This window comes from Chelatococcus asaccharovorans (assembly GCF_003201475.1).
GTDB classification, from domain to species: domain Bacteria; phylum Pseudomonadota; class Alphaproteobacteria; order Rhizobiales; family Beijerinckiaceae; genus Chelatococcus; species Chelatococcus asaccharovorans.
This window is the reverse complement of the sequence record NZ_QJJK01000008.1, coordinates 1-427,194: the sequence shown is the minus strand read 5'-3', so window position 1 is coordinate 427,194 and position 427,194 is coordinate 1. Positions and strand designations below refer to the sequence as shown.

The 427,194-nt window shown below is 65.0% G+C and carries 373 protein-coding genes, 2 tRNA genes, 6 pseudogenes, 1 riboswitch and 1 other annotated feature; of the genes and pseudogenes, 192 read left to right on the top strand and 189 right to left on the bottom strand.

The window, feature by feature from the left end; translation table 11 throughout:
• The coding region (locus C7450_RS35180; protein ID WP_146227229.1) for an integrase core domain-containing protein at nt 1–100 on the top strand (100 nt) is incomplete at its 5' end.
• Nucleotides 101–208: 108 nt separating this feature from the next.
• On the opposite strand, the gene C7450_RS20825 is transcribed toward C7450_RS35180, so the two are convergent.
• From C7450_RS20825 to C7450_RS20805, 5 genes are all read right to left on the bottom strand, one after another.
• Nucleotides 209–898, bottom strand: a complete 690-nt coding sequence (locus tag C7450_RS20825) for an exopolysaccharide biosynthesis protein (RefSeq protein ID WP_110376347.1) — start codon at nt 896–898, stop codon at nt 209–211.
• A 163-nt stretch (nt 899–1,061) separates the two neighbouring features.
• Nucleotides 1,062–1,778, bottom strand: coding sequence for a Bax inhibitor-1/YccA family protein (locus tag C7450_RS20820; protein WP_110376346.1), 717 nt, complete (start codon nt 1,776–1,778; stop codon nt 1,062–1,064).
• Nucleotides 1,779–1,801: 23 nt separating this feature from the next.
• On the bottom strand, nt 1,802–2,566 hold the full coding sequence (locus C7450_RS20815; protein WP_110376345.1) for an anti-sigma factor family protein: 765 nt from the start codon (nt 2,564–2,566) through the stop codon (nt 1,802–1,804).
• Nucleotides 2,550–3,140, bottom strand: coding sequence for a sigma-70 family RNA polymerase sigma factor (locus C7450_RS20810; RefSeq protein WP_110376344.1), 591 nt, complete (start codon nt 3,138–3,140; stop codon nt 2,550–2,552). The genes C7450_RS20815 and C7450_RS20810 overlap by 17 nt, the downstream gene beginning before the upstream one ends.
• A 76-nt stretch (nt 3,141–3,216) precedes the next feature.
• The gene (locus tag C7450_RS20805; RefSeq protein WP_110376343.1) at nt 3,217–4,551 is read right to left on the bottom strand and encodes an NAD(P)H-dependent oxidoreductase; all 1,335 of its coding nucleotides are present in this window, start codon (nt 4,549–4,551) and stop codon (nt 3,217–3,219) included.
• A 392-nt stretch (nt 4,552–4,943) separates the two neighbouring features.
• Here C7450_RS20805 and C7450_RS20800 point away from each other — a divergent pair, with 392 nt between their 5' ends.
• From C7450_RS20800 to C7450_RS20780, 5 genes are all read left to right on the top strand, one after another.
• Nucleotides 4,944–5,936, top strand: coding sequence for an ABC transporter substrate-binding protein (locus C7450_RS20800; RefSeq protein WP_410369420.1), 993 nt, complete (start codon nt 4,944–4,946; stop codon nt 5,934–5,936).
• A 28-nt stretch (nt 5,937–5,964) separates the two neighbouring features.
• Nucleotides 5,965–7,671 carry an ABC transporter permease gene (locus C7450_RS20795; protein ID WP_110376341.1) on the top strand — a complete coding sequence of 569 codons (1,707 nt, stop codon included), beginning with the start codon at nt 5,965–5,967 and terminating at the stop codon, nt 7,669–7,671.
• Nucleotides 7,659–8,753 (top strand): ABC transporter ATP-binding protein, encoded by a 1,095-nt coding sequence (locus tag C7450_RS20790; RefSeq protein WP_110376340.1) that lies wholly within the window; start codon nt 7,659–7,661, stop codon nt 8,751–8,753. Before C7450_RS20795 ends, C7450_RS20790 begins: the two co-directional genes overlap by 13 nt.
• The gene (locus C7450_RS20785; RefSeq protein ID WP_170147344.1) at nt 8,750–9,907 is read left to right on the top strand and encodes an MBL fold metallo-hydrolase; all 1,158 of its coding nucleotides are present in this window, start codon (nt 8,750–8,752) and stop codon (nt 9,905–9,907) included. The genes C7450_RS20790 and C7450_RS20785 overlap by 4 nt, the downstream gene beginning before the upstream one ends.
• 93 nt (nt 9,908–10,000) lie before the next feature.
• A complete protein-coding gene (locus C7450_RS20780; protein WP_110376338.1) occupies nt 10,001–10,366 on the top strand; it encodes a hypothetical protein in 366 nt (121 codons plus the stop codon).
• Between the two features lie 377 nt (nt 10,367–10,743).
• Here C7450_RS20780 and C7450_RS20775 read toward each other — a convergent pair whose 3' ends face one another.
• Nucleotides 10,744–11,889 carry an acyl-CoA dehydrogenase family protein gene (locus C7450_RS20775; RefSeq protein WP_110376337.1) on the bottom strand — a complete coding sequence of 382 codons (1,146 nt, stop codon included), beginning with the start codon at nt 11,887–11,889 and terminating at the stop codon, nt 10,744–10,746.
• Nucleotides 11,890–12,174: 285 nt separating this feature from the next.
• Here C7450_RS20775 and C7450_RS20770 point away from each other — a divergent pair, with 285 nt between their 5' ends.
• On the top strand, nt 12,175–13,287 hold the full coding sequence (locus C7450_RS20770; RefSeq protein ID WP_110376336.1) for an anhydro-N-acetylmuramic acid kinase: 1,113 nt from the start codon (nt 12,175–12,177) through the stop codon (nt 13,285–13,287).
• Nucleotides 13,288–13,584: 297 nt separating this feature from the next.
• On the opposite strand, the gene C7450_RS20765 is transcribed toward C7450_RS20770, so the two are convergent.
• The 7 genes from C7450_RS20765 to C7450_RS20735 form a co-directional block, all read right to left on the bottom strand.
• Entirely contained in the window at nt 13,585–14,667 is a 1,083-nt protein-coding gene (locus C7450_RS20765; RefSeq protein ID WP_110376335.1) for an ABC transporter ATP-binding protein, read from the bottom strand.
• Between the two features lies 1 nt (nt 14,668).
• Nucleotides 14,669–15,472 (bottom strand): ABC transporter permease, encoded by an 804-nt coding sequence (locus C7450_RS20760; protein ID WP_110376334.1) that lies wholly within the window; start codon nt 15,470–15,472, stop codon nt 14,669–14,671.
• Nucleotides 15,465–16,361, bottom strand: a complete 897-nt coding sequence (locus C7450_RS20755; RefSeq protein ID WP_245449999.1) for an ABC transporter permease — start codon at nt 16,359–16,361, stop codon at nt 15,465–15,467. Before C7450_RS20755 ends, C7450_RS20760 begins: the two co-directional genes overlap by 8 nt.
• A gap of 13 nt (nt 16,362–16,374) precedes the next feature.
• Nucleotides 16,375–17,442, bottom strand: coding sequence for an ABC transporter substrate-binding protein (locus tag C7450_RS20750; protein ID WP_110376333.1), 1,068 nt, complete (start codon nt 17,440–17,442; stop codon nt 16,375–16,377).
• A 164-nt stretch (nt 17,443–17,606) separates the two neighbouring features.
• On the bottom strand, nt 17,607–18,086 hold the full coding sequence (locus tag C7450_RS20745) for a DUF3830 family protein (RefSeq protein WP_110376332.1): 480 nt from the start codon (nt 18,084–18,086) through the stop codon (nt 17,607–17,609).
• A 143-nt stretch (nt 18,087–18,229) separates the two neighbouring features.
• A complete protein-coding gene (locus C7450_RS20740; RefSeq protein ID WP_110376331.1) occupies nt 18,230–19,144 on the bottom strand; it encodes a LysR family transcriptional regulator in 915 nt (304 codons plus the stop codon).
• Nucleotides 19,141–19,905 carry an IclR family transcriptional regulator gene (locus C7450_RS20735; protein ID WP_110376330.1) on the bottom strand — a complete coding sequence of 255 codons (765 nt, stop codon included), beginning with the start codon at nt 19,903–19,905 and terminating at the stop codon, nt 19,141–19,143. The genes C7450_RS20740 and C7450_RS20735 overlap by 4 nt, the downstream gene beginning before the upstream one ends.
• A gap of 161 nt (nt 19,906–20,066) precedes the next feature.
• Between C7450_RS20735 and C7450_RS20730 the strand changes: the two genes are divergently transcribed.
• From C7450_RS20730 to C7450_RS20710, 5 genes are all read left to right on the top strand, one after another.
• A complete protein-coding gene (locus C7450_RS20730; RefSeq protein ID WP_110376329.1) occupies nt 20,067–21,068 on the top strand; it encodes a succinylglutamate desuccinylase/aspartoacylase family protein in 1,002 nt (333 codons plus the stop codon).
• Between the two features lie 121 nt (nt 21,069–21,189).
• Complete coding sequence (locus C7450_RS20725) at nt 21,190–22,245, top strand: extracellular solute-binding protein (RefSeq protein ID WP_110376328.1); 1,056 nt, start codon at nt 21,190–21,192, stop codon at nt 22,243–22,245.
• Nucleotides 22,242–23,141 carry an ABC transporter permease gene (locus C7450_RS20720; RefSeq protein WP_110376327.1) on the top strand — a complete coding sequence of 300 codons (900 nt, stop codon included), beginning with the start codon at nt 22,242–22,244 and terminating at the stop codon, nt 23,139–23,141. The genes C7450_RS20725 and C7450_RS20720 overlap by 4 nt, the downstream gene beginning before the upstream one ends.
• The gene (locus C7450_RS20715) at nt 23,138–23,929 is read left to right on the top strand and encodes an ABC transporter permease (protein ID WP_110376326.1); all 792 of its coding nucleotides are present in this window, start codon (nt 23,138–23,140) and stop codon (nt 23,927–23,929) included. Before C7450_RS20720 ends, C7450_RS20715 begins: the two co-directional genes overlap by 4 nt.
• 3 nt (nt 23,930–23,932) lie before the next feature.
• On the top strand, nt 23,933–24,994 hold the full coding sequence (locus C7450_RS20710) for an ABC transporter ATP-binding protein (protein ID WP_110376325.1): 1,062 nt from the start codon (nt 23,933–23,935) through the stop codon (nt 24,992–24,994).
• A 56-nt stretch (nt 24,995–25,050) separates the two neighbouring features.
• Here the strand turns inward: C7450_RS20710 and C7450_RS20705 are convergent, their stop codons facing one another.
• On the bottom strand, nt 25,051–25,758 hold the full coding sequence (locus C7450_RS20705; protein WP_110376324.1) for a DUF1003 domain-containing protein: 708 nt from the start codon (nt 25,756–25,758) through the stop codon (nt 25,051–25,053).
• Between the two features lie 165 nt (nt 25,759–25,923).
• Between C7450_RS20705 and C7450_RS20700 the strand changes: the two genes are divergently transcribed.
• On the top strand, nt 25,924–26,763 hold the full coding sequence (locus C7450_RS20700) for an amino acid ABC transporter substrate-binding protein (protein ID WP_170147343.1): 840 nt from the start codon (nt 25,924–25,926) through the stop codon (nt 26,761–26,763).
• Between the two features lie 103 nt (nt 26,764–26,866).
• Here C7450_RS20700 and C7450_RS20695 read toward each other — a convergent pair whose 3' ends face one another.
• The 7 genes from C7450_RS20695 to C7450_RS20665 form a co-directional block, all read right to left on the bottom strand.
• Complete coding sequence (locus C7450_RS20695; protein WP_245449997.1) at nt 26,867–27,169, bottom strand: helix-turn-helix domain-containing protein; 303 nt, start codon at nt 27,167–27,169, stop codon at nt 26,867–26,869.
• 308 nt (nt 27,170–27,477) lie between these two features.
• On the bottom strand, nt 27,478–28,656 hold the full coding sequence (locus tag C7450_RS20690) for a mandelate racemase/muconate lactonizing enzyme family protein (protein WP_245449995.1): 1,179 nt from the start codon (nt 28,654–28,656) through the stop codon (nt 27,478–27,480).
• 5 nt (nt 28,657–28,661) lie between these two features.
• The gene (locus C7450_RS20685) at nt 28,662–30,155 is read right to left on the bottom strand and encodes a M81 family metallopeptidase (RefSeq protein ID WP_110376322.1); all 1,494 of its coding nucleotides are present in this window, start codon (nt 30,153–30,155) and stop codon (nt 28,662–28,664) included.
• 244 nt (nt 30,156–30,399) lie between these two features.
• Complete coding sequence (locus tag C7450_RS20680) at nt 30,400–31,272, bottom strand: ABC transporter permease (RefSeq protein WP_110376321.1); 873 nt, start codon at nt 31,270–31,272, stop codon at nt 30,400–30,402.
• A complete protein-coding gene (locus C7450_RS20675) occupies nt 31,269–32,216 on the bottom strand; it encodes an ABC transporter permease (RefSeq protein ID WP_110376320.1) in 948 nt (315 codons plus the stop codon). Before C7450_RS20675 ends, C7450_RS20680 begins: the two co-directional genes overlap by 4 nt.
• A gap of 393 nt (nt 32,217–32,609) precedes the next feature.
• A complete protein-coding gene (locus C7450_RS20670; RefSeq protein WP_110376319.1) occupies nt 32,610–34,148 on the bottom strand; it encodes an ABC transporter substrate-binding protein in 1,539 nt (512 codons plus the stop codon).
• 40 nt (nt 34,149–34,188) lie between these two features.
• Nucleotides 34,189–35,226: a succinylglutamate desuccinylase/aspartoacylase family protein gene (locus tag C7450_RS20665; RefSeq protein ID WP_110376318.1), complete on the bottom strand. Its 1,038-nt coding sequence runs from the start codon at nt 35,224–35,226 to the stop codon at nt 34,189–34,191.
• 127 nt (nt 35,227–35,353) lie between these two features.
• Here C7450_RS20665 and C7450_RS20660 point away from each other — a divergent pair, with 127 nt between their 5' ends.
• From C7450_RS20660 to C7450_RS20650, 3 genes are all read left to right on the top strand, one after another.
• Complete coding sequence (locus C7450_RS20660; protein WP_110376317.1) at nt 35,354–36,067, top strand: GntR family transcriptional regulator; 714 nt, start codon at nt 35,354–35,356, stop codon at nt 36,065–36,067.
• Between the two features lie 23 nt (nt 36,068–36,090).
• Nucleotides 36,091–37,278: a mandelate racemase/muconate lactonizing enzyme family protein gene (locus C7450_RS20655; protein WP_245449993.1), complete on the top strand. Its 1,188-nt coding sequence runs from the start codon at nt 36,091–36,093 to the stop codon at nt 37,276–37,278.
• A 238-nt stretch (nt 37,279–37,516) separates the two neighbouring features.
• Entirely contained in the window at nt 37,517–40,093 is a 2,577-nt protein-coding gene (locus C7450_RS20650) for a DUF4214 domain-containing protein (RefSeq protein WP_110376316.1), read from the top strand.
• Between the two features lie 231 nt (nt 40,094–40,324).
• Here C7450_RS20650 and C7450_RS20645 read toward each other — a convergent pair whose 3' ends face one another.
• Nucleotides 40,325–41,065: a GntR family transcriptional regulator gene (locus tag C7450_RS20645; protein ID WP_245449991.1), complete on the bottom strand. Its 741-nt coding sequence runs from the start codon at nt 41,063–41,065 to the stop codon at nt 40,325–40,327.
• 119 nt (nt 41,066–41,184) lie between these two features.
• Nucleotides 41,185–41,493: a hypothetical protein gene (locus C7450_RS35175; RefSeq protein WP_425351243.1), complete on the bottom strand. Its 309-nt coding sequence runs from the start codon at nt 41,491–41,493 to the stop codon at nt 41,185–41,187.
• Between the two features lie 56 nt (nt 41,494–41,549).
• On the opposite strand from C7450_RS35175, the gene C7450_RS20635 reads away from it, so the two are divergent.
• Nucleotides 41,550–42,623, top strand: a complete 1,074-nt coding sequence (locus C7450_RS20635) for a tartrate dehydrogenase (protein ID WP_110376315.1) — start codon at nt 41,550–41,552, stop codon at nt 42,621–42,623.
• Nucleotides 42,624–42,793: 170 nt separating this feature from the next.
• Here the strand turns inward: C7450_RS20635 and msrB are convergent, their stop codons facing one another.
• From msrB to C7450_RS20620, 3 genes are all read right to left on the bottom strand, one after another.
• Nucleotides 42,794–43,207 carry a peptide-methionine (R)-S-oxide reductase MsrB gene (gene msrB / locus C7450_RS20630; RefSeq protein ID WP_110376314.1) on the bottom strand — a complete coding sequence of 138 codons (414 nt, stop codon included), beginning with the start codon at nt 43,205–43,207 and terminating at the stop codon, nt 42,794–42,796.
• 408 nt (nt 43,208–43,615) lie between these two features.
• The gene (locus C7450_RS20625; protein WP_110376313.1) at nt 43,616–44,437 is read right to left on the bottom strand and encodes an IclR family transcriptional regulator; all 822 of its coding nucleotides are present in this window, start codon (nt 44,435–44,437) and stop codon (nt 43,616–43,618) included.
• A gap of 2 nt (nt 44,438–44,439) precedes the next feature.
• Nucleotides 44,440–45,285: an ABC transporter ATP-binding protein gene (locus tag C7450_RS20620; RefSeq protein WP_110376312.1), complete on the bottom strand. Its 846-nt coding sequence runs from the start codon at nt 45,283–45,285 to the stop codon at nt 44,440–44,442.
• 184 nt (nt 45,286–45,469) lie between these two features.
• Between C7450_RS20620 and C7450_RS20615 the strand changes: the two genes are divergently transcribed.
• The 4 genes from C7450_RS20615 (at nt 45,470) to C7450_RS20600 (ending at nt 48,857) form a co-directional block, all read left to right on the top strand.
• The gene (locus C7450_RS20615; protein WP_110376311.1) at nt 45,470–46,258 is read left to right on the top strand and encodes an ABC transporter permease; all 789 of its coding nucleotides are present in this window, start codon (nt 45,470–45,472) and stop codon (nt 46,256–46,258) included.
• Between the two features lie 99 nt (nt 46,259–46,357).
• On the top strand, nt 46,358–47,353 hold the full coding sequence (locus C7450_RS20610) for an ABC transporter substrate-binding protein (RefSeq protein ID WP_245449988.1): 996 nt from the start codon (nt 46,358–46,360) through the stop codon (nt 47,351–47,353).
• Nucleotides 47,354–47,422: 69 nt separating this feature from the next.
• Complete coding sequence (locus C7450_RS20605; protein WP_110376392.1) at nt 47,423–48,172, top strand: SDR family NAD(P)-dependent oxidoreductase; 750 nt, start codon at nt 47,423–47,425, stop codon at nt 48,170–48,172.
• Between the two features lie 10 nt (nt 48,173–48,182).
• Nucleotides 48,183–48,857, top strand: a complete 675-nt coding sequence (locus C7450_RS20600) for a DUF4286 family protein (protein ID WP_110376310.1) — start codon at nt 48,183–48,185, stop codon at nt 48,855–48,857.
• A 217-nt stretch (nt 48,858–49,074) separates the two neighbouring features.
• Here C7450_RS20600 and C7450_RS20595 read toward each other — a convergent pair whose 3' ends face one another.
• Both C7450_RS20595 and C7450_RS20590 read right to left on the bottom strand, forming a co-directional pair.
• Nucleotides 49,075–49,476, bottom strand: a complete 402-nt coding sequence (locus C7450_RS20595) for a nuclear transport factor 2 family protein (RefSeq protein WP_110376309.1) — start codon at nt 49,474–49,476, stop codon at nt 49,075–49,077.
• Nucleotides 49,477–49,586: 110 nt separating this feature from the next.
• Complete coding sequence (locus tag C7450_RS20590) at nt 49,587–50,852, bottom strand: Glu/Leu/Phe/Val family dehydrogenase (protein WP_110376308.1); 1,266 nt, start codon at nt 50,850–50,852, stop codon at nt 49,587–49,589.
• Nucleotides 50,853–51,151: 299 nt separating this feature from the next.
• Nucleotides 51,152–51,208, bottom strand: a sequence feature (sul1 is cis-regulatory element that is thought to sense ions involved in sulfur or methionine metabolism; They are found in Alphaproteobacteria).
• Nucleotides 51,209–51,648: 440 nt separating this feature from the next.
• Between C7450_RS20590 and C7450_RS33630 the strand changes: the two genes are divergently transcribed.
• Nucleotides 51,649–51,864, top strand: a complete 216-nt coding sequence (locus tag C7450_RS33630; protein ID WP_146227421.1) for a hypothetical protein — start codon at nt 51,649–51,651, stop codon at nt 51,862–51,864.
• Nucleotides 51,865–52,020: 156 nt separating this feature from the next.
• On the opposite strand, the gene C7450_RS20580 is transcribed toward C7450_RS33630, so the two are convergent.
• From C7450_RS20580 to C7450_RS20570, 3 genes are all read right to left on the bottom strand, one after another.
• Nucleotides 52,021–52,097, bottom strand: a tRNA-His gene (locus C7450_RS20580).
• 312 nt (nt 52,098–52,409) lie between these two features.
• Nucleotides 52,410–53,432 carry a phasin family protein gene (locus tag C7450_RS20575; protein ID WP_110376306.1) on the bottom strand — a complete coding sequence of 341 codons (1,023 nt, stop codon included), beginning with the start codon at nt 53,430–53,432 and terminating at the stop codon, nt 52,410–52,412.
• A 393-nt stretch (nt 53,433–53,825) separates the two neighbouring features.
• Nucleotides 53,826–54,245, bottom strand: coding sequence for a phasin family protein (locus tag C7450_RS20570; protein ID WP_110376305.1), 420 nt, complete (start codon nt 54,243–54,245; stop codon nt 53,826–53,828).
• A gap of 495 nt (nt 54,246–54,740) precedes the next feature.
• Here C7450_RS20570 and C7450_RS20565 point away from each other — a divergent pair, with 495 nt between their 5' ends.
• Both C7450_RS20565 and C7450_RS20560 read left to right on the top strand, forming a co-directional pair.
• Nucleotides 54,741–58,187, top strand: coding sequence for an ATP-binding protein (locus C7450_RS20565; RefSeq protein WP_170147342.1), 3,447 nt, complete (start codon nt 54,741–54,743; stop codon nt 58,185–58,187).
• Between the two features lie 422 nt (nt 58,188–58,609).
• Nucleotides 58,610–62,179 carry a YadA family autotransporter adhesin gene (locus tag C7450_RS20560; RefSeq protein WP_110376303.1) on the top strand — a complete coding sequence of 1,190 codons (3,570 nt, stop codon included), beginning with the start codon at nt 58,610–58,612 and terminating at the stop codon, nt 62,177–62,179.
• Nucleotides 62,180–62,654: 475 nt separating this feature from the next.
• Here the strand turns inward: C7450_RS20560 and C7450_RS20555 are convergent, their stop codons facing one another.
• Both C7450_RS20555 and C7450_RS20550 read right to left on the bottom strand, forming a co-directional pair.
• A complete protein-coding gene (locus tag C7450_RS20555; RefSeq protein WP_110376302.1) occupies nt 62,655–63,194 on the bottom strand; it encodes a cucumopine synthase-related protein in 540 nt (179 codons plus the stop codon).
• A gap of 6 nt (nt 63,195–63,200) precedes the next feature.
• Nucleotides 63,201–63,665 carry a hypothetical protein gene (locus tag C7450_RS20550; RefSeq protein ID WP_110376301.1) on the bottom strand — a complete coding sequence of 155 codons (465 nt, stop codon included), beginning with the start codon at nt 63,663–63,665 and terminating at the stop codon, nt 63,201–63,203.
• A 138-nt stretch (nt 63,666–63,803) separates the two neighbouring features.
• Here C7450_RS20550 and C7450_RS20545 point away from each other — a divergent pair, with 138 nt between their 5' ends.
• Nucleotides 63,804–64,469: a GntR family transcriptional regulator gene (locus C7450_RS20545; protein WP_170147341.1), complete on the top strand. Its 666-nt coding sequence runs from the start codon at nt 63,804–63,806 to the stop codon at nt 64,467–64,469.
• Between the two features lie 65 nt (nt 64,470–64,534).
• Here C7450_RS20545 and C7450_RS20540 read toward each other — a convergent pair whose 3' ends face one another.
• Together C7450_RS20540 and C7450_RS20535 are read right to left on the bottom strand one after the other, a co-directional pair.
• Complete coding sequence (locus C7450_RS20540) at nt 64,535–65,461, bottom strand: LysR family transcriptional regulator (RefSeq protein WP_110376299.1); 927 nt, start codon at nt 65,459–65,461, stop codon at nt 64,535–64,537.
• Nucleotides 65,462–65,679: 218 nt separating this feature from the next.
• Complete coding sequence (locus tag C7450_RS20535) at nt 65,680–66,585, bottom strand: LysR family transcriptional regulator (RefSeq protein WP_110376391.1); 906 nt, start codon at nt 66,583–66,585, stop codon at nt 65,680–65,682.
• Between the two features lie 158 nt (nt 66,586–66,743).
• Between C7450_RS20535 and C7450_RS20530 the strand changes: the two genes are divergently transcribed.
• From C7450_RS20530 to C7450_RS20515, 4 genes are all read left to right on the top strand, one after another.
• The gene (locus C7450_RS20530) at nt 66,744–68,231 is read left to right on the top strand and encodes an FAD-linked oxidase C-terminal domain-containing protein (protein ID WP_110376298.1); all 1,488 of its coding nucleotides are present in this window, start codon (nt 66,744–66,746) and stop codon (nt 68,229–68,231) included.
• Nucleotides 68,231–69,412 (top strand): glycolate oxidase subunit GlcE, encoded by a 1,182-nt coding sequence (gene glcE, locus C7450_RS20525; RefSeq protein ID WP_110376297.1) that lies wholly within the window; start codon nt 68,231–68,233, stop codon nt 69,410–69,412. The genes C7450_RS20530 and glcE overlap by 1 nt, the downstream gene beginning before the upstream one ends.
• A 40-nt stretch (nt 69,413–69,452) precedes the next feature.
• Nucleotides 69,453–70,787, top strand: a complete 1,335-nt coding sequence (gene glcF / locus C7450_RS20520; protein WP_110376296.1) for a glycolate oxidase subunit GlcF — start codon at nt 69,453–69,455, stop codon at nt 70,785–70,787.
• 275 nt (nt 70,788–71,062) lie between these two features.
• Nucleotides 71,063–71,407, top strand: coding sequence for a hypothetical protein (locus C7450_RS20515; RefSeq protein WP_110376295.1), 345 nt, complete (start codon nt 71,063–71,065; stop codon nt 71,405–71,407).
• Between the two features lie 489 nt (nt 71,408–71,896).
• Here the strand turns inward: C7450_RS20515 and C7450_RS20510 are convergent, their stop codons facing one another.
• Complete coding sequence (locus C7450_RS20510) at nt 71,897–73,642, bottom strand: methyl-accepting chemotaxis protein (protein ID WP_110376294.1); 1,746 nt, start codon at nt 73,640–73,642, stop codon at nt 71,897–71,899.
• Nucleotides 73,643–73,896: 254 nt separating this feature from the next.
• Between C7450_RS20510 and aceB the strand changes: the two genes are divergently transcribed.
• Nucleotides 73,897–75,495: a malate synthase A gene (gene aceB, locus C7450_RS20505; RefSeq protein WP_110376293.1), complete on the top strand. Its 1,599-nt coding sequence runs from the start codon at nt 73,897–73,899 to the stop codon at nt 75,493–75,495.
• 275 nt (nt 75,496–75,770) lie between these two features.
• Here the strand turns inward: aceB and C7450_RS20500 are convergent, their stop codons facing one another.
• Nucleotides 75,771–76,223, bottom strand: a complete 453-nt coding sequence (locus tag C7450_RS20500) for a nucleoside deaminase (RefSeq protein ID WP_110376292.1) — start codon at nt 76,221–76,223, stop codon at nt 75,771–75,773.
• Nucleotides 76,224–76,479: 256 nt separating this feature from the next.
• On the opposite strand from C7450_RS20500, the gene C7450_RS20495 reads away from it, so the two are divergent.
• Complete coding sequence (locus C7450_RS20495) at nt 76,480–78,594, top strand: pseudouridine synthase (protein WP_110376291.1); 2,115 nt, start codon at nt 76,480–76,482, stop codon at nt 78,592–78,594.
• A 117-nt stretch (nt 78,595–78,711) separates the two neighbouring features.
• On the opposite strand, the gene C7450_RS20490 is transcribed toward C7450_RS20495, so the two are convergent.
• Nucleotides 78,712–79,410, bottom strand: coding sequence for an OmpW/AlkL family protein (locus C7450_RS20490; protein WP_110376290.1), 699 nt, complete (start codon nt 79,408–79,410; stop codon nt 78,712–78,714).
• Between the two features lie 195 nt (nt 79,411–79,605).
• Here C7450_RS20490 and rsmD point away from each other — a divergent pair, with 195 nt between their 5' ends.
• Nucleotides 79,606–80,160 (top strand): 16S rRNA (guanine(966)-N(2))-methyltransferase RsmD, encoded by a 555-nt coding sequence (gene rsmD / locus C7450_RS20485; RefSeq protein WP_110376289.1) that lies wholly within the window; start codon nt 79,606–79,608, stop codon nt 80,158–80,160.
• A 35-nt stretch (nt 80,161–80,195) separates the two neighbouring features.
• Here the strand turns inward: rsmD and mutL are convergent, their stop codons facing one another.
• The 9 genes from mutL to C7450_RS20440 all read right to left on the bottom strand — a co-directional run bounded on the left by mutL (nt 80,196) and on the right by C7450_RS20440 (nt 93,824).
• The gene (gene mutL / locus C7450_RS20480) at nt 80,196–82,061 is read right to left on the bottom strand and encodes a DNA mismatch repair endonuclease MutL (protein ID WP_110376288.1); all 1,866 of its coding nucleotides are present in this window, start codon (nt 82,059–82,061) and stop codon (nt 80,196–80,198) included.
• Between the two features lie 249 nt (nt 82,062–82,310).
• The gene (locus C7450_RS20475; RefSeq protein WP_110376287.1) at nt 82,311–83,633 is read right to left on the bottom strand and encodes a glucose-6-phosphate isomerase; all 1,323 of its coding nucleotides are present in this window, start codon (nt 83,631–83,633) and stop codon (nt 82,311–82,313) included.
• A gap of 85 nt (nt 83,634–83,718) precedes the next feature.
• Nucleotides 83,719–84,990 carry a M16 family metallopeptidase gene (locus C7450_RS20470; RefSeq protein WP_245449986.1) on the bottom strand — a complete coding sequence of 424 codons (1,272 nt, stop codon included), beginning with the start codon at nt 84,988–84,990 and terminating at the stop codon, nt 83,719–83,721.
• Between the two features lie 78 nt (nt 84,991–85,068).
• Nucleotides 85,069–86,394: a M16 family metallopeptidase gene (locus C7450_RS20465; protein ID WP_110376285.1), complete on the bottom strand. Its 1,326-nt coding sequence runs from the start codon at nt 86,392–86,394 to the stop codon at nt 85,069–85,071.
• Between the two features lie 210 nt (nt 86,395–86,604).
• Nucleotides 86,605–87,291 carry a hypothetical protein gene (locus tag C7450_RS20460; protein ID WP_110376284.1) on the bottom strand — a complete coding sequence of 229 codons (687 nt, stop codon included), beginning with the start codon at nt 87,289–87,291 and terminating at the stop codon, nt 86,605–86,607.
• Between the two features lie 270 nt (nt 87,292–87,561).
• Complete coding sequence (gene lspA / locus C7450_RS20455) at nt 87,562–88,047, bottom strand: signal peptidase II (protein WP_425351250.1); 486 nt, start codon at nt 88,045–88,047, stop codon at nt 87,562–87,564.
• Nucleotides 88,048–88,049: 2 nt separating this feature from the next.
• A complete protein-coding gene (ileS, locus tag C7450_RS20450; protein ID WP_110376390.1) occupies nt 88,050–91,043 on the bottom strand; it encodes an isoleucine--tRNA ligase in 2,994 nt (997 codons plus the stop codon).
• A 301-nt stretch (nt 91,044–91,344) separates the two neighbouring features.
• Nucleotides 91,345–92,568 (bottom strand): methyl-accepting chemotaxis protein, encoded by a 1,224-nt coding sequence (locus C7450_RS20445; RefSeq protein WP_110376282.1) that lies wholly within the window; start codon nt 92,566–92,568, stop codon nt 91,345–91,347.
• Nucleotides 92,569–92,747: 179 nt separating this feature from the next.
• Nucleotides 92,748–93,824 carry a bifunctional riboflavin kinase/FAD synthetase gene (locus C7450_RS20440; protein ID WP_245449984.1) on the bottom strand — a complete coding sequence of 359 codons (1,077 nt, stop codon included), beginning with the start codon at nt 93,822–93,824 and terminating at the stop codon, nt 92,748–92,750.
• Between the two features lie 375 nt (nt 93,825–94,199).
• Here C7450_RS20440 and C7450_RS20435 point away from each other — a divergent pair, with 375 nt between their 5' ends.
• Entirely contained in the window at nt 94,200–94,586 is a 387-nt protein-coding gene (locus C7450_RS20435; RefSeq protein WP_110376388.1) for a response regulator, read from the top strand.
• Between the two features lie 358 nt (nt 94,587–94,944).
• On the opposite strand, the gene C7450_RS20430 is transcribed toward C7450_RS20435, so the two are convergent.
• Complete coding sequence (locus C7450_RS20430; RefSeq protein ID WP_110376281.1) at nt 94,945–95,823, bottom strand: TIGR01459 family HAD-type hydrolase; 879 nt, start codon at nt 95,821–95,823, stop codon at nt 94,945–94,947.
• Between the two features lie 291 nt (nt 95,824–96,114).
• Here C7450_RS20430 and aptA point away from each other — a divergent pair, with 291 nt between their 5' ends.
• Nucleotides 96,115–97,470: an omega-aminotransferase AptA gene (aptA, locus tag C7450_RS20425; protein WP_110376280.1), complete on the top strand. Its 1,356-nt coding sequence runs from the start codon at nt 96,115–96,117 to the stop codon at nt 97,468–97,470.
• Between the two features lie 162 nt (nt 97,471–97,632).
• Nucleotides 97,633–98,376 carry a DUF2076 domain-containing protein gene (locus C7450_RS20420; protein WP_110376279.1) on the top strand — a complete coding sequence of 248 codons (744 nt, stop codon included), beginning with the start codon at nt 97,633–97,635 and terminating at the stop codon, nt 98,374–98,376.
• Nucleotides 98,377–98,456: 80 nt separating this feature from the next.
• On the opposite strand, the gene C7450_RS20415 is transcribed toward C7450_RS20420, so the two are convergent.
• The 14 genes from C7450_RS20415 to C7450_RS20350 all read right to left on the bottom strand — a co-directional run bounded on the left by C7450_RS20415 (nt 98,457) and on the right by C7450_RS20350 (nt 112,992).
• On the bottom strand, nt 98,457–99,311 hold the full coding sequence (locus tag C7450_RS20415) for a L,D-transpeptidase (protein WP_110376278.1): 855 nt from the start codon (nt 99,309–99,311) through the stop codon (nt 98,457–98,459).
• 157 nt (nt 99,312–99,468) lie between these two features.
• Nucleotides 99,469–100,890 carry a lipopolysaccharide biosynthesis protein gene (locus C7450_RS20410; protein ID WP_110376277.1) on the bottom strand — a complete coding sequence of 474 codons (1,422 nt, stop codon included), beginning with the start codon at nt 100,888–100,890 and terminating at the stop codon, nt 99,469–99,471.
• A 127-nt stretch (nt 100,891–101,017) separates the two neighbouring features.
• Nucleotides 101,018–102,805, bottom strand: coding sequence for an ABC transporter ATP-binding protein/permease (locus tag C7450_RS20405; RefSeq protein WP_245449982.1), 1,788 nt, complete (start codon nt 102,803–102,805; stop codon nt 101,018–101,020).
• A gap of 418 nt (nt 102,806–103,223) precedes the next feature.
• Nucleotides 103,224–103,532, bottom strand: coding sequence for a hypothetical protein (locus C7450_RS33625; protein ID WP_146227420.1), 309 nt, complete (start codon nt 103,530–103,532; stop codon nt 103,224–103,226).
• 290 nt (nt 103,533–103,822) lie between these two features.
• The gene (gene groL, locus C7450_RS20400; protein ID WP_110376276.1) at nt 103,823–105,460 is read right to left on the bottom strand and encodes a chaperonin GroEL; all 1,638 of its coding nucleotides are present in this window, start codon (nt 105,458–105,460) and stop codon (nt 103,823–103,825) included.
• 47 nt (nt 105,461–105,507) lie between these two features.
• On the bottom strand, nt 105,508–105,795 hold the full coding sequence (gene groES, locus C7450_RS20395; protein WP_110376275.1) for a co-chaperone GroES: 288 nt from the start codon (nt 105,793–105,795) through the stop codon (nt 105,508–105,510).
• 457 nt (nt 105,796–106,252) lie between these two features.
• Nucleotides 106,253–106,720: an META domain-containing protein gene (locus tag C7450_RS20385; RefSeq protein WP_110376273.1), complete on the bottom strand. Its 468-nt coding sequence runs from the start codon at nt 106,718–106,720 to the stop codon at nt 106,253–106,255.
• Nucleotides 106,721–107,062: 342 nt separating this feature from the next.
• Complete coding sequence (hisG, locus tag C7450_RS20380) at nt 107,063–108,037, bottom strand: ATP phosphoribosyltransferase (protein ID WP_110376272.1); 975 nt, start codon at nt 108,035–108,037, stop codon at nt 107,063–107,065.
• A complete protein-coding gene (locus C7450_RS20375; protein ID WP_110376271.1) occupies nt 108,034–109,182 on the bottom strand; it encodes an ATP phosphoribosyltransferase regulatory subunit in 1,149 nt (382 codons plus the stop codon). The genes hisG and C7450_RS20375 overlap by 4 nt, the downstream gene beginning before the upstream one ends.
• 110 nt (nt 109,183–109,292) lie before the next feature.
• The gene (hisS, locus tag C7450_RS20370; protein WP_110376270.1) at nt 109,293–110,804 is read right to left on the bottom strand and encodes a histidine--tRNA ligase; all 1,512 of its coding nucleotides are present in this window, start codon (nt 110,802–110,804) and stop codon (nt 109,293–109,295) included.
• An 89-nt stretch (nt 110,805–110,893) separates the two neighbouring features.
• Complete coding sequence (locus tag C7450_RS34675; RefSeq protein ID WP_281064278.1) at nt 110,894–111,121, bottom strand: type II toxin-antitoxin system death-on-curing family toxin; 228 nt, start codon at nt 111,119–111,121, stop codon at nt 110,894–110,896.
• A gap of 140 nt (nt 111,122–111,261) precedes the next feature.
• Nucleotides 111,262–111,498 carry a hypothetical protein gene (locus tag C7450_RS20360; RefSeq protein WP_110376269.1) on the bottom strand — a complete coding sequence of 79 codons (237 nt, stop codon included), beginning with the start codon at nt 111,496–111,498 and terminating at the stop codon, nt 111,262–111,264.
• A gap of 130 nt (nt 111,499–111,628) precedes the next feature.
• Nucleotides 111,629–112,087 (bottom strand): GNAT family N-acetyltransferase, encoded by a 459-nt coding sequence (locus tag C7450_RS20355; RefSeq protein ID WP_110376268.1) that lies wholly within the window; start codon nt 112,085–112,087, stop codon nt 111,629–111,631.
• Nucleotides 112,084–112,992, bottom strand: coding sequence for an alpha/beta fold hydrolase (locus tag C7450_RS20350; protein WP_110376386.1), 909 nt, complete (start codon nt 112,990–112,992; stop codon nt 112,084–112,086). Before C7450_RS20350 ends, C7450_RS20355 begins: the two co-directional genes overlap by 4 nt.
• Before the next feature lie 482 nt (nt 112,993–113,474).
• Between C7450_RS20350 and C7450_RS20345 the strand changes: the two genes are divergently transcribed.
• Both C7450_RS20345 and C7450_RS20340 read left to right on the top strand, forming a co-directional pair.
• The gene (locus C7450_RS20345; protein WP_110376267.1) at nt 113,475–115,061 is read left to right on the top strand and encodes a peptide chain release factor 3; all 1,587 of its coding nucleotides are present in this window, start codon (nt 113,475–113,477) and stop codon (nt 115,059–115,061) included.
• A 347-nt stretch (nt 115,062–115,408) separates the two neighbouring features.
• Nucleotides 115,409–116,029 (top strand): glutathione S-transferase family protein, encoded by a 621-nt coding sequence (locus tag C7450_RS20340; protein WP_110376266.1) that lies wholly within the window; start codon nt 115,409–115,411, stop codon nt 116,027–116,029.
• Nucleotides 116,030–116,035: 6 nt separating this feature from the next.
• Here the strand turns inward: C7450_RS20340 and C7450_RS20335 are convergent, their stop codons facing one another.
• The 4 genes from C7450_RS20335 to purD form a co-directional block, all read right to left on the bottom strand.
• The gene (locus C7450_RS20335; protein ID WP_110376265.1) at nt 116,036–116,461 is read right to left on the bottom strand and encodes a DUF1284 domain-containing protein; all 426 of its coding nucleotides are present in this window, start codon (nt 116,459–116,461) and stop codon (nt 116,036–116,038) included.
• Nucleotides 116,458–117,039, bottom strand: a complete 582-nt coding sequence (locus C7450_RS20330) for a biotin transporter BioY (protein ID WP_110376385.1) — start codon at nt 117,037–117,039, stop codon at nt 116,458–116,460. The genes C7450_RS20335 and C7450_RS20330 overlap by 4 nt, the downstream gene beginning before the upstream one ends.
• A 580-nt stretch (nt 117,040–117,619) precedes the next feature.
• Complete coding sequence (locus C7450_RS20325; RefSeq protein ID WP_245449978.1) at nt 117,620–118,306, bottom strand: GntR family transcriptional regulator; 687 nt, start codon at nt 118,304–118,306, stop codon at nt 117,620–117,622.
• A 43-nt stretch (nt 118,307–118,349) separates the two neighbouring features.
• Nucleotides 118,350–119,627, bottom strand: a complete 1,278-nt coding sequence (purD, locus tag C7450_RS20320; RefSeq protein ID WP_110376263.1) for a phosphoribosylamine--glycine ligase — start codon at nt 119,625–119,627, stop codon at nt 118,350–118,352.
• Nucleotides 119,628–119,842: 215 nt separating this feature from the next.
• On the opposite strand from purD, the gene parA reads away from it, so the two are divergent.
• Complete coding sequence (parA, locus tag C7450_RS20315) at nt 119,843–120,487, top strand: ParA family partition ATPase (RefSeq protein WP_110376384.1); 645 nt, start codon at nt 119,843–119,845, stop codon at nt 120,485–120,487.
• 75 nt (nt 120,488–120,562) lie between these two features.
• On the opposite strand, the gene cls is transcribed toward parA, so the two are convergent.
• On the bottom strand, nt 120,563–122,083 hold the full coding sequence (gene cls / locus C7450_RS20310; RefSeq protein ID WP_110376262.1) for a cardiolipin synthase: 1,521 nt from the start codon (nt 122,081–122,083) through the stop codon (nt 120,563–120,565).
• Nucleotides 122,084–122,263: 180 nt separating this feature from the next.
• The gene (locus tag C7450_RS20305) at nt 122,264–122,863 is read right to left on the bottom strand and encodes a class I SAM-dependent methyltransferase (protein ID WP_110376261.1); all 600 of its coding nucleotides are present in this window, start codon (nt 122,861–122,863) and stop codon (nt 122,264–122,266) included.
• Nucleotides 122,864–123,196: 333 nt separating this feature from the next.
• Here C7450_RS20305 and C7450_RS20300 point away from each other — a divergent pair, with 333 nt between their 5' ends.
• The 3 genes from C7450_RS20300 (at nt 123,197) to C7450_RS20290 (ending at nt 126,120) form a co-directional block, all read left to right on the top strand.
• Entirely contained in the window at nt 123,197–124,096 is a 900-nt protein-coding gene (locus tag C7450_RS20300; RefSeq protein ID WP_146227419.1) for a DMT family transporter, read from the top strand.
• Nucleotides 124,097–124,230: 134 nt separating this feature from the next.
• Nucleotides 124,231–125,868 carry an exodeoxyribonuclease VII large subunit gene (gene xseA / locus C7450_RS20295; RefSeq protein ID WP_245449976.1) on the top strand — a complete coding sequence of 546 codons (1,638 nt, stop codon included), beginning with the start codon at nt 124,231–124,233 and terminating at the stop codon, nt 125,866–125,868.
• A gap of 30 nt (nt 125,869–125,898) precedes the next feature.
• Nucleotides 125,899–126,120, top strand: coding sequence for a DUF2093 domain-containing protein (locus C7450_RS20290; RefSeq protein ID WP_110376258.1), 222 nt, complete (start codon nt 125,899–125,901; stop codon nt 126,118–126,120).
• On the opposite strand, the gene lpxK is transcribed toward C7450_RS20290, so the two are convergent.
• From lpxK to C7450_RS20265, 5 genes are all read right to left on the bottom strand, one after another.
• Nucleotides 126,117–127,130 carry a tetraacyldisaccharide 4'-kinase gene (gene lpxK, locus C7450_RS20285; protein WP_110376257.1) on the bottom strand — a complete coding sequence of 338 codons (1,014 nt, stop codon included), beginning with the start codon at nt 127,128–127,130 and terminating at the stop codon, nt 126,117–126,119. The two genes, C7450_RS20290 and lpxK, sit on opposite strands and share 4 nt — an antisense overlap.
• Nucleotides 127,131–127,176: 46 nt before the next feature.
• Nucleotides 127,177–128,427 carry a 3-deoxy-D-manno-octulosonic acid transferase gene (locus tag C7450_RS20280; RefSeq protein WP_245449974.1) on the bottom strand — a complete coding sequence of 417 codons (1,251 nt, stop codon included), beginning with the start codon at nt 128,425–128,427 and terminating at the stop codon, nt 127,177–127,179.
• 564 nt (nt 128,428–128,991) lie between these two features.
• Nucleotides 128,992–129,720: a lysophospholipid acyltransferase family protein gene (locus tag C7450_RS20275; protein ID WP_245449972.1), complete on the bottom strand. Its 729-nt coding sequence runs from the start codon at nt 129,718–129,720 to the stop codon at nt 128,992–128,994.
• Between the two features lie 46 nt (nt 129,721–129,766).
• Complete coding sequence (locus tag C7450_RS20270) at nt 129,767–130,000, bottom strand: DUF4170 domain-containing protein (protein ID WP_110376254.1); 234 nt, start codon at nt 129,998–130,000, stop codon at nt 129,767–129,769.
• A 28-nt stretch (nt 130,001–130,028) separates the two neighbouring features.
• Nucleotides 130,029–130,853: a 3'(2'),5'-bisphosphate nucleotidase CysQ gene (locus tag C7450_RS20265; RefSeq protein ID WP_110376253.1), complete on the bottom strand. Its 825-nt coding sequence runs from the start codon at nt 130,851–130,853 to the stop codon at nt 130,029–130,031.
• 464 nt (nt 130,854–131,317) lie between these two features.
• Here C7450_RS20265 and C7450_RS20260 point away from each other — a divergent pair, with 464 nt between their 5' ends.
• Nucleotides 131,318–131,851: a DUF6101 family protein gene (locus C7450_RS20260; RefSeq protein ID WP_110376252.1), complete on the top strand. Its 534-nt coding sequence runs from the start codon at nt 131,318–131,320 to the stop codon at nt 131,849–131,851.
• Between the two features lie 6 nt (nt 131,852–131,857).
• On the opposite strand, the gene ubiA is transcribed toward C7450_RS20260, so the two are convergent.
• Together ubiA and C7450_RS20250 are read right to left on the bottom strand one after the other, a co-directional pair.
• Nucleotides 131,858–132,796 (bottom strand): 4-hydroxybenzoate octaprenyltransferase, encoded by a 939-nt coding sequence (gene ubiA, locus C7450_RS20255; RefSeq protein WP_110376251.1) that lies wholly within the window; start codon nt 132,794–132,796, stop codon nt 131,858–131,860.
• Between the two features lie 102 nt (nt 132,797–132,898).
• Nucleotides 132,899–133,381, bottom strand: coding sequence for a hypothetical protein (locus C7450_RS20250; RefSeq protein ID WP_146227416.1), 483 nt, complete (start codon nt 133,379–133,381; stop codon nt 132,899–132,901).
• A 423-nt stretch (nt 133,382–133,804) separates the two neighbouring features.
• Between C7450_RS20250 and C7450_RS20245 the strand changes: the two genes are divergently transcribed.
• From C7450_RS20245 to C7450_RS20230, 4 genes are all read left to right on the top strand, one after another.
• Nucleotides 133,805–134,590, top strand: coding sequence for a 16S rRNA (uracil(1498)-N(3))-methyltransferase (locus C7450_RS20245; RefSeq protein WP_110376249.1), 786 nt, complete (start codon nt 133,805–133,807; stop codon nt 134,588–134,590).
• 121 nt (nt 134,591–134,711) lie between these two features.
• Complete coding sequence (locus tag C7450_RS20240) at nt 134,712–136,082, top strand: glutamate--cysteine ligase (RefSeq protein WP_110376248.1); 1,371 nt, start codon at nt 134,712–134,714, stop codon at nt 136,080–136,082.
• A 101-nt stretch (nt 136,083–136,183) separates the two neighbouring features.
• Nucleotides 136,184–136,813, top strand: coding sequence for a LysE family translocator (locus C7450_RS20235; protein ID WP_110376247.1), 630 nt, complete (start codon nt 136,184–136,186; stop codon nt 136,811–136,813).
• A gap of 433 nt (nt 136,814–137,246) precedes the next feature.
• Entirely contained in the window at nt 137,247–137,402 is a 156-nt protein-coding gene (locus tag C7450_RS20230) for a Flp family type IVb pilin (protein ID WP_110376246.1), read from the top strand.
• 87 nt (nt 137,403–137,489) lie between these two features.
• Here C7450_RS20230 and C7450_RS20225 read toward each other — a convergent pair whose 3' ends face one another.
• On the bottom strand, nt 137,490–138,386 hold the full coding sequence (locus C7450_RS20225) for a LysR substrate-binding domain-containing protein (RefSeq protein WP_110376245.1): 897 nt from the start codon (nt 138,384–138,386) through the stop codon (nt 137,490–137,492).
• A 57-nt stretch (nt 138,387–138,443) separates the two neighbouring features.
• On the opposite strand from C7450_RS20225, the gene C7450_RS20220 reads away from it, so the two are divergent.
• Complete coding sequence (locus C7450_RS20220) at nt 138,444–138,926, top strand: DUF1127 domain-containing protein (RefSeq protein ID WP_170147339.1); 483 nt, start codon at nt 138,444–138,446, stop codon at nt 138,924–138,926.
• Nucleotides 138,927–139,084: 158 nt separating this feature from the next.
• Here the strand turns inward: C7450_RS20220 and C7450_RS20215 are convergent, their stop codons facing one another.
• Both C7450_RS20215 and C7450_RS20210 read right to left on the bottom strand, forming a co-directional pair.
• Complete coding sequence (locus C7450_RS20215) at nt 139,085–140,950, bottom strand: monovalent cation:proton antiporter-2 (CPA2) family protein (RefSeq protein ID WP_110376243.1); 1,866 nt, start codon at nt 140,948–140,950, stop codon at nt 139,085–139,087.
• A gap of 99 nt (nt 140,951–141,049) precedes the next feature.
• On the bottom strand, nt 141,050–141,718 hold the full coding sequence (locus C7450_RS20210) for an HAD family hydrolase (protein ID WP_110376242.1): 669 nt from the start codon (nt 141,716–141,718) through the stop codon (nt 141,050–141,052).
• 48 nt (nt 141,719–141,766) lie between these two features.
• Here C7450_RS20210 and ispH point away from each other — a divergent pair, with 48 nt between their 5' ends.
• The 4 genes from ispH to C7450_RS20190 all read left to right on the top strand — a co-directional run bounded on the left by ispH (nt 141,767) and on the right by C7450_RS20190 (nt 145,497).
• Complete coding sequence (gene ispH, locus C7450_RS20205) at nt 141,767–142,750, top strand: 4-hydroxy-3-methylbut-2-enyl diphosphate reductase (RefSeq protein WP_110376383.1); 984 nt, start codon at nt 141,767–141,769, stop codon at nt 142,748–142,750.
• Between the two features lie 4 nt (nt 142,751–142,754).
• A complete protein-coding gene (locus tag C7450_RS20200) occupies nt 142,755–143,720 on the top strand; it encodes a homoserine kinase (protein ID WP_110376241.1) in 966 nt (321 codons plus the stop codon).
• Complete coding sequence (rnhA, locus tag C7450_RS20195) at nt 143,717–144,166, top strand: ribonuclease HI (RefSeq protein ID WP_210206489.1); 450 nt, start codon at nt 143,717–143,719, stop codon at nt 144,164–144,166. Before C7450_RS20200 ends, rnhA begins: the two co-directional genes overlap by 4 nt.
• 140 nt (nt 144,167–144,306) lie before the next feature.
• The gene (locus tag C7450_RS20190; RefSeq protein WP_110376240.1) at nt 144,307–145,497 is read left to right on the top strand and encodes a site-specific DNA-methyltransferase; all 1,191 of its coding nucleotides are present in this window, start codon (nt 144,307–144,309) and stop codon (nt 145,495–145,497) included.
• Between the two features lie 104 nt (nt 145,498–145,601).
• Here the strand turns inward: C7450_RS20190 and C7450_RS20185 are convergent, their stop codons facing one another.
• From C7450_RS20185 to mutY, 3 genes are all read right to left on the bottom strand, one after another.
• The gene (locus C7450_RS20185) at nt 145,602–146,933 is read right to left on the bottom strand and encodes a CynX/NimT family MFS transporter (protein WP_110376239.1); all 1,332 of its coding nucleotides are present in this window, start codon (nt 146,931–146,933) and stop codon (nt 145,602–145,604) included.
• Nucleotides 146,934–146,944: 11 nt separating this feature from the next.
• Complete coding sequence (locus tag C7450_RS20180) at nt 146,945–147,661, bottom strand: FadR/GntR family transcriptional regulator (protein ID WP_110376238.1); 717 nt, start codon at nt 147,659–147,661, stop codon at nt 146,945–146,947.
• A gap of 112 nt (nt 147,662–147,773) precedes the next feature.
• Nucleotides 147,774–148,967: an A/G-specific adenine glycosylase gene (mutY, locus tag C7450_RS20175; protein WP_110376237.1), complete on the bottom strand. Its 1,194-nt coding sequence runs from the start codon at nt 148,965–148,967 to the stop codon at nt 147,774–147,776.
• A 104-nt stretch (nt 148,968–149,071) separates the two neighbouring features.
• Here mutY and C7450_RS20170 point away from each other — a divergent pair, with 104 nt between their 5' ends.
• From C7450_RS20170 to C7450_RS20130, 8 genes are all read left to right on the top strand, one after another.
• On the top strand, nt 149,072–149,626 hold the full coding sequence (locus C7450_RS20170) for a DUF721 domain-containing protein (RefSeq protein WP_110376236.1): 555 nt from the start codon (nt 149,072–149,074) through the stop codon (nt 149,624–149,626).
• 172 nt (nt 149,627–149,798) lie between these two features.
• The gene (locus C7450_RS20165) at nt 149,799–150,446 is read left to right on the top strand and encodes a DsbA family protein (RefSeq protein WP_110376235.1); all 648 of its coding nucleotides are present in this window, start codon (nt 149,799–149,801) and stop codon (nt 150,444–150,446) included.
• 192 nt (nt 150,447–150,638) lie between these two features.
• A complete protein-coding gene (gene smc, locus C7450_RS20160) occupies nt 150,639–154,100 on the top strand; it encodes a chromosome segregation protein SMC (RefSeq protein ID WP_110376234.1) in 3,462 nt (1,153 codons plus the stop codon).
• Nucleotides 154,101–154,346: 246 nt separating this feature from the next.
• A complete protein-coding gene (locus C7450_RS20150; RefSeq protein WP_110376232.1) occupies nt 154,347–154,718 on the top strand; it encodes an AtpZ/AtpI family protein in 372 nt (123 codons plus the stop codon).
• Nucleotides 154,719–154,782: 64 nt separating this feature from the next.
• Nucleotides 154,783–155,532: a F0F1 ATP synthase subunit A gene (locus C7450_RS20145; protein WP_110376231.1), complete on the top strand. Its 750-nt coding sequence runs from the start codon at nt 154,783–154,785 to the stop codon at nt 155,530–155,532.
• Nucleotides 155,533–155,575: 43 nt separating this feature from the next.
• A complete protein-coding gene (locus C7450_RS20140) occupies nt 155,576–155,803 on the top strand; it encodes a F0F1 ATP synthase subunit C (protein WP_110376230.1) in 228 nt (75 codons plus the stop codon).
• A gap of 81 nt (nt 155,804–155,884) precedes the next feature.
• On the top strand, nt 155,885–156,421 hold the full coding sequence (locus tag C7450_RS20135; protein WP_110376229.1) for a F0F1 ATP synthase subunit B family protein: 537 nt from the start codon (nt 155,885–155,887) through the stop codon (nt 156,419–156,421).
• Nucleotides 156,422–156,424: 3 nt separating this feature from the next.
• The gene (locus tag C7450_RS20130) at nt 156,425–156,904 is read left to right on the top strand and encodes a F0F1 ATP synthase subunit B family protein (protein ID WP_110376228.1); all 480 of its coding nucleotides are present in this window, start codon (nt 156,425–156,427) and stop codon (nt 156,902–156,904) included.
• A 237-nt stretch (nt 156,905–157,141) separates the two neighbouring features.
• On the opposite strand, the gene gcvH is transcribed toward C7450_RS20130, so the two are convergent.
• The 3 genes from gcvH to C7450_RS20115 form a co-directional block, all read right to left on the bottom strand.
• A complete protein-coding gene (gcvH, locus tag C7450_RS20125; protein ID WP_110376227.1) occupies nt 157,142–157,516 on the bottom strand; it encodes a glycine cleavage system protein GcvH in 375 nt (124 codons plus the stop codon).
• A 26-nt stretch (nt 157,517–157,542) separates the two neighbouring features.
• A complete protein-coding gene (gene gcvT / locus C7450_RS20120; RefSeq protein WP_110376226.1) occupies nt 157,543–158,682 on the bottom strand; it encodes a glycine cleavage system aminomethyltransferase GcvT in 1,140 nt (379 codons plus the stop codon).
• 201 nt (nt 158,683–158,883) lie between these two features.
• Nucleotides 158,884–158,979: riboswitch (glycine riboswitch) on the bottom strand.
• Nucleotides 158,980–159,134: 155 nt separating this feature from the next.
• Nucleotides 159,135–159,734, bottom strand: a complete 600-nt coding sequence (locus C7450_RS20115) for a hypothetical protein (RefSeq protein ID WP_110376225.1) — start codon at nt 159,732–159,734, stop codon at nt 159,135–159,137.
• A gap of 261 nt (nt 159,735–159,995) precedes the next feature.
• Between C7450_RS20115 and C7450_RS20110 the strand changes: the two genes are divergently transcribed.
• Nucleotides 159,996–162,017, top strand: coding sequence for a class I SAM-dependent methyltransferase (locus tag C7450_RS20110; RefSeq protein ID WP_110376224.1), 2,022 nt, complete (start codon nt 159,996–159,998; stop codon nt 162,015–162,017).
• A 2-nt stretch (nt 162,018–162,019) separates the two neighbouring features.
• Nucleotides 162,020–164,332, top strand: a complete 2,313-nt coding sequence (locus C7450_RS20105; RefSeq protein ID WP_110376223.1) for a glycosyltransferase — start codon at nt 162,020–162,022, stop codon at nt 164,330–164,332.
• A 37-nt stretch (nt 164,333–164,369) separates the two neighbouring features.
• Here C7450_RS20105 and C7450_RS20100 read toward each other — a convergent pair whose 3' ends face one another.
• Nucleotides 164,370–164,888, bottom strand: coding sequence for an invasion associated locus B family protein (locus tag C7450_RS20100; RefSeq protein ID WP_110376381.1), 519 nt, complete (start codon nt 164,886–164,888; stop codon nt 164,370–164,372).
• A gap of 419 nt (nt 164,889–165,307) precedes the next feature.
• Between C7450_RS20100 and coxB the strand changes: the two genes are divergently transcribed.
• The 12 genes from coxB (at nt 165,308) to C7450_RS20040 (ending at nt 178,615) form a co-directional block, all read left to right on the top strand.
• On the top strand, nt 165,308–166,156 hold the full coding sequence (gene coxB, locus C7450_RS20095; protein ID WP_110376222.1) for a cytochrome c oxidase subunit II: 849 nt from the start codon (nt 165,308–165,310) through the stop codon (nt 166,154–166,156).
• 56 nt (nt 166,157–166,212) lie between these two features.
• Nucleotides 166,213–167,826, top strand: coding sequence for a cytochrome c oxidase subunit I (ctaD, locus tag C7450_RS20090; RefSeq protein ID WP_110376221.1), 1,614 nt, complete (start codon nt 166,213–166,215; stop codon nt 167,824–167,826).
• Between the two features lie 137 nt (nt 167,827–167,963).
• Entirely contained in the window at nt 167,964–168,992 is a 1,029-nt protein-coding gene (locus tag C7450_RS20085; protein WP_110376380.1) for a heme o synthase, read from the top strand.
• Complete coding sequence (locus C7450_RS20080) at nt 168,989–169,288, top strand: hypothetical protein (RefSeq protein WP_110376220.1); 300 nt, start codon at nt 168,989–168,991, stop codon at nt 169,286–169,288. Before C7450_RS20085 ends, C7450_RS20080 begins: the two co-directional genes overlap by 4 nt.
• A 13-nt stretch (nt 169,289–169,301) precedes the next feature.
• On the top strand, nt 169,302–169,967 hold the full coding sequence (locus C7450_RS20075; protein WP_110376219.1) for a cytochrome c oxidase assembly protein: 666 nt from the start codon (nt 169,302–169,304) through the stop codon (nt 169,965–169,967).
• Nucleotides 169,968–170,011: 44 nt separating this feature from the next.
• A complete protein-coding gene (locus C7450_RS20070; protein WP_110376218.1) occupies nt 170,012–170,860 on the top strand; it encodes a cytochrome c oxidase subunit 3 in 849 nt (282 codons plus the stop codon).
• A 203-nt stretch (nt 170,861–171,063) separates the two neighbouring features.
• The gene (locus tag C7450_RS20065; RefSeq protein ID WP_110376217.1) at nt 171,064–171,438 is read left to right on the top strand and encodes a DUF983 domain-containing protein; all 375 of its coding nucleotides are present in this window, start codon (nt 171,064–171,066) and stop codon (nt 171,436–171,438) included.
• Nucleotides 171,438–172,193, top strand: coding sequence for an SURF1 family protein (locus C7450_RS20060; protein WP_110376216.1), 756 nt, complete (start codon nt 171,438–171,440; stop codon nt 172,191–172,193). Before C7450_RS20065 ends, C7450_RS20060 begins: the two co-directional genes overlap by 1 nt.
• Before the next feature lie 91 nt (nt 172,194–172,284).
• Entirely contained in the window at nt 172,285–173,703 is a 1,419-nt protein-coding gene (gene thrC, locus C7450_RS20055) for a threonine synthase (RefSeq protein WP_110376215.1), read from the top strand.
• A 7-nt stretch (nt 173,704–173,710) separates the two neighbouring features.
• Complete coding sequence (locus C7450_RS20050) at nt 173,711–175,036, top strand: M16 family metallopeptidase (RefSeq protein ID WP_110376214.1); 1,326 nt, start codon at nt 173,711–173,713, stop codon at nt 175,034–175,036.
• Nucleotides 175,036–175,623, top strand: a complete 588-nt coding sequence (locus C7450_RS20045; protein ID WP_110376213.1) for a GNAT family N-acetyltransferase — start codon at nt 175,036–175,038, stop codon at nt 175,621–175,623. Before C7450_RS20050 ends, C7450_RS20045 begins: the two co-directional genes overlap by 1 nt.
• Nucleotides 175,541–178,615, top strand: coding sequence for an EAL domain-containing protein (locus C7450_RS20040; protein ID WP_425351239.1), 3,075 nt, complete (start codon nt 175,541–175,543; stop codon nt 178,613–178,615). Before C7450_RS20045 ends, C7450_RS20040 begins: the two co-directional genes overlap by 83 nt.
• 82 nt (nt 178,616–178,697) lie before the next feature.
• Here C7450_RS20040 and C7450_RS20035 read toward each other — a convergent pair whose 3' ends face one another.
• Nucleotides 178,698–179,309, bottom strand: coding sequence for a YqgE/AlgH family protein (locus C7450_RS20035; protein ID WP_110376211.1), 612 nt, complete (start codon nt 179,307–179,309; stop codon nt 178,698–178,700).
• A gap of 263 nt (nt 179,310–179,572) precedes the next feature.
• On the opposite strand from C7450_RS20035, the gene C7450_RS20030 reads away from it, so the two are divergent.
• Both C7450_RS20030 and C7450_RS20025 read left to right on the top strand, forming a co-directional pair.
• Complete coding sequence (locus C7450_RS20030; RefSeq protein WP_170147338.1) at nt 179,573–180,436, top strand: protein-disulfide reductase DsbD domain-containing protein; 864 nt, start codon at nt 179,573–179,575, stop codon at nt 180,434–180,436.
• Between the two features lie 116 nt (nt 180,437–180,552).
• The gene (locus C7450_RS20025) at nt 180,553–181,038 is read left to right on the top strand and encodes a peroxiredoxin (RefSeq protein WP_110376209.1); all 486 of its coding nucleotides are present in this window, start codon (nt 180,553–180,555) and stop codon (nt 181,036–181,038) included.
• 175 nt (nt 181,039–181,213) lie between these two features.
• Here the strand turns inward: C7450_RS20025 and C7450_RS20020 are convergent, their stop codons facing one another.
• The 3 genes from C7450_RS20020 to C7450_RS20010 form a co-directional block, all read right to left on the bottom strand.
• Nucleotides 181,214–181,942, bottom strand: coding sequence for a ribonuclease HII (locus C7450_RS20020; protein ID WP_170147337.1), 729 nt, complete (start codon nt 181,940–181,942; stop codon nt 181,214–181,216).
• A 122-nt stretch (nt 181,943–182,064) separates the two neighbouring features.
• Complete coding sequence (locus tag C7450_RS20015) at nt 182,065–182,514, bottom strand: VOC family protein (protein ID WP_110376378.1); 450 nt, start codon at nt 182,512–182,514, stop codon at nt 182,065–182,067.
• 135 nt (nt 182,515–182,649) lie between these two features.
• Complete coding sequence (locus tag C7450_RS20010; RefSeq protein WP_425351249.1) at nt 182,650–183,825, bottom strand: PA0069 family radical SAM protein; 1,176 nt, start codon at nt 183,823–183,825, stop codon at nt 182,650–182,652.
• A 213-nt stretch (nt 183,826–184,038) separates the two neighbouring features.
• Between C7450_RS20010 and C7450_RS20005 the strand changes: the two genes are divergently transcribed.
• Nucleotides 184,039–184,602 carry a hypothetical protein gene (locus C7450_RS20005; RefSeq protein ID WP_110376207.1) on the top strand — a complete coding sequence of 188 codons (564 nt, stop codon included), beginning with the start codon at nt 184,039–184,041 and terminating at the stop codon, nt 184,600–184,602.
• Nucleotides 184,603–184,629: 27 nt separating this feature from the next.
• Here the strand turns inward: C7450_RS20005 and C7450_RS20000 are convergent, their stop codons facing one another.
• On the bottom strand, nt 184,630–185,517 hold the full coding sequence (locus C7450_RS20000; protein WP_110376206.1) for a uracil-DNA glycosylase: 888 nt from the start codon (nt 185,515–185,517) through the stop codon (nt 184,630–184,632).
• Between the two features lie 464 nt (nt 185,518–185,981).
• Between C7450_RS20000 and C7450_RS19995 the strand changes: the two genes are divergently transcribed.
• The 3 genes from C7450_RS19995 to C7450_RS19985 all read left to right on the top strand — a co-directional run bounded on the left by C7450_RS19995 (nt 185,982) and on the right by C7450_RS19985 (nt 190,514).
• Entirely contained in the window at nt 185,982–187,658 is a 1,677-nt protein-coding gene (locus C7450_RS19995; RefSeq protein ID WP_245449968.1) for an electron transfer flavoprotein-ubiquinone oxidoreductase, read from the top strand.
• 114 nt (nt 187,659–187,772) lie between these two features.
• Nucleotides 187,773–189,557, top strand: a complete 1,785-nt coding sequence (locus tag C7450_RS19990) for a tetratricopeptide repeat protein (RefSeq protein ID WP_245449966.1) — start codon at nt 187,773–187,775, stop codon at nt 189,555–189,557.
• A gap of 36 nt (nt 189,558–189,593) precedes the next feature.
• Nucleotides 189,594–190,514, top strand: coding sequence for a 4-(cytidine 5'-diphospho)-2-C-methyl-D-erythritol kinase (locus C7450_RS19985; protein WP_245449964.1), 921 nt, complete (start codon nt 189,594–189,596; stop codon nt 190,512–190,514).
• A gap of 191 nt (nt 190,515–190,705) precedes the next feature.
• On the opposite strand, the gene C7450_RS19980 is transcribed toward C7450_RS19985, so the two are convergent.
• On the bottom strand, nt 190,706–191,989 hold the full coding sequence (locus C7450_RS19980; protein ID WP_110376204.1) for an NAD(P)/FAD-dependent oxidoreductase: 1,284 nt from the start codon (nt 191,987–191,989) through the stop codon (nt 190,706–190,708).
• Between the two features lie 6 nt (nt 191,990–191,995).
• Entirely contained in the window at nt 191,996–193,012 is a 1,017-nt protein-coding gene (locus tag C7450_RS19975; RefSeq protein WP_110376203.1) for a polyprenyl synthetase family protein, read from the bottom strand.
• Nucleotides 193,013–193,224: 212 nt separating this feature from the next.
• On the opposite strand from C7450_RS19975, the gene C7450_RS19970 reads away from it, so the two are divergent.
• On the top strand, nt 193,225–193,449 hold the full coding sequence (locus tag C7450_RS19970; RefSeq protein ID WP_110376375.1) for a putative signal transducing protein: 225 nt from the start codon (nt 193,225–193,227) through the stop codon (nt 193,447–193,449).
• A complete protein-coding gene (locus tag C7450_RS19965) occupies nt 193,439–194,251 on the top strand; it encodes a tRNA1(Val) (adenine(37)-N6)-methyltransferase (protein WP_342588529.1) in 813 nt (270 codons plus the stop codon). Before C7450_RS19970 ends, C7450_RS19965 begins: the two co-directional genes overlap by 11 nt.
• A 15-nt stretch (nt 194,252–194,266) precedes the next feature.
• On the opposite strand, the gene C7450_RS19960 is transcribed toward C7450_RS19965, so the two are convergent.
• Together C7450_RS19960 and C7450_RS19955 are read right to left on the bottom strand one after the other, a co-directional pair.
• Nucleotides 194,267–194,638: a hypothetical protein gene (locus tag C7450_RS19960; protein WP_110376201.1), complete on the bottom strand. Its 372-nt coding sequence runs from the start codon at nt 194,636–194,638 to the stop codon at nt 194,267–194,269.
• Between the two features lie 32 nt (nt 194,639–194,670).
• On the bottom strand, nt 194,671–194,949 hold the full coding sequence (locus C7450_RS19955; RefSeq protein WP_110376200.1) for a hypothetical protein: 279 nt from the start codon (nt 194,947–194,949) through the stop codon (nt 194,671–194,673).
• A gap of 438 nt (nt 194,950–195,387) precedes the next feature.
• On the opposite strand from C7450_RS19955, the gene C7450_RS19950 reads away from it, so the two are divergent.
• From C7450_RS19950 to C7450_RS19925, 6 genes are all read left to right on the top strand, one after another.
• On the top strand, nt 195,388–196,305 hold the full coding sequence (locus C7450_RS19950; protein WP_210206493.1) for a glycine--tRNA ligase subunit alpha: 918 nt from the start codon (nt 195,388–195,390) through the stop codon (nt 196,303–196,305).
• A gap of 236 nt (nt 196,306–196,541) precedes the next feature.
• Entirely contained in the window at nt 196,542–196,925 is a 384-nt protein-coding gene (locus tag C7450_RS19945; RefSeq protein WP_110376198.1) for an endonuclease domain-containing protein, read from the top strand.
• Between the two features lie 70 nt (nt 196,926–196,995).
• Nucleotides 196,996–199,359 carry a glycine--tRNA ligase subunit beta gene (glyS, locus tag C7450_RS19940; RefSeq protein WP_110376197.1) on the top strand — a complete coding sequence of 788 codons (2,364 nt, stop codon included), beginning with the start codon at nt 196,996–196,998 and terminating at the stop codon, nt 199,357–199,359.
• Nucleotides 199,360–199,520: 161 nt separating this feature from the next.
• Nucleotides 199,521–199,682 carry a DUF3096 domain-containing protein gene (locus tag C7450_RS19935; RefSeq protein WP_110376196.1) on the top strand — a complete coding sequence of 54 codons (162 nt, stop codon included), beginning with the start codon at nt 199,521–199,523 and terminating at the stop codon, nt 199,680–199,682.
• A 117-nt stretch (nt 199,683–199,799) separates the two neighbouring features.
• A complete protein-coding gene (ppdK, locus tag C7450_RS19930; RefSeq protein ID WP_110376195.1) occupies nt 199,800–202,478 on the top strand; it encodes a pyruvate, phosphate dikinase in 2,679 nt (892 codons plus the stop codon).
• 200 nt (nt 202,479–202,678) lie between these two features.
• Nucleotides 202,679–203,938 (top strand): cell wall hydrolase, encoded by a 1,260-nt coding sequence (locus C7450_RS19925; RefSeq protein ID WP_110376194.1) that lies wholly within the window; start codon nt 202,679–202,681, stop codon nt 203,936–203,938.
• Nucleotides 203,939–204,287: 349 nt separating this feature from the next.
• Here the strand turns inward: C7450_RS19925 and nadC are convergent, their stop codons facing one another.
• The 3 genes from nadC to nadA all read right to left on the bottom strand — a co-directional run bounded on the left by nadC (nt 204,288) and on the right by nadA (nt 208,175).
• Nucleotides 204,288–205,142 carry a carboxylating nicotinate-nucleotide diphosphorylase gene (gene nadC, locus C7450_RS19920; protein ID WP_110376193.1) on the bottom strand — a complete coding sequence of 285 codons (855 nt, stop codon included), beginning with the start codon at nt 205,140–205,142 and terminating at the stop codon, nt 204,288–204,290.
• A 2-nt stretch (nt 205,143–205,144) separates the two neighbouring features.
• Nucleotides 205,145–206,722 (bottom strand): L-aspartate oxidase, encoded by a 1,578-nt coding sequence (locus tag C7450_RS19915; protein WP_110376192.1) that lies wholly within the window; start codon nt 206,720–206,722, stop codon nt 205,145–205,147.
• Nucleotides 206,723–207,026: 304 nt separating this feature from the next.
• Nucleotides 207,027–208,175 carry a quinolinate synthase NadA gene (nadA, locus tag C7450_RS19910; protein ID WP_110376191.1) on the bottom strand — a complete coding sequence of 383 codons (1,149 nt, stop codon included), beginning with the start codon at nt 208,173–208,175 and terminating at the stop codon, nt 207,027–207,029.
• Nucleotides 208,176–208,711: 536 nt separating this feature from the next.
• Between nadA and C7450_RS19905 the strand changes: the two genes are divergently transcribed.
• Complete coding sequence (locus C7450_RS19905; RefSeq protein ID WP_110376190.1) at nt 208,712–209,959, top strand: MFS transporter; 1,248 nt, start codon at nt 208,712–208,714, stop codon at nt 209,957–209,959.
• Nucleotides 209,960–210,110: 151 nt separating this feature from the next.
• Complete coding sequence (gene wrbA, locus C7450_RS19900; RefSeq protein ID WP_110376189.1) at nt 210,111–210,710, top strand: NAD(P)H:quinone oxidoreductase; 600 nt, start codon at nt 210,111–210,113, stop codon at nt 210,708–210,710.
• Nucleotides 210,711–210,810: 100 nt separating this feature from the next.
• On the opposite strand, the gene C7450_RS19895 is transcribed toward wrbA, so the two are convergent.
• Nucleotides 210,811–211,803, bottom strand: coding sequence for an L-threonylcarbamoyladenylate synthase (locus C7450_RS19895; RefSeq protein ID WP_110376188.1), 993 nt, complete (start codon nt 211,801–211,803; stop codon nt 210,811–210,813).
• 164 nt (nt 211,804–211,967) lie between these two features.
• On the opposite strand from C7450_RS19895, the gene C7450_RS19890 reads away from it, so the two are divergent.
• Both C7450_RS19890 and corA read left to right on the top strand, forming a co-directional pair.
• Nucleotides 211,968–213,746 carry an acyl-CoA dehydrogenase family protein gene (locus C7450_RS19890; protein ID WP_110376187.1) on the top strand — a complete coding sequence of 593 codons (1,779 nt, stop codon included), beginning with the start codon at nt 211,968–211,970 and terminating at the stop codon, nt 213,744–213,746.
• A gap of 356 nt (nt 213,747–214,102) precedes the next feature.
• Nucleotides 214,103–215,098 carry a magnesium/cobalt transporter CorA gene (gene corA, locus C7450_RS19885; protein ID WP_425351247.1) on the top strand — a complete coding sequence of 332 codons (996 nt, stop codon included), beginning with the start codon at nt 214,103–214,105 and terminating at the stop codon, nt 215,096–215,098.
• 290 nt (nt 215,099–215,388) lie between these two features.
• Here the strand turns inward: corA and C7450_RS19880 are convergent, their stop codons facing one another.
• From C7450_RS19880 to pdxH, 20 genes are all read right to left on the bottom strand, one after another.
• Nucleotides 215,389–215,940 (bottom strand): hypothetical protein, encoded by a 552-nt coding sequence (locus C7450_RS19880; protein WP_146227414.1) that lies wholly within the window; start codon nt 215,938–215,940, stop codon nt 215,389–215,391.
• Nucleotides 215,941–216,164: 224 nt separating this feature from the next.
• On the bottom strand, nt 216,165–217,574 hold the full coding sequence (locus C7450_RS19875) for an FAD-binding oxidoreductase (protein WP_110376185.1): 1,410 nt from the start codon (nt 217,572–217,574) through the stop codon (nt 216,165–216,167).
• 18 nt (nt 217,575–217,592) lie between these two features.
• Complete coding sequence (locus C7450_RS19870) at nt 217,593–218,816, bottom strand: class I SAM-dependent RNA methyltransferase (RefSeq protein WP_110376184.1); 1,224 nt, start codon at nt 218,814–218,816, stop codon at nt 217,593–217,595.
• Entirely contained in the window at nt 218,813–219,553 is a 741-nt protein-coding gene (locus C7450_RS19865) for a TlyA family RNA methyltransferase (RefSeq protein WP_110376183.1), read from the bottom strand. Before C7450_RS19865 ends, C7450_RS19870 begins: the two co-directional genes overlap by 4 nt.
• A gap of 37 nt (nt 219,554–219,590) precedes the next feature.
• Nucleotides 219,591–220,886: an AmpG family muropeptide MFS transporter gene (locus C7450_RS19860; RefSeq protein WP_110376182.1), complete on the bottom strand. Its 1,296-nt coding sequence runs from the start codon at nt 220,884–220,886 to the stop codon at nt 219,591–219,593.
• 88 nt (nt 220,887–220,974) lie between these two features.
• Nucleotides 220,975–221,379, bottom strand: coding sequence for a type II toxin-antitoxin system VapC family toxin (locus tag C7450_RS19855; protein ID WP_110376373.1), 405 nt, complete (start codon nt 221,377–221,379; stop codon nt 220,975–220,977).
• Nucleotides 221,360–221,641 carry a type II toxin-antitoxin system VapB family antitoxin gene (locus tag C7450_RS19850; RefSeq protein ID WP_110376181.1) on the bottom strand — a complete coding sequence of 94 codons (282 nt, stop codon included), beginning with the start codon at nt 221,639–221,641 and terminating at the stop codon, nt 221,360–221,362. The genes C7450_RS19855 and C7450_RS19850 overlap by 20 nt, the downstream gene beginning before the upstream one ends.
• Before the next feature lie 121 nt (nt 221,642–221,762).
• A complete protein-coding gene (gene dxs / locus C7450_RS19845; RefSeq protein ID WP_170147336.1) occupies nt 221,763–223,724 on the bottom strand; it encodes a 1-deoxy-D-xylulose-5-phosphate synthase in 1,962 nt (653 codons plus the stop codon).
• A 76-nt stretch (nt 223,725–223,800) separates the two neighbouring features.
• On the bottom strand, nt 223,801–224,070 hold the full coding sequence (locus C7450_RS19840; protein ID WP_245450008.1) for an exodeoxyribonuclease VII small subunit: 270 nt from the start codon (nt 224,068–224,070) through the stop codon (nt 223,801–223,803).
• Nucleotides 224,071–224,241: 171 nt separating this feature from the next.
• Nucleotides 224,242–226,998, bottom strand: a complete 2,757-nt coding sequence (locus tag C7450_RS19835; protein ID WP_110376179.1) for a DUF2339 domain-containing protein — start codon at nt 226,996–226,998, stop codon at nt 224,242–224,244.
• 52 nt (nt 226,999–227,050) lie between these two features.
• Nucleotides 227,051–228,034 (bottom strand): NUDIX hydrolase, encoded by a 984-nt coding sequence (locus C7450_RS19830; RefSeq protein WP_110376178.1) that lies wholly within the window; start codon nt 228,032–228,034, stop codon nt 227,051–227,053.
• A gap of 15 nt (nt 228,035–228,049) precedes the next feature.
• Nucleotides 228,050–228,568, bottom strand: a complete 519-nt coding sequence (locus C7450_RS19825; RefSeq protein WP_110376177.1) for a tyrosine phosphatase family protein — start codon at nt 228,566–228,568, stop codon at nt 228,050–228,052.
• A gap of 142 nt (nt 228,569–228,710) precedes the next feature.
• On the bottom strand, nt 228,711–229,325 hold the full coding sequence (locus tag C7450_RS19820) for an HD domain-containing protein (protein WP_110376176.1): 615 nt from the start codon (nt 229,323–229,325) through the stop codon (nt 228,711–228,713).
• A gap of 50 nt (nt 229,326–229,375) precedes the next feature.
• The gene (locus tag C7450_RS19815; protein ID WP_110376175.1) at nt 229,376–230,035 is read right to left on the bottom strand and encodes a DNA-3-methyladenine glycosylase I; all 660 of its coding nucleotides are present in this window, start codon (nt 230,033–230,035) and stop codon (nt 229,376–229,378) included.
• Nucleotides 230,032–230,910 carry a CAF17-like 4Fe-4S cluster assembly/insertion protein YgfZ gene (gene ygfZ, locus C7450_RS19810; RefSeq protein ID WP_110376174.1) on the bottom strand — a complete coding sequence of 293 codons (879 nt, stop codon included), beginning with the start codon at nt 230,908–230,910 and terminating at the stop codon, nt 230,032–230,034. Before ygfZ ends, C7450_RS19815 begins: the two co-directional genes overlap by 4 nt.
• 230 nt (nt 230,911–231,140) lie before the next feature.
• The gene (locus C7450_RS19805; RefSeq protein WP_110376173.1) at nt 231,141–231,395 is read right to left on the bottom strand and encodes a hypothetical protein; all 255 of its coding nucleotides are present in this window, start codon (nt 231,393–231,395) and stop codon (nt 231,141–231,143) included.
• A gap of 194 nt (nt 231,396–231,589) precedes the next feature.
• Nucleotides 231,590–232,219: a TIGR02301 family protein gene (locus C7450_RS19800; RefSeq protein ID WP_110376172.1), complete on the bottom strand. Its 630-nt coding sequence runs from the start codon at nt 232,217–232,219 to the stop codon at nt 231,590–231,592.
• 25 nt (nt 232,220–232,244) lie between these two features.
• Nucleotides 232,245–232,748 (bottom strand): NUDIX hydrolase, encoded by a 504-nt coding sequence (locus C7450_RS19795; RefSeq protein ID WP_110376171.1) that lies wholly within the window; start codon nt 232,746–232,748, stop codon nt 232,245–232,247.
• 33 nt (nt 232,749–232,781) lie between these two features.
• A complete protein-coding gene (locus C7450_RS19790) occupies nt 232,782–233,537 on the bottom strand; it encodes an SDR family NAD(P)-dependent oxidoreductase (RefSeq protein WP_110376170.1) in 756 nt (251 codons plus the stop codon).
• A gap of 155 nt (nt 233,538–233,692) precedes the next feature.
• A complete protein-coding gene (pdxH, locus tag C7450_RS19785) occupies nt 233,693–234,295 on the bottom strand; it encodes a pyridoxamine 5'-phosphate oxidase (RefSeq protein WP_110376169.1) in 603 nt (200 codons plus the stop codon).
• A gap of 205 nt (nt 234,296–234,500) precedes the next feature.
• Here pdxH and C7450_RS19780 point away from each other — a divergent pair, with 205 nt between their 5' ends.
• Nucleotides 234,501–234,848 carry an RT0821/Lpp0805 family surface protein gene (locus tag C7450_RS19780; protein WP_245449960.1) on the top strand — a complete coding sequence of 116 codons (348 nt, stop codon included), beginning with the start codon at nt 234,501–234,503 and terminating at the stop codon, nt 234,846–234,848.
• Between the two features lie 98 nt (nt 234,849–234,946).
• Nucleotides 234,947–235,888 (top strand): DnaJ C-terminal domain-containing protein, encoded by a 942-nt coding sequence (locus C7450_RS19775; RefSeq protein WP_110376167.1) that lies wholly within the window; start codon nt 234,947–234,949, stop codon nt 235,886–235,888.
• 163 nt (nt 235,889–236,051) lie between these two features.
• Here C7450_RS19775 and C7450_RS19770 read toward each other — a convergent pair whose 3' ends face one another.
• Nucleotides 236,052–237,968, bottom strand: a complete 1,917-nt coding sequence (locus C7450_RS19770; RefSeq protein WP_110376166.1) for a potassium transporter Kup — start codon at nt 237,966–237,968, stop codon at nt 236,052–236,054.
• A gap of 342 nt (nt 237,969–238,310) precedes the next feature.
• Between C7450_RS19770 and fabI the strand changes: the two genes are divergently transcribed.
• From fabI to C7450_RS19755, 3 genes are all read left to right on the top strand, one after another.
• Nucleotides 238,311–239,141, top strand: a complete 831-nt coding sequence (gene fabI / locus C7450_RS19765; RefSeq protein WP_110376371.1) for an enoyl-ACP reductase FabI — start codon at nt 238,311–238,313, stop codon at nt 239,139–239,141.
• Between the two features lie 3 nt (nt 239,142–239,144).
• Nucleotides 239,145–239,738 carry a histidine phosphatase family protein gene (locus C7450_RS19760; protein WP_110376165.1) on the top strand — a complete coding sequence of 198 codons (594 nt, stop codon included), beginning with the start codon at nt 239,145–239,147 and terminating at the stop codon, nt 239,736–239,738.
• Between the two features lie 336 nt (nt 239,739–240,074).
• Complete coding sequence (locus tag C7450_RS19755; protein WP_110376370.1) at nt 240,075–244,124, top strand: Pls/PosA family non-ribosomal peptide synthetase; 4,050 nt, start codon at nt 240,075–240,077, stop codon at nt 244,122–244,124.
• Nucleotides 244,125–244,146: 22 nt separating this feature from the next.
• Here C7450_RS19755 and C7450_RS19750 read toward each other — a convergent pair whose 3' ends face one another.
• Nucleotides 244,147–244,698 (bottom strand): BA14K family protein, encoded by a 552-nt coding sequence (locus C7450_RS19750; protein ID WP_425351237.1) that lies wholly within the window; start codon nt 244,696–244,698, stop codon nt 244,147–244,149.
• 339 nt (nt 244,699–245,037) lie between these two features.
• Here C7450_RS19750 and aroC point away from each other — a divergent pair, with 339 nt between their 5' ends.
• Both aroC and ribB read left to right on the top strand, forming a co-directional pair.
• Entirely contained in the window at nt 245,038–246,162 is a 1,125-nt protein-coding gene (gene aroC / locus C7450_RS19745) for a chorismate synthase (protein ID WP_110376368.1), read from the top strand.
• Between the two features lie 80 nt (nt 246,163–246,242).
• Complete coding sequence (gene ribB, locus C7450_RS19740) at nt 246,243–247,544, top strand: 3,4-dihydroxy-2-butanone-4-phosphate synthase (RefSeq protein WP_110376164.1); 1,302 nt, start codon at nt 246,243–246,245, stop codon at nt 247,542–247,544.
• 280 nt (nt 247,545–247,824) lie between these two features.
• Here the strand turns inward: ribB and C7450_RS19735 are convergent, their stop codons facing one another.
• Nucleotides 247,825–248,751: a histone deacetylase family protein gene (locus tag C7450_RS19735; protein WP_245449958.1), complete on the bottom strand. Its 927-nt coding sequence runs from the start codon at nt 248,749–248,751 to the stop codon at nt 247,825–247,827.
• Between the two features lie 381 nt (nt 248,752–249,132).
• On the opposite strand from C7450_RS19735, the gene C7450_RS19730 reads away from it, so the two are divergent.
• Entirely contained in the window at nt 249,133–249,723 is a 591-nt protein-coding gene (locus tag C7450_RS19730; protein ID WP_110376162.1) for a L,D-transpeptidase, read from the top strand.
• 250 nt (nt 249,724–249,973) lie between these two features.
• Here the strand turns inward: C7450_RS19730 and C7450_RS19725 are convergent, their stop codons facing one another.
• Nucleotides 249,974–250,174: a hypothetical protein gene (locus tag C7450_RS19725; protein WP_146227412.1), complete on the bottom strand. Its 201-nt coding sequence runs from the start codon at nt 250,172–250,174 to the stop codon at nt 249,974–249,976.
• 533 nt (nt 250,175–250,707) lie between these two features.
• Between C7450_RS19725 and C7450_RS19720 the strand changes: the two genes are divergently transcribed.
• Nucleotides 250,708–251,508, top strand: coding sequence for a DUF1499 domain-containing protein (locus C7450_RS19720; protein WP_110376160.1), 801 nt, complete (start codon nt 250,708–250,710; stop codon nt 251,506–251,508).
• A gap of 93 nt (nt 251,509–251,601) precedes the next feature.
• Here the strand turns inward: C7450_RS19720 and C7450_RS19715 are convergent, their stop codons facing one another.
• Complete coding sequence (locus C7450_RS19715; protein WP_110376159.1) at nt 251,602–252,096, bottom strand: HIT family protein; 495 nt, start codon at nt 252,094–252,096, stop codon at nt 251,602–251,604.
• Nucleotides 252,097–252,145: 49 nt separating this feature from the next.
• Nucleotides 252,146–253,060: an MBL fold metallo-hydrolase gene (locus tag C7450_RS19710; RefSeq protein ID WP_110376158.1), complete on the bottom strand. Its 915-nt coding sequence runs from the start codon at nt 253,058–253,060 to the stop codon at nt 252,146–252,148.
• A gap of 395 nt (nt 253,061–253,455) precedes the next feature.
• Between C7450_RS19710 and C7450_RS19705 the strand changes: the two genes are divergently transcribed.
• Both C7450_RS19705 and C7450_RS19700 read left to right on the top strand, forming a co-directional pair.
• A complete protein-coding gene (locus C7450_RS19705; protein WP_110376157.1) occupies nt 253,456–254,187 on the top strand; it encodes a hypothetical protein in 732 nt (243 codons plus the stop codon).
• Between the two features lie 733 nt (nt 254,188–254,920).
• Nucleotides 254,921–255,859 (top strand): helix-turn-helix transcriptional regulator, encoded by a 939-nt coding sequence (locus C7450_RS19700; RefSeq protein WP_110376156.1) that lies wholly within the window; start codon nt 254,921–254,923, stop codon nt 255,857–255,859.
• 96 nt (nt 255,860–255,955) lie between these two features.
• On the opposite strand, the gene dmeF is transcribed toward C7450_RS19700, so the two are convergent.
• On the bottom strand, nt 255,956–256,951 hold the full coding sequence (gene dmeF, locus C7450_RS19695) for a CDF family Co(II)/Ni(II) efflux transporter DmeF (protein ID WP_110376155.1): 996 nt from the start codon (nt 256,949–256,951) through the stop codon (nt 255,956–255,958).
• A gap of 538 nt (nt 256,952–257,489) precedes the next feature.
• On the opposite strand from dmeF, the gene C7450_RS19690 reads away from it, so the two are divergent.
• The 6 genes from C7450_RS19690 (at nt 257,490) to cydX (ending at nt 264,533) form a co-directional block, all read left to right on the top strand.
• Nucleotides 257,490–258,068 (top strand): GbsR/MarR family transcriptional regulator, encoded by a 579-nt coding sequence (locus C7450_RS19690; RefSeq protein WP_110376154.1) that lies wholly within the window; start codon nt 257,490–257,492, stop codon nt 258,066–258,068.
• Nucleotides 258,065–259,897, top strand: a complete 1,833-nt coding sequence (gene cydD, locus C7450_RS19685; RefSeq protein ID WP_245449956.1) for a thiol reductant ABC exporter subunit CydD — start codon at nt 258,065–258,067, stop codon at nt 259,895–259,897. The genes C7450_RS19690 and cydD overlap by 4 nt, the downstream gene beginning before the upstream one ends.
• Nucleotides 259,888–261,579, top strand: coding sequence for an amino acid ABC transporter ATP-binding/permease protein (locus tag C7450_RS19680; RefSeq protein WP_110376153.1), 1,692 nt, complete (start codon nt 259,888–259,890; stop codon nt 261,577–261,579). Before cydD ends, C7450_RS19680 begins: the two co-directional genes overlap by 10 nt.
• Nucleotides 261,580–261,659: 80 nt before the next feature.
• Nucleotides 261,660–263,237 (top strand): cytochrome ubiquinol oxidase subunit I, encoded by a 1,578-nt coding sequence (locus C7450_RS19675; RefSeq protein ID WP_110376152.1) that lies wholly within the window; start codon nt 261,660–261,662, stop codon nt 263,235–263,237.
• Between the two features lie 5 nt (nt 263,238–263,242).
• On the top strand, nt 263,243–264,394 hold the full coding sequence (gene cydB / locus C7450_RS19670; protein WP_110376151.1) for a cytochrome d ubiquinol oxidase subunit II: 1,152 nt from the start codon (nt 263,243–263,245) through the stop codon (nt 264,392–264,394).
• Nucleotides 264,395–264,416: 22 nt separating this feature from the next.
• Nucleotides 264,417–264,533, top strand: coding sequence for a cytochrome bd-I oxidase subunit CydX (gene cydX, locus C7450_RS19665; RefSeq protein WP_110376150.1), 117 nt, complete (start codon nt 264,417–264,419; stop codon nt 264,531–264,533).
• A gap of 152 nt (nt 264,534–264,685) precedes the next feature.
• Here the strand turns inward: cydX and C7450_RS19660 are convergent, their stop codons facing one another.
• A complete protein-coding gene (locus C7450_RS19660; protein WP_110376149.1) occupies nt 264,686–265,999 on the bottom strand; it encodes an MFS transporter in 1,314 nt (437 codons plus the stop codon).
• A gap of 316 nt (nt 266,000–266,315) precedes the next feature.
• On the opposite strand from C7450_RS19660, the gene C7450_RS19655 reads away from it, so the two are divergent.
• The 4 genes from C7450_RS19655 (at nt 266,316) to C7450_RS19645 (ending at nt 268,698) form a co-directional block, all read left to right on the top strand.
• Nucleotides 266,316–266,627 carry a hypothetical protein gene (locus tag C7450_RS19655; protein ID WP_110376148.1) on the top strand — a complete coding sequence of 104 codons (312 nt, stop codon included), beginning with the start codon at nt 266,316–266,318 and terminating at the stop codon, nt 266,625–266,627.
• Between the two features lie 62 nt (nt 266,628–266,689).
• Complete coding sequence (locus tag C7450_RS34670; protein WP_213284557.1) at nt 266,690–267,115, top strand: protein tyrosine phosphatase family protein; 426 nt, start codon at nt 266,690–266,692, stop codon at nt 267,113–267,115.
• A gap of 105 nt (nt 267,116–267,220) precedes the next feature.
• The gene (locus C7450_RS34665) at nt 267,221–268,099 is read left to right on the top strand and encodes an MBL fold metallo-hydrolase (RefSeq protein WP_213284558.1); all 879 of its coding nucleotides are present in this window, start codon (nt 267,221–267,223) and stop codon (nt 268,097–268,099) included.
• A 389-nt stretch (nt 268,100–268,488) separates the two neighbouring features.
• On the top strand, nt 268,489–268,698 hold the full coding sequence (locus tag C7450_RS19645) for a cold-shock protein (RefSeq protein WP_110376366.1): 210 nt from the start codon (nt 268,489–268,491) through the stop codon (nt 268,696–268,698).
• Nucleotides 268,699–268,765: 67 nt separating this feature from the next.
• On the opposite strand, the gene C7450_RS19640 is transcribed toward C7450_RS19645, so the two are convergent.
• From C7450_RS19640 to C7450_RS19630, 3 genes are all read right to left on the bottom strand, one after another.
• Nucleotides 268,766–269,113, bottom strand: a complete 348-nt coding sequence (locus tag C7450_RS19640) for a hypothetical protein (RefSeq protein ID WP_110376147.1) — start codon at nt 269,111–269,113, stop codon at nt 268,766–268,768.
• Nucleotides 269,114–269,347: 234 nt separating this feature from the next.
• Entirely contained in the window at nt 269,348–270,019 is a 672-nt protein-coding gene (locus C7450_RS19635; RefSeq protein WP_110376146.1) for a GntR family transcriptional regulator, read from the bottom strand.
• A 12-nt stretch (nt 270,020–270,031) separates the two neighbouring features.
• A complete protein-coding gene (locus tag C7450_RS19630; protein WP_110376145.1) occupies nt 270,032–270,916 on the bottom strand; it encodes a dihydrodipicolinate synthase family protein in 885 nt (294 codons plus the stop codon).
• A 527-nt stretch (nt 270,917–271,443) separates the two neighbouring features.
• Here C7450_RS19630 and C7450_RS19625 point away from each other — a divergent pair.
• The 9 genes from C7450_RS19625 to C7450_RS19585 all read left to right on the top strand — a co-directional run bounded on the left by C7450_RS19625 (nt 271,444) and on the right by C7450_RS19585 (nt 280,194).
• Nucleotides 271,444–272,769, top strand: coding sequence for an ABC transporter substrate-binding protein (locus C7450_RS19625; RefSeq protein WP_110376365.1), 1,326 nt, complete (start codon nt 271,444–271,446; stop codon nt 272,767–272,769).
• Nucleotides 272,770–273,025: 256 nt separating this feature from the next.
• A complete protein-coding gene (locus tag C7450_RS19620; protein ID WP_410369490.1) occupies nt 273,026–273,952 on the top strand; it encodes a carbohydrate ABC transporter permease in 927 nt (308 codons plus the stop codon).
• Complete coding sequence (locus C7450_RS19615) at nt 273,949–274,773, top strand: carbohydrate ABC transporter permease (RefSeq protein WP_170147334.1); 825 nt, start codon at nt 273,949–273,951, stop codon at nt 274,771–274,773. The genes C7450_RS19620 and C7450_RS19615 overlap by 4 nt, the downstream gene beginning before the upstream one ends.
• A 105-nt stretch (nt 274,774–274,878) precedes the next feature.
• The gene (locus tag C7450_RS19610; RefSeq protein ID WP_146227410.1) at nt 274,879–275,940 is read left to right on the top strand and encodes an AraC family transcriptional regulator; all 1,062 of its coding nucleotides are present in this window, start codon (nt 274,879–274,881) and stop codon (nt 275,938–275,940) included.
• 441 nt (nt 275,941–276,381) lie between these two features.
• Nucleotides 276,382–277,164 (top strand): ABC transporter permease, encoded by a 783-nt coding sequence (locus tag C7450_RS19605; RefSeq protein WP_110376141.1) that lies wholly within the window; start codon nt 276,382–276,384, stop codon nt 277,162–277,164.
• Entirely contained in the window at nt 277,157–277,942 is a 786-nt protein-coding gene (locus tag C7450_RS19600) for an ABC transporter ATP-binding protein (protein WP_110376140.1), read from the top strand. Before C7450_RS19605 ends, C7450_RS19600 begins: the two co-directional genes overlap by 8 nt.
• Entirely contained in the window at nt 277,939–278,925 is a 987-nt protein-coding gene (locus tag C7450_RS19595) for an ABC transporter substrate-binding protein (RefSeq protein ID WP_110376139.1), read from the top strand. Before C7450_RS19600 ends, C7450_RS19595 begins: the two co-directional genes overlap by 4 nt.
• Before the next feature lie 7 nt (nt 278,926–278,932).
• Nucleotides 278,933–279,565, top strand: coding sequence for a hypothetical protein (locus C7450_RS19590; protein ID WP_110376138.1), 633 nt, complete (start codon nt 278,933–278,935; stop codon nt 279,563–279,565).
• Complete coding sequence (locus C7450_RS19585) at nt 279,562–280,194, top strand: hypothetical protein (protein WP_110376137.1); 633 nt, start codon at nt 279,562–279,564, stop codon at nt 280,192–280,194. The genes C7450_RS19590 and C7450_RS19585 overlap by 4 nt, the downstream gene beginning before the upstream one ends.
• Nucleotides 280,195–280,234: 40 nt before the next feature.
• On the opposite strand, the gene C7450_RS19580 is transcribed toward C7450_RS19585, so the two are convergent.
• Complete coding sequence (locus C7450_RS19580; protein ID WP_110376136.1) at nt 280,235–280,645, bottom strand: hypothetical protein; 411 nt, start codon at nt 280,643–280,645, stop codon at nt 280,235–280,237.
• A 294-nt stretch (nt 280,646–280,939) separates the two neighbouring features.
• Between C7450_RS19580 and C7450_RS19575 the strand changes: the two genes are divergently transcribed.
• Nucleotides 280,940–281,872, top strand: coding sequence for a GGDEF domain-containing protein (locus C7450_RS19575; RefSeq protein WP_110376135.1), 933 nt, complete (start codon nt 280,940–280,942; stop codon nt 281,870–281,872).
• 562 nt (nt 281,873–282,434) lie between these two features.
• On the opposite strand, the gene C7450_RS19570 is transcribed toward C7450_RS19575, so the two are convergent.
• Complete coding sequence (locus C7450_RS19570; RefSeq protein ID WP_245449954.1) at nt 282,435–283,484, bottom strand: AI-2E family transporter; 1,050 nt, start codon at nt 283,482–283,484, stop codon at nt 282,435–282,437.
• A gap of 2,050 nt (nt 283,485–285,534) precedes the next feature.
• Here C7450_RS19570 and C7450_RS19560 point away from each other — a divergent pair.
• The 6 genes from C7450_RS19560 (at nt 285,535) to C7450_RS19525 (ending at nt 294,732) form a co-directional block, all read left to right on the top strand.
• Nucleotides 285,535–286,470 (top strand): formylglycine-generating enzyme family protein, encoded by a 936-nt coding sequence (locus tag C7450_RS19560; RefSeq protein ID WP_110376132.1) that lies wholly within the window; start codon nt 285,535–285,537, stop codon nt 286,468–286,470.
• A gap of 43 nt (nt 286,471–286,513) precedes the next feature.
• Nucleotides 286,514–287,554: an HAD family hydrolase gene (locus C7450_RS19555; protein ID WP_425351236.1), complete on the top strand. Its 1,041-nt coding sequence runs from the start codon at nt 286,514–286,516 to the stop codon at nt 287,552–287,554.
• Between the two features lie 895 nt (nt 287,555–288,449).
• Nucleotides 288,450–289,025, top strand: coding sequence for an HdeD family acid-resistance protein (locus C7450_RS19545; protein ID WP_110376129.1), 576 nt, complete (start codon nt 288,450–288,452; stop codon nt 289,023–289,025).
• Between the two features lie 701 nt (nt 289,026–289,726).
• Nucleotides 289,727–292,477, top strand: coding sequence for a cation-transporting P-type ATPase (locus C7450_RS19540; RefSeq protein WP_110376128.1), 2,751 nt, complete (start codon nt 289,727–289,729; stop codon nt 292,475–292,477).
• Between the two features lie 250 nt (nt 292,478–292,727).
• A complete protein-coding gene (locus tag C7450_RS19535; RefSeq protein ID WP_110376364.1) occupies nt 292,728–292,937 on the top strand; it encodes a cold-shock protein in 210 nt (69 codons plus the stop codon).
• Between the two features lie 850 nt (nt 292,938–293,787).
• Nucleotides 293,788–294,732, top strand: coding sequence for an IS481 family transposase (locus tag C7450_RS19525; protein WP_110376126.1), 945 nt, complete (start codon nt 293,788–293,790; stop codon nt 294,730–294,732).
• 150 nt (nt 294,733–294,882) lie between these two features.
• Here C7450_RS19525 and C7450_RS19520 read toward each other — a convergent pair whose 3' ends face one another.
• Nucleotides 294,883–295,422, bottom strand: a complete 540-nt coding sequence (locus C7450_RS19520) for an NUDIX hydrolase (RefSeq protein WP_210206487.1) — start codon at nt 295,420–295,422, stop codon at nt 294,883–294,885.
• 478 nt (nt 295,423–295,900) lie between these two features.
• Between C7450_RS19520 and C7450_RS19515 the strand changes: the two genes are divergently transcribed.
• Nucleotides 295,901–296,392 carry a YciE/YciF ferroxidase family protein gene (locus tag C7450_RS19515; protein ID WP_110376125.1) on the top strand — a complete coding sequence of 164 codons (492 nt, stop codon included), beginning with the start codon at nt 295,901–295,903 and terminating at the stop codon, nt 296,390–296,392.
• Between the two features lie 1,234 nt (nt 296,393–297,626).
• On the opposite strand, the gene C7450_RS19505 is transcribed toward C7450_RS19515, so the two are convergent.
• Complete coding sequence (locus C7450_RS19505; protein ID WP_110376123.1) at nt 297,627–299,096, bottom strand: arylsulfatase B; 1,470 nt, start codon at nt 299,094–299,096, stop codon at nt 297,627–297,629.
• Nucleotides 299,097–299,152: 56 nt separating this feature from the next.
• Entirely contained in the window at nt 299,153–300,175 is a 1,023-nt protein-coding gene (locus C7450_RS19500; RefSeq protein ID WP_110376122.1) for an AraC family transcriptional regulator, read from the bottom strand.
• Nucleotides 300,176–300,553: 378 nt separating this feature from the next.
• Between C7450_RS19500 and C7450_RS19495 the strand changes: the two genes are divergently transcribed.
• Nucleotides 300,554–301,471 (top strand): alpha/beta fold hydrolase, encoded by a 918-nt coding sequence (locus C7450_RS19495; protein WP_110376121.1) that lies wholly within the window; start codon nt 300,554–300,556, stop codon nt 301,469–301,471.
• A gap of 113 nt (nt 301,472–301,584) precedes the next feature.
• Here C7450_RS19495 and C7450_RS19490 read toward each other — a convergent pair whose 3' ends face one another.
• From C7450_RS19490 to C7450_RS19480, 3 genes are read right to left on the bottom strand one after another with little or no spacing between them, the layout of a single operon-like run.
• Nucleotides 301,585–302,343, bottom strand: a complete 759-nt coding sequence (locus tag C7450_RS19490) for an ABC transporter ATP-binding protein (protein ID WP_110376120.1) — start codon at nt 302,341–302,343, stop codon at nt 301,585–301,587.
• On the bottom strand, nt 302,337–303,416 hold the full coding sequence (locus C7450_RS19485) for a FecCD family ABC transporter permease (protein ID WP_110376119.1): 1,080 nt from the start codon (nt 303,414–303,416) through the stop codon (nt 302,337–302,339). The genes C7450_RS19490 and C7450_RS19485 overlap by 7 nt, the downstream gene beginning before the upstream one ends.
• Nucleotides 303,416–304,552, bottom strand: coding sequence for an ABC transporter substrate-binding protein (locus tag C7450_RS19480; RefSeq protein WP_245449952.1), 1,137 nt, complete (start codon nt 304,550–304,552; stop codon nt 303,416–303,418). The genes C7450_RS19485 and C7450_RS19480 overlap by 1 nt, the downstream gene beginning before the upstream one ends.
• A gap of 101 nt (nt 304,553–304,653) precedes the next feature.
• Here C7450_RS19480 and C7450_RS19475 point away from each other — a divergent pair, with 101 nt between their 5' ends.
• Nucleotides 304,654–305,445 carry a class I SAM-dependent methyltransferase gene (locus C7450_RS19475; protein WP_110376118.1) on the top strand — a complete coding sequence of 264 codons (792 nt, stop codon included), beginning with the start codon at nt 304,654–304,656 and terminating at the stop codon, nt 305,443–305,445.
• 117 nt (nt 305,446–305,562) lie between these two features.
• On the opposite strand, the gene C7450_RS19470 is transcribed toward C7450_RS19475, so the two are convergent.
• The 3 genes and pseudogenes from C7450_RS19470 to C7450_RS34660 all read right to left on the bottom strand — a co-directional run.
• The gene (locus C7450_RS19470; protein WP_110376117.1) at nt 305,563–307,176 is read right to left on the bottom strand and encodes a family 16 glycosylhydrolase; all 1,614 of its coding nucleotides are present in this window, start codon (nt 307,174–307,176) and stop codon (nt 305,563–305,565) included.
• 402 nt (nt 307,177–307,578) lie between these two features.
• Nucleotides 307,579–308,313 (bottom strand): phosphotransferase, encoded by a 735-nt coding sequence (locus C7450_RS19465; protein ID WP_110376116.1) that lies wholly within the window; start codon nt 308,311–308,313, stop codon nt 307,579–307,581.
• 46 nt (nt 308,314–308,359) lie between these two features.
• A pseudogene (locus C7450_RS34660) lies at nt 308,360–308,472 on the bottom strand (IS3 family transposase); the annotation flags it as partial.
• A 441-nt stretch (nt 308,473–308,913) separates the two neighbouring features.
• On the opposite strand from C7450_RS34660, the gene C7450_RS19455 reads away from it, so the two are divergent.
• Nucleotides 308,914–310,866, top strand: coding sequence for a PhoX family protein (locus C7450_RS19455; RefSeq protein ID WP_110376115.1), 1,953 nt, complete (start codon nt 308,914–308,916; stop codon nt 310,864–310,866).
• Between the two features lie 172 nt (nt 310,867–311,038).
• On the opposite strand, the gene C7450_RS19450 is transcribed toward C7450_RS19455, so the two are convergent.
• The 5 genes and pseudogenes from C7450_RS19450 to C7450_RS35170 all read right to left on the bottom strand — a co-directional run.
• Complete coding sequence (locus tag C7450_RS19450; protein ID WP_110376114.1) at nt 311,039–311,767, bottom strand: SOS response-associated peptidase; 729 nt, start codon at nt 311,765–311,767, stop codon at nt 311,039–311,041.
• A gap of 391 nt (nt 311,768–312,158) precedes the next feature.
• Nucleotides 312,159–312,329 (bottom strand): hypothetical protein, encoded by a 171-nt coding sequence (locus tag C7450_RS34055; protein WP_170147333.1) that lies wholly within the window; start codon nt 312,327–312,329, stop codon nt 312,159–312,161.
• Nucleotides 312,329–312,478 carry a hypothetical protein gene (locus C7450_RS34050; RefSeq protein WP_170147332.1) on the bottom strand — a complete coding sequence of 50 codons (150 nt, stop codon included), beginning with the start codon at nt 312,476–312,478 and terminating at the stop codon, nt 312,329–312,331. The genes C7450_RS34055 and C7450_RS34050 overlap by 1 nt, the downstream gene beginning before the upstream one ends.
• A 24-nt stretch (nt 312,479–312,502) precedes the next feature.
• Nucleotides 312,503–312,778, bottom strand: coding sequence for an Imm27 family immunity protein (locus C7450_RS19445; protein ID WP_110376113.1), 276 nt, complete (start codon nt 312,776–312,778; stop codon nt 312,503–312,505).
• A pseudogene (locus C7450_RS35170) lies at nt 312,775–313,191 on the bottom strand (polymorphic toxin type 10 domain-containing protein); the annotation flags it as partial. The gene C7450_RS19445 and the pseudogene C7450_RS35170, both read right to left, overlap by 4 nt.
• Before the next feature lie 66 nt (nt 313,192–313,257).
• On the opposite strand from C7450_RS35170, the gene C7450_RS34655 reads away from it, so the two are divergent.
• The gene (locus tag C7450_RS34655; protein ID WP_245449950.1) at nt 313,258–313,395 is read left to right on the top strand and encodes a hypothetical protein; all 138 of its coding nucleotides are present in this window, start codon (nt 313,258–313,260) and stop codon (nt 313,393–313,395) included.
• Nucleotides 313,396–313,434: 39 nt separating this feature from the next.
• Here C7450_RS34655 and C7450_RS35165 read toward each other — a convergent pair.
• The 4 genes and pseudogenes from C7450_RS35165 to C7450_RS19420 all read right to left on the bottom strand — a co-directional run.
• Nucleotides 313,435–313,602, bottom strand: a pseudogene (locus C7450_RS35165) (RHS repeat-associated core domain-containing protein); the annotation flags it as partial.
• Nucleotides 313,603–313,829: 227 nt separating this feature from the next.
• On the bottom strand, nt 313,830–314,732 hold the full coding sequence (locus tag C7450_RS19430; RefSeq protein ID WP_110376111.1) for an alpha/beta hydrolase: 903 nt from the start codon (nt 314,730–314,732) through the stop codon (nt 313,830–313,832).
• A 350-nt stretch (nt 314,733–315,082) separates the two neighbouring features.
• Nucleotides 315,083–315,421, bottom strand: coding sequence for a cupin domain-containing protein (locus C7450_RS19425; protein ID WP_281064280.1), 339 nt, complete (start codon nt 315,419–315,421; stop codon nt 315,083–315,085).
• A gap of 173 nt (nt 315,422–315,594) precedes the next feature.
• On the bottom strand, nt 315,595–316,221 hold the full coding sequence (locus tag C7450_RS19420; protein ID WP_146227408.1) for a SpvB/TcaC N-terminal domain-containing protein: 627 nt from the start codon (nt 316,219–316,221) through the stop codon (nt 315,595–315,597).
• A gap of 239 nt (nt 316,222–316,460) precedes the next feature.
• On the opposite strand from C7450_RS19420, the gene C7450_RS19415 reads away from it, so the two are divergent.
• The 5 genes and pseudogenes from C7450_RS19415 to C7450_RS19395 all read left to right on the top strand — a co-directional run bounded on the left by C7450_RS19415 (nt 316,461) and on the right by C7450_RS19395 (nt 320,616).
• Nucleotides 316,461–318,077 carry an arylsulfatase gene (locus tag C7450_RS19415; protein WP_170147331.1) on the top strand — a complete coding sequence of 539 codons (1,617 nt, stop codon included), beginning with the start codon at nt 316,461–316,463 and terminating at the stop codon, nt 318,075–318,077.
• Nucleotides 318,058–318,315, top strand: coding sequence for a hypothetical protein (locus C7450_RS19410; protein ID WP_146227406.1), 258 nt, complete (start codon nt 318,058–318,060; stop codon nt 318,313–318,315). Before C7450_RS19415 ends, C7450_RS19410 begins: the two co-directional genes overlap by 20 nt.
• Nucleotides 318,316–318,454: 139 nt before the next feature.
• A pseudogene (locus tag C7450_RS19405) lies at nt 318,455–319,619 on the top strand (IS3 family transposase).
• A gap of 91 nt (nt 319,620–319,710) precedes the next feature.
• The gene (locus C7450_RS19400; protein WP_110376107.1) at nt 319,711–320,013 is read left to right on the top strand and encodes an antibiotic biosynthesis monooxygenase family protein; all 303 of its coding nucleotides are present in this window, start codon (nt 319,711–319,713) and stop codon (nt 320,011–320,013) included.
• A 357-nt stretch (nt 320,014–320,370) separates the two neighbouring features.
• Nucleotides 320,371–320,616, top strand: a complete 246-nt coding sequence (locus C7450_RS19395) for a hypothetical protein (protein ID WP_110376106.1) — start codon at nt 320,371–320,373, stop codon at nt 320,614–320,616.
• Between the two features lie 261 nt (nt 320,617–320,877).
• On the opposite strand, the gene C7450_RS19390 is transcribed toward C7450_RS19395, so the two are convergent.
• The 6 genes from C7450_RS19390 to C7450_RS19370 form a co-directional block, all read right to left on the bottom strand.
• Nucleotides 320,878–320,954: transfer RNA gene (locus C7450_RS19390), tRNA-Pro, on the bottom strand.
• A gap of 217 nt (nt 320,955–321,171) precedes the next feature.
• Nucleotides 321,172–321,336 (bottom strand): hypothetical protein, encoded by a 165-nt coding sequence (locus C7450_RS34045; protein WP_170147330.1) that lies wholly within the window; start codon nt 321,334–321,336, stop codon nt 321,172–321,174.
• Between the two features lie 199 nt (nt 321,337–321,535).
• Entirely contained in the window at nt 321,536–322,177 is a 642-nt protein-coding gene (locus C7450_RS19385; protein WP_110376105.1) for an ABC transporter ATP-binding protein, read from the bottom strand.
• 13 nt (nt 322,178–322,190) lie between these two features.
• On the bottom strand, nt 322,191–323,366 hold the full coding sequence (locus tag C7450_RS19380; RefSeq protein WP_110376104.1) for a hypothetical protein: 1,176 nt from the start codon (nt 323,364–323,366) through the stop codon (nt 322,191–322,193).
• A gap of 408 nt (nt 323,367–323,774) precedes the next feature.
• Complete coding sequence (locus C7450_RS19375) at nt 323,775–324,215, bottom strand: hypothetical protein (protein ID WP_110376103.1); 441 nt, start codon at nt 324,213–324,215, stop codon at nt 323,775–323,777.
• Between the two features lie 111 nt (nt 324,216–324,326).
• Complete coding sequence (locus tag C7450_RS19370) at nt 324,327–325,331, bottom strand: AraC family transcriptional regulator (protein WP_110376102.1); 1,005 nt, start codon at nt 325,329–325,331, stop codon at nt 324,327–324,329.
• Nucleotides 325,332–325,627: 296 nt separating this feature from the next.
• Here C7450_RS19370 and C7450_RS19365 point away from each other — a divergent pair, with 296 nt between their 5' ends.
• The gene (locus C7450_RS19365; RefSeq protein ID WP_425351245.1) at nt 325,628–327,184 is read left to right on the top strand and encodes a DUF1254 domain-containing protein; all 1,557 of its coding nucleotides are present in this window, start codon (nt 325,628–325,630) and stop codon (nt 327,182–327,184) included.
• A 458-nt stretch (nt 327,185–327,642) separates the two neighbouring features.
• On the opposite strand, the gene C7450_RS19360 is transcribed toward C7450_RS19365, so the two are convergent.
• Nucleotides 327,643–327,954 carry a CsbD family protein gene (locus C7450_RS19360; RefSeq protein WP_170147329.1) on the bottom strand — a complete coding sequence of 104 codons (312 nt, stop codon included), beginning with the start codon at nt 327,952–327,954 and terminating at the stop codon, nt 327,643–327,645.
• Between C7450_RS19360 and C7450_RS35160 the strand changes: the two genes are divergently transcribed.
• Together C7450_RS35160 and C7450_RS19350 are read left to right on the top strand one after the other, a co-directional pair.
• Nucleotides 327,851–328,648: a DUF982 domain-containing protein gene (locus tag C7450_RS35160; protein WP_110376360.1), complete on the top strand. Its 798-nt coding sequence runs from the start codon at nt 327,851–327,853 to the stop codon at nt 328,646–328,648. The genes C7450_RS19360 and C7450_RS35160 overlap by 104 nt on opposite strands.
• Nucleotides 328,649–329,409: 761 nt before the next feature.
• Nucleotides 329,410–329,751 (top strand): DMT family transporter, encoded by a 342-nt coding sequence (locus C7450_RS19350; RefSeq protein ID WP_245449948.1) that lies wholly within the window; start codon nt 329,410–329,412, stop codon nt 329,749–329,751.
• A gap of 27 nt (nt 329,752–329,778) precedes the next feature.
• On the opposite strand, the pseudogene C7450_RS19345 reads toward C7450_RS19350, so the two are convergent.
• Nucleotides 329,779–330,570 (bottom strand): annotated as a pseudogene (locus tag C7450_RS19345) (prephenate dehydrogenase/arogenate dehydrogenase family protein); the annotation flags it as partial.
• Nucleotides 330,571–330,707: 137 nt separating this feature from the next.
• On the bottom strand, nt 330,708–331,931 hold the full coding sequence (locus tag C7450_RS19340; protein ID WP_110376100.1) for a GGDEF domain-containing protein: 1,224 nt from the start codon (nt 331,929–331,931) through the stop codon (nt 330,708–330,710).
• Between the two features lie 288 nt (nt 331,932–332,219).
• Here C7450_RS19340 and uxuA point away from each other — a divergent pair, with 288 nt between their 5' ends.
• Entirely contained in the window at nt 332,220–333,398 is a 1,179-nt protein-coding gene (gene uxuA, locus C7450_RS19335; RefSeq protein ID WP_110376358.1) for a mannonate dehydratase, read from the top strand.
• Nucleotides 333,399–333,663: 265 nt separating this feature from the next.
• On the opposite strand, the gene C7450_RS19330 is transcribed toward uxuA, so the two are convergent.
• Together C7450_RS19330 and C7450_RS19325 are read right to left on the bottom strand one after the other, a co-directional pair.
• Nucleotides 333,664–335,118, bottom strand: a complete 1,455-nt coding sequence (locus tag C7450_RS19330; RefSeq protein WP_110376357.1) for a mannose-1-phosphate guanylyltransferase/mannose-6-phosphate isomerase — start codon at nt 335,116–335,118, stop codon at nt 333,664–333,666.
• Between the two features lie 31 nt (nt 335,119–335,149).
• Nucleotides 335,150–335,944 (bottom strand): hypothetical protein, encoded by a 795-nt coding sequence (locus C7450_RS19325; protein ID WP_146227402.1) that lies wholly within the window; start codon nt 335,942–335,944, stop codon nt 335,150–335,152.
• A 735-nt stretch (nt 335,945–336,679) separates the two neighbouring features.
• On the opposite strand from C7450_RS19325, the gene C7450_RS19320 reads away from it, so the two are divergent.
• The 3 genes from C7450_RS19320 (at nt 336,680) to pbpC (ending at nt 345,718) form a co-directional block, all read left to right on the top strand.
• Nucleotides 336,680–337,828, top strand: coding sequence for an alpha-D-ribose 1-methylphosphonate 5-triphosphate diphosphatase (locus C7450_RS19320; RefSeq protein WP_110376098.1), 1,149 nt, complete (start codon nt 336,680–336,682; stop codon nt 337,826–337,828).
• Nucleotides 337,829–338,005: 177 nt separating this feature from the next.
• Nucleotides 338,006–343,399, top strand: a complete 5,394-nt coding sequence (locus C7450_RS19315; RefSeq protein ID WP_110376097.1) for an alpha-2-macroglobulin family protein — start codon at nt 338,006–338,008, stop codon at nt 343,397–343,399.
• A 303-nt stretch (nt 343,400–343,702) separates the two neighbouring features.
• Nucleotides 343,703–345,718, top strand: a complete 2,016-nt coding sequence (pbpC, locus tag C7450_RS19310; RefSeq protein ID WP_110376356.1) for a penicillin-binding protein 1C — start codon at nt 343,703–343,705, stop codon at nt 345,716–345,718.
• A gap of 20 nt (nt 345,719–345,738) precedes the next feature.
• Here pbpC and C7450_RS19305 read toward each other — a convergent pair whose 3' ends face one another.
• Both C7450_RS19305 and C7450_RS19300 read right to left on the bottom strand, forming a co-directional pair.
• A complete protein-coding gene (locus tag C7450_RS19305; RefSeq protein ID WP_110376096.1) occupies nt 345,739–346,368 on the bottom strand; it encodes an FMN-binding negative transcriptional regulator in 630 nt (209 codons plus the stop codon).
• Nucleotides 346,343–347,269, bottom strand: coding sequence for a DMT family transporter (locus C7450_RS19300; RefSeq protein ID WP_110376095.1), 927 nt, complete (start codon nt 347,267–347,269; stop codon nt 346,343–346,345). Before C7450_RS19300 ends, C7450_RS19305 begins: the two co-directional genes overlap by 26 nt.
• Before the next feature lie 107 nt (nt 347,270–347,376).
• Here C7450_RS19300 and C7450_RS19295 point away from each other — a divergent pair, with 107 nt between their 5' ends.
• Entirely contained in the window at nt 347,377–348,786 is a 1,410-nt protein-coding gene (locus C7450_RS19295; protein WP_425351235.1) for an aminotransferase-like domain-containing protein, read from the top strand.
• Between the two features lie 63 nt (nt 348,787–348,849).
• Here the strand turns inward: C7450_RS19295 and C7450_RS19290 are convergent, their stop codons facing one another.
• Nucleotides 348,850–350,376 (bottom strand): DEAD/DEAH box helicase, encoded by a 1,527-nt coding sequence (locus tag C7450_RS19290; protein WP_110376093.1) that lies wholly within the window; start codon nt 350,374–350,376, stop codon nt 348,850–348,852.
• 565 nt (nt 350,377–350,941) lie between these two features.
• Here C7450_RS19290 and C7450_RS19285 point away from each other — a divergent pair.
• On the top strand, nt 350,942–351,523 hold the full coding sequence (locus C7450_RS19285) for a PRC-barrel domain-containing protein (protein WP_170147327.1): 582 nt from the start codon (nt 350,942–350,944) through the stop codon (nt 351,521–351,523).
• Between the two features lie 101 nt (nt 351,524–351,624).
• Here C7450_RS19285 and C7450_RS19280 read toward each other — a convergent pair whose 3' ends face one another.
• From C7450_RS19280 to C7450_RS19245, 8 genes are all read right to left on the bottom strand, one after another.
• Nucleotides 351,625–352,794, bottom strand: coding sequence for an ABC transporter permease (locus tag C7450_RS19280; RefSeq protein ID WP_110376355.1), 1,170 nt, complete (start codon nt 352,792–352,794; stop codon nt 351,625–351,627).
• A gap of 62 nt (nt 352,795–352,856) precedes the next feature.
• Complete coding sequence (locus C7450_RS19275) at nt 352,857–353,873, bottom strand: ABC transporter permease (protein WP_110376091.1); 1,017 nt, start codon at nt 353,871–353,873, stop codon at nt 352,857–352,859.
• Entirely contained in the window at nt 353,870–355,873 is a 2,004-nt protein-coding gene (locus C7450_RS19270) for an ABC transporter substrate-binding protein (protein WP_342588528.1), read from the bottom strand. The genes C7450_RS19275 and C7450_RS19270 overlap by 4 nt, the downstream gene beginning before the upstream one ends.
• The gene (locus C7450_RS19265; RefSeq protein ID WP_110376090.1) at nt 355,870–357,771 is read right to left on the bottom strand and encodes an ABC transporter ATP-binding protein; all 1,902 of its coding nucleotides are present in this window, start codon (nt 357,769–357,771) and stop codon (nt 355,870–355,872) included. Before C7450_RS19265 ends, C7450_RS19270 begins: the two co-directional genes overlap by 4 nt.
• Before the next feature lie 235 nt (nt 357,772–358,006).
• Entirely contained in the window at nt 358,007–359,971 is a 1,965-nt protein-coding gene (locus C7450_RS19260) for a glycosyltransferase (protein ID WP_110376089.1), read from the bottom strand.
• The gene (locus C7450_RS19255; RefSeq protein WP_110376088.1) at nt 359,968–361,107 is read right to left on the bottom strand and encodes a glycosyltransferase family 4 protein; all 1,140 of its coding nucleotides are present in this window, start codon (nt 361,105–361,107) and stop codon (nt 359,968–359,970) included. Before C7450_RS19255 ends, C7450_RS19260 begins: the two co-directional genes overlap by 4 nt.
• A complete protein-coding gene (locus C7450_RS19250; protein ID WP_425351244.1) occupies nt 361,104–362,444 on the bottom strand; it encodes a glycosyltransferase family 4 protein in 1,341 nt (446 codons plus the stop codon). The genes C7450_RS19255 and C7450_RS19250 overlap by 4 nt, the downstream gene beginning before the upstream one ends.
• A complete protein-coding gene (locus C7450_RS19245) occupies nt 362,445–363,722 on the bottom strand; it encodes a glycosyltransferase family protein (RefSeq protein WP_110376087.1) in 1,278 nt (425 codons plus the stop codon).
• Nucleotides 363,723–363,894: 172 nt separating this feature from the next.
• Here C7450_RS19245 and C7450_RS19240 point away from each other — a divergent pair, with 172 nt between their 5' ends.
• Nucleotides 363,895–366,678, top strand: coding sequence for an ABC transporter ATP-binding protein/permease (locus C7450_RS19240; protein WP_110376086.1), 2,784 nt, complete (start codon nt 363,895–363,897; stop codon nt 366,676–366,678).
• Nucleotides 366,675–367,118 (top strand): Crp/Fnr family transcriptional regulator, encoded by a 444-nt coding sequence (locus C7450_RS19235; RefSeq protein WP_110376085.1) that lies wholly within the window; start codon nt 366,675–366,677, stop codon nt 367,116–367,118. Before C7450_RS19240 ends, C7450_RS19235 begins: the two co-directional genes overlap by 4 nt.
• A gap of 163 nt (nt 367,119–367,281) precedes the next feature.
• Here C7450_RS19235 and C7450_RS19230 read toward each other — a convergent pair whose 3' ends face one another.
• Both C7450_RS19230 and C7450_RS19225 read right to left on the bottom strand, forming a co-directional pair.
• On the bottom strand, nt 367,282–368,076 hold the full coding sequence (locus C7450_RS19230) for an FkbM family methyltransferase (RefSeq protein WP_170147326.1): 795 nt from the start codon (nt 368,074–368,076) through the stop codon (nt 367,282–367,284).
• A 45-nt stretch (nt 368,077–368,121) separates the two neighbouring features.
• Entirely contained in the window at nt 368,122–369,426 is a 1,305-nt protein-coding gene (locus C7450_RS19225; protein ID WP_110376083.1) for a UDP-glucose dehydrogenase family protein, read from the bottom strand.
• A gap of 171 nt (nt 369,427–369,597) precedes the next feature.
• Between C7450_RS19225 and C7450_RS19220 the strand changes: the two genes are divergently transcribed.
• Nucleotides 369,598–370,605: an asparaginase gene (locus tag C7450_RS19220; RefSeq protein ID WP_110376082.1), complete on the top strand. Its 1,008-nt coding sequence runs from the start codon at nt 369,598–369,600 to the stop codon at nt 370,603–370,605.
• Here the strand turns inward: C7450_RS19220 and C7450_RS19215 are convergent.
• Entirely contained in the window at nt 370,600–372,000 is a 1,401-nt protein-coding gene (locus C7450_RS19215; protein WP_170147325.1) for a TIGR03808 family TAT-translocated repetitive protein, read from the bottom strand. The two genes, C7450_RS19220 and C7450_RS19215, sit on opposite strands and share 6 nt — an antisense overlap.
• A gap of 202 nt (nt 372,001–372,202) precedes the next feature.
• On the opposite strand from C7450_RS19215, the gene C7450_RS19210 reads away from it, so the two are divergent.
• Nucleotides 372,203–373,258: an alpha/beta hydrolase gene (locus C7450_RS19210; RefSeq protein WP_245449944.1), complete on the top strand. Its 1,056-nt coding sequence runs from the start codon at nt 372,203–372,205 to the stop codon at nt 373,256–373,258.
• Between the two features lie 18 nt (nt 373,259–373,276).
• Here C7450_RS19210 and C7450_RS19205 read toward each other — a convergent pair whose 3' ends face one another.
• On the bottom strand, nt 373,277–373,687 hold the full coding sequence (locus C7450_RS19205) for a DUF4332 domain-containing protein (RefSeq protein WP_110376079.1): 411 nt from the start codon (nt 373,685–373,687) through the stop codon (nt 373,277–373,279).
• Nucleotides 373,688–373,843: 156 nt separating this feature from the next.
• Nucleotides 373,844–374,236, bottom strand: a complete 393-nt coding sequence (locus C7450_RS19200; RefSeq protein ID WP_110376078.1) for a DUF2267 domain-containing protein — start codon at nt 374,234–374,236, stop codon at nt 373,844–373,846.
• A gap of 225 nt (nt 374,237–374,461) precedes the next feature.
• Here C7450_RS19200 and C7450_RS19195 point away from each other — a divergent pair, with 225 nt between their 5' ends.
• Nucleotides 374,462–376,009 (top strand): helicase HerA-like domain-containing protein, encoded by a 1,548-nt coding sequence (locus C7450_RS19195; RefSeq protein ID WP_110376077.1) that lies wholly within the window; start codon nt 374,462–374,464, stop codon nt 376,007–376,009.
• A gap of 142 nt (nt 376,010–376,151) precedes the next feature.
• A complete protein-coding gene (locus C7450_RS19190) occupies nt 376,152–376,916 on the top strand; it encodes a DUF1194 domain-containing protein (protein ID WP_245449942.1) in 765 nt (254 codons plus the stop codon).
• On the opposite strand, the gene murJ is transcribed toward C7450_RS19190, so the two are convergent.
• Nucleotides 376,896–378,422, bottom strand: coding sequence for a murein biosynthesis integral membrane protein MurJ (gene murJ / locus C7450_RS19185; RefSeq protein WP_110376076.1), 1,527 nt, complete (start codon nt 378,420–378,422; stop codon nt 376,896–376,898). The genes C7450_RS19190 and murJ overlap by 21 nt on opposite strands.
• Nucleotides 378,422–379,450, bottom strand: a complete 1,029-nt coding sequence (locus C7450_RS19180; protein WP_110376075.1) for a glycosyltransferase family 2 protein — start codon at nt 379,448–379,450, stop codon at nt 378,422–378,424. Before C7450_RS19180 ends, murJ begins: the two co-directional genes overlap by 1 nt.
• 180 nt (nt 379,451–379,630) lie before the next feature.
• On the opposite strand from C7450_RS19180, the gene C7450_RS19175 reads away from it, so the two are divergent.
• Complete coding sequence (locus C7450_RS19175; RefSeq protein WP_245449940.1) at nt 379,631–380,569, top strand: ChbG/HpnK family deacetylase; 939 nt, start codon at nt 379,631–379,633, stop codon at nt 380,567–380,569.
• A 129-nt stretch (nt 380,570–380,698) separates the two neighbouring features.
• Here the strand turns inward: C7450_RS19175 and C7450_RS19170 are convergent, their stop codons facing one another.
• Nucleotides 380,699–381,295, bottom strand: a complete 597-nt coding sequence (locus C7450_RS19170; protein WP_110376350.1) for a superoxide dismutase — start codon at nt 381,293–381,295, stop codon at nt 380,699–380,701.
• A 340-nt stretch (nt 381,296–381,635) separates the two neighbouring features.
• Here C7450_RS19170 and C7450_RS19165 point away from each other — a divergent pair, with 340 nt between their 5' ends.
• On the top strand, nt 381,636–383,735 hold the full coding sequence (locus C7450_RS19165) for a hypothetical protein (RefSeq protein WP_110376074.1): 2,100 nt from the start codon (nt 381,636–381,638) through the stop codon (nt 383,733–383,735).
• Here C7450_RS19165 and C7450_RS19160 read toward each other — a convergent pair.
• Nucleotides 383,681–385,825: a S9 family peptidase gene (locus tag C7450_RS19160; RefSeq protein ID WP_110376073.1), complete on the bottom strand. Its 2,145-nt coding sequence runs from the start codon at nt 385,823–385,825 to the stop codon at nt 383,681–383,683. The two genes, C7450_RS19165 and C7450_RS19160, sit on opposite strands and share 55 nt — an antisense overlap.
• A 595-nt stretch (nt 385,826–386,420) precedes the next feature.
• Between C7450_RS19160 and C7450_RS19155 the strand changes: the two genes are divergently transcribed.
• Complete coding sequence (locus C7450_RS19155; protein ID WP_110376072.1) at nt 386,421–386,849, top strand: Ros/MucR family transcriptional regulator; 429 nt, start codon at nt 386,421–386,423, stop codon at nt 386,847–386,849.
• 324 nt (nt 386,850–387,173) lie between these two features.
• On the top strand, nt 387,174–388,025 hold the full coding sequence (locus C7450_RS19150) for a DUF6456 domain-containing protein (protein WP_110376071.1): 852 nt from the start codon (nt 387,174–387,176) through the stop codon (nt 388,023–388,025).
• A 157-nt stretch (nt 388,026–388,182) separates the two neighbouring features.
• Here the strand turns inward: C7450_RS19150 and C7450_RS19145 are convergent, their stop codons facing one another.
• Complete coding sequence (locus C7450_RS19145) at nt 388,183–388,620, bottom strand: SufE family protein (RefSeq protein ID WP_110376070.1); 438 nt, start codon at nt 388,618–388,620, stop codon at nt 388,183–388,185.
• Nucleotides 388,621–388,808: 188 nt separating this feature from the next.
• Nucleotides 388,809–389,135 (bottom strand): hypothetical protein, encoded by a 327-nt coding sequence (locus tag C7450_RS19140; protein WP_110376069.1) that lies wholly within the window; start codon nt 389,133–389,135, stop codon nt 388,809–388,811.
• Nucleotides 389,136–389,404: 269 nt separating this feature from the next.
• On the opposite strand from C7450_RS19140, the gene C7450_RS19135 reads away from it, so the two are divergent.
• From C7450_RS19135 to C7450_RS33620, 4 genes are all read left to right on the top strand, one after another.
• Nucleotides 389,405–391,228: a PAS domain-containing sensor histidine kinase gene (locus C7450_RS19135; protein WP_170147324.1), complete on the top strand. Its 1,824-nt coding sequence runs from the start codon at nt 389,405–389,407 to the stop codon at nt 391,226–391,228.
• Between the two features lie 160 nt (nt 391,229–391,388).
• Nucleotides 391,389–392,000: a peptidoglycan-binding domain-containing protein gene (locus C7450_RS19130; RefSeq protein WP_170147323.1), complete on the top strand. Its 612-nt coding sequence runs from the start codon at nt 391,389–391,391 to the stop codon at nt 391,998–392,000.
• A gap of 20 nt (nt 392,001–392,020) precedes the next feature.
• On the top strand, nt 392,021–392,362 hold the full coding sequence (locus C7450_RS19125) for a DUF1491 family protein (RefSeq protein WP_110376066.1): 342 nt from the start codon (nt 392,021–392,023) through the stop codon (nt 392,360–392,362).
• A gap of 342 nt (nt 392,363–392,704) precedes the next feature.
• The gene (locus C7450_RS33620) at nt 392,705–392,923 is read left to right on the top strand and encodes a hypothetical protein (RefSeq protein WP_146227400.1); all 219 of its coding nucleotides are present in this window, start codon (nt 392,705–392,707) and stop codon (nt 392,921–392,923) included.
• Nucleotides 392,924–392,995: 72 nt separating this feature from the next.
• Here C7450_RS33620 and C7450_RS19115 read toward each other — a convergent pair whose 3' ends face one another.
• The 3 genes from C7450_RS19115 to C7450_RS19105 form a co-directional block, all read right to left on the bottom strand.
• Entirely contained in the window at nt 392,996–393,562 is a 567-nt protein-coding gene (locus tag C7450_RS19115; RefSeq protein ID WP_110376064.1) for a DUF1254 domain-containing protein, read from the bottom strand.
• Nucleotides 393,562–394,137 (bottom strand): DUF1214 domain-containing protein, encoded by a 576-nt coding sequence (locus C7450_RS19110; protein ID WP_170147322.1) that lies wholly within the window; start codon nt 394,135–394,137, stop codon nt 393,562–393,564. The genes C7450_RS19115 and C7450_RS19110 overlap by 1 nt, the downstream gene beginning before the upstream one ends.
• A 210-nt stretch (nt 394,138–394,347) precedes the next feature.
• Nucleotides 394,348–396,498 carry a transglycosylase domain-containing protein gene (locus C7450_RS19105; RefSeq protein ID WP_342588527.1) on the bottom strand — a complete coding sequence of 717 codons (2,151 nt, stop codon included), beginning with the start codon at nt 396,496–396,498 and terminating at the stop codon, nt 394,348–394,350.
• A 306-nt stretch (nt 396,499–396,804) separates the two neighbouring features.
• On the opposite strand from C7450_RS19105, the gene C7450_RS19100 reads away from it, so the two are divergent.
• Nucleotides 396,805–397,305 (top strand): YcgN family cysteine cluster protein, encoded by a 501-nt coding sequence (locus C7450_RS19100; protein WP_210206486.1) that lies wholly within the window; start codon nt 396,805–396,807, stop codon nt 397,303–397,305.
• Between the two features lie 154 nt (nt 397,306–397,459).
• Here the strand turns inward: C7450_RS19100 and C7450_RS19095 are convergent, their stop codons facing one another.
• Together C7450_RS19095 and C7450_RS19090 are read right to left on the bottom strand one after the other, a co-directional pair.
• Nucleotides 397,460–398,134 (bottom strand): L,D-transpeptidase, encoded by a 675-nt coding sequence (locus tag C7450_RS19095; RefSeq protein WP_110376060.1) that lies wholly within the window; start codon nt 398,132–398,134, stop codon nt 397,460–397,462.
• 459 nt (nt 398,135–398,593) lie between these two features.
• Nucleotides 398,594–399,388, bottom strand: a complete 795-nt coding sequence (locus C7450_RS19090; RefSeq protein WP_170147321.1) for a DUF3800 domain-containing protein — start codon at nt 399,386–399,388, stop codon at nt 398,594–398,596.
• A 287-nt stretch (nt 399,389–399,675) separates the two neighbouring features.
• Between C7450_RS19090 and C7450_RS19085 the strand changes: the two genes are divergently transcribed.
• The 7 genes from C7450_RS19085 to C7450_RS19060 are packed head-to-tail and all read left to right on the top strand — an operon-like array spanning nt 399,676 to nt 405,132.
• Nucleotides 399,676–400,377, top strand: coding sequence for a hypothetical protein (locus C7450_RS19085; protein ID WP_110376058.1), 702 nt, complete (start codon nt 399,676–399,678; stop codon nt 400,375–400,377).
• Nucleotides 400,349–401,635, top strand: a complete 1,287-nt coding sequence (locus C7450_RS19080; protein WP_110376057.1) for a DNA-packaging protein — start codon at nt 400,349–400,351, stop codon at nt 401,633–401,635. The genes C7450_RS19085 and C7450_RS19080 overlap by 29 nt, the downstream gene beginning before the upstream one ends.
• A 48-nt stretch (nt 401,636–401,683) precedes the next feature.
• Complete coding sequence (locus C7450_RS19075) at nt 401,684–402,880, top strand: phage portal protein (protein ID WP_110376056.1); 1,197 nt, start codon at nt 401,684–401,686, stop codon at nt 402,878–402,880.
• A 17-nt stretch (nt 402,881–402,897) separates the two neighbouring features.
• The gene (locus C7450_RS19070) at nt 402,898–403,149 is read left to right on the top strand and encodes a hypothetical protein (protein ID WP_170147318.1); all 252 of its coding nucleotides are present in this window, start codon (nt 402,898–402,900) and stop codon (nt 403,147–403,149) included.
• Nucleotides 403,149–403,298, top strand: coding sequence for a hypothetical protein (locus C7450_RS34650; RefSeq protein ID WP_245449938.1), 150 nt, complete (start codon nt 403,149–403,151; stop codon nt 403,296–403,298). Before C7450_RS19070 ends, C7450_RS34650 begins: the two co-directional genes overlap by 1 nt.
• Before the next feature lie 8 nt (nt 403,299–403,306).
• Entirely contained in the window at nt 403,307–403,888 is a 582-nt protein-coding gene (locus tag C7450_RS19065; RefSeq protein WP_245449936.1) for an HK97 family phage prohead protease, read from the top strand.
• Nucleotides 403,873–405,132: a phage major capsid protein gene (locus C7450_RS19060; RefSeq protein WP_110376054.1), complete on the top strand. Its 1,260-nt coding sequence runs from the start codon at nt 403,873–403,875 to the stop codon at nt 405,130–405,132. Before C7450_RS19065 ends, C7450_RS19060 begins: the two co-directional genes overlap by 16 nt.
• 6 nt (nt 405,133–405,138) lie before the next feature.
• On the opposite strand, the gene C7450_RS19055 is transcribed toward C7450_RS19060, so the two are convergent.
• Entirely contained in the window at nt 405,139–406,089 is a 951-nt protein-coding gene (locus C7450_RS19055) for a S1 family peptidase (protein ID WP_110376053.1), read from the bottom strand.
• Between the two features lie 104 nt (nt 406,090–406,193).
• Here C7450_RS19055 and C7450_RS19050 point away from each other — a divergent pair, with 104 nt between their 5' ends.
• From C7450_RS19050 to C7450_RS18985, 14 genes are all read left to right on the top strand, one after another.
• The gene (locus C7450_RS19050; RefSeq protein WP_110376052.1) at nt 406,194–406,757 is read left to right on the top strand and encodes a head-tail connector protein; all 564 of its coding nucleotides are present in this window, start codon (nt 406,194–406,196) and stop codon (nt 406,755–406,757) included.
• Between the two features lie 19 nt (nt 406,758–406,776).
• Complete coding sequence (locus C7450_RS19045; protein WP_170147319.1) at nt 406,777–407,088, top strand: head-tail adaptor protein; 312 nt, start codon at nt 406,777–406,779, stop codon at nt 407,086–407,088.
• The gene (locus tag C7450_RS19040; protein ID WP_110376050.1) at nt 407,085–407,537 is read left to right on the top strand and encodes a DUF3168 domain-containing protein; all 453 of its coding nucleotides are present in this window, start codon (nt 407,085–407,087) and stop codon (nt 407,535–407,537) included. Before C7450_RS19045 ends, C7450_RS19040 begins: the two co-directional genes overlap by 4 nt.
• A 67-nt stretch (nt 407,538–407,604) precedes the next feature.
• Nucleotides 407,605–408,015, top strand: a complete 411-nt coding sequence (locus C7450_RS19035; protein ID WP_110376049.1) for a phage major tail protein, TP901-1 family — start codon at nt 407,605–407,607, stop codon at nt 408,013–408,015.
• An 8-nt stretch (nt 408,016–408,023) separates the two neighbouring features.
• Nucleotides 408,024–408,380, top strand: a complete 357-nt coding sequence (locus C7450_RS19030) for a gene transfer agent family protein (protein WP_245449934.1) — start codon at nt 408,024–408,026, stop codon at nt 408,378–408,380.
• Entirely contained in the window at nt 408,377–408,640 is a 264-nt protein-coding gene (locus C7450_RS19025; protein WP_110376047.1) for a rcc01693 family protein, read from the top strand. Before C7450_RS19030 ends, C7450_RS19025 begins: the two co-directional genes overlap by 4 nt.
• Before the next feature lie 2 nt (nt 408,641–408,642).
• Complete coding sequence (locus tag C7450_RS19020; RefSeq protein ID WP_110376349.1) at nt 408,643–409,242, top strand: phage tail tape measure protein; 600 nt, start codon at nt 408,643–408,645, stop codon at nt 409,240–409,242.
• Nucleotides 409,243–409,251: 9 nt separating this feature from the next.
• Entirely contained in the window at nt 409,252–409,887 is a 636-nt protein-coding gene (locus C7450_RS19015) for a DUF2460 domain-containing protein (RefSeq protein WP_110376046.1), read from the top strand.
• Between the two features lie 17 nt (nt 409,888–409,904).
• Nucleotides 409,905–410,798, top strand: coding sequence for a DUF2163 domain-containing protein (locus tag C7450_RS19010; RefSeq protein ID WP_110376045.1), 894 nt, complete (start codon nt 409,905–409,907; stop codon nt 410,796–410,798).
• Nucleotides 410,795–411,238: an NlpC/P60 family protein gene (locus tag C7450_RS19005; protein ID WP_110376044.1), complete on the top strand. Its 444-nt coding sequence runs from the start codon at nt 410,795–410,797 to the stop codon at nt 411,236–411,238. Before C7450_RS19010 ends, C7450_RS19005 begins: the two co-directional genes overlap by 4 nt.
• Nucleotides 411,238–415,140, top strand: coding sequence for a baseplate multidomain protein megatron (locus C7450_RS19000; protein WP_110376043.1), 3,903 nt, complete (start codon nt 411,238–411,240; stop codon nt 415,138–415,140). The genes C7450_RS19005 and C7450_RS19000 overlap by 1 nt, the downstream gene beginning before the upstream one ends.
• Before the next feature lie 15 nt (nt 415,141–415,155).
• Entirely contained in the window at nt 415,156–415,872 is a 717-nt protein-coding gene (locus tag C7450_RS18995; RefSeq protein WP_110376042.1) for a DUF2793 domain-containing protein, read from the top strand.
• A 22-nt stretch (nt 415,873–415,894) separates the two neighbouring features.
• Nucleotides 415,895–416,251, top strand: coding sequence for a hypothetical protein (locus C7450_RS18990; RefSeq protein ID WP_110376041.1), 357 nt, complete (start codon nt 415,895–415,897; stop codon nt 416,249–416,251).
• Between the two features lie 11 nt (nt 416,252–416,262).
• On the top strand, nt 416,263–417,810 hold the full coding sequence (locus C7450_RS18985; protein WP_146227398.1) for a phage head spike fiber domain-containing protein: 1,548 nt from the start codon (nt 416,263–416,265) through the stop codon (nt 417,808–417,810).
• A gap of 47 nt (nt 417,811–417,857) precedes the next feature.
• Here the strand turns inward: C7450_RS18985 and C7450_RS18980 are convergent, their stop codons facing one another.
• Nucleotides 417,858–418,037, bottom strand: a complete 180-nt coding sequence (locus C7450_RS18980) for a hypothetical protein (RefSeq protein ID WP_110376039.1) — start codon at nt 418,035–418,037, stop codon at nt 417,858–417,860.
• 100 nt (nt 418,038–418,137) lie between these two features.
• On the opposite strand from C7450_RS18980, the gene C7450_RS18975 reads away from it, so the two are divergent.
• The 9 genes and pseudogenes from C7450_RS18975 to C7450_RS18930 form a co-directional block, all read left to right on the top strand.
• The gene (locus tag C7450_RS18975) at nt 418,138–418,914 is read left to right on the top strand and encodes a glycoside hydrolase family 108 protein (protein ID WP_110376348.1); all 777 of its coding nucleotides are present in this window, start codon (nt 418,138–418,140) and stop codon (nt 418,912–418,914) included.
• A gap of 443 nt (nt 418,915–419,357) precedes the next feature.
• Nucleotides 419,358–419,654 carry a PepSY domain-containing protein gene (locus C7450_RS33615; RefSeq protein WP_146227396.1) on the top strand — a complete coding sequence of 99 codons (297 nt, stop codon included), beginning with the start codon at nt 419,358–419,360 and terminating at the stop codon, nt 419,652–419,654.
• 57 nt (nt 419,655–419,711) lie between these two features.
• Complete coding sequence (locus C7450_RS18965; protein ID WP_110376037.1) at nt 419,712–420,380, top strand: response regulator transcription factor; 669 nt, start codon at nt 419,712–419,714, stop codon at nt 420,378–420,380.
• A gap of 115 nt (nt 420,381–420,495) precedes the next feature.
• Nucleotides 420,496–421,878 (top strand): ATP-binding protein, encoded by a 1,383-nt coding sequence (locus tag C7450_RS18960; protein WP_110376036.1) that lies wholly within the window; start codon nt 420,496–420,498, stop codon nt 421,876–421,878.
• 476 nt (nt 421,879–422,354) lie between these two features.
• On the top strand, nt 422,355–423,461 hold the full coding sequence (gene ccmI, locus C7450_RS18950; RefSeq protein ID WP_110376034.1) for a c-type cytochrome biogenesis protein CcmI: 1,107 nt from the start codon (nt 422,355–422,357) through the stop codon (nt 423,459–423,461).
• A 93-nt stretch (nt 423,462–423,554) separates the two neighbouring features.
• Nucleotides 423,555–424,019, top strand: coding sequence for a cytochrome c maturation protein CcmE (ccmE, locus tag C7450_RS18945; protein ID WP_110376033.1), 465 nt, complete (start codon nt 423,555–423,557; stop codon nt 424,017–424,019).
• Nucleotides 424,016–425,992, top strand: coding sequence for a heme lyase CcmF/NrfE family subunit (locus tag C7450_RS18940; protein ID WP_110376032.1), 1,977 nt, complete (start codon nt 424,016–424,018; stop codon nt 425,990–425,992). The genes ccmE and C7450_RS18940 overlap by 4 nt, the downstream gene beginning before the upstream one ends.
• A 3-nt stretch (nt 425,993–425,995) precedes the next feature.
• The gene (locus tag C7450_RS18935) at nt 425,996–426,529 is read left to right on the top strand and encodes a cytochrome c-type biogenesis protein (RefSeq protein WP_110376031.1); all 534 of its coding nucleotides are present in this window, start codon (nt 425,996–425,998) and stop codon (nt 426,527–426,529) included.
• A 201-nt stretch (nt 426,530–426,730) separates the two neighbouring features.
• Nucleotides 426,731–427,194: pseudogene (locus tag C7450_RS18930) on the top strand (hypothetical protein); the annotation flags it as partial.

The following is a 427,194-nucleotide window of genomic DNA, read 5'->3' as shown; positions in this document are numbered from 1 at the left end:
CTCCTGGATCGACGCCTACAACACCCGACGACCCCACTCGGCCCTCAACGGCATCCCGCCATTCCAGAGGCTGAACAACCTTCTTGGAAACGACATCTAGCCGGCTTTCCCATCGGCATCCCCGGCCCTTGGCGGCCGGGGATCTCTCCCCGATCGCAGTCCGGGGGCGGGCCGCCAGGTCCGACCCCGGAATAACCGCCAGCTCGTCTCAGAAGGCGTTGTGCAGAATGAACAGGGCGCTCTTGACGATGGCGTAGATCACGCCGGACACGATGACGGCCGAGAGGATCGTCGTTGCGTAGCCGAAGAGGACGGCGACGCCGTCCCGTTCCAGGATACCGAGGGCAAGGAAACAGATCGCCAGTGCCGGCAGCATGTTGCCGAGCGGAATGGGCAGGAACAGGATGAGCGCGAGGCAGAGCGCGATGAAGCCGATCAGCCGTTCGGGCATCGCCAGAATACTCCAGCGCGGCTTCAAGAGGCGCTCGGAATAGGCGATCCAGGGGGTCAGCTTGTTGATGAGCGCCGCGAAGTCCTGCCGCCGCATGGATCGGTCCGCGATGATCTTCGGCAGCCACGGGTGGGGATAGCCCACCATGAGCTGCGCGGCGAGGAAGAGCAGCGGGATGCCCAGGATCGCGGAGGTGCCGGGCGGGGTCGGTATGGCGTTCGGGACGGCGAAGATGAAGAGCAGCGCGCCGAAGGCCCGGTCGCGCCCGATGGTCAGGAGGTCACGCAGGGAGATGCGGTCGCGCGACTGATCCTGTGCGATTTCCTGGAGAATGGCCGATAGGCGAAGGGGTTCCGCCTCTGCGGAAGCCGCCGTGTCGATGATGACGGGAACGAGCCGGTTCGGGCCGTGGGGCTCATCTCTGGTTGCCTGGCGTAGGTCGTGCATCAAAAAGGGTGCTCCGGCGCGGCTGGCGGGGCGCGCCCATAAAAAAGGCACCGAACCTGCGGTGCCTCCCGTTGCAGTCCCGAAGGACATTATTAGGATAGCGAAGGCCGACGATAGCCCGGGATCATGACGATCCCGAGGCATCGCGCGGCAGCCAGATGCCTTATTCTTCCCGCTGGCCGGTGAACTGCAGCAGAAGCTGGAACAGGTTCACGAAATTCAAGTAGAGTGAGAAGGCACCGAAGACAGCCATCTTCTGCTGGGACTCGGCGCTGAAATGTTCAGCGTAGCGCTCCTTGATCGACTGGGTGTCCCAGGCGGTGAGGCCGACGAAGACGATCACGCCGATCACCGAGATGGCGAACTGCAGTGCGCTCGAGGCCAGGAACAGGTTGACGAGGCTCGCGATGATCACGCCGATCAGGCCCATGATCATGAACGAACCGAACTGCGAGAGGTCACGCTTCGTCGTATAGCCGTAGAGGCTCGTCGCGCCGAACATGGCGGCGGTGATGAAGAAGGTGCGGGCGATGCTCGTGCCCGTGAACACCAGGAACACCGAGGCGAGCGACAGGCCCATCACGGCGCAGAAGGCCCAGAAGGCCATTTGCGCCGAGGCGGCGGACATCTTCTCGATCCGGAAGGAGAAAAAGAAGACGAAGGCGAGCGGCGCCAGCATCACGACCCACTTCAGCGGGCTCTGGAAGATCGGCACGTAGAGCGCGGGCGTCGTTCCAACGACATAGGCGACGATGCCCGTCAGCACGAGCCCGATGCACATGTAGTTGTAGACCCGCAGCATATGCTGCCGCAGCCCCTCGTCGAAAATCGCACCACCGGCGCGGGCTGCGCCGGTCTGCCATGCGGGATTGGGGTTCATTCCGGTTGTCTCCTGGTCACCGATCAATACAGGGCGCTGGCCAGCGTTCGCGCCGCCGCGACAAGTGCGCGGTCGGCCCGGCCGGTCAGCGCATAGGCCATGTCGCCCATCTGCCAATAGGCGACCGTTTCGCTATTGCGCCGTTCGGCTGCCGGCGCGACGACGGCGAAGCTGTCGGCCCGCGCCGCGAACAGCGAGACGCGCCCGAGATCGTCGGCGTCGAAGACGATCTCGACGCTGGACCCGGCCGCGGCAGGAAGGATCTGGATATCGAGCACGCGCCAGCCGGCCGGCAGGCTCGGCATGGCGAGGGCCGTCGAGGCGCGAATGGCAGCGGGATCATAGGTCGCGGAGGGGGGCGCGACCGCCCCCGCGGCCATCCGCGCCGCCTCGATCCGATGCGCCTTGACGGCGTCGTCCACGAAGGCGGCCGGTATGGGAGCGGCCGTGCTCGCGGAGCCCGTGAATTCGGCATGGGCGATCCAGCCGGCGGTGGCGATCACGGCGGCTGTCGCGAAGCGACGCAGGCGGCTCAGCGCCCGGCTCCGCGCAAGGCCGCGCTCCAGCCGCCTTGCAGTCTCCGTCGTCTGTGGCCGCGCAAGGGAGGAATGCTCCGCGAAGGCGAGGCGCAGTTCGTCGCGCGTTCGCATGTCGGCCATCACCCGGGCGGCCGCCTCCGGATGCCGTGCCAGGTGGTCCTCCACCTCGATACGGCGCGGCATATCGAGCTGACCATCCACATAGGCGTTGAGGTCGTAGGTCGTGACCGGGTCAAGGGGTCGTATCATCGCTACCTCCCACCACGCGCAAATGGTCAGAGCGTCCTGGCGCCGTCGGCGCTATGCGGCCTGAAGGGCCTGTCTTGTCGGTCGCCTGCTCGCCCTCCTCGAAGCCGCGCAGGGTCGCTCGCGCCCGGCCGAGGCGCGACATCAGCGTGCCCACGGGTATGCCGAGCGTCATGGCCGCTTCGTGGTAGCTCATGCCTTCGATCGCCACGAGATGCAGCGCCATGCGCTGCTCGTCAGGCAAGGCCATGAAGGCCTGGCGCACCTGGGCAAGGCGCACGGAATGCTCCTGGCCCGGAAGAATGACGGTCGCGGTTGTCTCGGCGGCGCTGGCGATGCGTAACGTGTCGGCACGAGTCCTGCGTTGCCCGTCGATAAAATGGTTATGAAGGATCGAAAACAGCCACGCGCGCAGGTTGCGGCCGGGGCGGAACGCACCCTTCTTTTCATAGGCCTTGACCAGCGTGTCGTGCACGAGGTCTTCGGCGCTCACCGCGTCGCGCGTGAGCGCGCGGGCGTAGCGCCGCAGCGCCGGCAACTGGCCGAGGACATTCAAGCGGTTGGTATCGCGCGTCATGCTTCATATACGAAGCATGCCTGCCCCTTAATCCCGGGCCGGCGGATTTTTTTTGAGCGAGGATGGGAGACGGGCCTCAGCCCGAGCCGATCATCGCATCCTGACGGCGGCGGAGCTTGACGATCTCCATCGTCTCGTCGGGCCGGCAGTTGTCATAAGTCAGATATTCACCCGCCTTGATCGCCCGTGTCACGACCGCGCGTTCGGCGAGCCCGACGGGGAGCAGGCGGCCTTCGCGGGCGGCGCCGACCGTGGTGATCCAGCCGCGATAGTGATCCTCGCCGATCTTGCCGAGGGTCACGCCCGGGGCGAGGTCTTCCTTGGCGAGCGCCCCGACGTCCGCGACCGGCCGCTCCAGCGGCACCATGTGCGGCTGATGGTGCAGCACCAGCGAGGCGGCTGTCAGCGGCACTTCGAGGCTCGTGAGATGGTAGGGCCTCATGAAGGTGAAATACGGCCCGTCTCCCATCTTCAAGTCGCGCATCCGTTCGTGGATGCGCGGGTGTGGGGCCTTGACCACGACGAAGACGCCGGGCGCCACGCCCTTCCCGACGGAATAGTCGACGACGCCCGTGCGCGCGAGGAGGCCGCCGTCCGCGGCGGGAATGAGTGTTTTCGCGAGCTCCGGCACGGTCGCTGCCGGGCCGTGCATGCCGGGCTTGTCGGGCAGGAGGCCGGTGGCGTTGGCGATGGCGGCCATCTCGATCATCGTCTTGGAGCCGTCCACGAACTCCACCAGCATGCGCGGGTTCATGTTGCGGCGCTTGGCCTCGTCGGCATACTCGTCGGGCCTGGCATCGAACTTGAGCGGGTTGTTCTTGCCCTTGCCGGCGGCGATGATGGGGTAGCCCAGACTTTGTGCGAAGCGGATGAGCTCCATGGCGGCCGATGGCTCATCGCCGGCGCCGAGCGAATAGAGCACGCCGGCCTCTTCGGCCGCGCGGCGGAGCGACGCGCCGACGGTGACGTCGGCCTCCACATTCATCATCACCACATGCTTGCCGTGGCGCATGGCGGTCATCGCGAGGTCCGCACCGACCCCGGGATTGCCGGTTGCGTCGATGATCACGTCGACCTGGTCGGCGGTGCAGGCGAGCGTCCCGTCTCCGGTGATGGCCATTTGGCCGGCGCGGATAGCATCCTCCACCGCAGCCCGGCTGTCCGCGGCCTGGGCCGTTTCCCGCGGCAGGCCGGCAATGGCGAGCGCTGTCCACGCATGGTCGGTCCGTGTCTCGGCGAGAACCGCGATCTCGATGCCGGGCATCAATGAGATCTGGGTCACGATGTCGGTGCCCATTTCGCCGGCGCCGATGAGGCCGACGCGTACCGGCCGCCCCTCGGCCTGGCGCCGTGCCAGGTCGGTCGTGAGGTCGGCATTGCCACCCGGTTTACCCGCTCCGCCCGTGGTCATGACACTCCCCTTAGCACTTCTCTTGGCACTTCCCTTGGCACTTCTCTTGGAACTTCCCTTGGCGCTTCCCATGCGTCGACACCTTGTCCCTACGTGCCGTGATCTGCATCCGCGGACCGGCGAGCCTTCGTGCCCGCGTGCTTAGCACAGCCATGGCACGGTGGGCAGGGCAACGCAAAGGCGTGGCCGTAGCCGCAGTTTCCGCCTGTACAAATGATGGTTCGGCCCCAAATGGGCTGGAGACGGCCGCATAAACCCGCTAGTGCTTATCGAGTTGGGCTGTTTCAGGGGCACATCCTTTGCTGCCCGGCCCGTGTGACAGGGCAATGACTGTCGCCAAGATGTAATGCGAAGCGCCGTATAAGGCGTCGTAACTTTGATGGGAGATGTCTATGTCGCTGAGATTTCCGGCTCTATTCGTAGCCGTCGCCGCCTGCGCCCTGGCGTTGGGCGCTGGGAGCGCATCGGCCCAATCGGGCAAGATCACGCTCTATACGTCGCAGCCGGATGCCGACGCGGCCAAGACGGTTGAAGCCTTCAAGAAAGCCTACCCGAATGTCCAGGTCGATATCTTCCGCTCGGGCACGGTCGAGGTCATGTCGAAGCTCGCGGCCGAATTCGCCGGTGGTCAGCCAGGCGCCGACGTCTTGCTGATCGCCGATGCCGTCTCGATGGAGGCGCTGAAGCGTGACGATCGGCTCTTGAAATACGACGCAGCCAAGCTCGACGGCATGCGTGCGGGCTCCTTCGACAAGGACAAGACCTATTTTGGGTCGAAGCTCATCACGACCGGCATCGCCTACAACACCGCCGCGGCCAAGAAGCCGACCTCCTGGGCCGATCTCGCCGACCCGTCGTTGAAGGGCCAGATCGTCGCGCCGAGCCCGCTCTATTCGGGCGCCGCCGCCATCATGCTGTCGGCTTTCGCGGCGCGCCCCGATCTCGGCTGGAAGTTCTTCGACGCGCTCAAGGCCAATGACGCCGTCACGGTGCGCGGCAATGGCGCGGTGCTGAAGTCGGTCGCTGGTGGCGAGAAGACCTATGGCGTGCTCGTCGATTTCATGGCCCTCAACGCCAAGGCCAAGGGCTCGCCGGTCGAATTCGTCTTCCCGAAGGAAGGGGCGCCGGCGGTCACGGAGCCGGTGGCCATCCTCAAGACCACCAAGAATCCCGAGGCGGCCAAAGCCTTCATCGATTTCATTCTGTCGGACGATGGCCAGAAGCTCGCCGTGTCGCAGGGCTACATTCCGGCCAAGGAAGGTATCCCTAATCCGTCCTGGCTGCCGGCGGGCACCGAGATCAAGCTGATGCCGGTCGACACCCAGGCCGTGCTCTCCACGACGGACGCCGATAAGAAGCGCTTTGCCGACATGTTCGGCGGCTGATCAGCAGCAGTAGAGGCGCTTTGGTTTCATGAACCTGGTTGCGAACACGTCTGGACGTCGCCAGGATCGCGCTTTGTTTGCCGCGCTCTGCGTCGTCGTCGCGCTGTTGTCGCTGATGCCGCTGGCGCGGCTTCTGCTGGAAGCCTTCGCGCCGGGTGGCGTGCCGTCCCTCAAGGCATTCTTCGCCACCCTCGGCAGCGCCAACACATGGACTGCAACCCGCAACAGCCTTGAAACCGCCATCGGCGGCACGGCGATCGCGGTGATCCTCGGCAGCGTCGTGGCCCTGGTTGTCGCGCTCACGGACATGCGCGGCCGCAACGCTTTCGTCTTGTGTTTCGTCCTGCCGCTGATGATCGCGCCGCAGGTCACGGCGCTTGCCTGGCTGCAGGTCGTCGGGCCGGCGAGCCCCCTGCTCAAGCTTCTTGGCCTTGCCCCGCCGATCGGCACGCGCAATCCGCTTTACTCGCGCGAGGGCATCATTCTGCTCCTCGGCATCCAATATGCGCCGCTCGTCTTTCTGACGCTGCGCGCGGGGTTGCGCAGCCTGCCGCGTGAATTGATCGAGGCGGCGCGGGCGGCGGGCGCCAGCCGCGCCTTTATCCTGCGCACCGTCATCCTGCCGCTGATGACGCCGGGCCTCGTTGCCGGCACCGCACTCGCCTTCGTCTCGTCGATCGGCAATTTCGGCATCCCGGCCTTTCTGGGCATTCCCGGCCGCTATGTCGTGCTGCCGACCTTGATATACCAGCGCCTCTCCGGGCTCGGACCGTCCGTCCTGTCCGAGGTCGCGGTCCTGTCCATGCTCATCGGCGTCATCGCCATGGCCGGCATCATCCTGCAGGATGTGATGGTGCGCCGTCGTGATTTCCGCATCACCACCACCTCCATCGCTGCAAGGCCGTTCACGCTCGGGCGGTGGCGGCTGCCCGTTGAGGCCGGGTTGTGGGCTGTGGCGCTCATCGTGCTCGTCCTGCCGATGGCCGGCCTGTTCCTGACCTCGCTGGTGCCGGCCTACGGTGTGCCGCTCAATGCGACCACCGCCACGCTCAACAATTACACCTTCGTGCTGCTTGAGCATGCGGCCGCCAAGCGTGCCTTCGCCAACAGCTTCTCGCTGTCGGCCAGTGCGGCGGTCGTGATCATGCTCGTGTCGGTGCCGCTCGGCTATTTCCTCGTCTGGCGCCGCTCGCCCCTCCTGCGGGCGTTGAACGTCCTCGTGGAACTGCCCTATGCGCTGCCGGGCGTCGTGCTCGCCATCGCGGCCATCCTCATCTTTCTCAAGCCCCTGCCGATCCTTGGCGTGAGCCTCTACGGCACGGTCTGGATCATTCTCTTCGCCTATCTCGCGCGGTTCCTCGTGCTCGGCCTCAGGCCGGCCATCAGTGGTTACCATCAGGTCGATCGTGCCTTGGAGGAGGCAGCGCAGGTGGCCGGAGCCGGCCTCGTCTATCGGCTCAGGACGGTGATCTTTCCCCTCGTGGCGCCGGCCGCGACGGCAGGGGCCCTGCTGGTCTTCCTCACGGCGTTCAACGAACTCACCGTCTCGGCCCTGCTCTGGTCGTCCGGTTCCGAGACCTTGGGCGTCATCGTCTTTTCCTTCGAGCAGGGCGGCGATTCGAATTATGCAGCGGCGGTGGCGGTGCTCACCGTGCTGGTCACCCTGGCGCTGATGCTGACGACCCTCGCCCTTTCCAAGCGTATCCCCCCTGGAGTCCTGCCGTGGCGCGACTGACCATAGAGACCGTCACGAAGGACTTCGGGTCGTTCAAGGCCCTTGACCGTGTCAGCCTCGACGCGGCGGATGGTGAGTTCATCGCCGTCCTCGGGCCATCAGGCTGCGGCAAGACCACGTTGCTGCGGCTGATCGCGGGCTTCGACGAGGTCGCAAGTGGTACGATCCGGATCGGTGAGACGGTAGTCTCATCGCCAGCCGGCCATGTCGCGACCGAATTGCGTCGGGTCGGCATCGTCTTTCAGAACTATGCGCTGTGGCCGCATATGACGGTGGCCGAGAATGTGGGCTACAGTCTGCGTGTCGCCGGGGTCGCCACGGCGGAACGAAACCGGCGTGTCGAGGAGGCGTTGATGCTCGTCGATCTCGGGGGCTTTGGCGACCGACGCCCCGCAAACCTCTCCGGCGGCCAGCGCCAGCGCGTGGCGCTCGCCCGCTGCCTCGTGGCTGCGCCTTCGCTTGTGCTGCTCGACGAGCCGCTCGCCAATCTCGATGTCCATCTGCGGGCGGCGATGGAGGACGAATTCGCGGCTTTTCACCGCCGCACCGGCAACACGATGATCTACATCACCCACGACCAGGCCGAGGCCATGGCGCTCGCCGACCGCATTGCGGTCATGGATCATGGGCGCCTGTTGCAACTCGCGACACCGAGCGAACTCTTCCGCGAGCCGGCCAATGCCATGGTGGCGTCCTTCATCGGCCATGGCATGGTTCTGCCGCTCACCGACATTCTCCCCGAGGGCGATGGCCGGGCACGCGCGCGGCTCTTCGGCCGCGAGTTGACGCTCCGCTGCGCCAGGGACCAGCGTGCGGCCCGCCAAGGCGATCTGTGCGTGCGGGCGGGCGATCTCACCCTGGCCGGAGCCGACGGCGATGGGCTGGCCTGCCGCGTCACCCGCGTTGTCTATCGCGGCGGCCTGTTCCGCCTCGAGGCGGTCGTGGAGGCCGAGGGCGGTCCGACCCTGTCGCTCGACGTGCCGGAGCCGACGTCGGTCGCGGTCGGCGATGCCGTGACCATCGCCGTCAAGCCGGGACGGGGCTGGGCCATACCGACAGCGGGAGGGAGGGACGCGTCGTGAAGCTCAGGCTCTATGGCGGCTTCGGCGAGAAGGGCCGCACCAGCCTCGGCATCGAGAGCGCCTCGACGCGCCTGATCATTGACGCTGGCATCAACACCAATGCCCCCCGGGATGCGGAGTGGGAGCGCGCCTACTATCCCGCCATCAGCCCGGCAGACCTCGCGACGGCCGATGCGCTCATCATCACCCACGCCCACGAGGACCATCTCGGCGGCCTCGGCTGGTGCCTGCGCCATGGCTTTCGCGGGCGTCTCCTGATGACGGCGGAAACCCGGGCCGACATGCCCGGCTGCCTCCGGGACTATGCCGAGCCGGGCGATGTCGCCAGGGCCCTTGCCGCGCCGATCTCCCTCATCACGCCGGGCGAAGCCTTCGCGGTCGGCGATCTCACGATCAGCACCGGGCGCAACGGCCATGTCGTTGGCGGCCTCTGGTGCCTCGTCGAAGGGGAGGGGCAACGTGCGCTCTATTGCGGCGACGTCGTGCCGAAGAGCAGCGTCTTCGCCTATGACGTGCCGCCGCCTGCCGACGTCGTGCTGCTCGATGCGTCCTATGGCGACGATGACGTGCCATCGGCTGCGCGGGCCGCGGCTGTCGTCGATTGGGTGGCCGCGCATCCGCGCTGCCTCCTGCCCGTACCGCTCGCCGGCCGCTCCCTGGAAATGCTCGCGCTGCTCGAGCAGCCGCTCGCGCTGGCAACTGGTCTCCGCGACTCGCTCGAGGCGCAGATCGCCGACCCGCGTTGGCTCTGGCCCGGCCTCCAGGCGGGGCTCGTTGCCAGGCTGGAACAGGCGATCGACTGGACCGATGGCGAGGACTGGCCGGATCGGCCGCTGATGACCCACGACGCCATGGGCATGGGCGGCCCGGCCGCGGAGCAACTGCCGCGCGCCGTGCGCGACGGCCTGCCGATCCTGCTCACCGGGCATGTGCCGACGGCGAGCCCCGCCTATGCGCTCCGCGAAGCCGGCGTGGCGGATTGGCTGCGCCTGCCGACGCATCCGACCGTGTCGGAGAACGCAGGCATCGCCGCGGTGAGCGGCGCGCGTCGCACCTTCGGACATTCCTGTGATCGCGCCGGGCTGGCGGCGATGGCAGGTCGGTTGCCGACGCTCGACGTGCATGCGCGAACGGGCGACGTCATTATCTTGTGATTTCAGGGGCGCGCGGGTGTAATCTGACACATGCGCGGGTGGCCGGCTCAGACCGGTGACACGCCATGCGACCTGACGTGGGAGGATTTGACGATGTCCAGCAGTTTTCCGCCCGATCTCGGCCGGATCGTTGACCGCGCCTTCCGCTTCCAGCCGCGCGACATCCGCCATGTGCTCGATCGCATTCATGCCCATGCGCTCGAACCGCGCATGGAGCCGGCCGAGCTCGAGGCGGCGGCGCTCGCCCTCGGCTATGCGTCGGTCCATGCCTTTGGCCATGCCGTCGGCCTGCCGATCCGCACCGTCGATGCCTGGATGCGGCTCGGCGTGCCGCAGGAATCGGCCCAGCTCGTGCGGGCGCTGCTGGCAATGCAGGATCGCTTCACCCAGGCGGCCGAGGAACTCGACCAGTTCACGCATGTCGGGCTGGTCGACTATCTCAAGGACAAAGGCGTCTAGAGCATTTTCGAGCGAAGTGGACACCGGTTCGCGTGAAGAAAATGCGCTAAAACAAAGACATGGAGCATTTTCGCGATTCGGAGAATCGCGAAAATGCTCTAGGACAGATCGCCGACGAGGCCGGAAGAAGGTCCGCGTCCTGCCCCGGCGGAGCATCACTGTCGGCCGCGTGACCCCACCCGACCTCGCTGGCGCGAGGCCACCCTCCCCTGAGGGGAGGGATCGGCGCCGGTCTTTCTGCCGGTGTCATCCCCGGCGTCGCGAAGCGACGGGAAGGGGATCCATGAACACGGAGATGTCGTATAAGTAATTGTCTTAGCTCATGGATTCAGGTTTCACTGCTACGCGGCGTCCCAGCATGACCCAGCCGCGCATACCTACCGCCATAGGGCTGCGCCGGGCGTATCCTTGGCCACAACATGCGCGCCCGCCCGCGTCAGTGCGCCGTCGGGATCGGGCTGGCGGAGGTAGGTTTCGAGATCGCGCGTCAGCCGTTCGACAGCATGGGGGCGCATGAAGCCGGGAAGGCCGATGGCGTGATGCGCCCGCGCGATGACGTCCGCGCCGGCCCGCTCCACCGCAAGGCGTGCGAGCTGGACATAGGCGACCTTTGCCTCCGCCTCGCCTTCCGGATTTTCTGCCATCAATGCCGCGCGCTGCACCCATAGCCGCGCCGTCTCGGCGGCGATGGCCGCTTCGCCGGCGCGCGCCAGTTGGAGCGGGTTGTCGCGCGATCCCGATTGCCTGATGTCGAGACGCAGCGCATCGAACAACGCCTCGATGCCGCCGAGCTGGACCGCGGCAACGCGCCAGGCTGAAGCCGAGAACAGGGGTTCACGGCCAAAGGCCCCGGGCTCGCCGATGAGCGCTGCGCGGTCGACCTCGAAACCCGTGAAATCGACCGTTCCGCTGGCCGAGGCCCGCATGCCGTGGGCGCGCCAGCTGGCAAGGCTGGCGCGGGCGCCGAGCGGCAGCTTCGCCAGAACGAGCTGCGTCCTGCCATCGCTGCGCTGGGCGGTGATGAGCGGCCGCGTGACATAGCCAGCACCTGCCGCCTGGATCTTGGCCCCGACGAGCTTGCCGCCGGTGGTCGGGTTGCCGAGGCGCAGGGGCTCCCGGCCATCGACCGTCCACAGGCCGAACAGATGGCCCGCATGGGCATCCGCCGCGGCCGATTCGCGCTGCACCTTCGTCCCGTAGGCGAGGACGAGCTTCAGCGCGCGGACATGTCCCTCATAGAGCTGGCCGACCGAGAGGTTGCCGCGGCCGAGCAGGCTGAGCACCGTCGCGAGTTGCTGGACGCCCACGCGTCCGATGCCGAGGTCGCGCCCGCCCAGCGCCTCCGGTAGAGGCGCTGCCATCATGCCGCTGGCAACGAGGCCTGCGATATCCTCGGCCGGAAAAGTCTCGTCGTCATCGAGGTCTTCAGCACGGCGCGCTGCCTGCATCGACAGCCTCTGCGCGATGGCCTCGATGGACGGCGGGGGCGAGGCCGGCTGGCGCTTCTGCAAAACTGCGGTCATCGCTATGTCCTACTCAACAGACTTTGCCTGGGTCCCTGGATTGTGCCTGGGTGATGGCGCCAGGCCCGGTTGGCGGTGGCGCGCGCTGGATAGTCTTGCGGAGTATGCCCAGATTCGCGGCCTTAACGCACGCGGGTCCGATACCGGATCGGGGGATTGCCGTTGGCCGGCTGCATGGCTTGCGCTACCCATGGGGTGGAATGCGACGGCGCGCAGGCTATTCGATTCGCTCTTTTCGGTGAACGACGACGCGCCCGAACGCGAGGCATCGGCTGGAGCGCGGAAATGGGCGAGAGGCGGTTGGATGATGCGGACGTGGTGATGGCGATCGGCGTCATCAGCGGCACTTCTATGGATGGCATCGACGTCGCCGTCGTGCGCACCGACGGGGATCTTGTGGTCGAGCCGGGCGCCGGACTGACCCTCCCCTATCCGGATGACGTGCGCGCCGCGCTCGTCGGTCTCGTGGCGGAGGCCGAGCGGGCCTTGACCGAGCCATTGGCCGATCTCGAACAGGCCGTGACGGATGCGCATATCGCCGCCATCGAGACCTTCATGGCCCATGCCGGCATCGATCGTCGTGCGGTGTCGTTGATCGGCCTCCACGGCCAGACCGTCTATCACCGTCCGGACCTGAGATTCACGCGTCAACTCGGTTTCGGCGCTGAAGTGGCGCGCCGGCTTGGCATCGACACCGTCAATCGCTTTCGCCACGCCGATGTCGAGGCGGGCGGCGAGGGCGCGCCCTTTGCGCCGCTCTACCATCGTGCCCTGGCGTCAGGCCTGGCGCAGCCGCTGATGGTGCTCAACCTCGGCGGCGTGGCCAATGTCACCTATCTCGACGGCGACACGGCGATCGCTTTCGACTCAGGTCCGGCGAGCGCGCTCCTTGATGATTTCGTCATGCGCCGGCGCGGCGTAGCCTATGACCGGGATGGCGCGCTCGCCGCGTCCGGCCGGGTCGACGAGGGGCTCGTCGCCGCCTTCATGGAGAACCCCTTCTTCGCCCGGACGCCGCCGAAGTCGCTCGACCGCAACGACTTCCACCGCCGCGCCGCCGGCGTCGAAGCGCTGTCGGATGCGGATGGTGCGGCGACGCTCGCCGCCTTCACCGTGGAATCCGTCGCCGCCAGCCTCCGCCATGTGCCGGCACCGCCGGCGCGGTGGCTCGTGACCGGCGGCGGTCGCCATAACGCTCATCTCATGGGGCGTTTGCGGGCGCGCCTCGGCGTCGCCGTCGAGCCGGTGGAGGCTGTCGGCTGGCACGGCGACTTTCTGGAGGCAGAGGCTTTCGCCTATCTCGCGGTCAGGGCGCGCCGCGGCCTGCCGCTCAGCCTGCCGACAACGACCGGCGTGCCGCATCCGATGCCTGGTGGCGAGTTGCACCGCGCCGGGTGAGGTGCTTTGAGCATCGCGCCGTGAATGTATAAGCTTATCAATATATTAGAGATGACGCAGGCTTATGGATCCCCTTCCCGTCGCTCCGCGACGCCGGGGATGACACCCTTGATAGCAACCTGCACTCCGGTGTCATCCCCGGCGGGCTGCTTAGCAGCCCGGGAAGGGGATCCATCCTCAGTGCAAGGAGAACCTCAACCACTGTAACCCATCGCGTTAATGAATCCCGACAACCGCTTTGCGGCTTCCGGGATGACGGCCGAGGCTCTGTTCCTCAACCGTTTGAGGCGTCTTGCCTCACGCCACCAGGCGCGCCTTGCCGGGCGGGATAGTGACGATGACGCGGTCGCCAGCCTGATAGAGGCGGCCCGGCTCCGCCAGCGCCTTCAGGCTGAGGTCGCCGACCTTCAACACGTAGCGCACCCGCGCGCCGAGGAAGACGCGGGTCTCCACAACGGCCGCGAAAGAACGTGCCTCGGATCGCGCCGTATCGTCGGGGCCGAGCATCAGGTCCTCCTGGCGCAAGGCGAGATGGTTGGCGCCTTGGGCGACGGGGGCTTCCACGGCAAGCCGGCTGCCGTCGGGGAGCTGCGCCATCGTGGCGCCGCCAACGGTTTCGACCGCGACCGGAATGACATTGGCGGAGCCGATGAAGCTCGCGGCGAAGCGGGATCCGGCGGCCTCGTAGATCGCGAGCGGCGGTCCCTGCTCCTCGATGCGGCCCGCGTTCATCAGGACGACATGGTCGGAGAGGCTGAGCGCCTCCTCCTGGTCGTGGGTGACGAAGATCGTGGTGAGTCCAAGCCGCCGGTGCAGCTCGATGAGTTCGACCTGCATGTCCTCGCGCAGGCGGGCGTCGAGGTTGGACAGAGGCTCGTCGAGCAGCAGCACGGCGGGGTCGGAGACGATGGCGCGGGCCAGCGCCACGCGCTGCTGCTGGCCGCCCGACAACTGGCGCGGCATGCGCTCGGCGAGATGGCCGAGCTGCACGGTCTCAAGCGCCGCGGCGACGCGTGCCTCCTGCGCGTCGCGTGAGCCGCGACGGCGCATCCGGAGCGGGAAGCGCACGTTCTCGCGGACGTTCATATGCGGCATCAGCGCATAGGACTGGAACATCATGGCGATGTCCCGGTCTTCCGGCGGCAGCTGCGTCACGTCGCGCCCGGCGATGGTGACCTGGCCGACGGTCGCGCTTTCAAGGCCGGCGACGATGCGCAACAGCGTGGTCTTGCCGCAGCCGGACGGCCCGAGCAGGCTCAAGAACGTGCCCTTGGGGATATCGAGCGAGATCCCGTGCAGGACCTTGGTGCGGCCGAAGGTCTTCTCGATGCCGGCGAGGCTGACCGCGGGGGAGGCATCAGGGGAGGCTGTCGAAGTCATCTCAGGCGCCAGTGAAACGTTGGATGCCGAGCAAGCGATCGATCACCAGGATCAGCAGGATGGTCACGCCGATCATGAGCGTCGATACGGCCGCGACCGAGGGATCGGGACTGAACTCGAGCTGGTTGTAGATCTGGATGGGAAGGGTCACGAGGTCCGGCGTGCGCAGGAAGAGCGCCACCACCGCCTCGTCGAAGGAGATGTTGAAGGCGAAGAAGGCGCCGGCGGCGAGCCCCGGCAGGCACTGGGGCAGCACCACATAGAGAAGCCGCTGCCAGCGACGCGCGCCCATGGTGGCGGCCGCCTCCTCGAGAAAGGGATCGGATTCGGCGAGCACGGCGAGCGTCGTCCGCACCACATAGGGCAGGGCGACGACGGTGTGGCCGATCCACAGCGCGGTGAAGGACACCGGGCCGAAGGTCGCGCTCCACAGCATGAGGAGGCCGATGGCGAAGATGATGGTCGGCAGAATGAGCGGTGACAGGAACAAGCCGGCGAGCAATACCGTGCCGGGCAGGCGCCGGCGATGCAGCGTGATGGCCGCCCCCGCCCCGATGACGGTGGCGCAGAGCGTCACCAGCACCGCGAGTTTAAGGCTTGTCCAGGCCGCGCCGAGATAGGCGCCGGATGTCAGGATGGCGCTGTACCAGCGCAGGCTGAAGCCGTTGGGGGGAAAGGCGATGAATTGGCTTTCCGACACCGACACGCCCGCGACGACGACGAGCGGCGCCAGAACGAAGACGAGTGTCAGCACAACGAACAGGAAGGTGGCGATGCGCACGCTCGTCGGGACGGCTTTAACCATGCCGGCGCCCCGTCAGTTTGAGATAGGGCAGGAGAACGAGGAATACGCCGACGAGCAGGATGACCGATTGCGCTGCCGCGAAGTTCCATTCCAGCGTCTTGGTCGCGGCCTCGTAGATTGAGCCGGCGACAACCGGCAGGCGCACCCCGCCCAACAGCGAGGGCGTGATGAAGGAGCTGACCGACAGGGTGAAGACGAGGAGGGACCCGGCAACGATGCCCGGCATCGCGAGCGGCAGGACCACGGTGCGCAGCGTCGCGGTGAAACTCGCGCCCATGGTGCGCGCGGCCTCTTCCAGCCGCCGGTCGATCTTCATGACCACGCCGAGCACGGACAGCGTCATGAAGGGCAGCAGCACCTGCACCATGCCGATGACGATGGCGCTCTCGGTCTGCATCAGCGTGAAATTGCGATTGACGAGGCCGAGCTTCCAGAGCGTGAAGGGGATGAGGCCGCCGCGCCCAAGCAGCACCATCCAGCCGAAGGTGCGCACCACGACGCTCGTCATGAGCGGCAGGATGACGAGGATGATGAGCCAGAGCCTGAGGCGGGGGCCGACATGCGCCATCACATAGGCGAGGGGAAAGCCGATGACCGCCGCGATGACCGTGATGAGGAGCGACAGGCGCAACGTCCGCCAGACGATACCGAGATAATAGCTGTCGCCGAGGAAGCGGGTAAAATGCTCCGTCGTCAGCCCGCCGCTTGCGCCCTCGATACTGAGCAGCAGCATCTGCCCGATCGGCAGGATGAAGGCCAGGATGATGAGGAATACACCCGGAGCCGAAAGAGTGGCGTCCTCGGCGATACCGCCGAGGACGCGCGCTGACACGCCTTTAGGGGGGAGGAGGGGCGTGCCAACGCTTCCCGTGTTTGTGGACAGGCTCACGCGACGGTCCACATCACTTTGCGATCAACTTCTTCCAGCGCTCGACCAAGGCGGCGCGATTGGCATCGACGGCGACCGGATCGAATCGAATGAGACCGGCGACCGCGTCGGGCCCATAGATCACTTCTTTAGCGACTGTTTCGTCGAGCTTCGTGGCTTTATTGGTCGGTGAGTAGCGCAATTCCTGCGCCCAGCCGGCCTGGACTTCCGGGGACAGCGAAAAGTCGATGAATTTCTTCGCAAGGTCCTGGTTCGGCCGGTTGGCCACGAGGTTCGCCGTGAGATAGACGGCGGGCGTACCCTCCGCACCCTGCACGAATTCGATCGGCAGGCCGGCCTTGCGCAGTGTATAGGCATAGTCCTGCGCGTAAGGCGCGATCCATGCATCATTCTGTGCGAAGTTCTGCTGCATTTCCGGCGAGGTCGCGACGACGACCGCACTGTCCAGCAATGTCTTGACGGCATTGAAGCCCGGGTCGGCATTGGTGATATCGCCGCCCTTGACCTTGTTCATCATCAGGAAGCCCAAGAGCCCGTAGCTGTTCGACAGGTCGGTCAGGACGACGTGGTCCTTGTACTGCGCGTTCCAGAGGTCCGCCCATTTCTCCGGCTTCTTGGCCTTCTCCTTGTTGTAGAGGAGGCCGATGGCCGCGACCGCATGGACAGGGCCCTCGCCACGGGACAGGCCCTCGACGGCGAAGGGATAGAGGTCCTTGCCGTTGCTGAGCTCGTTGAGCTTGATGGGGGCGATCAGGCCCTCGCGGGCGGCCACGACTTCCTGGCCGCCGGAGAAGTGGATGACGTCGAACTGCGGCGCGGCCTTCTGCGCGCGCAACTGCGCGAGCGCGTCGGCCGAATAGGCGGTGATCACCTGAACGTCGACATCATATTTCTTGGAGAACGGCTCGATGACGAGCTTGCGATGGATCTGCTCGTAGGCGCCGCCGTAGGAGTTGATGACGAGCTTTTCGCGCGCCGCGGCCGGGGAGGTCGCGCCGCTGGCGGTGAGCGCGGCCAGCGCCACGGTGAGGCCGAAGCCTGCACTCAGGACAACGCGTCTTGTCGCTATGATGGTGGACATCGATACAAATCCCCTCTCGTTTGTCGTTCAGGCGAAATGTGCAAACAGCCTAGGCGTTTTCCCGGGGAAGAGCACATCGCATCTTCGCCGCGCAGCAAGCTGTAGAACGCGTGGGGAGCGATAGCCTGCCGCTCCCGTCTCATTGCAAGGGCACCTCCGGCCTATCAGCCCTCGATGCGGCCGATCTCGACGGTCTTGATCCCCTCGACGCGGATCGAGCGGCAGGCCTCGGCAACCGCCTCCAGACCTTCCGTCATCCGGCCGAAGATGTTGCAGGGGGTCCAGCCGAGCGGTCCGAAGATGCGGCCGCCGTTGTCGTAGAACATGCCGATTTCCCAGAACTCGTCGGTGAGCCCCTTCATCAGGTTCGGCGCCTGATAGAACCACAGGCACTCGCCAGCGATGGGGAAACAGGTCTGGTTCTCCGCGGGGACGCCGCGCGGATCAAAGGTCTGCGCTTCCTTCGGCAGGCCGGTCATGATCTCCGGGCCGGCGAACATGGCATGGGAAGCCGGCACGCGGATAGGCTTGGCGAGCGCATTCCAGATCGTTTCGCAGGTCACCGGCGCATTGTCCCAATAGGGCTCGATGATGCCGCGGACGTTCTTTTCAACAAAGGTGAGGTAGAAACGCTTAGATGCCATGAAGCGGGCTCCCAGTATCACGGCCGCGCCATGCGCACGGTCGCAAACGTTAACTGGGTGCTAAGCCTGCTCCGCGCCACCGCCCCTGTCCAATCGTCGTTCTCTATTCATGCGATAAAAGATATCTATCAGAAATGCCGCGATTAAACCCAGGCTTTGGCCGGATCGATCGCCGCGCAGAAGTCGGAAGCGCTTTCTTTCGCAAGGGATACAACGCGTTCCATCAAGACACCGCCGGGTGCGGGGTGATAGTTGGCGATAAACTGCATCGGGGGAAGAGGCTTCGCGACCTTCATATCGACGAGCAGTCCGGTTTCGATGTCCCTGGCGACGCATAAGGTGGGAACCGCCGCGAGGCCGAAGCCATCGATCGTCAGGCGGATCATGGCTGGCAGCGAATTCGAGAAGGAGAGCTGCGAGGCAAGAACGCTCTCGTCCTGGAAATAGGGTGCGATGGTGCGATAGGGCGGCGTGTGCCGCTGGAAGGTGATGAGCGGCATGGCGCCGAGCTCGGCCACCGAATAGACGCGGCCCGCTTCGACAAGCCGCGGGCTCGCGACCCAGGACATGGCATAGGTGCAGACGACGAAGCTGCGGTAGCCCTCCTCCAGCACCGGATCGAGGCAGAAATTCAGGTCGATCTCGCCGTCGCGCATGCCGGAGAGCAGGTTGGTCGTGGTATCGACGATGATGTCGATCTGCGCGCGGGGGAAGACATCGCGCAATTTTTGATAGAAGCTCGGCAGCCAGGTTTGCACGATCGCGTCGATCGCGCCGATGCGCAGCGTCATTGGAAGCTGGTCGGGATCGGTAAAACCGACCTTGAGGCGCTCGTAGTCGATGAGCAGTTTCTCGATCACCGTCAAGGCCGCATGACCGGCGGACGTGAGGTGGAATTTGCGTCCCTCGCGCTCGATGAGGCGGACGCCAAGATCTTGCTCAAGGGCCGCGATGCGCGCGGAAATGGCGGGCTGGGTGGTGTGGAGCTGATCGGCGGTGCGCCCGAAATGGCGCAACCGCGACAACAGCACGAAGGTCTCGAAATACGCGAGCTTCATGGCGGTGGATCGCTCGTCCAATGGGGATCGCGCAGTTTCGCGCCAATGGCGCTCGCATGCTTGAAGACAGCCTCCGCCATGCGCTTGCGCAGGGCCTCGTCCGTTGCGGCCGATGGATAGGACAGGCAGAAGCCCATCGTTTCTCCGCGGCCGGGATCGGCAACCGCCGCGCCGACCGAGCCGATGCCGGGGGTCATGAGGCTCAGCGAATGGGATATGCGCGTGCGGCGGATTTCCGCAATCTCGGCGAGGATATCGCGCCCGCTGAACTTGTGGCGGACCTCGTCCAGCGACCCATACCCAAGCTGTGAAAGGACATCGTTATCGGCTGACCGCGCCAGAATCGCCCGCCCGATGATCGATTCGAAGGCCGGCCGCCGCTGTGAGACAGCCGCGATATGTTGGAGCGGAAAGGACCCTTGTCGCGCAATCAGGAGGACCCGCTCGTCGCCCACGACGATGCCGGCATGCCCTGTGAAGCCGAATTCGTCGACCAGGGCGACCACGGCCTCCTCGATCAGATCGAGCAGCCCATGCCGTGCCAGATAGGCGCGCGCCAGATCGAGCGCCCGTCCGCCCGCGACATAGCTGCTGTCGCGGTCATCGCGCTCCAAAAGGTGAAAATCCGCGAGCGTGCGCAACAACCGCGATACCGATGCCTTGGGAATGTCGAGATCGCGGCAGACCTCGCTCACGCGCAGGACCGTGCGGTCTTCAGTGATCAAGGTCAGTATTTTCAGACCGTTCTCGAGCGAGCTCATGACTATCGTTCCACGCCAACGAACGACGTTGACACATGTGATACATCGGGTTTTGATAGGTCGTCAATCGAGGGGCGTCTTAAGCCTTCTGCGCCGACGTCGTCGCAAGACCTTTGCGACCGTTCGGGCATTCTCGCGTGAAGCAGCGGCATGATCAGGTGATGTCCCTATTTCCAGGTGAGCAGGTCAGCATGAGCACGGTGGTCGGTACAGCAATTGGCGAGCGTGGCAAGATCACGCGTGGGCATCTCGACCTTGGCGAGTATCCCGATGGCGCGATCCGCTCTCCGGTCGTTATCGCAACAGGCGCCGAACCTGGGCCCGTCCTCTGGCTGCAGGCCTGCATCCACGGCCCGGAGGTCGTCGGTCCGCTCGCTATCCAGCGCTTCCTGAAGACGGTCGATCTCGGCCAGCTCAAGGGCACGGTGGCGTGCCTCATGCTCGCCAATCCGCTTGGCTTCCGCGGCTACAATCGCCTGACACCCCAGGATGGCTATAATCTCAACCGCGTATTCCCCGGCGACGCGGAAGGACATTACAGCTACCAGCTCGCACACAGGCTGCTCGAGGTTTCGCTCGCCACGGGCGATGCGATGCTTGATCTGCATTCCGGCGGCGATCTCACCATCACCTGCCATTACACCTTGTTCCACAACGATGGCTCGCCGCAAGGCGCCGTGTCCGAGCGCTTGGCTTATGCATCCGGCGCGCCGAACATCTGGAATTCGCTGGAGCCCTCACTCGCGGGGGCGCATTTCGCGGCCTATACCAAGCGAGGCAAGCCCGCTCTCATTGTCGAGAGCGGCGGCGGCGCCCGCGTGACGGAAGAGGACATCGCCCGCCTGACCCAGGCCGTCTTCGGCGTGGCCCAGGCGCTGGACATGCTGCCGGGCGAGCCGCCGAAGCGCGATCGCTATCGGCTCGGAGCCGATGCCATCCACATGAAGGCGACGCGCGGTGGTCTGTTCCTGCCGTTCGTGGCGCCCGGCGATGATGTGGTGCGTGGTCAGCATATCGCCGATATCGTGGACCTCTATGGCGACGTGGTTCAGGCGGTCCACTGCCCGGTCGAGCGCGCCTGGGTCGGCTCCATCCGCCGTCCGCATATGCCGATCTATAACGGTGACCAGGTCTTCGAACTCGTCGGGACGCGGGAGGCCTAGGTCGTCGACCGTTAGGCGGACGGCCGGTTGCGCAGGCCTTGTGGGAAGGGACTGCGCGAAGGCCCCCTGTGAACGGCCGGAGCGAAGTGACAGAAGTCCATAAAACAAAGAGGGTTATATCATGAGTTCTCCGTGGAATATCGATCAGCTCGATCGCCGCGCCTTCATGGCGGCATTGGCAGCCGTCGGCGCAGGTTCGCTCCTGCCCGCATCGGCCGAGGCGCAGGGCGCGGATTTCAAGGGCCGCCAGCTCCTGTCGTCCGGGTTCGGTGGCTCGACGATGGACATCATCCAGAAGGCAGCCTTCGATCCCTTCGATGCGGCGACAGGTGCCAAGAGCACCCAGGTGCCAATGCAGTCCGCCGCGGCGCTGGCGCGGATGAAGGCGGAAGCCGGCAATCCGCAGATCGACATGTACCAGTTCTCGGGTGGGCAGGAGGCCCAGGCCAAGAGCGAGGGGCTGACCGAGCCGATGAAGTCGGTCCCCAACCTGGCCAATGTGCCGGGTGGCCTCAAGGATCCCGACGGCCATTGGGTGACCTGGGCCGTCATCGCCGAGGGCATCGTCTACAATAAGGACAAGATCCCGACGCCGCCGACCAGCTACAAGGACTTCTTCAAACCGGAATACAAGGGGCATATCGCCTTCCCCGCCATCACAAACGGTTTCGGCATGGACTTCCTGGTCATGCTCGCGCGGACCTTCGGCGGCGGCGAGGACAATATCGAGCCGGGCTTTGCGGCGTTGGCGAAGCTGAAGAATGAGACGATCTTCAAGGCCGCGTCCGATCTCCCGGGCCTGTTCGGCCAGGGCGATATCTGGATCATACCCTATGATACCGGCAACGCCTTCAAGACCGCGCAGAGCGGCCTGCCGGTTGCCTTCGCGACGCCACAGGAGGGCAGCCCCGCCGTACCGATCACCTCCTGCATCGCCAAGGGCGCCAAGAATGCCGACGTCGCCAATGGTGCGATCAATTACCTCCTGAAGCCGGAGGCGCAGATCGCCATCGCGCAGGGCATGCGCTGGTCGGCCTCCAACGTCAACACCAAGCTGCCGGCGGAACTCGCCAGCGAGATCCCGGCCGTCAGCCAGCTCGCGCAGCTCGATCGTGCGAAGATCAACGCCAATCGCGCCGCCTGGACGGAGCGTTGGAACCGCGAGATCGCCCGGTGACTGCGGCCCGCCCGGTCCTCGACGCACCGGGCACGGATGGCGCGGCGGCCTCTTCGCCGCGCCTCATCCCCTACGTGCCCGTTCTCCTGTTCGCGCCCTGCTTCATCATCTATGCCGTTCTCTTCATCTGGCCGCAGCTGTCGCTGCTGGCCACGAGCTTCGTTGATGGCAATCAATGGTCGGTCGCGCATTATCAACGTTTCCTCGGTGACGGCTACTACTGGGAATTACTGGGGCGCACCCTGTTTCTCGGCGTGATAACGACTGTCATCACGCTGGTTCTCGGCCTGCCGGTCGCCTATCTCCTGGCGCGGATGCAATCCCGCTGGGCGGGCTTTCTCCTCGTCATCACGACCTTCCCGCTGCTCGTCAGCGCGGTCGTGCGCTCCTTCGGCTGGATGGTCCTGTTCTTCCGCGACGGGCTCGTCAGCAAACTGGTCGTGGCGCTCGGGCTCGCCTCACCGCCGTTCCAGCTCATGTACACCATGAGCGGCGTCGTCATCGCCCTGGCGCAGGTTCTCCTGCCCCTGATGGTGCTGACGCTCTACGGCGTGTTCCGCTCCATCGACCGGGACCTCGAACTCGCGGCCATGAGCCTCGGCGCGCGGCCGTCACTGGCGCTCTGGCTGGTGACCTTGCGCCTGGCGCGGGGCGGTATCCTCGCTGGATCGCTCCTTGTCTTCTCACTCGCCATCAGCACCTTCGCCACGCCGAGCCTTGTCGGTGGCGCCCGCGCGCATGTGATGTCGACGGCGATCTACGAGCAGACCATCGAACTTCTGAACTGGCCCTTCGCCGCCGCCCTGTCGTCAATCCTGCTCGTCTTCGTGCTGGTGCTGGCGCTCGTCTATGGCCGGGTTCTGGAAGGGCGTGGACAGACGGAGGCGCGGCCATGACCATCGATCTGAAATCGCCCTTCGGGGCGCTTCTCCTGGCGCTGACCATCATCGCCTTCTGCTATCTGCTCTTGCCGATCCTCGTCATCGTCGTCGCGCCGCTCGGCAGTACGGGCTATCTGTCCTTCCCGCCGCAGAGCCTCACGTTGAAATGGTATCAGGCGGCGCTCAACGACACGCGCTATGTCGGCAGCTTCCTCACCAGCCTGAAAGTCGCGACGATCACCGCCATCGTCTCGACGGTCATCGGCATCCTCGCGGCGCATGGCCTCACGCGCTATGAGTTTCGCGGGCGCAAATTCATCGAGGCGCTGTTCCTGTCGCCGCTCATCCTGCCGACGCTGGTCCTGGCTGTCGGCCTGTCGATCTTCTTCTCCCGCACGGGGCTGTTGACCGGCACGGCGCGGCTTGCCGCCTCGCATGTCATCGTCTGCACGCCCTATGTCATCCGCGTCAGCCTGCCGGTCTTCCAGCGGTTCGACCGCACCTTGGAGGAGGCGGCGCAGAACCTGGGCGCGACGCCGCTGCAGAGCTTCCTGATGGTGCTCCTGCCCGTCGTGCGGCCGGCGATCATCGCCGGCGCGGTGATGGCCTTCATCACGTCTTTCGATGAGGTCGTGCTGGCGCTGTTCCTGGCCGAGCCCTCCGCACCGACATTGCCCGTCACGATCTATTCGGCCGTGCAGCTTGGCTTCGACCCATCGGTCGCGGCGGTGTCGGGGCTGCTTGTCCTTTTGACCATGGCGCTGATGGTCATCTATCACATCTTTGGCGCCGTCCGGGATTAACCCATGGAAATCGTTATCGAGAACCTCGCCAAGGTCTATGGCAACGCCCACGCGGTGCGCGACTTCAGCGTCACCATCGCAAAAGGCGAGATGGTCGCGCTTCTCGGGCCGTCCGGCTGCGGCAAGACGACGACGCTGCGGATGGTGGCGGGCTTCATCAAGCCGTCGGCCGGGCGCATCGTCGTGCGCGGGCGCGACCTCACCGGCCTGCCGCCGCACAAGCGCGACACCGGTCTCGTCTTCCAGAACTACGCGCTGTTTCCGCATCTGACCGTCGCCGAGAACATCGCTTTCGGCCTGCGCCGCCGTGGCGTGCCGGCGGCCGAGCGCGACACGCGCGTGGCCAACATGATCGCCACCATGCAACTGACCGGTCTCGCCGACCGCCTGCCGCGCCAGCTCTCCGGCGGCCAGCAGCAGCGCGTGGCGGTGGCGCGGGCGCTTGTCATCAATCCGTCGATCCTCCTGCTCGACGAGCCCTTCTCCAACCTCGACGCCAAGCTGCGCGAGTCGACGGGCCTGGAACTGCGCCGCATCCAGCGCGAGCTCGGTCTGACCTCGATCTTCGTGACCCACGACCAGAACGAGGCGATGGCCATCGCCGATCGCATCGCGGTGATGAACGGCGGCGCCGTGGAACAGATCGGTTCGGCGGTCGACATCTACGAGCGACCGCGGACGCGTTTCGTGGCCGACTTCATCGGCAGTGCGAATTTCCTGTCCGCGACGGTCGAGGCCCGGGACGGCAATGTCGTCACGCTCCGCCATGGCCTGGGCGTCTCGGTCTTGCCGGTGGAAGGGCAAGCCTTTGACAAGGGCAGGTCCGTCACGCTGATGGTTCGCCCCGAATGTGTCGCCATCCATCCCGCAGCTGCGGAAGCGGGGCTCGGCACGATCGAGACGATCTCCTACCAGGGCTCGTCCGCACATATCTTCGTCAAGCTGCGCGACGGTGATCGCACCATGCTCGTCGAGCGCCATGGCCGCGAGCTGGCGGGGCTGGAGGTCGGCAAGACCGTCGATCTCAACGTCAAGGCGCAGGACCTGACGCTGTTTGCGGCGTGAGTGACGGCCATCCCGGGCAGCGATGCGCGCGTCCCCCGGCGAGCGGGGAGCAGCCATCAGCGGCGGTCCTGATCCTGCAGGATCTCCAGCTGCAATTCCTGGATCTCGGCCAGGCGTTGCCATTGCTTCGAGATGAGGTGATCCAGCTTTTCATGCAGGTGCCGGATCTCGAGTTCCGCCTTGAGATTGACCTGGTAGTCATTGAGGGAGCGCAGGCGGTCCTTGGCCTCCTGGCGCTTCTGGCTCATCATGATCACCGGCGCCTGGATTGCTGCGATACAGGACAGGATCAGGTTGAGGAGAATGAAGGGGTACGGGTCGAAGAGCGATCCTCTCCCCATCACGTTGATCGTGATCCAGGCGGCAAGCAGGCACGCAAAGCAGATCAGGAAAGACCAGCTCCCGCCGAATTTCGCCAGCGCGTCCGACAGCCGTTCGCCGAGACTGCGCCGCTCGTCGAAATCCTGCTCCACATTGGCTGAGATGACAGCACCCTCGGCGAGGCTGCGCGCGACCTGCTCATCGAGCGCGGTGAGTTCCCCCCGCTCCTGTCGCAGAAGATCCTGCACGTAGAGCGATCGATAGCGGGCCAGTTCGCGCCGAGAAATTCGACTGTCCGGCGTCATACCGGGAAAATCCGTTCGAATACGCTCCTGGATTTCCGGCCGCAACTGGTCGACCATGTACAGATCGTGGGCCGGAAATGCTTCGCCGGATATGGCGCATCGTTGCGCGATGGCCTCGTCGCCAGAAGGTTTCATCATGTGCAGATCTACTCGATCGTTATACAGAGGCGGCAGTACCTGTCAGCATAGCGCTGCCTGATGGGGCGCGTAAGTCGGCCCCAGGAACAGCGCGATTGCGATCATTTCCCTTGGGGATAAACTCGCCTATGGTCATCACCTATGACGAAAGAAAGGGGGGTGACCATGCGAGCCTTTTTGATCGCCGTATTGTCGATGGCGATACCCACCGCGGCATGGGCGGCCGATACGCTGGAGCGGGTAAGCGAGACGGGTTTGCTGCGGCTGGGCTTTCGCGCCGACGCACCGCCTTACTCCTACCAGGCCGCCAACGGCGATCCTTCCGGCTACATTGTCGATCTCTGCCGTGAAGTCGCCGCCGGCGTGAAGAAGGCGCAGAATATCCCGTCGCTCAAGATCGAATATATAGAGGTGTCCTCCAAGACGCGCTTCGAGGCTCTGCGTGACGGCAAGATCGATATCCTCTGCGATCCGACATCCATGACGATGTCGCGACGCGCGATCGTCGATTTTTCGCTGCCGACCTTCATCGATGGTGCCGGCGTCCTCTATCGCGTCGATAATGTTCAGAAGCTCGAGGATCTGCGCGGCAAGAAGATCGGCGTGCTGCAGGACACGACGACTGAGGAAACCTTGCGCACGACCCTGGCACAATTGGGTATCGATGCTGAGATCATCCCGATGTCGGACCATCCCGCGGGTGTCCGCCAGTTGTCCGAAGGCAAGCTCGACGCCTATTTCGCGGATCGTGGCATCCTCAATTATCATTTGCTCAACAGCAGAAACCCGGCGGGGCTGAAGCTGTCCGATCAATATTTTACGTTCGAGACCTATGCGCTCGCCCTCCCGCGCGGCGATGACAAGCTGCGTCTCCTCGCCGATGCGACGCTGGCTGAGCTTTACCGGACTGATCGCATCAAGAAGATCTATGCGCGCAGCTTCGGAAGCTTCCCGCCCGACCAGTTCATCAAGGCCTTGTTTGTCATCAACGGTGTGCCGAAGTAATGGCGGGCCTCATGGCACCAGCACGTCAGTAAGATTGCTCAGTGGCAGTGTTCGGGGATCCCCTTCCCGGCGCTTCGTGCCGTCCTGAGACATGCGGTTGGGATCAGCCGTCATTCTCGGCTGACAGCTCTTCCGGCCTTAGCCAGCCCGCGGGCTGGGCCTTGAACCGCACCCCCGGCCCACCACTCGGGCTGGACGCATTCTCCTCCATGAACACGACACCTGCCTGTTCAAGCGGCCGGACAAGGGCGGCCAGCGTCGACGCGTTGGGAAAGGTCTTCTCGCTTTCGAAGGCGGAGATCGTGTTGCGATGGACACGCGAGCGTTCGGCGAGATCACGCACTGTCCAGTTGAGCAGCGCGCGCGCGGCTCGCAGCTGCGCGCCCGTCAGAAACGATGAAGGCAAAATATGCTCCTGTCACTGAATGGTGACAGTTGCATATTATGCGGACAAAAGCAAGGTTGGCTCGTTATGCTCGCCTTCGCTGTCGCGCCGATCCCTCCCCTACAGGGGGGGGTGGCGCCGCAGGCGCCGGGTGGGGGGCGACTTGCTATACTCCCGCCGAACGATGGCGAGAGCTGCATGGCCAACGGCGCATAGCCACGGCCCCCACCCGACCTCGCTGGCGCGAGGCCACCCTTCCCTACAGGGGAGGGATAGGCAGCGGCGGTTCCCATGGTCATTCCCGACGGCACGCCCGATGTGCTCTATCCTCACAAGGCCGGCGTCGTATAGAGCACCTGGCCGTTCACCTTGATCTCGACATCCTGGAGATAGGGGCGCGCGCCGTCCGCGGAGACCTCGATGCCAAGGCCGGGCGCATCCGGCGCATGGATTTCGCCATCGGCGTCGCGTTCGATGTGGTTGGCGGTGAAGGCGAGGGCGAGAGGCTTCGGCATGGCGGGATATTCCGCGATCACGTGGTCCTTCAGGCCCGCATAGGCCTGGATCGAGGCGGACAGGGCGAGATGGGACGTGAAGGTGTGGTTGACGAAGGTCACCCCCTTGGCGACCGCGTGATCGGCCACCTCCTTCGACGGGCCGATGCCGCCGATACGCCCGCAATCGATCTGCACGAAGCCGACCCCGCCGTGGTCGATCAGCTGCTTGGCCATATGCACGTTATGGGCGCCTTCGCCGCCAGCAAGGCGAACCTTGGAGCCCTTTCGTGCCAGGGCGGCATAGGCGTCGATCGCGCTGGCCTGGAAGGGCTCCTCGAACCAGAGAACGCCGGCCTTCTCCATGGCCGGCAGGCGGGCGGCGGCGCGCTCGACGTCTTCCAGGAAGATCTGGCCCGTGTCCACAAGAAGGAGGCCATCCAGGCCGAGGCCCTCGCGCGCCGCGGCGAAATGCTCCGCATCCGCCTCGGCGCTGCCACGGCCGATCGGCCCCCAGCCGAATTTGGCGGCGCGGAAATTCGCCGCGCGTGCGGCGCGCGCCCGCTCCAGCGTCTCCTGCGCGGTATCGCCGAACAGCACGGACGCGTAAGGCGTCTTGGCAAAGCTCCTGTCATAGCCGAGCATCCGCCAGACCGGCTCGCCGCGCATCTTGCCCAGGGCATCCCAGAGCGCCATCTCGACGCCGGACAGCGTGTGGGGTGCCTGCAGCAGGTCCATCGAATTATAGGCAACATCGACGGAGATGCGGGCGATATCGGCCGGGCTCTCCAGCCTCTTGCCGAGGACCGAATAGGCAACCGGCCGGCACACCCCATGCGACATCGGACAGATGAAGGCGGCGATCGAGGGCAGGGGCGCGGCCTCGCACTCGCCCCAGCCGACGTGCCCGCCGGCCACGACACGGACGAGCAGCGCATCCTGGCTTCCGTCGGCCTCGTCAGTGACCTCAGGCATGGAGAGATAGAAAAAGTCGACGGCGTCGATCGTCGGCACGTGGCTTATCCTTTGAGATTATAAATGACGGGCTGCGGCGAGAAGGTAACGTCGGGCTCCATCGGGTACATGGGTCTTGCGCAGATCGTATGGCCCAGGCTTTTGAGATTGGCTGAGGTTGATCCGGGCGCGTCGATATTGAAGTTGTGCTCGCACCACTCTTCGAACATGTGATATTCGGTGTGCGGTGATTTCACGACAATCAGGTCGAAATCGAGCGGATCGAGCCCGTTGGCATAGTACATCGCCCGGTCGAACAGGCTGACCGAGCGGCTCATCACCACCACAGTGAAGCTGCCGAAGGTCAGAACGGCGGTCGGGCCGGCCGACAGCGGCGCCTTCATGGTCTCGAGAACGGCCTCGCCATCCGACAGCAGTTTCACCTTCGCTGTCACCTTCATCGGCGTGAAGCGTGCGGGGTCCACCGTGCCACCGAGCGTGACCTCGATGGTCGCGCCGACGCCGGCGGCGTGCGCGGCGGCAGCGGCCTTCGCGTCGACGATCGGCGCCAGAACCTTCTTGTCGTAGCCGGCGCTGCTCAACGCCGCGATGATCGCATTGCTGTCGCCCGACGCGCCCGACGAGGTCGCGTCAGCGGCGTCGGTGAAGATCAGCGGGCCGGGCATCGTCCTCGCCTGGGCGATCGCCCGGTCCAGGCTGATGAGCTTGCCCTGCATGCGGAAGCGCTGCGGCCAGAATTCTTCCGCGAGGCGCACCGCCTCCCGCTCGGCCGTCTCGCGATCACCATCGGTGATGACGAGGACCTGCGAGCACAGTTCCGGCACATCGGTGAAGGGATTGCCGATCATGATGCCGGCGGCGAGCGCCTTGCCCTCTTCCTCCAGCCTCCGGCAGTCGCGCAGGAGGTCGCCATAGCAGCCCGACTTGGTGATGAGCTCGTCGCCCCGCACCAGCGCAGGCATGACAACGCGCGCCGCGACAGGGCGCAGGTTGTTGTCCATGATGTTGAGGAGCAGCTCCGCCGCGCGACGGCCTGTATCGGCAAAGTCGACATGCGGATAGGTCCAGTAGATCGTGAAGCCGTTGACCTGCCGCAGCATCCGATCTGTCAGGATGCCATGCAGGTCGAGCGAAATGACGATCGGCATGTCGGGCCCGACCCGCTCGCGCAGCTTCATCAGGAGGTAGCCTTCGGGGTCGAGCTCGCCCTCGGCGGCCATCGCGCCGTGCATGGAGAAATAGATGCCGTCGACGCCGTCGAGCTTGGCGAAGATCGTCGCGAGGATCTCATCCGACAGCCGTTTCCAGCCTTCGGCGGAGAGAATGCCGGCGCTGCCGGACCGCGCGCCGATGGCCGGGACGATCTCGATATCCGGCCTCGCCTCGAAGACCGCGAAGGCGCCGCCGAGTTCCTGGTTGGTGCCGCGCTGCTCGTAGAGTTCCGCGCCGCGTCGGATATGAAAGTTCTCATAGCCGGAGGGCAGGGGATTGAACGACGAGATTTCCTGTTTGCAGTCAGCCACAAGGATGCGTTTCATGACCGGTCTCCGGAATAGCGAGCTGGCAGGGGATTGAATTGCAAGGGGGGCATGCGAAGGCCATGGGTCCCCATGGATTTCACGCCCCTGAAACCAGCCGTGTCATCCCCGGCGGCCGGTGAAGCCGGCCGGGAAGGGGATCCATGAACCATGACGAATGATCTGGATCCCCTTCCCGTCGCTGCGCGACGCCGGGGATGAGGCAGGATGGGAGAGGATGCGTCTCCTTGCATGTCGATTGTTCCTAGAGTTTCGAACGCGGATCGAAGGCATCGCGCAGGCCATCCCCCAGAAGATTGAGGCCGAGCACGCATATGACGATGGCGAGCCCCGGAAAGATGGTGATCCAGGGTGCCTCGCGCATGAAGTCGCGTCCCTGCGCGATGATGGCACCGAAGGAAGGGGTCGGTGGTGGCGGGCCCGCGCCGACAAAGGACAGGGCGGCTTCCGCCAGGATGGCGATGGCAAAGACATAGGTCAGCCGCACGATCAGCGGTCCGGTGGCGTTGATCAGCACATGCCGGAACAGGATCGTCATCTCGGTGACGCCGACCGAGCGCGCCGCATCGACGTAGTCAAGCTCACGTCCGACCAGGACGGACGCCCGGACGATGCGCGCCGTATGGGGCATGGTGGCGATCGACAGGGCGATGACCACATTGGTGAGCGAGGCACCGAGAACGGCGCTGACCACCATCGCCAGGACGATCGACGGAAAGGCCATCAGCGCGTCCATGAGGCGCATGATGGGATTGTCGAGGCGCGGAAAGAAGCCGGCGACCGCCCCGACGATCGTGCCGGTGATGCCGGTGAGCACCACCGTCATGGCGCCGATGGCGAGCGAAATGCGCGCGCCCACCATGACCCGCGAGAGGATATCGCGGCCGAAGTGATCGGTGCCGAACCAATAGGTCTCGTTGGGAGCGGTCAGCCGCATGCGTGCATTGCTGCGCAGCGGATCGAAGGGGGCGAGTGCATCGGCGAAAAGCGCGACAAGGGCCATCAGGATGACCAGGGCAGCGCCGATCATGAAGGAGCGGCTGCGAAAAAGCCGCTTGAGGCTCGCCTGGGTCGGGCTGACGCTGGGCCGTTCGAAGGAAAGAGCCGCGTCGGTCATTGCGACAGCCTCACGCGTGGGTCGACCACCGCATAAAGAATATCGACGATAAGATTGATGGTGAGATAGACCACGGCAAGAAAAAGAAGGCCACCTTGCAGAACGGGGAAGTCACGGGATCCGATGGCGCCGACGATCAGGCGGCCGATACCGGGGATGGAAAAGACCTGTTCGATGATGACTGTGCCTCCAAGCAATGCGCCGGCAACGATACCGATCACCGTCAGGATCGGGATCATGGCATTGGGTAGCCCATGGCGCAGCACGATGGTGAGCCGCGACAGGCCCTTGGCGTCGGCGGTGCGGATGAAGTCCTGGTTCAGGGTCTCCAGCATGGAGGCGCGCGCCATCCGCGCGATGAACCCGACCTGGACGAGACCAAGCGTGAGCGCCGGCAGGATCACCGTCCGCAGCCACCCCACGGGATCGCTGGTGAAGGGCGTGAAGCCGCCGCTGGGCAGCCAGCCCAAGGACACGGCGAAGACGAGGACCATGACAAGGCCGAGCCAGAAATCCGGAACGGACAAGCCGAGCAGCGCCGTCGCCATCAGGGCCTGGTCCGGCCAACGATTGTGATAGACGGCCGAGACGATCCCTGCCGCAACGCCTGCAATCACGGCGAAGACCAGCGCCAGACTGGCGAGTGCGAGCGTGACGGGAAGGCGCTCCAGCAGCGCGTCGGCGACCGAGCGGTTGAGCAGAATGGACTGTCCGAGATCGCCGCTGAGCACGCGGCCGTACCATTCGATCATCTGCAGCGGGAGCGGCTTGTCGAGGCCCAGCGCGCTGCGCAGCTTGGCGATCTGTTCCGGCGTCGCGGATGCATCCAGGAAGGCGGCCGCCGTATCGCCGGGCACGAGCCAGATCAAGGCAAAGGACATCAGCGAGACGAGGACGAGGACGACAAACGCCCCCGCCAGTCGCCGAATGAGAAAAGCTGTCATGACATGCTCATGGTCGGCGCGGCATCGCTTCGCGATGCTCCGGGTCCGTCGTCCTGCGACGAACCCGGGATGACCGGTAAGTGCTGTATCTGAAGGCCGCCTGGGCGGTGTGGACGGTTGCTGCGGGAAGCCATCGGAACCTCGTTGGTCACTCCTCCGTCGTCATTCCGGGGCAGGCCGCAGGCCTGAGCCGGGAACACATGAACACGACGCTGATCGATGGCGTGTCGGCCCGACGTGCCTTCTTGCCCACGCGCCTTCTTGCCCACGTGCCTTCTTGCCCACGTGCCTTCTTGCCCCTTGTTCATGGATCCCGGGCTCATCGCTACGCGATGCCCCGGGATGACCGGTGCGGGGTCTGCCTGCATGCCGCCTTATCTTGCGGCTCGTGTCTTACGGCTCGAGCCACACGCCCCACATGCGCGGGATGCGGTAGGGCTTGAAGTTCTTGAGCTTCGAGGTCGAGACCTGGAACATGCCGTAGTTGCCCGCTTTCATGGCAACGGCGTTGTCATACATATGCGCCTGGAACTTGTCGAAGAGCGCCTTGCGCTTGCCCTCGTCCATCTCGGCGTTGAAGGCGGCTGCGAGCTCATCGATAACCGGATCCTTCGCCTGCTGCGAGAGGCCGTTCACCCAGGGCGCCATGACGGAACCCGGCCCTTCATAAGGCTCGATACCGAAGCCGTGCGTCCAGAAGGTCCATCCCTGCGGCGTAAAGCCGATCTTGGAGACCGTCGGCCAGTCGGCGATCGAGATATCGACATTGACGCCGATTTCCTTGAGGCGCTCCTGGAGAACGGTGGCCGTGTCGATGTTCGGGCGCAGGTTGTCGACGATGAAGGTGAGCTTCTCGCCCTTGTAGGACGACTTCGCGAGAAGCTCTTTTGCCAGCTTCAGATCGCCCTTGTTATACTTGTCGCTTCCGGCCGTCGTGTAGAAGGCCGCGCCCGGATAGAGCCAGCTCGGATCCATCTGGTAGATATCGGAGTAGGCGATACTCATGATATCTTCCATGTTGAGCGCGGCCTGCACGGCCAGGCGGAAGTTCTTGTCGTTGCCGGGCGCCGCCCCCTGGTTGAATTTGATGACCTGGAGCGCGAAAGGCAGCACCTTCTCGACGGTGAAGCGCTTGTCGCCGGCGAGGCGCTTGGCGGTCGATCCGTCCACGGTCTCGTTGAACTGGATCTCGCCCGATTCGAGGGCGGCCGTCCGCGCGCCGGCCTCCGGCATGAAGCGGAAGGTCACAGTATCGAGGTAGGCTTCCTTCTTGCCGGCGAAGCCATCACGGCCCTTGCCGTTGGGATTCGGGCTGTAGCCATCGTAACGCGCCAGCTTCACATGGCTGTCGGGCTTGTATTCGACGAATTTATACGGGCCCGTGCCGATGATCTCGATCTTTCCGGCCTCCTTCGCCGCCTCGCTGGCGGGATAGATAGCGATCGGCGCGCGCGGCGACGACAGGTTGTCGAGGAAGGTGGCCTGGACGTTCTTCAGCGTGATCGTGACCTCGTGCGGACCGGTCGCCTTGACGGTTTCGATCGCCGAGACGAGCGCCGGCGAGGCACCGACCTTGCGATAACGCTCGATCGAGGCGGCCACGTCGTTGGCGTCAAGCTCCTTGCCGTTGTGGAACTTCACGCCCTTGCGGATCGGGAAGACATAGGTCTTGCCGTCGGGCGAGACGGTGACGCCTTCGGCGAGTTCGGGGACCGGCTTGGCGTTCTCGTCACGCGCATACAACGTCTCGAAGATATGCAGATTGATATTGCGTGACGCTTGGGCCGACGTGATCTGCGCATCGAGAGACGGTGGCGCCTGGGTGATGCCGATGACGATGTCGCCGCCCTTCGTCTGGGCGATGGCCGTCGTGTGGAAGGATATGAGCATCGCCGCGACGGCGGCTGCTCCAAGAAAGCTACGTTTGCGCATGGTTGTGTTCCCCTCCGGAAGTATTATTCAGTTCGTGATGTCAGGCCGCTGCGCGCGCCTCATCATAGTCTTCCATCAACACGGCAACCGCATCGCCGCGCTGCACGCGGCCCGGCCCCGCCGACATCCACAGCACGCCGTCGCATTGGTAGCGAACCTCGATCGGCGCCCTGTCGACATCCTCGACGAAATGCAGAAGTCCTGCGAGATCGCCGGCCTTGCAGACGTCGCCAACCACATTGCGCGGCTCGAAGAGCCCGCCAGCGGGAGCGAAGCTGTAGCCAGCGGCGTCGCGGACCATCATGTGCCGGGTCCGGGGCGAGCCGTCACGCTGGCGCGTCTCCGGCTGCCCGTCCATCATCTCGAAATGCTTGAGAATGTTGGTCAGCGCCCGATCGGCGATGCGGACCCCCTCCACGTTCACGCGGCCCCAGCCGCCGAGTTCCGTGCCGAGCGAAAGGATCCCGCGCCGTTCCACGGACGAGGTGAGGGTGGCGCCTTCGTCGACGCCCCAGAACACCACATTGTACGGGGCGCCGAACGCCGAGGCGGCTGCCATGGTGCGGTCGCGGAGCGCGCCGTCCGCCACATAATGCATATTGGTGGAGAGCGCGGAATCGAAGGAATGACCGGCCGTGTGAAGATCAACGGAAATATCGACATGCGGAAGAATGATCGCATCCACGAAATGCGCCAGCATTTCAGAGAATGTTCCCCGCGCATTTCCGGGAAAACACCGGTTCATGTCGCGGTTATCGATCGGTGAAAGGCGGGTGTCATTCATCACAGCGGGGATATTGAGCGCTGGAACCATAATCACCCGGCCCTGGATACGCGCCGGATCCAAGGTACGCGCCAGGCGCGATACGGCGATCTGCCCTTCGTATTCGTCGCCATGGACCCCGCCCGTGAACAGCACGGTCGGCCCGGATCCGTTCTTGACGGAGACGATCGGGATCTCGACTGTTCCCCAACCCGATGTGTTCCTGGAGAGCGGTGCCCTCAGATAACCTGCTTGTCGGCCTGCTGCGTCGAGATCGATATCACATCGAATTCGGCTTTCAGTGGAAGTCCCCACATCGCCCTCCTTGCTCTTGTGATCGTATCATCGTATACGATTCTACGATAAGTCAAGTGAGCTCATCGAACACAGTGATCGCCAGGATACGATGCAACATACCAGGACGAGCGCGGGAACAGAGCCGATGCGGCCGGCCGACGCGGCCAATGCGGAGTGGCAGCGGCTGCAGCCGCAAACCCTTGTGGATCTGGCCATTGAGGCGATCATCGCGGGTGCGGCGGCGGGCCGCATCCTGCCCGGCGATCGCATCGTCGAGGCCGAACTCGCGCGCAAGCTCGGCGTCAGCCGGGTGCCGGTGCGCGAAGCCCTGCGGCTTCTTGAGAGCCAGGGCGTGGTCGTCAACGAGCCCTACAAGGGCATTCGTCTGCGGCCGGTGACCAACGAGCGCGTGTCGGACCTCATCGAGGCGCGCATCGCGCTCGAGGCCAGCGCGACCGCCCGCGCGGTGGCGGCCGGGCGCAATCGCGGTGGGCATCTCGATCTGCTGCGCAACGCCGTCGACGAGATGGAACTGATGGCGGCACGCAAGGATGCCTATGGCGTCGCAGTTGCAGACACCAAGTTCCACCGGGCGCTGTGTCTCTTGGGCGGCAACAGCGTGACGCTTGACCTGTGGGAAACGCTGGCGCGCCAGTTCACCATCATCTTCGGCCTTGCGACCTTCGGCAAGCCGATGCTCGGCGTGGTGGAGGAGCACCAGGAACTCCTCGCGATCTTTGAAGCCGGCAACATCGCGGCGATCGGCGCGACGCTGGATGACCATATCACGGTCATGAACCACGCCATGGATTATGAGGCGATCATCGCCCGGCGGCGTGCGGAGAGGGAAAAGCAGTGACCAACAGGGAGATGTCTCGTTCCATGCCCTCGCCTTCCATGCCTTATGCACGTCCGGCAGCCTTGCCGCCTTTTCGGATCACCCGCATCGAAGCCGCCCCGCTGTTCGGTGAGAGCCCCAAGGGTGGCTGGTCGGCGGAGATCCGGCCGGAGGATTCGATCCATGCGATCATCGCCGTCCACACCGACCAGGGCGTGACGGGATACGGCAGCTCGTTCACGGACGGCCGTCTCGTGCAGGCCGGCCTCAAGGTGCTGGAGCCCCTTTTTCTGGGCGAGGATGCGCTCTCCCCCGAATTCCTCAGCGAGAAGCTGCATCAGAACACCTTCTGGATGGGGCGCGGTGGCACGCTGACCCACACCATCAGCGGCATCGACATCGCGCTGTGGGATATCCTCGGCCAGGCCACAGGTCTCAGCGTGGGCCGGCTGCTCGGCGGCAGCTACCGGCGGCGGGTGCAGCCCTATTGCTCGCTTCTGATGGAAGAACCCGCGGTGATGCGCGACGTCATCGCGAGCTACCGCGAGAAGGGCTTCACGGCCTTCAAGATCGGCTGGGGCCCGTTTGGCCGGGCGCTCGATACGCGCCTCGACGAGGCCATCGTGCGGGCGGCGCGCGAGGCGGCCGGCGACGCGGCCAAGCTCCTGGTCGATGCCGGCGCCAGCGATGCGCAGTGGCCGCACGGCTTCAAATGGGCGAAACGCACGGCGGAGATGCTGGCGCAGTTCGATGTGGGCTGGTTCGAAGAGCCGGTGCGGCCCGATGCCATCGACGACTATTGGGAACTGCGCCGGTGCTCGCCCGTGCCGATCGCCGGATGTGAAGTCATCACGCGGCGCCAGGCCTTCATTCCCTGGCTTTCGCGCGGTGCGGTCGATATCGTCCAGCCCGATGTGACGAAGGTCGGCGGCATCTCCGAGCAACGCCGCATTGCCTGGATGGCGGATGACTTCGGTGTGAAATACATCGGCCATGGCTGGAACACCGCGCTCGGGCTCGCCGCCGATCTGCAGATGGCAGCGGCCTTTCCCAGTGCCGATCTGGTCGAGTTCATCGGCGGCAGCCCCTATGTCGACGGCATCCTCGCGGAACCTTTCGCGCTCGACGCGGAGGGCTGGCTGACCATCCCCGATCTGCCGGGTCTTGGTGTCACCATCGATCGCGAGAAGCTCGCGCGCTACACGCCGGATGTCGCGCCGCTGTTTGCCTGAGCAAGCCCTGACGAGGGCGATGCCTTTCTCTCGACTTCGCGGCAGGCCCGCACATGGCTTCGTCTGTGATGCCAGTCGGGATGAAGCGCCATAAGGGTTAACGCGCGTTAACCTTTATGGCGTGACGCTTATATGTTCAAAAACAGTAGTATCGCGCTACGTTTTCATGCTGCACAACTTGTCACGTTCTGGCATTACTATGCTGCCACGAAGATCGTGACGGTTAGGGGCGGGGCACATGGCAAGCGTGAATGACGGTACCATCGATCTGACGACACCGGCTGGCGTGCTGGCGGTGGAGCAGGTGGCGCGGCTTTACAACGTGTATGTCGGGCGAGATCCCGATGCGGCTGGTCTCTCTTTCTGGATGAATTTGTATAATGACGGCGTTTCGATCGCCGATATTTCCAATGAGTTTTACCAGAGCGCTGAGTTTCAGCAGCAAAACCCTGGAGTGGACACAGACAACACGGAATTCCTGACGGCAATTTACCAGAATACATTTGGTCGTGCGCCCGATCAGGCCGGCCTGGACTTCTGGCTCAATGCGATGCAGTCAGGCATGTCGGCGGCGCAGGTGGGGGTTGCCTTCGCCTCGTCGGCGGAGGCAACGAGCGTCTCGGCCGCCCTTGGCACGATGACGCTGAGCGACATCAATGCCGATCGCATCCCTGAACTCATCGTCGGTTCGGCGGCCGGGCCTCTCTCTTATGTGACGGTTTTCGACGGCAACAATGGCGCGGTGCTCCAGACATGGCTGCCCTTCGGCGCCGATAATGTCGGCGGCGTGGAGGTCGCCAGCGGCGATGTCGATGGCGATGGCTTCGACGATATCATCGCCGTCTCCCCCGACGCGAACGGCGGCGGGCAGGTGCAGGTACTGTTCGGCGGTGCAGACTATACCTATACGGGGTCGACCTATAGCGCGCCTAATCTGACCTTCACGTCCTTCGCCGCCTTTTCCGGCACCTATGGCGGCGGGATGTCGGTCGCCGTGCGCGATCTCAACGCGGATGGCCGCGCCGAGATTCTTCTCACGCAGACCGAGCCGGTCTCAGGCGAAACGTCGCCGGTCCAGCTCCTGCAGCTCAATGCCGGCCGCACCGGCGCCCCGACCGACGTGACACCGACAGGCCTTCTCGGCGACTGGTACGTGGCCGGCCATGGGCTTGCGGCGGCCATGGGCGACACCGACGGTAACGGCTATGGCGAGATCATTCTCGGCGATCTCTCGGGCGCCAATCTCGCGGTCGTCACGATCAACCCGGAGGATGGGTCGATCGTCGGGACGCCGCGTGTCCTTCAGCCCTATGGCGCAGACTTCACGGGCGGCGTGGTCCCCACCGCGATCAGCGCGCAGCAGACGATCATCCAGTTTCCCAACGGGCTGACGTCCGCGAGCCTGGACCAATGGGCTCTGCCCATCGTCGGCCCGACGGATGCCTTGCTGCGCGGCGCCGGCGTTCCCGGTGCGCTGATCGTCCACGCCAACGAACTGAACGCCAATCCGGTGCAGATCCTCGCGGACGGCAGCACGCAGTCCATTCCGTGGGATGGGACGACCCTCCCCGTTTTTGCCGGCGGCGGTTTCATGTTCCCGCAACCACCCGCCGATGCCGGCGCCAACCCCGTCCTTCCCGGCGGCTCGGCATCCCCCATCCTCGTCACGGGGGGCTTTGGCGGAACGGACGTCCAGCTTCTGAGCTACGACAGCACGAGCGGCGCCTGGGTTGCCGTCGACAATTCCAGCAACACGGTCGACGGCGTGACGCCCTGGAGCAATCCCTGGGGGCCGGGCGCCATCGAGCAGAATTCGGCAACCCGGAGCAAATACGGCTTGGTGCAGGTCGCGCAGGTCTCCTACGAGTCGCCTTATGTTGTCAGTTTCGGATCGGTCTCGGCCGATGAACTCGCCTCGCTGACGTCCGATTTCCAGTCCCATTACCAGGGGGCCCTCACGGCGACCGAGGCGTGGAACGCGCAATACATCACCGATGCCACGTCCAACGTCAGCTCGTGGGGACCGGGCACTCCCGGTGCGGCGAATTCCGACGCCATGCCGGCGGACCTGTTCAAGCCGGACTTCAGCCTGCCCGAGGGGGCGACGGAATCGCTGCAGGAGCTGTTCCAGGCGCGTGTGATGGCCTCGATCTTCACAAATTACGGCATCGCCTATGAGCATCACCACGCACCGACGTGGTACGCCTATGAGCCGGGTTCCGACGCCGCGATGCTGCCGCAGGTGGCCTGGGGCGCAAGTGTATCGGGCTTCCACACCCAGGGTATGGACTGCACCGACTTCACGAGCTGGTATTACAACTTCGCCTTTGGCTTCTGGATCAACTCGGACACCCAGATCCAGGCCAATCAGCTCACGGTCGACGTGGCCTGGCTCGGCAAGACCCTGACAGCCGAGCGGGTCGCTTTGTCCACGGATATCTATGGCGCAGACGGGCAGGCCACCGACGCCGAGATCCAAGCCTACCTTGAGGCCAATCTCCAGCCCGGCGATATCCTTTATATTTCGCCCACGCCGGTGAACACGGATCCCAGCAATGCAACGCCGGGCCAGGCAAGCCATGCGATCACCTGGACGGGAGACTACGCGCAGCTTGCGGGCGGTGGCGGCGATTTCGTGATCGATTCGACCGGCAGTGAATCCTACGACGAGCTTGGTCGCTACTATCCAAACGGTGTGGAGATTCGGCAGTTCGATTCGGACACCTGGTATTTCCATAACATCGTCGGCATCACGCGCTGGTTGACACCCGACAACGTCAACACGCTGGCCGACGGGCTCGGCTTCTCGATCTGACGCCGCGATCGCCGTCACAAAAACGCCCGGTGGACAATGTCCGCCGGGCGTTTTTGTAAATTGAAATATTTGATAGCGCCTCGGGTTCCGGGCTCCTCGGGTTCGGGGCTCCTCGCTGACGCGAGGCCCCGGAATGACGGCGGGATTGCGCAGGCGCCAAAATCCTGGACCAGCGGGACCGTAAATACCTGAATCTCAGCGGGTCATTCATCCCCGACAAGAAACGAGATTTCAAAGTTGGTGGACGTTGATCCGCTTCAGGATCGGGACGAGCTGCCCGCGTGCATGACGGCGGTGTGCGCGGGCGGCGTTCCCCGCAGCGGCCGCATCGCCGGACTGGATGGCGTCGATGATCGCCTGATGCTCGGCCGTCGAGGCCGTCGGCAGCGGACGGAGGTGGAGCGTCAGGCGCCGGGCCCGGTGGGACTGCCCGGACACCGTCGCGGCCATGCGCTTGATGCGGCCGTTGCCGCAACCTTCCACGAGGGCGTCGTGGAACCGTTCGTCGGCAATGCGCCATGTCTCGAGATCGCTCGCTCGCAACGCAGAAGCCATCGCATCCGTACTGGCCTGCAATACGTCCAGGGTCGACGACCGGGCTTCATCGCTTCCCTCGGCGAGCCGTTCAGCCGCGGCTCCCTCGATAGCGATCAGAACATCGTAGATCTCGAGGAGATCGGCCGGGGACAGGGCCCGCACGAGGATGCCCTTGCGCGGGAGGATCTGCACGAACCCCTCATCCTGCAACCGGGCCATGGCCTCATGCACGGGCGTGCGGCTCATTCCGAGCTGAGCCGCGATCTCGTTCTCTGCAGCCTGGAAGCCGGCGGGCAGTTCGTTCGCGAAGATGGCGTTGCGCAGGTAGCGGTAGGCGACCTCTGCGCGTGCCTCCTGGGGTGCGTCTGCTTCCTGGGGTGCGTCTGCTCCGGCGTCCTCGGACTGCATCTCGGCCTTGGCCTTGGAGGTTGCCACGCCTTCCGGCCTCGATAACCCATGCCGTTTCAGTGGCGACCTCCCGCGTTTCGCTCATTTCGTCGTCCTTCGAACAAAAGAAGCATTGACAAAAATTTCGGTCCACGTCCACTTGCATTTCAGCTTGCATGCCAGCTGAAATGCAAAGGCGTGATGATAAGGCCGGGGTAACGGGCTGCAGAAATGACCAGGCGAAGGTGGGAGACATGAAGCGATTCGTCGGCCGCAAGGATCTGGCTGCCAATGACGTGACAGTCCTGTTCACCTGGCTGAGAGGCGCGGGCAAAGGCGCGACTTTCGGCACGGCTGGTGTCGGCGCGGCTTCGGATCTCAGCGGTCGTCTGCTGCGTGATGCCGCCGGCGTCGAACTGACGGTGCTGCCTTACAAGAGAACCGGACCGGCCATGCACGACCTTGTCGGCGGCCAATGGCGGACCAGCCTCGTCCCGCGCTCCTTGTTCCCCGAACAGATGGAAATGCCCCCATGCGTGAATACAAGATTGCCGCCATTCCGGCTGACGGGATCGGCCCCGAAGTCATCGCCGCCGGGCTCCAGGCGCTGGAGTCGCTCCAGCAGCGCAGCGGCGACTTCAAGCTCAACGTGAAGCACTTCGACTGGGGCTCGGACTACTACAAGAAGACCGGCCGCATGATGCCCGAGGATGGCCTGGAGCAGCTCAAACCCTTCGACGCCATCTTCTTCGGCGCCGTCGGTGCGCCCGATATTCCTGACCACATCACGCTGTGGGGGCTGCGCCTGCCGATCTGCCAGGGCTTCGACCAATACGCGAACGTGCGCCCGACCCGGATTCTACCGGGCATTTCCTCGCCCCTTGCAGGCGTCGGCCCGGGTGACCTTGACTGGGTGATCGTGCGCGAGAACTCCGAGGGGGAGTACGCGGGACAGGGCGGACGCACGCACCGCGGCCTGCCGGAGGAGGTGGCGACCGAGGTCTCGATCTTCACACGGGTGGGTGTCACCCGGATCATGCGCTTCGCGTTCAAGTTGGCGCAGTCCCGCCCGCGCAAGTTTCTGACCGTTGTCACCAAGTCGAACGCCCAGCGCTACGGCATGGTGATGTGGGACGAGATCGCGGCCGAGGTGGCACAGGAATTTCCGGATGTCACCTGGGACAGGATGCTGGTCGACGCCATGACGGTGCGTATGACACTGAACCCCCAGAGCCTCGACACCATCGTGGCCACCAACCTGCACGCCGACATCCTGTCCGATCTCGCCGGTGCGCTCGCCGGGAGCCTCGGCGTCGCGCCGACTGCCAACATCGATCCCGAGCGACGTTTTCCCTCGATGTTCGAGCCGATCCACGGCTCGGCCTTCGACATCACCGGCAAGGGCATTGCCAACCCGGTCGCCACCTTTTGGACCGCAGCCCAGATGCTCGACCATCTCGGCGAAGGCGCCGCCGCCACGCGACTGATGCGGGCCGTCGAAACGGTTTCGGCAGAGGGCATCATGACACCAGACGTCGGAGGGAAAGCCACGACGCAAGAGGTCACGGACGCTGTTTGCGAGGCCATCCGCATCTCGAACATCTGAAGGGCGATCGAACGTCCGCGCTGCTGCTTGCCGTTCTCAACCTGCCGCTGAGCGGGCGGTGGGGCGCCGCCCCCATCCAAGCGCCTGAACGCCGGCCGGTCTCGATGGATCGTTCTGGATCGGGCCAATTCCGGACCCGGCGGATCGAGGATCCGCCGGGGTCTTCTCGATCACGCGCTGGCGTGTTCGGGGACGAATTTCAGCGCGACGCCGTTGATGCAATAGCGCAGGTAGGTGGGGGGCGGGCCGTCTTCGAACACATGGCCGAGGTGGCTGCCGCAGCGCGCGCAATGCACCTCCGTCCGTGTCATGCCGTGGCTGTGGTCGACGGAAACCTCGACACTGCCGGGCACGGGATCGTTGAAGCTCGGCCAGCCTGTGCCGCTCTCGAATTTGAGGGTCGATGCGAACAGCGGCTGGTCGCAGCCGACGCAGGAGAACGTGCCGGCCCGCTTTTCATGAAGAAGCGCGCAACTGCCGGGTCGTTCGGTCCCGTGGTCGCGCATGATGTAATACTGCTCGGGTGTGAGCAGCGCCCGCCATTCCGCCTCCGTCCGCGTTACAGGGAAGTGGGTGCTCGCCATGAAAGACCTCCTGGATCACGCATCAGACGCCGTCCCCGGAAACGGAAGGCTTCCGGTACGGCGACGGGTTGCCCTCAATCTGGGATGTCGCGGACGAATTCGCAATGTGTGCTCACCCGCCTCGCGCGGCGGGCACGGGTGTCCGCGTGCCCTGAGGTGGGCGATCAGGGACAGGCGCAGCGTCCGAGGGCTGCGACGCATGGCGCCAATGTCAAACGATCCCGACAGGCGTATGAACGGGCCGCTTCGCTCGACATGCCAACCACAAGCGTTCGAGCGTGTGTGCTCTGGGATGCTTACGCTATGAAGTGGGAACTCTTTTTCGGCCTTCCCCTGGTCGTCGCCGCCTTTGTCATGGTCTTCCGGTTTCTGTTCCACATGGAATGACGGGTTGTGGGGCTGGCCGGATCATGGCCAGGCCAGCGCCATGTCGGCGGCCGCTTTGCGCAGGAGCCCCACGAGCGAGGTGATGCGTTCGGGCGGGAGCCGCGATATCGGCGCTGCCACGCTCATCGAGCCCACAAAGACACCCTCGCGGACGATCGGAACGGCGACAGCGCCCACGCCAACTTCCGCCTCCTCACGGGCCAGGCCGTAGCCGCGCTGTCGCGTCTCGTCGAGTTCGCTCATGAGATCGGCCAGGTTGCGGATGGTATTGGGCGGCGCGTCCGCCCATTTGCCGAGGCCGGAAGCGATGGCGATCCGCGCGGCGTCCTCGGCGGAGAGCGTCGCGAGCCACACCTTTCCGTTCGCCGTCGCGAAGGGAACGATGCGCTCACCCATGTCGGGCTCGTAGACGAGACCGGCCCGGCGCCCCCGCGCGGAGGCCGTCCACACGAGCGTTTCGTTCTGCACGGTGGTCAGACGCACCAATTCCTTGGTGCGTTGCGCCACATCGTCGAGAATGGGCTGGCGCAGGTTCGCCGGATCGAGATGGGCCAGCAGACGCTGGCCGATGAGGGCCATGTGCAGGGTCAGAGCATAGCACTCGCTTTCCTGGCTCTGGTCGGCCCAGCCATTGTCCACGAGGCTCGTCAGAATCCGATGTGCGGCACTCTTCGGGATATTCAATCGATGGGCGATATCCGATAGCCGGATGGGCTCCTCCGCCAGCGCCAGAAGCTCCAGCGTCGCCAGCACGCGGTCGACCGGTCCGCTTGGGGGATCGCGGCCGATGTCCTGGATGGAGCTGGATTTCCAGAGGGCCGCTTTTCCTGATAGCGCCGTCATCGCTAGTGCGCCTCGCCGTGCAACACGCCGCGCGACAGGAAGATTTCCGTGATCTCTTCGGTTTTCTCGAGGAATTCGGGATCACGGCGTGCGGCGAGGCCACGCGGACGCGCCATGTTGATCTCCATGATGCGTTCGATGCGGCCGGGGCGCGGCGACATCACGATCACCCGGTCGGCCAGCAGGACGGCCTCGTCGATGGAATGGGTGATGAACAGGATCGTCATCCGGTGCTTCAGCCAGAGGGCTTCCAGATCGACGCGCATCTGCTCGCGCGTGAGCGCATCGAGCGCGCCGAAAGGCTCATCCATCAGGAGGAGACGTGGTTGCAGAAGCAGCGCGCGTGCAATCGACGCGCGCTGCTTCATACCGCCGGACAGCTCGTGGGGGTAGCGTCCGGCAAAATCGGCGAGACCAACGCTCGTCAGGAGGTCCATGGCCTTGGCACGCAACGGCGCCTTGCTCTCCCCCACCATGTCGGCCGGAAACAGCACGTTCTCCAGGATCGTGCGCCAGGCAAGCAGCACGTGGTTCTGGAACACGATGCTCATGCCGATCGGCGGCTTGGTCGAGGTGTCGTCAAACACCGTGATCTTGCCTGTGGTCGGGAGAGACAGGCGGGAAATCAGCCGCAGCATGGTCGATTTTCCGCAGCCGGAAGGTCCGACCACGGCCACGAACTCTCCATCGCCGATCGTCAGATCGACGCGTTCAAGCGCAACGACGGGGGCGCCTGCCGTGCCGAAGGTTTTCGTAACCCCCTCGAGCGTGACGCCGGGGCGGTAGGTCCTGCCCGAAGCGGCCGAACCCGCGCTCGTCGCGCCATCACGCGTGCTGGCATCGCTCATCCACTGTCCTCCCTAGGTCGCGACCTTGCGGCGCGAAAAATAACTTGACGGAACGTTGTTCCAAACAGAACTATGTTCCAGCAATAGGTCAAGCCCTTCGATCACGAAACGGCGCGCTTGGAGGGAAAAACTTTGGGAGGAAAAACTTGAGAGAAAAAAATTTGGGAGGAAAAACTTGAAAACGATGGGTGGTTGGATGCGCCAGGCGCAGACGGCGGCAAGCCTCATTGGCGCCATCCTGGCGTGGGAACTGGCGGTTCGCATCTTCAAGACGCCGGAATACATCCTGCCGGCGCCGAGCAAGGTGCTGTACGACCTGTTCCGGAACTATGCGGCGGTCCTGCCGGCCTCCTACTACACCATGCAGCCGATGGTGCTCGGCTTTCTCGTCGCAGTCGTGATGGGCGTGCTGCTCGCGCTGCTTGTCGTCTATTCGCCCCTCTTCGAGCGCATCTTCTATCCCCTGCTTGTCGTGCTGCAGATCATTCCGAAGATCGCGGTGGCGCCGCTGTTCATCATCTGGGTCGGCTTCGGGCTTCCCTCGAAGGTCTTGCTTGTCTTCCTGCTGTCGTTCTTTCCGATCGTCGTGAATTCGATCGTCGCCTTCAAATCCATCGAGAGCGATGTCTATGACCTCGCGAAGTCCTACCGGGCGAGCCGGCTCAAGATCTTCTGGCGCGTCGAGTTGCCAAGCGCGCTGCCCTCGCTGTTCGCGGGCTTCAAGGTGGCCGCGGCGCTGTCGGCGACAGCGGCGGTCGTCGCCGAATTCGTGGCGTCGGACAACGGCCTCGGTTATCTGCTGCTCAACTACAACGGCAATCTCAACACGAGCATGACCTTTGCCGTCATCCTCGTGCTCAGCCTGCTCGGGCTCATTCTCTATGGCGTCGTCGAGCTCGTCGAGCGGTGGGCGATCCCATGGCACGTCTCGCAGCGGCGCGACGATTTCACCGTCGGCAAGAGCGGGGTCTGAGTGTCAAGCGTGACGCGACTTCGCTCCGCGTGGGCTTCAGACCGGCCGGGCGGTTCTCGTTCAAAGTCAACAGTGCAAAAAGTTCAGGGAGATAACGTTATGGGGATGATAAAGCACACACGGCGCGGGATCATCGCGCTGGCCATGGGGTTGAGCATGGGCGCGGTCGCGGCCTCGCCCGCCTCCGCCCAGGATGCGGTGAGCCTGCGTCTGAACTGGCTCTTGAGCGGCGTTCATTCAATCTTCTACTACGGTGTCGACAAGGGTTTTTATAAGGACGAGAAGATCGACCTCACCATCGGTGAGGGGCAAGGCTCGGCGCGCGCGGTGCAGGTCACGGCGACGGGCGGCGATACCTTTGGCGTGGCTGACGGCGGCAGCGTGATCGCCGCCGCGACGCGCGGCGCGCCCGTCAAGTCGGTCCTCGGCATCATGAACACCTCGCCTTACGGCATGTCGTTCCGGACGGATTCCGGCGTCAAGACCATCAAGGACGTGGAAGGCAAGACCATCGGCGCCACGGCCGGCGAGGCCTCCATGGCGCTTCTGCCGGCCATCTGGAAGAACAACGGCATCAATCCGAGCAAGGTGCGCATCCTCAATGTGGATGGTCCGGGCAAGCTCGTCGCCATCCTGGAGAAGCGCGCCGACGGCATCCTGGCCGGCCTCGAGGGCCAGGTCATCATCCTCGAGCAGCGCGGCCTCGACCAGAAGGTGTTCTCCTTCGCCGAACTCGGCGTGAACACGCAGGGGCTGACGATCGTCGCCAGCAACAACACCATCGAGACCAAGAAGGACCTCGTGCAGCGCTTTGTCCGCGCGACGGTGAAGGCCATGGAAGCTGCCAAGGCCGATCCGGACGCCGCGGTCGCGGCTGCCATGAAGGCACGGCCCGAGGCCGACAAGGGACTCCTGAAGGCCCAGCTCCTCGCATCGATCAAGCTGATTCCGTCGCCGGAATCCCCCAACCTGCCGATCGGCGAGATGGCACCGGCAGACTGGGCACGCACGCTCGACCTCATGAAGTCCTATCAGGACGTGTCGACGGCCATGACGCCCGAGAGCTTCTACACGAATGCCTTCGTCAAGAAGTAGCAACCGACATCCGCCGCGTCACCGGCGCGGCGGATGACCTTTTCTAGCGGAAGGATGGCGGTCGGCGAGATGGTCGCACAGTATGATCTGACGGGGCGCGTCGCCATCGTCACCGGCGGCACGGGCGGTTTCGGCAAGGCCATCGCCGCGCGGCTCGCCGGATGCGGTGCCGTGCCTGTCCTATGGGACCTGCCGTCATCCCTCGCCCGGGCCGGTGAGACCGGCCTCGCGTCCCAGGCGGTTGACGTCACGGACGCGTCGAGCGTGGATGCCGCCGCCGCGGAACTTTTCGCGCGGTTCGGTGCCCCCGACATCCTCGTCAATAACGCCGGCATCGTCGGCGACGTCCGGCGAACCTGGGAAATTCCGGTCGATGAGTTCCGGCGGATCGTCGACGTCAATCTCATGGGCGCCTTCCACGTCTGTCGCGCGGTCGTGCCGCTGATGCTGGCGAAGGATAAGGCGGAGCGGCGGGGGCGTATCGTCAATGTCGCCTCCATCCAGGCGAAGGAGGGCATGCACAACGCCGCCGCCTATAGCGCCGCCAAGGCCGGGCTCGTCGCCTTGACCAAGAGCCTCGGCAAGGAGCTCGCGGAGGAGGGCATCCTCGTCAATGCCATCACGCCGGCGGCCTCGCTCACCGCGATGAGCATCGACGCGCCGCCGGAGCGGCTGGCGGATATCCTGTCGCGCATTCCGATGCGTCGTTTTCTCCAACCGGACGAGGTGGCGGCGATGATCGCCTGGCTCGCCTCCGATGAATGCAGTTTCAGCACTGGCGCCGTCTTCGATCTGTCGGGCGGCCGGGCGACTTACTGAGGTACATGTCATGGCATTGCTGGGGCGCGCGGTTGTCGCGATTTGGAACGATATCCTGCCGGAGGGGAAGGCCAACTTCATCGAGTGGCACAACCGCGAGCATATCCCCGAGCGGGTCGGGATCCCCGGCTTCCTGCGCGGCCGGCGCTATGAGGCCTATTACGGCGAGCCCGCCTATTACACGCTGTATGAGGCTGAGGACGCGGGCGTCTTGGTCGGCAAGGATTATCTCGACCGTCTGAACAGCCCGACGCGCTGGACGAAGGAGGCGACATCCGCCTTCCGCAACACGACGCGAGGCGTCTGCGAGACCGTCTTTTCAGCAGGCCTCGGCGACGGCGGTGTCATGATGACCCTGCGCTTCGATGCGGAGGCGGACAAGCGGCAGGCACTGTCGGGCTATCTGCAGGCGCGCCTTGCCGAGGTCGCAGGGCATTATGCGATCTCCGGCGTGCATCTGTGCATCGCCGATGCCGCTGCGAGCGGGATAGAGACGGCCGAGAAGCAGGGCCGCGAGGTCGGCGTACCGAACTGGATCATCATGATCGAAGGGTCCGAGACCGCCGCTGTCGATTCCGCCACGGATCATCTCCTGCACGGGGGGCTCGTCGCCCATGGCGCGATCGAGGAGCCGGTGCGCGGCCTTTACCGCCTCGAATACTGCCTGACAGACTCCTCCCGCTGAGGGAGAGGGTGAGCCGGGTTCGCGCCCGCGTCGGTCATCCCGGGACGAGCGCAAGCTCGGGCCCGGGATCCAGAACCGATACGGTTTGGATCCCGCACAGCCGCGCACAGGTCGGATCTCGCTGAACTCGGCAGCACCCGAGTTCAGCGCGGCTTCCGAGATGACACCGAGGTTCCTGAGCCTCGATCTCGCCGCGCGCACTGAATGGCGCTTGGTCCTAGACCAGTGCGTTCGTTCCGCTCATGTAGATGCCGGCAAAGGCTATTCTGCCGTCCTTGAGATGATAGAATGATGCGTTGTGCTTGCGGTGCTCGCGGCCGTCAGGCTCGGTGTTGATGACATCGAGCTGGCAGGCGATGCGCTGGGTCTCCGCGTCGAACACCCACGAGAAGTTGCCGTGCCAGATCTTCGCATAGCGGTTGAAGAGGCGCTCGAACATGCCACGCACGCCGGTGTCCCGGCCGATATGGTCAAGCTCATCCGTCTCGATGCGAAACCGGCAGTCCTCCGTGAGAAGCGCCAACAACCCATCCATGTCCTTCCCGTCGACGCAGCGGAAATAACGCTCCAGCAGCGCAACGGCAGCGTCGCGATCGAGAGGGGTTTGAAATATCGTCACGCGGGTAAGTCCGGTTTCGCGGGAAGCTCAACGAGGTTTCGTCGTATCATAAGCCGATCACCGGCGCCCACGAGGGGGCCGGTGATGCGTTGTCGCACAGTCCGTTGGCGTCAGCTCACGAAGAAGTTCTGCGTGCCATGCGCCTCGATCGCTTCGGCGAGGCGGTTGAGCGCGTGGACATAGGCGGCGGTCCGCACCGAGACGCCCTTCTCGCGGGCCGTAGTCCAGATCGCCCGGCCTTCGCGTTCCATGATCACGCGCAGACGCTCGTGGATTTCCTCGAGCGTCCAGTAATAGCCCTGGCGGTTCTGCACCCACTCGAAATAGGAGACGGTGACGCCGCCGGCATTGGCGAGGATGTCCGGCAGGACGATGACGCTGTTGCGCGCCAGGATGGCGTCGGCTTCCGCGGTCACGGGCCCGTTGGCGAGCTCGAGAATGAGCTTCGCCCTGACGGTGCCGGCATTGCCCTCATGGATCATGTTCTCAAGGGCAGACGGCACCAGCACGTCACAGTCAACGCCGACGAGTTTCTCGGCGGCAAGCCGCTCGTGTCCATGCGACCCGGCGGTCGAGGCGACCGAGCGTCCTTGTGCCTTCGCGGTCATGAGGGCATGGACATCGAGGCCGGCCGGCGCATGGACCGCGCCCTCGGAATCCGACACCGCCACGATTGTGTGGCCGTCGGCGGCAAGAAGCCGGGCGATGTGCTGGCCGGCGTTGCCGAAGCCCTGGACGGCGACCTTCAAAGGCTGACCAAGGCCGAGATCCGTGGCGAGATGGCGCACCAGATAATAGCCGCCGCGGGCGGTCGCGTCGCCGCGTCCGAGCGAACCACCGAGGGCGAGCGGCTTGCCGGTGATGACCGCGGGCGCCGCCTCGCCGACGATCTGCGCATATTCATCGGCCATCCAGCCCATGATCATGGAATTGGTGTAGACGTCCGGCGCGGGAATGTCGCGGTCCGGGCCGATGATGCGCGAGAAGGCCTGGATATAGGCGCGTGACAGACGCTCGAGCTCCGCCTTCGAGAGCTTGCGCGGATCGACCTGGACGGCACCCTTGCCGCCGCCATAGGGCAGGTTCATGACCGCGCATTTGAAGGTCATCCAGAAGGCGAGCGTCTCCACCTCGTCAGCCGTTGCATCCGGATGGAAACGGATGCCCCCCTTCGTCGGGCCGCGCGTATCGTCATAGCGGCAGCGCCAGGCCAGGAACGATTTTCGCGAGCCGTCGTCCATGCGGATCATCAGGCGGACTTTTGTCGTTTCGCGCGCATATTTGAGCTTCTCGATCACGTCCGCATCGATGGCGAGATGGACGGCGGCTTCGTCCAGACGGACGAGGGCGTGATCGAGAAGGCTGCCTTCGGACATAATGGCTCCTGCTGTATGAGGGGAGGGCATGCGCCTGCATAATCAGACAGCAGTAGCAGCACAAGCATTGCGCAGATCGGCATCACAAAAAGCCGCAATTTTATGCAATGATTACCCAATAGACGACATGTGATTATCTATTAGGCAATTAAACAGCTTGAGGCGGAGCGGATATTGGATAAGTCCTTTGCGGCGATGCGACCGGATGAATGGATGGGAGACAAGCCCGCAAAGGAGGTGCACAATGACGTGTGGACATTGACATGGTTAGCATGCCAGCGCAGTCCGATTGTCATTTGCGTGATCCGGCGGATTAGCGGCCGGAAGAGCCACCCGGATTTTTCACCGGTCCCGTCGAATACGCCTGCGCAGCAACAGATGCTGTGCCTTTGCTATTGCAGGGACGCGCCAATTCTGCGGAACCGTCCGATTGTATCGGGCGTTCTATCGAGACGGTGGATCTCAACCCGGCTGGTCGGGCTGTGAAATCAATGTGAAATCAACATGAATGCCTATGGGAGGGTTTGCTATGCGGTCTCCATCGATGCGCACTCCATTGATGATTGGAGCTCTTCTTGCCCTTACAGCGTGGCCGGCTTTGGCCCAGGATATGTCCTATGATGGCGACGGTCGCGGCTGGCGGGACGACTATCGGTCTCACGGCCGAGAGTGGCGCCAGAATCGTGGCGACATGGGCGACCGTGCAATGGGCGACCGCGCAGACCGCGGTGACCGCGACTCCCGGGGCGATCGTCCCAGTTCGATGCATGCCATGCGAGGCGGCATGGGAAATGACATGGGTGGCATGCGGAACGGCATGGGTGGCATGCGCAATCGCGGCGGCAGCGCCTTCGTGATCCGCAGCGGGGACACGCGCCTCGCCGTGCGCTGCGACGCGCAGGAGACGATGCGCGCTTGCGTCGATGCCGCGCTCACGCTGTTCGATCGGGTGCAGGCGCGCGCCACCGCAGCAAAGCCGGATGCGAGCGCGCCTCCAGCTGCCAATCAGTAATGATGCAGGTGGCGTAGGCGCGATCCGTCCCTCGACGGCGCGCGCGGCATGAGTCTGAGGGGCGGCTGTCACGAACGGCGCATTCAAAAGCGGCGCCTGCAGTTGCCGACCGCCGATTATAGATGCGTGGGGCTGAGGGATGCCCCCCTTGGCGGATGGTACAGCTGCCCCGGCTTGAACGGGGGACCTCCTGATCCACAATCAGGCGCTCTAACCAACTGAGCTACAGCTGCGCAGATCCATGATATGCACCGGATACCGGCGCGCATGTCCATCAGCGAGCGGGAAACTATGCGCAACCACGCGCGAATGCAAGATCCACGTGAGATGGAATTCGACGGTCGCGGGCCGACCGTCGCACATGAATCCCGATATGGGAAAAAGTAAATGCTTTTCCGTATGTTAAAGCGCATCGTGACGCAGCTTCGGGCACGCATCCTGTGCAAATGCGGTCCCGTCGCGCCGGCCATGGGTCACTCTGTCCGGCAAGGCGGCGTTGATAATCCACAGGTCCTGTGCATGGGGAAGCCCCATGCCGGGCCGGGTTACGGATGCCTGCTGTCGCCCTTGGCGGTTGTCACCACGTCATGCGCGTAGCGCGTTGCTGTCTCGGCGATGTCCCGGACCCGGGCCGTCGCATCCTCGTACTGCCGCCGCAATTCGCGGGTCTGCAATTCGACCGCTTCCGCGACGGAGGTGACCCCGATCAGCGAGCGCCATAAGCCCAAGGTCGCATCCGTCTGGCTGCGCACCAGGTCAAGGATCTTGCCGTTGATCTCGTTGGCCGCCTTGCTCGCCACATTGGCGTTGGCCATTATGTTGCGGTTCCAGCTGTCCCTTTGCTCCTGCGCCGTCACGTAAACCTGGCGGGCCTGCTCCAGGCCGCTCGAGGCAATCGTGGCAAAAGGGGATGCCTCTTCGTGGCCGGGGCCGTTTTTCGAGGCCGGCTTCTGGCGTGCGGCAGCGGCTTGTGCGGTCTTGAGGGTTGCTGCGACGGCCTCCTCCGCAAGCTTCGAGAGTGCCTCGGTCTGGCGAAGGGTCGCTTCTGCCTGGGCTGCGATCGCGGCATGCGTCGTGTGCGGAGTTTCGGCCGGCGCTGCCGGCTTCGGCGTAGCCGGCTTTGGCGCGGTCAGTTCCGGCGTGGCGGGTTTGGCGGCGGCATCTGGCCCCTTTTCGGCGAGAGCCTTCGGCGGGGCAGCCGTCGCCTTGGATGACTTCGGCGCCTCGGGAGCCTTTGCTGCAGCGGGCGCCGGCTGTGCCACGTCCGGTGCGGAAACCTTGGCCTCGGTTTTCGCATCGGTCGGCGTTTTGGCCGTCGGCGACACGGGCGATTGCGCGGGGAGGCCCTGCACGGAAGCCGTGGTTTCAGCCTTGGCCGCGATCGCCGGGGCTGGCTCTGTCTTATGCGATTGGGCTTTCGACCCGACAGCCTGGGGCTGAGGCGGCTTGGAACTCACAGGCGTCGCATCGGCATTCGCGGCCTTGCCCGGGAGCGTTTTGCCGGGGGCCGTTTTGCCAGGGGTCGTCTTGCCTGTGGTCGTCTTGCCAGGGGTCTTGCGCTTATCCATAGGTGCAACTCCTCATGGCGAGTGGATCATGGTGCCACGACACCGGGGCTGTCGTTCCCGCGTCCTCGCCGTCCGCCGTACCGATAAGTGAATAAAGCCAACTCTGGTTTCCGACTTGCTGTCGCCAGAGTTGGCAGCCTGAATCTGAGCCGGGCATGCGGCGCCGGGCTATGCGCATAGGCCGGCCTTCCAGGGGGGAGGAAGCAGACCAAGGAAAGGGCAGGCCATGCGGCTATGCGCTCGAATCCTCGGACCGGAAACCTCACCCCGCGGGCTTGCTCCGGGAAGGGGCCGTAGCGCTCGTTTCGCGAACCTTCGGGTCGAGCAGACCCGATGCTCGAACACGACGTCGAATTCGCGCGCTGATCCTGTCGGAGCGCCCGGCGCGCAGAATCAACCGGCCTTGGACGTTCCGCCCTTGGGGGTTGCTGCCTTGGTCGCCGTCGTTGCCACGTCCTCACCAGCCTTCTGGACCGCAGCCGTAAAATCCTTGAGCTGGTTCTGCAGAGATGCGGCCTGCGACTGCAGATAATCGGCCTGATGCTTCATGGCCTCGCTGACATCCTTGGATTTCACAAGCTTCTGCGCGAGGTCCAGGGCCGCCGTCACATTATGCTCGGCATAGGCCAACGTGCGGCGCGTGACGTCGCCGGCGCCGCCGTTGAACGTATTCGGTGCCGCGAATGTATCGACCGCCTTGTTGGCCGCATCGAGGAAGCCGGTAAAAGCCTTGCGTGCCTGCTCCACACCCTGTTCGGCGAATTGGCGAAACTCCGCAGGGATCTCGAAATGGGGGAAATTCGGTTGGCTCATGATACGCTCCTTGGAATTTGCATGAGATTGTGCGGCGCAATATACATGTTGCAGTGCACAAGCGCAAGGTGCGGGACGGCATCGGGAAGGCGTTTCTTCTGTGCTGATCAGCCTTCTTAAGGAAACCGTCTTCCATACTATGCCATCTTGCCAGCCGCCGCATTAACACTAACATCAGGTTAGTGCGGATAGGTCGGCTGGGCGTCGTGACGGCTTGGGGCAGCGCCTGTTATTAAGGCTTCGTTAGCTATCGAGCGTATGGCGCGATCGGTATCAGGACGGAACAAGGCTGAGTTGAGGGAGTTCAGCGCGGTGATAGCCGATCTACGGCGAGACACATCGCTGGCGCCGTTCCTGAAGTCCAGGACGGCTGTAATCGTATGGTCGATGGCGAAGTCCCGTGTTGTATGGGCCTCCGCCGAGGCCAGGCCGCTTGTTGCCGCTCTCACCGAGGATCATACGCAGGCACCAACACCCGAAACGCATAATCGGCTGATGCGCCTCGCCACCGCTCTGCCGGCGCATGGGGTGCGCCTCGAGCGCTGGCGCGTCAACAGCCGCCGGCAGAGCGACATCGTGACGCTGGCTTGTCGCCCCGTTGCGACGGCCGATGGCCAGGAGCTGCTCGTCACGGTCGTTGTTGGCGCCCTGCCAAGGGCCATGGCTGGCAGTTCCTCCCGGCTGGAGCCCGAGCCTGAGGGCGCGTCGGTCGCGATGGCGGAGACCAAACCGGCGGCGGTCGTGTCCCCGCAGCCCCCCGACCTGTTGACCCAGATCCGCACATTGGCCAGCACGCGCCGCAGCCTGCGCTTCGTCTGGGCCTCCGATACGACGGGCCGCCTCCTGCGGGTCTCGCCGGAACTCGCGACAGTGGTCGGTGGGCATGCGGCCGATATCGTTGGCCGGCGTTGGGATGAACTGATCGGCGGCGTCGTTCGCGACCCGCAGGGATGCGTTGCCGCGGCCCTGGCGCGCCGTCAGACCTGGCCCCGCTGCGCCGTGTTGTGGCAGGTCGGGGAGGGCGAGGCGCTTCTTCCCGTGGAACTCGGCGCTTTGCTTGTGACCGCTGACGGCGAGGCGACCTTCCAGGGCTACGGCCTCTGCCGCCTCGGCGACGTGCAAGACCAGACGTTTCAAGACGCGAAGCTTCAAGACGCGAGGACGGAGGACACGGAGGTTCAGGACGCCCGCCCGCCGGGTGCCTTGCGCGCTGCCGTGCCGGCAGGCGTTGGGAAAGCTGGCGCTGGCGCAGCGGCGGCCACGTCGCGGATGCCGGATGCGGAGGCTGTGGAGCCGCCCGTCGCAGGGCGTGAGAATCGGGCGGCCGATACCACCTCGGTGCCGCCGAAGGCTTTCGCCCCCGACGGCCCGCCTCGCGAGACCGTTGCACGCGAGACCGTTGCAATCGTCGCGCCGGATGTGTCAGCCGCTCAGGCGGTCCGTGACACGATGGGGATGAATCAGCCGGAGGTCGTTCCTGTCGAGACGGTGGCCGCGGAAACCGAGGCGACCGAATCGGCCCTTCAGAATGAGGGACCGAATCAGGCGCCGCTGGATCACGCGCCGGAGCACGAAGAACCGCTCGATGAAGCGGTGCGGGACGAAATCCCCTCGAGCGAAAATCCTTCGACCGAACCCCCCTCGGCCGAGACTCCCTCGACCGAGGAACCGGTGGGCGGGGCGGCGCTACCGACCGCGCCGCATCTGGCTCCCGCCGCACCGCCGAACCCCGGCAGCGAGATCGCGCCTGACGACGGGATCGCCCAGTCGGGTCCCGTTGTCGAGGCCTCCGCTGACGAAACGTCGGCCGTGGAGGCGGTCGTCGCCGAGGACGGCGTATCGCGCGAAGAGCGATTTGAGGTATCCGATGGCGAGGCCGGAGGATCAGCCTCCCATGGCGACGCTGCTCCGGCCCTGGATGCAGGCGGCGAGGGCGAGCAGGTCGGCGAGGCCCGTGTCGCGCCGGTGCGGCCGACGGAGCCTCCCGCCAATGATCAAGGCGCGACCGACAGCGCCCCTCAAGCCCCCGCAGAGGGCGTGGGTGAGGCCGCGGGCAGTTTCGCGCCGGTGCGTGGGCAGGTGCGTGCCACGCTCGGGACGCCGAAGGTTGTGCCGCTGCGCGTGGTGGAGACCGTTAGGGATCCGGCAGATGAGGCGGACGGACGTCCGCCGCAGCGCCCGACCCTCTCGACCAATGAGCGTAACGCCTTCCGCGAGATCGCACGGGCGCTCGGCGCCCGCTACCTTGGCGAGGAGGATCCCGGCGGCCAGACCGCGCAAGGCGGCCCGCAGCCAGCCGGGCCACCGCCTCAGTCTCCGGCGAGAGAGGTGCCGCAGACTGAGGAACAGCGAGCGTCGGAACACGGGGCTCCGGAAGCGACAGCCGACGGCAAGCCGGAGCGGCCCGTCACCGATACGGTTGCAGTCCGTGCGCAGGACCGCAAAGGCGCGCGCGCGATCAATTATGTCGGCGAGCGGCCGTCCTTCGCCCCGCTGACGGACAAGCTGCCGATCGGCATCCTTGTCAGCCGAGGCGACGACATCCTTTATGCCAACCGCACGCTGCTCGACTTCCTCGGCTATGCCGACATCACCGGCCTTGCGGCGGTTGGCCTGTGGGATCTCTTCACCAGCCGCGCGCAGGTCGGCGACGGCGCCGCACCCATCGCGCTGAAGGCGGCCAATGGGGATGACCTTGCTGTCGATGCCAGGCTGACCACGCTGGAATGGAACGGTGCGCCGGCCACGCTTCTGTCGTTTCGCAGGTCGCTGGAACCCGAGATCGCGGAGCGAATCCACGCGCTCGAGGGCGAGCTCGTGTTGCACGAGGGGCAGGCGCGCGAGCTCAGCCAGATCCTCGATACCGCGACCGACGGCGTGATCATCCTGGACGATGCCGGCCGCATTCTCTCCCTCAACCGCTCGGCAGAGGCCTTGTTCGGTTATGACGAAGGCGATGTCGTCGGCGAGTTCTTTACCCTGCTGCTTGCGCCGGAAAGCCACGTCGTGGCCGTCGACTATCTTGAAGGGCTGAAGGCGGGCGGCGTTGCCAGCGTTATGAACGATGGGCGCGAGGTCGTCGGCCGGGTGCGCCAGGGGGGCTTGAGCCCGCTCACCATCACCATGGGCCGGGTGAGTGAACCGCCGAATCGCAAGTTCTGCGTCGTCGCCCGTGACATGACGGCCTTCAAGAAGGCCGAAGCCGACCTGATGAAGGCGAAGAAGGCGGCGGAGGAGGCGAGCGCCCAGAAGTCCGACTTCCTGGCCAAGATCAGCCATGAGATCCGCACGCCGCTGAATGCCATCATCGGTTTCGCCGAGGTGATGCAGGAGGAGCGCTTCGGCCCCATCGGCAACGAGCGCTACAAGGAATATCTCAACGACATCCACGTCTCCGGCGGGCATGTCATCAGCCTCGTCAACGATCTTCTGGATCTCGCCAAGATCGAGGCCGGACGGCTCGACCTGAACTTCGCGAGTGTCAACCTCAACGAGGTGGTGGCAGGCTGCGTCGCCCTCATGCAGCCGCAGGTCGGTCGCTCACGCATCGTGCTGCGCACGTCGTTGGCGCCGAAGCTGCCGCCGGTGGTGGCGGACGAGCGGGCGATGCGCCAGGTCGTGCTCAATATCCTCTCGAACGCGGTGAAATTCACCGATGCTGGCGGCCAGGTCATCGTCTCCACCGCGCTGACGGACCGGGGCGAGATCGCGCTGCGGGTGCGCGACACGGGCATCGGCATGTCGGTCGCCGAGATCGAGCAGGCTCTTGAGCCCTTCCGCCAGCTCGCCACCGCCCGCCGCCACGGCGGCACGGGGCTAGGCCTGCCGCTGACCAAGGCCCTCGTCGAGGCCAACCGCGGCGCGCTGTCGATCACCAGCGCCAAGCGCGAAGGCACGCTGGTGGAGATCGTGCTGCCACGCACCCGCGTCCTCGCCGAATAGGCAAAGCCTGCCTCCCGGGATTTGCAGGCAGTGGGTTAAGTGTCCGCACTGCCGGATAGATTTTTCGTGTGGCAAGTTTGCATCGAGTCTCTGCCGGCTGGGGGCACGGCACCGGATGCGCCGCCTGGGGCGCAAAACACCACGCTGATCTACAGATCATAGATCAATGTCGCATCATTCCAGTATGCGTTTGTTGATTCCAACCCCCGCCCCGGGAGGGTTCGGGCGTGCGCGGCCGGTCGGTGGCGCTCTCTCCATGCGTTGCGCGTGATGTGTGATGGCGGTGATGCAGCCAGTAATTCGTAAGTTTTTTCTTGCGCGAATTTTAGAAGAACAGGAGATTTTCAGTGGCAGCCATTTCAGAGGCCTATTTGGCGCGGCGCGGCATAATTAAGCCCGCAAAAGCCGAAATTGATGGAAATATGAGACGTCCCGTTTTCTTGCGCTGTGCTGCAGTTGTGCTTGGCGGTGTCAGTGCCGTCACGCTCGCCTGTGCCCTGACGGCTACGGAAGCGCGGGCGCAAAGCCCGCTCGTGGACGTCACAGGTAAGGACAAGAACGGCGATAACGTCTTGCTCACCGTGACCGATAAGACGAACGGATCGAAGCTCGACAACGCCAATATCAAGGGTGATGGAGCTGCGGTCAGCTACACGGGCGCGCTGACCCTTACCAACACCGGCAGTGCCAATCTGACCCTCGATGGCACATCGACCCTTAAGACCTCGACGATCGAAACCTCAAAGATAAAAGATGCCGAGATCACCGGAAGCAACAGCGGCAAGTTGAACCTCGACGGTGAATCATCGCTCACGAAGGCAACGGTCAAGAATTCGACGGTTCAGGATGCATCGATCATCGGAACGAGCGGCTCGACGCTCAATCTCAATGGGACGTCCTCGCTGAAGACGGCGATCGTCGACAACGCGACCGTGAAGGATACGACGATCACGGGCCAGGCGGGCTCCACCCTTACCCTGGATGGTCCATCGAGCCTGAAGACCGCGACGGTCGAGACGTCCAGCATCACGAATTCGACGGTGTCCGGCTCGAAGGTGACAAATGTCGAGGTGACCGACGGCACGGTGTCGCAATCGACCGGACTGAAGCTGGTCGGCAAATCGAATGTCCTGGACAATTCCAATATCAAGGACGCGACCGTCACCGACCTGAAGGCCACCAGCGCCGAAATCAATAATTCGACGGTCAACTCCGTCCAGGTTCTTGGTTCGAGCGCGACGGCCAAGATCAACGTGACGGGGGAGAACTTCCTCACGACCTCTATTCTCAACAATGTGAAGGTGCAGACGACGAGCGGCAACGGCCTTGTGGTCTCGCCGAATACGGGCTCGACCAAGGCCGGTACCGGCGCGGTTGCGGTCGGCGTCGATACCGACGCCAACGGTTCGGCGAGCGTGGCGATCGGTCAGTCGGCCCAAGCCTTGGGGGAGAACGCCGTCGCCGTAGGCCACAATGCCAAGGCTCCATTGGACGGGGCGGTGGCTGTCGGCAACGCGTCGGCGTCGCAGCTCAATTCGAGCGCCCTCGGCAATCTGGCGGCTGCGGCGGGTCAAAGCGCCGTTGCTTTGGGCTATAATGCCAATGCTTCGTCGCAGGACTCGGTCGCGGCAGGCTCGGGCGCACAGGCAACGGGCGCGAATGCCGCCGCCGTCGGCGGAAAGGCGACGGCCTCGGGCGCTGGCGCGGCTGCCTTCGGTGCGAGTGCAAAGGCGTCCGGCCAATCTTCGCTGGCGCTTGGCCAGAATGCGGATGCCGGCGCGACAGGCAGCGCGGCGATTGGTTTCGGTGCGAAGGCGACAATCGACGGCGGTATCGCTCTCGGCCAGAATGCCTCGTCGACGGCGAAGGATGCGGTCGCCATCGGCACGTCGGCTTCGGCTTCCGTAGCCGACGGTGTAGCCATCGGCCGTCAGAGCACATCCTCAGGCAAGGGGGCCATCGCTCTCGGCGCCGGCGTGAAGGCAGCGGCGGACGGTGCCATCGGCATCGGCCAGAATGCCGGCGGATCGAACGGCGGCGGTGCAAACAGCGTCGTCATCGGCGCCGATGCCGGCGGCACCTCGGCCGAGGCCGAAGCGGTGATCATCGGCAGCAAAACCTCGGGCAAGGCCAATGCGGTCGCGATCGGTCGCGCGGCGACCGTCAACGGGACGTCCGGCGTCGGTATCGGTGATGGTGCAAACGTCGAAGGTGCGGCCACCAAGGGCGTGGCGATCGGCGCGGGAGCGAGCGTGTCCGGTACCAATGCGGTGGCCATCGGCTCCGGGTCTGTCGCGGGTGACAACAACACGGTGTCAGTGGGCAGCGCGGCCCAGCAACGCAAGATCGTCAATGTGGCCGAAGGCACTGCCGATTACGATGCGGTCAACTTCAAGCAGTTGAAGGTCGAACAGACCCGCATTGATACGCTGAAGACCGATCTGGGCTCCTTGACGACCAATTTCAACACGCTCGATGGCAACGCCCTGAAATATGTCGGAGGATCCTACTCCGCGTTGCGCTCAGGCGTTCGTACACGCATCTCCGGTGTGGCGGATCCGACGGACGATTACGATGCATCGAACAAGAAATATGTCGATACCACCGTCGGCGCGGTCAATACGGATGTGCAAAGCAAACTCGACGGGGCACTGCTCTATGGCCTGAACAAGGACGCGAAGGGCAATAGCGTTATGTCCTTCAATGCCGCCCGGGCACCGAGCGGATCTGGCAATCCTGTCCCGGTAAAGATCATCGGTGTCGCCGAGGGTGATGTGTCCGCGACGAGCAACGAAGTCGTGGTCGGCAGCCAGTTGTACGCGGTGAAGGAGCAGATCACGACAACGAATGCCGAGCTGTCGAACACGATCCGCTTCGATACCAATGCCAAGGGTGGTCAAGCCTACTCGGCCTATCGCACCGGCTCGATCGCGACACGGATCACCGGCGTGGCCGATGGTACGGAAGACTCCGATGCGGTCAACTTCCGGCAGTATACGGTGTTGAACAACACCATCGCGGCCCTGTCGACGGGGCAGTCCGTCGCCGGCACGGTCAAAGGCACGGATGCCTGGGCGAACGGCATCAACACCAAGGCGGTCGGCGACTACACCACCGCTCTTGGCCACGGCGCGGAGGCGACCGCCGAAAAGGCAACCGCCGTCGGCTCCCATGCCAAGGCGACCGCGAAGAACAGCGTAGCCCTCGGCGCCAATTCGGTGGCGAACGAGGCGAATACGGTCTCGGTGGGTTCGGCAGATAACCTGCGCCGCATCACCAATGTGGCGGAAGGTATCGGCGATACCGACGCCGCGACGGTCGGCCAGGTGCGCAGCCTGATCGGCGGCGGCGACGGCACGGGGAGTGCCACGGGCATACAGGCAACAGCGTTGGGTGCAAAATCGGTGGCCAGCGGCAATTACTCGGTTGCCGTCGGCTATAACGCGCAGGCGCGGGGTGAGGGCGGCACGGCCGTTGGCCACAGTGCCTATGCGGCTGGTCCGAACGACTCGGCCTTCGGCCGCAATGCCCGCGTCGAGGCTGACGGTTCGCTGGCTCTCGGTGCCAATTCCCTGGTGAAGGCGACTGCGCCGAACTCGGTTGCCCTTGGCGCCGGCTCGGTGGCGGATGCCCCGAATACGGTCTCCGTCGGTGCACCGGGTGCGGAGCGTCGCGTCACCAATGTCGCCGCGGGCGTTCTGGCCACGGATGCGGTCAATGTCAGCCAGTTGTATAGCGAGACCAGGACGATCCAGAAGGAAGCCCGGCGCGGCATCGCGGCCACGGCCGCACTGGCACCGGCGCTTACCCCATCGGCCCCCGGCAAGACGACGATCTCGGCGTCCACGGGCTTCTACCGGAGCGAGTTCGGCTTCGGCGTCAGCGTCGCCCATCGCCTCGACACGGCGATGCCTGTCATGATCCATGCCGGCTATGCGAATGGCGGCGGCAAGGAGCATGTGGGACGTGTCGGCGTTGCCATGGAGTTCTAAACCTGGATGACCGGCATGGCCGTCAGAGCGGCCATGCCTCCGGGCTTTCGTTATTCTGGCGCTACCGAAAACAACTTGAGCCGCGGCCGCGAGGCCCGGCTCTTTTTGCAATTGGGGGCATGCGACATGGAATCATGCGACATGAAATGATGAGGGCGACCATCCCGGTCAGATGGTCGCCCTCTTTGTCTGAAGCGTTGGCCGCTTCCCCTCAGATTTCACCTGTAGCGAAAGCAACCAGCGTGCCAGTTTGGAAAGCTGGATGATTCAGACAGCCTTCAGGCCTGTGTCCAGGGGGGCGATGTCGACCATGCTGGTTCAATGGGCAAGTGGTGCCTTTTTTCGTGCCTTTTCCGCGCGTCGATCGAAGGGGTGCAGCCCCCGCCTCCCTGAGGGCGCAGTTCCATCCCGGATCCCGGCGAGACCTTGGTGTCTTTCGGGCGCGAACGGCTGATTTTCGACCTGTCCTAAACGGCTATCGGTAGTCGGACTGGCGCGGTGTCTTGGGCCCTTTGACGGGGAACTGGTCACCGAGATGCCACGGGAAGATGAGGAAGAACCACTTGTTGAGGCGGTTCACGTAGTTGCACCAGCTCCAGACGAGGTCAGCCAGCTCTTCCTTGGTTTCGATGCTCTCAAACGCCTCGACCATGTCGTTGCAATAGGCAACGAGCTTCGGCATGTTGAGCCATGGTTCCGGGCAGGTCGGCGGGTCGATGTCGCCCATGAGCTTGGCCATGTGCACATTCATGTATGTCCACATGCGCTTGCACTGCTCGACGTCAAAGGTAGGGTCGGCGAGGGCTGCTTTCATCGCAGGCTCAGCCGTCCACCAGCCGAGCGCCTGCGTGTCGCAGACCAGGAAGAACAGATTGCCGAGGGCTTGACCCGCAGTGCCCGCGCCGCTGGGAAAGTCGAGATTGCGCGCCATGCGCACTTCCTCCGGTTCATCCCACCAGATGCGGTCGATTTCCACTTCGAGCGCGTCCTTAACTTCGGTCCAGTGCTTTCCCATTTGCTTTCAGGCTCCCTTGCGGACGACGGTGATGATCGAGAGCTCATGCTTGCGGTATGACGCTTCCCAGACATCGCGCCCGAAAGTCCAAAACGCATCCAGTTGCTCTACGGGCACGCGCGCGAGGACGGGCCCGCGGGCAACCAGCGGTTCGGTAATGTGCGGGCCATAGGCAAAGGACATGTCGTTGCCGCCGGAATAGAGCACATCGCCGGCCTTCAGCCGGCTCAGAAGCACCGGTACGCCGCCGAAGGGCGTTGCCTGGGAGCCGGCTTGCACCGGGTGGCGCGGTGGCCGGCCGCGTGACAGAAAATAGTCGCCGGTGGACATGGTGTGATCGACAGCCATGCGCAGCGGCTGTTCCGTCGCAGCCAGGAACGTATCGATCACGTCCTGCGGCAGGTCGAGGCGCAGGGCCGCAGTGACGCTGTGCCGGGATTGGTTCGTCGATATTTCGATCAAGTGGGTCATGAGATCGCTCGCATCCGAAACGCTCTTTGGAGCTTCGCACTCTATATTGCATGAAAAATTGCATGCAATATTGAGCCTTACATGTCTTGCGATTGTGCGCAAGGCTGTTATCTCCTGGCTGACAGACAGGAGAGAGCGATGGTCACCCAGGCGCCGCGGCGTGCGAAAAAGTCATCGGCCCAGCATGAAAAGGTCTATGAGGTCCTGCGGTCGGACATTCTCGAGGGACGTTTTGTAGGCGGGGAGAAACTGGTCGAGCTGGATCTGGCTGCGCGCTTCAAAGTCAGCCGGACGCCGATCCGGGAAGCGTTCTACAAGCTTGAACGCGACGGGCTGGTGAAGCGTACGGTGAATGTCGGCGTCATCGTCGCAAAGGCCAGTCCACAATCGATCGGCAATCATCTCGAGATGTTGACGCTGCTCGAAACCTTTGCCGTCGCGAGATGGGCTGAGAGCGAGCATCTCCTGGAAGATCTCGACGATCTCACTGTCCTCCAGGACGGCATGAAGCAGGCGCTTCAAGACAAGGATGTCGAGACGTTCGAGACGCTGAACCGCCAGTTTCACGCCCGGTTTCTCGAGCGCAATGCCAATGATTACCTGCGCACTCTCGTGGACATGACGCGGGAGAGGCTGTTCAACCTGTCCCTGGAAAGTTTTCCCTCAGCCCTTCACATCGAGCAATATTTGATCGACCACGACCAGATATTGCAAAGCGCAAGGACGGGGACGCCGCAGGACGTGGCGGACGCGATGAGGCGCCATCTCGGCCATGTCGGTGTCAATATCGCGCGTGCGCGCTAAAACAATTCCGGGACAAGTGTATAGCGGTGCACCGTCTCGACACGCTTTGGGCGGCAGCCCTCTGATCAGGAAAAACTCCACTTGGGAGACCGGCTGCGCACGAGGCCGAGAAACGCATCCAATGCGCGCGACAGCTTGGCGTTTCTGGCGAGCGCCAGGCCAAAATCGATCTGTGGAAGCTGCTCAGTCAGCCGCAGAAATTTTATGCGCCCGGTCGCGTCGTAGGTGTTCGGCTGCGGACGGAATCCCAGCATCGCATATCCCTGGCCCGACGCGACGAGCCGTTCGACGACGGTCGTGGATGCGGTCTGGAAGTGGATCTTCGGCTTGAGATTCAGAGTGCGATAAGCGTCCAGAATCCGTTCCCTGCATACCGGCAGGTCGAGCAGGATCATTGGCTTTTGTGCGAGGTCGCGCAGACTAACGACATCCCTCTGCGCGAGATCGTCGTGATCCGACAGCGCGACATGCTGATACACGGAGAAAAGCCGCTCGAAGGTAACGCTATCATCGAGAGATAAGTTGTAGGTCAGCGCCACGTCGATGGTGCCGCGCTTCAGCAATTCGACAAGTTCGGCGATCGTAGCCTCATGAAGCTCTAGCGAGATCGCCGGATACTTGTTCTTCATGCCTTCCATGATCGACGGCACGATATGGGGCACGGCGGTGGGGAAGCAGCCCAGCCGGATCGTGCCGGATAGCCGGGTCGACAGCAGTGCCGCCGACTCCTCAAGTCGCTTGGCTTGCTGGAGAAGCGTTTCCACCTGAACGAGAAAGGTCGTGCCGGCGAGCGTGAGGCTGAGGCCCCTGCCAGGCTGTCGGTGGAAAATGCGGACCCCGAACATCTCCTCGATGTTGTTGATCGCACCACTTACGGCAGCCTGCGACACCTGCAGCCTTTCGGCCGCCGCGGCAATGCTCCCCACCTTTCCCGCCTCAGCCACATAGGCCAGGTGGCGGAGATTCCAACGCAGATGTTGGGCTTCAGGCAAGTTGATGTCCTAACTCCGACGAGGGGCAGGCTTCACGGCGCTGATGTGTCATTGGCAACTGGCACCGCACGAGCCTGCCTTTGTAACGGGGGCGTCCTTGTCGTTAGCACCCGCGGTTCACAGGCGGCAAGTGAAGTGCACGCCTTGCTGTTCTCCGGCAAAATTGGCGCGTCCTCGCAAACCGCGGCATCCTCGCCGACCATGGCGGCCTTGGGCGATCAGCGGGCAAGCCCCTGGTCCCAATAAGGGGTCGGGGCGTAGAGTTCGCCGAGGTAATCGATGAACGCGCGCACCTTCTGCTCGAGATGCCTGCGGCTGGGATAGACGGCATAGACGGCGACGCGATGCGACCCGCCGTAGTCGGGCAGCACGGTCTGGAGCTGGCCGGCCTGCAGTTCCGGCCCGATATCCCAGGTGGAGCGCAGCGCGATGCCGATCCCGGCGAGCACGGCCTCCCGCACCACCTCGCTCGAATTGGTGCGCAAGGGCGCTGAAATCGGGACGGTCACGGGGCCATCAGGGCCGGACAGCCGCCAATGGTCGGCGTTGTGAACAAGGAGCGTGTGCCGGGCGAGATCGGCGAGGCTCTGCGGCTCGCCGTGGCGGGCAAGATAGGCCGGCGTGGCGCAGAGCACGCGGTTGTTGGGCGCAAGGCGCTTCGCGACAAGGCTTGAATCGGCGAGATCGGCAATGCGGATGGCCACGTCGAAGCCCTCGCCCACGACATCGACGAAACTGTCCGAAAGGTCGAGATCGACCGTCACGGCGGTGTAGCGGTCGAGAAAGGCCTTCAGATGCGGCGCGATATGCAGCCGGCCGAAGGAGGTCGGCGCCGAGACGCGCAGCACGCCGCGGGCGACGCTGCTGCCGCGCGCCACCCAGGCCTCGGCTTCCTCGATGCTGGCGAGAATGGATACGACCCGCTCGTAGAAGCCCTGGCCAGCCTCGGTCAGGCTGATCTGCCGCGTCGTGCGTTGCAGCAGCCGGACACCAAGCCGCTCTTCGAGCCTGCGGATGCGCTTCGATACGACGGCAGCGGAGAAACCGAGCTCGCGTCCGGCCGACGACATACCCTTCGTGGCAACGACGCGGGCGAAGATATCGAGGTCTCCCAACTGATCCATGGCCTGCGACATTATTTCCAAAAGAGAAATAATGTCGTCTTGATTATGCGCCCTGTCAAAGGCTTTCGAATAGGCTAGAGTTGTTCAATAGTCGGGGGATTGAGATCTCTCGCAAGGGTTTGAGATCACGTGCAAGATTCGGGTCGGGGGAGGGTTCCATGACGTCAATCGCATTTCCCGTGCCGGATTCCGCCATTCTGGCGCGTCGCGATGCCATCATTCAAGGGCTCGCCGCTCTGGTGCCCGCGCAGTGCCTGATCACCAGCGAGGATGAGCGGCGCGCTTTCGAGACGGACGCGCTCACGGCCTATCGCCGCATGCCGCTGGCGGTTGTGTTGCCGACGTCGACGGCAGAGGTCGCGGCGGTGCTGGCGTTCTGCAAGCGTGAAGGCGTGAAGGTGGTTCCGCGTGGCGCCGGTACCTCGCTGGCGGGCGGCGCCATTCCCCAGGAGGATGCCATCGTGCTCGGCACCTCCAAGCTCAATCAAGTCCTCGCGATCAATTATGCGGATCGCACGGCGCGTGTGCAGGCGGGAATCACCAATCTTGCCATCAGCCAGGCGGTGTCGCCGGAGGGCTTCTTCTACGCGCCGGATCCCTCGAGCCAGCTCGCCTGCACGATTGCCGGCAATATCGCCATGAATTCGGGCGGCGCCCATTGCCTGAAGTACGGTGTCACCACCAATAATCTCATCGGCGTCACCATGGTCCTCCTGGATGGAACCGTGGTTGAGATCGGTGGCGACGCGCTCGACAGCGCGGGCTATGACCTGCTTGGCCTCATCACCGGGTCGGAGGGGCAGCTCGGCGTGTTCACGGAAGCGACCGTGCGCATTCTCCGTCAGGCGGAGGGCGCCCGGCCCGTGCTGTTCGGCTTTGCGTCGAACGAGCTGGCTGGCGAATGCGTCAAGGCATTGATCGGCGCCGGCATCATTCCCGTGGCGCTGGAATTCATGGACAAGCCCGCGATCACCATCTGCGAGGCCTTCGCCCATGCCGGCTATCCGCTCGATGTCGAGGCGATGCTGATCGTCGAGGTGGAAGGTTCGGACGAGGAGATCGACGAGGCCCTGGCGCGTATCTGCGCAATTGCCGACCGCTTTTCGCCGATGACCGTCAAGGTCTCGCAATCCGAGGCCGAAAGCGCGGCGATCTGGAAGGGGCGCAAGTCCGCCTTTGGCGCCATGGGGCGCATCGCCGATTATCTCTGTATGGATGGCACGATCCCCACGGGGCAACTGCCCCTCGTGTTGCGCCGCATCACCGAAATCTGCGACAGCCACGGCCTCAAGGTCGCCAATATCTTCCACGCGGGCGACGGCAACCTGCATCCCCTTGTCCTCTACGACATCAACAAGCCGGGCGAACTGGAGAAGGCCGAGCAGGCCGGTGCCGAAATTCTCAAGCTGTGTGTCGAGGTGGGGGGATGCCTCACCGGCGAGCATGGCGTGGGTATCGAGAAGCGTGACCTGATGACCGAACAATACAATCCCGTCGATCTCGCCCAGCAGATGCGCGTGCGCGCGGTGTTCGACCCGGCCTGGCTCTTGAACCCGGCCAAGGTCTTCCCCCTGGATGATCGCAAGCCGGCCGCGGGCTGGCCGGAGACGGGCGCGCAATCGACCCGCAAGACGGTTGCCGCGTGATGGTGACCCATCGTCCCGCCAACGAGCAGGAGGCGGCGGCCGTTATCGCCGCGGCGTCAGGTCAACGCACGCCTCTCGGCGTGACCGGCGGCGGCACGAAGGCCGCTGCCGGCCGCCCTGTGACCCACGCGGCCACCCTGTCGTCGAAGGGCCTCACGGGCATTACGCTTTACGAGCCGGCCGAACTGGTGATCGCGGCACGCGCCGGTACGTCCCTCGCCGAAGTCGAGCGGACGCTTGCCGCCAATGGCCAGGAACTTTCCTTCGAACCGCCGGATCTCCGGCCGCTGCTCGGCACCGAGGGAGAGCCGACCGTCGGCGGGCTGTCTGCCGCCAATCTGTCCGGTCCCCGGCGCATCATGGCGGGCGCCTGCCGCGACAGCCTGATCGGGGTGCGCGCCATCAATGGGCGCGGCGAGATTGTGAAATCCGGCGGCCGCGTCATGAAGAACGTCACCGGCCTTGATCTCGTCAAGCTGCTCGCCGGCAGCTGGGGGACGCTGGCCTTCCTGACCGAGGTCACCTTCAAGGTGTTGCCGCAGCCAGAGCGCCGCGCGACGCTGGTGCTGCATGGTCTGGACGACGAACGCGCCATTGCCGCCCTGTCGGCTGCGCTCGGCTCGCCCTTCGAGGTCAGCGGCGCGGCGCATCTGCCCGCCGTCGATGGCCGGAACGCGCGCACCCTCTTGCGCACCGAGGGCTTCGCCTTCTCGGTCGACTATCGCTTGAAGTCACTGCAGGCGCTGCTCAAACCCTTCGGGGGCGGGGAGGTCCTGGACGATGTCGCCGGCGCGGCGCTCTGGCGGGATGTGCGCGACGTCGCCCCCTTCATGCGCAGCGGGGATGCCGTCTGGCGCATCTCGACGGCGCCGTCCCGTGGGGCTGGCATCGCGGCTGCCCTGTCCCGCTCTCTGGATTGCCGGTTGATCTACGATTGGGGGGGCGGGCTCATCTGGGTCAGCGTGCCGGCCGAGGGTGACGCCGGCGCAGCCGCCATCCGCGCGGTGGTCACCACGCCCGGCGACCATGCGACCTTGCTTCGCGCGCCAGCCGCGATCCGCGCCACTGTCGTGGTCTTCCACCCCATCGCCGCGCCGTTGATGCGCCTGAGCCAGGACATCAAGCAGGCCTTCGATCCCGAGGGGATCTTCGAACCCGGTCGCATGTACGACGGCGTGTGACAGATCTTTCAGTCTATATTCAGCCATAACAGAGACTGCGATGCAGACGAATTTCAGGCCCGAGCAGTTGATCGATCCGCAGATGCGGGAGTCGGAATCGATTTTGCGGACCTGTGTGCATTGCGGTTTCTGCACGGCAACCTGCCCCACCTATCTTCTTCTGGGTGATGAACTCGACAGTCCGCGCGGGCGCATCTATCTCGTCAAGGATATGCTTGAATCGGGCAAGCCGGCGACGCCGGAAGTGGTCACCCACATCGACCGTTGCCTGTCCTGCCTCTCCTGCATGACGACCTGCCCCTCGGGCGTGAACTACATGCATCTCGTCGACCATGCCCGCGCGCATATCGAGGAGACCTACCAGCGTCCGTGGCACGACCGGCTGCTCCGCAGCGTGCTCGCGCAGGTTCTGCCTTATCCCGGCCGTTTCCGGCTGGCCTTGGCGGCGGCGCGCCTGGGCAAGCCCTTCGCCGGCATTCTGGGCAGGCTGCCGCAGGTCGGAACGCGCCTCGCGGCGATGCTCGCGCTCGCCCCCAGCCAACTGCCGCCGCGTCCGGCGGATACCGGAGCGCGCACCATACCGGCCGTCGGGCCGCGCCGCGGGCGGGTCGCCCTGCTGACGGGCTGCGCCCAGCCGGTGCTCAACCCGGATATCAACGCGGCAACGATCCGCTTGCTGACGCGTAACGGTATCGAGGTGGTCCTCGCAGCCGGCGAGGGCTGTTGCGGGGCGCTTGTGCATCACATGGGGCGCGATGAAGCGAGCCATGCCTTCGCCAAGCGCAACATCGACGCCTGGACCCGCGAGATCGACGGGCAGGGGCTCGATGCCATCGTCATCACGGCCTCCGGCTGTGGCACGACGATCAAGGACTACGGCTTCATGTTTCGCGAGGATGCGGCCTACAAGGACAAGGCAGCGCGCGTTGCAGGCCTCGCGAAGGACATCACCGAATATCTCTCGACCCTCGGTCTCGGTCGGGCCAGTGCAGGTGAAGGCTATGTCGTGGCCTATCACTCGGCCTGCTCGATGCAACACGGCCAGCAGATCAAAGACGCGCCCAAGACCTTGCTGAAGCGGGCCGGGTTTACGGTCAAGGACGTGCCGGAAGGGCACATCTGCTGTGGGTCGGCGGGAACCTACAATCTTCTGCAGCCCGAACTCTCAGGGCAGCTGCGCAGCCGCAAGACGGCCAATATCGCCCGCACAGGAGCGACCATCGTCGCGACGGGCAACATCGGCTGCCTCGAGCAGCTTCGTAAGGGTTTCGCGGAACGCAACTCTGATATGATTTTACTGCATACCGTCGAGCTTCTTGATTGGGCCGATGGTGGCCCGATACCTGCTGCGCTCGCGCACCGCGCCGTCGCCTGATCGCGTCCTCCCCAGCGAAAAAAACGTCGGAATCATACGGAATTACCCTGTCGAGCTGATCGACGGGTGATGCATCACGTCGCGTCGAATCGCGCCACAATTTTGCAAGCTTGGCAGTAATCACGATTACGTGATTGGCTGTTTTTTTGCGTTTGCGAAGGCCATTTTCCACCTTGCCAAAGCCGGTCGTTCAGAAAACCTTTTCAGAAGGCCTTGTCATTTCGACAAAAATAGAGCGTTAATTATTTATTAACCATATTCTCAAGAGGCGGGCTATGACCACCACCAACACCCTGAAAGAATTTGTCGCTGCCAATGCTGGGCAGCTCGCGAATGTCGACTACGCCAAGATGCGCGGTGTCGCGAAGGCGGTTTACGATGATCCGTCTCTGCTCGACGCCTTCGCGCGGGATCCCGAAGCAACGGCGCGCGCCATCAATGGTTTTGAAGTGCCGGAAGGCTTCCACCTCCACATCGCTGACGCGCAGAACAACTTCATCCCGCCGGAAGAAGACGGAATCTTCGGCGCTGAAGGCATCGACACGTGGGGTCGTATCGAGACGCGCGCTGGCTACAAGACGGTCAGCCTGGTCATGTGCGCGGCTCCGGCTGAGCACTGATCGCAGTTTGCCGCGCGCCATCGACCGGGGGGTATGAGAGGCGCCTGCGCAGAACTGATTTGAGTGAAGTGCCTGCGTGCGGGCGCAAATAAATGACTATGTTGACTGTTGTGACGCGGACGGAGCAACCTCGTGTTCTTCCGTTCGCGTCATTTTTTTATCGACGCCGCCCCGAGCAGAGCTGGCCCGCACGGGCGGAATTCGTGAGCTGTGTGATGGCGGGCGCGTCTGGGACTGGCTGCCCTGAAGAGGGCGGGCTTGAGGTCCCTCGCCGCGAGGGTCGTTCCTGACTGAGCCGCGGGCCTATTCAGAGGGCTGTCGATCGCCATGCGGCCGCAATGGGTCGCCACAGTTTAACCAGCGGATTGACACTCTGTCGCGCTTCGGTGCTCGTGCATTGACCGAAGCGGCCACCGGGTCGCGTGATGACGAAGCGTGAAAACAAAGGTTTAGAGCGCTCCCCGTGCGCCCGGGGCCACCGGCAAAGCTTTAGAGTTCTTTAGCCAAGTACACGTTGCCCCAAAGCTGCCCGCGCACGAAAATCGGCGCGGCCATCAGTATGGTTGGCACGATCCGCCCATCGCTCATGTGTCGTTGGAACAGTGTTGCTGCATAGGGATTGCGGTTGCGCACGGCCACCAGCATCTTCGACCGTTCCATGATGCGCTTGTTGCGCGAATTAAGGTCATTCCACTGATGTTGCCCTGGCCGCTGGGGCAGCGAATACTGCGGATGGTGGACCGGGATGTATGAATTGCGGTCGCAGGCCAGCATGAAGAGGCTGGATGGGCATTTGTCCTTCCAGCGGTCGTAGATGGGCGGCAGGACTTCTTCGTAGAACGGGGTCGCCTTGGTCTCGTACTGGATGGGATCGGTGCCCGGAATACGCTGATAATCGAAGGTGATCAGATCGGTGAGCCCGATTTCTCCAGAATTGACGCCGTCCTCGAAGGCGTCGCTGATCTCCTTCGCGACGCCCTGGATGATCTTGATAATGGGCTGGTTGACGTGGTGAACCTCCGCGATGGCCGCCTCGATCCGCTTTGAGGTCTCGGGGCGAAGGTTCTCGAAGCGCACATGCACGCCGTCGTCGCTCAGCGCGACGATGGTGACATTGACCGTGCCGATCTTCTCGGCCTCGAGCCGCCCGGTCATGCCGACCGCGAATAACGTGACGTCCGCCGCCAAGAGGCAGCCGCCTTTCGACAGGTCGATGATCTGCAGCGGGACCGAGATCTCATCGAGGGAGAGGACAGCCTCCAGGAGAATGGGGACACGCTCGTAGCGGCGGCGGTTGCCGACGACGGTATCGCGCAAGGCGGCCATGGAGCGCTGGGTGAGCCAGTGCAGCGAGCGCTCCATATTGCCGGTGGCGCTGCCGGCGCTGCGGCTGGCGGCGCGTGCCGCCTCGGTCATTTCCTGCATGGCCTTGGCGCTGCCGGATACCGACCCCACGAAGGACAGGCTTTGGGTGGCCCGGTCGGCGACATCCCGGGTGCCGGCAATCTGCGCCGAGACGGCGTCGCGTACCGAGCCGAGCACCGGGTCGATACGCCGAATGAGTGTCGCGATGCGATCGACGGCTTCGTGGCTTTCGCTCGCAAAGGTCTGCAACATCTCGATTTGCGCGGAGATGTCACCGGTTGCGTCCTGGACCTCATTGGCGAGCAGCTTCACCTCGGTGGCGACGACGGCAAATCCACGGCCGGCAGGGCCCGCGCGCGCCGCTTCGATGCTCGCATTGAGGGCGAGCAGGTTTGTCTGGCGCGCCACTGTGCCGATGACCGCGACGACACTGGCGATACGCTCCACGGCCGAGCCCAGCCGCTCCATCCGGCTGGTCACATCGCTCGCCAGGGCATGGGCTTCCCGGATGAAGTCGTCTGTACCGGCGATATCGCGCTCGATGGACTGGCTGGCCTGGTCAAGCTTTTCAGTCGTGCGCACCAGGCCCGTTGTCAGGTCATGGGCGGTCGCAGACAGCGATGACAGCGCAGAGCTCGCATCGCGGATCTGGTCGACCAGGGTTACACTTTCATCGACCTTGGATTGCACCTGCTCGGCCGAATAGCCGATGATGCGCATCGTAAGCAGCGTGTCGTCTTCGAGCTGACGCAGCATCGCGTCGATGCCGGCCGACGGCGCGGGCGCTTGCGCCGCCTCCTGCGCGGCGGGCACAGGAACGTTTATATCCGCATCCTGGCGGCGAGGTCGAAACAGGCTGACGATCGACACGCATCCCCACCAAAAACAGCATTCCTTCAAACGAAGGCCCGCTTGCACACTTTTACTTATGCATACCTAGTAAACGGTTAAAGGGGGCCGAGCCAAGGTGTTTATCTTAACACGCGCCATCGCCTTGGGCAGGCCTCCCAGGCGGAGGCATTGCGTCGGATTTTTTCCATATTTGCATAAATGATGGTTCGTTCCGTATCTTTTTTTCATAAGCGGATTGGCCGACACTCCCCGGCAGTCAAGGGAGAATGCGCATGTCCAATCATGAAGCGCCTGCCGGTGTCGTCGTTACCGGTGCTGCGGTCACAGGCCGCGATGAGATACTCACTCCAGCCGCCTTGGGTTTCCTGGCCGATCTGCATCGCCGCTTTGATGCAACGCGTCGCCGCCTCCTCGCGCTGCGCGCGGAACGGCAGAAGTCCTTTGATGCCGGGCAGACGCCCGACTTCCTGCCCGAGACCAGGCACATCCGCGAGGGTGACTGGAAGGTCGCGCCCATCCCGCGCGACCTCCTCGATCGCCGGGTCGAGATCACCGGTCCTGTCGATCGCAAGATGATCATCAACGCGCTCAACTGCGGGGCGAAGATGTTCATGGCGGATTTCGAGGATGCATCCTCGCCGACCTGGGCCAATATGGTCGAGGGCCAGGTCAATCTGCGGGACCGCTGGCAGGGCCGCATCGATTTCACCGATTCGACCTCCGGCAAGGCGTACAAGCTCACGGACAAGCCGGCGACGCTGATCGTCCGTCCGCGCGGCTGGCATCTCCTGGAGGAGCATGTGACGGTCGACGGCGCGCCGATATCCGGCTCGCTGTTCGATTTCGGCCTCTATGTCTTCCACAATGCCAAAGACATCATTGCGCAGGGCGCGACACCGGCTTTCTATCTCCCGAAGATGGAGAGCCATATGGAGGCGCGGCTATGGAACGATGTCTTCACCCATGCGGAAGAGGTGCTGGGCGTCACCAAGGGCACGTTCAAGGCGACGGTGCTGATCGAGACGCTGCCGGCGGCCTTCGAGATGGACGAGATCATCTACGAGCTGCGCGACCATATGGCCGGCCTCAACTGCGGCCGCTGGGACTACATCTTTTCCTTCATCAAGCGTCTGGGCAAGAACCCCCACTTCCTCACGCCGGATCGCAGCGCGATGGTGATGGGCAAGGCCTTCCTGAGCGCCTATTCGCTGCTCCTGATCAAGACCTGCCACCGCCGCGGCGCCTTCGCCATGGGCGGCATGGCGGCGCAGATCCCGGTGAAGAACAATCCGGCCGCCAACGAGGCCGCCTTCGCCAAGGTGCGCGCCGACAAGGAGCGCGAGGCCGGCAACGGTCACGACGGCACATGGGTGGCGCATCCGGACCTCGTGCCGGTGGCGATGGAGGTGTTCGATCGCCTGATGCCCGGGCCGAACCAGCTCGACAAGCTGCGTGAGGACGTCACCATCACGCGTGATAACATGCTCGAGGTGCACGAAGGCGTGCGCACCGAGGCGGGCCTGCGCGAGAACATCCGTGTCGGCGTGCAGTACATCGAGGCGTGGTTGCGCGGCCGTGGCGCGGTGCCGCTCTACAACCTCATGGAAGACGCGGCGACCGCCGAGATCAGCCGCGCGCAGATCTGGCAGTGGCTCTTCCACGGCGCCAAGCTCGACGACGGGCGCGCGGTGACGCCGGAACTGTTCAAGGCCGCCCTCGACGACGAAATGGCGGCCTTGCGCAAGACCCTTGGTCCCGACGTCTATGACAAGGGGCGGTTCCCGGAGGCCATCAAGCTGTTCGCCGACATGTCGCTCGCCAAGGACTTCGAGGAGTTCCTGACGCTGCCGGCCTATAAGCTGATTGCTTGAGATCGGCCAGGCGGGATTGCCTGTCCTGGTGTCATCGGGGGCCGCGCGCGGCGTGGCGCCCGGGAGCCGTGAACACGGCCGATGCCAAAAATCCGCGTCGTGTTCATGGATCCCCTTCCCGGACTGCTACGCAGTCCGCCGGGGATGACAATGAGTCTCCGGCACCGATGCAGTGTGTCATCCCTGGCGTCGCGTAGCGACGGGAAGGGGATCCAGAGCCGCCCACGAACGCGCCTGTCCGATCGGTTGATCTCACCCTCGCCCGCCCTTCGCCCCTACCGCTTCTGTTTGAAGAAGCCCGTCAGCATCTCTCCCGCCTCGCTGGCCCGCAAGCCACCATACACTTCGGGGGCGTGATGGCAGGTGGGCTGGTGATAAAGCCGCGGCCCGCTCTCCACACCGCCGCCCTTGGGGTCGCTGGCGGCGAAATAGAGCCGGCGTATCCGCGCGAAGGAAATCGCCGCCGCGCACATGGGGCAGGGCTCCAGCGTCACATAGAGATCACAGCCGGTGAGGCGCTCGTCGTCCAGCGCCGTGCAAGCGGCGCGGATGGCGAGGATCTCGGCATGGGCTGTCGGGTCTTTCAGCTCCCGCGTGCGATTGCCGGCGACCGCGAGCACCTCATCGCCGCGCATCACCACGGCGCCGATCGGCACCTCGCCCCGCTCTCCGGCGGCGCGCGCCGCGTCGAAGGCGAGGGAGAGGGGATCAGGCTTCGATGGGGGCATCTCGTCATCCAAAAGGCAGTCGTTGCAAATGTTGTCGTCGTCCGAGCTTCGCGGCCGCCCGGGCTTTGCGGTCAACCAGGCTTGGCGATCATCACAGCCGCGGTCATCGCGGTTCTGTCATCGAAGCGTCAGGCCGTCTCGCCATTGCGGTGCCTATACAGGGATCGATGAAGGTGTCGAAATATTTATGCGAGACACCACTGCACCGCAGCATGGGACTCTCGCTTCCCGGGGGACACTCTGCTATCACCGCGCCATGAACGACAAGCCGGAAGACGAACGCCCGAAGGGGCGTGGCCGCCGGGACGCGCCGCGCGGCGCCGGTCCCCGCGATAACAGCAATTTCAAGCGGCCTCAGCGCGCTTCGTCCTCCCGGGACGATCGCGAAGGGCAGGCGCGTGGCGAGCGGCCGCGTACGGGCCGCTTCAAGGACAAGGATGCAGGCAAGGGGCGCGGGGAAGGCCGCTCCTTCGGGGCGAAACCCGGCTTTGGTGACAAGCCCCGTTTCGGGAACAAGCCGCGTTCTGGCGACAAGCCCGGCGGGGACAGGCCCTTCGCGGGTCGCTCGGCGCCGCGTGACGCATTCTCCGGCGAAGCGCGCCGTGAGCGTCCTGCCGGTGACGATCGCCGTCCGGCGCGTGGTCCGCGCAGCGCGGGTGACGCACGCTTCGGCGACAAGCCCCGCTTCGGCGATAAGCCCCGCTTTGGCGATAAGCCCCGCTTTGGCGAGAAGCCCCGCTTCGGTGACAAGCCGCGTTTCGGCGAGCGGCCCCGTGGTGGGGCCAACCGGCCAGATTTCAAGACGCGCAAGCCCGCACCGGGCCCGGCGGTAGCAAACGCGATTGACGAGGCCCAGGCCGACGGGCGCGAGCGCATTGCCAAGGTCATGGCCCGCGCGGGCGTCGCCTCGCGACGCGACGCGGAGGTGATGATCGAGGAGGGCCGCGTCGCTGTTAACGGCGAAGTGCTGACCACGCCGGCAACGCTGGTCGGGCCGGAGGACGTCATTCTCGTCGACGGCGTGCCGATGCCGTCGCGGGATCGCACGCGCCTGTGGTTCTTCCACAAGCCGCGGGGGCTCGTCACCACGGCCAAGGACCCGGAGGGCCGCCCGACGGTGTTCGAGGCCCTGCCGCCGGACATGCCGCGTGTGGTGACCGTGGGGCGCCTCGACATCAACACCGAAGGCCTTCTGCTCCTCACCAATGATGGCGGTCTCGCCAAGGTTCTGGCCCATCCGACCACCGGCTGGCTCAGGCGCTACCGCGTGCGCGCCTATGGCGAGATCGACCAGGCCAAGCTCGATACGCTGGCCGAGGGCGTGACCGTCGACGGCATGCATTACGGGCCGATCGAGGCAAAGCTCGAGCGTGCCCAGGGTGACAATGTCTGGCTGATGCTCGGCTTGCGCGAGGGCAAGAACCGCGAGGTCAAGCGCGTGCTGGAGCATCTCGGGCTGCGCGTGAACCGCCTCATCCGCGTGTCCTTCGGCCCGTTCCAGCTCGGCGATCTCGGCGAGGGGGCGGTCGAGGAACTCCGCACCGCGGTGCTGCGCGACCAGTTGGGGCCGACGCTCGCCGCCGAGGCGGGCGTCGACTTTCAAGGGGTGGTCGTGTCCGCGGCCGCCCGCGGCCGGGCCACAGGCGCTGAACGCGAGGATCATGCCGAGAAGCGTCCCGAGCGTGGCGGTGACGCCTTCGAGGAACGGGTCGGCGGCAAGGGGCGCGGCCGCGACGATGTTGGCCGGCCCTCGCGCAGCATCTGGCGCGACGAGGAGACTGAAGCTGCGCGCCCGCAGGGCAAGCGCCTGCCGCGGCGTGGCGCCGATCCGCAAGCGGCTCGCCAGGAAAGCGCGGCCAGGGAGCATCGCCGGGCGAGCCCGGTGAGTGATCCGAAGGGGCGGCGCGTGCTCGTGGAGCGGATCGTCTCGGAGCCTGCGGAGGCAAAGCCTGCAAGGCGCGGCCCCAGGCCGTTCCGCCGGGATGACGCCGAGGCAAGATCCTTCGCGGACAAGACCAGATCCTTCGGGGACAAACCCGCCGGGGGCAAGCGCTTCGGCGATAAGCCCGCAGGCGGCAGATCGTTCGGAGACAGGCCTTTCGGAGCAAAGTCCTTCGGCGACAGGGCCCGCGACGGCGACGGCGGCAAGTCTCCCGGGGTAAAGTCTCCCGGGGCAAAGTCTCTCGGGGTAAAGTCTCCCGGGGCAAAGTCTTTTGGAGGCAAGCCGGCTGGCAAATCCTTCGGGGGCAAATCCTTCGGAAGCAAGTCCTTTGGCGGCAAACCTTCTGGCGGCAAACCTTCCGGCGGCAAGCCCTCCGGCGGTGGAAAGTTCGGCGGCCGGCCGGGCGGTGGCAAGCCCCGCCGCCCCTGAACGCCGGACGCGGCTTAGGACGCTGCTTAGGAGGCGGCGGCTTGGGAGGCGGAAGAGCCGGCCTGCCGGCATTGATCGGCCGGCAGGATCGTGCCCGCTGTCGCGGGCGTCGGCTGCTCAGAAGCGGTAGGTCACGCCGGTGCCGATCAGCCACGGATCGAGCTTGACCTTGCCGGTGACCACGCCGGTGCCGGGAATATTGGCCTTCACCTTCGGCTCGAGGAACAGCTTCTTGACGTCGAAGTTGATACCCCAGTGCTGGTCGATCATGATGTCGACGCCGGCCTGCAGCGCGAGGCCGAACTGGTTCTCGATGTCGAAGCCGCTGAACACTCCGCGCGACTTCTGGCCGTAGAAGATCGTGTAGTTGATGCCGGCACCGACATACGGCTTGATCGTTTCAGTCAGGTCGAAATGGTACTGCGCCGTCAGAGTCGGCGGCAGCAGCCAGGCTTTGCCGATGGTGCCGAGGCTCGCGATGGAACCGGCCGCCTTGACGGTGTGCGGCGTCGTTCCGAGGATGAGTTCGACAGCGAAGTTCTTGGTGAAGAAGTAGGTGATGTCCAGCTCGGGCACGACGGAGTTGGAGACATCGACCTTCTCACCGGACAGAGGCGCGCCGTTCAGCTTGAGCGAGGCATTGCCCTGCGGTATCACAGCCAGTCCGCGCAAGCGTATCATCCACGGGCTCGGTTCCGCAACGAAGGCAGGCGTAGCCGGCGCTGTCCTCGCCGATGGCAGGTCTGCGGCATGCGCTGTGGTTGCGGTGGCGAGAAGGCCCAATGCGATGGCGGCGGTGATAGAGCAGCGTAACATAATACCCTCGTTCGATTTCGGCACGTCATGCCCATCGGGACCAGCCCTTGGAGACGCGCAGTCGACTGTCGCAGCCGTGGTCGTGTGGACATTTGACAGGGATCAAGCGCGCGCGACGGCGATCGCGACGGCGAGGCGATGTCGCTTTCGGGCCACAGGTGGAACTGCCGCCGGCGCGGCCGGGGGAGGCGCGTGATGCGGATCGTGGGCGGTCAGTACAAGGGACGCAGCCTGGCTGCCCCGAAATCGCATGCCATCCGCCCGACTTCGGACCGGTTGCGCGAATCGATCTTCAACGTCCTTGCCCACGCCTATGATGACGCCGTTGCTGGCGCGCGCGTGCTGGATCTCTTCGCCGGCACCGGCGCGATGGGGCTGGAGGCGCTGTCACGCGGCGCGAGCCTCGCCATCCTGGTCGACGACGGCACCGAGGCGCGCGGCCTGATGCGCGCCAATGTCGAATCGCTCGGCGTCGCCGGTACCACCAAGATCCTGCGCCGCGATGCGACCCGGCTCGGCGCCGTCAAGCCGCTCGAACCTTCGACGCTCGTCTTCTGCGATCCTCCCTACGGCAAGGGACTGGCCGAACGCGCGTTGACCTCGGCCGCCGCGGGGGGCTGGATCGCGCCGGAAGCGCTGGTCGTCGTGGAGGAGGCGGCTGGCGCAGGTTTCGCCCTGCCGGACGGCTTCGAGCTGCTCGATCGGCGGGACTATGGCGAATCGCAGGTGATGTTCGCGCGCTTCGCCTGAGGCCGATCCGTCTGTAGCGGCTCGGCTCAGCACAGTCAGCGCCGGCCGAACAGGCGCTCGATATCGGTGAGCTTGAGCGCGACATAGGTCGGCCGGCCGTGGTTGCACTGGCCGGACAACGGCGTCACCTCCATCTCGCGCAGCAGCGCATTCATCTCCTCGGGCTTCAGGCGTCGGCCGGAGCGCACGGAGCCATGGCAGGCCATCGTGGCCAGCACGTGGTCCAGCCGTTCCTCCAGGGCGCGCGCGTCGCCCCATTCGGTGAGGGCATCGGCGACATCCATCACGAGGCGGCGGATGTCGCCACCGGCGAGCGCCGCCGGCACCTCGCGCACGGCCACCGCATCCGGCCCGAAGCCCTCCAGGACGAGGCCGAGCGAAGCCAGCGTCTCGGCCTGCGCATCAAGCCGCTCGACCGCGCCTGAATCGAGCTCGACAACCTCCGGGATCAGCAGAAGCTGGCGCGCAATGCCGCTGGCGGCCCGTTCGTGTTTCATCCGCTCATAGACAAGGCGCTCGTGGGCGGCATGCTGGTCGACGATCACGAGGCCCTCGCGCGTTTGCGCGATGATGTAGTTCTCGTGGATCTGGGCGCGTGCGGCGCCGAGCGGCTGGTCGAGATCCGCCTCGAGGGGAGGCGCAGCATCGGCGCTGGCGTCCGCCGACAAGGGTGGCGGCGCCAGATTCGTCGGCTCGCCGAAGCCTGTGAGCGGCGCCTGCCATCCCGTCAAGCTCGGGCGCGGGGTGAAATCACGTGAGAACGTGGCGCGTTGCGGCACCTGCGCAAGCTGTCGTGCAGCGGCACCCGGCGGCAGGGCGGCGGGGCGCAAGGCCGCGAGCGTCCGGTCTCCGCCGGTCGAGGTTGCGCGATGACCGGCCCTTGCGAGCGCTTCGCGCAGGGCGCCGACGATCAGCCCGCGCACGAGGCCGGGGTCGCGGAAGCGCACCTCCGTCTTGGCGGGGTGCACGTTCACGTCCACCAGCCGGGGATCGCAGGTGACGACGAGGCCAATGGCGGGATGCCTGTCGGCGGGCAGCACATCCCTGTAGCCGGCCCGCACCGCGCCGAAAATCAGCTTGTCCCGCACCGGCCGGCCGTTGACGATGGCGTGGATGTGGGCGGCGGTGCCGCGGTGGAAGGTCGGCAGGACGGCGTAACCGCCGAGCGTCACGCCCTCGCGGGTTGCATCGATCGGGATGGCGTTAGCGTGGAACTCCGGCCCGAGCAGCCGGCTGAGACGCCGCAGCAGCGCCTCGTCATCCTCGCCTTCCGCCGGCAGATCGACCGTGGTGAGATGCTCGCCCGCCACCGTGAAGCGCACGTGGGGATGCGCCATGGCGAGCCGCTTGACGGCCTCGACCACGGCTTGCGCCTCGGCGCGGTCGGTCTTGAGGAACTTGAGCCGGGCGGGGGTGGCGGAAAAAAGGTCGGTGACCTCGATCCGCGTGCCGGGATTGGCGGCCGTCGGCCGGACCTCGCCTTTCTGTCCGCCGTCGACGACGATCTGCCAGCCGTTCGCCGCATCGCGTCGGCGTGTGGTGATCGTGAGGCGCGCGATGGCCCCGATCGACGGCAGGGCCTCGCCGCGGAAGCCGAGCGAATGGATGGAGAACAGGTCGGAGGTCGGCAATTTGGAGGTGGCGTGCCGCTCGACGGCGAGCGCCAGATCCTCCGCTGACATGCCCATGCCATTGTCCGTGACGCGGATGAGGCGGCGACCGCCCCCCTCGATGACGACCTCGATCGCGGTCGCGCCGGCATCGAGGGCATTCTCCACGAGCTCCTTGACGGCCGAGGCCGGCCGCTCGACCACTTCGCCCGCGGCGATCTGGTCGATGAGCACGGGTTCCAGGCGCCGGACAAGCCCGGCCGGCTGTTCGTCAAGGGGAAGCGGACGCATCACCAACGCAGTTTAGACGATTCGCTCTGCAGCTTCCGTGTCATTCCCGGCGGCGCGTAGCGCCGGGAAGGGAATCCACAACCTGTCGCGCTGAACTTCTGGATTCCCTTACCGTCCGGCTTCGCCGGCCATAGCGCAAGGGCCGATCGCTGGCATTCCCACTCCACCCAACACGGCCGTTGCCGTGTTGGGCTCTTTACGAATGCGAAGTTGGCCACAGCCAACCTGGCCGGGGAGAGGTGGGAGGCCTCAGCCCTTGCCTTCGGTCAGGTATTTTTTCGCCAGGATCTTGGCTTCCTCGACCGCCGGCTGGTCGAACGGATCGAGGCCGAGCGCATAGCCGGTGAGGATCGTCTCCAGCATGAAATGCATCAGAAGCTGACCCATCGCCGTTTCGTCGAGCTTCGGCACATGGATGCGCCGCACCGGGCAGCCGTTCTTGGCGAAGGTGTCGATCATGGCGAGGCCCTGGGCGGCCACGAAATCGCCGATGTGCTTGTGCGCAAAGCCCGGCTCGCCCGCGCGCTTCGACAGGGCCTCGTCCATCACCGAGCCCTTGCCGGCGACGTCCGTGGTGATCACCGTGAACAGCTTGTCCTTCGGGCCGGCGAGATAGAGCTGCTGCTGGCTGTGCTGATCCACCGGGCCGAGCGCGCCCACGGGCTGGGTGCCCTTGCCGTCCTTGCCGAGGCTCTCGGCCCAGAGCTGCACCCACCATTTCATGAAGCGCTCAAGCCTATCGGCATAGGCCATGACGACGGCGATACCCTTGCCCTCGAGGGTCGCCGCCACATTGAGCGCGGCGCCTACGGCAGCGGGGTTGTCCTTGAGTTCGGTGTCGTCGCCGAAGGGCGCCAGCGCCTTGGCCGCACCGGCACGGATTGCGGCCACATCGATGTCGAGCGCCGCGGCCGGCACCAGGCCGACATTGCTGAGGACGGAATAGCGCCCGCCGACATTCGGATCATGCGCGAGGAAGCTGACGCCTTCCGGGGCGAGCAGATCGCGCAGGGCGTTGCGCTTGCCATCCTTCTGCGGCTCGGACAGGCCGAAGATGATGTCCTTGGCGCGGTCCCTGAGGCCGGCCCGGTCGAGCGCGGTGAGGACGGCGATCACCTGCATCAGCGTCTCGCCGGTGCCGCCGGATTTCGACACCGCGAAGAAACGGGTGGTGCCGAGCGGCAGGCGTTCGAGCACGGCCGCATAGGTCAGCGGGTCGAGATTGTCGAAGAAATGGATGCGCGGTCCGTCGCCGAGGCGGCCGAGGCCGGGCACCAGATAGTCTGCGAGCTGCGCCAGCGCCTGCGCGCCGAGGCTCGATCCGCCGACGCCGAGAATGACGATATCGGTAGCGCCGTCCCGCAGCCTGCGGCCCGTGGCGCGGATGCTCTCGAGATCATCGGTGGTGGCCGGCAGGCGCAGCAAGGGGAGGGTGCCCTTGTCTTGATCCTCGCGCAGGCGCTCGACCGCCGTGCCGACCGCCGACAGGGCGGCCTCGATGGCTGTTGCCGGCAGACCGTGTCCGCCGACCTGTGAGGCCAGGGCAAGATCGATGGACTGGGTGAAACTCATGCGTCACTCCTGTCGGCCAATGAGGCTATGGATGGGAACGGCCCCAGGGAAGGGGATGTTCCACCTGTCTGATAACGACGGCTTGTTACAATCCGATGGGACGGCCTGCGACCACGACCAGTGGATCGCCGCCGCCGAACAGACGCTGCGCGGCGCGGCGGAGATCCTCCATCGAGACCGCTCCCACCAGCGCGTTGCGGCGGTCGATATAATCGATGCCGAGGCCGTCGATCGCGATATGCACGAGCTGGCGGGCGATCTTGGTGGACGTGTCGAAATGCAGGGCATAGGAGCCGATGAGGAACTGTTTCGCCTTGGCGAATTCCTCCTCGCTCGCGCCGTCCTTCACGAGACGCGCGATCTCACCCTTGATGACATCGAGCGCTTCGCCCGCGCGTTCGTTCTTGGTGGCCGTGCCGCCCATGAAGAGGGGGCACTGGCGCAGCGGGTGGAGCGAGGTCCAGACGCTATAGGCCAGGCCGCGCTTCTCGCGCACCTCCTGGAACAGGCGCGAGGTGAAGGTGCCGCCGCCGAGAATGTGGTTGGCGATGTAACCGGCCATGTAGTCCGGATCCTGCCGCGCCAGTCCGGGCAGGCCGAAACGCACCACCGATTGCGGCACATCGAGATCGACGATGGCGTGTTTGCCGAGATTGCCGAGGGTGAGCGGGCTGACCGGCGCGAGCCCGGCCTCTGCCGGCAGGTCGCTGAAGAGCTGGTCGAGGCGCTTGCCGAGCGTAGCGGCATCGATTGCGCCGACCACGGCGACATAGAGATTGCCGCGCGAAAAGCCGCGCCGGTGCAGCGCCGTGACATCGTCACGGCTGACGGCCCCAAGGCTCTCGATCGTCCCGCGCACCGGATGGGCATAGGGGTGCCCGGCGCAAGCCTCGGTGAAGAAGGCGCGGTTCGCGAGGCTGTCAGGATCCTTGGCTTCGTGGCGCAGGCCCGCCAGGATCTGCTCGCGCACCCGCTCCACCGCATCCGGGTCGAAACGCGGCCGGGTGAGGGCGAGCCGGAACAGGTCGAAGGCTTCGTCGGCGTGGCGCGTCAGGGTCTTCAGTGCGCCATGCCAACTGTCGCGATCGGCGTTGAAATGGAGTTCGATGGCGCGGTCGGCGAGCCTTTCCTGGAACTGGTCGCCGGTCAAGTCGCCGGCGCCCTCGTCGAGCAGGCCGGCCATCAGGGCGGCGGTACCGGCCTTGCCGTCCGCATCCTGCGCCGCGCCCCCGAGAAAGGCGACCTCCATGGCGATGAGCGGAATGGCATGTTCCTCGACGAGCCATGCCTCGATGCCGCCCGGTGAGACGACCCGTTGCACGGCGCGCGAGGCGGCGGAGGATTCACGAACGGTCATCATGCATCTCGATTCTGGCAAACATCTTGGTTCTGGCACGCATCTTGATTCTGGCATGCATCTCGATTGTGGATGGTGTCAGGCGCTGCGTGGCTCAAGATAGCCGGTGACGGCATGTCCCTTACGGACAAAGCGCTCGCCGACCTCGCGAATTTCGTCGGCGGTCACCGCCTCGATGCGCTGCGTCCATAGCTTCACGTCCTCGACACTCTCGCCGATGGCGAGCGACGAGCCGTAAAGCCGTGCCAAATGCGCCTGGCTGTCCTGGGCATAGACCATTTCGGCAACGAAGCGGGTCTTGGCCCGCTCCAGTTCCTCGTTCGATACGCCGCGTTCGAGGAAGGCCGCCACGGCCGCATTGATCGCGGCCTCCAGCGCTTCCAGCGTCACGCCGGGGCGTGGCGCAGCGTGGATGATGAACTGGCCGGCATCGAGCAGCGAGCCGTAATAATAGCCACCGGCCGAGACGGCGATTTCCTGCTCGAGCACCAGGCTGCGATAGAGCACGGAAGTCTGGCCGCCGCCGAGAATTTCCGCCAGAAGCTCGAGCGCGTAGCTTTCGTGCCCTGCCTGCGTGCGCGACGAGGGCACGAGAAAGCTCTGCTGCAGATAGGGCTGCTCGACCTTCTCGTCGGTCACGGTGACACGCCGCGAGGCATTGAGAACGGGCTCGCGCGGGCGGCGCCGTTCGGGAGGCGCGCCACGGGCCGGCACCCGGCCGTAGGTCTCCTCGGCCAGTGCGCGCACTTCATCGGCCTCGACATCGCCGGCCACCACGAGGATGGCATTCTCAGGCGTGTAGAAGCGCTTGTAATAGGCGAGCGCGTCATCGCGCGTGAGCCCTTCGATCTCGTGCATCCAGCCGATGATCGGCGTGCCGTAGGGATGGTGCACGAACAGCGAGGCCGACAGCGCCTCGGCGAGCTGGGCGCCGGGATCGGTCTCGACGCGCATGCGCCGTTCCTCCAGCACCACGTCGCGCTCCGGGCCGACGACATCCTCGTCGAAGGCGAGGCCGTTCATGCGGTCAGCCTCGAAGCGCATCATCGTGCCGAGATGCTCCTTCGCCACACGCTGAAAATAGGCGGTGTAATCGTAGGACGTGAAGGCATTCTCCTGCCCGCCGAGGCTCGCCACCACCTGCGAGAACTCGCCGGCGGGATGGGTCGCCGTGCCTTTGAACATCAGATGCTCAAGAAAATGGGCGATCCCGGATTTCAGCGGCGGATCATCGGCAGAACCGTTGCGATACCAGACCATGTGGGTCGCCACCGGCACGCGCCGGTCGGGAATGACAACGATTTGAAGCCCATTGGGAAGGGTGAAGGACGACACCTGCGGACCGCCACCCGTAGCCGAAGGCGAATGAGCGGGATTAAGGCCGGCGAGCGGTGTGGAGGGCATCAGCAGCTCTTCAGGATCGGGGCGTGAACCGCGCTACCGTAGCGCGACCGCGAATGAGGATACAACACAGGATCGTGCGGTCGCCCGGTAGCCACGATCCTACGCGAAACAACGCTCCCCCTGGAGGAAGGAGCGTTGTCGAAAGCTAAGCTTCGCTCACGGCAATTTCAATCAAGCGCGGGTGCGACCCGCGACTTTCAACCCGCACGGTTAGCGGCTGCCCGCCTGCTGGCGAATGAACTCACGCTCGATATCGCCCGGTGATTCGCGCTGGATCGGAGTGCCTTTGCCATCGCCAAGCGGCGCATTCGGCGAAGGCATGCGGTAGCCCTTCGGGGGCTCGGAGAGCGAGCCGCGGCCCGGCTCCTTGCCATAGGCGAGGTTGGATTTCTGCTCCATCGGGTGCCCGTTGTTACGGAGCACGTCGGGATTGACCAGGAGCTCTTCGCGACAGTTGTCGCCCATGCAGCTTCTGGCGCGCTCGCCCTGGGCGTAGCCGCTCGAACCGGCGCGGCGCCCAGCCCGGATCTGGTCCACGCCAAGGGCGCGACCGTCATAGCTGTCATTGCGGACGGGTACCGGCTGGCGGGCCTCGCGCTGGGCGGCGCGCTCCCGCGCAGCATCGGGATCATTCGGCCAGTTGCCGTCCCGCGACTTGGCGGCAGCGGCTGAACGCGGTGGCGGCAGGTTGCCGGCGCCCGGCGGGATCACCAGCGGCGCGCGTTCGCGATATTCGATCGGGGGGGTGTCGTCATCGATGATGCCGAGCTTGCCCAGCATGTCCTTCATAAAGACGCCCGATGTGTCCTGTGCCGCAGCAGGCGCCGTGCCGGCCACGAGACCGAGCATCAGGGTGGCGACTGGCAGTCCCCAGGTCCTTACGTCGAGACGCTTCATGATGTCAGTCCTACTCTCATGTCGGCAGCGCTTGATCAGTGTTGTTGACATGATGCGGCAAGAGTGAGGCGCCGCCTCGTCAAATCGCAACAAACACCGTGATCGGGCCACATCTCCCTGGAAAAAGCCCGTCGGGACGGCGACAGGCAGCTCGCTGCCCCCTTCATATCAGCGGAACTCCTGATCGAGAAGCCCGCATGAGGATGCGGCCATCAACAGCCGGTGTCCAGCCCGAAGTCCGGTTCCGGCGCTAAGGCCGCTGCCGGCAAATCACGAGCTCTTCGCGCGCCGGTGTTCGAGGAACAGTGCATCATAAAGGATGCCGATGACGCCGGCGACGATGGCCGCATCGGCGATGTTGAACACATACCAGCTGTATCCGAAGGCATGGAGATGCGCGAAATCGAGCACCGCCCCATAGGCCGCGCGGTCGACCGCGTTGCCAAGCGCCCCGCCGATGATGAGGCCGATGGCCACCGCCATCAGCCGGGAGTTCACGCGCGACAGCCAGATGCCGAGGCCGACGGCCGCCGCCAGTGACAGGATCACGAGCACCCACGGGCCGACCGGACCCTCCTGCTGGAACAGGCCGTAGGAGACGCCCCTGTTCCACACCAGCATCAGGTCGAAGAAGGGCGTCACCGCGATCGGCGGGCGGGCACCGATATCGACCACGTAATAAAGCCAGAGCTTCGTCGCCTGATCGACGACGAAGGTCAGGATGGAAAGGACTGCGCCCAGGCGGGCCGGCGACAGGCTCATGCGTGCTTGTGGGCTGCGTCCCACACACGCAGAGCCTCGGCGTCGCGGGGTGTCACGTCCGGATAGTCCGGATCGCTGCCGACCCCCGGCGAGATCTTCCATGAGCGGGCGCATTTGCGGCCCGCCGCAAGCCCCGGAACGACGACGACGCTCGCGACGTCATCAAGGCGGAAGCCGTCCGCCGGACCGACGCCGGCAATCACCTGGATCGCCGAGGTGATCGCGATTTCGGCAAGATCGATGCCCTTGAGAGCCGCCATCAGCTCTGCATCCTCGATGAAGACGATGGGAGCGGCATCGAGGCTCGAACCGATACGCTTCTGCGCGCGCTCGACTTCGAGTGCCCCGGTGATCACGCGGCGGACGCGGCGGATCTTGTCCCACTTGGCCTTCAGGCCGTTGTCGCGCCAATCCGGCGGGATCTGCGGGAAGAGTTCGAGGTGAACCGAGCCCTCGTCCGACGGGAACCGCGCCAGCCATGCCTCTTCGGTCGTGAAAACCAGGATCGGCGCGAGCCAGGTGGTGACGCAGCGGAAGACCTGGTCGATCACCGTGAGCGCGCTGCGCCGGGTCAGGCTATGGGCCGGATCGCAGTACAGCGCGTCCTTGCGAACATCGAAATAGAACGCGGACAGGTCGGACGTCATGAAGACCGACAGGGCCGCGACCACGCGCTTGTAGTCGAAGGCGGCGTAAGCCTTGCGCACTTCTTCGTCGAGTTCCGTGAGCCGGTGCAGGATGAACTGCTCCAGTTCCGGCATCTCGCTCGCCTGGACGATGTCATGACCCCTGAAGTGGTGCAGCGTGCCGAGCATCCAGCGGATGGTATTGCGCAGCTTGCGGTAGTGGTCGACGACGCTTTTGATGATCTCGGGGCCGATGCGCTGATCGTCGGAATAGTCCACCGAGGCCGTCCACAGGCGCAGGATATCGGCGCCGGCCGTGCGGATGACATCCTGCGGCGCGACCGTGTTGCCGAGCGACTTCGACATCTTGCGGCCATGCTCGTCGAGCGTGAAGCCGTGGGTCAGCACGATGTCAAACGGGGCGCGGCCGCGCGTGCCGCAACTCTCCAGCAGCGAGGAGTGGAACCAGCCGCGATGCTGGTCGGAGCCTTCGAGATACATGACCGTGTCATGCCCGCCGTCCACGGCGCGGCGCGCCTTCAGCTCAGGCCGCACCTCCAGCGTGAAGGCATGGGTCGAGCCCGATTCGAACCACACGTCGAGGATGTCGTTGACCGGCGTCCAGTCCGCGGGGTTGTCGACGAGACCGTCGAGGAACCGGCGCGGATCGGCGGCGAACCAGGCGTCGGCGCCTTCGGCCACGAAGGCCGCTCCGACGCGGTCCGCCAGCTCCTTGTTGGCCTTGAAGCCAGGGCCCGGCGCAAGGTCGATGACATTGCCGGCCGCGTCTTCGCGCATGAAGATGGCGATCGGCACGCCCCAGGCGCGCTGACGGGAAATCACCCAGTCCGGCCTGTTCTGGATCATGCCGGTGATGCGGTTCTCGCCCGTCTCGGGCACCCATTCGGTCGCCGCGATCGCCGTCAGCGCCCGGTGCCGCAAGGTATCACCCGGACCGGCGATGTCCTTGTCCATCGCGATGAACCATTGCGGCGTATTGCGGAAGATGAGCGGCGCCTTGGATCGCCAGGAATGCGGATACTGATGCTTCAGGCGCCCCCGCGCGATCAGGGCGTTGGCCGCGGCGAGCGCGTCGATCACGCGCTTGTTGGCATCGCCCTCCTTGCCCTTGTCGTCGAGCACGCGGGCGCCGGCAAACAGCGGCACATGGTCGTAATAGGCGCCGTCCGGCCCCACCGTATGCGGGACGATCGGCGTGCCGGCGCGCTCGAAGATCGCCCGGTTGTTGATGAAGGTGATGTAGTCGTCGGCGCCATGCCCGGGCGCGGTATGCACGAAGCCCGTGCCGGCGTCGTCCGTGACATAGTCGGCGGCAACGACCGGCACGTCGAAATCATAGCCCTGGCCGCGCAGCGGATGGGCTGCGTGCATGCCGGCAAGCACCGCGGCGGGGATTTCGCGCCGGCGCTCGTAAGCCTCGACCTTCGCGGCCCGGAAGATCTCCGCGGCCAGCTTGTCGGCGAGGATATAGCGGTCGCCGGCCTTGGCCCAGTTGCCGTCGGGCGCTGCTGTGACCTCGTAGAGCCCATAGGTGATGCTCTTCGAGAAGGCGATGGCGCGGTTGGCGGGGATGGTCCAGGGGGTCGTCGTCCAGATGACCACCGCGGCGCCGACAAGCGCGGCGTCGGTGCTGGTGATCACGGGGAATTTCACAAAGATCGTCTGGGACGTGTGTTCCTGGTACTCGACTTCCGCCTCGGCAAGGGCGGTGCGCTCGACGATCGACCACATCACAGGCTTGGATCCGCGGTAGAGCTGGCCGCTCTCCGCGAATTTCATGACCTCGCGGGCAATTTGCGCCTCGGCGTCGAAGGTCATGGTGGCATAGGGATGGCCCCAGTCGCCCTCCACGCCGAGCCGCTTGAACTCCTCGCGCTGGACATCGAGCCAATGCTGGGCAAAGGCCCGGCATTCGCGGCGGAATTCGATGATCGGCACGTCATCCTTGTCACGCCCCTTGGCGCGGTACTGCTCCTCGACCTTCCACTCGATCGGCAGGCCGTGGCAGTCCCAGCCCGGGACGTAGTTGGCGTCATGGTCCAGCATCTGCTGGGAGCGCGTGACGAGATCCTTCAGGATCTTGTTCAGCGCATGGCCGATGTGGATGTTGCCGTTCGCGTAAGGCGGGCCGTCGTGCAGAACGAAGCGTTTGCGGTCTCGTCCGACCGCCCGCAGCTTCTTGTAGAGGCCAATGCGATTCCAGCGTTCAAGCAGATCGGGCTCGCGCTGCGGCAGTCCCGCGCGCATCGGAAAATCCGTCTGGGGCAGGAAAAGTGTCTCGGAATAGTCCCGCTGTGCGGAAGAGGAGGCGGTGTCAGCGGGGGAAACGGGAGAATCGGTCATGAGCCTGGCCGGTTGAGGAAGCGCCATGGGCGCCGAGCATGGAAGTGGCGAATGGGCTTTTTCAGCCCACGATAACCCGGACCTTCGCGAGGCGCGGCCCGGGAGATGGATGCTCCAGAAGCCGTGCGCTCAGGCGAAAGCCGGGCTGTTAATTCGCCTCGTGTCTACAAACCTGTCCATGCAAGGTCTTCTAGCAGTAGCCTTCGCTGGAATAAAGACCGGATGGATAGCCAATCCAACGGCTGCGCTTTGGTCATTGGTCCATTGCGCGAGGCGGGCGGGAGGGGAGGGATCCCCCGCCTCAAGCGCTCTGCGAGGGGGCCAGAAGCCGCTCGCAATGCGCCCGGAAGCTCTCGAGGTCCGCGTGAAGCTTGGCGACGCCGCGGGCGAGGTCATCGCGGGTGCGCGAGGTGTCCTCCGCTGTCCGCTCGACCAGGGCGAGGGTGTCGCTGCGTTCGCCGGCTCCGGCCGCAGCCGTCTCGATGGAACGGGCGATTTCCTGGGTTGCCGCGCTCTGCTGGCCGACCGCGTCGGCGATGATCATGGTCATCCGGTCGATCGACGCGATGGTGCCTGTGATCGATCCGATGGCGGCGACAGCCTGGGCTGTGGCTGATTGCATCGAATTGATCTGGCCGCGGATATCCTCGGTCGCGCGTGCCGTCTGGCTCGCAAGCGCCTTCACCTCCTGCGCGACGATCGCAAAGCCGCGCCCCGCCTCACCGGCGCGTGCGGCCTCGATCGTCGCATTAAGCGCCAACAGATTGGTCTGCTCGGCGATGGCCGTGATGAGCGTCACCACCTCGCCGATCTTGGCGCTGGACCGGTCGAGCGCACCGACGAGCGCGCTCGTGCCTTCGGCCTCGCGCACGGCGCGGGCGGCGATATCGGACCCCTGCGAGAGCTGGCGGCCGATCTCGTTGATGGAACTCGTGAGCTCCACGGCAGCGGCGGCAGCCGTCTGGACGCCATGGGTGGACAGATGGGCGAAGCGGACGCTTTCGCGAATGCGTGCGATGGTCGTTTCGCAGATATTGCTCGTTTCTTTCGAGGACATGTCGATGGAGCGAGCCGTCTCGGCGACAGAACTGGCCAAGCGCGTCAGGCGCTCCACGCCCCGTGGATCAAGGCTGATGCGGTTCTCGCGAACCGCTGCGGTCTGCGCCTCCGTGAACTTCGCGACGGCGGCCTTCGCGGAGAGCAAGTCCTGACGCACGCGCTCCAGCGCCTGCGCGAGCCGTATCGCTTCACCGTCGCGCGTGGCCTCCGGGACCGGGCTCGTCAGGTCGCCGTCACCGAGCGCGATGAGGCGGTCATCAAGTGCACTGCGGGAAGGCCCGGGCATGAGGAGCGGAATGAGCGCGAGCACGGCCGCCACCGGGAGTATAGCAACCAGGGATTCAACGGACATCTCGCCTTGGAGCCGCCGGGCGACGGCCATCACAGCCGCGAAAGCGACAAAGAAGATGCCAAAACGGACAATGAGCTCGCCGGGCGTGGCCTTCACAATTTTGGTCAGGGGCATTGGCAAAGCGACCGTCCGTTACAAGGATGGTCCATATTACCGAACATGATTAAAAAAATATGGAGAATACCACCTGAAATTGCAGCAAGCCTTATGGGCTGGCCGCTTCTTTGTCTCGCCGTCCCCGGCTCTCGCGGTCCTGGTCTCGCCGCGGCGAACCCTGAGCTTTCCAATAGCTGTCAGGCGGAATAGGGCGACGGAACGGCCAGACGTTCGGTTGGATCAGGAGCGGCCAGCGAAGCGATCAGAGACATGATCGATCCGTCCCTTTGGGCACCGTCCGCCTCAACGATCCGGAGACGGGCCGCCTCGGCATCGCGGTGCATCTGGGCGACGAGCGCATCCACATCGTCGAAGCGTTCCTCGCTGCGCAGCCACGCCACGAATTCGACATCGATCACCGCATCATAAAGATTGCCGGTGAAGGAGAACAGATGAACCTCGAGCAGGGGAGGGCCGTTGTCAAAGGTCGGCCGACGGCCGAAACTGGCGACGCCATCGAATACTGTGTCGTCGTGGCGCACACGCACGGCATAGATGCCGTAGCGGAGGCCGAAGTCTTTCCACAAATGGACATTTGCGGTGGGGAAGCCCAGAAGCCGGCCGCGCTTGTCGCCGTGGATCACCGTGCCGCTGACCAGCCAGCGGTAGCCGAGCATCTTGTTGGCCGAACCGACGTCGCCGCGTGCCAGAGCCTCACGGATGGCGGTGGAGGACACCCGCATGTTGTTTTCCTCGCCGTCACCGACCGCCGAGACCATGATAACCGGGATGCCGTGGTGGGCCGCGCGCTTGCTCAGATAGTCCGGGGACCCCTCCCGGCCTTTGCCGAAATGGAAATCACCACCGATGACGATGCCGGCCGCACCGATCTCGCTGATCAGGAGCCTGTCGACGAAATCCTCCGCGGTGGTCGCCGCGAGCTTGTGGTCGAAAGGAAGGACGATCGCGCCGGACAGGCCGAAATAGGCCAAGAGCCTCTTCTTGAGCGGCAGGGGCGTCAGCGCGAACATCGGGCGTTGCGGCGCGAAGAACAGACTGGGATGCGGGTCGAAGGTCAATGCGCTGGCCGGGCGGCCGCGATCCTTCGCCAGTTCGACGGCCGTGCGGATGACCGCCTGGTGGCCGCGGTGGATCCCGTCGAAATTGCCGATGGCCAGTATCGGGCTGGCGAGGCCTGCCGGCAGCGTGCTCGATCGCGTCATCAGGAAGGGGGTATCGTGTGTCATGGTGTGGTTGCGGTCAATTATGGACATGGAAAGCCTGCCAGCCGCGGAACCCTGCCCCTATGCCCATGCCGCGGTCAAGCGGCAGGTCGCCGCAAGAGATTTGGCGTCAGGACGACATTTGGCGTTGGGAAGACATTTGGTTGCGCGAAGGAGCCTGGCTTCGGGCTCTTGTGGATGCGCTCACGGTCTGGGCGCGGCAAGGGCCTCGGACGCGAGGCGTTCGCGGTGTGTGGGTACGGTAAAGATTTGGTTGCGTCTCACGGCCATTTCTCTATTAACCCCGACGGGGGCTGTGATCTGATCAATGCGCTGGCGCGGGCAAGAAGAATTGCATTTCTTGCTCGGTCCCCGGTTCGGTTTGAACCGATCCATACCGCATGACGAATTCATTTGGAGTTGGCCGTGATGCTTGATTTTGCAATGCCGATTCTCATCGTCGATGATTTCCAGACGATGGTCCGCATTGTCCGGAATCTCCTTGAGCAGATTGGCTTTCACGATATTGATGAAGCGCCAGACGGCGAGAGCGCCCTCGCCAAGCTCAAGCTGAAGCAGTACGGGCTGGTGATCTCCGACTGGAACATGGAACCGATGAGTGGCTTCGAGCTGGTCCAGCTCGTGCGCGCCAATCCGGCATTCAACACCATGCGCTTCATCATGGTCACGGCCGAATCCAAGACGGAAAGCGTTATCGCGGCGAAGCGCGCCGGGGTCGACAACTATATCGTCAAACCTTTTAACGCGCAGATTTTGAAGGCCAAGATCGAAGCAACTTGCGGTAATGGCTGAGTAGCTGGGTTTGGGAAGCAGTTCCGCCTGTCATCGACGTCCGCCGTAGAATTTCGCTTTTTCTACCTGTAGATGACTTGAGGCCATGTTGGGGCCGGAGAGCCCGCGTCAGTCATGACGACCGCCGGCCCCGGAGCTTACATGGCTTGTGATGGCTCGGCTGGAACAGCCGGCGTCGCATAGGCGCTCCACCGGTCGGCCGTCCCTTGCGATGGCGGGGCTGGCGATGGCGGGGCTGGCCGGTGACGACGTCGGCCGCTGCAAGGCACCGGATCCGATGCAGTTGTCCCGGCACAATTCGCGGGCCGGCGAGGCCTTGTGACCGTGAGGCTTTGAGACCTTCGGCCCGCGTCGCGACCTACCAGCGTAGCATGTCGATCATCATCGCCGGATGGTGGCTTTGATCCAGGATCCAGCGGCCGAGCGCGGTGGTGTCGAGCGCCCCGGCCGCGTCGGCGAACTCGCGCGCATGGATGCCGCGGCTGACGAACAGCGCGTCGATATCCATTGTGGCAGCACCTGCGACGTCCGTGCGGATCGCATCGCCGACGGCGAGGACGCGATTGGCCGCCACCGGGGCCTCGCGGACTGTGGAGGCGAGCGCGAAGGCGGCCTCGTAGATCGGGCGATGGGGCTTGCCCGCATAGGTGACGGAGCCGCCAAGCGCTTCATAGAGCGCGGCCAGCGCACCGGCGCAGTAGATGAGGTGATGGCCACGCTCGACCACAAGGTCCGGATTGGCGCAGATCATCGCCAGGCCACGGGCCTGCATGGCCTCGAGCCGGTCGCGGTAATCCTCGGGCGTCTCGTGGTTGTCGTCGAACAGGCCGGTGCACACGGCATACTCCGCCTCTTCGATCGCGACGAGGCGCGCGTCGAGGTTCTCGAACAGCGGCAGGTCTCTCTCCGGCCCGAGATGAAACAGAGGCGCATTGCCGTGCTTGGCGATCTTGCGTCGCGCGACGTCACCCGAGGTGATGATGTCGTCATAGGCATCCCGGCGGACGCCGAGTGTGTCCAGGAGCGGCAGCACATCCTGCCCCGGGCGCGGCGCGTTGGAGATGAGGACGACCGTGCCACCCTTGGCCCGAAAACGGTTCAGGGCGTCGCCCGTTGCGGCGAAAGCGCGCACGCCATCATGCAGGACCCCCCAGATATCACACAGGATAACGTCGTAGCGATCCGCGACCGACGACAAGCCCTCGATCACAGGAATGGGCCCCACCGCGTCTGACATAATCTCTCCTTACGCACCGGCACTTCGGTATAAAATTTCATGACAAAGCGACTGGAGGCCGGTGTGGCTTTCGTCGCATCAGCATACTGTCGGAATTTGTCACGCCTAATACATCTCGACCGCCTGTGCCAGCGGCAAGGGCGACGCGGCCATCGGCAAAATCGCGTTTGAAGTTCCCGGGTGCCGGTGTCATGAAGGGGTTCCAGCCCGCCGCTCCCAGTCTGCCAAGCGGACTGCGCGAGCGAAGATGGCGGTATTTTGTGGTGGTTAGGTCACCCACGGAGCCTTTTCATGTCCTCTGCCTACGATCACGCCGGTCGATCGGCGCCTTCCACTCCGAACGATCTTGAGGCCTTCTGGATGCCCTTCACGGCCAACCGGTCGTTCAAGGCCAAGCCGCGCCTGGTCGTGACATCGAAGGATATCCACTACATCGCCAATGACGGCAGCAAGATCATCGACGGATCCTCGGGCCTGTGGTGCTGCAATGCCGGCCACAATCGCGATGCGATCGTCGACGCCATCCAGAAGCAGGCGGCCGAACTCGATTACGCGCCGAGCTTCCAGTTCGGCCACCCCAAGGCCTTCACCCTGGCTGCCCGTCTCGCGGCGCTCGCTCCTGGCGATCTCGACCATGTGTTCTTCGCCAATTCCGGCTCCGAGGCGGTCGATACGGCTCTGAAGATCGCGCTTGCTTATTGGAACGTGCAGGGCAAAGGGTCGAAGTCGCGCCTCATCGGCCGCGAGCGCGGCTACCACGGCGTCGGCTTCGGTGGTACCGCGGTCGGCGGCATGGTCGCCAACCGTAAGCTCTACGGCAATTTGCTCGCGGGCGTTGATCACCTCCGTCACACCTACAACCGCGACGAGCAGGCCTTCTCCCGTGGCGAGCCGGAATGGGGCGCTGATCTCGCCGATGATCTGGAGCGCCTGGTCGGGCTTCACGACGCCTCGACGATCGCCGCCGTCATCGTGGAGCCTATGGCCGGATCGACCGGGGCGCTGCCACCGCCGAAGGGCTACCTCAAGCGCCTGCGTGAGATCTGCGACAAGCACGGCATCCTCCTGATCTTCGACGAGGTCATCACCGGCTTTGGCCGCCTGGGTGCGAGCTTCGCGGCCGAGCGTTTCGGGGTCGTCCCGGACATCATGACCTTCGCGAAGGGCGTGACCTCCGGCACGGTGCCGATGGGTGGCTGCTTTGTGCGCAGGGGCATCTACGAGGCCTTCATGCAGGGCGGTCCCGCGCATGCCGTGGAGCTGACGCATGGCTATACCTACTCTGCCCATCCGCTGGCCTGTGCGGCGGCCCTCGCCACGCTCGATATCTATCGCGACGAAGGCCTGTTCGAGCGGGCCCGGGCGCTCGAGCCCGTTTGGGCCGATGCCATCCACGCGCTGAAGGGCGAGCCCAATGTCGAGGATATTCGCTCGATCGGCCTCGTCGGCGCCATTGATCTCAAGCCGCGCGACGGCGCGCCGGGAACGCGTGGCTACGAGGCGCTCGATCGTGCTTTCCACGAGCATGGCCTGATGTTCCGCACGGCGGGCGATACCATTGCCCTGTCGCCGCCGCTGATCATCAGCGAAAGCCAGATCGGCGAAATCGCCGACAAGCTCAAGGCGGTCATCCGCGCCGTCGCGTGAGTGTGAACGGGGCGTCCCTGCGCAGGGACGCCTCGCGTCTTGCCCCCTGTCTTGCCCCCTGCGCGGCGCCCTTGTTCGGTCCGAATTTCGTCACGTCTTTCCGGTATTAAAACCCGCGATTCGGCGGGGTTTACCCGCGCGTGAGACAAGGGAACAAGCGCGATGAACGAGCAGGAGAAGGAAGTTATCGGCGGCATCTTCGATCGCCTCCGTCAGGCCGACAACCAGCCGCGCGATCCCGAGGCGGAAGCCTTCATTCGCGAACGTGTCGCCGCGCAGCCTGCCGCCCCCTATATCCTGGCCCAGGTCGTGCACGTGCAGGAACAGGCGCTGGCCAATCTCAACCAGCGTGTCGCCGCGCTCGAGGCTGAGCTCGCGGAAGCGCGCAATGCACCTCAAGCCCAGCAAGCGGGCGGCTTTCTCTCCGGATTGTTCGGCGGCGGCGCCTCCAGCGCTCCGACACATCCAAGCGCTCCGCCTGCGGCGCCGGAACCCGCGGCCGGATCTCGTCCCACGGGGGTGGATGCCCAGGGCGCGCAGCCGGCGTCAGGCCCATGGGGCGGCGCGAATGCACCGGGCTTCGGCGCTGGCGGCAATGGGCCGTGGGGGCAACGTGGCGGCGGCGGCTTCCTGTCCTCAGCCTTGACAACCGCGGCTGGTGTCGCCGGTGGCCTCGTTGCCGGCAATCTGCTCGCCAGTGCCTTCGGTTTGGGATCCCATGGCCAGGCGCAGGCGCAGACCCCGAGCCAGCCGGCGGCCGACACCGCTTCGGCCACGCCAGCCAACGACACCGCCGACGATCGGGACCAGGCGGACGATCCGCGCATCGATGAAGCGAACTACGACGATTCCGATGACGACGACGGCGGCTACGATACCGGCAGCGATACGTCGGATTGGCTGTAGCCCAACCCCCAGCCCTCTCCCGCCGGGGGAGGGCGACAATCTGGGCCTCGGTTGGCGTGAAGCAAGCCCAATGACGTGGTCTAACTCACGACCACGCGCGTGCCGATCCCGACCCGGTTGTAGAGATCGATGACGTCATTGTTCATCATGCGGATGCAGCCGGACGAGACGGCCTGGCCGATCGTGTGCGGCTCGTTGGTGCCGTGGATCCGGAACAGCGTGTTGCCGAGATAGAGCGCCCGGGCGCCGAGCGGATTGTTGGGACCGCCTTCCATGTACTGCGGCAGGTCGGGGCGGCGCTTGCGCATCTCCGCCGGCGGACGCCACGACGGCCATTCGCGCTTCATGCTGACAGTTTCGCGGCCTTTCCAGGTAAATCCCTGGCGGCCAACGCCGATGCCGTAACGGATGGCCCGGCCGCCGGGCTGCACGAGGTAAAGATACCGGGCGCGGGTATCGACGATGACGGTGCCTGCCGCTTCTTGGCCGTCATAGTCGACCTCCTGACGCTGGAGGCGGCCTGCGATCTCGGCCTGCGGCGCGTAGCTGCGGCGCGCGTTGACGTTATCAGGCGGCACATTCGCAGTGCGCATGCGCCGACCATAGCCGCCGCCTGTTTGCGGGTTATTGTAATAATCCCGTGGGGGCCGCCTATCCAGGGCTTCCGCCAGCGGGTCGCGCTGGACGGGCAGGCTCTCCTCGCCATAGGCTGCACGGCGCGCTCGCGATCGCGGGCCAACGGGCGGCGCAGGCTGATAATAGTACTCCGGTGCCTGGGTTACGCTCTGTCGCCCGCCTGTCGCCAGGAACTCCAGGAAGCCGCCGCCGAGATTGCCGCGGGACGCGGGATAGCCCGCCTGCTGGGCGAAGGCGAGCGATGGCGCAATGAGGCCTAACGTCAGCGCGACGGCTGATAGAGATAGGGAATGGCGCATCGGCTGCCCTCGTTACAAATATCCGCACGGGCGAGGATAGGGCGCTGGGTGGTGAATCCAGACTTACCGAAATACCGGCCCTTGCGCTGTCACGGCGGTGAAAATGCGGACAAGGTTAGGATAGTCTTGCGCAACCGCCCGCGTGCGGCAGGGACCATCAGGATCGCTGTCCCTTGAGCCGTTGCAGGACAGCGCCGCGGAGGCCCGCCACGTCGAGCCCGAGGACAAGGGCAGCGTAGATCGCGCCGCCGAGGACGGGGCCGAGGATCAGGGCGAGAAGCGCGCTGTCGAAGGCGCGCAGCAGCCAGACGGCCGCAGCCATGAGTGCGGTCGCGCCGAGGATCACCAGAAGATCCTTCAGCGGCGGCCGTCCTGCCATCAGCGGCAACGCGAGCATGAAGGTCAGGGCGAGCGCGGCCAGCATGCCGCCCATCTGCGCCAGGGCGAAGCCGACCGGGCCGAATGTGGCCGGCAGGATGGTCATCAACCCGAGATTGACGGCGAGGCCGAAGGCCGCCGCGACGATGACCGGGGTGGTGCGCTTCCGGATCTGGAAGACCGGGTTCAGCGCGAACTGCAGCAGCGAGAAGGAGAGGAGCGCGGGGATGAGCACGAACGAATAGGTGGCGAAGGGTCCGCGGAAGTCGGACGGCACGAATACCGCCTGAAAAGGCGGCAACAGCACGAAATAGCCGGCGGCAAGCGGTGCGAGAAAGGCGAGGATGACAACGAGATTGCGTGACACCTGCTGGCTCGCGGCCTCCCGGCCATGGGTCTCGTCCGTGCGGACGGCGAGCTGAAACAACAGGATGTCGACCGCCGAGCCGGCGACCGCGAAGATGCGGATGCCGAGGTCGGCTGCTAGCGAGAAATAGCCGGCTTCCGCGAAACCGTAGTGTGAGGCGACCGCGCCGCGATTGAGGATGGTCATGAGTTGGAAGATGGCATTGGCGCCGACGAGCGGCAGGCCGTACGCGAGGAATGTGCGCGCCAGCGCGGGCCGGGCCGCCCCTAGGGTGAGCCCGGGATCCGCGAGAGCGATGCGGCCGACGACGATGGCGATCAGCGACCCGGCGGCAAAGCCGAAGGCAACGACTGCGGCGTTCTCGAACAGCATGGCGCTGCCGACCATGAGGATGAACAGCGCGACGTTCTTGACGATGACGAGATGCGCATAGCCGCGTTCCAGAAACCGGGCGCGGGCAAGCGCCGTATGGAAATCGAAGATGCCGATGGCGATGCACATCGCCGCCGTGGCGGCAATCAGGCCCGGGCTGAAACCGGTGTCCACGCCGGAGAGGATGACAAGGCCCGCGCCGAGGCAGACGGCCAGCGCCATGATGCCGAAGGTCGCTTCCAGGGTCGCGCGAACCGCCGGTTCCTCCCGCCGCGTTCGCTCGGAGTAGAAGCGCGTGGCGGAAAGGCGCAGCCAGTCCAGACAGACCGTGTTGACGACGGTCGCGATCGCCGCGGCAATGGCATAGCGCCCGAACTCGGCCGGGCCGAGGAATTTGGCGACGAGGAGCCCCAGAAGAAAATTGAGGATGGAATTGACGGCGAAGGTCAGGATGATCGTCATGCCGTCTTGTCTCGAACCTCAACCGGGGCGCCCGTCTGAAGGGCGCTGGACCGCGCCTCGTGAATGGCGGAAGAGGGCGCGTATGTGATGAATGCCATCCAAACGCGCGCCGTTTCCTCCTGGTTGGTCAGGCTGGCGTCGCGCTCACCGGCCGTCCCGTCGGCACCGGGCTGAAAAGTCCGTCCTCCTGACGTTCCATGAGGATCCTCCGGTCATGCAGGGCGTTCAATGTGGAGCGGTGGCCTATCGACACCACGGTCGTATTCGGCAGTTTGTCGGCGATGACCTTGTAGACTGTTTGCTCCAGCTTTTCGTCGAGCGCTGCGGTGGCCTCGTCCAAGAGCAGCCAGTCAGGCCGGGCAAGAAGCGCACGGGCTATGGCGATGCGCTGCTGCTCGCCGCCTGACAACCGCTGCTGCCAGGGATGCGCCTCGTCGAGACGCGGAATGAGATGCGACAGCTCAACCGCAGTGAGCGCATCGCGGATGGCCGCGTCATCATAAGCTCCTTCCTGCGCGGGGTAGGTGACGGCCTCGCGCAGGGTGCCGAGCGGAATATAGGGCTGCTGCGGCAGGAGCATGAGGCTTTTGCCGGCCGGTACCGTCAGCGTGCCTTCCGCATAGGGCCAGATGCCGGCGATCGCCCGGAAGAGCGTGGATTTGCCCGAGCCCGACGGGCCGGCGATCAGCGTATCGTGTCCAGCCTCAAGCGCCAGATGCGGCACGGTGAGGATGGTCTCGCCGGTGGGCGTCGCAAGGGTCGCGTCATCGACATTGATCTCGCCGGTCGCGGCTTCATGGCGGTTGAGCATATGGGTGTCGGCGCCAACGGCCGCGGCCCGCTGCATCGTCTCGTCGAAGCCGGTGAGACGATCGACGATCGCCTTGTAGGTGGCCACCGTGGAATAGGCATCGACGAAGAAGGAGAGGGCGTCCTGCACCTGGCCGAATGCCTGGTTGGTCTGCATGAGATCGCCGAAGGTCACGCGGCCGGAGAAGTAATTATGGGCAGTCAGGAGGAAGGGGAAGACCACGGCGGCCTGCCCATAGCCCGATGTGAAGGCGGTGAGGATCTTCTGTACCCCCACGAGCTTCAGGAAGTTCTGGACCACGAAGCTGAACATCCGGCCGAGCCGGCTGCGCTCGGCCTGGTCGCCCTCCATCAGGGCGATCTGCTCGCCGTATTCGCGCACGCGCGCCATGCCGAAGCGGAAGTCGGCCTCGTAACGCTGCTGCATGAAGTTGAGATGGATCAGTTTCCGGCCGAAATAATGCGCGCCGATCGTGCCGGCCACCGAATAGATCAACGCCACCCAGAACAGGAAGCCGGGGATCGTGATGTCCGTGAAGGGCAAGGTCATCTTGGAGGAGAGATTCCACAGGATGAAGGCGAAGGAAAACAGGCTGACGACCGACGTCAGGAGCCCGAGGAACAGCGTCAGCGTCGTGGTGACGAACTGGTCGATGTCCTCCTGAATGCGCTGGTCCGGGTTGTCCGCCTTCTGCCCCAGGAACCGCATGCGGTAATGCGCGTGATGGCTCATCCAGCGATCGAGATAGATGTCGGTCATCACGCGCCGCCAGCGGATGACGAGATAGGAGCGCACGACATAGGCGATGACGGCCCGCGTGATCCAGACCGTCGCAAGGATGCAGAACAGCCCCAGCAGGCTCCAGAACGTTCCCTCGTCCTTGGCTTGCAGGGCGTTGTAGAAATTATTGTTCCAATAGGACAAGACGACGTTCAGCGCGACGCCGCCTAAGGCCAGCACGACGACGGTCGTGAGCATGAACAGGCCGATCCAGCGCTCCTGCGCGCGGAAGGTGCCGAAGGGCCAGACCCTGATCTCGCCGATATTGCGGGAGTTGAAATAGGGCTTCGTCAGGTGCCAGATGGCGATAAGGAAGTTTTTCAATCCGTCGATCATGCCTGTGCCGGCCATGCATCAGAACGCATGGCCGATATCCCCGTGTTTGGCGCGGCTGCGCGATGCCGAACTTAGAACTGCCCAAATCGCGCCAACGGTCATGCCTGTTGCCATGCCGGTGTCGCAACCCGACCCACGCCATAGCTAGCGCGAAGATCGGGAAGCGACAATGTGCGACGGCGCTGTTCTCGCTCTGGTTACGGGCGCTTTACGGATTTTTCATGCAAAGGGCCGGCCAAGGGGCCGTCTGTGAGGGGGCGGGCGCCAGGACGCGCTGATCGAGGCGGTCGGTGATGGCCCGCTCGCATGGCCGCCTGGCTGCATCAAGAGGGCCAGGCTGGCACTGCGCTGTCTTCTGTGCGTCGGGCTGTCGATCGTCCGGGCGCCCGATATGTCACTTCGTGAATCAGAAGCCGATTGCCTGATGGTCCGGTTCGGCAATGTGGCCGATGAGTATGCTCTGGCCGCCGAATATGCTCGGGCTGTCGAATATGTGCTGGCCGAAGTGGCTTTCCCTCATAGGAGTTGGGGCGCTGGGCGTGGGCGGCGTCCCGACCTCTTCGGAGTCCACGCTGCGTTTCGAGACGCTATGCGCCGGCTCGGAGCCATGGTGCGCGTGGCTCTCGATGAATTTATCGACATTCTTGTGAATCTTCGTGTCAATCTTCGTGGCGAAATTGTCAATTTTTCTGCCGAGTTTTTCAAATAAACGCAATGACTATCTCCTTCTTCAGTAAGGTGGAGATAGTATCATCTAGGAATGAACGCATCGCGGCTTCCGCACGGAAAGTGTCACTATTTGTATATTGGAATTATTTCCGGTTCATTGTGTGCATACGGATGCCTTGTACGATGGTTGTAGCGGTTTGGGGAGTTGGTCGCGATGGTCATGCCCGCAGGTGCGACCATAAAAAAAGCGCGGCCGGAGCCGCGCTTTCTGAATGTTTCTCGTCCGGATCGGACAGGTTTCCCTGTCCGGCCACCGGATGATGAGAGGTGCAGGACTTAGAAGTCCATGCCGCCCATGCCGCCGCCGCCCATCGGAGGCATCGGGGCCTCCTTCTTCGGCAGCTCGGCGACCATTGCCTCGGTGGTGATCAGCAGGCCGGCGACCGAAGCCGCGTCCTGGATCGCCGTGCGCACGACCTTGGTCGGGTCGATGATGCCGGCCTTGACCAGATCGCCGTACTCGCCGGTCTGGGCGTTGTAGCCGTAGGCGTAGTCCTTCGCTTCCAGAAGCTTGCCGATCACGACCGCGCCGTCATCGCCGGCGTTGTCGACGATCTGCTTGGCCGGGGCGGCGATCGCCTTGCGGACGATCTCGACACCGGTCTTCTGGTCGTCGTTCTGGGTCTTGATCGCCTTGACCGAGGAGAGCGCGCGCAGCAGCGCGACGCCACCGCCGGGGAGAATGCCTTCTTCCACCGCAGCGCGGGTGGCGTTCAGGGCATCGTCAACGCGATCCTTCTTCTCCTTGACCTCGACCTCGGTCGCGCCGCCGACGCGGATGACCGCGACGCCGCCGCCGAGCTTGGCCAGACGCTCCTGGAGCTTCTCACGGTCATAGTCGGACGTCGTCTCGGCGATCTGCGCCTTGATCTGGCCGATGCGGGCCTCGATGTCCTTCTTCTTGCCGGTCCCGTCGATGATCGTGGTGTTTTCCTTCTCGATGCGGATGCGCTTGGCGCGGCCGAGCATCTGAAGGGTCACGTTCTCGAGCTTGATGCCGAGGTCTTCGGAGATGACCTGGCCGGCGGTGAGGACGGCGATGTCCTCGAGCATGGCCTTGCGGCGGTCGCCGAAGCCCGGAGCCTTGACGGCCGCGACCTTCAGGCCGCCACGCAGCTTGTTGACGACGAGCGTGGCAAGGGCCTCGCCCTCGACGTCCTCGGCGATGATGACGAGCGGCTTGCCGGACTGCACGACGGCTTCGAGAACCGGCAGCATGGCCTGCAGCGACGAGAGCTTCTTCTCATGGATGAGGATATAGGGGTCCTCGAGCTCGGCGATCATCTTTTCCGCATTGGTGATGAAATACGGAGAGAGATAGCCGCGGTCGAACTGCATGCCCTCGACGACGTCGAGTTCGGTCTCAGCCGTCTTGGCTTCCTCGACGGTGATGACACCCTCATTGCCGACCTTCTGCATCGCGGTCGAGATCATCTTGCCGACCGACGCGTCGCCGTTGGCCGAGATCGTGCCGACCTGGGCGATCTCGTCGTTGGACGTGACCTTCTTGGAGTTCTTCTTGAGGTCGGTGACGATCGCCTCGACGGCGAGGTCGATACCGCGCTTCAGATCCATCGGGTTCATGCCCGCGGCGACGGCCTTGGCGCCCTCGCGGACGATGGCAGCGGCGAGCACGGTCGCGGTGGTGGTGCCGTCACCGGCGGCGTCGTTCTGCTTCGAGGCCACTTCGCGCACCATCTGGGCGCCCATGTTCTCAAACTTGTCGGCGAGCTCGATTTCCTTGGCGACGGTCACGCCGTCCTTGGTGATGCGGGGGGCACCGAACGACTTCTCGATCACGACATTGCGGCCCTTGGGGCCGAGCGTGACCTTGACGGCGTTGGAGAGCACTTCGACGCCGCGCAGCATCCTGTCGCGTGCATCGGTACCGAATTTGACGTCCTTGGCAGCCATGAGACTACTCCTGATTGAATTTTATGAAAGGGTGATCGTCCGGCTGCTCAGCCGACAACGCCCATGATGTCGGATTCCTTCATGATCAGGAGATCCTGGCCATCGATCTTGACTTCGGTGCCGCTCCACTTGCCGAAGAGGACGCGATCGCCCTTCTTGACATCAAGCGCAACCAGCTTGCCGGCTTCGTCGCGGGCGCCCGGGCCGACGGCGACGATTTCGCCTTCTTGCGGCTTTTCCTTCGCGGTGTCCGGAATGATGATGCCGCCCTTGGTCTTCTCCTCACCATCGAGACGGCGAACGACCACGCGGTCGTGCAGGGGACGGAAAGCCATGAATCTATTCCTCTCGGCAGACCCACTACTGATGCGGGCTGAGATTGTTGAGTTTGTTAGCACTCATGGGAGGCGAGTGCCAACGCGCTACCGACATAAGCACGCCCCTCGCGGGTGTCAAGAAGCACGAACACCGTCAGATGCGCGAAAATCGAGGGGAACGCAGGGGAGGTGACGACAAGGTTTTGCGAACGCGGGATAATCGACCAGCTCTGCTGGGCGAGCGCGTTCCGGCGCAATCGCCGCGGCCCGTCGCGCACGCATAAGATCAACCCAGGTTACTGAATTTTCTCATCAATTTTTTAAGTGGGGCAAATCCGCCAAAGACAAGCTTGCTCTGTCCCGTCACGCGTCACCCGGACACTGTTCCATGCCATCCGATCGAAGGCACAAGGAGGCGGGCGGGAATGGCTGGACGCCCACTATTCAGAGACGTGACCGGCGGAAGGGCAAGGCCTCAGAGCGACCGATCGGCCTTCACCACGCCTGCCTGCCCCTGCAGCACGAGCTGCCCGCCGACGATGTCCCAGCGCTGGGCGGTCCGCAAGGCGATGAAGAACGCCCGTTCAGTCGCCTCGATGTCCTTGCCGCACGAACGCTTCGTGAGGGCGAAGGGCCCAACGGCGAAGGTCTGGCCGCGCAGGGGATAGGCGGTGGCCGAGAATGTGTTGCAACCACCGAAACCGCGCATGCGCAGGGTCTGGTCGACCGTGAAGGAAGGACGCTGGGCACCGCGCGGCAGGGGCTTGTCGTTCAGGCTGACGGCCACCCAGGATGCACCAAGGGGAAATTGCTTCTCGCGTCGGGGCTGCTGCTTCTGCTGCGCCTCCTGGGGGGGCGTTCCACCGCGGGAGCTACCCTGTTGGGCATGGGCCGGCACAACGGAGACAAGGCAGAGGGCTAGCAAGGCGTAACGAAATTTCATGGGTTCTTCCAACCGATCTCTGCGGACCTTAGAGCATGATACCGCGAAGGGAAAGGCGGTTTCCGGAGGCCTGAAACCCTATCCCATTGGAAATGATCACTTTCGTAGTTTCGGCATGGCATGGGGCACCGTCCGCCGGCCGCACGCCACTGGTGAAACTCCTGGTTGTCACGCCTCACCTTCCCTCTTGCCTTGTTAACCCTATCCAGCACCCTTCGCCAGAGGGAAATCACCCGCGTCGCAATGCCAAAGGGCGCAGGTCGCGATCAATGCAACGCCTCCGTGGCGAAGGCATGGCATGCGTCGGCGATGCGCGGAAACAAGTCCGTGAGCGCGGTATCCTCAGCCGATGCGCGCGAACAGGCGGTCGGACAGGGCGTTGGCGGCCCGGAAAACCGCGTCCACGCGCTGCACGGTGACGGGATCAGCGCCATTGGCGGACAGGAGATCGACGACGGCGAAGACATTCTTGGCCGGCGCATGGATCGTCAGGAGCCCCCGCTCGTCCGGTCCGCCGAAGGGCAGGCGGCAGCCGAGGCGCCCCTCGATCTCGACCCGCAGCGCCTCGTCGAAGTCCGGCAGCAACGCCCGCAGTTGTCGCGACGTCCGGGCCTCTTCCTCGGCGGCAATGCGCGACAGAATGGTCCGCGCAGCAGCTTGCGCCTCCGGGCCCCATTCGGCCGTCACCGAAGCGACCAGGTTCGCCTCCGACCGCAGGATGACGCCATCGTCCACGATCTTCAGCGCATTGGCGGCCAGCGTCGTCCCCGTCGTGGTGATATCGACGATGAGTTCGGCCGTGCCCGACGCCGGCGCGCCCTCGGTGGCGCCGAAGCTCTCCACGATGCGGTAGTCGGCGATGCCATGCGCGGCGAAGAAGCGCCGGGTCAGGTTGATGTATTTGGTGGCGACCCTGAGGCGCCGGCCGTGGCGGTGGCGCAGGTCTGCCGCCACGTCGTCAAGGTCGGCCATGCTGCGCACGTCGATCCAGGCCTGCGGCACGGCGACGACCACATTGGCCTGGCCGAAGCCGAGCGGGGTGAGCAGTTCCACCACGGAATCGGCGTCCGCGATTTCCTCGCGGATGAGATCCTCGCCCGTGACGCCGAGATGGGCCGTGCCGGCCGCGAGCTGCGTCACGATCTCGGCCGCCGACAGGAAGACCACCTCCGCGTTCGGCACACCGGAAATCAAGGCGCGGTAGTTGCGCGCCCCGCGCGGCTGCACGAAGTCGAGGCCCGCCTGGGCGAAGAACCGCGCGGTATTCTCCTGCAGCCGGCCCTTGGAGGGTACGGCCAGAACGAGCGGCGCCGTCATGGCCGGTCTCCCGCGCTGGTGGATCGAGATGCATCGCCGTTGAGGCGATCGAGCCAGATGGCGAAGCCGACGGCAGGGATCGGCGCGCGGGCTCCGAGATGGCTGAGCAAGCCGTCATAACGACCGCCGCCGACGATGGGCTTCGTCTCCGGTCGGCTCGGGTCATGTGCCTCGAAGATGAGGCCGGTGTAGTAATCCAGGTTCCGGGCGAAGTCGGCGGCGAAGACGAAGCTGCCGACATCGAGGCCGCGCGCCGCCATGAAGCCGGTACGCGCCTCGCACTGGTCGAGCGTGGCATCGAGATTAAGGCCGGCATCACGGGTGAGGGAGCGGATCTCGCCGATCGCCGTGTCGGGATCGCCGGAAATGGCGAGGTAGCGCGTCAGGATGTCACGGATCCCATCGTCGATGCGGGCGTGGCGGCTCGAGGCGCGCGCCAGGAAGCGCTCGGCGATCTCGCCTGCAGAACGCCCGCCGACGCTGGTCACGCCGGCGATCGCCATCACGTCCTCGACGAAGGCGCGGGCGGCCTGCGGGTCCTGTCCCTCGATGGCCGCGAGGAGGCCCGCATGGTCCTGGCCGTTGCGGCCGTTGATGTCGCCGCCGTCGAGCACGCCGTCGAGCCGGCCCTGGACGACGGCGCGCAGCACGCGTCGGCGCACCGGCGGTGCGAGATCGAGCTTGTCGAGGAGCGCCGTCAAAAGTCCGACGTCACCCATGCGGATGACAGGTTGGGTGATGCCGAGAGAAGCCAGCGCCTCAAGGGCGAGCGCCACGATTTCCGCATCGGCGGCTTCCTGATCGCCACGGCCGAAGGATTCGACGCCGGCCTGCGGGAACTCGCCCGAGGTGCCCGCGCGCAGCCGGAAGACAGGGCCGAGATAGCTGAAGGCAGCCTGCTGCCCCGCCTCAGCCGAGGCGAGATAATCCCGGCTGACGGGGATCGTGTAGTCCGGGCGCAGGCAGAGCTCGCGACCCGTGGCATCCTGGGTGACGAACATATGCCGGCGGATATCTTCGCCCGAGAGATCGAGGAAGACATCGACCGGCTGCAACACAGCCGGCTCGACCCGGCTGTAGCCGGCCCGTGCGAACAGCGCACCAAGCGCATTCGCCTGATCGAGTTCAAGCATGACGAAACCCATTCACCTTACATTGCAGGCGTCTTTAGCAAGCGCGCCTGTCATGCGCGACCCAATTCTGCCGGAAGGGTGAATGGCGACTGGCGCGCGACGCGAAAAGGCTCATCCACACGTCAGCCGTGGCGGGCGAGCACCTTCGTCACGGCTGCCACGACTTCGCCCTCCGGCACGGCGAACTGCGCCTCGGCCTGGCGGGCGAGGTAGTCCTCGCGGTCCTTGCCGGCGCCGTCCTTTCCGAGACCTGCCAGCTCGGCGCCGAGCACGAGATCCTTGATCGTCACCTCGCCCTTGGCGCGTTCATCCGAACCCTGGATGACCACGCACTGGCTGCCGCGCCGATCGGCATATTTCATCTGCGCCTTCATGCCCGACGAGCCGAGATAGAGCTCGGCGCGGATGCCGGCCTGGCGCAGGGTCGCCACCAGCGTCTGATAGTGGCCGATCTCGGAACGGTCCATCACCAGGACGACCACGGGGCCGCGGCTCGTCGCCGCCGATACCAGCGGGCTGCCCACGGCCTTGAGCGCGGCGAGAAGCCGCGACACGCCGATGGCGATGCCGGTCGCGGGCACGGGCTCGCCGCGGAAGCGTGAGACGAGGCCGTCATAGCGCCCACCGCCAGCCACCGAGCCGAAGCGCACCGTCTGGCCCTCGTCGTTCTGGACGGTGAAGGTCAGATCCGCCTCATAGACGGGACCGGTGTAGTATTCGAGACCGCGTACGACGGAGGGATCGATGACGATCCGCCCGTCGTCATAGCCGGCGGCGGTGATCAGGCTGGCAATCTCGCGCAATTCGGCGACGCCCTCGGCGCCACGGTCGCTGCCGGCCACGACGGCATCGAGATTGGCTGTGGTGGCAAGGGCGTTGTCGCCGCCCGCCGCCGTGAAGGCGAGGACGCGCTCGATCGCGTCCGGAGCAAGGCCTGCCCCTTTGGTGAAATCGCCGGAGGGATCCATGCGGCCTTTGCCGAGGAGATCACGCACACCGTCCGGTCCGACCTTGTCGAGCTTGTCGATGGCGCGCAGCACGATCAGGCGGCGGCTGGCGTTGTCGTCGCCGCCGAGGCCGATGGCTTCCAGCACCCCGTCGAGCACCTTGCGGTTGTTGACCTTGATGACATAGTCGCCGCGGCTGATGCCGACGCGCTCCAGTGTATCGGCCGCCATCATGCAGATCTCGGCATCGGCCGCGACCGAGGCCGCGCCGACGGTGTCGGCATCGAACTGCATGAACTGGCGGAAGCGGCCGGGGCCGGGCTTCTCGTTGCGGAACACCCAGCCGCCGCGATAGCTGCGGTAGGGCTTCGGCAGGGCGTCGAAATTCTCCGCGACATAGCGGGCGAGCGGCGCTGTCAGGTCATAGCGCAGCGAGAGCCACTGCTCGTCATCGTCCTGGAAGGAGAACACGCCTTCATTCGGGCGGTCCTGGTCGGGCAGGAACTTGCCGAGCGCATCCGTGAATTCGATGAAGGGCGTTTCCACCGCCTCGAAGCCGTAGAGCTCATAGGTCTCGCGGATTTTGGCGAGCATATGCTCGGTCGCCGCCACATCGGCAGGGCCGCGGTCACTGAGGCCGCGCGGCAGGCGTGCGAGGAGCTTCTGAGCTTTGGCTTGGTCTGACATGGAATGGCGCCGTCATAAAATCGGATACGCGATTGGCCGCGTTGCCCAGCGTCCTAGCGCAGGCAGGCCCCGCTGTCATCCCCGCAGCGTCAGGATGAGGTGTTGGCTTTCAGCCACGCGAGGAGGGCGTCATACCTGAAAGCCTTGGCCTCATAGAGGCCGATGATGAAGGCGTAGGTGTCGTCAGAGCTTGCGGTGAGCTTGAGGCCGTTGAGCAGAAGGAAGACGTGCATGACTGCGAAAGCAGCTCGCTTGTTCCCATCGATGAAGGGATGGTTCTGCGCCATGCTTTCCCAAAGAGCCGCCGCTTCCTCCACAAGATCGGATTAATAGCCGTGCAACGGTCGCGCCAACGCCGCTTCGAGCACTCCCTTGTCGCGAATTCCCGGTGCACCCCCAAACTGTTCCAATTGCCGGTCGTGTAGATCGATCGCAAGCTCCAGCGATATGTAGCGTGTCATTTCGCGAGGCGTTCGTAGAGCGTGCCATACTGCTTCACACTCTGTTCATAGGCCTCAACCACGCTTTCACGCGAGGCCATCTTTGGTGAGCGCGCGAATGATGATGCCAACTCTTCGACGGCTTTCTCCAGGAGATCCCCGACTTGGCGGTCGTCGCCGACTGATGCACGCAGCTCATCGAGCAGGTCGGCATCGACCTCGATCGTGATGGTCGCGCGGCGGGTGATACTCATGATCTTCTCCTGTCAGGAGCCATCATAGCACAACGCGTTGCATCCCAATAAGTGGCCGTGGCCGTTCATGGATTCCCGCCTCGATCCCGCGCGCCTGACCCGTGATGACACCGGGAGGCCAGTCCAGAGATCAACCCAGATCAAGCTTCATGCCGACATGGCTCGCGACGAAGCCGAGGCACTCATAGAACCGGCGGGCGTCGGTGCGCACAGCGTTGCTGGTGAGTTGCACGAAGCGGCAGCCCTTGGCGCGGCAGGCGTTGATCGCATAGGCGATGAGTTCGCAGCCCAACCCCTTGTTGCGGTGGCTCTCGGCAATGCGCACGCCCTCGATCTGGCCCCGCGTCGATCCGCGATAACTCAGCCCGGGAATGAAGGTGAGCTGGCAGCAGCCGACCACGCGGCCTTCGTCCTCCATGACGATCAGGCGGTTGTTGGGATCACGCGTGATGGCCTCGAAGGCGGCGAGATAGCCGGCGGGAACGGCGTCGTCCGGCAGGATCTCGCGGGCCTTGCCGAGCTGGTCGTCCGCCAGCAGTTGAATGATCGTCCGGAGATCGTCGGTTGTCGCGTCACGAATGGATGTCATCGGGCACCCGAGAGGAACGGAATGACGGCGTCGAGCACGGCCTCGGGCGCTTCTTCCGCGACGAAATGGCCCGCCTCCACGGCCGTCCCCGTCATATCGGGCGCAAATGTCCTGTGCCATGCGGTCAGCGCCGGCCCCGCCCCGCCGGAGAGATAGCTTTCGCCGCAGACGAGAAAACTCGGGCAGGCGATCGTCTTTCCGGCGTCAAGATCCGCCTCGTCCTGTTCGCGGTCGGCGCCCGCGCCGGCGCGATAGTCCTCGCAGAAGGCATGGATGCGGTTCGGCTCGTTGCTGGCGGCGCGATAATGGGCCAGTGCACGCGGATCGAAGGCGGAGAGGTCGCCGCTGCCCGACCAGGCCGCAAGCAGGCCATCGAAATAGCGCTGCGGGTTTTTCAGGATCTCGGTCTCCGGGCGAGGCGCGGGCTCTGCCAGAAAGCGCCAGTGCGGCGCGACGCTCGCGTCCCTGGCGATGCGCTGCCATTGCACCATGGTCGGGACGATATCGAGAAGGGCGAGCGCAGTCAGGCGCCCGGGATCATCGAGCGCCAGCCGATAGCCCACCCTCGCCCCGCGATCATGGCCCATCAGCGCGAACCGCGCATGGCCCAGCGCGCTCATCACGGCAACGACATCCTCCCCCATGGCGCGTTTGGAATAAGCCGCGTGGGCCGGGTCGCTGTCAGGCGCCGTCGACCAGCCGTAGCCGCGCAGATCCATGGCGACGACGGTGAAATGTTCGGCGAGCCGTGGCGCCACGCGATGCCAGCAGACATGGGTCTGCGGGAAGCCATGCAGCAGCATGAGCGGCGGGCCGGAGCCACCGCTCCGGGCGAAGATGCGGCCCATCTCCACGTCGATCCAGTGGGATTGGAAGCCGGGAAAGAGATCAGCGAGATCGGCCATGGGGGGGTCCTTGAAATGCCTCACGTCGAAATTCATGCAACTCCGTCCCGGTTCCCGCAAGGTCGGATCGACTTTGACAGATAACGCGCGGTCATCCCGGGCCCTCGCTTACGCTCATCCCGGGATGAGCGTAAGCGAGGGCCCGGGATCCATAACCGCTACTGTCCATGAAATGGCCGTCAGCCTCTATGCAAGGCGTCTTTTCCTTGGAGCGGCGGTGTTCATGGATCCCGGACAACGGCTTCGCCGTTTCCGGGATGACACGGAGGTTCCCAAGCTATGATTCCATGAGAAGCGCCGGACGTCGCTTCAGCCTGCGGACCGAACCCGGCGCGGTTTCGGCGTGGCGGCGATTGGAAGCGCCTGATGTCTTCGCCTGATGTCTTGGCTCGATCTCTTGACTTGATCTCTGGGCCCCGAGGCCCTACGCCTCTCGACAATGCCGCGCGGCGGCTCTCTTTGCCAAGATCATAGATAAAGTCATGACTGAGACGTCCCCGGTGGCGCGCCGGCGCACCTTTGCCATCATCTCGCATCCGGACGCGGGCAAGACGACGCTCACGGAAAAGCTCTTGATGTTCGGCGGCGCCATCCAGATGGCGGGCGAGGTGCGCGCCAAGCGCAGCGGCACCCAGACGCGCTCGGACTGGATGGCCATCGAGCGCCAGCGCGGCATCTCGGTCGTCACCTCGGTGATGACCTTCGAATATGCCGACCGGGTCTTCAACCTGCTCGACACGCCCGGCCACGAGGACTTCTCGGAAGACACCTACCGCACGCTGAGCGCCGTCGATTCCGCGATCATGGTGATCGACGCGGCCAAGGGCATCGAGGCGCGCACCAAGAAGCTGTTTGAGGTCTGCCGCCTGCGCGACATCCCGATCATCACCTTCATCAACAAGATGGACCGTGAGACGCGCGACCCCTTCGAGCTTCTCGACGAGATCGAGCAGACGCTGGCCCTCGACACCGCACCCGTCACCTGGCCCGTCGGCTCCGGCCGCAGCTTCGCCGGCACCATCGACCTGCGTCACAAGCTGTTGCGGCGCATCGATGTCGAGGAAGAGCCGACGCCGGTCTCCGGCCCCGACGATCCGCTGATCGACACGCTGCTCCCCGCCCATGAGATCGACGCATGGCGCGAGGAGGCGGGGCTCGCGCTGGAGGCCTGCAAGCCGTTCGACCTCGACGCCTTCCGGGAAGGGCATCTCACGCCGGTGTTCTTCGGCAGCGCGCTCCGCAACTTCGGTGTGCGCGACCTGATCGACGCCATCGCCGAGATGGCGCCGGCCCCGCGCGACCAGGAGGCGGACCAGCGGACGGTCGCGGCGAGCGAGCCGCGCATGACGGGATTCGTCTTCAAGATCCAGGCGAATATGGACCCGAACCACCGCGATCGCATCGCCTTCATCCGCGTGTGCTCGGGCAAGCTGGCGCGCGGCATGAAGGCGAAGCTCGTCCGCACGGGCAAGCCGATCACCGTCTCCGCACCGCAGTTCTTCTTCGCCCGTGAACGCGGCATCGTCGACGAAGCCTTCGCCGGCGACGTGGTCGGGCTGCCGAACCACGGCACGCTCAGGATCGGCGATACGCTGACCGAGGGCGAGGACATCGTCTTCCGCGGCGTGCCGAGCTTCGCGCCGGAAATCCTGCGCCGTATCAAGCTCAACGATGCGATGAAGGCCAAGAAGCTGCGCGAGGCCCTGCAGCAGATGGCGGAGGAGGGGGTCGTGCAGCTCTTCCTGCCGCATGACGGCTCCGGCGCCATCGTCGGCGTGGTCGGTGCGCTCCAGCTCGACGTGCTGAAGGACCGGCTCCAGGCCGAATATGGTCTGCCGATCGACTATGAGCAGACGCGCTTCTCCATCTGCCGCTGGATCGAGGCGAAGGACAAGGTGGAGCATGAGCGTTTCCTCAACGCCCATGGCTCCTCGATTGCCAATGATCTCGACGGCGATCCGGTCTTCCTCGCCGCCAACGCCTTCTCGCTGAAATACGAGCAGGACCGCTGGAAGGACATCACCTTCACCGACGTGAAGGATTACCAGAAGAGCGCCAAGGCGGCGTGAGGCGACCGGGCCGGGCTATGCGCTCCTTCGGGTCTAGCGAGCAATTCCGCGTGTCATGCCCTCGGCGCGCAGAGCGAGGAGCGGTGGTGTCATTCCCGGCGCGGGCGTAAGCCCGCGGGAAGGGAATCCAAGAACACCGGCGGACATTGCGAAGAGCGACAGCGTTCATGGATCCTCTTCCCGGCGCTTCGCGCCGCCGAGGATGACACGGTGGTTCTCGCGCTCCGCGCGGGGAAATGACAACTCCGGTTTTCGCTCCGCGTCGTCCATGTCATCCAGACGGCAGCCTTGACCTTCCGGCGCCGGCACTCTTCACTGCCGCGCCAGGCATGAAGGAGTCGCGGACAATGCTGACGATCTGGGGACGGGCCAATTCCACCAATGTCAAGAAGGCCCTGTGGTGCGCGCGGGAGCTCGACCTCGCCTTCGAGCGCATCGATGCGGGCGGTGCCTTTGGCGTCGTCGATGATCCAGACTATCGCGCGATGAACCCGAACGGCCTCGTCCCGACCTTGAAGGACGGGGACCTCATCCTGTGGGAATCGCACACGATCGTGCGCTATCTCGCGGCGCGCTACGGCGACGGCACGCTTTATCCGGCCGATCCGGCCGGGCGCGCGTCCATGGAAAAATGGATGGACTGGACGCTGGGCGGACTGATCGAGCCGTTCCGTTGCGTCCTCTGGAATCTCGTGCGGCGCTCCCCTGCGGAGCGGGACAACGCGGAGCTTGAGCGCGGGCTCGCCGGCTGTGCCAAGCTGTTCACGATCCTCGACGCGGCTCTGGCCAAACAGCCCTATCTCTCGGGAGCGACCTTCGGTGTTGCCGATATCGCCCTTGGGCCGCATGCCTATGGCTGGCTTGGCGTGCCGATCGAGCGCCCGGAGCTGCCGCATCTCGCGGCCTGGTTCACGCGGCTGAACGAGCGGCCGGCCTTCCGCGAGATCGTGGCAATCCCCCTGACCTGACGCCCCTCACAGCAACCGGGTGCCGGCGAAATCGGCACCGGCGATTGCGCCACAGAGGTTCGCCCAACTGCAGCCCGCACAGGCGGCGCGCGATGTTCCGGCCTTGAAGGCTGCCCTCAGGCGGTCCCGTTCACTCCGGCTGATCGTCAGACGCGCGCCCGTGCAGACCGGGCGTTGCAGCACGGATGCGACGGCGCGCGCCGCCGCACTGTCGCGGGCCTCGATATGCGGGGCCCGGCAATGCGCATCGCCGGCCTCCGGGCCGCCCATGAGCGGCGCGCAGATGTCGTCGGGACCGGCGACAATGAGGATGTCTTCCGATCCGAGCCGCGCGATGAGCGCGTCGAAATGGGCGGTGAAGGCCGCGGAATAACCGCGGCCGGCATAGGTCAGCATGCACAGGAGATGGTGCGGGCGCAGCCGGACAGTCACCCCCGACGGGCCCTGACGAAATGGCCCCCGGCCGTGACGAGCGCCGCCGCCAGCGCCGATTTCAGCACCGCGCCGATGAGAAAGGGTGTCGCGCCGACGGCGATCGCCTTTTTGAGGCCCAGTATCCCCGCGAGCCATGCGGTGCCCAGCACCAGAGCGAAGAGATTGGCGGCGAGCATCGCCGCGAATGCCAACACCCAGTGGCGCGCCAGCCATCCGCGCTCGGCACAGACGCCAACGCCCGCGGCCATCAAGGGGAAGGCCAGGAGATAGCCGGCCGTCGGCCCCACGAACGGTGCGATGCCGCTTGCGCCGCCCGCCAGGACCGGCAGGCCGATCATGGCTTCCGCGAGCCAGGCGAGCACGGTGAGGGCGCCCATGCGCCAGCCGAAGATGGCGCCGACAAGGGTGACCGCAAATGTCTGCATGGTGACGGGTACGGGAACCATCGGCACCGCGATCTGCGATGAGATGGCGAGAAAAAGGGTGCCCAGCGCGACGGCCGCGAGCTGAACGGGACGCGAACGGCCTTGCAGCAACAGCGGCGACGGCGAGCCGGAAGCGGTCAAATCTGTCATGCGATCCTCCAGATTATAGATAAAATGATGATTCGATCTATGAATAAGTCCACAAAAGGTCGCCCCGCGCAAGCAGGTCGCGGCACTATGCGCGAGAAGGCGCTGCCTGACGCCGCGGCTGTAAAAATTATAGATAATTTGAATGGGCGGCATTCTCCTGACCGGGCGCACCGAAGAAGCCTAGGACCAATCGACATTCAGCGCTTTCAGCTGTCATGGCCGGGCTTGTCCCGGCCATCCCGATGTATCGAGGCGCCATTCCTGTCGGGATCACCGGGACAAGCCCGGTGATGACAATGTAACTCTTGCGGCAATTCTCGAATGTCGATTGAGCCTAGTGCCTGTGGGCAGGTGTCGGGGTGAAGCGACCGGGACCTCCGTCGTCATTCCGGGGCGGGCCGAAAGGCCCGAGCCCGGAATCCATGAACACCACCGCAGACTGATAGCGTACCGGTCCGACGCGTCTTTTTTGTCCGACGCCGTGTTCATGGATTCCGGGTTCTTCGCTGACACGAAGCCCCGGAATGACCGCGACCTTCGGCAAGGCCGGCGCGAATTTCGGATCCGGGATTCCGGCGTGTCAGCCGACCACGAAGGCCTTGCGCTTCTGGCCAGCCGGGCCGTCGATGGGGCGCTGGCCGATCCACCGCACGTGGCGCGCCAGCAATGCGCAGGCGGTATCGACATCGCCCTGGCGGAGGGCCGCGAGGATGGCCCGGTGGTCGTGGTCCGTGCGGGTTTCCCACTGCGTCTGCCAGCTTGCGAAAAGGAAGCGGGCGCTGGCCGCATGCAGGTCGTCGATCGCCGCCAGCAGGCGGGGCATGCCGCAGGGGGTCAGGATCAGCCGGTGGAAGCGCCGGTTGGCCTCTTCCCAGGAGCGGACGTCGCGGGAGAGATCCCCGGCCTTTGTCGCAGCCTCGGCCGCCTCGAGAATGGCCGCCGTCAGATGCGGCGCGGCATGGCGCAGGGCGAGGCCCTCCAGCGCGGCGCGCATCTCCGCGACCTCCTTGACCTCCTCCAGCGTGAAGGAGGCGACACGGACGCCGCGGCGTGGCTCGCTGATGGCAAGCCCCTGGGCTTCGAGCCGCCGGAAGGCCTCACGCACGGGCACATGGCTGGTGCCGAATTCCGCGGCGATGTGATCTTGCCGCAGACGTGCGCCAGGCTCGATGGTGCCGGAGACGATCCGGTCCGCGAGGATCCGGCTGATCCGCGTGGCGATGGTGTCGTCCGGTGCCTCAGACTTGGTTGCCACACTGCGCGCCACGGTCTTTTCCCCGCAAGGACGATGCGTCAGAAAACCGATGTCCTCATTTCTTCTCCAGCCCCACCGCGCGCCAGCCGATGTCGCCGCGGCAGAAGCCTTCCGGCCAGTCGATCGCAGCCACGGCCTCATAGGCCCGGCGCCGGGCGTCGGCGATCGACGGGCCAAGGCCCGTGACGTTCAGAACGCGACCGCCATTCGCCAGATAGCGCGGCCCGTCCTGCCGGGTGCCGGCGTGGAAGACGATGACGTTCTCGATGGCGTCGGCCGCTTCGATGCCGCCGATCTCGCTGCCGCGCGCGTAGGCGCCGGGATAGCCCTTCGTCGCCATCACCACGGTGAGCGCGGCATCGTCCCACCAGCGCACGTCGAAGCTGCCGAGTTCCTCGTCCACCGTGGCAAGGAGCGCGGCCACGAGGTCGGTCTTCATGCGCGGCATCAGCACCTGGCATTCCGGGTCGCCGAAGCGGGCGTTGTATTCGATCAGCTTGGGGCCATCCGCGGTCAGCATCAGTCCGGCATAGAGCACGCCCTTGTAAGGCGTCCCGCGTGCCTTCATCGCAGCGACGGTCGGGCGGATGATACGCTCCATCACCGCGGCTTCCAGCGCCGGCGTGAGGACCGGGGCCGGGGAATAGGCGCCCATGCCGCCCGTGTTGGGGCCCTCGTCGCCGTCGAAGGCGCGCTTGTGGTCCTGGGCCGAGGCCAGCGCCACCACATGGGTGCCGTCGGAGAGCGCGAAGAAGCTCGCCTCCTCGCCGACGAGGCATTCCTCGATGACGACTTCGGCGCCGGCCTCGCCGAGCCCGCCGGCGAACATCATGGCGAGCGCCTCGTTGGCCTCGGCCAGGCTCATGGCCACGACGACGCCCTTGCCGGCGGCGAGGCCGTCGGCCTTGATGACGATAGGCGCGCCGCGCACGGCGACATAGGCGCGGGCTGCGGCCTCGTCCGTGAACCGCGCGAAGGCGGCGGTCGGAATGCCGGCCTCGACGCAGAGCTCCTTGGTGAAGGCCTTGGACCCCTCGAGCTGGGCAGCGGCTTTGGTCGGCCCGAACGCCTTGATGCCGGCGGCGGTCAGATCATCGACCAGCCCGGCGACGAGCGGCGCCTCGGGCCCCACGACGACGAGGTCGATGGCATGGTCGCGGCAGAAGGCGATGACCGCCGCGTGATCCGTCGTATCGAGAGCGACATTCTCGCCGCATTGGGCCGTGCCGGGATTGCCGGGCGCGGTGAACAGCGTATCGCACAGGGGGCTCGCCGAGATCTTCCATGCGAGGGCGTGCTCGCGCCCGCCGGAGCCGATGAGGAGTATGTTCATCCCAAGGATCTCTTCGATGATCGTGTGCCAGAGCCGGTGCGATGGCGGGCCGGTCTTCGCCGTGCCGCATGCCGATCCTCGCGGTCTAACCCGTCAGGGCGGCAGCGACAAGGCTGAGACCGCCGTCATCAGGCCGATACGGCCTCAGGTTCACATTTCCGTTGCGGGACTGGCAAGGGCGATGCAACCCTTGCAACCCGAAAGGGTGAATGGCGATGGATGGCCGAATCATTACGCTGGCCCAGCAGAAGGGCGGTTCCGGCAAAACGACGCTGGCGGCCCATCTGGCCGTCGCCTTTGCCCGGCTTGGTCATGGCGTCGCCATCCTCGATGTCGACCCGCAGGGCAGCCTCGGCCAGTGGTTCGAGCGCCGCGAGGCACATTTCGGGCCCGAAACCATCGACATCAGCTTCGGGACCGCCAGTGGCTGGGGCGCCAGGCGCGAGGCCCACGGTCTCGCCCGCAACCATGACATCGTCATCGTCGATACGCCGCCGAAGTCCGACACCGAGTCACGCTCGGCGATCGAGGCGGCGAACCTGGTGGTCGTGCCCGTGCAGCCCACCCAGATCGATCTCTGGGCGACCGATCCTACCTTGCAGAACATCGCCCGCGAGGGCACGCCCTCGCTCATCGTCCTCAACCGGGTCGTGCAGCGCGCCGGCCTCACGGGTGAGATGATCGAGGCGATCCAGGCGCTCGGCAGGGATACGGCGGCGACCAGCCTCGGCAACCGGGTGGCCTTTGCCGCGAGTATTGGCCGCGGTCTCAGCGTGCAGGAGACCGAACCCTCCGGCAAAGGGGCGCAGGAAATCACCGCGTTGACTGATGAAATCCAGCGGAGGCTGAACGCTGGCTGATCAGGCGGGCGCGCGTGGGATGAGGATGAGCAGCGTGGTGCGCCTGATCATGACGCGTGCCGCTGTGACCGAGAGTTACAGGAGGGGACCGGACAGGCGCAGCACATTCTCGATGAAACGCTCCAGGAAAGGCCGCGCGGACCAGCTGCCCCGGGCGAGCAGCACGGAATCCGAAATGTAGGTTTCCTGCAGACGGCGCAATGTCCTCGCGAAATCTTGATCATAGACGAACAGCGCGACTTCATAGTTGAGCCACAGGCTGCGCATGTCGAGATTGACCGTGCCGAACATGGCGAGCGCGCCGTCTGCGGTAATCGACTTGGTGTGCAGCAGTCCGCCTCTGTAAAGATAGACATTCACGCCCATCTCGAGGAGTTCGTCGTAGTAGGATCGGCTGGCGTATCGGCTCAGCAGAGAGTCGACCTTCTCGGGCAGGATGAGCGAAACCTTGACGCCGCGGCCGGAGGCTGCGCGCAGGGCGCGTAGCAGCGACTCGTCGGGCACGAAATAAGGCGTGGTCAGGACGAGTTCGGAGGTGGCGGCGCTCACAAGCGCGATCAGCATCAACAGGAGCCCGTCGCCCGTTTCGCCGGGGCCGGAGGCAACGACCTGCATCGCGGCCCCGGGCCCTTGGCTCTCCGGCGTCGGCGCGTCATCGCCGGCGGTGCCGGCCAGCGCATCGGCCGTTGTCGCCGGGGTGAGGACCATCTGCGGCCGCGGTGTGAGAATAAGAGGTTTCTCGCCGGTCTCGAGGGACCAGTCACCGATCATCACCGCGGCGAGCGAGGTGACGACGCCACCCTCGAGGCGGACCATGGCATCGACCCATTCGCCGACGCCCGCGTCCTGTTTGAAGAAGGCGGGATCGACCAGATTCATGCTGCCTGTCCAGGCAATAGCCTGGTCGACAACGACGACCTTGCGGTGAAGCCTGAGATCCGTGCGGCCGACGGCGCTGCGCAGGAGGCCGACGGGCAGTGCCTCGCGCAGTTCGACGCCGGCGTCCCGCAGCCGCTTGGGCTGGTCAGTCTTCCACCAGGGCCGCGCACCCAGCGCATCGATGAGGACGCGGCAGCTCACGCCCCGTTCTGCCGCGCGAATGAGCGCTGCCAGCACCTCGTCCGCCTTCCCGCCGGCGTTCCAGATGTAGAACTCCATCAGGATGCTGGTTTTCGCGCCGTCGATATCCCGGGCGATCCTGTGGAGGATCTCATCGGTGCCGGAGAGGAGTTCGAAGGCATTGTCCCGCGTGAGGCTGCTGCCGGCGGTGACGAGGCCGAGATGGTGGATGCCGTTGGCGCTCGGCGAGAGGTCCGACCAGTCGATCTCCGGCGCGATTTCGCCGTCGGTCTGGTCCGCGTCGCTCTCATAGACCTGGCGCAGGTGCTGGAAACCGCGTGAACGGCGGCCGCTGATGCGGCGATTGCCGATGAGGAAATAAAGAAGAGGGCCAACGAAGGGCAGGAGCGCGATCAGGATCAGCCAGGCAAGCGCCACGCCCGTGGCCGGCCGCTTCATGATCACGTGGATGGAAATCCCGGCGATGACCGCGCCGTGCGTCAGCCAAATGAGATTGGCAGGATCAAGGAAGGTCAAATCGCGGACGTCCTATCTCAGCACCTCTTCGTGCAGCGAATTTGACATGTGAGGCCCGCCTGACAGGAGGCTCCGGAATGTCGGGGTCGCACCACGAGGAGATCGTTCTTCAGCTTATCCATACGTGAAGATCGCGGGCAGGGCAGTCGCAAAATGGGGCTTCTCCCACAAGCGTGGGGATCAACGGGGCTTGACCGCCGTCACATGCAGCCAATCCGTCGGCTTCATGTCGTAACCGCCGCCCTTTTCGGCGTCGATATCCACGCTTATCCAGGGGAGGGGCGCGAACAGATCCCGCAACCAGTCTTCTGAGGGGTAATTGTAGTATCTGTCGAATTGATCGCGGCCGTCAGCCGTTCCGGCCTTGAAACTGGCGTAGAGCACGCCGCCTTTGTTCAAGGCCGCATGTATTTTTGCGAGAATGGGCGGCAGGTCCGCTCTCGGGACATGCAGCAGGCAGGCATTCGCCCAGATCCCGTCACAGGTGCCTTCCTCGTCCAGATCGCCGAACAACAAGGTGGCGACCGGAATGCCGAGGCGCCGCTCCGCCGCCCGGGCGATCTCCGGGGTGCCATCGGTGGGGCGCACATTGAATCCCTTTGCGATCATGAATTCGCTGTCCTGGCCAGCACCACATCCCAGTTCGAGGATCGTCGCGCCGGCCGGCAGCAGCGACAGGAACGCGTCGAGGCGTCGGCGGTTCGCTTCCGCGCCCCGCGAAGTATAGGCAGCCGCCTCGTTCGCGTAGAAACTCAGCGTCGTCTTGTCTTGTGCCATGATCGCTGTCCGCTTTCCTTTCGCAGGTGCGTATCGCTGTCCCGTCTAGGGGGCGCTCCGGCAAAGAGTGCCATGCCCCGCGCTTGCCGAACAAGCCATCCGCAGCGGTGGCGCCTGTCGGAGGCTGTTCGTCGCATCGCTTGCGGGCATTACCGCCTTGTGCGGGCCGGCCCGTTCCATGCGGTGAAAAATCTTGATGAACAGATCGTTAAAGCGATCCCCTGGCGCTGGGCTGCCATGCCGAATTGTAATAACCCAAAAGCCGCGGAGCATGCATGATAGGGCGTCCAGGAAACGTCCAGAGGTGAGCGGCGCAAGCCGTCTCCAGCGATTGCCGTGATACTGTCAACGCATGCGCGCGGAATGCTCTATGCCGTGCTCGCCAATCTCGTGTTCGCCGGCTGCGACACGGTCGTAAAGCTTCTATCGACGCGGCATCCGGTCTTTCAGATCATCACGATGCAGGCCTGCGTGGCATCCGTCGTCGTGCTTCTGATCTTCATGCGCGGCGGCTATATCGCCAAGCGGAGCGGGCTTGTTCATGATCGGCATGTCCGTAATCCAAAGCTTCTGGCCTTGCGTGGACTTCTCGCCGGGATCGGATCGACAGCAGGCCTCTATGCCTTTTCCCTGCTCCCACTTGCCGATGTCTATGCGATCACTTTCGCCTCGCCCCTTTTGGTGACGATGGCATCTGTGATCATCTTGCGGGAGGAAGTGGGTATCCGGCGCTGGGCGGCTGTCATCGCGGGCCTCGTCGGCATCCTCATCATGGTCCGGCCAGGCTATGCGGTTGTCTCGATGGGGCATATTGCAGCCTTCGTCAGCATCTTCGTGTCGACGGCGGTCGTGCTGATCATGCGCTCGATCGGCGCCACCGAAAGCCGCAACATGATGGTGGGGGCCGTGCTGGCCGGTCAGCTCATGGCTGGCATCCCCGGCACCTTCCTGTGGTTCTCGCCGCCGTCGGCCTTCGACGTGGGGCTCGTGATCCTCGGCGGGCTCCTCAATGTGTCGGCGCAGTTCCTTTTCCTCGAATCGCTGCGGCTGGCGCCGGCCTCCAGCGTCGCACCGATGCAATACACCAAGCTGGTCTGGGCCTTGATCGTCGGCGCGCTGCTGTTCGGGGATCTGCCGACGGTCCACATGCTGCTCGGTGCCGCGATCGTCATCGGCTCCGTGCTCTACATGTTCCATCGTGAGCGCAAGCGTGGGGTTGCGCCAAGCGTCGCTTAAGCACCAAGCGTCGCCTAAGCGCCAAGTGTCGCTTAACTGCCAAGTGTTGCCTGAGTCGGATCGCGCCGCCTGAAGCGGGCCTTTCCGCTTGATCGCCTCTCGGCAGGCAGTATCGTGCCGCCATGAGCGATGGCGTGACGGGTCAGAATTTCGCGGGCGAAGGTTTTGTGACGAACCTCCAGGAATGGACGGTGTCGGGCCTGTCCGGCGCCCTGAAGCGGACGCTGGAGGATGCCTTCGGCCATGTCCGGCTCAAGGGCGAGGTCTCCGGCTATCGCGGTCCGCATTCCTCCGGCCATTGTTATTTCGCCTTGAAGGACGAGAGCGCCAAGCTCGAGGCCGTCATCTGGAAGGGCGTCTTCAGCCGGCTCAAGATCAAGCCGCAGGAAGGCCTCGAAGTGGTCGTCACCGGCCGCATCACGACCTTCCCCGGTTCCTCGAAATACCAGATCATCATCGAGACCATCGAGCCGGCCGGCGTCGGCGCGTTGATGGCGATTCTCGAGGAACGGCGCCGCAAGCTTGCCGCCGAGGGCCTGTTCGACGAAGCGCGCAAGCAGCTCCTGCCCTTCCTGCCGACCGTCATCGGCGTCGTCACCTCGCCGACAGGCGCCGTCATCCGCGACATCCTCCACCGGCTGGAGGATCGTTTCCCGAGCCATGTGCTCGTCTGGCCGGTCCGCGTGCAGGGCGAAACGAGCGCGGCGGAGGTGACGGCCGCCATTCGCGGCTTCAACGCGCTTCCCGGCGCCGGCGCCATCCCGCGGCCCGACGTCATCATCGTCGCGCGGGGCGGCGGCTCGCTGGAGGACCTGTGGTCGTTCAACGACGAGGCGGTCGTGCGTGCCGCCGCCGACAGCGACATTCCACTCGTCTCGGCGGTGGGCCATGAGACCGACTGGACGCTGATCGACTACGCGGCCGACCTGCGCTGCCCCACGCCGACCGGGGCGGCCGAGAAGGTGGTGCCCGTGCGGCGGGACCTCGCCTTGCGGCTCGCCGATCTCGGCCGCCGGCACGGGGAGGCGATGGCGCGGCTGGGGGAGCGCCGGCGGACCGGTCTGCGCAGCCTGGTGCGGGCTTTGCGGCGGCCGGAGGATCTCGTCGCCGCGCCGCGTCAGCGGCTCGATCTCGTCGCCGGCAAGCTCGCCCATGGCCTCGCCATCAACGCCCGCCGCCATGAAATCGCGCTCAGTGCGCTTTCCCGGCGCCTCGCGCGGCTGTCGCCCCACCTCCAGCTCGAGCAGTCGCGGGCGCGGCTGGCGCGGGCGGGGCAGCAGCTCGACCGCTGCTTCGCGGCCAACAGCCACCGCTATGCGCGGGACTTCATGCGCGTGGCCGGTCGGCTTTCGCCCCACAGCTTGCGGCTCAGGGTGGCTCGCGGCCGCGAACGGCTGGTTCTTGCGGGCGACCGTCTTGGCCACATGGCCCCCGAGATCGTTGCGCGACGCGGCAGCGCGCTCGAGCGCGTCTGGAAGCTGATCGAAAGTCTCGGCCATAAGGGTGTGCTGGCCCGAGGCTACGCGCTGGTGCTGGATGAGGGGCGTCAGCCTATCCGCAGCGCGGGCGCGGTATCGGTGGGGATGCCGCTGACAATCATGCTGTCGGATGGCGATGTCGACGCCGTTGCCGTCGGCGGCGCTGGAGGCGGCAAGGTGTCAGGCGAAAAGGCGGCTGGTGGACAAGGGTCTGGCGGCAGGGGCGTGTCGCGCAAGGCGGGTGAGGCGGTCAAGACCGCGCCGAGTAACCAGAGCAGTCTGTTCGACATCTGAGCACGCGACAGAGACAGCAAGGGTGTAACCATGAACCGGCATGACTATCGCGCTGACCGCAACGGCGAGGCGAGCCTGCAATATCTCGATGCCGATTTTCGCGTGCTCAAGCCCGGCAGCTATGTCGTGTGCGCCGTCACGGGCCAGCGCATCCCGCTCGACAAGCTCCGCTACTGGAGCGTTGACCGGCAGGAAGCCTATGCCTCGCCCGAAGCCGTGCTCGAGCGCTACAAGACTCTGCCGCGGGTTTAGGCGGGATCCTTCGAACCGTTCTTTGTCTTGCGCAGCGAGCCCATGAGAAAGGCAGCAAGGCCTGTCGCGTCGTCGGGCCGGAAGCGCACCGGCAGAATGAGGAGACCGGGCAAACGATGGATATCGTCGCCCAGGCGTGCGGCGTCCTTTTCCGTGGTGACGAGCTGGGCATCGAGCGCCGCGGCGCGCGCCGCCAGCGCTTGCAGATCCGCGGGCCGGTAGGGGCGGTGATCGCCGAACGGCGCTTCGCCCACCACCTCGGCGCCGATGTGCCGCAGCGTCGCGAAGAATTTCTCGGGACGTCCGATGCCGGCGAAGGCCAGGACCCGCGTGCCACGCAAACCGGCAGCGATCTCGGTGTCCGGTATGAGGTCGCCGGTAAAGATTGGGCGATGCCCGGCAATGTTAGGGATGGCCGCATGGGCTGGGCCCTGGCCCACGGCGATGAACGCGTCGATATGGGGCAACTGGGCGGTCAGCGGGGCCCGCAGCGGCCCAGCCGGCACGCAGAGCCCGTTGCCGAAGCCCGCCGCGCCATCGACAACGGCGAAGGTGACGGACTTGGCGAGCGACGGGTTCTGCAGCCCGTCATCCATCACGATGACCGAAGCGCCTTCGGCCTTGGCGAGGCGGGCGCCCGCCGGCCGGTCACGGGACACGACCACGGGCACGTGGCGGGCGATGATCAGCGGCTCGTCGCCGACGTCAGCGGCCTCATGCGCATCGGGCACAACGACGACCGGCCCGGCGAGATGGCCGCCATAGCCGCGGCTCAGCACATGCGGCGTTTCCTGATGGGCGCGCAGCAGATCCGCGACGGCGATGGCGACAGGGGTCTTGCCCGCGCCGCCCGCCGTCAGGTTGCCGATGCAGACCACGGGGCACGGGGGGTGCGCACCCGGACGCCCCATGCGATGCGCCGTGATCGCACCATAAATGAAGCCGATCGGCTGCAGCAGGCGGGCAAGGAGCGAGGGACGCGGGCGCCACCAGAAGGCCGGCGTACGCATCAGGCGGCTGCCACCCTGCGGGAGCGGGACGGTGCAACCGCGGCCGTCATACCCGCGCTTCCAGGTGCATCTGCAGGATATAGGGCTCGATCGCGTCCATCGTTCGCTCGACGGCGCCGCCGAGTTCCTCGACCGTAGCGGCCGCCGCCCGCGCCATCGAGCGTGTGCGCGCCGCGTCCGAGAACAGCAAGGCCAAAGCCCGCGCCAGGCTTTCTTCGTCCGAGATCGGCATGGCGCCATCGCGACGGTCGATCGCCGCATAGACATCAGCGAAATTGTGGACATAGGGGCCGTGCAGGATCGCCGTGCCGAGCTTGGCGGGCTCGATGGGGTTCTGCCCGCCGAGCGGCACCAGCGAGCGGCCGATGAAGGCGACGGTCGCCAGGCGATAGAAAAGGCCGAGCTCGCCCACCGTATCGGCGACATAGATGTCCGTATGCCGGTCGGGCAGGAGGCCGTGCGAGCGCTGGGCAACTGTCAGCCCGGCGCGCCGGACGATCTCCGCGACGGCGTCGCCCCGTTCGGGATGGCGCGGCGCGATCACGGTCAGGAGGTCGGGCTTGTAGGCCAGCAGCATGCGATGCGCCGCGGCGACCATCTCCTCCTCGCCGCTGTGGGTGCTGGCAGCGACCCAGACGGGCCGGTCGCCGATCAGACCTGTCAGGGTTGCGAGCGAAGACGCGTCCGCCGGCGGCGCCGGCACGTCGAATTTGAGATTGCCGGCGATGTTGACGCGCGGCGCGCCCAGCGTCGCCAGACGTTCGGCGTCGGCCTTCGACTGCGCCAGGCACAGGTCGAAACTCTGCAGGAGATGGCGGGCGCTCCTGGGAAAGCGCCGCCAGCGGCGCAGCGCACGCTCCGACAGCCGGGCATTGACGAGAATAAGCGGGATGCCGCGATCATGGATCTCGCTGATCATGTTCGGCCACAGTTCCGATTCCGCGACAAGGACGAGATCCGGTTCCCAGTGGTTGAGGAAACGCCTGATATACCGCGGCACGTCGAGCGGCATGAACTGATGCAACGCGCGCGGTGGCAAGCGCCGGGTGATCATCTTGGCCGAGGTGACCGTCCCGGAGGTGACCAGCACGGTAAAGCCGCGGCGGGTGAGCCGTTCCATGACCGGCAGGAGCGAGACGATCTCGCCGATGCTGGCGCCATGGACCCAGGCGATGCGCCCTTCAGGCCGTGGCCGCCCGGGAAAGCCACGTCGTTCGGCGAGGCGTGTCGGATCTTCCTTGCCACGCCGTTGGCGCAGCCGCAGGACGAGCGCTGCCACCGGTTCGAGAGTGGCCATGATTGTCCCGTAAAGCCGAAGCAAAAAGCTGTCGTGCTTGCTCATGCCAGGCGGCTCCAGGGACGTGCTATCCGGTCTCTCACGTGATCTTCATCCACGATACAATTGTCAAAATATGGCCAAAAGAAATGGGCGAAGCGCTTCAAAAATCGAGCGGCGGTGCCTTTGCCAGAATGCCGACAGGGCGGGGGCAGGCAGTGGCCAACAGGAAGCCTCTCCATGCAGTTCAAGTGTTCCTCATCCGAAATACGTTCGCACCCTCGATCCATTCTGTGACGAATTTCAAATCCACCACACCCCTCACGCTGACCGTTCAACGGTCTCGCCGTGCGGTGGACCTCAATTTCCTATCATTGTTCCGGCACTGACGCTTGGAAACTTCAGATCAGCGAACGATCCTTGAAACCATCACGTGTGGCTGCGGTCCGGCTGCCACAATCCGTTCGACGTCTGGTTCGGGGATCACGCGAATTCCGGATTGAGCGCACCAATTTCGTTTTGCAAGCCCAGAAATGCGCCAATCGACAACACGTGAACACGCCGCACTCAATAGCGACGAAAGCATCAGGCGGCATGGCTTTTGGCGTCAGACGCCATGGAAGGAGCGCCGGGGTCCGCTGCGCCGATGCGGCCATAGGCGCGCGCATGCACCGCGTTCAGCTCCTGTTCGATCCTGAGCCGGCAAGCTTCCAGCGTCTCGGGATCGGCATCGCGCGGGACCGCGATCGGCTGCCCCACGACGATCGCGCCACGTCCGAACGGCAGCCCGATCGACGCCCGGTCCCAGCTGTGAAAATCGAGGCGCCGGCTGGTGACCACGGCCACAGGCACGACAGGCCGTCCGGACAGGCGGCTGAGCATCACGATCCCTTCGCCGCAGACCCGCGAGACCTTCGGGATGTCGGCCGTCAGCACGACCATCTCGCCGCCCGCCAAAGTCTTGATGAGGCCGCGCATGGCCGCGGCGCCACCCTTCTCGCGGACTTTCGTGCCGCGCGCGCCGGAGCCGCGGATGGCGCGAATGCCGAGGCGGGCCAGCGCGATGGCATTGAACTCGCCGTCGCCATGCCGCGAAACGAGAGCGGCGGCCGGATCCTGCGGCCGTTTGGCAAAGGGGATCATGAAATGCTGCCCATGCCACATGGCGACGATCACCGGGAGCGGCCCGATGCGGGCATAGGCGGCGTCGGCGCTGCCGTCGCCGTCCCAGACGAATGTGTTGGTGCGCTGGACAAGCCGAAGATAGCCCGCAAGCAGGCGCCCGAGCAGGGACTGCACCGGGCGTGATCGCATCAGTCGCTTGAGGGGCTTGGCCATTGCTTGCGCCGAATTCCTGCGATCAGACCGCGTCCGGCGTCAGGAGCCGATGCAGGTGGACGATGAAATAGCGCATATGGGCATTGTCGACCGTCGATTGCGCCTTGGCCTTCCAGGCGGCGTGAGCGCTCTTGTAGTTCGGATAGATGCCGACGATGTCGAGTTTCGACAGATCACGAAAGTCGTATCCGTCCAGATGCTCCAGTTCGCCGCCGAAGACGAGGTGGAGAAGTTGCTTGCTCGTGTTTTCGCTCATCGTCTCGCTCCACGTGAGGTGCTCGGGCTCAGGCTTTGTGCCCCGGCCGACGGGGTGCTGCAATGGCCGCCAAAGCTTGCGCGTGCAGCTCAGGTGCTGCTGCAACGAGTATGCCATGAGTTGGCCGGGGTTTGTTGTAGACGGGATGGCTGCCATCCGCTTCGGTCAATATGGCACCGGCTTCGGACAGAACAATGTCGGACGCGGCGATGTCCCAATCGTGGGCGTGGGCCGAGGCGATACCGAGATCAAGGCTGCCGTCGGCAACAAAGGTGAGGCGAAGCGCGAGCGAAGGCACCTTGGGCTGCGGCTGCGTGCCGGGGACATGCCTGGCGATGATGTCCAGCTCCGGTTTCGGGCCAGCGATGCGACGGCCTTCGCGCGCGCTCCGCTGCGCCGCATGCATGGGCCGGCCGTTGTGAAGGGCGCCGTGGCCACGGACCGCGTCATAGCTCGCACCCATGGCTGGCGCATGGACGATGCCGGCGATAGGCCGGGCATCCACCATCAAGGCGATGGCCACGGCCCAGCGCGGGTCGCCCGCCGCAAAGGCCCGCGTCCCATCGATGGGGTCGACCACCCACATGATCCGCTGGCCAAGCCGGACGGGGTCGTCGGTCGTTTCTTCGGAGAGCCAGCCGGCCTCCGGCAGGGCCGCCGACAGGCGTTGCCGCAGCAGGCTGTCGACGGCGATGTCGGCCTCCGTGACCGGCGAGCCGCCCGACTTCGCCCAGGTGCGCGCCGTCGTCACCAGGCCCTCGCGGAAATGCGCCAGCGCTATCAGGCCGGCCTCCTCGGCGGTCTCACGCAGGAAGGCTCGCAATGGGATGGGCTTGTCCAGGGAAAGCGGCATTGGTCCCGAGGGTTGGATGAGAAATCCAAGTGCATGCGCCTTCTACGCCCGCGCCCGCGCCTGGGCAACAGTTCCGGGTGCAACGGTACAAAACAGCGCGCGGCCCCCGCTGCCGTCAATGCCGCGACATCGGGCGCGCCGACGATCACCACCCCTGTCAGCACGATACGAGCGCATTTTCGAGCGAAGTGGACACCGGTTCGCGTGAAGACAATGCGTAGAAACAAGGACCTGGAGCATATCCGGTGAACCGGAGTTCACCGGATATGCTCCAGTATGTATTGCCGAACTATGAAGCAGCCCCCGGCAAGCTTTCGTTGAGCATCATGGGACGTTTTGCGGAGATACGCTATCTTAACCCAACACTTTAACCCGATCCGCCTCTTTTGCCGGCATGCTGACCTCGTCGATGCGAGAGCTTCGTTCAAGAAAGCCAGAGCTCGTCAAGCAGAAGGTGTCAGATCATGCCAGGCGTCCCACCCCATCGGGAAGGCCGATCCGGCGACAAGGGCTCAATTGAGCCTGGAGCCGGCAAGGTCACGTTCCCGAAGTCGAAGCCCGCGAAGTCCAAGCCCGCGAAGTTGAAGCCCGCGGCGACATCATGGCGGCGCGGGGCCTCAGGCAAGGCGCGCGGCGCACGTCCGGATGCGCCGTGGCCCTACGGCCTCGTCTTCCAGCCGCTCGCCGATGATGCGGAAGACCGTTTCGCTCTCATCGTCGTCGATGGCAGCCGGCAGGACATCGTCGGCCTCTATGACGCGGCCGATATCGTGGCCCAATGGCAGGCGCAGGCCAAGGCGACGGGACTGCCCCTCCTTCTGCCCTGCGGCGGTGCCCGGGGCGACGGTTATGAGCGGCTTTATGAGAATGTCGGCGCGGTCCGCCTCGGGGCCATCATCGCCAGCCGTCACCAGGCGGTGCTCGCCCGGCGGCGGCCCCGGTTTCTCGTGCGCCGCAAGACGACGCGCATGCCGGAGCGCCCGATCGTCTGGCGCTGACCCCCGTCAGAGATGGCGCAGGATGGCGTCGAGGGTCAGGCCTGCGAACAAGAGAAGACCCGCGTCGCGGTTCGATTGGAAGAGCATGAGTGCGCCCGCCTCGTCGCCGCGGCGGATCCGCCAGATCTGCCAGCCGAGATGTGCCGTGAAAGCCGCGAGCCCGACATAGGCGAGGGCGCCTGCATGCGCCAGGACGATCGCCGCAAGCGCGAGCAGGACAGCGAGCGCAAAGCAGAGGCCGATACCGAGCCGGGCATGCGCGCCGAACAGCCGCGCGGAGGATTTGATGCCGGCGATCGGGTCATCCTCGATATCCTGAAGCGCATAGATGGTGTCGTATCCCACCGTCCAGGCGATGGCGGCGCCGTAGATGAAGAAGGCCGGCGGATCGAGCCGTCCGGCAAGCGCCGCCCAGCCCATCAGGCCGCCCCATGCGAAGGCGAGGCCGAGCACGAGCTGCGGCATCGATGTCACCCGCTTCATGAACGGATAGATCGCAACGATGACGAGCGATGCGACCCCGACCATGATGGCGAAGCCGTTGAACTGCAGGAGAACGGCAAGCCCGACCAGGCATAAGGCGATGAGAAGCACCAGCGCCTGCCGTGGCGTGACCTGCCCCGACGGGAGCGGGCGGTGGCGCGTGCGGGCCACCTTCGCATCGAGATCCCGGTCGACGATGTCGTTATAGGTGCTCCCGGCGCCGCGCATGGCGATTGCACCGATCATGAACAGCGCAAGTTGCCACAGATCCGGCCCCGCGCGACCAAGGGCGCCGGCGGCCAGCGCCGCGGACCACCAGCAGGGCAGGAGAAGCAGCCACCAGCCGATGGGCCGGTCCATGCGCGCCAGACGCAGATAGGGTCGCCAGGCCTGCGGGGCGTATCGATCGACCCAATTGCCGCGGGGAGCATCAGGCAGGGGGCGGTCGATACTGTCGATCATGGGGCGATCATGTCTCGGCGGGCGCTTTCGGAGAGGCGCCAGATGGAAAGCGCAGCAGGACCGAGTGGGCCGGTCCTGCTGTCCCGACGCTCTGAAGGCGTTTTAAAGCGCGCCCTGCGGGATCTTCATGGGACCGCTCAGGACGTCACCGCCGGGTGCGACGTTGAAGGGCGAGTTCGACTGCTGCTGCTGCTGGGCGCGCTTCTGCATGGTCGCCTGCTGGGCTGCCGCATTGCAGGCCTGACCACGGAATTTCGTGACCCGCGAGTTGTCGGCCTTGAAGCCGTCCACGAAAGCGTCCGGGATCTGGCACCAGTCCTTGTTGGTGTCGACCCATTTCAGCGTGCTCGAACCGTTGCTGGCGAGATTCGTCAACAGCGAGCAGGCCGATTTGGCATCCGGCTTCTTGCCAAGCTTGTTCAGCCGCTCGACGAGCGCCTTGCGCTGATCAAGAAAGGTCTTGATCTGCTCACAGCCCGACGCCTGCGCTGCAGCGGGAGAAACCGCAGGGCCCGTGAACGGCGCAAGCGCCAGCCCGGCGAAAAGAGCCAGGCGACAGACCTGCAGACCATCCAACCGTTTCATCAACTAACCCTCGTTTGCCGCAATTAACGATAAGTTTAATTCGCATTGGCGGATATTGCCACCCCGCAGGTCCATCTCTGCGGGGGAGATTGACCCTCGGGACCCGTGCGCCCGCTGCGATACCGCATCGCAACATCTGTCGCGGGCGCGAACAGGTCCGCCTCTATCCGTCTATGGACAAAGCAGCCGGCAAAGGCAAATCGCTGATACGCCTTTATCTGTTCTTTTGTCGCGGCACCACAGGTGCTGCACGATTGTGGCCGTTTTCGTGCGGAACCGGGATGGCGGCGCGCCGATCAAAAAAACGCGGCTGGCGGCTTTACGCCCCTTACAATGTGGTGATGACTGCCCCAAGAGGGCGATCTCGAACCCCATTCCAGCCGAATCACTTGTTCCAGACGCTCCACCAGCATGACGAAAGACATGAACAGCACTGCCCCCGCAACCTCACACCGCTCGTCCCGAGCGCCGCGCCTCTTCCTCGACGCGGAGCTCGCAGCGGGCGCGGTGGTGGAACTCGACAAGGCGCAGGCGAACTATCTCGGCAATGTGCTGCGCTTGAAGGCCGGGCAACCCGTCCTCGTCTTCAACGGCCGCGACGGAGAATGGCGCGCGGATGTCGAGGCGTCCGGACGCAAGGCGCTGGCCCTTGCCATCCGTGATCAGACCCGGGTGCAGACCGAACTCGGGCGGATCCACTATCTCTTCGCACCGCTCAAACAGGCGCGGCTCGACTATGTCGTGCAGAAGGCCGTGGAGATGGGCGCCGCGAGCCTGACGCCGGTCATCACGCAGCATACCCAGGTCACGCGGCTCAACCAGGATCGCCTCGTCGCCAATGTGATCGAGGCGGCCGAGCAATGCGGCATCCTATCCGTGCCAGCGGTGAGGCGTGAGGCCCGCCTTGCGGAAGCGGTGGCGGGGCTGCCCCCGGCTTGCCGGCTCATCTTTTGCGACGAGGAAGCGCCAGAGCCTAATCCCATCGCGGCACTCGCCGGACTTGACGCGGCGTGCGAGGTGGCGGTTCTGATCGGGCCGGAAGGTGGGTTCGACGAGGCCGAGCGACGTTTCCTCACGGCCTATCCGGGCGTGCTGAGGTTGGCACTCGGGCCGCGCATCCTGCGTGCCGATACGGCAGCCGTCGCGGCGCTGGCGCTTGTCCAGAGCGTTATCGGCGATTGGCGGGAGCGGGCGCCGCGCGCCGGATAGGACGGCCTGGCGCTGTGCATGATCAACCTCTATGCGGAGCCATTGCCGAGCCGCGTCCCGCACTCTATCTACTCCTGCAATTGTCATCACGCCCGATGCCGGGCCGCAGGGAAGTCTTTGTATGGCCCGGGATTCCTCGAACGCGTCGCCGATTGCTTCTCGCGACGAGCTGATTGCCTATATCGCCGAGGGCGCAAAGCCCGCCGAGCAATGGCGTATCGGTACGGAGCACGAGAAAATCCCGTTCTATGTCAAGGACAACCGGCCCGTGCCTTATGACGGCCCGCGCGGTATCCGGGCGTTGCTCGACGGCATGCAGGGCCTGCTCGGCTGGCGGCCGATCATGGAAGGCGACCATCCCATCGGTCTCGAAGACGTGACGGGCGGGGGGGCGATCTCGCTCGAACCCGGCGGCCAGTTCGAGCTGTCGGGCGCGCCGCTCGCGACGCTGCATCAGATGTGCTGCGAGACCCACGCGCATCTCGCCCAGGTGCGCGAGGTGGCCGAGCCGCTGGGTATCGGCTTCCTGACGCTGGGCATGAGCCCGTTATGGAGCCTGGACGAGACGCCCGTGATGCCCAAGGGGCGCTATGCGATCATGCGCCGCTATATGCCGAAGGTCGGACGGCACGGCCTCGACATGATGTTTCGGACGGCGACCGTGCAGGTGAACCTCGATTTCGCCTCAGAAGCCGACATGGTCCAGAAGCTGCGCATCGGCCTTGCCTTGCAGCCGCTCGCAACGGCGCTTTTCGCCAATTCGCCCTTTACCGAAGGACGCCCCACCGGCTTCCAGTCCATGCGCTCGCGCATCTGGCTCGACACCGATGCCGATCGCACGGGCATGCTGCCCTTCGCGTTCGAGGACGGCATGGGCTACGAGCGCTATGTGGACTGGGCGCTCGACGTTCCGATGTATTTCGTGAAGCGTGGCGACACCTACCACGATGTCACCGGCGCTTCGTTCAAGGATCTCATGGCCGGCCGCCTCGCGGCCTTGCCCGGCGAGCGTGCGACACTCGCCGACTGGGCCAATCATCTCTCCACATTGTTCCCCGAAGTGCGCCTGAAGCGCTATCTGGAGATGCGGGGGGCCGATACCGGCGCGACGCCTTTCCTCTGTGCGCTGCCGGCCTTTTGGGTCGGCCTGCTCTATGACGACGTTGCCCGTGACGGCGCGTGGCAGCTCGTCAAGAACTGGAGCAACGAGGATCGCGAGGCATTGCGTCGCGATGTGCCCGCGCAGGGCCTGGCCGCGATGGTCGCGGGGCGCCCGTTGCGGGAGGTGGCGCGTGAGGTGCTCGCGCTGTCGCGTGCCGGCCTTGCCCGGCGGGACCACCGCGACGCCCAGGGCCGGAATGAGGCTCATTTCCTCGATAGAGTGGACGAGGTCGTCGCCAGCGGTGAGAACGCCGCCCAGCGCATGCTCGCCCGTTACTCCGCCGATTGGCGCGAGAACGTCGAGCCCGTATTCAAGACATTCGTGTACTGATGCGGCGGTGTCCGCCCTTGCCTTTCAAGTTGCCCCGATCGCATTGCAATTGGCGTTCTTGAGCGCGGGCTGTTGGGCTTCAGGGGAGATGGAGTGAACCCATGCACCTCGATCAGCTCAACGATCTCATGCTCGTCTACGTTGCGTATTTCGTCGCCGTCGCCAGCCCGGGCCCCAGCAACATGGCCATCCTGGGGGTCGCTCTCGGCCACGGGCGGCGCTCCGCGGTGGCCCTGGCGCTTGGCATCATGACGGGCAGCCTGTTTTGGGCTTGTCTTGCTGCGGCCGGCATTTCCACGATCCTGGCCCGCTATTCCGGGGCGCTCTTCCTGATCAAGATGGCCGGCGGCTTCTACCTGCTTTATCTCGCTTGCAAGTCCGCCCGCTCGGCGGTGGCGACACAGGCGCGGCAGGCGGGAACCGAGCCCAGAATGAAGGGAACGCTGCTCTATCGCAGGGGCGTTCTGCTGCATGTGAGCAATCCCAAGTCCATTCTCGGATGGATCGCCATCATGTCGCTGGGGCTGCGCCCTGATGCCCCGCCATACACCTTCCAGGCGATCCTCGCGGGCTGCACACTGATTGGACTGTCCGTCTTCATCGGCTACGCGCTGGCTTTTTCCACCGCGCTGATGGGCCGAATCTACGCGAGGTCGCGGCGCTGGATTGAAGGCACACTTGCCATGGTCTTCGGCTATGCGGGTATCCGTCTGCTGCTGTCGAAGACCTAGGGCATGCTGCATTTGGATGGACTCCCACGGTCATCCCGGGGCGTTGCGCAGCAACGAGCCCGGGATCCATGAACACGCGGCCCTCTAGGGCCAAGTCCGTCTTTTGCGGACTTGCTCCACTCAAAAAATGACGAGCAAATTCATCGGCTTAGATGGCATCAAACGATTCCATCTAAGCCGGATTTGCTCTAGGGCCAAGTCCGTCTTTTGCCGACTTCCTCCGCTTGAGGGTAGACGCGTAAATTCAAAGGCTTGGATGGTATCAGATGATTCCACTCAAGTCGGATCTGCGCGAGGCGGCGCGGCCTGCGCGTCGCTCTTTACGGTCTTTACCGCTCATACACCCTGAGGCGCGATAAGCTTCGCCGCTGCGCGCGCCTTAACGTCTTCGACAGGCCTTCCGCCGATCCTTGCGGCACGACGGGAGACAGGCATGTTCAAGGCGTATCTGCGTAACGAGAAGGCCGCGACGACGATCGAATACGGCGTCATTGCCGCATTTGTCGTGATCGGCATCATCGCCAATCTCTCGATCATCGGCCCGGGCATTGTGCGGCTGATCGAGACGGCGACCCGCCCGCTGCGCTGAACGCATAGGCCCCTCATTCCGAACGACGGGTTGACGTTCGGAGCCGATTTCGGGTTGAGGCAGGGCTGAGCCGACGGGCCCTCCCGGCTATTCCGCCGCCATCTCGATGAACTGCCGGTCGCGGCGCAGGTTATCCAGGCTTTGGATGATATGCTCCGCAAGCGCCGCGCTGAGCGCCGACGACGCGCGATTGTTGCGCACCAGGCCGATCTTGCAGGAGGGGAGCGCCGGGAAGCCGTCCGACGGCCCGAGCACGCGCATGCCTGGCCGAACGGCGCTTTCCGGCAGCACGGCCACCGCGAGCCCGGCCAATACGGCCGCGCCGACGGCCGTCGAGTTCCAGCTCGAATAGAGGACACGGTAACTCTTGTTGGCGCTGTCCAATGCCTCTGTCGCGCTTTGGCGCCAGTTGCAGGTCGCCCGTCCCAAGGCAAGCGGGATCGGCGTATCCTCATGGGTGCAATGCCGCGTCGACGTCACCCAGAGCAGTTGTTCCACGCGAACCACTTCGGCCGGATAGGGGCGGGTTTCGCAATGCGTGATGATCGCGAGATCGAGATCGCTGGCCTGAATGCGTTCGAGCAGGATCGGTGTCGGTTCGCAGACGACGGTGACCTCGACCTTCGGGTTCGACCGGGAAAAGCGCGCCAGGATCTCCGGCAGGTAGCGATCGGCATAGTCGTCCGGCAGGCCAAGCCGCATGCGGCCGGCGAGGTCTGCCTCGCCGAAGCTCGCCAGGCATTCGCGGTTGAGCTGGATGATGCGGCGCGCGTAGTCGAGCAACCGCTCGCCGTCCTCGGTCAGCCGTGAATGGCGGCCGTCGCGCTCGAAGACGGCGAGGCCAAGCCGTTCCTCAAGCCGTTTCATCTGCATCGACACGGCTGACTGCGTCTTGTGAACGAGCTCAGCGGCGCGCGTAAACGAGCCCGTATCGGCAATCGCAACGAAGGTCTTGAGCTGGTCCGAGTCAAGAAGGTGGGACATGGCATCCCCGCGCAATTTCAATGAGACCATATTCAATCATATTTCGTGATGAATTCAATGAAAAACATTCTCTGTAGTGATTCGTCCGTTTCGGCTATATTGCGCTTGCATCCAGAAAGAGGGACCGAACGGCTGCGGCCATGCCTGCGCTTCGCTTGGGAGCGCGATGGCGCGCGGCTGTCCGCTCTCGACCATCGCAATGGAAGGATTGGATCGATGGGAGACGTTTTGTTGAGTGAAAGCAGTAGTTTAAGTCATGGCCGGAGCAGGGACCACATCGGTTCTGCATCGGCCTGGACGGCGCGCTTCCAGAGATGGGGGTGGGGCGTCGCGTACCAGATCGCACGGATGGCGCGGGCGTTGCGTCATCGGCGCGAAGTGTGGCAGTTGACCGAATTCGACGAGCGTGCCCTGCACGATATCGGTTTGACGCGGAGCGATGTGGTCGGTGCGCTCGCGGAGCCGCTTAAGAGCGATCCGTCCGTCATTCTGGCCGAGCGCGCGGAAAAGCGCATGCGCAAACCCCTGCGCCGCCCATGAAAATATCGCGACACCGTAAGGGGCGACATAGTCCCATCACAGCTCGCGACCACGAGGGCCATTGATATCCAGTCAGTGGCCCTTTTCTTTTGGGCCCCGGCCCGCGGCTCCGGCCGGCTTGTTGCAGGCTCCATTGGACAGGTGTGTCCGTTCCGCCATCACCGCGCGGTGTCTTCTCCGGCGAGAATGTCCCGCGTTTCGGCGCTGAGACCCTGCGGGGACGTCGGCGGTTCGGTCAGGGGTTCGGGTGTGACGACCGCCGCCAGGCCGTGGTGGAGCAGATCGGCCCCTCCAAGAAATCCCTCGCTCTTCTGCAGCATGAGACGGGCAACGTCACGCCGGCGCACATCATCCTGCACGGCGATCGCGTCCTCGCGGCGGTAACCGAGTTCCTCCAGCGCGGCGCGCCCAAGGGTCAGCGCGGATTCGAACGTTTCGCGCAGCTGATAATCCACATCCTGCTGCATCAGGGCGATGGCATGCGCACGATCGATCGCCCGGGCATAGATGGCGGCACCGGGAAACTCGGCGCTCAGGATCTCGACGATGGTCAGCGATGTTTCGGGCCTGTCCACGCACACACAGATGACGGTCGCTTCAGACGCCCCCGAAGCACGCAGCACATCGAGCCGCGTTCCGTCGCCGTAATAGACTTTGAAGCCGAAGCGCGACGCCTCGCGAATGCGGTCGACATCACGGTCGATCACGGTCACGTCGATCCGCTGTGCGAGCAGGATTTGGTTCACGACCTGCCCGAACCGTCCGAAGCCGATGACGATGACCTTGCCGGTCGCGTCGGCGAACGCCTCGAGATCCGCGTGTCCGGTGTCCTCCACGGGACGGGCGCGTTCCAGCACCCTGTCCACGATCTTGGCGAAGATCGGACCGATCAGCATGGTCAATGCGGCCAGGGCTGTGACGATCTGGACCTGGTCCGCGTCGAGCAGACCCCGCGAGCCTGCAAGGGGAAAGATGACGAATGAGAATTCGCCCGCCGGCCCGAGCAGAGCGCCCATCTTCAGGTTGTCACGCCATTTGCCGCCGAAGATGCGGCCGGCGGCGGCCCCGATCACGGCCTTGGCGATGACCAGTCCGGGGACCGCAAGGGCCAGCAAGCCGATATGGGCGAAAACCACGTCGAGATCGATCGACATGCCGACGCTCATGAAGAACAGTCCGAGCAGCACGCCGCGGAAAGGTTCTATGTCAGCCTCAAGCTGATGGCGGAAATTCGATTCCGCGAGGAGCACGCCGGCGAGAAAGGCGCCCATGGCCATCGACAGGCCGACGCTTTCCATCACGAAGGCAGCGCCGAGCACGACGAGCAGCGCGGCCGCCGTCATGACTTCCCGGGCGCCGCTCGATGCGAGCAGCCGGAAAAAGGGGTTGAGCAGATAGCGCCCGATGAGCACGACAGCCGCGACGGCGATCAAAGCCCGGGCCACCTCGAAAAGCGTCGCGACGACGCTGCCGTTGTCGGTGCTCAGCGCCGTCGTCGTGCCGAGAAGGGAAACCAGCGCGAGGATCGGGACGATCGACAGATCCTGAAACAGGAGGATCGCGAAGCTGCGCTCGCCGTAGGCTGTGTGGAGATCGCCGCGTTCCTCCAGCGTTTGCAGGGCGATGGCGGTGGCCGACAGGGCCAGCGCGAGACCGGTGACCACGCTGCCGCGGATCGGAACGCCGGAGGCTGTGAGGGCCAGGACCGCCACGCCGGCGGTCATGAGGAGCTGTGTCAGCCCGAGGCCGAAGATGTCGCGGCGCATCGCAAAGAGCCGCGACAGGTTCAGTTCGAGCCCCACGATGAAGAGAAGGAGCACGACGCCGATTTCGGCAATGCCGGCCACCGTGTCGGGCTCGCCGATCAGCGCCAGCCCGTCCGGGCCGATGATAACGCCCGCGCAGAGGTAGCCCAGGACGGCGCCGAGGCCGATGCGTCGGAAAATGGGTACCGCCACCACGGCCGCACCGCAGAAGACCAGGACCGGCAGCAGGTAGCTGGCGTGGGAGGCGCTATCGTCCATGAAATGCTCTGCGAACTCGAACTTGAGGAAGGCGATACCTGGGGGCGGATGCGTATGGCGCCAGCATCAATGCGTCATGCGCTATTCTGTCGTCATGAACTAAGGCGGGGGGAGGGCGCTGTCGAGCAAACCGTAGCGTGCGAGCGCGGTGGCAAGTCCCTGCGGCGATGCAAACACGTGTCCGGTCAGTCCGGCCTTCTCCGCCCCGGCGACATTGCGCGGCTTGTCGTCGGTGAAGAACGCCTCGTGGGGGGCAACCCCGACACGGGTTGCGACCGCGCGGTAGATCTCGGGGTCTGGCTTCTTCCGTCCGAACATGGCGGAGACGAACAGCCGCTCGCCGAAGAGCGCGGGGAGGGCGGGGAACAGAGTGGCGATTTCCTCGGCGACCAGGAAGCCGTTGTTGGTGAGGAGCGCGACAGGCATGCGCGCTTTCACCGCCGCGACCAGAGCCAGCACCGCGGGGCAGGGGCGCATGGCGAGCCGCCGGGCTTCGACCCATTCCGCGCGTGTCAGGGGGTAGCCGAGGCGCTCGCCGAAGCCGGCGAGATAGCGGGCCGAATCGAGGTCTCCGGCATCCGACCGCGCCTCGAAGCCTGATTCCCAGATCGCGGACAGGATATAGCTTGCAGTGCGGCCGCTGAGGGCGGCGAGTGCGTCGATGCGCGCTGCGCGATCGTAGACGCACAGGACGTCGTCCATATCGAAGATCGCGAGCTTCAATTGACACATGATATTCGACCCGTTGACCCCAGCCTGGCTTGACATGCCATGCCTGCTACCGCCACATCCAGCTATATCCAGCCGGAACCGATGATGACTGCCCTCGTTGATGCCCCTGTTGCAAAGCCGCCGCTGTCGGTGCTGATCTGCGCGCCGCGTGGCTTCTGCGCGGGGGTCGTCCGCGCCATCGATGCGGTCGAAAAGGCCCTCGCGCTCTATGGTCCGCCAGTCTACGTGCGCCACGAGATCGTCCACAACAAATATGTCGTGGAAAGCCTGAAGCGGAAAGGCGCCATCTTCGTCGACGAACTGGACGAAGTGCCGGACACGGACGCGCCCGTGATCTTCTCCGCCCATGGCGTGCCGAAGTCTGTGCCCGAGGAGGCGGCGCAGCGCCGTCTGTTCGGCATCGATGCCACCTGTCCGCTCGTCACGAAGGTGCATCGCGAGGCGGAGGTGCACCACAAGAAGGGCCGGCACGTGCTCTTGATCGGCCATGCGGGCCATCCCGAAGTGGTCGGTACCATGGGGCAATTGCCGCAAGGCGCCATATCCCTGATCGAGACGATCGAAGATGCGGGGACCATCGCCGTCGCAGATCCCGACAAGCTCGCCTATGTCACCCAGACGACCCTGTCGGTCGATGACACCCAGGCGATCGTCGATGCGCTCAAGGCGCGCTTCCCCTCCATCGCCGCGCCCCACAAGGAGGACATCTGTTACGCCACGACCAATCGCCAGGAGGCGGTCAAGCGTGTGGCGCCGCAGGTGGATGCGATGATTGTGGTGGGATCGCCGAATTCGTCGAACTCCCAGCGCCTGCGCGAGGTCGCCGAGCGCGCCGGCTGTCCTGTCGCGCGGCTTGTGCTGCGGACCGACGAGATCGACTGGAGCATGTTCTCGGATATCCGCAGCCTCGGGGTGACAGCGGGCGCCTCGGCTCCCGAGATCCTCGTGGAAGAAATCATCGACGCCTTCGCGGAACGCTTCGAAGTGACGGTGGAAACGGTCTCGATGGCGGACGAAAGCGTCTTCTTCCCGCTGCCGCGGGCCTTGCGGGACGAGGCGGCGGAGTAGGGCGATGGCGGTTTATACGGACGTGAGCGACGAGGAACTCGCAGCCTTCGTCGCGGGCTACGACATCGGCCAGGTGCTTTCGGTGAAGGGGATCGCCGAGGGCGTCGAGAACTCCAATTTCCTGCTTCATACCGAGCGCGGTTTCTACATCCTGACGCTCTACGAGAAGCGGGTCAGGCAGGACGACCTGCCCTTCTTCATCGGTCTGATGGACCATCTCGCGCGGCGCGGCATCATCTGCCCCGAGCCCGTGCGCATGACCTCCGGCGAGACGCTGGGACGCCTCGCCGGCCGGCCGGCGGCCATCGTCACCTTCCTCGACGGCATCTGGGTCAAGCGGCCGACGGCAACCCATTGCCGCGGCGTGGGCAGTGCGCTCGCGGCTTTTCACAAGGCCGGTGCCGATTTTCCGATCCAGCGGCCGAATAATCTGTCCCTGTCCGGCTGGCGTCCGCTGTTCGAGCAGGCCGGCGACGCTGCCGATCGCGTCGCTGCCGGGCTGACCGATCGCACCGCCACAGCCCTTGCGGAGCTGGAGCGCGACTGGCCGACGGGCTTGCCGCAAGGGGTCATCCATGCGGATCTCTTCCCCGACAATGTCTTCTTCATCGGCACCAAGCTGTCCGGGCTCATCGACTTCTATTTCGCCTGCAACGATGCGCTCGCCTATGACCTCGCCATCTGCCTCAACGCCTGGTGTTTCGAGGCGGATGGCGCGTTCAACCTCACCAAAGGGCAGGCGCTCATCGACGGTTACGAGGCGCAGCGCACCCTGACGCCGGCGGAAGTGGCGGCCCTGCCTATCCTGTGCCGTGGCTCGGCCCTGCGCTTCATGCTGACCCGGCTCGTCGACTGGCTGAACGTGCCGCCGGGAGCGCTCGTGAAGCCAAAGGACCCGCTCGAATACGACCGCAAGCTGGCGTTCCACCGCCGTGTCAGCGATGCCCGCGACTATGGGCTGCGCCGGTGACGGTCGATCGTGTCGAGATCCATACCGACGGTGCCTGTTCGGGCAATCCTGGCCCGGGCGGCTGGGGGGCGGTGCTGGCTTACAAGGGCCATGAAAAGGAGCTGTCCGGCGGCGAGGCGATGACGACCAACAACCGCATGGAGTTGATGGCGGCGATCGCGGCCCTGGAATCGTTGAAACGCGGCTGTGCCGTCGACCTCTATACGGATTCCCAGTATCTGCGCTCCGGCGTCACCCAGTGGCTCGCCAACTGGAAGGCACGCGGCTGGCGCACGGCTGACAAGAAGCCGGTGAAGAACGAGGACCTGTGGCGGCGGCTCGACGAGGCCAGGGCCCGGCACGAGGTCTCCTGGCATTGGGTGAAAGGCCACGCGGGCCACGCCGGGAACGAGCGCGTCGATGCGCTGGCCCGCGCCGGCATGGCGCCGTTCAAGGCAGGGCGCTGAGCGCTCTGCAAAATTAGCTCACCACCCTGCAAAATTTGCAGCCCCAAAACGGCACATGCCGAATTACTTCGGCTCAACCTGATTTTTACCTAAACCGCGCATGATCCGAAATGTCAGTTGCGTAACCGGATTATCGCGTCATGGGCATTGCTTTCAACCATGTCGCTGGAGCCTCGCCCCGGAGTAAGGTCTCGCGTACCGGGGCGAGGGTACCAGTGCAACAAGCGGAATTTCAGCCGCTTCCCGTCGATGAGGTGCTGGTTGGTGATTGCGTCGCCTCCCTGAATTCCCTCCCGGCCCATAGCGTCGATCTCATCTTTGCCGATCCCCCCTACAATCTTCAGCTTGAGGGTACGCTGACGCGGCCGGACAATAGTCTTGTCGATGCCGTCGATGATGCCTGGGACAAGTTCAATAGTTTTGCCGAATATGACGCCTTCACGCGTGCCTGGCTCACCGCATGCCGCCGTGTTCTCAAGAAGAACGGCACGTTGTTCGTCATCGGCTCCTATCACAATATTTTCCGGGTCGGTTCTTCGCTGCAGGATCTCGGCTACTGGATCCTCAATGATATCGTCTGGCGCAAGGCCAACCCGATGCCGAATTTCCGCGGGCGGCGCTTCACGAATGCCCATGAGACGCTCATCTGGGCGGCGCACAGCGCGGATACCAAGAACTACACATTCCACTACGAGATGCTGAAGGCCGGCAATGACGACGTGCAGATGCGCTCGGACTGGCATTTCCCGCTATGCACCGGGGACGAGCGCCTGAAGGACGCCAACGGTCAGAAGCTGCACGCCACGCAGAAGCCGGAAGCCCTGCTCGCACGCGTTCTCCTCGCCGCAAGCAATCCCGGCGACGTCGTGCTCGATCCCTTTTTCGGCACGGGCACGACCGGCGCCGTCGCCAAGCGTCTCGGCCGCCATTTCATCGGGCTCGAACGCGACCCCGTCTATGCGGCGGCCGCCCGCGAACGTATCGCCGGCATCGAGCGCCTGTCGGGTCCGGCCGTGTCGGCTGCACCGGCGAAACGCACCGAGCCACGGGTGCCCTTCCTGGCGCTTGTCGAGGCGGGCCTCGTCACGCCCGGCGAGATCGTGACGGATCATTCCGGCCGCCACCGCGCCGTGGTGCGGGCGGACGGCACGCTCTGCGCCGGCCCGGCGGTGGGGTCGATCCATAAGATCGGGGCGCTCGTCCAGGGCTTTCCGTCGTGCAACGGCTGGACCTTCTGGCATCTCGAGCGCAACGGCGCTCTTGCGCCGCTTGACGATCTCCGCACCACGATCCGGGCGGAAATCGCCAGAGAGATCGCCAGGGCAGCCTGATCGGCCACGCTATCGCGTTTAAAAAAAGCCGGCCCCTGAAGGCCGGCTTTTTTGCGAATTGCGGACAACCATCCCGTGGTCGGCGCGCCGACGGCTCCGGCACCTCAGGCGCCGGAAACGGTCGTCCTTTGCGGCAGCGGCGTCACCGTGACATTCACATGCCGCGCGCGCCCTGCGCCCAGTCCGCAGGCCATGCCCGCGATCGTCACGCCCAAGTAGAGCAGGGCGACGCTGTCCCAGGATCCCGTCCAGCTATGCAGGAGCCCCGTCGCGAAGGGCCCCGTCGCGGCCAGCGTGTAGCCGACGCTCTGCGCCATGCTCGACAGGCGCGCGGCGACATGGGAATCAGGCGATCGCAGGACGATGGTGAGCAGCGCGAGCGCAAAATTTCCACCCTGGCCGATGCCGAGAAGCAGGGCCCAGAAGGCAACGGTGGAGAGGGGCGCGAACAGGCAGCCGAGCATGCCCATGAGCCCGATGGTCATGATGAGGATGATCATGCCGCGCTGGTCGCGCCGTCGCGCGGCGAGGATCGGCACGATCAGCGCCGCCGGCACCTGGGCGAGCACTGATCCGGACACGGTGAGCCCGGCCGTCATGGCGTCGAGGCCGCGGTCACGCAGGATCTGGATAAGCCAGCCGAAGACGATATAGGCGAGCAGGGACTGCAGGCCGGTGAAGAGCGTGACCTGCCAGGCCAGGCGGTCCCGCCACAGGCCGGTGACCGCATATTGGACCGGTTTGGGCTGATCGGCACGTCGCTTGGGGATCGATGGCCACCACAGGATGGCGGCGAGGACCGCCGGTGCGGCCCAGAAGGCGAGCGCGGCTGGCCAGCTGTCGAAAGCCTTGGCGAGCGGGACGGTTGCGCCGGCGCCAAGCGCGCCGCCCGCGCAGAGCGCCATGGTGTACACACCGGTCATCAGGCTGGCGTGCTTGGGAAAATCCCGCTTCACGAGCCCGGGCATCAGCACACCGATGATGCCGATTGCCGCGCCGGCGACAACCGTGCTGCCGATGAGCGGGAGAAATGACGGGAAAAGGCGGAGCGCAAGGCCGGCGGCCATGGCGAGCAGGGTGACCAACACCACCCTCTCTGTGCCGAAGCGGCGCGCCAGCGGCGGAGCGGCAAGGCCGAACGCGCCGAGGCACAGCACCGGCAGGGTCGTGAGAACGCTGACGAAAGCGGCGGACGCGCCGGTGTCGCGCATCAGTTCCTCGAGTACGGAACCGACGCTGGAGAGCGCAGGTCTCAGGTTGATCGAGACGAGGACAAGCACGACGGCAAGCCACCATCGCGGCACCCCCGCGGGGGCTGCGGGACCTTGAGGTGGCTCGACCAGTTCGGCTTCGGGGAGAAGTTCGTCCGCGAGAGTGGGCGCGGTCTGTCCTTGGGGTAAACCGGGCGCGGTTGATCCCGCCACCTCTGTCGTCATTGCACCAGCTTTCAGGAAGGCGGAGAAGGGTCTTCCGCCTGAGGCCCGGCCACGGCCGTGACAAAACGGTCGACGAGATGTCGCGCGGCCCGCGCGGCATCTTGCGGAGACTGGCCGATGATGGCGTCGAGCAGTGCTTGATATTCATCCTGCGTCGAGACGACCGCACCAGCGTCACTTTCCGCTTCTAGCAGATTTTGTCCGGACGGCGAAAGTGTACTGATGGATGAGAGAATGATCCGGTAGAGCGCGGAGAAGGCCTTATTGTGGGCCGCATCGGCCACCGAACTGTGAAAGCGGCGCAAGTCGCGCCCGGCAGTACTGCCGATTTTCATCGACTCGAACATCTCATCGATGGCGGTGGCGATACGGGCGATATCCTCGAAATCGCGGCGCTCGGCCGCCAGCCGCGCCAGGGTCTCATCGAGCGCGCGCCATAGGTCGAGCCGTTCGTCGGGGCTCGCTTCGCTGAGAACCCGCGGCAGGGCGGTGGCGTCGGTCTGGCTGCGCACGTAGGTGCCGTCGCCTTGGCGAACCTCGAGGAGGCCACTGTGGGCAAGCGCGCTCACCGCCTCCCGGACCGTGTTGCGGCTGACCGCCAGGAGGCTTGCGAGCTCGGTTTCCGTCGGCACGCGCGCGCCTATCGGCCATGTGCCGGCCAGGATCGCGGCGCGGATGCTGTCGATGGTATTGTCGACGAGGGAGCGGCGGTTCGCGGCGGTCAGCATCGATCTCGGTCCATCCGGCCCCGCGCAAGCGGGTGCCCAGGTTCTCCATGATCGACACGAGGTCTTACCGACGCGATAAGGCAATCGTCGCTAAAATGCGGCAAAGTCTGTTTTATACCGGACGGATCTCGATACGCGCCTTCACCAGCACTTTCCGCATCAGGCTGGGCAGGGCCTCGGTGTCGAGCTCGGCGGCGGCGACCCAGCGCATCCCCGTAGGAGCCGGCGTCTTCCGGGGAACGTCGGCACGCAGCACCGTCAATTCCAGCGGAAAATGTGTGAAGACATGGCGGACCGTGCCGTTCAACGTGGCCCAGCGCGCCTGGAGCGGGGCATGCGCAAGGATGTCGCCGTTCGGGCCGTCCGGTGTCCAGGGGCTGCCGGGCAGTTCGGCCATGCCGCCGAGCAGGCCCTCCGGCGGGCGGGTGCGCAACAGCACGGCGCCATCAGCGCGCACCGCCACGAAGCTCGCGCCAAGGCGGAGCGTGCCTTCCTTCTTGGCGGCCTTGCGGGGAAAGGTCTCGGCTGTGCCGGCCGCACGCGCCATGCAGGGAGCGGACCACGGGCACAGCACGCAGGCCGGCCGCTTTGGCGTGCAGATCGTCGCGCCAAGATCCATGAAGGCCTGGGCGAAATCCCCGGCGCGCGCAGAGGGGACGAGCGCCTGGGCGAGCGCGTGGAACAGCGGCTTGGCCTTCGGCAAGGGCTCTTCGACCGCATAGAGCCGCGCCAGCACCCGCTCGACATTGCCGTCGACTGCGGCGGCGGGGATGCCGAAAGCGATCGCTCCCACCGCCGCCGCGGTATAGGCGCCGATGCCGGGGAGGGCGCGCAATTGGTCGATATCGGCGGGGAAATGCCCCCCGTGGCGTGCCACGACCATCTGGGCGCAGGCATGCAGGTTGCGGGCGCGGGAATAGTAGCCGAGCCCGGCCCAGGCCTGCATCACCGCCTCCTGTGGCGCGCGCGCGAGGTCGCCGACCGTCGGGAAGCGCTGCAGGAAGCGGTCGAAATAGGGCTTCACCGCCGTCACGGTGGTCTGCTGCAGCATGATCTCGGACAGCCAAACGCGGTAGGGATCGGCCGTCTCGCCGGGCTTCGCCCGCCAGGGCAGGTCGCGCCGATGGCGATCATACCAGGCAAGGAGACCGGCGGCCTCCGCAAGGCCCGTGCCGACGGCCGGCGCGAGGAGATCGGCCTGAACGGCAGCCGGCTGTGAGGGGCGCCCCCGTCGCGCGGTCGTGCCGGCGGTTGTGCCAGCTGTCTTGCGAGCGGACTTCACGGGAGCGGCTTCGGTGTCTACCATGCTGTGATCTGTAACGACGCGTTCGCGGTCCGGCTAGGGGTCTGTCGTCCCTGTCGTGCTGACGCGCTGATGGGGGGCATTCGGTTGAGCCCTTGGGGCGAGCTATGACGCGGTCTGTCCCGCCTGGCCAGCGATTCGTGCCGAACCGTGGCGCAACGGGCGCCTTCGGGCGGCCGCATGCACGGTATATCGCCAAGCCGCTGGCCGATCTTGTGGATGGCTGTATCGCGCCGGTGCTTGCCAAGCAGGGCTTTGCGGCGGCCGATATCATCATGGCATGGCCGGACATCGTCGGGGAGCGGTTGGCGCGCCATGCCGAGCCGGTCAGGCTCGATTGGCCCGGCGGATCGAGGCGGCGCTACGCCGAGGAGGCCGAACCCGCGACGCTTGTCGTGCGCGTCACGGGGGCTTTCGCGCTGGAGTTGCAGCATATGGCGCCCGTGGTCATCGAGCGGGTCAACAGCCATTTCGGCTGGCGCTGCGTCGCGCGCCTCGCCCTGCGCCAGGGGCCGCTGCAGCGCAGGCCCATTGTCGCCGATCCGCCCCGGCACCTCTCGCCGGCGGATGCGCGCGCCGTCGAGGACCATGTCGCCGACGTGGGCGACGAAAAACTTCAGGCGGCATTGCGGCGGCTGGGCCAAGCGGTTTTGTCCCGCTGATTCGCGCGCCGTCGTCCTTCCGCCCGGATTGCACGCAACCGTGACTGAACGGCCGCTTGCCAGATCCGTTGCCCTATCTATGGTGTGCGCCGTGAGAGTTGCCTTTTGGTGCAGACACTCTAGATCCGACTTGCCGCCGCGGGGCGGCGCCCTATCCAAGGAGACTATCGCGATGACGCTCAGCCGTCGCACTTTCGCCGCTTGCCTCGTCGGTGCTCTTGCCGCAGGCGTCATAGGTCTCCCGGGGCTTTCCCTGCAGTCGGCCATGGCGCAATCCCCGACGGACCTCAATGCCCAGGGGCCGCTCGGCGATGTCGTGCTTGGCTCGCCCGATGCCAAGGTCACGATCATTGAATATGCGTCGCTGACATGCTCGCATTGCGCGAATTTTCACGAGGCGACCTTCCCGACGCTGAAGTCGAAATATATCGACACCGGCAAGGTGCGCTTCATCCTGCGCGAGTTTCCCCTCGATCCGCTGGCGACCGCCGGCTTCATGCTGGCCCGTTGCGCCGGCAACGACAAATACTACGCCGTGACGGATCTGCTTTTCGACCAGCAGCGCAACTGGGCCTTCACCGACAAGCCGCTCGACGCCTTGCTGCAACTGGCCAAGCAGGCCGGTTTCACACAGGAAAGTTTCGAAGCCTGCTTGAAGGATCAGAAAACCTATGATGCGGTGAACTGGGTGAGGGATAACGGCGCCAACAAGCTTGGCGTCAATGCCACGCCGACCTTCTTCATCAATGGGAAGGTTGAGAACGGAGCGATTTCGGTTGACCGTCTGGAGCAGATTCTTAACCCCCTGGTCGGCGGGTAAGGATCACGCGGCGTGCGTGGCGGCGCGGGCTCCGACGTGGTTGGAGCCTCGCGCCGATTATCTCGCGGGACAGGATGACGTATCTGAGGCAGCACGGCCTGTTGCGGCCTCTCGACGCATCCTGAAGGCCTGGGGACTGTCGCCGCGCTTCGGGGCTGTTCGCTCCCGTCCGCTGTACGGTCAGGGCCTGGCATGAAGCTCACCCGTCTCAAGATCGCGGGCTTCAAGTCCTTCGTGGAGCCATCCGAGTTCCTGATCGAGCCTGGCCTCACGGGGGTCGTCGGGCCGAACGGCTGCGGCAAGTCGAATCTCGTCGAGGCGCTGCGCTGGGTGATGGGCGAAAGCTCGTACAAGTCCCTGCGCGCGTCAGGCATGGACGACGTCATCTTCGCGGGCACCAACGGCCGGCCGGCGCGCAACAGCGCCGAGGTGATGGTCGTCGTCGACAACAGCGCGCGCACGGCGCCCGCGGCCTTCAATGATTCCGATTCCCTGGAGATCATGCGGCGGATCGAGCGCGAGTCGGGCTCCTCCTACCGCATCAACGGCCGCGAGGTGCGGGCCCGGGACGTGCAGCTCCTGTTTGCCGACGCGGCGACCGGTGCGCGCTCCCACGCCATGGTGCGCCAGGGGCAGATCGGCGAGATCATCGCGGCCAAGCCCCAGGCCCGCCGCCGGATCCTGGAGGATGCGGCTGGCGTCGCCGGCCTGCACACGCGCCGACACGAGGCCGAACTGCGTCTGAAGGCGGCGGAGGACAATCTGCTGCGCCTCGATGATGTCATGGGCGAGATCGAGGCGCAGGTCGATGCGCTGCGGCGGCAGGGGCGGCAGGCCCAGCGCTACCGCCTGCTTTCGGCCGATATCCGCAAGCTTGAGGCGCTGCTGCTGCTGATCGCCTTCACCGAGGCCCGCGCCGCGGTGATGCAATCCGAGCAGGCGCTGGCCGCCGAGGTGCGGCTGGTGGCGGAGCGCACACAGGCGCAGGCGGAGGCCGCCAAGGCCCAGGCCATCGCGGCCCATGCGTTGCCCGGCCTGCGGCAGGCGGAGGTCGAGGCGGCCGCCGCCTTGCAGCGGCTCACGCTCGCCCGCAACGATCTCGACGGCGAGGAGCGCCGATCCCGCGAGCGCCAGACCGAGTTGGAGCGGCGGCTGGTGGAAATCGACCGCGATCTGGCGCGCGAGCAGGCCTCCGGTCACGACGCGGCGACGACGCTTCTGAAGTTGCGCGGCGAACAGGACGAACTCAGCGCTGTCGCCGGCGACACGGGCGAGACGGACAGGGCGCTCAAGGCGGAATTGGTGGCAGCGGAGGCGCGTTTGGCCGGCGCCGAGCGCGAATTGGCCGTCTTGCAGGCGGAACTGGCGGAGACCGGCGCGACGCGTGCATCCCTCGAGCGATCCTTGCGGGACGAACAGACCCGTGTCGAGCGCGCCGTGCATGACCGTGAGGTGATCGAGGGACAACTCGCCGAACTCGACGACAGCCTGGGTGGAGCGGACGCTCTTGAGCCGCTGCGCGAGGCACTCGCCTTTGCGGAAGAGCGGTTTGCCATCGCTGAGGATATGGGGGCCGAGGCCCGGCTGGCCGTTGAGGCGGCGCGTGAGCGTGAGGCCAGCGCCGCGGGCCCCGCGGCCGAGCTGGAACGTCGCGCCCAGCGCCTGGACACGGAGGCGCGGACACTCGCCAAGCTGGTCGCGGCCCCGGCGGATGGCCCCTGGCAGGGTGTCATCGACGCGGTGACGGTGAGGAAGGGCTACGAGACCGCCCTCGCGGCCGCCCTCGGGGAGGACCTCGATGCCCCCGTCGATCCCGCCGCACCGTCGCACTGGGCTGACGTCTCGGCCATGGCCGGGGAGGACCCGGCGCTTCCGGACGGCGTGGCGCCGCTGACGGAGATGGTCGAAGGACCGTCCGCGCTGGCCCGCCGGCTCCGCCAGATCGGGGTGGTGTCGCGGAGTGACGGAGAGCGGCTGCGGCAGGCGCTGAAGCCGGGGCAGCGGCTCGTGTCACCGGACGGGGACCTTTGGCGCTGGGATGGCCTTACGGTTGCTGCCGAGGCGCCGTCCCCCGCCGCGCGGCGGCTCGCCGAACGCAATCGTCTGGCCGAGCTCGAGGTCGATGCGGCAGAGGCGCGCTTGGCCGCGGAAGAAGCGGCGGAGCATGTGCGCGAGGCCCGTGAGGCTGTGGCCGAGGCGAGCCGGCGAGAGGCCGCGGCCATCGAAGCGGAACGCACCGCCCGCCGCGAGGTGGACCGGGCACGCGAGGCCTTCAACACGGCCGAGCGCAATGCGGCGGCGGCGGCGGCACGCCGTCTCGGACTGGTTGAGGCCCATAGCCGGCTGCGGATAGCGGAGGAAGAAGGGCGGGCGCGAATCGCCGAGATCGATGCGGGGCTCGACGAACTCGACACCCTGCCGGAGATCCAGGGACGGCTTGATAGCGCCACGGCGATCGTCGCCGCCCAGCGCAGCGCGACGGCCGACATACGCGCCAAGGTGCAGAGCCAGCAGCGTGAGGCGGAATTACGCCGTCAGCGCCATGCGGCCATCGCGGCCGAGATCGATGCCTGGACGGCGCGCGCGACACGCGCGGCGGAAGCGGCTGAGGAGCTTGCCGAGCGTCGCGCGGCGACCGAGACCGAGCTCGACCAGCTCGCCGACATGCCCGACACCTTCCTGTTGCGCCGGCGTGCGCTCCTGTCCGAGATCGCCGCGGCGGAAGAGCGCCGCCAGGCGGCCGCCGATCGCCTCGCCGAGGCCGAACAGGCGCTCGTGGCGGCCGACCGGCTTGCCAAGGTCGCGCTCGATGAGCTGGGGACAACCCGCGAGGCGCGCGCGGCAACGGAAGCACGCCTGGAGGCCGCGCGCACCAGGCTCGCGGAGGTGACGCACAGTGTCGCCGACACGCTGGAGACGTCACCGGCCACCTTGCATGAGCAGGCCGGGGTGGCTGTCGACGCGGAGCTGCCGCCCGCCCAGACCGTGGAGACGCGGCTTGGCGATCTCAAGGCCGATCGCGAGCGGCTCGGCGCGGTCAATCTGCGCGCTGAAATGGAGCTGGCGGAGGCTGAAGAGAAGCGCGACGGCCTCAACGACGAGCGCAGTGATCTGACGGAAGCGATTCGCCGCCTGCGTCAGGCGATCGGCAACCTCAATCGCGAGGGCCGCGAGCGCCTGCTGGCCGCGTTTGACATCGTCAACGGCCATTTCCAGCGCTTGTTCACGAGTCTCTTCGGTGGCGGCACCGCCGAGCTGACGCTGATTGATTCGGATGATCCGCTCGAGGCCGGCCTCGAGATTCTCGTGCGCCCGCCCGGCAAGAAGCCGCAGGTGATGACGCTCCTGTCCGGCGGTGAACAGGCCCTGACGGCGACTGCGCTCATCTTCGCCGTGTTCCTCACGAATCCGTCGCCCGTCTGTGTTCTGGACGAAGTGGACGCCCCCCTCGATGATGCCAATGTCGAGCGTTATTGCCAGCTTCTGCGCGACATGGCGCGGCAGACGGAGACGCGGTTCATCGTCATCACCCACAATCCCATCACCATGGCGCAGATGGACCGGTTGTTCGGGGTGACGATGGCCGAGCGCGGCGTCTCGCAGCTCGTGTCGGTCGATCTGGAAGTGGCCGAACGCATCCTTGAAGCGAGCTAATGTTGGATGGGGTGGGGACGTATTTCACCCAGGTGCGGCGGATCTTGAAATTTCCCATTGTATATCAACGTCTTATTGTTTTTCGCCGCATTCTTGACACTCTCCCGGTCGCTCACTATTGTGCGCCGCGTTCATGGAGCCTTGAACTTCGCGCCGACACCCTCAAAAAGAGTGCCGGCTTGACGTTTGTGTACATGGACGTCATCTGTCTGCGCCGTCGCGCGCCGTCATTTCTAAGGATCTGTCATGGCTGGTGATACGCCGCCATCCGGGACGAATGGCCCGGCAGGATCCAGGGACAAGGAGCTTGCCAAGCGGCTCCATGATCTCGGTGACAGGCTCGCTGTGGCGGAGAAGGCGAGCCGGTCCTCTTCGGAGGAGGGCGGTGCCGGTGGCAAGGCCGATGCCTCGTCACTTGCAAGCGCCATGCGGCTTGCCGGGGAGTTCGTATCCGGCGTCGTCGTCGGGGCGGGCCTTGGATGGGGAGTGGACCAGTTCTTCGGCACCAGGCCGTGGGGACTGATGGTCCTGCTCTTGCTCGGTTTCGTTGCGGGCGTGTTGAACGTCATGCGGGCAGCCGGGTTCGTGAGATCGGAATCGAAGAACAAGCGATCCTGATCTTGGGTTAGGCGGAGTGCGTCGGTCAGCCGGCGCAGACATGGAAGCGGGAGCCGAGCGGCCAATGGCCAGTCCCACCGAACAGTTCCAGATTAAGCCCCTTTCGGGTCCGCTTTTCCACGTCAGCGAGTCGCCGATTCACTTCACCAATTCCGCTGCCTTCATGGTTGCGGCGGTGGGAATCGTGATGGTCTTTCTTCTGCTGACCTCGAGCCAGCGCTCCATGGTGCCCGGGCGGCTGCAAAGCCTCGGCGAGATGCTCTACGAATTCGTCGCCAATACGGTGCGGCAATCCGCGGGCAAGGACGGCATGGTCTTCCTGCCGTTCGTCTTTTCGCTGTTCAGCTTCATTCTCATGGCGAACGTGCTCGGGCTCCTGCCCTACGCCTTCACCGTGACGAGCCAGATCGTCGTCACGGGGGCGCTCTCCCTCCTCGTCATCGGCGTCGTGATCGTCTATGGCTTCGCCAAGCACGGCGTCGGTTTCCTGAAGCTGTTTGTGCCGTCGGGCGTTCCGGGCTGGCTTTTGCCGCTTCTCGTCGCCGTCGAGGTCGTGTCGTTCCTCTCACGCCCGATCAGCCTCGCCGTTCGTCTTTTCGCCAACATGCTGGCGGGCCACATCGCCCTGAAGATCTTCGCGGGCTTCGTCACGATCCTGCTCGCCCAGGGCTTCCTCGCCATCCTGTCGCCTCTACCGCTCATCTTCACCGTTGCGTTGACTGCGCTTGAGGTGCTCGTTGCGGTTCTGCAGGCCTATGTCTTCGCCGTGCTGACCAGCATTTATCTGCACGACGCCCTGCATCCCGGCCACTGATACGCCGGCCGGTTTTTCCGCCATCTCCCAAGGAGCACTACAGATGGATCCTGTTGCAGCAAAGTACATCGGCGCGGGTCTCGCGTGCCTCGGTATGGCCGGCGCCGCCATCGGCCTCGGCAACCTCTTCGGCCAGTTCTTCGCCGGCGCCCTGCGCAACCCCTCTGCCGCCGACGGCCAGCGCCCGACCCTGCTTCTCGGCTTCGCGCTGACGGAAGCGCTCGGCATCTTCTCGCTGCTCGTCGCACTGCTTCTGCTCTTCGCCGTCTGAGGCGAAACGAGATTGACGTGATGGCGATCCGACCTTCGGAACATGGGTTCCGGAGGTCATCGCGCGATGCGGAGTTGACGAATGGCCGAACCGGTCACGACTGGGGCCGAAGCAGCCCATGGTGGCGGCGCATTCCCGCCGTTTCAAAGCGAGACGTTTGCGTCGCAGCTGTTTTGGTTGGCGGTGACATTCGCTCTGCTTTACTGGTTCCTCGCGAAGGTGGCGCTGCCGCGTATCGGTGGAATCATTGCGCTGCGGCACGACAAGATTCAGGGCGACCTGCGTGAGGCGATCGCCGCCAAGAAGGAGGCGGAGGCCGCCGGCCTTGCCTATGAGGCGGCGCTGTCGGACGCAAAGTCCCGTTCGCAGGCGATCGCGGCGGAAACGCACCAGCGTTTGAAGGCTGAAACCGACGCCAAGCGTCGCGAACTCGATGCCGCGCTGGCCGAAAAGCTTGCGGCGGCCGAGAAGGTCATCTCCGAGACGAAGTCAGCCGCGCTGACGCATGTCGAGGGCATCGCGACCGATACCGCGGATGCCATTCTTCAACGTGTTCTCGGGAACAAGCCGCCTCAGGAGCAGGTCTCCGCGGCTGTCAAGACAGCCTTGAAGGGGTAGGTTATGGACGCTACTTTCTGGGCTGCCGTCGCATTCGTCCTCTTCCTCGTTCTGGCGCTCTATCTTGGCGGCGGCCGGGCCGCTGTTGCCGGGCTCGACGCCCGCAGCAAGCGCATCTCCGACGAGCTTGAAGAGGCCAAGCGCTTTCGTGCCGAGGCCGAAGCGCTTCTGAAGGAATATCAGGCCAAGCGCGCTGCGGCGGAGAAGGAAGCCGCCGATATCGTCGCCTCCGCCAAGGAAGAGGCGGAACGCGTTGCCGCCGAGGCCCATCAGCGGATGAGCGAATTCGTTGCGCGTCGTACGGCTTCCGCCGAGGCGAAGATCGCCCAGGCCGAGGCTCAGGCCACGGCGGAAGTGCGGGCTGCCGCCATCGATGCCGCCTTGAAGGCCTCCGAGACGGTCCTGAAGGACGCGGTCAAGGGGGAGACCGGTGGGGCCATTTTCGCATCGAGCCTTGCAGATCTCCGGTCCAAGCTGAACTGATCGCGCCTGCGCGCATCGCTCCGGTTGAAATAAGAAGCCCGGCTCTGGTCCCCAGCGCCGGGCTTTTTGCGTGAGTGCCGGCTTCTCCTGCGCGCCGCCAAGGAACGCCTGGGAAGGAACGCCTGGGAAGGAATGCCTGGGAAGGAACGCCTGGGAAGGCACGACTGGCCGTCGAATGAAAAACCCCGGCTTGCGCCGAGGGGGCTGGCTGTAGGCGGGCGGAAAATCGCGCGGCGATCAGCCGATCGATTTCAGGAAGTCCTGATAGTCACTCTCGCTCATCAGGCTTTCGAACTCTGCCGGATCGGCGAGTTTCATCTTGAAGAACCAGCCCTTGCCGGTGGGATCCTCGTTGATGGTTCCCGGCGCGGCCTCGAGCTCGGGATTGATCGCCACGACCTCGCCCGCGAGCGGTGCATAGACCTCGCTTGCCGCCTTCACGCTCTCCACGACAGCGGCGTCATCGCCCTTGGCGAAGGTCTTGCCGATCTCGGGGAGTTCCACGAAGACGACGTCGCCAAGCTGCTCCTGGGCATAGTCGGTGATGCCGACCGTTGCTGTTTCACCGTCGAGGCGGACGTATTCATGGTCCTTTGAATAACGCGTCGTCATGTCTGTCTCCGGAAAGCTGTTGTAGATCAGCGCTTGTAGCGGTGGGCGACGAAAGGAAGGGGGACGAGGCTCGCGGGCAGCAGCTTGCCGCGGACCGAGAGCTGAACGTCCGTGCCGACGCCGGCGAAATCACGGGCGACATAGCCCATTGCGATCGGGCCCTCGGCGGTCGGGCCGAAACCGCCCGAGGTGACCTCGCCGATCAGTTCGCCGTTCATGTCCATGATCTCAGTCCCTTCGCGCGCAGGCGCGCGGCCCTGGGGCTGAATGCCGACACGCTGGCGCAGGGTGCCTTCGGCCAGCTCGCGCATGATGCGGCGATAGCCGGGGAAACCGCCGTCCGTGCGCCGCCGCTTCTGGATGGACCAGGTGAGACCGGCCTCGACCGGGGATGTCTCCTGGTTGATGTCATGCCCGTACAGGCAGAGGCCCGCCTCAAGCCTGAGCGAATCACGCGCGCCGAGGCCGACCGGCTCGACCTCCGGATTGCTCAGGAGAAGGTCCCAGAGCGCCACGGCATCGCTATTGGCGACAGAGATCTCGAAGCCGTCCTCGCCAGTGTAGCCGGAGCGGGAGACGAAGACCGGGATGCCCCCGATCGTGAGCGAGGCGACCGTCATGAAGCCCATCGCCGTGGCTGCCTCGTCATAGCGGGCGAGAACGGCAACCGCCTGCGGCCCCTGGAGCGCGAGAAGCGCCTTGTCGTCGCGGCGCTCGAGCTTCACGCCGTCCGGCAGGTTCAGGTCGAGGTGGACGTAGTCGGCCTCCTTGCAACCCGCGTTGACGACAAGCACGAGCTTGCCGTCGTCGGCCGGGTCCGGCCCGCGCGAGACCATGAGGTCGTCGAGGATGCCGCCCTGCTCGTTGAGGAACTGGGTATAGCGCTGGCGACCGAGCCCGAGCCCTGCAATGTCCGCGGGAACAAGGGTCTCCAGCGCGGCCGCGGTCGTTCGATGGTCGGGACCGACGAGGAGGGCCTGGCCCATATGCGAGACATCGAACAGGCCGGCGGATGCCCGAGTATGAAGATGTTCGTGCAGAATGCCCTTGCCGTACTGGATCGGCATATCGTAGCCGGCGAAGGGCGCCATCCGGGCACCGAGAGCAACATGCCGCTCATAGAGCGGGGTACGCAAAGGGAGGTCGTCGTTCGACTGGCCCGCCATTCCAGATCCTTCCACAAAAAAGGGACGCTCATGGCTATAATTGCCCAAAAGGGCATCCGGTCCCAATGGAAACCGGATCCATGCGCACCCCCTCTGTCTGTGGACCTGAGAGATTTCCCGCTGGGGCGGCTGCGATACACCCCCCAGCGATTACCCCCGTCGGTGGAGCGGCCGGTGAGGCCACCCGCTTTCCAGAGTGTCAAATCCCGTGCGGTCCCTTGTGCCTGAGCGTTTCCGGGGTGGTTGCGCCTTCGGCGCCGGACCGTGGCGCGGTCCGGACTCTTCCGCTGGAATGAACGACAGTCATCGTCATAAGGCCTCAGCCTGATCTGTCAATCGTCTATTGGCCTTAGAGCAAATCCGGCTTGGATCGAATCAGCCGATGCTATCCAAGCCGGCGAATTTGCTCGTTTATTTTGGAGTGGAGCAAGTCCGCAAAAGACGGACTTGCTCTAGCGGCGGCGACGCGTCGCGGCTTGGGCGGGGGCATTGCCAAGGCCGACCGCAATGGTGACTTCGCCTTCGCCGGCGGGAACGTTGATGCCGTCCTCGACAACCGTGAAGGCGGCCTGGGTTTCACCCGCGGCGAAGGAAACCGCGGTCGTGCGCGTGCGATTGGCGACGATCGTATCGCCGCGTTTCACGGTGAAATGCACAGGAACCGTGATGCGGCCGACATTGCCAGCGGAGCCGAGCAGCGCGAGCGCCTCAACCCCGACCTTCAGGTTGTATCCACCACCCCCGGTCATGGTGCATTCGCGGGCAAGATCGGTAATCGAAACCTGATAGCGCGGGTTGTCGCCGCCCGCCCGGATAGCCGAGCCGCCCTCCGTGACGTCGACCTTGGGGCAGACGACCTCATATTCCGGCACAGCCGACTCGGGCGGGACGGTGGCACCGCCATAGAGGAGGAAATTGCCGACCGAAGAGCCGCTGCTCGATGTTCCCGAGGAGGATGAGCAGCCCGCCAACGCCAGGCCGGCTGCCAAAGCGATTGCACCGCCCCGAAGGGCCGGCCTGACATGATGCCGGTCTCGAGCCATCACAACCATTCACGATCTCCCTGCCAGTTCATCAGCGCTTCTGCATAGGTTGGATCGGAACAAAGAGCCATAGGGGAGCGCCGTGGTCAAACCGGCGGCGCGCCCACGGGCAGACGACATGCGTGCGGCGGCAAGCAGCGTGTGAATATAGAAAAAGTCTTGATGCGCTGAGAGGAATGTAGTTCATTGTATTGAGGCATTTAAATATATCGAGAGTATAAATTGTTATCATATTTTGAGCTATCATAAGAAATATTTTTGGTGGATGCTATGAATATCGCCAATAGGCAGTATTGGAAGCAGAAATCCGGCCGCGATTATCAGCGGCAGCAGGCCTACAGGATAGAGTCCGGCAACAGCGCTTATAGGCTGCAGGAAGAATGGCTGCTTCGGTTTCTCATGCGGGAGGGGCGTCGCCGTCGCCTCGACAGGGCTTTGCGCGTGCTAGACTTCGGTTGCGGCTTCGGACGGCTGGCGGCGCCGATCAGTGCGCTCCAAGGCGTTGCGTATTACGGCTACGACTTTTCGCAGGCCATGGCCGCGGACCTTCTTGGTCATCCCCCGACGGCGCTCGCGCCGATGATTCGCGAGCGCGTGCGCGTCGCCGATACGGTCGAGGCGGCGTTTCCCGGCGAGCACTTCGATATCATCTTCACGATCTCGGTCCTCATCCACAACGATGAAGACCAGGCGCGCAATCTGCTCGAGCAGCTGACGCAGAAACTCGCGGCCGAGGAGGGGCGGCTCGTTCTCATCGAGAACCGCGCGGTGGCCACCACGCTCTTCCAGAACAACTGGCACGCGGGCTGCTGGGCCCATGCCTTCGCGGACTATGCGGCGGGGAGGTGGGATATTGAGATCTTTGATGGTCTCGGCGGCCAACATGGGATCTATGTCCTATCAGCCCCTGCGGTATCCGGACGGAGCCGCTTTACCTATCACGAGGCGCCGGGGGGGCGTGGCAAGGTCCTGAGCCTCGAGGGGCTTCAGATCGCAGCGCTCCCCTATGCGCTGGAGCTTCTGAGGTCGCGGGCGCGTCATGCGCCAGAACCGGCGCCGGCTGACGATCTGATCGCGGCGCGTCTGCATGATCTCCTTGAGCGGAATGGCCATCTCGAGCGCCGGAACGCGGAGATGATGGAGGCGCGCCTCGCCCGGCTTCGGCTGGATGATGCGCTTGGGCCGCTCGTCCGCTCGGGCCGTTCGTCCGGAGGCGGCGAAACGGCTCTGCAAGCGCCATTGGTGGAGGCAGGCGAGCCGACGGTTGAGGCGAAGCGAGAGCCTCCCGCGGTGTGGGATGCGGACCGCGATATCCGCTATGCGCATGCGAATGCCGATTTCGCGGGCTGCCTGCATGTTTTCCATCAGGAATGGTTCGGCATCCGCGCCGCCGCCGGATCGCTGCCGGGGCGCAAGCTGGCCATCACTGCGGAGCGTCCCTTGGGCGGCCGCGTGCTGAGCGCCATAGCCCGCGACATTCTCGATTCTGCGCCCGAGCGCATCGTCTTTCATGGGCTCTCGGACAACATGCTGGCGATCACGGAAACCTTGGCGCGTCGCGGCTGCGCCGAGCGCATGTTCATGGTGCATCACGGCGCCCCGCCGCAGTGGCTGCATGAGCCGGAGCGTGGCTATCTGTTCGCCTCCCTGCGGTTGGCGCAGAGCGGCGCGATCAGGCGTCTGAACGTGATGAGGGCCGGCTTCGATGTGCCGGTGAAGCGGCTCTTCCGTCCGGTTCTTTTCAACCTCTCGCCGCGGCTGCCGTCGGTGGGGATCGAGGCTTTGCCGGAGCGCGCGGTACCGGGGGTCGCGTTCATTCCCGGCTGGGGACATTGGCGCAAGAACATCATCGCCAATGCGATGGGAGCGGCCCTCAGCCCGGGTATCACCGAGATCTGGGCCTATGCGCGTGATCTGACCCTGCCCGAGGCGCTGAAAAAGCCCATTCGGTTCAAGCGCTACCAAGGGCGCGAGAGCGGCATGCGAACGGCTGTTGCCGCCGAACTCTGCCTGAACGTCTCGCTGGTCGACTGCCATCCCATGGTCAATCTGGAAGCACAGGCGCTTGGCCGTCCGTGCTTGCGCGGTCCCCTTTGTCTCGATGCGCTTGAGGACCACCCCTATGTGCGGCTGACAGAAGTCCGCGACGTGTCCTCGATCGCCGAGATCCGCGACCGCATTGACGCGGTACTCGCGGTGCCCGTAGCCGAGCGGCGCGAATTGATCAGCGACTATCAGTGCGCGAGCGATGCTGTGGCATTCCAGCGCTACCGTGAATTCCTGGAGCTCTGACCATGGGTGTGCTCGCCTTCATCACGACGGAACTCAGCCCCTTCTCCCCAGGCGGTATCGGCCGGGTTATCCACAATATGCTCGTCAGCATGAGCGCTCAGGATCGCAACCGTTCGCTTGTCTTCCTCGTCGACTGTGCCGCGCCGACAGACGGCTTTGCGGAACTCTTTCCCGACGTCGGCCTCATTCGGGTGGACACGGCCGCTCACGATCCCTATCGGCAGGCCCGTTTTGTCGGCGCCCATGTCGCGCCCCCGCATGCCTATACGCATTCAAAGCAACATTGGCGCTCGGTCGCCATCCAGCAGGCTTTGGCCGAGGCTGCCACACGCCACGCGTTCGACTATGTCGAATTTCCCGACTGGGGCGGGCTCGGCTTCGCGACCATCCAGGAGCAGCGGCTGCGGCGCTTCCTCGGCGACGCGGTCATTGCGGTCCGCTTGCATATGGCTCACGCGGTTCTCGCCCAGGCGGAGGCGCGGGCGGTTTCGCGCAGCGACCTCAATCTCGTCGATCTCGAGCGCAAATGTCTGCGCGATTGCGACGTCGTCGTCGGTCAGCTGCGGCCCTTTGCGGATCTGACGCGCGAGGTCTTCGGGCTCGATCCGAAGGCGTGGGAGCGGCGTCTCGTCATTCACGCACCGCCGGTGCTGCTCGATGGGCGCGATCCGGCCAAAGACACCATCGTCCCCGCTTCCGACCAGCCCATACGCTTCGTTTCGAAGGTGCAAGGCTTCAAGCGCCCGGACCTCTTCCTGCGTGGCGTTTCCGGCTTTCTACGCCGTCATCCTGAAGTGACCGGACCGGTCGGCGTGAACGCGCATGGGTTTGATGACGCCTATAGACAATCGATCGCCCGGCTCGTGCCCGCTGACCTCGCGCCACGTTTCCGGTGGAATGAGGTCTCCACTGCGACGGGGGTGAGGCAGGCGATGATCGCCGCGAGCACCGTCGTCGTGCCGAGCGATGTCGAGGCCTTCTGCCTCGCAGCCTACGAGGCTTCGCTCCTCGGCGCGCGTGTCGTGCTCAACGGCAGGAACCCTGCCTTTGGTCCGGATACGCCGTGGATCGACGGCGAGACCTGCGTGAAATTCGACGGCACGGCCCTTGGCCTCACCGACGCGCTGGAGCGGGTCTTTTCGCCCTCGCTCCATCTGCGGCCGGTCGAGCCGCCCGTGGCAGCCTGGCCGTGGGAGACGCCGCTCGCGGCGCCGGGGGTGAACGGGACGGAACCCGGCGAGCCGCTGGTGTCGGTGGTCGTTCCCCATTTCAATCTCGGTTCCTATCTGCCGGAGACGCTCGGCAGCATCCTCGCGCTGACCTATGACAATATCGAGATCGTCGTGGTGGATGACGCCTCGACCGACGAGGCCAGCCGCAGCGTAATTGACCAGTTGCAGCGCAAGGAAGATCCGCGCCTCAAGGTGATCGTGCTGGAGTGCAACCGTGGCCTCGCCAATGCCCGCAACGTCGGCATTGCCCAGGCGGCGGGAGACTACATCCTCACGCTTGATGCCGATGATCTCCTGCATCCCGGCTTCCTGTCCCTCGCGGTCAGTGCCCTGGAGCGGAATCCCGACCATGATGTGGTGGTGACCCAGGCCGGCTATTTTACAGGAGCCGATGAGATTCCTCTGCCGGGTGAACGGGCCGATTTCATCGACTACGCGATCTTCACAGGCGAGGCGGTCGTCGCGGGCCTGACCGAAAACAGGTTCTCGACCGCGACGGCCGTTTTCAGGAAGACGCTGTTGCAGCGCTTCCCCTACCGGGAGGAACTCAGTGCCTACGAGGACTGGGATCTCTATCTCAGGCTCTCTCAGGCAGAGGTGCGCTGTCTCGTGACCACCGGCGTCTATTTTTTCTACAGGCGCCGGGCAGGATCCATGATTGCCACAAGCGAGGCGGCGGCGGATGCACGTGCGCTGCTGATCCATGACATGCTGCGCGGGTTGCCGTCGCCCGGACCGCGTGATCGCGCGCATTATCTCGCGCTCGCGGCCACGGTGGATGCGGACGCCCGGGCAAGGCGCGCGTTCGAGTGTGAACTGGCCGTGTCGCGATCGGGCCTTTTCATGCGCGCTGCCATCAAGGCCCATGGCTATTGGGCGCGTTTACCGCGGGAGGTGCGGATCGTGGCGCGCACCGGCCTGTTGCTGGCGTGGCGCCTGGCCCGCGGCGCCGTACGCGGATGGTATGCGTGGCGCGCCCGCCGCGTGGTGGGTTCCTGGCTCGACGACGCGGTCGCTTTCATGGCCGGCCGGCCGTCGCGCGTCAGCACCGGCCAGCGGCCGCGACGCTTTTCACGGCTCTGAAGAGGACCCTCGGTCGAGGCCAGATGGCCTGTCCGCGTCAGGGCAGGCTTTCCAGGCCCTTGTCGAAGCCTGTCAGGGAGACCGGAATGCCGATGCCTTCCTCGGGGGTCTGGAAGACGATGAAGGTCGCAGCCTTGCCCGTACGAAGCTGATTGGTGAGATTGTCGTCCATGACCACCTCCGCCACGCAGCCCGTCGTCAGGCAGCGGACGAAGCCGGCGCGGCCGACGTCCGTCTGGTCGATCTTCAGCCCGAGCCCGGCCGGCAGCAGCACCCCGAGCGGGGCAACGACCCGCAACAGGCGGCTTTTGTTATCGGCCGTCTTCAGGATGATGACCAGCAGGGTGACATTGGGCCGGTCCTCCGCCGCCACGCTCTGGACGAGCGCGCATTGCTCGTTCTTGGCGCCGGGCGGCACTTCGCAGCGCATCTGCCATTCGCCGTAGCTGCCGCGAACCGCGCCCTGTGCCATCGCGGTGTTCATCGTGCCGGCGACGGCGAGGGAAGAGATGAACGCGAGACAGGCCAGAATGAGGCGGGTTTTCCAGCGATGCATGGTGGACTGGTCCCCCTGGAGTGCGCGATGGCTGACCAAACGCGACCACCGGAGCGAATCGCCTGCATCTCCGGAGCCGCAATCGTGAACTGTGTTCCGACCACGCCGCCGGCGCGGTGTCAAGAAACACAACCACTGTGGGAATGTGACGCGAGCATGGCGGCGCGGCTTGCAAAGCTTTGAAGAGTTCTACATTAAGGCTCGCAAGCATTGTCGATGTTCGCGCTTTTATGCCGCATGAATGGCTGCGCCGAACGACGTTGCACGGAAGGCCCTCTTGTGATTTCTGAGTTGGGTCAAGTAGGTAGGTGGCGTAGAGGCGTAGCGCCTGCTCGTGGGGATGAGAGCCTTGAGGGGCTTTTCCCGTGAGGGGCGTGCGGCGCTTCGCTAGCCATGGGAGCTTCGGACGACCGATGGGAATGGACAGTCTTCGTTTGCGGTTCCTGGCCGCACTTGCCGTTGCAGCTGCGCTCGTCGTGCAGTCGGGAGCGGCCTTTGCAGGTGTGGGCCAGCCATCCCCATGGCAGGTGGGGCTGCAGGTTCCCGTCACGGAAGTCGCCGAATTCATGCACTGGTTCCACGATGGATTGCTGTGGATCATCAGCATCATCGTCCTCTTCGTGCTCGCGCTCATCATCTACGTCGTCGTGCGCTTCAGCGAGAAGCGGAACCCGGTCCCGTCGAAGACGACGCACAATGCGTTGCTCGAGGTGGCCTGGACGATCGTCCCGGTTCTGATTCTCGTGATCATCGCCGTGCCGTCGTTCCGCCTGCTGCGCCTGCAGCTCGTGACGCCGCCGGCTGACATCACCATCAAGGCGACGGGTCACCAGTGGTACTGGTCCTATGAATATCCAGAGGACCAGAACGGTGGCTTCGCCTTCGATTCGAACATGGATGCGAACGGCCAGCCACGTCTGCTCGCGGTGGACAACGAGGTGGTTCTGCCCGTCGGCAAGACCATTCGCGTGCAGGTGACCGCCGCCGACGTGATCCATGCGTTTGCGATGCCGTCATTCGGTCTGAAGATCGATGCCATCCCCGGGCGCCTGAACGAGACATGGTTCAAGGCTGAAAAGGAGGGCGTGTTCTACGGCCAGTGCTCGCTGATCTGCGGCCAGAACCACGCCTTCATGCCCATCGCCATTCGCATCGTCAGCGAGCAGCAGTATGCTGCCTGGTTGACGGAGGCGAAGCAGAAATTCGCTTCCACCGGCAAGGCCCCCATGGCGGTGGCTTCGCGGGCGGACGCGGTGAGCGCGGAATAAGAGGACCGGGCGCCCCACGGGAGGCGCCACCAAGGATGATGGACGGAGTAAGCTCAATGGCTTCGACGGCGGCGCAAGCGCACGACGGTCACGCCTACCCCACGGGATGGCGGCGGTGGGTCTTGTCCACCAACCACAAGGACATCGGCACGCTCTATCTGCTCTTCGCGCTGGGCGGGGGGATTATCGGCGGCTTCCTGTCCATTCTCATGCGTATCGAGCTGCAGGAACCCGGGCTTCAGATCTTTGCCAACGGGCAGGCGTATAACGTGGTCGTCACCGGCCATGGCCTGGTCATGGTGTTCTTCGTGGTCATGCCGGCGCTGATCGGTGGCTTCGGCAACTGGTTCGTGCCGATCATGATCGGCGCGCCGGACATGGCCTTCCCGCGCATGAACAATATTTCCTTCTGGCTGACCGTTTCCGGCTTCTGCCTGTTGCTGGTCTCGCTGTTCGTGGAAGGTGCGCCCGGCACGCCGGGGTTCGGTGGTGGCTGGACGGTCTATCCGCCGCTGTCGGTCACCGGCCATCCCGGGCCTGCGCTCGATTTCGGCATTCTGGCCCTCCATCTGGCCGGCGCTTCGTCGATCCTGGGCGCCATCAATTTCATCACCACCATCCTCAACATGCGCGCGCCCGGCATGACGCTGCACAAGATGCCGCTGTTCGCCTGGGGTGTGCTGGTGACGGCTTTCCTGCTGCTGCTGTCGCTGCCGGTGCTTGCCGGTGCCATCACCATGCTGCTGACGGACCGCAACTTCGGCACGACCTTCTTCGATCCGTCGGGCGGCGGTGACCCGGTGCTTTACCAGCATCTGTTCTGGTTCTTCGGCCACCCCGAAGTGTACATCATGATCCTGCCGGCCTTCGGCGCGATCAGTCACATCATCTCCACCTTCTCGCGCAAGCCCATCTTCGGCTATCTCGGCATGGCCTATGCCATGGTGGCGATCGGCGTCGTCGGCTTCATCGTGTGGGCTCACCACATGTATACGGTGGGCCTGTCGCTCGACACGCAGCGCTACTTCGTGTTCGCGACGATGGTGATCGCGGTGCCGACCGGCATCAAGATCTTCTCGTGGATCGCCACGATGTGGGGCGGTTCGATCCGCTTCACGGCCCCGATGGTCTGGGCGATCGGCTTCGTGTTCCTGTTCACGGTCGGCGGCGTCACCGGCGTCGTGCTGGCCAATGCCGGCATCGACCGCGAATTGCACAACACCTACTACGTGGTCGCCCACTTCCACTACGTGCTGTCGCTCGGCGCCGTGTTCGGCATCTTCGCGAGCTGGTACTACTGGTTCCCCAAGATGACGGGCTATGTCTGCCCGGACTGGATTGGCAAGCTCCACTTCTGGCTGGCCTTCATCGGCGCGAACATCCTGTTCTTCCCGATGCACTTCCTTGGGCTCGCCGGCATGCCACGTCACTATGTGGACTACCCGAACGCCTTTGCGGGCTGGCAGTATGTGGCGTCGATCGGCTCCTATATCTTCGCCTTCAGCCTGGTCGTGTTCTTCTACGGCGTCTTCGTCGCCTTCGCCCGCAAGGAGCGTGCGGCCGACAATCCGTGGGGCGAGGGTGCGACCACGCTGGAATGGACGCTGTCTTCGCCGCCTCCGTTCCACCAGTTCGAAACCCTGCCGCGCATCACGGGTTCGAGCCACTGAGCGAAGCGGGGTGCGACGGCATGCTTCGCCGCCGCGCGCCCCGGCTTATGGTAACGTTCTGCGGGTGGGGCGCCCGTGACCGTTGAAACGCAATGAGGTCTCCGGGCCGGCGCGAGCCGGCCCTCAGGTTTGGCATGATGGCAGTTGTGAGGGATGAATTCGTGAAGGCCGGTGGCGCTGCAGTCTCAGGCGAAACGCACGGCGCGGCGCTCGCGACGATGTCGACGGGCGAGATCGGCGATTTCGTCAGTCTGCTCAAGCCGCGGGTCATGTCCCTCGTCGTTTTCACGGCTCTCGTCGGCCTTTTGGTCACGCCCGGCTACGTCAATCCTGTCCTCGGCTTCGTCTCGATCCTCGCCATCGCCATCGGCGCGGGGGCGTCGGGCTGCCTCAACATGTGGTGGGATGCGGATATCGACGCGGTGATGTCGCGCACCCGCAACAGGCCTATCCCGGCTGGCCGTATCATGCCGAGCGAGGCCCTGTCCTTCGGCATGATGCTGGCGGGCGGTTCGGTCGTCGTGCTCGGCCTCGCCTCGAACTGGTTCGCGGCAGCCTTCCTCGCCTTCACCATCTTCTTCTATGCCGTCGTCTACTCGATGTGGCTGAAGCGCTCGACGCCGCAGAACATCGTCATCGGCGGCGCCGCGGGGGCCTTCCCGCCGATGATCGGCGAAGCGGTTGTCACCGGACATGTCAGCCTCGACGGCTTCGCGCTGTTCCTCATCATCTTTCTCTGGACGCCCCCGCATTTCTGGGCGCTCGCCCTGGTGAAATCCGAGGACTACGCGCGCGCCGGCATCCCGATGCTGCCGAATGTGGCCGGCCCGGATGCGACGCGTTTCCAGATCCTTCTCTACACGCTCATTCTCGCGCCCTGCGGGATGCTTCCCTTCCTGCTCGGTTTCGGCGGCGCAGCTTATGCCGGTGCCGCAGTCATCGGTGGCGCGGCGATGCTTGTCCTGGCGTGGCGCGTCTACCGGCATCGCACCGGGCCGATCGCGACGCGGGCCGCCTATCAGCTGTTTGCTTTCTCGATCGTCTATCTCTTTGGCCTGTTCGCGACGCTTCTGGTCGAGCATCTCTTCGGTCTTGGCGGGCACATTGCCGTAGACCTCCCGCGTATCGTCGCGCTGTGGCAGTGGGCGGCGGGGAGCCTGTCATGAGTGCCGGCGCCAAGCGAGCCAATGCCAAGAGAGCCAATGCCAAGCGATCCGATACGAATCGCGGCGATCCGCAGCATGGCGGGAAGTCGCCCGCCCCGCAGAAGCAGCCGCTTCCCGGGCGGCCGGCGGGCGGAACGAACGGCGTAGAAGACGGGGTCGTGTTGAGCCCGGCGGAGCTCCGCCGCCGGCGGACCCGCAATATTGCCATTGCGGTGACGCTCGGCGCGCTCGTCATTCTGTTCTATGTGATGACGCTGGCGCGCCTCGGCTCCAATGTCATGAACCGGCCGTTGTGAGTGGGGGGATGCGATGACGACGCCCGCCCATCCCGCTTCTGGACTTCAGCCGCTGGCTTATACGCCGGAGGAGAAGCAGGCCCGCCGCGACGCGGCGCAGCGCGCCGTGCGGCGCACTGTGGTGATCTGCTGCAGTGTCGTTGCCGTAATGGTCGGCTTGTCCTTTGCAGCGGTACCGCTCTACGATCTCTTCTGCCGTACGACCGGCTTCGGCGGCACCCCGCGGGTTGGCACCGGGCCGTCCGATGCGGTGGGGGAGCGCGCGGTGGCGGTGCGCTTCGATGCCAACACCTCGCAAGGGGTCTCGTGGCAGTTCAAGCCGGAAACACGCAGCGTCGACGTGAAACTGGGCGAGACGAAGACGGTCTTCTACAAGATCGTCAATACGTCGAGCCGGCCGACCACGGGCATTGCGAGCTTCAATGTCCAGCCGGACCTGGCGGGCGCCTATTTCGTGAAGATTCAATGCTTCTGCTTCACGGAACAGACCCTGCAGCCTGGCGAGGTGATGGAGGCTCCGGTCGTGTTCTATGTCGATCCGGCCCTCGCCAAGGACCGCAATTTGCGTGATCTTTCCACGATCACGCTGTCCTATACCATGTTCCCTTCCAAGGATGGCGCCCCGGTGGTTAAAGCCGATGGCGACAGCGGCAAGGGCACTGACAAGTCACAATTGTGAGGGCGCCGGCCCCACGCTCTAACGAGGCACCGGAGATCTAGGTCATGGCTGAGGCGCACGCCAAGCATCACGATTACCACTTGGTCAACCCGAGCCCATGGCCTTTCATCGGGTCCTTCAGCGCATTCATCATGGCTGTCGGTGCCGTGATGTGGATGAAGAACCTGGCGGTGGGCGGCCTGCATGCGGGACCGTTCGTCTTCGGCGCGGGCCTGATTGGCGTGCTCTACACCATGCTGGCCTGGTGGACGGATGTGATCCACGAGGCCAACACCGGCGACCACACCCGGGTGGTGCAACTCCATCACCGCTACGGGATGATGATGTTCATCGCCTCCGAGGTGATGTTCTTCGTCGCCTGGTTCTGGGCCTATTTCGACGCAAGCCTGTTCCCGCACGAGGCGATCCAATATGCCCGGGCGCAGTTCACCGGCGGCGTCTGGCCGCCCAAGGGCATCGAGACCTTCGATCCCTGGCACCTTCCCCTGTTCAACACGTTGATCCTGCTCACCTCCGGCACGACCGTGACCTGGGCGCACCACGCCATGATTCATGGCGACCGCTCCGGCGTGAAGCAGGCGCTGTGGTTGACGGTCGCGCTTGGCCTGCTCTTCAGCGTCGTCCAGGCGATCGAGTATAGCCACGCCCATTTCGGCTTCTCCGGGAACATCTACGGCGCCACCTTCTTCATGGCGACGGGCTTCCACGGCTTCCACGTCATCATCGGCACCATCTTCCTGGCGGTCTGCCTCTACCGGATGTACATCGGCCATTTCACGCCGACCCAGCATCTCGGCTTCGAGTTCGCCGCCTGGTACTGGCATTTCGTCGACGTGGTGTGGCTGTTCCTCTTTGCCGCCATCTATGTCTGGGGCGCCGGACCGAGCCATTGACGCACGGGCGGGGGCGGTCCGTGAGCCGGGTTCCTCCCCTCCGTACGTAACAAGCCAACGAAAGGCGCGGCCCTCTCGCGGTCCGCGCCTTTGTCGCATTCGGGCGGCAGGTGGTCAGCCTGGCGCGAAACGGTCAGGCACCATGCGGGCAGGCAGAATGTGGGCGGCTCTCGGCCGGCTATCATCATGAAGGGACGCACGCCATGAGCGATCAGGACTATCCTCCGCAGCCGCCGATTGCCACAGGCTTGGCCGGGCGCTGCCCGCGCTGCGGCCAGGGGAAGATCTTCGACGGCTTCATCGCGCTGAAGCCACGGTGCCAGTCCTGCGGGCTCGATTTCAGCTTTGCCGATTCTGCGGACGGCCCGGCCGTCTTCATCATGCTGATCGGGGGGTTCATCGTCTGCGGCCTGGCGCTCTGGCTCGAGGTGTCCTTCGAGCCGCCGTGGTGGGTGCATCTCTTCACCACCTTTCCCGTCGCACTCATCGTCTGCCTCGGCATGCTGCGTCCGCTCAAGGGCGTGATGGTGGCGCTGCAATACCACCATAAAGCCGAGGAAGGCCGGTTGGAGCGCTGATGAGCCGTTTCCGGCAATTCGTTGTTCCCGCCCTGTGCACGCTGGTGGCCCTCGCCATCCTGCTCGGGCTCGGCTTCTGGCAGATCGAGCGCCTGCAATGGAAGGAGGGGCTCATCGCGCGGATCGGGACGCGGATCCACGATGTCCCCGTGGCCGTGCCGCCGGAGGCGGAATGGGGGGCCTGGTCGGCCGCCGAGGATGAGTACAGGCCGGTCAGGGCCGAGGGTCGGTTCCTCAACGACAAAACGGTCTATGTGACGGCCAATGCCGAGCTTCGCCCCAAGGCCGGCGCCACCCTCGGCTATATGGTGCTGACGCCGCTCGCACTCGCCGATGGTGGCATCGTGATCGTCAATCGCGGCTTCGTGCCCCGGGAGTTGCGCGACAGTTTGCGTCTCGATGCTGCCGCGAACAACGACCGCGCGACGGTCACCGGTCTCATGCGGGCGCCGCAGGAGCAGGGCTGGTTCGTCCCCGACGATCAGCCCTCGCGGGACGCGCCCGGGCGGGGAGACTGGTATACGCGTGATCCCGTCCGCATCGGAGCGTCGCTCGGCCTCGATCGTGTTGCGCCATTCCTGATCGACGAGGAGCTGGTGGAAGGTGGGCCGCCCTGGCCGCGCGGGGGACTGACGGTGATCAGCTTCCCCAACAAACATCTCGAATATGCCCTGACATGGTTCGGCCTCGCGGCGACGCTGGTCGCGGTATTTCTGATCTGGGCCTTGCGGCAAAGGCGCCCGCAATCGCCGTGAAGGACCGGGCCGAGACCGCTGAAACGTAAGACTTTGTTGTCTCCCGGGTGACACGGGCGTAGTGTCCGCCGAGTGTTCGAGGAGACAGATTTTGCTGCATGTGTCGACCCGGGGCGAAGCACCCGTCATCGGTTTCACGGAAGCCTTGCTTGCCGGCCTCGCGCGTGATGGGGGCCTTTACGTGCCTGAGGTCTGGCCGGTTGTGTCCGGGCAGGAGATTGCGGGCTTTGCCGGTCGTTCCTACGAAGATGTGGCGGCGACGGTCGTTGGCCAGCTGACGGGCGGGGCGTTCCCGGAGGCTGTCCTCGCGGGCATGATCCGTGACGCTTATGCGACATTCCGGCACCCGGCTGTCTGCCCGCTCGTGCAGCTTGATGACAATCTCTTCGTGCTGGAGCTGTTCCACGGGCCGACACTCGCCTTCAAGGACGTCGCCATGCAGCTCCTCGGCCGCATGATGGACCACGTCCTGAAGGCGCGCGGCGAGCGTGCCACCATCGTGGGGGCGACCTCCGGCGATACCGGCTCGGCCGCGATCGAGGCGTTCCGCGGGCTCGACCAGGTCGACGTGTTTATTCTGTACCCGCACGGGCGTGTGTCGGAGGTCCAGCGGCGCCAGATGACCACGGTCGATGCGCCGAATGTCCACGCCATCGCGGTCGAAGGCACCTTCGACGATTGCCAGGCGATCCTGAAGGCGCTCTTCAACAACCATTCCTTCCGCGACCAGCTGAAACTGTCCGGCGTCAATTCCATCAACTGGGCACGCATCGTCGCCCAGACCGTCTATTATTTCACCGCCGGTGTGAGCCTCGGGGCGCCACACCGTCCGGTCTCGTTCACCGTGCCGACGGGCAATTTCGGCGATGTGTTCGCCGGCTACGCCGCCAAGCGCATGGGTCTGCCGGTCGCCGGTTTCACCATCGCCACCAACGCCAATGATATTCTCGCCCGGACGCTCGCCTCCGGCAGCTACACGGTGACAGGGGTGGAGCCGACCTCGTCGCCGTCCATGGATATCCAGGTGTCATCCAATTTCGAGCGCCTCCTGTTCGATGCCTATGGCCGCGACGCGGGCGAGGTGCGCCGCTTGATGGCCCGTCTCGGCCAGGCGGGATCCTTCACCATCGGCGACGATCCGCTTGCGGCGATCCGCGGAGAATTCGGTGCGGAGGCCGTATCGGAAGCGGAAACCGGCGCCGAGATCGCGCAGACATGGAGGACGGCCGGCTATCTCACCGATCCCCATACGGCGGTCGCGCTCGCCGCCGCGCGGCGCGTTCAGCCCGCGGATCCGTCGGTGCCGATGGTGGTGCTGTCGACCGCCCACCCGGCCAAGTTCCCCGATGCCGTGGAGCGGGCTTCAGGCATCCGGCCGCCACTGCCCGCGCATCTCGCGGATCTCCTCGGCCGACGGGAACATTTCACCGTCGTGGCGAATGATATGTCGGCAATCGAGGCCTTCATCCGCGATCGCGCGCGGGCCTTGCCGCGGGCCGCCTTGCAATGAGTGACGCATGAACCTGCGGTCCCCGTCGCAGAGCGATACCGACGTCCGTGTGACGACGCTTGCGAGTGGCCTCAGGGTCGCGACCGAGCGCTTCCCGCATGTGGCCACCGCGGCGGTCGGCGTCTGGGTCGGCACCGGCTCGCGCCATGAAGGGGCGAGCGAGCACGGCCTGTCGCATCTTCTCGAGCATATGGCCTTCAAGGGCACACGCCGCCGCTCCGCGCGCGCCATCGCGGAGGCCATCGAGGCAGTCGGCGGGGATCTCAACGCCGAGACCGGGATCGAACATACCGCCTATACCGCGCGCGTGATGGCGGCGGACGTCGACCTGGCGCTCGATATCCTGGCCGACATCATCATCGATTCCGTGATCGATGCGGCCGAGCTCGAGCGGGAGAAGGCGGTCATCCTCCAGGAGATCGGGGCGGTCGAGGATACGCCCGACGACCTGATCAACGACCTCTTCCTCGAAGGCGCCTTCACGGGCCAGCCGCTCGGCCGGCCGATCCTCGGCACGCCGGCGACGGTGGCTGGGTTCGACCCCGATGCGGTCAAGCGCTTCCTGTCACGGGAATATCGCGCGGGCCGCATGGTTGTCGCGGCGGCGGGGGCCGTCGACCACGAGGCCATCGTTGCCACTGTGGAGAAGCTCTTCGCCGGCCTGTCGCCGGGCCGGGCCGCGGTGCCCGCGCCGGCCGAGTACCGGGGCGGTACCGAAGTCAGGCTCGACCGTGACCTGGAGCAGGTGCATGTGCTCGTCGGCTTCGCCGGCGCGTCCTTTCTCGACGACGCATTCTATCCCCTGCAGGTTTTCGCCAATCTCCTCGGCGGGGGCATGTCCTCGCGCCTGTTCCAGGAGGTGCGCGAGGCCCGGGGCCTGGCCTATGCGGTGGAGGCCTTCCATTGGTCCTTCGCGGATGCGGGCGTGTTCGGCTTGTCCGCCGCCACCGCGCCGGAGGATTTGGCCGAACTGATGCCCGTTGCGCTGGACTGCCTCCGCGATGCCGCCGTCAACGTCACCGATGCGGAGATCGCGCGGGCCAAGGCACAGCTTCGGGTTGCCCATTTCACGGCGCTCGAGTCGCCGGCGAGCCGCGTCGAGCAGATCGCGCGCCAGCTCATCGCGCTCGACCGCGTCCTCCCGAGCGCCGAGGTCGTCTCGCGGCTTGAGGCCGTCACGGCAAAGGACGTACGCGCGGCCGCCGCGGCGCTCACCGCCTCGCCGCCGATCCTGGCCGCCATCGGGGCACTTGAGGGCCTGCCGCCGCTCGGACGCATAACAGAGCAGCTGTTTCCCCCACGCGTTGCGTCCGGCCCGGTTGGAGAAGGGTGATGGTTATCTTCCGCTTTGCACCGATCCACGAACCACCCCCGGCGGTCAGAGGGGAGGGGGTTTACCTCCGGGTTCCCCAGATGGCGGACCACGCGGCCTGGGCGGCGTTGCGTGAGGAGAGCCGGGCTTTCCTCGAGCCATGGGAGCCGATCTGGCCGGCTGACGATCTGACGAAGGCCGCCTTCCGCAGGCGCGTGCGGCGCTACCAGGACGACCTGCGCCGGGATGTGGCCTATCCTTTCCTGTTGTTTCGCGAAGGCGACAACGCGCTGCTCGGCGGCCTGACGCTCGGCCTTGTGCGTCGCGGCGTCGCGCAAGCTTGCACGCTCGGCTATTGGGTCGGTATGCGCCACGCCCGGAAAGGCTATATGCTGCGGGGGGTTAGGGCCGCGTTGCGCTTTGCGTTCATCGATCTTGGCCTGCAGCGTGTCGAGGCTGCATGCTTGCCGAACAACATGGCTTCGATCGGGCTTCTTGAAAAAGCCGGTTTTCAACGTGAGGGCTATGCCCGGCGATATCTCTGCATCGCCGGCGTGTGGCAAGATCATCTTCTCTTTGCCTGTCTCAAAGATGACCTCGTCCTCTAAGCTTGGCCGCAGCTCCAGATGGGGATGGCGCGTCGGTTCGCCTTGCGTAGGCTTGGCTGCACGAGTACGACTGAAGAATGAGCCGGGCGCCTATCCGCATGAGAGTTCTGCGTTGCGTGTGATCCGCGTTCTAACCCTCATTCTCGGCAGCCTATGGCTTGCTCTGGCGGCATCGCCGGCAGGCGCCGTCGAGGCTGTGAGGGTGACGCTTGATGAGGCGGCCGTCGATCTGACCCCGGTTGTCGAGCACTACAAATCCGAGAGCGATCTCATCCAGATTTCGACGGCGCCGGGCCCCGACGGCATCGTGCGCCGCATCGCCGTGAAGGCCCGCGAAGGGGGGACGCGGCCGGACTGGATCGTCTTCGCGCTCACCAACGATACCGACGAGCAGATCGACAGGCTCCTCGTTGCGCCGCATTACCGCCTGGTCGGCTCGGGGGTCATCTGGCCGGATCTCGGTTCCTCGCGCATCGCGGCCATCACGGCGAGCCAGGGCATCCGGCCGGAGCGGGAAGACAGCCCGGACGCTGACATCTTCACCGTCACGCTCGATCCCGGCACCACTGTCACCTTCGTTGCCGAACTCAATACATCCAATCTGCCGCAGCTCTATCTCTGGGAGCCGGAGGCCTACAAGCACAAGGTCAACGGGCTCACCCTCTACAAGGGCATCATCATCGGCATTGCCGGCCTGCTCGCCCTGTTCCTCACCGTCGTCTTCGTTGTCAAAGGCGCGGTGATCTTTCCGGCGGCCGCGGCGCTCGCCTGGGCGGTCCTGGCCTATGCCTGCATCGATTTCGGCTTCTTCCAGCAGATCTTTCCGATCGCGGCCGCGACGGAGCGAATCTATCGCGCCGCGGCGGAGGCGGTGCTCGCCGCAACGCTTCTCGTCTTCCTGTTCGCCTATCTCAATCTCAGCCGTTGGCACGTCCGCTATAGCCATGTAACCCTTTTCTGGCTGTTCTTCCTCGGGGCCCTCGTCGGCCTCGCCGTCTTCGACGCACCGATTGCCGCGGGTGTCGCCCGCATATCGATCGCGGCGATCGCCGCCGTCGGCTTCGCGCTTGTGGTCCATCTCGCCAGCCACGGCTACGACCGCGCGGTCATGCTCATTCCCGCGTGGCTCCTGCTGCTCGTCTGGGTCGCTGCGACGAGTTTCACGGTCCTTGGCGAACTGTCACGGGACCTCGTGCCGCCCGCCCTCATCGGCGGGCTGGTGCTGATCGTGCTGCTCATCGGCTTCACGGTGATGCAGCATGCCTTCGCCGGTGGTGCGCTGGCGCAGGGCCTCGTCAGTGACAGCGAGCGCAAGGCGCTGGCGATCGCCGGATCCGGCGACATCGTCTTCGATTGGGATGTCTCGGCCGACCGCATCTACGTGAGCAACGAAGTCGAGCAACTGCTGTCGCTGCGCCGCGGAAGTTTGGAGGGCCCGGCTTCGGCCTGGCTCGATATCATCCATCCCTTCGACGCGGACCGCTACCGCGCGACGCTCGATGCGGTGCTGGAGCAAAGGCGCGGACGCATCGCGCTCGATTTTCGGCTGCGTGCGGCGAATGGCCAGTATTTCTGGTTCAACCTGAAGGCCCGTCCGGTGGTCGGCAGCGACAACGAGGTGATCCGTGTCGTCGGCACGCTGAGCGACGTCACCGAGCATCGCAATGCCGAGGAACGGCTTCTGCACGATGCCGTGCATGACAACCTCACAGGCCTGCCCAACCGCGAGTTGTTCCATGACCGGCTCAACGGGGCGCTTGTGCTGAGCCGCCGGGGCGGCGCGATCCGTCCGACGGTCATCGTCGTCGACATCGACCGCTTCAAGGCCGTGAACGATTCGGTCGGCCTCTCGGCTGGAGATGCCATCCTGCTCACGCTGTCGCGCCGGCTCGGACGCCTGTTGCGGCCCCAGGACAGCCTGGCGCGTATCACCGGCGACGAGCTTGCCTTGATCCTCATCTCCGAGCGCGAGCCGGACCGCATCATCGCCTTCGCCGACATGATCCGGCGCGCGGTGACGACACCTGTCACCTTCGCCGAGCGCGAGATTTTCCTCACCGCGTCCATCGGTATCGCGCTGCACGACTCGCAGGATGACGTGAAGGGCGAGGAGATGCTGCGTAATGCCGAGATCGCGATGATCCACGCCAAGCGGCAGGGCGGCGATCGCATCGAGGTGTTCCGCCCCGGCATGCGCGGCCAGGGGACGGACAAGCTGGCCATCGAGAGCGATCTGCGACGGGCGCTCGAGCGTGGCGAGATGAAGGTCTATTTCCAGCCGATCGTGCGGCTCGGGGATCGCACGATCGCCGGATTCGAGACGCTCCTGCGCTGGGATCACCCGCGCCAGGGGCGGCTGATGCCCCATGACTTCATCCCGATTGCCGAGGAAAGCGGGCTGATCGCCGAACTCGGGGCTTTCGCGCTGGAGCGCACGGCGCGTGAACTCTCGGTCTGGCAAAGGGCCTTGGAGGTGCATCCGCCGATATTCGCCAGCGTCAATATCTCGAGCCGCCAGTTGCTGCGTCACGACCTGTTGCATGACGTGAAGACCGTGCTGGCCCGCACGCCTGTTGAACCCGGTTCGCTCAAGCTCGAGCTCACCGAAAGCCTCGTCATGGAGAATCCCGAATATGCCGCGCAGATGATGTCGCGCATCCGCGATCTCGGCGCGGGATTGTCTCTTGACGATTTCGGAACGGGCTATTCCGCGCTGTCCTATCTGCAGCGCTTTCCCTTCGATACCATCAAGATCGACCAGTCCTTCGTTCGCCAGCTCGGCAATGGCTCGCGTCCCGTCATTCTGCGGGCGATCATCTCGCTCGCCCATGACCTCGGCATGGAAGTGGTGGCGGAAGGGGCGGAAAACGAATCCGATGCGGTCGAACTCGCCCAGCTTGGTTGCGAATACGCGCAGGGCTTCGCGTTTGGCGAGCCGATGACCGCCCATGACGCGCGGCGTCTGGTGGGGGCCGCGCCTGAGGCGGCCTGAGCAGCAGGCGGCAGCGGATCGGGTTCGCCGCGATCAGCCCCCGCTTCCTGGTTGCGGGTTGATTCGCGGAGAATGGCTCAAATCAGGCGTGTCCGGCCTGACCCGAGAGCATGCCGGGCTCGATCCCCAGGTTGCGGAGCGCGAGCTCATAACGGCTCTCGATGGAGGCCGCGAACAGGAGATTGAGGTCGGCCGGACCGTTCAGCCAGCCGTTGGCTTGGATCTCGCTTTCGAGCTGCCCGGGCGACCAGCCGGAATAGCCAAGCGCCAGCATGGCGCTGGACGGTCCCTCGTCGCGCGCGATGGCCTTGAGAATGTCGACGGTCGCTGTGAGACAGACGCCATCGTCGATCGACAGGGTCGAATTGTCGATGAAGAAGTCGTCGGAATGCAGGACGAAGCCGCGCCCGGTTTCTACAGGACCGCCGCGCAGGACCTGGATATGCTCGGCGCGGGTCGGCAGCCGGATGACATCCTCAGGGGGGATGATGTCGAGCTGCACCAGGACATCGGGGAAGCTGAGGTCGGGCGCCGGGCGATTGACAATGATGCCCATGGCGCCCTCTTCGGAATGCGCACAGACATAGATGACGCTCCGCGCGAAACGCTCGTCGCTCATTCCTGGCATGGCGATGAGCAACTGCCCGTCGAGATAGCCGCTCATGTCGTCGTTCGTTGGCTGCACAGATCGCATCAAGGGCCCCTTTTCGCCTATGCTACGACCATAGGTACGCTTTTCAACGCTTTTTGCACCGAACGAGTTGCAGGCCTTCACGCAGAAGTGGCTCGTATGTTGAGAATCCTGGCTATACAGAATTCTGGCGAAATCGCGTTTTCCCATGATCGCTTAGGCGCGGTTGGGAGCATGACGTCGGTCATGCGGGTCCAGGGAGAAGCCTTGGCCAGGATGGCCGGCGAGATGCAAAAGGCGAGATGCAAAAGGATTGTGAGCGACACATGAGCAGGTTGGCCCCCCTGGCGTCTGCCTCTATCGTCTGGGTCAGCCTTCTGGCGAGTGCGATGGCTGAGGACGCGGCGCGGCAGCCGGTTGCCAAGGCCCCGATTCATTCCACGGTTCGGCTGGATCCAGTGAGTATATCGCCGGACAGCCCCAATCGCGAGGTCATCGTCGAAATCACCCTGCAGCCCGGCTACAAGACCTACTGGCGTACGCCGGGTGATTCGGGTGTGCCGCCGACCTTCGACTGGTCGAAATCCGACAATCTCGGCTCAGTCACTGTCAAATGGCCGGCGCCGAAATGGTTCTTCGACGGTAGCGGCTATGCGATCGGCTATGGTGGCCGAACGCGCTTCCCGGTGTCGGTGGTCGCGCAGGACAAGGACAAGCCGCTCCTCCTGAAGCTCAATCTCGACTATGCGGTCTGCAAGGAGATCTGCATTCCGGCCAAGGCCGAGGCCAGCCTGCGCCTGCCGGCGGCCACCGAGGCCGTGTCACTGCCACTGGTGGAGCCTTTCAAGGGCAACATTCCGCGGCGGGTTGGATTGGGCGAGGCGGTCGATGGCATCGCCATCGCCGCCGTCGAAGGCCCCGTCGACGCCCTCGTCGTCAGGGTGCGCGTTCCACAGGAGGCAGCAGAGGCGACGGACAGCAGGCTTTTCGTGGAGGGACCCGAGGGTTGGCTCTTCGGCAAGCCGGAGCGCGAGGTGCTGGAGGGCGGCGAACTGCGCTTCAATGTGCCATTGAGCGACAAGCCAAAGCATATCTCGGCCACCAAGATCCCGCTTCTCATGACCTTCGCCGCGGCTGGCCGGTCGATCGAGGTCGTCTCCGATCTCGACGTCGGCGCCATTGCGCGGTAACTGATGAAGCCGCGCGGTGCTCGCGTCCAAGATATTCGCGCGCCGGCTTCCGGGCTCTTCGCGCGGGGCCGCATTTTTATGGCCTTCCGGCCGTCCATCCTCAGGAGTTCCATCGCATGGCCATCAAAGTCGGTGATCCGCTACCCCAGGTGACCTTCCGCATCCCCACGCCGGATGGGCCGGCGGCCAAGTCCACGGATGAACTTTTCAAGGGACGCCGGGTCGTGCTGTTCGCCGTGCCGGGCGCCTTCACGCCAACCTGCAATAACAATCACCTGCCCGGCTTTCTGGCCAAGGCGTCCGAGATCAAAGCCAAGGGTATCGACGCCATTCTCGTGACCGCCGTGAACGACGTCTTCGTGATGAACGCCTGGGCGAAGGCAACCGGCGCCGAGGGCACCATCGAGTTCCTGTCGGATGGCAGCGCCGAATTCGCGACAGCCATCGGGCTTGCCTTCGACGGCAAGGGCTTCGGCCTGGGTACCCGCTCGCAGCGCTACTCCATGGTCGTCAACGATGGCGTCGTCGAACAGCTCAATGTCGAGGAAGCTGCCGGCAAGGCCGAGATCTCAGGCGCCGAGGCGCTGCTCGCCAAGCTCTGACGCGCCGCCGGCTTACCGGTGAGTTTGCTCGTCAATTTTCGCCTGGAGCAAGTCCGCAACAGACGGGCTTGCTCCAAAGCATAATCCGACCTGAGTGAACCGAGGGTCGATAAGATTATGCTTGAAATAAAAGAAGTTAGAGCGCCGATCCGATGCAATCAGATCGAAACGCGCTCTAAACGGCGAGCGCAGCCATCTCTGCCGCAACGACGACCTCTGCGTCCGATGAGGCCTTAAGCGGCGCAAAGCTCATGCGATGGAAGGGGCAGGGGCCGTGGGCCGCGATAGCGGCCCGGTGCTCGACGGTCCCATAACCCTTGTGGCGCGAGAAGCCGTAGGCAGGGTAGCGGCGGCATAGCCGCTGCATCATGCGATCACGCGTGACCTTGGCGACGATCGCCGCGGCGGCGATCGAAACGACATTGGCATCACCCTTGACGACGGCCTCCACCGCGCAAGACGCGGGCGGGCGATCGATGCCATCCACGAGCGCCACCATTGGCGCGACGGGCAATGCGGCCAGCGCGCGCGTCATCGCGCTGAGCGTCGCCTGACGAATGTTCATCGCATCGATGCCGCTTGCGGAGACGCTGGCGATCCCGACATGGCTCGTCGTGACGATGATGTCGTGCAGGCGCTCGCGCTCGGCGGCATCCAGGATCTTCGAATCGGCCAGGCCGTCGGGAATGCGCTCGGGATCAAGGATGACGGCGGCGACCACCACAGGCCCCGCGAGCGGGCCCCGTCCAACCTCGTCGACCCCGGCGACCGGCCACAGGCCTCGCGCCTTGAGCCGCAATTCGCGATCGTAGGTCGGCCCATCCGGCATAATGAGCGGCAGCACGATGCTGTCGGACGAGGCGGAGGGGCCAACGGGCGAATCAGAGCGGCGCGGACGTTTCATGCCGCCATGGTGCGCGCCACGCCGCAAGTCTCAAGCTTAAAATCCGCAACCATTCGCCCGATCCCGGTCAAAACTGCAATCGAGGACGGTGCGAGCCGGATTGCCAGGGCGGCATGCGGTTCTCAGGCGGGCAAGGCAACAAGCCCCTGCTCATCGAGCGGGAAATAAGGATTGTAGGCGATCTCCCAGGGGTGTCCATCGGGATCGGCGAAATAGCCGGAATAGCCGCCCCAGAACGTCTGCGCCGGCGCCTTCAGGAGGCGCGCACCCGCCGCGACCGCGTTGTCGATGGCCAAATCGACGTCCTTCTCGCTGGCGAGATTCTGGGCGAGCGCGAAGCCGCCGAAACCGGGCGGCGTGGGTGCCAGGCCTGCGTCCTCGGCCAGCCGGTCGCGCGACCAGACAGCCAGCACCAGATTGTCGAGCGCGAAGAAGCTCACATCCTGCGTGCTCGCCTCTTCCGAGCGACGCCAGCCCAGCCGCTGGTAGAAGGCGGTGCTGCGCGCGATGTCGCTGACCCCGAGCGTGATCAGGTTCACCTTCGGTGCGAGCGCGGACGATGATGGTGGCATGACTGTCTCCCGGGGTATCATGGCGACAGATGAGCCGCCTGTGTGGACAAGGATGGCGTGCAGCAGGACACCGGTTGCGACACGAAACAGATCGAGCGCTTCGCCCATGGCGAGGCATGGGACACGGCGCGCCCGTCAGAACAGGCTCAGTTGCTCCGTTGCGGGCTTCGGCGGCGTGAACAGATCCGTCCGCAGCTTCCGGCGCTGCTTGTTGAAGCCGATCTTGGCGGCGGCCATCTCGAAGCGCCGGCCGATCATCCAGGCATAGGGGCCGCTGCCGACCATGCGGTCTCCCCAGCGCGCATCATAGTCCTTGCCGTTGCGCGTGGACCGGATGAGCGACAGCACGTGGCGCGCCTTGCCGGGATGGTTGGTGATGAGCCAATCGCTGACGATATCCTTGATTTCGAGGGGCAGGCGCAAGAGCACATAGCCCGCCTCGCGGGCGCCCGCCGCATGGGTGCGCTCCAGGATCGTCTCGATTTCCGCCTCGTTGATGGCGGGGATGATGGGCGCGACCAGAACGGTGACCGGGATGCCCGCCGCCGTCAGGCGCTCGATCGTCTCCAGGCGCTTCGACGGCGTGGCGGCGCGCGGCTCCATGCTGCGGGCGAGCTTCGGGTCGAGCGTCGTGACTGAGATCGCGACCTTCGCCAGCCCCTTGGCCGCCATCGGCGCCAGGATATCGATGTCGCGGGTGACGAGCGCCGATTTCGTGACGATGCCGACCGGATGGTTCGTCTCGGCCAGCACCTCCAGGATGTTGCGCATGATGCCGTACTGCCGCTCGATCGGCTGGTAGGGATCCGTGTTCGTCCCGATCGCCAGCGTCTGCGGCTGATAGCCGGCTGCCGCGAGCTCGCGCTTCAGGAGCGCCGCCGCCTCGGGCTTGGCGAAGAGCTTCGATTCGAAATCGAGACCGGGTGACAGGCCCATATAGGCATGGGTCGGGCGCGCGAAGCAGTAGACGCAGCCGTGTTCGCAGCCGCGATAGGGATTGACGGAACGGTCGAAGGAGATGTCGGGCGAATTGTTGCGCGTGATGATGCGCCGCGCCTTCTCGATGCTGACCTCGGTCTTGAAGGGCGGAAGTTCATCGATCGTGCCCCAGCCGTCATCGACATCCTCGCGCTGAATAGGTTCGTAGCGTGCAGCGGGATTGGTGACCGCGCCGCGCCCGCGTCGACGTTCGCCGCCGATGGCCTGATCATGCTGGCCCGGCAGGGCGCTGAAGGCCGGATCGCGGCGCTCGATCTCCTCCGGTGAAGGCTCGCGCGGCACCACGCGCGGCTTGCGGGTGGCGCGTTTGATTCGCGCTGTAGGCTCCTCCGGCAGAGGAGACTGGACGCGCGCGCCGGCTGTCGATGAAAGGCCCTTGATCAAGGCTCGCTGAGCCATGATGATCCCTCGGTGGCTTCAATCCATGGCCTTGATTATGAGAACAAATGTGGAACATTGCAAGCGCGGCCGTGTGCGTTATGAGACATCGCGGGCAATGACCTTCCACATCGAGCCGCGGCTGAGATGATCTCTGCGGTGATTCGGGCAGGCGGGAACCTGGAGGCGCTCGCCGTGACGCTGGCTGGTCTCGTGCCAGCCGTCGCCGAGGGAATTCTCCGCGACGCGGTCATTGTCGATGATGGAACGGTACCGGGCGTGCAGGACCTCGCCGAGGCGGCGGGCGCCGCCTATGTGGCCGTGAACGGCGACGATACCTTGGGTGAAGATGCCATGGTTGACGATGCTTTGGGCGGCGGACCCTGGCGGGCCGGCGCGGGCGTCGTCAAAGGTCCATGGTTTCTGCTGCTTGCGGCGGGGGACCTGCCGGGCCCGAACTGGATTCCCGCGTTGGAGCGCTTCATTCGCCGTGCACGCGGCGGCGGGGCCGCGCCGGATATCGCGCTGTTCCCCGGTGCGGACGCCGGCGGGCTGCGAGGGCTGGCCGGTGCCCTGGCGACCCGCGTCACGCGGCGGCAAGCGCTCGTCGCCGGCATGATCGTCCCACGCAGCGTCATCCAGAAGGGCGACGCGGGCGGCGCCCGATTGCAGCGGCTCTCGGTGAAGCTGGAGCGGCACGCCGACCGGTAATGGCGGCCTGTTGGTCCGGTTGGCTGATCAGCTCGGCGATTTGTCCCGGGGAGCAAGCGAATCGAGCGTCTTGCGCAGGGCGCGCAGATCCCGCCAGGCGAGCTTCTTCTGCAGGGGCTGGCGCAGCAGATAAGCGGGGTGCAGGGTCGCCAGCGCGCGGATCGTGCGGGTGCCCGTGTGGTATTCGACCCACTTCCCGCGGCTGCGGAGGATGCCCTCCTTGATGTCGAGCAGCGCCTGGGCCGAGGGGCCACCGAGGCAGACCAGGATGTCGGGGTCGCAGAGTTCGATCTGCCGCTCGATGAACGGCCGGCAGATCGCGGCTTCCTGCGGCGTGGGCGTGCGGTTGCCGGGCGGCCGCCAGGGTACGATATTGGCGATATAGACGCTCGTCCGGTCGAGCCCGATGGCCGCGAGCATGCGGTCCAGAAGCTGACCGGAGCGCCCGACGAAGGGCAGCCCCTGGATGTCCTCATCCCGGCCGGGCGCTTCGCCCACCAGCATGACGCGCGCGGCCGGGTTGCCGTCCGCGAAGACGAGGGATTTCGCCGTGCGCCTGAGGGCACAGGCCTCGAAGGCCGCGAGGCGCTCGCGCAGCTCCTCCATCGTGCGCGCGGCGCGCGCCTCGCCGCGCGCCGAGAGCGCCGCCTCATCGGCCGTTTCCGCGCCCTGCGGGAAAGCCGCTATGGCCGCGCCGCGCGGCGGCTCGGCTCTGCTTTGCGGTGTCCTCTCGGGCGCGGTCGTCCGATCGTCGTCGGCCATGCGGGCGCGTTGCTCCGCCCGCGCCGCCATCTCGGCGGCCGTGTCCGCGAACCGGTCGTGCGGCTCCTCATCCAGCGCGAAATCGATGCCGGCCTCGACATAGAAATCGAGCAGCGCCTCGAGCGCGCGGGCATCGTGGGTGTCGAAGGTCATGGCTGATGATACGTCGGCACCGGCGAATGGCCAAGAAGCCCTCCCGGCAAAAGACCATCCACCCACAAGGCCTCCTCTGGCGAGGGCGGGGTGCCAAGCCGGTTCCGATATCCACATGTGATGCGCGCCTGCGCGGCGCCCCTTGTCTGAGGCATTCAGTCGCAGTTCGTGCAGAGGTGATGCTGGCGGGCGCGGCGTTGCGTGACCACGCCTTTGAAAGGTTCAAAACTCTGCGAGCTCCCGCAAGGGTTTGCCTTGCGGCGGTGATGGCGATGCAGATCCGGGCCAAAATGCGCTGAGCGTATTTGTTTTGCTCATGAGGTCATGCTTCAAGTGGTTGAAGTTATTTGTTGTTCGGCCGAATACCGCCCGCTAGAGAGGGCGATGCAGGATCGTGCTTAAATGGGATCAGGGCAGAACGTGGCCAGGAGCCGCTTCTGCGACGAAGAGCGAGGAACGGACGCATGGAGCTGCCCGAGCGCGAGGGAATGGACTACGACGTCGTCATCGTCGGCGCCGGCCCGGCTGGGCTGGCGGCAGCCATCCGGCTGAAGCAGCTCGCCGCTGAGAAAGGTCATGAGGTCTCCGTCGTCGTCGTGGAAAAGGGCTCCGAAGTCGGCGCTCACATCCTCTCCGGCGCAGTGATCGATCCCATCGGCCTCGACAGGCTCTTGCCTGAATGGCGGGAGGATCCGGAGCGGCCGCTGACCACCGCGGTGACGGCTGACAAGTTCTACTTTCTCGGCCCGGCCGGCGGCGTGCGCCTGCCGAATTTCGCCATGCCGCGGCTGATGGACAACCACGGCAATTTCGTCGGATCGCTGGGCAATGTCGCGCGCTATCTCGCGGCAAAGGCGGAAGGGCTTGGGGTCGAAATCTACCCGGGTTTCGCGGCGACCGAGATCCTGTTCGGCGAAAACGGCGAGGTCACGGGTATTGCAACGGGCGACATGGGCGTCGGCCGGGATGGCGAACCCAAGGCAGATTACACCCGCGGCATGGAGCTCAGGGGCCGCTACACCCTGTTCGCCGAAGGCGCGCGCGGCAGCCTCACCAAACAGCTCATGAAGCGCTTCGGCCTCGACGAGGGGCGCGATCCGCAGAAGTTCGGTATCGGCCTGAAGGAATTGTGGCAGGTGAAGCCGGAGCGCTTCCAGCCCGGGCTCGTTCAGCATTCCTTCGGCTGGCCGCTCGACAACAGCACCGGTGGCGGTTCGTTCCTCTATCATTTCGACGATCATTTCGTGAGCGTCGGTTTCGTGGTGCATCTCAACTACCAGAACCCGACGCTGTCGCCTTTCGACGAGTTCCAGCGTTTCAAGACGCATCCCTTCATTCGCGATGTCTTCGAGGGCGGCAAGCGTATCGCCTATGGCTCGCGCGCTATCACCGAGGGCGGCTGGCAATCGGTGCCGAAGCTCACCTTCAAGGGCGGCGCGCTCATCGGCTGTGCCGCTGGCTTCGTCAACGTGCCGCGCATCAAGGGCAGCCACAATGCGGTGCTCTCAGGCATCCAGGCCGCCGAAGCGGCTTTTGCCGCGCTGGCGGAGGGCCGCTCCGGCGATGAGCTCGCCGGCTACGAGAGCGGCTGGCGCGCGTCGGAGATCGGGCGTGATCTCAAGCGCGTGCGCAACGTCAAGCCGCTGTGGTCGCGTTTCGGCACCATGGTGGGCGTCGGGCTCGGCGGCATCGACATGTGGACGAACGAACTCTTCGGCCTGTCGATCTTTGGCACGCTGAAGCACGGCAAGCCGGACTATGCCTCGCTGAAGCCGATCGACCAGGTCAAGCCCATCACTTATCCGAAGCCGGACGGGGTGGTGTCCTTCGACAAGCTGTCGTCGGTGTTCGTGTCGAACACCAACCATGTTGAAGACCAGCCCGTTCATCTCAGGCTCGCTGACCCGAATATCCCGGTGAACGTCAACCTGCCGCTTTATGGCGAGCCGGCACGGCTCTACTGCCCGGCGGGCGTCTATGAGGTGGTCTATGACGACGCGGCGAACCGCAAGGACCCCAGGTTCGTGATCAACGCGCAGAACTGCGTGCATTGCAAGACCTGCGACATCAAGGACCCCGCGCAGAATATCACCTGGGTGCCGCCGGAAGGCGGTGGTGGCCCCAATTACCCCAATATGTGATGACAAAAGGGAGGGAGCGACAGCACGGCGCCTTGCTCCCTCCCGGCAAAATCGTCATGCTGGTCGTGTCATAGAGTCCCGAGCCCAATGGGCGTGCGATTTCGGAAAAGTCACGTGATCAGATCGTCGGCGCGTCGGCGCCTTGCTGCCATTGCTTCCCTTCTCGTCGCATGCGCGGTGGCTGTTCCACTGCCGGTGGCGGCCGCGCGATCAGCCGAGAAACCGACCGTGGCGGTCGAGTTTCCCGAGGCGGACAGCCTCGAAGGCAATTATCTCGCCGCGATTGTCGCGGGTTCGGCCCGCGACACGGGCGCGGCGGCTGTCTATTTCCGCGAGGCGCTGCGCGACGATCCACGCAATCCCGAGCTCGTCGAGCGGGCCTTCGTCGCCTTCCTGGCCGACGGCGACATGCGGGAGGCCTTCCGCGCGGCCCAGCAGATCATCAAGCGTGAGCCCAACAACGGCCTGGCCCGTCTGGCGCTCGGCGTGAAGGCGCTTGAAGCCAAGCAATATGCGACCGCGCGGCGCGAACTCGTGCGTGGCGGGCGTGGCTATGCCAATGACATTACGGCGACGCTGTTGACGGCATGGGCCTGGGCGGGATCGGGCAATCTGAAGCGCGCGCTCGAGACCGTTGATCGCCTCAAGGGCGAGAGCTCCTATAACGTTTTCCGCGACTACCATGCCGGGCTCATCGCCGCCATGCGCGGCAACCCGAAGGAAGCCGAGCGGCGGCTTGGCGCCTCCTATAATGCTGAACGCACCACGCTGCGGGTCGTCGACGCCTATGGGCGGCTGGAAGCCGCGCAGGGCCGCAAAGACAATGCCATAGCCGCCTATGAGGCCTTCGAGAAGCTGATGCCGCGCCATCCTGTGGTGCGCGCCGCTCTCAAGGACTTAAAAGCTGGCAAGGATATGAAGCCGCTGGTGGTGACGCCGCAGCAAGGCGCCGCCGAGGTGCTCTACGGGTTGGGCGCGGCCGGCAACAGCCAGGGCGATGAAGTCGCCGCGATGATCTATTTGCGGTTGGCGCTGTTTCTCAATCCCGACCATGACCTCGCCAAGATCACGCTGGGCGACATTCTGGAGCGATTGAAGCAGTACGAGCAGGCCATCGAGGTCTACAAATCCCTGCCGTCTGATTCGCCTCTCAAAGCTCATGGCGAGGTGCAGATTGCGCTGTCGCTGGATGCGCTCGACAAGACCGACGAGGCGATCGCCTATCTGCAGGCCGATGTGGCGCGCAATCCGGGCGACATCGAAGGGCTCACGGCGCTCGGCAGCATCTTGCAGAAGCGCAAGCGCTTCGCCGAATCGGCGGAGGTCTATTCCAAGGCCATCGCGCAGATCGGCACGCCCGAACTCGCCAATTGGCCGCTCTTCTATTCCCGCGGCATCGGCTACGAGCGCTCCAAGCAGTGGCCGAAGGCGGAAGCCGATTTCAAGAAGGCCCTGGAACTCGCGCCTGAATCGATCGGCCGGGATCGCGCGCTGATCTTGAACTATCTCGCCTATTCCTGGGTCGATCAGGGCCTCAACATCGACGAAGCCTTCCAGATGCTGCGCCGCGCCGTGGAACTGCGTCCCCGGGACGGCTATATCGTCGACAGCCTGGGCTGGGCCTATTACCGCCTCGGGCGTTACGACGATGCGGTCCGCGAGCTTGAGAAGGCTGTCGATCTGAGGCCGGCCGATCCCACCATCAACGATCATCTCGGCGATGCCTACTGGAAGGTCGGCCGGAAGCTTGAGGCGAAATTCCAGTGGAATCATGCCCGGGACCTTGATCCCGAGCCCGAGGATCTTGTGAAGATCAAGAAGAAGATCGAACAAGGCCTCCCGGATAATGACAAGCCGGCAGCGGCCGAGGTGCCGAAGACGGAGAAGAACGGCGGCTGATATGGGCCGTCGTACCGTCCCGGCCCGGCGACCGACATGATGACATCGCGTGGTGAGATCAGCCGTGGGGGCGACTGGCTGGCGATGCGTGCGCCGGCCAAGGTCAATCTGACATTGCATGTCCTTGGCCGCCGTGACGACGGCTATCACGCCTTGGAGAGCCTCGTCGTCTTTGCCGGTACGGGGGATGACCTCACGTTCTCGCCGGGAGATCGCCTCGATCTCGCTGTGAGCGGGCCGCGTGCGGGCGGGATCGGTCATGGTGCCGACAACCTGGTTCTGAAGGCTGCAGAAGCGCTCGCCGCGCTTGTACCGGGCCTCGCGCTCGGCCGTTTCCACCTCATCAAGCGATTGCCGGTCGCCTCAGGCATTGGGGGAGGCTCCGCTGATGCCGCGGCGGCGCTGCGGCTTCTCGCCGCGCATAACGGGATCGCCCGCGACGATGCGCGGCTTGTGGCGGCAGCGCGGGCCACGGGCGCCGATGTGCCGGTGTGTCTCGCCAGCAAGGCGCGGATGATGCGTGGGGCGGGAGAGGATCTCGGGCCGGTCCTGGCGTTGCCGCCGCTGTTCGCCGTGCTGGTCAATCCGGGTGTGGCGGTTGAGACGGCGACGGTGTTTCGCGGCCTGGGGCTGAAGCCCGGTGATGGATGGGGTGGTGAGCCGCATCCCGATCTCGCTGCCGCAGCGTGCGGCGTCGCACAGGCGCGTGCATCTCTGCAGGCCGCGCTTGCCGGTGGGCGTAACGATCTCGAACGGCCGGCGCAAGCTATCGCACCGGTGATCGATGAGGCGTTGGCCCTCCTCCGCGGTGCGGAGAGTTGCTGGCTTGCCCGTATGTCAGGCTCGGGAGCCACCGTTTTCGGTCTGTTCGACGATGGCCGGGGCGCAGCCGCGGCGCGCCAGACCATTGCTGCGCGCTGTCCCGATTGGTGGGTGAAAGCGACAGTGCTGCGGTAGAGCTGTAACCCCACCCCTTACCCCTCCCCGCAAGGGGGAGGGGCGCGTTTGGTGTCGCGCCTCAAATTTCCATGGATGCAGCGGTGCGCTCGTCAAGAATGCTCGACGTTGCCGTCTCCCCTCCCCCTTGCGGGGAGGGGTAAGGGGTGGGGGAGAGCCTCACCCGGAGAGAACCATCCCCGCCGTGAACGCTAGAAATACCCATCCACGAGATGGGCGGCCTGCGCACCCACCTCGTAGAACAGTTCCCGGGCCTGACGGAGCGGCTGGGCGGCCGGTTCGGTGACCGGCAGGGGCAGGTCGGCCTCGGCGATGCCGCCGGCGATATGCTCAGCGAGCACGTAACCGAAGACCGTCCCGGGGGCGATGCCGCGGCCGTTGTAGCCGCTGAAGCTGATGACATTCTCGGCGAGTTTGTGGAAACGGGGCAGGTTGTCGACGGTCATGCCGATCTGCCCGTACCACAGGGTCTCAAAGCCGACGCCCTTGAGCTGTGGAAACAGCTTGCCGAGGGCGCGGCGCGCCCAGGCCTGGTGCACGGCACGGCCGGTGCCGCGCAAGGCGCCGACGCTGCCGAACACGAGCCTCCCGGCGCGATCGAAGCGGAACGAACTGAGGATCGGCCGCGTATCCCAAACGCCCTGGCGCTCGGGGAGAATCGTGCGTTGCAGCTCTTCGCTGAGCGGCTCTGTCGCCATGTTGAAATAGGGCAGGTGGACAAGCTCGTGGCGGATCGCCGGCCACGGGCCATGGGTATAGGCATTGGTGGCGACCACGATCCAGTCGGCGCGGATCGATGATTGGGGTGTCCGAATCGTCCAGCGCGGGCCTGCGCGCTCGGCGCTCGTCACGGGACTTGCCGTGTAGATCTCAGCCCCGGCCTTGATCGCGGCTTCGGCGAGGCCACGGACATAGGCGAGCGGCTGGATCGTTCCGGCCCGGCGGTCGAGCAGGGCGCCGGCATAGGCCGTCGATCCGACCAGGCGTGCGGTTTCCTCCGCGCCGATGAGCGAGACCGGCGCGCCGCGCGCCTGCCATTGTTCTGCGCGCTGCTGGATCTCCGCGAGGCCCTGTTTGCCAACCGCGCAATGGAGCGTGCCGGTTTTCGCCAACTCGCAATCGATGCCGTTGTTCTCGACCATCGCATAGACGAGCCGGGGCGCATCGCCCAGGAGGGTGAGCAAGCGCTCGCCGTAGTCTGCGCCCAGGGCCGCCGGAAGCGCCGATGGCATCACCCATAGGCCGGCATTGACGAGCCCGACATTGCGGCCCGACCCGCCGAAGCCGATCTCCTTGTCCTCCAGAACCACGACCTTGGCGCCGCCGCGCGCGAGGCGGAAGGCGCAGGAGAGGCCCGTAAATCCCGCCCCGATGACGACGACATTGGCCTCGAAGGCCCCTGTTGCCACCGACGTGACGGGAGCCGGCGGTGCCGTGATCTCCCACAGGCCGTGGGATTGGGGGTTATTCAACATAGGGCGTCAGTGGGCACGCGCGATGCAGAAATCGACGGTATCGAGCAGCGCCTGGCGCATGGGGCTGTCCTGGAAAAGCTCGAGCGCGTCGCGTGCCATCGCGCCGTAGTGGCGGGCACGTTCGATGGTATCTTCCAGCGCCCGGTGCCGGCGCATGATGGCGATCGCCGTATCGAGATCGCCCTCCCTGACCTCGCCCTGTTCGAGCGTGCGGCGCCAGAAGTCGCGCTCCTCGTTGCTGCCGCGCCGGAAGGAGAGGACGACCGGCAGCGTGATCTTGCCCTCGCGGAAATCGTCGCCGACGTTTTTGCCGAGCGCGTCCGAGGTCCCGCCGTAGTCGAGCGCGTCATCGACGAGCTGGAAGGCGATGCCGAGGTTGGTGCCATAGCTGCGGCAGGCGGCGCGCTCGGCTTTCGGGCGATCGGCGATGATCGGGCCGACTTCCGCGGCGGCTGCGAAGAGCGCGGCCGTCTTGGCACGCACGACGGCGAGATAATCGTCCTCGGGGGTGGCGGTGTTCTTGGCCGCAGCGAGCTGCCAGACTTCGCCCTCCGCGATGACGGCCGCGGCATTCGCGAGGACGCCGAGCGCCTCCAGCGAGCCGACCTCGACCATCATCTTGAAGGCCTGGCCGAGGAGGAAATCCCCGACGAGCACGCTCGCCTCGTTGCCCCACAGCATGCGGGCCGCGAGTTTGCCACGGCGCATGTCGCTCTCGTCGACCACGTCGTCGTGCAGGAGCGTGGCCGTATGCATGAACTCGACGCTGGCCGCGAGCTTGATGTCGCCGTCGCCTTCGTAGCCCGTGAGCACGGCGGTCGCGAGGGTGAGCATCGGCCTGAGGCGCTTGCCCCCGGATGAGATGAGGTGGTTGGCGACCTCCGGGATCATCGTGACGTCCGATCCCGTGCGTGACAGGATCAGGCTGTTCACGCGTTCCATGCGGCCAGCAAGAAGATGGATAAGCCCATCGATGCTGCCACGTTCACCCGACTTTTCCTCGAAGGGGACGACGACGCCCACGATTCGACCCTCCACGCGATACGCTTGAGTGCCGGACGTCAAACGCAACCGGCGCCGCCGACCATGCACGCCGTTGGCGCTCGCCGCAACCGTGCGCTTTGCCACAATCTGCGAAGATCCCGGCAGAAACGTACATTTCCTGAGGATTGTTGGACCGCTTCGCGCAGGAATTGGACGACGACAGGAGCGCCCGGACATGCCACAAAGATGTGATGATCGAACTCATCCGCACCAACGACATCGTGCTCCTGGGCGCCGTCGAGGCCTTTCTGCGTGGGGCGGGAATCCATGTCTTCGTGGCCGACGGCTATATGAGTGCCCTCGAGGGCTCGGTCGGGGCGCTGCAGCGCCGCCTGCTGGTTGCCGCCGACGCGGCTGAGGAAGCACGAAACCTCTTGCGAGAGGCGGGTTTCGGCGGAGAGCTGCGTGTCGACTGAGGAGGTGACGGGGAAAGCCGTGGGGGCTGCGGCCATGGACAGGGGCGAGGGCGCATCTTGCAGCGTCGATGCACTGTTCGGCGGACGCCTGACCGTGACGCAGCCGCGCAAGGGCCATCGCGCCGGGACAGATGCGGTGCTGCTGGCCGCGGCATCCGGCGATCCCGGGGATGGCACCGTCGTCGATCTCGGCGCAGGCGTCGGCACGGTGGGCCTTGCCATCGCCGCGCGCTGCCCGCGGGTCCGCGCCGTCCTTGTCGAGCGCGAGCCCGCGCTTGCGTCCCTCGCCCGGCACAATTGCGTCGTGAACCGGTTCGATGACAGGGTCCGTGTGATCGCGGCGGACGTGCTCGCGCCGGCCAGAGCCCGTCATGCCGCCGGGCTCGCCCCGGCAATGGCGGATCTGGTGGTGACCAATCCGCCTTTCTACGCGCCCGGCCGTTTCCGCACCTCGCCCGATGCAAGCCGCAGCCGCGCCCATGCGATGGACGACGGTCTTCTCGATCAGTGGATGCGGACCGCCGCCGACCTGCTGAAGCCGCGCGGACGGCTCGTGATGATCCATCGCCCGGATGCCCTGGCGCTTATTCTCGCGGTCCTGGCGGGACGCTTCGGCGGCATCACCCTCATGCCCGTGCATCCCCGCGCAGGGCAAGCGGCCGTGCGGCTGCTCGTCGCGGCAGTGAAAGGCAGCCGATCACCCCTCAGCATGCTGCCGGGCATCGCACTCCATGACGAAGCGGGCCGGTTCACCGCTGAAGCGGAAGCGGTGCACCGCGGCGATGCCGGGCTGGCTCTGTGATGTCTTGCGCTGTGATCAGCGCTGCCCCGGGTCGCGATCGCGTTGGAACGGCGAAAAGCCCTGTGGCGATATGATGATGGCCGGGCGCTTTCGCTCTTGCCGCTCTTGCCGGTCCATCCGCTCCTGCCGGTCGAGCCGGTCGCCCCGACGGGGCTCTTCATAGCGGGTGGGGCGTTCGCGCATCTCGCGGCGGTCGTTGCGTTCGCGGTTGTCGTCACGATGATCGAAGGCGCGCGGCGCGCGATCGTTGATGCCGCGCCCCTCGAACTGCGCAAGCGTTGGCCCGGGGACTGCGGCCACGACCTGCGCGAGGGGAAGGGCAAGGCTGATCATGGCCGCCGCGCAGCAGAGCCGCGCCGTGACCGAGGTGAGCAAAAAAGCTTTCATCGCAATATCCTTTCAGGGCAATCGATGCGTATTCACCGGCAGCGGCATATCGGCGTGGCGCGTCTCACCACGACCGCATCGCGCGGCTGGGCCGTCCGATGGATCACCCGCGGGCGGGGAGGTGGCAGGGGATGGAAACGCGGCGCCATCGGCCTTCGGGTATCTCCGCGGGCGCGAAACTGGATGGACACGATCTCCGGGCGGCCCGACAGAGCGCTCCCCGGCATGAGCGGCGCGGCAACCGCCGTAAAGCCCGCCGTCCCGATCATGCTGGCGCCCATGGCCAAGGCGCAGACCATCGTCTTCGTCATTGCGATATCCCCAGGCATACGAGCGCCGGTGCGGTATGGCGATGGCTGCTGGCCCGCCGCTACGCAATCAGCGCGTGTGCCGTGAATGGGTATAGTCCTGCGGTTGTTCCCTGCCGCCGCAGCAATTGCGTCCATCGCCAGCAAACAGGCGGCGGGCGGCAGAGTTTGCGATGGGATAGGCCCTTGCCGCCCTCCGCGTGGGGGAGGGGAAAGGGGTGGGGCCCGCCGCAACGCCACGACGTGGACCTGACCCTCCAGGGAGTTGACTTGACCCTTGGGGAGTTGACTTGGTCCTTAAGGAGTTGAGTTGGTCTTTGAGGAGTTGACTTGACCTTTGAGGAGTTGACTTGGCCGGGCCCCCGGCTAGGGTGCGCCGGCTTCTCCGAAGCGTTCCTTTCTCAAAGCGTGCAAGGCCCGGCGATGAACGCGCCCGACTTCATGAACCCGACGCGCTCCTTCCAGGGGCTTATCCTGACGCTGCAGCAGTTCTGGGCTGGCCAGGGCTGTGCTATCCTGCAGCCCTATGACATGGAAGTCGGCGCTGGCACCTTCCACCCGGCGACGACGCTGCGTGCGCTCGGGCCGAAGCCCTGGAAGGCCGCCTATGTGCAGCCCTCACGCCGCCCGAAGGATGGCCGCTACGGCGAAAATCCCAACCGCCTGCAGCACTACTACCAGTTCCAGGTCATCCTGAAGCCGAACCCGCCGAACCTGCAGGAGCTTTATCTGGCTTCGCTGGAGGCAATCGGCGTCGACCAGGCGCTCCACGACATCCGTTTCGTCGAGGACGACTGGGAGAGCCCGACGCTCGGCGCCTGGGGATTGGGCTGGGAATGCTGGTGCGACGGCATGGAAGTGTCGCAATTCACCTATTTCCAGCAGGTCGCGGGCTTCGAATGCGCGCCGGTTGCCGGTGAACTGACCTACGGGCTCGAGCGCCTCGCCATGTATGTGCAGGGCGTCGAGAACGTCTACGACCTCAATTTCAACGGTCGCACCGGCGCCGAGAAGGTCACCTATGGCGACGTCTTCCTGCAGGCCGAGCAGGAATATTCCCGGCATAATTTCGAATATGCCGATACGGACCTTCTCTTCCGGCATTTCCGGGATGCCGAGGCCGAATGCAAGCGGCTGCTCGATTTCGGCGAGCCACAGGCGGGCGCCAATGATCAGCGCCATAAGCTCGCCCTGCCGGCCTACGACCAGTGCATCAAGGCGAGCCACGTCTTCAATCTGCTCGACGCGCGCGGCGTGATCTCCGTCACCGAGCGGCAGAGCTATATCCTGCGCGTGCGCGAGCTGGCGAAAGCCTGCGGCGCGGCCTGGCTCAAGACGGAAGGCGGCGGGGCGGCCTGAGGCCGGGTGCCCCCACCCCTTACCCCTCCCCGCAAGGGGGAGGGGCGACGGCAACGTCGAGCATTCTAACGAGCCGGCCGTTGCATGGGTGGATATTTGAGGCGGGACGTCAAAAGCGCCCCTCCCCAACGCAAGTCGAGCCTGCGCGACTTGCGCAGATGCCTGCGGATCTTGAGCAAGCCCAAGATCCGTGGGGGAGGGGTAAGGGGTGGGGGAAGCCCATTGGGGGATGGGTGATGGAGAAGTCCAGGGGAAAACCAATCCGCACGCGGGCGCGCGCATTGCGGCACAACCAGACCGAGGCGGAAAAGGAATTGTGGCGGCATCTGCGCCGCAAACTGCCGCTCATCGGTACGCATTTCCGCAGGCAGGTCGGCATCGGGCCTTATATCGCGGATTTTGCCTCGCACGGCTTGAAACTCGTGATCGAACTCGACGGCAGCCAGCACGGCGAGGACAATCACCGCTTGCGGGACGAGGCCCGCAGCCGCTGTCTTGAGGCGCGCGGTTATCGCGTCCTGCGTTTCTGGAACGCCGAGGTGTTCTGCGATATCGCGGGCGTTGTCGATACCATCCATGCCGCCGCCGAGACGAAAACCTCCGCCCAACCGCCCGCGTGAGTTGCCAAAGGGATCAAGCGTGGTAAACGCTGAGCGCGAACAGAGCGCAGGTTCCGAGCCTCAGGTCCCCATGCCCGATTTTCTCCTTGAACTCCTTTCCGAAGAAATCCCCGCGCGCATGCAGCGCAAGGCGGCGGAGGATCTCAAGAAGCGCGTCACCGACGCGCTGGTCGAGCGGGGCCTCGTCTATGAGGGCGCGCAGGGGTTCGCCACCCCGCGGCGGCTCGCGCTCAGCATCATCGGCCTGCCGCCCCGCCAGCCGGACCTGCGCGAGGAGAAGAAGGGCCCGCGCGTCGGCGCGCCGGACCAGGCCATCCAGGGCTTCCTGAAAAGCGCGGGCCTTGCCTCGATCGACGAGGCCCATATCGTCAGCGACGGCAAGAAGGGCGAATTCTACGTCGCCATCACCGAGCGGCCGGGCAAGGAAACCCCCGCGGTGCTGGCCGAGATCCTGCCGGGCATCATCCGCGGTTTCCCCTGGCCGAAATCCATGCGCTGGGGCGCGGCCTCCGCCGAGGCCGGCTCGCTGCGCTGGGTGCGCCCGCTGCAATCCATCCTCGCCACCTTCGGCCCGGAAACGGAGACGCCGGATGTGGTGCGCTTCGAGGTCGACGGCATCGTCTCGTCCGACGTGACGCGCGGACACCGCTTCCTGGCCGGGCCTGAGCCCATTCTGGTGCGCCGCTTCGAGGACTATGTGGCGGCGCTGGAGCGCGCCAAGGTCGTGCTCGACACTGACGAGCGCAAGCGCCGCATCCTCAATGACGCCAAGACCATGGCCTTCGCGCTGGGGCTCGAGGTGGTCGAGGACGAAGGGCTGCTGGAGGAAGTGGCCGGTCTCGTCGAATGGCCGGTCGTCCTGGTCGGCACCTTCGAGGAGGCCTTCCTCGACATTCCGCCGGAGGTGATCCGCGCGACCATTCGCGCCAACCAGAAGTGCTTCGTGCTGCGCGACGCCAAGACCGGCAAGCTCGCCAACCGGTTCATCATCACGGCCAATATCGAGGCGAGGGATGGCGGCGCGGCGATCGCCGCCGGCAATGGCCGCGTCGTGCGCGCCCGCCTGTCGGATGCCAAGTTCTTCTGGGAGACCGACAAGAGGGCGCTGCCGGGCTATGCGGCCTCGCGCCTCAAACCCCTCGACCAGCGGCTGAAGAAGCTCGAAGACCTCGGCATCATCTTCCACGAGAAGCTCGGCACGCAGGGTGAGCGCATCGCGCGCATCGCGGCGCTCGCCCGCGAACTCGCGCCGGTTGTCGGCGCCGATCCGGACCAGGCGGAACGCGCCGCGCGGCTTGCCAAGGCCGATCTCGTCACCGAGATGGTCGGCGAATTCCCCGAATTGCAGGGCCTGATGGGCCGCTACTATGCGCAGGCGCAGGGCGAGGATGCCTCGGTCGCCGCCGCCGTCGAGGACCACTACAAGCCGCAGGGCCCGTCCGACCGCGTGCCCACCGATCCGGTCAGCGTGGCCGTGGCGCTCGCCGACAAGCTCGATACGCTCGTCGGCTTCTGGGCCATCGACGAGAAGCCGACCGGCTCCAAGGACCCCTATGCGCTCCGCCGTGCGGCGCTCGGCGTGATCCGGCTGGTGCTGGAGAATGGGGTGCGGGTGCACCTCGTCAGCATCGCGCGCCAGCGCCTGCGGGCCATCCCTGACAGAGAGGCGTCCCCATCCGATCGGGATCACCGGGACAAGCCCGGTGATGACGTCGCGACGGTTGCTGCCGACCTCCTTTCCTTCTTCCACGATCGCCTGAAGGTCTATCTGCGCGATCAGGGCGCGCGGCATGATCTCATCGACGCCGTGCTGGCACTGGGAACGCCGCGCTCGTCCTCCCCCCTTGCGGGGGAGGTGGTCGCGCAGCGGCCGGAGGGGGGTGACAAGGGCGCTGGCGTCGCAACCCCACCCCTTACCCCTCCCCGCAAGGGGGAGGGGCGCGGCGACGGCGAGCCCGGCAAGGGCAGCGTTGACCAGACGGGCGCGGGCGGAATTGTCCAGGACGATCTCCTCATGATCGTCCGCCGCGTCGAGGCACTCGGCCGTTTCCTCGACACGGAGGACGGCAAGAACCTTCTCGCCGCCACCAAGCGCGCCGCCAATATCCTGCGCATCGAGGAGAAGAAGGACGGTCGTGCCTATGACGAGGCGCCGGACGCCACCCTCATCCTCGACGCCGGCGCGGAGGAGGAACGCGTGCTGATCGAGGCGCTGCGCGTGGCCGAGATGGAGGCCAAGGCCGCCGTCGCGCGCGAGGACTTCGAGGGCGCCATGAAGGCGCTGAGCCTGCTCCGCGGGCCGGTCGACGCCTTCTTCGACAAGGTTACGGTCAATGTCGACGATCCCGCCCTGCGCGCCAATCGCCTGAGGCTCCTCAACGCCATCCGCGCAGCGACGCGCACGGTGGCGGATTTCTCGCAGATCGCGGGATAAGGGAGGCGGGGAGCGCCGATCGCGTCGCCGCGCGACGATCGCTCCCTTTTACAGCGAAACTTAAACCTCCCCGGTTACGTTACGCTCCAGGTCGCCGGAGCTGGCTTGATCTGCGGCATCATCGCGATGCCGTGGCCGGCTCCGGGGGCGAGGAGAAACCCATGAGCGTCAACCTCATCGTCATCCAGCCGCTGGTCGCGCTGATCGCCGGCATCCTCATTCTGATCATGCCGCGGCTGCTGAATATCATCGTCGCGCTGTACCTGATTTTCATCGGCGTGGTCGGCCTGTTCGGCGACAGGATCGCCCCGTATCTGCATTGAGGGGTTCGGTAGCCCAGCATTTTGTGCAGTGCGTCGCATTGCCTTTTGGCGTGAGATGCGCCAAGCCTCAACTGCCGTTAGGTGATTGAAGTAACGGGTGTGGAAGGCAGGCTAGCAATGGCAAAATGGGTCTACACTTTCGGCGACGGTCGCGCCGAGGGCGAGGCGGGCATGAAGAACTTGCTCGGCGGCAAGGGTGCCAACCTCGCGGAAATGTCCAATCTCGGACTTCCTGTGCCTCCGGGGTTTACGATCACCACGGAGGTCTGCACCTATTTCTACGAGAACGGCCAGAGCTACCCGCCGGACCTGGCAGCCGCCGTCGATGCCGCGCTCGCCCATGTCGGCGGGCTGACGGCCAAGACCTTCGGCGACGAAGCCAATCCGCTGCTCGTCTCGGTGCGCTCCGGCGCGCGCGCCTCGATGCCGGGCATGATGGACACGGTCCTCAATCTCGGCCTCAATGACGTGACCGTCGAGGCTGTGGCGAGGGCCGCCGGCGACGAGCGGTTCGCCTGGGACTCATACCGGCGCTTCATCACCATGTATTCCGATGTCGTGCTCGGCGTCGGCCATCACCATTTCGAGGAGGCGCTGGAGCTCTACAAGGAGCGCAAGGGCCTCGACCTCGACACCGATCTCACCGCCGACGACTGGAAGGTCCTCGTCAAGACCTACAAGGAGATCGTGCAGAAGGAGCTCGGCAAGCCCTTCCCGCAGGATCCCTCCGAGCAGCTGTGGGGCGCGATCGGCGCCGTCTTCGGCTCCTGGATGAACGCCCGCGCGAATAAGTACCGCGAGCTGCACGGCATCCCGTCGAGCTGGGGCACGGCCGTCAACGTGCAGTCCATGGTCTTCGGGAACATGGGCGATACGTCCGCGACAGGCGTGGCCTTCACCCGCAACCCCTCGACCGGCGAGCGCGCCCTCTACGGCGAATTCCTCATCAACGCTCAGGGCGAGGACGTCGTTGCCGGCATCCGCACGCCGCAGGACATCACCGAGGCGGCGCGCATCGCCTCCGGCTCCACCAAGCCCTCGCTTGAAAAGGTGATGCCGGAGGCCTACGCGGAACTCGTGCGCATCTACGGGCTGCTCGAGAAGCACTACCGCGACATGCAGGATCTCGAGTTCACCATCGAGAACGGCAAATTGTGGATGCTGCAGACCCGCAACGGCAAGCGCACCGCCAAGGCGGCGCTGCGCATCGCCGTCGAGCTCGCGGCCGAAGGGCTGATCAGCGAGGAAGAGGCGGTGACGCGCGTCGAGCCGGCTGCGCTCGACCAGCTCCTGCATCCGACCATCGATCCGAAGGCCGAGCGCAAGGTGCTGGCCACCGGCCTGCCGGCCTCGCCGGGTGCCGCGTCGGGCGAGATCGTCTTCACCTCCGAGGAGGCCGAGGAGGCCAGGAAGGCCGGCCGCAAGGTCATCCTCGTGCGCGTCGAGACGAGCCCGGAAGACATCCATGGCATGCACGCGGCCGAGGGCATCCTCACCACCCGCGGCGGCATGACCTCCCACGCCGCCGTCGTGGCGCGCGGCATGGGCAAGCCCTGCGTGTCCGGCGCGGGCAGCCTGCGCGTCGATGCGGCGGGCGGTAGCCTGACGGCGGCCGGCGTCACGCTGAAGCGCGGCGAGATCATCACCGTCGATGGCGGCACCGGCCAGGTGCTCATCGGCAAGGTCAAGATGCTCGAGCCGGAACTCTCGGGCGAATTCGGCACGCTGATGGGCTGGGCCGACAAGGTGCGCCGCATGAAGGTGCGCGCCAATGCCGAGACGCCGCTCGATGCCAAGACGGCGCGGACCTTCGGCGCCGAGGGCATCGGCCTCTGCCGCACCGAGCACATGTTCTTCAACGGCGAGCGCATTCTCGCCGTCCGCGAGATGATCCTCGCCGACGACGAGGCCGGCCGCCGCGCCGCCCTCGCCAAGCTCCTGCCGATGCAGCGCGCCGATTTCGTCGAGCTGTTCACCATCATGCAGGGCCTGCCGCTGACGATCCGCCTGCTCGATCCGCCGCTGCACGAGTTCCTGCCGCGCACGGACGAGGAAGTGGCCGAGGTCGCGGCCTCCACGGGCACGAGCGTCGCCAAATTGAACGCGCGCGCCCATGAGCTGCATGAGTTCAACCCGATGCTCGGCTTCCGCGGCGTGCGCCTCGCGGTCGCCTTCCCCGAGATCGCCGAGATGCAGGCGAGAGCCATCTTCGAGGCGGCCGTCGAGGCGGGCAAGGCGACCGGCCAGCCGGTGACGCCGGAAATCATGGTGCCGCTCGTCATGACCAAGGCCGAGCTCGACCTGACCAAGGAGCGCATCGACGCCATGGCCAAGGCGGTCGCGGGCGAAACGGGCGTCACCATCGCCTATCAGGTCGGCACCATGATCGAGCTGCCGCGCGCCGCCATCAAGGCGGGCGAGATCGCCGGTACGGCGGAGTTCTTCTCCTTCGGCACCAATGATCTCACGCAGACGACGCTCGGCATCTCGCGCGACGATGCCGGCTCGTTCCTCGGCTCCTATACGGCCAAGGGCATTCTGCCGGCCGACCCCTTCGTCACCATCGATGTCGAGGGTGTCGGTGAACTGGTGAAGCTCGCGGCGGAACGTGGCCGCGCCGAGCGGCCCGGCATCAAGCTTGGCATCTGCGGCGAGCATGGCGGCGATCCCGCCTCCATCGCCTTCTGCGAGACGGTCGGGCTCGATTATGTATCGTGCTCGCCCTACCGCGTGCCGATCGCACGGCTCGCCGCCGCGCAGGCGGCGCTGGCCGCCCGCAAGGCGAAGGGCGCCTAACGACGGCGCCATTGCGCCGAATTGGATGAGCCGGGTGCCATCCAGGGCACCCGGCCTTAACGCCCTTTTTACGTTACCGGGCGATTATTTTTTCCGTGATGGCGCGGCCACCGATTTCCGCTTGGCGGGATGGGTAACAGGCTGCCGCGCCGGGTAAAGCCGGGCCTTCGGGCCTGCTGTAGCGCGGAAATTGTGCCGGTATGCGTTTGCGTCGTCGATCCAGCCTGAGCATAGGAGCGGCCTGGGCCCTGGGCACCGTTGCCCCCTGGGCGCTCGCCTGCGGCGTGCTGGTATCCTTCACCGCCAGTGCCGGCCAGAATCTCACCGCCGAAGTCGCTTTCTCCCCCGTGCGCTCGGCGATCATCAATGACGGCGCCATCCTCATCCAGGCCGTGCAGTCGCGGCAGGTCGCGCCGATGCTCGCCTTGCCCGGCTTGGGAGCGGAGGGCCTGCAGACGGCGAGCCTGTCTTTTGAGATGCCGCTCGATATCCGCCCCGTGCGGCCGGAGATGCCACCCAAGGACGAACTGAAGGCGGCGCATGAGGGCTATCCGCAGCTTGACCGCAGCACCAAGGGTGACCCTCTCGTGCGCCTGCGTCCGGGGTTGAGCCGCACCCAGCCCGTCCTGCCGGCGTCCCCGCACGCGCCTTTCGACGTCGTCTTCTCCCAGAACGAGCGGGTGCTGCCGCAGACGGTCTTCATGCCGGGCTCCACCGAGATCCCCGCCCATGAGGACATGCTGGCCTTCGAGCCGTTGACGCCGGAAGACCTGACCTTGACCGAACAGGCGACCGCCCCGCGATCCCCGACGGTGACGGGGGCCGGTGGCACGCGCACGGTCGTCGGTGAGAACGGCGCCACGCCGGCCGCGCCGCGCGCCGCGGTGCTCGCCTCGACGACGCCGGCGCCGGCTGATGCGACGCCGCTGGAGATCGCGGCGGCGCCGGTGTCCCTGCCGCCGCTCGGCGCCGATGGCGGCCAGAACATGAGCACCATCGCCAAATCCGACGGCGCCCGGCCAAACTATGCGAGCCTCGTCGACAGTGCCCACGGCGCCGCCGAGGAACAGTGTCTCGCGGAAGCCGTCTATTTCGAGGCGCGCGGGGAAACGCCGCAGGGGCAGGCGGCTGTCGCGCAGGTGGTGCTCAACCGTGCCAAGAGCGGCCTATATCCTTCGACGATCTGCGGCGTGGTCTACCAGAACCGCCATCGCTACAAGGCCTGCCAGTTCTCCTTCGCCTGCGAGGGACGCTCGCTGCGCATCACCGAGCAGGGCCCCTGGCAGCGCGCCCAGCGCGTCGCCAGCGAGGTGCTGCGCGGCAAGGTCTATCTCTCGGAGGTCGGCGGCTCGACCCATTACCACGCCGACTATGTGCGGCCCTATTGGGCGAAGCGCCTGAAGAAGATGGACGTCATCGGCCGCCACATCTTCTACAAGCTGCGGCCTGGGCAGACTTAAAAGATGGCGCGGCAGCTCCGTGCCATTGCGACAATCAGGACGGGAGTTGTCATTCCCGGCGATCGGCGAAGCCGGTCGGGAAGGGAATCCATGAGCATGGCGTGTCATGATGGATGACCGACAGTGTTCATGGATTCCGGGCTCAAGCCTGCGACTTGCCCCGGAATGACAACGGAAATCAGCGTAGTTCCTTTTATCCGAGAGGCCGTAGCCCCTCACCCGGACGCTGCGCGTCCGACCTCTCCCCGAGGGGGAGAGGTAACGCGCTCATGTCCGCCGCGTGGTGAATCGTTAGCGTCCCCTCTCCCGTCCGGGAGAGGGACAGGGTGAGGGTTGTACCGAACCCGCCTTAGCCCACCGTCACATCGAGGCCGAGGTCCATCACCGGTGCGGAATGGGTCAGCGCGCCGACGGAGATCATGTCGACGCCCGTCTCCGCGACGGCGGCGACCGTGTCGAGATTGATTCCGCCCGAGGCCTCCGTCAGCATGCGGCCGCCCACCATCTCCACGGCCTGGCGCAGCAGGGTAGGCGACATGTTGTCGAGCAGGACCACGTCGGCGCCCTCGTCGAGCACTTCGACGAGCTGGGCGAGCGTGTCCACCTCGATCTCGATCTTCACCATATGGCCGGCATGCGCCTTGGCGGCGCGCAGCGCCGCGGCGATCGAGCCGGCGACCGCGATGTGGTTGTCCTTGATCAGCACCGCGTCATCGAGGCCGAAGCGGTGGTTCATGCCGCCGCCTGAGCGCACGGCGTGTTTCTCGAAGGCGCGCAACAGCGGCGTCGTCTTGCGCGTGTCGACGATGCGCGCCCGGGTATGGGCGACTCGCTCGACATAGCGTGCCGTGAGCGAGGCGATGCCGGACATCCGCCCCATGAAATTGAGCGCGACGCGCTCCGCCGACAGGATGGAGCGGGCGGGACCCGACACGCGCGCGACGACGGTGCCGGGCTCGACGCTGCCGCCGTCGCGCACATCAGCCGCGAACGTGACGCCAGGATCGATCTGGCGAAAGGCTTCCTGCGCGAGATCGACGCCGGAAATGACGCCTTTGGCGCGCGACGCGATGACGAGCGCCGCCGGCGTTCCCGCCGGAATGCAGGCATTGGTGGTGATGTCACCGGCCCTGCCGAGATCCTCGGCCAGCGCCGCTGCGACGGCATCGCGCACGGTCAGCGGATTGAGCACAAGATCCTGCATGGTCATTCTCCGGCGTCGCGTTTGCGGATGAGGCCGAGCTCGGTCGCCGTCACCGTCTCGAGGGCTGCGAGCGTCGTCATGGTGCGGCGCGCCCAGGCATCGTCGCTCTGCGGAAAGTCGGCACGGAAGTGCCCCCCGCGGCTTTCCTGCCGGATGAGCGCCGGCGCGGCGATCAGAAAGGCGGCGGTCGCCATATGCGCGAGCATGATGCTCTCGGCGCCGGCATCGATATCCATGATCGTGGCGATGGCGCGCTTCAGCCCGGCGTCATCGCGGATTACGCCGACATCGGCCTGCATCGCCGCACGCAGGCGGACGATCGCCTCCTTGTCGCGCGCGGTCGGCAGGCTGGCGCGCGGCTGCCGAAGCGGCACGACGTTCACGGCCCCGGACGTATCGAGCCCCTTCAGATCGGTCGCGACGCGCGCCCCGAAGACGACGGCTTCGAGGAGCGAGTTGGAGGCGAGGCGATTCGCGCCATGGACGCCTGTCGAGGCGACTTCGCCCGCCGCCCAGAGGCCCGGCAGGGAGGTGCGTCCCTGCGCGTCGGTGACGACGCCGCCCATGTGATAATGCGCTGCAGGTGCGATCGGGATGGGCTCGACGGCGGGGTCGATGCCGACACTGGCGCAGGCCGCATAAGCGGTCGGGAAATGCTCGGCGAAACGGCGGCCGAGCGCCTCGCGCGCATCGATGAAGGCGCCGCGACCGGCGGCGATCTCGGCGAAAACGCCGCGCGCGACGACATCGCGCGGCGCCAGCTCCGCGTCCGGATGCAGGCGCAGCATGAAGCGTTCGCCGGCCTTGTTGATCAGCACCGCCCCGTCGCCGCGGATCGCTTCGCTGGCGAGCGGCGCCGGATCCCGGCCGATATCGATGCCGGTCGGGTGGAACTGCACGAATTCGGTATCGGCGATGACGGCCCCGGCGCGCGCCGCCATGGCGAGGCCGACGCCGTTCGATTCAGGCGGGTTAGTGGTGACACGGAAGAGATGGCCGGCGCCGCCCGTCGCCAGGACGGCAGCGCGGGACGGAAAATAGGTCGCCGTATCGGCGTGGCCGCTGTCACCGCGCGCGAAGACACCCGTGACGCGTCCGTCGGTTAGCGCGAGCTCCTCGGCGATGAACCCCTCCCGCACCGTGATGGAGGCGGTCTTTCGGACGGCCGCGATCAAGGCCTGCATCACGGCATGGCCGGCCGTGTCGCCGCCCACGCGCACGATGCGGCGGAACGAATGCGCAGCCTCGCGGGATTGCAGGAGCCGGCCCTCGAGGTCACGATCGAACGGCACGCCAAAGTCGAGCAGCTCGAAAATGCGCTCGGGAGCCTCCTGCGCCAGCGAGAGCGCGGCCGCTTCGTCGACGAGGCCGGCGCCGGCGATCATCGTGTCGGCCGCGTGGCTCTCCGGGCTGTCGCCCTCCGCGATGGCAGCGGCGATCCCCCCTTGCGCCCAGGCCGACGCCGCCCCTTCCCCGAGCGGGCGCGGCGACAGGACGAGACAGGGCAGGGGGCTGAGCTTGAGTGCCGTGAAGAGGCCGGCGAGCCCGCCACCGATGATGACGATATCGGGCTGGGACATGGTTTGCCTTTCGATCGCGGGTCACCCCGCTTGTCCTCCCTGCCTTAAGGGAGAGGTCGGCCAATCGCCGCCTTGACGGCTGCGTCAGTGCCGACGGGGAAGAGCATCGGCGTGATCCTCCCCCTGAAGGGGGAGGTGGCGCAGCAAAGCTGCGACGGAGGGGGAGCACGACGCCGGCTGTGCCCCACCCGGCTCCGAGCTTCGCCCGGATCCACCCTCCCCCAGGGGGGAGGGATCAGGGCCCGCGCGTTACGTGCAAACCAATCGGGTGGTTACCGTTCACCCGAAAGGACGTCTCGCGCCATCAGCTCTTGAGGTTGACCATGCGCTCGACCGAGCGGCGCGCCCGCGCAGCAAGCTCGGGCTCGATCACCACTTCCTCGCGCATGTGGATCAGGCTGTCGAGGATCTTCGGCAGGGTGATCCGTTTCATATGCGGGCAGAGATTGCACGGCCGGACGAATTCGACACCGGGCGTCTCGGTCGCGACATTGTCGGCCATGGAGCATTCCGTGACCATGACGACGCGGCGCGGCCGATGGGTCTTCACCCAGTCGATCATATGGGCGGTCGAGCCGGCGAAATCCGCCTCGGCGATCACGTCCGGCGGGCATTCCGGATGCGCGATGATGCTGACGGACGGGTCCGCATCACGGTAGGCACGCAGTTCCGCGCCAGTAAAGCGCTCATGCACCTCGCAGGCCCCCTTCCAGGCGATGATCTCGACCTTGGTCTGGGAGGCGACATATTTCGCGAGATACTGATCCGGCACGAAGAGCACGCGGTCGACGCCGAGGCTCTCGACGACCTGGACGGCGTTGGAGGAGGTGCAGCAGATGTCCACCTCCGCCTTCACCTCGGCCGAGGTATTGACATAGGCGACCACCGGCACGCCGGGATAGCGCTCTCTGAGGAGACGGACATCGGCGCCGGTGATGGATTCGGCCAGCGAGCAGCCCGCGGCGGCATCCGGGATCAGGACCGTCTTCTCGGGGCTGAGAAGCTTGGACGTCTCGGCCATGAAATGCACGCCGCCCTGGACGATCACATCCGCCTCGGCCTTGGCGGCGAGGCGCGCCAGCTGCAGCGAGTCGCCGACCACATCGGCCACGCAGTTGTAGATCTCGGGCGTCTGGTAGTTATGCGCCAGGATGACCGCGTTGCGCTCCTTCTTGAGCTCGTTGATCGCCTTCACATAAGGCGCAAAGAAGGGCCATTCGACCGGCGGGATCACCGTCTTGACGCGCTCGTAGAGATGAGCGGTCGCTGCCTCCACCGCGGGCGTATACGTCAGGTCGGGTACCGCAACGGGCGGAAAGCGACGGGACCCGCGCTTGGCTTCGGAAGCCGCCTTGGTCTCGGCTATGGCTTTGGGGTCGGACGTGACCTTGGCGTCGGACGTGACCTTGGGCCCCGCGGAGACATTGATCCGAGTTGCAACATGGCCGGTCATTGGCGTTTCCTTTTGCTCATTTCGAGCATATCTATCGACTAGAAACAAGCGGCGACCATCGCCGTTACCCATTATGCTCATTTCGAGCATAAGGATTGTAGCACTCACCCCCGATATTTTCCAGAGGCAAACAAGTCATTCTTATGCGATAGGTGCTCGGGTGCCATGTCGGCTGCGCAGGCTGCGAAGCCATGACGGATTTATCCACGCGGCAACCGGGCCCTCTTGCGGAGGGGCGGACGTCTTGTTGAAAAGCAAGGCTTTTAGGCCAGTTTTCGATCCAATAAAACGCAGGTTCCGCGCCACGCCGGCACCGGTGCCCGGGCCGTGGGGCGATCGTCCGTGCAGGCCTCATATCGCTATTGATGATGCCTCACGCAATAAATATTCATTGTCGTGATGCAAGCGGCGGCGGTAGATTTTGTCCGCGCTGGGGCTGACTGCGCCGGTCACTGAGCCTTTTCGGGCCCCGGCGTCGGTCGACTCGTCGTTCAAACCGGTTCTAGCCAGCCCTGTCGGGTTTCGGGAAACGTTCCATGGCCACCTCACCATCGACTGCCGGGACCGCCGCGGCCAAACGGCCGATTGCGCCTGAGATCATCATCCTTGCGGGATGTCTGATCGCGCTCATCTCCTTCGGTCCCAGGGCCGCGAGCGGTTTGTTCCTCCTGCCGATGAGTACGGATTATGGCTGGAGCCGCGAGGTGTTCAGCCTCGCGCTGGCCATCCAGAACCTGCTCTGGGGGATCGGCTCGCCTTTCGCCGGCGCGATTGCCGACCGTTTCGGCATCGTGCGCGTCTTCTTCGCCGGCACCATCCTCTATGTGCTCGGCCTCGTGCTGATGACCCAGGCCTCGACGCCCGGCATGCTCAATCTGTCGGCCGGCGTCATGATCGGCTTTGCCCTGTCCGGATGTTCCTTCAACCTGGTGCTGGGGGCCTTCGGCAAGCTGTTGCCCGATCGGTGGAAGCCGATGGCCTTCGGCGCCGGCACGGCAGCCGGGTCCTTCGGCCAGTTCCTGTTTCCGCCGCTGGGACATCTTTTCATCGAGAGCTTCGGCTGGCAGACCGCTCTCCTCATCTTCGCCGGGAGCCTCCTGCCGATCCTGCCGCTCTCCATGGCGCTGGCGACCCGCGGGCAAGGGGCGTCGGCTGGCGGTACTGCATCCGTGCCTGGACAATCGGTGCGGCAAGCCCTGATGGAGGCCTTCCGCCATCCGAGCTATGTCCTCCTCGTGGTCGGCTTTTTCACCTGTGGGTTTCAGCTCGCCTTCGTCACGGTTCACCTGCCCGCCTATCTCGCGGACCTCGGGCTTGCGGCCTGGGTCGGCGGTTGGACGCTCGCCGCCATCGGCCTCGCCAATGTGGTCGGGTCGCTGACGTCGGGCTACCTGTCGACCCGCATGCCGAAGCGCTGGCTCCTGTCGCTCATCTATCTCGCGCGCTCCGTGGTGACGGTCGCCTTCATCATGCTGCCCGCGTCGCCCGCATCCGCCATCACCTTCGGCGTGCTGACAGGCTTGCTTTGGCTGTCGACCGTGCCGCCGACCTCGGCGCTCGTCCTGTTGATGTTCGGTTCGCGCTACATGGCCATGCTCTATGGTTTCGCCTTCTTCTCCCATCAGGTCGGCGGCTTCCTCGGCGTCTGGCTGGGCGGCGTGCTTTATGAGAGCTACGGGTCCTACACCATCGTCTGGTGGCTGTCGGTGGCGCTGGGCGTGGCCTCCGCCGTGATCAATCTCCCTATCAAGGAGCGCGCAGTGGCCCGGGCCCAGCCAGCGTGATGCCCGGGTCGAGATTGCACTGATGCAATATCGGTCTTGCAGTCTTTGCTCTTCGCCTTGCATCGGTGGGGCGTATATCTTCGCCCCAGAGGTCGCCGATGCCAGCCTGCAGCGGTAGACCATGGTGATTGACGATCATGGAGATCGACTGATGGCGAAGGTTCTTGTCCTGTATTACTCCTCCTACGGCCATATCGAGACCATGGCCTATGCGGTGGCTGAAGGCGCGCGCGAGGCGGGTGCCGAGGTCGTCGTGAAGCGCGTTCCGGAAACGGCCCCGGAAGAGGTCGCCAAGGGTGCGGGGTTCAAGCTCGACCAGGAGGCGCCGATCGCCACCGTTGCCGAACTCACGGACTATGATGCCATCATCTTCGGTGCGCCGACGCGCTATGGCAGCTTCGCCTCGCAGATGCGCGCCTTCATCGACCAGACCGGCGGGCTGTGGGCCAAGGGTGCCCTGGTCGGCAAGGTCGGTTCGGCCTTCACGTCCTCCGCCACCCAGCACGGCGGCCAGGAATCGACCATCCTGACGTTCCTGCCGACGCTTCTCCACCACGGCTTCGTCGTCGTCGGCCTGCCTTATGCCTTCGCCGGCCAGATGGGCTTGGAGGAAATCAAGGGCGGATCGCCGTACGGCGCCTCGACGATCGCCGGCGCCGACGGCAGCCGCCAGCCTTCGGCCGTCGAGCTCGAGGGCGCGCGCTTCCAGGGCAAGCACGTCGCGACCATCGCCGGCAAGTTGGCCGGCTGATCGCCAACTGAGCTGCAATCGACCGATGGCCGGGCTTGTCCCGGCCATTTGTCGTTTTGGCGTTAGAGCAAGTCCGTCTGTTGCGGATTTGCTCTGGCGGTCAGCGCGGAGCGGCCGCCCGCCGTAGCCGGTCGTTGATGGCCTCGCCCAGATCGTGGTCGGGAATCGGCGCGACCGCGATCGCGGCCGGCCGCACCCGATCGAGCCGGCGCAGGTAGGAAAAGAGGTTGGCGGCGGCCTCGATCAGGTCGCCGCTTTCACTGAGGTTGAGGACGACCAGCGCGTGCTCCAGCCCGGCAGGCCTCTCTTTGCCGAAGAGAAGCACGGCCTCGTCTTGAGCCACGGTGGTCGCGTCCATGCGCAGGGGGGCATGGGGCGCATAATGTGATGCGAGCTGGCCGGGGGAATGCGGGCCTGTCGCGTCGGCCTCGTCGCGATCGGCAAGCGCCGTACCCAACACAGCCTCGATAGCACGGCGGCTGGTGCCGCCCGGCCGGAGAAGGCGGGGCTTGTCCTCAAGGCACGAGACGACGGTCGATTCCACGCCGACCACCGTCGCGCCGCCATCGATGACGGCGGCAATGACGCCGTCGAGATCGCTCAGGACATGGGCCGCCGTGGTGGGGCTGACGCCGCCCGAGGGGTTGGCCGATGGCGCTGCCAGGGGACGCCCGGTGGCGCGCAGGAGATCGAGCGCGACGGGATGGGCGGGAATCCGGATGGCGATGCTGTCGAGGCCGGCGCTCGCCAGCGAGGACACCGGACAGTCCGGCGTCCGCGGCACGACGAGGGTCAGCGGCCCCGGCCAGAAAGCATCCGCGAGCTTGCAGGCCTGCGCGTTGAATTCGCCCAGCTTGCGGGCGGTCGCGAAGTCGGCGACATGCGCGATGAGCGGGTTGAACCGGGGGCGGCCCTTGGCCGCATAGATCGCAGCGACAGCCGCGCCCTGCGTCGCATCGCCGCCGAGGCCATAGACGGTTTCCGTCGGGAACGCGACGAGGCGTCCGGCCTTGAGGAGGCTCGCTGCGCGCGCGATGCCCGGCGCGTCGGCGTCAAGGCATTCCGTCGCGTCGGGGGGGACGCTTGTCGCCATGGGCCACTTCTCACTTCTGCAACTGCTGTCATGCTATGACGTGGGGGCTTACGCGGCGTCCTTGGCCTCCGTCAAGCCATGGCGCATTGTCGCGCGGATTGGACAGCGGTTGGCGCGAAGGACATGTGATCAACCAGGGACCTAAGCCAGAGGGAGAAGCCTCCATGACCTATCGCGCGCCGCTGCCAGATATCATGGCTGTCCTGCGCCACGCCGCCGGATGCGACGCCGCTATCCGCGAAGGGCTCTACGGCGACCTGGCGATGGACGACATCGCCGCGATCCTCGGTGAAGCCGGAACCTTTGCCGCGGAGGTGATCGCGCCGCTCAACCGGCTGGGCGATACCGACGGAGCGCGCCTGGTGGACCGTCAGGTCGTGACGACGCCGGGCTGGCGCGACGCCTATAGGGCCTGGGCGGCTGGCGGCTGGAACGGGCTCGTCGCGCCGGGCGAATGGGGCGGGCAGGGTCTCCCCATGCTCGTTCAGGTCGCCTGCCTCGAGCTCTGGAATTCCGGCTCCATGGCCTTCGCCATCGGGCCGACGCTCACCGCCGCGGGCATCGAGGCCCTCGATATCCACGGCACGCCGGACCTGCGCCGCCTCTATCTGCCCAAACTCGTGTCGGGCGCGTGGATGGGCACGATGAATCTCACCGAGCCGCAGGCGGGCACGGATCTCAGCGCCCTGAAGACGCGGGCGGAGCGGGCTGGCGACGGCACCTATCGCGTGACGGGAACCAAGATCTTCATCACCTATGGCGATCACGATCTCACCGACAACATCGTGCATATGGTGCTGGCCAGGCTTCCCGATGCCCCGCCCGGCAACCGCGGCATTTCGCTCTTCCTGGTGCCGAAGTTCATCGTGAACCCGGACGGGAGCCTGGGCGACCGCAATGATGTCGTCTGCCAATCCCTCGAGCACAAGCTCGGCATCCACGGCTCCCCCACCTGCGTGATGACCTTCGGCGACAAGGGTGGCGCCACGGCTTATCTGGTCGGCGAGGAAAACCGCGGTCTCGCCTGCATGTTCACGATGATGAACAACGCGCGCCTGGCGGTCGGCGTCCAGGGCGTCGGTGTGGCCGAACGGGCTTTCCAGCAGGCGCTGGGCTATGCCCGGGAACGCCGGCAGGGACGGCGTCCCGATACGCCGGCGGGCCAGTCCGCAGCCATCATCGCCTTTCCCGACGTCCGGCGCATGCTGATGACGATGAAGGCCTTGACCCAGGCCGCAAGGGCGATCTGCTATCTCACCGCGAGCGCGCTCGATCGCGCGAGGCTGGCGCCCGATGCCGACGCGCGCCGGCGCGCGCACGAGACGGCTTCACTCCTCACGCCGATCGCCAAGGCCTTCTCGACCGATATCGGTTTCGAGGTCGCTTCGCTCGGCGTCCAGGTGCATGGCGGCATGGGCTATATCGAGGAGACGGGCGCGGCGCAGCATCTGCGCGATGCCCGTATCGCCATGATCTACGAGGGCACGAACGGCATCCAGGCGATCGACCTCGTCACCCGCAAGATCGGCCAGTCCGAGGGGGCGGCCGTTCATGCGCAGATTGCCGCGATCCGGCGCACCGCGACCCGCCTTCTTGCCGCGAACCGGCCGGGGCTTGGCCTGACGGCGGCGCGTCTGCGCGGCGCGGCCGAGAGCCTCGATCGCGCCACGAGCTACCTCCTCGCCGCGCTGCAGGCGGGGCGAACGGACGATGCCCTCGCCGGCGCGACGTCCTATCTCCGCCTGTTCGCCCTCGTGCAGGGATTGGCATCCCTGGCCGATATCGCGCTCGCCGATGGCGACGATGCGCCGGAGCGGGCCTCCCATGAGGCCCTCGCGCGCTTTTTCGCGGAGCATATGACGATCGGTGCGGACGGCCTTGCAGCCGATGTGATGGGCGGCGCCGGCGTGCTTGGGGAAAGCGCGGCGGTTCTGTTCGCTTGAGGCGCCGGCTACCCCACCCCTTACCCTCCCACACGGATCTTGGGCTTGTCCAAGATCCGCAGGCGTCTGCGCAAGTCGCGCAAGCCCGACTTGCGTTGGGGAGGGGCGCGGCAATGTTCGAAACTTAAAGCTCAAGCGTTGCGTAGCAAGGATGCAAATTGCCGAGGCGCGCGGTCAACCGATGCCCCTCCCCCTTGCGGGGAGGGGTAAGGGGTGGGGGGAGAGCCGGGCGCAACTCGACTTGTCACATATCGAACGTATAGAGATGTGATAGACGATCGGATGAGACCGGGCTTGTGCTGAAACCGCAGGCGCCGGGGGTCGTTCACGTCGTCGTGCCAAGCCAGGGAGCGACCATGCTCATAGCCTACAGAGCGCCGCAGGATTTCACCCGTGATGCCGAGATGCGGCTGGAACGCAGCGTCGTTCCGGTCGACGGTATCGTTCCGGAAGGCACGCTCTGGCTTGATCTGGTCGTTCCGACCCCGGGCGAGGACAAGCTCGTCGAGAAGCATCTCGGCATCCAGATACCGACCCGCGAGGACATGGAGGACATCGAGCCTTCGGAGCTGCTTTATCTCGAGCATGGCGCCCGCTACATGACGGCGCGCCTGTTGTTCAATGTGGCGAACGAGCCGGAGATGGCCGGCGTCACCTTCATCGTCAAGGACAACGCGCTGGTGACGGTGCGTTACGACGAGCCCAAGGCCTTCGCGATGTTCGCCAATCGGGCTTCACGGCCGGGTGGCTGCGGCCCGACCGCCGATGCCATTGTCGTCGGCTTGCTGGAAACGGTCATCGATCGGGCCGCCGAGGTCCTTCAGGCGACGGCCGACCGCATCGACCGCGTCTCGCAGGACATTTTCGAGAATGCGCCGGGGACGGTGCGCAAGCGTGGCGATTATTACGATACTCTGCAGGCGCTTGGCCGGTATGGCACGCTGATCTCGATGAGCCGGGAGAGCCTCGTGTCGATCGAGCGCGTGCTCCTCTTCCTGTCAGCGAGCTATCGCACGGCCAAGGTCCCGAAGGAACTCAGGGAGCAGGTGCGCACGACACTCCGCGATCTCCAGTCCCTGGAGGAACACGCCACCTTCCAGTCCAACAAGATCCAGTTCCTGCTCGATGCCTCGCTCGGCCTTGTCAATCTCGAGCAGAACAACATCATCAAGCTCTTCTCGGTGGTGGCCGTCATCTTCATGCCGCCCACGCTCGTCGCGTCGATCTATGGCATGAACTTTCAGATCATGCCGGAGCTGCATTGGGAATACGGCTATCCCCTGGCCGTCGGTCTCATGATCGCCGCGGCCGTGGCGCCCTATCTCTTTTTTCGCTGGAAACGCTGGTTGTAGCGGACAGCGACAAGAGCAAGCCCGCCTTGAATCATTTTGCGCGGATATCGGTCCAAACCGTTGATTTTTATGGTTAACGGAGAGTGAATTACGCGCTTGCGCGAGATCGGCCAGAGCAAGTCCGTCTGTTGCAGACCTGCGCCAGAAGGCCGCGGCGATCACCCCAGCGTCAATCTCCGTCGCGGATTTCGCAGAAAAAACAGGGGGTTGGGCGGGGCGCTTGACAAAAGGCCCCGGGTCTGTGCGCGCGGCTCGCGCAGGGGTTGTCCTTCAGAGCCTGACTCACTTTTTCAACGGGATGCGTTAACGTCCTGGCGAACTTTGCAGATCTTTGCCGAACGACACAGCTGCGGACCCGCGCGCTCGCCGCTTGCGACCTTCTCCGTGCAGAGCCGGCGGGGCGGCGAATCGGACGACGGCTTGACCATGGCGCAGGCCGTGACGACTTCACGCACCGGACGCTTGATATCCTGACAGATTCTCTCGACCTGACAGGTGATTTTCCCGGGCGGCGGATTGGGACTGCTCTTTGAGGTGCCCTTGGAGGTGCCTTTGGAGGTGCTCTTAAAGGTGCTCTTGGAAGCGCCATTCGGCGTGCCATCGGGCCCAGCCTGTCCCTTGGCGCCCTGCGGGGAGGCGGGGGCGGGTGGCATGCCGGCCTTGCCGACCTTGCCGCGCTTTGGCGCGCCGGTCCGTGGGGCCATCTCGGTGATGAAGGACGTCCACGATACCGCCGACACCTTACGCCTGCCGTCAGGCGCCGACAACGCGGGAGAAACAGTAGCCGCGACAAAGGCGGCAGCCAGAATGGAGCGTAAGAAACGCATGGCACGCAACACCACGAGGCCAGGGCATCCTCGCTTTTCTCCGCACGGCGAAGTTGCCCGATCTCATTGTTTTTACAATGTTTCTGGCGGAAACGCGGTACGCGCTTGTCCCGAAACCGCTCAACGTGGCCTTGAGGCAAGCCACGCTATGGAGAGCGTCCATCCTACCAATTGAGACGATGGCGTCGCGGAAGCGGCTGCGCAACGTCACGCAGCCAGCGCCGTTAACGCTCTCAGATTTAAACGATAACGCCCGGATTGAGGATGCCGGACGGGTCGAGCGCCGCCTTCAATGTGCGCATCAGCTCCATGGCGACCGGGTCCTTCACCGCAGGCAGCGCCGCGCGCTTCAGACGGCCGATGCCATGCTCCGCCGAGATCGATCCGCCGTGCCGGATGACGATGGCGTGGACCACCTCGTTGAGATCATGCCAGCGGTCAAGGAAGGCCTGCTTGTCCCAATCGACGGGCTGGCTGAAATTGAAATGGATATTGCCATCGCCGATATGGCCGAAGGGCACGGGGCGGATGCCCGGGATCAGCTTTGCGGCAGCGGCGCTCGCCTCCTCGATCAGCGCGGGGATCTCTGCGATCGGCACGGAGACGTCGTGCTTGATCGATCCGCCCTCGCGTCCCTGCATCTCGGACAGAGATTCGCGCAGTGCCCAGAAGGCGAGGCGCTGATCCAGCGAGGTCGCAAGGACCGCGTCAAGGACGAGGCCGTCCTCGATCGCGCCGCCCAGCGAATGCTCGAGCTTGGCATCGAGATCGCCCTCGATCTGCGACGACAATTCGATCAGCACATACCAGGGATGCGGCTCGGCGAAGGGGTCACGCGCGCCCGGCGCATGGCGGACGACGATCTCGATACAGATGCGCGACATGAGTTCGAAGGTGGTGAGGCTGAAGCCGATCTCGGATTTGACCCGCGCGAGAAGCTGCACGGCGGCTGCGGGCGAGGGGATGGCGCAGAACACGGTGATGCGCTGGCGTGGCCGCGGGAAAAGCTTGAGCACCGCCCCGGTGACGATGCCGAGGCTGCCTTCCGAACCGATGAAGAGGTTCTTCAGGTCGTAGCCCGTATTGTCCTTGCGCAGCTTGCCGAGCGTATTGAGAATGCGCCCGTCGGCGAGGACCACTTCGAGCCCCAGCACGAGATCGCGCGTATTGCCATAGGCAAGCACCGCCGTGCCGCCGGCATTGGTGGCGATGTTGCCGCCGATGGTGCAGGACCCCTCGGAGGCGAGTGACAGCGGAAACAGCCGGTCGGCCGCCTCTGCCGCTTCCTGCACCTTGAGGAGGGTGACGCCACCATCCACCGTGATGGTATCGGTCAGGGCATCCACTTCGCGGATCCGATCAAGGCGCTGCAGCGACAGCACGATCGCGGCGCGCTGGGCATCCGGCGTCTGGCCGCCGACGAGCCCGGTATTGCCCCCCTGCGGAATGACGGCGAGGTTGAGATCGTTCGCGAGCTGCATGATGGCGGCGACTTCCGTCGTCGAGGCCGGTTTGACGATGGCGCGCGCCGTGCCGTGGAACAGGCCGCGGGGTTCGTGAAGAAACGGGGCCATGTCCTCGGGGGCGGTCAGCACATAAGGGGCGCCGACGATTGCCGTGAGGGCCTCGATCACAGTCGCATTGTCCATCCGCCTTAGCCCTTTTCCTTAGCGTCCCAGAATTCCGACGATTTCCATATGCGAAGAATAGCGGAACTGGTCCAGCGGTATCACACGCGTGAGCGAGAAACCTGCGGCGATCAGAACAGACATGTCCCGTGCGAAGGTCTGGGCATCGCAGGAGACGGCGATGACATGCTTCAGCTTGCTGGCGGCGATTTCCCGCACCTGCGCTTCGGCGCCGGCGCGCGGCGGGTCGAAGACCACCGCGTCGAAGCGGTTGAGCTCGAGCGGCAGCAGCGGCCGGCGGAACAGGTCCCGCGTCTCGGTGGTGACCGGGCGCAGCCCCTGTGTGCTACGGACGGCCCTATCCAGGGCCTGAAGCGCGGGGGCGAAGGATTCGACCGCGTGGACGGTGCTGCGCTCGGCTAACCGCAGCGCGAAGGGGCCGCATCCCGCAAAGAGGTCGGCGATGCGCTTGCGGCCCTGGCAGGCCTCGCTGACGATGCGCCCAAGCCTATCCTCGCCCACCGCTGTCGCCTGCAGGAAGCCGCCGGGCGGCGGCACAATGAGTGCCCGCCCCATCGTGATGGCTGGCGGCCGACGTTCGACGATGAGCTCACCATGCAGCGACAGGCGGGCGAGATCGAGATGGCCCGCGAGGGCGGTCAGCGCCAGGCGTTCCTTGTCGCGCGGCGCGCCGAGGCCGCGCAGGTCGACGTCGAGCCCGCCGCTCGTCGCCGTGAGCTGGATGTCGAGGGGCTTGCGAACGCCGACGGCCTCGGCCAGCGCCGTGGCCACGGCCGGCGCCCGCGCGAGGCCGGGCGCGAGCACGGGGCAATGGTCGATCGCCACGAGCGTATGGCTGCGGGCGGCCATGAAGCCGACCTTTGCCTTGCCGTCCACAAGCCGGCCGTGGACGGTGACGCGCCGCCGGCCCTCGCCATGGGCGTCGATGAGATCCTCGACCTCAGTCTCTATGCCGGCCCAGGCCAGCGCCGAGACCACAAGCTCCCGCTTCCAGTGACGGTAGAGCGCCGCATCCATGTGCTGGGTCGCGCAGCCGCCGCAATGGGTGAAATAGGAGCATTCCGGCGCCCGCCGCGCCGGCGATGCCTTGTCGACCGTGAGCAGTTCGGCGCGGTCGCCATCAAGCGCCACGGACACGGTTTCGCCCGGCAGCGTAAAGGGCACATGCACCGGCGTTTCGCCGAACAGCGCGACGCCGTCGCCGCGCCGCCCGAGGCGGTCGATGGTGAGGCTGGTCGTCATGGCTGTCTCCGGCGCGCGCCGATAAGGAATTCCCGATTGCCGTCGCCGCCGGCGATCGGCGAGGGGATCAACCCCAATACATCGAAGCCGAGCCCGGTGACAAAATCTGTCATGTCGTCGCAGACGCGCGCATGGACGGCGGCATCGCGCACCACGCCTTTGGCAACATGGGCGCGGCCCGCCTCGAACTGTGGTTTCACCAGGGCGACCAGCGCCGCATCGTCGGCGAGCAGGGGCATGACCGGCGGCAGAACCAGCCGGAGCGAGATGAAGCTGACATCGGCGACGAGGAGGCCGACGGGCTCGGGAATCACGTCGCGCGTGAGCTTGCGCGCGTCGGTCCCCTCCAGCGAGACGACGCGGGGGTCGCCTCTGACGCTTGGATGGAGCTGCCCGTGGCCCACGTCGACCGCATAGACCCTCAGGGCGCCGCGATTGAGCAGGACCTCCGTGAAGCCCCCGGTCGAGGCGCCGATGTCGAGGCAGATCCGTCCGGCCGGCGAGGGCCCGAAGGCGTCCAGCCCCGCTTCGAGCTTCACGCCGCCCCGTGACACATAGGGATGTGGGGCGCTCGCGGTGATGACGGCATCCGGTGCCACACTGTCGGAGGCTTTACGCACGGTCACGCCATCGGCGGTGACAAGACCCGCGGCGATGGCGGCCTGCGCCCTGGCGCGCGTCTCGAAGAAGCCCCGTTCCACCAAGAGCTTGTCGGCTCTTGTCTTTTCACCGGCCATGATCGCTGTCTACCATGCTCATCGCCTATGGCGCTCTTCACGCGCGCCCGGGCGCCATCCCGGCTGTCTCGTTGGTCGGGAACGCTCGCATCATCCAGATGAGCAGGGCAAGGCCGGGCAGGGCGGCGGCCGTCGAGATGAGAAAATAGGTCGTCCAGTCCACCTGGTCGGCGAGCCAGCCGCCGCCCGAGGCGAAGATGGTGCGCGTGAAGGCCATGAAGGAACTGACGAGCGCGTATTGCGTCGCCGTATAGGCGACGTTGCAGAGGGAGGAGAGATAGGCGACGAAGGCTGCCGTCCCCATGCCGCCGGCCAGGTTCTCGACACTCATCGTCACGATGAACACCGAGAGATTGGCGCCGACCATGGCCTGAGCGACGAAGACGAGATTGCTCGCCGCCTGCAGGACGCCGCAGATGAGGAGCGCGCGCATGATGCCGAGCCGCGCCACGATGACGCCGCCGATGAGCCCGCCGGAGATCGTCATGATGACGCCGTAGGACTTCGAGACGAGCCCGATCTCCGCCTTCGTGAAACCGATCGCGAGATAGAAGGGGTTTGCCATCACGCCGATCAGCGCATCGCCGTATTTGTAAAGCGCGATGAAGAGGAGGATGGCGACCCAATGCGGTCTTTGCGCGAAATCGGCGAGGGGCGCGACGACCGCGCTCCGGATCCAGCCGAACGGATCGGCGGCGATCGAGGTTTCCGCGACATCCGGGCGCGCCGGCTCCCGGCTCAAGAGGACGGTGATCACGCCGATGCCCATCATCGCCGCCATCGCCGCATAGGCGGTGAACCAGCCGAAGAGCTCCGCCAGCACCAGCGCGCCGCCGCCGGAGACGATCATGCCGAGGCGATAGCCGAGCACGATATTGCCCGCGCCGGCGCCAAGTTCCTTTTCTTCAAGGCTTTCGACCCGGTAGGCGTCGATGACGATGTCCTGGGTGGCGGAGGCGAAGGCGAGCGCGACGGCCCAGCCGGCGGTCGCCAGCAGGTTATGGGCAGGATCGCTCGAACCGAGCCCGATCATGCAGAGCGCTGTGAGTACCTGCGCCAGGATCATCCAGCCGCGCCGCTGACCGAGAAGGCGCGTCAGGACGGGGATGGGCAGGCGGTCCACCAGCGGCGACCACAGCCATTTGAAGCCATAGGCCGTCGAGGCCCAGGAGAACAGGCCGATCATGGTCATCGACACGCCCGCCTCGGCGAGCCACGCCGACAGCGTGCCGTAGACGAGCGAGAGCGGCAGGCCCGAGGAGAAGCCCAGGAACAGGATCGCGATGATGCGCGGGTCCGTATAGACCGCGAGGGAGCGGAGCCACGCGCTCATGGTGTCTCGTTCATGATGGGCCGTCCGGCCGTTGCGATGCGGTTCAGAACCGTGCGTTCGATCCGGCCACTATCCGCGAATATGCTTATCAGTCCGTAAGCGCGGAGCGCACGTCGGTCTGAGCGAAATCATTGCCCTTATAGAGCAGGGGGGCATCGAGGGATATGGCGAGGGCGTAGGACGCGCAGTCTGCCAGATTGAGCTTGGCGGGACTGCCGGAGCCACGGCCGAAACGCGCGTAAGCCTGACTGGCTATGTCGGCCTGGCGTTCGTCGAATGCATGCTGCTTCAGGTCCGCGACGGAGAGCAAGCTCTCAAAGGGATCGAGGTATCGACGGTCAGCACGACGCAAAAGCACTGTCCTTGTCTCATAGATCGTGACCGCGGACGAAATCCTTTGCGATGCGCTCTGAAGCGACGACGCGATCTGTCCAGCATCGGGCTCGCCAAGCAATATCGAGAGGAAGGCCGAACTATCGACGACGATCAGCATCGTCGTCTTCGTCGACTTCGCCCCAAAGTTCGTCGAAATCGCGCTTGGTGATCTTCGGAATGGGGCCGAGCTTCCGCACGCGCTCCTGAATCTCCCGGATCGCCTGCATCTTGCGTTCGATCTCGGCCTCGCGTGCGGCTCGCGCTTCCTCCTGCAACAGAAGAAGGCCCTTGCGCACGGCTTCCGTAATCGTGTCGCCGGTCAGGGCCGCAACCTCGCGGGCGAGCCGCTCGGTCTCGGCGGATTTGATGTTGAGGGCCATGGCTTTCTTCCTCGTGCCGGAGAGGAAGAATGGGGTACGCGGCAAGACATTGCAAGTCGGCCGAGTGGTCACGATCCCGGGCCAGGAACCCGGGCGAGGCCGCGCCGTCATCACCGGGCCTTCAGGCGCTGCGCGCCACCTCGGCCTGCCCGAGTGTCGCGAAGACCTGCGCGACGATGCCTGCCGCATCGAGGCCGGCAGCCGCATACATCGCTTCCGGTTTGCCGTGGTCGATATAGGCGTCGGGGAGCGTCAGCGTCCGCACCTTCAGGCCACGGTCGAGCGCGCCCTCGGCCGCGAGGCTCTGCAGGACGAAGGCGCCGAAGCCGCCCACCGCGCCCTCCTCGACGGTGATGAGGCATTCATGCGCGCGGGCGAGCCGGCGGATCAGGTCGAGATCGAGCGGCTTGGCGAAACGGGCGTCGGCGACGGTCGTGGAGATCCCGCGCGCCTCGAGAATCTCAGCCGCTTTCAGCGAATCCGCCAGCCGCGTGCCGAGTGACAGCAGGGCGACGCGCGTGCCCTCGCGCAGGATGCGTCCCTTGCCGATCGCAAGCGGGATACCCTTCTCCGGCATGTCGACGCCCACCCCGTCGCCACGCGGGTAGCGGAAGGCGATCGGCCCCGCGTCATAGGCGGCGGCGGTCGCGACCATATGGACGAGCTCCGCCTCGTCGGCGGCCGCCATCACGACCATATCCGGCAGCGCGCCGAGGAAGCCGATGTCGAAGGAGCCGGCATGGGTCGCGCCGTCCGCCCCGACGAGCCCGGCCCGGTCGATGGCGAAACGCACCGGCAGCTTCTGGATGGCGACGTCGTGGACCACCTGGTCATAGGCGCGCTGCAGGAAGGTGGAATAGATGGCGCAGAAGGGCTTGTAGCCCTCCGTCGCGAGGCCGGCCGCGAAGGTCACCGCATGCTGCTCGGCGATGCCGACGTCGAAGGTTCGCGTCGGGAAGGCCTGGCCGAACAGGTCGAGCCCCGTGCCGGAGGGCATCGCGGCGGTGACGGCGACGATCTTCTCATCCGCGCGCGCCGCCGTGATCAGGCTTTCGGCAAAGACCTTGGTATAGGCGGGCGCATTGCTCTTGGGCTTGGCCTGGACCCCGGTGATGACATCGAAGGTGCCAACCCCGTGGTATTTGTCGGCCGAGGCCTCGGCGGGCGCATAGCCCTTGCCCTTCTGGGTGACCACATGGACGAGGATCGGTCCGGAGGTCGCATCCCGGGCGTTGCGCAGCACCGGCAGCAGGTGGTCGAGGTTGTGGCCGTCGATCGGGCCGACATAGTAGAAGCCGAGTTCCTCGAACAGCGTGCCGCCCGTCCAGAAGCCGCGGGCATATTCCTCGGCGCGTTGCGCCTTCTCATAGAGGAACTTCGGCAGGTGGCGGGCGAGCTGCTTGCCGACCTCGCGGATCGAGCGGTAGGTGCCGCCGGAGACGAGACGCGCGAGATAGGCCGACATGGCGCCCGCCGGCGGCGCGATCGACATGTCGTTGTCGTTGAGGATGACGATGAGCCGCGCGTTCATCGCGCCGGCATTGTTCATCGCCTCATAGGCCATGCCGGCCGACATGGCGCCGTCGCCGATGACCGCGACGACGTTGCGCGGCTTCTTGGCCGAAGCCTTCTCGCCCGGATCCTTGCCGCCCGGGTCTCTGCCGCTCGCCTCGTCCAGCGTCTGGGCGACGGCCATGCCGAGCCCGGCCGAGATGGAGGTCGAGGAATGCGCGGCGCCGAACGGGTCGTATTCGCTCTCGGAGCGGCGGGTGAAGCCGGACAGGCCACCCGGCTTGCGCAGGGTGCGGATGCGGTCGCGCCGTCCGGTGAGAATCTTGTGCGGGTAGGCCTGATGGCCGACGTCCCAGATGATGCGGTCATACGGTGTGTCGAAGACGTGATGGAGCGCAACGGTCAGTTCGACGACGCCAAGTCCCGCACCGAGATGGCCCCCTGTGATCGAGACCGCGCTGATCGTCTCCTGCCGCAACTCGTCCGCGACCTGCCGCAGCGCTGCGTCGGGCAGGCGCCTCAGATCCTCGGGCAGGGCGATCGTGTCCAGAAGGGGGGTCAATGCCGGCACGGCAGGGGTCCTCACGCATAGGGATGACCGACCCGCTCGACACAGGCGGACTGGTCGATCCGGTCGGACGGGTCGATCAGGTCTCCACGTCGAGCGGCTCTGTCCCCGTCGCGCGTCCGTCTGACGACAGGGTGATCTTCTCGATGCGCTGCTCTGCACGCTTCAGCAGCGCCTCGCAATGCGCCTTCAAAGCCTCGCCACGCTCATAGATGGCAAGTGATTCCTCAAGCGCCACGTCGCCGCGTTCCAGCCGCGCGACGATCTGCTCCAACTCCGCCAGCGCTCGCTCGAAAGGCAGGGCGGCGATGTCGGCCTGATCGGTGGCGCCGGAGGAACCCTTGGTCAAAGAGGAACCTTTGGTCAAAGAGGCATCCTTGGTCGAAACATCCTGGCTCATGATGCGCGTTATCACCCGTTTGCCCCCCAAGTTGCAAGCCTGGAACCTGCAAGCTTCGAGCTTGCAAGCGTCAAGCCTCAAAGCCCGGGGCCATCCACCTTGTCCCCGTCCCCCGCGGCTTTATTGCGGCGGCGCGGCGATCGGCGTGCGAGGAGGCGGCGGACCTGGTCGCGTCCTCAGGAGAAGCTTCTGATAGGCGAGGCCGATGCCGACCAGGACGAGGCCGAGGCCGATGAAGGAGAGCGCCCTGAGCGCGCCTTCCAGATTAGCCAGATCCACCAGAAAGACCTTGAGCACGGCGGCGAGGATATAGGCGCCGGAGAGAAGCCTGGCGAGGCGAAGATTCCACAACAGCCCGATGGCGAGCAGCAGTACGCCCATGGCGATCAGGGCCAGCGAATAAACCCAGAGTTCGGTCTCGCCGGTCATCCGCCAGAGGCTGACCACCGGCCCCTGGAACAGCCTGCGGATCTCCAGGAGCATATAGAGGAGATGCAGGAACAGGCCGAGGCCGGCCGCGGTGTAGACATACCATGCCGGCCGGTTTGGCCGCGCATACCACGCCACCGCAAAGGCGGCGAGCGCCGGAATGAGATAGCCGAGAAGAAGTCCGTTGAAGATCGCACCGCCGGGAATGGCATCGCCCGAGAAGGCGGGGTTGTCGACGACCGCCAGCAGGCCGAAGGACACCGCCAGCGAGAAGGCGCCGAACAGAAGCGACGCGACACGATAGACGGGATCGCGGCGGCGGGCGTCGAAGCGCACCATGACCAGAGAGAACAGAAGGCTCGATGTCACCATCAGCCCGGCTTCGACCAGGCTCGAAGCCTCCTTGAGAACGTCACCGCCGTTGAGCGCATGGCGGATCTGGAAGAAGACGAGCAGCGCCGCGAAGACGATCGACAGGCTCTCGCAGAGCTGCGTGATGGCGTCACGGCCATGCCGGGCCAGGATGACCGCGGCAAGGCCGAAGCTGACCGCCGGCACGCCGTAGCCCCAGAGCAGCCAGTTCAGGATCGGGGTCGTGCCGAGATCGCCGCCCGTGAGGGTCGGATCCCAGATGACGCGGCCGAGGACGAGGATGCCGATCGCCCCGACCACATAGCGCAGCGCCGGAATGCGGCAGAGCCAGCCGACCCACGCCGTCCCGAGTGCGGCCAGCGCGAAGGCCACCGTCAGCATGCCCTTGTCGAGCGCGAAGGTGAGGCCGAGTGCCAGCGCCGCGACCGCAGCCGCGGCAAAGGCGCCGGTGCCGAGTGCCAGCACGGGCGCTTCCGCTTCCCGCGTCCGCATCAGCCGCGCGGCGTAGGTGGCGGCAAGGCCGAGGCCGGCCGCGACCAAAGCGAAGGGAATGCTCTTGTCGAAGCCGGCGACACGCCAATAGGCGATGACGAGGAGTGCGAGCGGCCCGACGGTGGCCGCACCCGCATAGGAGGCGATGGTGACGAAGGGCAGGCGCGCGCCGCGGAGAAGACGCCAGAGGCTCCCCAGCGCCACGGCCGCGCCGCTGCCGATGGCGAAGGTGAGATAGAGGCTGAGCGTCTCGGGCATCGGGATGCTGCCCGCGCCGCCGGGCAGCACGTTCTGCGGTTCGGCGCGCGCTTCCCTGGCAACCGGCCACAGGAAAAGCGTGGCGCCGGCGATGGCGGCGGCCAGCGCCGCGCCAGCGGCGGCCGGTGCGATCCGGACCGCGGTGGCGACATAGACGCCGACCATGATCCCGCCAAAGAGCGCGCGGGTGCCGCCGTCGAGCGATACCGTCATGGCGAGCCCGCCGAGCCCGGCGAAAAGGGCCAGCACGCCGAGGCCGAGCGGATCGGGATTGGCGCGCTCCTCCTCCACGCCCCGGTTCGGATCGACGACGAGAAGCGCGATCGCCAGCAAGGCCTGGAGGACGATATGGCTCAGGAGCGGGGGTGCATGACCGGCACTGAAGGCCAGGATGAGGAAGCCGCCCCAGAGGGCGGCGCCGAGCGCAGCCGAGACCGCGAGCCATTTCCACAGCCGGAATCGGGCAAGCGCGTAGGAGGCCGCCACGGGAAACAGGAGATAGATCACCAGCGCCCAGGGCTCGGGTTCGTCCGTGGAGACGAGCAGCGGCGAGACGAGGGCCGCGAGAAGCCCCAGCGCTGCCAGCGCCGGCCCGTGCAGGACCGAGGCCGTCAGCGTCGCCAGCGAGACGAGGCCAAGCAGCACGAAGGCGGTGGCGGGGCTGATGAAGTCGTAGAGTGCGTAAGATGCATAGACCGTCGCGAAGGCGGTCGCCGTCCCGGCGGCCGTCAGCACGCTCGGCACATGCGCGGAGGGGATCCCGGCAAAGGCGGCGCCGCGTTCACGCCGGCGGAACCATTCGCCCGCCGCGACCAGAACAAGCGCGAGAAGCGCCGCGCCCATGACGCGCATGCCGGGACCGAAATAGCCCTGTTCGACGGAAAAGCGCACGAGCAGGAAGCCGCCGAGCGCCAAGGCCACGCCGCCGACCCACACCGCCCAGCGCGAACCGAGCCTTTCCTCCAGGCCAGGGCGGGGTGCCGCGGGCACCGCTTCGGCCGCGTCCGGTGTGTCTTCGCGGGCCGCCTGCGCCCATTCGGGAATGTCGGGCTCCGGCGTCGGTTCGGGCGTAACGGCGTCCGCTGGCTCCTCCGTCGGACTCCCCAGCGTTTCGGCCTCGTCCTCTGAAGGTGGCTCCAGCTGTTCAGGCGGAGGCGCCGCCGCTGTGTGGGATTGCGGCAGGCCGGATATCAAAGCCCGCTCCAGTCCCTCCACCTTTGCCTCAAGCACGCGGGTGCGTTGCCTGAGACCCAAGGCCATGACAAAGCTGGCGATCGTCATGATCGGCAGGGCGAGTATCAGCAGCCCGAGCAGTACCCATTCCATGGCGTCGCCTTACCTCAAAAGAACGATATGCGTTGTGGCGCCAGCGACGGTGTCAGCCCCGCCCGCCCAAGCGCAGGCCAAGCGTCGGCCTCTCCTGCAAGACCTCGCGGCGAAAGCGAAACACGGCGGCGGGGCGCCCGGCGGTCGGTGCCATGTCGCCGGTCGGCTCGACGAGCGCCGTGCCTTCCACGAACCGCCGGAAGTTCTGCTTGTGCAGGTGGCGGCCGGCGATCGCTTCGACGGTACGCTGTAATGCGGTCAAGGTGAAGGTGGGCGGCATGAGCTCGAAGATGAGCGGCCGGTATTTCAGCTTGGCGCGGAGGCGGCTGATGGCGGTCGCGAGAATCCGGCGGTGGTCGAAGCGCATCATCTCGCCGGCCGGCGGCAAGCTTTCGCGAGCCTCTGCGCTTGGCCGTCCGTCACGCAAGGCCTCGCCGACGAGACCGGCTTCATAGAGCAGTTCGTAGCGGTCGAGTGCCTTTTCCTCATCCCAAGGGATGCTCGCCGAGCCAAAGCTGAGCCGGAGCCGCTCGCGGCGTGACAACCCGCGCCGCTCGATGTCCTCCCTGTCGGCGACGACATCGCCGGCCCAGTCCTCAAGCGCCGGCATGAGCGCGGCAAGGCATTCGGGCTTGCCTTGGCGCCAGTCCTCCCAGGGGAAGAAATGATACCAGGGCAGGAGCCGCGCGGTGGTCGGCACCTCGCTCGCCTCGCCGCCGAGCCGGGTCAAGGCGAGATAGCCGACCGACACCTCATGCGGTTCGCCGTCGCCGCGCCGGGCATGCCGGCCGCGATCGCCGAAGGTGTAGAGCTGCTCGACATAGCCGAGGCTGAAGCCGGTCTGTTCCTTCACCCAGGCCCTGAGCCCGATCTCGAAGGTGCGATGGGCTTGCGGGTCGAAGATACCGAATGGCAGGCCCGGCGTCGCGTCGCCCCCGCGTGCCACGAGGATCTGCGGCACATCGCCCTTGACCACGACGATCGCGGCGGCAAGGCCGATCTCGATCGCGGTCGTCGGCGGGGTGGGCGGCTTCATGCCTGGGGTCCGCGCTCAGGCGTCATGGAGGGGAAGCACGAAGGGCTCACCCTCGAAGGCATCACAGCCGCGGCCGATGGCATGGGTGGCTGCGACGAGCCGCCCTTCATAGCCGAGGCGCGCGTCGGCGACCTCGATGAAGCGGATGTTCGGCGTTGCCGAAGGCGAGGCGAGGCGCAGGGCTTTGGCCGCCTCCACCGCATCCTGGTTCCGGTTCAAGGCGCAGACGGCGACCAGTGCCGCCGCCGTGGAACGGCTGATGCCGGCATAGCAGTGAATGACCAGAGGGTGCTCACGCGGCCAGTCGCGGACGAAGCCGAGGAGCGCATCCACATGTTCCACATCCGGCAGGACATGACCCTCGAGCGGCGCGACGATGTCGCTCATGCAGATGCTGAGGTGGTGGTCAGCGGCGATCGCATCCGGCGTTGCCATGGTGGCGCTACCGCTCGTCAGGGAGATGAGATGGCTGGCCGAGGAGGCTTCCATGGTCTCCGAGAGCCGGGACAGGGGGCAGACATGGATGGCGGGCATGGGGTCGATCCAAACGAGTCATCGTCACGACGGTCAAGGATGCAACCATAAGGCGATTCGTGTTTACGGTCAGATCGCTAGAACGGATTGATTCAGCGCTAACCGCAAAGAGGCTGTCCGCGCCCCTATGCTGTTGCCTCGTTCAATCGGACGTCGCGACCGTGCCGTCATCGCGCGAGGGACCAGGCGCTGCACTCACGCGCTGAAAGCGCGCGAGGAAGCGGGCTTTGGCCTGATCGGCGCTCCAGGGTTCGAGATAGGACAAGACGGACTGTGGCAAGGCCACCGGCCGGCCGAAGAATTTCAGGGCCTCCGTCCGGTCGAAGCCGGCAAGCCGCGTCGCTTCCAGGAAAGCCGCCTGCCGGTCTGCCCGCTTGGCGAGGTCGCGCACATCCGCCCGCAGGGTCGCCGGCAGCCCGAAGCGGAGATGAATGGCCGCCATGAGCCGTGCCTCGACCTCGCGGTAGGTGCCGCCCATCACCGTCTTGAAGGGCGAGATCATGTCCCCGATGACATATTCGGCGGCGTCGTGCAGCAGCACGCCGAGCTGCCACTGCGCCACCGCGGCCGTCTTCGCCGTCACGATATGCGCGGCGATGGCCTCGACCAGGAGCGAATGCTGGGCCACGGAATAGATATGCGGACCGCGCGTCTGGCCGTTCCAGCGGGCGACGCGCGCCAGCCCATGGGCGATGTCCTCGATCTCGATGTCGAGCGGCGAGGGGTCGAGCAGATCAAGCCGCCGGCCGGACAGCATGCGCTGCCAGGCCCGTGCCGCCCTGGCTCCCCCTTTGCCTGCTGCAGCCACTAGCGGAACCCGTCCGGCATCTGGTCGGCGAGCGCCGCGCATTCGGCATGGCGATAGCAGCCCACCAGGTGATCGTTGACCATCCCGACAGCCTGCATGAAGGCATAGGTGATCGTCGGGCCGCAGAAGGTGAAGCCCTCCGCTTTCAACGCCTTGGACATCCGGCGCGATGTCTCGGTCTCGGCCTTGGCCTCGCCGCGCGTGCGCAGGTTGCTCTGCTGCGGGCGCCCGCCGGCGATATCCCAGAGCAGGCGCGAGAACCCGCCCCGCTCCATGATGTCGAGCCAGGCGCGCGCGCTCTTCACCGTGCCCTCGATCTTGGCCCGGTTGCGGATGATGCGGGTGTCCTGCATCAGTTCGGCGCGCTTGGCCTCGTCGAAGCGCACGATCGCCTCCGGGTCGAAACCAGCGAAAGCCTCGCGAAAACCATCGCGCCGCTTCAGGATGGTGATCCAGGAGAGACCGGCTTGGAAGCCGTCGAGGATGAGCTTCTCGAACAGGGCGCGATCGTCGAACTCGGGCACCCCCCATTCGGTATCGTGGTAGGTGACGTAAAGCGGATCGAACCCCGGCCACCAGCAGCGCCGCTTGCCGTCGGGATGATCGATGAGGCCATCGGCGCCAGCGGAACTCGGGGCGTCGTTCACTGCGTCAGTCATGGTGTCGGGCTTTCGGTCGCGACAGTCGCGGGAAAGGAGAAGCTGGCATAGCCGGGCAGGGCAGCCGTCAACGGCCGGCCGTCGGCAAGCAGCGGCAGGCCCGCGGCCTGCGCGTCGACGACCCGGTCGAGCCGCAGCATCGCGAGGGCGGTGGGGCCGGCGTGGGATCCGAGCTGGCCGACGAGCTTGCCGCCCGCCTCCACCGCCGTGCCCGCGGCCGGCGCTTCGCCATCCGCAAAGGACGCCACGACGATGCGCGTCCGCGCCGTGCCGCGATGATGCATGCGCGAGACGACCTCCTGGCCGATGTAGCAGCCCTTGTCGAAGACCACGCCACCCATCTGGTCCATCATCGTCTCGTGGGGGAAGGCGTCGCCATAGCTGAAGTCTTTCCCGCCTTCCGGCACGCCGAGCGCGATGCGATGGGCGTGATAGGCGGCGGCATCCAGAAGGCCGGCCGTCGCGAAGGCGGCCCGCTCGCCGATGAAGCGACGGCCGAGACCGGGAGCGCGGGTGTCGTCATAGGCGAGCAATGTGCCTTTCGGCTCCTGCGCATCATCCCATCCCGCCGCGACCGCAAGCGTCGCCGACAGGTCCTCCAGGGTGACCTTGCTGCGCAGCTTGTAGAACGTAAGCCGCTTGAGAAAATCGGGAAGGAAGGCCTGTGCCGTATCGACCAGGAAGCCACCCTCGGGCGCAGGCACAAACAGGCCGTCGAACAGGATCTTGCCCTGCGGCGAAAGCAGCGCGCCGAGACGGCCCGCGCCGGGTTGCAGATCGTCCAGGCGGCACGTGAGGATGTTCTGCAGAAAATCAAGGACATCAGTGCCGGAGATGCGGATGACACCGCGATCCGCCAGAAATGCTGACGGCATGATGACTTTCCTCCGCGACTGCGATTGACCGACAAACCTCCATGCGGCGCATACGGCATGGTCGCTCACACATAGGTCGAGCGATCGGCAACCTCAAGCTTTACGCAGAGGGTTCGGTGTGAAGATCCCAGAGCAAACCCGTCTTTTGCGGACTTGCTCCGCTCCAGAATAAACAAGAAAATTCATCGGCTTGGAAGGGATCAGCCGATTCTCTTCAAGCCGGATTTGCTCTAGTGGCGCAGGCCGCTCGTGAAACCGCCGCCACGGATCCGTGTGGGCAGATTTTCCGCGAAACGGGCGACCGCTTCCTCGCCATAGGTCATGACGAGCTCGTGGAAGGCGGTGAAGAGGGCCGCGTGAGCCACGCAGTCGCCATCCAGACCGTCAAGCTGCGCTTCCGCGAAGGCCTCGCTGAGATAAGCCAAGGCAGCCCGCTTTTCCTCGCTCGTGTCGGTGATATCGAGATCGGGCTGAGAATCGTTCATGCGTAAAACCAGCGGTCCTCAAGAGGGAAAAGGCGCAACGATTCGAGATTACGCAGGAAGCACGGCCGGCGCCAGCCAGTTGTTGCAGGGCGGTTAACGACACACAGGAAATCGGCCTGCAGGCCTCAAACACATTTACCCTGATGCAGAAAAACGACAGCCGGGGCCGTTTCTGAGCCGGAAAATAGCCTGATTCAGCCCCCAAAGCGCGACGTAATCGTCGTCGCGAGCCGTGCGCCCTCGTCGAGGAAGCGCGCGATCGCGGCCTCTGCCGAGGCGTTGCAGTGCCGGTAGGTGAGGGCATAACCGTTGAAGCCGCGATTATACGATCCCGCCAGCCGCTCGCGTTCAGCTGGGGTGCTCGCCTCGGCGTCGATCAATGCGCGCATCTTATCGTACCATTGGGGGGCGTCGCTGGCGCCGCAGAGACTGCGCAGAAAGGAGAGGGCGCCGAGCACCTCCGCCAGCCGCAGCATCTGGGCCTCATAGAGAGGGCGCTCCTCCGGCGCCGACGAGGGTGCCGTGGCTTGTGGCGAAACCGCGCCGGTGGTGTCCTGGTTCTGCTCCTGGGCGCCTTTATCCCGTGTCAGCACATAATGCAGCGGCAGGGCGGGGCGGTCCGGAGAACCATTGGCGGCCGCTGTGGGGCCGAGCCCTGCCGAGATTGCCCAGGGTCCGCCGTCCTGGCTCCGTGCGGTGGCAGCCGGCGCCGGCAGCGCCATCGCCAGCACGAGAGCGACCGCAGCGGCAAGGCGATAGCCCTCCGCTTCACGACGGTACCGGTGATGAAGCTGCCTGGAGGGCGGCGCGTGACCTTCGTGCACTCGATCTTGCCTCAAACCTGGCTAGTCAGGTGGAACCATGGTTGGGCACCGTGATCGGTGCACGACCCTCAACAATTGCGGCGGCACGGGCGACGATGTCACGCAGCCCCGGGGTGACGGGCCACTGTCCGAGATCGCGCGGATCAACCCAGGCCACCCCAGCGACTTCGGCAATCGCGGCCGCTTCGCCGCTTCGCCAGATTGCCGCAAAGGCAGCCACGACGAAATGGCGTTTTACGCGCGTACCGTCGCGCTCAATGATCTCCGCGTGGCCGGCAAAGCCGTGGATGGTGGCCCGGACGCCCACTTCTTCCGCGAGTTCCCGAAGCGCTGCGGCTTCGAGGGTTTCGCCGAGCTCCACATGGCCCCCGGGAAGGCTCCAGACCTGGGCCATGGGCGGATGCTGCCGCGCAGCGAGCAGCACCTTGCCGTCGCGGAAGACGGCGACGCTCGCCGCGAGCCGGGGCGCGGCCGGAAAAAGCCGGTCATCCGTCCGGCTGGCAGGGGTATCGCCGAGGGATGCGGTCATGGCGCCATCCCTTCCATCATGGCCTCGCGCCTCTCAGACGTGTTGGCCGCCGTTGATGTGCAACTCCGCGCCGGCCACATAGGACGATGCCTCCGTGCACAGGAAATAGATGGCTTTTGCGACCTCGTCCGGTGTGCCGAGCCGGCGCATGGGGATCTGGTCGATGAGTTTCTCGGTGCCCGGTGACAGGATCGACGTGTCGATCTCACCCGGCGAGATCGCGTTGACACGGATGCCAAGGGGGCCGAAGTCCGCCGCCATCTCGCGTGTCAGGGAGGCCAGCGCCGCCTTGGATGTGGCATAGGCCGAGCCGGCGAAGGGGTGAACGCGGCTGCCGGCGATGGAGGTGACGTTGACGACCGATCCGCGGGCGCGCGCCAGTTCCTCGGCAAGCCCGCGCGCCAGCATGATCGGCGCGAAGAAATTCACCCGGAAGACGCGTTGCCAGTCCTCGATCGATGTCTCCAGCGCGCTGAGCCGGCTGCCACCCTCGCCCTTGGGCGAGATGGCGGCATTGTTGACGAGCGCATGCAGGACGCCGCCCTCGGTCTCCAGCCGATGCCGGATCTCGGCGATCGCGGCCGCCGTGTTGTCAGTGTCCGCGAGATCGACCTGGATGTGATCCTCTGGGCCCATCTCCCAGGGGCACTGCTCGGGAAATCCGTGGCGCGAGCAGGTGATGACGCGCCAGCCCGCCGCGGAAAAGCGTTTGACGGTGGCGTGGCCGATGCCGCGGCTGGCGCCGGTCAGCAGCATGATGCGCCGTGTTTGGTTGGACATCTGGGACATCGCTCTTTGCTCGCCTGCCGGCCATGCCGGCCGCTGCTATTCTGCTCACGTGTAGAATGCGCGATATCGGCCACGGAGGCCACCGTCAGGCCATGAGGCCTTCCGTCTCAGGACGAGATCGCCCGCCACCGCATGGCCCGTTCTCCCCGCGACAATCAGGGGTAGAGCCGGTCCTTGCTCCACGGAGCATCCTTCGTGCCGCGGGAAAAGCGGATGCGATCGTGCAGCCGGAACGGCCGATCATGCCAGAATTCGATGGCGAGCGGCACGATACGGAAGCCGTGCCAGTGGGGCGGCCGCGGAATGGCGCCGAGGCCGAATTTCGCCGTGTAGCGCGCGACGGCCTTCTCCAGCGCGAAGCGGCTCTCAAGAGCCGCGGACTGGCGCGAGGCCCAGGCGCCGATCTGGCTGCCCCGGGGCCGCGATGCGAAATAGTCATCCGATTCGGCATCGGAGACCGCCACCACCGGACCGCGCACGCGCACCTGGCGGCGCAGGCTCTTCCAATGGAAAAGGAGGGCGGCTTGCGGATTGGCCGTGAGTTCACGCCCCTTGGCGCTTTCCGCATTGGTGTAGAACACGAAGCCCTGTTGGTCGTGGCCCTTCAACAGCACCATGCGCAGATCGGGCAGGCCGTCGCTGTCGACGGTCGCCAGCGCCATCGCATTCGGATCGTTCGGCTCGCCCGCTTCCGCGTCCCTCAGCCAGGTCGAAAAGAGCTGGAAGGGGTCGTTATCGTCCGAAAAGTCACGGCTCATTAACGGTTCCAAAGCCTAAATTCCTTTGGATGTGGAGTTCGCGGAAGGGCGCTTAATGCGCGGTCTGTCAGTGCTGGATTATAGGGGAAATAGCAAGCATGGCGAGGCAGCGCAGACGATAAGACGTGCTGTTCTTTCTCTCGGAGTTGTCGCGCTTGCCCTTATCGCTGGCGGGTGCAGCATATCCTTTCCCGTTGCTGGCCTGATGGAAGACGATGTAACGGCCTCAGTGCCTGTTGTCGCCCAACAGGCCTCACCCTTGTCGCCGGAACTGACGGCGGAGGATTGGCGCCGCGCCAAGAGCGCCATGAGTGTCGCGCTCGACCCGATCGGCAATGGCGCGAGCGCTCCCTGGAGCAATCCGGAGACGGCGCTCTCGGGCAGCTTCGCACCCGCGGGCCAGCCCTATGTGAAGGGCGATGACGTGTGCCGCGATTTTTTTGCGGATCTCGTCTTGCAGACCGGCACGCGAAAGCTGCAAGGTAAGGCGTGCCGCCCATCGGGAGGGGAATGGTCGGTTGTTGAGGCCGGGCCCGCAGAAAAGCGGACATAAACGCCATTCGGGCGCGCGAGACGCGTTGCATTTGTGCAACATTCGCCCCATATGGGGAGCCGGTGCCAGCCGACAAGGTTGCACGGCAGTGAGGACCCATGCGCGACCCTTATGATATTCTCGGGCTAAGCAAGTCGGCGAGCGAGGCCGACATCAAGAAGGCGTTTCGGCGCCTGGCCAAGACCTATCATCCCGATCGTAACAAGAGCGACCCCAAAGCGCAGGAAAAGTTCGCCGAGCTGACGACGGCCTATGATCTCTTGAGCGATAGCGAGAAGCGTGCGCAATTCGACCGCGGCGAGATCGACGCCGAAGGCAAGCCGCGGTTCCAGGGGTTTGAGGGGTTCGGCGCCGGCCCGCATGACGGCGGCTTCGAGAACTTCAATTTCTCGACGGGCGGCGGCCACGGGTTCAGGCGGTCGACGGCTGGTTTCGACCCCCAGGACATTTTCGCGGATCTGTTCGGCGAAGGCGCACGCACCGGTGCGGCTGGCGGCCAGCAGCGTGCCCGCCGGCAGCCGCCGCGCGGCCAGGATGTCGCCGCGAGCCTCACGGTGTCGCTGGAAGACGCCGTGTCCGGCGCCAAGCGTCGCATCCTCCTGCCGCCGAGCCGTGAGATCGAGGTCACCATCCCGAAGGGCATCACGGATGGAAAGGTCATTCGCCTGAAAGGGCTTGGCGAGCAGAGCCCGTTCGGCGGCGAGCCGGGCGATGCGTTGCTGACGGTGCATATCGCGCCGCATGAGCGTTTCAAGGTGGATGGCACGACGCTGCGCACGCGGCTGCCGGTGAAGCTGGAAGATGCGGTGCTCGGCGCGACGGTGCGGGTACCCACGTTGCAGGGTGCGGTCGACATGACCATTCCGCCGCGGTCGAGCGGCGGTCGCAATTTCCGCTTGCGCGGGAAGGGGCTGCCGACGAAGGACGGGGCTGGCGATCTGATCGTCACCATCGATATCGAGTTGCCGAAGGAACCGGATCCCGAGCTCGAGAGCCTGATGCGCAAGCGCCGTTCCGAGGCCGAGCAGGCGGCCGATTGAGCCGGGGCGCCCTGCGTCCTATCGCATGTGAGAAGGCGGCTGTTTCTCCCTCTCCCGAGCCAAGTTGGCTGTTGCCAAATTGGCATTCTCAAAGGGCCCAACACGGCAACAGCCGTGTTGGGCGGGGAGAGGGCTGGGGTGAGGGGCCCTGCACGCCTTGCCCCTACAGCGGCACCTGAACGCCGACCTCCAGGGTTCGCCCCGTCGGAATCTGGAAGAAGTCCGTCGCGTCGGCCGCGTTGCGCGCCAGACGGATGAACAGGGCGGCCTGCCAGCGGGGGAGTTTCGATTGCGGTCCCCGCCGCAGCGAGCGCCGCGACAGGAAGAACGACGTCGCCATGATGTCCCAGCGCCAGCCGCATGTGCGGGCGATGGCGAGGCCCTGCGGCACGTTCGGCGTCTCCGCATAGCCGAAGGTCATGGTGACCTGGGTGAAGTCATCGTTCACCGGCCGGATGGCGACCCGCTCCGCATCCGGCACATGCGGCCTGTCGGCGGTCGTGACGGTGAGGATGACGTTCTTCTCATGCAGAACCTTGTTGTGCTTGAGGTTGTGCAGCAAGGCACGCGGAGCCGTATCCGGCTCGCCGGTGAGAAAGACGGCGGTACCCTTGACGCGATGCGGATGGCTCAGCGCCAGGAGCTTGGCGAGCTCATCCATCGAGACATCCGCATGACGCGTTTTCTCGGACACGACGCGGACGCCTCGCCGCCATGTGAGCATGATCGTGATCAGGCCGGCGCTGACGACGAGCGGGAAGAGGCCGCCCTGGCCCATCTTGCTCAGATTGGCGGAGATGAACGTCGCGTCGAGGAAAAGCAGGGGGGCGAACAGGGCTCCTGCGGCCAGGAAGCTCCAGCCCCAGACCCGCCAGACCACGAGGAAGGCGAGCAGGGTCGTGACGACCATGGTGCCGGTGACGGCGATGCCGTAGGCGGATGCGAGCCCGGCCGAGGACCGGAACGCGAAGACGGCGCAGAGCACGCCGGCGAGCAGCAGCATGTTGATGCGCGGCATGTAGATCTGGCCGGCGTGGCTGTCCGACGTGTGGCTGATCGTCAGGCGTGGCAGAAGGCCGAGCTGGATGGCCTGCCGGCTGAGGGAGAACGCGCCGGTGATCACCGCCTGGGAGGCGATGACGGTCGCCGCCGTTGCCAGCACGACGACAGGGATGAGCGCCCAGCCGGGAAAGAGAAGGAAGAACGGTTCAGAGGCAGCGCCGGGATCGTCCAGAACCACGGCCGCCTGCCCGCAATAGTTGAGGGCGAGCGCCGGAAAGACAAGCCCGAGCCAGGTCAGGCGGATGGGCGCCCGGCCGAAATGCCCGAGATCGGCATAGAGCGCTTCGGCGCCCGTGACCGCGAGGAAGACCGCGCCGAGGGTGACGAAGCCGACGGATCCATGGTCTGCGAGGAAGGCGATGCCGAAGCGCGGATCGAGCGCAATGAGCACCCCCGGGTTAGAGACGAGCCCGCCGAGGCCGCCCAGCGCCAGAACGAGGAACCAGATCACCATGATCGGCCCGAACAGGGCGGCAACGCGGGCCGTCCCCCGGTATTGAATGGCAAAAAGCACGACCAGAAGCGCGACGGCCAGCGGCAGGATATAGGGTTCGAACACCGGCGTGATCAGTTTCAGGCCTTCGACGGCCGACAGGACAGAGATCGCTGGCGTGATCACCGCATCGCCGTAGAACAGGGCCGCGCCGATGATGCCGAGCAGGATCACGAAGCCGCTGCGGCTCCCCCTGGCGTGCTGCAGCAGGGCGACGAGCGACAGCGTGCCGCCTTCTCCGTTGTTGTCCGCGCGCAGCAGGACGATGACATATTTCACCGTAACGATCAGCGCGAGCGTCCACAGGATCAGCGACAGCACGCCCAGAACCGCATCGCGCCCCCCACCGGGCCCGGCATGGGCCAGCGCCTCGCGGAACGCATAGAGCGGGCTCGTGCCGATATCGCCATAGACGACCCCTGCGGTTCCGAGGGCGAGCGCGAGGAGAGACTGGGGCGAAGCGGCGACGCGGTGCGCCGGAGCGGTGCCGGCGTTCGTAAGCTGACCGGCGACGGCATGAGACATGTTCAAGGGATGCGATGCTGCGTTGCACAATGACGACGGCGGGGCTTATAGCACCCCCGCGACACAGGTCCTCTGCAATGGACGCATGTCAGCTCCGTGGTCAGCCCCCTTGATCATTAACAAATCCTTTCGCCGATGCGATGACGGAAACTTAAGCTGAGACAGGGAAAAAACCCCAGTCATCGGCATTTTCGTGATCGACTGTTGCAGATGCAGGCACGCTGTGAACGGCGGAGCTGCCGGTGAGGCTTCCGTCGTCGGCAACCCTCAGCTAATGATGCCTTGCGTTTCTGTTGACGATCGATGATTCCTCGCCCTTCGTATCCACAACGTTTCATGGCCATGGCTGATAACACCCAAAGCACTTCGTCCATCCTGTCCGGCAAACGCGGATTGATCATGGGGGTTGCCAACAACCGCTCGATTGCCTGGGGAATTGCCAAGGCCGCCCGTGCCCATGGTGCGGAGCTTGCCCTGACCTACCAGGGTGACGCGCTGAAGAAGCGGGTCGAGCCGCTTGCCGCTGAACTCGGAGCTTTCATCGCCGGCCATTGCGATGTGACGGACGGCGCGACGATCGATGCGGTCTTCGCGGCGATCGAGAAGGAGTGGGGCAAGCTCGATTTCATCGTGCATGCCATCGCCTTCTCCGACAAGGATGAGCTCACCGGGCGCTATCTCGACACGAGCGAGGACAACTTCACCAAGTCGCTGCTGATCTCCTGCTATTCGCTGACGGCGGTCGCCCAGCGCGCGGAGAAGCTGATGACCGATGGCGGCTCCATCCTGACATTGACCTATTATGGCGCCGAGAAATGGATGCCCCATTATAATGTGATGGGTGTCGCCAAGGCGGCGCTCGAGGCAAGCGTGCGCTATCTCGCGGCCGACCTTGGTCCGCAGAACATCCGCGTCAACGCCATTTCTGCGGGGCCGATCAAGACCCTTGCCGCTTCGGGCATCGGCGATTTCCGCTATATCCTGAAGTGGAACGAATACAACTCGCCGCTCAGGCGCACGGTCACCATCGAGGAGGTCGGCGAAAGCGCCGCTTTCCTCCTGTCCGACATGGGGCGCGGCATCACCGGCGAGGTGACCCATGTCGATGCCGGCTATCATGTCGTCGGCATGAAGAACCCGGAAGCGCCCGATATCGTCCTTGGCAGGGACTGAGGCGTGGCCCCGACGATCTATTTCGTCCGCCATGGCGAGACGGCCTGGAATGCGGAAGGGCGCCTCCAGGGGCAGCGCGATACGCAACTGAACGATCGCGGACGCCGGCAGGCTGACGAAGTCGGCGGTTTTCTGCCGCGCCTGGTGCCGGACTTCGCTGCACTCGACTATGTCGCAAGCCCCCTCCAGCGGACGCGCGAAACCATGGAGCGGCTGCGGGTGGCGGCAGGGCTTCCTGCCGAGGGCTTCCGCCGGGACGACCGGCTGCGCGAGATCTCATTCGGCATCTGGGAAGGCATGACGTGGAAGGAGATCCGCTCCCGCGACAACGCCAATGCCGCCATCCGTGACAAGGATCGCTTTGGCTATGCGCCGCGCAATGGCGAGAGCTACGCCATGGTGGTCGAACGACTGAGGCCGTTCATCGCCGATATCGCGCGGGACACGCTCGTCGTCTCGCACGGCGGCGTTGCGCGCGCCCTCCTGACCATGCTGACCGATCTGTCGACCTCCGAAGCGCCTTCGGTGCCGATCTGGCAGGGGCGCATGCTGGTCTTCAGCGACGGCGCCGTCCGCTGGACCCCGGCGCCCGAATAGCCTCGGCACATCTGATCGTATTTCATGACAAGGGGCTGCGCGATTGATGCGCGGCCCTTTTTGCATACGCCAAGATGAACGGTCGGGATCGGCCCCGTTCATGCAGCGTTCAGCCGGCCGAGCTCAAGAATGATGCACGAGCTGGTTGTATCGATCAGTCCGTATGGGTGCCCGTCACGATCCTTGATGGGCCGACTGATATGAGGTGATGGCGCCGCCGACGCGAAGTTATCGGCAATCCCGACATCGTTGAAATCCTTATTCGCGCTCGCTTTCGGCGGTCGGGGCAGCCTCTTACGCGCCACGTCTCTAACAAGGTCAAGTCTAATGAACAAAATGTCACCCAACCATGCGCCGGGAATAGAAGATGAAGTCATCGATCTCCCTGGTTCGTGTCTTTTTGGGGACGAGCGGCCGGATTTTTTGCGTGACGAGACGCTGAGCGATATTTTCACCAGTACCGTTCGTCTGCGTGGCTATCGCATCGCCCTCGTCGACGGCGCCGAGGTCTGGAGCTACAACCGCGTGGATGCGGCCGCCAATGCCATCGCCGGCGGCTTGATGGCGCGCGGCTGCGGTCCGGGTGACGTCGTCGGCCTGTGGATGCCGCGGGGCGCAGCGCTGCTCGTCGCGCAGATTGCCATCACGAAGACCGGGGCTGCCTGGCTGCCTTTCGACGCTGACGCGCCCGTCGAGCGCATCGCAGCATGCCTCGCCGACGCAAAGGCCATGGGCATCCTGACCGCGCCGGAGTGGACGGCGCGCCTTAATGAGATTGCTTGCGCGGTTTGGGACGCGGCCGCGATTGCCGATGCCGGCTCGGCCCTGCCGCCGGAACCGCGCCGCCGTGGCCTGACGCCGGATCACCCTGCCTATCTGATCTATACATCGGGTTCGACGGGGACGCCGAAGGGCATCGTCATCACCCATCGCAACATCTGCCATTTCCTGCGGGCGGCCAATGAGGTCTACGCCATCGGCGCAGACGACGTGATCTTCCAGGGCGCGTCGGTCGCTTTCGACCTGAGCATGGAGGAAATCTGGATCCCCTATCTCGTCGGCGCGACCCTCTTCGTCGCGACCCGCGCGATCATGGACGATCCCGAGCGGCTCCCCGACGTGATGGCGGAGAACGGCATCACCGTGCTCGATACGGTGCCGACGCTCATGTCGATGCTGGCCCGCGACATTCCGAGCCTCAGGCTGATCATTCTCGGTGGCGAGGCCTGCCCGCCTTCGGTGGCGACCCGCTGGTCGACGCCCGGCCGGCGCATCGTCAACAGCTACGGGCCGACGGAAGCGACGGTCGTGGCGACGCTGACCGATGTGCGTCCGGGCGAGATTGTCACCATCGGCCGGCCCTTGCCGAACTACAGCTGCTACATCGTCGACGAGGCACTCAATCTCCTGCCGGTCGGCCTGCCGGGCGAGCTCCTGATCGGCGGACCCGGCGTGGCGCAGGGGTATCTCGCGCGTCCGGAACTGACCGCCGAGAAGTTCATCGCCAATCCTTTCGCAGGCAGGGCTCCTGTCCTCTACCGGTCCGGCGATGCCGCGAGTCTCGACGAGACCGGGCGCATCCATTTCCACGGCCGCATCGACGATCAGGTGAAGATCCGCGGCTTCCGCGTGGAACTGGGGGAGATCGAGGCGCGTCTCGTTGCCGAGCCGGGCGTGGCGCGTGCCGCCGTCGTCCTGCGGACCGACAATGACATCGAGCGCCTGATCGGCTTCGTCGTGCAGCAGCCTGACGCGGTCATGACGGGCGCCGCCCTGCGTCGCGCGCTTGGCGCGGTCCTGCCCGCCTATATGGTGCCCTCGCATATCGAGATGGTCGGCGAGCTGCCGACCATGGCGTCTGGCAAGATCGATCGCAAGGTGCTGCGGGTGATGCCGCTGGCGGTGACCGCCGTGGAGGCCGAGGATGAGCCCCGGAGCGAGACCGAGGCGGTCCTCATGGCCGCGGCGAAGCGCGTCTTCCCCAATACCGCGATCCCGCTCGAGGCCGATTTCTTCATGGAACTCGGCGGCCATTCGCTGATTGCCGCCCGCTTCGTGTCCGCCGTGCGCGAGACACCCGCGCTGGCAGGGCTCACGCTCAATGATGTCTATGGACAGCGCACGCTGCGTGCCATGGCGGCGGGCCTCGATGCGCGCCGCCCCGCCGGACCGGCGGCTGCGCCGCAGGATCTCAGTTTCACGCCGCCGCCGCTGTTGCGGCGCTTCCTCTGCGGCCTCGCCCAGGCGGTGGCTCTTCCCTTCATCATTGCGCTGATGACGGCGCAGTGGCTCGGCGTCTTCGTCAGCTACATGCTCATCACGGCGGCGGACGCGCCCTTCCTGGTCGATGCGTCGACCTTTCTTGGCGTCTATGTCGCGATCAACATCGCCACGGTGGCGATCGTCATCGCCGGCAAGTGGCTGGTGATGGGCCGGACCAAGCCCGGGCGCTACCCGCTCTGGGGCACGTATTATTTCCGCTGGTGGCTGACCCAGCGTCTTCTCAGCCTCGTTCACATGAAGTGGTTCCAGGCCTCGCCGATCATGCGGGTCTACCTCCGGGCGCTGGGCGCCAAAGTCGGGGATGACGCGCTGATCAGCGAGTTCGAGGCCGGCGCGGTCGATCTCCTGACATTCGGTGCGGGCGCGTCCACGGGCGGCAAGGTCAAATTCGCCAATGCCGAGGTTGTCGGCAACGAATTGATCATCGGCGAAATCACCATCGGCGAGCGCGCCTATATCGGCACCTCCTGCGTGATCAGCCGCGACGTCGATGTGGGCGCGGGCGTGGAACTCGCGGATCTCTCGGCCGTCGGCGAGGACACGGTTATTCCCCCCTATGAGAGCTGGGATGGCTCGCCGGCGACCCCTACAGGCAAGGTTGATCCGGCCGCATTGCGCGTGCCGCCCGCGGCGAGCCGCCCGCGCCGCTATGCCAATGCCGCCGCCTATATTCTGGCGCTGCTCGTGCTCCCGCCGATCAGTCTCCTGCCGATCTTCCCGGCCTTCTACCTGTTTGACCGTCTCGACGAGATCCTCGGCGCGGCCGTGCACGTGAACTATCTCTACTACGTGCCGTTCCTCGCCTGGCCGACGGCCATGGCGCTGATCGGCGTGACGGTGATGCTGATCGTCGCACTGCGCTGGACCCTGCTGCCACGCGTCACCCCCGGGTCTTATTCGGTCCATAGCGGCTTCTACCTGCGCAAATGGACCGTCGCGCTGGCCGCCGAGGTGACGCTGGAGACGCTCTCCTCGCTCTACGCCACCGTCTATATGCGCGGCTGGTACCGCCTCATGGGCGCCAAGATCGGCAAGGACGCGGAGATCTCGACCAATCTCGCCGGCCGCTATGACCTGACCGAGATTGGCGAGAAGTGCTTCATCGCCGACGAGGTTGTGCTGGGCGACGAGGATATCCGGGATGGATGGATGACATTGCGCCCCATCAAGACCGGTCCGCGCGTCTTCGTGGGCAACGATGCCGTGGTGCCGCCCGGAGCCGTCATTCCGGAAGGCGCGCTGATCGGCATCAAGTCGAAGCCCCCGGCGAACGAGGCCATGACGGCGGGCGATACGTGGTTCGGTAGCCCGCCGATCCGCCTGCCCGTGCGCCAGACCTTCGGCGATGTCGGCGCGACCTGGACCTATGAGCCTTCACGCTGGCGCCGCCTCGGCCGTGGCCTGTTCGAGGCTTTCCACCTGTCCTTGCCGATGGCCTTGTTCATCACCTTCGGTACCTATGCGGTCGAGGTGCTGGGCCCGGCGGCGCTCGATGGCCGCTATGGCACCGCCGCGGCACTCTTCGTGGCGGCGAGCGTGGTGATCTCCTGCGCGATGATGCTCGTCGTCGCCGGCATCAAATGGGTGCTGATGGGTGCCTATCGACCGGTCGTGAAGCCGATGTGGTCGTGGTGGGCGATGCGCACCGAGGCGGTCGCCGTCATGTATTGGGGGCTCGCCGGCAAGGTTTTGCTCGACCATCTGCGCGGCACGCCGTTCCTGCCATGGGCGCTGCGGATCTTCGGCTGCAAGATCGGCAAGGGCGTGTTCCTCGATACGACGGATGTGACCGAGTTCGATTGCGTCCATGTCGGTGATTTCACCGTCATCAACGGCCTGTCCGCCCTCCAGACCCATCTCTACGAAGACCGCGTGATGAAGGTGGGCTGCGTTCGCATCGGAAAGGGCGTCAGCATCGGCGCGGGTTCGACCGTTCTCTATGCCACGACGGTCGGCGACTTCGCCCGCCTCGGCCCGCTGACCCTGGTGATGAAAGGCGAGTCGATTCCTGCGCACAGCGCCTGGTGCGGCGCGCCGGCCGAGCCCCAGGCGCAGACGGTGCCAGCCGAGGCGAAGGTCCATCAGGCCGCTCTCGCGGCCTGATCCCGCCTATCGTCTGGCAGGCTTACTGGCAAATGTGGCGCCTGCCGTCATAGCCCAGATAGGTGCCGCTCGCCGGATCGAAGGACCGGTATTTGGACGAGCAATAGGCGATCCAGTCCGGATCGCCGCGGACGACCGGAGCGGCCTGCTGCGATGCGATCGCTCCGCCGATGAGCGCGCCCGCCGCAAGCCCTGCGGCACCGGCGGCCGCCGCGGCGCCCGCATTGTAGCCGGGGCCATAGTAATAGCCGGGTGGGGGATAAGGACGGCCGTAGTAGCGGGGCGGGGGGCCATAGCGTCGCCCGTAGTAGCGTCCCGGCGGCGGCGGACGGTAACGCACCCCTGGCGCCGCGTAACGGGGCCCACCAGGCCGCGGCGCGACATGGGGACCCCGTGGCCCTCTCGGCCCACCGCGCCACTGGATCTCTGTCGGTGATAGATCCGCCGGCGCCTGCACCGGCTTGACGAACTGCGCTTGTGCGGACGACGCGGTCGCCACGGTCATCCCCATGGCGACACCAGCGCCAAGAAGAGCGCCGACGCCGATGGCCGCGATGCTCCTCGTTAATGCCATGCGCATTCTGATCTCCTCTGACTGCGCCAAGGTCTTGATCGCATCATGAGCAATGCATCGCACACGATCGTCCTTGGCCGCTATGGGACTTATCGCGCGGCCTGGGCCAATTGTTCCGACTGGGGCAAATCCGACTTGGATTGAATCAGCTAATTCAATCCAAGTCATTGAATTTGCCGTCTAGTTTTAAGCGGAGCCAACTCGCAACAGGCGGATTGGCTCCAGGCGGTAGGAGCGGTGACGGCAACAATTTGTCCTTGCCATGAAATAAACGGGCGCGACGTCCATTTGACCCCTGAGGCCATGCTTCGCTATGAAGCGCTGGATCGAGAGGGCTCCATGTCTCACAATAGTTTCGGCCATCTGTTTCGCGTCACCACATTTGGCGAGAGCCATGGACCGGCTATCGGCTGCGTGGTGGACGGTTGCCCGCCGCGGATTCCGCTGAGCGAGGCGGACATCCAGGCCGAGCTCGATCGCCGCCGCCCGGGCCAGTCCCGGTTTACGACCCAGCGGCGCGAGCCGGATGCGGTCAAGATCCTCTCCGGCGTCTTCGCGGACCCTGTCACGGGCGAGCAGGTCACGACCGGCACCTCGATCGGCCTTCTCATCGAGAATGTCGATCAGCGTTCCAAGGATTACGGGGAGATCAAGGATCGCTATCGGCCGGGCCATGCCGATTTCACCTATGATATCAAGTACGGTATCCGGGATTACCGCGGTGGTGGGCGCTCGTCGGCGCGCGAGACCGCGATGCGGGTCGCTGCCGGAGCGATCGCCCGCCGGGTCGTCCCCGGGCTTGCCGTGCGCGGTGCTCTCGTGCAGGTCGGCCCGCACAAGATCGATCGCAGCCGCTGGGACTGGGACGAGGTCGGTCGCAACCCCTTCTTCTGCCCGGATGCGCAAGCGGCTGCCCGGTTCGCCGATTTTCTCGACGAGGTGCGCAAGCGCGGGTCGTCCGTCGGGGCTGTCATCGAGATCGTGGCAGAGGGCGTGCCGGCGGGGCTTGGCGCGCCGATCTATGGGAAGCTGGACAGCGATCTGGCGGCTGCGCTGATGAGCATCAATGCCGTCAAAGGCGTCGAGATCGGTGAGGGTTTCGCCGCCGCGGCGCTCTCCGGCGAAGAGAACGCCGACGAAATGCGGCCGGGTAACGACGGCCCGCTGTTCCTCTCGAACCACGCCGGAGGCATTCTCGGCGGCATTTCCACCGGCCAGCCGGTGGTCGCACGCTTTGCGGTCAAGCCGACGTCCTCGATCCTCAGCGAGCGCCAGTCGGTCGACCGTTTCGGGCACGAGGTTGATGTGATGACCAAGGGGCGGCATGATCCCTGTGTCGGCATCCGTGCCGTGCCTGTTGGTGAAGCGATGGTCGCCTGCGTGCTGGCCGACCACTTCCTGCGCCATCGCGGGCAGGTCGGGTCATCGCCGGCATGGCCGCAAACGCCGCCCGGTGGCATTTAGTTGCACTTAATGCCGGGTTGCGCGCGTCCGCGCGTGATTTTATTTGCATTAAATGCCCCTCGGCATTAGCGTCCCTGCCGATGAAATTGATCGATTGGCTCACACTGCATGGCGTCAGCCGGGCGGAGTTTGCGCGCCGCATTGGTGTTACCCCCGCTGCGGTTACCCAGCTCTGCAACAATGAAGCGGCCTGGCTCAGCCGGGAAACCGCGCGTTTGATCATCCGCGAGACGCGCGGAGCTGTGACACCCAACGATTTTCTGGCCGATGCTCGAGAGAGCGAGGAGGCGCGCTTGCGTAACAGCGTTTTGGAAGCCATCGAGGCATTTGCTCGGGGTGCGATGGTTGTCGTGACGGACGATGATGATCGCGAGAATGAAGGCGATCTGTTCGTCGCGGCGAGTTTGTGCACCCCGGAACAGATGGCATTCATCGTCCGGCATACCTCAGGTATTGTCTGTGCACCTCTCGCGCAGGCCGAGGCGCGGCGACTGCGGCTCGATCCGATGGTGACCTTCAACGATGCGCCGCTCGGCACCGCCTTTACGGTCTCTGTCGACGTTCGCGACGGCCTGACGACGGGCATATCGGCTGAGGAGCGCACCAATACGGTGCGGGCGCTCGCCAATCACAACAAGGCCCCCGACGATTTCGTGCGGCCGGGCCATGTCTTTCCGCTTATCGCCCGTGAAGGCGGCGTACTCATGCGCTCGGGCCACACGGAAGCCTGTGTCGACATGTGCAAGCTTGCCGGCCTCCCGGCTGTCGGCGTGCTCGCGGAACTGGTCAATGACGACGGCACCGTCATGCGCGGCCCGCAGGTCACCGCCTTCGCCGAGAAGCACAACCTCCTGCGGATCTCCGTGGCCGACCTCATCGCCTATCGCCGCATGCGCGAGAAGCTCGTCGATCGGGTCACGACATTTCCCGTTCAAACGGATATCGGCGAGCTCACGGGCTATGCCTATATGACGTCGATGGATCCGGTGCAGCACTACGCCTTCGTCTATGGCGACATCAGCGACGGCCGTGAAATCCCGACGCGCTTGCACCGCTGCGACATTCTGGCCGATGTTCTCGGTGGAGCGAAGGTCATCCATGCGGCGTTACAGCGTTTCAAATCGGCCGGGCGCGGTGTCCTCGTTTACCTGCGCGACGGCACGGCCGGCGTGCCGACCAGCCTTGCCGGGGAGGCGGCGGGCCGGGTGAGCTCGGAGGAACAGCGGCTGCAGCAATGGCGCGAGATCGGGCTCGGCGCGCAGATCCTGAAGGATCTCGGCGTGTCCTCGATCCGTAATCTCGCATCGGGACCGCGCACCTATATCGGCATTTCCGGCTTCGGGATCGAGATCGTCTCGACGGAGCCCGTCGACATAGGCTGAACGCCCAGGTTGGGGGACCGCGGGACAGGCGGTTCCCCTGCGGAGCAAGTCCGTCTTTTGCGGGCTTGCTTTAGCAGGCTGTTGAAAAACTCAGCCTTTGCCTGAGCGATGTCATTTGGCGACGGTGTCATTCCCGGCCGAGGGTCGCAAGGCCCGAGGGGAAGGGAATCCAGGACAATGACGCCCTTGATGATTTTGGATCCCCTTCCCGCTATTGGCTTCGCCAATCGCGCCGGGGATGACACGTGAGCGGTTCGAGAAACAGTTTTTCAACAGCCTGTTAAGCCTCCATGAGGGCCGCGACATGGGTCGCGGCCGAGCAGGCAAGCCCTTCCAGATCATAGCCGCCTTCGAGGACGGACACGATTCGGCCTTCGCACAGGCGCGCGGCGATCGCCATGATCTCGCGCGTTGCCCATGCGAAATCGTCCTCGGTGAAATTGAGGCTCGCCAAGGGATCGCGCCAGTGAGCGTCGAAACCGGCGGACAGGATGATCAGGTCCGGCCTGAAGGCCGCTATCCGCGGAAAGATCACGACGTCGCAGGCTTCGCGCAATGCCGCTCCGTCATCGCCGGCCGCAAGCGGCACATTGACGATCGTGTCGTGTTCGCCCCGCTCCGCGCGGCTCCCGGTGCCGGGATAGAGCGGCATTTCATGGGTTGAGCAATAGAGCACGCTCGCGTCGTTCCAGAAGATATCCTGGGTGCCGTTGCCGTGATGCACGTCCCAATCGAAGATGCAGACGCGGTCAAGCCCATGGACCTCGCGGGCGTGGCGAGCCGCGATCGCCGCATTGTTGAACAGACAAAAGCCCATCGCCTTCTCGCGCTCGGCATGATGCCCGGGCGGGCGTACGCCGCAGAAGGCGTTACGCGCGCGTCCCTGAAGGACTTCGTCCACCGCCTGCACGGCGCCTCCCGCGGCGCGGAGAGCGGCCTCATAGCTCCCGGGTGAGAGTGTCGTATCGACGTCGATCTGAACGAGGCCTGCGTCGGGGGTCTGCCCCGCGATATCAGCGACATAGGCGGCCGTGTGTGCGCGTGCGACGGCTTCTTCGCTTGCGCGTGGCGCCGTCATCCGTTGCAAGCCCGCGAAGGGCGGCGTCGCGAGCGCGGCGTCCACGGCCCGCAGGCGGTCCGGACGCTCGGGATGTCCTGCCGGGACCCGATGCTCAAGACATGCTGGATGGGTGATGTAAAGCGTCACGCCTTCGCCTCCTGCAACCGGTGCCGCACGACCCGGCCCCGATCGCTCCCCAAGCTGAGCAGAAAATGCACGCGGGCGACAGCAGAACTTGGGCGGTTGACGGGCGCCGTCCATCGGCCCGGTGTAGAGAAGGCTCTCCGCGACCGGGCGACCGGATCGTCCTGTCACGTCCGGAGATCGGTGCGGATGGCCCGAGATAGGGCCTGAGAGAGGATCGCCGCCCCCGCACGGCTCTGCGGCGGCGTTGATATTCGTGGCACGCAGGCCACCCGCGTGCCGACGGTAATTGTTTCATTAACCATAACGGTAATAGAACCATAATAAACATGGTTGACGATTCCCGAATCGCGCCAGCCTTCCCCTGATGGAGCCGCCCCAGACATGCGCCTCAAGACGTTTTTTGCTGTTCTCCTGTCTGCGTCTGTCCTCGCCGGCTGTAATTTCAAGACGGTGCCGGATCCGGCGGTGTCGAGCCGCGATACGGAATGGATGGCGCAGATGCCCCAGGCGTCGGTCGATCCGCTGTTCGCGCGCTATGAGATCGATGATCCCACGGGTGAGCCGCCCGGCACCATCGTTGTCAAGCAGAAGCAGCGTCAACTCTACTACGTGCTGCCGAACAAGCGTGCCATGCGCTACGGCGTGGCGGTCGGCGACGAGGCCTATGGCTGGACCGGCAATGCGACCGTGCAGCGCAAGGCGGAATGGCCGAACTGGAATCCGCCGGCTGAGATGAAGGAACGCTGGCCGCATGTCCGCGCCACCGCGGGCGGCCCGAACAATCCCCTCGGCGCGCGCGCGCTCTATCTCTACGACGAAAAGGGCCGTGATACGCTCTACCGGATCCACGGCACGAACGAACCCGAGAAGATCGGCCAGGCCGTTTCTTCGGGCTGCATCCGTATGCGCAATCTGGACGTCATCGACCTCTACAATCGCGTCCAGCCGGGAACCCGCGTCGTGGTGCTGTAAGCCATTGTAGCTCGCCAATTCCAGAAAAGGGCTGGAGGGTCCTCCGTCCTCCGCCCGGAATGGCGCAACGCAGTCGCGCACCGTCAGACGGGTCGCACGCCTCCGGGGCTCGGAGACGGCAGACATGCGCCACGCGCGCCCGGGAGAAGCGACCCGTGAAGCCGTGTGAGCGCGCCTGGTCGATAGGCCTGCGCCGCCATCCCGGCTCGACCGCCGGGCGCACCGGCGCCTGTTTCGGACGACGCGCGGTTCAGTTGGCGAAGCGCGAGGCGGTCCGTCCGTTCGAGCGGTTGCGCTGCGCGTCGACCTCGCGCGGGGGAGCTCCCTTCGCGATGGCCGCGGCCGCGGCGACCGCCGGAATACCGATGGAGCCGAAGGTCGGAACGCGCTCGGCGCGAGAGGCCTTATGGCTGCGCGACGCGGCTTGGTTCTTTTCAGCCTGGGTATTCATGATCCTGGTCTTTCGTTCCATAAAGACGCTGATGACGGCTCGTCCGCCAGTCACGTCGCAACAGTGATCGCTGATGATGCCGACCAGGACTTGGCAGAGTTTGGGCAATCCGGAGGCGGAAACGTCCAGCCGCGGATTTTTCTCATCCTATCGATAACGAATGGTTCACGGAGCGGTTGGCGATGCGCTTGACCGGGCCCGGTTTCGGTGTTGGAGAGCAAATCCGACTGTCGCGGACGTTCTCTGCTGGATAAAGGGTTGGGTACCTTCACCGCCTTGGAAGGTTTCGGCCGGTTCCATTCAAGCCGCATTGGCTCCGCCGCTTGCGGCCGTCGCCTTTACATGAAGGCCGTGTCCGTTGCTCTCGGCTGGCGTCCGGGCCGAGCCGCGTTTCGACCATCGCGTTCACCCGCCGTCCACGACTATTTGGTACAACGACTTGAGTGGAAAGCGGTGCCGTGCATCGGGACGGGCGCGGCGCCTTATGGCCCTCTCGCACGACCCGAGGTCGGCGACGGGCGTGGAGTAGACGAATGCGACGCGTAACGTTGCACGAGCCGGTCACGTGGATGGCGCCGGCCAGTCGCTGGATCGGCCTCTTTGCGGTCGTTGTGATGCTCTTCGGATTGGGGCTCCTGCGCTTCGGGCATGTGGACCTTCCGGATGCTCTGGCCGTATTGACGGTCGCACCGGCGATCGCCCTGCTCGCCGTCCTGCTGGCCCTGCTGGCCTTTGTCGTGATCTGGCGGGACGGTGCGCGCGGCCTGGGCGCGGCTCTTGCCGGCATCGTGCTCGCCCTCGTCGTGCTGGCCGGGCCAGCCTATGTCCTCGTCGAGGGGCTGCGCGCGCACAGGCCGCAGGATGTCGCGACAGATGTCGCTCGGCCACCGGCCTTTTCCCTCTCGCGCGCCGCGCTGGCTGCGCGCCATGGCGTGACCCCCTCCCTTGCGCCTGGCGTGGTGCGACAGGCATCGATCCCCGGAAGGGGCGTCGTCGAGCCGCTCGATCTCGACGTACCGATGGCGCCGGCATTCAACGCGGCCCTGAAGGTGGCCCGCGACCTGGGGTGGGATGTTGTCGAAGCCATCCCCGGCAAGGGCCGCGTTGGAATCGGTCGCATAGACGCCGTCGACCATACCCCCATTCTGCGGCTGCCCGTCGACATAACAATCCGCTTCACGCCCCGCGCGCAGGGCGTGCGCGTCGATGTCCGCACCGTCGTGCGCCACGGCATCGCGGATTTTGCGCTGGCGGTTGGTGCCGAACGCATCGAACAGTTTCTGGATGCGCTGTCGGATGCCACGGACGAAAGCGCCGAAGGCAGTGCGAGCTGACCTCCCGAAGTCTTTCGCGAGTCCGGCTTGGCAATAGCGGCTTTTGGCGCATCCCTGCCAAAACCCTGGTCGGCCTGACGCGAAATCCCGGTCTCACGAACATTGGATGAGCTGACGTAGGAGTGCGATGGTTTCCGACACCGATGGCCCCTTAATTGGCGGCGGATCAGTTCGTTCGCAGAATTCTCGCCAGACGAACAATGTTAGCTCCGCGCCGTCAGTGGGTGTCTCTCCCGGCCCGTCTGCGAACTGCTCGAGCATCCGATAGCGATCATCCTTCCAGAAAAGGTCTTCAACCCACTCATAGATAGGGATCGCGTGAAAATGGATCGGGTAGCCTGGGGAGTGCCCATAGCGGGCGATGTAGACCCGACGGGCACCGAGCGCATTCAGCGCGCGCTGGACCTTTGCGAACACCGTCCCCATCACGCCTAATGCTTCGGCAGGCAGATCGCTCAGATCAGTCGTGGCTTGTGTCGAAGCAATCATCAGGTAGCCAGGGAGCGCTGAATTGATGCGATGGTTCACTGACCAGCCGGACGTTTCGGCAATATGATATTGTGGAAGAATGCCATCGTCTTTGCGCATAACTTCACCTTGTCAGGGTACCAGGCAATTCCACTGACGTCGGATTGCTTTAGGACCCGCCAGGCCGGTAGCGGGCCGTGAGCGTCGCGGGGCCATCGGTCACGACGAGCCGCCGCGCCACGAGATCCTCGAGATGGGCGAAGACGGAGAGGGCAGCCGCCGGCAGCAGCGCCGCATTGAGCCCTTCATAGAGCCGCGGAACGATATCGGCGATGGTGCGGTCACCGCTCCTGATGCGCCCCAGGATCGCCGCCTCGCGCTGCAGGCGATGGTGGAGGAGCGCGCGCAGAAATCGCGCCGGCTCCCGCACCGGACCGCCATGCCCCGGCCAGTAGATGCCCTCGGAGCGCTCCTGAAGGCGGATGAGGGACGCCTTGTAATCGGTCATTGAGCCATCCGGCGGTGCGACGATCGTCGTCGACCAGGCCATGACATGATCGCCGGAGAAGAGCGCATTGGCCTCGGTGAAGGCGAAGGCGAGATGATTGGCCGTGTGTCCGGGGGTCGCGACCGCCGTGAGAGTCCAGCCAGGGCCAGACACCGTATCACCGTCCAGCATCTCGCTATCGGGCCGGTAGTCACGGTCGGCGCCTGATTCGCCCCGCGGCTCTTCACCTTCCGCCCAAGGCCGGGATGGCCGATGCGGCCCGCAGCCGACGATCACCGCGCCGGTCGCGGCGCGGATCGCCGCGGCGGCGGGTGAATGGTCGCGATGGGTATGCGTGACCACCACGTGGCTGACCGTCTCATTGCGGACCGCCTCGAGGAGGGCGTTGATATGCCGGGCGTCGTCCGGGCCGGGGTCGATCACGGCGACCTTGCCGCGTCCGACGATGTAGCTGCAGGTCCCCTTGCCGGTGAAGGGGCTCGCGTTTCGCGCCAGAACACGCCGGATGCCGGGCGCAACCGCGACAGCGATGCCGGGCTCGGCCTCGAAGTTCAGGTCAAACGGAATATCGCTCATGCTTCTACGTCCTGCTTCCACGTCCTGCTTCGATATGCTGCTTCGATGTCCCGGGCTGCGAGGCGACGGGTTCTCTCCGCCGGCCCGGGGGACGGCCACCGGCCCATACGTCTTCCCGCCCCTATATCCAAGCGCTCATGGATCTGCGAGCCCGTGTATCCGCTCATGCGGGGGCCCGGGCCTGTAATCACGTGCCCGATCCCCTCGACCCGCCTGTTGTCGGCTGGGGCGTTCGAGCCCGGCGGCGCGGCTTGCAATGTCGGTTGCGGACGATGCCGCGCAATCTGCGTGGATGTGCGGTCATGGTTAATCAACTCTAAGTTGCATGCACGCCGCTTGAATGGCTTGTCGCTTACGCCTCCAAGCGGATGTGCTGATGGCGCAGGGATTGCACAATGCTCAAGATCATCAAGTACACGGCCTATATCGCCCTCATCCTATGCACCATAGGTGCCGTCATCATGGCACAGGATGCAACGGCCATCGACGCGGCACCGCAGCAAGTGGCCCAGGCCCAGCCCGCAGCAAAACGGCCGGCCGCCAAGCCAAGACCCGCTGCGGCGCCCAAGGCGCAGCCCGCGCCGGCAGAACCCGCCGAGGCTGTGAAGGCCGAGGCTCCGCAACCCGCCGAAGGGGCGGGAGGGGCGACGGAGGAAGCGGCGGCCCCGCAGGCGCAAGTGCCCCTTTACACGCAGCATGCCCTGCAGGCCGGACTGCAGAATTGCACGCCCATCGTCAATCATCTTGGCAATATGGCTGCGGATACGGACTACGCCGTGCAATCCGTCTGGAATCGCGATCAACCAAACGCGCATATGTTCTGGCAGCTCATGGGACTGAGCTACAGCGGCCGGCCTGGGCTCAACAAGGCCAGCAGCATCCTGGTCGCCGCGCCGATGAGCGAGAACCAATGCGAAGGGGTGTTGGTGCAGGTTATTCCGAGCCCCCGAAGCTGCGAGGCCATCGGGGCCAGCCTTGGCAAGGAGGGCGGCCGGGCTCTTGAGGGGCTTGTCGGCGTGCGCAACATCATGACAGTGCGCGGCGAGCGCGTGATGCTGCTGCCCTCGGCGAAGAGCTGCGTCATCGTCAGCGTCATGGGCGCGCAATCGCAGCCGCGATCGCAGTGACGCCTCGGGTGGCCCCTATGACGGCCGAAGGCCGCCTGGCAAGCGGGTCGCACGAGACAGGATGAAAACCGCCGCGGATGCCGCCATGGGGCTCCGCCGATACCACGAGATCCCTGGGCGACATCGGTCGGTGGGCGAGGGCATCCAGCACGCTCTCGGCCGAAGAGCGGAATAGTGCGCAGGTTGTGTCAACAGAAATATATATATCAAAACGTGCAAAAACCTGTTCACCTCCAGCTTGAGCTGTGCAAACTTCATCTCCCCGGCAGGCGTATCCGAGGTGCCGGGAGCCGATGGCGGCGATGTCGTGATCAATGCGGAGCGTGGTTCGGCCATCGCGCGAAGACGGGAGCCGCCCATTTAGGCCTCCGTGACGCGCGTTGCCTTCCATGATTATGACGACAGGCCGCAGCCCCTGGGACAGCGCGATGTGTGAAATAGGGATTGCGATCTCCGCTTTATGCTGGATAGGTTCTGATAACGTATTGATGCGTATATGAATAATATTTGAATGATATACGCAAAAATGTATTGTAATTTTATTCCATTTTGCGATGTTAATTGCAGTATAAAATTAATCAATTGATAATTTTGTGTCGAAAATAGCGATATTGGGGGCCAAATTGCGATGTCTGCAACTCTATGTGCGGCAATTGCATTGCTGTGAGTGCCGTCCGTGTTCAGATTTTCTGCTGTCTCTCGCAATCAGCGAAGTGGCGTAGCAGGGCATGTCATGAAAAATCAGGAAATAACCAGCGAAGTGGGAAAAGTACTGGAAAGAGGCTACTCTGAGTACGATAGACCATTTCGTGAGGAATTCTGCGGCGATTTGCTGAGATCAGCCTTTGATATATATCAGGGTGGTGAATTCTCAGCGCAGGCGCAAGTTGCATTGTTTGATGACGCGCGTGTGATCAGCGCGACGCTGACACCCGGAACACTGACACGCAATGCCAAGCTTGTTTCAGCAGAGACCACGAGCCTCGTTGCCATCAACGTGCTTCGTGGTCAGGCCAGGTTGACCTGCGATGGTCGCAGCATGACGGTCGATCCGCTCGGGGTTGCCATCGTTCATGCAGATGCACCGTTTCAGCTCGACATTCTCCCGGGTGAGGAAGCGGCGCAGTTTTCGTGGATCGAGCTATCCAGCGTTTCCGATCTTCGTTCGCTCATCCGTAACAAATCAGTTATGGTTAGCTCGAATGCGTTGAGTGATTACATATCGTTCTTTGTCGATTTTTTCATAAGATATGCGAACGACGATATCTCGCGTTACCTCGATCTCTCCATTCGCCAGAGTATCGTGGAAATGCTCCGGGCGTTCCTCCGCGACCAGGTGGCTCGCGAAGACGGTAGCAACAAGGCGCGACTTGCTAATGAGATCATCGATTATATCAAGAACAATCTTGAACTCCACGATCTCGGAGCGGCAAAGATATCGCGAAATTTTAATGTATCGCAACGCAAGCTCTATAAGATATTTGAGGACTCGGGATTGTCCTTGAGGGATACAATTCTCCACTATAGGCTTGAGGCTGCGCGGAAAGAGCTTGCCTCAACAGTCGAGAAAAAGATTATCAATATCGCCTTTGACAGCGGCTTTAATGATGTCTCGACATTCTATCGCAACTTCAAGCGCAAATACGGCTACTCACCGCGACATACGCCGTGAGCACCATCTTCGACATCCCCGTCGCGTTGACAGGGATGTCGATCGCGTCGCTATCCTGAATTGGCGCGACGTTCCGGTCCGTGCGGCTCGGGTGGATCAAAGCGGCGCATGGTCCGGGCAGGTCTGCACCTCAATCGTGACATGGGACAGGCCGGGAATGTGGCGCAACCGTTCCTTGTAAGCCGCTGGATCCTGGGGCGCGTCGGATATGATTGTCGCAATCACGCCGGTGTGGCCAGGGCCGAGCCGCCACAGATGGAGATCGGCGACCCGGTCGCCGCTCACCTCGAGGCGCTCGCGTACGCGCCCGTCAAGCGCCGTGTTGGGTATGGTATCGAGCAGCACGGCGCCCGCTGAGCGGATGAGGCTCACGGACCACAAGAGAATGACGGCGGTGCCGACGAGGCCCATCGCCGGGTCCAGCCAGGTCAGGCCATAAAGGCTGCCGCCGATCAGCGCGACAATGGCGAGGACCGACGTCAACGCATCCGCCATCACATGAATATAGGCCGCGCGCATGTTGCTGTCGTGGCCATGATGGCCGTGATCGTGACCATCATCGTGACCATGACCGTGGCCGTGAGCGCCGTGGCTGTGATCATGGCCGTGGTGATGGCCGCTCTCGCCCCCGTGGTCGTGGTCATGCAGCAGCCACGCGCTCCCCAGATTGACGAGGAGGCCGACGGCGGCGATGGGCAGCGCCTGCGCGAAATCGATCGCAACCGGCGACACGAGCCTGAGCACGCTCTCGTAGCCGATCATCAGGGCAACGGACAGGAGGATCATCGCACTGGCAAAGGCCGCGAGTTCCCCGACCTTGCCCGTACCGAAGGAGAAGCGCGGATCATGGGCGTGGGTCCGTGCGAAACGGTAGGCGAGGGCCGCGATGCCGAGCGCTGCCGCATGCGTCGACATGTGCCAGCCGTCAGCGACCAGCGCCATCGAGCCGTAGATCGCGCCGCCGACGATTTCGACGACCATCATGGCGGCTGTCAGACCGACGACGAGCCATGTCCGCCGCTCGTTCCTCTGGTGCCGTTCACCGAGAAACACATGCTCGTGTTGCCATTTGTCGAGCGCGTGGCTGTGCATCGGGAAACTCCTTCCATCGCTGCGCGGCGCCCCGGCGGGGCAAGGCAGTGCCAAGCTGATATCCGCCAAAGCAATAGCCTGTCCATGACGAAAGCAATCATTGAATTTGATGAGAATCAATCCAAACTGTATCGATCTTCGGTAGTATCCGCCTGCCTGCAAAAGGGAGGTTCCGTTGGTTGCTGCTGCCCGTACGCCTTCGCTGATGGACCGGCGGCGGTTGCGTGAATGAGCAGGGTCGAGCAGGCTCGATCCCAGAGCAGGTCCGTCTCTTGCGGATTGGCTCTGCTCGAAAGTCGTCGATCAAATTCACCGGCTTGAATGGTACCGGACCAGTCCACTCAAGTCGGATGTGCGCGAGCGGGCCGGGAATGCCCGTCTGGTTTATGCGAGATGGACATGCGCTCGTGTCGGGTGACGGCATGAGGTTCGTGTGGATGGTGGGCCTCCCGGTGAAGAGGGGGCTTGCCGGCTGGTCAATTGGCGAATATGTAAATTTCAGAAATTTCTGAAATAACTGTCCATACGGAAATTTGTGATGAACCTGCCCCCTCTCGTGCAAGCCTTTGTCCTCCATTTCGGCGAGATGGGTTCGCGTTGGGGCATCAACCGCACTGTGGGTCAGGTCTACGCGCTTCTCTATGTCTCGCCGCAGCCGCTCTGCGCCGATGAGATCGTGGAGGCACTTGGCATATCGCGCTCCAACGTCTCGATGAGCCTGAGGGAATTGCAAGCCTGGAAGCTGGTTCTGCTCAAACATGTCCCGAACGACCGGCGTGACTTCTTCACGACACCGGACGATGTCTGGCAGATCTTGCGCACCCTGGCGGAAGAACGGAAGAAGCGTGAGGTGGATCCCACCTTGTCGGTGCTGCGCGAGATTCTGATGCAGCAGCCGGCCAGCGAGGCCGAGCGTCACGCGCAGGCCCGCATGGCGGAGATGCACGGGCTCATCGAGCAACTCACCAACTGGTATGACGATGTGAAGCAGCTTGAGACGGCGCGGCTCGCCACATTGCTGGCCCTCGGCGCGAAGGTCACGAAGCTCCTCGAGACAAAGGACAAGATCGTCTCCCTCGGGCGCTCGAAGCGTTCTCGGCAGGGGGCTGAGCCATGACGGACATGGCCTATTCTCGCGGCAGGCTGGGCGGTATGGGAGCCCTGCCGGCTGAGCGCCCGGCAGGCCTTGCGGGAGAGCCGCCGCAGGCGCAGGCCGAGGCGCATCCACGTGCGCAGGCTTCCGCCCATGCCTCCGCCCATGTCTCTGCCCAGGCCTCCGCCCATGCCTCCGCTCATGTCTCGGCGCGTGCCGCGGGCTATGTCCAGACCCTGTCCTCCCTGCTCTGGCTGCCCCAGGCCGGGCTCATCGCGTGGAGTGTCGGCGGGATGGCCCGGGGGGCGGGCCTTGCCGATGCGGTCGCGCCCGCGGCGCTGGTCTTCGGCATCGGCGCCCTGCGGGCCGCCCTCGACGGCTGGGCCGGGCGACTGGCGTTCCGCGCGGCACGCGGAAAGCTTAGCCAGTTGCGGCATGACGCGGCAGCGGCGCTGGCGGGGCGCTCGCCGCTCGATCAGGCGCGGCCCGCGTCGGGTCTCGCCGCCAGTGTGCTGGCCGAGCAGGCCGAGGCGGTCGTGCCGCTGCTGGCGCGCTTCCAGCCCGTGCGCATCCGGGTGACCATCGTTCCGCTCGCCATTCTCTTGACGGTCCTCGCCTTCTCCTGGGTTGCCGCCCTGACGCTCTTGATCGCCGGGCCGATCATTCCGGTCTTCATGGCGCTGATCGGCTGGCGCGCCAAAGCGGCGAGCGAGGAGCAAATGGTCGAGATCGGCGGCATGAACGCCTTCCTGCTCGACCGGTTGCGCGGCCTTGCCACCATTCGCGCGCTTGGCGCTGTCGACATGACCGCTGCCCGGCTGCGCGCCCATGCGGAGGGCCTGCGCAAGCGCACCATGGCCGTCCTGCGCATCGCCTTCCTGTCGTCCGCGGTGCTCGAGCTCTTCGCGGCGCTCGGGGTTGCCATGGTCGCGGTCTATGTGGGCTTCCACCTCCTCGGGCAACTCAATTTCGGTGCCTGGAGCGGCCGGCTCACCCTGGCTGAAGGCCTGTTTGTCCTCCTCATCGCGCCCGCCTTCTTCGAGCCGCTGCGCGAGCTGTCGTCCGTCTGGCACGACAGGGCATCGGGAGAAGCGGCGCTCAATGCGCTCGACGGGCTCAGGACGACCGGCGTAGGCCTTCCCGGCGCGGATGCGAAGGCTTCCCGCGTTCCGGCTGCCGCCCGCGGCGGGCCATCAGTGGTTGTCGAGAACCTCGCCTTTGCCCATGCGGGCGCCGGGCGGCAGGTGATCACCGATGCCGCTTTGGCGATTGCGCCGGGTGAGAAGGTTGCGCTGACGGGCCGCAGCGGCGCCGGCAAGTCGACCCTGCTTGCGCTGATCGCCGGGCTCGTCGCGCCGGAGTCCGGCCAGATTCTCATCGATGGTCGCGCGCTGACCGGGGCGTCCGCCGCAGAGCTCCGGACGCGCATGGCCTGGATTGGCCAGCGGCCGCATATTTTTGCCGGCAGCCTCATGAGCAACATCACCCTGGGGCGCGACGGCCTGACCGCGACCGACCTTGACAAGGCGCTCGCCGTGGCGGCGCTGCGGGATGTGGCCGCCGCCCATGGCGCCGCCCCGCTCGGCGAGGGAGGCATCGGGCTCTCCGGCGGCGAGGCGCTGCGGCTCGCCCTCGCACGCGCCGCGGCGGATCCGAGGATCGATCTCATTCTCGTGGACGAGCCGACCGCCCATCTCGACGCGGCCACCGCGGCCATGGTCACGGAAGGGCTGATCGCCCTGTCGCGCGGGCGCACGCTCGTCGTCGCCACCCACGATCCCCGCCTGATGGCGCAGATGGATCGCACGATCGATGTGGAGGCCCAGGTTTTGGAGGCGCTGGCATGCGTGTGATCCTCAGCGATCTCCGGCCGGTCCTTGCCCTCTTTCTCGCGGAGCGTCGCCGCATGCTGTTCGTCGGCGCCGGCTTGGCCGCCTTGACGGTGCTGGCCGGCGTCGCCCTGCTCGGGCTGTCGGGATGGTTCATCACGGCGACCGCGCTCGCGGGTTTGACGGCGGCGACAGCCATGGCTTTCGACGTCTTCGCGCCGGCGGCGGGCATCCGCTTTCTCGCCCTGGTGCGGACCGGCGCGCGCTATGGCGAGCGTCTCACCACCCATGACGCGACGCTGTCCGTTCTGGCCGCCCTGCGCGAGCGGCTGTTCCGCGGATGGGCCGGCCCACGCGCCGCGCGGGCGCTGGCGCTCCGTCCGGCCAAGCTTCTCTTCCGGCTGACGGCCGACATCGATGCGCTCGACGGGCTCTATCTGCGCATCCTCGTGCCCGTCGGGGCCATGGTTGCATCTGCCCTCGGCACGGCGGTGGTTGTCGGCTTCATCGCGCCCTGGCTCGGCCTGGCCATCGGGGCTTGGCTCGTCGCGGTCGGGCTGGGCATTCCGCTGGTGGCGGCGCGCATGGCCTATCGCCCGGCCCGTCGCCGCGCCCAGGCGATCGAGATGCTGCGCTCCGGCGTCATCGATCTCGTCGCCGGCCAGACCGAGCTCGTAATGGCGGGCCGCCTCGAGGCCCAGCGCGATCACCTCGCGGCGATCGACCGTCGCCTGACGGCGGCTGACGACGGGCTGAACCGTATCGAGACAGGGGTGACCATCGGTTTCGGGCTCACGTCAGCACTCGCGCTCGCGGGCATGCTGCTTGCCGTCGCGGCGCTGGTGGAGGCCGAGGCCATCGGAGCGCCGGTCGCAGCGCTCGGCATCCTTGTCGTGCTGGCCGCCGTCGAGCCCTTCGGCGCGCTGCGGCGCGGGGCGCTTGAATTCGGGCGCACGCTGCTGGCCGCACGTCGGCTGGGGCCGCGCCTTCTGCGGGAGGACGTGCCCGTTGCGCCAAAAGACCTGCCGCGGGGTATGGCGGTGGAACTGGTCGGGGTTGACGTTCGCCATGACGGCGCCGCACGGGTCACGTTGCGGGGGATCGATCTCGTCGTCGATCGTGGTGAGCGCATCGCCATCGTCGGCGCGAGCGGTGCCGGCAAGTCGACGTTGCTGGATCTCATTGCGGGTGAACGCGTGCCGGAGCGGGGGGAGGCGGCAGCTCTGCCGGCGACCCTGATGACGCAGCGCACCGAATTGTTTCAGGACTCACTGCGCGACAATCTGCGTCTGGCCGCGCCCGCCGCCGGGGACAGGGAACTCATGCGCGTTCTCGATGCGGCGGGGCTCGGGCCGGACGTCGCTGCCCTTCCTCGGGGGCTCGACACGGCCCTGGGGGAGGGGGGCATTGGCCTGTCCGGCGGTCAGTCGCGCCGGCTGGCGCTGGCGCGTCTCTTCCTGCGCGATACGCCGCTCTGGCTGCTCGATGAACCGACGGAAGGGCTCGATGGCAGAACCGCGCGCGACGTGCTGGCCCGGCTTGGCCGCGAGGCGCAGCGGCGTGCGCTCATCATCGCAACGCATATCAGACGCGAAGCGGCGTTCGCCGCCCGCGTGGTTGTCATGGAACACGGGCAGATTGCTGCCGTGCTGCATCGGGGCGAGCCCGGCTTTGACGCCGTGCTCGACGCCTTGCGGCCCGACTGAGGTCTGCCCTCAACGGAACGGTCTCCGGTGCCTCCCGCACCGGCGAATGAGAGAGGCCGCCGGGGGCCGGCGGAATTGAGATGGAACTCGACATCGTCTCGCTGTCACGGCTGCAATTTGCCCTGACCGCGCTCTATCACTTCCTGTTTGTGCCGCTGACCCTGGGCCTCTCAGTCCTGCTTGCCATCATGGAGACGGTCTATGTCATGACCGGCCGCCTGATATGGCGGCAGATGACGAAGTTCTGGGGCACGCTGTTCGGCATCAACTTTGTGCTGGGCGTCGCCACCGGCATCGTCATGGAATTCCAGTTCGGCATGAACTGGAGCTATTACAGCCATTATGTCGGCGACATCTTCGGCGCCCCGCTCGCGATCGAGGGCCTGATGGCCTTCTTCCTCGAGGCGACTTTCGTCGGTCTGTTCTTCTTCGGCTGGGACCGCCTGTCCAAGGTCGGGCATCTCATCGCCACCTATGCGGTTGCGGCAGGCTCCAACTTTTCCGCCCTGTGGATCCTCATCGCCAACGGCTGGATGCAGAACCCCGTCGGTTCGCAGTTCAATCCGCAGACGATGCGCATGGAGGTGGCAGACTTCTACGAGGTGCTGTTCAACAGCGTCGCCCAGGCGAAGTTCGTGCACACCGTCTCCGCCGGCTATGTCGCGGCCTCCTTCTTCGTGCTCGGTGTCTCGGCCTGGTACATGCTCAAGGGCCGGCATATCGAACTCGCCAAGCGTTCGATGACGGTGGCGGCTTCCTTCGGCCTCGCTGCCTCGCTCTCGGTCGTCGTGCTGGGTGACGAAAGCGGCTATCTCTCCTCCGAACATCAGAAGATGAAGCTCGCCGCCATCGAGGCGATGTGGGAGACGGAGCCGGCTCCGGCCGCTTTCACCCTGTTCGGCATTCCCGATCAGGCGGCGCGCGAGACCCGCTACGCCATCCGTATCCCGTGGGTGATGGGGCTCATCGGCACGCGGACGCTGACCGAGGAGATCCCCGGCATCAAGGAACAGGTGGATCTGGCGAAGCTCCGCATCGAGCAAGGCATCCAGGCTTTTGATGCACTGCAGAAGATCCGTGCGGCCGGTTCGACCACGGCCATTCCGGAAGACGTGCGCAACGCCTTCGAGGAGAACGGCACGCGGCTCGGCTATGCCCTCCTCTTGAAGCGCTATGTCGATGATCCGCGCACCGCGACGCCGGAGCAGATCGAGAAGGCCGCCTGGGATACGGTGCCGATGGTGGCGCCGCTGTTCTGGACCTTCCGGATCATGGTTGGCCTCGGCATGCTCTTCATCCTTTTGAGCGCCACATTCTTCGCGCTGTCGTCGCTGCGCAAGCTTGACCGGTACCCCTGGCTCCTGAAGGTCGCGGTCGCCTTCATCATCCTGCCGTGGATTGCCATCGAATGCGGCTGGTTCGTCGCGGAATACGGCCGGCAGCCCTGGATCATCGAAGGGGTTCTGCCGACGGCCGCCGCCGTCTCCGATCTCGGCGTCACCACGGTTCTTCTCACGATCATAGGCTTCGTGGCGATCTACACCACCCTGTTGATCATCGAGTTGAAGCTGATGCTGCGCGCCATTCGCAAGGGCCCGGAGCCGGATGACGAGCCCGAAGCCCAACTTGCGCCCGCCCAACTGGTCGCCGCGGAGTAACACCCATGATCCTGCACGAACTCATTAGCTACGACATCCTCCGCGTGATCTGGTGGGTGCTGCTCGGCGTCATTCTCATCGGCTTCGCCGTCACGGACGGATTTGATCTCGGAGTGGGGGCGCTGCTCCCCTTCGTCGCCCGCAACGACATCGAGCGACGCGTGGTCATCAACACGGTCGGTCCCGTCTGGGAGGGCAACCAGGTGTGGCTGATCCTCGGCGGCGGCGCCATCTTCGCCGCCTGGCCCCAGCTCTACGCGGTCTCCTTCTCGGGCTTCTATCTCGCGATGTTCGCGATCCTGTTCGCGCTGATCCTGCGCCCGGTCGGGTTCAAGTATCGCTCCAAGATCGAGGATCCGACCTGGCGCTCCTCTTGGGACTGGGCGCTCTTCATCGGCGGTTTCGTGCCGGCGCTCATCCTCGGCGTGGCCGTTGGCAACGTGCTGCAGGGCGTGCCCTTCCGCCTGGACGAGGATCTCAGGATTTTCTATGACGGAACGTTCTTCGGCCTGCTCAACCCCTTTGCGCTGTTGTGCGGCCTGCTTTCCGTCGCCATGCTGGTGATGCACGGCGCGGCCTGGATCGTCCTGAAGACGGAGGGTGTGGTGGCCCAGCGCGCACGTCGGGTCGGCGAGGTCGCCTCGCTCCTGACCATCCTGCTCTTCGCGCTCGGCGGCGTGGCGCTCTGGCTGTTCGTCGGCGGCTACCGCATCACCAGCCCCATCGACATGGTCGGTCCGTCGAATCCGCTGCTCAAGACGGTGGCAACGGGCGGCGGATGGTTCGCGAACTACGCGGCCCACCCCTGGATGCTCATTGCCCCGGCGCTTGGCTTCGTCGGTGCCGTCGCCTGCTACGTCAATGCCAAGGCAGGCCGCGAGATCGGCACCCTCCTGTGGAGCAAGCTGTCGATCTTCGGCATCATCTCCACGGTGGGCGTCTCGATGTTCCCCTTCATTCTGCCGTCCTCGGCAGATCCGCGCGCGGGCCTCGCGGTCTGGGATGCTTCATCAAGCCATCTGACGCTGTTCATCATGCTTGTCGTAACGGTCATCTTCCTGCCGATCGTGCTGGCCTACACCGCCTGGGTCTATCGGGTGCTGTGGGGCAAGGTCGACGAGCAGGCGATCCGCGACGACAGCGGCCACGCTTATTGATCTCGGGGAGAGGATAGTCGCGATGTGGTATTTTTCCTGGCTTCTCGGACTTCCCCTGGCCGCCGCCTTCGCGGTGCTCAACGCCATGTGGTACGAGCTCACCGAAGACGATGCCAAGCGCAAGCAGGGCAAGAGTTAGCGCAAGCAGGGCAAGAGTTAGCGCAAGCAGGGCAAGACTTAGCGCAAGCAGACCAAGCGATAGTCGGTCCGACGGTCTCTTCCGTCGGTACCTCAATAAGGAAAGCCCCGCGTGCGCTGCACGGGGGCTTTCTCCTTATCCGCAGCCTGGATCTATCGGACCGGCGATTGCGCCACTTTGCCTGCCAGGCCGAGGGAAGGACGGAGGCTGTAGACGACGATTGCCCCGATCCCGATCACGGTCGCACCGGCGACGTAATGTACCGGCCCGAGCCCGTCGGCGACGAGGAGCAGTTGCACGGCGATCGGCGTCAAGCCGCCGAAGATCGCATAGGCGACGTTGTAGGAGAAGGACACGCCCGTGAAGCGGACATAGTCCGGGAACGCCTTCACCATCGTATAGGGAACAACGTTGATGAGGCCGGCGCCGATGCCCGCCAGGGCCGAGAGCGGGATGAGATAGGCCGTATCGGCGGCCGTGCCGATGAACAGGGCATAGGCCGTCACCACGAAGAACGGGCCGCCGGCGAGGGTGACCCTGAGCAGGCCGAAGCGATCGATGAGCGCGCCGATGGTGAAGGCGGACAGCGTGATGCCGAGCGTCGCGGCGATGCTGGCGTAGAGCGTGATGAGGGGGGCAAGCCCGTGCAGGCGTTGCATGAGCGTCGGCGTCATCAGGATGATGACCACCACGATGGCCGTCAGCATCCAGGTCACCAGCATCGAGACGACGACGGCTGGGCGGTAGCCGCTGAGCACCTGCTTCAGCGGCATGTCCGCAACCAGGGTCTTCCTGGCACGCATGGCCTCGAACACCGGTGTCTCGTGCAGCCAGCGCCTGAGATACATGGCGACAAGACCGAAGACGCCGCCGACGATGAAGGGGATGCGCCAGGCGAAGTCGTGGATCTCAGTCGGCGAATAGACGTAGTTGATGAGCGTGGCCATCAGGGAGCCGAGCAGGATTCCCCCTGTGAGGCCGCCGGTCAGCAGGCCGCAGGCGAGGCCGATGCGGTTCTGCGGCACGTGCTCCGAGACGAAAACCCAGGCGCCCGGCGCCTCGCCGCCTATCGCCGCGCCCTGGAACACACGCATGACGAGGAGCAGCAAAGGCGCGAGATAGCCGATGGATTCATAGGTGGGCAGGATGCCGATGATCAGGGTGGGCAGCGCCATCATGAAGATCGACAAGGTGAACATGCGCTTGCGGCCGGTCTTGTCGCCGAAATGCGCCAGGATGACGCCCCCGAGAGGGCGCGCCAGGTAGCCCGCCGCGAAAATGCCGAAAGTCTGCAGCTGCTCGAGCCACTCGGGCATGTCCGGGGGAAAGAACAGCCGTCCGATCACCACCGCGAAGAAGACGTAGATGATGAAATCGTAGAATTCGAGGGCGCCCCCGAGCGAGGCCAGGGCGAGCGTCTTGGCATCCCCTCTGGTCAAAGGTCGCGAGGAAACGGCGTCGGCCATCACAATATGTCCTATCGCGCTATGTGATTGAAACGTCGTTTCGCTACAGCACCTGATGGCGCAACGCCATGCCTGAACGGGATAGCTCCCATCGGAATGCCGCATGAACCCCGTCTCTGGCAGGTTGCCTGAGCCCTATCTGCCCATCGGGAACGCAGATATGCGGGGACCTGCGCCACCACCGAGCAGCCTGACGCGAAGGCTTGCGGCGCGTGACTGCGTCACCTATGCCTCATGTCAAGACGCTCGGAAGGCTCTATCGTCTGGGCGCCGGCCACCGGTCCGGAGAGGGGCCGTCGCAACCAGGGAAGCTTTGATGATCATCGCGGTGGGGCACGACGATCGGCCCGAATTGGAGGACGCCATGGATTTCGGCACCTTCAAGGTGTCCGTGCCGTGGGTGGTTCGCGATGCCGGGCGGCTGGCCCGCGCCTTCACCGGCATTGGCGAGGTCGACGGCACCGATTATGTCTGGATCGACAAGGACGCGCTCGACGCGCTCGGCCCTCCGAACGATCCGCTGTGGCGCGAAGGGCTTTCGCGCATGCTTCACGTCGCCGAGACGCATGGCTGGGTCGAGCCAGCCAGCGGCGCCGTCAGGGCGCATGTCGAATGGACGGCCGCCTGACGGCGGGAGCGGCATCCGCCCGCTCGAATGTATTTCGGTTAATGCCTTGGGAGAGGTTCACGATGAGACTGGTCCAGATCAACGACACCCTGTGGGTCGCTCCGCAAATCGATCCGGAAGATTTCGCGGCATTAAAGGAGCAGGGCTTCACGGCCATCATCAATAACCGTCCCGATGGTGAGGAGCCTGGCCAGCCGACGGCGGCGGAAGCGGCGAAAGCTGCCGCAGCCCTGAGGCTCGCCTACACGCATCTGCCGTTCTCCGGTTACGGCTTCGACGAAGCGCTCGTGCGCGCCCAGCAGGCGGCCCTTGCGGCGCAGCCCGGGCCTGTCGTTGCCCACTGCCGTTCGGGTACGCGCTCGCTGACGATCTGGGCGGTTGGCGAAGTGCTCGATGGACGCATGGCGATCGAGGATGTGGATGCCTTCGGGCGTAGCCACGGCTTCGATCTATCGGGTGTGCAGCGCTGGTTCGCGGGCCGCGGCTGAAGCTGCCAGGGCCAGTCGACACAATGCAGGTTCCTGCGAAAGCGCCTGCCGGCGGTGCATGTCCTGTCACAAGGGCCGGCTTTGCCAGAATACGAGGTAGCAACCATGCGTAAGCCGGATGTGCAGGGCTTCTACGACCCGCGGACGGGGTCGATCCAGTATGTGGTGAGTGATCCCGGCACCGGGGCCTGCGCCATCATCGATCCCGTGCTCGACTTCGACGAGAAGTCGGGTGCGACCGCCACCCACAATGCAGACAGGCTACTTGCTTTCGTGGCGGAGCGCGGGCTCAACGTCGTCTGGATCCTCGATACGCATCCTCACGCGGATCATTTCTCGGCCGCGAGTTACCTGAAAGAGAAAACCGGGGCAGCGACGGCCATTGGCGAGCACGTCAAGGACGTGCAAGCCTTATGGAAGGACATCTACAATTGGCCGGAGCTGCGCACGGATGGGTCTCAGTGGGACCGGCTCTTCGTTGACGGAGACCGCTTCACCATAGGCGGGCTCGAGGGAAGGGTGATGTTCTCACCCGGCCATACGCTCGCGTCGATCACCTATGTGATCGGGGACGCCGCTTTCATTCACGACACGCTCTTCATGCCGGACAGTGGCACGGCGCGGGCCGATTTTCCCGGCGGGAGCGCGGCGGCCCTGTGGCGCTCCATCCAGGCGATCCTGGCACTGCCGGACGAGACCCGCCTGTTCACCGGACACGACTATCAGCCCGGCGGCCGCGAGGCGCTCTGGGAGGCGACAGTCGCGGAGCAGCGGTCCAGCAACAGCCATATGGTGAGGAGCAAGACCGAACAAGACTTCGTGGCGCTGCGCGAGGCGCGCGATCGTACCCTGCCGATGCCGAAGCTCATTCTCCATGCGCTGCAGGTCAACACGAATGGTGGGCGCCTGCCGGAGCCGGAGAGCAACGGACGGCGCTATCTCAAATTTCCGTTGAATGCCCTGCCGGGCGCAGCGTGGACCTGAGCCGGCCCTATCCACACCGCGGCGGCCGACAGGATCGTGAAATGTCGACGCGCGTCGCGTGGCAAGAGGCGAATCGCAGCGGGTGCCTCGTAATTTGTATGATCGCGAAGGATTGTCCAGGTCGCGGCAAGGGGTTGGCTGTCGCCTGCCCACCTCTCCCGCGGAGCTTCCCTCGTATGCGGGTAAACGATTGATATTATATTACAAATTTTCCCCGTGAAGGGAGCGCGGCGGGCGCAGTGCGTCGCCGGGGAGCGCAGCTTTCTGATGGCTGAGGCGATCCCGACATGCGCGTTGCCATAATTGATGATTTGGCATTATCGCCCGCTCGGGCTATCTGTCGCGTTGAGGCAGGCGCAACTCGGCGCCGGCTGCAGAAGGACGACAAGATGGCTACCGGAACAGTTAAGTGGTTCAACGACCAAAAAGGCTATGGCTTCATTCAGCCGGACAATGGCGGCAAGGACGTGTTCGTCCATGTCAGCGCCGTGGAGCGCTCGGGCCTGAGAGGCCTTACCGAGGGTCAAAAGATTGCCTATGAGGTTGAAGCTGACCGCCGGACCGGCAAGGATGCGGCTGTCAACCTCCAGCAGGTTTAAGCTAAACGCGACGGGGCCGAGCTAAGCATCGGCCCCGACCGTAACCTGAAACTTCAGGTGCGCAGGATCAGCGCTTACTCTTTTTAGGCTTGCGTTGGGTGTTCATGGGCGCCGGCGTGTCGCAACCGACGCAGATTCCGCTTGTCGAATCCCGCGCCTTGCGATCCCAGTCGGCATAGCGTGCCGCAATATCCTTCTCGGAGCGTGCAGGCTTCGTCCAGTTCTCGGTTGGCGTTTGCTGTCGGGTGGATGCGATCCTGTCCGACGAACGGGATTGGGCAAAGGCCGGGGTCGCCAACAGCGCCACAAGCACGGCCGATGTAACTGCAAAAACGCGCGCAGGCATCACGATGCTCTCATCACATGATGGGCCCATGCCGCGCTCCGGTGCGCGACCGCCCTCGACGAATTCCATCTCAGGTCAGCACATTGGACGGCCCCGCCTCCTCCGCGCATCGCGAACACATGGGAGGCGTTGATGTTCCTGTCAATGGCCGATCGTAGCGGGCCGACCGTGATTCGGTGTAACGCGCCGCCCGATGCCGGGCAATCCCCGCGCGGTCAGCCGTCGGAGGTGCCAGGCTGCAGCCTCTCCGGGGCTCTGCACCAGGTCCGCCAAAGACGGATTTGCTCCGCTCATGGATAGACTTTAGCGCAATCCCAAGGCACGACGGCGGGCGCTGTCGATATGTCGGGCGAGCGCATCGGCCGCCAAGGCTGGATCGCGCGTTTCCATGGCCGCGATCACGGCAAGATGTTCGTTCATGACGGGCACGACGAGGCCGTCGATCCGTGTCAGTTCCTGACGGATCAGGCGGATCTTGATGGAATTGACCCGGTAGGCCTTGGCGATGATCTCGTTGCCGAGCGCATCGATGATCGTGTCGTGGAAGCCCCAGTCCACGGCCTGCGCCTCCGCGGCGAGATCGAGGCTCGCCCCGTCCTGTTCGGCGCGCCGCAGGATGTCTTCGTGCTGGGCGCGGATCGCGGCGATCGTCGCGTCCGAGGCGGTCTCGACGAACAAGGCCATCGCCTCCTTCTCCAGAAAGAGGCGGAACTGATAGGCGTCACGGATGAGCCCGAGATCGATATGGGCGACCTGCATGCCGCGCTGCGGCACGGTCTTCACCAGGCCTTCGGCCTCGAGCCGCGGCACGAGCTCGCGGATGGCGCCGAGGGTCAGGCCGGTCAGTTCGACCAGTTCCCGTTGGGAGACGAACTGGCCCGGCCGGACAGCATTGGCCAGCAGATGCCGGGTGAAGCTGTCGTATGCGATCTCGCGCAATTTGGGAGGGTCGCGCTCTTCGCCCGTCCTCTCCATCCGAAACTCCTCTCAAGCGGCCGTTGCAGAAAAGATTCGATCGCAGCGTTCCCCGAGCTGGGCCATCTCGGCGCGCGACAAGGCGGTCAACGGCGGCCGCATGGTCAGCCATCCGGTGTCGCCGCTGCGATGGGCGACGAGCGCCTTGACCGCTGCCATGACCGGATAGCCAAGGACTGTCTCGACCAGTTGGTCGATTCGCTGGTCGGGTCGCCCCTCCATCACTAGGGGCAATAGCGCATCTGGGCATATGTTTGCCAGCCCCGATATGGCCCCTTGGCCGCCGTTTCGCACGGCGCGTGCGAGACTGCGCTCATCGCCGACCAAAATGACACGGTCCCGATGTGCCTCAAGCAGTTGTTCCGTATAGGGCCAGTCGCCGGCTGAATCCTTGACGCCGATGAACACCTCCGGGAAAGCACGGATGAGCCGCGTGATGAGCGACAGCGGCATGGCGACCGCCGTCATCTGCGGAATATTGTAGAGGAGAATATGGCGCGCCCGGTGTCCCAGCCGCTCGACGAGAGCGGCGTACCAGCCGAAGACCCCGTCCTCAGCAACGCCCTTGAAGAAATAGGGCGGTGGAACAAGGAGGGCGCGACAGCCATGGTCGAGCGCAAGCGTCGCCTGTGCCGCCGCGTCGCTCACCGCGGTCGCAGCCACGCCGCCCACGATACGCTCACCCGTGATGCCGTCCCTAGCCAGCGCGCTGAAGATCGCCTCCCGTTCGGTCAGGCCGATCGAGGCGCCTTCGCCGGTCGTACCGAACAGGGTGATGCTGCTGCAGCCCATGGCAAGGCACCATCCGGCCTGCTCCTTGAGGCGGTCGTTATCGACCGCTCCAGACAACTGGAAAGGGGTGGCCAGCGCCACGGAGAGACCGAACCGACCAGGCATGATGAAAGCGTCCCATTTTGAATTGACTGCACAGTAACATGTTAGTCGGATGAAAATGTGCTTGCAAGGGTCGTCCCGGCTGATCAACAATAGATCGCATCGGTTGGAGCGCCGTTGGAGGAGCGCCGTTGGAGGAGCATGGCAGGGAATCGGATGAATGGAGGGCATTCGGGCCGCCGAACCGCGCCGTATCGGGTCTCGCGTTGCGGGATACCCCTCCGGGGTGGATCTCCAGGAATGGCGGCGGGCTCCGCACCCCACGCGCCCCGCAAGAAGCAAGACCGGCCGGTGCGGACTTGCTTTGGGCGATAATAGAAAAGCAAATTCAAATACTTGAGTGGTCTCGGAGGATTCCGTTCCGGTCGGATTTGCTATAGGCCTAAAGAATGGGATGACCAATCCATTGCCGGGTTGCAGATTGGTCCAAAATGGCGGTTTGCCCTTGGCCTGACCGCTTTGGGATGATGAATGACGGTGCTGCCCTAAAATGCGCCGCGTCAGGGATGGACATGAAGGGGAGGAATGTGATGTTCGACAACGGCATCTCGCGCCGTACGGTGCTGAAGGGAAGTCTGGCCGCTGGTGCTCTCGGCCTGGCGGGAACGCCGGCCTTCGCTGATCCGCAATGGAAGAAATTCGCCGGCACGAAGCTTGAGGTCAATCTCATCAAGAGCCCGCGCGGCGACGTCCTCGAGAAATATGCCAAGGAATTCACGGATCTCACGGGTATCGAGGTGGCCTCGGAGCAGATCCCGGAGCAGCAGCAGCGCCAGAAGGCCGTGATTGAGCTGACGTCGGGCAAACCGAGCTTCGACGTGGTGCATCTGAGCTACCACGTGCAGAAACGACAGTTCGAAAAGGCCGGTTGGCTTGCCGATCTCACGCCCTTCATGAAGAACCCGGATTTGACAGCCCCGGATCTGACAGAGGCTGACTTTTCCTCGGCAGGCCTGCTCTATGCCAAGGACCAGAAGGGCGCGATGCGCTCTCTGCCCTTCTCGGTGGACTACTGGATCGTCTACTGGAACAAGGATCTCTTTGAAAAGAAGGGCCTGTCCTATCCCACCAATTTCGAGGAGATGGTCAAGGCCGCCGAGGCGCTGACCAATCCTTCCGACGGCACCTATGGCTTCGTCGCCCGCGGGTTGCGCAACGCCAATGTCCCGGTCTGGGCGAGCTTCCTGCTCGGGTATGGCGGTGACTTCCTCGATGCCAATGGCAATCTCCTCACCGACAAGCCCGAGGCGATCGAGGGGGCCAAGCTTTACCAGCGCCTGCTGACCAAGGCGGCACCGCCCGGCGTTGCCGGCTTCAACTGGTCGGAATGCCAGTCGGCCTTCCTGCAGGGCAAGGTCGGTATGTGGCTCGACGGTGTCGGCTTCGCGCCGCCGCTCGAGGACCCGACCCGGTCGCGGATCGTCGGCAAGGTCGGTTATGGCGTGATGCCCACCGGCCCGAAGGCGCAGGCATCGGCCACCTTCGGCGACGGTATCGGTGTCGCCGCCGCTTCGACGAAGAAGGAGGCTGCTTATCTCTACTGCCAATGGGCGGTCTCAAAGCTGATGGGTGCGCGCCTGCTGCAGGCGGGCGGTGGTGTGCCGTTCCGTAACTCGATCCTCAACGACAAGGAGGTTCGCGCCGGCGTGAAAATGCCCGCGGCCTGGGTGGAGGCCGTGGCCGGCTCCGCAAAGGTGAGCCGGCTCGGCTTGCCGGTGGTGATCCCGGTGACCGAATTCCGCGACATTATCGGAACGGCGCTGACGAGCACTTTGTCGGGCGGGGATCCGGCGACCGAACTCAAGAAGGCGACCGAGCAGTTCAAGCCGGTGCTCGAGCGCAGCGAGCGCAGTTGAGATCATAGGCTGCCCGGCATGCGTGCGCGCCGGATCTCGGCGATCATCGGTGCGCAGCCGGGCAAGCCTGCCGAGCATGCCCCGGGGGGCGGCGGGCCTTCGGGCCCCTAGCCGGGGCATGCTCGCCTCAATTCGCGCGGCCGTTTCGTGATCGCGCAAAGACCGTGTACCGCAGGCGAGACGACCTCGGGCGGGGCGAGGGCGGTCGCCATCCATTTGATGCCACAAGCAAAAGTGCAGCATGAGTGAGCTTGTCATGAGGGAGGCCGCGGCTTCCAACGCGCATCCATCCGCCCGGAGCCCTTGGCGGCCACCCTCCTATTGGCCGTTCGTTCTGCCCGCGGTGGTCACCGTCAGCGCGGTTATCGTTTTTCCCTGGGTTTTCACCCTGTGGATGAGCCTGCACGAATGGACCGTGGGCGGCTCGTCGAGCTTCGTGGGATTGGCGAATTACCTGCGACTGCCGGGTGATCCGCGCTTTGCCGATGCGGTCGTCCATACCCTCTACTACACCGTCCTCGCCGTGCTGCTGCCGCTTGTACTGGGCACCGTATCGGCGGTGATCTTCCACGCGCGGTTCCCGCTCCGTGGCTTCTTGCGCGGCATCTTCGTCATGCCGATGATGGCGACGCCGGTTGCCATCGCCCTGGTGTGGACGATGATGTTCCACCCGCAGCTCGGGGTGCTGAACTATCTTCTGTCCCTCGTCGGCATTCCGCCGCAGCTCTGGGTTTTCGAGCCGGCCACCGTCATTCCCTCGCTGGTGCTGGTGGAGACCTGGCAATGGACCCCGCTCGTCATGCTCATCCTGCTCGGCGGCCTCGCGGCGATCCCGGCGGAGCCTTATGAGAGCGCCCTGATCGACGGTGCCAACCGCTGGCAGATGTTCCGTCACATCACGCTGCCGATGCTCGCGCCCTTCCTGATGGTCGCGGCCATCATTCGCACCATCGACGCGCTGAAGAGCTTCGATATCATCTATGCGATCACGCAAGGCGGGCCGGGCACCGCATCCGAGACCATCAATCTGTATCTCTACAGCGTCGCCTTCGCCTACTACGACATCGGCTATGGCTCGGCGATCGCTGTCGTCTTCTTCGCGCTGGTCATCGGGCTGTCGGTGCTGCTGCTCGCGCTCAGGCAGCGGACGAAATGGACCGAGATGGGAGGAGCCGCCCTATGACGCTGCGCGCCATTCTCGACCGCCTGCTCCTGATGGTTGCCGTGATCATCATCGTCTCGCCGGCTCTGCTGTTCTTCATCTGGATGCTGTCCCTCTCGCTGAAATACGAGGTCGACAACGCGGCCTATCCGCCGATCCTCATTCCGGAGAATTTTGCCTGGCAGAACTATGTCTCGGTTCTCGAATCCAATCGCTTTCCGCTGTTCTTCGGTAACAGCCTCATCGTCACCGGCACGGCGACCTTGCTCGGCCTGATCGTCGGCGTGCCGGCGGGCTATGGCATCGCGCGCATGAAAGCGACACGGTCGGCCATCGTCATTCTCATCGCGCGCATGACGCCAGGCCTGTCCTATCTCATCCCCTTGTTCCTCCTGTTCCAGTGGCTCGGTCTCATGGGGACGCTCTGGCCGCAGATCATCATCCATCTGGTCATCACCGTGCCGATCATCATCTGGATCATGATCGGCTATTTCGAGACGACGCCGATGGAACTGGAAGAGGCGGCGACGATCGATGGCGCCAATCGCTGGCAGGTGTTTCGTCACGTCGCGCTGCCCATCGCCAAGCCCGGCGTGACGGTTGCCTTCATCCTCGCGGTGATCTTTTCCTGGAACAACTTCGTTTTCGGCATCGTTCTGGCCGGCCGCGAGACCCGGACGCTGCCGGTCGCGGTCTACAACATGATCTCGTTCGAGCAGCTGAGCTGGGGGCCCCTGGCGGCCGCGGCCTTGATCGTGACCCTGCCGGTCCTCTTGCTGACGATCATCGCCCAGCGCCAGATCATTGCCGGATTGACTGCGGGGGCGGTGAAGGGCGGGTGAGCGTCCGGTTCGCGTCCTGTTGGCGCTCGGCTGCCTTCGCCGGTGGCGCGAGCCCAGGTGAAGGCTCGGACATGATGGGTGGAATGGCTGTGAGGGGCGTGCAAAGTGGCAGCCTTGCCGCTATGCTTCCGCTGGCTCGCCGTCCTTGCAAGGGCCATTTCCGTGCCGCAGCCAACTGATCCCGATCTCTACAGGTTCGATCGTCTCTCGACGGACGACTTCGACCCTGCGACGCTTTATGAAGCCTGGCGCGCGGCCGCTTATCATTCTGTCGATCTTTTGCCGCCGGACGAGGAACTCAGGGGCACCGTCAAATTCGTCCGTGGCAAGTCCGCCATGTTCGGCAGTCACCAGGGATCAGGCTACCAAACGGTGTTTTCGCGCGAAGCGCGCAGCGCCGGGCTCGGCGAATGTATGGTCATCGCCTTGCTGGCAGAGCGTCGTGTCGCGCTGGAGGGGCCCGATGACGCGCGGATGATCGCCGAGAGCGGCTCGATGGCGCTTTATGATGTGGCCCGGCCGATGCGTTACCACTGGAGCAAGGGCAAGGATCTCTACCTGCTCTTGCCACGACAGGCGGCAATGGCGGCCATTGGCGGTGCGCTCGACGGCCTCTCCCTTCCGCTGGAGCAGCAGCGGCTCGCGCCATTTCTGCGCCGGCAGATGCTGGACCTTGAAGCGCACGGCCATTGCCTGGCGCGTAATGAGCTGGCCGCCATGCTCGACGCAACCGTCGAGACGGCGTTGCTGTTGCTGCGTGGGATTGCCCCGCGCGGGCCCGGCGGCACGGAGCTGTTCACGAAAGGCCTCTATGCCAGCGCCGTCCAATTCATGGCGGCGCGCTATCCCGACCGCGACCTCGATCCGGCCATGATCGCCCATGCGCTGGGATGCTCGCGCGCCACCCTGTATCGCGCCTTTGCTGACCACGACACGACTGTGATGGACGCCCTGCGTGAGTTGCGGATGCAGAACGCGCGCAGAAGGCTTGAATCGTCGGCTAGCCAGAACATCGGCACGGTGGCCATGGCTTGCGGCTTTCCCGATCTGTCCGCCTTCGGCAAGCTGTTCAAGGCGCGCTTTGGCGCCTCGCCTCGCGACTGGCGGACGGAGCACGAACGACCTCACCAACCCGCGCGTCATCATGGAAGTTTGAATAACGAATAGCTCCGGAATGACAGTCTATCGGTCGATGCTCCAGGCCTTTGTTTTTACACATTTTCTTCACGCGAACCGGTGTCTACTTCGCTCGAAAACGCTCTGCGAGAGGACCGGTCCGGCCGTGAATTCTTGATCAGCGAATTCCTGGCCGACCGCCTGTCGGGGGGGATCCGGGTTCCTTGCTGATCGAGGCCCGGGAATGGCGGCGGGCTTCCGAGAAAAATGCGCAGCGATGCCAATCCGCCGGTTTTTTGCGAGGGGTCGACCACGCGGCCCGAGGCGGGCGGCGATCCCTCGCAGAGGGTCTAGCTGAGGCTAAAGTTATAATAATTCCAATGTGTTGGTTTTTGTTGCCTGGGCGAACAGGGACCACTATGACAGCGCCTACATCACCTCTGTGATGGGCGAAGGATGTCGCTTCGCCTCGCTGCTGCTTCGTACACAACAATGGCCATTTCCCGGTTCTCCAAGCGTTTCGGCGCCACCTGCGTTATCGCTGCGTTTGCGGTTGCCTGGTGGCAGGCTTCCGCCCGAGGGCTTGTCTCGGGCTTTCTCCTGCCGACGCCGCAGACCGTTCTCCTCACGGGTTGGGAGCTTGTGGGTGACGGGACGCTCGCCGCGCATGTCGCGGTCAGCATCGTGCGCATCGTTGCGGGATATCTGATAGCGACGGCGCTGGCCTTGCCGCTTGCCTTCCTTTTTGGTATTTCGCCCGCCGCGCAACGGGCGTTCGAGCCGGTTCTCGAGTTTCTCCGCCAGATCCCGCCGCTCGCCATGATGCCGCTGCTCATTCTGTGGCTCGGTATCGGCGAGACGCAGAAGATCGGCATCATCGTGCTCGCCTGCTTCTTCCCGATCTTCCTTGGCGCGCTCGGCGGTATCGCCCAATGCGACCCGAAACTGGTCGAGGTGGGACGCGCCTGCGCCTTGTCGCGCGGGTCGATCCTGCGCCGCATCGTGCTGCCGGCAGCCTTGCCCGCGATCGTCATCGGCTTGCGCATAGCTCTCGGGCAGGGGTGGCGCGCGCTCGTCGGCGCCGAACTCGTCGCGTCAGCGGCCGGCCTCGGCTACATGATCGTCGATGCCGAGCAACTGGCACGCACGGACATCATTATCGTCGGCATTTTTGTCATCGGCGGGCTTGGGCTCCTCGCCGATTTCGGCATGCGGCGGCTGATCGCGCGCACGGCGCCCTGGCTCCGCGAGCGCACCGAGATCACCCATGCTTGAGGTGCGCGGGCTCAGCAAGCACTACAAGGTCAGTGACCGCGACGTGGTGGCATTGGCCGATGTCGATCTCATGTTGGCGCCGGGTAGCTTTACGGTTGTCGTCGGGCGCTCGGGTTGTGGCAAATCGACTTTGTTGCGCCTGCTGGCCGGCCTTGTGGCGCCGACGACGGGCGACATCCGCCATGCCGACGGGCATCGCCCCACAATCGGCTGCGTGTTCCAGGAACCGCGGCTCATGCCGTGGCTCAGCGTGGCGGGCAATGCCGGCTTCGGTCTCGTCGGCAAGGTCGCCAAGGCCGAGATAGCGTCCCGTGTCGCGGCGGCCCTTGCGCTGGTCGGCCTCACCGACTTCCGCGATGCCTATCCCGACCAGTTGTCCGGCGGCATGGCGAGCCGCGTCGGGCTTGCCCGCGCGCTCGTGCTCGAACCGGACCTCCTGCTCCTCGACGAGCCCTTCGCTGCGCTCGATGCGTTCACGCGGCGGGGGCTGCAGGCCGAACTCACCGATATCTGGCTGGCACGCCGGCCAACGGTCGTCTTCGTCACCCATGACGTCGAAGAGGCCGTCCTTCTCGCCGATCAGGTTGTCCATATGGATGGGGGCCGCATCATCGGACGCCGGCCGGTGCCGCTCGCCCGACCGCGCGATGCCACCGATCAGGCGCTCGTAACGCTGCGCCGCGCCATCCTCGATGACCTCGCCGGCGATCCCAGCCAGGCTGCCACCAGACATCCCTCGTCAGACCAACGCGTATTCCAACAGGAGACCGTCCCGTGATCCATCATACCCGCCGTCGCCTCGTCACCACCGCGCTGGCGTTCGTCGGCGCCCTTTCGCTGACCGCCGGCAGCATCACCGGTGTACTTGCTGCCGAGAAGCCGAAGACCGTCCGCATCACCTATGTCGCGTCGCCGTTCAACGTGCCGTCCATCGTCATGCGGGCGAAGGGCTATCTGGACGAGGCCTTCGCGCCTTACGGCATCAAGGTGGAGTCGCCGGAGATCACCTCCGGTGCCCAGCAGGTGCAGGCCATCGCCGCGGGCGAGATCGACATCGCCAGCGTGCTCGGTGGCTCCTCGGCCATCCTGGGCAAGACCAACGGGGCCGATGTCCAGGTGATCGCCGCCTATAGCCGCAACCCGGAGGCCTATGCCATCCTTGCGACGAAGGGCGGGCCTCAGAAGGTCACGGACCTCAAGGGCAAGACCGTGGCAGGCCCGAAGGGCACGGCGCTCCACCAGCTTCTGGCCGCGGCGCTCATCAAGAACGGCATGACGCTCGCCGACATCAACTACATCAACATGGATCTCGGCGCGGCCCGCGCGGCGCTGCTCGCAGGCAAGGTCGATGCGGCGACCCTGGCCGGGAACAATGCGCTCGCCGTCGAGCAGGCCGGCGGCCATGTGATCGCGAACGGCAAGGGCCTGTTCGATCCGACGACCGTCATCGGCGTGAACGGCGCCTTCCTGAAGAACCATCCCGATCTCGTGGAGGCCTATCTCGCCGCCCACCGCAAGGCCCTTGCCTTCATGGCCGAGGAGCCCGAGGAGGCGCTGAAGCTCGCCGCCGCCGAACAGAAGATCTCGCTGGAAGACGCCCGCCGGATGAATGCCTGGTACGATTTCACGCTCAAGATGAGTGACGCGGACGTGGCCAATCTCGCGGCAGACCAGGACTTCATGGTGGAAGCCGGCATGATGAAGAAGAAGATCGACATCAAGGCCGACCTCGTCGCACCGATCGCCTTCACCCAGAAGTGAGGCAACGATGATCGACGCCTTGCTGCTGGATTGTGAACAGACCGAGGGTGGCGTCAACCTCCTCATGAAGAGCGTCGATCTCGGCTCCCGGCTCGACGTCGTCCCGCTTTACGAACTGGGTGACGTCGACCTCGGGGCCTATCGCGGCCTGCTGATCGGTCTTCACGCCGACCAGCGCTATCTCCTGGCGCGCAAATCCCAGCTGGAGACTTTCCTGCAAGGCGGGGGCACGATCGTTTTCTGCGGCCATGTCGCCTATCCCTTCCTGGATGAACTCGCGCCCTACCAGGCCATCCCGGGCTACACGGTGGATGATCTTGAGGTCGCGCGCGCTTCAGACCATCCGGTCTGGGCCGGCGTGGACCCGCGCCATCTGACCTGGCGGCGCGGTGTCGCGGGCTTCTATGGCCGGGGCGCCAATCCGCCACCGGCTGGGGCTCGCGTCATCAACACGCTCGGACGGGGGCGCTACCCCGTGGATTTCGAGGTCGCCCCCGGCGTTGGCGGGCGCCTTCTGGTGCATGCCGGCGCCGACCTCTGGAGTTATACAGACGCCGGCAACAGCGCGGAGCGCATGGTGCCTCAGTTGTTCGACTGGATCGCCAAGGGGGAGTTCGCCAAGGGGGAGATCGGGCGATGAGCCTCGCGGTTGTCGAAGGCGGCTGCTACTACCACCACGAAACCATTCACGCGGAGCGGTTTCGCGGACGTTTCGACCGGGCTTTCTATGCGCCGGACCTGGCCGAGGGGGACCTCGACGATTTCACGGCCGTCATGGTTGCTGACCGGATCAGCCCCACCGTCCTGCGCGCCAAGAGACGGCTGTTCCTGCATTATCTCAACCAGGGCGGCACGCTGATTGTTCTGGGGGAAAACCAGGCGCATACGTGGCTGCCTGGTGTCGAATGGACGTTCAAACCCACCAATTTCTGGTGGTGGCTCGACAAGGGAACGGACCCCGGCCATCGCATCCCGAACCCCGATCACGATGTTTTCCGCTACCTGCCGCAGCGCGCGGTCGTCTGGCATTTCCACGGCTTGCTTCACCCGCCGGCCGGCGCCGTGCCGCTCGTCACGATCGCGCCGGAGATGGGTGGAGGCCCGGACGGTACGCTGCTCTACGACCATCCGGGTGTGGGCGGTGGCAAGGGACGGCTCATCGTGACGACCTTGGATCCGTTCTATCACAACGGCAGCCACTTCATGCCAATGGCCACCGCCTTTCTGGCCGGCCTCCTGGACTGGACCGACGCCACATTCCGGCGCTGATGGCAGGGTGGGCTGGTAAGCCCGCCCGTGCCCCGTATGCCTAAGCCGGATGCCAGTCTATCGCTGGCATCGGCTCGGGCAATCCGACGAGAAGAACAGCGTCGTCATTCACCCGGTCATGGGAGCCGGGTTGTGCTTCGTTGACGACGGTTACGGGCCCGGACGTTGCCGGTGCGTCGAGCCCTGCGGCAGGTGCCGCGTTTCCGGCGGTCTCATCGCTCTCCAGAAAACGCAAGACCAAGCCCCCGGTCGCCAGGTCCCAGACGGTCGAAGCAGACCAGATGATTCCGTCCGCAGCTTTTTGCAAAAGCCAACCATCGAATTCCAGGAACTTCGCCATGCCGGAGCCCCAAAGGCTCATGCCGGCCTTTAATCCATCGCCTATTCCATCGTAAGCCGATTGTGCGAAGCCGCCCAGGCTATCGCCGAGATTTTCGAGGAATTTTGCCATCAAATGATCTCCTTTGGAATCAATTCTTATAATTGAGAAATTTCAGACATTATTTCTTGGTAATTTGCGCAATATTGTTGATATTTATTTATATATCAGCGGCGATGCGTTTTATTGCGAGCGGCCCTGATATTTGGTAACTTAATAACGTAGCGGGCGTAGTTGCGCTCTTGTTTCGAGTCGAGGCACGGTGTTGCGAGCAACGGGATCCATCACGCGAGGCGGACAAGACCTGGAAACGGGGTGGGGCGACATCCGGCAAGCTATCGTCCGGCTGGACTGTAACGTGGCGCTATGACCGATACGGCAGCCAAGCTGTTTCAACTCTATGAAAATGCGCCGGTTCTCATCGCGCTCTATGACGCGTTTGACCGTCTGCGTTATGCAAACCGGTCGTTTCGCGCTGCCTTTTTTCTCGATCCGGACGAGGCCCCCCTGTGGTCGCAGCTCATGCGCCGGAATTTCCATGCGCAGCGCGGTACCGTGATTCGCCAGGATGACTTCGAGGCCTGGCTCATTTCGACACAATCGCGCCGTGGCAAGACAGGTTTTCGCGCGTTCGAGACGGACCTGTGGGACGGGCGATGGCTCTGGATGACCGAGACCGTGCAGGGCGATGGGTGGATGCTCTGTATTGCCAGCGATATCACGGACCTGCGCGCCGGCGAGCGTCTCCTGCGCCAGGATCGGGATTTCGCCATCAAGGCCGCCTATACCGATGAACTGACAGGCATCGCCAACCGCCGGTTCGCCACGGCGCGTATCGAGGATATGTTGCGCCGGCCTGATCCCGACACCGGACTTTACGGCTGCGTGGCTGTGCTTGACCTCGACAATTTTAAGTATATCAACGACCGATACGGTCACCAGGCGGGTGATATCATCCTGCGGGATCTGGCCGCGCGGATCATCGGACGCGTGCGGCGCTCCGATTGTTTCGGCCGTTTCGGCGGTGAAGAATTTGTTCTCGTCATGCCCGCCACCTCGGTGGAGGAAGCCGCGCTGATCGTCGAGCGCATGCTGGCTATCGTGCGCCTCTCACGGCCCCTTCCGGCCTGGAGCGACTTCAGCTACAGCTTCTCGGCCGGTGTCGCGGCAGGGCGCGCGGGTGACACGCCGACCGACCTGTTCGGTCGCGCCGACAAGGCGCTTTACGCGGCAAAAATGGCCGGCCGCAATCGCATCCACGTCGACATCGACTTGTCCGATCACGCGGCGGCAAGCTAGGGTCAGGACCCATTAATATGATGGAAATGGCGCCTGAAACGGCAAAGAGATGCCAGGAGAGACGCGAAGGTCGATGGGGTTCCATCGGCCGAGTGGCTCGACGCCGCAGGTCGCAGCCGTTTCGGCGTCCTTCGGATGTGGTCCATTTGGCCGGCAACTGCGTCGCGCAGCGCTCGAAAGCCGAAAGGCTTCCTTCACCTCCGCTTCTTGTATCCGGCCAAATGGCCTCACACCATTTCAACCAGATTAATGGGTCCTGACCCTAGAGCAAGTCTGTCTGCAGCGGATTGGCTCCGCTCATAAATGGACGAGCAAATTCACGCACTTGGATTGAAGAAGCGAATTCAATCCAAGTCGGATTTGCCCTGGGAGCTATCGATAGTCAGTCGTCGCAGGTGTCGCCGACAGGCATAGTCCGGCCAACCCGACGGATCGCCCCCGGGGATGGCCACGGCCTGTTCGAATTCCGCTTGTCACCAGCCTGCTGGAGGCTGTTCGATTACGCTGCGTTCCGACAGGGCCTCCGAACCGGAGCCAGACGGCGTCATCGGTCCTGTCCGGGTCACTCGTCCCCGGTCAGAAAATGGCCGATGGCGGCGAGGGGCTGCACGCCATCGCAGATGATCTTGAAGATTGCCAGCATAGGCACTGCCAGAATGGCTCCCGGTACCCCCCACATCCAGAACCAGAAGATCAGCGAGATGATCACCAGGACGGGATTGAGGGTAAAGCGCTTGGCGAGCAGCATCGGAGTGACGAGTTCCCCCTCGATCACATGGATCACGAGATAAAGCGCAGCCGGAAGCAGCGCGGCCCAGATCGGGTCCAGCGTCAGCAGGCCGGCCAGCAGAAAGAGGCCGACGCCGAAAAAGGGTCCGATGATGGGAACGTAGTTGAGAAGGAAGGCGACGACGCCCCACAGCAAGGGGTCGCCCAGGCCGCAGGCCCACATCGCGGCTCCGGTCGCCAAGCCGACGGCGGCATTCATGATGGTGATGGTCAGGAGATAGGCGGAGATATTCTCCTCGACCCGCTGCGACAGTTCGACAGCCTGGCGCTTGTCCCTGAACGTCGGAAGGATCTCCACGGTGCGCTTCAGGAAGGTGTTGCCCGACACGAGCAGGAAAAACAGGATCAGGATCGTCTCGAAGAAGCTCCCGGCAAAATGCGTGGTGCTGCTGAACAGAACGGCGGCGATCGCGGTGCCGGCGGCGCCGCCGCCACCGCTGCCGCCGCCACCGCCGCCCTGAACGATGCCATCCGCATGGTGAAGGAATGTCCGCAGGGTGGTGATCGGCTCATCGAGGAAGCGCAGACGCTCCTGCAGGCGCGCGATCCCCTCCGGCAGCTTGCCGGCCCAGGTCGTGGCGGGGCCGGAGGCAGCGGCGCCGACCCCGACGATTGCGCCGAAGACGGCCAGGATCAGAAGCAGCGCCGCGATGCTGCGTGGCACGCCGAGCTTCTCGAGAAGCCGCATGACCGGTTGAAACAGAAGCTTCAGAACAAAGGCGAGCACAATCGGCAGGATGATGTCCGCCGCGACATAGGCGACGGTCAGGAGGGCGAGTGTGATCAGGATGACGAGGCATACGACGACCGGATCCGTCGGCAATCCGGGCGGCTCTGCCAGCGGAAGTTTCGGCGGGGCCGTAGCGACGCCATCCCGCTGTCCATTCCTATTGTCCAGGACATCCATCCAAGCAAGCCCATGCCGTTGACCGTGCGTTGACATAAGTCTCCGGCGGGAAAGGCGGTTCCGCTGACGTTTGGAAATCCCCCTTGCCGGCCTCGGATGGTGAGCGACGGCGAAGCCGCGGCGGGCGGGCCGTGACGCGCTGCGATTGCGCCGCCGCCGCACGTCGCGAGCAAGTCCGTCTTGTGCGGACTTGCTCCACTTCGGTACGAACGAGCCCATTCACCGGCTTGGATCGTACCGGCTGCTTCAATCCAAGTTGATACAATCCAAGGCGGATTTGCTCCAGCCACGCCGCGCTGTGGCCCCGGTCGCATGCATGACCAATCTTGGGGGGAAAGGTCAAAACGACCGGGGCCTGCCCTCGGGGGGGGAGGGCGACTAAGAACTTAGGTGGCGATTGTTAAGCGAAAGTTGCAAAGTGGAAATATCAGCGCGAACAAATGTCCAAAAACTGCGCCGTGGCATCGTGTTACCATCGGACCGAGAGCCCAGGCTCCGCTGTCGCTATGCGGCAATATTTCCGGCGCTGTTTTCCCGGGGGGGTATGACGATGATCACGCGTGTGACGGCCGCCGGGATGGCGACCTATACTGGTGGATTGTAGAGTTGATGCTGTACGGTCCCATTTAGGAACAACACTGTCCTATCTGGCCCTGTCCCCGGCCCAGCTGGAGGACTGGGCCGGGGATCGGTGCCAAAATGAAGCAGAGGCGGCCACTTCAGACTGGCCCATACGATGGTTGGCAAAAGTCGCGCCACGCTTCGGCGGCGTAGTGTTAGTGCTATATGATCGCGGCCGTCAATGGCTATATCGGGCGAATTCGGCTTGCAGTTTGGCCACTTGATATCCGCCCTTGAATGGGCTTTCCGGGAACGGCGGAGGGGGCGCGACCAATGAAAAGCGCTGGCAAAAGGCGCGTGGCGCGGCCATCCGTCGGAAGCGCCGAAACTTGCGCGACGACGCGGCCGAAATCGGATAGGGCACCAGAGCCGCCGGCGACGCCGTCTCGCCGTTCGGAGATGATGCGGTATGTGCCGTCTGCGGCATAGGCATGCCTCTTTACTTCAAACATCAACCGGAAGCGCGTGGGTCAGGTTGCATCGATCGCGCCATGGCACACCGGCCGGTCGATTCACCGCTCCCGTACGCGTGCAAGACGGGATCAAAGGCAAGACGGGATCAAAGGCAAGGCTGGATCTGGCGAGTTTAGATTTGACAAGTCTGGATTTGACAAGGCTGATCAAGGTAAGACGAGCCGAGCGCAAATCTGGACCAGCACCCTGCGGTTGACTGCGGAACCTCCAAAAGATGAATGCCATTTTGTGGCGATCAATCAGCTCATATTCGAGTTTAGACTCTCGATCTGGCGAATTGAGCCAGCTGTTTCAATTTGTAGTCTTGAACTCGACCGTCGTCAATAAAATATAGCTGCGTGAATTATAGTAATATATATTCTTAATCGAAATAAAAATGATCGAATATATGGCGGAAATTGCGAATAAGCAGAGCGGCATGGCGGACCTGTGCCGTGTCAGGCGCCGGACCATACGGATTGCTCCGCGGATCCCGCCTCTCGACAGGAGGGTGGCCTGCGTGGCGTCATCCGTTCGAGCGCTGACGGGAGATCGAGGACGGCACCCTCATCGTCTATACGACCGATGTCAGCGTTCCGGCGGCATTTTCATCGCGCAGGTCATGGAAAGACTGTAGAAGCGACTTGACAACGCGAGGCTCAACTGTCGCAACTGGCGGGCGGAAGGCGCGGCTCCGCCGGCCAATCGCCAAGGATCGAATCCATTCGACGCGGGCGCCAAAGAATTGCCGGCACGGAACGGTCGGACCTTTTGGTCGCCCTGCCATTCGGTGTAGGGAACTGACGATGCCAGCGATGTCGCTGCCATTCCAGGGAGTGAGGCTGTGAGCAAGCGATCCCCCGCGTCCCGACGGTCCACGGGAAAGCCTGAGATGCGCGACGCCCCGATGATCTGGATCGAGGGAGGGACGTTCCGCATGGGGTCCGATCATCACTACGCGGAAGAGAAGCCTCAACACACCGTCACGGTCGACGGCTTCTTCATGGATGAGACGCCGGTCACCAATGCGCAGTTTCGGGCCTTCGTCGAGGCCACGGGCTATGTGACCTTTGCTGAGATCCGCCCCGATCCGAAAGATTATCCCGGCGCGCTGCCCGCCATGCTGAAGGCCGGCTCGCTCGTCTTCACCCCCCCGGACCATCCCGTCGATCTCGAGGACTGGAGCCAGTGGTGGAGCTTCCGCTTCAGGGCCAATTGGCGCAAGCCCTACGGTCCGGGCAGTTCCATTGCGGGCCTGGATGATCATCCTGTCGTCCATGTTGCCTATCGGGATGCGGAAGCCTACGCGAAATGGGTCGGCAAGGAACTTCCCACCGAGGCCGAATGGGAGTTTGCGGCGCGCGGCGGCCTCGATGGGGCAGAGTTTGCCTGGGGCGACGACCTCTATCCCGATGAACGCCAGATGGCCAATACCTGGCAAGGCCGCTTCCCTTTCGAGAATCTGGCCACCGACGGCTATGAACGCACCTCGCCGGTCCGGAGCTTTCCACCGAACGGCTACGGGCTCTACGACATGATCGGCAATGTCTGGGAATGGACCGCCGACTGGTGGTCGAGCCGCCACCCCGACGATGCGCCGAAGGCCTGCTGCGTGCCCGTCAATCCACGCGGCGGAACGCAGGACGCGAGCTATGATCCGCGGCAACCAGAAATTGTAATTCCCCGCAAGGTGCTGAAGGGGGGCTCGCATCTCTGCGCCCCGAACTACTGCCGACGCTATCGGCCCGCGGCGCGCCATGCCGAGCCGGTCGACACATCGACCAGCCATGTCGGCTTTCGCTGTCTGCGGCGGGTTCCGCGGACATGAGCAGAGGTGGGGTCGAGATCCATTGAGAGGGGAGGGCGAAACCGTGAGCACGACAGCCCGGAGCTGGAGCAGGCGCAGCCTCGCGGCGCTCGGCCTTGGTCTTCTGCTGGCGCTCACCCCGGCGCTTGGCCCATTCGACGCATCGGTGGCCTTGGCCCAGACCGATCCTCTGCCCTCATGGAATGACGGCAAGGCGAAGACCGCGATCCTCGATTTCGTGCGCCGCGTGACGACCCAAGGGGGCGCTGACTACGTGCCTGTCGAGGAGCGTGTCGCGACCTTCGACAATGACGGCACCTTGTGGTCCGAGCAACCCATGTATGTCCAGGTCGTCTTCGCCGTGGATCGCCTGAAGGAAATGGCGACGGCGAATCCGGCATTGCGCGATAGCCAGCCGTTCAAGGCTGTGGTTGAAGGCGACCGGGCCGCTCTCGCCGCCCTGGGCGAAAAGGGGCTCCTCGCGATCATAGCGCAGACCCATTCGGGAATGACGGTGACGGAATTCGAGGCGATCGTCCGGACATGGCTGGCCACGGCCCGCCATCCCCGGTTCAACCAGCCCTATACCGCGCTCGTGTACCAGCCCATGCTGGAACTGCTTGATTTCCTCAAGGCCAATGACTTCAAGACATTCATCGTCTCGGGAGGGGGGATCGAGTTCATGCGTCCGTGGGTGCCCGCGGCCTACGGCATTCCGCCGGAGCGGATCGTCGGGTCGAGCGGCAAGACCCTCTTCAAGCTGGGGGCCGACAAGCCGGTCATCGAAAAGCTCGCGGCGGTCGAGTTCGTCGACGATGGACCGGGCAAGCCGATCGGCATCAACCGCTTCATCGGACGCCGGCCTCTTTTTGCCGCCGGAAATTCCGATGGCGATCTTGAAATGCTGCAGTGGACCACGCTCGATTCGGGGCCGCGCTTCGGGCTGATCGTGCATCATACGGATGCCGCGCGAGAATGGGCCTATGACCGGGCGTCGCCGGTCGGCCGCCTCGACAAGGCGCTCGACGAAGCGCCCCGGCGCGGCTGGACCGTGGTCGATATGAAGAGCGACTGGAAGGTCGTCTTTCCTTTCGACAAGAAGTAGAAACCGTGGAAATGTCGTCCGGTGATCGGCGCTCTCCAGTCGTCCCGCCGCGCGACTGAGAGGTCCCGGGCGAGCTCAGGAGGCCTTCCGCAAGATGGGCCGTGCCAGAGCTTCGCGCATGCGGGCGAGGCAATCCTCCATGCTCGCCAAGATGGTCTCGGCCGTGTTTGTCGGCTGGCCGGTGGCCTGCAGGTCCCTGATAAACGCCCGTTGTCGGGCGCAGCGCGCCTCAGCTTCAGCGATATGCTGCGAAGACACCGCGATCGGAACGACCTTCGGCGTATACATTGTCTAACTCCGTCATCAAAACTGAGAAACCGCACGGGCCGATCCAGTTTTCGACGCCCGGGATTATGCTCTTATCCACCGGGCGCGCCTGTGTTCCGCCGCACAGGTCGAAATCGCGCCGTCTCGGGATCGCGTAACTGGAGCTATCGCAGCGTAATAAGACGCACTGAAGTAACTTTAAACGACGCGCCGCATCCGGTAGCCGGCGCATTGTCTTCGAATACAAAGGCTGTTGCAGCCATCTGGTTGATACACGCCGATCGGGACGCCGCGGGCCGTCGCGCGCCTCGATCGCGAAGACGGGCGCCAGGAGACGGGCGCCAGGAGACGGGCGCCAGGAGATGGGCGCCAGGAGATGGGAGGCATGAGCATGCGTTCTTTCCAGGGAACCTGGACATGTCTGAACGTTCAACCGCGAGGGAATCGGATGATGACGCCAGGCAGATACATGGCGAGGCGGCAGTTGTCACGCGTCATTACGCGCCAAACGACTTGGAGTGGCGCAATCTGCGACCGGTGACTATTTCGCCCGGCTGTGGTATCGTTGGTTCAACCGAAAGGTTATAGTGCAGCAATATGATGGTGATTTCCGCATCAGGGGCGATCTATGACACATGCCGGACAAACAGGAACGTCCTCCTCGCTTGGTACAGCCGTAGAGGAAGTGCGTGGTAAATGGGGCTGGTTTGTCGCGCTTGGTGTGGGGCTCATCCTCCTCGGCGTCGTCGCGCTTGCCAATCTCCTGCTCGCGACGGTTGCGACGATCTTCTATATCGGCGCGATGATGCTGATCGGGGGTATCGTTGAGATCGTCCATGCGTTCCAGGTCAAGACCTGGGGGCGCTTCTTCTATTGGCTTCTCAGCGGCATCTTCTACGCCTTCGCGGGCGTCATTGCCTTCTATAATCCGCTCTTGGCGTCCGCGGCGCTGACATTGCTGCTTGCCGTCCTGCTGGTGGTGGCTGGCATCTTCCGGATCTGGATCGGTTTCGCCGCGCGTCCGGAGAGCGGCTGGGGCTGGATCGTCGCGACGGGTGTCATCACGCTCCTCGTCGGTGTCCTGGTCTATTCGGCCTGGCCCGGCAACAGCCTCGTCCTGCTCGGCGCGATCCTCGCTTTTGATCTGCTGTTCCAGGGCATAGGCTTCATCAGCTTCGGTTGGATGCTGCGGTCACGGCGCTGAACAGGCCAGCCGAATCGTCGCGGCATCGGCCTCGGCGAACGGGCCCATAAGCCGGTCCCGACCTGGATGGTTTCGCGGCGCGCCCGTTTGACGGGAAGAGTGCCGCGGCGCGCTTGCGCGCGAGATGCCTTGTGAAGCGCGGCCTATGGCCAGGTTCTGCTGGTCAGGCTTCTGTCGCTCGCCTTTTGTTCGTGGCGCCCTCATCACTCTTGGCTGATCGAATCTGTCGCGTGTCGCATCGCCGCCGCGCGTGGGCTTCGACGTGCGCTCCGCCTGCCGTGACGCTGGCCGAGACCGCCGCTTCGCGCCGCGGTGGGGCATCAGGCTCGCTGTGGGGTCAATGTCGACGCAACCGGCTTGATCTCAGTCAACGCTTGTTGATGATTGTTGCAGCTATAGATAGCTTAATTGGGTCGTCGACCCGATTGCCTTTAGATGAGTTGCAGACTTGCGCCAGCCTCGCTGTCCGCATGGGCCGCATATTCATTGGAAGGCGGAGACCGCCTCTTCTCCCGTCGCGTGGGGAAGGCGAGGGCGCGCTTCGCAGGTGTAGGTGGTCGTGGCCGCGGCAATCCGGTGGTGCTGTCCCGCGCTGCGAGGGGGGCCCGCCGCCACCGACTCGCTCATGCGCCGAAAGGACCGGGCAACGGACAGAGAGGTGGGCAACGGACAGAGAGGTGAGCAACGGACAGAGAGGTGTCATGGCGGCGAAAACGGTGAATGTAACACGCGCCCATGACACGAGGCCCAACAACACACGATCTGGCGCCTGGCACGCAAGAACGGCTGCAGAGACCTGCATTGCATTTGAGACCGGCACCGACGGCCTCGATCATCAGGAAGCTGGGCGCCGCTTGGGAATCTACGGACCGAATCAGCTACCAGCAGCAGCACGGACCCGGCCGTTTCTTCGTTTCCTCGCGCAGTTCAACAATGCCCTGATCTATGTCCTGCTCTGCGCAGCGACGGCCGCCATCGTTCTGGGGCATCTTGTCGACGGTGCGGTGATCGTGATCGTCGTGCTGGTCAATGCGGTGGTCGGATTCGTCCAGGAAGGCCGTGCCGAACAGGCGCTGGATGCGATCCGCGACATGATCGCGCCTCATGCGACCGTCCTGCGCGAGGGCGAACGGCACACGATCGACGCAAGGAATATCGTCCCGGGAGACATCGTCGTCCTCGAAGCCGGCGACAAGGTGCCAGCCGATATCAAGCTGTTGCGCGCCCGTGGGCTGACTGTGGATGAGGCCATCCTGACCGGCGAATCCGTTCCGGCCGAGAAGAGCGAAGGCGTCGCTGCGGAGAACGCGCCGCTCGGTGATCGGTTCTCGATGCTCTATTCGGGTACGCTGGTCGCGACCGGCCAGGGATACGGCGTTGCCACGGCGACGGGTGCAAGCACGGAAATCGGCCGGATCTCTGATCTGATCGGCAAGGTTGAGATGCTGACGACGCCCCTCCTGCGGCAGATCAACGAATTCAGCCGGCAGTTCACGTGGTTTGCCGTCGCGACTGCGGCTGCGTTGTTCGTCTTTGCCGTCCTTGCCAGGAGTTATGATTGGGTCGACGCATTGATGGTGGTCGTCGCGCTGGCCGTCGGCGTGGTGCCCGAGGGACTGCCAGCTGTGATCACCATAACGCTGGCGATCGGCGTCCGCAGGATGGCGGCGCGCCGCGCCGTGGTCCGCCGTCTACCGGCCGTTGAGACGCTGGGCGCGACCTCCGTGATCTGTTCCGACAAGACCGGCACGCTGACCAAGAACCAGATGACGGCCCGCCGCGTGGCGACGGCGCAAGGGGTGACGGGACTGTCGGGGGCCGGTTATGCGCCGGAGGGCAAGCTTGTGGCCGAGGATGGCGGGGCGGCTGAGCCTGACGGTGCCCGTGACCGGCTGATCCAGGCAGCGTTGCTCTGCAACGACGCCCGCCTCGTTGATGAGGACGGCCAATGGTCGGTCCTCGGCGATCCGATGGAGGGCGCCCTCGTGACGCTCGCCGCCAAGGCCGGGCTTCATCCCGAGACCGAGCGTGAGGCGTGGGCGAGGCTGGACGAGATCCCCTTCGATGCGCAGCACCGTTTCATGGCGACCCTCCACGAGGGACCGGGCAGCGAACGCCGTGTGTTCGTCAAGGGTGCACCCGAGCGCGTGCTGGCAATGTGCATCGACCAGGCAGGCCCGGGCGCGACGCGTCCGATCGACCACGCCTACTGGCAGCAGCGGATTGATGCCGCCGCGGCTGGCGGCGAGCGCGTTCTCGGCTTCGCGACGATGGTCCCGGATGCGGGGGTCGACCGAATGGCCTTCGCAACCGTCACATCCGGGCTGACCTTCCTTGGCGTGGTCGGCTTCATCGATCCACCGCGCGAGGAGGCCATAGCCGCCGTGGCGGAATGCCGGGCGGCCGGCATCGGCGTCAAGATGATCACCGGTGATCACAATGGCACCGCGAGGGCCATCGCCCGCCAGCTCGCCATTGCCAACGACCCCAAGGCTATCGAGGGGGCGGCGCTCGACAGGCTCACAGATGCGGAACTGCGTGCTGTCGTGGATGAGGTCAGCGTGTTCGCCCGGACGACCCCGGAGCACAAGCTCCGGATCGTGCGCGCGCTCCAGGCGAATGGGCATATCGTCGCGATGACGGGCGACGGCGTCAACGACGCCCCGGCGCTGAAGCAGTCGGATGTCGGCGTCGCCATGGGCCGCAAGGGCACGGAGGCCGCCAAGGAGGCGGCGCAGATGGTGCTTCTCGACGACAATTTTGCCTCGATCGTCGCGGCCGTTCATGAAGGCCGCACCGTCTACGACAATATCCGCAAGGTCATCGGTTGGACGCTTCCCACCAACGGCGGCGAGACGCTCAGTGTCGTGCTCGCGATCGTCTTCGGCTTGACCTTGCCGATGACGCCTGTGCAGATTCTCTGGATCAACTTGATTACGACCGTGACGCTCGGACTGGCGCTTGCGTTCGAGCCTTCCGAGCCGAACGTGATGCGGCGTCCGCCGCGCAGGCGCGGTGCCCCGCTCCTGTCGCGCTTCCTCGTCTGGCGGATTGTCTTCGTCTCCTTCCTCTTCATGCTGGGTGTGTTCGGCGCGTTTTATCTCGCCCTCTGGCGCGGATACACGCAGGGTGAGGCCCGCACCGCGGTTGTCAACGCGGTTGTCGTGATGGAAATTTTCTATCTCTTCAATGTTCGCTACCTGCACATGACGTCTTTCAGCCTGATCGGCGCGGTGGGAACACCTGCCGTACTCGGCGCGATCGGCGTCGCAGTCGTGGCGCAGATCGCATTCACCTATGCGCCCTTCATGAACGATCTGTTCGGTAGCGCGCCCATCTCCCTCGTCGACGGTCTGTTGATCGTCGCTCTCGGTGTACTCACGATGATCGTGCTGGAGATCGAGAAGGCGGTCATGCGCAAGGTCTGGCCAACCGCGGCCTATATGGCTTAGCCACAGCGGGCCGGACCATCTGCGCGCAGGCCAGGAGGGGCACCGACCGGGGAAACCGGCTTGCGCGGCATGGCGCAGCTTTCGCTGGTGTTATGATCTTTTCGGTGTTAAACTGAATTATCGATCTTGCTGCCGAACTTTGTTTTTTGCGCCAACGGCGCTTCCGGCGATCTTCTCAACAAAATCGATGCAACTAGCGCGCAGACAGACGGTCTGCGCGTACCTTTATGCATGCGACAAGGAGCTCGCCATGACTGTTGGTACCGTAAAATTCTTCAACGTCGATAAAGGTTTCGGTTTTATCCAGCCCGATAACGGCGGACCGGACGTATTCGTGCATATTACAGCGCTTGAGCGCGCTGGAATGCGCACGCTTGCGGAAGGGCAGAAGATCAGCTTCGACGCCGTCAAGGACGATCGCAGGGGCAAGGTGGCGGCCGAGAATCTTCAGGCCGTCTAAGGCCCGATCCGCCCGCTACGCTGCTGTGGTTGCTTTTGGAGGTCGGGCAAGCCCGACCTCCTTCCTCTGGAAGGAAGAACTCTGATGCGCTCGACGCCTGAGCTTCGCAGCTCCAAATTGGCACTGTCTCGTACTGAAGCACGGCATGAAACAACCTCAAAGGCAGCGCGGGATATCCTTGGACAGGAAGAGGCGTCGCGCGATGCCAAGACCGCCCGGCTGAGGGCTGCCAGGTTGGAGCAGGAAGCGCGCGAGCCGACGGTTGCGCCCCCCGTGAAAGCCCGCAGGAAGCCCAAGGCTGTCGCTGCGGCTCGCTGACGGTCTACGGCCGGAACCGCGATATTCCCCGATACGCCGGCACAGCAAGATCCGAAGGCCAGGCGAGCCTTGTCACCCGAGCGCGCCATCTCCCGTCATCGCCGGTGAACAAAGCCCTATTCGCGGCAAGAGTGCCCTACACACCGCCGCCATGACGCCACGTTGAGAACAGACAAGACCGCGCCTGCTGACGAGCCGCGCGAGAGTCCGCTCCACCCGCAAGATCATGCACGGCACCGCCAGAGCATGCTGTATTTGGATGGAATCCCACGGTCATCCCGGGGCGTTGCGCAGCAATGAGCCCGGGATCCATGAACACGCGGCCCGAGAAAAGACGCATCGGACTGTGCCTCTCTGGTAGACCATGGTGTTCATGGGTTCCGGGCTCGGGCCTTTCGGCCCGCCCCGGAATGACACCACGGTTCCGTATAAAGTCAGCATGCTCTAGATGTCGAAGCTATGAAGGTTGTTCATCCGGGGCCGGGATGTGAGGCTGGGGTTGCGAAGCACCAACCCTAACCGGAGCACCCGGATGAACGTTCATAAGAATGCGCGCCTGACGATGCATGGTCGAGTCCTTCTCGTGCGGCGTGTCGTGGAAGAAGATTGGACAGTGGTAGCCGCGTCTGAGGCAGCGGGCGTCTCCGTGCGAACAGGGTTCAAGTGGCTTGCGCGGTTCCGGGCGGGCGGCGAGCGGATGCTGCACGACAGGAGCTCGGCGCCCGCGCGGCGGCCCAGCAGCACTCCCATCGGAACGGTGGCCACCATCGAGGAACTGCGTCGTCAGCGCCTCACCGGGCCGGCCATTGCGCGGCGTCTGGGCATGCCGCGCGCGACCGTGGGCCTCATCCTGCGCCGGATTGGCCTCGGGCGTTTGACAGCATTGGAGTCCAAGCTCCCAGCCAACCGCTACGAACGCGAACGGCCGGGCGATCTGATCCATGTCGACACGAAGAAGCTGGGCCGCATCGATGGGATCGGCCATCGGATGACCGGTGACAGGAGGGGCCAGAGCAGCAAGCGAGGCACCGGATGGGAAGTTCTCCACGTCGCAATCGATGATGCCTCACGATTGGCCTACACGGAAATCCTGGCCGATGAGAAAACAGACGCTGTCTGCGCTTTCACTGACCGGGCTCTGTCCTGGTTCGCGCGCCACGGCGTCACTGTGGCGAGGCTCATGAGCGACAACGGCAGCGCCTATAAGAGCCATGTTTTCCGACGGTTCCTCGCCAACCGAGGCGTCCGCCACATCCGAACGAGACCCTACACGCCTCGCACAAATGGAAAGGCCGAACGCTTTATCCAAACGACCTTGCGGGAATGGGCTTACGCCGCACCTTACGCCTCGTCGCGCGAGAGAACCGAAGCCATGCCGACCTGGCTCGACGACTACAACCTCGTCAGGCCCCACTCAGCCCACAACGGCCTTGCGCCATGGACAAGGCTGAACAACCTTCTTGGAAACGACATCTAGAGCATAATCCGACCGGAGTGAAACGAGGATCGATAAGATTATGCTTGAAATAAAAGAGGGTAGAGCGCCGATCTGATGCAATCAGATCGAAACGCGCTCTAGCAGGAACGGCATTGCGACCATTCCGCCAGGCGATGTGCGATCACCCTTTCAACTCTGGGGCTCTGCGTCTTCAGTCTCAAATGACCTGTCGACCGCATTGGGTAGCCGAGGACGTTGCACTCCACCCGCGATGAGCGCATTTGCGGTACCCTTGCCAAATGCTTCGACAAGGTGATGCAACTGCGGTTCATCAATAAGAAGGGCGGCATCCCTGGCCGGTAGCCATCTGCGAAATCGTTCGCGCCTCTCCGGCCAACGCTTGAGGAATTTTTCGACCTTCAGCGGATAGACATCGACCTCGACGAGCGCGAAGTGATCCGCCAACCGCTTCCAGTAGGTGTAGGTTCCAATTGGCTTGTGCTTCACCCTGCCAGCGACGCCGGCCTCCTCCTGGGCCTCCTGCGCGGCCGATTTCCAGGCTTTCCGACGGCGATCGATCCAGCCTTTGGGCACAGTGAAACGCCGCGTTTCGCGCGTGGTGAGCACAAGCACCTCGACCGCACCGGTCTCGGTCACACGAAACGGTAAGGCCGCCACCTGACGCAGTGGAGCTCCATTACGGGCGGCCTTGCGACGCGTTGATTTCATCTTCGAGACTGGCATCCTAGCGAATTGAGTCGAACACAAATCTTCCCAGAACCAAGCGATTGGTACAAGGGAAACGACCCGCACTTCGGAAGGCGCGGGCCGACATAACGATCGCAGCTCATGCAGGTCATGGCGGGTTCGGCGTGCATATCACGTTATCGTCCATGCCGCGCGGCGAGACACCAAACAGTCTCTGTGTTGTATCCGAGGACATGACGCCTTTATGGAAACCGCCCGGTCCCCCGGATCCTGAAGCGTTAGCTTGAGTATGGTGGATGACATCCGGAGCGCTGTGGACATGAAGATAGTCCGTTCTTGCGAATGCAAGAGCAAGGACGCCGTTTATCGGTGTGGATCAGCTTCTCTAATCTCGCCGCATCCGCCGCTGCGGCATGCATCGGGGAGAGCGCGCAGTTTGGAGGGAACCGCTGGCTGTCGCTTTCGTTAATCAGCCGTCCCCACATTCACGGAGATGGCTATGGCCAAGGAACAGAATCTTGAGACGCTCTTCCACGAGACGCTGAAGGATATCCTATACGCCGAAAAGCAGATCCTGAGAGCCCTCCCCAAAATGGCGCGCGGGGCAGGATCCGAGGAATTGAAGCAGGCCTTTCTGGCCCACCGCGACGAAACCGAGACGCATGTCGATCGCTTGCAGCAAGTTTTCGAGATGATGGACAAGCCAGCGCGCGGCAAGACATGCGACGCTATCCTTGGCCTCGTCGAGGAGGGCAAGGAAGTAATGGAGGATTTCGCCGGGACGTCAGCGCTCGACGCCGGGCTCACGGCCTCTGCTCAAGCGGTGGAGCATTACGAGATCGCGCGTTATGGCACCCTCAAGACCTGGGCAACCCAGCTCGGCATGAAGGACGCCGCAAGGCTCCTCGACCAGACCCTCCAGGAGGAGATCAAAACGGACAAGCTGCTCACGAGGCTCGCCGAAAAGTCTCTCAACGCCAAGGCGGCCTAGAGCAAGTCCGTCTGTTGCGGACTTGCTCAGCTTCATAACGGACAGGCAAGTCCGTCTGTTGCGGACTTGCTCAGCTTCATAACCGACAGGCAAGTCCGTCTGTTATAGACTTGCTGCGCGCAGGAATAGCGATCCAAGTCAATGGCTTGGATGGCGTCAAACGATTCCATCCAAGTCGGATTTGTTCTGGGCTCGGCACCGGAGGTGCGGGCGCAGTGCAGGGTCTGCCCGGCGACGGGCGCATGCGTCCGTGCATTGCTCTGCAAAGACTGTCCGGCCCTGGGTCCTTGTTCGGCCCCGGGATCGGCATCGCCGCTCTGATGGCTTTAATCCATAGCTTTGACGATGATCATAGCGATCATGATGGCCAATGTTGCACTGGAGAAAAATAAAATGAAACTGATTTCAGAATTCAGTTGGTCAAGGCGGCTTTCGATTTGAAGCATTTGCTTCACGATATGATCGTCTGAATCTGATTTCAGTGAGTCAAATCTCGAGTGTCGGACGTAACGTTCGATTTGCTGCATCGATACGGATGGATCGATGTACTCCGGGCAGATCGATGTAGCCTCATCTTTTCTCATATAAGTTCGAACGCTCACAGTGTTCAGCAAGAGCGACCAATATTATGGCGCAGCAAATATTGATCAATGGCCAATTCGTTTCGCCGTGTTTCAATTTGTAACAATCCGACTTTTTCGTTCGGGATCAGGCGGTCACGCGTGAGCCTCGCGCCCCCGACCACCCACAGGAGTAACCGAGGTGATCGGGGGCTCCGCCAAGCCCCCGGCAAGGCGGATTCATGATCTTGGCTTCGCGGGGACCCCACCGTGGACGTCTCGGGGGGAGTGATACGCCACGGTGGGGTTGCTAGCTTGGCAAGCGAGCACAGGCATTTCCGCTGGAAATTGCGGCCAGAAAGTGCCCATCTCGTTACAGACAAGTTTCAGCTTGTGAAGTTTTGTATCGACCGCCTTCACGTAAAAAAAGGCCTGCAGTCGCGTCGGCGCGAATCTGCGCAAATGGAGCATTTTCGAGCGAAGTGGACACCGGTTCGCGTGAAGACAATGCGTAGAAACAAAGACCCGGAGGCTATCCGGTGAACCGGAGTTCAACGGATAGACTCCAGCGCGCCGCGGAAGCTGAAATCAGCCCGTTGAAGGGCCGCAGAGCCGAAATCGCGCAGGGGCGGATCCTTCCCACCATCTCCGCGCGCGACCAAAGCAGTTCCGCGTCAGTCGTCCTCCAGCCCCATTTCGTAGAGGGCAGCACCAGGGGTGGACAGCGGGGCGGACAGCGTCGATTTCAGAGCAGCAGCGTAGAAGAGCGGCGGCGCCATGGTGCGAGCGAGCTCGACCACTTTGCCCTGCAGCTCAGAGACCTTCTCCGGATGCCGCGCCGAGAGATCGGTGGTCTCTGATGGGTCCGCCGCGAGATCGAACAACTCAATTTTAGGCGGCAACACGACCTGCCAGACCAGTTTCCATTGGCCGTCGCGAATGGCGCCCTGCGTGGGTTCGACATTATAGACCATCTCGTCCCGTCCGGCCTTTCCGAGAGCGAGCGCCGGCCATGCATCGCGGCCGTCCAACGGCTTTGAACGATCGAGCCGCGCGCCAGTCAGCTTTGCCAGCGTCGGCAGCATGTCGACTACATGCATGACACCCTCCGCCGTGCCGGGCTTGATATGGCCCGGCCAGTTGGCGAGCGCGACGACGCGCGTGCCGCCTTCATAGAGCGTGCCCTTGCCATCGCGATAGGGCGTGTTGTTGGGTGGCAACTCGCCTGTAACGGCGCCCTCGCCGGCGAACATCTTGTTGCGCGTGCCGCCGTTGTCGGAATGGAAGATGATCAGCGTGTTGTCACGCAGGCCGCGCGCGTCGAGCACGGCAAGCACCTTGCCGATCTCGTCATCCATGGCCGTGATCATGGCCGCATAGGCCCGGCGTGCCGGGTCCTGGATATGCGCATAGAGGTCGAGGTAGGGCTGCGGCGCCTGATAGGGCGTATGCGGCGCTGTGAAGGCGAGATAGAGGAACAACGGTGTGGCCGGATCATGGTTCTCCAAGAGACGCGCGGCCTCGGTGCCGAGAAGCGTGGTGTCGTAGCCCTCTTCCTTCACCAGTTCGTTGTCGCGATACCAATCCGTGACGCCATGCGCCTCGTGCTTGAAGTGGTCGATCTCGCCGACGAGCGGACCGTAGAACGAGTCGAAGCCACGCTGGCGCGGCCAGTATTTCGTGTCGGCGTGGCCAAGGTGCCATTTGCCCACCAGGGCGGTGCGATAACCTGCCTCCTTCAGCGCTTGCGGCAGAAGGTATTCGTCGGTCGCGAGGCCGTAGCTCGCGCCAGACGGAATCACGCCGGTCTGCAATCCGTAGCGCAGCGGATACCGGCCTGTCAGCAGGGCCGCCCGGGTCGGCGTGCACATCGGCTGGGTATAGAATTGGCCGAGCTTCGCGCCCTGTGCGGCGAGCCTGTCGAGATTGGGCGTTTTGATGTCGGAGCCATGGAAGCCGACATCCGCGAAACCCAGGTCGTCGGCGACGATATAGAGGATGTGCGGCCGGGGCGCCTCGGCGGCTCTGGCGCCGGAGGCCAGCGTGGACAGGCCGGCGATGGCCGCAAGGAAACCCGCACCGCCGGTCAGCACGTCGCGCCGGTGCGGCGCTGGGGAGGTATTATTCTTGGGGGCGTCGTTCATGAGGGTACTCACAGGATCGCGGCACGTTGAGCCTTAACCAAACGGGGGGCCGTCACTCAATTGCCATTTCGCGCCATCACCGCTCGGCGCCAGGCTAGCGGGGCGCGTCCCTCCCAGCGGCGGAAGGCGCGGATGAAATGTGCGGGGTCGCGATAGCCGAGCAGACGCGCTATGGTGCCGACGGCGAGTTCGGAACCCTCGAGATGCTGGCGCGCATGGTCGCGTCTCCAGGCGTCGACCTGCGTCTCGAACGATGTGCCAAGCGCCGCGAGGCGCCGCTGCAGGCTGCGTGGCGAAAGGCCGAGGCTGTGGGCGGCATTCAAGAGCGACAGCGTTCCCGCGAGCGCGGCCGCGGAAATGATGCGCTCCAGCGCCGCCATCAGCGCCCCGTCGTCACGCCATTGCCAGTAGCCCGCCACGGACGGCGCCTCGCCGATCGGCGCTTTTACGCCGCCGAATACCAGATTGGGGCGGTCCGGCCAGGCGGCGTCGAAGTCGACGACGACACCGGCGCCGGTGCCGAAAGAGACAGCCACGCCGAGCTTGTCCTCATAGGCGCGAACCGGCGCGCGTGCGCGATGCGGCAGGCTGATATGAAAATTCCCGCCCTCAGCACCCGAGATGGCCCGCAGCGTCGCGACCACGAAGGCGGCCACGCCCTCGTTGAGGACGCCGGCGTGAGTGGCATCGCTATCCTGCAGGGTGTGACGCCAGTAGGCCCGGCCGTCCCACTCCTCCAGGGCGATCTGGACGCCGCCCTGGAGCGTTGGAATGTGACGCTGGTGAGCGCTCAGGCATTCGCGCAATGTCCGGCCAGCGAAGAACGCCTGTCCGGCAAGCCCGAGACGATTGGGATCGGCCGATGCGGCCAAGTCCAGCCCGATCGTCGGCGCGCCCGCCCGCCTGGAGAGCTCCTGCAGCAAGGTCGAAATCTGCGCGCGCGCAACGATACGGTTCGCGTCGAGGTCCTGGCCGATACCGGCCCGGTTCAGGAGCGGTGCCAGCGCGACGCCTTGGAGCTCGGCCACATCCGGCAGCATATGCATCAACGACAAACTGACCGGATGGCGGTCCCACATGTGCAGCACTCCAAGGGTGCGGAGGCACGATAAGGAAATTGCTAACGCTATCCCCTTCGAGAAGCCAAACACTTTATGTCGACATGTCTGCCTCCGGCGCCTCCCATCATTGGGGTCCCGGCCGATCCGCGCCGGTGGCCGGGTGAATGAATTCGGTTTCAGGCTGAACGCCAATGTCGCCGATGGCGAGACCGCCGCTCTGGATCTCGGTATTGGCGATGAACAGCGTCGCGCCTCAGCATCGTTCGGACCGTCCGGACATTAATTTCGCTGATGCGTGACTCATCCGAACGCCCGAGGAATGCTACCTTCGCCATTGCCAACGGGGCTGACAGCGACGGTCGCACCGACCGCCATCCCGACAGGTGGAGATCCGCGATGTTGAAATTCGCTTTGGCGCTCGGCGCGCTAGCCCTCACCACCCCGGCGCTCGCTCAGGTGCCCGACTTCCCGTCGTCCTTCAAGACGCAGGAGATCGCGACCAATGGCGCGAATATTCACGTTCGCACCGGTGGACAGGGACCGGCGGTCGTCCTCCTGCACGGCTATGGCGAGACCGGCGACATGTGGGCGCCGATGGCCGCTGATCTGGCGCGGGACCATACGGTGGTGGTGCCTGATCTGCGTGGGCTCGGCCTGTCGTCCAAGCCAGCCTCCGGCTTCGACAAGAAGACCCAGGCCGGGGACGTCGCCGGCGTGCTCGATGCCCTCAAGATCGAGCGCGTCGATCTGGTCACCCATGACATCGGCAACATGGTCGGCTTCGCTTTCGCGGCGCAGCATCCGCAGCGTGTCCTGAGCTTCATTCTCATCGATGCCCCGGTGCCCGGCGTTGGGCCATGGGAGGAGATCCTCAAGAACCCCTTGCTCTGGCATTTCCGTTTCGGCGGGCCCGACATGGAGCGGCTTGTGGCCGGCCGCGAGCGCATCTATCTCGATCGCTTCTGGAACGAGTTCTCGGCGACTCCGAGCCGCTTTACGGAAGCGTCGCGAGAACACTACGCCAAGCTCTACGCCTTGCCAGGCGCAATGCATTCAGGCTTCGCCCAATTCGCCGCCTTCGACCAGGACGCCATCGACAACCGCGCCTATCTGGCGGCCGGCGGCAAACTCACCATGCCGGTGCTGGCGGTCGGCGGCGCGACGTCATTCGGCGCGGCGATGGCCGCCACAATGCACGACGCGGCAACCGACGTGACCGTGGGTGTCATTCCAGACTCCGGCCATTGGATCATGGAAGAGAACCCAACCGCGACCGTGGCCCTGGTGCGTGCCTTCCTCGACAAAGCGCGCTGACCGCACCGGTCATGACAAGCTTGGCCGAGACATCGAACAGGGGCTCGGGCCGAGTTCGCGCGAAGATGCTTCGCGATTATGTCCCGATGAACCGTCCAGCGGTCATACGCGCGTCAGACGGCTAAATTGCCGTCGACGATGACGTGGCTGAGATCGCGGGAACAGCGCTCGATCCTGGCTTCAACGCGATAGACATCCCGCAACATATCGGCCGTGATGATGTCGCCGGAGAGGCCACAGGCGACCATCCGGCCCTTGGCGATGATCAGCGTCTTGTCTGCGAAGCGAAGGGCCTGATTGAGGTCATGGATCGCGATCATGACGATCATGCCGCGCTGCTTCGCCTGCTTGCGCATGAAGGCGAGCACTTCCATCTGCCTGTGGAGATCGAGCGCGCTGGTCGGTTCGTCCATGATGATGACGTCGGGCTCGCGCGCCAATGTCTGGGCGATGGACACGAGCTGGCGCTGCCCCCCGCTCAGCGCGCCGAGATCGCGGAAGCTCAGATCCCGGATGTCGAGCGCTTCCATGATGTGATCGATCAGGCGGAGGTCGTCATCACGGACGCTCCACGACTGGCCCTGCTTCCGTGCCAGCAGGATCGATTCATAGACCGTCAACACCGCATTCGCCGAACTGTCCTGCGGCATGTAGCTGATGGCCCGCTTGCCTTTGGCGCTGCCCTCCAGGCGAATATGTCCCGGCCCCTTCAGGAGGCCGGCGACCCGCTTGAATAATGTCGACTTGCCCGCGGCATTCGGGCCGATGACGGCGACGATCTCGCCCCCTTTCAGCACCGGCGTGCTGATCTCCGAGACCGTCAACGTCTTGCCGTAATAGGCCCCGACCTGATCGAGCTGGAGCGTCACCATGAGCGCCTCACATCGGTCAGGATCAGCGAGAAGAAGAACGGCACGCCAACCAGCGCCGTGATGATGCCGATCGGGAAGACCACCCCGGGGATGATCGACTTGCTGACGATCGACGTGACCGACAGCAGGAGCGCGCCGGAGACGACCGAGCCGGGCAGAAAGAAGCGCTGATCTTCCCCGAAAATCATGCGGGCCATATGCGGGCCGACCAGCCCGACGAAGCCGATCGTCCCCACGAAGCTGACGGGGATGGCCGCGAGGAACGAGATGATCAGCATGGTCTCGAGACGTATGGACCGCACATTCACGCCGAAACTCGCGGCCTTGTCTTCACCCAGGCGAATGGCCGTCAAGGCCCAGGCATTACGCGCGAACAGCGGCAGTGCAATCACCAGGACGGCGAGCGTGATCCAGATCTTCGGCCATGTCGCCTTGGTCAGGCTGCCCATGGTCCAGAACACGACGGTCGCAAGCGCCTGCTCGGACGCGAGATATTGCAGGAAGGCCAGTGCCGCATTGAACGTGAAGACGAGCGCGATGCCGAGAAGCACCACGGTCTGGACGGACACGCCGCGCATCTGGGAAATGAAATGGATGAACAGCGTGGCGACCAGCGCCATGAGAAAGGCGTTCAGCGGCACGATGAGGCCCGAGGCCACCACGGGCAGGAAGGGCACGCCGACGACGATGGCGAAGGCTGCGCCGAAACTCGCCGCGGCCGAGATACCCAGGGTGAACGGGCTCGCAAGCGGATTTGCGAGGATGGTCTGCATCTGCGCCCCGGCGACGGAGAGGGAAGCGCCCACCACGATCGCCATGACGGCGACCGGCATCCGGATGTCCCACACGACCGTGCGGACGGAATCCGAGACGGCGTCCGGGTTGAAAACCGCCAGGATGACGTCGGCGAGACTGTAGCGGGCCGGGCCCCAGGCCAGATCAATGGCGAAGGAAACGCCAAGTGCCAGCACCATGGCCGTCAAAATGGCGAGCTTCCTGCGAACAAGCGCGCGGTATTGACCGCGCCCCTCGCGGACACCGACCACAGGTTCTGCCACGGGCAGCGTCGACATTATTTCTCGCCGCGGTCCAGGGAGACCCAATAGCCCGGCTGATAGGCGATCGGCAGGAACTTGGCGTGGAAATCCTTGAACGTGGCATCCGGATCAAGATCCGCGAAAAGCTCGGGATGGAACCACTTGGCCATCCTCTGGATCGCCACGAACTGGTAGGGGCTCGTATAGAACTGGTGCCAGATCGCGTGAACGTCGTTGTTCTTCACGGCTTTGGATCCGCTGAAGGCAGGCTCCTTCATCAGCGCCGCAAGCGCTTCCCGGCTTGCCCGCGCCGACGCATCCGCCCCCGGTCCGACATTGACGAAGTTCTTGGCGTTGGGGGTCTGGCTCCAATTCGCGCCGGTCACCACGATGACATCGGGATTGGTGGCGACCACCTGCTCGGCATTGATGGAGCCGGTATAGCCGGGCAGGAAATCCGAACCGATATTATGCCCACCCGCCAGATCCGTCATGAGGCCGAAGTTGTCGGGCCCGAAGGTCCCGCAGCATTCGACAAGACCGGCTGCGCGATACATGAAGACGTTCGGGCGCTTGGGATTGGCAGCCTTCAATGTATCCGTGACGCGCGCAAGCTCCTTGCGCCAATAGGCGGCAACCTCTTCCGCACGCTCGCTCTTGCCGAAGAGCTGCCCGAGGACCTTGAGGCTTGGCTCCGTATTCTTCAGGATATGCTCGCGGAAATCGACATAGACGACCTTCACGCCGATCTTGCCCAGCATCTCCTCGAGCTTGACCTCGTCGGCCGCCTTTTTGTCGCCGATGGTCAGGATCATGGCGTCGGGCTTCAGGTTGACCACCGTCTCGGTCTGCAGCGTCCCGTCGGTCAGATTGCCGAGAAACGGCACATCCTTGGCCTTGGGAAACTTCGCCACATAGGCATTGTAGCTGTCGGCGTCGTTGCGCATGAGGTCGTTGCGCCATCCCACCACCTTCGAGAAGGGATCGGGTTCGATGGCCGCGACGGAATAGAGAAGGCGGCCCTCACCGAGGATGACGCGATCAACCGGCTTGTCGAATTGGACCTCACGTCCCGCGACGTCCTTCACGGTGAAGGCTTGAGCCATGACGGCGGCTGGTGTCAGCGCTGCCAGCGCGACAACGGCGACCACGGTACGATGAAGAAATCCCATTTCGACCGCCTCATTAATTTGCTATGAGGTCCGCCGATAGGAAATAGACGAGAGCTCGTCAATTGCTATCTTTTGTAACAATTCCAAAGAGTTTGCTTCCCATGACGGACGTGCATAGCTCAAATTACTCGCTGCGCGACGAAATTCGCGAGTATTGGTCGATCCGTTCCGAAACCTTTGACTTGAGCGTCGGCCATGAGATTTTCTCCGAGGCGGAAAGGCGCGGCTGGCATCGGCTGATCCTGCGGCACCTCGGGCGCGGGGAGGGGCGTGCCGCGCTGGACCTGGCCTGTGGCACGGCCGTCATCTCGCATCTCATGTATGATCTGGGCTTTGCCGTTACGGGCGCCGACTGGTCGGAAGCCATGCTGTCCCGGGCGCGCGCCAAGGCGGCGAAGCGCGGCAGCGATATCCGCTTCATCATGTGTGACGCCGAGAACACCATGGAAGCCCGCGGCAGCTATGATGTCATCATCACGCGCCACCTCGTCTGGACGCTGGTCGACCCCAGGGCGGCCTTCGCCGAGTGGTATGCGCTGTTGAAGCCCGGCGGGAAGCTGCTGGTCGTCGATCTGAACCAGGACAAGAAGACATGGGTCAGCCTTCTCCGCACATCGCTGGCCAAAATCACCGGCAAGCCGACGACGGGAATGGACGATCCAGACCTTGTGAGCCGTGATCGGCGCATCCGGTCGCAGCTTTTCTTTTCCAAGGGCATGACCGCGGAAGCGGTGGTGCCGCTCCTTGAGGAGGCCGGCTTCACCGCGCCCATCGTGGACCGAAAGATGCACGATATTCATTGGGCGCAGGCACGCCGGATGACGGTGTTGCGTGGGCTCGACCGGCTTCTGCAAGACCGTTACGCCATCTGCGTCACAAAGCCAGCGGCTTGATGCCAACGCGCGCCGCGCGGGGTGTTGCCCGCCGGGTGGCGAGCAGCACGCAATCGTCCCGCGCCTGCCGTGATGTCTCAGGCAGCCCGGTGTTGTCTCAGGCAGCCCGGTGTTGTCTCAGGCAGCCAAGGTGTAGTCGGCAGCATCGATACCGAGGATGCTCGCCACGACTTGCCCATTCTCTCCTGCGGCGTCGGCCGCGTAGAGATCGGTCAGCGCCTTGGCCGCGGCGAAGTCGGTCGCATCGAGCACGGCCTTCGCCCCTTCGGCGTTGCTGAGCCCCTTCTCCAGGGCGAAATAGGCGGCAATTTCGGCTTTCTCGATGAGTTCCGCGCCGTCTGCGCCCGCTGTGCCCGAACGTGCGGACAGGATGAAGGCGAGCGGGATATCCTCGATATTCAGCCGGCCGCTATCGACTGCATCGACCCAATAGGCGAAACCATCGGCGTCAGGCGCCCGGCCGAGGATCTCGCGATAGGCGGTGTCCACGATCTCGGCCGTCGACTTGCCGGCGAAGCGGCCAGGCTCGGCAGCTGTGAAGAACTGCTCGGCGATATCGTCGATCGCCACGCCGTCGCTCAGGAGGCTGGTCCAGAAATAGAGCCCCATGGCATCCGGCGCACGATCGAGATACGAGGTGTAGAGATCGATGATCATGCCGATGTCGGCGGCGTCCGCGTTGGCTGCCTTGATCATCGGGACGAGATCGATGGTCTGGTCGGCAAAGCGCAGTTCCTGCATATTGACGACGACATCAGTGCCCTCGGCATCGCTGCGGTCCTCGACGATGACGGCGCGCTGCGCCGCGTCCATGCTGAGGGCGAAATTCTCCGCGCGTCCCATATAGGTCGCGACGTTGTAGCCCGCGTCGCCGTCGAGGACGTCATCACCGCCGCCGCCATGCAGGCTATCGTGCCCGGCACCGGCAAAGAGGTGTTCGCCGGCGGAGGTGCCGACGAGGTTTTCGCTATCGACCGAGCCGGCTGATTGAGCGAGCCGCTCCACCTGGACGCTGTCGACGCTCGCGTAGAAGACGCGATTCTGGCTGGGGTCGCGCGTGGCCGTCAGCGACGGATCGCCGACGCCGACCCAGTTGCTCGGAGCACCCCAGATGTTGAAGTGCAGGTTCATCGGCTTTTCCGGAACGATCGAGGTTTCTGTTCGCACAATCGTGCCATCGATCTTCCAGATCACGACACCTTTGTACCATTCGATCCGGTAGTCGTGATAAATGCCCTGTCCGCCCGGAAGGTCGTGGTCCTTCGGGTGGCCTTCCGACAGGTCTTCGTTATGGTAGGGATTGGTCTGCGCCACGTTGTAGCGCTTCGACATCAGCTCCCAATCGATCTCGTCATGCGAGGCGCGCGGGCCGGCGAAGGTGAAGAACCCGATGACAACGCCCGGCTGCGTCTGGTCGGACTTCATCCGCGCCTCGAAGGCCAAAGGTCCGTTATCGAGGCTGAACGTCTGGAGTGAGATGGCTTCGTTGCCCAGGAACGAAGGCGCATACTGGGGATAGTCCCGGTTGCCGTCGTGGTAGGTGTCGAGACGAAGACGCATCACCCCATCGCTCACGACGGGCAAGGACTGGCGGACGTTCGTGCCGTTATAGAACGCGGGATTGTCGTCTGCCCGCCAGTGATTGTAGTCCCACTTGCTTGAGCTGACGGGACCGCTCCCGTTGAAATCATCACTGAAAATGATCTCGGATTCTGTACGCTGCGTTGTCATCTGGAAGCCCCACGCCTTGCAAAACCGCGTCCACGAAAACGGTTACTGATTGTTTCACAGGATATGTCAGCTGCGGGGCGTCGGCGACAATAGGTGTGGCGTCTCAATAGTGGTCTTTGCATCTCAAGCGCGAAATCTGCCGAGACGAATCCATAACTATTTGAATAATAGTGAGTTTTTGATATCGATTGCCGCCGATCGTGCCTGGCCGGCGCATCAACTCTTCGTCAGAGGGGACCGCATGGTGATTGGCTGGCCCGTGCCGCCGATGCCGTGATCTGCGAGGAAATGTCTCTTGCTGAGGCTGGTTGCGCCTTCGGGAGCCACGCCAGCGCCAAGACGAGGGCGGCCATCGCTGGAAGCATTTTACGTGGTGCATTGACAACACTGGCGCAGCACTGCTCAGTTCGCTCGAACTTCGGCCAACCGCCTGATTGCGTACTCATCCTGCCAGCAGACAGCGGCCTCCCATGCGGCTGAAGCTTGCGCGGCAATTTCAAGCGCGCCGTCTTCGAGATCTGCAGCGTTGTCGGGCAACACAAGATCAAGGTCGGGCACGTCGACGTGTGATTCATCCCAGTCGATCAATGCGACCCTGTCTGCGGTCATCCGGACGTTGCTAGGGTTGTTGGGGTTGCCGTGGACAACGCATGTTTGACGCCCGACTAACCGCGCCCACGCGGCCCGACATCGAATAACGCCGTCAGGCGGCATCGCAGTAAGGTTGACCCTCGTTCCGGTTTCAGCATGCAGGAGGTCGGTCGACGATCGCCATCCCGGACGCTGCGGCCAGCCTTGTGTCAACCGATGCAGCTCGCGGAGCGTATCGGCCACGCGACGCCAGTCGGAATTAGTCTCGGGCGGTCCACCCTCCATGTATTTCATCACGACCAGACCGTCCGCGAACAGCCGGCCGCCAGTCGTCAGGATCGGGACTGGAACGGTCATACCTTCACGGTCGAGGTGTTGGAGTAGCGCGGTTTCCCAGGCGAGATCGGTGTCGGTCCTGGAGCCGAGACGACCGACCGCAATCTGCCCGTATACGCGAACGCGCCACACGTCATTCGCTAATCCACCAGTGAGTGGCTCGATGCGAACTGCGTCTTCACCCCATTGTCCGAGCGCTTCCCATCCCATTGGCGATATCCTTGGCGAGCATGACGTTGCCCCCTATTTGCCTCATTCATAACTGGACTCTGTTCTGGCTGTGGTCCGTTCTGGACCGGGTTGCAACTCGTTCGGGGTAAGGCCGCCAAGGCTCGTATGAGGCCGGTGGGCGTCGTAGTCCATTCTCCATTCACCTCCGTCGCCGAAACCCTCATCACAATCGCCGCTTCTGCCACCCTGCTGCGCCGATGGCAGTGAACCAAGCCCCTTCTCAAACACCCTCTTACACTTTCGACTTCATCCGCAACGGATGCGCTGAATCGGTGCCGACGCGCTTCCTCTTCACCTTCGAAGAGATTGATGGCCGCTGGCTGATCACCGGGCACCACTCATCGCGGCTGTCAGAAGCGCTTTGATTCGAACTTGGTAGACACGCTGAATTCCTTGATTCGCGACGATCTCAAGCAGCTCGACCGCACCGTCTGACGAGATTGGAGCGTCAGGGTTCATCAAAGCTTCTTATAGCCGTTCTAATCGGATCAGGTCGCTGACGCGATGCGCTCGTCCATTGCTGACGACGAACCCTGTGGCCCCTAGGGCCTTGCCCTCCGAAGGAATCCGAGGTCAGACATGCTCGATTCGACCAACGCTTCGCGCCGCCAGGCACTGAAATTTCTCGCCAGCGTACCGATGCTGCCGCTCGGCACGTCGGCAGCTACCTCGCTGCTGGCGCTCGGCACGGCGCCCGCCGCCGCTGCGCCGGCGGGATTCGTCTCGGCGACGTTCAGTTCGATGGCCGCACCCTCGCTCGCCGATCCGGCCGCCATGGCGACCACGACGGTTGGTTCGGAGCTGACGGTCACGCTCGCCGACGGCGGCACACAGTCGTTCAAGCTGGCCTACGAGCCGTTCTTCATCACCGGCGACATGGTGCCGAACGGCAAGGGCGGGCAGATCCTGGCGGGCGGCTATTACGACATCCACAACGAGCCGATCATCGACACCTCGGTGCCGGGCAAGGAGCGCCAGTTCTTCTCGGATTCTCCGGACGGCACCTCGCTGCTGGCACCGATCGCCGGTGCAAAGGTCGACGGCGTGAAGGGCGAGACCGTATTCGCCGTCGTCCAGTTCGAATATATGTCGCGTGACCAGAAGGGCGACGACACCTATGGCCGCATGCCCTCGCCGATCGCCGTCCTGACGCTCGATCAGGATCCAGGCACCGGCAAGCTCAGCCTCGTGAAGTATCACAATGTCGACACCGCTCAGGCGCACGGCCTGTGGATCACCTGCGGCGCCAGCCTTTCCCCGTGGAACACTCACCTCTCGAGCGAGGAATACGAGCCGGACGCGTTCTCGGCCTCCTCTAACAAGCAGTTCCTGGCCTACAGCAAGAACCTGTTCGGCGACGAGAAGGCGGCCAACCCCTATCACTACGGCCACCTTCCGGAAGTGAAGGTCAGCGCTGACGGTACCGGCACGCTGACCAAGCACTACTGCATCGGCCGGATCTCGCATGAGCTGGTGCAGGTGATGCCGGACCAGCGCACGCTGCTGATGGGTGACGACGCGACCAATGGCGGCCTGTTCATGTTCGTCGCCGACAAGGAAGCGGACCTCTCGGCCGGAACGCTCTATGTCGCGAAGCTCGGCGGCAAGCTCTCGACCGACGCCGCGGCGCCGGCCGACACGATCACCTGGGTGAAGCTCGGCCACGCCACCAGCGCCGAGATCGAGAAACTCGCCGACACGCTGAAGCCGACGGATATCATGGAGATCGCCAAGGAGGACCCCAAGGATCCGAGCTATACCCGGATCGCGATGGGTGGCTCATTCCACTGGGTGAAGCTGAAGCCGGGCATGGAGAAGGCCGCGGCCTTCCTGGAAACGCACCGCTACGCCGCGCTGATGGGCGGCAGCATGGTCTTCACCAAGATGGAAGGCACCACCGTCAACACCAAGGAAAAGGTGGCCTATTCGGCGATCTCCTCCATCAGGGACTCGATGGTGAAGGGCGGCAAGGGCTGGTACGAGACCTCGGGCGTGGCGCTGAACAAGCCGCTTGAGGCGGGCGGCATTCTGGCCCACACCGTGAGTGGCGGCCAGAAGGACAGCGGCGGCGAGGCGATCGCCAGCGAGTGGGTGCCGTTCGAAACCCGCTTCGTGTTGACGGGCGAGGACATCACCCCTGACGCGCTCGGCAACACCGCCAACCCGGACAAGATCGGCAATCCGGACAATATCAAGTTCTCCGAGCGCCTGCGCACGCTGTTCATCGGCGAGGACAGCGGCATGCACGTCAACAACTTCCTGTGGGCTTACAACGTCGATACCAAGCAGCTGTCGCGCATCATGTCGGTACCGGCCGGCGCAGAATCGACCGGGCTCCATGCTGTCGATGAGCTCAACGGCTGGACCTATGTGATGAGCAACTTCCAGCACCCGGGTGACTGGGAGAAGATCCACGCCAAGGTGAAGGATACGCTCGATCCGTTGGTTCGCGCGAACTACAAGGACCGCTTCGGCGCGGCCGTCGGCTATCTGACGGCCGATGCGACCAGCATCAAGCTCGACAAGGCCTGATCCGGCGGATCGTCGCGAAAGGAAGGAATGGTGGAGCGGGCCATTGCCCGCCCGCCAGCGGCTCAGGTGGGCGGCCGGCGTTCAGACGTGTCAAGTGTAATGTCCGTTTTTGAAGCGCCAATGCGGCTTCGACGACTGACATCGGGGCGCAAAATGGCCGACGGCCGGTCCGTCAAAGAGATGGAAGAGCGTCGTCGTTCTTGACGCCCCGCGCCACGATCATGAGCGCACCGTCCGGCAGCGGGCGCTGTAGGGCCTTGGCCTCGCTCCAGGGCGCCCGCATCCAGATATCCCGCTCGTCCTCGGTGGTGAGAATGACGGGCATAGCCTTCGGATGGATCGCGCCCACCTCGGCATTCGGGTCCGTGGTCAGGAAGGCGTAGAGGTCGGCGACCTCCATCCCGGTCTTGACCTTGCGCACGCTCGGCCAGCGCTCTGTCCAGATGCCGGCGAAGAAGGCGAGCGGCCTCTCCTCATCGAAGGCGAACCAGATATCGCCGCCGGCCGCCTTGTTGAACTCGCTGAATGAGGTGAAGGGCACCAGGCATCGGTTGTCCGGCCCGAGCCAGCGCTGCCAGTGCTTGCTGTCGGTGTTGCGGACGTTGGTGGTGCCGCTGTCCAGCTCCATCTTCAGCAATTCCTTGAAGTCGACGGCCTGGCCCTTGGCCTCGAGCTTCTCGGCGCGCCGCTTGGCGGCCTGCATCAGGGCGAACTGCGAGGACGGCATCCCCCATCGCGCCATGGCCAGTGCCCGTCCGTTCGCTCCATGGCGGACGATCGGCGCGGAATAGTCGGGAAAGATGCCCGGCATGCGCTGGAGGTTGCCCGTGTAATCCTCAAAGGCCTTGGCCAGCTCGCGGATAGCTTGCTGGCCCTTGGTCATGGAATAGAGATTGCACATGGCCTTCTCCCTCGGATAGGCCAGCTTCGCACGGTCCTTTTTCCACAGGCAAGCGGCTGGGAGCGCGACGCGGCGTGTCGAACGGCACGGAATGAGCGTCTTTTTGTTCTTTTTTTGTTCTCATTTTTCCCGGCCAGGGTACAATGGCCGGCCATGAGCCATCTGGACACTGACAAGGCCGTGGAAGCGATCGCGGCGGCTTATTTGGAAGAGGAGCGCGATGCCCAGGCGGCGTTGGAGGCTGGTCGCCTTGTCTCTCGCGGCTAGGTCCGCAGCCGGGAGATGCTCGGTGTAGAGACGACTCGATTGCGTTACCTGCCCCGAGTTGTGATCGCTGCGACCTGCCTCGTTTCACATATGACGCGCCGAGGCCCATCAGCACGCCGCGACCTTAAGCCAGCACGAAATCCGTGAAGGTGGCGGCGCCGAGGCCGGTGAGGACGAAATCGGTGGTGACGGAGAAGGTCAAGTCGCCGTTGACGCTGATGCAGATGACCGGCTGTCCGTCGAGGGTGACGCGGGCGATGGGGCCGTCGGCGAAGACGCTGGCGACCGCCTTCATCAACGCCTCGCCGTGGCCGCCCAGGCATTGATGAAGGCGGTCTCGGTCATGCCGGGATAGAGCGAGACCCACCAGGCATAGCCATTGGGCTCCGGCGCCCGCCCGAGGAAGGCATTGTACATCTGCGCTGTGAATTGTTGGGCGGGCATGGCTTTACCAATCCATAGTGGAGTTCAGATGTTGTATTTCTTTGCTGCCGCTTGAGTAGAAATGTATTCAAGGCGCGGCGGTCCGCCGCCGTTTCTATCACCATCTGGATTCGTCCACTCCCAAAATCTTCCGTCTTCCGGATCCTGCAGAAGAACGGCCCAGTCCTGTTCGAAAACCGATATTCTTTTCAGATAATGATAACCTAAGTAATTTATTCTTTTGTTGATTTCTCGCGCTTCGGGTGTGTCGTCCCATGTGGCTTCGATGACAGTCTCATTTGGAGATATTACGTGTGTCATCTTACTGTCCTTCGGGTGGTGTCTTCGGGGAATGGGCCGTTAGGTATCACAAACTCGGGCAGCCCAGCCTTGGTTCTCCCGCCGTTAACAAAATTAGCATCTGGCCGATTATAGGGAGAGGCGATATCAAGTCCGCGAGATGAAAACTCGAAAACATTGAAAGCCTCGGCCTCAGGAATTGCCAGCGCCTCTGAGATTTGCTTTGCGTTTAGACCTCTTAGGGCTTCGGCATCTGTTACAAAAACGTCGCCCCGTGATAGTGGCCCCAGTGCTGGTGGGTTGGGACCGTATATCTCTGGCACCGCTCGCGCTAGCGTTTCGGGCACCGGATTCGCTAGCCCATCGAGCGTCGTAGTTTTTCCAAGAACTTGCGCAGCAGCCTTCTCCGCCCGGACCGCGGCGCCTGCAGCGCGTAGGGCTGCTACCCCCGTTTTGACACCTGCCCCTGTTGTCGCGACCGCCTTGGCGGGAGCTGCAGCTTGCCCCGCCCCCTGAAGGCCTTCACCGACAAACTCCAGGAACCCACCTATCGCCTCCAAGGCATTCAAGGTGAAATCGCCGATAGGGTCGCGATTCGTTGCCTGATCACGCGCCTGCTGCTCTTCATCAGGCTCTGATCCGTCTCGATCCCCCATCGCCGTCGTATGCCCATTCGGAACTGACTTATTGATGGGATCATTGAAGGCATAGGCGTAGCGGTTGGTGCCGACGCCGGGATCGGTGGGGAGATACCAATCCGGCGAGATAAACCGCCCGAGGGCGGGATCGTAGAAGCGGGCGTTGAGATAAAGGAGCCCGGTCTCGCTGTCCCGGCGCTCGCCGATGAAAGCCTTGGCTTACCTGAAGGTCGAGGTGGTGATCGGGATCTGGCCGTAGGGCCGGTAATAGCGGTGGAGGACCTCGGCGCCGGAGGCGTCGTCGCCTGCGGGGTATAGGCGAGCAGGGTCTTGGTCTTGACGCGCTTCAGGCCGTCATAGGTGTAGGTGGTATGCTGGCGGCGACGCTCGTAAGGCCGAAACAATCTGCCTGATCAACGCAGTTCCGGCGCAACTCATCGCATCACGGAATTGATGAAAGCGGCGGCGCTCACGAGCGCTTTGCGACCGTCTTCCAATCCGGCATTCCAGACTGGCCAGGCATGGATCATGTGCGGCCAGACTTCGAGCCTCACGTCGACATCTGCCATGCCCACAGCTTCAGCAAGACGCGTCGCATCCGACAAAAGTGCCTCTGCGGATCCAACCTGGATCAGAATTGGTGGAAAGCCATTGAAGTTGAGGAACAGTGGCGAGATCAGAGGATCGCTTCGATCCATCGCCGCTGGAACATAGGCGCTTGCAAGTTCTTCAAGGTATGCCGCATGGATAATGGGGTCGATGGCCTCCTTGACCGCCAATGACGATCCTGACATCGTCAAGTCGGTCCAGGGCGATACCAGCCAGGCGCATGCGGGAAGCGGTTTTCCTGCCTCTTGCAAACGGTTGACAAGAGACAGGGCGAGATTTCCGCCCGCGCTATCGCCTCCCAAGGCGATATGCTTGGGCTCGATCCCTTGGCGGATTAGAAATGACCAGGCACTGAGCGCATCCTCGTGTTGCGCAGGAAACGGGTGTTCCGGAGCCCTGCGATAGTCGATCGCCAGAGTTCGCATACCGGCATTCCGACCCGCTTCAGTGACGAGGCGGCGATGACTTTTGATCGAACCCGAACAATAGCCCCCTCCGTGGAAGTACAACAGCACTTTGGCCGGATCGCTGCCGGGTGCGATAGACCATTCCCCGCTGACAGCACCGCATTCGACAGACTCATACGCGATGTCGTCAGCGACGGGCCAAAAAGTCCCTACCTCGTCGAGGCGCGCGCGTCTATTGTCCCAGCCAACAGGCCGCGGAGCAGACGCCAACATCTCGCGCAGCGAAGCGATTTCTTTGAGTGCCTGCTCATCAGCGGTCATCGCCTGGGCCCTTAATGTGAGAGATCAGCCTTATATGCATAGCGGAATGGTGGGTGCGCAATCCCACCAGTCTAAGCCCCCCTTCGAGCAGATGCACCGGCTTCAAGCTCCCATAAACGAGTGTGGATCCTAGGGAGATTGCCGGACGCCCTCCAGGCTAGGCATGGTTGCGGACATTGGCTCGCCGAAGATTGGCGATTGCGGGCTAGCGCGCCGTCAGCCGAGCGAACGGCCCTCAGATGATCATCCGTGAGAAGCAATCGCGTGGCCGTGCGTCGGTTCCCGTCCCATTTCTCGGATCGGCGCTTAACCGTCTCTGATTGTCTCGGGCTAACGCCAAGTCCTTGCTGCTATCGTGGCAGCGAGCCGAGAATGGCGATGTTGTGCCGTTCGGCGGCCGCCATCAGGAGCGTCATGTCGGGAGCAGCCGGGGGCGCGTTGCTCGGAACGCTCGTCTCGGCGATGAAATCGGTAAAATCGCTTCCGGTCGTCATCAAAAGGATCCGTGCCGACTGGTCGCCTTCGATGCGAAATCCGTGCGGAACGTTGCGCGGACCGAAGGCGAAGTCGCCCGCCTGAAGCAGCCTGCGTCCGTCTTCAAAGATCACCGACATCTGGCCTTCGAGGACGTAGAACGACTCGTCCTCGGAACGATGCATATGCCAGGGCGACTCGAAACCAGCAGGTATGACCTGCTCGATCAGGCTGAAGTGCCCCCGGTCAATTCGCGGTCCGCCTTGATCCAGGTCGGAAGGCCGAGAAACCGGATTTCGCGGGCGCGGGAGGGCGCGCTCGTATCAGCGGCAGCAATGATGTTCATCGCAGGTCCCTCTCTGGACACTTGGTTGTGTCAACAGGCATATTAGCGACCTTCGTTGAAGAGAATATGCTTGTAGCTCTCGACCCGCGTCGTAAAGTTGCCGCCATAGCTGCAACTCGGGCTGGACGGGGCTTGGGCGCAGGGCACCAGCTCGGCGCCATCGAGCAGCCAGGTGTCGTCGGTGTTGAAACGCGGTGCGCCATTGACGCGCGACACCCGCACAATGTCGGAGAGGCCGCCAAGGTCCCAGCCAACCCCGAGGAGGCCTGCGGTCATGCCGCCGGCGCGCAGGCCCTGGCTCGAATCATAGACGAGGCTGAGCTTCGGCTCGAGCCCCCGGAACCCCGGCACCTCCAGCGGAATGCGCTGGGTGAAGCTGCCGTTGAAGGGCGCTTCGGGCTCGGTCGGTGCTTGCTTGTCGAAGTCGCCGATCGTGATGGCCGAGGGTGTCTGCTCAGCCAGGACCGTCGGGCCGCCTGCTTTCTCGGTCTCGGCCTTCTCCGCGTCCTTCTTGTCCGTATCAGCCTTGTCGGTGTTCGCCTTGTCCGTCTCGGCCTTGGCCGCATCCGGTTTGGCCTCGGATTTGGCCTCCGACTTGGGGCCCGACTTGGCCTCCGCCTTGGGCGTCGCCATGGCGGGCGGCTCGCTCTTCACCGGATCGGGGGTCACCCCACCGGCCCCAAGGGGCGCGGCGGCCGGATCTGCGGGGGCGGAAAGGCCTTCCTCGGGAAATAGAAGGCCGACGCTTAGGTAACCTCGTAGCGATAGAGGCTGCCAACCGCCCCACCGGTAAGCGCGCGAACTCCAGAATGCTTACGCTTCTGCTTGCCACATCCTCTTTCTGACACCCTAATGGGATGTCCCACTGAAGCGGTCATTTCGCGCGGTGAGTAATAACGGAGGACGCTGTGAGAGTAAGACATCTTCTCGCATCAGTTGTTTTTGCCGGTGTCACTGTCGGAGCTCTGACTTCACCGTCATTGGCGCAACAACGGACCAGCCCGCCAGCACAACCGCAATCCCAGCCCGCCACCCCGTCTCGTCCCAACATCCTCGTTATTTTCGGCGACGACATCGGCCAGACCAATTTGTCGACCTACAGTTTCGGCCTCATGGGCTATCGCACCCCGAATATTGATAGAATCGCCAATGAAGGTCTGAAGTTTACCGACTATTACGCCGAGCAAAGCTGCACGGCTGGCCGTTCGACATTTCTCACCGGGCAGTCGACGCTGAGAACCGGTCTTTCCAAAGTCGGTCTTCCAGGCGCAGATGTGGGTCTTCAGGCGACGGACGCGACAGTGGCCTCCGCCCTCAAGAGCCTTGGCTATGCGACTGGGCAATTCGGCAAGAACCATCTCGGCGACCGCGATGAGTTTCTGCCAACCGCGCACGGCTTCGATGAGTTCTTCGGCAATCTCTATCACCTGAATGCCGAGGAAGAGCCGGAGAACTTCAACTACCCCCAGGATCCCGCTTTTCGCCAAAAATTCGGGCCGCGCGGTGTTATACGATCTTCCGCGGACGGCAGGGTTGAGGACACTGGGCCGCTCACGCGAAAGCGGATGGAAACCGTTGATGACGAAACCTCGGCGGCGGCCATCGACTTCATCGACCGGCAAGTGAAGGCCGATAAGCCATTTTTCGTCTGGATGAACACCACCCGGATGCATTTCCGCACCCATGTCAGGCCAGAGAACCGGAGCAAACCCGGATTGACGGCACTCACGGAATATGCTGACGGAATGGTCGAAACCGACAAAGTCATCGGTACCATCCTCAGTAAACTCGACCAGCTTAAGATTGCCGAGAATACGATTGTCATCTACACGACCGACAACGGACCCCACCAGAATTCATGGCCCGACGCCGGTACCACGCCGTTCCGAAGCGAAAAGAACACGAACTGGGAGGGTGCCTTTCGTGTCCCGGCAATGATACGCTGGCCCGGTCATATCCAGCCTGCATCCGTCGCCAACGGCATTTTCTCAGGGCTCGATTGGTTCCCAACACTACTCGCGGCCGCGGGCGATACCGATATCAAGGAGCGGCTGCTGAAGGGGATCGATCTCAACGGCAAGCAGTATAAGAACCACCTCGATGGCTACAACCAGCTTGACTATCTGACGGGCAAGACGGCCCAGAGCGCGCGCAAGGAGTTCTTTTACTTCAATGATGACGGCCAGTTGGTCGCTTTGCGCTACGAGAACTGGAAGGTCGTCTTCTCCGAACAGCGCGCGACCGGCACTTTGCGCATCTGGGCTGAGCCCTTCACGCCGCTGCGTGTGCCGAAGCTCTTCGACTTGCGCTCTGATCCCTACGAGCGAGCGGATCTCACGTCGAACAGCTACTACGATTGGCTCATAGATCGGGTCTATCTGCTGACGCCGGCCCAGGCCTACGTTGCGCAGTTCCTGGGAACGTTCAAAGAGTTCCCACCCGCCCAACGTCCAGCGAGTTTCTCGATCGATCAGATTCAGGAGCGGCTCGAGGAGCAGTTTAAGAATGCGGGTAGCGGTCAATAACCCATCGTTCACGCAAAATCTGAATACCTTACCCAGCACTCGAAAGTTGCCGGGTAAGGCCACATTCGATACACGGAGCGGAGCGCACCACCTCGGGCACGCCATCGACTGCTGCGTGACCATCCTCGATGCGATGGAGACGGGAAACCTTGTGGATGTCAGGCCGGTGAGGGGCAAGGCCTCGGCGATCCCGAAGCGCCTGGAAGCGGTGATCCGCTTGACAAAGAACGACAAGTAATCGAACCTCAAGCCTCGCTTTGTCAGATGGGCGATAGCAACTGACCAGGTGACTGATCGTCGACGACACCAGACGATTTGGCCTGCTGCCGGTTTCGTGGACACCGAGATTGGGTGTTTCATGAAACCGGAGGTGGCGTATGAGGCGACGACAGTTTGGGCGTGAGTTCAAGATCGAGGCGGTTCGCCTGATCAAGGATCGCGGAGTGAGTGTGGCGCAGGCGTCTCGGGATTTGGATGTCCATGAGAACCAGCTGCGCAAATGGGTTAAGCTCTTCTCTGCCGATCCGGCGCAGGCTTTTCCCGGCCACGGCCAGATGAAGCCGGAGCAGCTTGAGATCGAGAAGCTGCGGCGCGAGGTGGCCAAGCTCAAGGCGGAGCGCGACATCCTAAAAAAGGCCGCAGCCTACTTCGCGAAGGACGTGACATGAGGTTCACGTTCATTGCGAAGCACCGGGGGATCTGGCAAGTTCTTGTCGGAAGAATTGGGCATGGCTTTGCGAAGCGCTGGATGTGTCGCGCTCGGGCTTCCATGCCTGGCTCAACCGGTTGCCGAGCCGGCGTTCACGCGACGACGAGGAGATCGGCAACAGGGTCCGGGCAAGCTTCCTTGGTTCGGATCGGACCTATGGTGCCAGGCGTGTCTGGCGGGACGTGCTGGCGGAGGGCATCGATTGCGGCCTGCATCGCGTCGAGAGGCTGATGCGTGCCCAGGCTTTGCGTGCCAGGCCGCGTCGGCGCAGCCTGCCCAAGGACGGTGGCCAGCGATCGGCCATCGCGCCGAATACGCTCGGCCGGGAGTTCCATGCCGAGCGTCCGAACCAGCGCTGGATCGCCGACTTCACCTATATCTGGACCGCAGAAGGTTGGCTGTACGTTGCCGCCGTCATCGACCTCTTCTCCCGCCGTGTGGTGGGCTGGTCGATGAAGCCCGAAATGACCGCCGGGCTCGTGACCGATGCGCTGATGATGGCGATCTGGCGCAGAGGAAAGCCGGATGCCCTGCTGCACCCTTCGGACCAGGGCAGCCAATATGCCAGCGAGCAGTTCCAGAAGCTCATGGCCGACAACGGCGTCACCTGCTCGATGAGCCGCTCTGGCAATGTCTGGGACAACGCCGCGATGGAGAGCTTCTTCTCCTCGCTGAAGACCGAGCGGATCAGAGGCAGGGTGTACCGGACACGTGACGATGCTCGTGCCGACGTGTTTGATTACATCGAGCGCTTCTACAATGCCGTTCGCCGGCACTCGACCATCGGCTACATCAGCCCGGTCGAGTTCGAAAAGAAGGTCAGGTTAGCTTAACTGGCCGTCCACGAAAACGGCAGCAGGCCAATTGGAACTCCCCCTTCGTGATAGGCAAGGCATCAGGCAACAAAAGAGAGGACCGAACCGTATGATCAGCCTAATAAATGTCTTCACGGTAGATCCCGCCAACCAGGACCGGCTCCTCGATTTGCTTGCGCGCGCGACCGATGAATTCGTCAGCCGGGCACCTGGCTTTGTTTCCTCGACCCTTCATCGGAGCCTCGACGGCACGAAAGTGACCATGTATGCGCAGTGGCGCAGCGTGGAAGACTATGAGTCCATGCGCCAGGATCCTGGACCGCTACCCTTTCTCGAAGAGGCGCTCACGATCGCGAAATTTGAGCCGGGCATGTATGAGGTCGTGTGCACATTCTCGCCTATTGATAGTTAGGCCTCGCCCCCGCGCGCGAATCCGGACTTCCGCTGTTGGCCCATCGCGACATATTGCGCTGCCGCACGAACTCGGCCGCTATAGGGGTAAAGCGGACATTGCGTTCGTCGCATCACGTCGCTGGGTTTATGGGTACACGGCCTTGGCCATCACGCAATTCACTTCGCATCGCCGCCCCATCTTCGGGACGGGGCGGCTTTTGTCGTTCAAGGTTCCGACGAATCTCGTCGCCACCTCCGACGAAATTCGTCGGATGTCATCGTACGAAGTTCGTTCGATGTGATGGTGGGCCTCGGTTGAGCGTACCATCGTGGGCGAAGTGGTCCGCAACGCCATCGCCAAGACGGGAGGCGCTGCATGACGGGGCTCCCCCTGAGCGAGACGACACCGGACGCGACGATCCTGGACGTGGATCTGTCCGGCGTGGAAATGACCCGGCTGTCCGCCCTCTATCTCGCCATCAACACCGCCAAGGACGTGCTCGCGGTTCACTGCGCCACGTCGAGCGGCGCAGTGGAAGATCTTCTCGGGGTTCGAGGTCGAACGGCTCAGCTTCATGCTGGCGGCGGTGCAGGAGGAGGCAACACACCGCCTGCCGAATGACCTGACCGAGCGGCGGGCTCGGGCCGGCATCATCGCACGATGGGGCCTTGAGTGTGGTCAATGGCGGTGGGTGGCTGATGGGGTGAAGGCAGCGAACGCCGCCTGATTCGGCCAAGCCCTTGAATAGAGAAGGCGCCCTCGCGGCGCCTTTTCCCATCCCAGGTATCTGTCCCAGGGCCTCAATCTGTCCCCATAACTGTCCCCGCCCTAGAATTTAAGGGAACAGATATAGAAAAAAGTGAGGAAACTCAGTGGCTTTGATGGTCGGAGTGAGAGGATTCGAACCTCCGACCCCCTCGTCCCGAACGAGGTGCGCTACCAGACTGCGCTACACTCCGACATCGCTTGCCGCGAGGCCGGTCTTATAGCTCTGCCATCGGCGGTCTGCAACCCATCTCGATCAAACAAATGCATCTTATCCCAAATTCCCGCCTTCTGACCCGAGGTTCGGCCGGCCTGCTATCCGCTTCCAGGTTATGATTGACGACCGATCGCTGCATGTCGGTTGCCGATTGGCGAGCGATATCATCGGCTTATTTCTATCCCGTCGAGATCTCAGCGCGTTGCGGTCGCCTGGCGCAGCCCTGCCTTCTTCAGCAAGACGGGCAGGTCGATGAGCGAGTGCATATTGAGCACTGTGACGTGCAAGATCAGGTATCTCTGCACCCTCAGGATCTTGTTGACGTGCTGCCGGCGGTGACCATGGCCGGCGGCCGACATTGAGGCCAGCTTGCTCGGCCCTCTGAGTGAACGCACACCAATCAACGTCGAGGGCGCGGCGCGATCACGCGCACCCCGCCCAAGTTGCGAAAGGCATCAGGACCTGACCTGCGCCGAGCTTGCGGCCTTTGGCCGCCGGAATGGAAGGCGGCGGCCCGGTTCGGCAGGATTGCGATACCTGTGCGAATTCGGTGGTGGGTCATTTTGGATGTCTGTTTATGACCCTGAGCGATAAATCCTTCATCGTCAGGACATTCGCTTCGGTAGCGGCGACAAAGTCTCTGTCGTGTGAAACATAGAATATCGTCGTCTCGCGGGAGCGTTGACGAATAAGCTCTGCAAGAAGGTCACGCGACGCGAGATCTAATCCGTTGCTTGGCTCGTCAAGAAAAATGACGTCTGGTTCTCCAATCCAAGCCGCGCACAGAAGCAGCTTTTTTTGCGATCCAAGGGACAGGTTGGAAAAGCGGACGCCCATGAAGGGCGGCAGCCCGAACCCATCGATCAGTCCGACGACATATGTGTCGAGCGGGCGCTTTTTCGCCATGCAAACGAAATCGAGCAGATCTGAGCCTGTCAGGAATGGATAGATTGGGCTCTCGTCTGGCGCGTAGGAAAGGTGCTGGCGCGCCCGCAGCGGCGCTTCGCGCATACCGACGCCGGCTATGCAGATATCGCCGGCGTCCGGCTCCTCCGCGCCGGCGAGCAGTCGCAACAATGTAGACTTTCCGCAGCCGTTCGGACCTTGCAGCGCCCAGGCTCCAGCCGGGAGTTCAAAGCCGATTTCTTGCAGGACGGGCCGCCCGCTGTACGATTTGCGCAACCCTTCGCATTTCAGCATCGAAGCGCTTCCTTCAATGGGCGACGGCCGCGATTGCCGCACCCGACCAAGCGGTCGTCAAAAACACCAAATAGAGAACGGCTCGCCGCCCGCCAAAAACAACGGGAAGCCGGATCGCTGCGAGCAACGCCAGAAAAGCCGCCGAAAGAGCGGTGAGGACGGGCACGGCGGCGACTTTGTGGATGATTGCGGGCAGCAGCAGAATGGCCAGCGGCGGCAGTCCAAGCAAACACACCAGCAAAGTGTCGCAAATCGCCCAGAACCTGGCCCGAAGGGGCAGTGTCGCAGAATAGAGCGCCATTGTCATGTGAGCCATGCGCAGCGCGCGGTAGAATCCGCTGAGGAAGATAGCGACAAACGCCATGGCGACCACGACCGTCGTCGCGGAGCGGGAATCGTAGTCGAAGGCCTGGAGCAGAAAATCGGCAAAGGCGGCCATGCCCAGCGCCGCGCAAATACGCAGGACCGAGCCGATAGGCGTCTCGACCAACGCCTTGAGTTGAATCCGCAAAGCAATGGGTGTTTTTAGCGCCAGGCTGTTTGACCGTAATTTTCGCGGCGCTTTGATTGATTTTATTGAGGCGGTCAACCGCGACTCGGTAAAGCCCGCCACCGCCAGCGCCGGAGCGGCGAAGAGAAGCACCCACTGAAGCGGCCAGCCGTTGACTGTCAGAGACAGAGCCAGGGGAATATTCGCCGCGAGAGCTGCCATCATCGCCGCGGTGTTTCGTTCGAGCAGCGCCAGTTGCGCCGACAAGAACAGCACGAGGAGCGCCAAAAGAGCCGCAATTCTAAACGCGCCGGGATACGGGTCGCCGGCTGGCGGGAACGCCGCCGCCAGCACGAAAAGAATCAGCCAGAGGTTGTCGGCAGCCGCCAGAATAAGAAGATTGACGGCGCGCCGCGCGCCGGCCGAAAGCGGCATTGTGCTTGCATAGGACGTAAATTCCCCGCCGCCAATCGCGTTTCGCTGCGCGCCGGTCCATGCTAGTCCCGCCGCTTGCAACAGTAGCGGAAACACGATGCGCCACCCGAACCCTTGATCACGAGCGAGGAGGTCATTCAACAGCGCCGAAAGTCCAAGCAGAAACGTCATGTCCCAGGGGATCACTGCGCCGGCGACAAAACACCATAGCCAATTCCGCAACAGGACGTCGCCGGTCGCCTTCGCGTACCAGCGCAATCGCATGTGCACGAACCTAGGGATTGGGGACCGCATGCCCACTCCAGCTTGTGACAATCCTGCGCCGATTCGCCGGGAGCTGCGTCAGATCATAGGCAAATTTTACAGCAAAATTATGGATGAACGCAAAAAGCCGAGGCTCGACGAGCTTGACTCATCGAGCCTCGGTCAAGCCCGCGCGGCGCTTGAGCGGAGCCGACGTGCAGATGCGTCAGCATCTCTGCATGTCGGTGTAACGCGTTCCTACCGCTTGGACTGCGCCGGCATGACGGACTGCTTTTATGGTTCGCTTGAACTTTGCACAGACCCATTTTGGGCCTGAAGCCGCAAATTCAAATCGCCCCGTTACCGGGATTTCGGTGGGTTTGACATAGACAGGTCTGATGACGATCAAAGGGGGGCGGATGCCGTCTGTCACCGCTCGCGGACGAGAAGCCCGCAAGCGACCGCCCTGTCGGTCGGCGTGACGTGGGTATAGCAATAGTCCAATGTGTTGGAATCCACGACGGTGCCGGTGAAAGTGCCATCTTGATCGGCCATCACGAAGCGTTTCCCATCCACGGACAGGGCACCGATCAGCCTCTCCGAGACCTTGTCCGAGGAGAGCGACCCCCAGAAGGTCCTGCCTTCCTGTCCTTCAAAACGGAAGACGAATTTCGAGTTGTGCCTTTTCAGCGTGTCCTGGCCCGGGACGGCCGTGGTTCCGCTCTCGTGGTGGCGGCTCTGCCCGTCCACGATGTGAGCGCCCTGGGAGGGGGTCCATGTCCCCTTGATGGCGAGCATATCCTGCGCAAGGGCACCTTCGCCGGCAGCCAACAAGCCTATAACCCCACCAACGATACGCAGATGTTTCATGACCAGCCCTCCCATCTTGGCCAACTGTAGCGTGGATGCGAGAGGACTGTACAGGGATACCCCGGCCGACTACCGCCCATTTCCCGGCCCGTGCGGCGGGGGAAATCGGCCCTATATCCCCGCGCGAAACTCCCGCGGTCCGCGGCCGGTCGCCCTTCGGAAGGCCCGGGCGAAATTGGCGGGAGAGGAATATCCCATCTCCGCCGAAACACGGGTGACCGATCCACGCGTGTGCCGGAGCAACTCGATGGCGCGCTGAAGCCTCGCCGCGTTCGCCAAGCTGCGGAAATCGGTCCCGGCACGGTTCAACGCGCGTTGCAGCGTTCGGATGCTGATGTCCATCGATTGCGCAGCACTGTCGATGGTCACGCTGCCGGTGAGGACCTGGGCGCGGATCTGCTCGACGACCACATCGAGGACATCACGGGGAGCGCCGCCTTGCCTGTCCCGCGCCACATCCTCGATGGTGATCGTCGACCATGACGCGCGCCGTTGCGCCGTAGACAGCTGATGCCGTTCCATGACGATGGTCACGGCGGGTGCGTTGAAAATGACGGGACACTGAAAGACGTCTTCGAACGGCCCTGTCTGGCGCGGCTTGTCAATATCAAGCTCAATGCGTTGCGGCCGCCAGTCGATCGGCAAATAGGCCCTGAGCACGCTCATGAGGACCCCCGCCGCGGCGCAGGCGACAATGTCGTAGCCGGCGCGGCCGGCCAGGGCAAAGACGTAGCTGAAGCGCGCCTCGTCGCCGACGATCGCGACCGACATCCGGTCATCCGTGCTATGATAACAGAGAGCCGCAGTGGCGCGCGCGATGGAGTTCCCGAGGGTATCGGCCCCAAGCACGTAGTGCCCGAAGCTGCCATAGTTGGCGGCGTCCATCACCGGAGCCAACAGGAGGCCCAGATAAGGCTCCCCCGCCGCCCGTGCTGCGCCGTTCAGGAAACCGATCACCGCCGCGTGCGGAATGAAGCAGTTCCGTCCCTCGGTCAGCTCGAGATCGAAGCCGACGGCGCGGTTGGCCTGCCGAAGCGCCCTGTCGCCGATGACCTGGCGCAGGAAAGCCGGCATGCCGTGCAAGATGTGGTTGGAGATGACCGGGATCTCTGCCATGCGCGCGACGCTCCGAGGATACCGCCATGGTGGCGCAAAATGAGTGGTCTTGAAATCCGATTGTTGCTTTGTGGCGCAACAGAGGTGTCCCGGGCAAACTGGAGGCCTGGCCGCTGCCGGCGCTCAATATTGGCGCAGTCGTTATTGCGACCAAAAGACGCGTGGTGTCGGGTGAGACATTGCGCAGTCCGGACCGCGACAAAGGGATGAAACAGATCATGAGACGCTACCTGAAATTGGCCGGTGCCACTCTCGTCGCTGCCCTCACGCTGCCCTCCGGCGCTGCGATGGCGCAGATGTCGCAGCAGGTGTCGCACGAGACCGTTCGGTCTCTTGGCGCGCCCGACACGGCTGAGACGCGCATCGGCACGCTGCAGTTCAAAGACGGCGCGCCGACCGCCGAAACCGCCAGAAAAGTGTACGACACGCTCGATTTCACCCAGGCACTCAACGTCTACAATAACAGCTTCCGCGGCGCCTCGGCCCTGGCGATCGTCAAAGGCTTCGAAAGCATCGGCGTCAAGCCCGGCGACGTCGCCATCTTTTCCGAGCTCATGGATTCGAACTCGCTGTTCCTGACGGCGAACGCCGACACGGTCTACTACCTCACGGCGCTCGACCTGAGCAAAGGCCCGGTGGTGGTCGAGCAGCCGTCGGACGCCGTCGGCACGATCAACGACATGTGGTTCTCGTGGATCATCGATATCGGCGGCCCCGGCCCCGACCGTGGGCTCGGCGGCAAATATCTGATCGTCGGGCCCGACTATAACGGCCCGTTGCCTGAGGGCGGCTACTTCATCGCGCATTCAAAGACGAACCTCGCTCTTTACGCCGCGCGGGCCTATCTCGTCGACAACGACCCCAAGCCGGCCGTCGAGAACGTCAAGAAGAACCTGAAGATCTATCCCCACCAGCCTGGCTCTTTCGGAACGAGCCTTGCGCAAGCCCTCGAAGGCACGGTGCGTATCGCGGGAGAGCCGAAGGTTCCCGAGACGAAATTCATCGAGGCAAGCGGGTTGTCGTTCAATACGATTCCGCCAAGCGACTACGGCTTCTTCGAACTCATCAATCAAAACGTCCAGAACGAGCCCGCTACCAGCTACGACGTCGAGCTCGCCGGGCAGCTTGCGGCGATCGGCATCGTGCATGGCAAGGCGTTCAAGCCCGACGAGCGGATGAAGAGAATCCTGTCGGACGCAGCCCTGGTCGGCCAGGCAAGCGGCCGGGCGCTCAACTGGCGCTATGCCATGCAGCACCCAGACTGGGCCTACTACAAGGATTCGCAGTGGGGCAGCATGCTGTGGGACGGCGGCGCGTTTTTCGAGACCCCGCCGCCCATCTTCAAGGATGGAATGTTCGAGCCGCTGGCACCGACCGGCGCGCGCGCGCTCGATTCCCGCACAGCTTTCTATTACGGCTACACACTCGATTCGCCGGGCATGATCATGCGCATCCCGGGTGTGGGCTCGCAGTACCTCATGAGTTTCCTCGCTCCTGACGGAACCCCGTTCGATGGCGCCAAAACCTACAAGGTGACACTGCCCAAGGACATTCCCGCCAAGGCGTTCTGGTCCTTCACACTCTACGACAACCAGACGCGCTCCATGCTGCAGACGCCGCAGAAATATCCGCGCGCCGGCAGCCAGAGCTATCCCTCTCCGGCCGCGGAGGTCGCCGCCGACGGGACGACCACGGTCTATTTCGGCCCCGCCCAGCCGGAGGGCGTGGCGCGCGGCAACTGGATCCAGACCGACCCCGGGAAGGGCTGGTTCACAATCCTGCGCCTCTACAGCCCGTTGCCGTCGTTCTTCGACAAGAGCTGGCGTCCAAGCGAAATCGTTCTGGCGAAGTAACCGGACACCTGCCTTCGTCAGCGGATGCCATAGTCGTTTTCGGCCGGAATGATCTCAAGGCGCTCATTCTGGCCGAGAGCAGATACAGTCTGCCATGTCTCACTGCCATGTCGCGCCGCCATGTCTCGGCCGCAGCAAACCGGTCTCCTCTTCGAAGATCGCGGTGACTGAGCGTGGTCCTTGGCGTCGGAAGCCTGCCTTCCTGTCAGAAGCCTGGCCTCCTGTCGGATGTGGTGATCGAGCATCGTCGCGACCTTTTGCTGTCCATCCACCCGGGCGCCGGCATCGACCCCAGCAGCCAAGCCAGGAATTCCCAAGCATGAATACCCCCGAGCAGGAATTCCCCGAGTATCAAACGGGACAAGTCCGCTCGTCGCGGACTTGCTCCCGTTCAACATAAACGAGATAATTCAAGATCTTGTCGGCAACTGACGAGTCAACTTTAGGTCGGATTTGCGCTACTGCTGGCGCCCGCGGCACAGCCAGCCAACCGCAAATCCGATGACGCCTGCAAAGAGGAGACTGCCCACGGGCTGTTCTTCGACGCGGCGGCCGATCGCATGCACACCCTCGTCATAATAGGCGCGCCCAGCGTCGGCGACATCAGCAACGCGTTCTTTCGCGACACCATAGGCATGCTGTGTCGCGCCGGCGACCTGATCGACCATGCCTTCCGTTTGGACGCGGCGGTTGCCGATCGCATCCCCCACAGCCTCCTTGGCCCGGCCCGCAACTTCCGTGAAAGTACCCTTGACTTCGTCTTTATTCATACTCGCCTCCATGCTGAGCGCTGATGACTCAACGCTGGAGGTGGCGGTTTGTTCACCGGAGCCTGCGTCGTTCGACGCCAAACATCATCCGGCCCGATCTCTTCGCCAGACCCGATCTCTTCGCCAGACCTCAGTTCCTTCGCCCGGCAGAAGCGCGAGAGGAGGCGTGCGCCCAGAACGCCATTGCAACGGTGCGCACGGATATGTCATCCAGTACGGGGGTATGAGGAGGGAGCGTAAGGGTCATTTGACGCTGGAAGAACAACGCCGATATCGTTTGGCTAAGCGCAGAATTCGAGAGTTCGAGCCCGTTCTGGTTGCCATGCCCCATAAGGGGGCCGTGGAAATATGTCGGCTCGACGATGCGGTGATATTGCTTGTGGGGCACTGGCCATCTGCCTTTGCGTCAACTGCCAAGAGGTTGGCAGCTGTATCACTCTGCCGTGAGGCCCTTGAAGGCAAGGTTTGGTCCGACCAGGCGCGTGTGGCTTTCGTCTCGGCTGCCGAGGAGGCGGGGCTCCTGATTTCGCCCCAAGAGCCGAAGACTTGCCAAGAGCCGAAGACTTGCCAAGAGCCCAAGATTTGCCAAGAGCCCAAGATTTGCCAAGAACCGAAGGCTTGCCAAGAACCGAAGGCTTGCCAAGAACCGAAGGCTAGCCAAGAACCGAAGGCTAGCCAAGAACCGAAGACTTGAGCGATCGCTCCTGCGGACGGACGGACGGCCGGCGTCGGCATGGCAGCGCCGGCCGTTTTTGCATCGGCACCGGCTATTGGCGGGCTTCGAGGGCTGAGCAATGGCGCGCAGTGCCGGTTCAGAATATGCCGCTGCGGGGCAAAAAATAGCGCCGCGACAGGACGGTCCTGTCACCGGGAGGAAGAGCGCCAAGTCATCAGGAAGAGCGCCAAGTCATTTCGACGGCCGAGTGATATCCTTTAACGTCCCGTCAGAGGCCAAAGGCTGCGCGAAAGCTGCTTTTCATGCTCCGCGTCAATCAACGCGCGAAGGAGTCTTCGTTTGTCCTCATCAGGCTCTGACGCAAGCATTCGATGGAATTTTTCAATATTTTGGTCGCGAATGAAGCGGGCCCTGTCTCTCACAGCGCCGGTTCGTGGACTTTCCATTGATCCACTCCAAAATTTATTGTACAGTAAAGTGTATTCGGCTCCCAGGCGAGAGCCATCATAAGTATTCGCCGCGCAATGTGGCGTTTTCTGGGTGATCGTATCGATCTTGTGGCGGCGATCAGGGCGGCGGCTTCATCTGCGTCGGGTCTTTCAGCCAATTCGATGATAGGACGCGCGATCAGGCCGTGATCCTGCTCAGGGGCACGTGGTTTCCGGTGATTGCTTGCGATTCCGCGCTGGATTGACGACTGTTGGTCTCTCATGTGATTGGACATCGGCATCATGTCGTCGATAGGAGGGGGGTCTGTTCCCTCCGGTTGTGGAGCCAAAGTGTCCAGCGCATCGAGCTACCTTTATCTCCTGATCGCCATTGTCGCCGAGGTGGTGGCCACCACGGCGCTCAAGGCATCCGACAGCTTCACCCGTCTCGGCCCGACGCTGTTGACGGCCGTGGGATACGGGCTGGCGTTCTATTGCCTGTCGCTGACCTTGCGCACGATACCGACGGGGATTGCCTATGCCATCTGGTCCGGTGTCGGCATTGTGCTCATTTCAGCCGTGAGCTGGGTCTGGTTCAAGCAGAGCCTCGATGCGCCGGCCTTTCTCGGGCTTGGCCTGATCATCGCCGGTGTCATCATCGTCAATGTGTTTTCGGGATCGGTCGGGCATTGACGGTTGTGCGCCGTTCGCCGGGGACCCTGCCACCAGTGGGGCCGACGCCTCGCCGGCGGCGTGGTCCTCGAGGTCCAGCTTGAGGGCGGCAGCGAGCCTGAAGAAGCGGTCGCGGACCGCGGCGGAATAGGGATTGGAGCGCTCGATCGCCTGGAACACGGCCGGCGAGTCGTGGCGCACCATGCCGACGGCCTGCATGATGAGATCGAAGCTGCGGGTCGTCATGCGCGTCGGCAGGGGTTCCATCCGCACAAGCACCTTGGCGATGAGATGGGTCAAGCCCTGGACGACCGCCGCGTCCTCGTCATGCGCTTCCGGTGTCGTGATGATGACATCAAGGCCGAGCGCGCGGCGCAGGAAGGCTGCCACCCGGAGGCCGCGGCGGCCGCGAATGGGGCAGACGGCGATCTTGAGGCCGGCGATACCGTCGCGCGCGCTCTGCGGGCCGAAGAGCGGATGCGTCGCAACGATATCGACGTCGGCGGGCAGCCCGCGCTTCATGATCGCCGCCGGGATGACTTTCACCGACCCGACATCGAGCACCAGCGTCCCGGCTGAGAGATGCGGCGCGAGTGCGGCCACGACCTCCTCCAGTCCGTCAATGGGCGTCGCAAGAACCACGATCGGGCATCGCGCCACGGATGCCAATTCGGCGGCCTTGACCGCCGGATGCCCCTCAACCGGCCCGGGGGGGAGGGCGGGGTCGTGGACCAGGATGCGGAAATGCGCGTTGAGGTGCTGGGCCATCAGCCGGCCAAAGGCGCCGAAGCCGACGAGGCCGAGAAGGGGCTGGGGTGTATGACTGGGTTGTATAGACATGGTCTGACCTCGGCGAGTGACGCGCCAGGGAGGTCTTTCGCAACAACCGCTGGCGACGCAGCGGTTGAAAGATGACAAAGCACCCCGCCGCTAAGGAAGCGGCGCGTAGTAGAGTCCGGAGAGGGCGAAGCGCTTGTTCATGCGCCACTCCCTAGAACAGGGGCGCCGGTGGTGTCAATTGCCGCCGGTATGGCCATCGTCACCGTATTGCGACCGGCGGTCTTGCTGGCATAGAGCGCGGCATCGGCCTCCGCCAGGATATCCGCGTGGTGCTCGTGGTCCCGCGGGCGCCAGGCGGCGATGCCGATGCTCGCGGAGATCGGATGGGTCGTGCCCGCGAAGCGGAGAGGGGTGGTGGCCAACCGTTCGAGCAGGGCGTCGGCCATCTGCGCAGGGCGCGACAAGGAAGCCGCGTCCGCGCCAGGCGCGGACGCGTGCGGTTTCGCTATGATCACACAGAATTCGTCGCCGCCGAGCCTCGCCGCGTAATCTTGCTGGCTCATGACGGCCCGGATCAGCTCCGCGGTGTGGATGATCGCGGCGTCGCCCGCCGAATGGCCGAGGCTGTCGTTGATCTGCTTGAGATTATCGAGATCGACGAGCATCACGGCGAAAGTCTGACCCGACCGGCGCGCCCGACGCATCGCCAGCGACAGCCGCTCATTGAGGCCGCGGCGGTTGGCGAGGCTCGTGAGATCGTCCGACGCGGCAAGGATGGCAACCTCCTCGCGCAGCCTGTCGATGGCCATGGTGGCGAGCCCGAAGTTCCAGACGATTCCGCTGCAGATCACCAGCAGCAGAGTCACGGGCGCGATACTGAAGAACCCGCCGGCCGTGAACGCCTGGGCCAGGACGGCGATATTGCTGCCGATGACGATAAGGCGGCTGAGCGCGCCGATGCCCATCGCCGCCATGGTGATGATGCCTCCGACCCCGAGCGATTTTTGGCCGGCAAGGAGCAGGATACTGAGCACCATCGGCACGAGCTGGCCGCCTGAATAAACCATGTTGCGCGCGCGTGGCGCGTCTATCAGCAGCACCATCAGCGCCGCACAGACCGTAGTGACGGCCACGGCGATGCCGATTCCGGATGAAAGCCCGAAGAAAATGCGGAGGCCCATCCAGATATTGAGAAATCCGAATATGATGAGCGCATTTCCAGCGATCGCAGCCAGAATGGCATAATCACCGGATGTATGCAGAAGAACAGAGCCGCCGACCGTATTGATCAGACTGCTCGCGAGCCAATACCTGGCCGGGAGAAAGTTCCTGTATGTTCCAGCGATGCTGCCCCAGATGATCGAAAGCATCAATGAATTCAGAAGGACGACAACGTAGAGCGTCGTGAAGTCGAGCTTCATTGATCCCCCAATCTGCGTTTGGGACAGCACGTCCCCCCGATTGCACTCCCCGACAGGGCGACATGGTCCACTATACGCTGATTGCCGCAACGGTGAGGGAATAACAACACGCGACTAACCCAACGGGCATGCACTGCAGCGGAGACCGGCATATGTCACCCGCGCCTTGCCGACTTCCGCAGGGCTCCGGGCTGGTCTATGACTGCGCGATCGGGATGCGTCGCCGCGGCCGGCAAGAGGGCCTTGCTGCGCCCCGCGCGCCCCTGGCCTATCGAGGAGAGGTTCAAGGTGGAACAGACATGGCGGTGGTTCGGGCCTCAGGACCCGGTGGAATTGTCCCATGCGCGGCAGGCCGGCGCGACCGGTATCGTCTCGGCGCTCCACCACATTCCAGCCGACCAGCCGTGGACGGATGAGGAGGTTGCCAAGCGCAAGGCGATCATCGCCGAGGCCGGGCTGACATGGTCGGTCGTCGAGAGCATTCCCGTCCACGATGCCATCAAGACCAACGGCCCGGACCGGAGGCGTTATGTCGATGCGTGGATCGCCTCGCTACGCGCCGTCGCGCGGGCCGGCGTCAAGACCATCTGCTACAATTTCATGCCGGTGGTGGACTGGACGCGCACGGATCTCATGTATCCCGTGCCGGCGGGCGGCTATGCGCTGAGGTTCGACATCATCGATTTCGCGGCCTATGACGTGTTCATTCTGGAGCGTCCGAACGCGGAAGGCTCTTATGATGCGGACGTTCTGGCGGCGGCCCGGCAGCGCTTCGAGGCGCTCCTGCCGAGCGCGCGCGACGCCCTCGAAGGCAATGTGATTGCCGGCTTGCCAGGGGCGGATTTCCATCACGACCGGGTCGGCATGCGCCGTCTGCTCGCCGCCTATGACGGTATCACGCCCGAGGATCTCAGGGCCCATCTCGTCAGCTTCCTGGCGGATGTCGTTCCTGTTGCCGAGGAGGAGGGCGCAAGGCTCTGCATCCATCCCGACGATCCGCCGTTTTCGCTGTTCGGTCTGCCGCGCGTCGTCTCCACCGCCGACGATGCCCGGGCGATCCTCGCGGGGGTCGATTCCAACGCCAACGGCTTGACCTTCTGCGTCGGTTCCTACGGTGCGCGGGAGGACAACGACCTCGTCGCGATGGTCGATGAATTCGCACCGCGGATCCATTTCGCCCATCTGCGCAACGTCAGGCGCGAGGCGCCGAAAACCTTCCATGAGGCCGAGCATCTCGACGGCTCGTCCGACATGGTCGGCGTGGTCGCGGGCCTGATGAAGGAAGAACGGCGTCGGCGCGCAGAGGGCCGCGCCGACGCGAATATCCCGATGCGCCCCGACCATGGCCACCTGCTGATCGACGATGTCGGCAAGCGCACCAATCCCGGCTATTCCTGCATCGGACGGCTCAAGGGTCTCGCCGAACTGCGCGGCGTCATGGCCGCTATCGATGCGGGGCACGCCTGATCGGGGCGGGTGCCGTCACCAGGCGTGGACCGGCGTTGGGGGCCTGGCGAGGTGCTTTATGGTTTCCCTTCCCGGCCGGTTTCACCGGCCGCCGGGAATGACACCCAACCCTTGCCTGAAGCCAACCCTTGCCTGAAGCCAACATTTGCCTGACGCATAGCCGGTCGATCGGATTACGCCAGGCTGCAGTTCCTTCAGTGTCATCCCCGGCGGCCGGCGCCAGCCGGCCGGGAAGGGGATCCAACGGCGTTGCGGTCAGCGATTGTCACCCCGCCTCGTTCGCCTTGTCGATGCGCGCATAGACATCCTCGATGCGCACGATGTCGTCCTCGCCGAGATAGGGGCCTGACTGCACCTCGATGAGATTCAGCGGAACCTTGCCCGGATTCTCAAGCCGGTGCACGCAGCCGAGCGGCAGGAAGATCGACTCGTTCTCCCGGAGCAGCAGTTCCTCGGCGTCGCGGGTGACGAGTGCCGTGCCATTGACCACGACCCAGTGCTCGGCACGGTGGAAATGCTTCTGCAGGGACAGCTTGGCACCAGGCTTGACCGTGATGCGCTTGACCTGGAAGCGCTCGCCCATGTGCAGCGACTGGTAATAGCCCCAGGGGCGGTGCACGCGCGGCGTCTGCGTCGCGGCCTCGTGGCCGTCCTTTTTCAGGCGCTCGACGAGACGTTTCACGTCCTGGTCGCGATCGCGCCGGGTCACGAGCACCACGTCGGGTGTCGCCACGACGACGAGATCCTCGACACCGAGCGCCGCCACGAGCTGGCCCTCGCCGCGCAGGTAGGAGCCCTTGACGTCCTCGGCGACCACGTCGCCCGCGATGACGTTGCCGGCTTGATCCCGCGCGCCGATCTCCCAGAGCGCGGACCAGCTGCCGACGTCCGCCCAGCCGCAATCGGCCGGCACGACCACCGCCTTGTCGGTCTTTTCCATCACGGCATAGTCGATGGAGATCGAGGGCGAGGCGCGGAAGGCCTCATCGTCGAGGCGCAGGAAGTCCATGTCGCTCTTGGCCTTCTCGAGCGCCTCGCGGCTCGCGGCGAGAATATCCGGCGCGAGCACGGCGAGATCGTCGAGGAAGGCTTGTGCGGGCAACAGGAAGATGCCGCTGTTCCAGAGATAGGTGCCGTCGGCGAGATAGGCTGTCGCCGTTGGCGTATCCGGCTTCTCGCGGAAGGCCGCGACCGTATGTGCGCCTGGCGCCTCGGGCAAGGCCGCGCCGATATGGATATAGCCGTAGCCCGTGGCCGGCGCGGTGGGCTTGATGCCGAACAGCACGAGCTTGCCGGCATCCGCGGCGGCGACGCCGGCTTCCACCGCCTTCAGAAAGGCTTTGGGATCGCCGACCACGTGGTCGGCGGGCATCAGGAGGATGATGGCGTCGGGATCTTCATTCACCGCGATCAGGGCGGCTGTGGCGGCGGCCGGCGCCGTGTTGCGTCCGACGGGCTCCAGCACGATGGTGGCATCCTCGATGCCGAGGCCACGCAATTGCTCGGCAATGACGAACCGATGTTCGGCATTGGCGATGACGACGGGTGCCATGAAGGTGGAGCGATCCTCCACGCGGCGCGCGGTCTCCTGCAGCATGGTCTTGTCGCTGGCCAGCGGCAGGAGCTGCTTGGGGTATGCCTCGCGGGACAGGGGCCAGAGCCGGGTGCCCGTGCCGCCGGACAAGAGGACCGGCATGATGCGAGGTTTCGGTGAAGGCATGAAAGGAAGCGCTCCCATTGCTGTCGTCATGTCAGAAGCGGTACCATAAACCACTGACGAGTCCACGTTCGAGCGGCGCGTTCTTGCCTTGAAGGGTGGCGACACCCGCGACCTGAAGCGACCAATTGTCGGCGAAATCCCACACGGCGCCAACCTGCACCTTATGATAACGCGTGCCGCTCAATAGCCCCAGCAGGCCGCCGCCGGCAAGCCCGTTCGTCGCGAGCACGTTGAATGACTGCGCCAGGAAGAGCCATTGCGGCAGGGGACGGATGCCGAACGTCAGGTCGAGGCGAACCTCGTCGCTGGCCGCCCCGGCGCGCAGGCGGTAGGCGGCCTGGGCGTCGACGAAGGAGGGCCACCGTCCAAGCATGAACGATTTGCCGATGAGGAGGCGGGCATCGGCATATTTGTCCGTGCAGCAGACCTCCGCCGGGTTGAGCGGATTGGTCGGCCCGGGAAAGGCGGCGATGGCCTGGGCCGAGACGATCCAGCCGTCGCGGTCGACGATGCGATAACGCGCGCCGATCTCGGTATAGCCGAGGCCGGTATAGTCCGCCGGTGCAGGCCCGGCCACCCGGGTTGAGAGAAGCGACGGCGAGAGGATCGCCGTCAGGGTGTCGGTCAGGCCGTATTCGATGAAGGCAGTGGCCTCGAACTTGCGATAGTCGGGGCCCCGAATGGTCCGGCCTTGCGCGTCGAAATAGCGGTCTGCCTTCTGGAAGGTGCCGGTGACGATCGCCTGCCCCCTGCCGGCGGGGAGAGTCCAGGCGCCCGCATGGGCGCCGCGGTTGGCGAGCAGCACGCTCGCCACGAGCGTGGCCACCGCGAGAAGCCCGAGGAGGCGCAACAGCTGAGGCCAGCCGCACCGGCAGCGAGAGGCACCTCCCCGGAAAAAGGCCTGGGCTCGTGCCTCCGCCAAGGCGCCGCGACCCTGGCTAAGGCGCGTCGAGCGCGCGGCTGCAGTTCGGCCGTGCAGCCGCGCCCGTTGAGTCCTGCCCATGGTCGTTGGGCCGCTCAGAGCGCATCAAGCAGACGAAAGCGTGAAGCAAGCGACAGCGTCGCGGCCAGTGAAATATCTGGCATCGAGCAATATCCCCATGAAATAATTAAGAAATTTCCGAAGACTGAGCCGGTGGATGCGGAAAAAGGCGGGCTGAAAGGATGTAACGCGACGGATCTGAAGAACAAATTGGATAGGACGACCGCAGCTGCGAAACGACAACGCAATAACCGAAGCTGCGGCTTGGGCCGCATATGAAAAATCAACACACCTGCCAGAACCTTCTGATCATCAATGTCATCGAAGTTTCACGGCAAAACGAATAGGTGAAGCTTAACGCAACAACGGGCGCTGTCCAGTCCCTCCTGTCGTTCAGGTCTCGTCGACAGGGGTGGCGCCGGAGAACTGCCACAGTTTCATGCGGATTACCGGGATGCCCGTTACGCCGGCAGATGCATCGCCCGTCCTGGTGTCGAGCGCGGGACGCGGATTGGCCAAGGTCTTACGCGAAAGTCGTGGCTTTACACGGACGGCAGGACTGCGCATGAGAAAGAGACCATGAAAAAGACTGTCCACCTCATCGAGAACGCTCAGCTTGTCCTGCCAGACCAGATCCTCGCACCCGGATGGCTTGCGATCGCCGACGGCGTGATCGTTGACTTGGGCGAGGGACAGGCGCCGGAGCGTGGCACCGATCTGGGGGGCGACTACCTGCTGCCCGGCTTCACCGAGCTGCATACGGACCATCTGGAGAGCCATTTCCAGCCACGTCCCCGGGTCCGCTGGCATCCGCTGAGCGCCGTGATGGCCTATGACGCGCAGATTGTCGCGGCCGGCGTGACGACCGTCTTCGATTCGCTCAGGGCCGGCTCCGATGCGGACGGCGGCGTGCCGAGCGAGGATTTGTGGACGCTGGCCGGCGCGCTGGACGAAGCGCGGGCCGGGGACTATCTGCGGGCCGACCATCGCACCCATCTGCGGTGCGAAATCGCCACGAACGATGTCATCGAGCAGGTCCAGCGTTTTTCCGGCCGCCATCAGGTGGATATGATTTCGCTGATGGACCATACCCCCGGCCAGCGCCAGTTCCGCGACATCGCGCTGTGGAAGGTCTATTTCACCGGCAGGACGGCGCGCACCGAGGCGGAGGCCAATGCCGTCGTCGAGCGGCGCCTCGCGCTGCATGCCGCGAATGCCCGGCGTCATCGCCGCGAACTCGTCGCCTTTGCGCACAGTCACGGCGTCGTGTTGGCGAGCCATGATGATGCAATGCCCGAGCATGTCGCGGAATCGATCGCCGACGGGGTCGCCGTGGCGGAGTTTCCGACCACCCACGAGGCGGCGGGCCAGTCGCATGAAGCGGGGATACGGGTCATGATGGGCGGGCCCAATGTGGTGCGCGGGGGCTCCCATTCCGGGAATATCGCTGCCGAGGATCTGGCGCGCGAGGGCTTGCTCGACATCATCTCCTCGGACTATGTGCCCGCGAGTCTCGTCATGGCCGCATTCATGCTGGCGGAGCGCGTCGCCGACATCGACCTCCCCGAAGCCGTCCGCATGATCACGCTCAATCCTGCCCGCGCGGCGCATCTCTACGACCGCGGCGCGATCGCCATCGGCCAACGGGCCGATTGCGTGCAGGTGCATCTCGCCGACACGGTCCCTATCATACGCCGGGTCTGGCGGCAGGGACGACAGGTCGTCTAGGCAACAACTCGTTGGGGGCGTCCAGTCGTCGACGCCGCCGACCAGGCTTTGTTTCGGACACGTGTCACACGCAAGTCGGAGAGCGTGAGCCGCGTTGCAGATTGCAGCGCGAGTGATAGTTTCTCCCGCAGATACAAGAGCAACTGATCGTCGGCCTTCGACACAAGGGAGTTTCGCATGACGACATCGTTCCAGAACAGGCCTGTGAAGACCGGGCTGGCTGGTCTGGTCGTTGCCCTCGGATTGGCGTGCGCTCCCGCTCTTGTAGTCGCTCCTGCAGGCGAGGCCTTCGCGCAGGCCAGCCCGCCGGCGCGGCCGGCGAACCCACCCGCAACGGCGCCGACAGTACCGCAGACCGCCCCGGCGCCTGCCCGGAAGACCTATAGTCGTGACGATCTGGCGAGCGTGGCCGTCCGGCTTGAGGCTGACATCAAGCGGGAGGTGGCCCCGCCCCCGAGCGCGCCGGCGGGGCAGCCTGGTCAGGCGGGCCAAGTTGGCCAAGCGCCGCGTCCTGCGCCCCAGCCGGACCGCATGCGCCAGGAGGCCCAGGCCGCGCTTGGCCGGGGCGATACGCTGCGGGCGCTCGCGCTCTATGGCAATCTCATCGCCCAACAGCCCAATAATGTGACGGCATGGCTCGGCTATTCGGCGGCCGCCGCGCAATCGAAGGGCGCGAACTACTCCGAAAACCAGGATTTTCGGCGGCGCGCCCTGGGCGCGGCCTATGCCGGCTACCAGAAGGCGACCACGGCGGCCCAGGAGGCCACGGCGCTTGCCGATCTCGGCGCCCTCTTCGCGCAGTACAGCCAATGGCGCTCGGCGATCGATACCTACCGGGCGAGCCTTGCCTCGGCGGATATCCCCGCGCGGCGCGGCATCTACGACAATCTCGTCGCGAGCCACGGCTTCCGCCTGATCGGCAACTCGACGGATTCGGATTCGGCAACGCCGCGCGCCTGCTTCCAGTTTTCGGAGCCGCTGCAGCAGGGCAAGGTCGATTTCACGCCCTTTGTCGCGATCACCGGTGCGAGCAATGCTGCCGTCACGGGTGAGGGCAGCCAGATCTGCGTGGACGGCCTGAAGCACGGCGAGCGCTATGCCATCGTGATCCGCCGCGGCCTGCCGTCGGCGATCGAAGGCGAAGCGCTGCAGAAGAACGCGGACTACGAGATTTATGTGAAGGACCGCGGCCCCCAGGTGCGCTTCACCGGCCGCAACTACGTGCTGCCGCGCACCGGCCAGCAGGGCATTCCCATCGTTTCGGTGAATACCCCGAAGATTGATGTCGAAGTCCTGCGTGTCGGTGACCGCTCCCTGCTGCCGACCGTGCGCTCCGACGATTTCCTCAGCCAGATCAGCCGCTACACCGCCGACAGCTATGCGGACGACAAGGGCCAGCGCGTCTGGCGCGGCACGCTCGATGTCGCCAATGTGCTGAACAAGGATGTCATCACGGCCTTTCCCGTCATGGAGGCGGTCGGCGGCAAGCTCGAGCCCGGCGTCTATCTCATGACGGCTGCGGCGTCCGGCGGGCCGAAGGGCGACGGTGACTATGAGCTCAGGGCGACCCAGTGGTTCGTGGTATCGGATCTCGGCCTGACGTCGATCTCCGGCAGCGGTGGCGTTGAAGTGATGCTGCGTTCGCTGGGCAACGCCGCGCCGCTCGACGGCGTCGAGGTCCGGTTGCTTGCGCGCAACAACGATGTGCTGGGCGTCGAAAAGAGCGATGCCCAGGGACGCGTACGCTTTTCCGCCGGGCTCGCACGCGGCACCGGCGGCCAGGCGCCCGGCCTCGTCGTCGCGTCGACCGCGGCGGGGGATTACAATTTCCTCGACCTCGGCCAGAGCGCGTTCGATCTCAGCGACCGTGGCGTGAAGGGACGGCGCGCAGCCGGCGCCCTCGACGCGATGGTGTTCACCGAGCGCGGCGTCTATCGCACCGGCGAGACGGTGTATGTCACGGCGCTCCTGCGCGACGGCAAGGGTGTCGCCGCGCCGAACCTGCCGGTGACGCTGGTGGCGCGGCGCCCGGATGGGGTCGAATATCGCCGTTCGCTGGTTGCCGATCAGGGCGAGGGCGGGCGCGCATGGTCGTTGCCGATCCTCGGCGGCGCGATGCGCGGCACCTGGCGCCTCCAGGCCTATGCCGATCCTAAGGGGCAGGCGATCGGCGAGACCAGCTTCCTCGTCGAGGACTATGTGCCCGAGCGTATCGACGTGACGCTCACCCCCACCCAGAAGGCGCTGCAGGCGGGCGAACCTGCAACGATTGCCGTTGACGCGCGCTATCTCTATGGCGCGCCGGGTGCCGACCTCGATGTGAGCGGCGAAGTGTCGGTTACAGCGAGCGCGACGCCGACGATTCCGGGGCTTGATGGCTTCGAGATCGGCCTCGCCGATGAAGAATTCTCCGCCGTGACAACGGAGATCGAGCAGCATTTCACAACGGACGCGCAGGGGCATGTCGTCGTCGAGGTGCCGATCGGCGAAATCAGCGCGCCACGCCCGGTCGAGGCGAAGATCACCTTGCGCGTGGGCGAGACGGGCGGACGCGCGGTGGAGCGGAGCGTGACACTGCCGATCTTGCCCGAAGGCAATGTCATCGGCGCGCGCAAGCTGTTCACGGAACTCGCCGAGGGCGGCACCGCATCCTTCGATGTCGTCATGGCGACGCCCACCGGCGAACGCCTGTCCGGCGGCGTGCAGTGGAATCTCTATCGCCTGGACCGCGACTACCAGTGGTATAACAACGACGGACGCTGGTCCTATGAGACGGTGACGCGCACGCGCCGCATCGCCGACGGGCGTGTGAATGTCACGGCCGGTTCGGCTGGCCGGATCGCGGCAACGGTCGGCTGGGGCCGCTATCGCCTGGAGCTCGCTTCCGTGCAACCGGACGTGCAGCCGACCAGCATCAGCTTCGGCGTGGGCTGGGGCGGCGAGCAGACGGCGGATTCGCCCGACCGGCTGGACGTGACGCTGGACAAGGCTGCCTTCGCCAGCGGCGAGGAGATGACGGTGACCGTGCGCCCCCGTTTCGCCGGCACGGCGACGGTGGCGGTTGTGACCGACCATGTGCTGGAGGAGCGGCTGGTCGATGTGACGCCGGACGGCACCTCGGTCAAGCTGCCGGTCAGCGCGGATTGGGGGGCGGGCGCCTATCTCGTCGCCTTTGCCCATCGGCCGCTCGATGAGGCGGCCAAGCGCATGCCCGGCCGCGCGCTTGGGCTTGCCTGGTTCTCCGTGGATGCCGCGGCGCGCGATCTGAACGTCGGTCTCGGCGCACCGCCCGCCATGCGCCCGCGTGAGACATTGCGCCTGCCCATCAAGGTGGCGGGTGCCTTGCCGGGTGAGAAAGCCTATGTGACGGTGGCGGCCGTCGATGTCGGCATTCTCAACCTCACACGCTATGAGGCCCCGCGTCCGGGCGACTATTTCTTCGGCCAGCGCCAGCTCGGCGCGGAGATCCGCGACCTCTACGGCTTCCTGATCGACGGCATGCAGGGCACGCGCGGCGCCATCCGCTCGGGCGGTGACGGCGGCGCCCAGGTCTCCGGTTCACCGCCGGCGCAGGAGCCGGTCTCCCTCTATTCCGGCGTCGTCGAGGTCGGGGCCGATGGCACCGCCGAGGTTGCCTTCGATATCCCCGATTTCAACGGCACGCTGCGCGTCATGGCCACCGCCTGGACCAAGAGCCGCGTCGGGCAGGCCAGCGCCGACGTCATCGTTCGCGATCCCGTCGTCATGGTGGGGACACTGCCACGCTTCCTCAACATCGGCGATAACTCGCGCTTTGCCATCGACATCAACAATGTCGAGGGCGAGGCCGGCACCTACAAGCTCAGCCTCAGCAGCACCGGCCCGGTGGCGATCCCCGCCAACCAGCGCGAGCGCAGTCTGCAGCTCGCGAAGGGCGCCAGGCAGTCCCTGTCGGTCCCTATTTCCGGCGCGAGCGTCGGCATAGCCACCATCGAGGCGCGCCTGACGGGCCCTGGCTTCGACGGGCCGCAGACCTTCCGGATCGGCGTGCAGCCGGGACGGCCGCCGCTCATCAACCGGACGGTGCGGCCGCTGGCCGCGCAGGCCTCCGTGCGCCTGACGCCGGATCTGTTTGCGGACTTGCTTCCGGGCACGGGGCTGGCCTCGATCAGCGTGTCGCCGATGACGGCGCTCGACGTGCCGGCGCTGCTGGCCTCGCTCGACCGCTTTCCCTATGGCTGCACGGAGCAGACCGTGAGCCGCGCCTTGCCGCTGCTCTATGTCAATGCGCTGTCGGCCGTGAACGCGCTGCCGACCGATACGAATCTGGATGAACGCATTCGCACGTCGATCGAGCGCGTGCTCGCGCGCCAGGATTCGAACGGCTCCTTCGGCCTGTGGTCGGTTGGCGGCGACGACATCTGGCTCGATGCCTATGTCACCGACTTCCTGACGCGGGCGCGCGAGGGGGGCTTCGTCGTGCCGCAGATCGGCTTTGATCTCGCGCTCGACCGCCTGCGCAACTTCGTCGCCAATCAGGATTTCACGAAGGGCTCGGGCGAAGATCTCGCCTATGCGGTCTATGTGCTGGCGCGCAACGGCCGCCCGGTGATGGGTGACCTGCGCTATCTCGCCGACGTCCGCATCAAGGACTTCGGCTCGCCGCTCGCGCAGAGCCAGATCGCGGCGGCGCTCGCGCTCCTCGGCGATCGTGGTCGGGCGCAGGCGGCCTTTACGACGGCTGTGTCCGCGCTCGGCGCCGCGGTCGACAAGCCCGTCTCCCGTCCGGACTACGGCTCGCGGCTTCGCGACGGCGCGGCGGTCCTGACATTGGCGGCGGAAGCCGGCGCGCAGGCCGCGGACATCACGGCGGTCGGTCGCGTCGTCGAGGATGCGCGCGCCAGGCGCAGCTACACCTCGACCCAGGAAGAGGCGTGGATGGTGCTGGCCGCCGAGGCGATGACGAAACGCGCCGAAGGCATCCGCGTGACGGTCAATGGCACGCCGCATGCTGGCGCGCTGTATCGCAACCTGCGCGCGGATGCGCTCGGCGGGGCGGGTTTCACGGTGGCCAATGCCGGGTCCACGCCCCTGCAGATGGTGGTCAGCGTGGCGGGCAATCCCTTGACGCCGGAGCCGGCCGCCTCGCGCGGATACAGCATCGCGCGCAACTACTACAAGCTCGATGGCACCCAGGTGGACCCCGCCCATGTCAACCAGAACGATCGCCTCGTGGTGACGCTCAAGGTGACGGAGACGGAAGCCGCCTTCGCCCGTCTCCTCCTTGTCGACTACCTGCCGGCGGGATTCGAGATCGATAATCCCAATCTTGTCGATTCCGGCTCGGTGGCCGGCCTCGACTGGCTGAAGCGCGACGTCGAGCCGAGCCATACCGAATATCGCGATGACCGTTTCGTCGCGGCTTTCGACCGGGATGGCGGTAAAGCGGCGTTCTTCACAGTGGCCTATATGGTGCGTGCGGTTTCGCCGGGCACCTTTGTCCATCCGCCGGCCGTCGTCGAAGACATGTACCGGCCGGAGCGCTTCGGCCGTGGCGACTTCGGCAAGGTCGAGGTGACTGCGGTGCGGTGATCCTCATGCGCCACCGGCCCGTGATTGGGGACGTCCACCCCCCTCTCCATCTCTCCCCCTCAAGGGGGGAGAGGGAGCGCCGTTGCGATGGCTCGCGTGTTTCAGGATCGACGCGTTCCGTTCTCCCTCCCCCCGTTCTCCCTCCCCCCGTTCTCCCTCCCCCCAGGAGGGGGAGGGTAAGGGAGGGGGCCTGGTTCGCCGAGGAGTGGGGTGCATGAGGGGGCGGACGTGAGGCCCGGCATTCGCCGGTTGGTCGCCGGTCTTGTCGGCACGGCGGCCGTTGGCCTCGTCGCGGGCGCGGCCATGCTCTGGCACTATGTGGTGGCGCTCGGGCCGCTCGATCTGTCGGTGGCCGATATCCGGTCGACCGAAGTGCGCGACCGCGACGGCCGGCTTCTGCGTGCCTTCACGACCAAGGCGGGGCGCTGGCGTCTTCCTGTGAAGACCGAAGATGTCGACCCGCGTTTCCTGGCGCTGCTGACGCTCTACGAGGACAAGCGTTTCGCGAGCCATCCCGGCATCGACGGTCTCGCGCTGGCGCGCGCCGTTGGTCAGTTCGCCATGAACGGCCGGGTCGTGTCCGGCGCCTCGACACTCACGATGCAGGTCGCCCGGCTCCTTGAGCCGCGGGCGGAGCGCACGCTTGACGCCAAGTTGCGCCAAGCCGTACGCGCCATCGAATTGGAGCATCGTTTCGCCAAGACCGAGATCCTCGCGCTTTATCTCAGCCTCGCGCCCTATGGCGGCAATCTGGAGGGGCTGAGGGCGGCGAGCTTCGCCTATTTTGCCAAGGAGCCGAAGCGCTTGTCCCTGGCCGAGCAGGCGCTGCTGGTGGCCTTGCCGCAGTCGCCGGAGACGCGCCGGCCGGATCGCTTCCCCGAAGCGGCGCGCGCGGCGCGCTCCCGGGTGCTGGCGCGGGCGCTGGAGGCGGGGTTCATTTCCGAGGCCGAAGTCGAGGCGGCCGAGCGGGCGCCGATCCCCGAGGCACGCCAGCCGCTGCCGATGATTGCAGCCCATGCCGCCGAACAGGCCGTCCGTGATGATCCGGACGCCGCGATCATCCGCCTCGCCATCGATGGCCGCCTGCAGCGGAGCTTTGAGGCGCTGGCGCGCGAAAGCGCCGAGCGCGTCGGACCCGGGCTCTCCGCGGCGATCGTGGCCATCGACAATGCGACGGGCGAGATCCGCGCGCAGGTCGGCGCGCCCGATTATTTCGCGCGCGACCGCGCCGGCGCAGTTGATGCGACGCTCGCCGTGCGCTCGCCGGGCTCGGCGCTGAAGCCGTTCATCTATGCCTTCGCCTTCGACAATGGCATCGCCCATCCGGAGACGGTGCTGGACGATCGCCGCGTCCGCTTCGGCACCTATGCGCCCGAGAATTTCGATCTCGCCTTCCAGGGCACGGTGACGGCGCGCCGCGCGCTCCAGCAGTCCCTCAACATGCCGGCGGTCGAGCTGCTCGATGCGCTGGGCTCGGTCAAGTTCCTGGCGCGCCTGCGCAGCGCCGGCGCCGATATCGTGCTGCCCAAGGACGAGGTCGGGCCGCCCGGCCTCGCGGTTGCGCTCGGTGGCCTCGGCATCCGCCTGACCGACATGGCGCGTCTCTATGCCGGGCTGGCGCGGGGCGGCGACATGCCGACCCTTGTGCGTCGCCTGGATCAGCCACCCGGCGCGCATCGTGACCAGCCGCTGACGACGCCGGTCGCCGCCTGGTATGTCGCCGATATCCTGCGCGGCGCGCCGCCGCCGGATAACGCGGTGCCGGGCCGCATCGCCTTCAAGACGGGCACGTCCTACGGCTATCGTGACGCCTGGGCGATCGGCTTCGACCGCCTGACGACCATCGCCGTCTGGCTCGGGCGGCCGGACGGTGCCTCCGTGCCGGGGCTCGTCGCGCGCATGACGGCGGCGCCTGTCCTGTTCGATGCTTTCGCGCGGCTTGATCGCACGCCGGAGCCTATCCCCGCGCCGCCCAACGTCCTGTTTGCCTCGACGGCGACGCTGCCGCCGCCGCTGCGCCATCTGCGCCAGGACCAGCCGAAGACCATCGCCGCGACCGCCACCGCGCCGCTGCGCATCGCCTACCCGCCGAATGGCGCGCGCGTCGACCTCGGCCTTGGCGCCGGCAGGATGTCCGCGCTCTCGCTGAAGGCAAGTGGCGGCGTCCTGCCGCTGACATGGCTGGTCAACGGCGCGCCGGTCTCCGAGGCGAGCCTCAGGCGCCAGGCGAGCTGGCAACCGGATGGGCAGGGCTTCGCCCGGGTCTCGGTCATCGATGCCAAGGGCGCGAGCGACAGTGTGACGGTGCGGCTGGAGTAACGCCGCGCGGGACAAGCGCGTTACCTGTGACGCGGGATGAGCCTTGAAACGGCGTGGTCGCTCGCCGCATCGCTGGCGAGGAGGCCTTCCGCCACGCCGTCACGGTCGTCGGCGTTTCGATTCTGGCTCATCTTGCGCTTGCCGTCGATGCGGGTGATCGGCAGCCGGAGCCCGACGATCCCCTTGAGTTGCGCCTTGATGAAGGCCTCCGGTGCGTCGGTCACGCTCCAGGGCTCGGCACGGGGCTGTTCGTGGAGATTGGTCAGGCGCGTGACCACCTCGAGCAGCCGGGTCGCGTCGTCGAAGAACTCGGGCCGTCCATAGGCATGCACCGCCACATAGTTCCATGTGGGCACGACTTTGCCGTGCTCCCGTTTGGCGGGGTACCAGGAGGGCGTCACATAGGCGTCCGGTCCGGAGAAAACGACGAGCGCCTCCCCGTGGACCGGCAATGCCCATTGAGGATTGGCCCTGGCGAGATGGCCGTGGAGCACGCCGTGCTCACCCTCGCTCTCATCGAGAAAGAGGGGCAGCGGGGTCGCCATCAGGCCGTCGGCCGTGGCGGTCACGAGGGTCGAAAGACGAGCCGCCCTCATGATATGCCGAAGTTCCACCGGGTCATCTTCACGGAATGCGGGTGGTACATACATCGGCATGCCCTTTTTCGTCTCGGCCGGGCGAACTCGACGATTTCGCGAACTTGCGCGCGCCGGCTACGCACAAGATCACCGCGATCGTCACCACCAGCATCGTCGTCGTCACCGGTTCGTGCAAGAGCGTGGCGGCGAGCGCCAGACCGAAGAACGGCTGCAGGAGCTGCAACTGGCTCACTGCGGCTATCCCGCCTAGCGCCAGACCTCGATACCAGAAGAAGAAGCCGATCAACATGCTGAACAGCGAAACATAGGCCAGGCCGATCCAGGCGGGCGCTTCGATGCCGGAGAATGTCGGCGGCATGGAGACGATCGCCAGCGCGATCATCACCGGCAGCGACAGGACAAGAGCCCAGGAGATCACCTGCCAGCCACCAAGCCTGCGGGACAACTGCGCGCCTTCCGCGTAGCCGAGCCCGCAGACGATGATCGCGGCCAGCATCAGACCATCGCCGACGGGTGAAGCGGCAAGCCCCTGGAACGCGGCAAAGCCCGCGACAACAGCGCTGCCCAGGGCCGAGAACAGCCAGAACAGGGGCTTGGGCCGCTCGCCCCCGCGGATGACCCCGAACATGGCGGTCGCGAGCGGCAGCAGACCGATGAAGACAATCGAATGCGCCGATGTCACGTGCTGCAACGCCAAGGCGGTCAGCAGCGGGAAACCGACGACGACGCCCATGCTGACAATGACCAGGGAGATGAAATCGTCCCGTGTCGGGCGCTTCTCCTTGAAGGCGAAGAGCAGGCCGAGCGCCAGAAGGCCGGCGATGGCCGCGCGGGCTACTGTCAGGAACACGGGATCGAACTGCATCACGGCCACGCGGGTGGCGGGCAGCGACCCGCTGAAGATCGCCACGCCGGCGAGACCGCTGATCCACCCACGCGCTGACTGGTCCATGCCGCATTCTCTCGCTTGTCGCGCTTTTGTCCCTCGCCACCGCTGGCGTGGCCAGCGACAATCCAGTACGGTTTCATCGAACTGTTATGCTAAAGGGCTCGGTACAGATGGATGAACCGGCGGTCGGGCGCACGCGGGTGGCGATGGTGATGGCGACGATCCGGCAGCGCATCGCCGGTCGCAGTCTGACCGCGGGCGCCAAGTTGCCTTCGATCCGCGGGCTGGCAGGCACATTGAAGGTCTCGGCCTCCACGGTCGTCGAGGCCTATGAGCGCCTGGTCGCCGAGGGCGCGATCCACTCCCGGCCCGGCTCAGGCTTCTTTGTCGCCAGCCAGACGGCTCCGTTGTCGCTTTCGGAGATTGGTCCTAGGCTCGACCGTGCTATCGACCCCTTCTGGATTTCGCGGCAATCATTGGAAGCGGGCCCTGGCGACCTCAAGCCGGGCTGCGGATGGCTTCCCCCCGCATGGCTTCCGGAGGACAGCCTCAGGCGCGCGCTTCGATCCGTCTCCCGTGCCGATCCCGCGGTCTTGTCCGAGTACAGCTCTCCGCTTGGCCTGCCACCCCTGCGCCAGCTCATCGCCCGGCGCATGGCCGAGCGCGGGATGGAGGCCTCCCCGGATCAGATCGTGCTGGCCGATTCCGGGACCCAGGCCATTGATATCCTGTGCCGCTTCCTGATCGAGCCTGGCGACACCGTGCTGGTCGACGATCCCTGCTATTTCAACTTCCATGCCCTGCTGAGGGCGCATCGCGCGCGGATCGTCGGCGTGCCTTATACGCCTACGGGACCGGATGTTGCGCTCTTCGCGCAAGCGCTCGCGGAACACCGGCCCCGGCTCTACATCACCAACTCAGGGATCCATAACCCGACCGGCGCCACGCTCTCACCCGTCGTCGCCCACAAGCTGTTGAAGCTCGCCCATCAATGCGCGCTCACCATCATCGAGGACGACATATTTGCCGATTTCGAGCCCCTACCGGGGGCTCGCCTCGCGGCCTATGACGGGCTCGACCGCGTCATCCATATCGGCAGCTTTTCCAAGACGCTGTCCGCGTCGGCCCGCTGCGGCTTCATCGCCGCCCGGCGCGACTGGATCGAGGGTCTGACCGATCTCAAGATCGCGACCTCATTCGGCGGTGGTCGGCTCAACGCGGAACTTGTCCTGCGTGTCCTGAGCGACGGCGGCTACAGGAAGCATGTGGAGACGCTGCGCAGCCGCCTCGCCAAGGCGAGGTTCGAGGTTGCGGCAAAGTTGAAGGCGATGGGCATCATGCCCTGGATCGAGCCGCAGGCCGGCATGTTTCTGTGGGCGCGCCTGCCGGATGGACTGGACGCCGCCGATATTGCACGCGCAGCGCTCGCGCGGAATGTCGTGCTGGCGCCGGGAAACGCGTTCAGCCTGTCGCAAACCGCGACGAACTTCCTGCGGTTCAATGTCTCGCAAACATCCGACGAGCGCATTTTCGATGTATTGCGTGCTGTTCTCGCCCAGGCCCGGGATGGGGGCGCTTAGTCCAAAGCGCGTTGATCCCTCCCCTCAGGGGAGGGATCGGCGCGGTTCGATCGGATCGTGCGTCTACGACTGCGCGCTGCGCGAGGCAGGGCCCTTGTAGCGGGGACGACGCGGCCGGCCGGCAGGAGCTCCCGCCGGCGCCCCGTCGCGGCCGCCGGGGCGACCGCCGAAACCGCTTGCATGGCCTGATCCGCGGCCCGCGTTGCCGCCATGACCCTGGCCGCGACCCTGGCTCGATGCATGCTGCTGCGATGCGCCGGCGGCGGCAGGGCTGCGACCATCGCCTTGACCGTCGCGGCTGTGGCCATAGTCGCCTCCCCGTGACGGATGGGAGCCGTGGCTGCCGCGGCCAGCCCCGCCGAAGCCGCCTTGCGGCCGCGCCCGACCGCCGGCGTTGCCGCCATTGCCGCCCTGGCGCTTGGTCTGCGGCTTTGCGGAGAAAAGTTCCAGCGGTGTGGACTGGTCGGCCCGACCGTCGGTTGCCGGAATTTTCTGACGCGTCAGCTTCTCGATGTCGCGCAGATAGGCGCGTTCATCGGCATCGCAGAAGGAGATCGCGGACCCTTCGGCGCCCGCGCGGGCCGTGCGGCCGATGCGGTGCACATAGGATTCCGGCACATTCGGCAAGTCGAAGTTGATCACGTGCGTGACGCCATCCACATCGATGCCGCGCGCCGCGATGTCGGTCGCCACGAGAATCGGCGTGCGGCCGGACCGGAACTCGGCCAGCGCCTTCTCGCGCTGCCCCTGGCTCTTGTTGCCATGGATGGCCGCAGAGCGGACGCCGTCCTGTTCCAGATGCCGCACGATGCGGTCGGCACCGTGCTTGGTGCGGGCGAAGACGAGCGTGCGACCCTTGACCACCTCACGCAGGGTCCTGGCGAGAAGGTTCCGCTTGTGCGCGGCTTCGACGAAGATCACCTGCTGCTCGACGCGTTCCGCCGTGGTGGCGACCGGCGTCACCGAAACCTTGACGGGATCCTTCAGGAATTCCGCCGCCAGAGCACCGATCTCCTTCGGCATCGTCGCCGAGAAGAACAGGTTTTGCCTGGACTTGGGCAGGCCCGGAAGGATACGCCGGATGGCATGGATAAAGCCCATGTCGAGCATCTGATCGGCCTCGTCGAGGACGAAGACTTCGACGCTGCCGAGATTCACCGCGCGGCCATCGAGATGGTCGATCAGCCGGCCGGGAGTCGCAACGAGAACGTCGACGCCCTGGGCAAGCTGCATGGCCTGGGGGCGCACGCCGACGCCGCCGAAGCAGACGGCAATCGTCAGGCCGAGATGCCGGCCGTAGGTGCGGAAGCTGTCGGCGATCTGGCTCGCCAGTTCGCGCGTCGGGCTCAGCACGAGCGCCCGGCAGGCATGGCGCCGGCGCGGCTCCTTGTTCGCGGCGAGCTTGTGCAGGATCGGAAGGGCAAAGGCCGCCGTTTTACCGGTGCCCGTCTGGGCTATTCCGAGGAGGTCATGGCCTTTGAGAAGATGGGGAATACTCTGAGCCTGAATGGGTGTCGGCGTGTGATAGCCTTCACCTTCGAGGGCCTTGAGCAGAAGCGGGTTAAGGCCCAGATCCGTAAATTGAGTCAATCTGAAATTCTTTCCAAAACAACACACCGACTCTGCAAGCCGACGGCGTTGCAGGTCGCGAGCGCGGGGAGATGAACGCCCCGCGTGATTGGGCTGTTCGGTGAGGTGCGGGCTGTCGGCGGGCGACGATTTTCATCATCGCTCACGCTGCCGATGGCATAGTGCCCACACCGGTATCCTTGAACTGGTCCCAACCGCTCCAAAAGTCAAGCGGAATGCCTGCCGTCTTTGGTCGCATGCCGGCTTAAGCCTGCGGCGTTCGGAGGTAAACCCGCGTCATTCCGGGCTCGCATCAGCGGCGAGCCCGGAATTCATGGCGACGCGGTCAGGTCGTCGCGCCAAAGAATTTCGCCGCCAGCAACGCTTTAGATGGTCGTTGGAAACTGAAGCGTCGCGTTTGGTATTATACCCTCTCGAGCCGTATTTTTCTCCGACTGATGAGGCAACGCCCACGTATAGATTGAGGGGAATGCTGTTCAAGTATCTGGCTATATCAGGGAACCATCGGCTGCTCACGTCGTTCAATCTCCAGAGCGACCATTTCGTAACAAGGAGAGGCATAACGATGATCAAGCATCTGACAATTGCGACAGCATTGATGACCGCGCTGGCTGCCGGTCCGGTTCTTGCGCAGAATGCGACGAGTCCGTCCCCCGCCGCCCCTTCGGGCAGTAAACCGCCGGCGATGGCTCCGGCTGCGCCTGGTGCTGCACCCGGAGCGGCGACCAATGCGACGCGTGCGCCCTCGGGGGCGGTCACCTATATCGGTCAGCAGACCAGTAACCAGTTGCTCGGCTCCAAGCTCATCGGCGCGTCCGTCGTCGGCAGCGAGGATGCCTCCATCGGTGAGATCAACGATCTGTTGATCGCCCAGAATGGTACCGTGGAGGGCGTCGTCGTTGGTGTCGGCGGGTTCCTGGGGCTGGGCCAGAAGAACGTGGCCATGCCGATGCAGGCCCTCCAGATCACCCCGGACGGCAACGCGGCCAATACGCCGAAGATCATGGTGCAGGCGAGCAAGGCCGAGCTGCAGAATGCGCCTGAGTTCAAGCGCGCAGACGATACCGATTCCATGACGACCGGGTCGACGAGCCGGGCGAACCCGCCTGCCGCGGCGCCAGGAGCGCCTGCCGCGCCCGCCCGTTAAGGCAATAGAACGACCTCCGGTTCCGAAACGACCTCCGGTTCCCACTTGCAGCCCGCCTTAGGCGGGCTGTTCTTTTGTGCCGCAACGCTTTCCGGGGCGGTTCAGTGATAGGGATCGGCCGCGTCGCGCAGTCCATCGCCCATGAAGTTGAAGGCGAGCACGACGAGCACCACCGGCGCGATCGGCCACAGCAGCCAGGGTTGCAGGTTGACGGCCGCGAGGTTCTGCGCCTCGTTGAGGAGCACGCCCCAGCTGGTGATCGGTGGCCGCAGCCCAAGACCGAGGAAGGACAGCGCCGTCTCGCCCAGGATCATCGAGGGGATCGACAGCGTCGCCGATGCGATCAGATGGCTCATGAAGTTGGGGATCAGATGACGCGCGATGATGCGGCGCCGCGAGGCCCCCATCAGCACGGCTGCCCGCACATATTCTTCCTCGCGCAGCGCCAGCAGCTTGGAGCGCACCGCCCGCGCCAGCCCGGGCCAGTCGAGCAGTCCCAGGATGATGGTGATGCCGAAAAAGACGAGCAGCGGGCTCCAGTTGGCGGGCAGGGCGGCCGAGAGGGCGAGCCACAGCGGCAGTTCCGGCAGTGAGCGGAGAATCTCGATCATCCGCTGCACGACATTGTCGACCCAGCCGCCGAGATAACCGGCGATGCCGCCAAAGAACAGACCGAGCGCGAAGGACACGGCGATTCCGACGATGCCGACCGTCAGCGAAATACGCCCGCCATAGATGATGCGCGAGAAGACGTCGCGGCCGAGCCTGTCGGTGCCGAGGAGGAAGAAGGTGCCGCCCTCAGGCGGACAGACGAGATGCGCACGCGCGTCCAGGAGGCCCCAGAAGCTGTAGCGCTCGCCCTCGCAGAAGAAGCGCAGCGGCTGCGGCTTCGTGCGGTCGACGACATAGTCGCGGGTGAAGGTGTCGAGGTTGAAGGTGAAGGAATAGGGATAGACGAAGGGGCCGACGAACCGGCCCTCGTGGAAGAGATGGACTCCCTGCGGCGGCGCGTAGAGAAAATTGCCGTTGCGCTGGTTCTGCCCGTAGGGCGCGATCAGCTCGACGAAGGGGATGCTGAGGTAGAAAAACAGGAGGATGATCGCCGAAACGACCGCAAGCCGATGGCGCTTGAACTTCCACCAGATCAGCTTCAGCGAGGATGCCTGGTAGAAGCGTTCATCCTCACCCGTGCCAGGATCGGCAAGGCCGGGGTCAAAAGGCGCCTTGTCAACGAAATGTGCCGTTGCGCTTGTCCCTGCATCACGAGTCATCGTCATGGTTCACCTCGCGATGCGTCAATCATGGTTCCCCGCAAATCAGTGTCGCTTGCATGTCAACGTTGCCCGAGCCGGATACGCGGATCGAGCCATGCGAGCAACAGATCCGAGATGAGCATGCCGACGACGGTCAGCACGGCGACGAACATGAGAATGAAGCCGGCAAGAAACTGATCCTGGGATTTGAGCGCGGCGAGCAGGATGGGGCCGACGGTCGGCAGGCTCATGACAAGGGACACGAGCACCGATCCCGAGACGAGATGCGGCAGAAGGTTGCCGATATCGGACACGAAGGGGTTGAGCGCCATGCGGAAGGGATATTTCAGCAAGGCCTTTGTCGGCGGCAGCCCCTTGGCCTTGGCGGTGACGTAATACTGCTTGCTGAGCTCGTCGAGCAGGTTGGCGCGCATGCGCCGGATCATCGCCGCCGTGCCCGCCAGCCCGATGACCAGGGTCGGCACGATGAGATGCTGGAGGAGCGACTTGATCTTGTCCGCCGTCCACGGCTGGTTCGCATAGCGCGAATCGTAGAGCCCGCCGATGGATATCCCGAACCAGCGGTTCATATAATAGAGGAGTATGAGAGCCAGCAGGAAGCTCGGCACAGCGAGGCCGATATAGCCGATGAGTGTGAAAGCATAGTCGCCGAACGAATACTGTCGTCGCGCCGAATAGATGGCGATCGGAATGGCGACGATATGAACGAAGGCGACTGTTGCCAGGTTGAGCAGCAAGGTCAGCCAGAGCGCATCGCCGACCACCTCGTTGACCGGTTTGTCATATTCGAATGACCAGCCCCAGTCGCCCTGCAGCAACCCGGAGTAGCCGTTGCTGCCCGGCATCACGCCGATCCAGACGAGATACTGCTCCCAGATTGGCCGATCGAGACCATATTGCTTGATCAGGAAGTCGGCACGTGCCGCCGCCCCCGCATCGCCCTGCGAACGCAGCTCCGCGATCTGGTTCGACAGAAAATCCCCAGGGGGAAGCTTGATGATGAAGAAGGTCAACGCGCTGATGAGCAGGAGCGTCCCCACCATCGTGGCGAAGCGCTTGACGAGAAAGCTGATCATAATGCCTGCGCCACCCGACGTTCCGGCTTGTCCCAATAGATTTCGTCAACCCGATAGATCCCGACAAGCGACGTGGGATCCCAGCTATACAGCGCCTTCTTCGGGAAGTTGGCGAGGCCGTCACGCAGGACGATCGGCTGCAGCGCATCGGCCACCGTGCCGATCGACCATTGCTGATCCGCATGATTTGACAACATTTCCTTCCAGATGCCGGCCTGCTCGACCTCATTGGCGGTGCTGAGCCAATCTTCGTACAGCGTCAGCAGACGTTTGGCCTCCTTGACGTCACAAGCTTCGCCGTTCTTGCCCTTGGTCTCGATATACTGGCCCCATTTCGGCCAGGCGAAATTGTCCTGGAAGATCGGCGCGAGTTCCGACGGCAACATTTCCGGGGTCGGAATGGCATTGTCCAAGCCGAAGCCCGCCACCATCACCGGCAACCCGGCATAGGCGCGATTGCGCAGCACATTGATGTCCTGCGGCTTGATGAAGAGGCCGACGCCGATCTCCCGCCAGAATTCGACGATGAGTTGCAGCGTGTCGACCGTCATGCCGCCTTCACCGTCGACTTCCACGACGATCTCGAGCGGCCGTCCGTCGGATAGAAGGCGCGTGCCGTCACCGCGACGTTTTGTAAGGCCGATCTCGTCCAGGAGGGCGTTGGCGGCTTCGGGATCATAGATGCCGTAGCGCGTCCGGAACGCCGGCTCGAACAGCGCCGAACCCTCACGGACCGTGTTGTTGCCCTCCTGTCCCAACCCGAAGAAAATCGCGTTGTTGATGGTGTGGCGATCGATGCCGAGCGACAGGGCCCGGCGGAAGCGGACGTCGCGGTTGAGCTGGCGCCAGACCGGATCGACAACGGTGAGATTGGGAAAAAGCGCGACCTGCGACCCGCGGGCGATCGGCCAGAGAAGTGTGCGATAGCCGTGGGCCTTCTCGCCTTCCTTCAGAACGGGAATGTCCGGCATGGAGAGGCCGCGCGCCAGGAAATCCACCTCACCGGCGTTGGCCTTGGCCGGGAACAGTCCGCTCGAGGCGATATCGACGATGATCTTGTCGACATAGGGAAGCTGCTGCCCGGCTTCGTCGACCCGATGGTAGTAGGGGTTGCGTTCGAACACGAAGCGCGTCGCGGGGCTGGCGTTCATGATCTTCCAGGGCCCGAGCGTCGGAATCTCCGTGTTCGAGTTCTCGAACATGTCATCCATGCGGTTGTGCAGGGCCGCCCAGGATTTGAGCTTGGCCCGCGCAGCCGCCTGGGCGAGACCCTCCGCATCGGAATACTTGCTGTGAAACGTCTTCATGTAATGCGCAGGCCGATAGATCATCGGGTCGCGCGGCAGTGCCAGGGTCGGCAGGAAGCGCGGATTGGGCCTCTGCCATTCGTAACGCACCGTCACCTCATCGATGACCGAAAAGGTCGGCAACTGGCCGTCGATCATCATGAAGATCGGCGGGCCGGCCGGGGACAGCGCCTTGTTGAGCGCCACATCCTCCCACCAGTAGCGGAAGTCCTCGGCGGTGAAGGGATGTCCGTCCGACCACCGGTGGCCGCGGCGCAGATTGAGGGTGATGACGCGATCATCCTCGTTGGTGACGGATTCGAGGACGTCCGGACGCAGAACGAGGGTCTCGTCGTAGCCGACGAGGCGGTTGTAGGCGATCGCCGAGAGATAGCGCAGGTCGCGCGATTTCGCTGCGATCGTGATGATTTCGCCGCCCTGCTTGCCGATTTCGCGGCCGCGGGCCTTGAGGTCGGCCACCAGCGGCTGCTTGGGCAGGCGTTCGGCGATGGGCGGCAGCTTGCCGTCGTCCACCATTGTCTGGAAGAACGGGGTCTCCACCCAGCGGCTGGGCAGCGGCATGGTGGAAGGGCCGAGCGCAGACTGCGCCCATGCGCCGCGGGAGAGTGCCGCGAGACCGGCGGCGGCGAGGCCAGCCCTCGCGAATGCGCGGCGGGTTATGGGACGATGGAGGTAGGGAGGTAGGCGTGTCATGCAGCCCTCCTTTCGCCGGTCAGGTTCATGCGCACGCGATGGCCAGGCTCGATCTCGTGCATCGTGCTCGCGATGCCCGGCGCGAGCCGGAAGGGGTCCGGCCATTTGCCCGGGTCGGAGAAGCGGTCGGAACGCAGCGCGTTGAAATCGAGCGGATGGTCAAGGTCGGGGCTCGGCACCGCGGCAAGAAGCGCACGCGTATAGGGATGGGCAGGGTTGCGGAACAACGACGCCTTCGGCGCCTCCTCGACGATATGGCCGCGGCACATCACGGCGATGGTGTCGGCGAGATAGTCGACCACGGCCAGATTGTGCGACACGAACAGATAGGAGAGGCCGAGCGCACCCTGCAGGTCCTTCAAGAGGTTGAGGATCTGCGCCTGCACCGACACGTCGAGCGCCGACACCGGCTCGTCGAGCACGAGCACCTGCGGCGAAAGGGCCAAGGCGCGCGCAATGCCGATGCGCTGGCGCTGGCCGCCGGAGAAGGAATGCGGGTAACGCCTGAGATAGCGCTTGTCGAGACCGACGAGCTCCATCAGCATCTTGGCCTTGGCGAAACGCTCTTCACTCGTGCCGATGCGGTGGATGACGAGCGGCTCGATCAGCGCTTCATAGACGGTCATGCGCGGGTTGAGCGACGAGAACGGGTCCTGAAAGACGATCTGGACGGCGCGGCGATAGGCGAAGAGATCGTTGCCTTCCAGCTTGCCGATATCACGGGGGCCATTGCCGTCGTCGAAGAGGACGCGGCCGCCGTCCGGGTCGATCGACCGCATGATGATCTTGGACACCGTCGTCTTGCCGCAGCCGGACTCGCCGACGAGACCGAGTGTTGTCCCGGACGGCAGGGCGAGGCTCACCTCGTCGATGGCACGCAGGGTCTTGGTGCGGCCGGAGAACCAGCCGCTGCGCAGGGTATAGGTCTTGCCGATGCCCTCGACCGCCAGCACGGGCCCTTTCGGCTGTTTGCGCGCGATCTTCGGCGCGGCTTCGATGATGCCGGTCGACGCCACCTCGCGGATGGGCGTCAGCCGCTCGCCGGGGGGCATGTCGAACCGCGGCACGGCGCGTAACAGCGCCTTCAGATAAGGGTGCTGCGGATCCCGGAACAACGCATCGCGCGTGCCGGATTCCACGATGCGGCCCCGATACATGACGGCGACGTCGTCGGCCATATTGGCGACGATGCCGAGATCGTGGGTGATCAGGAGGATCGCCATGCCCGTCTCGGCCTGCAGCTCGCGCATCAGGTCAAGGATCTGGGCCTGCGTCGTCACGTCGAGGGCCGTCGTCGGTTCGTCGGCGATGAGGAGGGCCGGGCGGCAGATCAGGGCCATGGCGATCATGGCGCGCTGGCGCATGCCGCCGGACAATTCGAAGGGATAGGTGTCGAAGGTGCGCTCGGGATTGGGAAATCCGACGCGTTCGAACACGGCGATGGAGAGTGTCTTGGCTTCCGCGGCGGAGACCTTCTGGTGAAGCATGACCGCTTCGCTGACCTGGTCGCCGACCGTATGGACCGGTGACAGCGAGGTCATAGGCTCCTGGAAGATCATGGCGATCCGCCCGCCGCGCAGCCCCCGCATCGTCTCCGATTCCGGGTCGAGCCGCGCGATGTCAAGCGGCTGGCCGGCATCCCGTGGCCTGGCGGGATCGCGGAACAGGATCTCGCCGCCCGTCACGTGGCCCGTCTTCGGGAGGATGCCGAGAATGGCTTGCGACGTCACGGACTTGCCTGAGCCGGATTCGCCGACCAGGGCTACCGTGCGCCCGGCCTCGATCGTCAGCGACACGCCGTCGAGCGCGCGAAAGGAAGCCTGGTCACCTGTGAAAGTGACTTCAAGACCGCGTACAGCGAGCAAGGGCCCGTTCTGCGGCTTGCCGGCCGTTTCCATCACACTCAATGCATTCCCCTCCGACGTCCTCGCCGATATTATCAACATTAATCTATTACAGGAGTCTGTCACTTTATCGAGACAGACTTTCCATGTGTTTTGCGCAAGAGTGCGCAAGAGATGGTCTTCGAGATGGTCTTCGAGATCACCCTCGAGACGGCCCTCGCGCGCGCGCCGGATTATTGCCTAATAGCCGCCTCAAGGGATTGACCTGTCGCAATTTGCGGCAGGGCGGTCATCCCTGTGCTTCAGCCGGACCGGTGCCGGCGAAAATGGCGCGCGCGGCTATCGGCCTGACGATGGCCGAAGCCATGAGATGTGCAATCAGATCCTCGCAGAAGTGCCAGATTGCCGCGTCATGGGCGAGATGATGGGTCAACAGGCCAATCGGCTCGTCATCAGGCGCCGCGACGATATCGCGCGCGAGCTGGTTGAGGATGGCGTCCGGATTGGCGAGGCTGCGGCTTCCGCGCCAGTCGATCGGGTCGCAGTGCGTGTTGGCGACGGTAAGGCCCGGCACAAGCTTGCGCCGCTTGAAGGTCGACAGACCGGTGTAGCCTGGTTGCGCGAGCGTCGCGGCCAGCGCGGGCGCGATCCGGTTCCATGGCGGCACGAAGGCCGGGACGAGCCTGTCCGCCATCAGGGCGTGCAGCCCGATGAGCCCGGCGCGCGCTTCATCAAGCATGGCGCCCTGGGGCCGATGGTCGCCGAATTCCGCCTTCTTCTCGCCGGGGGGTGCGTGGTTGTGGTGGCGGAAGCCGTGCACCAGAACGTCGACGCCTGTCTCGATGGCAAGGCGCGCGGCGAGATCCGGTCCGGCTCCGCCGGGAATGACGGCCAGCGCAAGGGGCATCCGATGTGCAGCGGCCATGGCCAGAATCCGGTCGAGCGCCGGTGTCGGCGCAACGGCATCGTCGTCGCGCCACCAGATGTCCAAGGGTGCGCCGCGATCGGCACGTCGCTTGAGCGCATCGTCCAGAGCCGCCCAGCGGAGGGGGCCTGCCGCCTTGAGGGGCGTTGCCCCGCGCGAAGCCGATGACGGGATGGCCGCCACATGGCGCGTGGCGGCCAGATCCTCGATGATCGCCACGCTGCGGTCGAGGCCGCTGCGGTCTATTGTCGCGGCGCGCGGCTCCGGACCGGCCATCGCGACGCGCACGGCTTCGGCAAGGCGGTCCGCCGAAAGCTCGCCCTGGGGCAATACTGTCACCAGCCCTTCGCCTGCGAAACGCTCGGCGCGCAGGCGTTGCTCCGTCTCGCCGCCCTCCTCGAAGGGCACGACGACCGCGCGGGTTCCGGCGCGCAGCAGATCGACTGCGGTATTGTAGCCGAACTGGCTGACGGCTACGGCGGCGCGGGCCAGCAGGGCCGGAAAGTCGCGTCGGGCGCGTTCGACGACGGCATGCGCCGGCGCCGCCTCGCCGAGCGCCCGGAAGTCCTCCTCACTGACACCTGCGCCGACCAGCAAACGCCAGGCGTGGTCCGTCAGCATCCGCGCCGCCCCGACCGCCGCCCGGTAGAGCGGCAGCGATGCGGCGCTGCCACCGCCGGATACGAGGATCTCGCCTCCGGGGATCTCTGTCCCATCGGACCGGGCGGCGGACGCGGCACCATCATCGATATAGCCGGTATAGTGGAGGAGTGGCGCGACGCCGGCATCGACCGGCCAACTTGCCTCCAGCGGCAGCACGGCCGGGTCCCCGTGGACCAGCATCGCATCATAGAAGGCGCGGAGGTGGTCGTGGGTCAAGGCGATGCGCTCCGGCCGGCGTGACGCGGCCAGCACGTCACGCGCCGACGACAGGATCAGCGGGCGTGGCATCATGGCGTGCGACGCTTTTAGCAGCGCCAGATGCTCGGCGGCGAGCGCCCTGCGGCCGAACGGAAACAGCTCCGTGATCACCACATCAGGGCGGACCGCGTGAAGCGTTGTCACCAACTGCGCGGCGCGCGCCGCGAGATGCGCAGGGAGGGCGGTCTCGCCCGTTTCGTCCAGGAGATGCGAGAAGGCCGCGCCCTTGACCCGTAAGGGCGGCAACTGGACCACCGTGACGCCTGTGCTGTCGAGAAGCGGCGAGGGCATGCCGCCCGAGGCGAGGGTGACGTCATGGCCTGCCGCCGCGAGGGCACGGGCGATGGCGGCCGCGCGATTGAGATGGCCGACGCCGAGGAGATGAGTGACCGTGACGAGGATCTTCATGGCGTACCCGTTCCGGCGGGTGGCGCGGCGATCAAAGCCGAGAGCGACTGCCGCAGGAGGGCGGCGGCGCCGGCAAGGCTGCGCTCCCGGCGTACGAAATCCCTGGCGGCGGCGCCCATGGCGGCGCGTCGTGCGGAATCTTCGAGGAGCGCTGACAGGGCCGTGGCGAAGGCTCCAGCATCACCGGCGGGTACCAGAAGGCCGGTCTCTCCAGCGCGGATCACACCGGGCACGCCGCCATAGGCGCCGGCGATGGCGGGGCAACCCTGCATCGCGGCTTCAAGGAAGATCATGCCGTAGGCCTCGTTGACGGCGGGCCAGAGCAGGAGATCCGCATCGGCATAGAACGCTGCGAGGCGGCTTTCGTCGTCGATCAGCCCGTGGAAGGTGACGCGGGTGCCGAAGGGGGCGAACAGCGCCTCGACCTCGGCACGGGCGGGGCCGTCGCCGACAATATCCAGGTGCCATGGCCCATGACTGGACAACTGCTGGAGCGCCTCGGCCAGCAGGCGGTAGCTCGCGAGCTTGTCGCCGGGACGCATCATCGCCACGGTCAGGAGGCGCGCGGGCCCCTCGGGGTGCGGCGGCCGCGCATCCGTGACAGGCGTCGCGTCAATAAAGGGCGGCAAGGACAAGAGCTGCTGGCCGGCAGGGCGCGCCGCCGCAAGGGCAGGGCGATCGGCCTCATTCATCACGAAGACGATGGCGGCGGCATCGAGCGCGGCCTCCGCGCCCGCATGGCCGAGGCGCCACGGGCCATCGGCCCGTCTGCGCGCGCGCGAGCCCTCCGCGACGACATAGGGAATGCCGAGCGCCGCCGCGACCCGCGGGCCGATCCAGTCCGGTGCCTTGTAATAGACGTGATAGGTGAACCAGAGGGCAGGCCGTGCGGCTGCAGGCATAGCCCGGTAGACGGCGATGAGGCGATCGGCCTCCGCGAGGCTCGCCGCCTGCAGGGTGCTTTGCCGGGATGGCTCGCCGGCGCCCTCGAAGCTGCGCAGGGTGCTCGCAAGCTGCGGCACGAAGCCCGCCTCCCCGAGCGCATCCCGCAAGAGCCGCGCCATCCGCCGGTCGCCGGAGGCCACGGGATGGTCTGGCGGCTTGAGCGGCGCATAGAACGCGACCGTGGCTGTCATTCAGCGCGAACCGCGGCAAGGGCGCGTTCGGCTTCAAGCTTTGCCGCAGCGCCTGACCCGGGAACGGCGTCGCCATCGCCGCCGAGCTGGGCCTGGAACAGCGTTGCCAGATGATCGATCCCGGCCTCCATGGAAAAATCCCGGGCGAGCCGGGCCGCCGCCGCCTTCCCGAGATAGGTGCGGCGCGCGGGATCGCGTGCCAGCATGTTCACGGCATTGGCGAGGAGATCCCAGCGGCCGGGCGGCACCAGCACGCCCTCGCGCCCGTCGCGCAGGAATTCGGGAATGCCGGCAAAGTCGCTCGCGACGATGGCGAGTTCCTGGCTGGCGGCTTCCATCAGAACATTGGGCAGGCCGTCGCGATCGCCGGACTTGGCCTGCTTGGCCGGCAACACGAACAGGTCCGCCTCGCGCATCATGGCGATGACGTCGGGCTGCGCCTTCGCGCCCAGGAAAACGACGCGCCCCCCTATGCCCTCGCGCGCCGCCTGCTGCTTGAGCTCCGCCAGCAGTTCCCCCCCGCCGATATGCACGAGCTGCCAGTGCAGGCCTTCGGGCAAAGCCGCCAGCGCCGTGAGCAGATCATCGAAGCCCTTTTTGGCAACGGCGCGCCCCACGGTGACGATGCGGATGGGATCCGCAGGATCCGAACCATCTCTTGCTGGCCGCTGTGGCGGTGCCGGAAATCGGCTGAGGTCGAGGCCATGATAGACGAGATCGACGCGCCCGACCCCCGATGGGCTGGGCGGCGCAAGCGCTGTGAGCCGTGCGTGGCCGTCCCGCGTGCAGGTCACGCCCCAGGCGCTGTCGGCGATCTTTTCCCGGATCTCCCAGTCAGGCGTCGTCCAGATGTCCTTCGCGTGGGCGGAAAAGCTGAAGGTCAGGCCGCGCAGCATGGCCGCGTAGCGCACAACCGAGGCGGGCGTGTGCAGATAGTGCACGTGGAGATGGCGGATTTCGGCGGGGAGTTCGCGGGCAAGCACGAAGGCCTGGCCCAGGCGGCGGCCACGGTTTGGCGTCATGTCGCGCTTGAGATCCCGCCAGAAGGTGGCGAGCATGCGCCGCACGCCCGGTTGGCGCAGGCCCCAGGCAAGGCCGGCGGCGACGCGCAGGGGCTCCTGGTAGAGATATTCGGGCAGGTAGCTGGCGCGCGCCTTGATCCGCTTGTGCATGGGATGCACCGCCTTTTCCGTCGGATGCCGGAGCGACCAGATGGAGAGCGGCAGGCCGCGCCCCTCCAGCGCCAGGATTTCCTGCGCGATAAAGGTCTCCGACAGGCGCGGATAGCCTTTGACGACGATGGCGATGGTCGGACGCTGCTGCGACGGCACGGGCAGTTACTCGGCCGCCTGATGGGTGACGGCCGGTTCCGGCCGCTCGGCGAGCCACGCGTTGAACCGGCGCCCGATGACGTCGAGCCCGTCGAGGAGGCCGGGCACCACAACCTCCGAAGGGCGCTTCTGCTGCATCAGGTCGCGGATCGCATGGGCCATGGTTTCCGCGCTGCCCGAGCCCTGCACCAGCATGCGGATGAGGCCGAGCCGCTCCGCCTCGGCGGCACGGATATACTGTTCAAGGCGCGGGGTGGTGCGCGGCACGATCAATGTCGGTTTGTCGAGGGACAGCACCTCGCAGAAGGTGTTGTAGCCTCCCATGGCCACCACGGCCGAAGCGCGGTTCATCAGGAGCTCGAGCTTCGAATCGAAGGAGATGGCTGCAAGCTTCGGATGTTTGGCGATGCGCGTCATGAAGCCGCGCCGCTGGTCCCGGTTGATGAACGGGCCGAAGACGATGAGCGCGGGGATGTCCGGACAGGCTGGCGATTCGTAGGCGGAGATCGTCCAGTCGATCAGGTCCTCGCCGTCGCCGCCGCCTCCCGTTGTCACGAGCACGAAGGGGCCGCGGGTGATCCGGGGATAGCTCGTGATGCTCGCCTCGCGGGGCAGGCCGCGACGGAGATAGCCCGTGTAGAGGATGCGCTGCTTCACCTCGTCGGACAAGGGAAGGCAGGAAAGCGGCTCGTAGACCTGCTCGAGGCCATAGACCCAGATCTCGTCGTAGAAGGTCGACAGCGCCTCGAGCCCGCCCTTGCGCTCCCATTCGGGCTTCAGGGCAGCCGGTTCGTCCATCACGTCGCGAATACCCAATACGAGGCGGGCGCCGTTGCGCTTCAGGATGTTCAGGGCGGGCAGGATCTCGCCCCGGAAACCGGTGGGTTCCTTGTCGATGATGACGAGGTCCGGCCGGAAGCTCTGTGCCGTCTGCGCGATGATGGCGGCGCGCAGATGCGTCGTTTCCTCGATGCCGATGTTCAGGTTCAGGCTTCGGTAGTCACCATTGCGCAATTTCACGACGCCGGGCACGCGCACGTGATCCACGCCGGATCCGAACTCGAAATTGCCGATGACCGGAGAGCCCGAAATGATGACCACGGATACACCGGTGCTGCCAGCCGCCAGCGCGTTGGCGATGGCACGCGAACGCCGGAGGTGCCCGAGCCCGAAGGTGTCGTGGCTGTAGATGAGCACACGCGCCCGCTCGCCAACCGGTTGCGGCGGGAGGGGATGTTCGACGAGGCCGCCGATATGCTCGTTGTCGAATACTGCCGCCGGCATGGCAGCCCCCCGGCCGGTTAATCCCGCAATCCCTGTGTTATGGATTGCTTCGGAGCTTTCGTCCATGGTGGAGGAGCTCATATAGTCCTATTATTAACGAGGACGCATCAGGTACGGCTCGCATTGAGATGCCCTATTTGTTGCTTTTGCGTGTCAATGCGGAATCAACTGCGTGGATAAAAGCCTCTTCCGCTATATCTGGAGATACTCCAGCCGCGAGCAGCTTGTCATTTTCGCGGTCATCCTCGCATCGCTCCCCTTCTACTTCTGGTCGCTCGACCTGCCGAAGAGCATCGTCAACGATGTGATTCAGGCCGGCGCGTTCAAGAATGGCAAGACCGACGCCATTTTTCTGGAGATCGCCTTCACGCCGCCGGCCTTTCTGGGCAATTGGGGGCGCATCGTCGTCTTTCCTGGCATCACGGTGGACCAGCTCGGGCTGCTGCTCGGCCTGTCGCTCATGTTCCTCGTGCTCGTGCTGATCAACGGCGCCTTCAAATACTGGATCAATGTGGCCAAGGGGGCGCTCGGCGAGCGGATGCTGCGCCGCCTGCGCTTCGATCTGTTCGCCGTTACGCTGCGCTTCACGCCCAACACGCTGCGCACGGTCAAGGCATCCGAGACCGCGACGATCATCAAGGATGAGGTGGAGCCGATCGGCGGCTTCATCGGCGATGCTTTCGTCCAGCCCCTGCTTCTCGGCACCCAGGCCCTGACCGCCATGGTCTTCATCCTGATGCAGAACGTGTGGCTCGGGCTTTTGGCCGGCGCCGTGGTCGGGGTGCAATTCACGGTGATCCCGCGCATGCGGCGGATCCAGCTGCGTCTCGGCAAGAAGCGCCAGATCGCCTCGCGCCGGCTGGCCGGCCGCATCGGCGAGATCGTCGACGGCATGGAAGCGGTCCATGTGCACAATGCCACGCGCTGGGAGCGCGCTGAGATAGGCGAGCGCCTCTACTACCTCTTCGACCTGCGTTTCCGGATCTACAAATGGAAATTCATGGTCAAGTTCCTCAACAACCTCCTGGCCCAGATCACCCCCTTCTTTTTCTACGTCGTGGGCGGTTATCTCGCCCTCAAGGGGCATCTCGATATCGGCCAGCTCGTTGCTGTCATCGGTGCCTATCGGGATCTCCCGCCGCCGCTCAAGGAACTGATCGACTGGGATCAGCAGCGGCTCGACGTGCAGATCAAATACGACCAGATCATCCAGCAGTTCCTGCCCGACAGGCTTCTGCCGCCCGAGTCCATGGATGAGCCCGGCGAAATCCCTTCACTGGACGGGCCCGTGGCCTTCAAGAACCTGCACGTGCTGGACGCCCATGGCGGGACCCTGTTGGAGGGGGTGACGCTCGCCTGGCCCTATCCGGCGCGCGTCGCCCTCGTCGGCGATACGGGCCCCGGTCCCGGCGTGATGGCGCGCGTGCTTGGCCGGCGCATCGTTGACTATGGCGGATCGGCGACGATCGCCGGCAACGAACTGTCGCAGATGCCGGATTCGATCGCCGGCCGCCGCGTCGCCTATGTGGGCAGCGAGCCCATTCTTTTCCCGGGCACCTTGCGCGACAACCTCGTTTACGGTCTGCGCTATGCCCCGCGTCACCAGGGTGAGGACGGTGACGACGGGGAGATGCAGCGCATTCTCGAGGCCAAACGCACGGGCAATCCGAGCGACAGGCTCAATGACGACTGGATCGATTACCAGGCGGCCGGGGTGGATGGGGACGAGGAGCTCGACGTTCAGCTCATCGAGATCCTGACGGAGCTCGAGCTTGCCGATGACGTCTATCGTTTCGGGCTGTCGGGGCTTGTCGACCTCGACCGTCAGCCGGAGCTCGAGGAGCAGGTCGTCGAGGCGCGGCATCTCTTGCGTGCCAAGCTCGCGGAAGCGGGGCTGGAGCGCCTCGTCGAGCCATTCGACATTGACCGTTACAACCGGCAGGCCTCGATCGGCGAGAATCTTCTGTTCGGTGCATCGACCGCGCCAAGCTTCTCCGGCCGGGGGCTGGTATCCAACCCGCTTCTGCGCGCGGTGCTCGACAGTGAGGAACTGACGGACGAGTTGGTTGAGCTCGGGGCGCGAATCGCCGAAACGATGACGGAGATCTTCCGGGACTTGCCCCCGGGGCATCCGCTCTTCGATCAGTTCTCCTTCATTGCGGCCGATGACCTCCAGGACTACGAGGACATCATGCGTCGCCGCTCCATGCGCGGGACGGGTGCCTTGTCGCGTGAGGATCGGACGCGCCTGCTTGCCCTCCCGTTTGACTATATCGAGCCGCGCCATCGTCTCGGCTTCCTCAACGACAAGCTGCGCGATCGCATCGTGGCGGCGCGGAGGGCGCTGCGGGATCGTCTCAAGGGCAGCCTTTTCGAGAATGACCTCGTGCTTTATGATCCCGACGAGCTGTGCAGCGCTGCCCCGCTGCGGGACAATCTGTTGTTCGGCCGGGTCGCCCACGACATCGCCGATGCCCCGAGCCGGATCACCACCCTCATCTCCGAGGTCGTCGATGAACTCGGCCTCAGGCAGAGCGTCGAGGTGGTGGGGCTTGGCTACCAGGTCGGTCCGGCGGGGCGCCTGCTCACGCCGCAGCAGCGGGCAGGCGTGGCGCTGGGGCGTTGCATCGTCAAGCGGCCCGATCATTTTATCCTGAACAATGCGATGACTGCTTATGGCGACGCACAGGCCCGTCGTCTTTTGGCACGTTTACTCGACACTCACCGCGAGCGGTGTATCGTCGCTGTCATGCGGCAGCTTCACAGTCCTGAGGATTTCGACGTCGTCGTCGAGTTTGACGGGGCCGGGGCACGGATCGTGCATGGCACCGATCTCTCCGCGGTGGAGAACGGGACGCATGACGGGGAGGCCGCGACTGACGAGGCCGAGGCTGTTGGCAGAGAACGCGGAAGCCGTGACAAGGTCGAGGCGATATTGGCGAAAGGCAGATCATGACGTTGGAATCCGAAGTTCAATCCCTTCGTCAGGTTCCGATGTTCCGGGAGATTGACCCGGCACGGCTCAAGTTGCTCGCCTTTACCAGCGAACGCGTCGGCTTTGCGCCAGGGCAGCTGTTTTTCAGGCAGGGTGACGCCTCGGACGCGGCCTATGTCATCCTGGCGGGGCGGGCCCAGGTTGTCCTCGACCTTCCGGCCGGCGCGTTCAAGATCGCTGAACTCGGCACCAACGACATCGTCGGCGAGATGGGCATCCTGTCGGATACACCGCGTTCGGCAAGCGTGATCGCTGAGGGTGAGGTAACGGCGCTGCGCATCGACAAACGGGTCTTCCTCGAGCTTCTCGGCCAGTTCCCGCAGATGTCCATCGCCGTCATGCGCGAACTCGCCAAGCGCCTGGAGCGCACCAACGCGCGGCTTGCGGAAAGCTCAAGCTGAGGTGTTGCTGCGCAATGACCCCTGATTGGTGGTCGGCTATCCGTTGACACCAGACGATCGCCACGGCGCGACCTCTCCCCGGCGGGGAGAGGGAGAAGCGGGGCGGCCTTCTCCCGTCAGGGGACGAAACAGGGCACTTATGCCTGCGGCTCGAGAGCCTTCTTCAGCGTGAAGGGCTGCCGCGCGACAGCAGCCACTGGTCCTGTTGTCCCCATTCGGGATCTGCCGTGAGGTCATCGACCGCGATCGCCTGACCGAGCCCGTGGTTGCCTACCGATCGGGCAAGCCAGCCCGAAAAGGGCTCCAGTGCCGCCCGTTCCAGCGAAAGCCTGTCCGCGCCGAGACGCGCCTCGGCCAGAATCCCCGGGTGGAAGGACACGAGCACCGCCGTCTGCGGATGCGCGACCAGCGGCCCGAGTGCGGGCAGGACGCCATATTCCGCGCCTTCGAGATCGATCTTGATGACAGGCCGCTCGCCGGGAGCGATGAGGCCCGCCAGCTCGGCCGGCGTGACGGCCTGACTGGTCCAGGTGACGGCCGCCGTGTCGGCGAGCAGCATGCTCGCCATCGAGTCGCCGGGCTTTCTGCGGGCGCCGAACGTCACCGGTGCGGAGGTCGCGGCCACGGCCCGTTCGATGACGCTGATCCGTGGCGCCAGCCGCGGATTGGCGGCGATATTGTTTCGCAGGACGGCGGCCGCAGCGGGATCAGCCTCGACGGCGATGACGCGCGCGCCGCAGGCGGCCGCATGCAGGCTCGTCGGCCCGATCCAGGCGCCGAGGTCGATGAAGAGCGTCTCCGCGGTGATGAGCCCGGCCTGCGTCTGCAACGTGCCTGGCTCCCAGCTGCCCGCATCCACGCGTGCCCAGAAGGTCGGATAGTCATCGGCAATGGTCACCGGATGGCCACCGAGAGAGACGGTTCGCGCCGCCACGGGCGGGGTGGTCGCTTGCGTCATGGCTGATCGCCCGTCATGTCCGACCGCCGTCATGTCCGACCGCCATCACGGCCGGCCGACGCTGACATAGGTGAAACCCCGCTGGCGCATCTCCTGCGGCCGGTAGATGTTGCGCAGATCGACCACCACGGGACGGGCGAGAGCCGTCTTGATGCGGTCGAGATCGAGCGCCCGGAAGGCATCCCACTCCGTCAGGATCACGAGCGTATCGGCGCCGCTCATGCAGTCGTAGGGATCGTCGCTGAGCTTCACGCCCGGCAGCAGTCGCAAGATGTCCGGGGACTGCGTGGGATCGAAGGCCCTGACCGTGGCGCCCGCCTCCTGGAGAGCCGGCACGATGGTGAGGGAGGGCGCGTCGCGCATGTCGTCCGTGTTCGGCTTGAAGGTGAGACCGAGCAGGGCGATCGTCTTGCCCGCGACAGTGCCGCCGCAGGCGGTGATGACCTTGTCGGCCATCGCCCGCTTGCGCCGTTCGTTGGCCTCCACGACGGCTGATATGATCGACAGGGAGATGTCGCTCTCCTCGGCGGTGCGCAGGAGCGCCAGCGTATCCTTGGGGAAGCACGAGCCGCCATAGCCTGGGCCGGCATGCAGGAACTTGCCGCCGATCCGGTTATCGAGGCCGATGCCACGGGCCACCTCCTGGACATTGGCGCCGACGCTTTCGCAGAGATCGGCGATCTCGTTGATGAAGGTGATCTTGGTGGCGAGGAAGGCGTTGGCGGCGTATTTGATGAGCTCGGCGGTCCGGCGGCCGGTGAAGACGATCGGCGCCTGGTTGAGATAGAGCGGCCGGTAGATCTCCGCCATCACCGCCTGCGCACGCGGTTCGTCGGTGCCGATGACGATCCGGTCGGGCCGCTTGAAATCGGTGATCGCCGCCCCCTCGCGCAGGAATTCCGGGTTGGAGACAACGGAAATAGCGGCGTCGGGCCTGATCTCGCGCATGATGCGCTCGACCTCATCACCGGTGCCGACCGGCACCGTCGATTTGGTCACGACGACCGTATAGCCATCGATCGCCGCCGCGATCTCGCGTGCGGCCTGGTGCACGAAGGTCAGGTCGGCGTGGCCGTCGCCGCGGCGCGACGGGGTGCCGACGGCGATGAAGACCGCGTCGGCCTCGCGCACTGCGTCCGTGAGATCGGTGGTGAAGGACAAGCGTCCCGCTCTGCGGTTGTTGTCCACCAGTTCGCCGAGGCCCGGCTCGAAGATCGGGATGTCGCCGTGCTGCAGCTTGGCAATCTTGGCGGGATCGTTGTCGACGCAGGTGACCGCATGGCCGAAATCGGCAAAGCACGTCCCGGATACGAGGCCGACATAGCCCGTCCCGATCATCGCAATACGCATCAGTCGTCTTCCTCGCGAGCCTCGCAGGGGATTTAACGCTCGCGGGGCCGTGCCGCAAGGACGGCGCGCGGGATGCGCCTGCGCCCTGTCGCCGCCATTGCTGCAAAGCCGGCACGGAACGCTTTGACAAGGCTTGTGTTACGCTGCACGAAGCCGCCAGGAGGTTGCCGGATGGACAATCCTGTTCTCGTTGACGTGTTGCGGGGTGCGGTGGTGGAATCACGCCATCGCGGGGCCGTTGTGGTCGCGGACGCGGGCGCTGCGCTCGTTTTCGCCCTCGGTGATGTGGAACGGCCGGTGTTTCCCCGCTCTGCCGTGAAGGCTTTGCAGGCGCTGCCCTTGCTGGAGAGCGGCGCGGCCGATCGTTTCGGCTTGTCCGAGGCGGAACTCGCGCTGGCCTGCTCGTCCCATTCCGGTGAGGACCTGCACGCCGCGACAGCCGCGGCCATGCTGGCGAAAGCCGGCCGCGAGCCGGTCTGCCTCGAATGCGGCATCCAGCATCCGATGGGCGCGGCGGCTGCGCGCGCGCTCGCCTGGCACCACCAGACGCCGTCCGCCCTCCACAACAACTGCTCGGGCAAACATGCGGGTTTCATCTGCGCGGCGACCGCGATGGACGTCGACGTTGCAGGCTACGTAACCGTGGACCATCCCGTGCAGCGCGAGGTGCGGGCCGCGCTGGAGGCGATGACGGGCGCACCGCATGGCGATGCGTTGCGCGGGACGGATGGCTGCTCGATCCCGACCTATGCTGTGCCGCTGAAGTCGCTCGCGCTCGCCTTTGCCCGTCTCGGCACAGGCGTCGGTCTGCCGCCGCTGCGCGCTGCGGCCTTGGCCAGGCTGCGCAAGGCCGTCGCCGGACATCCCTTCATGCTGGCGGGGACCGGACGGTTCGATACGCGCATCACCGAGATTTTTCGCGAGCGGGTCTTCCTGAAGACCGGCGCTGAAGGGGTCTACTGCGGCAGCCTGCCCGAGCTGGGCCTCGGCTTCGCGGTCAAATGCGATGACGGCGCCACCCGTGCCGCGGAGGTGGTGTCGGCCGCCCTGATCGCGCGTTTTCTGCCCCTCACCGAACCTGACACGGCGGCCCTCAAGCCCTTCGTCACCCCGCTGCTGACCAACTGGAACGGCATCGCCGTCGGTGCGCTCGCGCCTGCGGCCGCCCTTGCCTCATGAGGTGACGGCGTTCCCCTCGATGCGGATACCCTTCGCGCGCTCGTCCGGCCCGCGGGTGAGGTCGCCCGTCACCGCGTCCGCATAGCGGTAGCCGACAATGGCGCCCTTCGCGGCACCGGCAATCACATTGTTGGCGATGACGGCGTTGCGCACGTCCGGGACGAGGCTCACGCCGATGCCGACCGGCGCGCCGCGCACCATGTTGCCGGTGACGACCAGGTTGCGCATGGCATAGGACCAGCCGGCGCTGATTCCGACGAAATCGGCGCCGTCGATGGCATTGCCGATGACGGTGGTCTCTGCCTCGGCGTGGATCCCGTAGCCGCCGACGATATCCGCGGCGTAAGGGGATTTTCGCCGCGTGACATTGCGGATGAGGTTGCCGGAACAGACCGCGAGGCGCCCGCCCTGGTCGAGATTGGTGATGGAGATGCCGGTTGCCGCATCGTCGACGATGTTGTTGGCGATGACCGCCCCCTGAAAGGCGAATTCCGAAAAGATCGCCGTCTCGCCGAAATGCGCGCAGGTGTTGCCCAGGATCTGGCAGTTCGCGCCCGAATTGTTGCGGATAGCGGTAAGCGCACAGTCGCGGACGACATTATTCGCCACCATGACGCCGCCGGCGCGGAATAGGCTGATACCGTTGCCGTTCTCGCCGGTTCCGCCCGCGTCGAAATGAATGTCGGAGATGCGGTTGCCGCGCACCACGGTGCCATCCTCGCCCGCTTGCGAGCGCCAGATCTGAAGGCCGTTGTTGCTGCAGGTGCGGACCGTGTTGTCGATGACCGCAAGGCCGGTCGCATCGAGACTGAAGAGGGCGGATGAGCCCATGCCGGTGAAGCGTGTGGCCGTGACCCGCCCGCCCGTGCCGCGCAGGACGAGGCCGATCCGGCTTGAGTTGGCGAAGCTGCAGGCCTCGATGGTGACCTGCTGCGTACCGCCGATCTCGACGAGGCCACGGCTTTGGGGCAGGGGCTGGGCCATGCCGTCGAACGTGAGATTGATGAGGCCGACCCGCCGGATGCCGTCGGCAAGAAAGATCGGGCTATCAGCCGCCTGCACGAGGCGCGCCTGGTCGCTCACGCCGATGATGATACTGCCCTCCACGAGCGGCACGGCGGAAACGCGATAGCGGCCGGGTTGTAGAACCAGGGGCACCTGGCGCTGCGCCGCTTCCCGGATGGCGCTGGTCAGCGCCTTGCTCTGATCGTCCGGGCTGTTGGCGTTGAGGCCGAGGTTTGCTGCATCGAGGCCGAGATCGCCCGCCGGGACCGGCGGGCGGCCCCTGTCCCGGGTCTGGGCCAAGCTGTGGGAAGGCGACAGAATGGCGGTTCCGGTCGCCGTCAGGCCGAACGCAGCGGCGCCGGCCAGGAGAGTGCGTCGGCTGGTCACCATGTCCGAATGTCCTTTCACGTGCATGGACGGGGTGGCCGAAAATGATCGGGCTTCGGTCATGCTCCCGGTTAAGATTGCAGCCTATCGCACGAGACTGCCATTCGACTTGTAAAGGACAAACAAAAGTCTCCGCATGATGCCTATTGACGGCTGCACCGTCGCCGCGCGATTGCCGCAATCGCCGCGCTCTATGGCGCCCCGAATGAACAGCCCTCCGCTCACCATGCCGCTTCGTCCCGTGATTTCCCGTCGTTTGTTGCTGCGCCTCGCCGCCGTGCAGGGCGCGACCTCAGCTCTCGCCGCCTGTGGTGGGGCGACCGCCGATTTGGCCGTGGGTGCCAGCGCTGCCGGTGGCGGCAGTGCCGCGCGTTTCGAGGTCGATGCGATCACCAACCGCAAGCCCGTGGACGGGGCGAGTGCCGCGCCCTGGTTCGGCAGCGACCGGAGCGGCGCCGTGCGCGCCGTTGAAGTCAAGTTCGCGCCGCCGCCGTCAGGGCTGTTCGGACGCGCGTCGGCTTCCATCACCGGGCGCTGGCAGATTACCAGCGTGGAGCCCAATGGTTCCTCCGATCCGATCGCCGGTGTGGCGCAACGGGCGGTTGGCCGCGAGGTTCTCCTCTACATCCACGGCTACAACGAATCATTCGAATCGGCTGTCATCAGCGCCGCCGAGCTCTCCACCGGCATCCGCTTCAAGGGCATGACGGCCGCGTTCTGCTGGCCCTCGAAGAGCGGGCTGCTCGACTATGTCTACGACCGTGAGAGCGCCTTGTGGTCGCGCGATGCCCTGCAGGACCTCCTGGAAGCGCTGGTGCGCAACGGCGCCGTCGGACGCGTGCATATCGTGGCGCACAGCATGGGCTCACTGCTGCTGCTGGAGACCTTGCGCCAGCTCTGGGCGTCAAGCGCGAGCGCTGACATTCCATCCCGCTTCGGCGCGATCGTCCTTGCGGCCCCGGATGTGGACATCGACCAGTTCGCCGCGACCCTGAAACGCATCGGGCCGCTGGCACAGCACATCACGGTTATCACCTCGTCCAGCGACCGCGCGCTCGGTGTGTCCCGACGCATCGCCGGCGGTGTCGCCCGTGTCGGTGGCGCCGACCGATCGGTCCTGGAACCGCTCGGCGTCAAGGTGGTCGACGCATCGGACTACGGCTGGGGCGTCATCGGCCACGACGTCTTCCTGACCAATACCGACGTGCGCCAGGTCATCACCCGTGCGATCGAGCGGCAAGGCGCGGTCGCATCGCGCTGACGATGGCCGGCTTGCGGCTCAGTAGGTCATCACCGGCGGCAGGCTCTTGGCCTGCTCGATCCAGCCGGCGACGACGCTCTCCGGCGGGAGGGCACGCACCAGTTTGCGCTTTTCATTGGCGTCGGCGAGGGCCTTCGTCAGATGGGCCGCGTTGCGATGCCGGAGTTCCTTGACCGTATCGACGCCGGCGGCTTCGAGCAGTTCGGAATATTCCTCGGCGACGCCTTTGATCCGCATCAGATCAGCCATATTGGTCCATTTGAGGATACGGCTCTCGTCGATCCCGGTTGCCGAGGCGAGCTCCTTGCGACCCTTCGGATCCTTGCCACGCTCGAGAAGCTTCTCGGTGGTCGTCACGCCGGCTGCCTTGAGCTTCTCGGCGAGGACCGTGCCGACACCTTCAATCGCCAAAATGGAATAAGACGCCATCGTCAATCTCCCTTGTTCGGCGCCGGCGGGATGCCAGCGGATACCGAATTGCCCAATCCTCCCAAAACGCTGACTTGATGTTCCAGGTGGGAACCCGGAACAGGTTACCGAGACTGCGCGGCCGGTGCGTGGCCCGGCCGGCCGGTGATGTGGCGATTACACGAACTGTGACAGCCCGGGGATCTCGCCGATGATGGCGCCCATCACGTCCTCTCCGGCCTTTTCCCGCCCATAAGCGAAAAGTTCCTGACCGAGCGTCTGCATCTGGCCCATCGACAATCCGGCCGCGGTCAATTCGCTCCCGAGCGCCATGATGCCGCCGGAGCCACCCATCAGGCTTCCCAGCGCACCCATGAGGCCGCCGCCCTGTGATGGGGTACCGGCCTCGGCAATGGCCTGATCCGCGCCGGGCAGCGCCGCGACGAGGGCGTTTACCTCAGTCTCCGGTCCCTCGCGCTGGAGAAAGGCCAGGACGATCCCGACGGCACGACGTGCCAGGGCCGTGTCGATGCCGACCTTTTCGCCGATGAGGGTGACGAGTTCATCCATGCTTGTTCTCCATGCGCGGCCATTGTCTCACGCCTATGTTTAAGATCAATGATTCGCATGGCGCGGATTCGCATGGCGCGAGCGGGGCAGGGCGCTTCGTCGCATCGTCCGAACGCCCGGGGCGAGCCTTCGGCGCGCAAGCTCCCGCACGCTGCGCTATGGAAAGGGAACGGCCGATCACTTATAGATTCGAATGCAGATTTTGGCCTTCCCCGGATCAAGCGCATGACCGATAGCGGCACCATCTTCATCGGAAAGAGCTCGAAGCCGGAGGAGCTTCTGCTGCGTCTGGCAAACCGCCACGGGCTGGTGACGGGCGCCACCGGCACCGGCAAGACGGTGACGCTGCAGGTGCTGGCGGAGGGCTTTTCGAATGCCGGCGTGCCGGTCTTCGCGGCTGATGTGAAGGGCGACCTCTCCGGCATCTCGCAGCCCGGCGACGGCAAGCCTCCCTTCGTGAAGCGCGCAGCGGACATCGGTGTCGAATACGTGCCGGACCGCTTCCCGGTGACGTTCTGGGACGTGTTCGGCGATGAGGGACATCCGATTCGGGCAACGATCTCGGAGATGGGCCCGCTGCTGCTCTCGCGCCTTCTCGATCTCAACGACACCCAGGAGGGCGTCCTCAACATCGCCTTCCGCGTCGCCGACGAGCAGGGCCTCCTGTTGCTCGACCTGAAAGACCTGCGTGCGCTGCTGACTTTCGTCTCGGAACAGGCGAAGGACCTGACCGCGACCTACGGCAACGTGTCCCTCCAGTCGGTCGGCGCCATCCAGCGGCAGCTTCTGGTTCTGGAGAACCAGAAGGGCGAGAAGTTCTTCGGCGAGCCGACGCTCGATATCAACGACCTCTTGAAGACCGACCGTGATGGCCGTGGCATGGTCAATATCCTCGCGGCGGATAAGCTGATGGCCAATCCGCGGGTCTATGCGACCTTCCTGCTCTGGCTCCTGTCCGAGCTGTTCGAGCAGTTGCCCGAGGTCGGCGACCTCGACAAGCCCAAGCTCGTCTTCTTTTTCGACGAGGCGCATCTCCTGTTCGACAACGCGCCCAAGGCGCTGGTCGACGCGGTCGAGCGCGTCGTCAGGCTCATCCGCTCGAAGGGGGTCGGCGTCTATTTCGTGACGCAGAATCCGCTCGACGTACCGGATGCGGTGCTGGCCCAGCTCTCGAACCGCGTCCAGCATGCGCTGCGGGCCTTCACGCCGCGGGACCAGAAGGCCGTCAAGGCGGCCGCCGATACCTTCCGGCAGAACCCGAAGTTCGATACGGCCAAAGCCATCCTCGAACTCTCGGTCGGAGAGGCGCTCGTTTCGACGCTGGATGCCAAGGGCGCCCCCTCCGTGGTTGAACGGACCCTTATCGCGCCGCCGTCGGGGCGGGTCGGGCCGTGCACGCCGGAAGAGCGGCGGGCGATCATCGCGGCCAGTCCCATGCGCGGCAAATACGACGAGGAGATCGACCGCGAGTCGGCCTATGAGGTCCTGACGAAGCGGACCGCCGCGTCCGCCGCGCCTGGCGGAGGGGAGGCCGAGGGGGGCGTGCTCGGCACGATCTCCGGCGTGCTGGGGTCGCTGTTCGGCACCAATGTGAAGCGCGGAACCCGTCTGACGACCACGCAGACGGTGGCGCGCAGCGTCACCCGGACGGTCATCAACAATGTCGCGGGCAACGTCGCGGCGCAGATCGGCAAATCCGTCGGCGGCTCGACCGGTAGTTCCGTTGGCCGCGCCATCGTGCGCGGGATGCTCGGTGGCATCCTGAGGCGGTAGGCGGCAGGCGCCAGGCGGCTTGGAGGGTTGGGCGCACCGGCTGCGGCCGCCCGCCGCTCCTTCGTCATAACGCGGACGTGAGGCGACCGCGCCAACAGGCTGACTTAACCTCCTTTGCATTGCAGCGATCCGGGGTGAAGTCATGTCGAGAGCCACTGCCGTTCTTGCCGGTGTCTCCGTAGCCGCATCCGTTGCCCTGTCCCTGGGCGCCCTGCCCATGCGTGCACTGGCGGCCGAGGAGGTCGATCTCGAGCTGGTGCTGGCGGCGGATGGTTCCGGATCGATCGACAATGACGAGTTGCGTCTGCAGCGGGAGGGTTGGGCGTCCGCCTTGACCAGCGCCGAGGTGCTCAACGGTATCCGCGACGGCCTCACCGGCCGGATCGTCGTCGCCTATGTCGAATGGGGCGGTCCGGACTCGCAGGTGACCGTCGTGGACTGGCAGGTCATCAAGGATGCGATCAGCGCCGCGGATTTCGCCGAGAAGCTCAGGACCCGCCCGCGCGGCGCCTATGGCTACAACTCCATCTCGAATGCGATCGACTATGCGGTGAACAGGGTCGAGACCAATGCCTATCAAGGCATCCGCAAGATCATCGATGTGTCGGGCGACGGCCCTAATATCGGCGGCCGGCCGCTGGCAGCGGCCCGTGGCGATGCGCTGGCCAAAGGCTTCACCATCAACGCGCTGGCGATCCGCCGCCCGGGCGGGCGTCCCGGAGGACCCGGCGGCATGGCGCTGGAGACCTATTATGCAGAGGCCCTGATCGGCGGGCCGGGCGCCTTCGTCGAGATCGCCGACAGCCAGAGCCCCTTTGCACTGGCGGCCAAGCGCAAGCTCGTGCAGGAAATCGCCGGACGCCCACGCGAGACACGTCACGCGCAATCAGATGCGGCGCAACGATAGCCGGAGGCCCTTGAAGGCCAGGAAAATCGCCGCCGCATAGACGATACCGCCGATCACCGCATCGATGGCAAGCAGTACCTCGTCGTTGAAGCGCGGCAGTCCCGCGCTCCAGGGGCTCGCCACGTGATGGGTGGCGAGCGTCGCTGCCGCCAGCGCGAAACAGGCGAGCGCGGTCGCGATGACGGCGCGAATCAGCTCCTTGTTCGGCGCGGTCCAGCCGCGCCGGAGCGCGATGCCGTAGAGGATGAGCACATTCGCCCAGGCCGCGATGGCTGTCGCCAGCGCCAGACCCGCCGCGCCGAGGCGCTGCGCGAAGATGATCTTGAGCGTGACATTGACCGCGATGACGGAGAGCGAGACGATCGCCGGCGTCGCGGTGTCGAGCCGCGAGCGGAAGCTCGCCACCACGCTCGAGATCAGCACGATGGCCGGCAGGCCGATGGCATAGGCCGACAAGACGGCGCCGGCCGCCTGCGCATCGGCCGCCGTGAAGGCGCCACGCCCGAACACCGCCGACATGATCGTGGTCGGCAGGAGGAAGAAGGCGACGAGACACGGCGCCGACAGGGCGAGCGAGAAAATGAAGGCGCGATTCTGCGCGCGATGGGCGCTCTCGCTGTCGTTCACCGACAGCCGCCGGCTCATTTCCGGCAGGAGTACCGTGCCGGCGGCGATGGCGATGACGCCGACAGGCAGCTGGTAGAGCCGGTCGGCATAATAGATGGAGGCAACCGCGCCCGTCGGCAGCTGAGAGGCAATGATGGTGTCGGCGAAAACGGCGATCTGGATGCCGGCCGAGCCGATCACGGCCGGCAGGAGCGCCTTCAGGAAGACCTTCATGTCCTCGTCAAGCCGCGGCCGCACCAGCCTCGGCACGACGCCGGCGATGCGGGCATCGCCCAGGACCATGAGGAGCTGCAGCAGCCCCGCGACGGAGACCCCCCAGGCCGCGGCATGGCCGGCTGTCGGGAAGAACGCGGCGAAGGCCAGCGCCACCACCATGGCAACATTGAGCAGAATGGGGGAGGCGGCGGCGGCGGCGAAGCGGTCGACGGAATTGAGGATGCCGCTGACCAGCGTCACCAGCGTGATGAAGAAGAGATAGGGGAAGGTGATGCGCGTCAGCGTGATGGCGAGCGCATATTTCTCCGGCTCGTCCGCAAAGCCCGGCGCGAGCAGCGAGACCAGCCAGGGCATGCCGACGAGGGCGATGATCATGAGCGGCAGCTGGACGAGGATCATCAGGGTCCAGACGCTGCTTGCGAAATGCTGGGCGGCCTCGGCGCCGCTGGCCTCGCGCAGGCGCGAGATCGACGGGATGAAGGCCTGGTTGAAGGCGCCCTCGCCGAAAATGGCGCGGAAATGGTTGGGCAGGCGGAGCGCGACGAAGAAGGCATCGGCCAGCATGCCGGCGCCCATGATGGCGGCCGCCATGAGATCACGGATCAGCCCGGTGATACGCGAAAGGAGCGTGAAGCCGCTGACGGACAGGAGTTTCTTGAGCATCAGCGTGTCGCGGGCGCGCCGGCCGAGGCGGTCGACGAGCCTGCCGATGGGGCGGCTTCAGCCCCTTCCGTCCCTCCTGCGGGGACGAGGCTTTCAGCGACGATATAGAGGGGACGGCGTTTCACCTCCGCGAAGATGCGCCCGACATATTCCCCGATCATGCCGAGCGACATGAGCTGGATGCCGGAGAAGAACATCACCGACACGATCAGCGAGGGATAACCGGGCAGGTCGGAGCCGAGCAGCATGGTGCGGATGAGGAAGTAGAGGGCCGTCGCGATCGAGGCGAGCGAAATGGCAAGCCCCGCATAGGTCCAGATCTTCAGCGGGATCGTCGAGAAGGAGGTGATGCCGTCGAAGGCGAACCGGAAGAGTTTGCGGAAACTCCATTTCGTGACGCCATGGGCGCGATCCGCAACCACAAAGGGCACGCCGACCGAGGAAAAGCCGACCCAGGCATAGAGCCCCTTGGAGAAGCGCGCCCGCTCGCCCATCGCCCGCAGGGCATCCACCCCACGGCGATCGATGAGGCGGAAGTCGCCGGCACCCTCCGGCAGCGGCATCTCGCCGAAGGCGCGGAACAGGCGGTAGAACAGCCGCGCAAAGCCGCGCTTGATCGCCGTTTCATTCACGCGGTCCGTCCGCTGGGCATAGACCATGACGAAGCCCTCGCGCCATTTGGCGACGAATTCGGCAATCGTTTCAGGCGGATGCTGGAGATCGGCGTCCATGATGACGACGCCGCGGCCCCGCGCGTAGTCGAGGCCGGCGGCGATGGCGACCTCCTTGCCGAAATTGCGGCTGAAGGCGATGACGCCGACGCGTGGCTCTTTTTGGTGAGCCTCCTGGATGCGGGCGAGGGTCGCGTCGCGACTGCCGTCATTGACGAAGATGATTTCCCAACTGGCGTGGCCTGAGGTGCGCGACGCCGGCAGTCCGAGACCTTCGAGCACGGGGATGAGGCGGCCGAGAAGAGGTGCGATGTTGTCGGCCTCATTGTAGACTGGCACGATGACCGATAGTTCCATGCAATCTGCCTATCCCTTGACCGCCTATCCATGACCCGAGCTGCATGAGGCAAGCGCTGAATTGGGCCGCCATCAAGACAACCTTTGCATCGGGACTTCAAGTGAGATCGCGATAAGCGGGGTACGCTGCGCGGCGATGGCACATGCGGTCCGAACCAGGGCCCAACGGGAGAACGACGCGTGCGCGTAGACGCCTTTGGTGAGAGATGGCCACCACCGCGCGCCGATGCGCGCCAGGCTTTTGCCCTGTGCGCCGACGATTTTGCGATGACCAAGGGGGTGAGCCGGGCCATCCTGAGCCTCGCCGGCCAGGGGCGCTTGTCGGCGACCAGCGTCATGACGACGATGCCGCACTGGCGCGAGCTCGCGCCCGCCTTGCGTGAGCATGAGGCCGAGCTCGCCATCGGCCTGCATCTCAACCTCACCCTCGGGCGGCCGGCGACGGCCATGCCGCGGTTGGCGGCTGACGGCCGGCTGCCCAAATTCGGCCGTCTGGCCCTCGCGAGCCTGAGCGGGCGCCTGGGCGAGGCAGTCCTCGGGCACGAGATCGCGGCGGAGATCACGGCGCAGCTTGACCTGTTCGCGCAGGTCTTCGGGCGCGAACCGGACTATGTCGACGGCCATCAGCATGTGCACGTGCTGCCCGGCGTGCGCGGACCCTTGCTCGCCTGCCTCGGCAGCCGGGGACTGGCCGGTCGCCTGTGGCTGCGTGACCCCGCCGATCACATGGCGGCGATTCTCGCGCGTCGTGGGCCGATCGTGAAGGCGCTCGTCATCGCCATGCTGGCACGGGGCTGGCGCGAAGCCGCGACGGCCGGGGGATTCGCGACCAATCAGGGCTTTGCCGGCGTCAGCGCCTTTCGATCCACAGGAGATTTCGGCACTGAATTTGCCGCCTTCCTCGTCGCGCCCGGGCCGCGCCATCTCGTGATGTGCCATCCCGGCGAGATCGATGCGGAATTAGCCGCCCTCGACCCCGTGGTCGACAGCAGGCCGCTGGAACTCGCCTTCCTGCAATCTGCACGATTCGCCGAGATTTGCCGATCGGCCGGGCTCGTCTTGATGCCCGGGGCCACGCTCAAGCGGCAAGGCGTGCTTGCGGGCGCGTGGCAGGTCTGAAGGCCCGCAAGTCTGACAGCCCCCCGCTGACGACGGAGCCTGCCTCCCGCGCGTTGGAACGGCGACCGCGGAGGCTCTGCAAACGAAAATGGGGCCGCGAGGGCCCCACTCTTCGATATGCCACGCGGATCAGCGGGCGGCGGCGTAAAGCTCGGCCACATATTCCCAATTGACCAGGTTTTCGACGAAAGCCTTGAGGTAATCGGGGCGGCGGTTGCGGTAGTCGATGTAGTAGGAGTGTTCCCATACATCCACGCCGAGGATCGGGGTGGCGCCGTGAACGAGCGGGCTCTCGCCGTTCGGCGTCTTCATGACGACGATCTTGCCGTCTTTCACGGCAAGCCACGACCAGCCGGAACCGAACTGGGTGACGCCGCCCTGGATGAAATCGTCCTTCGCCTTCTCGACGGAGCCCAAGTCTTCCACAAGCTTCTTTTCAAGCTCGCCGGGAAGCTTGCCGCCGCCATTCGGCTTCATCCACTTCCAGAAATGCAAGTGGTTGTAGTGCTGGCCGGCGTTGTTGAAGAGGCCGGCATTCTTGCCGTACGAGCCTTTGACGATCTCTTCGAGGGATTTTCCCTCGAATTCGCTGCCCTTCAGGAGGTTGTTGCCGTTATCGACATAGGCCTTGTGGTGCTTGTCGTGGTGATACTCAAGGGTTTCCTTCGACATGTAAGGCTGGAGCGCATCATAAGCGTAAGGCAGGTCTGGAAGGGAAAAAGACATCGTGGGCTCCTTGGCATCCCCTGGCTGGATGCTCGACTTGAGTTCCTGTGTCCACCGGGACTGCATATTCCACATAAACGAATGGACATGCGCCAAATGTTCCGCAGATGATCAGCAAAACCATCAGGCTTCGTTCACCGCGTCGGATTTTGGCATGTCCCAGCTTGTTCGGTGCAATCATCCACAGATTCTTTGAGGATGACCCGACCATTTCTTAATTATGATCCCAGGCGCCCGGCGGCAAGCGCTGCCTGATTGAATGGCAGGAGTTGGCAGCGCGGGCTGAAAACTCTAATCTAACCGGCACTTGTGTGTGTCAGATAAGGGAAGTCGTCAGCCGATGGTCGTGATTTGCTTGCTGGTGGGCTGCTTAATGGTGGCCGGCGGCGTCACCGCGGTGACGACCGGGATGGGATTTATCGTCCTCGAGCGCGGCTGGTCGATGGTTATCGCCGGCAGCGTCGTGGCGACCGGCGGTGCGCTGCTCATAGGGATCGCGCTTCTTATCCGCGAGATCCGCAGACTTCCCATGCAACTCGCGACCTATGACCAGCCGGAGGAGTGGGAGGAGGCGGATCGGCATGCCCACCGCGCCGATGGCGCTTCCCATGAAGAACACGCGGCCGGTTACGAAAGTGTTAACGCGCTGCGTAGAGAGGCCGCGCATGACGCGTTGCCGCGCGTCTCGGCCGCAGATGCGCGCGAGGGTGGCGGGGAGCATGCACAGCCACCCGTCCGGCCGGCTCTGGAGCCTGCACCATTGGCGCCGGTCGCGGATGTGGTGCCGGCGGCCGTCCGTGGCTCGATTGCCGGTGCAGCTGCCACGGCGGCGCTCGCCACGGCGGCGCCCGTCGTCGTCGCGGCGGCAACGCGCAGGGCCGATGCCGTCAGTGGCGAGGCACCCGCGGCGCCAGAAATGCCCGCTCCTATGGCCGATGCCGGTCCGGATCGCACCGGGCTGGATCGGGCGCTCGCTTCGGTCGAGGAAGCCTTCGCCGCAAGCTTTGAATTTGCTCCGGCCAAAGCCGGAAAGTCCGCCCCTGCCGAAGAGCCTGCCGAAGACATCGCGCAGGAGGATGTATCCAGCCTCCCGGCGGATGAGAAGACCGAGGAGCCTGCCGCGGCGGCGCGAGTCGGTGCCGGCGGCCGTGAGCCGGCCGTCGATCGGGATGCCTTCTTCCGCGATCTCACAGCCCAGCGGACTCCGGCGGTCGAACCCGCGCCGGCTGTCAGTGCGCCGGAGGCCGCGCGTCCATCGATGCCATCCTGGTTCTCGCCGTCGCGCTTCTCTCGTACGACGCCGCCAGCGGCGCCAGAATCCCTACCCGAGGCGGCTGCACCTGACGAGCCGCCGCGTGAGACTGTGGCCAGTGGAGAGCGGGACGCCGTCGGTTTCGAAGACAGCGCAGCCGAAGTCGCCAGCGCCGGGCCATCTGGCGTCACCGAGCCAGAGCCGGAGCGCCCCGCCTTCCCCGACCTCGCCGTCTCGCGGGATGTTCCGCCGGCGGGCGACAGCGCCGCTGCGGCGGCGCCCGACATGGCGTTGTCTGGCGCTGCGGCCCCCGACAAGACCCCGGAGCAGACCCCGGAGCAGGCCGCGGCCGAACGCAAAGCCCGCTGGTCCCTGTTCCGCAGGCGCAGCGAGCCGCCGGCAACCGCCGAGACGGACGCGGAGCGTGCTGCCCGGATAGCCGCGGCCGCGCTGGCGGTGACGCCCAATCGGTCCTTCGCCGGCGAAGAGCTGCATCGCGACACGCCGGTGACGACCGAAGATGACGCCCTGTCAGCAGGGGGTGAGCCTCGCGGGGACGACGCCGTCACGCGCGAGGCGCCCTGGCGGGGCATGACGCCGGTCAATGAGGAGCGCGCCTATCTTCCGGAGGAACGGTCTTCGGCCCCCGATGATGACAGGCTCCCCGTGGATACCACTGCGCCGCTCGCCGATGAGGATCGCGAGCCGGTTCGCCCTGCCATCGCGGGGACCGATGATGATGATTTCTTCAGCGGTGGACGGCGCGGGGGCGAGGAGGCCTTGCCCGAGCGCGACGCTTCGCTCGGACAGGAAACGCCATCGCTGCAGCCTGCCGAGACCGAGGCCTTGGAATACGCAACCTTGGAGAGCACAACCGAGGTTGTCGAGGAACTGACGGTCGAGGACGAGCCCGCGTCCTCCGATTTCGTGCCCGATCCTGTGCCGACCGTGGTCGGAACCTATAGTGCGGGCGGCAATCTCTACGTCATGTTCTCCGATGGCTCCATCGAGGCGGAGACGAGCCGCGGCACCTATCGCTTCGGCTCGCTTGACGAACTCAAGGCCTATGTCGCGGCGAGCGAAGAGGGCGGCGAAAGCGGCGAGCCCGGCGATGTATCCTCCGGGGACGACCGTCAGGAGACGGAAGAGGGCAACGTCCCCTGGACGACGCCCAAGGCGAACGCGTAGACGAGCGCCACCTCGTCGAGGCGATCGAAGCGGCCGGCCGCGCCACCGTGGCCGGCGTCCATGTTGGTGCGCAGCAGGAACGGTCCGCCGCCCGTGGCCGTCGCGCGGATGCGGGCGATCCATTTCGCCGGCTCCCAATAGGTCACCCGCGGATCCGACAGTCCACCGAGCGCGAGGATGGCCGGATAGCGTTGCGCCTTGACCTGATCATAGGGCGAATAGGCGTGGATGCGCGCGAAGGCGGCCTCGTCCGTGATGGGGTTGCCCCATTCCGGCCATTCCGGCGGCGTGAGCGGCAGGTCGCCGTCGAGCATGGTGTTCAGCACGTCGACGAAGGGCACCTCCGCCAGGATCGCGGCGAAGAGCTCCGGCGCGTCGTTGGCAACAGCACCCATCAGCATCCCGCCGGCGCTGCCGCCATGGGCAGCGATTCGTCCGGCCGCGGTATAGCCGGTCCCGACGAGATGGCGGGCCACCGCGATGAAATCCGAGAAGGTGTTCGGCTTCTTGTCGCGCTTGCCATCGAGATACCAATGCCACCCTTTTTCGCTGCCGCCGCGCACATGGGCGATGGCATAGACGAAGCCGCGATCGACCAGGGAGAGGGTGTTGGCGCTGAAGCCGGCGGATAGCGCATGGCCATAGGCGCCGTAGCCATAGAGCAGGCAGGGCGCGCTTCCGTCGAGCGCGAGCCCCCGGCGATGGAGGATGGACACCGGTATGAGTTCACCATCCGGCGCAGGCGCCAACAGGCGGCGCGTGACATAGGCGGCCGGATCATGGCCCGACGGGATGATCTGGCGCTTGCGCAGCACGCGCTCCTGGCTCGCCATGTCATAGTCATAGGTCTCGTTGGGGGTCGTCATGGAGGAATAGACGAAGCGCAACTGGTCGGTATCGAATTCCAAAACTTCGCCGAGCGACAGCCTATAGGCCTCTTCCGGAATGCTGATGGCGTGCTCCTCGCCGGTAGCCAGCGTGCGGATGACGATGCGCGGCAGGGCATTCTCGCGTTCCAGCCGAACGAGGTGACGGCGAAGGACGAGCTGGGCGAGGATGAAGATGCCCGGGCGGTGGGGCACCGCGTCGCTCCAATTGGCGCGTGCGGGGGCTGCGACCGGTGCCGTGACGATCTTGAAATCCTCGGCGCCGTCGGCATTCGTCAGGATGTACAGGCCGTCGCCGTGGTGCTCGACGTCGTAGCGGAGGCCTTCCTCGCGGGCTGCAACGAGGCATGGCCGGGGCGCCTCCTCGTGGAGGTCGAGGAGATGGGCTTCCGACGTCTCGTGGTCGCTGACGGAGATGACGGCGAAGCGCTGCGACTGGGTTTGCGAGAGATTGACGAACCAGGCGGGATCATCGCTGCGGAAGATCAGCGCGTCATCGGCTGCCGGCATGCCCAGGCGATGCAGCCGCACCTCGCAGGGGCGATGGTTCTCATCCAGTCGCACATAGTAGAACGCCGTTCCATCCGCGGCCCAGACGATATCGTCGGAGGCCTGCTCGATGCGGTCGTCGAGGTCGCGGCCGGAGGCGATATCCCTCACGCGGATGACGTTGAATTCGGCGCCGGTGTCGTCGGCGCACCAGGCCAGACGGCTATGGTCCGGGGATTGGACGGTCTCGGCCAGGTCGAAGAAGGCCTTGCCCGCAGCCAGGGCGTCGCCGTCGAGAATGATGTCTGTGTCGTCGTCGCGGCCGCCGGGAGCAGGGGCCGGCGCGCCGACCGGCGCCGGAGCGCGGCAGATGAGCGGATGCTGCCCGCCCTCGCGGTAGCGGGTGTAGTAATAGAAGGGGCCATCACGCGCGGGCACGCTGGAATCGTCCTCGCGGATGCGCCCGCGCATCTCGGCGACGAGTGTCTTGCGCAGTGCGGCGGTCGTGGCCAGCATGCTGTCGGCATAGGCGTTTTCCGCGTCCAGATGGGCGCGGATGTGGCTCGGCAGGGTCGATGGATCGGCCAGGACCTCCCGCCAGTTGTCGGCCTTCAGCCAGGCGTAGTCGTCGCGGATCGTCACGCCATGGACCACAACCTCATGCGGGGCTGTGGGCGTCGCAGGCGGCTCGGCGAGGGGCGGGGTGCGTTTCATGAAAGCCTCCTGGTTGCTCGGCGAGCGGGCTTTTCCGGCCCATCCACGCACTGGCGATGCCGCTTTACTAGAGCATGGGATTACGGCGTGTGAAGCCGTCATTCACGGCGCGGCGCTGCTCGGTTCACAGCAATCAGGGACGGAGATCGCCAGGCGTTCCGAGCGTACCCTGTTCCGCCGGAGTTTGGCAGGCTGGAGCGCTTCGGGGCACGCCATACCAATGTATTGCGGCAAGGATGGCTGCGGATGCCATGCCGCCCGCCGGCGCGAATAGGGCAATGAAGGCGGGACGCACGCGAGCAATACGCTCTGCCTGGGGCGGAGAGATATATCGCGTCCGAGCTTTTCCAATTTATTGTTTAGTTTAAAGCGGCTTATCGCCGAAAACTACGAATTCATATATAGATAATCTGATCGATAATATATGTATGAAATGTTTTATTGCATTGATTTTGCAAGTATTATCCAATAATTACTTGGCGTACCGTGACGTGCTTGGATGCGCCGCCGCTGCGGTGATTTTCAAGTCGCTTATCGCGTGGGGCCGCCACAAATCGCTGGCAGGGACTGGGGTGGAAAGGGGAAACAACCTGTGATGAACGATGCCGGTACCAATCCCAACTATGTCGAACTCACGGCTGACATCGTGTCGGCCTATGTAAGCAACAACACTATTTCGCCCAGTGAACTGGCTGTGATCATCGGCGATGTGCATGCCGCTTTGGCACGCGTTATCGACGCTCCGTCGGAAGATCCGATTGAAGCGCCGAAACCGGCCGTCGCCATCAAGAAATCGATAACGCCGGATTTTATCATTTGTCTTGAGGATGGAAAGAAGTTCAAGTCGCTCAAGCGCCATCTTCGCACGCAGTATGATATCACGCCGGAGCAATACCGCGAAAAATGGGGGCTGCCCGCCGACTATCCGATGGTTGCACCCAATTATGCCAAGGCACGTTCGCAACTTGCCAAGGATATGGGGCTCGGCCAGCAGCGGCGGAAACGGCGCGGCGGGCGCGGATAGCCGTCATCGCCAATCCCAGGATGCGCCTGATGAAGGACGGCGACGACAATCCCGTTCCCATGGTTCTTCCTGCGGTTTGTCCCGTGCCCCTGTCTGAGGGAAGATGGTAGGTGGCGGGTTTGCCACCCTCCGACGTCTTCTCTCGGGCGAAGGTAAAGTCTGCCTCTCGGCGTCGGCCTCTCGGTCGGCGCCTTTTTTGTTGCAATTTTTAAAATAGGAATATATTCATAATATCTCACGATTGGTTGCCCGTAAGCGGTTGGCCGTACCGCCGCCGGGGAGATTATCCGATAGAACATATCATGAACATTGTTGGGATGCACGATGCGAATTGATGATCGAGCGAACGGAACGGGGCAACTCACCGGGGCGGCGATGCGCCTGCTCACCCATCTCGCGACGAAAGGCGCCGGCGCCCGTCAGCTCGCGGAGATGCCGGATGACATCACCCTCTTCATGGACCGCAAAGGCGTGACACTCGGCGCCGGCCGCCTCCCTCTTGCTGCGGCCGGCATGCTTGTCGCGCATGATCTCGCGCGCTGGGAGGGGGCAGGGCCCCGGCGTGCGCTCGGCATCACGCCGGCTGGCGTGGCGCATCTCCGCAGGCGGGCCGCAGAGCCGGAGGCCCGTTTCATCAGCCAGCACCTCGATACCGCCGAAAGGACACTGGAGGTCGAAGGCGCCCGCCAGACGGTGCGTGTCGACGAGGGGGAAAGTCCGCTCGCCTGGCTCCGGGCGCGTCGCGACCGCAACGGGCAGCCTTTTGTCGATGCGGTTTGTTTCGAGGCCGGCGAGCGGCTGCGCGCGGATCTGACGATCGCCCAGCTCGTGCCCAAGGTCACCATGCATTGGACGGCCGGGCCCGCTGGGCAGGGCGGGCATGGCCCGGCCGCTGCCACCGATACGATGATCGCCGCGCGGCAGCGCGCCCGACGCGCCCTTCAGGCCGTCGGTTCGGATTTTGCCGGCCTTCTCATGGATGTCTGCGGCTTTCTGAAGGGCCTGGAGACCATTGAGCGCGAGCGCGGCTGGCCTCCGCGCTCCGGCAAGGTCATCCTGAAACTGGCCCTGAGGCGGCTGGCCGAGGTCTATGGTCTCTCGGCCGAGGCGCGGGGAAAGGCGGCGTCCGGCGCCATACGCCGCTGGCATGCGCCCATCGATCGCATGGAGGCTTGATACCGGCGTGCGATGAGCGCGACTCATGGCACGCTGGTCAAGCCCGCGCGGCGTCTGAGCGTCGCCAAAGCGCGGATGCGTCAGCATCTTCGCGCTTTGATATGAGGGCTTCTCGAGGGCTGGCGGCCTCGGGCGGGGGGCTGTTCGGGGGCTCTTCTCAGCCTGTCGCTTCGGCCAGGGCGGCGCGCGCGTCGGCCTTGATTCGGTCGACCATGGAGCGCAGGCCGTTGGAGCGCTGCGGCGTCAGATGATCACCGAGCCCGAGCGTCTTGAACAGTCCGAGCGCATCGGTTTCGATGATGCTGCTTGCCGTGCGGCCGGAAAAGATCGCAAAGGCGAGCGCGACAAGGCCACGGACGATGTGGGCGTCGCTGTCGCCGCGGAAATTCACCACTGTCTCGCCGTCGGCGTTGCGCGCTATGGTCGTCTCCAGCCAGACCTGGCTCGCGCAGCCGCGCACCTTGTTGGCATCGGTGCGCGCTGCGTCCGGCAACGGCTCGAGCATGCGTCCGAGCTCGATGAGGTAGCGGTAACGATCATCCCAATCGTCGAGGAACTCGAAATTGTCGAGTATCTCGTCGAGCGGCGGCTGCATGCAACTATCCTTGGTTCAGGTTTCCGATTGAGACCCTTGGCGGACGGCACCGGCTACAAGGCGCGATCCGTCGCAGGGATCAGAGCTGATATGGGCTCATTCTGCAAAAAGGGCCAGAGCGCTCTCGCCTGTCCCTGTGCAAGCGATGGCCTTTTTTCCGATGCGCGCGGGTCTGAACGGAAAGCCGTTCATTTCGGCGGTGTCTTGGTCTCGCCGCTGGTCTGCGTGGAAATCAGCGCATCGATCAGGCGGCGACGGGTCGCCGCGTCCAGTGAATTCAGGAGGCGTGCGGCCTGTTCGGCAGTGGTTGCGAGTGGGAGGCGGTCATCCGCGCGCGTGGGGCGGGGCTGCAGGATGCCCGCCAGGCCGGCCTTCCCGACGCTGCCGGTTATCGCGGCATCGGACACGGCGGCGGCTGCGGCACCGGAGTGCCGTGCATCGTGGTCCTGCTCGTGGACAGGCGAGAACCAGTAGATCGCCGCGATGCAGAGCGCGCAGCGCCAAAAGAAGCTCATGAGAAATCGCTCACGTCATGTCTCCAGGCGGGCGGGAATGCCGGTCTCTTCAGGGCCCGATTGCTATGCCTCAAGCCGGGCGCGCGGTCGCAGGTCTCGATCCGCGCGTCCTGAGCAGGGGTTAACGCGTCGACGCGTTTATCCCGGAAGCATGCAAAGCGTTTCTTAGCGTTCGTTTAAGCCGCACCTGCGATTGTGGGGACTCAATGGACAGGGGCACGCCTATCGCGCGTGTAACGACCGTGACCGCCTTGATGTCAGCATTGTCGATGCGTCAACGTTTGGCCAGCCTCATTCATCCCTCCGTCGGGGAGGATGAGGACGAGCGCGCGCGTCACGAGCATTTTATCGTCACGCGCCTCATCGTCGCCTTCGTCGCCCTGGCCGCGCTGCCGCTTTACCTCGCGGTCTTCGGGGTGCCGTCGCTGGCCCAGCTCCTCGTGTTGATTTTCCTCGCGGCGCCGATCGGTGCCGTTGTGCTTTTGTCGCAGACCGGTCGGCTCGACGTGGCCTATGGCCTGTCGTCGGCGTCCTTTGCATTGCTTGTTCTGGTGCTGGCCACCGCTTCCGGCGGCACCACCTCGCCGGCGCTGATCTGCCTCGTGGCCCTGCCGGTGGAAGCGCTGCTCTCCGGCTCGACACGGCTCGTGCTCGCCTCGAGCTTCATGGGCGTTGTCGCGGCCTTCAGCGTGGCGCTCCTGCAGGCGCTCGGTCTCATCCAGGCCGGTGGCGTGCAGCCGGGCCTGATGATGCCGCTCTGCGCCTCGGCGGCGATCGGCTATGTGGCGACCCAGGCGCTCGCGGTTTGCCGGCGGGAGGCCAAGGACCGCGCGGTCATCGCCCAGCATGATGCGCGGGACCAGGTGGTTCTGGAGACCATCGGCGATCTCGTGACCTGGCACGATCGCAGCGGCTCGGTCGTCTTCGTGAGTTCGGCCGCCGAGGCCTTGACCGGCCTCAGCGCGCGGCGGCTCTATGGGCGCGGCCTGTTCGATCTCGTGCATATTGCCGACCGTCCGGCTTTCATCAAGACGCTCACGGATGCCGTGTTCTGTCCGGGGCCGCTCAATGTGCAGTTCCGGCTCAACGTGACCTCGCGGCACGGCGAGGCCGGGGCGGGATCGGCAGGGTTCATCTGGGTGGAGATGAACGTCAAGCGCGCCGAGGATTCCGTCGGTGACCTCCTGGACGACACCTACGCAGTGGTCGCGGTGACGCGCGACATCACGCGGCTTAAGCAGCATGAGGCGGAGCTCGACGAAGCCCTCGCCCAGGCCGAGAGCGCCAACGAAGCCAAGAGCCGCTTCCTGGCAACGGTCAGTCACGAGCTGCGCACGCCGCTCAACGCGATCATCGGCTTCTCGGAGATTCTCGCCAGCCCCGCGCTGTCGCCGCATGATCAGGCGCGACAGCGCGAATATGCGATGATCGTGCAGAATTCCGGCCGCCATCTCCTGGAGATGGTGAATATGCTGCTCGATATGTCACGGATCGAGGCCGGCAATTTCGAGATCGAGCTGGAGCCCTTCGATGCGAGCGCTCTTCTCGACGATTGCTGCGATCTCATGCAATTGAAGGCAAAGGACGCCCAGATCACCCTCAAGCGGCAATTCGAGCGCAACGATCATGTCCTCGTGGCTGACCAGCGCGCCTGCCGGCAGGTCGTTCTCAATCTCATCGCCAATGCGGTCAAATTCACCCCGCCCGGCGGCGAAGTCTGCGTGAGCGCGAAGGTTGAGGGCGAGCGCTTCGTGCTGACCGTCGCGGATACCGGCATCGGCATTGCGGAAGAGGATATTCCGCGGCTCGGCGCGCCGTTCTTCCAGGCACGCTCCTCCTACGACCGGCCCTACGAAGGCACGGGGCTTGGATTGTCCGTGGTCAACGGGCTCGTATCGCTGCACCATGGGACGATCAAAATCGCGAGCGTGGCCGGTGAAGGCACGACTGTCACAGTGTCTTTGCCGCAAGACTGTCGTGCTGTGCCAGAGATCACGCCCTCGCGCCAACGACTTGATATCGGGCTGACCATGCCCTGGACCAACCGTCCCAAGGACGACCGTGAAAAAGAGGCTGTGAGGCGTCGTGCGTGAAGTTCTAGCTCGTTCTGATCACGATTTCAGGGTCTACGACAGCCCCCCGGCAAAATCGCGGGGCCAATCTGGCGGCCAGACGCGCCGCGGGCGCGGGAAGGCGGCGAAAACGACTCAGCCGCGATCGATCCTCGCGGTGGCCGCCGGCGCGATGCGTCCCGTGGCCATCTTCAAGGTCGTGGCGATGCCGCTTGTCCGGCGGCCTGCAACGGCGCTGACCGCCTTGTTGATGACAAGTTGCGCGGCCTTCATCATCGTCAACGCGCTGGCCCTGCAGCCCGGGCAGCATCCGGCCCCTCTATTCGGTTCCGATCGGGGGCGCGCCGCGTCGCATACCGCCCCGCAGCCTGTGCATGCGGAGACGCCCGTCGCGCCTTCGCCACCGCCCCAGCAGGTCGCGGCACCCGCTCCGCCGGCTGTCGTCCTGCCTCCGAGCCGGCCCGAGCGCGCCGCCCCCGCGTCGCGTGAGGTGGCGGCAGTACAGCCGCCCGCGCGTCCCGATCTCATCGGCGAGCTCATTCGCGGCGGGCCGGCCTCGACAGGCTCAACGAACCCGGCGCCAGCAGCGCCCCAGGCATCGCTTGTGCTGCTCAACGCCCAGAAAGCCCTGCTCAAGATTGGCTATGTCATCAAACCCGATGGATTGATGGGGCCGGCCACGCAGAAGGCGATCGAGGTCTTCGAGAAGGACCATGGCCTGCCGCCGACCGGCGAGCTCGGTCCGCGTACGCTTCAGGCGCTTGCCGCCGCGAGCGGCATGCCGGTCGAGTAGCGCAGGTCGGGAGCACGGCCATGCGGCTGCGATCTGACTTCTGGGTTTCCGCCTATATCAGGCGCTGTTCCGTCGAGGGCGCCTACGCCGTGCTGCGCCGTCGCGGAGCGGCCGAGGCCGGTGCCGTCTTCGTCAAGGTCGACGCCCTCGATGGCACCTGCGCGCTTTATGGACCGGCCCCGCAGAGCCTGACGGGTGACCAGCCCGAGGAGCGCTTCTTTCTCCAGGTTCCGTTGGATGACGCAAGCCCGCTCGCCGCGGAAGAGAAGCTGCGCCGAGAGATCGCTTTCGATTCCGATCTGTGGATCGTCGAGGTTGAAGACCGGCAGGCCCGCCACTTCCTGACGCTGGCCAGGGAGTAGCCAACGCGCCTGAGGTCGCTAGTACGCCTGGCGCGAAAGTCCGGATGAAAGATGTTCAACAGCGCTCATTCTCGATCGACGCGCGTTTCGGGGAAGCTGATCAACACATCATCCCCGTCTCCGCGCAGATGTTCCCGCAGGCGGATGGTTTAAGTCTGTTGATTCGCAACGACTATTCTAGGGCAGGGGCCCGTGGGTCGGCAGTTGCAGAGCGTGGGTGCAATTTCTGATTGTATTTTTGCAGGCTGTGTCACCTGCATTTAAGGAACATTTAACCATGCCGTACGATTCCTAAAGAGGATCGGACGCAACCCGTTTCCGGGTCGCTGTACGGAGGCCGCGATGGATGAAATTGCCGGTACTCGGTTGGGGCAAGTTGTTCAGTTGAGAGAACAGGCCGCATTCAAGCTTCGGATGCGTCGCCCGGCAGTGAAGCCCGACAAACCCGCTCAGCTCTTGCTGTTCATGGGCGTCCACTATGAGCGGCATGAGAACAGCAGCCAGAAGCTGCAGCCGCGCGACAAGAAGACCGCACCCCATCGCAATACAAATGCGCGCTGATCGCTGGACCCGTCGCTGCGGCGCGTCTCCTCGGTTCTGTCCCGGAGCAAATCCGTACGAGACGGACTTGGCCTAAAGCTGCGCTTCGGACGGCTGCGGTGTACAGGCGAGGCTCGTCGCGGCCTTTCTGGCATCTGCCATTTCGGTGGGAAATGCTGCGAGCACGCGAATGACGACGAGACCTCGGGTTTCCGCCGTGACAAGCCGCAAGACGTTGGTTGTCGCGTCCTCGCTATCCGCGACGAATTCGTCGAAATAAGCCTGCGACATCAGCGTGAGCTTGACCTGGCCGCGGGTTGCAGCCTGATCGGTGACGGCATAGAGCACCTCCCCGCCGCGGGCATGAACGGACAACGACGCGAAACTCGCATCGAGCTTGGCCGAGGCGATCATGGGGCCCTTGCTGAGATCGAATGAGCATGCGGCGACCGCAACGGCTGGATCGGGCTGTGGCAATGGTGGGCGGCCCTCCGTGCCGGGGAAGAGCAGGTCGCTCGCGCCGCTCGCCGTTCCGAAGCGGGCGTAGGCATTCCGCTCCGCCAGATGGGGAATGGCAAAGATCGTCAGAATATGCACCGCGGCGCCGAGAAGAAGTCCCGCAATCAAAGTGAGCATGAACGAGCTGAGAATGCGGCCCATCAGCAAGCCGTCCGTTTCAAGGTGGGAAGACTGATAGTGCTGATGGAGCCGGCCGTAGGAGAGAGGGCGGTGTCGTAGAGCCGCAGGACCACAGTGAAGGCCCGGGTGGGGGGCAGGGGAAGCCAGTCCCCGGCGGTTGCCTCACGCGCGAGATTGATGCTGATGCTGCCGTCCGCCGAATGTGTCAGCTCGCGCGACGTAAATCCGTTGCGCTGTAACGGGTTGTCAGCCAATTCGCCATGGGCGTCATAGACCGTCAGCGTCCAGGCGCGCGCACGCGGCGGATGGCCCGACAAGGAATAGCGACAGGTGCTGTCGAGCGGCCGGCCGGCTTCGTCCGTGCGGGCGGTGAACGCAAAGCCCTCTCCGGATGCCAACGGGATGCGGGCCGAGCGTGCGAGAGTGGCAAGCGCGTAAGGGTCGATCTTGATCGAACCGAGATCCGGCCACGTGACCCATTGGTCGGCCTGGACGGCTCCGAAGGCCGGGTCCCCCCTCACGACGAAATAGGCCGAACCGAGCCCGGTGGCGGCGCCTATGGCGAAGATCAGGGGCAGGGCAAGAAATGAGCGCACGGGTATGGACGTGTCAGCGGCAAGCGAATCGGGAACGGGATGGAGCGAACCAGCCCCCGTCATCAAGATGGGAGGGCGCCGCGAGCGTCAACCCCGGCCGCACCGGCACGATGGCGTAATCCCTGCACGCTGATGGGCTCGTGGAGTTGGCTTGACCGCACGTGATCGTGCGGTTCGGCTGCGACCGAAGGAAAACCACCAAAAGCGAGATCAGGGCATCGCGACAGGGGTGGCGGCGGCACCGAAATCGCCCGCCCCTTTGGACATGCGCGCTCCGGCGGCCCTTTGCCTCGGCCCGGCCGCCTTGATGAGATCGGTCACGTCGTTCAGCGCCTCGTAGGACCGGCGCGAAAGCGTCATGGGGCCGCCGCGCCCGCTCTCGGCGGCAGGCGGCGTATTGGCGGCAACGGGCTTCTCGGCGGCGCCGGGTTTCACGTCGATCCCGAGAAGCGGCTTCTGCTCGGTGCCGACAAGGATGGGCGCCATCGCATCGTGCCAGATCTGCGCCGGAAGAACGCCGCCGGTCAGATTGCGCGTTGACGTATAGTCGTCATTGCCGAGCCACACGCTTGCGACCAGATTGCCGGTAAAGCCGACGAACCAGGCGTCACGATAAGCATTGGTCGTGCCGGTCTTGCCGGCGACGACGAGGCCGGGCAGGCGGGCCCGGCCGCCCGTGCCGCCTTCCACCACCCGATGCAGCATGAAATTCATGTCCGCGATCACCGATGGCGCGATGATCTGCTGGGGCGGGGCCTCGCTGTCGTGCCGCCAGATCACCTCGCCGCGCCCGTTGCGCACTTCGATGGCGCTGTAGGGCTTGGCGCGTTTGCCGCCATTGGCGAACACGGCATAGCCCGACGCCATGTCGAGAACGGTGACCACACCGGCGCCGATCGGCAGGGAGGGCGTGTCCTCGAGATTGGTGGTGAGCCCCATGCGGTGGCTCATCTCGATGATCTTGGCGCGGCCGATCTTGGCATTGCCCTTGCCGAGCGCGAGCGACATCCGGACCGGGATCGTGTTGATGGATTTGGCGAGCGCGGTCACCAGCGGCATCGAGCCGCTATACGAGCGGCCGTAATTGTTCGGGCACCAGTTGCCGATACACACGGGCGCGTCGGTGACGATCGTATTGGGCTTGTACAGCCCGGCTTCGAGTGCCGTGGTATAGACGAACGGCTTGTAGGACGAGCCGGGCTGGCGGAGCGCATTGGTGGCGCGATTGAACTGGCTCGCGCCGTAGTCGCGCCCGCCGACCATGGCGCGTACGTTGCCATCAGGCTCGAGCACGGCCATCGCCCCCTGGCTGGCGTTGAAGCGCTTGCCGTCCCGGCGCAGGTTTTCCTCCATTGCGCTCTCAGCGCTGTGCTGGACGAAGATGTCGAGGCCCGTCTTGACCGTGAGAACACGCTCCTGGCCGAACGCGCCTTCGTCCGCCAGCCGTTTCACCTCTTCGAAAGCCCAGTCGAGATAGTAATCGGGGCTGACCTCCCGGCGCCGGTCGATCGGCGTTGCCGGGTTGCGCCGGGCCATCTCGGCCTGGCCCTCGCTCAGCACATTCGCGGCCACCATGTTGCTCAGCACGTCCGAGGCGCGGGCGCGCGCCGCCGGCAGATTGACGTGGGGGGCGAATTTCGAGGGCGCCTTGAACAGCCCCGCCAGCATGGCAGCCTCGGGCAGCGTCAGATCCTTGACCGACTTGCCGAAATAGAACTCGGTCGCGGCAACGATGCCGAAGGTGCTGCCGCCCATATAGGCACGATCGAGATAGAGCTTGAGGATCTCGTTCTTGGTCAGCCGCGATTCCAGCCAGAGCGCGAGGAACGCCTCCTTGACCTTGCGTTCCAGCGAGCGCTCGTTGTTCAGGAAGAGATTCTTGGCCAATTGCTGGGTAATCGAGGAGCCGCCCTGCACAACCCCCTCGGCGCGCGCATTGGCGGAGGCGGCGCGGAACGTGCCGATGACATCGATGCCGAAATGGTCATAGAAGCGCCTGTCCTCGGTCGCGAGCACGGCCTTGATGAAGACGTCCGGTATATCCTGGATCGCCAGCGTGTCGTCATGGAGGATGCCGCGCTTGCCGATCTCGTTGCCGTAGCGGTCGAGGAAGGTGACGGCGAGCTCGGGGCGCTTCAGCCAGTCCTCGCTTGTTTCCCGGAAGGCGGGAATGGCGAGGGCCACCAGCACGACACCACCGGCGAGCCCAAGCGTCAGGCCTTCACAGGCCAATTCATTGGCGATGCGGGCGATGCCGCGGACGCGGAGCCGGTCGGAATAGGCGCAGATGCGCAGCCAAACCTCGTTGAAATCGCGGCTGGCATCGTAGAGGCTCGAATCCACCTTCGAGTCGAAAGCCAAAGCTCGACGTCTCAGGCGCTTCCAGAACGAGGCTCCACGGAACGATAGCACGCCAACCGCCCTAATGTTTGCTATTACCGATACATAAGATGGTCACGATAGCGCTTATCAACATCATGCACGACGCAAAAGACGGCCATATTAATGCGATAAGCGCTCCTTCGTCTGGATGCGCTTTGCCGGACCAGCGTGATCCGTTATGCGACGGATATCTTTCGCATCCCTTGCATCATTTGTGTGTCTCACAAGGTATTATGGTAAATGGCGCCGCCTGAACGCAAAGACAAACTCTGCGGTAAAGAGTCGATGAAATCGGAGCACGAAGGGGCGGCCGAATTGCCGTTCTGGAAAACCAAAACGCTCGCGGAGATGAACGGGTCTGAGTGGGAGTCGTTATGCGACGGCTGCGGGCGCTGCTGCCTGGTCAAGCTTGAGGATGAGGACACCGGTGCGATCCATTTCACCGATATTGCCTGCCGGCTTCTCGATACCGAGAGTTGCCGCTGCCGCGACTATCCCAACCGCCAGGCCTTCGTCCATGACTGCATCCGCCTGACGGTCGAGGAGGTCGAGCGGCTCTCCTGGCTGCCGCCCACCTGTGCCTACCGTCTCGTACGCGAGGGCGCGGATCTCTATTGGTGGCATCCGCTGGTTTCAGGAGATCCCGACACGGTTCATATGGCGGGTGTTTCGCTGCGAGGGCGGTCTGTGACGAGCGAGGAGGACCTCCCGGAGGAGGATTTCCCGGACAGGATCGTCAGCTGGCCGAACAGGGTGCCGAAGGGGGCCCGTCGGCGCGCGGCATAAGACGCGGCCAGGACCATCCCGGGGCTGGGGCCGATCGACGTTCAGCTGGAGGACGCCCTGTCGGCCGCCTCATCCCCGGCGGCCTTTGGACCTCGCCGGGGATGACGCTGAAGTTCGCGAGCTGTGCCAACTTCGGCGTTCTGGCCGAAGTGTTTTAGCCCTCGGCCATCAGCGCGGGATCGCTGCGCAGCACGACGACCTTGGTCCCGGTGGGGACGCGCGAATACAGGTCGATGATGTCCTGGTTGATCAGCCGGATGCAGCCTGACGAGACCGCCTGGCCGATCGTCCAGGGCTCGTTGGTGCCGTGGATGCGATAGAGCGTGTCGCGGTCGCCCTGGTAGAGGTAGAGGGCGCGTGCGCCAAGCGGGTTCTCGGGGCCGCCGGGCATGCCACCGGCATACTTCCGCAATTCGGGCTGACGCTTGATCATTTCACTGGGCGGGGTCCAGGTCGGCCATTGCGCCTTGCGCCGCACCTGCGCATTGCCGTTCCAGCCAAAGCCCTCACGGCCCACGCCGATGCCGTAGCGCATGGCGCGGCCATTGGGGCGCACGAGATAGAGGAAACGCTCGTTCGGATCGACCACAATCGTTCCCGGCTGCTGCCGCGTATCATAGGCAACCTCGCGGCGCAGGAATTCCGGGTCGACTTCCGATAGATCGACGGCGGGAATGGGGAAACGTTCGTTGTCGATGGCGGCGTACATCCGTTCGAAGGATGGATCATAGGCCGGTCCCACCTCCACTGGAATCGAGGGACGCGAAACGCAACCGCCAAGGGCCACAAGCCCGCCGCCCATCACCATACGCCGTGTCAAACCATCCATAATCGACCTCTGTCGGGGAAATTGCGGAACCGTTCAGAATACGGTCCCTGATACATTGAGCACTAAGGCCAAAAGTTCCTTGAACGTGACCGTACTGCGGCAAATGCCGCTCACGGGTCTGTGAAGCGTGCTGTTTGGCAACAGGTGTGACCTGAACAACGCAGTTCCGCGCATCGATGAACGCGCGATGGAGTCATATTCCTATAATAGGAAAATTATCCTTGACAGCGCGACGCTGTCGGGGTAAGGTTCATCCATGCTCCAGAATTGCGTTCGAGCGCGATAGCGGGCCGCCGGCGCCCGACGCGAGCCCGTTCTCTAATCCTTCAGGTTCGTGCGGAACCGATGTCTGCCCATGTCGCCGGCCGACCGGGCTGCACAGCGGGGCGTGCGAAGTCTTTCACACGCCACCTCCGCCTGCCACACGCGCCGCGAAAATGCCCATGTGCGAAGGCCCCGCTAACCCCAGTGCTGGGCTCCGCTGTCCTGCCACCAAAAGCAAGCGTAGTTGGCAGGACTGGACTTTAGCTTACCGAAGACGGCTGGGTGCGCAAAATCACCAAACAATGCCTCTAATCGTCGCTGGCTGCGTTCGGCACCTCGGAAATGCCGCTGAAAAACAAACGCGCAGGCGTCGGCAATTTGAAGCAGTGGCTCGTCTTCTTTAGCCGCAAAATTCGGTGGCCCCTTTATCTTGGCAATCGGAAGACCCGGGCGCACCTGTCGCAGGTGATCGGGGAACCACCGCTTGAGGAGTTCCTCTTGGTTATAAAGGCGATGTATTGCTTTGATAGCGCGTCTAGCCTCTTCGCGCTGCTCGGCTACTAGCATGGCGACTTCATTCTCGCCGGCCCGGTTTTTCATAAACCAATCTGCGGCTTGAATACACTCGCCATAAGCTAACGCGTGAACGACTTTCGATTCGCGCGCCAAATTGGCGTCACGCTCCGCGGGTTTCGCAAAAAAGCCCATAACTAAAGGGATATTCAGTTCACGCGGTAAAGCAATCAACCGGTCGAGCAAAGCCCATCTATCTTCATCTGGCCACTCTCGACGGAATCTACCGCCGTGTTCCAAGTCAGTTGCGTGGAAAATGAAGCGCTCACGAAATTTCTCGGGAACTTCCACCTTCAGCGCTTCAATCCGATCAGCCAGATTTCGCCACTGAAGGTCTGGATCAAGGATCAGACCCGCCACAATCGCGACCGGCTCGTTTCTTGAATGCCCAGTTTCGTCCACGAAGATGACGCGCACAATTTCGTTCCATGAGGGGGCGGCCGAAAAGACGAGGACGCGCTCCAAGTGGTTGATGTAATACCCACTGATATCAATAGCGTTTTGGGCGTGCAAAGGATAATTTTAGGAAAATTATCCTTGACCGCGCACGGCTACCCCTCGAACGCAATTCTGCAGCATGAATGAACCTTACTCCGACATAATGCCGGGGTTCGAAATGCGATCCCGGCTCTTCCCATTGTCGTCTGAACAGCGGCCGCTTCGCCGGCTTCCAGAAGTTGCTCCAGCGTTGACAGGACAGTTTCATGGCCTCACCGACTGCGGACGAGGTGGCGGACATGCGCCGCCGCCGCGCCGAAGGCGCATCCATCGCCAGTATCATGATCGCCACCGGATGGGGGCGGACCGCCGTCAGGAATGCTCTTGATGCCACGCCTGCCGAGCCGGTCGATATCCCGGGCCAGGCCATCCCATCGGCCAGGGCAACAACCTCTGCCAAGGCAAAAGCCTCTTCGAAGGCAAAAGCCGGCGTCAAGCCAAGAGCCGGCGTCAAGTCAAGCGCGGAGGCCGGGCCTGGTTCAGGCCACAGGACGCCGCCGAGGCCAAAGACGAAAGCCCGCGGCACATCCGCATCGCGGCGGGCGGCATCTGCCAAGGTCGCAAGTGATGCAGAGGCTATGGCCGCATCCGGAGGCGCGCGGAGGGGCGCTCTCGTCGCGCGCCTCTGGCGGACGGCGGACGCCCAGGTGCGCGAGGTCGAGCGGCGCCTGCGGCAAGGGGAGGGCGAGCCGGGGGATCGCGAAAAGGATGCGCGCACCTTGGCCGTCGTGGTGAAGACATTGCGCGACCTTCTCGCCCTGGAGACTGGCCAGCAGCCGACTGACGCCTCGGCGCCGAAGGAGGAGGACGATGTCCGTGACCTCGACGATTTCCGACGCGAGCTTGCGGACCGCATTGATCGACTGCGCCGCGCGCGGGATGCTGACCCCTCTGCTGGCGAGTTGTGACGGCAGGCTGCTCGAATGGCTGAAGCATCACTGGCCGTTCTTTGCACGGCCTGATCAATTGCCGCCTGAGGGCGGCTGCGACGACTGGACCGTCTGGCTGGTGCTCGGCGGCCGCGGGGCGGGCAAGACCCGCACCGGGGCGGAATGGGTGCGCGGCATGGCCTTGGGCTATCCGCCCTTCGCCACCGCACCGGCCGGCCGCATCGCGCTTGTCGGCGAGACCGCGGCCGATGTCCGCGATGTGATGATCGAGGGCGTTTCCGGCCTTCTCGCCATCCATCCCAAACAGGAACGGCCGACGTGGATACCCACGCGGCGACGGCTGGAATGGCCGAATGGCGCTGTGGCGCAGGCCTTCTCCGCCGAAGATCCCGAGCAATTGCGCGGGCCGCAGTTCGAGGCGGCCTGGGCTGACGAGCTCTCAAAATGGCGCCATGCGCAGGAGACCTGGGATATGCTGCAATTTGGACTGCGCCTGGGCACCCGCCCGCGGCAGGTGGTGACGACGACGCCTCGCCCCATCCCCCTCCTGAAGAAGCTGATGGGCGAGCCACGCACCGCGCTGTCGCGGGCGGCGACCCGCGCCAATGCCTTCCATCTGGCGCCGGCCTTCCTCGACACCATTGTCGGCCGCTATCAAGGGACGCGCCTCGGCCGGCAGGAGCTTGACGGCGAAATCGTCGAGGAACGCGCCGACGCTCTCTGGAACAGGGAGATGATCGAAGCCGGGCGCGCCGACAGGGCGCCGGCGCTCACCCGCATCGTCGTCGCGGTTGATCCGCCGGCCTCCTCCGGCAGGCGGGCCGACGCCTGCGGCATCGTCGCGGCCGGCATCGACGCCTGCGGTCAGATTTTCGTGCTCGAGGACGCGACCCGCGAACGCGCGCGCCCTGCCGAATGGGCCGCGGGAGCCATCGCTCTCTATCGCCGGTTGGAGGCCGATGCTCTGGTTGTCGAGGTGAACCAGGGCGGCGAGATGGTCGGCGCCATCATGCGCGAAGTCGATCCCGCCGTGCCCGTCACGCCCGTGCGCGCCACACGCGGCAAATATCTCCGCGCCGAGCCGGTCGCAGCCCTCTATGAGCAAGGACGTGTCCGCCATGTGGGTGCGCTCCCGGCGCTGGAAGATGAAATGGCCGATTTCGGCCCGGGCGGCTTGTCCTCCGGGCGTTCGCCCGATCGTCTCGATGCTCTTGTCTGGGCGGTGACGGCGCTTGCCCTGACAGGGCAGAGCGAGCCGCGCGTACGCCGCCTCTGACCGCGCCGCCGCGGTTTTTCAAGGACAGCCTTACCGAAAGCACCGTTCATGCAGAACTTTCTCACCCGCCTCATCGGGCGCGCGGTGAACGCGCCGTCGCGTCCTGAAGGGGCCGCACCGCCTGAGGCCAAGGCCTCGCGGGTCGGGCCGCTCGTCGCCCTCTACCAGATGGGCAAGCCGGTGTGGACGCCACGCGACTACGGGGCGCTGGCGCGCGAGGGGTTTCAGCGCAACGCCGTCGTCCATCGCTGCGTCCGGCTGATCGCCGAAGCCGCCGCCTCGGTGCCCTGGCTCGCCTATGACGGACGCCGCGAGCTCGATGATCACCCGCTGCTGGCGCTCCTCGCCCGGCCCAACCCCCGCGAGGCGGGCGCCGCCTTTCTCGAATCCGTCTACGGCCATCTCCAGGTGGCCGGCAACGCCTATCTCGAAGTGGTGGCCCTGGACGGCGAGCCGCGTGAGCTTTTTGCGCTGAGGCCGGACCGCATGCGTGTGGTGCCGGGCGCCGACGGCTGGCCCGAGGCCTTTGACTACACCATCGGCGGCGGCACGGTGCGTTTCCGCCAGGATGAACCTCTGCCGCCCATCCTGCATCTCAGCCTGTTCAATCCGGTCGACGACCATTACGGGCTGTCGCCGATGGAGGCAGCGGCGACCGCGCTCGACATCCACAACGCGGCGGGGGCCTGGAACAAGGCGCTGCTCGACAACGCGGCGCGGCCGTCAGGCGCACTGGTCTATGCCGGGCCGCAAGGCACCAATCTGACGGACGCTCAGTTCGAGCGGTTGAAGGCCGAGCTCGATGACCAGTTCCAGGGCGCGGCCAACGCCGGCCGCCCCCTCCTGCTCGACGGCGGGCTCGACTGGAAACAACTGTCGCTGTCGCCCAAGGACATGGACTTCATCGAGGCGAAGGCCGCCGCGGCGCGCGAGATCGCGCTCGCCTTCGGCGTGCCGCCGCTGATGCTCGGCCTGCCCGGGGACAGCACTTATGCCAATTTTGCCGAGGCCAACCGTGCCTTCTGGCGCCAGGCCGTCATCCCGCTCGTCAAGCGTACGGCGCAGAGCGTCGCGCAATGGCTTGGGCCTGCCTATAGGCCCGGGCTGACGCTCATCCCCGATCTCGACGGCATCGAGGCCTTGTCCAGCGAGCGGGAGGCCCTGTGGCGGCGCGTTGCCGCGGCCGATTTCCTGGATCGCGACGAGAAGCGGGCAGCGACGGGCTACGGCGCGGCGAAACGCTGAACCGTCGGAGGCCTGTCATGGCCAGCATCATCGAGACTTTCATCGCGCGGGGTGATCTCGCGCATCTCGCCCTCTTTCTGTGGGCGAGCGGCGCCTCGACTTTCCTCGCCCTCATCCTGCGCGAGCTCAGCGCCGCGAACCGGCGGTTCGATGCCTTCGTCGGTGAGCTCGCCCGTTTCAACCTTCGCCATTCGGCCGAGCCTCACAGCGGGGCCTGCACCGAAGCCCCGGTCGAGCCGACCACTGAAGCCAGCAAGGAGACCCATTGATGAGTGCCTCACCTGTGCGGCCGGACCGCCCGGCTCCACGACCTGCCCGCCGGCAGCTCAAGCCGGACGAGGCGATCGCCACCTTCGTGCGTATTCTCGAACAGCTGGAGGCGGGATTGCGCCGGCAGGCGACCCGGGCCGGCCGGTGAAGTCGATCTTGCACGCAGCGCCCGCGGTGAAACTGCTCGCGGCTGCTCAAGCACCCGGTCTGTTCGAGGGCTACGCCAGCCTTTTCGGCGTCCCCGACCTCGGCCGCGACGTGGTGGAGCGCGGGGCGTTCCGCGACAGTCTCGGCCGTCGCGGCGCCCAGGGGGTCAAGCTTCTCTGGCAGCACGATCCGGGCGAGCCGATCGGCCGCTGGCTTGCCGTGGGCGAGGACGCACGCGGATTGAAGGTGCGCGGACAACTCAACCTCGCCGTGGCGCGAGCCCGTGAGATCCATGCGCTGATGCGCGATGGCGCGGTGGACGGCCTCTCGATCGGCTTTCGCGTCGAACGGGCGCGGACCGATCCGCGGGATGGTTTGCGCCACATCGCCCGGCTCGATCTGTGGGAAATCTCCCTCGTCACCTTCCCGATGCTGCCCGGCGCCCGCGTCGGCAGCGTCAAGCGTGGCCCGTTGCCAAGGGCGATCGCAGACACCCGCCCGCCTGATCTTGCCGCCGTCATCCGCGCGGCCTCGACGCGGCTTTCCGCCTCTCTGAATTCACAAGGAACGATTGCATGCATACGGATCTGACCGCACCCGAAACGAAAGCCGCAGGCGCCGAAGTCGCGGCCGCCTTCGCCGATTTCGCCACGACCTTCGAGGCGTTCCGCGAGACCAACGACAGTCGGCTCAGCGAGATCGAAGGCCGCCTCGGCGTTGATGTGGTGACGGAGGAGAAGCTCGGCCGCATCGACCAGGCGCTGGACGAGACCAAGCGCCGGCTCGACCGTTTGACGCTGGCCGCGCGACGCCCGGCGCTCGGCGCGCCTGCGGCGGGAGAGGGCGTCGAGGACGCGGCGGCGCAGGAGCACAAGGTTGCCTTCACCGGCTATATGAAATCCGGCGAGGCGGGCGGCCTCAAGGCGTTGGAATCGAAGGCCCTGTCGGCCGGCTCCGGCCCCGACGGGGGCTATCTCGTGCCGACCAATGTCGAGCGCGAGGTGCTGCGGCGTCTCGCCACGATCTCGCCGATCCGTGCCATTGCGGCGAACCGCGTCATTTCCGGTGGCCTCTACAAGCGTGCCTTCTCGACGACCGGGCCGGCGTCCGGCTGGGTGGCTGAGACGGCCGCGCGGCCGCAGACCGCGTCGCCGGGCCTGGCAGAGCTGAATTTCCCGGCAATGGAGCTCTATGCCATGCCGGCGGCCACCCAGACGCTGCTCGACGATGCCGTCGTCGATATCGAGCAGTGGCTCGCGGACGAGGTGGAAACGGTCTTCGCCGAGCAGGAGGGCACAGCCTTCGTGACCGGCGATGGCACCAACAAGCCGAAGGGCTTCCTGGCCTATGACACGGTTGCCGATGCAAGCTGGATCTGGGGCAAGCTCGGCACGGTGTCGACCGGTGTCGATGCGGCCTTCGCGGCGAGCAATCCCTCCGACATCCTGATCGATCTGATCTATGCGCTGAAGGCCGGCTATCGCCAGAATGCGACCTTCGTGATGAACCGCAAGACGCAGAGCGCGATCCGCAAATTCAAGGACAGCCAGGGCAATTATCTCTGGCAGCCGCCGGCCTCAGCCGGACAGTCCGCGACCTTGATGTCCTTCCCCGTCGTCGAGGCCGAGGACATGCCGGATATCGCGGCGGGCAGCCTGTCGATCGCCTTCGGCGACTTCCGGCGTGGCTATCTCGTGGTGGACCGCGCGGGCGTCCGCGTCCTGCGCGATCCCTTCTCGTCGAAGCCCTATGTGCTGTTCTACACCACCAAGCGTGTGGGTGGCGGCGTGCAGGATTTCGCGGCCATCAAGCTCCTGAAATTCGCCGCGAGCTGACGCGGTTCATTCCCCAACCCAGCTTGCGCGTCGGCCCCAGCCCGCCAGCGTCCTGTCGATGAAGGCGCGCTGCGGGCCGACGAGCACGCCCTGGCTGATGAGGCCGCATTCCTGCTTGCCCGGCCCTTTCGACCAGGTGCTGATGGCGACGATCCCTCCCGAGCCAAGGGCGATCGGTCCGCCGGAGTCCCCCCGGCAAACGCCGGCACCAGCGGTCTTGCCGCGCCCGGCGGGGTCTGCCGCCCAGATGAGGATATGGCTTGGCCCATAGGGCTCCACGGCCACCAGTGACGCGGTGCGGAAGGTCCCGCTCGAGGCGCCGTCCCCCTCGCGGGCGACCCCCCAGCCGCCGAGAACGAGCGATGTCCCCGCCGCGGGAGAGCGCTGGGAGGCGACGAGGCTTGCCGTGGTGAAACGCGCCGGCAGCGGCGCGGGCAGGCGCACGAGCGCTAGATCGATCGAGCGTTGGCGCGTCCGGATCGCGTTCGGGACATAGCCGGGATGGACGGCGATGGTGCGCGGCTCGATGAGGACGGGCTCGCCCCGCTCGCGGAAATGCACGCGGAAGGCGTCTGCGCCGGTCACGCAATGCGCGGCCGTCAGAACCGCATCGGGCGCAACCACAACCGCCGAGCAGACGCTGCCGCGCGAGCCGAGCACCATCACGCTCGCATCGGCGAGCGGCCCGCCGCTTCCGGTCGCGCCGACCACCGCGTCGGCGGGGCGCGCGATCGCGGACAATCCCGCCGCGAGGGCGATCGTCAAAGCCGTCTTCGCCAACACTGTTCTGGGCAAGGCCGCCTTGAGCAAGGCGCGCTGCGCCACCCCTGCGGCGGCGATGCGGCAGGTGGGGCTCGGCTGTCGCTCGGCGCTCAGCTGTCGCTCAGCGCTCAGCTGTCGCTTGGCGCCTTGCTCACGCTTGGCGCTTTGCTCACGCTTGGCGCTCGTCTGAAACATGCGGCTGCTCCCTCCCGGCGCGCCCACGCTTAAGGGTCGGTGCCGCTGAAGGGAAGTGTCGATTTGGCAACGCACGATCCCCGAGATTCTGCAAGGAGCCGTGAATGACTGCGACATTGATCGAGGGGCCGGCGCAGGAGCCCGTCTCGCTCGCTGATATGAAAACCTATCTGCGCGTCTGCGAGGATGGCGAAGACGATCTGATCGCCTCGCTGATCACTGCGGCGCGCGCCGCGATCGAGACTGCCACAGGCCGCCTGATGATGCGCCAGACCTGGCGGCTCGTGCTGGATCGCTGGCCGCCGGGCCGCATGCTGCGTGTGCCGCTCGGTCCGTTGCTTGGGCTCGCGGCAGCCCGTGTCGCCGACGCCGGCGGCAGTCTGCAGACCGTGCCGCCCGGCTATTTCGTCGTGGACGTGCTTTCCGGCGCCGGCCGCATCGGACTTGGCCCGGATGTGCCGACGCCTGGCGTCGCCACCAATGGGATCGAGCTCGACCTCGTCGTCGGCTATGGCGCCGACCCCGAGCGCGTGCCGATGCCGATGCGCCAGGCGCTCCGCCAGCTCGCGGCGGGCTGGTACGAGCGCCGGGGCGATTCGGCCGCCGCCGCCTCTCTGCCGGCCGAGGTCGCGGCTTTGCTCGCGCCCTATCGCCCGATGAGGCTCTGAGATGGCGGATATCGGCAGGATGAGCCGCCCCCTTACGTTGGAGAGAGCGGTCGATACGCCGGATGATGTCGGTGGCTTCACGCGGCGCTGGTGCAGAATTGCCCGGCTATGGGCGGCCGTGGAGCGGTCGCAGGCCATCTCGAGCGAGCGGGATCGCAGCGACCGCCGCGAACTCGCCATGACCTATCGCGTGACGCTGCGCTGGCGCGGCGACGTCACCGGCAACTGCCGGTTTCGTGACGGCAGACGCCTGTTGGCCGTCCTGAGTGCGGCAGACCCCGACGGTCGGCGGCGCCGGCTCGTCTGCGTCGTCGAGGAGGTGACACCATGAGCGATCCCGTGGGTGATCCGACGCCGGCTGAACTGGCGAGCCCTGTGCTCGCCTTGCGCCGCGCGATCGTCACCTGTATCGCGGCCGATGCCGACCTCACCGGTCTTCTCGGCGGCGCCCGCATCCACGATGCGGTCCCGCGTGCCGCCACGGGGGTCTTCGTGGTGTTCGGCGAGGTCCGCTGCCGCGACTGGTCGACCATGACGGACCGCGGCCACGAGCAGGACATCAGCCTGACGGTCTGGTCGAAGACGGGGGGCGCACGGCCGGCACTCGCCGCCGCGGCGCGCATCGAGCGACTGCTGCATGACGCGTCCCTTCCGCTCGAGGGGCATCGCCTGATCAATCTCCGCTTCACGTCATCGGAGACACGCCGCGACGAGCGCGCCGACCTCGCCCGCGTGACCGTGCGGCTGCGCGCCGTGACCGAATGTCTCGCTGGTCCCTGATCCCCGAAATTCCGATCCCCGAATTGCCCATCCCCCAAAAAACTCCCATGCGTGAGGACGATTGAACATGAGCGCCCAGAAAGGCAAGGACCTCCTGCTGAAGGTGGCGGGGGAGCCATCCGGCTTCGTGACCGTGGCCGGCTTGCGCAGCAACCGGCTGGCCTTCAACGCCGAGACCGTGGACATCACCCACCAGCAATCGGCCGGGCGCTGGCGCGAGCTCCTCGCGGGGGCCGGCGTGCGCCGGGCCAGCATCGCGGGCGCCGGCGTCTTCAAGGATGAAGCCTCCGACGAGCGCGTGCGGCAGATCTTCTTCGATGCGCTCATCCTGAGCTGGCAGGTGGTGATCCCGGATTTTGGCGTCATCGAGGGCCCGTTTCAGATCCTCTCGCTCGAATATTCCGGAGAGCACGCGGCGGAAGTCACCTTCACGCTTGCGCTTGAGTCGGCCGGCGCCCTGACCTTCACCGCGTCATGAGGCCGGTGATGACCGCACGATGGGCCAACCGCCACCGGGGCGAGATCGAGGCCGAGCTCGATGGCCGGCGCCACGTCCTCTGCCTGACGCTCGGGGCGCTCGCCGAGCTGGAGACCGCCTTCGGCGCGGACGATCTTGCCATGCTCGGCCGCCGGCTCGCGGAGGGACGGCTGTCCGCCCGGGACATCGTCAGGATTCTCGGCGCCGGCCTGCGTGGCGGCGGCAGCACTCTCTCCGATGACGAGGTGGCGAGCCTGCCTGTCGCCGGCAATCTCGACACTTACGCGCGCTGCGTGGCGAATCTGCTCGCGGCCGCCTTCGGCGCGGCGAAGCCTCAGCCGGTTGAGGCCACCGCAAACCCTTGAGCGCCGCAGGACGCCGCCGAGCCGAGCCGTCGACGCCCGCCCCGCTGCCCTGGGACGCGGTGATGGCTTTCGGCCTCGGCGTCCTGCGGCTGGCGCCCGCTGAATTCTGGGCGATGACGCCGCGCGAGCTCGCCGCCGCCATCGAGGGGCACACGGGGCGCGGCTTGCGTTCCACTCCACTCGGCCGGGAGCGGCTCGCGCAACTCATGGCGGCCTTCCCTGATGAGGCCGGGCCGCACGACCTTGCAAAGGAGCGATGATCATGGCGGACAGCTACCTGCAGGCTGACGACGTCACGGCGCTGGCCGATGCCCGTGATGCCGTCAAGGACCTCGACAGCCTTTCACGCCAGTTCGGCCGGTCGATCAGCGATTCCTTCGCCAAGGCGGCGTCAGGCAGCCGCCAGTTGGAGGATGTGCTGCGCAATGTCGGCTCGCGGCTGACCGAGATCGGCCTGAAGGCCGCACTCAAGCCGCTCGGAGAGGCGCTCACATCCGGGCTTGAAAGCCTCGTGACGACGGGGGGGAGCTCGCTGCTTGGCGGGCTGTCGCTCAACGCCATGGGCAATGTCTTCGATGGGGGCCGCGTCAGGCCCTTCGCCACCGGCGGCGTTGTCGCGACGCCGACCTATTTCCCCATGCAGGGCGGTGTCGGGCTCATGGGTGAGAGCGGCCCGGAGGCGATCCTCCCCCTCGCGCGCGGAGCCGATGGCCGGCTCGGGGTCGCTGCTTCCGGGTCTTCGCCCACCACAAACGTCGTCGTGAATATCGCCACCAGCGACGCCGAAAGCTTCCGCCGGTCGGAGACGCAGGTCTCGGCCGCCCTTGCGCGCGCCGTGGCACGCGGCCAGCGCGCCCTGTGAGGAGCCTCCATGCCCGATGATTTCCATGACATCCGTTTCCCGCTCGATGTCGCCCTGGCCGCGAGCGGGGGGCCGGAATGGCGCACCGACGTCGTCACGCTCGGCTCCGGCCATGAGCACCGCAACGCGCGCTGGGCGCATTCCCTCCGCCGCTATGATGCGGGCTACGGCGTGAAGTCGCTCGACGCGCTGGCGGCGGTGCTCACCTTTTTCGAGGAGCGCCGCGGCCGTCTGTTCGGCTTTCGCTGGCACGACCGGCTGGACGGCAAATCCTGCGCCCCGTCGCTGACGCCCCAGCCCACCGATCAGGTGATCGGGCAGGGCGACGGCGCGCGCCTGGCCTTCCCACTCGTCAAGACCTATGGCGCGGTCCATGACCCCTATGTGCGCCGCATCACGAAGCCTGTCGCGGGTTCCGTGCGGGTTGCCATCGACGGTGTCGAGCCGTCCGCCGGAACCTTCACCTGCGACGCGGCCACGGGCGTTGTCACCTTCGCCACCCCCCCGGCGGCGGGGCAGGTCGTGACGGCGGGCTATGTCTTCGACGTGCCCGTTCGCTTCGACATCGACCGGCTCGAGGTGGATCTCGCTGCCTTCACGGCCGGCAGCATTCCGAAGATTCCCCTTGTCGAACTCAGCGGCTGAAGGACAGGAGCCATCCCATGCGCACGATCGATCCAGGGCTCGCCGGCCACCTCGCCGGCGGGGTGACGACCCTGTGCCATTGCTGGAAGCTGACCCGCCGCGATGGCGTCGCGATGGGGTTCACCGACCACGACCGTGATCTCACCTTCTCCGACGTCGTTTTCCGGGCCGGCACCGGCCTGGAGGCGGCCGAGGTCACGGCCGAGCGCGGCTTCGCGATCGGCGGCGGTGACGTCTCGGGCGTCCTGACGGCCGCGAGCCTGACCGAGGACGACCTCGCCTCCGGCTTCTACGATGATGCGAATATCGAGCTGTGGCTCGTCAACTGGGCGAATGTCACGGAGCGCCTGCTGCTGGATGTCGGCGCGACGGGCGAGGTGCGGCGTACCGAACATGCCTTCGCGGCGGAGGTGCGCGGGCTCATGCATCGTTACGGGGAGGAGCGGGGGCGCGTCTATCGCACCACCTGTTCGGCTGATCTCGGCGATAGCCGTTGCGGCATCGATCTCGACGATCCGGCTTTCGCGGCTGAGGTCGCGGTGACCTCGACCGACGGCCGCCTCGGCTTCGGATCGACGGATCTCGGAGGCTATGCGGATGGCTGGTTCACGGCCGGTCAGGTCCGCTGGATCGACGGTGCCAATGCCGGCATGCGCGTGGATGTGAAGGCGTATCGCGCGGTCACGGGGCGCGGCGAAGTCCTCATGTGGCAACCGGTGCCGCGCACCATCGTCGTGGGCGACCGGCTGCGCATCACCGCCGGCTGCGACAAGCGTTTCGCGACCTGCCGCGCCAAATTCGCCAATGCGGCCAATTTCCGCGGCTTTCCGCATATGCCTGGCAATGATTTCGTCGTGCGCTATCCGCTGCCGGGGGAATCGGGCCACGATGGCGGCAGTTTCTTCCGATGAGCGCGCCGCCGGCCCGTTCAGATGTCGTCGCGGCCGCGCGAGGCTGGATCGGCACGCCCTACCGGCATCAGGCGTCGCTGCGCGGTATCGGCTGCGATTGTCTCGGCCTGGTGCGGGGTGTCTGGCGGCAGCTCTACGGCGCCGAGCCCGAGGCGCCGCCGCCCTATAGCCAGGACTGGGCCGAAGCCGGCCGCCGGGAGATCCTGGCGGAGGCGATGCTGCGCCATTTCCAGTCGCACAATGGTGCCACGGCCCGTCCTGGCGACGTCCTTCTCTTTCGCTGGCGCGCCCATCTGCCGGCGGCCCATCTCGCCATCGCCACGGCCGGCGACCGCATGGTGCACGCCCATGCCGGGGCGAGCGTTGCGGAAGTCGCCATCGGCGCCTGGTGGCTCAGCCACCGCGTCGCAAGCTTTTCTTTTCCGGAGATCCAGGACTGATGGCCACACTCGTCCTTCAGGTAGCCGGCTCGGCCATTGGCGGCGCGATCGGCGGGCCGTTCGGCGCCATCATCGGCCGCGCCATAGGCGGGCTCGCGGGTGCGGCCATCGACACCGCGCTCCTCTCTTCGGGCGGCGGCACCCGCTACGTGGAGGGGCCGCGCCTCACTGACGTCCAGGGGTTGACCTCCACCGAAGGCGCCGGCGTCCCGCGCGTCTATGGCCGCGCCCGCGTCGGCGGCCAGCTCATCTGGGCGACGCGGCTCGAGGAGGTCGCCCATACGAGCGAGGCCAGCACGGGCAGCGGCAAACTGGGCAGTGGCGGCTCCACGGTGACGACCAATTACAGCTATTTCGCCAATCTCGCCGTGGGGCTGTGCGAGGGGCCGATTGCCTTTGTGCGCCGCGTCTGGGCCGACGGCCGCGAGCTCGACCAGAGCACCTTCGTCATGCGCGTCCACCACGGCCACGACGATCAGGACGCAGACCCGCTCATCGTCGCCAAGGAGGGGGCGGACAATGCACCGCGCTATCGCGGCCTCGCCTATGTCGTGTTCGAGCGTATGCCGCTCGAGGATTTCGGCAATCGCATCCCGCAATTCTCCTTCGAGGTTCTGCGGCCGGTATCCGGACTGGCCGAGATGGTGCGCGCGGTGGATCTCATTCCAGGAGCGAGCGAGTTCATCTATGAGCCCGCGGCGGTGTCGCAGGTTCTCGGCCCGGGCGTCACGCGTTCGGAGAACCGCCATCAGCTGTTCCGGCCGAGTGACGTCATCGCCTCCCTCGACGTGCTGCAGGCGCTTTGCCCCAATCTGGAGCGGATCGCGCTCGTCGTGAGCTGGTTCGGCGATGACCTGCGGGCGGGGCATTGCACGATCGCACCGCGTGTCGAGCGCCATCTGAAGTCCACGGAGGACCTCCAGTGGCGGGCGGCCGGGCTCGACCGTGTGTCGGCCGGCCAGGTCAGCCAGCTCGACGGCCGTCCGGCCTATGGCGGCACGCCGTCCGATGACGCGGTGATCAATCTGATCCGGACCATCAAGGCGCGCGGCTTCGAGGTCGTCCTCTATCCATTTCTGATGATGGACTTGAGCCCGGGCAACGACTTGCCGAACCCCTATGCGGATACGCCCGGCCAGCCGGCCTATCCCTGGCGGGGGCGTATCACCTGCCATCCCGCGCCGGGGCAGGCGGGGTCGCCGGACGGCACGGCCGAGGCGGGGGACCAGGTGGCCCATTTCTTTGGCGCGGCCTTGCCTGGTCATTTCACGGCGGGTGTCGATGCCGTGCTCTATGCGGGTCCCGACGAATGGAGCCTGCGTCGCCAGATCCTGCACTATGCGCATCTCGCCACGGTCGCCGGAGGCGTCGATGGCTTCATCATCGGCTCGGAATTCGTGGGGCTGACACGGGTCCGGCGCGGGGAGGGCCTTTACCCGGCGGTCGAGCAGTTGATCACCCTGGCGACGGATGTCCGCAGCGTCGTCGGGCCGGGCACCAAAATCCTGTATGCCGCGGACTGGACCGAATATGGCGCCCATGTCCGCGATGGCGGGGAGGTGCGTTTCCCGCTCGACCCGCTGTGGGCGTCTCCTGGGATCGACGCGATCGGCATCGATTTCTACCCGCCTTTCACCGATTGGCGTGACGGAACCACCCATCGCGACGCGGCCGAGGCCTATTCGATCTATGATCCGGACTACCTCAGACGCAGGATCACCGCGGGCGAAGCCTTCGACTGGTACTATGCCAGCGATGGCGATCGAGACGCGCAGATCCGGACGCCGATCACCGACGCTGACTATGGCAAGCCCTGGATCTATCGCGCCAAGGACCTGGTGGGCTGGTGGCAGAACGCCCATGTCGAGCGGGTCGGCGGGGTGGAAACGGAGACGACCGCGTGGGTGCCCCGCGCCAAGCCCATCTGGCTGACCGAGATCGGCATCCCGGCGGTGGACAAGGGCACCAACGGCCCGAATGTCTTCCCCGATCCGAAATCGTCGGAATCCGCCTATCCGCCCTATTCGCGCAGGGTGCGGGACGATCTCATCCAGAACCGGGCGCTGGACGCGCTGATCGGCTACTACGGCGGGGGCGATGCGGCGGCAAACCTGGTCTCGCCGCTGTATGGCGGGCCGATGGTCGATCCCGCCGGCATCTTCGTCTGGGCCTGGGACGCGCGGCCCTTTCCGGCCTTTCCCGATCAGGCGGATACCTGGGCGGATGGCACGAACTGGCAGAGCGGCCACTGGCTGACCGGCCGACTGGAGGGCCTGCCACTCGATCGGCTCGTCGCCCGTGTGCTCGATGATTTCGGGCTCCCGCCGGCCGCCGAGCTTGGGATCGACGGTTTTCTCGACGGTTATGTCGTCGAGCGTCCCATGAGTGTTCGGGCGATCCTGGAACCCTTGGCCGGGGCCTATGGCTTTGATGCGGTCGCCAGCGGGCTGGCCGTCCATTTCCGCGGGACGGGGCGGCGCCCCCTCCTCGTCCTGGAGCCGGGCGCCATCGTTCCGAACGATAGCGGCGCGGGTTTGGCCTTGCGCCGCGCCCAGGAAACCGACCTGCCGCGTGAATATCGCATCGGCTTTACCGACGGGGATCGCGAATACAGGCGCAGCGCTGCCGCGTCGCGGCGCTTGAGCGCCGGCAGCGCCGGCGAAGAGGGCAGCGATCTCGCCATCATCACCGGTCCGGCCGAAGCGCAGCGCCTGGCAGACCTTGCCTTGCAGGATGCCTGGATTGGCCGCGAGACGCTCGATCTCGGCCTGAGCCCCCGGATGGTCGGGGTCGAGCCGGGCGATCTCCTCGACGTGCCCGTCGGGAGCGGACGGCGGATCTACCAGGTCCAGCAGATCACGGACGGCCTCTCCCGGAGCGTCGGCCTGCGTGCCATCGAGCCGACGCTGCACGACGGCGCGGCACCCGACATTCCCCGCCATACGGCGCCGTCGCCGCCTGTTCCCGGGCGGCCGGCGGTCGTCATTCTGGATCTGCCGGTCGCGACGCAAAGCCCGCCGATGCTGCAGCATATGGCGGTCTCGGCCGATCCGTGGCCGGGGCGCGAGGTGGTCTGGCGGTCGGCCGACGGCACGAGCTACGTGCAACACGCGGTCACCCCGTTGTCGGCCGCGGTCGGCGAGACTTTGGATGTCCTCGCGCCCGGACCACTCTGGCGTTGGGACAACGCCAATGGGTTGATGGTGCGGCTCTGGGGCGGCGCCGTCACGAGCATCGCCGACACGGCGGCCCTTGCAGGGGAGAACAGCTTCGCACTGAAGGGCCCCGACGGGCTGTGGGAGATCCTCACGGCGGCGCGGGCGGAGATGGTCGGCGACGGTGTTTACCGCCTCAGCCGCTTTCTCCGCGGCCTCGGCGGCTCGGAGGACGCCGCGCGCCGCCCGGTGCCGGCGGGCGCGACCCTGGTGCGCCTCGACCGCGCGGTCTTCGGCCTCACCGACAGCACGGCCGACCTCGGTCGCACCTGGCACTATCGTGTCGGGCCGGTGGGCCGGGACCACGGCGATCCGCTCATGCGCGCGGTGAGCGCGACGGTAGGACGGCTGGCGCTGATGCCCTTTGCGCCCGTCCATGTTCGCGCGCGCCGGGTGGCCGGCGGGATCGTGATCTCCTTCATCAGGCGCAGCCGGATCGGCGGCGATGCCTGGGAGATCGCCGAGATCCCGCTCGGAGAGGAGGGCGAGGCCTATGAACTCGATATCCGCGACGGCGAGGATGTGAGGCGCAGGCTGACGACGGGTTCGCCCGCAGCCTTCTATCCGGACGCGGACGAACTGGCCGATTTCGGCAGCGTCCAGGCCACGCTGGCGCTCACGCTCGCGCAGATGAGCGCCGCTGCCGGCCGTGGATTTGAGACACGCGTCACCGTTCCCATCCTCTAGTTTCCGGATCGTTCCATGACAGAAACGCCCAATCTTGCGCTGCCGTTCATCGCGGCGGCGCAGGCGCAGAAACACGTCACCCACAACGAGGCGCTGCTGAAGCTCGATGTGCTCGTGCAACTGGCGGTTGAGGATCGCCATCTCGCCGGTCCGCCGTCCTCGCCGGCGGAGGGCGCCGCGTGGATCGTCGCGTCCCCGGCGACAGGCGCCTGGACCGGCCATGAACAGGAGGTCGCGGCGTTTCAGGACGGCGCATGGGCCTTCCTGACCCCACGCATCGGCTGGCAGGCCTATGCGCGGGACGAGGCTCTGCGTGTGACCTGGACGGGCACCGCTTGGACGGCGCCGGTGGGCGGCAGCGGTGTCGTCGCTGGTTCGAGCCACGGAGCGACGACCGGCTTCGCGATCGTCGAGGAAGACATCACGCTGACCGGCGCCAGCGTCACCTCAGGCATCGTCATTCCCGATCGCGCGATCGTGCTGGCGGTGACCGAGCGTGTCACCGAGGCGGTGACGGGTGCGACATCCTTCTCCGTCGGCCTTGCCGGGGAGCCCACGAAATTCGGCAACCTTCTCAGCGTAGCTCTCGGTTCGCACAACATCGGGGTGATCGGCCCCACCGCCTTCTACGCCGACACCGCCCTTCTCATCACGGCGAACGGCGGCGCCTTCACGGGCGGCAAGCTGCGCGCAGCCATCCACTATGCACATTTCGACGCCGCATCCCCCTGATCCCTCCATCGGGAACATCGCAATGAAGCTGGCACGCTACGATTTCACGGTGGTGCGCGGCAATAACCGCCCCATCACCTTCCGATTCAAGACGGGCGCGGTCGGAGCGGCAGAGCCGCTCGATCTCAGCGGCGGCGAGATCGTCCTGACGCTCGTCTCGCGCCTCGGCCTCCTCCGCAAATCCACAGGCGACGCTGATGGGCTCACGGTCATCCCGTCTGCCGGCGCGTTGACCTGGCAGCCTACCCTGGCCGAGTCACGCGCGATCCCTGAGGGGCGTCTCTCGACCTATGAGATCGAGTGGCGCCGCCCGGACGGCAGCCAATTCACCCTGCTGCGTGGCGCCATCACCGGCGTCGGCGGCCTTGCCGACGACTGAGGGAGGTCACCTTGTCCTGCGACAGCGAGCATATGTGCGACATTGACGGTCCGACCGTTCTGGTTCCGGACAGCGATGAGCCTCTGGTCATCGAGGTTGACGTGCCAGGGGCCCCCGGGCCAAGCGGGCCGCCAAACCAACTCTCGATCGGTACGGTCTCCACGGGCGCGGTCGCCGTCACGATAACAGGGACGGCGCCGAATCAGGTCCTCAATCTGACGCTGCCGGACGGAGGAGGCCCGAATACCGCCGCGGCAGCCGAACTCGGCGCCTCGCTTGCGGCTGTACGCGCGTGTGGCGTGACGCGGCGGCCGTGCCGTGTCCTCGACTTCGCCAATGGCGTCTTCTTCCTGCGGCACAGCTTGTCAACGGCATCCTGGGCAGCGATTGTCGCGGGCCTGGGCGCGACCTTCTCGCGCGCCACACCGGCTGCCTTCTGGGGGGAGGGCAGCGACCTGCAGGCGGCCGGCATCGACGCCCCGCGATTTGAATACCGCTTCAACAGTGGCATCGCGGACGGTCTGCTACTTGAAGGTGCGCGCACGAATGCCATTCGCAACAGCATTCTCACGGGCGTGGCGCCTGGCGTGATCGGCTCCGGCGGAGCCTGGCCGACCAACTGGCAGAATGGCGGCGCGAGCGGTCTCACCCGCACGATGTCCGCGCCATATCAGTATCGCGGGATGACCTGCATCGATGTCCGCTACGCCGGCACCGCGACGGATACCGGCGGCTATCCATTGATCTTTGAGCCGCCGTCGGTGATTGCCGCATCGAGCGGTCAGAACTGGACGATGAGCGCCTATCTCGCGCTCGTCGCTGGCTCGATGGCCAATATCACGAACTTTCGGTTCTATATCCCGCCACAGCCCTCCGGCGTCGCCGCAGCCTCCGCGTCGATTGTGCCGGAACTCACCAGCGAACTGAAGCGCTTCGCGTTCTCCTTCAGTTTCGCGACGGCGATCACCCATATCCAGCCGCGCTTCGCAATGAACCATGCGGTCGGGGCGGCGATCGATTTTACCCTGCGCGTTGGCCTGCCGCAGATGGAACTGGGGGCCTTTTCCTCCTCGCCGATCGCCACGGAGACCGGAGCGGTCGAACGCGGTGCTGACCATTTGCAGTGCCCTCGCCCAGGGCTCAGCCCTGTGAGCCGCATGCTCACCGCCCGCGCCGCCGGGGGAAAAGCGGGTGATCAGGTCTTGTGGCAGGCGGACGACGGAAGCGAGGCCAACAGCCATCGGCTGCTGCGCGACGCAACGGGCATGCTGCGCTACATCGTGACCACCACGGGCACGCCGCAGGCGAACCTGGCGCTTGGCAGCGTCGCGGATGGCGCCCTTTTCAAGGTGGCTGTTCGGGCCGCGCCGAATGATTTTGCCGGCTCGCTGAACGGCGGGGCAGTGGTGACGGACACGAGCGGCACCCTGCCGTCGATCACCACCGAACGCTGGGGCGGCGGCGCGGCGCCCGGTGTCGAATGGTGGGGAGCCCTGGCGAGTGAGGTCGAATTCAATGCGACGCTCGCCAACGCCGATCTCCAGGCGCTCAGCCTTTAAGGGGCCTCTGGCGGGCCCGCGGCGTCGGACGGAGACGCCGCCGCCTTCTACCAGCGCCGTTCGCCGAACGAATCGGTTGCGCGCTGGCGCGTCTGCACCTGGACATATTCAGGGACGCCCTCGGCACGCTGCTGGCGACGGAGCGCCTCGCGCTGCGGGTCGTTCGCGCAGCCGGCAACGGCCCAGGCGGCCACAGCGGCGCCGAGCGCCACGACGATCTTCAGCATTCTCGAACTCTCATGTTGGGCGAGGGAGGCATCCTGTCTCCGCTGTCCGCGCGACCGATCCATGCCCGCCGAAAGGCGGCATTTTTATGAGGAGCCGACCATGGTGGCAACCAACTTCCAAAGAGCGGTGGACCACGTGCTCGCCAGCGAGGGAGGCTATGTCGATCATCCGCATGATCCGGGTGGTGCCACCAATCACGGCATCACGCGGGCTACCCTGGCGCAGTATCGCGGTCGGGAGGTTTCAAAGGCGGATATGCAGGCGCTGAGCCTCGCCGAAGCGACCGCGATCTACAGGCAGAACTACTGGAAAGCGGTGCGGGCGGATGCGTTGCCGGGCGGCATCGATTTCGCCGTCTTCGACTGCGCGGTGAATTCCGGGCCGCGACGGGCTGTCCTTATCCTGCAGGAGACGCTCGGCGTAGCCCGGGACGGCATTATCGGCCCGGCAACCTTAGGGGCGGCCGGTGCCGGCGACCCGGCGGACATCGTCAACCGCTACTGTGCACTGCGGCTCGCCTTCCTCGGCCGTCTCCCGACACTCAAGATTTTCGGCAATGGCTGGCGCAAGCGTGTGGAATCCGTCCAGCGCAATGCATTGGCGCTGGCGACGTCGAACGCCTCTGCCGCCACGCCGTCGCAACCCCATTTCCCCGCAACCCTGGAGATCACGTCAATGGTCAATCTGCGCACTATTCTTCTCAGCCGTCCGATCTGGGCCAATCTCGTCGGCCTGGCCTCGATCATGCTTTCCCTGGCGGGGCTCGATACCAGCGGCCTCGACACGGCGGGATTCTCTGAATCGCTTCTCCAGGTGGTGGCCGGCGGAAGCTTCATCGCGTCCAGCCTCTTTCAGCTTCGCCGTCGCAACAGCTGATTGCTGCATTTGCAAGCAAGGGTCGAGGCGTGAGATGAATAGGGCAAATCGGTTCCGCGATGCGCTGCTGATGTTGGAGATCCATGATCAAGCTGCCACCCGTGGCCAAGTTCCCTGTCCTGTCCTGCGGGCCGTTCCTTCGGAAGCGGCTTCCGAGTGGGGTGAATTTGACCTTCGGTACCCGCTCGATGTCGGCCTCGAGACCGAATGTCCAATTCGAAAATTCCACGCGAATCATAAACATCCTGGTGGTTCTCTGTTTCCGACATTTGCTCTTGGGGCTGATACAAATGGGAGGCAAATGTCGGAAACGAACCACTAGGGCGAGCAACCTTTGGCGCCACGTCCTCGCTATCGTGGTCCTGCACCTCGCCGTCATTGGTGCGCCCGGGACGTCGCACGCGGCGTTCCAATGTCTTTCCGCCAAGGAAACACGGGAGGCGGTGGCCCAGAAACTGGTGATTTCCCCGGCCGCGGCGTTGCGCGCGGCGCGGGCATCGACGGGCGGGGGACAGGCGGTCCTGGCCCGCCTATGCCGGCGCGAAACCGGCTTCATCTATCAGTTCGCCATATTGCGGCCTGACGGAAAGGTGGTTCGCCTGACATTGGATGCCGTGACAGGCCGGGTCATGCGACGCCGGGAACAGGCGGGCCAGAAAAAGAGCGCCAGGCCGGTCAATGAGCATCTCCCGGATGCGGAAGCTCCCACAGAGAGAGCGCCCGGGAAGGCGAGCCTGTAAGTGTCGCGACGTTACAAAGGCGATCCGAAGCAGTGCCTTACCAGGTAGGACAAATCCGTGCGAATCTTGATCGTTGAGGACGACAGAGACATCAACCGCCAGCTTTTCGATGCGCTGACGCAAGCGGGATATGTTGTCGACAAGGCTTTCGACGGTGCGGAAGGTCAGTTCCTCGGTGAGACGGAGCCTTACGATGCGATCGTCCTCGACATGGGACTGCCCACCGTTGACGGCATTGCGGTGCTCCAGGCCTGGCGTGCGGCCGGCCGTACCATGCCGGTCCTCATTCTAACCGCACGTGATCGCTGGAGTGACAAGGTGCAGGGCTTCGATGCCGGTGCTGACGACTATGTCGCAAAACCCTTCCACATGGAGGAGGTGCTGGCGCGGGTGAGAGCCCTGCTGCGCCGCGCGGCGGGGCATGCGACGAGCGAATTGTCCTGTGGGCCGGTGCGGCTCGATACGCGTTCGGGGCGCGTCGTGGTCGACGGCGCGGCCGTCAAGCTCACCTCTCACGAGTACCGTCTCCTGGCCTATCTCATGCACCATACCGGTCGCGTCATCTCCCGCAGCGAACTGGTCGAGCATCTCTACGACCAGGATTTCGACCGTGATTCGAATACGATCGAAGTCTTCGTCGGACGTCTCCGGCGCAAGCTCGGCGTGGACGTCATCCAGACGGTCCGCGGGCTTGGATATCTGCTGCAGCCTCCCGACGCGGCATGACCAGTCCCGCTCATCGTGTTCGGCAGCCCATGCTGCACCCTGACGGCCTCTCGGCCACCGATCATCGCGGCGGCGCCGGACGGCCGGCGCTGCCCCCGCCAAGCCGACTGGTCTGATGCGCCGCAAGCTCTTCGCCACATTGCCGCCCCGCTCGATCGCCGCGCGCCTGCTGTGGTCGGGCGGGCTGCTGAGCATCATCATCCTCGCGATCGCCGGATCGGTTCTGTCCACGCTCTATCGTCAAACGACCGAGGGCGGTTTCGACGAACGCCTGAATGTCTATCTCACCGATCTCGTTTCGGATCTGGCTCTCCCCGGACCGTTCGATCGCAAGGAAATCGCCGTTACAGCCGAGCCGCGGTTCGATCTGCCTTTATCGGGATGGTATTGGCAGGTTGCCCGCATTGCCGGCGACGCGGAAATTCGCACGTCCCGCTCGCTGTTTGGGGGCCAACTTGCGGAACTGCCGACGAAGCGCGGTGAACAGGCCGGCGCGATCCGCAAAGCCTATGTCGCGGGTCCCGACGAGCGACAGCTGCGCACCATCGAGCGGGTGATCGATCTCGGCGAGGAAGGCAGCTACCGCGTGACCGTTGCCGCGCCGGCCGATGAAATCGATGCCGAAACGCGGCGTTTCGGAATTATCCTGGCGTTCACGTTCGTATCGCTCGGGCTCGCGCTGGCCGTCATCACGTTGGCTCAGGTCCGTTTCGGCCTGCGGCCGCTGGTGCGGCTGCGCAGTGCCGTTGGGGATGTGTGGCGCGGCGACGCGGCGCGTATCGAGGGTACCTTCCCGAAAGACATTGCCCCGCTGGCCGACGAGCTCAATGTGTTGATCGAGGCCAATCGCGAGATCCTCGAGCGGGCACGCACCCATGTCGGCAATCTGGCGCATGCGCTGAAAACCCCGCTCAGCGTCATCCTGAACGAGGCCGATGCAAATCGCGGCCCCTTGGCGGATACGGTGCGCGTGCAGGCCGCCATCATGCGCGATCAGGTGAGCTATTATCTCGATCGCGCGCGCGCGGCGGCGCTCGCGGGTGCCCTCGGATCGATCACCGAGATCCTGCCGGTGATCGAAGGGCTGCAGCGCGCCCTCGAACGCATCTATCGACAGCGCGATATTGCCGTCAGTATCGTCGTGCCGGCCGGTATCCGCTTCCGCGGCGAGCGGCAGGATTTCGAGGCCATGGTCGGCAACCTTATGGACAACGCCTGCAAATGGGCGGGGTCGCAGGTCGAGGTCCGCGCCGAGCTGGAGGCGAGCGGCGAGCGTTCCATGCTCGTCGTGACGATCGACGACGATGGTCCGGGCCTGGCGGCCGAGGCGCGCTCGGAGGTGTTGCGCCGCGGCCGACGTCTGGACGAGTCGAAGCCGGGCTCGGGCCTTGGTCTGGCGATCGTTGTGGAACTCGCCGGGCTTTATGACGGCTCGCTCAAGCTGGAGGATGCTCCACTCGGGGGGCTGCGCGCGATACTGACGCTGCCGGCCATCTAAGATACCCTATATCCCACGTGACGACGTTACGCGCGTTGATATGATAGGTATTGATGCTCTCTTGTCCAGTAACGGGTACAATATCGCCGCAAGAGCATTTTCGCGTTTCTCCGAATCGCGAAAATGCTCCATGTCTTTGTTTTAGCGCATTTTCTTCACGCGAACCGGTGTCCACTTCGCTCGAAAATGCTCTAGTCGTTGCCGTCGATGATTCAGCTTTTGCTTTCTCTTATCCGGATGGATCTTCACTATTTAAGGTTTCGGAACGAATTGGATCGCTGTGATACCCAGGCCGATCCATACGAGACCCTTCGGCGACGAGAATTGGCCCTCGACGGGATGCGCCATGGCGGGCTCGGCCGGTAGTCGCCTGCCTGTCGAGTAACAGCCTGATATCGCTCACAAAATGCCCCGCGACAGTATGTCGCCCGATCCTGCCCTGAAGTCGCCCGTCCGACTGCTGTACAGAAGACTGCATGGTGCTTTGGCTTCTCTTCGCTTCAATGATGGGCGCTGCGATCTTGGCAGTGCTCTGGCCGCTGTCGCGGCCGCTCGCTGCCGGCGGTCCGTCGACAGGAGAGAAGTCGTTCGTCAAAGATCAGATCCGCGAAATCGAACGTGATGTGGCGCGGGGCTTTCTCTCGCCGGCGGACAAGGACGTGGCGATTGCGGAAGTCGGGCGGCGCTTCCTCAGGACGGTGGCGGGTGGGCCGGCAAAATCACCGGCCCAGGGCGAACTCGCCCTGAGGCGCAGGCGCGCGGCTTCGGCTGTCGCCCTATCTATGATTCCGCTTGTCTCGCTTGCCTTCTACAGCCTGCGCGGATCCCCGCATCTGCCGGCTGCACCGTTGTCCGGCCGGCTGTCCGATTCGGCGCAGATGGATTTGCAGCAGGCCGTGGCGCGGATTGAGGCGCATCTCGCGAACGCACCGGACGATGGGCGCGGCTGGACGATCCTTGCGCCGATCTACGTCCGCATGGGCCGCGTGGACGATGCGGTTAAGGCCTATAGCGCGTCGCTGCGTCTGGAGGGCGACAACGCGGCACGCCGCGCCGACCTCGGCGAGGCGCAGGTGCTGAACAGCGGTGGGCTCGTGACCGCGGATGCCCTGGAGAATTTCAAGGCCGCGCTGGCGCAGGAGCCGCGCCTTGCGAAGGCCCGCTACTATGTGGCCTTGGCGGCCGAGCAGGACGGCCGTGTGGATGAGGCCTTGCGGTTGTTCCGCGCCCTGCGTGGCGATGCCGGGAAGGACGAGCCGTGGGTCCCGACCGTCGATACGCATATTGCCAGGCTCGCGCGCAATGCACCGGCAGACGCGATTGCGCGCTTGCCGGATGCGGAGCGCAATGAGGCGATCCGCGGTATGGTGGCCGGCTTGGCGGCGCGACTGGAAGCGGAGGGTGGCCGCATTGACGAGTGGGTGAGGCTCGTGCGTTCGCAGATCGTGCTCGGTGCACGCGCCGAAGCCCTCTCTGCGCTCTCGAAAGCAAGGGATCGCTTCAAGGATGACAAGGCGGCTCTGGCTGAACTGGAGCCTTTGGCGGAAGCGTTAAGCCGACCTTCAGGGGAGCAAAAGCCGTGACGCGCTCCGGGCGCCGAATGCCTCGTATACCCGCGACGTTGCATCACTCCGCGCGGCGCCCCAGAATATTCATTGCCATGATCGCGAGCGCCGATGACACGTAAGCAACGCCGCCTCACCTTGATCGCCGCCGGTGGCGCGATCATCGCCGTTGCGCTGGCGCTCGTCCTCACTGCCATGCGGGACACGATCGTCTTTTTCCGTGCGCCGAGCGATATTGTGACGATGGATATCAAGCCCGGCACGCGCCTGCGGCTCGGCGGACTTGTCGCCGAGGGCTCGATCGTGCGGGAGCCCGGCCAACGGGTCGTTTTCGTGGTCAAGGATGCCAATCACGCCATCACGGTAAACTACACAGGCATGCTGCCGGATCTCTTCCGCGAGGGACAGGGCGTGGTGGCGGAAGGCGTGCTCGGCCCGGACAGGCGTTTCACGGCCGACAGTGTGCTCGCCAAGCATGACGAGCGCTACATGCCGCGCGAGGTTGCCGACACCTTGAAGAAGCAGGGTCTCTGGCAACATACGGGCGATGCGGATCCGGCCGGAGCGACGCAATGATCGTCGAACTCGGCCATTTCGCGCTGACGCTCGCTCTTGCGCTGTCTCTTGTGCAGTTCATCCTGCCGCTCTGGGGCGCGCTCGCCAATGACGAGCCGCTGATGAACGTGGCGGGGCCCGCGGCTCTCGGGACGTTTGCGGCCGTGGCTTTTGCCTTTCTCGCGCTGGTGCACGCTTACGTCACGTCGGATTTCTCCGTCCTGAACGTCGTCGAGAACTCGCACACGTTGAAGCCCACGCTCTACAAGATCAGCGGCGTGTGGGGGAACCACGAGGGTTCCATGCTGCTGTGGGTCTTTATTCTCGCGCTATTCGCGGCGCTGGTCGCCACCGCACGTCACACGCTGCCGCTGCGCCTCAGGGCCCTGACGCTGAGCGTTCAGGCCTTGATCGCCGCCGCCTTCCTGCTGTTCCTTCTCGTCTCGTCCAATCCCTTCACGCGCGTCAATCCCGCGCCCTTCGAGGGCCAGGACCTCAACCCGATCCTGCAGGATATCGGGCTCGCGATTCATCCGCCGCTTCTCTACATCGGCTATGTCGGCATCTCGATTTCCTTCTCTTTCGCGGCTGCCGCCCTGATCGAGGGGCGCATCGATGCCCTATGGGCGAGGGCGGTGCGGCCCTGGACCTTGACGGCCTGGGTCTTCCTGACGCTTGGCATCGCAATGGGCTCCTACTGGGCCTATTACGAGCTCGGATGGGGCGGCTGGTGGTTCTGGGACCCGGTCGAGAACGCCTCCTTCATGCCGTGGCTCGCGGCAACGGCATTGCTGCACTCCACCGTCGTCATGGAAAAGCGTGATGCCTTGAAGGTCTGGACGATCCTTCTCGCCATCGTCGGTTTCTCGCTGTCGTTGCTCGGCACGTTTCTGGTGCGCTCCGGGGTACTGACCTCCGTTCATACCTTCGCGACGGATCCGGCGCGCGGTGCCTTCATCCTCGGCATTCTCGTCTTTTTCATCGGTGGAGCCTTTGCCTTGTTCGCCTGGCGCGCGCCGCTTCTGCGCCATGGAGGGCTCTTCGCGCCGGTATCGAGGGAAGGGGCGCTCGTCCTCAATAACCTCTTTCTGGCGACGGCCTGCGCGACCGTCTTCATCGGCACGCTCTATCCGCTCGCGCTCGAATCGCTGACGGGCGAGAAGATCTCGGTTGGCGCGCCTTATTTCGAGGCGACCTTCCTGCCGATCATGCTGCCGCTGTTGTTCCTCATCCCGATAGGCCAGACGCTGGCCTGGAAACGCGGGGAGCTGCTCGGGGCGGCACAGCGCCTCATGGGGGCTTTCGCGCTTGCCATCGCCGCCGGCCTGGCTGTGATCGCCATCACCGAAGGCGGCCCGGTCCTCGCCATCGTCAGCATCGGGCTCGGCTTCTTCATCATCTTCGGCGCCGTTTCCGATACGATCACGCGGTGCTGGCCGAAGGGCGCGCAGCTTGGGGTCGTCTGGCGTCGCGCCGTTGGCCTGCCCCGTTCGGCATGGGGAACGACCCTTGCCCATGCCGGCGTCGGTGTCGTCGTGATCGGCATCGCGGCCTCCGCCTGGAGTACCGAAGACATCACGCTGGTCAAGCCCGGCGGACGCGTTCAGGTCGGCCCCTATTCCCTGCGCCTGGACGGCGTTTTTCCCCGTGCCTTTGGCAATTATCGTGAGGAGGTGGCTCGCTTCATGGTCTCGCACCATGGCCGGGACATCGGCGCGCTGGAAGCATCGAAGCGGCTCTATACGACGCGTGGCATGCCCACCACCGAGGCAGGGATCATGACGATCGGCCTCGGGCAGCTCTATGTCAGCCTCGGTGACAACGAAGCCGATGGTGCCATCGGCCTGCGCGCCTACTGGAAGCCCTATGTGACCCTGATCTGGCTGGGATCCATCATCATGGCGGCGGGCGGCCTGTTGTCCCTCACAGATCGGCGCATCCGGGTGGGTGTGCCGCGTCGCCGTATACATGTCGCTGCTGTTCCGGCGGAGTGAGCGATGCGCGGTCTGTCGATTACAGCCCATTGCGCGCCTCATCGTGTGGACGGCGGGGCACGCTGCGCGAGAGGGGCATTGGCCTTGTCGATCGCCCTGCTGCTGGTCCTGGTCGCCGGCTTTTCGCCGGCGCGCGCCGTGGAGTTCGACGAAATCCTCCCAGACAGGACGCTGGAGGCCCGGGCCCGCGCGATCTCCTCCGGACTGCGCTGCCTCGTCTGCCAGAATCAATCCATCGATGATTCGAACGCGCCGCTGGCGCGTGACCTGCGTCTTCTCGTGCGCGAGCGCCTGAAGGCGGGTGACAGCGATGCGCAGGTGCGGGCCTTTCTTGTCGCGCGTTACGGTGACTTCGTGCTGCTGAAGCCGCCGATGACCGGGACGACCCTGCTGCTCTGGGGAGCGCCATTCCTCATTCTTGGCGGTGGCGCGGTCGCCATCGCCCTTGGCGTGAGACGCCGGCGCAGACAAGCGATCGCCGTTCCGCTCAGCGATGAGGAAAAGGCGCGGCTTAAGGCCGCTCTCGGCGCGGAGTGAGGCTATGGAGCCCTGAACGCGCATGCGCTGTCTGCCGCGCCGGCGTGCGATTGGACCTTACGAAGAATTCATGGGTTTGAGAGGGTGCTGTAAGGGGCGGTTTGTCATTGTCGGTTGTGAAGAGGGGCGCGATGTCCGCGCCCTGCGCATGGGTGCCCAGGGGGATCGGGCGTCTTTGCGAGCGTGACTGGAAAGACGATGATGATGGACAACAATTCGCAGGCCCCTGCCACGTCGGGGATGGATCGCCAGGCTGGAGCGGCCTCGCCGCGCACGAACCGTCGCAAGTCGCTGCTGCTGGGTGCGGTGGCGCTGGCGGCGCTGGGGACGGCGGGTGTGCTGCAGGGGATGGTGGCCCCGCCCTATGGCCCGGCCTATGCCCAGCAGATCGCGCCGGCCCCGGCGGTGACGGTGCCAGGCCAAGCCTCGTTTGCCGATCTCGTCGACCGGGTGAAGCCGGCGGTGGTCTCGGTGCAGGTCAAGGTGGCGATCGATAACGTCCGCAACGACAGTGGCATGCAGCAGTTCGGCGGCCAGGGCGACGACGGGTTCGGTGGTCCCGGCATGGGCGGTCCCGGCAACCCCTTCGAGCAGTTCTTCCGCCGCTTCGGTGGCGAGGGCGGGCCGCAGGGCGGCCGTGGCGCGCAGCCGCGCCGCTTCGGCGA

Bases quoted from the DNA above. Each gene is read 5' to 3' on its own strand.
- C7450_RS20825 (WP_110376347.1), bottom strand. From the start codon at position 898: ATGCACGACCTACGCCAGGCAACCAGAGATGAGCCCCACGGCCCGAAC.
- C7450_RS20820 (WP_110376346.1), bottom strand. From the start codon at position 1,778: ATGAACCCCAATCCCGCATGGCAGACCGGCGCAGCCCGCGCCGGTGGT.
- C7450_RS20815 (WP_110376345.1), bottom strand. From the start codon at position 2,566: ATGATACGACCCCTTGACCCGGTCACGACCTACGACCTCAACGCCTAT.
- C7450_RS20810 (WP_110376344.1), bottom strand. From the start codon at position 3,140: ATGACGCGCGATACCAACCGCTTGAATGTCCTCGGCCAGTTGCCGGCG.
- C7450_RS20805 (WP_110376343.1), bottom strand. From the start codon at position 4,551: ATGACCACGGGCGGAGCGGGTAAACCGGGTGGCAATGCCGACCTCACG.
- C7450_RS20800 (WP_410369420.1), top strand. From the start codon at position 4,944: ATGTCGCTGAGATTTCCGGCTCTATTCGTAGCCGTCGCCGCCTGCGCC.
- C7450_RS20795 (WP_110376341.1), top strand. From the start codon at position 5,965: ATGAACCTGGTTGCGAACACGTCTGGACGTCGCCAGGATCGCGCTTTG.
- C7450_RS20780 (WP_110376338.1), top strand. From the start codon at position 10,001: ATGTCCAGCAGTTTTCCGCCCGATCTCGGCCGGATCGTTGACCGCGCC.
- C7450_RS20775 (WP_110376337.1), bottom strand. From the start codon at position 11,889: ATGACCGCAGTTTTGCAGAAGCGCCAGCCGGCCTCGCCCCCGCCGTCC.
- C7450_RS20770 (WP_110376336.1), top strand. From the start codon at position 12,175: ATGGGCGAGAGGCGGTTGGATGATGCGGACGTGGTGATGGCGATCGGC.
- C7450_RS20765 (WP_110376335.1), bottom strand. From the start codon at position 14,667: ATGACTTCGACAGCCTCCCCTGATGCCTCCCCCGCGGTCAGCCTCGCC.
- C7450_RS20760 (WP_110376334.1), bottom strand. From the start codon at position 15,472: ATGGTTAAAGCCGTCCCGACGAGCGTGCGCATCGCCACCTTCCTGTTC.
- C7450_RS20750 (WP_110376333.1), bottom strand. From the start codon at position 17,442: ATGTCCACCATCATAGCGACAAGACGCGTTGTCCTGAGTGCAGGCTTC.
- C7450_RS20745 (WP_110376332.1), bottom strand. From the start codon at position 18,086: ATGGCATCTAAGCGTTTCTACCTCACCTTTGTTGAAAAGAACGTCCGC.
- C7450_RS20740 (WP_110376331.1), bottom strand. From the start codon at position 19,144: ATGAAGCTCGCGTATTTCGAGACCTTCGTGCTGTTGTCGCGGTTGCGC.
- C7450_RS20735 (WP_110376330.1), bottom strand. From the start codon at position 19,905: ATGAGCTCGCTCGAGAACGGTCTGAAAATACTGACCTTGATCACTGAA.
- C7450_RS20730 (WP_110376329.1), top strand. From the start codon at position 20,067: ATGTCCCTATTTCCAGGTGAGCAGGTCAGCATGAGCACGGTGGTCGGT.
- C7450_RS20725 (WP_110376328.1), top strand. From the start codon at position 21,190: ATGAGTTCTCCGTGGAATATCGATCAGCTCGATCGCCGCGCCTTCATG.
- C7450_RS20715 (WP_110376326.1), top strand. From the start codon at position 23,138: ATGACCATCGATCTGAAATCGCCCTTCGGGGCGCTTCTCCTGGCGCTG.
- C7450_RS20710 (WP_110376325.1), top strand. From the start codon at position 23,933: ATGGAAATCGTTATCGAGAACCTCGCCAAGGTCTATGGCAACGCCCAC.
- C7450_RS20705 (WP_110376324.1), bottom strand. From the start codon at position 25,758: ATGATGAAACCTTCTGGCGACGAGGCCATCGCGCAACGATGCGCCATA.
- C7450_RS20700 (WP_170147343.1), top strand. From the start codon at position 25,924: ATGCGAGCCTTTTTGATCGCCGTATTGTCGATGGCGATACCCACCGCG.
- C7450_RS20685 (WP_110376322.1), bottom strand. From the start codon at position 30,155: ATGAAACGCATCCTTGTGGCTGACTGCAAACAGGAAATCTCGTCGTTC.
- C7450_RS20680 (WP_110376321.1), bottom strand. From the start codon at position 31,272: ATGACCGACGCGGCTCTTTCCTTCGAACGGCCCAGCGTCAGCCCGACC.
- C7450_RS20675 (WP_110376320.1), bottom strand. From the start codon at position 32,216: ATGACAGCTTTTCTCATTCGGCGACTGGCGGGGGCGTTTGTCGTCCTC.
- C7450_RS20670 (WP_110376319.1), bottom strand. From the start codon at position 34,148: ATGCGCAAACGTAGCTTTCTTGGAGCAGCCGCCGTCGCGGCGATGCTC.
- C7450_RS20660 (WP_110376317.1), top strand. From the start codon at position 35,354: ATGCGGCCGGCCGACGCGGCCAATGCGGAGTGGCAGCGGCTGCAGCCG.
- C7450_RS20655 (WP_245449993.1), top strand. From the start codon at position 36,091: ATGCCCTCGCCTTCCATGCCTTATGCACGTCCGGCAGCCTTGCCGCCT.
- C7450_RS20650 (WP_110376316.1), top strand. From the start codon at position 37,517: ATGGCAAGCGTGAATGACGGTACCATCGATCTGACGACACCGGCTGGC.
- C7450_RS20635 (WP_110376315.1), top strand. From the start codon at position 41,550: ATGCGTGAATACAAGATTGCCGCCATTCCGGCTGACGGGATCGGCCCC.
- msrB (WP_110376314.1), bottom strand. From the start codon at position 43,207: ATGGCGAGCACCCACTTCCCTGTAACGCGGACGGAGGCGGAATGGCGG.
- C7450_RS20625 (WP_110376313.1), bottom strand. From the start codon at position 44,437: ATGACGGCGCTATCAGGAAAAGCGGCCCTCTGGAAATCCAGCTCCATC.
- C7450_RS20620 (WP_110376312.1), bottom strand. From the start codon at position 45,285: ATGAGCGATGCCAGCACGCGTGATGGCGCGACGAGCGCGGGTTCGGCC.
- C7450_RS20615 (WP_110376311.1), top strand. From the start codon at position 45,470: ATGGGTGGTTGGATGCGCCAGGCGCAGACGGCGGCAAGCCTCATTGGC.
- C7450_RS20610 (WP_245449988.1), top strand. From the start codon at position 46,358: ATGGGGATGATAAAGCACACACGGCGCGGGATCATCGCGCTGGCCATG.
- C7450_RS20605 (WP_110376392.1), top strand. From the start codon at position 47,423: ATGGTCGCACAGTATGATCTGACGGGGCGCGTCGCCATCGTCACCGGC.
- C7450_RS20600 (WP_110376310.1), top strand. From the start codon at position 48,183: ATGGCATTGCTGGGGCGCGCGGTTGTCGCGATTTGGAACGATATCCTG.
- C7450_RS20590 (WP_110376308.1), bottom strand. From the start codon at position 50,852: ATGTCCGAAGGCAGCCTTCTCGATCACGCCCTCGTCCGTCTGGACGAA.
- C7450_RS33630 (WP_146227421.1), top strand. From the start codon at position 51,649: ATGGGTGGCATGCGGAACGGCATGGGTGGCATGCGCAATCGCGGCGGC.
- C7450_RS20575 (WP_110376306.1), bottom strand. From the start codon at position 53,432: ATGGATAAGCGCAAGACCCCTGGCAAGACGACCACAGGCAAGACGACC.
- C7450_RS20570 (WP_110376305.1), bottom strand. From the start codon at position 54,245: ATGAGCCAACCGAATTTCCCCCATTTCGAGATCCCTGCGGAGTTTCGC.
- C7450_RS20565 (WP_170147342.1), top strand. From the start codon at position 54,741: ATGCGCCTCGCCACCGCTCTGCCGGCGCATGGGGTGCGCCTCGAGCGC.
- C7450_RS20560 (WP_110376303.1), top strand. From the start codon at position 58,610: ATGAGACGTCCCGTTTTCTTGCGCTGTGCTGCAGTTGTGCTTGGCGGT.
- C7450_RS20555 (WP_110376302.1), bottom strand. From the start codon at position 63,194: ATGGGAAAGCACTGGACCGAAGTTAAGGACGCGCTCGAAGTGGAAATC.
- C7450_RS20550 (WP_110376301.1), bottom strand. From the start codon at position 63,665: ATGACCCACTTGATCGAAATATCGACGAACCAATCCCGGCACAGCGTC.
- C7450_RS20545 (WP_170147341.1), top strand. From the start codon at position 63,804: ATGGTCACCCAGGCGCCGCGGCGTGCGAAAAAGTCATCGGCCCAGCAT.
- C7450_RS20535 (WP_110376391.1), bottom strand. From the start codon at position 66,585: ATGGATCAGTTGGGAGACCTCGATATCTTCGCCCGCGTCGTTGCCACG.
- C7450_RS20530 (WP_110376298.1), top strand. From the start codon at position 66,744: ATGACGTCAATCGCATTTCCCGTGCCGGATTCCGCCATTCTGGCGCGT.
- glcE (WP_110376297.1), top strand. From the start codon at position 68,231: ATGGTGACCCATCGTCCCGCCAACGAGCAGGAGGCGGCGGCCGTTATC.
- glcF (WP_110376296.1), top strand. From the start codon at position 69,453: ATGCAGACGAATTTCAGGCCCGAGCAGTTGATCGATCCGCAGATGCGG.
- C7450_RS20515 (WP_110376295.1), top strand. From the start codon at position 71,063: ATGACCACCACCAACACCCTGAAAGAATTTGTCGCTGCCAATGCTGGG.
- aceB (WP_110376293.1), top strand. From the start codon at position 73,897: ATGTCCAATCATGAAGCGCCTGCCGGTGTCGTCGTTACCGGTGCTGCG.
- C7450_RS20500 (WP_110376292.1), bottom strand. From the start codon at position 76,223: ATGCCCCCATCGAAGCCTGATCCCCTCTCCCTCGCCTTCGACGCGGCG.
- C7450_RS20495 (WP_110376291.1), top strand. From the start codon at position 76,480: ATGAACGACAAGCCGGAAGACGAACGCCCGAAGGGGCGTGGCCGCCGG.
- C7450_RS20490 (WP_110376290.1), bottom strand. From the start codon at position 79,410: ATGTTACGCTGCTCTATCACCGCCGCCATCGCATTGGGCCTTCTCGCC.
- rsmD (WP_110376289.1), top strand. From the start codon at position 79,606: ATGCGGATCGTGGGCGGTCAGTACAAGGGACGCAGCCTGGCTGCCCCG.
- mutL (WP_110376288.1), bottom strand. From the start codon at position 82,061: ATGCGTCCGCTTCCCCTTGACGAACAGCCGGCCGGGCTTGTCCGGCGC.
- C7450_RS20475 (WP_110376287.1), bottom strand. From the start codon at position 83,633: ATGAGTTTCACCCAGTCCATCGATCTTGCCCTGGCCTCACAGGTCGGC.
- C7450_RS20470 (WP_245449986.1), bottom strand. From the start codon at position 84,990: ATGACCGTTCGTGAATCCTCCGCCGCCTCGCGCGCCGTGCAACGGGTC.
- C7450_RS20465 (WP_110376285.1), bottom strand. From the start codon at position 86,394: ATGCCCTCCACACCGCTCGCCGGCCTTAATCCCGCTCATTCGCCTTCG.
- C7450_RS20460 (WP_110376284.1), bottom strand. From the start codon at position 87,291: ATGAAGCGTCTCGACGTAAGGACCTGGGGACTGCCAGTCGCCACCCTG.
- ileS (WP_110376390.1), bottom strand. From the start codon at position 91,043: ATGACCGATTCTCCCGTTTCCCCCGCTGACACCGCCTCCTCTTCCGCA.
- C7450_RS20445 (WP_110376282.1), bottom strand. From the start codon at position 92,568: ATGCCCCTGACCAAAATTGTGAAGGCCACGCCCGGCGAGCTCATTGTC.
- C7450_RS20440 (WP_245449984.1), bottom strand. From the start codon at position 93,824: ATGTCCATAATTGACCGCAACCACACCATGACACACGATACCCCCTTC.
- C7450_RS20430 (WP_110376281.1), bottom strand. From the start codon at position 95,823: ATGTCAGACGCGGTGGGGCCCATTCCTGTGATCGAGGGCTTGTCGTCG.
- aptA (WP_110376280.1), top strand. From the start codon at position 96,115: ATGTCCTCTGCCTACGATCACGCCGGTCGATCGGCGCCTTCCACTCCG.
- C7450_RS20420 (WP_110376279.1), top strand. From the start codon at position 97,633: ATGAACGAGCAGGAGAAGGAAGTTATCGGCGGCATCTTCGATCGCCTC.
- C7450_RS20415 (WP_110376278.1), bottom strand. From the start codon at position 99,311: ATGCGCCATTCCCTATCTCTATCAGCCGTCGCGCTGACGTTAGGCCTC.
- C7450_RS20410 (WP_110376277.1), bottom strand. From the start codon at position 100,890: ATGACGATCATCCTGACCTTCGCCGTCAATTCCATCCTCAATTTTCTT.
- groL (WP_110376276.1), bottom strand. From the start codon at position 105,460: ATGGCTGCCAAGGACGTCAAATTCGGTACCGATGCACGCGACAGGATG.
- groES (WP_110376275.1), bottom strand. From the start codon at position 105,795: ATGGCTTTCCGTCCCCTGCACGACCGCGTGGTCGTTCGCCGTCTCGAT.
- C7450_RS20385 (WP_110376273.1), bottom strand. From the start codon at position 106,720: ATGAAATTTCGTTACGCCTTGCTAGCCCTCTGCCTTGTCTCCGTTGTG.
- hisG (WP_110376272.1), bottom strand. From the start codon at position 108,037: ATGACGGCGCCGCTCGTTCTGGCCGTACCCTCCAAGGGCCGGCTGCAG.
- C7450_RS20375 (WP_110376271.1), bottom strand. From the start codon at position 109,182: ATGGGTTTCGTCATGCTTGAACTCGATCAGGCGAATGCGCTTGGTGCG.
- hisS (WP_110376270.1), bottom strand. From the start codon at position 110,804: ATGTCAGACCAAGCCAAAGCTCAGAAGCTCCTCGCACGCCTGCCGCGC.
- C7450_RS20360 (WP_110376269.1), bottom strand. From the start codon at position 111,498: ATGAGTATCACCCGCCGCGCGACCATCACGATCGAGGTCGATGCCGAC.
- C7450_RS20355 (WP_110376268.1), bottom strand. From the start codon at position 112,087: ATGACATCCATTCGTGACGCGACAACCGACGATCTCCGGACGATCATT.
- C7450_RS20350 (WP_110376386.1), bottom strand. From the start codon at position 112,992: ATGGCCGATCTCGCTGATCTCTTTCCCGGCTTCCAATCCCACTGGATC.
- C7450_RS20345 (WP_110376267.1), top strand. From the start codon at position 113,475: ATGACTGAGACGTCCCCGGTGGCGCGCCGGCGCACCTTTGCCATCATC.
- C7450_RS20340 (WP_110376266.1), top strand. From the start codon at position 115,409: ATGCTGACGATCTGGGGACGGGCCAATTCCACCAATGTCAAGAAGGCC.
- C7450_RS20330 (WP_110376385.1), bottom strand. From the start codon at position 117,039: ATGACAGATTTGACCGCTTCCGGCTCGCCGTCGCCGCTGTTGCTGCAA.
- purD (WP_110376263.1), bottom strand. From the start codon at position 119,627: ATGAACATACTCCTCATCGGCTCCGGCGGGCGCGAGCACGCCCTCGCA.
- parA (WP_110376384.1), top strand. From the start codon at position 119,843: ATGGATGGCCGAATCATTACGCTGGCCCAGCAGAAGGGCGGTTCCGGC.
- C7450_RS20290 (WP_110376258.1), top strand. From the start codon at position 125,899: ATGAACCGGCATGACTATCGCGCTGACCGCAACGGCGAGGCGAGCCTG.
- lpxK (WP_110376257.1), bottom strand. From the start codon at position 127,130: ATGCGTACGCCGGCCTTCTGGTGGCGCCCGCGTCCCTCGCTCCTTGCC.
- C7450_RS20280 (WP_245449974.1), bottom strand. From the start codon at position 128,427: ATGGCCACTCTCGAACCGGTGGCAGCGCTCGTCCTGCGGCTGCGCCAA.
- C7450_RS20275 (WP_245449972.1), bottom strand. From the start codon at position 129,720: ATGCGATCACGCCCGGTGCAGTCCCTGCTCGGGCGCCTGCTTGCGGGC.
- C7450_RS20270 (WP_110376254.1), bottom strand. From the start codon at position 130,000: ATGAGCGAAAACACGAGCAAGCAACTTCTCCACCTCGTCTTCGGCGGC.
- C7450_RS20265 (WP_110376253.1), bottom strand. From the start codon at position 130,853: ATGCCGCTTTCCCTGGACAAGCCCATCCCATTGCGAGCCTTCCTGCGT.
- C7450_RS20260 (WP_110376252.1), top strand. From the start codon at position 131,318: ATGCCAGGCGTCCCACCCCATCGGGAAGGCCGATCCGGCGACAAGGGC.
- ubiA (WP_110376251.1), bottom strand. From the start codon at position 132,796: ATGATCGACAGTATCGACCGCCCCCTGCCTGATGCTCCCCGCGGCAAT.
- C7450_RS20250 (WP_146227416.1), bottom strand. From the start codon at position 133,381: ATGAAACGGTTGGATGGTCTGCAGGTCTGTCGCCTGGCTCTTTTCGCC.
- C7450_RS20245 (WP_110376249.1), top strand. From the start codon at position 133,805: ATGAACAGCACTGCCCCCGCAACCTCACACCGCTCGTCCCGAGCGCCG.
- C7450_RS20240 (WP_110376248.1), top strand. From the start codon at position 134,712: ATGGCCCGGGATTCCTCGAACGCGTCGCCGATTGCTTCTCGCGACGAG.
- C7450_RS20235 (WP_110376247.1), top strand. From the start codon at position 136,184: ATGCACCTCGATCAGCTCAACGATCTCATGCTCGTCTACGTTGCGTAT.
- C7450_RS20230 (WP_110376246.1), top strand. From the start codon at position 137,247: ATGTTCAAGGCGTATCTGCGTAACGAGAAGGCCGCGACGACGATCGAA.
- C7450_RS20225 (WP_110376245.1), bottom strand. From the start codon at position 138,386: ATGTCCCACCTTCTTGACTCGGACCAGCTCAAGACCTTCGTTGCGATT.
- C7450_RS20220 (WP_170147339.1), top strand. From the start codon at position 138,444: ATGAAAAACATTCTCTGTAGTGATTCGTCCGTTTCGGCTATATTGCGC.
- C7450_RS20215 (WP_110376243.1), bottom strand. From the start codon at position 140,950: ATGGACGATAGCGCCTCCCACGCCAGCTACCTGCTGCCGGTCCTGGTC.
- C7450_RS20210 (WP_110376242.1), bottom strand. From the start codon at position 141,718: ATGTCAAGCCAGGCTGGGGTCAACGGGTCGAATATCATGTGTCAATTG.
- ispH (WP_110376383.1), top strand. From the start codon at position 141,767: ATGACTGCCCTCGTTGATGCCCCTGTTGCAAAGCCGCCGCTGTCGGTG.
- C7450_RS20200 (WP_110376241.1), top strand. From the start codon at position 142,755: ATGGCGGTTTATACGGACGTGAGCGACGAGGAACTCGCAGCCTTCGTC.
- C7450_RS20190 (WP_110376240.1), top strand. From the start codon at position 144,307: ATGGGCATTGCTTTCAACCATGTCGCTGGAGCCTCGCCCCGGAGTAAG.
- C7450_RS20185 (WP_110376239.1), bottom strand. From the start codon at position 146,933: ATGACGACAGAGGTGGCGGGATCAACCGCGCCCGGTTTACCCCAAGGA.
- C7450_RS20180 (WP_110376238.1), bottom strand. From the start codon at position 147,661: ATGCTGACCGCCGCGAACCGCCGCTCCCTCGTCGACAATACCATCGAC.
- mutY (WP_110376237.1), bottom strand. From the start codon at position 148,967: ATGGTAGACACCGAAGCCGCTCCCGTGAAGTCCGCTCGCAAGACAGCT.
- C7450_RS20170 (WP_110376236.1), top strand. From the start codon at position 149,072: ATGACGCGGTCTGTCCCGCCTGGCCAGCGATTCGTGCCGAACCGTGGC.
- C7450_RS20165 (WP_110376235.1), top strand. From the start codon at position 149,799: ATGACGCTCAGCCGTCGCACTTTCGCCGCTTGCCTCGTCGGTGCTCTT.
- smc (WP_110376234.1), top strand. From the start codon at position 150,639: ATGAAGCTCACCCGTCTCAAGATCGCGGGCTTCAAGTCCTTCGTGGAG.
- C7450_RS20150 (WP_110376232.1), top strand. From the start codon at position 154,347: ATGGCTGGTGATACGCCGCCATCCGGGACGAATGGCCCGGCAGGATCC.
- C7450_RS20145 (WP_110376231.1), top strand. From the start codon at position 154,783: ATGGCCAGTCCCACCGAACAGTTCCAGATTAAGCCCCTTTCGGGTCCG.
- C7450_RS20140 (WP_110376230.1), top strand. From the start codon at position 155,576: ATGGATCCTGTTGCAGCAAAGTACATCGGCGCGGGTCTCGCGTGCCTC.
- C7450_RS20135 (WP_110376229.1), top strand. From the start codon at position 155,885: ATGGCCGAACCGGTCACGACTGGGGCCGAAGCAGCCCATGGTGGCGGC.
- C7450_RS20130 (WP_110376228.1), top strand. From the start codon at position 156,425: ATGGACGCTACTTTCTGGGCTGCCGTCGCATTCGTCCTCTTCCTCGTT.
- gcvH (WP_110376227.1), bottom strand. From the start codon at position 157,516: ATGACGACGCGTTATTCAAAGGACCATGAATACGTCCGCCTCGACGGT.
- gcvT (WP_110376226.1), bottom strand. From the start codon at position 158,682: ATGGCGGGCCAGTCGAACGACGACCTCCCTTTGCGTACCCCGCTCTAT.
- C7450_RS20115 (WP_110376225.1), bottom strand. From the start codon at position 159,734: ATGGTTGTGATGGCTCGAGACCGGCATCATGTCAGGCCGGCCCTTCGG.
- C7450_RS20110 (WP_110376224.1), top strand. From the start codon at position 159,996: ATGAATATCGCCAATAGGCAGTATTGGAAGCAGAAATCCGGCCGCGAT.
- C7450_RS20105 (WP_110376223.1), top strand. From the start codon at position 162,020: ATGGGTGTGCTCGCCTTCATCACGACGGAACTCAGCCCCTTCTCCCCA.
- C7450_RS20100 (WP_110376381.1), bottom strand. From the start codon at position 164,888: ATGCATCGCTGGAAAACCCGCCTCATTCTGGCCTGTCTCGCGTTCATC.
- coxB (WP_110376222.1), top strand. From the start codon at position 165,308: ATGGACAGTCTTCGTTTGCGGTTCCTGGCCGCACTTGCCGTTGCAGCT.
- ctaD (WP_110376221.1), top strand. From the start codon at position 166,213: ATGGCTTCGACGGCGGCGCAAGCGCACGACGGTCACGCCTACCCCACG.
- C7450_RS20085 (WP_110376380.1), top strand. From the start codon at position 167,964: ATGGCAGTTGTGAGGGATGAATTCGTGAAGGCCGGTGGCGCTGCAGTC.
- C7450_RS20080 (WP_110376220.1), top strand. From the start codon at position 168,989: ATGAGTGCCGGCGCCAAGCGAGCCAATGCCAAGAGAGCCAATGCCAAG.
- C7450_RS20075 (WP_110376219.1), top strand. From the start codon at position 169,302: ATGACGACGCCCGCCCATCCCGCTTCTGGACTTCAGCCGCTGGCTTAT.
- C7450_RS20070 (WP_110376218.1), top strand. From the start codon at position 170,012: ATGGCTGAGGCGCACGCCAAGCATCACGATTACCACTTGGTCAACCCG.
- C7450_RS20065 (WP_110376217.1), top strand. From the start codon at position 171,064: ATGAGCGATCAGGACTATCCTCCGCAGCCGCCGATTGCCACAGGCTTG.
- C7450_RS20060 (WP_110376216.1), top strand. From the start codon at position 171,438: ATGAGCCGTTTCCGGCAATTCGTTGTTCCCGCCCTGTGCACGCTGGTG.
- C7450_RS20050 (WP_110376214.1), top strand. From the start codon at position 173,711: ATGAACCTGCGGTCCCCGTCGCAGAGCGATACCGACGTCCGTGTGACG.
- C7450_RS20045 (WP_110376213.1), top strand. From the start codon at position 175,036: ATGGTTATCTTCCGCTTTGCACCGATCCACGAACCACCCCCGGCGGTC.
- C7450_RS20040 (WP_425351239.1), top strand. From the start codon at position 175,541: ATGCCCGGCGATATCTCTGCATCGCCGGCGTGTGGCAAGATCATCTTC.
- C7450_RS20035 (WP_110376211.1), bottom strand. From the start codon at position 179,309: ATGCGATCTGTGCAGCCAACGAACGACGACATGAGCGGCTATCTCGAC.
- C7450_RS20030 (WP_170147338.1), top strand. From the start codon at position 179,573: ATGAGCAGGTTGGCCCCCCTGGCGTCTGCCTCTATCGTCTGGGTCAGC.
- C7450_RS20025 (WP_110376209.1), top strand. From the start codon at position 180,553: ATGGCCATCAAAGTCGGTGATCCGCTACCCCAGGTGACCTTCCGCATC.
- C7450_RS20020 (WP_170147337.1), bottom strand. From the start codon at position 181,942: ATGAAACGTCCGCGCCGCTCTGATTCGCCCGTTGGCCCCTCCGCCTCG.
- C7450_RS20015 (WP_110376378.1), bottom strand. From the start codon at position 182,514: ATGCCACCATCATCGTCCGCGCTCGCACCGAAGGTGAACCTGATCACG.
- C7450_RS20005 (WP_110376207.1), top strand. From the start codon at position 184,039: ATGATCTCTGCGGTGATTCGGGCAGGCGGGAACCTGGAGGCGCTCGCC.
- C7450_RS20000 (WP_110376206.1), bottom strand. From the start codon at position 185,517: ATGACCTTCGACACCCACGATGCCCGCGCGCTCGAGGCGCTGCTCGAT.
- C7450_RS19995 (WP_245449968.1), top strand. From the start codon at position 185,982: ATGGAGCTGCCCGAGCGCGAGGGAATGGACTACGACGTCGTCATCGTC.
- C7450_RS19985 (WP_245449964.1), top strand. From the start codon at position 189,594: ATGATGACATCGCGTGGTGAGATCAGCCGTGGGGGCGACTGGCTGGCG.
- C7450_RS19980 (WP_110376204.1), bottom strand. From the start codon at position 191,989: ATGTTGAATAACCCCCAATCCCACGGCCTGTGGGAGATCACGGCACCG.
- C7450_RS19970 (WP_110376375.1), top strand. From the start codon at position 193,225: ATGATCGAACTCATCCGCACCAACGACATCGTGCTCCTGGGCGCCGTC.
- C7450_RS19960 (WP_110376201.1), bottom strand. From the start codon at position 194,638: ATGAAAGCTTTTTTGCTCACCTCGGTCACGGCGCGGCTCTGCTGCGCG.
- C7450_RS19955 (WP_110376200.1), bottom strand. From the start codon at position 194,949: ATGACGAAGACGATGGTCTGCGCCTTGGCCATGGGCGCCAGCATGATC.
- C7450_RS19950 (WP_210206493.1), top strand. From the start codon at position 195,388: ATGAACCCGACGCGCTCCTTCCAGGGGCTTATCCTGACGCTGCAGCAG.
- C7450_RS19945 (WP_110376198.1), top strand. From the start codon at position 196,542: ATGGAGAAGTCCAGGGGAAAACCAATCCGCACGCGGGCGCGCGCATTG.
- glyS (WP_110376197.1), top strand. From the start codon at position 196,996: ATGCCCGATTTTCTCCTTGAACTCCTTTCCGAAGAAATCCCCGCGCGC.
- C7450_RS19935 (WP_110376196.1), top strand. From the start codon at position 199,521: ATGAGCGTCAACCTCATCGTCATCCAGCCGCTGGTCGCGCTGATCGCC.
- ppdK (WP_110376195.1), top strand. From the start codon at position 199,800: ATGGCAAAATGGGTCTACACTTTCGGCGACGGTCGCGCCGAGGGCGAG.
- C7450_RS19925 (WP_110376194.1), top strand. From the start codon at position 202,679: ATGCGTTTGCGTCGTCGATCCAGCCTGAGCATAGGAGCGGCCTGGGCC.
- nadC (WP_110376193.1), bottom strand. From the start codon at position 205,142: ATGCAGGATCTTGTGCTCAATCCGCTGACCGTGCGCGATGCCGTCGCA.
- C7450_RS19915 (WP_110376192.1), bottom strand. From the start codon at position 206,722: ATGTCCCAGCCCGATATCGTCATCATCGGTGGCGGGCTCGCCGGCCTC.
- nadA (WP_110376191.1), bottom strand. From the start codon at position 208,175: ATGACCGGCCATGTTGCAACTCGGATCAATGTCTCCGCGGGGCCCAAG.
- C7450_RS19905 (WP_110376190.1), top strand. From the start codon at position 208,712: ATGGCCACCTCACCATCGACTGCCGGGACCGCCGCGGCCAAACGGCCG.
- wrbA (WP_110376189.1), top strand. From the start codon at position 210,111: ATGGCGAAGGTTCTTGTCCTGTATTACTCCTCCTACGGCCATATCGAG.
- C7450_RS19895 (WP_110376188.1), bottom strand. From the start codon at position 211,803: ATGGCGACAAGCGTCCCCCCCGACGCGACGGAATGCCTTGACGCCGAC.
- C7450_RS19890 (WP_110376187.1), top strand. From the start codon at position 211,968: ATGACCTATCGCGCGCCGCTGCCAGATATCATGGCTGTCCTGCGCCAC.
- corA (WP_425351247.1), top strand. From the start codon at position 214,103: ATGCTCATAGCCTACAGAGCGCCGCAGGATTTCACCCGTGATGCCGAG.
- C7450_RS19875 (WP_110376185.1), bottom strand. From the start codon at position 217,574: ATGGACAATGCGACTGTGATCGAGGCCCTCACGGCAATCGTCGGCGCC.
- C7450_RS19870 (WP_110376184.1), bottom strand. From the start codon at position 218,816: ATGACGACCAGCCTCACCATCGACCGCCTCGGGCGGCGCGGCGACGGC.
- C7450_RS19865 (WP_110376183.1), bottom strand. From the start codon at position 219,553: ATGGCCGGTGAAAAGACAAGAGCCGACAAGCTCTTGGTGGAACGGGGC.
- C7450_RS19860 (WP_110376182.1), bottom strand. From the start codon at position 220,886: ATGAGCGCGTGGCTCCGCTCCCTCGCGGTCTATACGGACCCGCGCATC.
- C7450_RS19855 (WP_110376373.1), bottom strand. From the start codon at position 221,379: ATGCTGATCGTCGTCGATAGTTCGGCCTTCCTCTCGATATTGCTTGGC.
- C7450_RS19850 (WP_110376181.1), bottom strand. From the start codon at position 221,641: ATGGCCCTCAACATCAAATCCGCCGAGACCGAGCGGCTCGCCCGCGAG.
- C7450_RS19835 (WP_110376179.1), bottom strand. From the start codon at position 226,998: ATGGAATGGGTACTGCTCGGGCTGCTGATACTCGCCCTGCCGATCATG.
- C7450_RS19830 (WP_110376178.1), bottom strand. From the start codon at position 228,034: ATGAAGCCGCCCACCCCGCCGACGACCGCGATCGAGATCGGCCTTGCC.
- C7450_RS19825 (WP_110376177.1), bottom strand. From the start codon at position 228,568: ATGCCCGCCATCCATGTCTGCCCCCTGTCCCGGCTCTCGGAGACCATG.
- C7450_RS19820 (WP_110376176.1), bottom strand. From the start codon at position 229,325: ATGCTGTCCGGCCGGCGGCTTGATCTGCTCGACCCCTCGCCGCTCGAC.
- C7450_RS19815 (WP_110376175.1), bottom strand. From the start codon at position 230,035: ATGACTGACGCAGTGAACGACGCCCCGAGTTCCGCTGGCGCCGATGGC.
- ygfZ (WP_110376174.1), bottom strand. From the start codon at position 230,910: ATGCCGTCAGCATTTCTGGCGGATCGCGGTGTCATCCGCATCTCCGGC.
- C7450_RS19805 (WP_110376173.1), bottom strand. From the start codon at position 231,395: ATGAACGATTCTCAGCCCGATCTCGATATCACCGACACGAGCGAGGAA.
- C7450_RS19795 (WP_110376171.1), bottom strand. From the start codon at position 232,748: ATGACCGCATCCCTCGGCGATACCCCTGCCAGCCGGACGGATGACCGG.
- C7450_RS19790 (WP_110376170.1), bottom strand. From the start codon at position 233,537: ATGTCCCAGATGTCCAACCAAACACGGCGCATCATGCTGCTGACCGGC.
- pdxH (WP_110376169.1), bottom strand. From the start codon at position 234,295: ATGAGCCGTGACTTTTCGGACGATAACGACCCCTTCCAGCTCTTTTCG.
- C7450_RS19780 (WP_245449960.1), top strand. From the start codon at position 234,501: ATGGAAGACGATGTAACGGCCTCAGTGCCTGTTGTCGCCCAACAGGCC.
- C7450_RS19775 (WP_110376167.1), top strand. From the start codon at position 234,947: ATGCGCGACCCTTATGATATTCTCGGGCTAAGCAAGTCGGCGAGCGAG.
- C7450_RS19770 (WP_110376166.1), bottom strand. From the start codon at position 237,968: ATGTCTCATGCCGTCGCCGGTCAGCTTACGAACGCCGGCACCGCTCCG.
- fabI (WP_110376371.1), top strand. From the start codon at position 238,311: ATGGCTGATAACACCCAAAGCACTTCGTCCATCCTGTCCGGCAAACGC.
- C7450_RS19755 (WP_110376370.1), top strand. From the start codon at position 240,075: ATGTCACCCAACCATGCGCCGGGAATAGAAGATGAAGTCATCGATCTC.
- C7450_RS19750 (WP_425351237.1), bottom strand. From the start codon at position 244,698: ATGGCATTAACGAGGAGCATCGCGGCCATCGGCGTCGGCGCTCTTCTT.
- aroC (WP_110376368.1), top strand. From the start codon at position 245,038: ATGTCTCACAATAGTTTCGGCCATCTGTTTCGCGTCACCACATTTGGC.
- ribB (WP_110376164.1), top strand. From the start codon at position 246,243: ATGAAATTGATCGATTGGCTCACACTGCATGGCGTCAGCCGGGCGGAG.
- C7450_RS19730 (WP_110376162.1), top strand. From the start codon at position 249,133: ATGCGCCTCAAGACGTTTTTTGCTGTTCTCCTGTCTGCGTCTGTCCTC.
- C7450_RS19725 (WP_146227412.1), bottom strand. From the start codon at position 250,174: ATGAATACCCAGGCTGAAAAGAACCAAGCCGCGTCGCGCAGCCATAAG.
- C7450_RS19720 (WP_110376160.1), top strand. From the start codon at position 250,708: ATGCGACGCGTAACGTTGCACGAGCCGGTCACGTGGATGGCGCCGGCC.
- C7450_RS19715 (WP_110376159.1), bottom strand. From the start codon at position 252,096: ATGCGCAAAGACGATGGCATTCTTCCACAATATCATATTGCCGAAACG.
- C7450_RS19710 (WP_110376158.1), bottom strand. From the start codon at position 253,060: ATGAGCGATATTCCGTTTGACCTGAACTTCGAGGCCGAGCCCGGCATC.
- C7450_RS19705 (WP_110376157.1), top strand. From the start codon at position 253,456: ATGCTCAAGATCATCAAGTACACGGCCTATATCGCCCTCATCCTATGC.
- C7450_RS19700 (WP_110376156.1), top strand. From the start codon at position 254,921: ATGAAAAATCAGGAAATAACCAGCGAAGTGGGAAAAGTACTGGAAAGA.
- dmeF (WP_110376155.1), bottom strand. From the start codon at position 256,951: ATGCACAGCCACGCGCTCGACAAATGGCAACACGAGCATGTGTTTCTC.
- C7450_RS19690 (WP_110376154.1), top strand. From the start codon at position 257,490: ATGAACCTGCCCCCTCTCGTGCAAGCCTTTGTCCTCCATTTCGGCGAG.
- cydD (WP_245449956.1), top strand. From the start codon at position 258,065: ATGACGGACATGGCCTATTCTCGCGGCAGGCTGGGCGGTATGGGAGCC.
- C7450_RS19680 (WP_110376153.1), top strand. From the start codon at position 259,888: ATGCGTGTGATCCTCAGCGATCTCCGGCCGGTCCTTGCCCTCTTTCTC.
- C7450_RS19675 (WP_110376152.1), top strand. From the start codon at position 261,660: ATGGAACTCGACATCGTCTCGCTGTCACGGCTGCAATTTGCCCTGACC.
- cydB (WP_110376151.1), top strand. From the start codon at position 263,243: ATGATCCTGCACGAACTCATTAGCTACGACATCCTCCGCGTGATCTGG.
- cydX (WP_110376150.1), top strand. From the start codon at position 264,417: ATGTGGTATTTTTCCTGGCTTCTCGGACTTCCCCTGGCCGCCGCCTTC.
- C7450_RS19660 (WP_110376149.1), bottom strand. From the start codon at position 265,999: ATGGCCGACGCCGTTTCCTCGCGACCTTTGACCAGAGGGGATGCCAAG.
- C7450_RS19655 (WP_110376148.1), top strand. From the start codon at position 266,316: ATGATCATCGCGGTGGGGCACGACGATCGGCCCGAATTGGAGGACGCC.
- C7450_RS34670 (WP_213284557.1), top strand. From the start codon at position 266,690: ATGAGACTGGTCCAGATCAACGACACCCTGTGGGTCGCTCCGCAAATC.
- C7450_RS34665 (WP_213284558.1), top strand. From the start codon at position 267,221: ATGCGTAAGCCGGATGTGCAGGGCTTCTACGACCCGCGGACGGGGTCG.
- C7450_RS19645 (WP_110376366.1), top strand. From the start codon at position 268,489: ATGGCTACCGGAACAGTTAAGTGGTTCAACGACCAAAAAGGCTATGGC.
- C7450_RS19640 (WP_110376147.1), bottom strand. From the start codon at position 269,113: ATGGAATTCGTCGAGGGCGGTCGCGCACCGGAGCGCGGCATGGGCCCA.
- C7450_RS19635 (WP_110376146.1), bottom strand. From the start codon at position 270,019: ATGGAGAGGACGGGCGAAGAGCGCGACCCTCCCAAATTGCGCGAGATC.
- C7450_RS19630 (WP_110376145.1), bottom strand. From the start codon at position 270,916: ATGCCTGGTCGGTTCGGTCTCTCCGTGGCGCTGGCCACCCCTTTCCAG.
- C7450_RS19625 (WP_110376365.1), top strand. From the start codon at position 271,444: ATGTTCGACAACGGCATCTCGCGCCGTACGGTGCTGAAGGGAAGTCTG.
- C7450_RS19620 (WP_410369490.1), top strand. From the start codon at position 273,026: ATGAGGGAGGCCGCGGCTTCCAACGCGCATCCATCCGCCCGGAGCCCT.
- C7450_RS19615 (WP_170147334.1), top strand. From the start codon at position 273,949: ATGACGCTGCGCGCCATTCTCGACCGCCTGCTCCTGATGGTTGCCGTG.
- C7450_RS19605 (WP_110376141.1), top strand. From the start codon at position 276,382: ATGGCCATTTCCCGGTTCTCCAAGCGTTTCGGCGCCACCTGCGTTATC.
- C7450_RS19600 (WP_110376140.1), top strand. From the start codon at position 277,157: ATGCTTGAGGTGCGCGGGCTCAGCAAGCACTACAAGGTCAGTGACCGC.
- C7450_RS19590 (WP_110376138.1), top strand. From the start codon at position 278,933: ATGATCGACGCCTTGCTGCTGGATTGTGAACAGACCGAGGGTGGCGTC.
- C7450_RS19585 (WP_110376137.1), top strand. From the start codon at position 279,562: ATGAGCCTCGCGGTTGTCGAAGGCGGCTGCTACTACCACCACGAAACC.
- C7450_RS19580 (WP_110376136.1), bottom strand. From the start codon at position 280,645: ATGGCAAAATTCCTCGAAAATCTCGGCGATAGCCTGGGCGGCTTCGCA.
- C7450_RS19575 (WP_110376135.1), top strand. From the start codon at position 280,940: ATGACCGATACGGCAGCCAAGCTGTTTCAACTCTATGAAAATGCGCCG.
- C7450_RS19560 (WP_110376132.1), top strand. From the start codon at position 285,535: ATGCGCGACGCCCCGATGATCTGGATCGAGGGAGGGACGTTCCGCATG.
- C7450_RS19545 (WP_110376129.1), top strand. From the start codon at position 288,450: ATGACACATGCCGGACAAACAGGAACGTCCTCCTCGCTTGGTACAGCC.
- C7450_RS19540 (WP_110376128.1), top strand. From the start codon at position 289,727: ATGGCGGCGAAAACGGTGAATGTAACACGCGCCCATGACACGAGGCCC.
- C7450_RS19535 (WP_110376364.1), top strand. From the start codon at position 292,728: ATGACTGTTGGTACCGTAAAATTCTTCAACGTCGATAAAGGTTTCGGT.
- C7450_RS19525 (WP_110376126.1), top strand. From the start codon at position 293,788: ATGAACGTTCATAAGAATGCGCGCCTGACGATGCATGGTCGAGTCCTT.
- C7450_RS19520 (WP_210206487.1), bottom strand. From the start codon at position 295,422: ATGAAATCAACGCGTCGCAAGGCCGCCCGTAATGGAGCTCCACTGCGT.
- C7450_RS19515 (WP_110376125.1), top strand. From the start codon at position 295,901: ATGGCCAAGGAACAGAATCTTGAGACGCTCTTCCACGAGACGCTGAAG.
- C7450_RS19505 (WP_110376123.1), bottom strand. From the start codon at position 299,096: ATGAACGACGCCCCCAAGAATAATACCTCCCCAGCGCCGCACCGGCGC.
- C7450_RS19500 (WP_110376122.1), bottom strand. From the start codon at position 300,175: ATGTGGGACCGCCATCCGGTCAGTTTGTCGTTGATGCATATGCTGCCG.
- C7450_RS19495 (WP_110376121.1), top strand. From the start codon at position 300,554: ATGTTGAAATTCGCTTTGGCGCTCGGCGCGCTAGCCCTCACCACCCCG.
- C7450_RS19490 (WP_110376120.1), bottom strand. From the start codon at position 302,343: ATGGTGACGCTCCAGCTCGATCAGGTCGGGGCCTATTACGGCAAGACG.
- C7450_RS19485 (WP_110376119.1), bottom strand. From the start codon at position 303,416: ATGTCGACGCTGCCCGTGGCAGAACCTGTGGTCGGTGTCCGCGAGGGG.
- C7450_RS19480 (WP_245449952.1), bottom strand. From the start codon at position 304,552: ATGGGATTTCTTCATCGTACCGTGGTCGCCGTTGTCGCGCTGGCAGCG.
- C7450_RS19475 (WP_110376118.1), top strand. From the start codon at position 304,654: ATGACGGACGTGCATAGCTCAAATTACTCGCTGCGCGACGAAATTCGC.
- C7450_RS19470 (WP_110376117.1), bottom strand. From the start codon at position 307,176: ATGACAACGCAGCGTACAGAATCCGAGATCATTTTCAGTGATGATTTC.
- C7450_RS19465 (WP_110376116.1), bottom strand. From the start codon at position 308,313: ATGGGATGGGAAGCGCTCGGACAATGGGGTGAAGACGCAGTTCGCATC.
- C7450_RS19455 (WP_110376115.1), top strand. From the start codon at position 308,914: ATGCTCGATTCGACCAACGCTTCGCGCCGCCAGGCACTGAAATTTCTC.
- C7450_RS19450 (WP_110376114.1), bottom strand. From the start codon at position 311,767: ATGTGCAATCTCTATTCCATGACCAAGGGCCAGCAAGCTATCCGCGAG.
- C7450_RS34055 (WP_170147333.1), bottom strand. From the start codon at position 312,329: ATGAAGGCGGTCGCCAGCGTCTTCGCCGACGGCCCCATCGCCCGCGTC.
- C7450_RS34050 (WP_170147332.1), bottom strand. From the start codon at position 312,478: ATGCCCGCCCAACAATTCACAGCGCAGATGTACAATGCCTTCCTCGGG.
- C7450_RS19445 (WP_110376113.1), bottom strand. From the start codon at position 312,778: ATGACACACGTAATATCTCCAAATGAGACTGTCATCGAAGCCACATGG.
- C7450_RS19430 (WP_110376111.1), bottom strand. From the start codon at position 314,732: ATGACCGCTGATGAGCAGGCACTCAAAGAAATCGCTTCGCTGCGCGAG.
- C7450_RS19410 (WP_146227406.1), top strand. From the start codon at position 318,058: ATGCGGGTAGCGGTCAATAACCCATCGTTCACGCAAAATCTGAATACC.
- C7450_RS19400 (WP_110376107.1), top strand. From the start codon at position 319,711: ATGATCAGCCTAATAAATGTCTTCACGGTAGATCCCGCCAACCAGGAC.
- C7450_RS19395 (WP_110376106.1), top strand. From the start codon at position 320,371: ATGACGGGGCTCCCCCTGAGCGAGACGACACCGGACGCGACGATCCTG.
- C7450_RS34045 (WP_170147330.1), bottom strand. From the start codon at position 321,336: ATGTCGGCCGCCGGCCATGGTCACCGCCGGCAGCACGTCAACAAGATC.
- C7450_RS19385 (WP_110376105.1), bottom strand. From the start codon at position 322,177: ATGCTGAAATGCGAAGGGTTGCGCAAATCGTACAGCGGGCGGCCCGTC.
- C7450_RS19380 (WP_110376104.1), bottom strand. From the start codon at position 323,366: ATGCGATTGCGCTGGTACGCGAAGGCGACCGGCGACGTCCTGTTGCGG.
- C7450_RS19375 (WP_110376103.1), bottom strand. From the start codon at position 324,215: ATGAAACATCTGCGTATCGTTGGTGGGGTTATAGGCTTGTTGGCTGCC.
- C7450_RS19370 (WP_110376102.1), bottom strand. From the start codon at position 325,331: ATGGCAGAGATCCCGGTCATCTCCAACCACATCTTGCACGGCATGCCG.
- C7450_RS19365 (WP_425351245.1), top strand. From the start codon at position 325,628: ATGTCGCAGCAGGTGTCGCACGAGACCGTTCGGTCTCTTGGCGCGCCC.
- C7450_RS35160 (WP_110376360.1), top strand. From the start codon at position 327,851: ATGCCTTCCGTTTGGACGCGGCGGTTGCCGATCGCATCCCCCACAGCC.
- C7450_RS19360 (WP_170147329.1), bottom strand. From the start codon at position 327,954: ATGAATAAAGACGAAGTCAAGGGTACTTTCACGGAAGTTGCGGGCCGG.
- C7450_RS19340 (WP_110376100.1), bottom strand. From the start codon at position 331,931: ATGAAGCTCGACTTCACGACGCTCTACGTTGTCGTCCTTCTGAATTCA.
- C7450_RS19330 (WP_110376357.1), bottom strand. From the start codon at position 335,118: ATGCCTTCACCGAAACCTCGCATCATGCCGGTCCTCTTGTCCGGCGGC.
- C7450_RS19320 (WP_110376098.1), top strand. From the start codon at position 336,680: ATGAAAAAGACTGTCCACCTCATCGAGAACGCTCAGCTTGTCCTGCCA.
- C7450_RS19315 (WP_110376097.1), top strand. From the start codon at position 338,006: ATGACGACATCGTTCCAGAACAGGCCTGTGAAGACCGGGCTGGCTGGT.
- pbpC (WP_110376356.1), top strand. From the start codon at position 343,703: ATGCTCTGGCACTATGTGGTGGCGCTCGGGCCGCTCGATCTGTCGGTG.
- C7450_RS19305 (WP_110376096.1), bottom strand. From the start codon at position 346,368: ATGTATGTACCACCCGCATTCCGTGAAGATGACCCGGTGGAACTTCGG.
- C7450_RS19300 (WP_110376095.1), bottom strand. From the start codon at position 347,269: ATGGACCAGTCAGCGCGTGGGTGGATCAGCGGTCTCGCCGGCGTGGCG.
- C7450_RS19295 (WP_425351235.1), top strand. From the start codon at position 347,377: ATGGATGAACCGGCGGTCGGGCGCACGCGGGTGGCGATGGTGATGGCG.
- C7450_RS19285 (WP_170147327.1), top strand. From the start codon at position 350,942: ATGATCAAGCATCTGACAATTGCGACAGCATTGATGACCGCGCTGGCT.
- C7450_RS19280 (WP_110376355.1), bottom strand. From the start codon at position 352,794: ATGACTCGTGATGCAGGGACAAGCGCAACGGCACATTTCGTTGACAAG.
- C7450_RS19275 (WP_110376091.1), bottom strand. From the start codon at position 353,873: ATGATCAGCTTTCTCGTCAAGCGCTTCGCCACGATGGTGGGGACGCTC.
- C7450_RS19270 (WP_342588528.1), bottom strand. From the start codon at position 355,873: ATGACACGCCTACCTCCCTACCTCCATCGTCCCATAACCCGCCGCGCA.
- C7450_RS19265 (WP_110376090.1), bottom strand. From the start codon at position 357,771: ATGGAAACGGCCGGCAAGCCGCAGAACGGGCCCTTGCTCGCTGTACGC.
- C7450_RS19260 (WP_110376089.1), bottom strand. From the start codon at position 359,971: ATGAAGATCCTCGTCACGGTCACTCATCTCCTCGGCGTCGGCCATCTC.
- C7450_RS19255 (WP_110376088.1), bottom strand. From the start codon at position 361,107: ATGACAGCCACGGTCGCGTTCTATGCGCCGCTCAAGCCGCCAGACCAT.
- C7450_RS19245 (WP_110376087.1), bottom strand. From the start codon at position 363,722: ATGCCGGCGGCAGTATTCGACAACGAGCATATCGGCGGCCTCGTCGAA.
- C7450_RS19235 (WP_110376085.1), top strand. From the start codon at position 366,675: ATGACGTTGGAATCCGAAGTTCAATCCCTTCGTCAGGTTCCGATGTTC.
- C7450_RS19230 (WP_170147326.1), bottom strand. From the start codon at position 368,076: ATGACGCAAGCGACCACCCCGCCCGTGGCGGCGCGAACCGTCTCTCTC.
- C7450_RS19225 (WP_110376083.1), bottom strand. From the start codon at position 369,426: ATGCGTATTGCGATGATCGGGACGGGCTATGTCGGCCTCGTATCCGGG.
- C7450_RS19220 (WP_110376082.1), top strand. From the start codon at position 369,598: ATGGACAATCCTGTTCTCGTTGACGTGTTGCGGGGTGCGGTGGTGGAA.
- C7450_RS19215 (WP_170147325.1), bottom strand. From the start codon at position 372,000: ATGGTGACCAGCCGACGCACTCTCCTGGCCGGCGCCGCTGCGTTCGGC.
- C7450_RS19210 (WP_245449944.1), top strand. From the start codon at position 372,203: ATGAACAGCCCTCCGCTCACCATGCCGCTTCGTCCCGTGATTTCCCGT.
- C7450_RS19205 (WP_110376079.1), bottom strand. From the start codon at position 373,687: ATGGCGTCTTATTCCATTTTGGCGATTGAAGGTGTCGGCACGGTCCTC.
- C7450_RS19200 (WP_110376078.1), bottom strand. From the start codon at position 374,236: ATGGATGAACTCGTCACCCTCATCGGCGAAAAGGTCGGCATCGACACG.
- C7450_RS19195 (WP_110376077.1), top strand. From the start codon at position 374,462: ATGACCGATAGCGGCACCATCTTCATCGGAAAGAGCTCGAAGCCGGAG.
- C7450_RS19190 (WP_245449942.1), top strand. From the start codon at position 376,152: ATGTCGAGAGCCACTGCCGTTCTTGCCGGTGTCTCCGTAGCCGCATCC.
- murJ (WP_110376076.1), bottom strand. From the start codon at position 378,422: ATGCTCAAGAAACTCCTGTCCGTCAGCGGCTTCACGCTCCTTTCGCGT.
- C7450_RS19180 (WP_110376075.1), bottom strand. From the start codon at position 379,450: ATGGAACTATCGGTCATCGTGCCAGTCTACAATGAGGCCGACAACATC.
- C7450_RS19170 (WP_110376350.1), bottom strand. From the start codon at position 381,295: ATGTCTTTTTCCCTTCCAGACCTGCCTTACGCTTATGATGCGCTCCAG.
- C7450_RS19165 (WP_110376074.1), top strand. From the start codon at position 381,636: ATGGTCGTGATTTGCTTGCTGGTGGGCTGCTTAATGGTGGCCGGCGGC.
- C7450_RS19160 (WP_110376073.1), bottom strand. From the start codon at position 385,825: ATGAAACGCACCCCGCCCCTCGCCGAGCCGCCTGCGACGCCCACAGCC.
- C7450_RS19155 (WP_110376072.1), top strand. From the start codon at position 386,421: ATGAACGATGCCGGTACCAATCCCAACTATGTCGAACTCACGGCTGAC.
- C7450_RS19150 (WP_110376071.1), top strand. From the start codon at position 387,174: ATGCGAATTGATGATCGAGCGAACGGAACGGGGCAACTCACCGGGGCG.
- C7450_RS19145 (WP_110376070.1), bottom strand. From the start codon at position 388,620: ATGCAGCCGCCGCTCGACGAGATACTCGACAATTTCGAGTTCCTCGAC.
- C7450_RS19140 (WP_110376069.1), bottom strand. From the start codon at position 389,135: ATGAGCTTCTTTTGGCGCTGCGCGCTCTGCATCGCGGCGATCTACTGG.
- C7450_RS19135 (WP_170147324.1), top strand. From the start codon at position 389,405: ATGCGTCAACGTTTGGCCAGCCTCATTCATCCCTCCGTCGGGGAGGAT.
- C7450_RS19125 (WP_110376066.1), top strand. From the start codon at position 392,021: ATGCGGCTGCGATCTGACTTCTGGGTTTCCGCCTATATCAGGCGCTGT.
- C7450_RS33620 (WP_146227400.1), top strand. From the start codon at position 392,705: ATGGATGAAATTGCCGGTACTCGGTTGGGGCAAGTTGTTCAGTTGAGA.
- C7450_RS19115 (WP_110376064.1), bottom strand. From the start codon at position 393,562: ATGGGCCGCATTCTCAGCTCGTTCATGCTCACTTTGATTGCGGGACTT.
- C7450_RS19100 (WP_210206486.1), top strand. From the start codon at position 396,805: ATGAAATCGGAGCACGAAGGGGCGGCCGAATTGCCGTTCTGGAAAACC.
- C7450_RS19095 (WP_110376060.1), bottom strand. From the start codon at position 398,134: ATGGATGGTTTGACACGGCGTATGGTGATGGGCGGCGGGCTTGTGGCC.
- C7450_RS19085 (WP_110376058.1), top strand. From the start codon at position 399,676: ATGGCCTCACCGACTGCGGACGAGGTGGCGGACATGCGCCGCCGCCGC.
- C7450_RS19080 (WP_110376057.1), top strand. From the start codon at position 400,349: ATGCTGACCCCTCTGCTGGCGAGTTGTGACGGCAGGCTGCTCGAATGG.
- C7450_RS19075 (WP_110376056.1), top strand. From the start codon at position 401,684: ATGCAGAACTTTCTCACCCGCCTCATCGGGCGCGCGGTGAACGCGCCG.
- C7450_RS19070 (WP_170147318.1), top strand. From the start codon at position 402,898: ATGGCCAGCATCATCGAGACTTTCATCGCGCGGGGTGATCTCGCGCAT.
- C7450_RS34650 (WP_245449938.1), top strand. From the start codon at position 403,149: ATGAGTGCCTCACCTGTGCGGCCGGACCGCCCGGCTCCACGACCTGCC.
- C7450_RS19060 (WP_110376054.1), top strand. From the start codon at position 403,873: ATGCATACGGATCTGACCGCACCCGAAACGAAAGCCGCAGGCGCCGAA.
- C7450_RS19055 (WP_110376053.1), bottom strand. From the start codon at position 406,089: ATGTTTCAGACGAGCGCCAAGCGTGAGCAAAGCGCCAAGCGTGAGCAA.
- C7450_RS19050 (WP_110376052.1), top strand. From the start codon at position 406,194: ATGACTGCGACATTGATCGAGGGGCCGGCGCAGGAGCCCGTCTCGCTC.
- C7450_RS19045 (WP_170147319.1), top strand. From the start codon at position 406,777: ATGAGCCGCCCCCTTACGTTGGAGAGAGCGGTCGATACGCCGGATGAT.
- C7450_RS19040 (WP_110376050.1), top strand. From the start codon at position 407,085: ATGAGCGATCCCGTGGGTGATCCGACGCCGGCTGAACTGGCGAGCCCT.
- C7450_RS19035 (WP_110376049.1), top strand. From the start codon at position 407,605: ATGAGCGCCCAGAAAGGCAAGGACCTCCTGCTGAAGGTGGCGGGGGAG.
- C7450_RS19030 (WP_245449934.1), top strand. From the start codon at position 408,024: ATGACCGCACGATGGGCCAACCGCCACCGGGGCGAGATCGAGGCCGAG.
- C7450_RS19020 (WP_110376349.1), top strand. From the start codon at position 408,643: ATGGCGGACAGCTACCTGCAGGCTGACGACGTCACGGCGCTGGCCGAT.
- C7450_RS19015 (WP_110376046.1), top strand. From the start codon at position 409,252: ATGCCCGATGATTTCCATGACATCCGTTTCCCGCTCGATGTCGCCCTG.
- C7450_RS19010 (WP_110376045.1), top strand. From the start codon at position 409,905: ATGCGCACGATCGATCCAGGGCTCGCCGGCCACCTCGCCGGCGGGGTG.
- C7450_RS19005 (WP_110376044.1), top strand. From the start codon at position 410,795: ATGAGCGCGCCGCCGGCCCGTTCAGATGTCGTCGCGGCCGCGCGAGGC.
- C7450_RS19000 (WP_110376043.1), top strand. From the start codon at position 411,238: ATGGCCACACTCGTCCTTCAGGTAGCCGGCTCGGCCATTGGCGGCGCG.
- C7450_RS18995 (WP_110376042.1), top strand. From the start codon at position 415,156: ATGACAGAAACGCCCAATCTTGCGCTGCCGTTCATCGCGGCGGCGCAG.
- C7450_RS18990 (WP_110376041.1), top strand. From the start codon at position 415,895: ATGAAGCTGGCACGCTACGATTTCACGGTGGTGCGCGGCAATAACCGC.
- C7450_RS18980 (WP_110376039.1), bottom strand. From the start codon at position 418,037: ATGCTGAAGATCGTCGTGGCGCTCGGCGCCGCTGTGGCCGCCTGGGCC.
- C7450_RS18975 (WP_110376348.1), top strand. From the start codon at position 418,138: ATGGTGGCAACCAACTTCCAAAGAGCGGTGGACCACGTGCTCGCCAGC.
- C7450_RS18960 (WP_110376036.1), top strand. From the start codon at position 420,496: ATGCGCCGCAAGCTCTTCGCCACATTGCCGCCCCGCTCGATCGCCGCG.
- ccmI (WP_110376034.1), top strand. From the start codon at position 422,355: ATGGTGCTTTGGCTTCTCTTCGCTTCAATGATGGGCGCTGCGATCTTG.
- ccmE (WP_110376033.1), top strand. From the start codon at position 423,555: ATGACACGTAAGCAACGCCGCCTCACCTTGATCGCCGCCGGTGGCGCG.
- C7450_RS18940 (WP_110376032.1), top strand. From the start codon at position 424,016: ATGATCGTCGAACTCGGCCATTTCGCGCTGACGCTCGCTCTTGCGCTG.
- C7450_RS18935 (WP_110376031.1), top strand. From the start codon at position 425,996: ATGCGCGGTCTGTCGATTACAGCCCATTGCGCGCCTCATCGTGTGGAC.